This is a genomic window from Bacillus sp. R86525, from assembly GCF_042466195.1.
GTDB classification, from domain to species: Bacteria; Bacillota; Bacilli; order Bacillales; family Bacillaceae_G; genus Bacillus_A; species Bacillus_A nitratireducens.
Map to the genome: position 1 here is coordinate 343,357 of NZ_JAXHPX010000007.1, position 461,373 is coordinate 804,729.

A 461,373-nucleotide genomic window follows, 5' to 3' on the forward strand; every position below is an offset into this window, starting at 1 on the left:
GCAAGGCAAGAAGAAGGGGGCATCAACATCTGCTGATGCTGTAAGCTTTGAGAAAGTGACAGAGCGTAAGCTTAATAATACGAAGTTAATTTCGGGTCAGGTGAAGCCAGGGAATATTGAAAGTTTCTATGCAGATCCGACTAAAGGAAAAGTGAAAGATATCGCAGTGAAAGAAGGACAAGAGGTAGAGAAAGGTACGAAGTTATTCTCTTATGATAATGAAGAGATTAATTTGCAAATGAAGCAAGCTGAGCTTGATCAGAAGATGGCGGATATGCGTTATGATCAGGGGAAAAAGAAAATCGATACGCTGAAGAAAGAAATTAAGAAGGCGAAAGATAGCGGAGCTGGGAAAGAAGTAACAGATCCGATGGAAGAGCAAGTAAGTGAGCTGGAGATGGCGCAAAAGACAACTGACCTCGAGAAAGAGAAAGGGAAGTTACAAAAAGAAGAGTTAAATAAAAAGCAGAAAGAGCTTACGATTTATAGTAATTTTGCTGGTGTTGTTCAAAAGTTAGATAAAGATGCAGCGCAAAGCTCATCTCAAGCATTAGGTGGCCAAGGAAAAGCATTTTTACAAGTAGCTTCTAAAGACCCGTTCCAAGTTCAAGGGACGTTAACTGAGCTTCAGAAGTCACAAATTCAAAAAGATCAAACGTTCACTGTAACTGCGAAAGCAAATAATAAGAAGAAGTGGACAGGTAAGATTACAGAGGTAAGTGAATTCCCAACGAGTGCAGAGATGGCTCAAGCTGGTGGTGTAGGCGAAGCGACTCAAAATATGTCTCAATATACATATAAGGCAAGCCTTGATAGCCAAGATGGTTTATCTCCAGGTTATCACGTTTCTCTGCAAGTAAATTTAGAGAATAAGACGATGATTGCTGTTCCAAGTAAGAGCATTGTAGAAAAAGGCGAAGATGCATTTGTTTATATTGAAGAGAAAGGAAAGCTTCGTAAACAAAATGTGAAAAAAGGTTCTACTGATGGAGACTGGACAGAGATTGTTGAAGGCGTAACAGTGGGGCAAAAGGTGGTTAAAAATCCTTCCGACGACGTGTATGACGGAATGGAAGTGAAAGAGAAATGATTACGTTAAATAATATTGCTAAAACGTATTATCAAGGAAAATTGGCAGTGCCGATTTTGCACGGTATTAGTTTAACGATTCAAAGCGGTGAGTTCGTTTCGATTATGGGGCCGTCTGGTTCTGGTAAATCAACGCTTATGAATATTATCGGTTGTTTAGATCGTCCAACAGAAGGCGAATATATGCTGAATGATGTGAATATCTTAACAGCAGACGAGTCAAAGCTTGCTTTAATTCGTAATGAATATATCGGTTTTGTGTTTCAGCATTTTAATTTGCTGCCACGTCTTTCAGCAGTAGAAAACGTTGAACTTCCGCTCGTATACGGCGGCGTGAAAAAGGCAGAGCGTCGTCAAAGAGCTCTGGAAGCACTTGGTAAAGTTGGTTTGTCAGACAGAGTTCATCATTTACCGAATGAGTTATCAGGTGGACAGAAGCAGCGTGTCGCTATTGCGAGGTCGATTGCGAATAATCCAACGTTCATTATGGCAGATGAGCCGACAGGTGCGCTTGATACGAAGTCTGGTGAGCAAGTTATGGACATTTTCACGAAGCTTAATGCAGAAGGTACGACAATTGTTATGGTTACGCATGAAGAGGAAGTGGCGGCTTATTCGTCTCGCCGCATTGTACTGCGAGACGGGAAAGTTACAGAAGATAGAAGGTGTGCGGTATGAGTTTACTAGATAGTATAAAAATCGCCTTATCTTCTATTCTAGCTCATAAATTGCGATCTGCTCTTACGATGCTCGGTATTATCATTGGTGTAGGTTCTATTATTACTGTCGTTGCCATTGGGCAAGGCGGGGAAGCGATGTTGAAGTCGAAATTCGCAGGTTCTGGCGGTAATAACCTTATGCCAATTCAGTTTAAACCGGATATTAATGATGAGTTTAGTATGGGTGGATTTGAAATACCGAAGTTAACGGAAGAAGATATTCTAGAAGTAAGACAAGTGAAAGATGTTTCACACGTTATTACGACAAATCAGAATTCAGAGGTACTTGATGTAAATGATAAAAAAGCAAATCTGAATGTTATTGGTCTTGATAATGAATATTTTGCAGTTAATAAAGTAAAGGTCGTAAAGGGACGTACTTTAAATGAATCAGATATTTCTCATGCAAATAACGTTGTGATGATTAGTACAAAAACAGAAGAGACGTTATTTAAGGACGTAAACCCAGTTGGACAAATTATTGAGATGAAGGGGCAGCCAATGCAAATTATTGGTGTGTATAGATCTGATAATGAGTTTATGGGATTTGAAATGGAAGAAGCGTTAATCCCCCTTACGTTATGGCCTGTTTTATACGGAACAGATAATATTCAAAATATCGCAATTCAAGCTAAAAATGTAGACAATTTAGAAGTAGCTGGGAAAAAAGCTATCGATGTATTAAATAGTCGTAAGCCAAGTGAAATTCCAGGTAAATATGAACTGGTGAATTTAAAAGAATTCCAAGAAAATGTTTCTAAAGTTACTAATATCATGACGATGATCATCGGCGGTATCGCTGGTATTTCATTAGTCGTTGGTGGTATTGGAGTTATGAACATCATGCTCGTATCTGTAACGGAGCGTACGCGTGAAATTGGGGTACGTAAAGCACTTGGAGCAACGCGTAGTAAAATTTTATTACAGTTTTTAATTGAAGCCGTTATGTTAACGCTTCTAGGTGGTTTAATCGGAATTGGTCTTGGATATGGTGGGGCATATATCGTTTCTACATTCGCAAAATGGCCACCACTCGTTTCATGGGAAGTTGTCGTTGGAGGCGTACTGTTCTCTATGACACTAGGTATTATTTTCGGATTAATTCCAGCAAACAAAGCTGCGAAGTTAGATCCGATTGAAGCACTGCGTTATGAATAAGTTGTAGTAGAGGGAGTCTCTACTACACATTACCGTTCTAGTGGGCGGTTCGTAGCCTCTAAATGAGGATGTGAACCGCCCGTTAGAACGGGCTATATAAATAGAGGGAGGCGTTATAATGGAAGCGAATATTAATATGCAAGATGAAGGTGCGAAGAAGCCGTCATTATTTGGAATGATTACTTCTCCAGGTTTACAGTTTGAGAGAATGAAGACGAAAAGCCCAGTTTGGGGAGGATTTTTCTTATTTCTTTTAATGGGGACAATCTTAGCAGCAGCGGCAGCTTATTTAAGTTTAATTAATACTCCGGATTTGGCAAAGGTGCTTAAGGATGATACGGCGGGGATAGTGAAAGGAACTACAATTGGATTTGGGGCCATTGGAGGCTTAGTTGGAACAGCTTTTGGTCTTTTTGTAGTAGCAGGATTTTATAAAGTAATTATGATGTTTATGAGCAATGATACTCCATATATGAAGATATTATCTATTTATATTTATGCTAATGTTGTTTTTTATCTCGGTAGTCTTCTTAATGTAGCTTTAGGGTATATTCTTGGTGGAAATGGCACTGATAAATATACAAGTTTAGGACCTCTATTTGAACAGGGAACAATTGCATATGGTATTGGTTCTGCATTTGAAGTCTTTAACATTTGGAGCTTAATTTTAACTGGTATAGGCCTGCATATAGTTGCCGGTTTAAGTAAAAAACAGGCAACAATTTTAATTTCTATATTCTTTATCCTTACAATTGGATTTAGTATGTTAGGCGGTATGTTCTCTGGCTTTGGTAAGTAATATGTTATTTTGAAAAGGTGGCTCTCCCAAGAGTCACCTTTTTTATTTTCACCCCTATTTCAAATACCTCCAGTAGAATTTCAAATTCTGCCTAGTGTAATTTCAAATTCCGGCAGCAGTAGTTGAAATTACTCACAATGAATTTTTCTCTTCCTTTTTATATTGTAAAGGTACCGCGGAATAACGAAGAGGTATACCTTTTAGAAACGGGTACTGTGTGAAGCCAGCGACTTTTGCAGATACGGTTGTTTTGTATGAAGGTATGATTGTAAATCAAATAAAGAGGTTAAATATTTACCAAGATTATGAGGAGTATTATCAATGTGGTCTAATTGGTCTTTGGCATGCTTATGAAAGATATGAGGAGGAGAAAGGTAGTTTTCCTGCTTATGCGGTTGTAACGGTACGTGGTTATATATTGGAGAGGTTGAAGAAAGAATGCGTAGTGCAAGAGAGGTATGTATGCACCGATCAGTATGAGGAACGATTTGAGTGTGAAGATGCAGGAACGAGAGCGAAGGACTTTATGAGTGTGTTAGATGATAAGGAGAAGCACATCATTTCAGAGCGGTTCTTTGTAGGGAAAAATATGGGGGAGATAGCCGATGAAATAGGGATGGCGTATTATCAAGTGAGGTGGTTATATCGACAAGCGCTTGAGAAAATGCGAGATAGTGTAAGGGGATAAGAATAATAAATAGAATGGAAGGCAAGGCAAATATTGCGTTCCATTCTATTTACTTTAATACAGTAAATGTGGCAAGAGGTTTTTTACGTGTAGTGAATCTTTCATGTTCATTCGGGATAATACATGCCCAGCTTTCAAGAATTGTTGCTGCAACTTATGAGGACTGATTAGTATTGTTACGGTAGTTCCATTTGAAAAATGAATGATCGATGTTTTAGTTTTCCTAGAAAACTCTATATCATCTATATGGTTATAGAACAACCATATACAGTTTGGAGAAGAAGGAGATTCTGTTGGGAAAACGCAAATATATTCTCTATGATTAATTGGAATCGGAACATTTCGTTTGAAATTAAAGTTTGCTTGGACTGCATGCCGTCTACCTTGATAAGTAGAATGAACATTTGTTAGACAAGATTTCTTTATGAGTTGGATAGCTGTTTGGCAAGAGTGCAGGGGATCACCGCTACTGTCAATAATTTTTGTCCGGTAATAAGGGTGTTTGCAAGGTTCGAGCATCATTGTAGAACGAGAAATAAAAATATCATTTTCATTATCCATGATTCTAAATCCTCCCTTATAGAAATTAATTCATATATAATTATATACGAATTATGTAAAGTTACTATTAATCTTCTGTTGCGTATTGTAAATTTTTACTGTTCGTTTACAATCAATAGATGATAGTCTTTCTAATTTGCATCGCTTGTACATATATATGAAAATAGAAAAGAGTAGGCGGTGATATAGCATGAAGAAAAAGTATATTATTATTATGGTTCTAGCTGTTGTTCTCTTAGTTTATTTAGCAAATAGTAATCCGGGTAAGGGAGAATATACGGATTGGGCAGCAAAACAATTTATGAAGCGTAATGATGTAAGTAAGAAGCTAGACGAGGTTGAGAAAGAAAACAAAGAGGGTATACTTGGCGATATAGCATCGGCGGGAAAGAAATTGGCAAATAAGTATGTTGAGCCACAAGTTGGATTATTAATCGATCATTATACAAAGCGAAATGATTATATTTTCTTCTCGACATATAAGACAGAGTTTGATGTAGGCGGAGAGAATTATAAGTATGTTTGCGTTGGTTTTTCAAACATCTTTATCCCGATTGAAATGCCGAAGAAAAAAGACGAATCTGCAAAATAATGCAGGTTCGTCTTTTTGATTTACGGAGTAATTTGAACTTCAGATATGTTTTTTTCTATGAGGCGAGCCCCTTTTTTACGAGTATTTTCACCAATGGATGAAAATACAGATGAAGAAAGAATGGTATCCATTACTTGATTTACGACTAGTTCATTTACTGGTGTGATGGGATTTTCGATAGAAAAGGCAACTGTTTTTCCATCTTCTTTCACGAAAATTAACTCTAGTACTTGCATGCTTTATTCCCTCCTTTTTATTTATCCCGCAACCGCCCGATTGGTGCGGGATAATAATCAGTGGGGATGAGCAAAACCCCCACTGATTAAAGTTTCACTTTACAGGTTAGAAAGATCTGACGTGCTTACAAGTTGTACAGCTTGAAGTGATGATTGTTGTAGTGAAGCAAGAGCACGTGCTACTTCATGCACTTTGCCTAAATCTGCATTTGTTTTCACGCGTTTGAATTGTTTGTTCTTTAAAACTGTTTTACCGTTTTTGTCTAATCCTCCGTTTAATACAAGGCGTAAAGTTAAATCCATTACGATTGTTTCAACTGCCATGTTTATCACCCCCTTTCACTTTATAAATAGGGGGTAAATGTCATATTTTGGCGTGAAATTTTTTCTTTTTTTTGATACTCTTATAAGAACAAGAGAGGAGCTTTCGGGAGAATGAATCGTAAATGGTTATTTTGGATTCCTGTATTATTATGGATGGGGCTTATTTTCTATTCTTCAGCACAGCCATATAAAAAACAGGATATGCGCTCGGATATTGAGCAATATGTAAATGTTGAGTTTGTGAAAGAGCATTTTTCATGGGTATCGATTGATTATGGCGGAGGTACACCTGTTAGTATCGCAAATAAAGGTGTAGGTGGATTTGTTGAGTTTTTCCTTCGTAAAGGTGCTCATTTTATGGTGTTCTTTATGCTCGGTTCATTGACGTATTATGCTTTTCATCGATCGGGTTGTTCGAGAAAACGGTGCTTTGCATACGCTCTCCTTTTCGTTGCAGGGTATGCAACATTTGATGAAATTCATCAGTGGTTTACAGGAGATCGTACACCGATGTGGCAAGATTCATTGCTTGATACGTGCGGCGGGTTAACAGGAATTATAATAAGCAATTGGTTTTGGCATAGAAAAAGGAGCTAATCTCATTTAGAGATTTGCTCCTTTTTGATTTATCCCGCATTAACGGGCAGTAAGACCCCCACCTCAAAATTCAGCGAAAGCAAAGAAGTTAGGTGGGGGATCAACTACCCGTAAAAGCCCGATTGGTTCAACTAATAATCAGTGGGGGATGAACAAAACCCCCACTGATTAAAGTTTCACTTTATACGCCAAGTAATTCTTTTAGTTCGTCTGTTGATAGTTCGGTCATCCAACTATCGCTTGTAATGACGGCGTTGTTTAATGATTGTTTTCTTTCTAACATTTCATCAATTTTCTCTTCAAGCGTTCCTGTTGTAATGAGTTTATGAACGTGAACGAAGCGTTTTTGACCAATACGATATGCACGGTCTGTTGCTTGGTTTTCTACAGCTGGATTCCACCAACGGTCATAGTGAATGACATGGTTGGCAGCAGTTAAGTTCAATCCTGTTCCGCCGGCCTTTAATGATAAGATGAAGATGTCATACGTTCCGTTTTGGAACTGCTCGATCATCTTGTCACGTTCTTTCTTCGGTACACTCCCGTTTAAGAAGAGGACACGCTGACCGAATTTTTCTTCTAGCATATGTTTTAGCATGTTCCCCATGCCAATGTATTGAGTGAAGATTAGGCAACTTTCATTTTGGTCTTTTATATTTTCGATGAGCTCCATTACCGTTTTTGTTTTCATAGAGCGTTCGATGATATCTTGTGGTTCTTCTTCTTTCAAATAAAGGGCTGGGTGGTTACAAATTTGTTTTAGTTTGTTCAGCATAAGTAATATAAATCCGCGTCTTTCAATTCCACTTAATCCTTCTACATTTTGTAATGTATCTTGAACAAGTTGTTCATATAAGGAAGCCTGTTCACCAGTTAGTGGACAATAAGCTTTTTGTTCTTGTTTATCTGGCAAGTTTAATGCGACTGTTTGATCTTTCTTCGTACGACGCAGTAAAAATGGTGAGATAAATCGTTGTACTTGCTGGATTTTTCCTTCATCACGGTCCTTTTCGATCGGTGTGACGAAGCGGCGCTGAAATTGTCCTAAGCTTCCGAGATACCCATGATTGATAAAGTCGAAAATAGACCAAAGCTCAGCAAGTCGGTTTTCCATTGGTGTACCGGTTAAAGCAATTTTGTGATTTGCTTGTAGGTTTCTTACTGCTTTCGATTGTTTCGTATGTGGGTTTTTTATATTTTGAGCTTCATCTAAAATAACAGCATCCCAGCATAAGGTACTAAGTTCTTCTTCATCAAGCTGAGCTAATGCATAAGAGGTTAATACAACATCTGCTGATTGAAGGAAGTCTTTAAATGATTCATCCTTAGCTCGGTTACCCCCGTAATGTAACTGAACACGTAAATTTGGTGCGAAACGCTCAAATTCTTTTTGCCAATTTCCAAGGACTGATGTTGGTGCCACAATTAACGCCGGTCCTGTTTGGAGATTGTTTTCTTTAGCGTATAGTAAGTAAGCTATCGTTTGAATACTTTTTCCAAGTCCCATATCATCGGCTAATAATGCTCCAAATCCAAGCTTTCGTAAGTATAGCAACCATTCAATACCGTGTTGTTGATATGGGCGGAGTGTTGCTTGTAGCGAAGAGGGTACATCTACTTTTGGAATATCTCCAATGTGCAGAAGTTTTTGGAAAAGCTCTTCATAATATCCATCTAGTTCGATTTCAATATCGGTAAACGGACTATCGTCTTCTACAATTTCTGTTTCCGCGGTGTTAGATAAATGTTGCTGCAACACGTCTTTCATTTCTAGTCCATATTTATCTGCACGGTTCATTAGTTTTTTTACTTCTTCAATAAAGGCAGGATCAAGTCTCATCCATTGACCATTTAAATTGAAAAGGCGTTTGTTCTGCTCAACAAGTTCAAAAAATTCGTTTTCTGATAAATCAATTCCGTCCGTTGAAATGCGCCAGTCGAAATTAACGAGCGTATTCATGCCGAAGAAAGATTGTGTTTGTGCTGTACTTTGCTTCAGCTGTACACGTAACTTCGGTTTTGTTGCTTTTAAATTTTGCCACCATGATGGTAGTAAAATTGTAATACCTGCTGCAAGTAACTCGTTACTTGCTTCGGTTAAGAAGTTCCAAGCTTCTGTTTCAAAGAGCTCTTCCCTGAACTTGTCGTTCTCTTTTAGCCACGGTACGAGCCTACTGAATCCTTCTTGTGTTTCAAGAATACGCTCTTCGTAATCGTGCCATCTTTTTGGCAAGGAATCGATATTCTCATATACATATATGCGATGCGCACCACGTTTTGGCGTAACGATTGTTTCGAGCTTCCACATTTCAAATTCTTCTTGTGGTTCTTGAAGTCTTAACCCAACTATAAATGGAAGATCATCTTCAATGTAACCAATTTTTCGAAGCCAATCTTCTTCATGTAGTGCTGCTTCCAATTGTCTTTTCGTAAAGTCGTAATGTTCATATAGTCTCTTTGCATCTTCCCAGCCATCATTTGAGCGACTATCTTGCAAAATACTTTCGTTCACCGCTGAAGTGAAAAGTGATGCTAACGTGTCATCTTCAATTGGGGTATTCTGCACTTTCCAAGATGGCTGATGAGACCAACGCTCCATATCGGGTACGAAGCTTCCACTTACGAAAGCGTCCCATAATTCATTTGCATCCTTTGTAAGTGCTGTAATAGGACCGTTCATTTGTATATTTGCAAATGAGTTCATCGGTTTATTTGCGATGTATTCAAATGCTTGCACGTTTGTTAGCATAACACCTTGTTTTCCTTCATACGTTGCTTCTTTTAGAAACGTACCGTAGAAGGAAGTAGAGTGCCATGTGAATGCATTTTGTTTCCAAATTGCTACGGATAAGGGAGCACCGCTATCATCTTCTCCCCAAAGGAACCAACCTTGACTAACGTGCTGGAGCCTAATTGTTACTTCAGTTTGTATGATCATCGATTAATTTTCCTTTCCGTAATTCCTCTTGTAGTGCGCGCAGACGTGAATGTAAATTAGCAATGTGAATAATGAAGGCATCCCATTCGTCAGTTCGTTTCAGTCGTTTATAAAGCATACGTAATTTCTTTAAGTAACGAACGGCACGTCTGTATGATTTGCGATTCCGTTCTTCAATTGCTTCTGTTGCGGCAAGGTGATAAAGAGGAAGTGCTGCTTCAGGCGCTTCTTTTTCAATATCTTTCAATGGTTCTTTCAAAAGTTCGATTGCCTCAAATCCATATAAGAGATGAAGTTCTGCCCATGCACGATACTGTTTCTTCGCTAGTACGTATTGTTCGTAATTTGTGAAACTATACGGCAATAGCTCTTGTAAAATCATTTCTAATCCCGCTTGTTCATTCGTGTGTGTTGCATACGTTTCATACATCATTACAAATAACCGAACGATATCTTGTATGAAGACGGTATTCTCTTGTTCGAGTATTGTTTTCTTTACTTGTTTATACGTAAAGGAAAGCCAGTTTTTCCCGCGATCCCACTGCATTGCACTTAATAACTCTTCTAACCAATAAAAATAAAGGCTTACGACAGAAGCAGGCTGTTTTTCGAGTAATTCCATTGCCAATAAATCTTCATTATTTAAAAAGAGCAGATGAGAAGAGGCTAATGCTTTGGAAAGTGGATTAATTTTAGTATCGATCCGTGTTTCTTCTTCTTTTAGCTGTGCCTCTGTTCTTAACAATTCACCCCATATGTGACGATAAATGAAGAATCGCTCTTGTGTATAGGCATCGGTAGAGAAGAATACTTCATGCGTGAGCCGAGCTGTTTCTTGTAAAATCGGTTCGGATTCTGCCGGAATCGCTTCTGTTTTTAAGTCCCTAACGATAGATTCAACTTTATCAACGAATAGACGAACGACGTTAACTGGTTGGTGATAAGAATATAGTTTGTTTGCTTCAAATTCTTGAATTTCTTCTAATAATTTTTGAAAGCAATAAAGTGCCGCGTGCAATTTAAATAATTCATGAATAGCAATGACGCGTGGAGCTTTCCGTTCTAATTTTGTATAGAAGTCTGTAAAAAGACTCATAAGAAAATACATTTGTTTATAAGTGAGCCGAGCCTGTTCCTTTTTAAATGATTCAAATTCATTTTCAAAGTATGTGTGCCAACTTTTATAATCCATTTCTTCAAAAGCTGATGATTGCAATACTTGTCTTGCAGTTCGAATAGGAGGAAGGGAAGGTTTCGTATTATTTTTAAATAAAGTTAATACGTCTCCTACCTGCCCAAAACTTGAAGCTGCAGATAGTAACACAGCAAGCATATGCTCACATTGCGTTGGCGCGAAGCAATCGCAATAGCTTTCAGCGACATTACGAATCGGGATGTGAACGCTATATACACTGCCTGCAGCATCTACAGTTCCAGATAGCGTATAGCCATCAAAGTCAACGTTATAGACAACACCACTACGATATAGGTGCCGAGCTGTAGCGACATGCTCCTGATCAGCAACTTGCTGCGGATCAAGCCCTTGAACGAACTCATTCGCAATCATCATAATTTCATCTTTCGTAATTGAGTGTTGCAGCATAATATTCCTCCGTACACAGATTTCTTTCCTTTACCATTATAAACAAAAAATGCTCAAAACAGAAAAAATGAAATTTGGATTACAAAAAAGGATGTTGCCTAGTTGAACTTTCCTACTAGGTAACATCCTTTTTGGGAATTAAGAGCGTGATTCTTGTAATACTGCTTTTACATATGGATCATGTAATATTTGTTTTATAATTGGTAACATGTTTTGCTCGAATGGAATATCAATAGGAAATGGCTTTTGAGAGCCTGGCTTTATTCCATATTGTACGATTTTGTAATGTGTATTTTCTTCAGACTTGAGCACAATTAATTTATAGCGATTGTCATCATTTGTGAGTGAGAAGTCAATTGCGATAGCATCATATGTTATATCATCTTTATATATGTACGGTTTTGGTGTACCGACCCAGTCTACCTTAGCTTGTAAATTCATGGACGTCACCTCCTTATATGTATTATATAAAAAATAAAAGCCAGCTCTCAATAAAGAGAACCGGCTGTAATTTAGCAGTCATTGGTTATTTTAAAATTTTCACTTTAACAGTTTTGCGTCCCCATTTTTGAGCAGCGCTATCTGATCCAAGTAGAATGTCGATACGGTTACCTTTAATTGCACCGCCAGTATCACCAGCGATAGCTTCTCCATAACCTTCTACCCATACTTTAGATCCTAATGGGATTACTTTCGGGTCAACAGCGATCATTTTCATGTTTGGGTTCGCTGTTAGGTCATGACCCATTGCAGTTAATACACGGCCGCCGTATGTGCCACCGTTTTCGCTCGGATGAGCTGTATATGCTGTAGCTACAACTGTTAACTCACGACCATTAGAAGGTTCGCTAGTTTCAGCAGCTTTCACAGCAGGCTTAGCAGCTGTTTTTACTGGTGCAGGTGCTTGAGCCTTAGCAGGTGCTGCAGCTTTAGCAGGAGCAGGCGTTTCTTGTTTCTCAATAACAGGTGCTGTACCTGTTAAGAAAGGAACATGAACATAAGCCGTTTTCCCGTTATATTCAAATTGTAACCACTCATTTTGTACTTGGTTCGTTGTTTCGATCATATCGTCTTTCTTAAGCGTTCCAAGAATTTCTGAGTTTGTGTTCGCTTCAGCACGTACATTTAATACGTTAGCTGTTACATAGTAAGAGTTCTTTGTAAACTCTGCACTTACGAATGCGTCTTTACCATCTAATTTGATTTGTGACCATCCGTTTTCTGTATTTAGAACATCTAATTTATGACCATTCTGTAATTTACCGACAACTTTTGATTCAGTAGTAGGGTTTTCTCGTACGTTTAGTACGTCTGTTGTTACAACAGTTTCTGCATTAGCAGATGCGGTGAAAATCCCAAGACCAAAAACTGCTGCTGTTGCTATACCAATTAATTTTTTCATGATAGCCTCCATTGCGTTTGTTTTCGTGTCCTCATTATAGCAACAGATTTTTTCGGATTTGGGGAAAACACACAATTACAAACCATTCGTAATAAGTCGTTAACACTTTGTAATATAGCTAGAATTAGAGGAAAGCGTTTTTCATTCTATATAATTAGTAGGTTTCTAGTTATATTCAAAATATTTAATACAACATATATTTTTCGGCGTAAATAAAAATGTTACAGAGGTATTACATAATGATTACTATACAGTTACATTCCTTGAGTATTTTACCGTTTTATGGGTAATATAGTTATATAAACATAAACATCTCGTTTGTGAAGTTATAAACACGCGCTATATACTAGCAAAAAAACCGCATAATTGTTACAAGAAGAAAGGGTTGTAAAGAATAAATCTGCCCTTTTTTAAAATTGTAACACATCCTTTTTTGGGAAAATCTCTTCCCATCCGCATTTTTCTCACACAATTTGACAGTAGTATTCCAATCTTGTAGCTCTTGCAGAGTGAAAAGGTTGTACGGAAGGTAAGGCTGTCCATAAGAACTCTAATTGGTGAAGGCAAAACTAAGAGAGCCGAAAGAAAATCACCACAAAAAACTATGGTTTTCTATCCGATTTAACATATCGGAATTTATGTTATTTACAAGAAATGAAACATACGAAGGGGGATTTGATGAGGAAACTGACGAAAACATTTATTGTCTCATTAACATTATGCATTGCATTTACACTTTGGGGGATTATTCCCGAATCTATTATTGGAAAAGGTAGCTTAGGAAATGTAACGACTGCAATTCAAGCTGCGTTAGTTAGTAAGTTTGGATGGTTCTATATTATTTCCGTTTCTATTTTCTTAGGAATTGCTATTTTCTTAATTGTTTCTAAGTACGGTTCGATTCGTTTAGGTAAAGATGATGATGAACCTGATTATAGTTATATGACATGGTTTGCTATGTTATTTAGTGCCGGTATGGGAATCGGTTTGGTTTTCTGGGGCGTTGCAGAACCGTTGAATCATTTATACACACCTCCGTTTGGAGAGGGTGCAACTGAAGAGAGTGCACGTCTTGCACTTCGTTTCTCATTTTTCCATTGGGGATTACATCCGTGGGGATTATATGCACTTGTAGCATTATGTATTGCGTATTTTACATTTAGAAAAGGAAGGGCGAGTACAATTAGTGCGACAGTGGGTCCGCTATTTAAGGGCGGTGAACATGGCCGTATTGCACATACGTTTGATGTTCTAGCTGTATTTGCGACAGTATTTGGTGTGGCAACATCATTAGGACTTGGGGCGAAGCAAATCGCAGGTGGTGTTAGTTATTTAACATCCATTCCGAACTCATTACCGACACAGTTAGTAATCATCGGAATTGTAACTGTTCTTTATATGTTATCTGCACAAACAGGGCTCGATAAAGGAATTAAATATTTAAGTAATGCGAATATTATTTTAGCGTTTGCACTTATGATAATTGTATTATTTGCAGGTCCAACAAACTTTATTATGAATTACTTTACTTCAACAATTGGTTCATACATTCAAGAATTGCCAAGTATGAGTTTCCGATTAAGTCCATTAAATGAAGGCGGAAATCAATGGATTCAGTCATGGACAATTTTCTACTGGGCATGGTGGATTGCATGGTCACCATTTGTAGGAACGTTTATTGCTCGTGTATCACGCGGACGTACAATTCGTGAGTTTGTAGTTGGTGTGTTACTTGTACCAACAGTAATTGGTGCACTCTGGTTCTCAGTTTTCGGAGGAACGGGTATTCATATGGAGCTATTTGATGGTGCGAATATATATGGACAAATTAAAGATATGGGCACAGAAGTAGGATTGTTTGCTATGTTAGACCATATGGGTGGCATGGGACCGGCATTATGTGTTCTAGCTATTTTACTTATTTCAACATTCTTTATTACATCAGCAGATTCTGCTACGTTCGTTCTAGCGATGTTAACGACACATGGTAGTTTAAACCCACCAAATCGCATTAAAATGGTTTGGGGTATTGTTCTAGCGGCATTAGCTTCGATCTTATTGTACGTTGGTGGATTAGAGGCGCTGCAAACTGCGTCGATTATCGCGGCATTCCCATTTGTATTTGTTATTTTCTTTATGATTGCAGCACTATTTAAAGAGTTGCAAAAAGAAGGGCGTATGAAGCAACATAAATAATAGAAGGAAAGGGGCTGATTTTATATCAGCTCCTTTTTAATGCACCTATTAGGAAAAGGGTGATATCAGCAATTCGAAAAGGAAAATCGATATGTTTCGACAATATTCGATATTATGCAAATTATGTTCATATTTTTGACAAAAATATGTCGGAAATGTGTTGTCACTTTTATGTATATGTGCTATATTATTTCCTGTAAGCGATTTCAAATAGTTTTAAATCGCATTCAAGGGGGACATCTAGAATAATGAAACGTTACGAAAGAAAGTGGAAGCATATTTGTTTGAAACGTGTGGCACATCGCAATGTCCAAGAAAGCACGGAACCTAAGACTGAAACGCGCAAAGAGCAGCAAGAAAAGCAACTGGTTCTACAAAAATAGCAATCACTTTTTCGTATATAAATGAAGGTCGATCGTTCGTTGGGGGATGGACGTGAAATTACTTTCAGCTAAGGGGTATTGTCTGATATATAGTATTACGGTAAAAAATAAGCACAGAGCTTACGGCGCTCTGTGCTTATTTTTTATTCCGTAAAAGCCCGATTGGTGAGGGCTAATAATCAGTGGGAAATGAATAACCCCCACTGATTAAAGTGTCACTTTATTTTTCCTTTTTAAATCGTACTGTTTTATCCCAGCCAATTACTTGTTTCTTGCTCTTTGCACGTAAGTAAAGAATGAGACTGCGAATAAACAAATACGTAAAGAGCTGTGCGTACGTAAAGTACATAATGACGCTTATGAAAATGTTGGTTGGTGTAAAGGTTCGTTCGACGCTCTGGGCACTAAATAATTGAGAAACATATGTAATATATGCGACATACCACATAAATAGTAATGGAATGCTATATTGAATTTGGAATATCCCGAGCAGTCCAATTACAAACCAAACGTTTGAAATGATTAAGAATAGCCAAAATACGACATATACTAAAACTTGCTGTAAGGAATGGACGAGTAGCTTTCCTTTAAAGAAGCTTAGCGAAGAAAACATTTTTTCTAAAATATATAAGTTTCCTTGAAGCCAACGTGTACGCTGTTTAATAAGAATTTTTAAATGTTCAGGTTCTTGTTCCCATGTAATCGATTCTGGGACGATTGGTAAGAGATAGCCTTTTTGGGTAATTCTCAATGTTAATTCAGCATCCTCTGCAATAGCATAAGGATCATAGCCCCCAAGTTCTTCTAATGCGGAACGACGAAGAAGCATGTTTGTTCCGGTCAGTGAGCCTGTTTGGAATAATAGCCAGCGTCCAGATTGCATAAGGAGCTGGAAAATCTGAAATTCTAATGAAATCATTCGTGTAAGCCAATTTCTCTTTTCATTTACTGTACGAACGTGTCCAACTGCTCCAACGGCATCCTGGATGGTTTCAGCATGTTCTACGAGCATTCGCAGTGCATGTGGTTCAGGTTGATTATCTGCATCGTAAACACAGAAGTATTCACCATCTGAAATGCTAAGACCGTAGTTTAATACACGCGATTTTCCTTTCGGTTCGCCAGGTGGTACACGAATGTGATGAATATGAGCATAAGCTCTGTCGAAATCATCGCCAATTTCAGGTGTTTCATCTTGAGAGTTATCGTTTAATAAATAAACGTTTAATTTGCCCGGGTATTCAATCTTTGCCATCGCTTCTAATGTATCTTTAATAACGACACCTTCATTATGGGCAGGTATTAAAATATCTACACTTGGATAATGTTCTAGCGTACGATCTTTTCGTTTACTATTTCGATGAATTAAGCCCGCGAGTGTTAAGAGAGAGTAGTAAACGAGTAGGCCTGAGAATAGAAAGGCAGTAAAAATAAGTACATATTTGATTGAAAATGTGATGCTAATCCAAAATACGAGTACGCAGAACAGAAGGAATAAAAGGAGTATAACGAGTGTCATCATAATAATGTCTGTCCTTTTGTTGTGATTTGTTCTCGTTTTATTTTAATGTCTTGAATTGCTTCAGCAGCAAGCCATTGCTCCATTTTTGGATGTAGACGGTTCATTACAATATCAGCACCGGCTTCATTTGTGTTTTGTAATAAAATGACCAATGTATTGCTGTCATATTCAGCAGCAAGGTCAAAGTCAGTTCTTACTGTATCAACTAATAATGAAGCTACACGATCCATGACACTTTCCTTCGTATATTTACTAAAGGAAGTGAAATCAAAGAAAATAATAATGCCTGTTTCATTGCGACGATTCATCGCAGTCTTTAATAATGCTTGTCGTCTTTCGAATTCTTGCCTTGTTAATAATTTGGATTCTCCAATGTATTGCTCAAGCACCCGCACTCGTTCAGTTAACTCTCTATTTTTAAGGATAACCTTTTTTAATAGGTGAGTTGAAATATAAACAAGGAAGAAGTTAGCTGCCATTAGGAAGTGGGTAATGATATATTTCCATTGATCTGATGTACTCCATAAGTGAAGCCACGCTTCATAAAATAAATAGAATACTGAAATAATGGTTCCCATTATAAAGAAAATAAATGCTATTTTATCAGCTAAAAATAGGAATAGTACATTTATGATGACATATATAATTGTAAAAATGAGCGCGTGCTCATATTTCGTCACATGTACAGTAGTAAAATAAAATAAAATTTGTAAAATCCACATAGAAAGGACTTTATAGGATTTATCTTTCACGAAACTTTCCTCCTTAAAGATAATTCATGCAGGATATTTGTAGTATGCACAATTATTAAGAAATGGACCATGTAGCTGGAAGTCTTTTTTTAGCAAGCGACATCAAGTAGTATCCCTCTTGTGCAAGAAAAAATAAACAGACATACTAATTATTGTAACATATCATCTAGATATCTAGACATGTAGTGTTTAGTATATACGAAAATTATATTTATAGTATACAAAAAAGTCTCCTCTTTAAAAGAGGAGACTTTACATTAATTTATAGGAACATCATACCTGCAACTGCTGCATTTAAGAAGTTCGCTAGTGTACCAGCGATAACTGCTTTAATCCCTAATTGTGCAATTTGTTTACGGCGAGTAGGAGCTAATGTTCCTGTTACACCTAATTGAATTGCGATAGAAGAGAAGTTTGCAAAACCACAGATTGCGAATGTTAAAATCAGATTTGTTTTTGCAGAGAATTCTGCCATGTGAGGTCCTAAGTTTGCGTATGCAACGAATTCGTTGATTGCAAGTTTTTGACCGATAAAGCTTGCTGCTTGTATAGCTTCACCCGGTGAAACCCCGATTAAGATTGCAAATGGTGATAGTAAGTAACCGAAGATTAAATCAAGGCTAAGTTTAATATCGAACCAAGAACCGACCCATCCTAATAAGCCATTTAATAAAGCAATTAATGCGATGAAGGCCATTAACATCGCTGCTACGTTAATAACAAGTTGTATACCTTCAGATGCACCACGTGCAGCTGCATCGATAACGTTTGCGTCTTCACGTTCTGTAGAAAGTTCAACGTTATTATCTACTTTTTCTGTTTCTGGCATAATTAGTTTTGCAATTAATAAACTTGATGGAGCTGCCATAATTGCTGCTGCTAATAAGTGTTCTAACGGAATGCCCATTGCTGCATAGCCGACAAGAACTGATCCGGCAACAGCTGTCATACCGCTTACCATAATAGTGAAGAATTCACTGTTAGTTAAACGTGCTAAGTATGGTTTAATTAAAATTGGTGCCTCAGTTTGTCCTAAAAATACAGTTGTTACTGAGTTTAAACTTTCTGCTTTCGAAGTTCCAAGAAGTTTACTTAATGCGCCACCAACAATACTAACAAATTTCTGCATAATACCGAAATGATATAAGATTGCTACTAATGAACTAATAAATACAATTGGAAGTAGTGCTTGAATAACGAAGATAAATCCCCAAGGGCCTTTTGCGTTGACTAAATCCCCAGCAACGAACCTAATTCCCTCGTAAGAAAAATTAATTAATCCTTGAACACCATCCGCAGCATGTTTTAAAACTGCTTTTCCGGCATCCCATCGTAATACGATAAATGAAAATGACATTTGTAATGCTAGCGCGATTAAAATTGTGCGCCAATTAATAGCTTTGCGGTTGGAAGATAGTAAGAAAGCGATTGCTAATACTCCAATCACGCCGCCAATTCCCCATAAAAGATTCATGCAGTGTTGCTCCTTCCTCATAGTAAAAAAGTGTATAAACCAGTTGTCTATACTTTTGCGAATATAACATCTTAAGTAACTTATCATAATGGACATCGGAGGTCAAACGTCTAACGAAAAGTTTAAATAAAAAGAAAATTCTTTGAAAAAACACATATAAAATGAATCGACATGAAATAGGTTATGTTTTTTGTGGAATTATATACATTATGATAACGTTTTGGATAATTTTCATAGAATATAGTGTATGAAATAGGGAAATGAACACATAATTTTTGCGTAGAGAGAATGAAAGGGGATTACTATATTGAGCCCTTTAAAAAAGAGCCTTCTAGTAAACTAGAAGGCTCTGAAACTATCACTTAAGGTGCTTTTGTATATCCTAAGAAATGGCTTTTCCAATAAGAGTTGCTTAATGAAGCAATTGCTACACCTTTATCTCCAGATTGGATAAATGATCCGCCCCCAAGGTAGATACCCATGTGAGAAGGACCTGCTTTATAAGTGTCTTTGAAATAAATTAAGTCTCCAGGTTGTGGACTTGAAGTTTGTGGTAAGCTGCTCCAATATCCTGCAACACTTTGGCGGCTAATGTTATGACCAAATTTCTTAAATACGTGGTAGATGTAACCACTGCAGTCAACACCGTTAGCAGAAGTACCGCCCCAAACGTATGGTACGCCTTGCATAGATTTCGCGTATGCAAGTAGAGAAGAACTGTCACCGCTATTATTATTATTATTATTGTTGTTGTTGTTGTTTTGATTGTCGTTAGGCTTATTATCTACTGCGCCCCCAACTGGTGTTTTAGATAGGAAACGTGTTCCGATGTAACCAGTTTGACCATTGTAGTTAATTTTGCTCCATCCAGAGTTTTCAGAGATTACTTGAACCTTCTGTCCTTGTGGAAGTGCGCCTATGATTCTATAATTTGTACCTTCGCCGCTACGTACGTTTAGTGCAGAAGCATTAATGTAGTAGTCGCCAATTGCACCTTGATCAGGTTGTTTTGGTTGTTCTGGTTGTTTCGGCTGTTCAGGAGTAGCAGTGCCACCTTTAACGAATTTTACAAATTCGCCACTAACATAGCCTGTTTTTCCTTGATAGTTTACTTTAAACCAGCCGTTTTCAGATCCAACTACGTTTAATGTTGTACCATTTAACACGCCACCAATTACACTGTGGTAAGCAGCAGGGCCTGTACGAACACGTAGAGATGTTGCGTTAACAACGTAAGTACCACCAGTTTGAACAGTCACATTATTGTTTTGTTCAGGCTTATTATTTTGCTCTTGGTCGTTACCTTGAGTGACGTTTTCGTTAGAACCGCCTTTTGTTACGTAGTCTTTACTTAAGTAAGCTGTTTGTCCTGCGTAATTGATTTTGAACCAATCTTGAACTTCACCAACGACTTGTACGACTTGTCCTTTTTTCACAGAACCTACAGTTGGGTGAGAAGTACTAGGACCTGTACGAACGCGAAGGGAAGATACGTTTACTGTATAGTTTCCACTTGCTGGTTTTACAGATTCTTGGTTGTTATTATTCGTATTGTTGTTTGAAGAACCTGTATTAGAAGAAACACCAGATACGAATTCGCCACTTACATAGCCAACTTGTCCATTATGGTTGATTTTCACCCAACCATTTTCTTGACCAATTACGTTTAAAGTTTGTCCTTCATATACACGTCCTGAAACAGAACTAGAAGTGTTAGGAGCGGTACGAACACGTAATACATCAGCAGTAACTTTATTGTTTCCACCTGTACTTACATTGTTATTTGGTTTTGCACCATTTTTTGATACAAATTCGCCGCTAACATAGCCTATTTGTCCATTATGGTTAATTTTGAACCAACCATTTTCTTCTCCAATTACGTTTAAAGTTTGACCATTATAAACGCGAGAGATAACGTCGTGAGAGGTACTTGATCCTGCGCGAACATGTAGCACGCTAGCATTCACCGTATAAGATGAACTGTTTGATGCGGAAGCTTGGACAGTTTGTGTAGCAGCTTTTTGTGTATTTTGTTCCGGGGCAGCTTGAACACTATCAAGTGTAGGTGCTGCTCCTCCTGCTACAGACACTGCCGCAAGACCGGCAAGGTATTTTTTCATAATTTGTCGATTCCTTTCTGTCTGTAATGTAGTGAAGAAATATTTACCAACTGTTAAAAATTCTAAAGAGCATGTCGATTACTGTCAAGACTTATGCGGTAATCTGAATATGACAAAAAGATTACAAGAAAAAATCAAGGTATAAATCCATACCTTGATTTCCATTTAAATACATATATTTGTTGTAGAAAGAGAGGAGATTATTCGTATTTAAGAAGATGAAATGTTGGATTTTAAAAGGCTTTGAGAAAATGATTTTTGTAGTAATTTGGTGATAGGGCCAACTTGACCATCTTGAATTGCAGTTCCATCAAGGTGGGTCATTGGTAAAATCTCAATAGTCGTTCCTGTGAAGAAGCATTCATCTGCGCTATAAACATCGCGAATGCTGAAAAGTTCTTCTTGTACAGGAATACGAAGGGTTTTCGCTAAGGAAATGACATATTGACGAATAATGCCATTTAAAATAAGGTGATTGGCTGGATGTGTGTAAAGAGTTCCATTTTTTATGAGAAAGAAATTAGAACAGCTCCCCTCAGTTACAGTACCGTTTCGTACGAAAAGTGCTTCTTTACAACCTTTGCGTTCAGCTTTCGTAGCAGCTAATACATTGGGTAATAAATTTAAAGATTTGATATCACAGCGTAGCCAGCGCGTATCTGGTTCTGATATAGCACGTACACCATATTCAATCCATAAAGCTGGTCTTTCCTTCTTTGTAATATAGGCATAGATTGTCGGAGGGACGTCATATGAGAATGTATGGGTACGGGCTTGTACACCACGAGATACTTGCAAATAAATAGTACCATCTTCGTGGAAATTATTACTTTCAATTAGTTTGTAAAGTAGGATAATAAGCTCTGCTTTTGAGAAAGGAAGTGATAATTCTATTTCTTCTATGGAGCGATATAACCTTGTGATATGCGGATCTATTAAGTGAAAGTTCCCTTTATATAGGCGAATAACCTCATAGACACCATCTCCAAATTGTAAGCCTCTTTCTTCAAGGTCTATGTACGCGCGATGTTTTGTTGTATCAATAACTGCATCATTCCATAGTACAAATTTTTCGTATGCCAATTTTCGTCCCATCCTTTCGTTAGTACATGAATAAAAAGCACTCTAGTTATTTTTATGTGAGCAATTCTCTTCATATGACGTATATGTATTTGAAAATTATAGAGAAGTAGTGGTGATTTATAGCATTTTGTATATACAAATTCGAAAATGAGAAATAAGAATCCTGCTTTTTGAAATAAAAAAAGCAACATTCGTATTGAATGCTGCACAAGGAGGGTAGCTATCTTTCGTAGGGACATCGTCTTATTAAAAGTTTTAGTAAGACAATTATAAGAAAGTTGAAAACAAATGGTGCACATATTTCTCTAAGGGATCTTATTACAGATGAGAGATAAGAAATACGTGAAACCTCGTTTACATATTTTATTATAAAGATACTTCATTAATGCAGTGTAAATATTCGGTGAAGGTTATGTAATTTTAAAGTTAATGAATAGGAGAGGAAGGATAGCAGAAAATAAAAAAAGAGGCTGAGATTACTCAGCGCTCTTCTTTTCTTCTTTAATAGCTGTCTTTACTTCACCAGTTTTGGTCTTATTACTTTCAGAGAAGCGAAGTAAGTCACCTTCAATGATTTTGTCAGACATGTTCAATTCATTTTGGGCACGATCAATAAGTGGTTGAGATTCTTCTTTCGGTAATTGTACAACTTCGCCAGTGTTACGGTCGTAGAATGTACTGTTCGTGTACATGTACTTATCTGTAACGAAGCTACCGTCACGAAGAACAACGAATCCTTTATTTTCTGGTGAGAATACATCATGACCGAATTGAATTTGATTCGTAGAATCTACACCAAGTAAGTTTAGAATTGTTGGTTTAATGTCAATTTCACCAGTTGGTTTTGAAATTGTTTTACCTTCTTTTTGACCTGGAACGTGAATAAACATCGGTGTTTTTTGCAAGTTCATATGGTCAAATGTAGTGATTTCTTCTTTTCCTAAGAACTGTGCCATTGCACGGTTATGGTTTTCAGAAATACCATAGTGATCACCGTAGAATACGATAACTGAGTTGTCGTAAATACCTTCTGCTTTTAGACGCTCAATAAAGTGTTTCATTGCTTCGTCTAAATAGCGAGCAGTTACCATGTAACGGTCAAATACGCCATCACCAGAATTGTATTCATCGATTAATTTCGTATTGTCATCATAAGTGAATGGGTAATGGTTTGTTAAAGTAAGGAAGCGAGTATAGAACGGTTGCTTCACTTCTTTTAACATATCAATAGATTGATCGAAGTATTCGATATCTTTTAATCCCCAATTTAATTTTGTTTCTGGCGTAATCTTGTAGTCAAGCTCGTTGTAGTAACGATCATAACCAAGTGCCGGATACATAATGTTACGGTTCCAGAACGTTGCGTTGTTCGCGTGGAATACTGATGTGTGGTATCCTTGCTCACGTAAAATTTCTGGAGTTGCTGTATATTCGTTATTACCGTGTGTGAAGAATACAGCACCACGGTCTAGTGGATACATTGAAGTATCTACTAAGAATTCAGCATCAGATGTTTTTCCTTGCCCAGTTTGATGGAAGAAGTTATCAAAGTAATAACTTTCTTTCGTAAATTGGTTTAAGAATGGTGTAACTTCTTGTCCGTTAACTGTTGCACCAATTAAGAATGTTTGTAATGACTCAAGAGAGACAACAATTACGTTTTTCCCTTTTGCAGTACCGAACATATTTGGATCTGGTTTACTTTGTGTTGTTTTTACATAGTTTTCTGTTTCTTGTAACTTACTACCGTCGGCAAATGCTTTTTGCGAACTTGATTTTGCTTGTAAGCCAAGATCGTATGCTTGGTGTACATATAATCCTAAGTTTTTAACAAGCATAACGCGGTCGAATGAACGTGTTAATAGTTCTGGACGCTCAGCTTCTGCAAATCCTAGGTTTACGAAGAAAATAGCAATTGTTGACACGAAGTATAGGGAACGCATCGGACGTGCTACACGCTCTGTCGGTGCAAAATTTTTCTTCTTCTTCAATAAAATGAAGAATACAATAATATCCGCAAATGCAAGGATGATTTTGTAGTTAAATAATTCTTTCACACTAGAACCTAAACTTCCGAAATTAGACGTTTGTCCTAGTACTGGTAAAGTAACGAAGTCATTGTAGAATCCGTAGAACATTACGTTACCAACAAGAATGAACGTTAAGATAAAGTTAATTCCTAGTGCTATATAGTTACGTTTTTTTCCTTTTGCAAATAATGCAAGTCCCACAAACAGTAATGCTGCTGCTAATGGACTAATGAATAAAATGAATTCTTGCATGAAAGATTCAAGTTTTAAATCAAAGCTAGTGCGTGTAATAATGTAGGTTTTTAGCCATACGGCCAAAGCTACGAATAAAGTGAAACGCACATTTTGAAATTGTGATTTCAAGGTTTCTTTCATTCATTCCCACCCTTTCTCTATCAGGCTTGGTCGATTTTGGAGCGAAAAATGTTAAAATAAAAAATACATAGTTTCTTTTGCCATAATTAGAGCTTCTATATTCACCCATATACGACTTTAACTATGCATACCCTTTTTTTGGTTTCTTTTGCTGCTCATAAGCATAACGTCATTTCTGTATTATACAACAAAATTCATTTCTGAGAAACACTATAACATTTTACATTTTTTGTATGTGATTTGTCACTACCAGAGAAAACTTTAACATTCGTTTATATGCCCGTCAACTAGAAAATATAACAAAAATAGAAAAGAATGTTAAGTGAAATTGAAAGTTTTTTGGTTGAGAAATATGGAATAGAAACTTTAAAGTCGGTATCTAGAAAACTATTATATGAAGGAAAATGTAGAAAAATTAACGAACACTTGTTCTTTCTGGTTTTGTTTGTTACAATTAAATTTCATTGGTAGATTATGTGTAATTTTGATGAACTTTTACTGATAACATATTGTAGCTTATTTTTTTTGAAAAATAGGGAGGCTTTTGAATGAAACAAAAATTTTCAGTTGAAGCGTTTTGGAAAAAAATAAAACATGTTGCGAAGCAGGCAGGGCAATCGGTAATTTATGCGAGTTTATTGTTGTTTTTCGTTTTGCAAAGACCTGATGTTCCAAAACGAGTGAAAATTATTGTAATTGGAGCACTTGCTTATTTCATTGCACCGATTGATGCTATTCCAGATTTCATTGCTGGAGTTGGTTATACGGATGATTTAGGGGCGTTAACGGCTGCATTATTACAAGCGTCGTTATACGTTAATGAAGATGTGAAAGATAAGGCACGAGTGAAGTTGGCAGAATGGTTTGGTTCGGATATAGACACAGCATTTATCGATCAGAAATTAGATCAATAGGTGAGAACTGTCATAGAGTGACAGGGCGAACGTAAGCGAGGAAGTGCATTATGCCATCAGGAAGAACGCATACGAAAATAAACTTAATATCCCTTCCGGTTGTTTTGTTTATGCTCTTTTCGTATGGATTAACAAATTTTGATTTTTTATTAACCTTTGCAATCGGCTTTTTAGTAGGTACTTCATTTTTAACACCTGATTTAGATACGTATAGTAATGCGTATAATAAATGGGGGTTACTCCGTATTTTTTGGTATCCATATAGGAGCGTAATGCCCCATCGTTCCTTCTTCACACATACGATTATAATTGGTGATGTTATTCGTATCGCATACATGTTAATCGTATTTTCTCCGTTTTTATTCCTATTAAATGTAATCGCACTCGATGGGAATTTAATAGAAATTGCGAAGAAACATGAGGTTGAAATTGTAACGTTTGTAATCGGCATTGTAGTGGCGAGTACGCTCCACATTATAGCGGATAAAGTGAATACGCGCCGAAAGAAAATGATGAGAAAAAAGAAGAAACGCAGAAGATAAAGAAACCGACCCAAAAGGTATTTTGGGTCGGTTTTTTCTTGGCGTATTTTGTAGTTAATTCGATATTCTTTGTCGAATCGCCGATAAAATTTCATATACCATCATGCGACCGTTTCTTTTTAATCAAACGTTTGTTTAAAACTAAGCTTTCAGTACTTTAATACCTTTTACGATATTCCAAATGAAGTAGTATAAGCTAATGATTCCGCAAATACATAGGACAATCATTGCACCGATTCCAAGTGTTACGTCTGGCTGATCAGATCCGATACCCATAATTCCTAAAATAACTAATCCAATAAATGAAGCGATGCTTGGAATGATATGTGTCCATAGAGCACGCTTTGCATGTGGTTTTGTTTCAGAATCGCCTACAATCCACACGATAATAGGGAATAAGATAGGCGCGAATAGTACGCTAAAGTATGATAAAGCTGCTAATATTTTGTTTCCGTTCATATATATCACCTCATAAGTAATGTCCGTTGTTTATACCTTTAGTATGCAGTAAATTTGGCGAGCTTCCTATCGATTAACATTACAAGAACGTGACTCTTTTGTAAGATTTCTATTTTAAATAATAAAATTTTCAAAAAAATCTTTTTAAATGAAAATTGTTGTGATAAAATTAATGAAAACGTTTTCTTAAACGTTTTTTTATTTTAGGCTCAAAGGTATGATGACCTGATAGTCTATTGATGGGGTTATGTTTATTTAAAAGGGGATTATTGAGGGGGAGAGAACAATGAACACATGGACACAAGTTTATGATCCGTTCGGGAACATTTGGATTTCTGCAGCGGTCGCACTTATTCCGATTATCTTTTTTTTCTTAGCTTTAGCAGTTTTCCGCATGAAGGGGTATGTGGCAGGATTTATTACAGTTGTACTTACAATTTTGGTGGCGTTATTTGCATATAAAATGCCATTCACAATGGCAATGGCAGCGACCGGATACGGTTTCTTATACGGATTATGGCCAATTGCGTGGATTATTATTATGTCAGTATTTTTATATAAAATTTCCGTGAAAACAGGCCAATTTGATGTTATTCGTGCATCTGTATTATCAATTACGAATGACCATCGTTTACTTGTTATTTTAATCGGTTTTTCATTTGGAGCATTTTTAGAAGGAGCAGCAGGATTTGGTGCACCAGTAGCGATTACGGCAGCGCTTCTTGCAGGCCTTGGCTTAAATCCTTTATATGCGGCTGGTCTTTGCTTAATCGCAAATACTGCACCAGTAGCATTCGGAGCAATGGGGATTCCAATTACAGTAGCTGGACAAGTAACTGGTATTGATCCGCATAAAATCGGGCAAATGGCTGGACATCAATTACCGTTTTTATCATTATTTGTTCCGTTCTTCATCGTATTTTTAATGGATGGATTTAAAGGGGTAAGACAAACATGGCCTGCTCTATTTGTAGCGGGTAGTTCATTTGCAATTACGCAGTTCATTACAGCGACATTTTTAGGACCAGAACTTCCGGATATTACGTCAGCACTTGTAAGTTTAGTAAGTTTATCGCTATTCTTAAAAGTTTGGCAGCCGAAAGAAATTTATCAAACTAAGCAAGCGAATAGTGAAGTAGCAGCGACGACGACGGTGACATCTATGCCGAAACTAACAGTAGGAAAAGTAGTAAAAGCATGGTCTCCGTTTATTATTTTGACTGTGATGGTAGTCATCTGGAGTCAGAGTTTCTTTAAAGCATTATTCGCTCCGGGCGGCGCTTTAGAAAGTCTCGTATTTAAATTTGAAGTTCCAGGCTTGCACAATTTAGTAATGAAAGCAGAGCCGATTGTAAATAAACCAACACCTTATGAAGCAATCTTGAAATTAGATATTTTATCAGCGACTGGAACAGCAATTTTAATTGCTTGTATCATTTCTATCTTTATTTTGAAAATGAGTGCAAAAGATGCAGTAGCAACATTTAAAGAAACGTTAAACGAACTAAAAATGCCAATTCTATCTATCGGATTCGTATTAGGATTCGCATTTATCGCAAACTATTCTGGTCTATCTTCTACATTAGCGTTAGCACTTGCAGGAACTGGCGGACTATTCCCGTTCTTCTCACCATTCCTAGGCTGGATCGGTGTATTCTTAACAGGATCAGATACGTCTGCGAATGCATTGTTCTCGAATTTACAAGCAATTACAGCGCAGCAAGTCGGTGTATCTGAAGTGCTTCTCGTTGCAGCAAATACAACGGGCGGTGTAACAGGTAAAATGATTTCTCCGCAATCGATTGCGATCGCTTGTGCGGCAGTTGGTCTTGCTGGAAAAGAGTCAGATTTATTCCGTTTTACTTTGAAGCATAGTTTATTCTTCGTTACTATTGTTGGGATTATGACGTATGTGCAGGCTTATTATTTAACTTGGATGATTCCGTAAACAGAAAAAGAAATAAACTTTGAATTTTTCAGATTATAGTGTATGATGGGAAAGTATTGAAAATTAAATCAGTGATAAACTAGGGGTGCCTAACGTCTGCGTAGGCTGAGAGAGAAGCGTGTGAACTTCTTAACCCTTTGGACCTGATCTGGCTCGTACCAGCGTAGGGAAGTTAACGGCTTTACATAATTATGTCTTTATGAGCCAGGTCCTTATTTTTTTATGGACCTGGCTCTTTTTATTTTGGCATACGCTGGCCATATCTCGTCCTTGTCACGTACAGGGGGGCAACAAAAGTTATGAAACAATCTGTTTCAGCTGAGCAAATTGAATTGAAATCGAGTTTACCAGGAAGTAAGAAAGTATATGTGAATGGACCACGCGAAGGTATGAAAGTACCGATGCGCGAGATCGAACAAAGCGAAACGAACGGTGTCCCAAATCCGCCAATCCGTGTGTATGATACGAGTGGTCCCTATACGGATCCTGCGTATAAAGTGGAGCTGGAAAAGGGGATTCCAACGCCGCGTCATTCTTGGATTGTTGAGCGCAGAGATGTAGAAGCATACGAAGGACGTGAAGTGAAACCAGAGGATGACGGTGTGAAAGTGGCTTCGAAACATACACCTGTTTTCCCGCAAATGGATCGCCAGCCGCTTAGAGCAAAGCAAGGTGCAAACGTTACGCAAATGCATTATGCACGTAATGGCATTATTACGTCTGAGATGGAATATGTTGCGATTCGTGAAGGGGTAGAGCCTGAATTTGTTCGTAAGGAAATCGCGGAAGGTCGCGCGATTTTACCAGCGAATATTAACCATCCGGAAGCAGAACCGATGATTATCGGACGTAATTTCCATGTGAAGGTAAATGCGAATATCGGAAACTCTGCCGTATCTTCTTCTATTGCAGAAGAAGTAGAGAAGATGACGTGGGCGACTCGTTGGGGTGCAGATACGATTATGGATTTATCTACAGGTAAAAACATTCATACAACACGTGAGTGGATTATTCGTAATGCTCCTGTACCAGTTGGAACTGTGCCCATTTATCAAGCGCTTGAAAAAGTAAACGGAATTGCAGAGGATTTAACGTGGGAAGTGTATCGTGATACGTTAATTGAGCAAGCGGAGCAAGGCGTTGATTACTTTACGATTCACGCTGGTGTATTACTTCGCTACATTCCAATTACTGCAAAGCGTACGACAGGTATTGTTTCGCGTGGTGGTTCGATTATGGCGCAGTGGTGTTTATTCCATCATAAAGAAAACTTCTTATATACTCATTTTGAAGAGATTTGTGAAATTATGAAGCAGTACGATGTTTCGTTCTCTCTTGGAGATGGATTACGTCCAGGTTCGATTGCAGATGCAAATGACGAAGCACAATTTTCTGAGCTTGAAACACTTGGTGAATTGACGAAAATCGCTTGGAAACATGATGTGCAAGTTATGATTGAAGGACCTGGGCATGTACCGATGCACTTAATTAAAGAGAACATGGAGAAAGAGCTTGATATTTGTCAGGGCGCGCCATTCTATACACTTGGGCCGTTAACGACAGATATTGCGCCAGGTTATGACCATATTACCTCAGCGATTGGAGCTGCGATGATCGGCTGGTTTGGAACGGCGATGCTTTGTTATGTAACGCCGAAAGAACATTTAGGTTTACCGAATAAAGATGATGTTCGAGAGGGAGTTATTACGTACAAAATCGCTGCGCATGCAGCTGATCTTGCGAAAGGGCATAAAACGGCTCATCAGCGTGATGATGCACTTTCAAAAGCGCGTTTCGAATTCCGCTGGCGCGATCAATTTAATTTATCTTTAGATCCTGAACGCGCAATGGAGTATCATGATGAAACGTTGCCAGCAGAAGGGGCGAAAACAGCTCATTTCTGTTCAATGTGTGGACCGAAGTTTTGCAGTATGAGAATTTCGCATGATATTCGTGAATATGCGAAAGAAAATGATTTAGAAACGACAGAAGCAATTGAAAAAGGAATGAAAGAGAAAGCGGTAGAATTTAAAGAAACTGGTAGTCATTTATACCAATAATACGTTACACCTCTTTACTTGATTGATCACACTGTAGTACCTAACTTAAATATAGAAGAAGCCCGCTTTGCTAAGACGGTAGCAAAGCGGGCTTCTGTCGTTTATAAGGCGAAGAAGAGGTGTACCCAGTAGTATAAGAGGAATAATGTGACGACTGTTGTGAGAGGAATAACGATAAGGGATACACTTAAATAGTCTTTCCATTTTACTTTGATTTTGTTTTGTTTCAGGATATACATCCAAATGAGGGAAGCTAGCGTACCGATTGGTAATAATAGTGAACCGATGTCACTACCAATAATGTTTGCGAGGTAGATCGTTTTTAATGTGACTGGGTCTAGTCCCATTTCTGTTAATGTGATTGTACCAATCATAAGTGCAGGATGGTTATTGAAGACGTTAGAGAGGAGAGAAACGAGTCCGCCCATTGCAAAGCTAGCATAGAGTAGATGCTGACTTACAAGTGGCTCGAGCCAGTGAACAAGCGCAGCTGTTAATCCTACGTTGTGAAGACCGTAAATAATTACGTACATAGAGAAGGCGAAAATTAAAATATGCCACGGTGTTTTTTTCAAAATATCGACAGGGTTTGTTCGTAAGTAGTACCATCTCCAGATGAGAAGAATGAGTGAACCGAGTACGGCAACAATTTCGATTGGAATCGATAAGAAGGATGCAACGAATAGAAGACAGCGCATAAGGAAGACGAAGCCTAATACTTTTAACATGAATTTTGTACGTTTTTGTTTTGTATCAACAGAATTGTTTCCTTTTAACGGATGGAAGTTTTTCGTGAAGAAAATTTCTTCAATATCATATGAAGAAACAGGTAGTTTTTTCGGAAGTTTTTTCTTTAAAACTGTATACATGAGCCATGACATAAACAATAATCCTAATGTTGCAGGTACAAACATCATAGCAGTATGCATATAAAGAGTCATATGGACGATGTTTAATGCGATTAAGTTTACGATATTACTTACACCGATTGGTGCACTAGATGCGGTAGCGATTAAAGCGCCACTTAATAAATAAGGAATTTGTTGATGAGGTTTTAATTGAAGATTTCTCAGAAGAAGAATTAAAATTGGAGTTGTAATCAAAATACTACCGTCATTATTAAATAAAAGAGTCATAAGGAAGCATAGTAATTGAATATACCAGTATAGGCGGTGTCCGGAACCTTTCGCTAAATTTGCGAGTTTTGCTGCAGCCCAATGGAAGAAGCCGAAGCTTTCTAATATAACTGCCATAACGATGGTCGCTAATATCGTTATGGAGGCGCCTCCAATTTTACTTATAATGTCCATGACATCGGGCTTTGATACAAGTCCAGTAATGAGGATAATACCAGCGCCGATTGCTGCCGGCCACGCCTCATTTAAACCACGAGGTCGCCAAAAGATAACAATCATCGTTAAGAAGAATACAATAATAGTAATCCATATTTCAATGCTCATATTTAACCTACCTTTCTATTTTCCCTTGAAAATGTAGCTTGTCTCAAGTTTATATTGGTAGTATATTCAGCAGGAAATAAGAAGAACTAGACATATAATGGGATGGAGTGAATATGTGTTTTTTGAGCTATAGGACAAGTATCAGTGGTAGTGTAATAACTATTAGGATAGACGTCTAATAAATGAGGGGCATTCTATGTACGAATGCCCCTCGTTTATCCCGCTATTTGCCGGGCAACAAGACTCCCACCTCAAAATTCGGCTGGAGCAAAGAAGTTAGGTGGGAGCCCTGCTGCCCGTAAACGCCCGATTGGTGCGGGCTAATAATCAGCGGGGGATGAACAAAACCCCCACTGATTAAAGTTTCACTTTATTATTTTTCCTTCAAAAAAGTTCGATCCTTCAAGAATAAATTCCAGAAGAAAATGAATCCGGGTAGTAAAATTGCAATTCCGATTGCGTAAAGAATAAGAAGTGCATAGAATGTTTCGACCGTCGTAAAGCTTGTAAATACAGTTACGTCCGGGTAAATGATATACGGTAAATGGGCGACGCCGTAAGCGTAGCTTGCAAATGCATATTGAGCGACGACAGCTAAAACTGCAATGCGAGGAAATCCTAGTGTGCCATACTTCTTATTTGTCCACCAAAGGGAGGAATATCCGATAACAAATAAAACGATAGAGACTGTAAACCATGGGAATTGCTTTATTAAGCCTTGCATAAGCCAGTGCGTTTCAGGGTCCATTACAACGAGAGCGATAATAGCAGTCACGAGCGTTGCAGGACCAAGTATGATAGCATTTCTTCTATAAATTCTATATGCATCTTCTGAACCTTGTTCTCTCGCAAAATCAGCAAGAAAGAGAGATGATAGAAATAGTTCCGAAGTTAGTCCAAAGAGCATATAACAATAAATAACAGGACTAGAAAGAAGCTTTCCGTAAAGGAGCACTTCTTTTCCTTCAGACATCGTAATATAAGCACCTTCTGTAACGGGTAGAACGGTAATTAATAGAGCTGGGATTAAGAGCCCAGTAATACCTGAAATAATCCGAAGAAGGTGTTGGTACTTTGGCAGGGAGTAAGCAAATACCATAAATGTACTGCGAATCGCAACGAGTACTAAAATTAGCATAACGGGCACGAACATAACGGTTGCAAGAGTAAAGGCCGCTTTTGGAAAGAAACCGAGAAAAGCGACAACGACAAAGACAAGAAACGTATTTGTTACTTCCCAAGTTGGTGATAAGTACCGATTAGCAAGCTTGGCAGCGAGCGTCGGATGTTTAGCGTATACCATGCCCCAAAAACCTGCGCCAAAATCGATGGACCCTAATATACTGTATACGAAAATAAGAGCCCATAAGATGATGATTGCAATGCTTTCCTCATGCACGAGAATCGCCTCCTTGGTGATGTAAGTCATTCTTTAACGGATGTTTCTTAAAGAATGTCCGTAGTACAAAAACTGTTAAAATACCGAGTCCAATATATAAAATGATGAATAGAATAAATAAAGGACCGACAAAATCAGCGCGTGTAGAAGCATCTATTGTGCGTTGCATGCCATAAATTGTCCATGGCTGACGACCACTACAACTGAAAATCCATCCAAATTCAATACCGAGCATCATAACTGGTCCGCATGCTGCAGTGCCCCAAAGAAGCCACTTAGGTAACTCCGCCCCTTTTTTTCGATAAACAAAGTACCAATATAAGAGGGCAATCGCAGCAACTGCAAAGGTGAAGGCAGCGGTGCCGACCATTAAATTGAAAAGTGTATGTGTATAAAATGGTGGCCACGTTTCTTGTGGAAATTCATTTAGCCCTTTTACAACAGTGCTAGGATCGAGCCCTACTAGTAAGCTGAGCATGTTCGGAATTTCGAGTGCATAGTTTAGTTCAAGTGTATTAGGATCCACAACCCCGCCAATCGATAAAGGAGCGTGTGATGTCGTTTCAAATAAAGCTTCAGCAGATGCTAGTTTTTCAGGTGAGTGCTTATGTAAGGCAATCGCTGATTCGTGTCCCGAAATCCACATCGTAGCACCTGTAATAAATGTAACGACAAGTCCTAACAGTAATCCTTTTTTATGATAAGCAATTTCACGCGCACTTAAATTTTTCTTTAATAATTTAAATCCAGCGATGGAAGCGATGACAGCTGCTCCGGCTGCATAGGCTGTAATAACGACGTGGAATGCACTTGTGCCAAAGCTTGGGTTAAAGAAAGCTTTCCAAGGATCAACGTTAAAAACTGAGCCATCTGGCCCCATTGAAAAGCCCGCAGGTGTATTCATCCATGTGTTTGCTGATGTAATAAGCACGGCGGATGCAGTGGCGCCAATCATAACGAAAAATAGCGAGATTAACCTCATAAATGGAGGTAATTTATCAGCTGCATATACATAAATAGACATGAATAAAGCCTCTAAAAAGAAGGCGAAAATCTCAATTTGAAACGGTACGGAAATAACTTGGCCAACAATTTTGGCGAAACCAGGCCAAAGAAGTGAAATTTGTACACCAACAATTGTTCCAGTTGGAATTGCTACACCGAGAAGGATAGCAAAAGCCTTCGTCCATCTTTTTGCCATAATGGCATAGTCGGAATCTTTCTTCCAGTGATAGAGTATTTCACTTATAAAAATCATCAATGAAAGCCCGACTCCAAGTGTTGCAAAGATAATGTGGAATGCTAGTGAAGAACCAAAAAATGCTCTTGCTAATGTTACGGTATCCATATGTATACTCCTCTTCTTTTTTGCCATTATTTTCTGATTGAATTGGAAGATTTATTCAATAAAATGCCAAAAATATATATGCATTAAAAAAAGGGAATGTGTTAATATGGTTTTGAATATTCGAAAAAGAAAGAAATATATATATTAGGTAATATTTTGTTTGTTTTTTAGAGAAGAATATTTTATAATCTTTTATGCGAACATAAGTTCTGATTTGTGATTGAAGAAGTTTATGTGAAATGGGGAGGGTGTTTTATGTATCCTGAAGTCATTAAAAAGATGGCATTTTCAAAAGAGCATAGAGATTTATTATTAAAGTTATATAATAAAGAAATTACGCGTCGTGAATATGATCGACTTGTGGAATCGCTATATAGACCTTCTAAAGAGGTTTGTGAGGGGTAATGCGAAAAAGACAATCTAAAGGATTGTCTTTTTTATATTTGCGTATGTTCTGATAAAATTAAGGTTAGCCTTACTAAGGAGGTGAAAAGTTTGCGAAAACGTTTATATATAGGGATTGGGGTTATTCTCTTAATCGCTTTAGGAGGAATTGTATTTTGGTCGGCTTTACAAGGAAACCGTACGGAGCATTTTATTTTAAGGCATATGGTAAATGAAAATGGAACGCTTGCAACCTACCGTTTAGCAGATACAAAGGCAGGAATAGGTGAGGCGAAGGGCCGTGAAGCTTTATCAGAATCGGCAGGACTATGGTTACAATATACACTTGATAAAGATGATCAGTCACTATTCGATGAACAAGTAAAGGTTATTCAAAATAATTTTGTACATAAGGATCACATCGTTTTATGGAAAATCTCTGAAAAGGGAGAAATGCAGTCAGCCACCAATGCACTTATAGATGATCTTCGTATTATTGAACAATTATATCGTGCTTATGAAATGTATAAGGAAGAGCGCTATAAAAGCCTTGCTGATCAATTGAGCAATGCTGTACTTCGTTATAATAAAAAAGATAATTATTACGTGGATTATTATGATGCAGATGTAGGTAAACAAAATAAATTTACAACAACATCTTACATAAATCCTCATGCATTCTCTTATATGAAAAAGTACGGGAAAATTTCTGCACAGCAGTATCAGGAAGTAGTTCAGTTTTTAGCAGATTATCCGAGAGAGGGTTGGGCGTTTCCGAAAGAGTATAAAGAAGATGGTACATTTACATACGATAAAGAAGTGAATCTTATTGATCAATCCTACGTTGCGTATCATCGTAGTTTAGGCGGTCTTTCATCAGATGCTTATTTGGAATTTATAAAGAAAAAATTCCATGAGGACGGAAAGTTATACGGTCGGTATAATTTAGAAACGGAAAAACAAACTGTAAACTATGAATCACCAGCATCTTATGGATTAACAATTTTGTACGTATTACAAACAGGTGATACAAAGTTTGCGAAGGAATTGTATGAACGGATGACTACATTCCGAAGTGATAATGTATTTAGTAGATATTATGGTGGATATGTAACAGGTGAGAATAATAATACGCATATTTTTGATAATGTACTACCACTTTTAGCTGAAATGGAACTAGAGAAGAGCAAGAAATCAAAGGTACCACCCATGGGGTGGTACCTTTGATTTGTGTCGTTATTTGTTTGTAAAGCGATATAATTTTACACTCTAATATTGGAGAAGTAATCAATCACGAATTCACGAAATTGCTGAGCGGTTTTTGATAAGTAACGTTTCTTCGACCAACTTAAGCCAATGGTTCGCTCGCAATTAGGTTCAATAATACGTAACTTATTTGGTGCTAAAGTAGAGTTTTTTAATAAAGTTAAGCTTGGAACAAATGCGATGCCAAGACCTTGCTTAATGAGGTCGCTAATCACGGTTGGTTCATCTACCTCAAAAGCGATATGCGGAGTGAACCCAGCTTCTTTACAAAATTCATCTGTTAAGTGCCGAAATCCGTAACCAGTGTTCATACTAATGAACGGTTCGTCTTTTACTTCATGTAGATGAATACTTTCGCGGTTTGATAACCGATGGCCTGAAGGAACAACTAAGAAAATTTCTTCTGTAATAAGTTGTTCCCAAACTATTTCCTCTCCTTCAATTGGCACAGATGAGATACAAAAGTCGATTTCCATATTATCTAGTTGTCTTTTCATAGAAGGAGTAGATGCGAGAAATTGCTGGAATCGAACGTTAGGATGTTCTAGTAAAAAAGAACCGAGTAGCTCGGGTAATATTCTTGGAATAGAAACTGCAAGTGTAATAGAGCCTTGTTGTAATGCAGCTAAATCTTTAATTTCTCGTTCTCCTTCACTTAATTCATGAAAAATACGTTCTACTCGTTTTAAAAATACTTTTCCGAAGGAGTTTAATATAATCTGTCGACCTTGGCGATCAAATAATGGAACGCCTAAGTCCTTTTCTAGTCTAGCAATTGTTTTGCTGAGTGAAGGCTGCGCGATATGTAATTCTTCAGCTGCCTTTGTCATATGTTCTAATCGTGCGACTGTCTGAAAGTATTTTAATTGAAGAAGTTCCATTTCGAATCTCCTTTCTATAGACCAAAAGGAATGGATTTATAATTAAAGATGTATTATACAGTATGGAAAGTGACGTGTATAGTAAATCTGTTAAACCATTCGAAGGGTGTTAAATTAGAAGAAGGAGTATGTTTCATGAAGGGAATTCAACTTATATTTAAAGATTGGAAGGCGATGTGGAACCATAAACATGGACGTATCGCTTTAATTTTTTTGTTAATCGTTCCTTTAATTTATTCAGGATTTTTCTTAGCTGGATATTGGGATCCGTACGGAAGATTAGATAAATTACCTGTTGCGGTTGTGAATTTAGATAAGGGTGCTGTAATGGATGAAAAAACAATCCAGGCTGGAGACGATTTTGTTAAAAATTTAAAAGAGAATAAGGAACTGGCTTTTCATTTCGTATCAGAAAAGAATGCTGATGAAGGGCTAAAAGAAGATAAGTATTATATGGTTGTTACGATTCCAGAGGATTTCTCTAAAAAGGTAAGTACACTTATGGATGAGAAACCAGAGCCGGCACAATTGCAGTATAAAGTAAATCCAGGTAAAAACTTTGTAGCAGCTCAAATTGGAACGACAGCTGTTGAAAATATGAAAACAAAAATTTCAAATAGCATTACGAAATCTTATACAGAAGGTGTCTTTTTAAAGTTTCAAGATTTGGCACAAGGGTTGAGTGATGCAAGTAATGGTGCTGAGAAGTTACATGAAGGAACGACGGATGCAAAAAATGGGGCGAATCAGCTTGCAGATGGTATTCATCGTTTAAGTGACGGGACAGTGAAGTTGAAAGAAGGAACTGGTAAGCTTGCCTCTAGCCAATCGGCGTTAACAGGGGGAGTAAATGAGCTTAGTCAAGGAGCGACATCACTTCATAGTGGTATGGAGTTACTAGCGCAAGGTGAAAAAACTTTACAATCAGGGGTTAGTGAATTAAGTGCTGGTACAAATGAATGGGTGAACGGAAGTGAGAAACTTGCTGAAGGGCAAGTAAAAGCGGACAATGCAGCAAATAGTGTAAAACAACAATTAGAAGAGTACGTGAAAAGTCATCCAGAAGTGCAGCAAGATCCTGCTTTTCAAAAAATCGTTGCTACCTCTAATGGATTAGCTAAAGCAACAAATACTTTGAATAATAGCCAACAACAATTGATACAAGGCGCGAAGAAGCTTGCTGACGGTCAGTATAAGGTTGAAGAAGGCATGAATACATTCGGAGTTAAGTTAAATGAAGCTACTGCTGGAACGAAAAAGATAGCAGATGGCACTTCGAATTTAGCTGATGGATTTGCGAAGTGGGGGAATGGATTTACTTCTCTACAAGAAGGTGTAAATCACCTTGCGAGTGGCGGAATAGAGCTAAATCATGGCGCTGATCAGTTAACGAACGGACTTGTTAAACTTGACGAGGGCGCGGAAGAACTTTCTACGAAATTGGGAGAGGGTGCAGAGAAGATAGCGGACGTTCGCAATGATGATGCACGCAATACGATGTTCTCAGAGCCGGTTCAATTAGTGAAGTCGACAGTTTCTGATGTGCCGAATTACGGTTCAGGTATTGCACCATATTTCTTATCACTTGCATTTTATGTTGGCGGAATTATGGCATCAAATATTTTACCTCTTGGCCGTAGACAAAATATGAAGGTAAGTGGAACGGTACATTTCGTTAATAAGCTAGGATTGGTATATTTAATTGGACTTATTCAAGCGCTACTTGTGGATGTGGTTGTGCTAGGAGTTATGAAACTAGAAGTTGCCAGTGTATCACTCTTTGTTTTATCAAGTATTGTTATTTCCTTTACGTTCATGACATTTATTCTTATGTTAGTGACGGTATTTGGTCTTGTTGGGAAGTTCGCAGCGGTAACGCTCCTTGTCCTGCAATTAGCGACGAGCGGAGGTACTTTCCCAGGAGAATTAAATATAGCTGTTCTTAGCAAAATTGGACAGTTTCTCCCAATGTCTCATTCTCTTAGAGGATTACAAGATGTTATCTCTTTAGGAGATTGGTCACAATTACGAATGCAAATTTTAATATTGTTATGCTATCTCGTTGTTGCTGGCGGAATTGCTTGGATCACGAGCCATATACAGCATAGGGAAACGAATGCAGAACAAGTTTCTTAATAAAAGAAGCTATCCGAAAAGGTTTTATTATGACCTTTTCGGATAGCTTTTTCTTATTTCTTTTCCATAACTGCAAAGTAGTTATTTTCATTATCAGCAAAGTTGAATGCTCTACCAGTAGGTAAATCTACAACTTGTCCAACTGTAACACTTTTCTCAGAAAGATCTTTATACAGTTGATCTAAGTTATTAGAGAAGAACATAAGTGAAGGGGTATTTAAGTTTAATTCAGGTTGCATCTTCGCAATTAACGCCTTATCGTGAAGGACGATGCTTGTTCCAGCTTCTTTTGCCGGCGCAATTTCAATCCAGCGAAATCCTTGACCGTTATTTTCTTCCGCAACGATTTGGAATCCTACTGTTTCTGTCCAAAATTGTACTGATTCATCTTGGTTATTTACATATAACATAATTTGTCCAATTTGATTAATCATAGGTGTGTCCTACTTTCTTTTCTTATATGAAATACTATTATATCAAATATATGGTTTAAATACTTTTTCATGATTTTTCCGAATGGCAATCTTCGCCCATTTCATATTTGTAGTAGGAGAAGGGCCTGTAATCCACGTATGAAGTGGTAGTGTACTGCAAATGACCATTGCAGAAATCGAGATTGTGGCCGTTATTGTAAATAATAATAGGCTATATAATATTGTGTTTTCTTGCAGTGTGAATAAGGAAAGAAATTTTGTACATAGTTGCAAGAAGAAAAAATGAGCTAAATAAGCGCCATACGTGTAATTCCCGATAAAACGTAAAGCTTTATATAAGAAACCACGTCGCTGTACAATTGTAATAGATAACACGTACAGTATCATAATTTCACAAACAATATATAAAAACATGGACGGTTTTAAATAAGTAGAAACCGTTAAATGAATAGAATTGGCGCCGTAAAAACTAAATAACTCATAATTGATGAATAAAAATAAGATGAAAAATAGTATTGTGATAAGCGGAATATGTTTCATGACAAATATACGCCAAGTTTTTAATGATACAGCAGCTATTCCTCCCATGACGAAATAGAATGAGTAGAAGAAGAAGGAACGATCTGTATAATGTAAAATGGTTGAACTAGTCAGTTTCTCTCCATTAAAAATGTAGTGAGAAGAGTACCACATTAAGAAGAAATATAGACAAGCGAAAATGGTCATATATTTATATATGTCTTTTTTATTTTCTGTTCGTTTTTGAAACCAATAAAATAGTGTGCATAGTAAAGGGAACAATAAGTGAATTTGGAACATCATAATAACGTACCAAAGATGAGGTGCAGCTGTTCCGAGTAATAAACTTTTTATTCCGCCTTGTAGTGTAATCATATCGTTTGTTGTTAATAAGTAAAGAATAGACCAGAAGAAATAAGGAATGAGTAAATGTGCGGCTTTTTCATAAATATATTCTCTGTAAACGAGTTGCTTCGTATATAGCCGAATCAAATGGAAGCCAACGATAAATATGAATGCAGGTGCTGAAAATTTTGCAAGGTTGAATAGCATGCCCATAATGAGGGATTGCTCGAGTAAGACATTCCCTTGATTCATTGTATATAATAAGGAACTTTGCAAAACGACAGCAAGGAATGCAATGCTTTGCAAAACTTTGAATTCTGGTGCGCTTTGAGTCATTGTGTCCATCTCCTTTTCCATACATGATTATAGTACGGAGAATGGATGATAGGTGTGGAATATTTGTGAAGATTATAACAAATTTGTGGCGGAATGGATTATTTCGAAATATATGTATCACAACTTTAAATATATCAACGATTATTCCAATATATGTATCACAACAAAAAAGAGGATGCTTGTTAGGAGCATCCTCTTTCTATTTATTAAGCAAATTTATTTTTGATCCAGTTCTTACCTTCTACAAGGCGAGCTGTCATTACGGCACAAGCGTTATCTCCTGTTACGTTTAACACTGTTGCAGGAGGATCGATGATTGTACTAATTGCTGCGATAATTGGCAATGCTTCTGGCGGGAAGCCGTATAGAGAAACGATTAACATTTCACCAATCATACCGCCGCCTGGAATAGCACCCATTACTGTTCCTACTAATAGAGAAACGACAAGTGCGATTGCTAATGTTTTCGGTCCTTCGAATTCCATGTTGAAAATACCGAATAAGAAAGCAATTTTTAATACGCCGCCTAAAACAGATCCGTCTTTATGAAGTGTAGATCCAAGAAGGACAACTGTTTCACGAACGTCAGAAGAGATACCCATTTTCTTCGTTGCTTCTAAGTTCGCTGGAATACTAGCAGCACTACTACAAGTTGCAAGTGATGTAACTGTAGGAGAGACCATGTTCTTCCAAAATATTTGTACACCTTGTTTGCGACCTGCAAGGTATGCATAGAACGTGAAGAATACAAAGAAGTAAATTAGAGACGCTGGATAGTATACCATTGCCGCTCGGAAGTAAGTTCCAAGAAGTTGTGGTCCGAATTCACCAACTAATGCTGCGAAGTAAGCAGCTAGTCCGATTGGAGCGTAGTACATAATGAAAGATACAACTTTCATTGAAATTTCTGCACCAGCTTGTAGGAATGTAGCGAATGGCTTTCCTTTTTCACCAACTGCTGAAGTTGCAACCCCCATTAAAATAGAGAAGAAAATAAGAGCTAACATATTTTCACGAGATAGTAACTTCGAGAAGTCAGATACTGTTAGAATACCGACGATTTGATCTGCAACACTAACTGCTTTTTCAGCTTTATCAGGCTGTGTTAGTTCTAATACAACACCTTGTGCTGGCGGGAATACTTTCACGATAATAATCATAAAAATAGCAGCTAAAATACTTGTAAATAAGAAAGTTCCAGCCATACTGGACATAATTTTACCGAAACGTTTTAATCCATCCATATTAGCAATAGATGACGCGATGCTAAAGAATACTAAAGGTACAACAATCGTAAACATTAAGTTTAAGAAAATGTCACCAAGCGGCTTTAAAGCAACTGCATCGGCACCCATGAAATAACCAATGAAACCACCAATTAGGATAGAAGATAATAAAATAAGTGGAAAGCGATATGCCTTCATATAAATAAACCCTCCTATCGATTATAAAAAAAATCATACTGAATCATTATAGCGAGTTAGAGACGTCTTTACTAGGAAAATACGATAGATGGAATAGCGTGAAAACCGAGAAATTTTTGTTTATAAGCTCGGCATACAGCAGGAAATCTAGACATATATATTTGTAACCTAGTGGTGGCAAAGGATGCACCGTAACTTAGGTTTGGAAAAAGGGGGAGGGAAAAGGGATGAATATTTTACTTTGCTGTGCAGCGGGAATGTCTTCCAGTTTGATAGTTACAAAAATGGAGAAAGCAGCACAGACAAGGGGGATAGAAGTGAAAATTTGGGCTGTATCAGGTTCAGAAGTGAGAAATCATATTGATGATGCAGATGTACTTTTACTCGGGCCACAAGTACGTTATTTATTACCGAAAATGAAAGAGTTATGTAAGGAGAAAGGAATACCCGTTGACGTAATTCAATCTGTCCATTACGGGCTTTGTAATGGAGAGGCTATCTTGCAAGCAGCTTTGTCAATGAAACCATGAGGAGTGTGGGATAGATGATAGGGTTTTTAGAGAAATATGTGATGCCAGTGGCAGGAAAGGTTGCAGAACAGAGACATTTGCAAGCGATTCGTGATGGAATTGTTTTAACGATGCCTTTCTTAATTATTGGATCTTTTTTTCTAATCATTAGTGCTCTTCCGATACCCGGGTATAATGATTTCATGGCAGGAATCTTCGGAAAGAATTGGAATGTAGCATTAGGGTACCCAGTGGGGGCTACTTTTAATATAATGTCTTTAATAGCTGTTTTTGGAATCGCTTACAGATTAGGAGAACAATATAAAGTAGATGCTTTAGCGGCAGGTGCGTTGTCACTTGTAGCATTTTTGCTTGCAACACCATTCCAAGTTATGTATATGATACCAAATACGAAAGAAAGTATACTTGTAGATGGAGTTATACCAGCTGCGTTAATGGGAAGTCAAGGGTTGTTTGTAGCGATGATTATTGCAATTATATCTACTGAAATTTATCGATTTGTTGTACAGAAAAAGATGATTATAAAGATGCCAGAGACAGTTCCGCCAGCAGTAACGCGTTCATTTGCGGCGCTTATTCCAGGCTTTATTGTTGTGACAGTTGTTTGGATCATTAGATTAATTTTTGAACATACGACTTTCGGTAGCATCCATAATGTTATAGGAAAGCTTTTACAGGAGCCTCTTAGTGTACTTGGGGCTAGCATTTGGGGTGCGGTAATCGCAGTTATCATTGTCCATGTACTTTGGGCGTGCGGGATTCATGGAGCTGCAATTGTTGGTGGTGTAATGAGTCCGATTTGGTTGTCATTAATGGATCAAAATCGAATTGCATTTCAGGCTGGGCAAGACGTACCGAATACGATTACTGCACAGTTCTTTGACTTATGGATTTATATGGGTGGTTCTGGTGCAACACTTGCTTTAGTTGTAGGAATGTTATTATTTGCGCGAAGTCAGCAATTGAAAAGTTTAGGACGATTATCGATTGCACCAGGTATTTTTAATATTAATGAAATGGTGACTTTCGGTATGCCGATAGTAATGAACCCGCTTTTACTTATTCCATTTATACTTGTACCAGTCGTGTTAACAATTGTTTCTTATTTTGCAATGGAATGGGGATGGGTTGCACGTCCGAGCGGAGCTGCTGTACCTTGGACTACACCTATTCTTTTTAGTGGATATTTAGGATCAGGCGGGAAAATTTCAGGGGTTATTTTACAGCTCATTAACTTTGCACTTGCATTTCTTATTTATTTTCCATTCTTAAAAATATGGGATAAACAAAAAGTAGCGGAAGAGAAGGGGGAGTAAAGAACTAAAATGGATACGATAGAGACGAAAGCTTTTCACTTAATTTTGCATGGTGGTAATGCGAGAAGCTGTTCAATGGAAGCAATTGATTGCGCAAAGCGCGGTGAATTTCAGGAAGCAGAAGCGAAACTACAAGAAGCTTTAAATGAATTGCAAGAGGCACACCGCTTACAAACAGAGCTCATACAGAAAGAGGCTGCCGGGGAAAAAACCGAAGTTACTCTTTTGATGGTGCATGCGCAAGATCATTTAATGAACGCAATTACAGTTAAGGAATTGGCGAGTGAGTTTGTAGAATTATATAGGAAGATGTCGGTGGATGAATGAACCTTGCTTAGGCAAGGTTTTTTTATTTTATTAAATAATAGTGGGTTAAAATAATAAATTATTTTTCATTAAAAAAAGTTTTTTATTGTTTTTTTGCTTTAAACACAACTAGACAACTAAACACTAATCTATTTTCATACAGTTATGTGTTAAAAGCGTGTTGTTTTATAACACACTGTGTGTTTTTTGAGTGACACACTGATTGAAAGCGGTAACACACAAATGAATTGCTCGAAAAAACGCTGATTTTAGGCGTTTTAAAAAGTTGGCACGCTAATTGCATTAATAAATAGCGTAAAGAAAAATAAATAAACATAAACTTTTTATACTACACAAGGGGGATTTTCAAATGAATATTTTATTATGTTGCTCAGCAGGGATGTCTACAAGTTTACTAGTTACAAAAATGGAAGCGGCTGCAAAAGCTCGCGGTCTAGAAGGTAAGATTTGGGCTGTATCTGGGGATGCAGTAAAAAACAATATCGACCAAGCAGATGTATTATTACTAGGACCACAAGTTCGTTACATGCTTTCTTCAATGAAAACGCTTGCTGATGAGAAAAACGTTGGAATTGATGTTATTAATCCGATGCACTACGGCATGATGAATGGAGAAGCAGTTTTAGATCACGCATTAACACTTAAAAAATAATTAGGGGGGAAGCGAAATGCAAAAATTTATTGCATTTATGGAGAAATATTTAGTTCCAGTCGCAGGAAGAATCGGATCGCAGCGTCATTTAGTTGCAATCCGTGATGGTTTTATCGCAGTTATGCCTCTTATTTTAGTTGGATCGTTTGCAGTACTTATAAATAATCTACCAGTTGATGCATTCCAAAAACTTATGAAGGGTGCATTTGGGGATGTTTGGAAAGATATCGGCGGTGGTATGTGGACAGGGTCCTTTGCCATATTAGCTCTCATAGCCGCAGTTGGGATAAGTTATAATTTAGCGAAATCTTACGGTGTTGACGCGTTGTCAGCAGCAATTATTACATTCGGTGCATTAATTATTATATCTCCGACAACGCCAAAAGAAGGCGGTATTGATTTAGCTTGGACAGGTTCACAAGGTTTATTCGTTTCTATAATTGTAGCTCTTCTTGTAACCGAGGTATTCAGGTTCTTTGTTCAAAGGGATATTACAATTAAGATGCCAGATGGTGTTCCACCAGCAGTAATGAAATCCTTCGCAGCATTAGTTCCAGCATTTGTTATTTTAATCGCAACAGCAAGTATTCAATTAGCTGTGAAATTAGCGGGAACAAGTATTCATAAAATCGTATTTGAAACAATTCAATTACCATTACAAGGTTTAGCAGGTACGTTACCAAGTGCAATTATTATCGCATTACTTATTCACGTATTATGGTTCTTCGGATTACATGGTCCTAATATTATCGGTGGTATTATCGACCCAATCTATTTACCAGCACTAGAAAAGAACATTAAATTATTTAACGATGGTATGTCTGCATATGATGTACCGCACATTTTCACAAAGCCATTCTTTGATGTATACGTATACATCGGTGGATCAGGTGCAACATTAGCATTCTTAGTAGCAGTAATGCTTGTTGCAAAAAGTGCGCAACTTCGTGGTGTAGGTCGCGTATCTATCGGTCCTGGTTTCTTCAATATTAACGAACCAGTTATTTTCGGTACACCAATTGTATTAAACCCAGCGTTAATCATTCCATTCGTACTTACACCAGTTGTATTAGTAATTACTTCTTATACAGCAATTTCTTTAGGATGGGTACCAAAAACAGTTGCTTTAGTTCCATGGACAATGCCACCAATCTTTAGTGGTTATCTTGTAGCGGGCGGAAGCATTGCTGGTGCTGTACTACAGCTTGTAAACTTTGCAATCGCGGTAGTTATTTACTATCCATTCGTATTAATGTGTGACCGTACGTATGTACAAGCTGCGAAAGCTGAAACAAAAGGAAACGACAATTCAGTATCACTTTAAAAAGTATTGTTCTGACGAGTTTTTATAGCTCGTCAGAACAACTAACTTTTATATCATGTTCAAAAAGATGAAACACATCTGCAAGAACACCAAACTATCATTAATAAAATAATAATTTAATAGACATGTTCAAACTGAAGGGGTATTTAAATCGGTTGAACCATAATAGAGAGGGCGGTAATTATGATGACTACAGCAGAACAAATTCCATTCCAATTGATTTTAAATAGTGGTAATGCACGAAGCTTTGCAATGGAGGCACTTCAATTTGCCAAACAGGGGAAAATGGCAGAAGCAGATGAAGCGATGGTAAAGGCGAAAGAAGCGATTAATGAAGCGCATCATTTTCAAACAGAGCTCATACAATCAGAAGCAAGAGGAGAAAAAACAGAGATTAGTGTTCTTTTAATTCACGCACAAGATCATTTAATGAATTCTATTACAGTAAAAGAATTAGCAGCAGAATTTATCGACCTTTATAAAAAGCTTGAAGCGAAAGGGGAATAAAGCATGACTGGAATTAAAATTGCTACAATCGGCGGTGGATCTAGCTATACACCAGAATTAATTGAAGGATTTATTAAACGTTATGATGAGCTTCCTGTTCGTGAAATTTGGTTAGTAGATATTGAGGCAGGAAAAGAAAAGTTAGAAATCGTTGGTAACTTAGCGAAACGTATGGTGAAAAAATCAGGTTTACCAATTGATATTCATTTAACACTTGATCGTCGTGAGGCATTAAAAGGTGCTGACTTCGTAACAACACAGCTGCGCGTTGGTTTATTAGAAGCTCGTGCAAAAGATGAAGCAATTCCATTAAAATATGATGTAATCGGTCAGGAAACGAATGGTCCTGGTGGTTTATTTAAAGCGCTGAGAACGATTCCTGTTATTTTAGATATTTGTAAGGACATGGAGGAACTTTGTCCGAATGCATGGTTAATTAACTTTGCGAATCCGGCTGGTATGGTAACAGAAGCTGTCCTTCGTTATACAAACATTCAAAGAGTAGTTGGTCTGTGTAACGTTCCAATCGGAATTCGTATGGGTCTTGCGAGATTACTTGAAGTAGATGCAAGTCGTGTCCACGTTGATTTTGCAGGTTTAAATCACATGGTATACGGACTAGACGTATACTTAGATGGCGTAAGCGTAATGGATCGTGTGTTAGAGCTTGTAACAGATCCAGAAAAGCAAATCACGATGGAAAATATCGCTGCACTTAACTGGGAGCCAGACTTTATTCGTGGTCTTCGTGCAATTCCATGTCCATACCATCGTTACTACTATAAAACACGTGAAATGTTAGAAGAAGAGAAAGAAGCTTCGATTGAAAAAGGTACACGTGCAGAAGTAGTAAAACAATTAGAAGATGATTTATTCGAGTTATATAAAGACCCGAATTTAGATATTAAGCCACCACAATTAGAAAAACGTGGCGGAGCTTATTATAGTGATGCAGCATGTAGCTTAATTACGTCTATTTACAATAATAAAGGCGATATCCAGCCTGTTAATACACGAAACAACGGAACAATTGCAAGCTTGCCACATGATTCAGCTGTTGAAGTGAACTGTATTATTACGAAAGAAGGTCCAAGACCAATTGCGGTCGGAGATCTTCCAGTACCAGTTCGCGGTTTAGTACAGCAAATTAAATCATTTGAGCGCACAACAATTGAAGCTGCTATTACAGGGGATTATCATAAAGCGCTGCTTGCTATGACAATTAATCCACTTGTACCATCTGATAAAGTTGCAAAACAAATTTTAGATGAAATGTTGGAAGCACATAAAGAACATCTTCCACAGTTCTTCAAAAAGGTAGAGAAATAAAAGCGGCGCTATTTAGCCCGCTTTTTTTATTTCGATAGGAGGTATTAGGATGATTAAGTTAATTGTAAATGCAGATGATTTTGGTCTTACAGAAGGTACAAATTATGGCATTATTGATGGACATATAAATGGGCTTGTAAATTCAACGACGATGATGATGAATATGCCAGGGACGGAGCATGCTGTAAGCTTAGCGAAAGAGTATAAAACGTTAGGGGTAGGAGTGCATCTCGTATTAACAGCAGGAGAACCGCTGCTTACAGATGTACCATCACTTGTAAGTAGCGACGGAGCATTCCATAAACAAAGCATCGTATGGGGAGGAAATATAAGTCCAGAAGAGGTAGAAAGAGAATGGACGGCTCAAATTGAGAAGTTTTTATCTTACGGATTAACACCGACTCATTTAGATAGTCATCATCATGTACATGGGCTACCAATCTTGCACGATGTTCTTGAGAGATTAGCGGCTAAGTATAATGTTCCGATTCGTCGTTGTGAGGAAGATAGAGCTGTGCGCCCATTTTCAGATGTGTTTTACAGTGATTTTTATGCTGACGGTGTGACGGAAGATTATTTTGTGAAGTTAAAGGAAAGAGTGCAGGACGAGCAAACGGTAGAAATTATGGTACACCCAGCTTATATTGATCCGGAGCTTGTGAAACGTTCTTCTTACGTAATGGATCGTGTGAAAGAATTGCGTATTTTAACGGAGAGCGAGTTGCCTGAAGGAATAGAACTTGTGAAGTTTTAATAGAAAAAACGACGGCTAAATGGGGCCGTCGTTTTTTTAGGTTTACAAAATGGATAGAACATATCCGCCGAAGGCTCCGAGTATAACGATAACCCAAGGTGGCGTTTTCCAAAAAGCGAGTAGGCAAAATAGAAGAGAAGCAAAAACGAAATCTACAGAATTCATAATTGTACTCGTCCAAATTGGATCATAAAAAGCTGCTAGTAAAATACCGACAACGGCTGCATTCACTCCAAGTAGTGCACCTTGTATGTAGGATACTCTCCTTACACTGTCCCAAAATGGTAAAACGCCAACAACGAGCAGGAAGGCAGGAAGAAAGATAGCGATCGTTGCAACAACTGCTCCGGCGGTTCCATTTAGCACTGCTCCTATATAAGAAGCGAATGTAAATAGTGGCCCTGGCACTGCTTGTGTTAATCCGTATCCAGCAAGAAATTGTTCTTTTGTCATCATCCCGTTTTGTACAAACTCACTTTCAAGAAGAGGAAGTACGACGTGCCCTCCGCCAAATACAAGTGCACCAGAGCGATAGAAGCTGTCAAATAAAGAGATGAAATAAGAGTATGGTCGTAACATCGGTAACAGTATTAATAGTCCGAAGAATAAGACGAGACAAGATATGGCTACCATTTTTGAAATAGGTACGTTTATTTTATGAGCTTGGCTAACTGGTTGATCGCGATATAAAAACCAACCGATGAAACCAGATACTATAATGAGAATTACTTGTGTCCAGCTACTTGGCCATAATAGGGCGATTGCGGCAGTTGCAATTGCGATTGTTGCACGGTTTCGGTCTGGTGTTAACTTTTGAGCCATTCCCCATATTGCATGAGCGACAATTGCGACCGCTACAAGTTTCAGTCCGTGAATCCAGCCAGTACTTCCAAGCTCGAATTGGTTAAGAAATGAAGCGAAGAAAACTAAAACGAGCACAGATGGGAGAGTGAATCCGATCCATGAAATAATGGCTCCTAATAATCCGCCGCGCAATAAGCCAACTCCCATACCGACTTGGCTGCTAGCAGGGCCAGGAAGGAATTGACATAGTGCTACTAAGTCTCCGTAACTTCGTTCATCCATCCATTTTCTTTTTTGCACGTATTCATGATGAAAATAACTAAGATGGGCGACGGGACCACCAAATGAAGTAAGTCCTAATTTAAATGATACGAGAAAAATCTCTATTAATGATTGGAAAGAGTAGTTATTATTTTTCAAAATTTCCTCCTAGACTGTTTTTCTAAGTGCATTATACAAGAGGGAGTAAAGCAAAAGAAACGATTTTAATGTAAAGATTGTGTGAATCTTTTCTTCGTAATTAAAATTTGAAAAAGTCATAAATGATTATGTCTAAACCATAAAGTAGTAGAAGTAGTGCTGGGAAATTTATATGAGGAGAATGCCCGTATGACAACACATTTCTTTGCTAGGTTAACAGGAAAGAGGGAAGTACCTCCTGTAAATACAGAAGCTTACGGTGTAACAGAGCTCATTTTTAGTGAAGATTTAAAGAAGTTGCAATATCGGGTCATATTAAAAAATATAAAAAAAATCACGTCATGCCAAATTCATTTAGGAAAAGCGAATCAAATTGGTCCAGTTATTTTAAGTTTGTTTGGTCCGTTAGAGCAAGGAATTAGTGTGAATGAAGGAGTCGTTACTGGTGTAGCTAGAGTAGAGGATTTTGAAGGGCCTTTACAGGGGAGAGCATTTGACAGCTTGTTTCAAGAGATAATGCAAGCAAATGTATATGTAAATGTTAATACGAAATCTAATAAAAAGGGAGAAATAAGGGGGAGAATAAGGGAAGTAAAGAAGTAAGCGAAAAGGCTGTCCAAAAAACATTTTGGAACAGCCTTTTCTGCTATAAGGTGCAAATTTTAGCGATTATTGTCAGTAAATCGATATATTTTGAAAAACGCTGATATAATCCGGGTTACGCCGATATATTTAAAAAATCGCTGATATAATTCGTGTTACGGTCGATATATTTAAAAAACTGCCTAGTTTAATTTTTTACAGGCTGATTTTTAATGAAGAAGTCCATTATATAAAATACTTCGTCATCTGGGATTTGTATCTCAAATGTATTTTCAATAGGTTGCAATGCTTTTTTTACTTTCATATACATCCAGTACTCATCTTGTCTTCGTTTCTCTTTATCAGGATGAGGGAGGAGACTTTCGCCTTTTTGAAGACGATCAACCATGCAGCTCATATGCAAAATCACACCCATTAAACTGTCAGGAGTCAGCTGTAAAGAAATTAATTCTTGAATTGTATTTAATGCATAACGAATTGTTTTAATAAGTAACGCGCCATCGTTACGCTGCATTTGTTGTTCAAGAATATCAGCCATTTTCGCATATGTTTCTTCATACGTAATTAATTCTTGAATTGGCTGAATCGCTGTGTAGTTCACAATGTCTTGGAAGTGGTATGTTAAGCATGGTACTTGCACATCGAAATTCGTGACGATACAAATGATATTACGCTCTTTTTTTATGTTCTCGATCATTTTTGTTAAATCTTTTTCGTGAACGATGCTAATCGGAATAATTTCAATTAAGTCTTTATCAAAGCGTAAATAGTTCTCTAACATTTTTTGGATTGCTAAAGCACTTCCTTCGCCAGTTAAGCAAGCTGTTAAAATAACAGATTTCATTGGTGACAGAGGCTTTTTCTTTTCTTCTTGTACATTTAAGTAGAACGGCGTTAAGTTCTTCACTGTTTCATATAGTGCATCTAATGAGTAGCCAAGCTGAGCTTTTCGAGCTGCCTCTAGTGCGTGTGGTGTGCTCGTCATGGAAAGAACACGTACAGGGATTTTGAATTCAGTTTCTAATATATCACCAATATAAGCGAGAGATCCCATATCAACAAGTAAGAGAAGCCCGTTTACATTTTGAAGTGTTTTCATATACACCTTAACACGCTCTAAGAAATCTTTCGGTGATTCATGCAAGGGCATATCGATACCAGTTACTTCATCAATACCGAGAAGTTCATTTGCGACGTTTGCCATTTCTGTTGCGATGCCATTACCGTGCGCTAATATTAATACTTTTACTTCTGTTTGTGAGGCAGGAATTGGATCAACAACGAAGAACATTGTTAAGAAGCCTGCTTCATCCATGGGCATCGTTATTTGTAATTCTTCTTCCAGTAGTTGAATGCATTGCATAGCTACGGAAAAAGCTTCTTTATATTTCGTACGAATTTGATTCAATTGTGGGTGATGAATTTGTTTCCCACCTTGTAAACGTTGTAGAGTTGTCTGTACATGTAAACCTAATGCGAGAAAGACCTTTTCATCAAACGTCTTAGATAAATGTTTTTCAGCGAGCTCCGCAATTTTTTCACATACGGAAACGATATTACGATCCACAATTTTAAAAACATTTTCATGACTTGTTTTTTTAGACATTTGGTTAAAATATTGAACGAAAAAGCTTTGAATATCATTTTCTATTAGTAATTCTAATTCTTCCTCTTCAATGCCGCGTGCTTGAAGCTCTTCATATTTATAATCAATATAATCGTAAATAGAAGAACGTTTTTCATCTTCTGTTTTATGCTTGCTCCAGCCTTCATCACCCGTAAATACAAATGTTTCATTTGGTATTTGGTATAGGTGACGGCTCTTTCTTTCGATAAACAGTCCTTCTTTCATATACCAAGGTAAATCTGTACTTGAAACACCGACAGAATCACGTTTTTTTGTTACGAAATCAGAATAAGCTTTCGCGCAGGCAATTTGTACATCTGTTTTCAATTGACCAATGTTATTTGGGCAATTGTAAAAGACGAAGGATCGCATTGCGTTTGGACTAACATGAATCTCTTTTCGTAGTCGAATCGCTTCATTTGTGAAAAATAGTTGCAACAAAGCAAAGCGTTCTTTATGCGTTCGCTCACGAAGTGGTGGAAGCGTAACGGTCATTGGAATACGTCTTGTAAATGTTTTTAATAAAAATGAGTTTGGTTCTTCTGTTGTTGCAGTAATAATTAATACTTGTGCCTTACGTTCATTTTCTGTTTCTCCAAGGCGGCGATATACTCCGCGATCAATAAATGTGAAGAGCATTTCTTGTCCTTCTGGAGGGAGACGATGTACTTCATCTAAGAAAAGGATTCCTTCATGGGCTTTTTCAATTAAACCTTTTTGATCACTGGCACCTGTGTAAGCTCCTTTTTTTATCCCGAATAACTGTCCAAGTAGTAGTTGTGGATTGTTTGCATAATCAGCACAGTTGAAGACGATAAAAGGTGCATCTTTTGGAAGTTGTTCCACTTCAATTGCATATTCGTGCATTAAAGAAGCGAACATCGATTTTCCGACACCTGTTTCTCCAAGTAGTAAAGTATGCATACCGTTTGGAGGGTAGAGAATAGAAGCTTTTGCTTTTTCAATCGCAATTTTTAGGCTTGTATTTTCAATTGCAAATGTATCTAATGAAGTGCCCTTTGTTGAATGCGTTTCCAAGGAAGTATTCGTTTCTATATAAAAACGGACAGGACGTGTACTCGTTTTTAATAAACGATCGTCTTTCACGAGCTTATTTAAGTCGCTACTAACATTTGCACGGTCTAACTGTAGAAGTGTAGCGAGTTCAGATGCTGTTACACCTTCTGTATAATTCCCTTTTTGTATTGCGTTAAAAATGAGATCTATTCGTTTCATTTCTATTCACCTCGAAACTTCATCACTATTTAAAATTTTACACAAAAATGGGAAGTGTGGGAAGAGAAAAATAAAACAGCTTTAGTATATAGGCACTAAAGCTGTTACAATCTTGTGTCTTTCCAAAAATTCACTTCGAGATGGGAAGATGGATTGTAGGGAAGTAGTTTATATCCTTGTGATTGTAAATAATCAATTACTTTTGGGAGTATTTGCACTGTGACACTAGAATCATGCATTAAAATAACCTCTACTTGTTCATCGCTTTGATTTCGCACTCTTTCTAGTATTGCGGAAGGATTATCATAGCTTTTCCAGTCATATGTATCAATTGTCCAATCCCACATTTTATACTGGGAAGATACGAGTGCGTCGCGGTAATTCTTTTTTAAATAAGGCATGCTACCGTATGGGACACGAACGAGATGTGTATCTAGATGTGTAACTTGCCGGACAATATTTTGGGTTTGCTCCATTTCTTCAATTAAAATTGATGGATCGCCAGTATAAAGACGTTTTACATCATGTGACATACTATGGAGACCAATATAATGTCCATCTTTAATCAATCGCTCCATCGTTTTTTTATAATGTGGCACTTTTCCGCCAATAACGAAGAAAGTTGCTTTTCCGTTCTTCTCTTTTAAAATATTTAAAATTTGTGGTGTGTATTTATTCGGTCCGTCATCAAATGTTAAGTACGCAATTTTTTTTGTAGGAGAGGTAGTTTGAGTGCTTTGTTGATCTTCTGCTTGAATGTCTGTAGTTGCTTCTGCATTAGATGATGCGTACATAGTAATAGTTAAAAATAAAATTATACATTGAAGTAATCGCTTGATCATAACATTCACCCTCAGTTTGACAATCAAGATGTAAAAATGAAAATTTGATACTTTTTTCGTTATACGTATATCTTTCTCCAATAGAGGCACTCTCAAACAATCTATATTTTGGAAATGGGGAATAAGGATTAAAAAATAAAAAATAGCATCCTCTTATGAAAAAGAGGATGCTATTTGAATATTTCATAAATGTAAAGGCTATACTACAATTAGTCTTCGCGTTTTTTCACTTTTTTATAGAAGGAAATAATTGGTTTGTAACGTTCGTGTACAAGACCGATTACTTCAGCAATAATTTCTGTAAAGAAGATTAAAACGAAAAGAAGAATAATGGATAACCATAGTGTCGCACTACTGAAAATGATTGCATTTACGCTAAAGAAAATACCAAGTGCGTAAATAATTAGTACCGTTTTACGATGAGAGAATCCCATTGCAAGTAAACGGTGATGTAAATGCGACTTATCTGGTGCTGAGATAGGCTTTTTATTTACGATACGGCGGATAATTGCAAACGTCGTATCAAATATAGGTACACCTAAAATGATAATTGGAACGATAAAGCTGAATAACGTTACGCTTTTGTATAATCCAAGTAACGATATAACAGAAATACAGTATCCTAAAAATAGTGCCCCTGTATCTCCCATGAAAATTTTTGCTGGATGGAAGTTGTAGAATAAAAATCCAATTGTACTTGCTAATGTAATCAGTGCTAGAGGTAATATAATAGCTGCTCCAGTGCCCCATGGGCTAGTGAAGGCCATATATGCTAGCGTTGCAAGTACGATAGATGAAATCCCTGCGGATAATCCATCTAATCCATCAATTAAGTTGATGGCATTTGTAATACCGACAATCCAAAATACTGTAATTGGATAAGCAAGCCACCCGAGTTCAGTATCTCCAAGGATTGGAATATATAATACTTGCACTAATAATCCACTTTTGACAATCATGATGGCAACTAATAGTTGTCCACCGAATTTTACCCTCGCAGATAGTTCGTACATATCATCTAAAATCCCGATGATAACAATAATGATAGCACCTAAAGTTATCGATAGCATTCTTTGTTCGTACAATCCACCGACAACAAATCCTACAGCTACACCGATAAAAATTGCTAACCCGCCAAGACGAGGCATAATTTTTTGGTGTACTTTACGTGCGTTTGGTTTATCTGTTGCTCCTATTTTGAAAGCTAATTTAATAACTAAAGGAGTAACGACGAGTACAGTGATGAAAGATGCCAAAATGGCATAAATCACTTGTGAGTCCATTAATACCCCACCTTTTATAGTTTAACGTAATTTTTCTAATTGTATTTATCTGAAAATTATGATGTTTATTTACAGGCTCATAACATATGGTATCACAAAAAGATTAGAATTCAATCTTTTTTTCTTTTAGCTGTAAATGGAAGTGCATAGAATATATGACAATTGTATATAGAATGTTGGATCGTTTGAGAAGGTTGTTCATATTGCAACTTGAAATATGACAGTGTATCTGCCTCGTCTATAACAAGTATTTTATTATAAGTGTTGCACGTAAAAATGAGTAAGTTCCGTGTTAAAATGTGGGAATTTACATTATATATATATTGCATCATTTAACTTTACAAAATCTTAAAAATGAATAAAAAGATAATTCATATAATAAAGAAGAAAAAAAGTTTTCTTATTTTCAGTGCGAAAGGGGGAAGCACAGGGGTGATTCTGTGTATTCGTATATTTTCTTATATATATATTCCTGTGCGAAAGGAAAATGAAAATTACGATAGTAGGTACCGGATATGTTGGATTGATTACTGGAGTAGGATTGGCAAAATTGGGACATTCAGTCACATGTTTTGATATAAATAGTGAAAAAATTGAACGGATCAAACAAGGTGAGTTACCTATTTATGAATGTGGATTAAATGAATTAATAAATGAAGAGTATGAGAACAATCATTTAACTTTTACAGCAAGCAGATCAACTGCATTTAATGATGTAGAGTTTATATATATTGCAGTTGGAACGCCATCTTTATTAGATGGAACAGCAGATTTAACGTATATTCGTAGTGCTTGTGATGATATTGGAGCATATGTGAATAACGATATTATTGTTGTTACGAAAAGTACGGTTCCAGTAGGTACAAATGATGTGATGAGGGAATGGATTGAGGAGAAACTACAAGGTAGACACGAATTACATATCGTATCGAATCCAGAATTTTTAAGGGAAGGTTCTGGTATTTATGATTTTTTTCATGGCGATCGCGTTGTAATTGGAGCCTGTAGTGAGGAAGCAGCAAGGAAAGTAGAGAATTTGTACAGTAAATTAAGCTTACAAACGTATATTACGGATATTCGAAGTGCTGAGATGATTAAATATGCATCTAATGCTTTTTTGGCTACGAAGATTAGTTTTATTAATGAGATTTCCAATATATGTGAGCAGGTGGGTGCAGATATATTAGATGTATCTACAGGGATGGGGATGGATAAGAGAATTGGTGCATCTTTTTTAAATGCAGGCATTGGATATGGAGGGTCTTGTTTTCCGAAAGATACGAAAGCACTTGTGCAAATTGCAGGGAATGTTTCTCATGATTTTCGCTTGTTGAAAGCAGTCATTGAAGTGAATAATAAACAACAGTTGTTGTTAGTTGAAAAAGCGAAGAAAATTATAGATATGAAGAAGAAGCGAATTGCGGTTCTTGGTGCAGCATTCAAACCGAATACTGACGATATTAGGGAAGCACCATCTCTTATTATAATAGAAGAATTAATTAATGTAGGTGCGGATGTGGTTTTATATGATCCGCAAGCCATTCAAAATGTAAGAGGCTTATTTGGAAATACGATACGATACGCTGAGTGTATAGATGAATCGATTAGAGAGGCGCATGCAGTTTTTATCTTAACAGAATGGGAATCAATTCGAAATTATCCGCTAGAAAAGTATGCACAGCTTATGAGGGAACCTATTCTATTTGATGGGAGAAATTGTTATACTAATGAGGATGCCGGGAAGCATGGATTAAATTATTACTCAGTTGGGCGAAAAGACGTCTGTAATAGTAATGTTTCTCAGGTACGTTAAAAATGTATTTTCACATGCATATTTTTATATGCGATAATAGAAGCTTTAACTAGTGAAAGAAAAGAGGCAATGAAATGACTGAACGTTTAAAAGTAATGACAATTTTCGGGACACGACCAGAAGCAATTAAAATGGCACCTCTTGTATTAGAGTTGCAAAAGCACCCAGAAAAGATTGAATCAATTGTGACTGTAACAGCACAACACCGTCAAATGTTAGATCAAGTATTAAATATCTTTGGAATTACGCCAGATTTCGATTTGAATATCATGAAAGATCGTCAAACGTTAATTGATATTACAACACGTGGTTTAGAAGGTTTAGATAAAGTAATGAAAGAAGCGAAGCCTGATATCGTACTTGTGCATGGTGATACAACGACGACATTTATTGCAAGCTTAGCTGCTTTCTATAATCAAATTCCAGTAGGACATGTTGAAGCAGGACTTCGTACATGGGATAAGTATTCTCCATATCCAGAAGAGATGAATCGCCAACTAACAGGTGTAATGGCGGATCTTCATTTCTCACCTACAACAAAATCAGCAACGAACTTACAAAAAGAAAATAAAGATGAGTCACGTATTTTCGTAACAGGAAATACAGCGATCGATGCACTGAAGACGACTGTAAAAGAAACTTATAGCCATCCGGTGTTAGAGAAACTTGGAAATGATCGTCTTGTACTTATGACAGCGCACCGTCGTGAAAACTTAGGAGAACCAATGCGCAATATGTTCCGTGCAATTAAGCGTCTTGTTGATAAGCACGAAGATGTACAAGTTGTATACCCTGTTCATATGAATCCTGTTGTTCGCGAAATAGCGAATGATATTTTAGGCGAGCATAGCCGCATTCATTTAATTGAACCGCTAGATGTAATCGATTTCCATAACGTTGCAGCACGTTCATACTTAATGTTAACCGATTCTGGTGGTGTACAAGAGGAAGCACCATCACTAGGTGTGCCAGTTCTTGTCCTTCGTGATACGACGGAGCGCCCAGAAGGTATCGAAGCAGGTACGCTGAAATTAGCAGGAACAGATGAAGAGACAATCTTTGGTCTTGCTGATGAGTTGTTATCTGATAAAGAAGCTCATGATAAGATGACGAAAGCATCTAACCCTTACGGTGATGGCCGTGCGTCTGAGCGTATTGTAGAAGCGATTTTACAACACTTTAAGAAGTAACAACAATTGCGTGAAATAAAAAGAGCCAAATCGTATACGATTTGGCTCTTTTTCTATTCATGATTCCTCATAATCCACTCTGCATGAGCATTTGTAGAAGGGGGAGGAGGCGGTGGCGTTTTGTTCTCGCTCGGCTCCTTCTTTGCTTTTGCGCTGGAGTTAGAATTTGAATCGGAATTTGTATTTTCATTTTTCGTAGTCTCTGTTGGAACTTTTGCTTTTTCTCCTATTTCCTTTTCAATTTCGTTACGTACAGTCTCTACACTGATTGGATCTGGGAGGAAGTAATAAATACCGCCAATTTTTCTGTCTTCTCCTTCAAGTTTTAACGTTTGTATTGTAGAAGGATCGAATCCAGAGATTTTATTGTAAAGAGCAAGTCCGTCTGAAATAGGAATATCGGTTTTTATATATTTTCCAACTACCTTTGTTAAATCTTTAATTTTAAATACGGTAGAAGCAGAGTTTAGCTTTTGGGCAACAGCAGCCAGTACTTGTCTTTGTCTAGCAGCTCTACCATAATCACCGTTAGGATCTTGCTTTCGCATACGGACGTATGCGAGTGCTTCTTCACCATTTAAGTTCTGTTGACCTTGTTTAAATTGGATTTTTTTATAGTAATCCACGTCAGAGCGTTCCCAGAAATCGAAGGGGACATCAACGGTAATACCGTCAACAGCATCAACGATACCTTTAAAGCCTTGGAAATCAATTTTAATATAATGATCAACAGGAACTTTTAAAAACTCTTCGACGGTGTCGATTGTCATTTTTTCTCCACCGTAAGCATGAGCAGCGTTAATTTTGTCTTCTTTATTTTTGCCAACAATCTTAACACGAGAATCGCGCGGGATACTCATAAGTGAAACCTTTTTTGAGTTTGGATTAACTGTCGCGAACATAAGTGAATCTGTTCGACCGTTTTGACCGTCAGTTGCATAATCTTCAATACCCATAATGAGTATTGTGAAAGGTTTTTTTGTGATTTCCACATCTTCTGCTCGTAATTTAGATTTTTCACGGCTAAATCCACTGTACATCCCCATGAGAGAAGAGTAGGAATTTAACATATAAAGTCCTACGCTACCAAATAAAAATGCGAATATAAGAAAGAAGAAAAACTTTCTTCTACGTTTCTTTTTTATTCTGCTATTTTGGAGATGATAATAACGTTCTTCCATATATAATCTCCTTAGTTCATTTGTAGGGAATTAATTCACTACATTAATCTTTAAAGGCGATAAGTTAGCTATTCTTAGATAACGTCTTGTTCTAAGTACAACATATCCCCTTCTTTAATTGTACATTTCCCGTTTGTTAATTCAATCATCCAATTTGTGAATGGTTGTTTTTTGTCCTCTTCTACATACGTATCAAATGTGACATTTTCTAGGTAATGTATATCTTTAATGGCATATTCTGAATTGCGTAATTCATTTTCGACTTTGCCAAGTAAAGTGTAATCAATTTCTGTTTGCATAACGCGCATTAGTTTTCGCTCAACAACGCCTACATGGTTAAGACCTTCACTTGTACATTTTCCATATGCACGAATTAATCCGCCAGCACCAAGTTTAATACCGCCAAAATAGCGTGTAACGACGACGACAGTATCTTTTAGACCTCGTTTTTTTAATACTTCTAACATAGGTACACCAGCTGTGCCGCTCGGTTCACCGTCATCATTCGCTTTTTGAATTTGATCTTGTTCACCGATTAAATATGCAGAACAATTATGTGTTGCATTCCAATGCTGTTTTTTTATTTTTTGTATAAAAGTTTGAGCTTCCTCTTCTGTTGTGGCGCGACTCACATAGCAAATGAATCTTGATTTTTGAATGACAATTTCGTGCTCGCCGTAGCCTTTGATTGTTAAATATTGTAATAACAATGATATACGCCCCTATCTTTCAAAATAACTAGTACTTTACATTTTAAAAGCGGGCGTTTTTATATTCAAACATTTTTTACAAATATGTTGAAATTTTTGATGAGTATTTTATCTTTTTGTTGTAATTTGTCGAGCGGGTGAATGTAGTTTCTAACCGGCATTTTTATGTATGGATGCACCTTTTCTAGTTTTCGTGTAAAATTAGGGGATAAAAATTTTTTATAAGGCAGGTACGAAAATGAAAACAGCTATTGTTACTGATAGTACAGCATATCTACCGAAGCATATTCGTGATGAACTCAATATATATATGATTCCATTAAACGTTGTGTTTGGAACGGAATCTTGTCAAGAAGAGGCTGAAATTTCAGCAAATGATTTTTATGTAAAAGTACGTGAACAAGAAGAGCTTCCGAAAACTTCGCAACCAGCAATTGGAAAGTTTTTAGAGTTATATGAAGAGTTATCTAAAGAATATGATGCAGTTATTAGCATTCACCTTTCCAGTGGAATTAGTGGTACATACCAAACGGCAACGACAGCTGGACAGATGGTAGATGGTATCGATGTATATACGTACGACTCTGAAATTAGTTGTGAAGTACAAGGGTTTTACGTGCGTGAAGGTGCGAAATTAGCAGGTGAAGGGAAAGCTCCGGAAGAGATTATCGCTCGCTTTGATGAAATGAAAAAAACGATGGATGCTTATTTTGTAGTAGATGATTTACATCATTTACAACGCGGTGGAAGATTAAATAGCGCGCAAGCTTTCATCGGCAGTTTGTTACAAGTAAAACCAGTATTATACTTTAGAGATAAAATAATTATTCCATTCGAAAAAATTCGTACGCGTAAAAAAGCGTTAAAGCGTATCGTTGAAATCTTTGATGAGCAGGCAAGTAAAGGTGTGCCTATGGAAGCTGTTATTATTCATGCGAATCGTGAAGAGGAAGCTAATGAATGGAAACAAGAATTAGAAGAGATATACCCTCATGTTACAATTCGTACGAGTTATTTCGGAGCTGTAATTGGGACGCATTTAGGTGAAGGTGCGCTTGGTTTAGGTTGGTATACGAAGTGATAAAGATGTAAAAGCTCTCTTGTTGAAGAGGGTTTTTTTACGGATATTTTACGAAGATTTGACAAGTTAATATTTGGAAATGGTAAAATGTACGTAAAATTAAATAATGAGGAAAGTTTTATTACTTACTTTTTACAAGAAACTATTTTATAATGGAAGAGAGGTGAAACATATGGAGCATAATTCTTGTTTATGTCCAAAGTTTGAGTCAGCTTTTACAATGCTTAGTAAGAAATGGACTGGCTTAATTATTAAATCTTTGTTGGAAGAGCCGAAACGTTTTAGAGAAATCGCAGATATTATACCGAATATGAGCGATCGTATGTTGTCAGAACGTTTAAAGGAATTAGAAGGTGAAGGTATTGTAGTTCGTAATGTTTACCCGGAAGTACCAGTTAGAATCGAGTATGGTTTAACTGATAAAGGGAAAGCGTTGGAACGTGTTATGGATGAAGTCCAAAATTGGGCTGAGAAATGGATGAAGTAACGTTTCTGTCTCATTCATACTTGGAGTATTTTCAAAACGTAAGGGAATCCCTTACGTTTTTTTCAATTCTATAAAAAACGGCGTAAGGCTCTTAAAATTCTACATATATATACAAATTTAGATATACTTTGCTATAGAGATAAATGTAATATTACATTTATTTTACAAAACCGTAACATTAGCAAAAAAACTCCCGAATTATGGTATAAATTTTAATAGGTTATATACGGAAAATGAAAAAAGAAAGCGGTGTAAAAAATAAAATGAAAAAGCTAAAAATGGCATCTTGCGCATTAGTTGCAGGGTTAATGTTTTCAGGGCTAACACCAAATGTATTTGCAGAAGATAAAATTTCTGACGTGAAATCACAAATTAACACACAAAATGATACTTTACATAAACAACAACAAGAACGTGATGAACTACAAAAGCAAATGAATGACTTAAACAAAACAATCCAAGGTTTGGATAAGTCTGTTCAAGAGAACGCTTCAAAACTTGATGAAACAACAAAAAAAGTTGCTGATACTGAGCAATTAATCGAAAATAAAAATAAAGATATTGCAGAACTACAAACAAAGATTGCAAAACGTGAAGAGTTATTAAGAAAACGTTTAGTTGCACTACAAGAACAACCGAACACGAACGTTGTAACAGAAGTTCTTGTAAATTCTAAAAACATTGCAGATTTAGTTGATCGTTTAAATTCTGTTTCTAAAATTCTTGAGTCTGACGAAGATATCATGAAAACTCAACAAGAAGATCAAACGAGCGTGAAAAAAGATGTTGAGACAGTAAAAGAAAAACAAAAAGAATTAAAAGAAGCACAAGCTCAAATTGAAACTGCTAAGAAAGAACTTGACGTTGAAAAAGAGAAAAAAGCAACAGCAGTAAACGATTTAAGCGGTAAAATGGATACAGTTGTAACTTCAATGACAAGTACGGAAGGTCAATTGAAGGATCTTGAGAAACAAGCACTGCAATTACAACGTATTGCGGAAGAAGAAGCGCAAGCAAAAGCAGCGCAAGAAGCTGCTGCTCAAAAACAAGCAGAACAAGCTGCTAAAGAAGCACAAGCTCAACAAGCTGCACCAGCGCCTGCAGAGCAAGCTGCTCCAGCAAACAATGCTGGACAAGCTCAAAAAGAAGAGCCTAAAAAAGAAGCACCTAAAAAAGAAAAGCCAGCGCCAGCGCCTGCACCAGCACCAACTCCACCAGCTCCTGGTGTGATTGGTAAAGCACAGCAATACTTAGGTATGCCATATGTTTGGGCAAGTGCATCTCCATCAAACGGTGGTTTTGACTGTAGTGGATTTATTTCTTACATTTATGGTGTAGGTCGTCAAGACGTTGCAGGTTACTGGAATTCAGTTTCTAAAGTAAGTAGCCCACAACCTGGAGATTTAGTATTCTTCCAAGGTACTTATAAAGCAGGTCCATCTCACATCGGTATTTACGTTGGTAACGACCAAATGATTCATGCTGGTGATAAAGGGATTGCTTACTCTAGCTTAAGCAGTAGCTACAACCAAAAACATTTCTTAGGATACGGTAGATTCTAGGATTTATAATTGAATAAAAAACGTGTATAAAGTCGATAGCTTACTATTTTATAAGTAGGTTATCGGCTTTTTTGAGTTTTTACGAGATAAAGAGAAGGATTTATAGTAGTGCTGGAGGTGGCTATTGATGATGTTAGCTGGTAGACAGTTACTGTTAGAAGAACTTTCTTCAGATTTGCAAGGTAAATTGGATCATTTGAAAAAGAACCGAGAAGTCGTTTGTGTGCAAGGCGTAATTAAGAAGCTTTCAAAATATACGTGCCAGCGTTGCGGGAATATAGAGCAGCGACTATTTGCGTCATTTTTATGTAAGAGGTGCAGTAAAGTATGTGCGTATTGCCGTAAGTGTATAACGATGGGAAGGGTCAGTGAATGTGCTGTACTTGTACGCGGGATTGCTGAAATACAAGGAGAAAATTATTTGAATCCATTACAGTGGGAAGGCGTTTTGTCTGCTGGTCAGGAGTTAGCTGCGCAAAGTGTCGTTGACGCTGTTAAGCAGAAAGAATCATTTTTTATTTGGGCGGTGTGCGGGGCTGGAAAAACAGAGATGTTGTTTCATGGAATTGCAGAGGCACTACAAAAGGGAGAGAGAGTTTGTATTGCAACACCGAGAACGGACGTTGTACTTGAATTAGCGCCAAGATTACAAGAAGTGTTTCCGAATATAAATGTAGCTGCTTTATACGGAGGGAGTTTAGACCGAGAAAAAGATGCGGCGTTAGTCATTGCAACTACACATCAATTGTTACGTTATTATAGGGCGTTCCATGTCATGATTGTAGATGAGATAGATGCTTTTCCATATCATGCGGATAAGATGTTGCATTATGCAGTAAACGAAGCGATGAAGGAGAAGGCTGCACGTATTTATTTAACTGCAACTCCAGATGAAAAGTGGAAGCGGAAATTGCGGAATGGTAAGCAAAAAGGGGTTATTATTTCAGGACGTTATCATCGTCATCCATTGCCAGTCCCGATATTTCGGTGGTGCGGAAATTGGAAAAAGGGTCTTATGCGTAAAAAAATTCCTCGTGTTTTATTACAATGGTTAAATATGTACTTATCTAAACGATACCCTATTTTTCTATTTGTTCCTCATGTGCGATATGTAGAAGAAATTAGCCAGTTATTAAAATCATTAAACAATCAAATTGACGGTGTGCATGCAGAAGATCCGGAGAGAAAGGAGAAGGTAGCAGCTTTCAGAAAGGGAGAAATCCCTTTATTAGTTACAACGACGATTTTGGAACGAGGAGTAACTGTGAAAAATTTACAAGTGGCAGTTTTAGGAGCTGAGGAAGAAATATTTTCAGAGAGTGCTCTCGTTCAAATTGCAGGGCGTGCTGGCAGAAGCTCTGATGAACCGCATGGAGATGTCATCTATTTTCATTATGGAAAGACAGAGGCAATGGTGCGTGCAAAAAAACATATTCAAAGTATGAATAAGAATGCTAAAGAACAAGGACTGATAGATTGATGCATTGTCTACTTTGTGATGAGTATATTTCATATGCTATTAGTTGGTACACTTTTTTTGTTAAGCCTCATAAAAAGTATATATGTGATAGATGTGAGCAAAAACTTTCCTATATTATAGGGGATATTTGCAAGGAGTGTGGTCGGCCTTTAGAACTTGTACCAGCGGAATATAAGAACGGTGATATTTGCATGGACTGCATAAGGTGGACGAACGAGCAGAGGTTTCCGCCTCTCATAAATCGTTCGTTGTATGTGTATGATGAAGCGATGAAAGAAATATTAGCACAGTTTAAATTTCGAGGAGATGTTGAATTAGTGCATATTTTTCATCAGCCTTTTCGAAGTCTGTTTCAAAAATATTTTGCCAATGTTTCAGCGGTCATTCCGGTACCTCTTAGTAAAGAGCGAGAATATGAGCGTGGTTTTAATCAAGCTGAGTTGCTAGCTTCTTGTTTGCCTATCAAAATGTTTTGTACATCATTAAGAAGAATCGAAACAGAAAAACAAAGTAAGAAGAAGCGTAAAGAAAGGATATTGGGAGTTAATCCTTTTTATTTTCAGGGAGAAGAGATGTTTCATGAGCAACATGTTTTAATCGTGGATGATGTGTATACGACAGGAATTACTGTTAGACAAATTGGAAGCCTTTTGTATGACCGAGGAGCGAGAGAAGTTTCTTGTTTGACGCTTTGTAGAGGTTAATATGTGAATGTCGAAAGGAATAATAAAAAGACGACAAATCTTCTTTGACTAAAAGTCTTGTCATTCGTTATAGTCAGAATATGGGGCGGATGCCCTGATTTTAAGAGTGAAGGGAATGGAATGAACATGCAAGGACGAGTAAAATGGTTCAATGCAGAAAAGGGATTTGGGTTTATTGAGCGTGAAGATGGTGACGATGTGTTTGTTCATTTTTCTGCTATTCAACAAGATGGGTATAAGTCGTTAGAAGAAGGTCAACAAGTGGAGTTTGATATTGTTGATGGAGCACGCGGGCCACAAGCAGCTAATGTTGTGAAACTGTAAAAATTAAGTTTTTGGAAAAGATAGAGCTGTATTTTTAGCAGCATTATATAGATGGCGAAAGCTCTTGCTCGTAACAAGGGCTTTTTTGTTATGGGGAAGTTGTCAAAAAGTTGTTTCTTTTCTGTAACCAATTGTCCACAGTTACATTCGTTATTCACGATGTTAATAGGATAAAATAAAGATAGAAACGATGCATCTTTTCATTTCAACAAAAAACGATAAAAAAATCGCAATTCCACTAATTTTTCAAAAAAATTAGAAGGAGTTTTTAAGCCAATGTCGAAATTATAGTACATAGGCTTGAAAGGAGGAATTCATCTATGAAATTCAACATTCGTGGTGAAAATATTGAAGTAACTCCAGCATTAAAGGAATATGTAGAGAAAAAACTAAGTAAATTAGAGCGTTATTTTGATACATTCCCAGAGATTAAGGTTAATTTAAAAGTATACTCTGACAAGCAACGTATCGAGGTAACAATTCCATTTACAGATTTATTACTTCGTGCAGAAGAAACTAATAGCGATATGTACGCTGCCATCGATTTAGTAGTTGATAAAATTGAGCGACAAATTCGTAAACATAAAACAAAAGTAAATCGTAAGTTACGTGAGAAAGGTTCTGTGAAAACTAACTTTATCCTTCCGGAAGCAGTAGCTGTTCTGGATGCGGTAGAAGAGGATAAATTAGAACTTGTACGTACAAAACGATTCGATTTAAAACCGATGGACGTTGAAGAAGCGATCTTGCAAATGGATATGCTAGGACATAGTTTCTTCGTCTTCACAAATGCTGATACAAATGAAACTAATGTTGTATATAGCCGTAAAGACGGAAAATATGGTTTAATCGAAACAAAATAATCATTCAAAAGCGTAGCCAAAATGGCTACGCTTTTTTTATATGTTTTTTTGCTTCCTTATCTTGTAATATTGATATGAATTTTAATGGCTAATTCGTAATGAAATTTAGAATTCATGTTTTGTCACGGTTAATTGGATTACTATTCCAAAAGGATCTCGCACAATGGCATAACCCGGGCTGAAGGAGTTTTTTTCAAAAGGTGTTAAAATATAAACCTCATCATGTTGAATTAGATTGTGATAGATTGTTTCAATGGTTTGGAAATCTTTAGATTGAATGCATAATGATGAGCTATTACTTAATTGCCAAGGGCGTGTGGAATCCACTGCCTGTTCTGCAATCATAATTTTATTAGTACCAATTTGTAAAACGGAATGGGTAATATAATGTTCTTGGCTTTCTTTATACGTGAAATGCGGATCTATTTCTTTCATTTCTTTATAATTCTTTTTAAATAAAACTTTTGCACCTAAATACTGTTCGTAAAATGCAATTGCTTTAGCGCCTTGCCCATTTAATGATAAAAAAGTGATTACTTCAAAGTTCATTGTATTGCCTCCTTCATATATGTTTACACTTATTACTATACAAGTATAAGGTGCCAGGCATTGGCACCTATAGGGAGAGTTTATGAAAAAAGTTGAACGTTTAAATCAGATGCTACGCTTTATTAATCAAAAACAAACATTCACATTGAAAGATTTAATGGATGAATTTCAAATTTCAAAAAGGACAGCTTTACGTGATATTGCATCTTTAGAGGAAATGGGTGTACCTCTTTTTGCAGAATATGGTCGGTATGGAGGGTATCGTTTAATAAAAACGATGACATTACCACCGATTTCATTTACAAATCATGAAGTTTTTGCGCTTTATTTTGCAATGCAAGCACTAAGTAGTTTTGTAAGTATTCCCTTTCAAGTCTCGTTTCGTTCCATTAATAAGAAATTTTTAGATAGTGTTTCGTCAAAACAGCGTGAGCAAATTGAAAACTTGCAAAAAAGAGTCTCCTTTTTTCATTTGGAACAAGCACATGAATGCGGTTATCTAGAAGAGATTTTGTTAGCTGCTGTTCAAAATAGGGCTTTAACTATAAACTATGTAACGCCGAAACAAACGACAATGCGCCGTATTCAGCCGATTTCGATTTATGCAATGAAAGGTTATTGGTATTGTCAGGCTTACGATTTAGATAAATCTGCTTATCGAGTGTTTCGCTGTGATCGTATTAGGTCGTCAGAAATAGTAGATGCTCAGGATAGTCTGGATTTGGAAAATATAAATATACATAACGCACATAGTCTTTGGAAAGCAACTGAACAAGCTATTCAATTTAAATGCTCAATTACTGCGAGGGGGATAGAGATATTTAAGCAACAACAATATCCTTCGATGAGATTATGGGAGGAACCTGAAGGGACATATTTAATAGGAACTTATGAGCCTGCTGAAATTGACTTTATCATCTCGTATCTAGCTAGTTTTGGTAAAACGATAAAAATAATTGAGCCATCTTCTTTAAAAGAGAACTTAAAAGAATACTACTTAGATTTAATACAAAATTTGTAGCGAAGAGAGATTAGTTTGTTGGAACAAATGAAATACAAACTTTTTCTGAATATAGGGCTAGACATTTGGACGATTGTTGTCATAGTTATAAGACAAGTGTTACAATTATCATTAGGTTTATACATTTTAGTTTTTTTAATTAGGAGAAAAATTGGCATAACATATATTTGATTTTTATAACGACTGATTGTAAAGAGAGAAAGAAAAAAGCAATCGGAAGTTTTATTTTAATAAAAAGAGGAGCGTATTCCCTATGATCGGTATTTTAAAAAAGGTGTTCGATGTTAACCAACGCCAAATTAAACGTATGCAGAAGACAGTTGAGCAAATTGATGCATTAGAATCATCTATTAAGCCACTAACTGATGAGCAATTAAAAGGAAAGACGCTTGAATTTAAAGAGCGTTTAACAAAAGGTGAGACAGTAGACGATCTACTTCCTGAAGCTTTTGCGGTTGTTCGTGAAGCAGCAACTCGTGTTCTTGGAATGCGTCCATATGGTGTGCAGTTAATGGGTGGTATTGCCTTACATGAAGGGAATATCTCTGAGATGAAAACGGGTGAAGGTAAAACGTTAACGTCTACTTTACCTGTATATTTAAATGCTTTAACAGGAAAAGGCGTTCACGTTGTTACAGTCAATGAATACTTAGCTCAACGTGATGCGAGCGAAATGGGACAACTTCATGAGTTTCTTGGCTTAACAGTAGGAATTAACTTAAACAGTATGTCACGCGAAGAGAAACAAGAGGCTTATGCTGCTGATATTACGTATAGCACAAATAATGAGCTTGGATTCGATTACTTACGTGACAACATGGTGTTATATAGAGAGCAGTGCGTTCAGCGCCCACTTCATTTTGCCATTATCGATGAAGTCGATTCTATTTTAGTCGATGAAGCACGTACGCCGCTTATTATTTCGGGACAAGCTCAAAAATCAGCAGAGCTATATATGTTTGCAAATGCATTCGTTCGTACATTAGAAAATGAAAAAGAATATTCATTTGATGTGAAAACGAAAAATGTAATGTTAACAGAAGATGGTATTACGAAAGCTGAGAAAGCTTTCCATATCGATAACTTATTCGATTTAAAACATGTAGCACTTCTTCATCATATTAATCAGGCGCTTCGTGCACACGTTGTTATGCACCTTGATACAGATTATGTTGTACAAGAAGGCGAAATCGTAATTGTAGACCAATTCACTGGTCGTCTTATGAAAGGTCGTCGCTATAGCGAAGGTTTACATCAAGCTATTGAAGCAAAAGAAGGCGTAGAAATTCAAAATGAAAGTATGACACTCGCAACAATTACGTTCCAGAACTATTTCCGTATGTATGAAAAGTTATCTGGTATGACTGGTACAGCGAAAACGGAAGAAGAAGAATTCCGTAATATTTACAATATGAATGTTATCGTAATTCCAACGAACAAAGATATTATTCGTGATGACCGTGCCGATTTAATCTTCAAATCAATGGAAGGCAAATTCAATGCAGTTGTTGAGGATATTGTGAATCGTCATAAACAAGGGCAACCTATTCTTGTTGGTACAGTTGCAATTGAAACGTCAGAGCTTATTTCAAAAATGTTAACACGTAAAGGTGTACGCCATAACATTTTAAACGCGAAAAACCATGCGCGTGAAGCGGATATCATTGCAGAAGCTGGTATGAAAGGTGCTGTAACGATTGCGACGAATATGGCTGGTCGTGGTACGGATATTAAGCTTGGAGACGATATTAAAAACGTTGGTCTAGCAGTTATCGGTACAGAGCGTCATGAAAGCCGTCGTATTGATAATCAGTTACGTGGTCGTGCTGGTCGTCAAGGGGATCCTGGTGTAACGCAGTTCTACTTGTCTATGGAAGATGAACTAATGCGCCGCTTCGGTTCTGATAATATGAAAGCGATGATGGATCGTCTTGGTATGGATGATTCACAGCCGATCGAAAGTAAAATGGTTTCTCGTGCGGTAGAATCTGCACAAAAACGTGTAGAAGGAAATAACTATGATGCACGTAAGCAGTTACTACAGTACGATGATGTACTTCGTCAGCAACGTGAAGTTATTTACAAACAGCGTCAAGAAGTAATGGATTCTGCGAACTTACGCAGTATTATTGAAGGTATGATGAAATCTACGGTAGAACGTGCTGTTGCGCTTCATACACAAGAGGAAATTGAAGAAGATTGGAACATTAAAGGTCTTGTTGACTACTTAAATACAAACCTTCTGCAAGAAGGAGATATAAAAGAAGAAGAATTACGTCGCCTTGCTCCAGAGGAAATGAGCGAGCCAATTATCGCGAAGTTATTAGAGCGTTACAACGACAAAGAAAAGCTTCTGCCAGAAGAGCAAATGCGTGAATTCGAAAAAGTTGTTGTATTCCGTGTTGTAGATACGAAATGGACAGAGCATATTGATGCGATGGATCATCTTCGTGAAGGTATTCATTTACGTGCTTACGGTCAAATTGATCCACTTCGTGAGTATCAAATGGAAGGATTCGCAATGTTCGAGTCAATGATTGCTTCTATCGAAGAGGAAATTTCTCGTTACATTATGAAAGCTGAAATTGAACAAAACTTAGAGCGTCAAGAAGTTGTTCAAGGTGAAGCTGTTCATCCATCTAGCGATGGCGAAGAAGCGAAGAAAAAACCGGTTGTAAAAGGTGACCAAATGGGACGCAATGATTTATGTAAATGCGGTAGTGGCAAAAAATATAAAAACTGTTGTGGCATTGGGCAGTAATAGGAAACTGTAGTTCAGACTGCTTTGCAAACTTTTACATCAAAAATGTAGGATAAAAAGGATTAAACTCTCTCCGTAATAAGCGGAGAGAGTTTCCCTTGTTTTCATATGAAAGTAACAGCAATTACATAGAGGTGAAGGAAATGGAATTAGTAGAAATTAGGCAAGAATTAGAAAAAATGGCTAAGAGATTAGCGGCTTTTAGGGGGTCTCTTTGACCTTCCTACTAAGGAAAAGCAAATTGCAGAGTTAGAAGAAAAAATGATGAGCGCAGGATTTTGGGATGACCAACAAGGCGCACAAGCTGTAATTAATGAAGCGAATGCGCTGAAAGATATGGTTGGAAGTTTCCGTCAGTTAGATGAGACGTTCGAAAACTTAGAAATGACGCATGAACTGTTAAAAGAAGAGTATGATGAGGATTTACATGAGGAATTAGAGTCAGAAGTGAAAACTTTAATTCAAGAGATGAATGAGTATGAGCTTCAGTTACTGCTAAGCGATCCTTATGATAAAAATAACGCTATTTTAGAATTACACCCAGGTGCAGGTGGAACAGAGTCACAAGACTGGGGTTCTATGTTATTACGTATGTATACACGCTGGGCTGAAAAACGTGGATTTAAAGTAGAAACGGTTGACTACTTACCAGGTGATGAAGCTGGTATTAAGAGTGTTACTTTATTAATTAAAGGTCATAACGCTTACGGTTACTTAAAAGCAGAGAAAGGTGTACATCGTCTTGTACGTATTTCACCGTTCGATTCTTCCGGCCGTCGTCATACATCATTCGTATCTTGTGAAGTTGTACCTGAGTTCAATGATGAAGTTGAAATTGAAGTGCGTACAGAAGACTTGAAAATTGATACGTACCGTGCAAGTGGAGCTGGTGGGCAGCACATTAATACGACAGATTCAGCAGTTCGTATTACGCATACACCGACAAATACGGTTGTAACATGTCAGTCAGAACGCTCTCAAATTAAAAACCGTGAGCATGCGATGAAAATGTTGAAAGCAAAATTATATCAAAAGAAATTAGAAGAACAACAAGCACAATTAGATGAAATCCGTGGTGAACAAAAAGAAATCGGTTGGGGTAGCCAAATCCGTTCTTACGTATTCCACCCGTATTCTCTTGTGAAAGATCACCGTACAAATACAGAGGTGGGTAACGTACAAGCGGTTATGGATGGAGAAATTGATCCATTTATTGATGCGTATTTACGTTCTCGTATTTAATAAGAGAAAAAGCCAACAGGATTGTTGGCACATGCTGAGGTAAAAGTGGATATAAAGAGGTTTATCTTATTTATATTGATGAAATAATGAGGAAGAGAAGTTGAAAACGACAACTTCTCTTTTTGATGAGATTATATGTAGAATACAACGCTGCATATTGTTTTGTAAAAAGTAGAGAATAGTAAAACAAAGCGGTAATAGAGTAGGATCTTATATAGAACTTTTTTGATTTACTTTGAAGAAAGAGGTTCTTTATAGAACTTTCTAAGGTGTTCACAGAATTGAAACAATTTGTGAAAGCTTTATTTTATTAGGCTTCTCGATATATTTGTAAAAAATATGAAATACACCTTAGTTTTTCTATATAAAGATAATGCTTATAATGAATATTGAGTGTGTTATGAGGACTATTGCCTAGTTATGAATGAAAATAATATCAACAATGGGGAGCGATAGAAGTGAAAAAGAAATTGTTGGCTATTGCGTTAGGAACATCAGTCGTTTTTGCTTTAGGAGCATGTGGAAATAAAGAAGAAAGTAAACCTTCGAAACAATCTGCAAGTACAGATAGTGCAGAACAAATTTTTCAAAAAAGTTGTATAGGCTGTCACGCTAAAGATTTATCAGGAGCAACTGGACCCGATTTACGAAAAGTAGGACAGAAATACGACGCAGCAGAGATTGAAAAAATTATTGAAAAAGGTCGCGGTTCAATGTCACCAGGAATTATTCAAGGTGAAGATGCGAAAAAAGTAGCTGAGTGGTTAGCTGAACATAAATAAGAAACGTAATTAATAAACGAGCTGATTGTATAACTTGACCGAAAAGCGCTTTGGGTTAAGCAATTACATTAGCTCGTTTACCTTTTTTTTGGGATGTAACATAACTGTAACAAAATTGTATCCGAACTGGAAACCGATTGATGTTACAATGAGGTTTGTAGAATTTTGATGAAATATATTACATAGAGTAGCGTTGCTAATAAAAAGCATGTATGGAAGCTACCTTCAACAAGAATGGTCAAGCGAGAATAAGGTTATTCTTTTATTTTCAAATGTACAGAAAAGTATTTCGAAAAAAATCATTAAGTATTGGGTGATAAATAATGATAAAAATGACGAATGTTTATAAGGAGTACCCAAATGGTATGAAAGCCATTGCTGGTCTCACAGTTAACATTAAACAAGGTGAATTCGTATACGTAGTTGGACCGAGTGGAGCCGGAAAATCTACATTTATTAAAATGATGTATCGTGAAGAGAAGCCATCTACAGGATCAATTAATGTAAATGGACTTGTAATTGAAACATTAGCAGAAAGAGATGTTCCGTATTTCCGTCGTCAATTAGGCGTAATTTTCCAAGATTTTAAATTACTACCTAAATTAACGGTATATGAGAATGTTGCGTTTGCTTTAGAGGTAATTGAAGAAGAACCAGATGCGATTCGTGAGCGCGTTACAGAAGTATTAGGTCTTGTTGGTCTTGAAGAGCGTGCTGATGCACTTCCAAATGAGCTTTCGGGCGGAGAGCAACAACGTGTGGCGATTGCAAGAGCGATTGTAAATAAGCCAAAGGTTGTAATTGCCGATGAGCCAACAGGTAACTTAGATATTGAAACAGCTCTTGATATTATGAAGATTTTTAAACGTATTAATGAGCGTGGTACAACGATTGTTATGGCGACACATAACGCAGATATCGTAAATACAATTCGTCATCGTGTAATTGCAATTGAAGGCGGAAAAATTGTTCGAGACGAGATTGAGGGAGGATACGGATATGAAGGCTAAAACCCTTAGTCGACATTTGCGAGAAGGTGTGAAAAATCTATCCCGTAACGGATGGATGACGTTTGCTTCTGTAAGTGCAGTAACAGTTACATTATTACTTGTAGGTGTCTTTTTAACAGCGATTATGAATATGAACCATTTTGCGACGAAAGTAGAGCAAGATGTAGAAATTCGTGTGCATATTGATCCAGCAGCAAAAGAAGCTGATCAAAAGAAATTAGAAGAAGATATGAGTAAAATTGCGAAAGTAGATTCTATTAAATATTCTTCTAAAGAAGAAGAGTTGAAACGTTTAATTAAAAGCTTAGGCGATAGTGGAAAAACGTTCGAATTATTTGAGCAAGATAACCCACTGAAAGACGTATTTGTTGTAAAGGCGAAAGAGCCGACTGATACAGCAGCGATTGCGAAAAAGGTTGAGAAAATGCAGTTTGTAAGTAATGTTCAATATGGTAAAGGTCAAGTTGAAAAATTATTTGATACTGTAAAAACTGGTCGTAATATCGGGATTGCGTTAATTGCTGGTCTTCTATTCACAGCGATGTTCTTAATCTCTAACACAATTAAAATTACAATTTATGCTCGTAGTACTGAGATTGAAATTATGAAACTTGTTGGTGCAACAAACTGGTTTATTCGTTGGCCGTTCTTGTTAGAGGGATTATTCCTAGGAGTATTAGGATCAATTATTCCAATCGGAGTAATTTTAGTTATATATAATTCATTGCAAGGTGTGTTTAATGAAAAACTTGGCGGAACAATTTTCGAGCTTCTACCATACAACCCGTTCGTATTCCAATTAGCTGGTTTATTAGTGTTAATCGGTGCATTAATTGGTATGTGGGGAAGTGTAATGTCAATTCGTCGCTTCTTAAAAGTATAAAAAGTTGCAAACATAATTCGTACAAGCTTATCATATAGTAGAAATAGGTAAAGGCATCACACATCGTGTGATGCCTTTTGCTACACCACCTGTGTGTTCTGGAAAGGGGAATTCCGCATTGAAACGTAGAGTTGCAATTATTGGAATGGTTGTTGCATTTTTAATTGGTGCTGGCGGGATGTTTGGCGGTATGTACTGGCTTGGAATAAATCCAGCGTATGTAACGCAAACGATGTCGAATGGCAATGCTAGCACAGCGCAAGGGAATTTGGCAAAAATTAATGAGGCGTATGCACTAATCGATTCACGTTATGTGGAAGACGTGAAAGACGACAAGTTAGTCGAAGGTGCAATACAAGGCATGTTGTCTACGCTGAAGGACCCTTATTCCACGTATATGGATAAAGAAACGGCAAAACAGTTTAGTCAGTCACTAGATCCTGAGCTTGAAGGGATTGGAGCTGAAGTGAACAAGACGGACGGTAAGCTTATTATCGTATCGCCGATTAAAGGTTCACCAGCAGAAAAGATAGGAATTAAACCGAACGACCAAATTTTATCTGTAGATGGAAATAGTGTGAAAGATTTATCACGTGAAGAAGCAGTATTGAAAATTCGTGGTAAAAAAGGAACGACTGTTGCAATTGAAATTAAGCGCGCAGGAGTAGCTGATCCGATCGTATTTAAAATTAAGCGTGAAAAGATTCCAATCTTCACTGTATTTAGTTCAGTAAAGAAAGAGAGCGGAAAAGATATCGGTTATATGCAAATTACTTCTTTCGCTGAAAATACTGCGAAAGAGTTTAAGGATCAGTTGAAAGAATTAGAGAAGAAAAATATTGCAGGCTTAGTTATTGATGTACGTGGCAATCCTGGTGGCTATTTAAATAGTGTAGAAGACATACTAGGAGAAATCATGACAGATAAAAAGCCAATGTTGCAAGTAGAACAGCGAAATGGTGAGAAGAAGAAATTCTCTACGGAATTGAAAGAGAGAAAATCATATCCAATTTCAGTATTAATTGATAACGGAAGTGCTTCTGCTTCAGAGATTTTAGCTGGTGCGCTAAAAGAAGGAGAAGGATACGATTTAATTGGTGAAAAAACGTTTGGTAAAGGTACTGTTCAGCAGGCTGTTCCATTTAAAGATGGCAGCAACATTAAATTAACGATGTTTAAATGGTTAACACCGGACGGTAATTGGATTCATAAAAAAGGAATCGCGCCAACTGTAGAAGTGAAGCAACCAGATTATTATCACGCGACACCACTTCAAATTGAAAAGACACTTTCATACAATTCAAATGATGTGCAAGTAAAACACGCGCAAGAAATGCTTAAGAGCTTAGGATATGTACCTGGTCGTGAAGATGGATACTTTAGTAAAGAGACAGAATCAGCACTAAAAGCGTTCCAAAATGCAAATGAGATTGAAGCGACAGGGCAACTTGATAAAAAGACAGCTGAAGCAATTCAAAATAAAATTATTGAAAAAATCCGTTCTGGAGAAAACGATTTACAATTACAAACGGCATTGAAATTAATAGCGAAATAAGAAAGAATACAGGCACTTTGATGCCTGTATTTTTTTATGTGTTAAATATGATAAGATAAAAAGAAAGAATGATATAAATGGTGGTGAATGAATTCGTGGAGGCATGGCTTTTTGAAATACTACGAGCAGTTGGACGTTTTTTCTTACACCCTGCTGTCTATGTATTTTTAATTAGTAGTATCTTCGTTGGATACTTACGTATATTAAGAGAACGAAAAGATTTTTCTTTTAAAGTATATGATATTTGGTTTGAACTGCGAACAACTCTATTTGCAGGTATTGGGTACGGATTAATCGTATCTATTATTACGATCGGGCTCGGGCTTGTCGTTTCGAAAGCGAGTTTATGGGCAATTTTACTTTGGACGTTATTATTTGGATTAACTGCTATGTATCGATATTTATCTGTAGCGTATACGTTCGGTATCGCTATTGCATTCGTGTTGTTATCGTCTAAGATGCCAGTTTCCTTCTTACAGCTTGGAGAAGGTGAAGAGGGTACGATTGTATCCCTTGCTATTTTACTAGGCGTTATGCTCGTTCTAGAGGGTTTATTAATCTCTAAAAATGCAGTACGATATTCTACGCCGAAAATTAAAAAAGGTAAGCGTGGGCTACGAATTGGACTACATGAATCAAATCGTCTATGGCTTGTACCAGTATTTATTCTTATACCAGGAGACGCAGTGACAGGATTTATTCCTTGGTGGCCTGTCGTTTCAATAGGTTCAACTACATACTCTTTATTCCTCGTTCCATTTTTAATTGGATTTATGAGAAAGATTAGAAGTTATGAGCCGAAGGAAGCTTTATTATTTACAGGAAGACGTGTATATGGACTAGCAGGACTCGTGCTCGTTTTAGGAATCGCAAGTTATTGGTGGCACGTATTCGCGATAATCGCGATGGGAGTTGCAATGCTTGGGCGTTTCACAATTTCAATGCAAGAGAAAATTGCGGATGAGACAAGGCCGGCGTACTTTGCCGCACGTAATGATGGGCTCGTTGTGCTAGATACAATTCCGAATACAATTGGGGCAGAGATGCATTTAAAGCCTGGAGAAGTTATTACGAAAGTAAATGGAGTCATTCCAAGAAGTACAGAAGAGTTTTATGATGCGCTTCAAACGAAGACAACAGGAGCATTTTGTAAATTAGAAGTATTAGATACAAATGGGGAGCTTCGTCTTGCTCAAACGGCATTATACGCCGGGGGCCATCACGAATTAGGTGTTGTGTTTATTCAGCAGGAGCATGAGTGGGATTCGGAAGCTATATAATCATTAAAATGAAATGAAAGAAGAGTCTGTATAACTACAATGTTATACAGACTCTTCTTTTTTGTTACAATTTACGGTTTTACTTGAGCATAATGTTGTACAACAAACTCGCGAAACGTTTGTGCAGCAAGTGATAAGTAGTGTTTTTCATTCCACACTAAATGAGGCGTCCAATGGCAAATGGGCTCTTCAATATGGAGAAGCGTCAGTGGGGGTAATTCCTTTTTTGCTGCAATTGGTAAAAAGGCAACACCAAGACCGGTGCGTACTAAGCCGCTGATGGCTGCAGGTTCATCCCCTTCACATACGACATTGGGCGTAAACCCAGCCCGCCTGCAGAACTTGTCTGTAATTTCACGGAAGCTGTATCCTGGCTTTAGGGAGATGAACGGATCATCTGCTACTTCACTTAGCTTGATACGGTGGCGATTTTTGAGACGATGTGTACTCGGCACAGCTAGTACAATCTCTTCGGTCATTAATGGAAGACTATAGATTCCTAGTCGATCAATAGGTGAAGGAGTAAGACAAAAGTCGATTTCGCCTTTTTCAAGGAGTTGAACTTTCAATTCTTCTGTGGATGCCTGCGTTATGCGGAAGTTAATATGTGGATATAAGTCTAAAAAAGGTGCTAGTAATTCAGATACTCGATTTAAGGTCGTAGTAGCTATTAAAACACTTCCACGTTCTAATCCAGCCATGTCTGTAACTTGTCGTTTACCTACTTCCAGTGCCTCAAGGGCTGTATCTACTTGCTTGAGAAAAGCTTTTCCGAAAGTGTTTAGACGAATTTGCCTCCCGACTCGATCGAATAAGGGAACTCCTAATTCTTCTTCTAATCGAGCGATAGTAACACTTAAAGCTGGTTGGGAGATATGAAGTTCCTGTGCCGCTTTTGTTATATGTTCCGTACGAGCGACTGTCTTAAAATACTTGAGCTGCAGTAATTCCATAAAATGTGTTCACCTTCTCTTATATACTCAAAGTTATTAATATGATAGTTATTTTATATTTTTGTTTATCAATAATCAATTTTATAATATGAGTGTGAAAAGAAACATTATAAAAAGAAATATAAATAAAAAAATGAGGTGGATGATTTTTGGATATTCAAAAATATTTAGAACATATTCAATCTGAAAAAAGAGAGGTAAGTTTCCCTTACTTATCTCATCTTCAAAAACAACATGTACTCAACGTTCATTTTGAGAATCTTGATATTTTGGCAAGAAAACCGCTATCTTTGCGTGAAGAAGATTTATATCAAAAAATTGTTCATGCGAAGCAGGGTGGCGTGTGCTACGAGTTAAACGGAATATTTTATTTTCTGCTAAAAGAATTAGGTTTTGACCCGTATCTTATGGCAGGAACTGTATATGTAAGAGAAGGAATTTGGGCTCTTGAAAATGCTCACTTATTCATAATCGTACCAATTGATAATAAAGAATACTTGGTGGATGTAGGTATGGGCGGTAATTCGCCACGAATTCCTGTTCCGCTGAATGGAGAGGAAGTTGTAGATAGTGATGGCCTTTACCGAGTAAATAAAGATGAAACAACATCGTTTTATCATCTGCAAAAAAAGACTGATGGTGAATGGGAGATTCTATATCGATTTGAGCAGCCTTCCCATAAATGGAACTTGTTGAACATTCATCCAATCTGTGTCTTAACTGAAACAGCTCCAGAATCAATGTTCAACAAGATGTATTTCCTTTCAAGAGTGACAGAAAATGGGCGTATCACTTTGTTAGGAGACACGCTAATTATCGTTGATGGAAAAGAAAAAACAAAAGAAAAACTAGAAAAGCATGAGATTGAAGAAACTGTTCGTCGCTATTTCCAAATCCAAATGTAGTGGGGAAACTTTAGGGAGGGTTAATATATAACTTTAGATCTACAAGTTAAACTGTTTATTGCACAGTGGGAAATAAACGGATAAGAACGTAGAAAAGCAAAAGGTGTGTCGAAGGTATTACAAGTTTCGAATTGTTCACAAGATGTATTTGTGAAAAAATAGAAGGATCGCACGCTATAAGTGGGCACATTTATTTGAATACGATAAGTAATATATATAAATGAAGCCTAATTTCTCATTGATATAAATGAGGGATTAGGCTTTTTTATAGATTTTCTCACTTTTTTAGTTTCATAGACGGATAACTTGAATAATTATTTGATAATGGTTATCATTTAGAGAGTCTTTTAATTTGGAAAAGGGAGGAAAGATATGCTACGTAAATTTTTTTCTTACTATAAACCGTACAAAGGTTTATTCGTACTCGATTTTTCCTGTGCAGTTATCGCAGGTTTACTCGAACTTGGTTTCCCGCTTATCGTAAATCAATTTATTGATAAGTTATTACCAGGACAAAACTGGACGCTTATTTTATGGGCTTGTTTCGGCTTGTTCGTAGTTTATGTGTTAAATGCAGGTTTGCAATACGTCGTTACATATTGGGGACATATGCTTGGGGTTAACATTGAAACAGATATGAGGCAGAAATTATTTGATCACATTCAAAAGCTATCATTCAGATTTTTTGATAATAATAAAACAGGTCATTTAATTTCACGTCTTACAAACGATTTAATGGAAATTGGGGAAATTGCTCACCATGGACCAGAAGATTTATTCATTGCCATTATGACTTTAGTTGGAGCATTTTCATTTATGATGATGATTAACTGGAAGTTAGCGCTTCTAACATTCTTCGTAATCCCGTTCTTATTATGGTTGGCACTTTACTTCAATAAAAAAATGACAGGTACGTTTAGACGTTTATTCTCAGACGTTGCTGATTTCAATGCATGTATCGAGAACAATGTAGGTGGTATCCGCGTTGTACAAGCATTCGGAAATGAAAAGTTTGAGAAAGAGCAATTTGCTGTAAATAATGCTCGTTTCCGTACAACAAAATTAATGGCGTATAAAATTATGGCGTTAAATTCATCGATTAGTTATATGCTGATGCGTCTTGTAACACTCTTTGTATTAATATGTGGTACATGGTTTGTTCTGCAAGGTGAATTAACGTACGGTGGATTTATTGGATTCGTTTTATTAACGAATATTTTCTTCCGCCCAATTGAAAAAATTAATGCGGTTATTGAAAGTTATCCGAAAGGAATCGCTGGTTTTAAAAGATATGTAGAACTTCTGGAAACAGAGCCGGATATTGTAGATTCTAAAGATGCAATAGAAGTTAAACATGTACACGGCGATATTCAATACAATAACATTACGTTCGGATATGAAAATAAAGAGCCGATTTTAAACGATATTAGTTTGAAAATACATGCAGGTGAAACAGTTGCTTTCGTTGGACCATCAGGGGCAGGGAAAACAACACTATGTAGTTTATTACCTCGTTTTTATGAACACTCATCTGGATCAATTCAAATTGATGGCATTGACACCAAAGAGATGACGTTATCGTCACTTCGTAAGCAAATCGGAATTGTACAGCAAGATGTTTTCTTATTCTCAGGAACAATTCGTGAAAATATCGCTTACGGAAACTTAAAAGCTTCAGAATCTGAAATTTGGCAGGCGGTAAAACGTGCTCAGCTAGAGGACTTAATTTACTCGCAACCAGACGGTTTAGATACAGTTATCGGTGAGCGTGGTGTGAAACTTTCAGGAGGACAAAAGCAGCGCTTGGCAATTGCCCGTATGTTCTTGAAGAACCCGCCAATTTTAATTTTAGATGAAGCAACTTCTGCGCTAGATACAGAGACAGAACTTGCTATCCAAAAATCACTTGCAGAACTATCTGTTGGCCGTACAACATTAGTTATCGCTCACAGGCTTGCAACTATTAAAAATGCAGATCGCATCGTCGTTGTAAATAAAGACGGTATTGCAGAACAAGGTTCACATGAGGAACTAATCAAACGAGGCGAGGGTTACAGCCGATTGTATGAGGCGCAGTTTAGTTCGTAAATATAATTTCTGCTGAATTAGTGCACCATAAGTAAGTGGAAATCTTATTTGGGAGGCTACAAAGCATGATTGTAACAACAACTTCTACAATTCAAGGGAAACAAATTATTGAGTATATCGATATCGTTAATGGCGAAGCAATCATGGGTGCAAATATCGTGCGTGACCTTTTCGCTTCTGTCCGTGACGTTGTCGGTGGTCGCGCAGGCGCCTACGAAAGTAAATTAAAAGAAGCGCGCGACATTGCAATGGAAGAGATGAAAACTCTCGCAAGACAAAAAAATGCGAACGCCATTGTTGGTATCGACGTGGACTACGAAGTAGTTCGCGAAGGAATGCTAATGGTTGCGGTGAGTGGGACTGCTGTCCGTATATAAAGTGAAAAGCCGTGCTGGTGCACGGCTTTTTGTTGTTATTGTGCCTAACATGATAGGTAGGGTGATATTCTATGTCGAAGCCTCGATATTTCTTGGGAAATGTGGAAGGTCCCGTCGATATAGGGGGAAGACATTAGAGCGCTTCTTTACACTGCCGAATTCGAACTAATAATTTTTCGTATTCTTGTTCGAGAAATACGATGTCATCATGCTGATTTGGGATAGAAATCCGGCTGATGATTTCTGTTAATTTTGTTTGTAATCGTAATAATTCTTGTTCAGTAACGTTTACAGAAGCTTGGGTGGTTCTTTTTGTGTATTGCTCGTAATTGCCGTGGAATATTCTTGGTTCGCTCTCATCTACTTGTAGAATATGGTTTGCAACAGAACGAATAAAGGCACGGTCATGGCTAATGAAAAATATTGTGCCAGGATACTCCTGTAACATGCTTTCTAATTCTTCTTGCGTTGCCAAGTCTAAATAGTTTGTCGGTTCGTCGAGCAGAAGCATATTATAGTTTCCTAAAAATACTTTTGCGAGTGCAACCTTCATGCGTTCTCCACCACTTAAGACGTGCACAGGTTTATGAACATCTTCACGGCGGAATAGGAGCCTTGCAAGTATTGTTCGAACGAACGATTCTGTATAGTTTGTTTCTTCTAGAACGTTTTCTAAAATTGTTTTATCTGTTTTTAAAATAGATAATGTTTGTTCAAAGTATCCAATTTTACAACTTTTCGAAAGCTGAATGCCACGCTCGTTCGCGAGAAGCATTTTGAACAAAGTTGTTTTTCCGCTTCCGTTTGCCCCTAAAATAGCAAGCTTTGCCCCAGGGACAATTGTTCCATTTATATTTTTAAATAATGTGCGATCCCCTATTTTCTTCGTTGTTTTATTAAACTGAACAACTGCTTTACTATGAATCGGTGTGTGGTATTGTACGTCAAACTGAGCTTGAGAAAAGTCCTTCGGTTTTTCTTTCTGTTCCAACTTTTCAAGGCGTGTTTCTAGTGCTTTCGCTACTTTGCTAACATTTTCTTGCCCATGAGCCCCGCTGCACTTATAAAGTTTAGATTCAGATGAACTGAACCGTGTTGGGATTTTTGTCATGCTAGAAGCACGTTGCTTTCTTTGTGAAATTGACTGTTCTAACCGATTTTTTTCTTGTATATATTGATCATATTCTGCTTGCTTTTGTATTCGCTCACGTTCTTTTTGCTTTCGATAGTTTGAATAATTACCTTTATATTCTTGAATAGTACCGTCTTCAACTTCGATGATTTTTGTACATATGGCATCTAAAAAATCACGATCATGCGATATTAAAACTAGTGCACCGTTATAAGATAAAAATGCCTTTTCTAATTGCTCTGTACCAAACATATCTAAGTGGCTTGTTGGTTCATCAGCAAATAGAATGCCTGCATCTTGTTCGAGGGCATGTGCGATCTTTAGGCGCATTCGTTCACCGCCGCTCATTGAATTTGCGACACTTGAAATATTCCATTTTCCTTTAGCGAGGGAAGAAGCGGTTTCCGGTATTTCTTCGCTAAGCTGAGGAATGATGGCGATAGAACTATGATGAGTTACTGTGCCTTTGTCAGCTTCTATTTCTTTACTTAATATTTGTAATAACGTAGATTTTCCAGCTCCGTTGACTCCGACAATTCCTATACGATCGTTTGCTTGAATTTCTAGTGATGGTAACGTAAATATGGTGCGATCACCAAAGCTCTTTTCGATATTACGTGCGATTAAAATAGTCATAAAAAAACCTCCCTAGTTTCACTAGAGAGGATAAACGTCGCCCTTCAATGTAAAAATCGTACATAAATAAACGATTTTTTACATGATCGTATCGAAAGAAAGTATCGACAAATGGACAGACTAATCCTCTGCTAGTTTTCATCATTTTTGTTCACTATTTGTGATGGATGAAATAAATAAGAGAATTAGAACTTCATTGGTCAAAGTACCTTCCTTTCATAATATTATTTTTATTGTATGCGCATACAAATGGGTTTGTCAAACTTATTTCCGGTTGTTTTTTTTGAATTTGTTATTATACAGTTGTGCTTTTGCCAGCGTCTCAGCATCGTTCTTGATTTCATCTAGTCCATTCGCATCCCCAATAATATACCCTTCAAATGATGAACCAACAAAATCAAAGATATATTGAAACTGGGCGATAAGCGGCAATGCTTTCAGTTTTGGATTGTCTCCGCCAACGATGACAACGTACATTTTTTTGCCTTTCATTTTTTCTTTGAAATGAAGAGATGTATCACGCAAGCTTTGTGACCAGCGATCAACGAAGTTCTTCATGTGGCCGCTCATTCCGTACCAGTATAGCGGTGTAGCGAAAATAATCGTGTCGTGCTCTAGCATGCGCTCAATTAACTGCCCGTAGTCATCATTTACAGGTTGAAACCCTTCTGTATCATGGCGCTGATCTATGATTGGATGGACAATATGATCACGCAAGTAAATTTGTTCTGTTTCAATCCCATCAATCACCATATGTGTTAAAGCTTCCGTATTTCCGTTTTGTCTTGAACTGCCATGTATAACAAACATGTAATCATCCCTTTTCTTTTGCTTGTTTTAGGAGTGAAACGTGTTTTTGTAAATTCGTTTGGATGTTGGAAAGTAATGTGATTTGCTTCGTTACCTCATCAAGTTTGTCTTCGTAAAGTGCAAGGATACTACTACACGGATTTTCGTAAAGATGCGGCTCGATTTCGAGGCAACGTAGCATTCGTTCTGTTTCTTCTAAATTTAAGCCGATTTGCAAGTACATTTGAATCAGCTCTACTTTTTCGATTGCACTTTCATCAAAATCACGGTAGCCATTTGCTAGGCGTTTCGAAGGGAGTAATCCCTTTTCTTCATAATGTCTTAGTGCCCTTTCGCTAACCCCAGTTTCTTTTGATAACTCTCCAATTCGCAATGCGTTTCACTCCTTTTACATGTATTGTAAACCTTCACACTAATGTGAAGGTCAACTCTGTTTTTTCGCAAAAGAATCTACGTGTTTTAAAAAGACTTGAATAGCTTTAGATGGGATAAAATATTTGCCGCGCACGATGGAGAATGGACGGATTAGCTCTTCATTCGGAACAGGGATGTGGAATATTTCTTGTGCCAACAGTTCTTTTCGAACAGTCCAATCTGAAAGGATAGCGATGCCAAGACCGGCTGCAACGGCTTCCTTCACGCTTTGAATACTGCTAAATGTAAAGAAGCGTTTCATTTTTAAATGATGTTGGTGTATAAAGCGATCGCTATAGGCACGTGTGCCAGAGCCGCTCTCCCTTAATACCCAGACTTGGTCTTGCAATGTATTTTCGTTAATCCCCTTGATATGGAGCAATGGATGGTTTGGTGGGACTACGAGTTTCATTTCATCTTGCATAAAAGTTTCAACATCTACGTCAGCGTATACGACTTGGCCTTCCACTAAGCCGATATCAATTTGATTAGAGCGAAGGCTTTGCAAAACTTCTTCTGTATTTGAGATAAATGTATGAACTTCGACGTGTGGATTTTCATTCGCATAGTTAGCGAGTATTTTTGGAAGCAAATATTCACCAATTGTAAAACTAGCACCGATGCGAAGTGTTCCTGTTACGACGTTATGCAGTTCGTTAATTTCTTGTTTTGCATCTTCATAAAGTGAGAGCATTTGTTTTGCGTGTATGTATAATATGTTTCCAGCTTCCGTAACTTGGACGTGCTTTGGGGACCGCTGAATAAGTGTAGTCCCAAATTCATTTTCCAGGTTACGAATGTGCATACTAACGCCGGGTTGTGAAAGGTTTAATAGTTCCGCAGCGCGCGAAAAATGTTTTTGTTCAACGACAGTAACAAAGATCTTTAAAATGCCTACGTTCATTTGTTAGGCCCCTTTATTTTTGCTTTTATTTTATCATAAGTATTTCTGATGATAAGGATTCAATATTGATATTAAACTTATTATTAAAACTCTCTTATAATGTAACTAGAAAGAACATGCATGTTCCAATACGATTATTGGGGTGGTACAAAGTGGAACAAACACTTGTTATACAAAAGAAAAAGGGCCTTGGATTTTCGCAAGGTATTGGGATTACGTTATTAATCGCAATCGCAGCGAAATATTTAGCAGAGCTTCCATTTTTAAATATTATGGGACAATTAGTAATCGCTATTCTAATCGGGATGGTTTGGCGCGCGACAATCGGGATTCCTCAAGAAGCGATAGTGGGAACGAACTTTGCGAGTAAGAAGTTGCTTCGCTTCGGGATTATCTTACTTGGAATGCGGTTGAATCTTGTAGATATTGCGAAGGCAGGACCGAAAGTATTGGTCATCGCAGCGGTTGTTATTACATTTACAATTTTCGTTGTATATGGACTAACGAAAGTATTTAAAGTAGAAAAGAAGCTGGGAATTTTAACAGCATGCGGGACGGCAATTTGTGGTGCGGCCGCAGTCGTCGCGATTGCACCACAAGTGAAAGCGAAAGATGAAGAAACGGCAGTTGGGGCAGCGATTATTGCAATTTTAGGTACAATATTTACACTTATTTATACGCTATTATACCCAGTGCTTGGTTTCTCACCCTACGGTTACGGCGTGTTCTCAGGGGCGACGCTGCACGAAATTGCTCACGTTATCGCGGCTGCAGCGCCAGGTGGTAGCACGGCTGTAGATATCGCGGTTATTGTGAAATTAACGCGCGTAGCGATGCTTGTGCCAGTAGCGATTTTAATTGGATTATGGTTTGGTAAGAGCGAGGAAAGCAAGGAAAAAAGATCGTGGCGCGACCTTCCGATTCCTTGGTTCATCTTTGGATTTTTAGCAATGAGTGCGGTGCATTCGCTTGGGATTATCCCAGAAGTTGTTGCCGGATACATTGTAGTAATTGCGTACATGCTTATTGCAATGGCAATGGCAGGACTCGGTTTAAATGTAGAGTTTAAAACGTTCCGCAAATTAGGAAGTAGGGCATTCGTGGCAGGGTTGATTGGCTCGGTTTGCTTATCTGTTCTTGGGTACGTTCTTGTATATGCATTAGGATTTATGTAGTAGCAAAGAGGCATCTTATAGATGTCTCTTTTTTTACCTTTTTTTGTAAAGATATCTTTACTTGCATTTGGAAAATATTTATAATTAAAGTAAAGATATCTTTACTTTTGAAGGTGGAGCCTATGGGTGTGAAAAATAAAATTAAGGAATTACGAAAACAACATCATATAACGCAAATTGAAATGGCAAAGGCGATGCAAGTGACGCGGCAAACAATCGTGGCAATTGAGAACCATCACTATAATCCGAGTCTAGAGTTATCCCTAAAAATCGCCAAATATTTTGAGATGAAGGTAGAGGAAATATTTACGCTGGAGTAAGGGGAGAGAAAATGAACGATACTAAAAAGTTGTATATTACTACTGTCTTAGGATTATGTGGAGGAGACGTTTTAGTTCGTATTATGGACCCATCTATACCGATGTTACCGCTAATAGTTAGTAACATTTTAGCAATTCTACTTTTAACAGTGTATGTGTATTACAAAAAGTGTAAGTACAAAAAAGAAGAACTTCCAGATATAGATGAGCGAGTAAATGAAAATATAAAAAGGCATGTAAATGTCTCGCTTATATTCGCATTTGTCCTTCTTATTGTTTACATTGGTGCGAGCAAATTCGTAGGCAGAGATGTCATACCTACGCCAGAAATATTTATTGTATGTAGTTTCTTATTTGCTGGTAGTCTCATCATAGGAGCAATGGCGGGGAAACGAGCATAGCGATAGGAGGAATGAAAATGCAAGATGAGTTTGAGAGATTTCAATCGGATAAAGCGTTTAAATATTTAGGGTTGTTTTTAACAATGAGTTTAGCGGTATGGAGTTTGTACAATTTAATTGTTTATGGAAATGCGGGCATGCCGTTTGTTTTATTTGTATTAGGACAATTTGTTTATTTCTTTGTGAACTATTGGCCGAAATGGAAATATAGAAATCAAAAAGAGGCTGATCACGTATGAGTAAGCAAGAGGTTATAAGGTTTATAGGGAGCTTATCTTTAGCATGGCATTGACGAGTGTATTAGCAACAAGGGAAATCAAATAAATATATAAAGGGGAAACGGGATGGGATTAGCGGTATTATGTGTTGCGACGGCTATATTTGCACTTTTGTGGGGGATGCAAAACTTCTCTCGTAATCCAGTGCCAAGTTTATGTATTATGATTGGCGCTGTAGGTTTATCATACTATTTATTAGTTTTAGCGCATTATCATAAAACAGCAACAAGTATTGTTGTTGGGGCAATTATTTTATCTTGTGGGCGTGCTATACAAAAGGGGTTATTTCCATAAAAGCTGTTTATACAAAAGGTATAAACAGCTTTTTGTATTTTTTTACAAACTACTTGAAAGTTACGTTACGTCACCTTTTATAATGAAGGAGAAGAGGTGATGGAGTTGATTTCAATTCAAGAACTAACGAGGGAAACAGGGGTTACAGTAAGGACGTTACGATATTATGATCAAATCAAGTTATTAAAGCCGAGTGGGAAAACTGATGGGGGACATCGGTTATATAGCGAGAGAGACGTTGTTCGTTTGCAGCAAATTTTATTTTTAAAAGAAATGGGTTTTTCATTAAAAGAGATTACGAATATGTTAATAACGGATGAGCTCAATTTAAAAGTATCGCTTGAAAAGCAACTTAAGTTTGTACAAGAAGAACAGAAAAAATTTAATCGAATGGAACGTATTTTACAAGCGGTTGTTTATTCAGTAGATGTGGAAGGGGAATTGGATTGGAAAGTTATGTTTGAACTCATTCAGCTTTCGAAACAGTCTCCGCGAATACGTGAGATGTTTCAAAATGAAGTTTTTTCTAAGGGAGAACAAAAGTTGCTTCATAATTTGCCGAACATGAGTGAAGAAGACCCAAATGTTTTAGAATGGGTAGATTTATTAAGGCAATTACGTAACTTTATGAAAGATGGTAAGGAAGCATCATGTGATGAGGTGCAAGGTGCAACAAAGAAATTAATGCAGAAGTGTTTAGAGATGGCAAATGGTGACGAAGTATTTTTAGATAAATTGTGGGAAGTAAGAAAGTCAAAAGAAGATTCACAAAAAATGAGTATGTATCCAATTGAGGAAGAGCTTCTAGTATATATGGATGAGGCTTTTCGTATATATGATGAAAGGGAGAGGAATAAATGAGTATACTCGCAGAATATCGATGGTATTTTTTAATTGGTGCGGAGATTGTATTTTGGCTATCAGCTGTCGGATTTTTTGTACTAAGGTATGGATTTCGCTTGAAAAAGGCGAGCTTTATTATGGGGATTGTGCTGCTCATAAATGAAGTGTTTATTTTAACTTTAGGGGTAGTGGACTATTATCAAACAGGGAAGTTCTCTAATTTTCAAATCATTACGGTAATCATTTTATTATATGCAGTTTTTTATGGGAAAAAGGATTTGAAGAAATTAGATATATATGTACAAAAATTAGTTGCGAAGTGGCGGAATGAACCGGCGCCTATTATCGAAGAACCACTTGAAGTAACAGGGATGGCGCATGCGAAGCAGGAAATAAAAAATTGGGTTTTACATCTTATTTTGTTTGTTGCGGTTCATATATTCTTTTTCTTCATGTATGGGCTTATTCCAGTAGAACAGTGGGGAAATTGGTTAGAGTCAGGAATCGTTTTAAATAAAACAGCAAGCCGTGTAAGCCGAGTATGGGCTATTATTCTTTTAGCAGATACTGCGATTTCATTTTCATATGTTATTTTTCCGAAGAAGGAGAAAGGAAACAAGAAGCTACTTTCATAGAGGAAAGTAGCTTTTTCTAGTATACCAATAGTTTGTATAGGAGAGGATAACGATAGGAAAAAGAACAGGTTTTATATGCTTATTTCTCTTTAGTTTAGTAGCATGCTCACAACCTAACAGTGCAATTGTTAAGAAGAATGATGTCGTTGCAAAGGGGGGCAGAAATTTCTAATCTAGATAAATTCGAAAAGTTCGTTTTGAATGTGGAACAAGGGGAAGTTGATAAAATAAGAATTGTACATTATACACATGAAGGTGATCCTGTTTTTCAAACGTTAGAGCATAGTGGGACAGATATACTTTATGTGTTTGATAATAGGCAAGATCAATTTGCTGGTGACCATAAAGGGTTACATAAAGATAGTTGTAAAAGGATTGTTAAAGAGCAACGTGAATCAGAAACTGCATATAGGTTAATAGATTGTACGAATGAAAATGGGCGCAATGGATATGACTTATTATATGTACTTAAAAAATAGAGTTAGTAGAGGAAGGAAGTATTTATTCCTTCCTTTTTTATGTATATATTGTCGAAAGTTTTACCGAATATCTGTTCGTTTTTTTAGGTTTTTTATGAGCATTCGTGGTAAAATAATAATACAGATTTTTATGAGGAGGTCGGTTTTTAGTTGGAACATCCATTTGAAATTATCTCAGAGTATTCCCCGCAAGGTGATCAGCCGGGAGCGATAGAGAAGCTTGTAGAGGGAATTAATAGTGGTAAGAAAAAGCAAGTGTTGCTTGGAGCGACAGGAACGGGTAAGACATTTACGATTTCAAATGTCATTAAAGAAGTGCAGAAGCCAACACTTGTAATGGCTCATAATAAAACGTTAGCAGGACAGTTATATAGTGAGTTGAAAGATTTCTTTCCTAACAATTCTGTTGAGTATTTTGTTAGTTATTACGATTATTATCAGCCGGAAGCGTATGTACCACATACGGATACATTTATTGAAAAAGATGCGCAAATTAATGATGAAATCGATAAATTACGTCACTCGGCAACGTCTTCTTTATTTGAACGAGATGATGTTATTATCGTTGCGAGTGTGTCTTGCATATACGGTTTAGGTTCTCCGGAAGAATACCGCGAGTTAGTTGTTTCACTTCGAGTTGGTATGGAAAAGGATCGTAATCAATTGCTTCGTGAACTTGTTGATGTACAGTATGGACGTAATGATATTGATTTCAAGCGTGGTACATTCCGTGTGCGCGGAGATGTAGTTGAAATCTTCCCGGCATCACTCGACGAACATTGTATTCGAATTGAATTTTTCGGTGATGAAATCGATCGTATTCGAGAAGTAAATGCATTAACGGGTGAAGTATTAGCAGAACGTGATCATGTAGCAATCTTCCCGGCATCTCACTTCGTTACACGTGAAGAAAAGTTGAAGGTCGCTATTGAAAATATTGAAAAAGAATTAGAAGAACGTTTAAAAGAATTAAATGATAACGGTAAATTGTTAGAAGCGCAGCGCATAGAACAACGTACACGCTATGATTTAGAAATGATGCGTGAGATGGGCTTTTGTTCAGGAATTGAAAACTATTCCCGTCATTTAACACTTCGTCCAGCAGGTTCAACACCGTATACGCTTTTAGATTATTTTCCAGAGGATTTCTTAATTGTCATGGATGAGTCACACGTATCGGTACCGCAAGTAAGGGCGATGTATAACGGAGACCAAGCGCGTAAGCAAGTGCTTGTGGATCATGGATTCCGTCTGCCGTCAGCTTTAGATAATAGACCGCTTACGTTTGATGAGTTTGAAGAGAAAACGAATCAAGTTATTTACGTTTCGGCAACGCCAGGACCGTACGAGTTAGAGCAGGCACCGGGAGTAATAGAACAAATTATTCGTCCAACAGGGCTGTTAGATCCACCAATTGATATACGACCAATTGAAGGTCAAATTGACGATTTATTAGGAGAAATTCAAGATCGCATTGCAAAAAATGAACGTGTATTAATTACGACTTTAACGAAAAAGATGTCAGAGGATTTAACGGATTACTTAAAAGATGTAGGAATTAAAGTGAACTATCTTCACTCTGAAATTAAAACGTTAGAACGTATTGAAATTATCCGTGACCTTCGCCTTGGTAAGTTTGATGTACTTGTCGGTATTAACTTATTACGAGAAGGATTAGATATTCCAGAAGTATCACTTGTAGCTATTTTAGATGCAGATAAGGAAGGATTCTTGCGTTCAGAACGTTCGTTAATTCAAACGATTGGTCGTGCGGCGCGTAATGAAAACGGCCGCGTTATTATGTACGCAGATCGCATAACGAGATCAATGGGAATTGCAATTGAAGAAACGCAGCGTCGTCGTACTATACAAGAAGCTTACAATGAAGAGCATGGTATCACGCCGAAAACGATTCAAAAAGGCGTTCGTGATGTAATCCGTGCGACGACAGCGTCTGAAGAACCGGAAACATATGAAGCAACTCCTGCTAAGAAGATGACGAAGAAAGAACGTGAGAAAACAATAGCTAAGATCGAAGCAGAGATGAAAGAAGCGGCAAAAGCGTTAGACTTCGAGCGTGCAGCTGAATTAAGAGATTTACTATTAGAATTAAAAGCGGAAGGGTGAAAAGAGTGAGCATGAGCAAGGATTTTATTGTTGTAAAAGGTGCTAGAGCACATAACTTAAAAAATATTGACGTAACCATTCCGAGAAATCAGCTTGTTGTTGTGACGGGATTGTCTGGTTCAGGAAAGTCATCGTTAGCATTCGATACGATTTATGCAGAAGGACAGCGCAGATACGTAGAATCGTTATCTGCGTATGCACGTCAGTTTTTAGGGCAAATGGATAAGCCGGATGTTGATACGATTGAAGGTTTATCTCCAGCAATTTCAATTGATCAAAAAACGACGAGTCGTAATCCACGTTCAACTGTCGGTACAGTAACGGAGATTTATGATTATTTACGTCTATTATTTGCACGAATTGGTACACCAATTTGTCCGAATCATGGGATTGAAATTACATCACAAACAGTGGAACAGATGGTAGACCGTGTTCTTGAATATCCTGAACGTACGAAGCTGCAAGTATTAGCGCCTATCGTGTCTGGGCGTAAAGGTGCGCACGTGAAAGTGTTAGAAGACATCAAGAAACAAGGTTATGTTCGTGTGCGTGTCAATGGTGAAATGCTGGATGTATCTGAAGAGATTACGTTAGACAAAAATAAGAAGCATTCAATTGAAGTTGTTATTGACCGTATTGTTGTGAAAGAAGGAATTGCAAGCCGGCTAGCTGATTCACTCGAAAGTGCTTTAAAGCTTGGCGGTGGCCGAGTGTTAATCGATGTAATGGGAGAAGAAGAGCTTCTATTTAGTGAACATCATGCTTGTCCGCATTGTGGTTTTTCAATCGGGGAATTAGAGCCGCGTATGTTCTCGTTCAATAGTCCGTTCGGCGCATGTCCTTCTTGTGATGGACTTGGCTCAAAGCTAGAGGTAGATTTAGAGCTTGTTATTCCGAACTGGGATTTATCATTAAATGAACATGCGATTGCTCCGTGGGAACCGACAAGTTCACAATATTACCCACAACTTTTACAATCCGTATGTAATCACTATGGTGTTGATATGGATATGCCGGTGAAAGATATACCGAAAGATTTATTTGATAAAGTGTTGTACGGAAGCGGGGAAGAGAAGGTTTATTTCCGCTATGTGAATGAATTTGGTCAAGTAAAGGAAAATGAGATTTTATTTGAAGGTGTTATTCCGAATATCGAGCGCCGTTATCGTGAGACGAGTTCTGATTATGTTCGTGAGCAAATGGAGAAATATATGGCAGAGCAAGCTTGTCCAAAGTGTAAAGGCGGACGCTTAAAGCCTGAGAGTTTAGCTGTTTTCGTTGGTGATAAAACGATTGCGGATGTTACAAAGTATTCTGTTCAAGAAGTACAGGAATTCTTCTCGAATGTTGAGCTAACTGAGAAACAACAAAAAATTGCTCATTTAATTTTAAGAGAGATTCAAGAACGCGTAGGCTTCTTAGTGAACGTTGGCTTAGATTATTTAACGTTGAGTCGTGCTGCAGGAACTTTATCAGGTGGTGAGGCACAGCGTATTCGTTTAGCGACACAAATTGGTTCTCGTCTTACGGGTGTACTTTACATTCTTGATGAGCCTTCTATCGGTTTGCATCAACGTGATAATGATCGCCTTATTCGCACATTACAGGAAATGCGGGATTTAGGAAATACGTTAATTGTCGTTGAGCATGATGAAGATACGATGATGGCTGCTGATTATTTACTTGATATCGGACCTGGTGCAGGTATTCATGGTGGTCAAGTTGTATCAGCGGGTACACCAGCTGAAGTGATGCAGGACGAGAATTCATTAACAGGGAAATATTTAAGCGGTAAAGAGTTCATTCCGGTACCACTTGAGAGACGTAAAGGTGACGGACGTAAAGTGGAGATTGTCGGTGCGAAAGAAAATAACTTAAAAAACGCGAAAATGTCCTTCCCTCTAGGTACATTCGTAGCAGTAACTGGCGTATCTGGATCTGGAAAAAGTACGATGATTAATGAAGTATTATATAAAGCGTTAGCTCAAAAGCTATATAAAGCGAAAGCGAAGCCAGGGGCTCATAAAGAAATTAAGGGTCTTGAGCAGTTAGATAAAGTTATTGATATTGATCAATCACCAATCGGGCGTACACCACGTTCCAACCCAGCTACGTATACAGGTGTATTCGATGATATTCGTGATGTGTTTGCACAAACGAATGAAGCGAAAGTACGCGGATATCAAAAGGGACGTTTTAGCTTTAACGTAAAAGGTGGCCGTTGTGAAGCGTGCCGCGGTGATGGAATTATAAAAATCGAAATGCATTTCTTACCAGACGTGTATGTTCCGTGTGAAGTTTGTCACGGTAAACGTTATAATCGTGAAACATTGGAAGTTAAATATAAAGATAAGAGCATTTCTGAAGTATTAGCAATGACGATTGAAGATGGGGTAGAGTTCTTTGCTAATATCCCGAAAATTAAGCGTAAACTTCAAACGCTTGTAGATGTAGGGCTTGGTTATATGAAATTAGGGCAACCAGCTACGACGTTATCAGGTGGCGAGGCGCAGCGTGTGAAATTAGCTTCTGAATTACACCGTCGTTCTACAGGGCGTACGTTATACATTTTAGATGAGCCGACGACTGGGTTACATGCCCATGATATTGCACGTCTTCTAGAAGTGTTGCAACGTCTTGTTGAGAGTGGCGAGACAGTACTTGTAATTGAGCATAATTTAGATGTTATTAAAACAGCTGATTATATCATTGACCTTGGACCAGAAGGCGGGGACAAAGGCGGACAAATCGTTGCTTCCGGAACGCCAGAGCAAGTAGTGAAAGAAGAACGCTCGTATACAGGTAAGTATTTAAAAGAGATTTTAGATCGTGATAAAGCAAGAATGAAAGCGAAAATAAAAGAAGTAGAGTTATCGCAATAAGTTGTTAATAAAAACCGAGTGGGAATTACACTCGGTTTTTATTTCGCTAAGGAAAACTGGTAAGGTTGTTAGTAGGTATACAAGCATAAAGGGTAGAATAAGTTGATATAAGTGTTTGTATGTTACTTGCGTTTATTATCTATTAGCGTATGATGAAATATATATATCAAAAGGATGTGTAAGGAAATGAGATGGATTGTATCACTTCTTGTAAATAGCGTTGTGTTAATCGCTGTATCCGGACTTTTAAAAGGGGTTGCACCAGACGCATTTTACATAGCAAATATACAAACTGCAATTATTGCGAGTATTATATTGGCGATTTTAAACGTATTTGTAAAGCCGCTTTTAATTTTAATTACGCTACCAATTACTGTTGTAACTTTTGGTTTCTTCTTAATTGTTATTAATGCGATTACGTTAAAAATGGCAGATTCATTATTAGGAGATGCTTTTAATATATCAGGATTTGGTGTAGCGATTGTTGCGGCAATTTGTATTTCGATTTTTAATATGATAATTGAAAAGGCGATTGTGGAACCGTTATATGAAAAAAAGAGAAAATGACAAAAAGAAAAACATTTCATGATTCGTATGAAATGTTTTTTTCTATTTATTAGAAACCGTGTTTCTTGTTTCCAGAAAAAAATGGTACAATATCCGGTAGAATGGAATTTTACATCAAATGAGACTGAACCCGCAGCGGAGTGGAGGTTTATACATATGCCAAAAGTAAGGACAAAAGATTTAATTGAACAATTTCAATTGGAGTTAGTAAGTGGTGAAGAAGGAATTCATCGTCCGATTGATACGAGTGATTTATCACGACCTGGAATTGAAATGGCAGGATTTTTTACATATTATCCAGCTGATCGCGTGCAGCTTCTTGGAAAAACGGAGCTTACGTTCTTTGATACGTTAACGACAGAGCAAAAGCAAGAGAGAATGAAAGCGCTTTGTACTGAAGAGACGCCTTGTATTATTGTAACTCGTAATCAAGATGTACCGGATGAGTTATTACAAGCATCACGTGAATCAGGCGTTCCTTTATTACGTTCTGCTCAAACGACGACGAGATTATCAAGTCGTTTAACAAACTATTTAGAAGGTAAGTTAGCGCCAACAACAGCTGTTCATGGTGTGTTAGTAGATATTTATGGTGTTGGTGTTTTAATTACAGGTCAAAGTGGTGTCGGGAAAAGTGAGACAGCGCTTGAACTTGTAAAGCGTGGTCACCGCCTTGTTGCGGATGATAGCGTAGAAATTCGTCAAGAAGATGAAGATACATTAGTAGGAAGCTCACCTGATTTAATTGAGCACTTATTAGAAATTCGTGGTCTAGGTATCATTAACGTAATGACGTTATTCGGTGCAGGGGCGGTACGAAATTATAAGCGTATTACACTTGTTATTAATCTTGAAATTTGGGATCAAAAGAAAAATTATGATCGCTTAGGTCTTGATGAAGAGAAGATGAAGATTATTGATACAGAACTTACGAAGATTACACTTCCAGTTCGTCCTGGTCGAAACTTGGCTGTTATTATTGAAGTAGCAGCGATGAACTTCAGATTAAAACGTATGGGAGTCAATGCGGCACAGCAGTTCTCTGAACGATTAATGAGTGCGATTGAGTTAGGAAATCAAGAGTAGACTCTGGAGAGGGAGGTCATACATATGCTGTTAGGTTCTGTACCACAGCTTGACCGTATAGCAGTCCAACTCGGACCGTTCCCTGTTTATTGGTATGGGGTTATTATCGGTACAGGTGTGCTATTAGGTCTTTGGCTAGCGACTCGCGAGGGAGAAAGGCTTGGTATTCACAAAGATACATTTATCGATCTTGTATTAATTGCAGTACCAATTGCGATTCTTTTTGCGAGAATGTATTATGTCATTTTTGAATGGGAATATTATTCGCAAAATCCGAGTCAAATTATTAATATTCGTCAAGGTGGTTTGGCGATTCATGGTGGTTTAATCGGGGCTGTTATTACAGGAATTCTTTTTGCGAAACGACGCGGGCTTTCATTCTGGAAGTTAGCAGATATTGCTGCGCCAAGTATTTTACTAGGACAAGCAATTGGCCGATGGGGAAACTTTATGAACCAAGAGGCGCATGGTGATGAAGTAACGAGACAGTTTTTAGAAGGTCTTCATTTACCGGATTTCATTATTAATCAAATGTATATTGATGGTGTGTATTATCACCCAACGTTTTTATATGAATCATTATGGAACTTTGCAGGTGTTATTTTACTACTCGCGTTACGAAAAGCGAATTTACGCCGCGGGGAACTATTCTTCACATATTTAATTTGGTATTCAGTTGGACGCTTCTTCGTAGAAGGTTTGCGTACAGATAGTTTAATGTTAGGACCACTTCGTATTGCACAAGTAATGTCTATTGGAATTGTTGTTATTTCTATCATTTTCATTATTGTGAGACGAAAGATGGGGCAAGCTGATAAAAGATATTTAGAAAATTAGAGAAAAGTAGCATCTTATATAAGATGCTGCTTCTTTCATATTCAGGTAATGAAAGGATTAAGGACGATGAAAATAAATACAGTGTTATTTGATTTAGATGGAACGTTAATTAATACAAATGAACTTATTATCTCTTCTTTTTTGCATACGTTACATACATATTATCCAAATCAATATAAGCGTGAAGATGTATTGGCATTTATCGGTCCATCTTTGCATGACACTTTTAGTAAGATGGATACAAATAAGGTTGAAGAAATGATTGCATGTTATCGCCAATTTAATCATGAGCATCATGATGAATTAGTGGAAGAATATGAGACTGTATATGAAACTGTTCAAGAATTGAAGAAGCAAGGCTATAAAATCGGTATCGTTACAACGAAAGCGAGACAGACGGTTGAAATGGGATTAAAGCTTTCAAAACTTGATCAATTTTTTGATGTTGTCGTGACGATTGATGATGTGGAACATGTGAAACCACATCCAGAACCACTTCAAAAAGCATTGAAATTATTAGATGCAAAACCAGAAGAAACATTGATGGTTGGTGATAATCATCATGATATCGTCGGTGGACAAAATGCAGGTACGAAAACAGTAGCGGTTTCATGGACATTGAAAGGTAGAGCGTATTTAGAAGCGTATAAACCAGATTATGTGCTAGATAAAATGAGTGATTTACTACCGATTTTATCTGGTATTAACCGCTCATAAAGGTCCAAGTAAGCAAGTAGGGGATATGTTTCTCTACTAACTTCAAGTTTCACTTTTTTTAGTAGAGGAGAGAGTTAAGTGCGACGGACAACGCGCTATCCTGTTTCAGGAGAAAATTCATTGTGGAATGTGTATAAAACGGTGTCTTTTTGGAAGGTAATGAAAAACTTTATTATTATCCAAATCGCACGTTACACGCCATTTTTATCTGTGAAGAATTGGTTGTATCGAACGTTTTTACGGATGGAAGTAGGAAAAAAAACGTCGTTTGCACTTATGGTAATGCCAGATATTATGTTTCCAGAAAAGATTACTGTGGGAGACAATTCAATTATCGGCTATAATACAACGCTTTTAGCGCATGAATATTTAATTCGTGAGTATCGACTCGGAGAAATCATTATAGGGAATGAAGTTATGATTGGAGCGAATACGACAATTTTACCAGGTGTGACGATTGGAGATGGTGCTATCGTTTCTGCTGGCACACTTGTCCATAAAGATGTACCAGATGGCGCTTTCGTAGGTGGAAATCCGATGCGTATTATTTATACGAAAGAGGAAATGGCCACTAGAGAAGGTTGATGTTAAAAATGTAACATTTCCCTTCTCTTTTTATGAATAAAAAGGAAATAATTGATTATAATATACTGTTTTGTTTTTTACGGAATCGTTTATACTTATAGATAGAAGAATGTGTGAACGAAGAAAACAAAAAACTGGAGGATATATGGGGAAAAATCAAAGAATATATAAGGAGAACGGACAAGTTATCTCTTTTAATCAATTAGCAGACTTCTTTTATAAAAAAGGGATGAGGGCTTATAAAGGGCAAAAATTGCAAGATGCAATTAAATATTTTCGAAGAGCGGCACAAAGCGAGAAGGAGCCGTTTATTTTATGCCAACTAGCAATAGCAATATCTGAATCTGGTGAATATCAAGAGTCGAATCAGATATTTCTAAAGCTTGTTAGATCCAATCCTGAACTTGAGCAATGCTATTATTTTATTGCAAATAATTATGCATATATGGGCTTGTTTCAACAGGCGAAAAAGTATGCAGATCGTTATTTAGAAGTTGCGGAAGAGAAAGAATTCGTAGAAGATACATTAGAATTGCTTGAGATTATGGAAGAAGAAGCGATGGGTGCGGAAGAGATTGAGGATGAAGATGAGCTAATTGTTATGCAGGAAGAAGCAAATCGCTACATTCGTAACGGACAATTAGAAGAGGCGATTGCTACATTAGAAGTTGTTACGAAAGAATATCCAGAATTTTGGTCGGGCCATAATAATTTAGCGATTGCTCATTTTCAATCAGGTAATGTAGATCAAGCGCTCAAGTTAACAGAAATGATTTTAGAGAAAAATCCTGGTAATATGCATGCGCTTTGTAATACGCTTATTTTTCTATATTCAATTGGAGAGTATAAGCAAGTAGAGTCATTAGCCGGGCAGTTAGTTTCGGTATATCCAATTTCATTTGAGCATCGTTTGAAACTTGGAACAACGCTTGCAACAATTGGTCATTTTGAACCTGCATATAAATGGTTCAAAGTATTAAAGCGTCAAGGGTACGAAGGAGACGTTAGTTTTTATTACTGGTTTGCATACTCTGCGTATATGGTGAAGGAGCAGCAAGTAGCTGAAAAAATGTGGCAACATGTTGTAGAATTGCATCCTGATAAAAAAGGAAAAGAACCGTGGAATGCACTGAATTTAGCAGATGAAGGACAAAATCTTTTATTTGAAGAGTTACGAAAATCATTTCAGAAAAGTACAACGCTAGAAGAGCAAATGCTAGCTTTATATTTAATGAATGAGTTGTCAACACCAGAGAAGGTTGGATTCTTCTTTGATGTAACGCAAGCGAAAAATGGTGTTCCAATCGTATCGCAACTTGCAAAATATTTCTTTTTACTTAATAGTCATAAAAGCATCCCAGCTGATTTACAGCAATTTGAGCAGTGCGTACGAATTGCGGATGCATTATACAATTACACGAAAAAAGACGATGAATTAATCGAAGAGTGTTTAAACTTTTGGTTTTGTACGTTCATACGTTTATATACATCTGGAGCGACTTTTACAAATGTGTATGGTTGGTCAGCGGCAATTGAATACATTGTGCGCGGCGAACAAAGAAATAAGATGACACAGGCAGAGCTTGGTGATGTATATAATGTATCTGTAGCGACTGTACGAAAGTATGTGCAGGCTGTTAAGCGCACGCACACGTAGGATAGGCAAATCATTGGGAAAAAAGTGATGCTAACAGTATAATGAGGGTAACTTAATGTGTATGAATGAATGGGAGTGAATAGTGTGTCAGAAGAAAAAATTTATGATGTCATTATTATTGGTGCAGGACCAGCTGGTATGACAGCTGCGGTATATACATCTCGTGCGAATTTAAGCACATTGATGCTTGAGCGTGGTATTCCAGGTGGACAAATGGCAAATACAGAAGATGTAGAGAACTATCCAGGTTATGAGTCTATTTTAGGACCAGACTTATCAAATAAAATGTTTGAGCATGCGAAGAAATTTGGTGCTGAATATGCATACGGTGATGTGAAAGCAATCATCGATGGAAAAGAATACAAAACAATTATTGCTGGCAAAAAAGAATATAAAACACGTGCAATTATCGTTGCAAGCGGTGCAGAGTATAAAAAGATTGGTGTGCCAGGTGAAGTAGAACTTGGTGGACGTGGTGTATCATATTGTGCAGTATGTGATGGTGCATTCTTTAAAGGTAAAGAACTTGTTGTTATTGGCGGCGGAGATTCTGCTGTTGAAGAGGGTGTGTTCTTAACACGCTTCGCATCAAAAGTAACGATCGTTCATCGTCGTGACACTCTTCGTGCACAGAAAATTTTACAAGATCGTGCTTTCCAAAATGAGAAAGTAGATTTCATTTGGAATCATACGATTAAAGAAATTAACGATGCAAATGGTAAAGTAGGAAGCGTAACACTTGTAGATGTAAACAGTGGAGAAGAACAAGAAGTTAAAACTGACGGCGTTTTCGTATACATCGGTATGCTACCATTATCAAAGCCGTTTGTTGAGTTAGGTATTACAAATGAAAATGGTTATGTTGAAACGAACGAGCGTATGGAAACGAAAGTTTCTGGTATTTTCGCAGCTGGTGATGTTCGTGAAAAAATGCTTCGTCAAATTGTAACTGCAACAGGCGATGGTAGTATTGCAGCGCAGAGTGCACAGCACTACGTAGAAGAGTTATTAGAAGGATTAAAAACTGTAACAGAAAAATAAGGGGATTTTTCCTTTTGAGAAGAAAACTACCGATAGGTGGTTTTCTTTTTTTTGTTCAAATGTCAAACTTTTGTCAAAAATAATTAAGAATTTAATGTTTCTTATTGTTATACTAGAATTTACGGAAAAAATCACTATAAGAAATGAGGAATTTATTCAGTATGGAATGGCGTAATATATATCGTGGATTTTGTATGGGCGTTAGTGATTTAATTCCTGGTGTAAGCGGCGGAACAATCGCTGTTGTGTTAGGGATTTATGAACAATTACTTGCGGCAATTAGCGGATTCTTTAGTCGCGAATGGAAAAAACATTTAGCATTTTTAATCCCACTTGCAGCGGGTGTAGCGGCAGCTTTTCTAACGTTAAGTCACGTTATTAAATATTTATTAGCAAATCATTATGAACCGACTCAATTTTTCTTCCTCGGTTTAATTATTAGTATATTACCGATGTTAATGAGAGAAGCGGATGCAAAGGCAACGTTTAAAGGTGGTCATATTGTCTTATTAATAATTGCAGCAATTCTTGTTGCGATAACAGCATTCTTTAAACCAGATAAGGCAGCTGATCCAATTACGACGTTAACAATTTTAAATGCAATTGGTTTATTTTTCGCAGGATGGATGGCTAGTATGGCTATGCTTCTTCCTGGAATTAGCGGATCGTTTATTTTATTAATTATTGGTGTGTACCCGACAGCAATTAACGCTTTAACTACACTCAATTTACCGTTAATCGCGGTTATCGGTGCCGGTGTTATGGTCGGATTTGTTGTAAGTAGTAAAGGAATTAGCTTTTTATTAGATCGTTATAAAAGTATGACATTTGCGGCAATTATTGGACTTGTTATCGGTTCAATTGTCATTGTGTTCCCTGGCATTCCGACTGGTGGAATTTCAATTGTAAGTTCAATTATTACTTTTATTTTAGGATTTGCGGTCGTTACTTATTTCGGTAAGAAGTAAGGATTTTTCGTCCCCTTAACGGTAAAAACGTTAAGGGGATTTTTATGTGCTATTCATGGGAAGTAAGGCATTTTGATTGCGTGTTATAGAAATAATTTTTACAATTACTTAGCAAAAGGGGACTGGCACCTTCGTTGTAGCAAACTGTTTTTGATAGTATAATGAAATGAGTATGCAGTGAGAAATTTTGCTGCAAGTAGCTGAGGTGAAGAAACATGCAAAGAGTGACAAACTGTGTGTTAATTAGAGATAATGAAGTACTCTTACTCCAAAAACCTCGCCGGAATTGGTGGGTTGCACCAGGCGGAAAGATGGAGCGTGGTGAGACGGTAAGAGATTCCGTTGTTCGCGAGTATCGTGAAGAAACAGGTATTTATTTAAAGAACCCAGCATTAAAAGGGGTCTTCACCTTTGTCATCCAAGAAGGTGATAAGGTTGTTTCTGAATGGATGATGTTCTCCTTTCTAGCAACAGATTTTGCAGGAGAAAACAAATTAGAGAGCGAAGAAGGCATCATTGGTTGGCATACATTTGATAAAATTGATGATTTAGCAATGGCACCAGGAGATTATCACATTATTGATTATTTAATTAAAGGGAATGGTATAATCTACGGTACATTTGTATATACCCCAGATTTTGAGTTGCTTTCATATCGATTAGATCCGAGTTAAACCTGCAAGGAGAGGATACGATGACAGAGAATAATGATATAAAAATGGTAATTATTACAGGGATGTCTGGAGCTGGAAAAACGGTAGCGTTACAAAGTTTTGAAGATTTAGGATATTTTTGTGTAGATAATTTACCACCGATGTTATTGCCGAAGTTTATTGAACTTATGGCGGATTCAAAAGGTAAAATGAATAAAGTGGCACTCGGTATTGATTTACGTGGCCGAGAGTTTTTTGAGTATTTATGGGGAGCACTTGATGATTTATCAGAACGTACATGGATTATCCCTCATATTTTATTTTTAGATGCGAAAGATAGCACGCTTGTAACTCGTTATAAAGAAACGAGACGTTCGCATCCACTTGCGCCAACTGGCTTGCCGTTAAAGGGAATTGAAGCTGAGCGCGGTCTATTAACTGATATGAAGGCGCGAGCGAATATTGTGCTTGATACATCAGATTTGAAACCGAAAGAATTAAGAGAAAAAATTGTTCACATATTCTCAACAGAAACTGAGCAAGCGTTCCGTGTAAATGTTATGTCATTTGGATTTAAGTACGGAATTCCGATTGATGCTGATTTAGTATTTGATGTTCGTTTTTTACCAAATCCATACTACATTCCACATATGAAGCCATTAACAGGACTGGATGAAGAAGTTTCGTCGTATGTGCTGAAATTTAATGAGACACATAAGTTTTTAGAGAAATTGACGGATCTTATTACTTTCATGCTGCCTCATTATAAAAGAGAAGGTAAGAGTCAACTTGTAATTGCGATTGGATGTACAGGGGGGCAACATCGTTCTGTTACGCTTACAGAGTACCTTGGGAAACATTTGAAACCAGAGTATAGCGTTCATGTATCTCATCGTGATGTGGAGAAGAGAAAGGGCCATTAAGGGATGAAAAAAGAGAGAAAACCTAAAATTGTCATCATGGGAGGAGGAACTGGACTTTCTGTTTTATTAAGAGGATTAAAACAATATCCTGTTGATATTACGGCAGTTGTAACAGTGGCCGACGATGGAGGCAGTTCAGGTAGACTACGTGATGAGCTAGAAATTCCACCCCCAGGTGATATTCGTAACGTACTTGTTGCGTTATCGGATGTAGAACCATTAGTGGAAGCTTTATTCCAGCACCGTTTTACAACTGGAGACGGGCTGAAAGGTCATGCGTTAGGAAATTTATTATTGGCAGGTATGACTTCGATTACAGGAGACTTTTATCACGCGATTACGGAGACAAGTAAAGTATTAAATGTCAGAGGACGTGTATTGCCAGCAGCGAATCAAAGTGCGGTACTTCATGCAGAGTTAGAAGATGGGGAAATTGTAACAGGTGAATCAAAGATTCCTTATTTCGGGAAGAAGATTAATCGTGTCTTTTTAACTCCAGAAGATGTAGAACCGCTATATGAAACGTTGATGGAAATTAAACGGGCTGATTTACTTGTTTTCGGTCCAGGAAGTCTGTACACGAGTATATTACCGAATTTAGTTGTTAATAAAATTGGGGACGCTGTTCTTGCTGCAAAAGCGAAGAAGGTATATGTGTGTAATGTTATGACGCAAGCGGGTGAAACGATGGGGTATACTGCGTTCGATCATGTGCAGGCGTTACATGATCATTTAGGTAAACCATTTATCGACACTGCAATTGTAAATAATCGTGATATTCCTTGTGAGTTACGTAAGTTATATGAGGAAGAAATGTCGGGACCGGTTGTAGTGGATACAGATCGTTTTGCTGCAAATAATATCGAAATCATTCAAGATCAATTAGCGAAGTATGATGAGCGTGTTGTAAGACATGATACATTAAAGTTAGCTTCGATTTTATATTCACTGCTATAAATGTGCGTTGCCTCGTTTGAGGTAACGCTCCTCATTCATATAGGACAAGATTTTTGTTCCAAAATAATCGTATAAGGAGGTGTTGACTGTGTCATTTGCATCGGAAACCAAGAAAGAGTTGACCAACCTTGAAATGAAGGAATGCTGTGAGAAAGCTGAATTATCAGCGTTGCTTCGAATGAACGGGTCGCTTTCTTTTTCAAACCGTCGCTTATCTATTGATATTCAAACGGAAAATGCAGCAATCGCAAGAAGGATTTATACGCTTTTGAAAAAAGGATATGATGTGACGGTAGAATTACTTGTTCGTAAAAAAATGCGATTGAAGAAAAATAATGTATATATCGTGCGGCTTGTTGAGAAGTCTCGCGAAATATTAGCAGATCTTCGTATTGTTCGAGATGACTTTTCGTTAATTCGAAATATATCGTCGGAATTAATCGAGAAGAAATGTTGTAAACGATCGTATTTACGAGGTGCATTTTTAGCAGGTGGTTCAGTAAATAACCCAGAAACATCATCTTATCATTTAGAGATCTTTTCGTTATATAAGGAACATAATGATGCTATATGTGAACTGATGAACGGATTTGATTTAAATAGTAAGACGTTGGAAAGAAGAAAAGGGTACATTACGTATTTGAAAGAAGCTGAGAAAATTACAGAGTTTTTAAATATTATAGGTGCCCATAATGCACTTTTAAGATTTGAAGATATTCGAATTGTTCGCGATATGCGTAATTCAGTAAATCGTTTAGTTAACTGTGAAACAGCTAATTTAAATAAAACAATTGGTGCAGCGCTAAGGCAGATCGAGAATATCCGCTATATTGACGAGACGGTTGGGCTTGATATTTTGCCAGATAAATTAAGAGAAATTGCACAGTTACGAAGAGATTATCAAGATGTAACATTGAAAGAGTTAGGTGAGATGGTATCCGGGGGGAAAATTAGTAAATCGGGTATTAATCATCGTTTGCGTAAAATCGATGATATTGCAGAGAAATTACGCGCGGGGGAAACAGTAGCAAAAAAATAAGAGGTTAAAGGGGAAATGGAGCTGTGGTTCAAAAACTGGTTAAAGTTTCATTAAAAAACGGCTTACAAGCACGTCCGGCTGCGTTGTTTGTGCAAGAGGCAAATCGTTTTCATTCTGATATTTTCATCGAGAAAGATGGGAAGACAGTTAATGCAAAGAGCATAATGGGGATTATGAGCTTAGCAATCGGAACTGGTAGCATGATTACAATTACAACAGAAGGTTCAGATGCAGAGGAAGCTTTAGAAGCATTAGCTGCATATGTACAATAAAAAGCTATCGCGAATGTGCGATAGCTTTTTTTGTTTTGCTGTTTGTGGGTGAGGGGAGTTCGATTGGTGGGGGATGTAGACGAAAGTGCATAATAAAAAAGCGCCCTGTGTATAGGACGCTTCCGCTTTAAATCTATTAACGATTTGTAAAGATCTTATCGATTAAGCCGTATTCTAGAGCTCTTTCTGCTGTCATGAAGTTGTCGCGGTCTGTGTCGCGTTGTAGTACTTCAAGTGGTTGACCTGTGCGGTCAGCAAGAATTTGGTTTAATTTTTCACGTAAGAATAGGATACGTTTTGCAGCGATTTCGATTTCAGTCGCTTGACCTTGTGCTCCGCCAAGTGGTTGGTGAATCATAACTTCACTGTTTGGAAGTGCGTAACGTTTTCCTTTTTCACCTGCTGCAAGTAAGAATGCACCCATAGATGCAGCCATACCGATACAGATTGTTGATACTTGTGGTTTAATAAACTGCATTGTATCGTAAATTGCCATACCAGCTGTGATAGAACCACCAGGGCTGTTGATGTAAATGTGAATATCTTTTTCTGGATCTTGAGATTCCAAGAATAAAAGCTGGGAAACGATTGAGTTTGCTACGTTGTCATCAATTGCACTACCAAGCATAATGATGCGGTCTTTTAATAGTCGAGAGTAAATATCGTAAGCGCGTTCTCCACGATTTGTTTGTTCAATTACTGTAGGAATTAAATTCATCTGTTATTTCCTCCTTATAAAGCTTTCTTAGTCTTATAATACAATTATGGTCAATAAAGGTCAAACGAAACCACTTTAAATCAAAAAAATATGTAGTTGTACCATGATTTATTCGCTATGTTTTTGAAATTCCCTGCTTATGTATCTTCAACATCATAACCGAATTGTATAAATTTAAACGTGATTGAAGCTGTGGAAAAAAGAAAAGAACGCCTTTTTACTGAAGCGTTCTTTTGATATTTACTCTTTTAAAAGATAGGTTACTTTATTTAAAATCTTTTCGACCTGTTTCGCGTTTTTACTATACATTTCACTTGCTGATTTCGATTTTGTTTCTAAAGAAAATAGCTCAAGATCGGCATGGCATTTTTTCAAGGATGCCAATAGTAAAGGCTTGTTTTGAGGAGAAGGCATTTGGAGTTTATCATTATAGATGTCGATAGTAAGTTGTCCGTATGAATCAACTTGACCAAGAAAGACATTTTCAATGACAACGCCAAGCTTTTCTAATTCTGCATGTAACCAAGCACGGTTATGTCCACTAGAGGAAAGAGGTTCATCTAGTACATTTCCATCCATAATAACAGTTTGCGGTTCTTTTTCGTTTGGCACTTTTAAGCTGATATCTTTTGCTGTAAGTGGTTGACGATCTTTCTTCAATAATACATTTAATTCCCCGCTCGGTTCCAATACAGCAAATTCAACATCAGCTACGCTGAACGCATTTTTTCCTCTGAGAAGCTCAAGTAATTCATCACTTGTATACTTTTCTTTCTTTAAGTTATCTTCAAGTATTTTTCCATCTTTTATTAATACGGTAGATTTTCCTTCAAAAAAATCTCGAGCTGTTTTGTTCTTTAAAGAGAGGATTCCTGTGAAAAAAGGTACCACAGCGAAAATGAGTATCGCAAAGACGCCGTGGAAAAATTTTGAATCGAGCCCTGTAGATACTTGGGCAGCGATGTCACCGATTGTCATTCCGGCTATGTATTCAAAAAAGGAGAGCTGAGAGATTTGTCTTTTTCCTAACCATTTCGTAATAGCGAATAAAATAATTAATATGAATACAGAGCGAAGAATGACAAGTGTCCATTCCGGCAGGTGAGACATAGTCATTTCCTCCAGTCTACTTAAAACCCTTTATATTGAGGTTCTTCACGTTCTAATACTGAAACTCTATTCTGTAAATCGGTGATGATGCTGTCCATTTCTAACATACATTCATGAAATACACGTTTTGATTCCGCGTCCTGTGAATTTAGTGAAAGGGAGCTTAAACTTGCTTGAGCGCCCCTTACACTGGCAAGGCAGGTTTTAACGCTAGCGATAACTGTCATACGAACACCTTATCCTTTCGGTTTGAATAGCAATGCTCCAATGAAGCCGAAAATAATGGCAGCTGATACACCAGCACTCGTTACTTTAAACATGCCGGTAATAACGCCGACGATGCCATGTTTGGCTGCTTCCTCCATCGCGCCATGAACGAGGGCATTACCGAAACTTGTAATAGGTACAGTTGCGCCAGCGCCTGCAAAGTCGATTAATGGTTCATACAGATTGAATCCATCTAATATAGCTCCAGCAACAACGAGTGTTGCCATCGTATGAGCGGGGGTTAGTTTGCCGACATCAAACATAAGCTGTCCGATTACGCATATGAGTCCACCGATGACGAAAGCCCAGAAAAAAATCATTGCGTTGCACCTCCAAATTCAATCGAAACAGCGTGAGCGATACACGGAATCGTTTCTTCTTGTTGGAATGTAAGTGGAGATAGTAAAGCGCCTGTCGCAACGACAAGTATTTTTTTGAATTCTCCTCTTTTCATTCGGTTTAATAAATGTCCGTATACGACTGTTGCTGAACAGCCTGGACCACTTCCACCAGCTATGACAGGTTGACCTTCTCTATAAATGATGATTCCGCAATCTTGAAATTGCTCGCTCTTTACCTTTGTTCCATGTTTATGTAGTAGGTCGTAAGCAATTTCGCGACCGACATGTCCAAGATCACCTGTTACGATTAAGTCGTAATAAGAGGCGTCAATTTGTCGTTCGCGTAAATGGGCTTCAATCGTATCGACAGCAGCTGGAGCCATTGCGCCTCCCATATTAAATGGATCTGTTAGTCCCATATCAATAACTCGTCCAATGGTGGCCGATGTTACTTGTGGACCATATCCAGTGTCGCTTAAAATAGCTGCGCCTGCACCGGTCACTGTCCACTGAGCCGTAGGAGGTTTTTGGCCACCATATTCAGTTGGATAGCGGAATTGTTTTTCTACCGCAGCGTTATGACTTGATGCCCCAGTTAATAAATACTTTGCGCCTTTTGCATTTACGATACTTGCGCCGAGTGCTAAGCCTTCCATAGAGGTAGAACAGGCGCCGAATAAACCGAGATAAGGTGTTCCGAGTGTGCGGCATGCAAAGCTCGTTGGAGTTATTTGGTTAATTAAATCCCCTGCGAGTACGAATTGAATATCGTCTTTACGGAGCTTTGCCTTTTCGGTAGCGCGGCTACAAGCTTCTTCAAATAAAATTTTATGCGCCTTTTCGTAAGAATCTTGTCCGAGCCATAAATCTTCATGCAGGGTATCGAAGTCTTCAGGAATTTTTCCATTTGCCTCAAATGGGCCACCGACTACACCTGTTGAGATGATAACTGGTTTGTTTTCGAATACCCATGTTCGGTGTCCTTGTAACATTTACAGCCCTCCCCATTGAAAGAGAATCGTTTTAATAAGAGCGATGACAAAAGCTGAAAATACGCCAAATAAGATGACCGATCCTGCTAGTTTAAACATGTTACCCCCAACGCCGAGAACGAATCCTTCTGTCCGGTGTTCAATACATGCCGCAATAACAGAGTTACCAAATCCAGTAACGGGAACTGCGGTACCAGCACCAGCAAATTGCCCAAGGCGATCGTAGACGCCAAATCCCGTCAGTAGCATGGAGATAAAAATAAGAGTTGCAACGGTAGGGTTTCCGGCAGAGCGTTCAGTGAAATCAAAATAGGTAATATAAAAGGTGGAAATCAATTGGCCTATTAGACAAATTAATCCCCCGACGAAAAAAGCTTTTATACAATTTTTTAAAACGGGGCGCTTCGGCTCACGCTGTTGTTCGAATTTTTTATATTCTTGTTGCACAGGTGTTAAATTTTTATCTTTACTAGACATTTGAATCCTTCCTTCTCTTTTAGAAAGCTTAAATATTAGATCCCATTTCTGATTGAATGAGTTTCAATTGATCTTTAATGCCATCCTTGCTTATTTTCTTGTTCTTAATTTTGTTTTCAAGTTCTTCTATGAGCATAAAAATCTTTTTGTCCGTACTTACACGAATATCGAAAGTAGGGTTCTCATCACTTAGCTTCTTTTTTAATTTACTTCGTAAAGGTTTTAAACCAAATCTTTCGTGATGTTCAGGTTTGATGGATATGTAAAGATCTAAATTTGTATTAACTGCGGTAGCTTCTATAATTCCCTCCATAGCAAGAGCTTTTTTCTTAGCGTCTTGCGATATAGATTGATTAAAGGATTCTGTGCTCATTTTTGTTAATTTAGGGCCTTTTTTCTCATCTGTTCGCTTCGCTTCTTCTTTCTTTACTTTTTTATCTAACGGGCTATTATCACATCCGGTAAGTGAACCGAATAGGAGCATAAATAACGCGGCTATGATTCCGAGTTTTCGCATTATAATCATTCCATTTCTATTGCATTATGTAATTTGAGAAAAAGGATGATTGCATATCATCCTTTTTCTATTTCACAGCATGACTGATTCGTTATTGCTGTGTGTATTGTGGTTCTTCTTGCTGGACTTCTTCAACGCGCGGGTTTAAAGAATCGATAATTGTTTGTGTTTGTTGCGCAGCTGTTTGGAAAAGTTGCTTTGCTTGTTGGTTATCTGTATCAAGAGCGAATCCCTCTAAGCTAGCTTGTGCACTTTTTAATCCAGAAACAGTTTGCTTTAGTTTAGTAATTACAGTCATTGAATGAAGCCCCCTTTGGAATATCAATTCAAAGATTATAATTTGTGAGTTGGGGTGAATTTATGATTGGAAAATTTAGGGGAAAGATATGTTTTATATGCTCCTAGCTAAGGTGCGTAAAGGATTAAGGGGATATTTTTATTGATTTAGATGGATTTTATTGCTATTATTATGAGAAGAAAATGAAGTATTTTTATAATCATGCGCCCATAGCTCAGTCGGATAGAGCGGTGGTTTCCGGTACCACGTCTGCCGGGGGTTCGAATCCCTCTGGGCGCGTCAAAAAGTCCTAACTTACGTTTTGTAGGTTAGGACTTTTTTTATTTCCCTCTTGTTATATCTAGTGATAAGATTTACTATTAGTACTTGGTGATAATATTTCCCTTTATTATTTTCTTTCAATATTATTCAAATTTCGGTTGTAAGTTGTAAATCTCATTAATACATATAAATTAATAATATTTTGGAATGGGTGTCTGTGATAGCATTCTCCTTTTACCAAACTTATTGTACAATAGAAACAAGGGGGAGATTAGTTTGAAGGCAAGTCTTTTACAAGAACAAAGCTTACGTTTGGCAATGACACAAGAGTTAAGGCAAGCGATTACAATGCTCCAGTATAATGTACAAGAATTATCGGAGTTTTTGTATGAGCAATCGTTAGAGAATCCCCTTATTGAGTTAGGTGGTTTTGAGAGGGAGAAGAAAAAGAGCTCTAACACAAGTAAAAGTACCAGCAAACAAGTCGAGAATCAGATGGAAATCTACAGTGTGGATTCAACAACGATTCAGCAACATTTATTAAATCAAATACAATATTATAAAATAGAAGAAGAAGAGCGAAAAGTAGCTTCCTTCATCATTATGAACATGGATGGAAATGGGTATTTACAAGAAACGAATGAAGAGTTAGCAGATCTCCTTTCCGCACCGATTCATGTAGTCGACCGCTCTGTTGAGCTTGTCCAATCACTTGAGCCAGCAGGGGTAGGAGCACGTAATATTCAGGAATGTCTAACCTTACAATTGAAGCGCTTACAAAGACGGAATGGATTAGCGGAAGAGGTTATAGAGGATCACTTTGCTTATTTCGTGAAGAAAGATTGGCGAAAGCTCGTTCAAGTGCTGAAGTGTAGTAATGAGGAATTGCAGAGTGCGGTAAATTGTATAACGTCATTACAACCAAAGCCAGGTCTTGCATTTTCTTCTGATAAACCACTTTATATTGTGCCTGATATGGCGGTGAAAAAAGATGGTGATCGTCTCGTTTTACAAATGAATGAGAGAAATATGCCAAGAATTGAAATTCACTCTGAGTATAGTGCACTTCTAAATAATAGTGAAAGTGAAGTTGCTTCTTACGTATCGGAGAAATATCAGCATGTGCAATGGATTATGCGCAGTTTGAAACAGAGAAAACAAACGCTCTTACAAGTAATGGGTATCATAATGGAAAAACAGCGTGATTTCTTCTGGGAAGGTCCAGCATATTTAAAACCGCTTGCTTTAAAAGAAGTAGCAGAAGAATTAAGTGTGCATGAATCTACAATTAGTCGTGCAACGCGAAATAAATATGTGCAAACACCACACGGTTTATTTGAGATGAAATCGTTCTTTAGCAATGCCGTGTCGACCACTGAAGATGAAGCAGTTTCTACAAAGCGTGTAAAACAATTTATTCAAACACTTGTTGAAGCGGAGAATAAGAAAAAGCCACTTTCAGATCAAAAGATTTCAAAATTATTAGAAGAAGAGCATGAAATCGTTATTTCTCGAAGAACAGTTGCAAAATATAGAGAACAGATGCATATTCCAGCTTCGTCTCTAAGAAAAACAATTGGATAGGTGAAGAAGATGAAAGTTGTACTATATACAAAAAAAGATTGTGGCCTTTGTGAAAAAGCGAAACAAGTTTTAAAGGAAGTACAATGTGAATATTCTTTTCAAATCGAGGAAATAGATATATATGAAGATAATGACCTTTTGGAGAAATATCATTTAATGATTCCGGTTGTAGAAATAGGCGGAAAACAGGTAGAATATGGTAACATTCACAAAGGTGTCATAATAAACTATATAAACAATGCAGTTAAGAGTTGAATAAGTTTCTATCTCCTGTTACAATAATACACGTAGCAGGGATTATTTTTTTAACCTACGTGGGACATAAAATGTCACTACGGGACACAAAGTGACCACGAGGGGAAATGAACCAATGTAGTGAGGAGAAAAGATATGCGCTCATGGATTCAGAACACAAAAAAATTATTACCTGATCTGCTACCTGTTATGCAAACGAGAATGCAAGTTCTTCAATACATCAGGCTCATGCAGCCGATTGGAAGAAGGAACTTATCAGCAAGTCTCGGTATGACAGAACGAGTATTGCGAAGTGAAGTTCAAGTTTTGAAAGAACAAAACTTAGTTCACGTCGCTTCTTCTGGAATGACTTTGACAGAAGAAGGAACAGCTTTAGTTCTTGCTTTGGAAGACTTTATGAAAGAAATTTCCGGGTTAAAGGTTTTAGAAAAACAACTTAAGGAAACATTAGACTTGGATGAAGTTTTCGTTGTCCCTGGTGATAGTGATGAATCACCTTGGGTCAAACTGGAGATGGGCCGTGCTTGTGTGACTTGTATAAAAGACCGTCTGACAGTGAATAATATCGTTGCTGTGGCTGGAGGAACTACGCTAGCTGCTGCTGCGGACATGATGCAACTTGATTGCAAAGATTTACATATGCTATTTGTCCCAGCACGTGGTGGAATTGGAGAAGGTGTTGAGTTAGAAGCCAATACCATTTGCGCCAAAATGGCACAAAATACGATGAGTAATTATCGCTTATTGTATGTTCCAGATCACGTTAGTAGCGAAGCATATGCGTCCATTGTAACAGAGCCCTCCGTGAAAGAAGTTCTTGAGTTGATTCGATCTTCCAATATCGTCATTCATGGAATTGGTGATGCGCTAACAATGGCACGTCGCAGAAATACTTCAGAAGCAGATTGGTTAAAGATTCAGGCAAGCGAAGCAGTTGGCGAAGCTTTCGGTTACTACTTTAGTGAACAAGGAAATGTTGTTCATAAAGTAAGAACGGTTGGTATGCAACTTGAAGATTTACAAAATGTATCTCACGTTGTTGCAGTCGCTGGAGGTTCTTCAAAGGCAAAGGCAATACAGGCTGTAATAAAGCAAGGGCACACTTCAATTCTAATTACAGATGAAGGTGCAGCAAAACAGTTAACAAAGGGTATTACCCTTTAAATATAATCCCCCAAGGAGGAAATTCAAATGACTAAAATTGGTATTAATGGATTTGGACGTATCGGACGTAATGTATTCCGCGCAGCTCTTAACAACTCTGAGGTAGAAGTAGTAGCAATCAACGACTTAACAGATGCTAAAACATTAGCTCACCTTTTAAAATATGACACAGTTCACGGAACTTTAAATGCAGAAGTATCTGCTAACGAAAACAGCATCGTTGTTAACGGTAAAGAAATTAAAGTTATCGCTGAGCGTGACCCAGCTCAATTACCATGGAGCGACTACGGAGTAGAAGTAGTAGTAGAATCTACTGGCCGTTTCACTAAAAAATCAGACGCTGAGAAACACTTAGGTGGATCAGTTAAGAAAGTTATCATCTCAGCTCCAGCTTCTGACGAAGATATCACTGTAGTTATGGGTGTTAACCACGAACAATACGATGCAGCTAACCACAACGTAGTATCTAACGCTTCTTGTACTACAAACTGTTTAGCTCCATTCGCTAAAGTATTAAACGAAAAATTCGGCGTAAAACGCGGAATGATGACAACAATTCACTCTTACACTAACGACCAACAAATCTTAGACTTACCACACAAAGATTTACGTCGTGCTCGTGCAGCAGCTGAAAACATGATCCCAACATCTACTGGTGCTGCTAAAGCTGTAGCATTAGTATTACCAGAACTTAAAGGTAAATTAAACGGTGGCGCTGTACGTGTTCCAACTGCTAACGTTTCTCTTGTTGACTTAGTTGTTGAACTTGACAAAGAAGTAACTGTTGAAGATGTAAACGCAGCATTCAAAGCAGCAGCTGAAGGCGAATTAAAAGGTATCCTTGGATACAGCGAAGAGCCATTAGTATCTATCGACTATAACGGATGTACAGCTTCTTCTACAATCGATGCATTATCTACAATGGTAATGGAAGGTAACATGGTTAAAGTACTTTCTTGGTACGATAACGAAACTGGTTACTCTAACCGCGTAGTAGACTTAGCAGCATACATGACTTCTAAAGGTCTTTAATTCTTAAGTATATAAGCAATCAATGACAAAACGAGGGAGAGGGTTTGTTCCCTCTCTCTCTTCTTTCGTTTTAGAAGCAAATGTGTTAAGCTTTTGAATGGGTTTTGTCAATCCTAACTAGTAGTCGGAGGGAAATCCAATGAACAAAAAATCAATTCGTGACGTAGATTTAAAAGGTAAGCGTGTATTTTGCCGCGTTGATTTCAACGTACCTATGAAAGAAGGCAAAATTACAGATGAAACTCGTATCCGTGCAGCTCTTCCTACAATTCAATATTTAGTAGAGCAAGGTGCGAAAGTAATTTTAGCAAGTCATTTAGGCCGTCCAAAAGGTCAAGCAGTAGAAGAATTACGTCTTACTCCAGTAGCAGCACGTTTAGGCGAGCTTCTTGGTAAAGATGTTAAAAAAGCGGACGAAGCATTCGGACCAGTTGCACAAGAAATGGTTGCAGCAATGAACGAAGGCGACGTATTAGTTCTTGAAAACGTACGTTTCTATGCGGGCGAAGAAAAGAACGATGCAGAACTTGCGAAAGAATTTGCAGCTCTTGCTGATATCTTCGTAAACGATGCATTCGGTGCAGCTCACCGTGCTCATGCTTCTACAGCAGGAATCGCAGACTACCTACCAGCAGTATCTGGTTTATTAATGGAAAAAGAGTTAGATGTATTAGGTAAAGCACTTTCTAACCCAGAACGTCCATTCACAGCTATCATCGGTGGTGCGAAAGTAAAAGATAAAATCGGTGTAATTCGTCATCTATTAGACAAAGTAGATAACTTAATCATCGGTGGCGGACTTGCTTACACATTTGTTAAAGCTTTAGGTCATGAAATTGGTCTATCTCTATGTGAAAACGACAAGATCGAACTAGCTAAAGAATTTATGCAACTTGCAAAAGAAAAAGGCGTAAACTTCTACATGCCAGTTGATGTTGTAATCACAGAGGAGTTCTCTGAAACTGCAACAACTCAAATCGTAGGTATCGACTCTATCCCTTCTACTTGGGAAGGCGTGGACATCGGTCCTAAAACACGTGAAATTTATGCAGATGTAATTAAAAATTCTAAGCTTGTTGTATGGAATGGACCAATGGGTGTATTCGAAATGACTCCATTCGCAGAAGGTACAAAAGCAGTAGGACAAGCATTAGCAGATGCAGAAGATACATACTCTGTTATCGGCGGTGGTGACTCTGCAGCAGCTGTTGAAAAATTCGGTATGGCTGATAAAATGAGCCACATTTCTACTGGCGGCGGTGCGTCATTAGAATTCATGGAAGGCAAAGAACTTCCAGGTGTAGTTTGTCTTAACGACAAATAAGTAGCAGCCAAAGAAAAAGGACGGTGCAAAGCATGCGTAAACCAATTATCGCAGGTAACTGGAAAATGAATAAAACTCTATCTGAAGCAGTTAGCTTCGTAGAGGAAGTTAAAGGTCAAATCCCAGCAGCTTCAGCTGTTGATGCAGTAGTTTGCTCTCCGGCTCTATTCTTAGAGCGCTTAGTAGCGGCAACTGAAGGAACTGATTTACAAGTAGGTGCACAAAACATGCACTTCGAAAAAAATGGTGCATTCACTGGCGAAATTAGCCCAGTAGCACTTAGCGACTTAAAAGTAGGCTACGTAGTACTTGGCCACTCTGAGCGTCGTGAAATGTTTGCTGAAACAGACGAGTCAGTAAACAAAAAGACTCTTGCAGCATTTGAACATGGTTTAACACCAATCGTTTGTTGTGGTGAGACTTTAGAAGAGCGCGAAAGCGGAAAAACATTTGATCTAGTAGCAGGTCAAGTGACAAAAGCACTTGCAGGTTTAACAGAAGAGCAAGTTAAAGCAACTGTTATCGCTTATGAGCCAATCTGGGCTATCGGTACAGGTAAATCTTCTTCTTCTGCAGATGCAAACGAAGTATGTGCGCACATCCGTAAAGTTGTTGCAGAAGCTGTTTCTCCAGAAGCTGCAGAAGCTGTTCGTATTCAATACGGCGGTAGCGTAAAACCAGAAAACATTAAAGAGTATATGGCACAATCTGACATCGACGGCGCTTTAGTTGGCGGTGCTAGCTTAGAGCCTGCTTCGTTCTTAGGTCTTCTGGGGGCGGTAAAATGAGAAAGCCAACAGCTTTAATCATTCTTGATGGTTTCGGACTACGTGAAGAAACTTACGGGAATGCTGTAGCACAAGCTAAGAAACCTAATTTTGATGGTTACTGGAACAAATTCCCTCACACAACGCTTATAGCTTGTGGTGAGGAAGTAGGTCTTCCAGTAGGTCAAATGGGTAACTCTGAGGTTGGTCACTTAAATATCGGTGCAGGCCGCATCGTATATCAAAGCTTAACACGCGTAAACGTTGCAATTCGTGAAGGTGAGTTCGATCAGAATGAAACTTTCCAAAATGCAATTAAAAGCGTAAAAGAAAAAGGTACTGCTCTTCATTTATTCGGTTTACTTTCTGATGGTGGTGTGCACAGTCACATGAACCATATGTTTGCTCTTCTTCGTTTAGCAGCAAAAGAAGGCGTGGAGAAAGTTTATATCCATGCATTCTTAGACGGCCGCGATGTTGGACCACAAACAGCAAAAGGTTATATCGATGCAACAAATGAAGTAATTAAAGAAACAGGTGTAGGACAATTCGCGACTATCTCTGGTCGTTATTACTCCATGGATCGTGACAAGCGTTGGGATCGCGTAGAAAAATGTTACCGTGCTATGGTGAATGGTGAAGGACCTACTTATAAATCAGCAGAAGAGTGTGTAGAAGACTCTTATGCAAATGGTATCTACGATGAATTCGTATTGCCGTCTGTAATTGTTAACGAAGATGACACGCCAGTTGCAACAATCAATAATGATGATGCAGTTATCTTCTATAACTTCCGTCCAGACCGCGCAATTCAAATTGCTCGTGTATTTACAAACGAAGACTTCCGTGAGTTCGATCGTGGTGAAAAAGTACCTCACATTCCTGAATTCGTTTGTATGACACATTTCAGTGAAACTGTAGATGGTTACGTGGCATTCAAGCCAATGAACCTTGATAACACATTAGGTGAAGTTGTTGCGCAAGCGGGATTAAAGCAACTTCGCATCGCGGAAACTGAAAAGTATCCGCACGTTACATTCTTCTTTAGCGGTGGTCGTGAGGCTGAATTCCCAGGAGAAGAGCGTATCTTAATTAACTCACCGAAGGTTGCAACGTATGACTTGAAACCTGAAATGAGCATTTACGAAGTAACGGACGCTTTAGTAAATGAAATTGAAAATGATAAACATGATGTTATCATTCTTAACTTTGCAAACTGTGATATGGTTGGCCATTCTGGGATGATGGAACCAACAATTAAAGCAGTAGAAGCAACTGACGAATGTTTAGGAAAAGTTGTAGAAGCGATTCTTGCAAAAGATGGTGTAGCACTTATTACTGCTGACCATGGTAATGCTGATCAGGAGTTAACTGCTGATGGTGGACCAATGACAGCTCATACAACTAACCCGGTTCCTTTCATCGTTACAAAAAATGATGTAGAGCTTCGTGAAGGTGGTATTTTAGGAGATATCGCTCCAACAATGCTTACACTTTTAAATGTGGAACAACCGAAAGAAATGACAGGTAAAACAATTATTAAATAATTTGCTTATATAAAAAGGAGAGAATTTATTATGTCAACAATTATTGATGTTTATGCTCGCGAAGTCCTTGACTCTCGTGGTAACCCAACTGTAGAAGTAGAAGTTTACACAGAAAGCGGCGCTTTCGGACGCGCTATCGTACCAAGTGGTGCATCTACTGGTGAGCACGAAGCAGTAGAATTACGTGACGGTGACAAATCTCGTTACCTTGGAAAAGGTGTTATGAACGCAGTAAACAACGTTAACGAAGCAATCGCTCCAGAAATCGTTGGTTTCGACGTAACTGACCAAGCTGGTATCGACCGTGCTATGATCGAATTAGATGGCACTCCAAACAAAGGTAAACTAGGCGCTAACGCTATCCTTGGTGTATCTATGGCAGTAGCTCACGCAGCAGCTGACTTCGTAGGTCTTCCATTATACCGTTACCTTGGTGGATTCAATGCAAAACAATTACCAACTCCAATGATGAACATCATCAACGGTGGTTCTCACGCTGATAACAACGTTGACTTCCAAGAGTTCATGATCTTACCAGTTGGTGCTCCAACATTCAAAGAATCAATCCGTATGGGTGCTGAAGTATTCCATGCACTTAAAGCTGTATTACATGACAAAGGTCTTAACACTGCAGTAGGTGACGAAGGTGGATTCGCTCCAAACCTTGGTTCTAACCGTGAAGCATTAGAAGTAATCATCGAAGCTATCGAAAAAGCTGGTTACAAAGCTGGCGAGAACGTATTCTTAGGAATGGACGTTGCTTCTTCTGAGTTCTACAACAAAGAAACTGGTAAATATGACCTTGCAGGCGAAGGCCGTACTGGCTTAACTTCTGCAGAAATGGTTGATTTCTACGAAGAGCTTTGCAAAGACTTCCCAATCATCTCTATTGAAGATGGTTTAGACGAAAACGACTGGGATGGTCACAAATTATTAACTGAGCGTATCGGTGATAAAGTACAATTAGTTGGTGACGATTTATTTGTAACTAACACTCAAAAACTTGCTGAAGGTATCGAAAAAGGTATCTCTAACTCAATCTTAATTAAAGTTAACCAAATCGGTACTTTAACTGAGACTTTCGAAGCAATCGAAATGGCTAAACGTGCTGGTTACACAGCAGTTGTATCTCACCGTTCTGGTGAAACTGAAGATGCTACAATCGCTGACATCGCAGTTGCAACTAACGCTGGCCAAATCAAAACTGGTTCTATGAGCCGTACTGACCGTATTGCTAAGTACAACCAATTATTACGCATCGAAGACGAACTAGGCGAAATCGCTGTTTACGATGGTATCAAATCTTTCTACAACATCAAACGATAATTGTAGAAAATAACGACAGACCGTGAGAAATCACGGTCTGTTTTTTTATGCTTAAAATTGCTCACCCGTCATAAGTGACATGAAATGTTTAAAGAAACGGTTATAATCAAAATCAATTGCGATTTGATGACTCGGCCAATCAGTAAATGGTTTAGATTCTCCTAAAGAGCGAAATTCTCCAATGCTTGCTCCTTGTGCATAGGATTCCGTCATGACAACGATAGGTGATTTGTGATACGTAAACATAGAGTTATCAAGTAAAGCGAGTATTGGCATTAAGTCATGGAAGGGGCTCCCCTTTAAATGCGGTAAGGCGTCTTTATAATAGCCGTAGTAATAATGATCGAATAACGGTTTGACGAGTGGGGCTTTTCCTTTTGCTTCAATGTATTCAGCCATTTCTGGTGTAATGATGGAATACTGAGTGACGTTTAATGGGTATATGTACATGTTAGGTGAGGATTGAAGGACTATATTAGCGGCAGTAGGATCGCCATAAAAGTTCGCTTCTGAAATAGGGGTCACATTACCAGGATGTAAAAAGGCACCGCCCATTACGTAGTAAGATTTAATTTGCTTCATGAGCCGTTTACATAAGATGAATAAAATTGCTAGGGAGGTAAGTCTGCCTAAACTAACAATGATTAATTCATCTTTATACTGTTCAATAAGAGGAATAACTTCGAAAAAATTCTCCATTTCTCCGTTAGTCACATTTCCCTTTGGAATAATTGGCCCGAGTCCCTGTTTCCCGTGTACTTCCGTAAAGAAAGCAGGAGGGGCGCCAGTAAGTGGGCGTTCTGATCCACCAAATATCTTGATGTTTCTATCCTTTGCTTCGTTCTTAAGAAAATGAGCGTTTTGTACGGCCATTTCTTTTGGAACATTGCCGTAATCAGCAACAATGCCGACGATTTCTATTTCATCAATAAAGAATGCTAAGAGGAGAGCCATCGTATCATCAATCCCAGGATCACAAAAAATAAGAACTTTTTTGGCATATGTTCACCACCTATCTTATTTATCCCGCTATTAGCGGGGAGTAAGACCCTATCTCAAAATTGAGCGAAGGTAAAGAAATTAAGTTGAGGGCTAATAATCAGTGGTGGATGAAGAAAACGCCCACTGATTAAAGTTTCACCTTATATATATGTAAGCTTAAGGATAAAAAGATTATTTTATTGAAATAACAACCTTATAAATTCAGAAAATAAAAACTTTTTATATTAGGTCAAGGTTTTTGACTTAATTTCCACTTGGAAATGCAGTCATATCAAGGTTGTAAGCGTGTAACAGGGGCTGTTTTTGCTGTCAAGTTGATAAATTGCAGCATTTTACAATTTATACTATGATAAAGATATTAACAGAAGATCGTATAAACATGAGGGATGATGAAGATGAAATTTACAAAGATTCTTGTCCAAATTGCTGCTCTTTATGTGTTTTATATGGTTGGAACTTGGCTGCAAGAAATGTTAAATATGCCGATTCCAGGAAGTTTAATTGGGATGTTTCTCTTACTTGTTTTACTTAGCTTAAAAGTTCTGCCTGTGAAATGGTTTGATTTAGGAGCAGAAACACTCGTTGCGATTATGCCGTTTTTATTAATTCCGCCAACACTTGGCCTAATGAATTACGGTGCTTTTTTTATGAGTAAAGGAATTTCTCTTTTCATTACAATTGTAGCGAGTACATTTTTAATTATTATCGTCGCAGGACATACAGGACAATATCTTGCGAATAGAAAGGAAAAAGAGACACAATGAGCCAAATATTAATCGGAATCGGTTGGGTTCTTTTTACGGTGCTATTATATCAATTATCTAAAAAAATCTATAAATTATTTCCAACACCATTCACCATTCCAATGCTTGTAGCAACAGGATTAATGGCCTTCTTATTTATCATGCTTGATATACCATATCAACATTATATGGAAAGTGGTGGTGGCTGGATTGCGAAGCTGCTTGGACCCGGTGTTGTAGCATTTGCAATCCCACTTTATAAACAACGCCACGTTCTGCAAAAATATGTTGTACCAATTGCTGGTGGTGTATTGGTAGGTACAACAGTGGCGATTGCAAGTGATTTCGCTATCGCCACGCTTATGGGAACAGATAAAAGTTTAATTTTATCTTCTTTACCAAAGTCAGTGACAATGCCAGTTGCGATGAGTGTATCTGAACAAGTGGGCGGTGTCCCTTCCTTAACAGCAGCTTTCGTCGTTATCGCAGGTATTACTGGAACGATTACAGGCCCGCTTTTATTAAAATGGAGTCGCGTTACAAACTCAGTTGGTAAAGGGATTGGCTTTGGATGTGCGTCTCATATTATGGGTGTTATGAGAGCGATGAAAAATAATGAGCATGAAGGTGTTATTGGATCGGTAACAATGACATTAACAGCAATTTTGACATGTTTGCTCGGACCATTATTTGCAATGATGTTTATGTAATAGAAGAAAAGCGAGAGCGACCCTATAGCTCTCGCTTTTCTATAGGATTTATGCTACAGTTGAAATAACTGAATCTTTGTAGGAGGTACGCCAAGTGCATACGTTATTATCCGTTTTACTTATTATTGTATCGATTTTAATGATTGTTATGGTACTTATGCAGTCTAGTAATAGCTCAGGCCTTTCAGGTGCAATTTCAGGCGGTGCAGAGCAATTATTTGGTAAGCAAAAAGCACGTGGAATTGAAGCGGTATTAAACCGTATTACAGTTGTTTTAGCTGTATTGTTCTTTGTATTAACAATTGGTGTTACGTACTTCAATTTATAGAATTGAAAGAAGAAGCGTTAGTAGATTGTACTAATGGTTCTTCTTTTTTTATTTTGCTATTCGAAAAAAGTTTCTAATTAGATTATAGAAATATAAATATGGTACACTAGATATAGAAAGAATACGACTAGATTACAGAAGAGAAAGAGGAGAAGTACATGATGAAATTAGCATCTCCGAAACCATTTACATTTGAGGGTGGAGACCGCGCTGTTTTATTACTACATGGATTCACAGGAAACTCAGCTGATGTACGTATGTTAGGGCGTTTCTTAGAAAAGAAAGGCTACACTTGTCATGCGCCAATTTATAAAGGGCACGGTGTACCACCAGAAGAGCTTGTTCATACAGGTCCTGAAGATTGGTGGCAAGACGTAACGGAGGCATATCAGCTTTTAAAAGATAAAGGTTTTGAGAAAATTGCTGTTGTTGGATTGTCACTTGGCGGAGTATTTTCTTTAAAATTAGGTTATACAGTACCGGTTTTAGGTGTGGTACCAATGTGTGCACCGATGTATATTAAGAGTGAAGAAACGATGTACCAAGGTATATTGGCATATGCCCGCGAATATAAAAATCGTGAGCAAAAATCACCAGAGCAAATCGAACAAGAAATGTTGGAATTCCAAAAGACACCGATGAATACATTAAAAGCATTACAACAATTAATTGCTGACGTACGTAACAATGTGGATATGATTTATGCACCAACATTTGTTGTACAAGCGCGTCATGATGAAATGATTAATACAGATAGTGCTAACATTATTTATAACGGTGTAGAATCTGCGTTAAAAGACATTAAATGGTATGAAGACTCTACGCATGTCATCACACTTGATAAACAGCGTGAAGAGCTACATGAGGATGTATATAACTTCTTGGAGCAACTAGATTGGTAAGGTCTAGTTGCCTCTTTTTTTCATAAGGGAACTTTTTATCCCGATGGTTGTGGGCTAATAATCAGTGAAGATGGATAACCCTCTACTGATTAAAGTTTCATTTTATGAAAACTGTAAAAAAATCATTGGGAGATGATTAAAGTTTCGCTTTATACATCCCCCATCTTTCGGATACACTAAATAATATAAGGGTTTAAAGGAGGTATTTCTGCTTGGAAGAAATCATACAAGAACATATTGATAAGTTGTTATTATTTATGAGAGAAGAAGCGTATAAACCGTTAACAATACAAGAGTTAGAAGCGGCATTTGGAATTGAAGGTTCTGAAGGCTTTAAAGATTTTGTAAAGGCACTTGTAATGATGGAAGAGAAGGGGCTTGTTGTTCGTACACGTAGCAACCGCTACGGTCTTCCTGAAAAGATGAGTTTAGTACGCGGTAAGTTAATTGGACACGCACGTGGCTTTGCTTTCGTCGTTCCAGAAGAGAAGAAAACGGGAGACGATGATCTTTTCATCCCGCCTACAGAATTAAATGGTGCACTTCATGGTGATACAGTATTAGCACGTGTTAGCTCACAATCAAGTGGATCACGCCAAGAAGGTTCGATTGTTCGTATTTTAGAGCGTGGAACGAAGGAACTAGTTGGTACATATACAGAATCAAAGAACTTTGGGTTTGTTATACCTGATAATAAGCGTTGGACAAGTGATATTTTCATCTTGAAAAGCGCATCAATGGGTGCTGTAGAAGGCCATAAAGTAGTTGTTAAAATTACGAGCTATCCAGAGAATCGTTTAAGCGCGGAAGGCGAAGTTATTCAAATTCTAGGTCATAAAAATGATCCAGGAGTAGATATTTTATCTGTCATCCATAAACATCATTTACCTTTAGCGTTCCCTGAAGAAGTAATGGAGCATGCAAACAGTGTACCAGAAACGATTTCAGAAGAGGATTTAAAAGATCGCCGTGATTTACGTGACCAAATGATCGTAACGATTGACGGTGCGGATGCAAAAGACTTAGATGACGCTGTTACAGTAACGAAGCTTGAGAACGGTAACTACAAGCTTGGTGTTCATATTGCGGATGTAAGTCATTACGTTCAAGAAGGTTCTCCAATTGATGTTGAAGCAGCAGAGAGAGCGACGAGTGTATATCTTGTAGACCGTGTAATTCCGATGATTCCGCATCGTTTATCAAACGGTATTTGTTCGTTAAATCCAAAAGTAGACCGTCTGACACTATCTTGTGAAATGGAAATAAACAATCTAGGTGATGTTGTAAAGCACGGGATTTTCCAAAGTGTTATTAAAACGACAGAGCGTATGACGTATGCTGACGTAAGAAGCATTTTAGAAGATGAGGACGAAGAGTTAATCAAGCGTTATGAGCCGCTAATACCGATGTTTAAAGAGATGGGTCAATTAGCACAAATTTTACGTGAAAAACGTATGCGCCGTGGTGCAATTGACTTTGATTTTAAAGAAGCAAAAGTATTAGTAGATGAAGAAGGAAAACCGACTGATGTTGTCATGCGTGATCGTTCTGTATCAGAGAAGTTAATTGAAGAGTTTATGCTTGTTGCGAACGAAACAGTAGCAGAGCACTTCCATTGGATGAACGTACCGTTTATGTACCGTGTCCATGAGGATCCGAAAGAAGATAAGCTTGAGCGTTTCTTCGAGTTTGTAACAAACTTCGGATATGCAGTAAAAGGACGTGCGAATGAAATACATCCTCGCGCGCTGCAGCAAATTCTTGAAATGGTTCAAGGTCAGCCTGAAGAAATAGTCATTTCAACAGTTATGCTGCGTTCTATGAAGCAAGCACGTTACGATTCGGAGAGCTTAGGACATTTCGGTTTATCAACTGAATTCTATACGCATTTCACATCGCCAATTCGTCGTTATCCAGATACGATCGTTCATAGATTAATTCGTGAATATATCATTAACGGTAAAGTCGACAACGAAACGCAAGCGAAATGGCGTGAAAACTTACCTGAGATTGCAGAGCACTCTTCTAATATGGAACGCCGTGCTGTTGAAGCTGAGCGTGAAACAGACGAAATGAAAAAAGCAGAGTATATGGTTGATAAGATCGGTGAAGAGTATGACGGTATGATTAGCTCTGTAACAAACTTCGGTTTATTCGTAGAGCTTCCGAATACAATTGAAGGTCTTGTACATGTTAGCTATTTAACGGATGATTACTACCGTTATGACGAGAAGCATTTCGCAATGATCGGAGAACGTACAGGTAACGTATTCCGCATCGGTGACGAAATTACAATTCGCGTTATTAACGTAAATAAAGACGAGCGCGCAATTGACTTCGAAATTGTCGGCATGAAAGGAACGCCTCGCCGTAAGTTCAAAGATCGCCCAGTCGTTATCGAACAGCCAAGAACAGGCAGAAAGAAACGCGGGGGACGTAGCGAGCGCAGTAATGAGCGCGGTGGCGAACGCGGCACAGGAAGAAAGTTCGATCGTGGTGGCAAAGGAAAAGGATCAGCACCAGCGTCCGCATCAGCTAGTCAGCCGGGCAAACAAGATGGTAACGGCAAGAAGAAAAAAGGATTCTTTGAAAATGTACCAGGATTTAAGAAGAAAAAGAAAAAGCGTAAGTAAGAGAAGAGTGGCTTCGCTTTGATGAAAAGCGGGGCCTTTTTCTTTTTTATGGAATCCAGCTACAGTGGCTAGAATGTTCGGCGGCTTCGCTTCTTCCCAGGAGGCAAAAAGCGCCTCAAAGTCAGAAGCTCCATCCACCTCATATTCTGAGCGAGCCACTTTCGCTTTTTATGGGAATCCAGCTACAGTGGCTAGAATCTATTGGCTATTTCGCGCCCTCGGACGAAGCAAAAAGAGCTTCTCTGTCGGGAGCTCCAATGTCCAAAGATTCTAAGCGAGCCACTTTCGCTTTTTATTAACATTTGTTACAATAGTAAAAATAGAGGAGGGACGTTATATGCCAAAGGGTACAGGTAAGGTTATTGCACAAAATAAAAAAGCTTTTCATGATTATTTCATTGAAGAAACATACGAAGCAGGGCTTGTCCTTCAAGGAACGGAAATTAAGTCGATTCGTGCTGGACGCGTGAACTTGAAAGATGCATTTGCTCGTGTACATAATGGTGAAGTATGGGTTCATAATATGCATATTAGTACATATGAGCAAGGGAATCGTTTCAATCATGATCCACTTCGTACAAGAAAGTTACTTCTTCATAAAAAAGAAATTGAGAAGTTAACGGGTGCTTCAAAAGAAACAGGCTATGCATTAGTTCCAGTCAGAATTTATTTAAAAAATGGATTCGCGAAAATGGCACTTGGTTTAGCAAAAGGTAAAAAGCAATATGATAAGCGTAATGATTTAAAAGAGAAAGAAGCTAAACGTGAAATTGCCCGCGCGTTCCGTGATCGTCAAAAGATGTAATACAGATATTTACATTTGTAAAACGGCGCGCGTATGATATAATAACTTATGTAAGATTGTTGCACATTGAAAAACAGCTCTTAGTAGCTATCACGATATTTCTTCGTATGCTCCATTTTTATCATGGGGACGTTACGGATTCGACAGGGATAGTTCGAGCTTAGGTTGCGAGTCGAGGGGATCGGCCTCGTTAAAACGTCAAAGCCTATAATTGGCAAACAAAACAATCTTTCTTTAGCTGCTTAATTGCACTAAAGGTTCCTCCCTCCATCGTCCATGTGGTAGGGTAAGGGACTCAAACTAAGTGGACTACGCCGGAGTTCGCCGTCTGAGGGCGAAGGAAGAGAACAATCAGACTAGCAACTTGGAAGCCTGTCGATAGGCCGAAGAGTTCGCGAAATGCTAATATATCGACTACACTCGTAGAAGCTTAAGTGCCGATATTTTTGGACGTGGGTTCGACTCCCACCGTCTCCACCAATACATATTTGGTGGTTTTTTATTTTGTATGATATGAACCATAACTTTGCCAGGTTGGCGAGGTTATGGTTCTTTTTGTTTATGGAAAAGTTATGGTTCTAAAAATAGAATGTATCCAATTCTTTGGTTTCTTCAATTCCATTCTTAATGCATCTTGTGTGTGTTATCCCCTAACGATTACAATTTTCTCTAAAATAAACAACAACAAAATGACTTCTACACAAGTATTTATAAGTAGAAAAATAGAAAGAATACAGTTTTTTTGTTTTGTGGTTTTATAAAATGCTTAAGTTGATGGGGATGGAACGATCCCACTGAAACAGAAAATGAAGAAATGGTTATTGATGATAAGCAGGTAGATACTATAGCTGCCCTTTAATGATTAAAAAATATTTATTTAAATCTTCATATATTTTGTGTTTTTATCTATATGTATTGTAAGATTATATAGAGTTCTCCTAATAAGCTGTTATAATGGCTTTTTTTAGGGATTTACTATTTATAAATCTTAAATTATTTTTTAGGGATAATTTTTTATTTAACTAAGTTATATTGAAGTAGAGGTGAACCATCGGTGAAGCAGGTGTTAGTAATTAAGAATGAACGGTCTTTTGCAAAGAAAATCGTAAGAGGTCTAACGCAAGAGGGCTATTTCATTTTAAAACTTCACAATGAAAACCAAGGTTTAAATATAGTATATGAACAAGATTGGGATATTATCATATTGGATTGGGATTCATTAAGTATATCGGGGCCAGAAATTTGCAGACAAATACGACTTGTTAAAACGACACCGATCATTATTGTGACCGACAATATTTCTAGTAAGGATTGCATAGCAGGGTTACAAGCAGGAGCAGATGATTATATAAGAAAACCATTTGTGAAAGAAGAATTAGTAGCAAGGGTTCAAGCGATTTTAAGGAGAAGTGACTGTATCCAGCAAAATGAGACAAACTTTTTTCAGTTTAAAGATCTCTTTGTTGATGCATCTAGCCATATTGTGAAAAAAGGTGGTAAAAATCTCTCGCTTACTAAGCGCGAGTACGATTTACTTGTATTTTTAATTAAGAATAAAAATACAATATTGAGCCGTGAAATGCTTTTGAATCAGGTTTGGGGGTATAACGTAGTAGTCAATCCAAATGTAGTAGACTTATATATTGGGTATGTAAGAAAAAAGTTAAAGTGCGAGAAGAAAGACAGATATATTGAAACGATACATGGCAGAGGCTATTCAATGGTTGAATGATAAAAATAAGATAATAGGTAAAGTACGGTTTGTCATAATAGCAAAAACGAGTAAAACTATTTTATACAGTTTTACTCGTTTTTTTCTATTAAATCTGATAATCAAATAGTTTCTGTGAAATATTAAAAGACGGAAACTATAAAAAGAATATTTCTATCAGGCAATGGATTATGAAAAAATTAGCTATTAATAGGCATTTTTTTTGTAGTAGAAATCATGGTTTATAAGGTGCCCCAATCTATTGATGAGTACGTGTGGGGGATGACTCTGGTGCGCATTAGATGAGACTGTATCTAATTTATTTTTAATTTTATTAACTCACACCATTCACAAGATTTTCACAGAATTAATGACTATACTTATTAACAGGATATTCAAATGAAAATGATTATCAATAGCAATTTAGATGCATAAAAGTTACTATCTAATTTAATCTATGGACTTCATCATTTTCAAACTAAATTACATAATAAGGAGTATACGTATGAAAAAAACTATGCTTTTAAAATTAGTAAGTATTCTAGCAATTTTCACTTTAATGTTAGTAGCTTGCTCAGATTCAGGTAAGGAAACTTCGAAAGCTAATAAAGGTGATAGTAGTGATAAGCCAAAAACGGTTGAAATTACTGATGCACATGGAACTGTTAAAGTCCCTGTAAATCCAAAGAATGTAGTTGCTTTAGATAATAGAACTTTTGAAACTTTAGCTGATTGGGGAATTAAATTAGCGGCTGCTCCAAAGGATGTAATGCCTGCAGATTCAGCATATGTAAAAGATGATTCAGTTAAAAATATTGGGAATCACCGCGAACCAAATCTTGAAATTATTGCAGCGGCAAACCCTGAACTTGTAATCGTTGGTCAAAGATTTGCTGGTCATTACGAAGAAATTAAAAAATTAGTGCCAAATGCAGCTGTTATTGATCTTAATGTTGATGTTTCTGAGAAAGCTACTAAGCCTGGCGAAAACTTAGTAAAAGGACTTAAAGATTCTACAATTACTTTAGGGAAAATCTTTGATAAAGATAAAGAAGCTAAACAAGTAGTAGCTGATTTTGATAAATCTATTGAAAAAGTAAAATCTGCTTATAATGGAAAAGATAAAGTTATGAGTGTTATTGTTACTGGTGGAAATATTGGTTTTGCTGCTCCACATTCTGGTCGCGTTTGGGGACCGATGTATGAAATTTTCGGTTGGACTCCAGCACTAGAAGTTGCTAATTCTACTGCAGGTCATAAAGGTGATGACGTTTCTGTTGAAGCTATTGCACAAACAAATCCTGATTGGCTTTTCGTATTAGATCGTGATGCTGCAACATCTGATGCTGCTACTTCAGCTCCTGCTCAAGATGTTATTTCTAAATCACCAGCTCTTCAAAACACAACTGCTGTTTCTAAAAAACAAATTGTTTATGCACCAGCAGATACTTACACAAATGAATCAATTCAGACTTATATAGAGTTATTTGGAAATATCGCAAAAACTTTAGCTAAGTAGTGTAAAGGAGTACGAAACAGTGTCAAAAAATATGATTTCTAGGGTTGAGAATACTTCTCAACCCCAGTTTTATAATCACAATAAAATATGGACAAAACCTTTTATAATAGCGATTATGATTGTTATAATTTTAGGGATTATATCACTGTTTACTGGAGTTTATGATATACGTGGACAAGAGGACGGGATGGAGATGTTTTTCATCACTCGTGTTCCGAGAACAGTTGCATTAATGCTTACCGGAGCTGCAATGGCGATGGCAGGGCTCGTAATGCAATTAATTACACAGAATCGTTTTGTTGAACCTACTACAACGGGGACTATTGAATGGTCAGGCTTAGGCCTGCTTTTTGTATATTTATTATTTCCTGCCCCGACTTTAGTTCAAAGAATGACTGGTGCAATCATTTTTTCTTTTATAGGAACTATGATTTTCTTTCTGTTTTTAAGAAGAGTTAAACTTCGTTCGTCTTTAATTGTCCCGATTATTGGATTGATGCTTGGAGCAGTTATTTCTGCAGTGTCTACTTTTTTGGGACTCCTTTTTCAAATGACGCAAAGTATTGAAACTTGGTTCGTAGGTTCATTTGCTACTGTTCAGGTGGGAAGATATGAATATTTATGGCTGATTGTTATCGTTACTTTGCTTATTTTTATGTATGCTAATAGATTGACTTTAGCTGGACTAGGAGAAGATGTCGCAACAAGCCTTGGAGTTAATTACAATAGGATTGTTCTTTTTGGGACTGGCCTTATCTCTGTTGCAGTTGGAATTGTTGCAGCTGTTATTGGAAACTTACCTTTCTTGGGATTAATTGTTCCAAACATTGTTTCAATGTTTAGGGGAGATGATCTTAGGAGTAATTTACCTTGGGTATGTGTGATCGGAATGGGGACAATAACTGCCTGTGACATCATTTCTCGAACAATTATAAAGCCTTTTGAAGTACCTGTTTCTTTAATACTTGCAACAGTGGGAGCAGTCGTGTTTATTACTATTTTATTGAGAAAAAGAAAACCAAGGAGGCTACGATGATCACATTAGACTATAGAAATAAAGAAAATGTCGAAATCGATTCTAGCCTTCATAATGAAAGTAGATCAGCTAGTGCTTTTCGTTCTAAGAAGGAAGCAAGACGTTATTGGATTGTACTGATAACATTGATTGCTTTAGGTCTCCTTTCTTCATATGGACTTTTAGTTTATAACAATCCAGTTCCGATAGATTCACCTTCTTTTATCCCAGTTGTTAAGAGAAGGATAATAGCTATTGTTGCGATGATTATTGCTGCAGTTTGCCATAGCTTGTCGACAGTTGCTTTCCAATCTATTACGAACAATAAGATTATTACTCCTTCGCTTTTAGGTTTCGAATCACTTTATTCAGCAATTCATACGAGTACAATATTCTTCTTTGGTGCTAGTGCATTAATAAACTTTAATGGAATTGGATCATTTTTATTCCAAGTTGTTGTTATGGTCTTCATGAGTTTGATACTTTATGGATGGTTACTTTCCGGTAAATACGGGAATTTACAACTTATGCTTTTAGTTGGAATTATTATTGGTACTGGACTGAATTCTGTGTCAACTTTTATGAGAAAGCTACTTGCGCCTTCAGAGTTTGATATTTTACAAGCGAAATTATTTGGTTCTGTTAATCATGCGGATCCTGCATATTTTCCTATTGTAATTCCTATGATCATAATTGTAGCAGTATTAATTTTTGCTCATTCTAAGAAGTTGAATATTTTATCGCTAGGAAAGGATGTTTCTACTTCTTTCGGAATTAAATATCAACCTAGTGTAATTTATACGCTTGTATTAGTAGCTATTTTGATGTCCATCTCAACAGCTCTAATTGGACCACTTACGTTCTACGGCTTTTTAGTAGCAACTTTGAGTTATCAGGCGGCAGCAACTTATGATCATAGATATATTTTTCCAATGGCTTTTGCTATAGGATTTTTAATAATGACGAGTGCATACTTTTTAATGTATCATGTATTCCATGCTCAAGGTGTAGTTTCAGTTATTATTGAATTATTTGGTGGAATCATATTCTTAACTATAGTTTTAAGGAAGAGGGCTTTATGATAAAAATTGATAATGTTAAAAAGTTCTATACTGATAAGGTGAAAATAGGACCTTTGGATATTGAAATACCAAAAGCGGGCTTTACTTCTTTAATTGGACCAAATGGTGCTGGAAAGTCTACGACACTGTTGATGATTGGAAGACTTTTAGATATGGATGAAGGTCAAATTCAGGTAGCAAATATGGATGTTTCTGAATCCAAATCAAAAGACTTAGCAAAAATTTTGACTATATTGCGACAAGAAAATCATTTTGTAACGAGGCTTACTATTAGACAACTAGTTGGATTTGGGCGCTTTCCTTATTCAAAGGGAAGATTAACTAAAGAAGATGAGGTTATCATTTCTAAATATATCGATTTCTTAGATTTAACTAGTTTAGAGAATAGATATTTAGATGAGCTTTCTGGTGGTCAAAGACAAAGGGCATATGTAGCGATGGTATTGTGCCAAGAGACTGAATATGTACTTTTAGACGAGCCTCTGAACAACCTTGATGTTGCCCGTTCTGTTCAAATGATGGAACATTTGAGACGTGCGGCTAATGAATTTGGAAGAACAATTTTGACTGTTATGCATGACATAAATTTTGCAGCCAAATACTCTGATAAAATTTGTGCTATGAAAGATGGTCAAATTGCTGCTTTTGGAACAGTAGAAGAGGTTATGGACCCAAAAATTTTGACAGATATTTTTGAAACAAAAATAGAAATTCTCAATGGTCCTTATGGTCCAATTGCTGTTTATTAATTAAAAAATGAGTATGCAAAAAAAGCTGCTGTCTATATTTTATAGGCAGCAGCTTTTTTGCGATTGCCGATGATAGCTCTGTCCCCACAGGTATTTCATTACTCCCGGTCCTGCGATGATTCCAACAATAAACTTGTAAATTACTCATAAAATGCAAAGGAATGCTTCAATTTTTCAAGTATCTACCAAACGAAAAAATTTTCTCTGTATAACTTCTTATAAGAATTCAGCTTGGTTCTTTGTATGTAATATTGCATATAAGAGTGTATTGATAAAAGTGTAAGGGGTCACTATAATGAGGGCATAAAGATTAATCACATTTTCGTAGCAATAAAAAAGGAGGAAATAATATGGAAATCGCAATGGCAGTTTTGAAATTTGTAGGTGGCGTAATCCCGTTAATTCAAGAACTTTTAAAAGCATTTATGTAGGTTTATTAGTTAGCTATCATTTATCAATCATTATCATATCTTACTAAAAAAAGAACGGGGTGATTTTTCTGAATATTAAGAAAAGCACTAAAAGAAGAAAGTTCCTTGTATGTTTATTAGTTAGTCTATGCACTATTAATTATTCATCTATTTCCTTCGCAGAAACACAAGTAGGTAATGCAACTGATGTAACCCAAAATGCTAGTGGCATTGATACTGGTATAGCAAACCTTAAATATAATAATCAAGAGGTTTTAGCTGTAAATGGTGATAAAGTAGAGAGTTTTGTTCCGAAAGAAAGTATCAATTCAAATGGTAAATTTGTAGTAGTGGAACGCGAGAAAAAATCACTTACAACTTCACCGGTCGATATTTCGATTATTGATTCTGTAGTGAATCGCACGTATCCAGGAGCGGTACAACTTGCCAATAAAGCATTTGCAGACAATCAACCGAGTTTATTAGTGGCTAAGAGAAAGCCTTTAAATATTAGTATAGACTTACCTGGCATGAGAAAAGAAAATACAATCACTGTTCAAAATCCGACATATGGTAATGTGGCTGGAGCAGTAGATGATTTAGTATCTACTTGGAATGAAAAGTATTCTAAAACACATACGTTACCTGCAAGAATGCAGTATACAGAATCTATGGTTTATAGTAAATCACAAATCGCAAGTGCCCTTAACGTTAACGCTAAATATCTCGATAACAGTCTAAACATTGATTTTAACGCGGTTGCAAATGGAGAGAAGAAAGTGATGGTAGCGGCATATAAACAAATATTTTATACTGTAAGTGCTGAGCTACCTAACAATCCATCCGATCTTTTTGATAATAGTGTTACTTTTGATGAGTTAACTCGTAAAGGAGTAAGTAATTCAGCTCCACCTGTTATGGTTTCAAATGTAGCTTATGGTAGAACTGTTTATGTAAAATTAGAAACAACATCTAAGAGTAAAGATGTACAAGCTGCTTTTAAAGCCTTACTTAAGAATAACAGCGTCGAAACGAGTGGACAGTATAAAGATATTTTTGAAGAAAGTACCTTTACTGCTGTAGTATTAGGCGGAGATGCGAAAGAGCATAACAAGGTTGTTACAAAAGATTTCAATGAAATCCGAAATATCATTAAAGATAATGCTGAATTAAGTTTTAAAAATCCAGCATACCCAATTTCATATACAAGCACTTTCTTAAAAGATAATGCAACTGCTGCTGTTCATAACAATACAGATTACATTGAGACGACAACTACAGAATATTCAAGTGCTAAAATGACACTTGATCATTACGGTGCTTACGTTGCTCAATTTGATGTATCTTGGGATGAATTCACATTTGATCAAAATGGGAAAGAAGTACTAACACATAAAACATGGGATGGTAGCGGCAGAGACAAAACAGCTCATTACTCTACAGTTATCCCTCTTCCACCAAATTCAAAAAATATAAAAATCGTAGCTAGAGAATGTACTGGTCTTGCATGGGAATGGTGGAGAACAATTATTAATGAACAAAATGTTCCATTAACAAATGAAATAAAAGTTTCAATTGGAGGAACAACATTATACCCAACGGCTAGTATTAGTCATTAGGTATAAAAAAGCGCCCTGTAATCAGGGCGCTTTTTTACTCTTTCCAAAACTGTTCCAATAGAATGACAAGCATGGTACCCACAAGTAATCCATTACTTAAAACATATTGTAAAGAAGAAGGAATGCGGCTAAATGCGCTTTCTGGAAGAAACATTATTCCTAAACTGATTAATAATGTAATTCCCAATATAGTTAATCGGCGTTGATTTAATTCTTCACGTAAAATCGAGTGAAATGAAATGCCTATTACTTGGACAAATGTTGCTAAAAGTGCAGCATTAGCAATCGGGCCTGGAAGCAAGGACATAAAGCTTACAATTGAGGGAATAAAAGAAATTCCTGCTAATATAAGGCTTGCTATAAGAAACGACTTCACCTTTTTTTGTCCTGTTAGTTGAATAAATCCTGCTGATGCAGGTAATGGTACAATTCCAATTGTAGAGAACAACGACGAGATAATATGTGATATACCTCCGATCCATACACCACGGTTCAGTGTTTGCCTTTCATTTTCTTTAGGTAACGGAGCCACTTGTTTTACAGCCGAAATAGCAGCAATCGTATTTGCAACTAAAAGAAAGGTAAATAAAGTTGCAGTTAGAGTCATTCCGATATCGAATCTAGGTGCGCCCCAAGCAAATATCTCGGGTAACTTAACTAACGGTGTGTGTGAAGGCATATGAGATGATTTTCCTAATAAAGCATACAAAATCCAACCACATGAAATTCCAAGTAATACAGCGTAACTTTTCATCCATCCTTTCCCTTTGATTGATAAGAAAGTAATAAGGGCAAAAACAAAGAGCGCAATAGTAGCTGTTGTATAGTCAGGATGGGTTGCAGATCCTTGTAATCCCATCATTCCTTTTAGTAACACACCACTAAGCTGAAGTGCTAAGATTAAAAGAAAAGTTCCTGTAACTAACGGTGTAAATAAACGTAAGATTCGATGAACAAGCCCTGTTATACCAAGGACGAAGAGTAATATACCTGCAATAATTAATCCGCCTTCTAGAAGTTGTAATACATCCTTTGCACTTTGTCCCTGATGCATAGCGACTTGTCCCAATATGACAAATATACTTACCCATGAACCTGCTGGCCCATCCGCTATGGGATAGCGATGCCCAAACCATGCTTGTATAAATGAACTTACTCCTACAACTAAAAAAGTTCGTTGCATTAATGTTGAGATATCTTCTATTGATAAATGGAATATGCCACCAATAATTATAGGCAATGCAATTGCATTTGCTAATAAAAACACAAACCACTGTAGAATACTAAAGCTCGTATCAAAGTATTTTTTATTCACATTAGTCTCCTTTGCCGAAAAAGAATTTCATAGTAAAAATCCATCCTTTTATACAGTTAGATTAAAAAGGATGGACTTTTAGGTCTATAAAATTATTTTAATTATATAGATGGATTTTTAATTAATTACCATGTACGGAATGGTAAGAATTTCCCGTTAAGTGTAATCACGATACGAGGATCGCCACCTTTTGGATCTTCTTGTGTGTCCACGCCTAGATTGAAGTTAATTGCACTCATTACACCTTCGCCAGCTTTTTCTAGAATTAATTCTCGAAGAGTTGGCGCGTATTGTAACATCATTTCATATAATCGATATAAGATTGGGTCAGTAGGAGGCATTTGCATTACTTGACCTCTAAGTGGAACTACTGTTAATGCTTGAACTACTTCTTCATCTAATTCTAATAGTTTACCGATTTTTTCTGCTTCTGGACGTGTCATTGTAGCTTGTCCTAATAACGCTGTTACAACCCAAGTCTCAGAGTGCTCACTTACTTTTGAAATTTCTTCCCATGTTAAACCTTTTGAAATTTTTGCTTCCATAATTTTTTTGGTAGCTTCTTGTCTATTCATATCTAATAACTTCCCTTCATTTAAGTAATAATTAATTTTTCATACCATTTAATGCTTTATATCCATCAACCACTACATCTAATTTACCTGTGTGAGGATCAATAACTAAACCATGTACAGGAACATCTTTTGGAATAAGTGGATGATTTCTTACTAAGTCAACATTAGCCTGAGTTGAATCGCAGACATCATCAAATCCAAATAACCATTTTTCAAGATCAACACCAGCATATTCAATAGCCGATAAAATTTCTGTTGAAGCTACTCCACGATCTAATATTTTTTGAAGTGTTCCTTTTGGATTAGTTTGGCTCGCGCCACATCTATGGTGTCCAATAAGGAAGATTTCATCTGCATTTAAATCGTATACTGACGCTACAACACTTTGCATAACACTATCGAAAGCAGAAGCAATTTTACCACCTGCATTTCTGATAACTTTTGCATCACCATCGTGTATATCTAAGGCTTTTGGAAGTAGCTCAATTAAACGAGCATCCATGCAAGAAACAACAACCATACGTTTTTTAGGCATCTTTGTCGCTTCACGAGGAGCGTATTCCTTATTTTCTACAAATTGTTCATTGAACGATAGAATTTCTTGTAATAACATATTTGTAACCTCCTTTAAATCTAGATGTATTTTTTTGTTGCGTCCTCTGTGTTATAAGTAAATATAACTGATAAATAATGTGATGTAAGAGGATAAACTAAGTATAGTGAATTGTATCGATAAGCAGAATAAGTTGGCGAAACACTTTCGGGCTTTCTACTTTCGCGGTGAAAGGATTGGTTTATATCATTGATCAAACAGATTTTGAGATACTGAAATTATTAGGAGAAAACTCAAGAATACAATGGAAAGAACTTGGTCAAAAAATACATATGACGGGGCAGGCCGTAGGAAATCGAATTCGAAGATTAGAGGATTTAGGGATTATTGAACAATATACAATTGCAATAAACCGAATCAAATTAGGACAAGTAGTGACTGCATTTGTTACTTTGTTCGTAACAACAGCTAATCACCAAGAGTTTATGAATTTCTTTCAAGGAGAAGAAGGAATTTCTGAAGTGCATCGTATAAGTGGTGAGGGATGTTATTTATTAAAAACACATTTTGCTTCCAATGAAGACTTAGATAAATTTCTAGGACGACTATTAAAATACGGGAACTATCGTGTTAACTTATCAATAGGAAAGTTGAAATAAGGTTTCTTTTCCTTGGAGGGGATAGTAACATTATTTGCTAAACCTTATTTGTATAGAGATAATAAAATTTTTATCTTAAATAGTCGGAGCCTTACTACGATTTATGTGTAGTAAGGCTTTTTAAAGCTGTTAAAAAATGAGAGATATTATATTCAACAATCGGGCTGAATTGTTGAGGGGGATATAAGACAATTTTTTTCAAGGGAATCATAAATGATTTTTCCTTAAAAAAAATCCTGTAGCTCAGTACAGGATTTGTAATCAAACGTTTTTAAAAGTTAAATTGTGTTTTCATATCACCTGTATAAGGCTCATGTTCAACGAGTATAGTTATGTCTTTACCCGCTTGGTCTTTACCAGTTCTCTTATACGTAAATTTCTTGTTATTCAGTTCAGTAAGTTCAAGAGCCGCACCGTATTTATTATTTCCAATTGAAACATGAGCTCTTATTTTATTTTCGTGTACAACATCGAAGTAGCCATAATCACCGCGGCTTTGACCTGTTTCGCTATTGAAGAACTCGTATTTATTAGACTTGTCATCAAATTTTGCTAGACTTATAAAATTCGAATTAAACTGCGTTACATCATTACCGGCTTCATCTAATACCTTTGTTCCATACCAAAGGGTTCCGCCTAACATTTTATCTCCATCAACGTTTTTAACGATAGCACCTGTAGTAGAGTTTAGCTGCTTATCCGGATCCGTGAAAGAAAGCTCTTTTTCTTTATATGGAACATGTTCAACGAAGACTTCTACATCTTTACCGTTAGCATCTTTCCCCATTCTTTTATAGGTAAATACATTTTTATTTAGCTTTGTCATGTCAACAACAGCTTGATACTTCATTGATTCTGAAATTAATATTCTCTTCTTCCCATCATTTGTGACAAAGAAAGCTCCTTTATCACCACGACTTGCACCAGTCTTAGCATCAAAAAATTCATATCTTCCTGACTTCGCATCATATTTCGCAAGACCAATGAAGTTTGCATTTTCTTTCGTTAAGTCATTTTTATCTTTGTCATACACTCTTGTACCTTGCCAATTTGTCTCGCTAAGAATATTAGCCATTTTTTGTCCTTTAGTTAATTTATTTTCCTTTTTAGTATCTTTCGCAGCTTGTTCTTGTTTACTATGATTTTCTTCCGCTTTCGTACCAGCGCAACCTGTTAATGCTAATGTGAATCCTAGCAGTATGGATGATAGTGCTTTTGTTTTTTTGTTCATTTTTATCGTCTCCTTATTGTATGATTTTAGTTAGTACGGTTTGCGATTATAGTAGCAGTTCTTCCTTCTAAATTTTTGTTATATGAAAAGAATCAGGTGGGAGCAACGAACTTAGTTACTACGTTTATCATGTTAATCCCCGGGTATAAACTCCCTCTAAATAAATCATTAAAAAAAGATAAACTAATTCCTAAAAAAATTTCATATTTATAAAAAACAATTGCTAGCTTACTTGGATGCCCTTTCGAACGCTTATCAATTTTTTTCTGATACCTACGAGTAATCGAAAAATACATAGTAAAGGAAGAAGGAAAGCTGTTAACAGTAATGTAATTCTTAATAGAGTTAATCGAGTGTATTGTAAAAGTTTTTAAGACGAATTGTAGGGGAAATGATGATCTTATAGAAGGTGATTCCTATAGGAAGGGGATGTCCATGTTTGATTCAACAGATTTAAAAATTATAAAGTTATTACAAGAAAACGCTAGAATGAACTGGAAGGAAATTGGAGAGATAGTACATTTGACTGGCCAGGCTGTTGGGAAACGAATTAATAAATTAGAAGAGGCGGGTGTCATTCGAAAATATACGATGGATATCGACAGGGCTAAGTTAGAAGGGTCTATTATGACGTTTGTTACACTATTTCTGCATGCACCACATTATCATAATCAAATGCAAACTTTTTTTGAAAAAACGGACTTAATTACTGAAATGTATCGTATAAGTGGCGATGGGTGTTATATCATGATTCTTCACACATCTTCGCACCAACAATTAGAAGAGACTCTTGCAGATGTTTTACATTATGGTGATTATCGTATAAATACTGTCATTAAGACAATTGAAAAAAAGAAAGAATAAGATATTTATTCTTTCTTTTTTTCGTATGGAACTGTAATTCTTTATTTGCTTTTGTTTATAAAACTGCTCGCTGATATGACTTTTGCGTAAATATCACCAAACTCCAATGCACTCATGAACGATTGATGAGCGTGTACTGCTGGGATTAGATTTCCTTGGAATTCTAAATCTTTTGTTGTACAAGTATCTTCAATTACAATACATTGAAATCCTAAATCACTGGCAGCACGTACGGTTGCATCAATACATACGTGAGTCATCATACCGCAAATGACTAGTTGATCTATTTTTTCTGCCTTTAATGTTTCTAATAAATTTGTTCTTAAAAAACTGTTAGGGTGATGTTTTTGTATGACTTTTTCGTTAGCAATTGGTTGTACATCATCATGAATTTGAACACCTACTGTATCGGGTAAGAAGAAAGTAGCTCCTTCATTGTTCGCAATATGTTGTACGTGAATAACTGTTTTATGCTTTTCGCGAAATAGTTTCAAGACTTCTTTCGCTTTTTGTACGGCTTTTTCAGGTTGATGTAATGCCATATTGCCGCCTTCAAAGTAATCATTTTGTATGTCGACTAATAGTAACGCTTCGTTCATCATTAATCCCCCCACAATTATTTATCCCGCAATAACGGGCAGTAAGGCCACCACTTCAAAATTCAGCGAAAGCAAAGAAGTTAGGTGGGGGATCAACTGCCCGTAAAAGCCCGATTGGTTCAACTAATAATCAGTGGGTGATGAAGAAAACCCCCCACTGATTAAAGTTTCACTTTATACAGCAAGTTATTTGTACTGTACCGTTATTATATAAATTGCAACTATGTGGAAGTAATAACGTCATGAAAAGATTTTGACGCATATGGTTTCATTGTGAAAAAGCTAAAGGATGCAAAGAAAAGATGGGACAATTTGTTTGTGGTTTTTTGGTTTAGAAACAGAAAGTGGATGGGGAAGTAGATATTAACTTAATGATGCATCTAAGCAAACGTACTATTAGATGAATCATTAAGTAACAAAGGAGCTGGGTATTTTCATGCGTTGTTATCTGTGTTTAGTGATAGCTTTTGTAGCTCTTTTAATTTTTCAGGAGTCACGTCATTTCCTAAAGGATCTAATATTTTTAATCCTGTAACAGTGGTGTTGATTTGACCGCGAATAATTTGAAGATACTCCTCGCGTAATTCTGTGCGCTCATTTAATTCTGTTTTTGTTAAACCTTTTTCTTTTTGTTTTTTAGCTAATTCATTAATTCGATTTAAAACTTCAAGCATTGTTTTCTCCACCTTTCTTTTTTGTATTATTCGATTAGATTGTAGTTTTGCATTATGATTATGGTTGCTACCATCATAGTTTCGTTAATAGTGTTTATCGTACTTTCATTCCAAAAGTACGATAAACACTGTGATTAAAACTCGCCATTCCAAGACGTTACTTCATCAACAGTTAATCGAACTGTTGGGAATCCTGGCTCTTTTGCTTTGCCTAATGCGATCATTAAAACGTCAGTTAAGTTTGCTGGAACGTTAAATGCTTTGCGGAATTCTGCAACGTTATAGCCAAGCATTGGAACTGTATCATATCCTCTTGCTTTTGCAGCAAGCATCAATTGCATAGCTAACAAACCACCATCAAGCATTTGCCATTCTCTTTTTCCTTGGTCACTGACAGGTGCATAAAATTCACGAATGCTGTTGTTCAGTCTGTTTTTAACTTCTTCTGTCATGAATCCAGCAGCTACTGCACGTTCATTCACTTTATTGATATGTTCGAATTCGTGGGCATTATTTTCACTTAAAATTACGATCATAGCGGATGCTTCTAACACTTGTGGTTGATTTAAAGCGATTGGATGGAGCATTTCTTTTAAATCTTGATCTGTAATTACCATGAAACGCCATGGATTTAAGTTTGAACTACTTGGTGCTAACATTGCCTCTTCTAAAAGTTCTTTAATTTCTTCATCAGAGATTGCAACTGAAGGATCATAGGAGCGAACGGAACGACGTTCACGAATCACATCATAAAAATTTGTAGTACGATTTTCTTTTTTCATTTTAAAATACCTCCACTAAGTTGATGTTCTGTTATAAGTTGCTTACATGCATCATTATGGTATAGTACAGGTACTATGAAAAGTACGCACTTTTCCGTGATATAGACACCATCTCGTGACATAGGCACGAGAAAGTGCCTATCAAAATACAGAAGGAGTTCAATATGAAAAAAGAGTATAACAATAGAATTGAAGTCGTTTTGGATGTAATCGGGGGTAAGTGGAAATCCCACATTTTATATCATTTAACAAGCGGACCGACAAGAACGGGTGAGTTAAAACGATTGGTAACCGGTATTACACAAAAAATGCTTACGGAACAATTGAAAGAGCTTGAAAAGGATGGACTTGTATCTAGAAAAGTATATAATCAAGTGCCGCCGAAAGTTGAATACTCTCTTACAGAACAGGGACAATCATTAAAACAAGGTTTAAAAGTACTTTGTGATTGGGGAAGCGACTATATTAAGCATAAATATCCGAATGGTGAAGTGATAGTGAAAGAGGACGATCATATTTGATTTAACACTTCTGTAAGTATAATTTTGCTATAATAAATAAGTACTTATACGAAGGGGAGCTAAAAGAGAAAATGAAGTCATTTGATATCGATCATTTTATCGCTAGTGTTTTACAATGGATATTAAATATAGCGTTAATCATATTGTCCATTGTTTTATCGATTTTTTTAATTAACGAAACAATTACTTTTATTCAATACATATTTTCAGCGAAGAAGTATACATCGTATAAATTAGTTGAAAGTATCATCGTCTATTTCTTATACTTCGAGTTCATTGCATTAATTATTAAGTATTTTAAATCGAACTATCATTTCCCGTTACGTTATTTTATTTATATTGGAATTACGGCGTTAATTCGTTTAATTATCGTGTCTCATGAGGAACCAATGGAGACGTTATTATACGCAGGGGCAATTCTTATTTTAGTTATTGCTTTATACATATCAAATATGAGGGATTTGAAGAAAGGGTAGTAGTGCAGACTTTTGTTTGCACTACTTTTTACATCTTGACCTTCAAGTTACTTGAAAGTTTACAATGAAATTAGGGCGTTTGAAATCGAAAAAAATTGAGAAATTAAGTGAAGAGGTTTCTTTTACTTGGAGGTTATAAGATGAATCAGGAATTGAAGTTACGTCCATTAGAACGAGAAGATTTAAAGTTCGTACACGAACTGAATAATAATGCACATATTATGTCATATTGGTTTGAAGAGCCATATGAGGCGTTTGTGGAGCTGCAGGATTTATACGATAAACATATACATGATCAAAGTGAACGCCGATTTATCGTTGAGAAAGATAATGAGATGGTCGGATTGGTCGAGTTAGTGGAAATTGATTATATTCACCGTAGAACAGAATTCCAAATTATTATTGATCCGAATTATCAAGGATATGGTTATGCAGCTGATGCAACGCGTTTAGCAATGGATTACGCTTTTTCCGTATTAAATATGCATAAAATATATTTAGTTGTCGATAAAGAGAATGAAAAAGCTGTACACGTTTATAAAAAGGTCGGATTTATAGTGGAAGGTGAGCTTCAAGATGAGTTCTTCGTTGATGGCAATTACCATAATGCGATAAGAATGTGTATGTTTCAGAAGGAATATTTTAGAACGAAATAATGGAGTGAAAAGACTATAGACAATGATTGTCTATAGTCTTTTTTTATTGCGTTTTACAACAATTATTTATTGTAAAACGATAAATAACTGTTGACTTGAAATTTTAGTGGGCTTATTATGATGGTAGTGATAATAGTAAAAAGGAATGCAGATAAATTAATTGTGAAATCAAAGGAGAATATATTATGAAAAAATATTTATTAGCAATTGTATTGATATCATTAGGAGCTACTTGTTTATTCATACACGGTGCAACTAGTAAAATGGATGGAACTGGTTTGCTTATAGAACCTTATTTTTTCCTAGTACCAATAAGTTATTTACTGTTCTTTAGTGGTATTGGTATTTCATTATTTGGATTTATTACTTCGAGGTTAAAAAAACAGTAATAGATCAAAGTGGTTAAATTTTCAATCTTACAGTGTCAGCCGGGTAATAGTTTAGAGTATAAAAAGGAGAGATTATGATGAAAAAATACTTATTAGCTTCTAGTCCAATATTTTTAGGAGTGTTATGCATCATTATGTTTAATGTAATGGGTTCTGAAGTAAAACCAGACGGAACTTTAGTGGAGCCATTTTACTTAATTCCGTTAGCATATTTATTTACTTTCACTGGAATTGTTGCAATTTTGTGTGTGGCTCTTTTCTCGGTGCTTCGAAAAAAGACAGCATGATAATAAAGAAAGCGACTGATAAGAGTCGCTTTCTTTTTTTTATATTCCGCCTAGCTTCATTCCAAGGAATGCAAAAAGGATACCGATTATATAAGTAGCACTTAAATATAGAAATAGTATGCCAAAGTTTTTACGATTGAAGAGCTGAATGGACTCTAGCTTAAATGTTGAAAACGTCGTGAAGGCACCCATAAATCCAGTACCTAATAATAATTGCCAGCTTGTAGTGACTCCGTTTCCAATTATATATCCGAGTAAAAACGCGCCTGTTATATTAATGAGAAATGTAGCAATTGGAAAGGAAGTTTTATTTCTTTTTTTAAACCAATTGCTAATTGCAAATCGTGTAATAGCACCGAAGAAACCTCCAGTTGCCACTAATAAAGCTTCCATCATAAGTGATCACCTTCCGTAAGCTGTTTCTTAATTAAGAAATCACCTAGTGTATAGCCAAGACCCGACATAATAAGGCCACCAAGTACACTGCATGATACATATAAGAAAGCCGTACCCCATTCAGAATGATGGATTAATTGCACAGTTTCTACACTGAATGTTGAAAACGTCGTAAAGGAACCGATGAATCCAGTCCCAATGCCTGTGATAATTTCTGAAGGCAAGATGTTTCTCCGAGCGATATACGTAGTTAGCCACGCTAATAAGAAGCAGCCGGCTAAGTTAATAAGTAACGTAGCTAATGGAAATGAATGATGCCATGAAGTATGAATAGTAAGACCTAAATAATAACGAGAGAGGGCTCCTAATATACCGGCTATGCCAACGATAATATAAATCAATTTCTTCACCTCTTTAAATAGCTTGCTCAAAAAAATAGACTCCTACCAGTAGTTATACTGGTAGGAGTCATTAGCTAAGCAGCAGTTATGGCGAACTCCATCGCCTATGATTATTACATATAGTGTACTAAAAATTGCGTATAAGTTCCAGTGAAGAAGTGGAGCTGTTTTGTATGTGTGTGATGGTTTAAGATAGAGAATTTATACTTATAAACTAAATATAGTGATATAAGGTTTTCAATATGATAAAATGTTTCGTATGTCTGTCATCCGTTTAAGTTAACTGAAAATAAAGAAAAGTAAAATTGATAGTTTTAGAAAAGGAGTCGTTCGTTTGAAAAAATTATTAAAAATAGTACTTATATGTATTTTAGTAGGGGGGGGAGTTGTAGGTGGTTTTTTAGCGTATATGACACTTACAAAAGAACAGCCGGCTAATGTTATAAGTTTGAAGGTGGAAAATAATAAGGAACGCGTGTTAGCGCTTGGAAATGAATTTAAAGTTACAACATTTAATATTGGATATGCTGGATTAGATAAGGATCAAGATTTCTTTATGGATGGCGGAAAGAGATCTGGTTCAAGTAGTAAAGAGCAAACGGAAACGAATTTAAAGAATATGCTTTCGTTTTTACAAAATGAGAATAGTGATTTTGCGTTATTACAAGAAGTTGATATAAAATCACTGCGATCTTTTGATGTAAATGGGCATGAATTTTTGAAAAAGGGATTACCTGATTATGCTTCGTCGTTCGGAAAGAACTATGATACAAAATGGGTCCCTGTACCAATTACAAGTCCAATGGGATATGCGGAGGCTGGATTAAGTACGTTTTCTAAATATACAGTTCAAACAGCGCAGAGGTTCCAGCTTCCTGGAATGGAGCCTTGGCCAAAGCGTTTGTTTGATTTAGATAGAGCGATTGTTGAGCATAAAATACCTGTTAATAATGGGAAGTTTGTTAGACTCATAAATCTACATTTGTCTGCGTATGATGAAGGCGGGAAAATTAGAAAACAGCAAGTAGAGTTTTTAAAAGACTATATGAACAAGCATTATGAAAATGGTGATTACGTAATAATGGGCGGAGATTGGAATCAATTACTTTCGAACTCTCAGTTAAGTGATCCGAAGTTTGTGAAAGAGCGCCCAGAGTGGCTAGTAGAGTTACCAAAGGACTTTACTGATGGTGGCTTTAAGTGGGCTGTAGATCCGTCTGTTATGACCGTGAGAGATGATGTGAAGAAATATGTGGAGGGTGAAAACTTCGTCACGATTATTGATGGTTTTATCGTTTCACCTAATGTGGAAATTGTAAATGTACAAGGGAAAGATTTAAAGTTTGAAAATAGCGATCATAACCCAGTAAGTGCGGTATTTAAGCTGAAGTAATTGATATGTATAAGTAGAAGGTGGGGCTTCATATATGGAGTGGTTAAAGAGAACTTGTTTTTCTAACCTTGAGAAAGAATCACAGAAAAATCATTTATTGCTGTTCATTACGATTTGTAGTTTCTTTCTTGGAATAATCGCGATTGGGTATTACGGATATATTTTTACAGAGAGAGCAATAGCGTTTTGGGTTTGCGGTATTTCAGTTGTTGTATTTGGAACGCTTCTTACTTTTATAGAAAGCATGGAAGCGATGTATAAATATATCATGACATTTATGTTGCTTATTATGTCTTTCATTATGGTACAAGCTTTTAATGAAAGTCCGGCTGTATTTCAAATGGTCTACTTTACGCTAGCAGTTTCACTTATTTATTTAAGTGAACGTCTCGTTATCATTCTCGGCGGAGTGGCGGTTGTTATCACATTTATTCTTTGTAGTTATTGGCCGGAGCAATTTTTTGCTTATACAGCGGCATCTGAAGCTGCAAACTTCGCAAGCTTGTTAGCGATTGTAACGATTGCAATGTGGGGCGTAACGAAGATTGGCTCTAATCTGTTAGCTCGTTTAAGTGATGAGAAGCAAGAAGTAATGAGGAAAGCTCAGGAGCTAGAAGAAACGCAAAGACTTATTGAAGAAACGGTTGGGAAACTAGATAGTAATTTCAATCACTTAAGACAAAATATAAATACATCGATGGAGTCGATGAGTGAAATTAATTTTGCTTTTGAAGAGGTGGCAGTTGGCACTCAATCACAATCAGAGATGATGTCACGTTCAGTAGAAGTATTGAACGATATGGAAGGGAATATTGAACAAATTATATCTCAAGTAAGAAATGCATCGATTCGTGTGGATGAAAGTTTAGAGATTTCAAAGGGTAGTGTACATACTTTACGAAATTTTGAAGCGAATATGAGAAGTTTAAATGATGTTGTTTCACAATCAGGAATTATATTTAGAGATTTAATGATGCAGTCGAAGCAAATTAATGAAATTGTAGATGTAATAACGAATATTTCAAGTCAGACGAGTTTGCTAGCTTTAAATGCAAATATAGAAGCTGCAAGAGCAGGAGAGCATGGAAAAGGATTTGCTATTGTAGCGAATGAAGTATTAAAGCTTGCCGAAGAATCGAATCGTTCTGCGGGGAGAATTCAAGGTATTTTGAAGGAGTTTAGTAATCAAGCAAGTAAAGTGGAAGTGCAGGTAGAGAAATCAGAAAAAGTACAAGAAGAATGTAATGAAATGCTAGCAAGTGTTTTAACAAATGTAACGGATTTAGGGAAGTTTATTGATGCAATTAATGATGTAATGAGAGAGATTGTTGGTCATCAAGAAAACTTGCAGGTTAAAACGACGAATATCGTAAAGGATGTTACACATGCTTCTAATGTAATTCAGCAAACTTCTGCGGCTACGGAAGAAGTGTTAGCAAGTGTAGAAGAAGAAAAACATCGAAATGATATATCGGTGAAGACGTTGCATACTGTTAGCAAGCAAGTGAAGTTGCTAGAAGATATTTTAGAAAAGTAATATTGATTGAAAAGGACACACTATGTGTGCTCTTTTTCATTTAAACGAATACTTAATAGGAATTTAATTGCTTTTCTTTGAGTTTTCTGCCAAGCTTAAGGAGATAAAGTGAGACTTTAATTAGTGGGGCTATACGCTACTGATTATTAGTTGAACCCCGCAAATAGCGGAATTAAAATACTTCCAAGAAAGAATTATATAGGTGACGCATATGATTGAAGTTAAGACTTCTGAACTTAGTGATGGAGAATTTAATAGAGGTGTATTTGCAACTCGTGATATTAAAAAAGGTGAGTTGATACACTCAGCACCAGTTATCTCTTATCCGAATGAACAGCATGAACACATTGAGAAAACGTTACTTGCTGACTACGCATTTGAGTATGGGGTAAATCATACGGCATTCCTTTTAGGATACGGCATGTTATTTAATCATTCATATAAGCCGAATGCAACGTATGATATTGTCTTTGAGAATCATATGTTTAACTTCTTTGCTTACAAAGATATAAAAGCGGGAGAAGAGATTCTAATCAATTATAATGGTGAAGTTGATGACGATGAGCTGCTATGGTTTGATAAGGAAAAAGAAGAGAACGAAAAATAAATTAAAGAGTATTAAAAGAGCACATTCTGTTGGATGTGCTCTTTTGTATGAAATAAAAGGTATCGCGGATTATCTAATAAGTGAAAGGAAGGTGGACGAGATAAAATTAGTTAAAAAGGAAATGAAAGGGATGCTCTTACTTAAGTAAGAGCATCTTTTTTGTTGAAGAAAATAAAGTAAAGATTACAAAAAAATACCACTTTCTTTTCGTATGATATAGTAAGATATTGAAGGATATTACTTTGTAAAACCTATATATTTTACAAATTGTTGTCTATATGGTTACATGTCGAGTTTAGTAGCCCATTTGGGTTGCTTTATTATGCGATATATATTTTAATATGAGTGGCACCTCTTATAATTTAAGAGGTTTATAGGTGTCTCGAATTGATTTTAGGTACACTGTATCCACCACTGTAGCTTTTGATTTGTATTGCATTTTTTATGTGGGGATATTATGGGCCCGTTGCTAGCGGGATAAAAAGATTATAGAAATAGAGGAATCGTAAAATGAATATGCAAGAGGTTTATAAATATTTAAGTACGGTATTGCCTGAAGGTCATGTAAAGAAAGATGAAATGCTAAAAGATCATACGCACATTAAAGTGGGTGGGAAAGCAGATGTATTTGTTGCGCCTACTAATTATGATGAGATTCAAGAAGTGATAAAGTATGCTAACCAATATAATATTCCAGTTACGTTTTTAGGAAACGGATCGAATGTTATTATTAAAGACGGTGGTCTTCGCGGGATCACAGTAAGTTTAATTCATATTACAGGTGTTACTGTAACAGGAACGACGATTGTAGCACAGTGTGGTGCAGCAATTATTGATGTATCACGTATTGCATTAGATCATAATTTAACGGGTCTTGAGTTTGCTTGTGGTATTCCAGGTTCAGTTGGCGGAGCATTATATATGAATGCTGGTGCTTATGGTGGTGAAGTATCGTTTGTATTAACAGAAGCTGTTGTAATGACAGGTGATGGAGAGCTACGTACTTTAACGAAAGAGGCATTTGAATTTGGATATCGTAAGAGTGTATTTGCGAACAATCATTATATTATTCTTGAAGCGAGATTTGAACTTGAAGAAGGTGTGCGTGAAGAAATTAAAGAAAAAATGGATGATTTAACGTTTAAGCGTGAATCAAAACAACCGTTAGAATATCCTTCATGTGGTAGTGTATTTAAGCGTCCACCAAATAATTTTGCAGGTAAGCTTATTCAAGACTCAGGGCTACAAGGTAAGCGAATTGGCGGAGTGGAAGTTTCTTTAAAACACGCTGGATTTATGGTGAATGTTGATAACGGAACTGCACAAGATTATATCGATTTAATTCATTTCGTACAAAAAACTGTTGAAGAAAAATTCGGTGTAAAATTAGAGCGAGAAGTAAGAATTATTGGAGAAGATATACAATAATCTTTGAATAAAAAGCGTATAAAGTATGAATTATTTCGAAATAATATTTGGATATTGTTGACATTTTGTTTTCAATTCAATATAATGGCTAATAATTTAACAAATAATATACGTTGAAAGAGCCCAGTAGCAGTTTGTCACTGTTATCAAAGAGAGCTAGGGGTGCTGGAACCTAGCACAAACAAACTTGTGAATTACACTCTGGAGTATCTTAGGTAATGCTAAGCGGATTGGCAATCGATATTCTTGCTAAGAGTGGTATGAGTAGCTATGCTATTTATACAAACTGGGTGGTAACACGGTGAATAATCGTCCCTATGTCATAGACATAGGGACTTTTTGTTTTTCAAAAAATAAAGGGGATGACAAAACATGAATATTATTGATGAATTAGAATGGCGCGGTGCTGTGAATCAACAGACAGATGAAGAAGGTTTACGTAAGCTAGTAGAAGAGAAAAAGATTTCACTATACTGCGGAGTGGATCCGACTGGTGATAGTATGCATATCGGACATTTGATTCCGTTTATGATGATGAAGAGATTCCAATTAGCTGGTCATCATCCTGTTATTTTAATTGGCGGGGCAACAGGAACAATTGGTGACCCGAGTGGACGTCAATCAGAGCGTCAACTGCAAACGTTAGAAGTAGTCCAGTATAATGTGGATGCGTTAACAGCACAAATGAAAAAGCTATTTGATTTCGGCGGCAATAGCGAAGTGAAGATGGTAAATAACTATGACTGGACACATAAGATAAACATTATTGAATTTTTACGTGATTACGGCAAAAACTTTAGCATAAATAGCATGTTAGCAAAAGATATTGTAGCAAGTCGTTTAGACACTGGAATTTCTTTCACAGAGTTCACATACCAAATCTTGCAAGCGATGGATTTCCATCATTTATACACAAAAGAAGATGTTCAACTGCAAATTGGTGGTAGTGACCAATGGGGAAATATTACGAGTGGTTTAGATTTAATTCGTAAGTTAGAAGGTCATGAAGCGAAAGTATTTGGATTAACGATTCCATTATTATTAAAATCAGATGGTACGAAGTTTGGTAAATCAGCAGGTGGTGCGGTTTGGCTTGATTCGGAAAAAACAACACCGTTTGAATTTTACCAGTTCTGGGTGAATACAGATGACCGTGATGTAGTTAAATACTTGAAATACTTTACGTTCTTAACGAAAGAGCGCATTGATGAATTGGCAGCAAAGGTAGAAACAGAGCCTCATAAACGTGAAGCACAAAAAGTATTAGCGGAAGAAATGACGAAATTCGTTCATGGAGAAGAGGCATTTTCGCAAGCAGTGAAAATTACAGCAGCGTTATTTAGCGGAGATATTAAATCGTTAACAGCTGATGAAATTGAGCAAGGCTTTAAAGAGATGCCGACATTTGAGTCTTCAAAAGAGACGAAAAATATCGTAGAGTGGCTAGTTGATTTAGGGATTGAACCATCTAGAAGACAAGCACGTGAAGACATTAATAATGGAGCTATATCTATGAATGGTGAAAAAGTAATGGATGTGGGTACAGATGTTACTGTAGAAAATTCATTTGATGGACGATTTATTATTATTCGTAAAGGGAAGAAGAACTACAGCTTAGTGAAATTGGGATAATAATTTTTGTGGAAGAGTGGAAGTAAGAAAGATGCTTTCACTTTTTTCATATACACAATTTCGATGCGAAAAAGTCAGTATATTTAGATAATTAAAAAGGGTTATAGTAATTCTTTGCCGAATATAAGTAAGTAGAGAATATTACGGATAAAAATAGCCCGAACCATGCCGGGCATGATTCGGGCTTATATTCAGATTAGTAAGCTAAGCTGAATAGACCTTTAATGTGTGATAAGTAACGAACGTTACTTGCTTCTTTCATTAATGATGCTGGTAAGCCTTTAAGTGGAGTATTGCTTGCTCCAATTGTAGCAACAGCATCTTTACGTCCTAGACTAGCAAGTGTTCCAGAGTTAATAGGTGCGAACTCTTCGAAAGCTTTGCCTTCTAGTGCTGCGTATAAGTTGTATCCAATTAACTCACCCATTTGCCAAGCGATTTGTGCAGTTGGTGGGTATGGACGACCGTCTGGAGAGAAGACAACAGCGCTGTCTCCAGCAACGAATACGTCTTTGTGAGAAGTAGATTGTAGGTGTGCATCAACAGTTGCACGTCCACGGTTTACTTCAAGACCTGATTCACCAATTAATGGGTTACCTTGTACGCCGCCTGTCCAAACGAATGTGTTAGCAACAAGTTTTTGACCGTCTTTTAAGTCAATTTCATTGCCAGCAACGTTTGTTACAGGAAGACCTGTTAAGAATGTAACACCGCGTGCTTCTAAGCTAGTAGTTGCACGTTCGATTAAGTGGTCTGGTAATACTGGAAGGATTTTTGGACCTGCTTCAACAAGAAGAAGTTTAACTTCTTTTGGATTTACGCCGTGGCTTTTTGCAAGTTTAGGCATAATGTCAGCAAGCTCACCAACTAGCTCAACGCCAGTTAATCCGCCACCACCGATTACGATTGTAGCATCAGCTTCGTTTTTCGTTTTCGCGTATTCACGAATACGGTCTTCAACGTGTTTGTAGATTTTGTTTGCATCAGCAGCAGATTTTAATACCATGCTGTTTTCTTCTAGTCCTGGAATACCGAAGTAAGCAGTTTTACTTCCTAAAGCAACTACAAGTGCATCGTAAGATAAAGTAGTGCCACCAGCTAGTTTAATTTCTTTGCTATCAACTGAGAATGACTCAACTGTTGCGATTTTAAGATCAATGTCTTTACCTTTGAAAAGCTTTGTAAGTGGCATTGCAATTGCTTGCTCAGCAACGTTACCAGCTGCAAGGCGGTGTAGTTCAGTGATGATTTGGTGTGTTGGGTATTGGTTAATCACTGTAACTTGTGCTTCTGATTTGCTGTAATATTTACGTACGTTTAAAGCGGCAAGAAGACCGCCATAACCAGCGCCTAAGATGACAATTTGTTTTGACATAGTATGATATCCCCCGTCTTTACTAATTGTTGTTATAAGTTAAATTATTTATTGTTACGTTCTGCACTAATTTGAAGGTATGCGTTCACAAAGCGGAACATTTTTTGTGCTTGTGGGTCTTTTAGTAATTTTAATAGACCGAACAGGCCGATAACTTCGTTGCTTTCGTCAGCACGATCTTTCGCTTCGATAGCAGTTGCAGCCATGCCTTTCACTGTATCTTTTACAGGTTCTACAAGCTCTGTGATTGCACTAACAGTGTCGCTTTTTAATACTTCATCAGTAGCAACAGTTTGAGCGAAGTCATAAGACTTAGTTAAAATATTAACAAGCTCAGTTAATTTTGGAAGCTGTTCTACTAGTGTAGTTAATGATTCTTGTACCTCAGGTTTTAACAACTGATCAAGTACATCAAGTTGTCCTTGGCTAGCAGAAATTTGTACAGTTTCTTGTTCTGGCTTTGTTTGAGTCATAGTTTCTGGCATCTCCAATTCTCCTTTACGATAGCAATACTCTTATTTTTGATAGGTAAGTTAAACGCTTGCGAAACTTTATACAAAGTTTCACAAAGCACAATAAAATGCCTTTAAATTTATGATAGCAAGTAAGCTGAAATCATAAATCCAAAACCATAATGTCCTACCTATTATTTATGAACTGTCCGATACATGGCTTGTCCGCATAATGGAAAGTTCCTTTATCGGAAAGTGTATATAATATATATCCTATATTATATACTATATACACCTATGTTAACATAAAAATGATTCCTAATTATTTGATATTGAGCGTATAACCTAGTACTGACAAGGCATGAAAGCGCATAAATTATTTTGCTTAAATTAGAAATGTACATATATATAAAGGGAAAAAGGAAAAAATGGACAAATTTATGTTCATTTTTTCCTTTTTCTTATTGTTCACCCTCTGTAATTAGCATCGATGTGTTACCACTTTTTTCAAGATGGCATTCGCCCCAAGTACAAAGAGAATCGAGAATTGATTCTAAAGACCATCCGTAGTCAGTAAGGGAATATTCTACTTTTGGTGGTACTTGATTGTATACTTTTCTTTGAATAACCCCGTCTACTTCTAACTCGCGTAATTGCTGTGTTAACATCTTTTGTGTAATACCAGGCATTAAACGTTTTAGTTCACTCGTTCTCTTTGTACCTTTCGTTAAATGGCAAAGAATAACGACTTTCCATTTTCCACCGATGACCTCTAAAGTCGCCTCGACAGGAATATTATATTTCTTCATATAAAAACCTCCTTTGATGAATGTAAATTTCAGTTCTTCAACAAAAGAAGCTAAATAAGTTAAATGTTACTTTTTAGTGCCTATAGCACTTTAAAGTACGTACTTTTTATCGTGTTGAATATGTTTCATAATAGCATACGTAAGAGGGAAATGAGTAGTACGGTACTAAAAAGTACCTATGTTACTTTTTGGTACCTATCGTACTTTAAAGTGCGTTCTTCAAAAAAAGAGTGAAGCCATTCATAATAGCATATATCAGCAGTAACATTATTTTTGTAGAAGATAAAAAGGCCTTTTTATCATACTATTATGATTGGATTTCTCGAATTAAGGAGGAGTTCAATTGAATTCATATACAGTATCATCTTCGGAAGTTCAGACGAATCGCAGAAGTATATTTGCATTATTAGCACTAGCAATTAGTGCATTTGGAATTGGTACAACCGAGTTTATTAGCGTCGGATTATTACCATCTATTTCAGAAGATTTACATGTTTCCGTTACAACAACGGGTTTAACGGTTTCTTTATATGCATTAGGGGTAGCATTCGGTGCTCCTGTTTTAACTTCGCTAACAGCTAGTATGTCGCGAAAGACATTATTAATGTGGATTATGATTATTTTCATTATTGGTAATGGGATTGCAGCGGTAGCAACAAGTTTTACTGTGTTACTTATCGCTAGGGTTGTATCTGCTTTCGCACACGGCGTTTTTATGTCAATCGGATCTACAATTGCGGCCGCACTTGTACCAGAGAATAAACGAGCTAGTGCAATTGCCTTTATGTTTACTGGTTTAACGGTTGCGACGATTACAGGTGTACCGATTGGAACGTTCATTGGTCAACAGTTTGGCTGGAGAGCTTCCTTTATGGTAATTGTTGCGATTGGAATTGTTGCTTTCATCGCCAATAGTATGCTGATTCCGTCTAACTTGAAAAAAGGTACATCCGTATCATTTCGTGATCAATTCAAACTTATCACGAATGGAAGACTATTACTTGTTTTCATCATTACTGCATTAGGATACGGGGGAACATTCGTAACATTTACGTATTTATCTCCGCTATTACAAGAGGTAACGGGATTTAAATCGAGTACCGTTACAATCATTTTATTAGTGTACGGGATTGCAATTGCGATTGGGAATATGGTCGGCGGAAAATTATCGAACCATAATCCAATTCGAGCGCTATTTTACATGTTCTTTATTCAAGCGATTGTATTATTCGTTTTAACATTTACAGCACCTTTTAAAGTCGCTGGGTTAGTCACAATTATTTTTATGGGATTATTTGCATTTATGAATGTTCCAGGGCTACAAGTGTATGTTGTTATATTAGCGGAGAGATTTGTTCCAAGTGCTGTTGATGTGGCATCAGCGATTAACATTGCAGCATTTAACGCAGGAATTGCTCTTGGTGCTTACTTAGGCGGTATTGTAACGAACTCGTTAGGGTTAATTCATACAGCTTGGGTAGGCGGAATTATGGTAGCAGGGGCTGTTATTTTAACAGCGTGGAGTATGACATTAGAGAAAAGAGATCAAGTGAAATAAGGGAGAGAAAATATAATGAAAAATTTACAAAGTAAAACAACATTGCATAATGGTGTGGAAATGCCTTGGTTCGGTTTAGGTGTATTTAAAGTAGAAGATGGACCAGAACTTGTAGAGGCTGTGAAAGTGGCGATTAAAGAAGGATACCGCAGTATCGATACAGCTGCGATTTATGGGAATGAAAAAGCAGTTGGAGAAGGCATTCGCGCTGGTATAAAAGAAGCGGGAATCTCTCGAGAAGATTTATTCATTACTTCAAAAGTGTGGAATGCAGATCAAGGATATGAAACAACACTTGCTGCATATGAAGAGAGTTTAAAAAAGTTAGAGCTAGATTATTTAGATTTATATCTTGTTCATTGGCCTGTTGAAGGGAAATACAAAGATACGTGGAGAGCGTTAGAAACACTTTATAAAGAAGAGCGTGTGCGTGCAATTGGCGTGAGTAACTTCCAAATCCATCATCTGAAGGATGTACTAGAAGGCGCAGAGATTAAACCGATGATTAATCAAGTAGAATATCACCCACGTTTAACACAAAAAGAATTACAAGCTTTCTGTAAAGAGCAAGGAATCCAAATGGAAGCATGGTCACCACTTATGCAAGGTCAGTTGTTAGATAATGAAACATTACAAGAAGTTGCTGATAAGTACGGTAAAACAACAGCGCAAATCATTTTACGCTGGGATCTTCAAAATGAAGTTGTAACAATTCCGAAGTCAACGAAAGAACATCGTATTATTGCGAATGCAAGTATATTTGATTTTGAATTAACAAAAGAAGACATTGAAAAGATTGATGCTTTAAATCAAGACCACCGCGTCGGTCCAGATCCTGATAACTTTGATTTCTAAACTTATAGTGGAAGAAAGAGTGCAAACAGTTTGCACTCTTTTTTGTTTTGCTTATGCATAAAAAAAGTTTCTAACTAAATAATAAACAGTATTAAATCTGTTATTTTATAAGGGGTTGTAAACATGAATATAAAACGATCGTTCAAGCTAATGGCCGCTTTTTTGAGTGTTTTATTTGTATTTGCGAACTTATTATTTCCACTTCAAAAAGCATTCGCGGAAGTTATGGATCATACAAAGTATGAAATGGATTGGAGTTATAGTAGGTCAAAGAAGAAACCAATTCGAACAGAGCTTATTAAAACGGCAGATGGAAAAATTGCATTTTGCTTAAATGTAGATTTGAAATCTCCGAGCGGTCAAGACTTACCTGAAATGGGTAAAGTAGATATTAACGTATACCGTGTACTATTAAACGGGTATCCGCAGAAGAGTCCACAAGAATTAGGCGTTTCCGATTGGAGAGAGGCACATTACGCAACGCAGCTCGCGGTGTGGAATGCGTTAAAACAAATTGATATTAACGATATAGATTTCCGTAATAAAAATGTAGAAAAAGTAACGAAAGATATCGTTGCGAAAGCAAACGCTAGTGAAGAACTACAAGAAATTACGATGAGTGTAGTACCATCAGAAGAACAACAAGCAGTATTGAAAAATGATTTCTTTGAAACAGGATTATATACAGTAGAAACAAACGCGAAAAGTGGAACGTATAAAGTGCAAGCAACAGGTGCACCAGAAGGCGCGAAGTTCGTAAATGAAAAAGGCGAGGCGAAAACTGAATTTAATGTAGGAGAGAAATTCCGCATTTTAATTCCGAAACAAACACCAGCGGGTGGATTTAGCTTTAAAGTATCAGGAAATTTAACGAAATTACAAGGAATTGCTCATAAAGGAACACCAACGATTCAAAATGCGGTTGTGTTACTTGAGCGTAGTGAAGAAAAAACAAGTCCAGAGTTGGCGGTAAGTTGGAAAAAAGCAAATGGTCATGATAATAAACCAAATAAACCCTATACACCAAATGAACCGCATAAACCGAATCAATATAACAGATGATAAAAAAGCTCGTAAACATTATGTTTACGAGCTTTTTTCTATTACTCAGCTTCTGAAACAACTGTGAAGCGTTCGTTTACATGTTTTGGATTTTCGATTTCATCAAGTGCTGCTACCGCGAAGTCTTCGTAACTTACGTAGCTATCACCTTTCGCATTAACAAGAAGATTGTCTTTGCCAGCTGTATAAGAGCCAGTGCGTTTTCCTAATGCGAATAGTGCAGAAGGGCTGATAAATGTCCAAGTAATATCGTTTGTTTGTTGCAAGATTTCTAAGTTTTTCCCTTGGTTTTGAGCAGTTGCAAGGTATTCATTTGGGAAACCTGGTGTATCAAATACACGTGTTGTTTTTTCTTCGTCTACAAACAAGCTACCAGCGCCGCCAACAACAAGTAATTTTGTATTAGGTGCACCTTTCATAGCTTCGATAAGTACGTTTCCTGCATCTACGTGAAGGTGTTCTTGTCCGGCTGGAGCACCGAATGCATTTACAACTACATCGAATGCTTGTAGGTCGTTAGATGTAAGAGTGAATACATCTTTCTCTAAAATCTTTACATTTTCTTCTGTAATTTTTGCAGCGCTTCTTACGATTGCAGTTACTTCATGTCCGCGATCTAATGCTTCTTTTAAAATACGACTTCCTGCTTTACCAGTTGCTCCGATGATTCCAATTTTCATAATAAATCCCTCCAAAGTGTTTTGTTAAAGTGTATATCTGAAAGTAAATGAATGTATTGTAATTGGGTTTGTTACAACCCGTTGTAATCATTATAGTTACAGGTTTATGATTTTGTCAATGGTGTTGTTTAGATAATTATGCTTTGTTTTAGTATGTGCAACTAGTGAATGTGGAGTCATAAAAGAACATTGAATTCGTGTTATGACCCTAATATTTGGGAGTCATAAAATGTCGAAAAATGTTGATTTTTGAATATATTTTGAATATAATTCGATTTATGGAGAAAAGGAGGGATTAATTGTATGAATATGTTAGAACAATTCGTTTCATCAACGAATACAATTCTTTGGTCATATATTCTTATTGCAATGTTAATTGGTTTAGGGCTTTATTTTTCTATTAAATTGAAATTCGTACAACTTACTCATTTAGGGGAAATGATTCGATTAATGAGTGATGGATTAACTGGAAAGACACGTAAAAAAGGCAGTGTATCATCATTCCAAGCATTTTGTATGAGTTCAGCAGCTCGTATTGGTATTGGAAACTTAGCTGGTGTAGCGTTAGCTATTTCTATGGGCGGACCTGGAGCAGTATTTTGGATGTGGGTTATCGCAATTATCGGAGCGTCTTCAAGTTTCGTAGAAAGTACGCTTGCGCAAATTTATAAAATAAAAGATGGCAGTGGCTTCCGTGGTGGTCCTGCTTATTATATGGAAAAAGGTTTAAATAAACGTTGGATGGGAATTTGGTTCTCTATCCTTATTACAATTAGTTACGGTTTAATTTTTAACTCAGTACAAGCAAATACAGTGACGTTAGCATTTAAAAATGCTTTTGGCATTGAGCGTTATGTTGTAGGGATTGTACTTGCAGCATTAGTTGCGATTATTATTTTTGGCGGTGTGAAAAGTATTGCGCGTATGTCAGAAATGATTGTTCCGCCGATGGCAATTATTTATATTGCAGTAGCTGTTTTCGTTGTTATTAAAAACTTCTATTTAATACCGGATGTTTTCACAGAAATCTTTAAAGGTGCATTTGGTTTAGATTCAGCTGTAGGTGGCGGTATCGGTGCTGCAATGAAGTTTGGTATTCAGCGCGGATTATTTGCGAATGAAGCGGGTATGGGGAGTGCGCCAAATGCGGCAGCAACAGCTGATGTAACGCATCCAGCAAAACAAGGTTTTATTCAAACAATTGGAGTATTAGTAGATACATTCTTAGTATGTACATCAACAGCATTTATCGTACTATGTTCTGGTGCATATAAAGCAACAAATTTAGAAGGTATTGAATTAACACAAAATGCATTAAGTTCACAAATCGGTCCATGGGCAAGTAGCTTCCTAGCGATTATTATTTTCTTATTTGCATTTAGTTCACTTTTAGGAAACTACTATTATGGTGAAACCAATATTGAATTCATTAAACAAAGTAAAACTTGGTTAACGATTTACCGTATTGCGGTAGTTGGAATGGTATTATTCGGTTCTGTTGCCACACTTCAAGTTGTATGGAATATGGCAGACTTATTTATGGGTCTAATGGTAATTACAAACTTAATTGCGATTACACTTCTTGGACGATTTGCATATGCAGCATTAGCGGACTATGTGAAACAAAAGAAACAAGGAAAAGATCCAGTCTTCAGTGCAGATTCTATTCCAGGTTTAACGAATACAGAGTGTTGGGATAAGCCAACGGTAACGGATAAAGAAAAAGCAGTGTAATGAAAAGGCGAGCGTCGAGATAAATTCGATGCTCGTCTTTTTTGTTGTAGTAAATGATGAAAAGGGTGAGAGGGGATTATTAATATAATTTTGTTTGTTCATTATTCTCGTTATTTGTAGAGAATGCACTGTTTTAAAAGTATGACTGGCCGAATGGGATGATTGATTGAGTGTTGGATACATGCACGTACTGGTTATGTTTTTACGTGGAAAAACATATACGTTAAAAGATTTAACGTACTCATGTCATAAAACCTAACATAAAGTTCTTGATTACTAAAAGTTTTTAGAATATAATTTTCTTATTGTTAGGAAGAGGGGGCAATGCGATTATGGATTTTTTAACGAATATAATTGGGGATATAAATAATGTCCTTTGGTCATATGTCATTATTGCGATGTTAATTGGGTTAGGACTGTACTTTTCGTTTCGTGTAAAATTTGTCCAAGTTCGTTACTTCGGTGAAATGATTCGATTGCTTGGGGATGGGGCAAGTTCGAAAACGAGGAAAGCGCAAAAAGAGAAGAGTGGTGTATCATCGTTCCAGGCTTTTTGTATGAGTACAGCTTCTCGTGTAGGTACTGGTAACTTAGCTGGTGTAGCTATCGCAATCTCAGCAGGTGGCCCAGGAGCAGTATTTTGGATGTGGTTAATTGCGGTAATTGGGGGTGCTTCTGCATTTGTAGAGAGCACATTAGCGCAAATTTATAAAGTAAAAGATGGGAATGCATTCCGCGGTGGCCCAGCGTATTATATGGAAAAGGGTTTAAAGAAACGCTGGCTAGGGGTTGTCTTCTCTGTTTTAATAACAGTTAGTTTCGGATTAATTTTCAACGCCGTGCAGTCAAACACAGTAGCGGCAGCTTTTGATGGAGCATTTAACACAGATGGTAAATTTGTAGGTCTATTTATGGCTGGTTTACTGGCAATCATTATCTTCGGCGGAGTAAAACGTATTGCTCGTGCGGTTGAAATGATTGTTCCAGTAATGGCAATTATATATGTAGCGGTGGCATTATTCGTTGTTGTAACAAACATTACGGCAATTCCATATGTATTTAAAGAAATTTTCTTACATGCTTTCGGAATTAAAGAAGTAGTAGGTGGGGGATTAGGAGCTGCGATTTTACTAGGGGTAAAACGTGGATTATTCTCAAATGAAGCTGGTATGGGTAGTGCGCCGAATGCAGCTGCGACTGCAAACGTAACGCACCCAGTTAAACAAGGTTTCATTCAAACTTTAGGGGTATTTACAGATACATTATTAATTTGTAGTTGTACAGCATTTATTATTTTATTATCAGATGTGCCTGGAGCGGCTGATTTAAACGGAATTCAATTAACGCAACAAGCATTAAGCCAACATATCGGACCGTGGGCTTCTATATTTGTAGCAGTTGCAATCTTCTTGTTTGCATTTAGTTCATTAGTAGGTAACTACTACTATGGTGAAACAAATATTGAATTCTTAAATGGAAGTAAAGTGCTACTAAATGTTTATCGAATTGCGGTACTTGGTATGGTTATGTTAGGATCTGTAGCAACAATTCAAATCGTTTGGGATTTAGCAGATTTATTCATGGGTATTATGGCTATTATTAACTTAGTTGCGATCGTATTCCTTTCTAAGTATGCTTTCGCGGCATTATCAGATTATGTAAAGCAAAAGAAACAAGGAAAAGATCCAGTATTCTATGCGGAGTCTATTCCAGGTTTGAACAATACAGAGTGTTGGGATAAGCTAGCGGTAGCTGATAAAGAAAAAGCAGTATAATGAGGTGAGCATCAAGTGAAACTTGATGCTCATTTTTTTGTTTTATCCGGCTACTTGTGAGCAGTAAAACTCCTAATTGGTGTGGACTGATAATCAGTGGGGATGACACTGATTAAAGTTTCGCTATATAGTGTAAAAGACGAACATTAATGAATGTTTTATAATAAAATGTAATTTTTTTAAGAAAAGTGCGGATATGAGTTGTGATTTATGTTAGAATGGAAAATGCCTTTGAAACAAGAGGTTTTATGATCTTTCCTATCCGATTGAAGGTTTTGGAGGAGAAATGGAAAGTTCGGATTATTTCTTATTTTGAGTGGTCAGACGTTCAACGTTAATGAAGAGTTAAATGGAGGATTTTATTAATGAAGTTTGTTATGTTTCTTGTAGGATTGCTCGTTGTATTCGTACTCGGTTTTCTTATAAGTGCCGATCGAAAGAAGATTAAGTATAAACCAATCGCAATCATGCTTGTTATTCAGCTAGTGTTAAGTTATTTCTTATTAAATACGCAAGTTGGTTATATTTTAGTAAAAGGAATTTCAGATGGATTTGGCGCGCTGCTTGGATATGCGGAAGCTGGAATCGTTTTCGTATTTGGTGGTCTTGTTAATAAAGGAGAGGTTTCATTCTTCTTAACAGCGTTATTACCAATCGTATTCTTTGCCGTTTTAATCGGAATTCTGCAACACTTTAAAATTTTACCGATATTTATTCGGGCAATTGGTACGTTGTTAAGTAAGGTAAATGGTCTAGGAAAACTAGAATCATATAACGCAGTAGCGGCTGCCATTGTTGGACAAGCAGAAGTATTTATTACAGTAAAAGATCAATTAAGTAAAATCCCAAAACATCGTTTATATACATTATGTGCATCTTCCATGTCGACAGTATCAATGTCAATCGTAGGTTCTTATATGAAAATGATCGAACCGAAATATGTAGTAACAGCACTTATATTAAATTTATTTAGTGGTTTCATTATTATTCATATTATTAACCCGTACGATATTACAGAAGAAGAAGATACACTGAAATTAGAAAATAAGAAAAAACAATCATTCTTTGAAATGCTAAGCGAATATATTATGCTTGGTTTTACAATCGCGATAACAGTAGCGGCAATGTTACTTGGTTTCGTAGCGTTAATTACAGCAATTAATAGCTTGTTTGATTCAATGTTCGGTATTACATTCCAAGCTATTTTAGGATATATTTTCTCACCATTAGCATTCGTAATGGGTATCCCGCAAGCAGAGATGGTAACGGCGGGACAAATCATGGCAACGAAATTAGTATCGAACGAATTTGTTGCGATGCTTGATCTAGGAAAAGTAGCTGGTGAATTATCAGCTCGCACAGTTGGTATTCTTTCTGTATTCCTTGTATCATTTGCGAATTTCTCATCTATCGGAATTATCGCAGGTGCAACGAAAGGGATCGATGAAAACCAATCAAACGTTGTTTCATCATTCGGATTACGACTTGTATACGGTGCGACATTAGTAAGTCTTTTATCGGCGATTATCGTTGGTGTTATGTTATAAAAAAGGGTGGTCCTAGCTCGTAGCTAGGGCTATTTTTTTGTGATAAATTTCATAAAAAAACCAATTAATGAGGAATATATTTACATATGAAAATCTTTTAAAATTTATATTGCATTTCGATTAGATAACGCTTACAATTTGATTTGTAGGTGGTATCCATTTCAGACGTTAAATACGGTAGAGAAGAAGAGACTACCTGTTATAAATTGCAATTTATGTAAACGCTTACTGATTTTAGAAAACAGTTGAATAGTATTTAGGGGTTTTAAATTTTTTTAACATCAATGGTCAGACGTCATTCGTTATACGTTATACGACCAATAAATCGTGGGAGAAGTGGAGGATTCACATATGAAAATAGTAATGTTTCTAGTCGGTTTACTTGTAGTATTTGTACTAGGTTTCCTTATCAGTTCAGATCGTAAGAAAATTAAATATAAACCAATTGCACTTATGCTTGTCATTCAATTGGTACTTGCGTATTTCTTACTAAATACAAAGGTCGGATTTGTATTAGTAAAAGGGATTGCAGATGGGTTTGGCGCTATTTTAAAATTTGCGGAAGCAGGGGTTAATTTCGTATTTGGTGGTCTAGCAAACGATGGACAAGCACCATTCTTCTTAACAGTATTATTACCAATTATTTTCTTAGCAGTACTAATTGGGATCTTACAACATATTAAAGTTTTACCGATCATCATTCGTGCAGTCGGTTTCGTATTAAGTAAAATTAACGGTTTAGGAAAACTTGAATCATATAATGCAGTAGCAGCGGCAATTGTCGGCCAAGGTGAAGTATTCATTACAGTAAAAGATCAATTAAGCAAATTACCGAAAAATCGTTTATACACACTTTGTGCATCTTCAATGTCAACAGTATCGATGTCAATCGTCGGTTCTTACATGAAAATGATTGATCCAAAATATGTAGTAACAGCACTTGTATTAAACTTATTTAGTGGATTCATTATCGTTCATATTATTAATCCATATGACGTAAAAGAAGAAGACGACATTTTAGAATTACAAGAAGATAAAAAACAAACATTCTTTGAAATGTTAGGCGAATATATTATGCTTGGTTTCTCTATCGCTGTAACAGTAGCGGCGATGTTAATCGGTTTCGTAGCATTAATTACAGCAATTAACGGTGTGTTCGATTCAATTTTCGGAATCACATTCCAAAGCATTTTAGGATACGTTTTCTCACCATTAGCATTCGTAATGGGTATTCCAACATCAGAGATGCTAACAGCAGGACAAATTATGGCAACGAAATTAGTAACAAACGAATTCGTTGCAATGCTTGACCTTGGAAAAGTAGCTGGTGAGTTATCAGCTCGTACAGTAGGTATTTTATCTATCTTCCTTGTTTCATTTGCGAACTTCTCATCAATCGGAATTATCGCAGGTGCAACGAAGAGTATCGATGGCAAACAAGCAAACGTTGTATCTTCATTCGGATTAAAACTTGTATACGGTGCAACGTTAGTAAGTATATTATCAGCGATTATCGTTGGGGTTATGCTTTAATAAAATAGTAAAGAAGTCGTTTATCTCTCACTTAGGGGGATAAACGACTTTTTTTTATTTTAGTATAATAGCGCAGCGAGGAGGAATTAGGTTGAAAGAAGGGGATGGGACTTTTACTCATAGTGACTTTGTTGAAAAGGTTTCAGGGCTTTATAAGAAGGATGTGGCTAAGGTTATTAAGCTAAGAGAAGAAATAAAAAAATCACCTTAATATATTCATTAAGGTGATTGAAATACTACTCAGCTGGAGGTGTAAATGTACGTTTCTCTAATTCAGCATCTAGCATAAATAGTGCGTTTGAATCGCTTGTAATACGTTTTAATTTTTGGATGATGCTATCAAATGAAGCTTCTTCTTCTACTTGCTCATCAACGAACCATTTTAAGAACGTAATTGTTGCGTGCTCACGCTCATCCCAAGCGATATCAGATAAGTTGTAAATACGTTTTGTTACCTCACGCTCGTGCTCAAGTGCCACTTCAAAAGCGTTTAATACAGATTCATATTCGTTATTTGGATTATCAAATCCAGTAATAATAGCGCGCTCTCCGCGGTCATTAATATAGTTGTAAAGCTTCATTGCGTGGAAACGTTCTTCTTCAGCTTGTACAAGGAAAAAGTTAGCGAATCCATCATAGCTCTCGGCTGTACAGTAAGCAGCCATTGCCATATAAGCGTGGGCAGAGTAAAATTCAAAGTTCATTTGTTCATTTAATGCGTCGTGCAATTTTTTAGATAACATAAAATCCCCCTTATTATTGTGACAAGAATATTATACCATAATTGATAATATTCTCATTTGGATGCTTCGAACCTTTTCGAAAGCTTTGTGACGTGTGCGTCCATAATGTCTTGTAAATCTAAATCATATTTTTGCGAAAGAATAATAAGGTTAGAAAGTACATCACCAAGTTCTTCTTTTAGTTCTTGTTTTAGCTCTTCTTCTGTTTTCGCATCTTCATCAGGACGATCACGGCCGATTTCAATAGCGCGAACAACTCGTGACACTTCCCCAACTTCTTCAGTTAAGAAATTTAAGCGAATAAAGGCATTATACTGTGACCAGCTTCGTTTTTCGTAAAATTCCTCAACCCATCTTTGAAATGCAACGATATCCATTTCTTCCTCATCCCTTCAATATGTTGTACAATGTTCATTGTATCATACCAATATATAGTTTCGGGGTGTAGGGATGAGAAAGATTTGTGTGTTTGCAGGTTCAAATTTAGGGGAAAGACCAGAGTTTAAAGAACAGGCAATTCAGTTAGGAAAAATGTTTGTTGAAAACGATTATGAGCTTGTATACGGTGGTTCATGCGTTGGATTAATGGGAGAAGTAGCGAATGAAGTTCTTCGCTTAGGTGGGCGTGTAACAGGGGTTATGCCTCGCGGTCTATTTCGAGGAGAGATTGTGCATACAGGATTAACAGAATTAATTGAAGTAGAAACGATGCATGAGCGCAAGGCGAAAATGGCAGAGCTTGCGGATGCTTTCATTGCACTACCAGGCGGATATGGAACTTTTGAAGAGCTATTTGAAGTTGTATGTTGGTCACAAATTGGTATACATGATAAGCCGGTTGGTTTATTGAACATTAAAGACTTTTACGGACCAATTCTGCAAATGGTTGAACGTGCAGCTGAAGAGGGATTTATGAACCCATCGAATAAAGAGTTAATCGTTTCAGCTGATACGGCAGATAAATTAATTCATGAAATTCAAAATTACGAGCGTCCGGTTTTGGGGACGAAATGGAAGCAACTATCATAATACAATTGTATAGAGATTTTTGGAAACACATGTCATTTTATCTTGAAAAGGCATGTGTTTTTAATTTGGTTAAATATGTTAATGTTGAGATATAATGTTTTTGGAAAAGGAGAAATAGATGGAAGAGTTTGTGTATTTACGTCCTGTTTTTAAAAGTATTTTAGCAGCATCCATTCTTGTTATGCTAATTGTTTCAACACAGAAGAAAGAGCTAATTAATGAATTTTCGCTTTGGTTTATTTCGATATTGTGTATCGGTGTTTCCGCGATAACGTTGTTTATGTCTGGGTTTATCGTTGATGAGTATGATCTAGGTGGAGATGTGCAGAGTTTTAACATGTTTATTGCGATTGGTTGTATTAGCGGTTTGAATTTTATTATTTTTTATAGACGGCAATAAAAAGAAGGCATTCCGTAGTACTTTGGAATGCCTTTATCACTTTGATTACTTTGTTTTTTATATGGATTTTTGGAAACGCATGTAAGTTTATTTTAAAAAGACATGTGTTTTTAATTTGGTTAAATATATTGATAGAGAGATGTGAAATCGTTCGAAGAGGGGAAGTAGATGGAGGGATATTTTGATGACTAAAAAAAGAAGATCTGAATAAAAGGTGAGTAAGGAATTATTGAGTGACATAGAATTGTTCCGTTAAAGGGTCAGATTGTGGAAGATAGCGAATGTTTTTATGAAGTTAATAGAGGTTTTTTTAATCGAAATCAGAATAAATTTTATAGATGTAATCCTTTGGGAATTTTTAATCAGCTATGCATCATAATCTAATCATTAAAACGAAAATTGGAGGAGAAATGAGCATGGGTCGTTCTGTATTAAAAATGTATAACTACCACTTATGGGCAAATGAAGTTATTTTAAATCGCTTAAAAGAACTACCGCAAGACATTTTCCATAAGGAAGTTAAGAGTGGTTTTTCTTCGGTGGCAAAAGTAATGTCTCACATATACCTCACAGATTTAGCCTGGCTTGAGATTATTTCTGGTAAAAGCATGAGTGATGCAATGGTACAAACAGACCAATTGAAAGAACAGCTGGAAACAAAAAATATTGAGGAAATGGAAACTAGTTTTTATGAATTATCTAAACGATATAAAGAACTTTTAAGTAGTCAACAAGATTATGAAAAAGTGTTTGAGGTTGATAATCCATATGTTGGGCACCTGGATACGACGGTTTCTGAAACAATACTACACGTGGTCACCCACGGAGCATACCACCGTGGGAATATAGCCACAATGTTGCGGCAAATGGGTCATACCTCTGTTATGCAAGATTTTGGACTATTTCTATATTCAAAATGAATTCTTTTTATTTACCATAGAATATGGATTTGTATGATGTTTTTGGGGGGACTGCTTTTATTAGTGATTTAAGCTAAATTGTGTATTATACAAAAAAGGCATTCCATATTACTTCGGAATGCCTTTATCATTTTGATTACTTTGTTTTTTATACAGGTACCAGCCACCCCAGCCGCCACCAATTGCTACAACAACGAGGAAAGCATAGTCTTTAACCTCGATACGCATATTGAAAATATTAGCTATAAGTAAGACAATCCCAACTGTGATTAACGCAAAAAATGCTCTAATTAAGTAGTCTTTCAACTGAACCACTCCCGCCATTTAAGTAGTAAATGATGAATATGGAAAAGCTTTTTTGGATCTATTTTACTAAAGGGTGTTTCCTATATTTTAACATAAAAGAGATTGTAATATATTGATAAAAGTAGTGAAGGGGAGTGCTATTATTGTCGTTATTTGTTGGTAAATCGATATTCTTTGTCGAAACGTCGATATATTGCGAGTTGCGATCGGTATAATTTCATGTCCCGACTTGCGCGACCACTAAATAGAAAAAAGCGACCCTGTACGAGCCGCTTCCGCTTTTAGTGGTATCCAGCTCCGGTGACTAGAACAGTCGGTCATTTCGCGCCTTCCTGCGAGGCAAAAAGCGCCTCTTCGTCAGGAGCTCCAATGCCCTCCTGTTCTGAGCGAGTCACCTCCGCTTTTAAGTCTATTATTGATTCAAGAACGCACGTAGCATCCAAGCGTGTTTTTCTAGTTCTGTGTAGATGCCTAGTAGTAGGTCAGATGTCATTTCATCGTCAGATTCTTGAGCAATTTCCATACCTTTTTTCAGTTCAGTTAGCATCATTTCGTAGTCTTTCATGATTGCTTCGACCATCCCTTCTGCAGTTTCTCCGTAAGCTGCTTCTTGAATAGAAGATAGTTCTAAGTATTCTTTCATTGTTGCTACTGGTTTGCCGCCAATTGCTAAAATGCGTTCTGCGATTTCATCGATGTGAGTAGCTGATTCTGTGTAAAGCTCTTCAAATTTTTCATGTAGTGTGAAGAATTGAGGTCCTTTTACGTACCAATGGAAGTTGTGTAGTTTTGTAAATAAAACGCTCCAGTTTGCTACTTGTTTGTTTAATGCTTCGATTACTTGTGTATTCATTATGATCAATCTCCTCTTGAGTTATTATTTTATATGAATTACTAATTTATAATTATTATAATCTAGTAATTTGTATAAATCAACCCTTTTGCTGGAATTAATTTGAACAAATTATGAACTGTTGTAAATAAAAAATCCCTATTACTGTGAAGTAATAGGGATTTTTATTGTTATATAGCTTGTTTCTTCTCTTCTAAATCTTGCCCATCCCAACACTCAGTATTCTTTAAGCCAGGGATAGAACTTGCGACGAAAACAGGATCTTTTCCTTGTTTCTTTTGTTTTATATAGTCTACTAATGCTGCGTAGGCGAACTTGCTAAGGAATGAGATGGCAATTAAGTTTGTGAATACCATTAGTCCCATAAAGAAATCAGCTAAACTCCAAACCGTTTGAAGGGCAGCGATAGATCCGAAGAATACCATTCCGACAACTGCAACACGATAAATCAGTAACCATGTTTTGCTTTCTTTAATGAATGCGATATTTGTTTCACCATAATAGTAGTTTCCTAGTAAAGAACTGAAAGCGAATAGGAAAATAATAATCGCTAAGAAAGTGCTTGCCCACGGTCCAATTTGTGAACTTAATGCTTGTTGTGTTAATTCAATACCTTCTAAATTCGATCCTTTGTAAAGTCCAGAACATAATACGATAAACGCTGTTGATGTACATACTAAGAATGTATCTACGAAAACACCTAATGCTTGAACAAGTCCTTGTTTTACAGGGTGAGATACATCTGATGTTGCTGCTGCATTAGGAGAGCTACCCATACCTGCTTCTGTCGCGAATAAACCGCGCTGAATTCCGAATTTGATTGCTGCTCCAATACCACCAGCGATAGCTTGGTCTAAACCAAATGCGCTGTTAAATATTTCTGTAAAAATGCTTGGTAACATAGTGAAGTTGTTAATTACGACAAAAACAGCTACGCCGATATAAATGATTGCCATTGGAGGAACAATCATTTCTGTAATACGTGAAATGCTCTTGATACCACCAAAAATAATAACTGCAACTAATAAAGCTAATAGAGCTCCTACGATCGTTCGCTCTAGTCCAAAAGCATTTTCAAATGCTATTGTTACCGTGTTTGCTTGTACAGAATTGAAAATTAATCCGTACGCAACTGTAATAAGAAGTGAAAACCAAACACCCATCCAGCGTTTGTTTAACCCTTTTTCCATGTAATACGCTGGTCCACCACGGAATCTGCTTCCATCTTTTACTTTATAAATTTGCGCGAGCGTACATTCTACAAAACTAGTAGCTGCTCCAAGGATAGCGATAAACCACATCCAAAATATTGCGCCAGGTCCACCCATTGAAATGGCTAATGCTACACCAGCTAAGTTCCCGATACCAATACGTGCTGCTGCACTTAAGCAAAATGCTTGGAATGGAGAGATGCTATCTTTCTTTTTTTCTTTTCGATTAAATCCTTTACTAATTAAACTGACCATCTCACGGAAATGAGTAATTTGGACAAATTTTAATTTGAAAGAGAAATAAAGACCGAAGCCGATTAACATTGCAATAAGAATATATGACCATAAAATATTATTCGTTACCTCAAGGAATCTGCTAAAGATATCAACCATATAATACACTTCCTTTTTTTCATAATAAGAAAATTATATGCAAAAAATATACCAGAATCAATTTTTCTAAAAATCATGTTACTTAAATGTGTTTTGTGTTATGATTATGTTACATCGTAATATTTTTAGAATTATTTACATTTTAAAAAACTAAATTTAAAGCGAAAAAGAGGGGATAATTTGAAAGAAGAATCTTTATTGAAAGTAAGTCTTAAGAGTTTGAAAATAAGAAGTAATTTATTTTTTATCATTACATCTTTAAGTATCTTTTTAGGAGCCACTTATTATTACAATAAAAGATTTCCAAGTCATAGGTATCCTGAATGGTTAGAATTTCTAAAATTGATTGGATGAACAAAAGACAGAAAAACAGAAAATTAAAATAAAGAAGTTATGGAGGAGCTAAATATGAATATTAGAGAAAGTGAACTTCCGGGTATTGGTTATAAGTTTCAAATCGTTACGAAAGGTAACGAAAAGATGGTGATTGTCATTCATGATGATGGGCGTAGAGAAATGTATCATTTTGATTCAGACCATGAAGAAAGCATCTCAAGTATTTCATTACGTGACTCAGAGGCAAGACAAATTGCAGCAATATTAGGTGGAATGGTATATAAACCTAGGGCGTTAGAAAATGTGGAGATGGTCTTTGAAGGCTTAGCGATTGAGTGGTTCAAAGTGGAGAATGCTGCTCCAGCACTTGGAAAAACAATTGGCGATCTTGAAATAAGAAAAACGTATAGTGTAACGATCATTGCAGTTATGAAAAAGAATATGAAAAAGCTATTTAATCCAGGGCCAGAAACGGTAATTGAAGAAGGCGATATGCTTGTAGTTTCTGGTGAGAGAGAAGAAATCAAAAAAATTATTAATGAATTACTTTCGAATAGGGGGACTGACTAGATGGATACTTTAATTTTTGAAGTTGGTACAGCGTTAGTATTAGTTGCAATTGCGGCAGTCATTGCTGGAAAGTTTAAGTTCTCAGTAATTCCTTTTCTAATTGTTCTTGGGATGTTAGTGGGGCCACACGCGCCGACAATAGGTGTTATCGATTTCAAATTTATTGAAAGTGCAAGTGTAATTTCCTTCCTTGGACGGATTGGCGTTCTGTTCCTTCTGTTTTACCTAGGACTAGAGTTTTCGATGAAAAAACTAATTAAATCTGGACGTTCCATTGCGATTGGCGGAACAATCTATATTTTAATTAACTTTTCACTTGGATTATTATACGGATTTATAATGGGCTTCCCATTACTTGAAATCTTAATTATTGCGGGTATTATTACGATTTCTTCTAGTGCTATCGTTGCTAAAGTGTTAGTGGATTTAAGAAGAACTGGTAATAATGAGACCGAATTAATATTAGGAATTATTATGTTTGAAGATATATTCCTTGCTGTATATTTATCAGTTGTTTCTGGTTTAGTTCTAGGGGATCATGCTTCCTTCTTAGGTGCTCTTACTTCGATTGGAATTGCTTTAGGATACATGCTTCTATTCTTTATTGTGGCTAGAAAGGCTACGCCGTTATTAAATAGATTGCTCAATATTAGTTCAGATGAAATTTTCATTATTGTAGTATTTGCTTCGTTATTCTTTATTGCAGGTTTCTCGGAAACGATTCACGTTGCCGAAGCAATTGGAGCACTTCTTTTAGGGTTAGTTTTCTCTGAGACAGAGCATAGTGACAGAATTGAACACCTTGTTGTTCCATTTAGAGACTTTTTCGGAGCTATTTTCTTCTTCAGTTTCGGATTAAGCATTGATCCGTTTTCATTAGGCGGGGCGATATGGTTAACGTTAGGTGCTGTCCTTCTTACAATCATCGGAAACTTTGTTGCAGGGATGATTGCAGGAAGACAAGCTGGATTATCTCATAAAGCGTCAACAAATATTGGATTAACAATCGTTTCAAGAGGAGAATTCTCCATCATTATGGCTAATATCGGTATCGCTGGTGGTTTAATGTCAGTACTGAAACCATTCTCAGCACTATACGTGCTTATACTATCGATCTTAGGTCCACTTCTGACGAAAGAGTCAAAGAATGTATATAAATTTTTAAATAAAATCTTTAAGTGGGATACGAAGACTAGATAAATTTTTAAAAAACAAAAGTACAAGATATTTACTGCTTGTACTTTTATTTTTTGCAATGAAAACAGTAAAGAGAGGTAAATGATGTTAGGAGAGTTGATTCATTCAGTTTTAGTTTTTCTAGAAGGACTTGGTTATTGGGGAATTATGCTTGGATTAATGCTAGAGGTTATCCCGAGTGAAATCGTATTATCTTATGCAGGTTATTTAGTATCAACAGGAAGCATTACATTTTGGGGTGCTGTCGCGTTCGGTACAATTGGTGGTGTAATCGCACAACTATTCATTTATTGGATCGGTCGATACGGAGGAAGACCTGTTCTTGAGCGATATGGGAAATATATTTTGATTCAGAAGAAACATATTGATTATGCTGAAGCGTGGTTTAATCGTTACGGAACTGGTGTTATTTTTACAGCGCGTTTTATTCCTGTTGTGCGTCATGCTATTTCGATACCAGCGGGTATTGCGAAAATGTCACATGCTAAGTTTATTACGCTAACCACACTAGCTGTTATTCCATGGTCAATTGTATTTGTATATTTAGGTTTTAAATTAGGAACAGAGTGGGAAAGTATTAATAAAGTAGCTGGGCCATATGTGAAATACTTTGCACTTGCTGCTATTGTTTGTGCAATTGGTTATTTTATATTAAAAAAAATGATGAAAAAAAAGTGATTACGGAAAAAGAATCTATGCTGACATAGATTCTTTTTTATTGTCATTTTTTAAAGGGTGAGAAAGAGTATGTTTAATATTTACCATATTGTGGCATATATATAGAAAAAGAGAGCTTGGAAAGGGGAATAAAAAGAAATGGAACTCCAGTTTCAAAATGTATATCAACAGGTGGAGAATTGGTATGTGTTGGATTCGGAGCTTCCTTGGGATGTCAAAAAGTTGAGAGATGATTTGTTTTCACTTATTGAAGGATGTAAAACGCCAGTTATTTTTTGTGATACGTGTGATGCAAATCATGTACTTCTATCATTAGGGGAAGAGGAGGAAGAGTTTCTATTCCCGATAGGCGGTTTTTATCATAAAGAAAAACAATTAATTTTCGTTTGTATGTGGGAAGAGTATGAGCAAGTGCTTAAAACACTATTGCATGAATTTCGCCATGCGATGCAGCATAAGAGAGAAGTGCTGTATGTTGAAAGTAAATCGTACGAAGAGAGATGGATTGAGAAAGATGCGAGAATGTTCGCGGAGAGGAAGTTAAATGAATATAAAAATAGAAGATTGATGTAAGCATAGTGGAGAAAAACACTGTGCTTTTATTTATAACTAACAAAAAATAAGTAATTGACTTATATTAAGTTTAGTTCTAAACTAATAGTATCAAACGAGCGAGGTGATGGAATGAAAGCAGAGGAAAAACTGGGGTTACTATTATGGTTTCGTTTATCACGCTTTTATAATAGAAGTATTCGTGAGACGAATCAGCATTTGAAGAAATGGAATGTATCTGCTGCTCAGTTTGATGTATTAGTTCAAGTTGGAGGACACGATCGTTTAACGCAGCAAGAGCTTGGAAATAAGTTATTTGTTACGAAAGGAAATGTTACTCAACTTTTAAATAAGATGGAGCAACTCGATTGGATTCAGCGTGAACAAGAAGGTACCACGAAATATATTTCATTAACAGAAGAGGGAAAGGTTCTATATGAAGAAATAGTCCCGCCGCAAGAAACATTTCAAGCAGAACAATTTGATAAGTTAAATAGAGAAGAACAAAAACAATTATTAGAGTTACTGAAGAAGTTGCAGTGATAAAAATTAAAAATAAATATCTCGATTTCGAGATGATATGAGGTGAAGGATATGTTTAGAAAAGTTGATCATAAAAATATGGGAAGAGCAAATCACGGATGGTTAAATACACATTTTCATTTTTCTTTTGCAAATTATTATAATCCAAACAATATGAATTTTGGAGCAGTACGTGTTATGAATGATGATTTAATAGCGGCACAAACTGGTTTTGATATGCATCCGCACCGTGATATGGAGATTATCTCTTACGTTATAGATGGTGAATTAACACATGAAGATAGTATGGGGAACCGAGGGACAATTGAGCGTGGGCATGTTCAATATATGAGTGCAGGTACTGGTGTATTTCACAGTGAGCATAACTTAGGAAATGAAACATTACGTTTATTACAAATTTGGATTTTACCGGACCGTGATGGTCATAAACCGAACTATGGTGAGTTTAAATTTAATTGGAGTAAACGTGAGAATGAGTGGTTCCATATGGTATCTCCTTCTGATGGAGATGCACCAATTCATATTCACCAGGATGCAAATTTATATTCTTTATCATTAGAGGCTGGTAAAGAAATTCAGTTTCCTGTTCAAGAAGGACGTCAATTATACCTTGTACAAATTGAAGGTAGCAGTGTTGTGAATGGTGAAACACTCGTAATGCGTGATGCAGCGGAGGCTGTAGAAGAAGATATTCGCATTCAAGCGAAAGAAAACTCTCACTACTTAGCGATTGAAATGAAAATGGAATAAAGTGAAACTTTAACCCATGGCGGTTTTAAGTATGTGAATAGCGAGATGAAAAGTTATAGGAAAAAGGATATCGGAAACGATATCCTTTTTTGTGTGAGTTAAATTAACAGAAAAAACTTTCTCAATTTTTGGAAGAAGGTATCAGGAAAAAAATTCAGAATTTTATAAAAGTGTTAAAAACTTTAAGGGGAATGGGGAGTGTTAGATTGAAAAAGCAAGTAATTTCATCAGCATTAGCATTAACTGTTATCGCAAGTGGGTTTGGGGCATTTGGAGCAACTACGACGAAAGCAGAAGAGCAAAAAATCCAGTATCACCAAGAGTTTAAAACGCCAGCTTACATAGGTGAAGAATGGAAAGCGCCGGAAGGATTAGATAAAAAAGAGACGGTCTTTCAATATTTAGAGAGTAAAAAGGATATGTTTAAACTAGCGGGAAATATTGACAAACATTTCAATATCGTTGGTGAAGAAAAAGATGCTGAGTCTGGTACAACACATGTGAAGTTAGTTGAGAAGCATAATAACATTCCTGTGTATGGTTCAGATCAAACAGTTACGCTTGATAAAGAGAATAATGTAAAAGCATTTTTTGGACAAGTTATTCCGAATTTAGATAATAAAAATATTCCTGCATCTGCAAGTATTAGTGCGGAACAAGCAGAAACGATTGCAAAAGCTAATATTGAGAAAGAAATTGGTAAAGTAAAGAATTATGATGGTGTGAAAAAAGATTTATACGTGTATGAAAAAGATGGACAATACTATCTTGCATATCTTGTAAAAGCATCGGTTTCAAAACCAGCTCCAGGATATTGGCATTACTTTGTTGATGCAACAAATGGAAATGTTATTGAGAAATATAATGCTGTAGATAACATTACTGGATTTGGTTACGGAGTATTAGGCGCTAGACAATCATTTGAAATTGCTCAAGATACGAAAACAGGAGCGTTCAACTTATTTGATGGTACACGAGGACAAGGTGTCCATACATTTGATGCAGAGAATATGGATGAAAACTGGTTTAATTTATTCTCACAAATTCTTGGATATACAGGAGAAGAAATTGCAAGTAAATCTAAGTTCTTCGAAGATAAAGCGGCAGTTGATGCGCATGTGAATGCAGGAAAAGTATATGATTACTATAAAAAGACATTTAACCGTAACTCTTTCGATGATAAAGGTGCGAAACTTATTTCTACTGTTCACGTAGGTGAATCTTGGAATAACGCAGCTTGGAACGGTGTTCAGATGATGTATGGTGATGGCGATGGCAAGACATTCATTCCGTTATCAGCTGGACTAGATGTTATCGGTCACGAATTAACGCATGCTGTAACTGAAAATACAGCAAATCTTGTTTATAAAGATGAGTCAGGAGCGTTAAATGAATCGTTATCTGACATTATGGGTGTCATGGTTGAGAAGAAGAGCTGGGATTTAGGTGCTGATATTTATACACCTGGTAAACCTGGTGATGCACTTCGTTCTCTGAAGGATCCAGCATCTATTCCAAACCCATTAAAACCAGGTGAAGGTTACCCAGATCACTACAATAAACGTTATACTGGAACAGCCGACAATGGCGGTGTTCATATTAATAGTAGTATTAACAATAAGGCAGCGTATTTAGTGTCTGATGGCGGCACACATTACGGTGTGAAAGTAACTGGAGTAGGCCGTGAAGCGACAGAAAAAATTTACTATCGTGCTCTTACAAAATATTTAACTGCAAACTCTGACTTTAAAATGATGCGCCAAGCTGCACTTCAATCAGCAGAGGATTTATACGGTAAAAACTCTAAAGCTGTACAAGCTGTAACGAAAGCTTATGATGCAGTAGGAGTAAAATAATAAGAAAAAGACCTGACTGGATTGTCAGGTCTTTTTCTTATTTAATCACGAATACCTAATGCAATTTTTGCCATACGTGACATACGTTCTTTTGTCCATGGCGGATTCCATACAACGTTTACTTCTATTTCATTTACTTCAGGTACGTTCGTTGATAATACTTTTTTAACGTCTGATACGATTTGGCCAGCCATTGGACAACCGATAGAAGTCATCGTCATTGTAATGACAGCATTATTATTTTCATCCGCTGTAACGTCATAAACTAATCCGAGATTGATAATATCAACACCTAATTCAGGGTCAATAACAGCTTCTAAGTTGGCATATAACTTTTCTTCAAATGCTTGTTGTGACATGTGTAGCACCCCCTAAATATTAATGATATCGGTTCTCATTATAACGGGTATGCGGGATAAAGTGAAACTTTAATCAGTGGGGGGTGTTCATCCCCCACTGATTATTAGTTGAACCAATCGGGCGTTTACGGGCAGTTGATCTCCCACCTAACTTCTTTGCTCCACCTGAATTTTGAGGTGGGAGTTTTACTGCCCGTTAATGCGGGATAAGTGCAGGAAATGAGCTCAAAAAAATATTCCTCTCTGAGAGAGGAATATTTTTTTGAAAAGCTATTCAGTTTTAAAATGAGATACAAGCTGATCTAATTCTTCAACTGTTTGTTTCATTTGTTTTGCAGTGAGAGTCATTTCATTCATCACGATGACTTTCTGTTCAGCAGATTGTGCCGTTGCGGCTGTTTCACTAGATACTTCATTTGAAATAGAAGCGATGTTATTAAGTGAAGCGTTCATTTCTTCAGCGCTTGCAGCCATTTCTTCAGCTGTTGCTGATATGTCTTGCATTTGAGTTGATACTTTATTTACTTGTTCAACAATTGTTGTGAAAGAAGTACCAGCCTCACGAACGACAGTAATGCCTTCAAATGCTTCAGAACGACCTTTAGACATCATAGAGCTGGCAGTTTCCGTATCATTTTGAATTTGATGAAGCAATTGGTTAATATCTTTTGCCGCTGTTTTTGATTGTTCCGCAAGTTTACGAACTTCATCAGCTACGACAGCAAATCCTTTTCCTTGTTCACCAGCACGAGCCGCTTCAATAGAAGCATTTAAAGCAAGTAGATTTGTTTGTTCAGCGATATTAGAAATAGATTGTACAGCTGTATCAATATATTTTGTATGAGTGATTAGACGTTCGACTACTTCTGATGTAGCATTTACAGCTTCATGTATCGTTGTCATTTGTGAAACAGATTTTTGGATAACAGTACTTCCGTCGTTAGCGTGTTCAGATGTAGCTACAGCAAGTTCGGCTACAGATGAAGCAGATTCAGCGATACGCTGAACACTTATTGCCATATCATCCATCGCAGTCGAGCTTTCTTCCATACTAGAAGTTTGCGATTGAATACTTGAATTTAAGTTGGACATCGAGCTTTGAACTCTTATTGTTGCCTCGCGTGATGTATTAGTCTTTTCTAACATATTTTCAGAAGCTGTTTGTACTTCTACAGATGTTTTTTGAACACGATTAATGATATGTTGCAGGTTTTCTAGCATTTTATTAAACGATGATGCAATTGCACCGATTTCATCATTGCTATTTACTTGTAGGCGGGCTGTTAAGTCACCTTCTTGAGATGATAATTCTTTTAGCTTACTATCAATTTGCTGAATTGGTTTTACAAGTTTACCAGAGAACCACCATGCAAGAGCGATAGCTACGATGATACAAATAACAAGTGATAAGAAGACAACATATTCAATTTGTAGTGAAGATTGATCAATTTTTTTGATAGATTGATCACGTAATTTAGCTTGTTCATTACTGTAATTTGTGAAATCACCGATTACTTTATAAACAGTGCCATTCTCTGTAGAAGCTACTTGTAAAGCTTCTTCCCATTTTTGTTCTTTTGCAAGAGTGAATACTTTCTCTTCAATGAACTTTCTCCAAGTGGATCCTAATTCCATTGTGCTTTTCACGGACTGAGAAGTGTTAGGATTAGAAAGAAGTTGCCCTTTTGTATCTTCAAGACGTTTACTCATCTCATTAAACTTGTCTAATTCGACTTGATCATGTTGTAGTAAATAACCTCTTAAAGCAGAAAGTTGTACTTGATAAGCGTCTCCGCGCTCTTTCAATTCTGTTGCAAGAGGAGAAATTTCTTTTTGTAATGTTTCAGCTTTATGAGACTGATCCATGGTAAAGAATAAAATAAAAGCTAAGGCGATGCCGAATAAAGCGCAAATCATTCCCATCATGAACATTAGTTTTTTTCGAATGCTAATAAAATTCATATGATAAAAATCCTCCTTGTAAAATCTTAGTATTAGAATTAATTAATTAATTAATGTAAAAAATTGAAAGAAAGCTTTACTCCATCTGGAATAAAGCTTTCTTCTTTCCTTTAGGAATTATAGCAGACAGAATGGGAGATAGAAAGAGATATTTTAGCGTGAAAAAAGAGAGACTCTAAATCGCTCTTTCTAACAATTTAGAGTTCGTAGAAGTATAAATGAAATTTTCATTTTAACTATTTGTTTTGAAATGAGAAACGAGCACTTCAAGTTCTTGCACAATTGTTTTCATTTCTGATGATTTTTTAGCAACGACACTCATTTTGTTTACTTGGTCACCAGCTGAAGTTGCTGTTTTCGATGTTTCGGCAGCAACTTCATTTGAAATAGAAGCGATATTATTTAAGGCTGCATTCATTTCTTCAGAACTTGCGGCCATTTCTTCAGCAGTTGCAGACATTTCTTGTATTTGTGTAGAGAAATTGTTAATGTGATTAACAATTTCTGAGAATGAAGATCCAGCGGTACGAATGACTGTAATTCCTTCAGAAGCTTCTGACTGACCTTGTGTCATCATGTCATTTGCTATTTTTGTGTCCGCTTGAATTTGATGAAGTAAATGGTTAATGTCATTTGCTGCTAGCTGAGATTGTTCAGCAAGTTTTCGTACTTCATCGGCAACAACAGCGAATCCTTTTCCGTGTTCACCAGCACGGGCCGCTTCAATAGAAGCATTTAAAGCGAGCAAATTCGTCTGCTCGGCAATATTAGAAATAGATTGAAGTGCAGTATCAATATGATTCGTATGTGTAATGAGTCGCTCTACCACTTGTGATGTAGCGTTAACAGCTTCGTTAATTGTGTGCATTTGTGTAATAGATTTTTCAATGACTTTATTTCCATCATCTGCTTTTTCAGAAGTTGTAACAGCTAGGCTAGCGGCAGAAGAGGCAGCTTGTGCAATGCGCTGAACACTCGTTGCCATATCATCCATTGCGGTTGAACTTTCTTCAATGCTAGAAACTTGTGAACGAATATTGTGCTCAAGAGCATTCATAGTCTCTTTAGTTTTTGCGGTATTTTCCATAGAAGCAGTTGTTTCGATAAACACATTTTCAGAAGCTTCTTTTACACTTGTTGATGTTTGTTGAACTTGCTTTATTATACGCTGTAAGTTAGCAAGCATTTGATTAAAGGAATTTGCGATGTCACCAATTTCATCTTTACTCGTTACGTGTAATCTAGCGGTTAAATCGCCATCTTGAGAAGCTAATTCTTTTAACTTCGCATCAATTTGTCGAATCGGTTTAACGAGTTTACCAGAGAACCACCATGCCAATAGAATAGACGTTAATGTACATGTAATGAGTGAGAAGAAAATAATATATTGAATAAGGGATGAAGAAGACTCTACGTCAGCAATTAATACGTCCCGTTTGTCATTTTCTTCATTTGCATATTTAGTAAAACGACTTAAAAGATCATTTACATAATCTGTTTGAGCAAGAGCAATTTTAGATGCTTCATCCCATTTTCCTTCCCGTGCAAGAGGGAGGACTTCATTATCTACGACGCTGCGCCATTTTGCTCCCATTAAAATGGCCTCTTTCATTCCTTCTGGGAGTTTTTTATCACTTGTTACTTTCTCCCTAGTATCAGCTAGTTTTTTTCCTTCCCGGTTGAATTTATCCAATCCTTTTTGGTCATGTGATAGTAAATATTCTTGTAAACCAGCGACCTGCGCTTGGAACCAATCGCCACGTTCTTTTAAAATCGTTGCTCTTTTCGATACATCATTCTTTAATGTTTCGATTTCACTTGCTTGATCCATCGCGAATGAAAGAATAACAATAAGAGCAATGCTAAATAAGGAAGAAATGCTTAAGAGTGTGAACAGTAGTTTTTTTCGAATGCTAACATATTTCATTGTTACCCCTACCTTTTTCAAAAAACTATTTATTGTAATTTATAAATATTGAGAACGAAACTAATAAAAACATAATTAAGAGGTTATTAATCTGTTCAATGAAAATTATAGCAGATAATGGAATATGGCAGATTAATGTGAGTAAATGTTCTTAAAATGTATACATTTGTATATCAAAAAATTCATAAATAAAAATCAGAAATGGTATTGTAATTTGAAATAACATCCTGTATACTTCTAATTAGTTGATAACGATTATCACTATCAACTAAACATTACTCTTCGTTATGTTGGTCATACCCCTTTTTGACGACGTAAGTCAGAGACGAATGTTGAAATATCTTGTGTCCTATTCTACAGAATTATGGTAATCTCCAACCTCAACTTATATGCGTAAGCATGCAAAAAAAGGATCCTATCCGTGAAGGGATCCTTTTTTGCATGTTGTCGCAATTAATGTGTATAGACCTGGTATACGTTCTTCAATTCCTTCGGGTGAAGTAGAAGGGAAAACCCACCTTTGATGAGATCCGTGTTCTTCAATCAATTTTTCAACTTTGAAATTTGTTTCTGCCATTGATGTAATTATTTCTCCTAGTGTCCAGCGCCTAATTTTTGTTCTCGGTAAAGCGTATTTCTGTGATCCCGTAAGGAGAGTACTATAAGCTACGTCATCTTCAATAAGTTCCTCGTCGAAATAATTTCCATTTGCTCGAAATGATGGATGATCTACTCCTAATAATTTTGTATAAACGGGATGATAGTCACGTAGTATAAAGGTCCCATCTTGTTTTAGTAAGTGAGAGATTATATGAAAGAGTGGCTTTAAGTCTAAAAAGTAATGGAGCACGCCAAGCTCCAGTAACACGATATCAAATGATTGGGATAGATTTAAATCTAGTACATCGGAAATGATATATTGAATAGAGACACCAGCAGCTTCGGCTAGTTCGGTTGCGTATTTTTCATTACTTGCTGAAATGTCTACAACTGTTACATCGGCTCCTAAAAGAGCAAGAGCAACTGCTTTATTTCCTTTTGATCCGAGTAAATTAATAATACGCTTTCCTTTTGGAGATTGTATGTAAGGTAAATAATGATTTACCTCGCGCACGGGATCTTCCATGAGCTTTTTCGCATAATCCTCTGGCGCCCCGTGACGATTCGTCCAAGCTTCATAAGCAGCTGCATTCCAGCTTTTTTCATTAATCGTGCTTAGTTGTTTCTGATTCAATTTTATCACTCCTTTTGTGGACTTATAGTTATTCGGTGAGTGAGTAGGATTTCCTGTTTTTTTTGAATGAAAATTTGATTTTTCTGGTATTAAGTCGTAAAATACGTGTTATACATAAAAGCGTTGAAAAGGAAAAGTAGAATGGAACCATTCTTTCCAGAGAGCTTCGGTAGCTGAGAAGAAGCAAGAATATTCATTTGAACAATGGCCTTTGAGCTTCGTCCTGAACTTATCAAATGATAATAGTAGGCGGCGACGAGAGTTGGTACTCGTTATCAAAACCACAGTATAAGAGCATATAGCTCCGTACTTGTTAAGGTTAGTTATGCGAATGACTGACGAAATAAGGTGGTACCGCGACTGTTTATACAGCCCCGCCCTTATCTTTTTTAAGATAAGGGCGGGGCTTTTTATATTTTAAAGGAGGAATATAAGATGAGTATTTTTATTGGAGGCGCTTGGCCGTATGCAAATGGTTCGTTACACCTTGGACACATTGCTAGTTTGTTACCAGGGGATATTTTAGCACGTTATTACAGGGCGAAAGGTGAGCGTGTGTTGTATGTTTCAGGAAGTGATTGTAATGGAACACCGATTGCAATTAGAGCAAAACAAGAAGGTGTGACGGTGAAAGAAATTGCTGATAAGTATCACGAAGAGTTTGAGCGATGTTTTCGTAGCCTTGGTTTTACTTATGATTGCTATACACGTACAGATAGCGAGCACCATCATGAAACGGTTCAAAAAGTTTTTTTACGTTTATTAGAAGAAGGTTATATTTATAAAAAAGTAGTTGAACAAGCTTATTGCGAAACGTGTACGCAATTTTTACCGGATCGATATGTAGAAGGTATTTGTCCGCATTGTCATGAAGCAGCAAGAGGAGATCAATGCGATGCTTGTTCTGCCATCTTAGATCCACTCGATTTGTTAGAAAAGAAGTGTAAGTTATGTGGTAGTACGCCATCAGTACAGGAAACAGAGCATTTCTATTTTGCATTGGATAAATTTCAGCAGCAAATTAAAGAGATCGTAGAAATTGCAAAGCAGAAAGGAACATGGCGCGACAATGCAATTCAATTAACAGAGAGATATTTAAAGGAAGGATTACAAGATAGGGCAGTGTCACGTGATTTACCAATTGGGGTACCAATTCCGGTGGCAGGATATGAAGATAAGAAAGTTTACGTATGGATTGAAGCGGTGACAGGGTACTATTCAGCAAGTAAACATTGGGCTGAAGAAACAGGGAAAGCTGATCAAGAGTTTTGGGATAGAGAAGCGAAAACATATTATGTGCACGGAAAGGATAATATTCCGTTTCATTCCATCATTTGGCCAGCGGTATTGTTTGGAATAGGAGAAGGAGCAATTCCAAGTCATATCGTTTCGAATGAATATTTAACAGTTGAAAAAAGAAAATTATCTACAAGTAAAAACTGGGCAGTATGGGTGCCTGACATATTAGAACGCTACAATCCAGATTCTATTCGTTACTTTTTAACAGTAAATGCACCAGAAAATCGTGATACTGATTTTTCATGGCGGGAATTCATTTACAGTCATAATAGTGAACTATTAGGTGCATATGGGAACTTTGTGAATCGGACATTGAAGTTCATTGAAAAGTATTATGATGGCATTGTGCCGAAGGGAATTATTAATGTAGAGCTGAAGGAGAAGATAGAAGGATTATATAAAAATGTAGGGGGATTGATTGAGCAAGCAAAATTTAAGGTGGCATTAGAGACAATATTTGATGCAGTACGTTTTGCAAATAAATACTTTGATGAACAGCGGCCTTGGAAACAAAGAGAAGATGCCCCAGCTTCATGTGAAGAAACGATTTATAATTGTGTTTACCTGATAGCAAACTTTGCACAACTGCTGGAACCATTTTTACCGTTTTCAAGTGAAAGAGTTAGAAATACATTATCGAGTGTTACAGTAAATTGGGAACCTCAAAATACATTGCCAAACCGAATTGATAATGCGCAGCCATTATTTGAGCGAATCGATATAAAACAAATTGAACATGAGGTAGAGAAGTTATATGGAGCGGTAAAGTGAGATAGGGAAAAGACCTTTCAAATAAAATGAAAGGTCTTTTATTATGCACTATGCACATTATTATGTTTTTTTTCTTTTCTATACGTAAGCAGCTGAGGTGTGAAAATCCCAAACAATATAAATATAATTCCAATCCACTGCATAAGCGTTACAACTTCATGTACAAGTGTAATAGAAGCGATAATGGCCGTTGGTAATTCAGCTGCACCTAAAATAGTGCCAAGTCCTATTCCGACTTTCGGTACGCCAATTGAAAAACAAATGACAGGTACAATAACCCCGAACAGTCCAAGGAAGAAAGCATATTTCCATAGACCTGCTTGTAAAGTACCGTCCGTTAAAAAGGTAGGCGGGAAAAATAAACATACAATAAGAGTAGCACTCGTTGTCATAAGAAAGCTTTTCGTATAAGGCGGAACATCTGTAGCGACGCGTCCGCTTGCAAATACATAGAATGAGAAAGAGACGGCAGCTAATAGCCCGAAGATAATACCTTTCGTCGAAAAATTTTGTCCAAGTCCTTCAAATACTCCACCAGCAAACAATGTACCAGTAAACAAAATAATAATAGATATGACTTTTTCACGGCTTGGGAATGTTCGGTTGGCAATCGCTTCGATGACTACACCAATCCAAGTGAACTGAAAGAGTAAAACGACAGCGATAGAGGCTGGCAGTTCTTCTACCGAAATAGCATAGAAAATACCTGTCATACTCATTGTTGTGCCGACTGTTAGTAACGAAAAGAATTGTTTTTTTGATACTTTATGACGTGAAAAGAAAAGGACGAGTAAAAGTAGGCCAATCCACCCGAAGACATATTGTCCTCCTAGTAGTTGGTGTGCTGAAAATCCGTCGATGAATCCGAGTTTAAAAATAGTTGAAAGTACGCCGTAGCTACAAGCGCCGAATAAAACTAATAATGAATACTTAAATTTCTCCATGAGAAACCCTCCTTATATAAAGTGAAACTGTAATCAGTGGGGGTTTTGTTCATCCTTCACTGATTATTAGCCCGCACCAATCGGGATAAATAAAAAACGCCCGTTATCCTAATAAGGACAACGGGCGAACGAAACAGAGTAAGAGGCTCTACAAAATTCCGCCACTCATACGAAGTATGAGTTTGGGGTATGAAATTATAGTAGTAGTTTACATTGCTTTTGGAAAGACAATTGAGCATTTTACACCTTGAGGTGTGTTTTGTATTCCATAAGGAAACTGATGTTTATCTAATATTTGTTTTACAATATATAACCCAAGACCACTACCTTGTACTAAGCCATGTTTGTCAGGATTTGCGCGATAGAATGGCTCAAATAGATGAGCGAGTTTGTCCTCATCTATTTGTGAACCTGTATTTAAAACCTCTAATGCGTAACCGTTCGGTTTTTCATAAAGCTTTATATATACATGTTGATGATCGATTGTATAGTGAATTGCATTTGAAATAATATTAAAAATAGCAGTTTGAATAAATTTAGGATCAGCTAAAATTTTTACATCTTGTTTAATGTTAGATTGAACATTTAATTGTTTTACAGATACAAAATAATCTACTTTCTTTATAACGTCCTCAATAATATTAGTCAATGAGATAACTTTTAAATTTGGTTTAAATTGAGGGGTTTGTAGTTTGGATAATTCTGACACTTTTTCCGTTAATATGTTAATATCTTGCATCATCTCATATGAACGTTTTAAATATTTATCTCTATCTTTATAAGCGCCAATTCCGTGAATCATGCCATCGAGTTGTCCCATGACGGCTGCGATTGGTGTTTTTAATTCATGGGATATCATGGACATAAATTCTTTACGGGATTGTTCTAATTGTTGTTCTTTCTTGAGCTCATTTCGTAAATCTTTATTTGTTTCATGTAGATTCTTCACAATAGTTGGGACTTGTGAAGCCGCTACTTGCAAATTGAAATCTGTTTGATCTGTATTTTTGTTAGGTGATCGTTTATCTGAAAAGTCCAGATTTATAATATCTTTTAAAGTATCACTCATATATTGAAAAGGTTTGGCAATTAGTTTGGCATAAATTAAAGAACCGAGCAGAGATAATGCAAGCATTGTTGCACCAATATTTGGAGCTAATTGCTGCAACACATCTGTTAACTTTGGAATATCATTTGTATCATTTGCTTTACTTGCTGCATTTTGTGTATGTAAGGCATCATTGTTAGTAACTTGCTTTTCCGCTTCTGTAAGTGAAGCCGTTGTGTTACTTTTCCCCGGAATATTTTGTGCATGTTCTTTTGCTTTTGCAGTTTGGCTAGGCTGCAAAAGATGATTGATGGCCGTAGAGAGAGTTTTCATGTCTATTTGAGAAGATTGAAAATTAGAGATGCTACTCTCTGACACAGCTTTATTTTGCTTTGTTTTACTTTGTTCGTTTTGTTTGTCTGATTCCGCTTGTTCCGCAGTTTGCGTTCCAGACGCTGTCAAACGATCTTTATCGTAATTTGAGGCTAGAAAATAAATAATTTGATAAAGACAAAGTGATAACAAAATACAAAATAATAAGGTTTTGATGAATATATTTTTGGTGATGTTGTCTTTGCTACGATTCGATTTTGTAGCCAATGCCTTTCACCGTTTTAATATAAGGAATTTCTAATTTTTTTCGTAAGTTTTTAATATGTGTATCTATAACTCTCACATCACCATAATGTTCATAGCCCCATACCTTATTCAACAAATCACTTCTTGATAGTACTTTCCCTCGATTTTGCAGTAAAGTATATATAATTTCAAATTCTTTTGTAGTCAATTCAATTTGATTACCATGAACATAAGCGGCATACGCTGTAGAATTTAACATCAATTCATGGAATTGTAGTATAGTTGCAGCTTCTGCTTCCTTCGTTGCTGCCCTTCTTAATACAGCTTCTACACGTTTTATAAATACGGTGTAATGGAATGGTTTTGTAATATAGTCATCAATACCTAGCTCAAATCCTTTAATTTCACTTTCTTCATTATGTAAGCCTGTTAACATAATGATTGGTACATCAGATTGTCCTCGCATAATTTTACAAATACTATAGCCATCTATATCTGGTAACATTACATCGAGGAGGACGAGATCGTATGAATTTTTTTGGAAAAGAAGAATGCCTTCTGTTCCAGCACCAACTACATCAACAGTAAAGTTTTGTGCCATTAGAAATTCACGAATAAGTTCTTGTATATCTGGGTTGTCTTCAATCACCAGTATATGCGTCATAGTAACACCTCCTAAATAACGCTTTTTACTGCAATATTCGAATTTGTCATTTTTTGGATGACTCAGATTGTTTATACATATAATAAGCCCCCGCTATAAAATAGTAATGAAAAGTAGCAAGGGGATTGTTTAGTTTCACTGAATAGTTCAGAATTACAGTAGTTCTATTATAGTATGTATTGTAAAATTTATAAAATATTATAACTGTATAATTTTAATATCCATGTTTATCAATGTTACGATGATGTTGAGTGCAATCTATTTTTATTATATATGTAAATACAGTTGTTTTGCTACTGTAAATGAATAAATAAAATAAGCCAAGACATAAAATTCTTGGCTACACGTAAATCTTGTTCTTAGGTTAATTTACAGTGACAGTGGCTTGCTGCTGAATGCGCTCAAATAACCAGTGAATATCATTGTTATACATACGAATACAACCAAGTGTTGTTGCTTTCCCGATTGCTTGATTATTGTTAGTTCCATGAATCGCATACGTTGTTCCGTAAGTTCCTGCCATATTTAATCCGAGCCAGCGGTCCCCAAGTGGATTACGTGGATCGCCGCCTTTAATTTTTCCTGTATAGTAAGGACGGTTTTTAATTTTATTTACGATTTGAAAAGTACCCTTAGGTGTTGGTGTTGCTGCTTTTCCAGTAGCGACAGTGAAACTTTTTATGAATTTTCCATCTTGATAATAATCCATTTTATTTATTTGTGTGTTTACGATAAGCTGATCTTTTGTTGTAGCTGCTTCTGCAGTAGTGAATGGAAGAGTTAAAAATCCTAATGATAATAGCGTACTTAATAATAGTTTTTTCATTATATTCTCCTTTTACTTATTGTAGTAATCTTACATACAATGAATTTGTAATCCTCGTAATGCTTGATTGACATTTTCATCTAATGTTTCAAAGAATGTAGTAATCTTTGTATTGCATTTGTTGTTTTTATCAACAAGTAATCTTTCATTTAATAAAAGCTCACCATGTAGTCCAAAACTTTGAACTTGAATATTTAGTTCATCTTCAGTTTCAGAAATAATCGGTAAGAAATAGTGAAAAGCTTTCGTTGGAATGATGTAGCTTTTGCCAATCATGCTTTCTTGATTTGAATTAACCCATTTTCTCGTGACGATCTTAATGTTCTTTTTTGAAACGATAAAAGACAGCATTGTAGATTTTGTTAAACTTACTTCAAATTCATTTGTTTCACATATTTGTAAATTAAAAACAGTTTCATTTTGATGAGATTCAACATTCGTATTAATAAAATCGTGCATTTTATAAGCTTCCATTTCTTATTCACCCTTTTTTCAATTTCGAAAAGCGACTTATATTTATTCAATTTAATGTTTAGTCATATATTAGCTAAATTTTTCAACAAATTCCGATATAATCTTACAATACGTATATGAAGCTAATATGAAGTTCGTATGAGTTTGTGGTGGTTTTTTATAGAGAACAAAATAATATGTTTTTTAGTGTTAAAAACCGGATAAAAAATGTATATTAATGGATTTTTCCGCGTGATATAGTTGTTAGTTTGTTTTTAAATGCTAATAGATATAAGTAAATAGAGAACAAAAAACTTTAGTGTGAGCCTTACAAAAATGTAATAAAAATGTAAGCTATTGTGATAGTTATTTCGACAATTTTTTTATACAATAATAGTAAGAAGTTGTACGTGATTGAAAGGAGAGATGACATGGAATGGGTTCATGAATTATTTCAGCAATACGGGTATTATGTAGTGCTTGTAGGCTTGCTGTTAGAATATATTGCGCTTCCGTTTCCGGGAGAGCCAACATTAGCATATGCGGGATTTTTAGCACAGAAGGGTGATCTAAGTTTACCTATTTTAATTATCCTATCCTTTATTGGGACAAGTGTAGGAATGACGATTCAATACTTTTTAGGGAATAAGCTTGGTATGCCTTTTGTTCAAAAGTATGGGAAGTATGTATTCTTAACACAAAGAAAAATTGATTTAACGAGAATGTGGTTCGATAAATATGGATATTTCCTTATCTTTATCGGTTTCTTCATTCCTGGAGTACGTCATTTTACAGGATACTTTGCAGGTATCATTAACTTACCGTTTCGCCGTTTTGCGATTACAATTTATTCAGGTGCTTTATTCTGGGTATCATTCTTCTTAATCGGTGGATACTGGTTAGGTGGTAACTTACATGATATTTTCGGATTATTGGAAGATCATATCGGCAAAATCATTTTCGGAGCCATTGTCATTGTAGCAATTACGTTAAGCGTTCGTTTCCGCAAGCAACTAAAACGAGTATTTTTACAAAACGCAAGTTAATATGGAATCCATTCTATGTCAGATTTTAGGAGGTAGTGCAAAAGCACTGCCTTTTTTATTTTATTTTCCAGTTTGCTTTTATCTTTCCCTTGATACCGTAACCGGTCACTACTATATAATATATTCCCGTTTTACTAGGGGAAAGTTCATACGTATCGTCATTTAGTTCGGAAAGGGGTTCATACTTATTAAATTCGCTAGAAAAGTAAGTGCTATAACCTTGATAGGCGCTATTTTCAGTAATAAGGAAGTTTACGTTAACTTCAAGTGTTTCTCCTTTTTTTACATAAACGGGTATTTTATGTGTGCCGTTAAAATACGAGAATTTCGCCTCGAATGCATTTTTTGTACTGTGCTCAACCCAGTTTTCTTTTTTTGTAAAATCAATAGAGCATATTACGATGAATAAAATAGGAATGATAATAGCGGTCGCATATCGAAACCATTTTGATTTATTTGCTATACATGTACATAAATAAAAGAAAAGTGAACAAATTGCCCCTACGGATCCAATTATGAAAGTTAGAATAATATCTCCTCCATTGTATATATGAAATGGAAGAAAGAATAAGTAACCAGATAGAATATAAAGCAAAACTTTTCTTGGCGTGCTATTATGTTTTGAACTTAATTTGTCAATTACAAGCGAGCATAACATCGCGTAGAAGAAAAGAAGGTAAAACCAAAAATTATATAAAAATCCAGTTAAGAATGCGGAAGTTTTAAAGAAGTTCATATCACTTCCTATAAAGAAAAATAATAAAAAAGAAAAAAGAGAGAACAGGCCGCTGAAAATTTAATAAGAGCGTAAGGAAAGACCGTTTTTTTATCCATGAGACACCTCAATTATGTAGTTCTTAAAAATTATTATATACGTTATATCTAGTATAATATATACGTATTTTTGACATGTATCTGCGTCAAAATGACAATGATAATTGACATTTAACAGGATATTATTTACAATTCTAATTAAATAAAAGAAAAAGAGGTAAAATATGAAGCTTCAAAATCGGGTGAGAGAATTTCGAGCAAAGCATCGTTTATCACAAGGTGAGTTAGGTAAAGCGATTGGCTCATCACGGCAAACCATTAGTTTAATTGAGCGTGGGGATTATGCGCCATCTATTGTGTTATCGCTAAAAATCGCACAAATTTTTGGAGCGCCGGTGGAGGAGATATTTATGTTAGTGGAGGGGGAAGATGGAGATGAAGGATAAGGGGAAAATGACGGCTATATTGAAGTTGTTAGTAGGAGCAATTTTTGGTGGGTTTATAGGGTATGCAGTAGGAGATATTGCAACAGAGAGGACTAGCAAAATACCTCCTGTTATTAGCGTTGCTATGATGAGTGTATTTGGGGTAGCGATTATATATTATATTTGGAAGCGTACAAGAGCGCTCGCACAAACGAAAGATGAAGAAGAAAATGTTAAGGGACGAAGATTAGGGATAGCGCTTATTTATTTTCGAGTAATGGAAATTGTTATTCCATCATGGTTTGTTTGCTCAGTTATCGCTTTTTATAGAACGTATACAAGTGAGGGGAACTTGCTCTTTGTTAGTGTAAGTATTGTGGTATCTACAGTGTGCTTTATTGCTATAACTTGGTTAGGATCTGTAATGAGGAAAAGGTATAACGCTCTATATCCAGAACAGAGTGTTACGTATTCTCAGTCAATGGAAATGTGGGCAAAGAATGCAGATGAAGGGCAAAAGCAAATTGTTCATGAAGCGGGATATAAGGCATATCAATATACAAATATGACACTTGCTTGTGCGTGGTTGGTGGCGATTGCGTATGCAATTTTAGATGGAAAAGACTTCTTTATGGTCATTATGATTTCATTTGTTTGGGTTTTACATGTTGGAACATATATGTACGAAATGCATAGAAAAATGATTTATTAAGGGGAGAAAAACGGTGGACATTTTAAAAAGACCTGCTTTTTCAATGTTCGTTGCCTTCGTTTGCTCCGCTTTATACGGAGTCATTCGAATAGAAAAAGTACAGCAAATTATAGAAATATGGGCCTTTTTCGGGATTGCATTGCTTGTGTTAGCTATTCATGAATTAGGGCATGTAATATTCGGTTTGATGGGTGGTTTGAAATTTAAGTTTATGACAGTAGGACCTATTACTGTTCAAAAAGAAAAGGGGAAAATACGAATTCGAGAAAATAAAATATGGATGTATGTTGGTGGCGTTGCAATGTTAGTGCCGCCTTCCCCACACACACCGAACCTCTCAAAAAAATGGGCCTGGATGACTTTAAGCGGACCATTAACGAGTTTAGTATTTGGTATTGTATCAGGTTACATATATATGGTGAGTTATTACCACATGTTTTTATACTTTTCTGTGTTACATCTTGCAATCTTTGTCGCAACAGCAATTCCATTAAGGGGAACGCTATTAAGTGATGGTATGCAATTTCTCATTTTAATTAAAGATGATGAAAGGGCTAGAGAGCATTTATACAATATTCAAGTATCGAGTGAATTATTAAGCTACAAAAGGCCGAAAGATTGGGATGAGAGATTAGTAGAAATTAGTGAAGAAAAAATAAAAGAGGATAAAAGTATAAGCGAGATAATGAGTGGACTTATGCTTGTCTTTTATGCCCGAGCTGATCAAGAAGGAATGGAAAAGGCGATAGTGTATTTAGAGAAAATTGTGCAGTTACCTGTGACAAAAGAGAATAAATATTTTGTTGGTAGTTTTCATAGTTGGTATCTTTTATATAGAGTACTGTATCAAAAGGAAGGTCTTTCTCTGCAAGAAGCGAAGAATCATGCAAAGGCCATTACAAGGCTAGACTTACATGGGTATTACCGCGCACAAGGAATTATCAAATATTTAGAGCAAGACATAGAAGCATTCCATATTTATATGAAGAAAGCAGATAAAGAGTTGAAGACCGCTGAGAAGAGTGAATTGGGATATTTACAACTGGAGAGAGAATGGTTTGAGCGGCTGAAGGAGAGGGTATCTTACGATGGGTGAGGTATCCTCTTTTTTATATGTCATCTTATGCCGTTCCATAAACAGTCTGGGGCGAGTAAAATGAGATAAGAAGAGCAAAGCTTGGAGGAATTCTATATGGAAATTTTAACGATTATTTTAATAGTCTTGCTTATTTATGCTGTTTTTAAAGTAGCCTATGTAGCATTAAAGATACTCGCGATCCTATTAGTTATTTTTTTAATCGTAGAGTTCGGCAGTAAATTGCTTGGGGGATAGGGTATGTTGTGCGTTTTGGTTATCGAAAGATGTCGTTAAATCGATATAATGAAAAAATCGTTGATATATTTTCATAAATACTAAGTGGGGTATGTGGAAAAGAAGTTGCCGTGGGGTAACTTCTTTTTATTTTGATGATGGGTATGAACAGGGAAGGATAACAAATAAAAAAGCTGGAAGAATATCTTCCAGCTTAAGAGTTACTTTCAATTTGGCGACTGCTATCTTCTTCAGTGTCTTGTAATAGGTTGAATACGTCTGCTAGGCAGAATGCAATGAACCAAGTCCAAAGACCGTGGAAGAAAGCTGAGCTTAATTGGAGTGGTAATGTATAGTTTGTCATTGAGTAGGAAATACATCCGCCAACGATTCCGATCATTGTTAATAACATTGTTTTTTGAGCATTTTCTTCTGGATTGAAGAGGAAATAAATGTATCCGCCTAAAATTGAAGCGCTTACAAGGGTTTCGATTCCATTAAAAATGATATTCTCTCCAAGCTGAGTGTTTGTCCAGAAGCAAATCGTACCGCCGATAATGGCAAACAGGACAGCTAGTGTGTATCGTATATATTGATTCATATGTTCATCTCCCTATGTAATAAGATGATTTGGAAGTCAAAAAGGTAGGTATAGTATATTGAAGTGGATTTTATTTGTACGCATCTTTTTATAAAAAGATCAGTGAAGAATAACTAAGATGATCGGTTTTTTTAAACCGTTACGTGTATGGTGTCTGAAATATACCCGACTTCTCGTTTCTTTTTGCTTGTAAAAAGAAGAGAAACTTCCAAGTCTATATACTCTATTTTTGTGAGTCTACTTTTATTATAACACATTTAGCGCCACAATAATAGAATTATCTGATTTTGTAATAAGTGTAAAAAATAAAAAGCGCAAGGAATTGTAGTTCCTTGCGCTTTTTTATATACGTTTGAAACGGCCGACAATTTCAACTGTTTCAGTAATGTTCATAAATGCTTTATTATCCACTTGGCGGATAATACGTTTCATTTCGCCCAACTCGTAGCGAGTTACGACAGTGTAAATCATTTTTTTCTTATGGTTTGTATAGCCGCCGACAGCATCTACCATTGTTACGCCACGTATGCCGTGATGTAATAGTGAGCTTTTTATTTCCTCACCTTTTTCTGTAACGGTCATTATCGTTAATTTAATATGTTTTGTATGCACGGCATCAATTACTTTGCTGACTACAAACCGACTAATTAACGTATAAAGTGTAATATCCCATCCGAAAATAAATCCTGCTGCAACAAGTAAGATTAAGTTGAATCCAAAGATGATTGCTCCAATTGAAACATCACGATGTTTCGCTACAATCAATCCAACAACATCAAAACCACCTGTTGAAGAAGCAAATCGGAATATGATTCCTGAGGCAGCACCGCAGATGACACCACCGAATACAGAAGACAGTAAAATATCGTCTGAAACTTGGTGTACTGGGATAATGTTCATCGCTAAAGATGATACAGCCACAAAGTATGCCGTTAAAAAGGTTGTCTTCTTACCTAAGTAAAAGTGACTTAAAATAAGAAGCGGAATGTTTAGTAAAAAGATAAGTGCTCCGATATTGTAGTGCATTAAATAACCGATAATCATCCCTACACCAGCGAATCCACCGCTAATCATATTATGCGGGATAAAAAACATATTCATAGAAATTGCATACAAAATAGAAGCTATAAAAATAACAACCAACTGTATGATGAATTCTAAATGAAATGTTTTAGCTGCTGGGAAGGATAAAAAGGCGGTGTCGGGAACGTAATCGGCGTCTCCTAGTTGACCCATAGTATGTTTCATCTCCATATTCATTTTTGATTACAAGAAGAGAATAAAGCTTTTTTCAAAAACTGGCAATAGTTTTATTATAATGCAAAAATTTTATAAATTTCTAACAAATTAAACCTATTCAAAGATATGTGTGAATATACTAAAGAAAGCGAATACATTAGTTTTCCAGCATAATTTTTTGAGAAAATATGCAAAATTCTTTTTTGAAAATAAAAGGAAATAGAGAATGTTTGTGGAATGTGCTAAAATGACTTTATTAAGGATGTGAAGCGATGGAATTTTTATTGCAGGATGCAATTCTATATATATCGTTTGTAACGACGGCGCTTTGTCTATTAGAAGTCTTTTTTCTTGCTAACGTTTCTCGCTTTGTACGTCAGCAAGCATCGAGCGGTAGACAGAGAGCTTTTAAACTAGTTGATACGTGTGAAGAGGGTACAAGAAATGTACCGCTATTTTCTATTTTTTATAAATATGGAATGATTCGTTCTGTCCGCAGACAAGAATCGAGCGGAGAGAGTGACGAGGTAGGTCCATATACACCAATGTTTCGCTAATTAATTACGAAACATTGGAGGAATGAACATGTTAAAATCATACCGAGCTAGGCTCATTAGTTTATCATTATTACTTGTTTTTGTTTTATCTGGCTGCAGTAATGCAGGCACAATCGATTCACATAGTACGGGAATTTGGAACCATTATTTTGTATATCCAATCTCGTTTATGATTCAATTTGTTGCTCATCATATACCTGGAGCTAGCTTTGGGATTGCCATCATTATCATGACGCTCGTTATTCGTTCAGCAATGATTCCATTAGCTGTTTCACAATATCGTAGCCAAGCGAAAATGAAAAAAATGCAACCTGAATTACAGAAGCTGAAACAGAAATACGGTGATGTGGGTAAAGATCTTGAAAAACAAAAGCAGTATCAAAAAGAAATGTCAGAACTAATGAAATCAGGCGGTTGGAACCCGTTAGCTGGGTGCTGGCCAATCTTTATACAAATGCCGATTTTCTCTGCTTTGTATTATGCGATTAGCCGAACTGAAGAGATTCGTACATCTTCATTTTTATGGGTGAACCTAGGACATGCAGATCCATATCATATATTACCGATTATCGCAGCGTTAACAACATTTATTCAAATGAAGGTGTTCCAATCAAATGTAACGCCTGGAGAACAAGTTCAAATGCTGAAAATACAGCAAATTATGATGCCTGCAATGATTCTATTTATGGGATTTGCGGCACCGTCAGGGCTTGTGTTGTATTGGATTACAGGTAACTTATTTACAATGACACAAACAATTGTATTAAGAAGAATAATGGAACGTGAAGAATTACAATTACAAAAAGCTTAGAACAACGCCGCTCGGGATGAGCGGTGTTTTTTTGTTAAGTCGTTAAGGGAATTTTAAGAAACCAACATTACTATAGGCATTGTATACGATAGTGTACATGCTTTAGAAATATGAAGGAGGAAATTTCCTATGAAGAAGAAAACAGTTGGGTATTTAGCGATTGCAGGTGCTTTATCATTTGGAATCATTGGAGGAGCGGGTATTCCAGCATTCGCGGCAACGAATACTCCGGCGGCTGAGCAACCTACAAAAACTGCGAAGAAGGATTTAGATGAAGCGACAAAACAAAAGGTAAAAACGATTATGGATGATACAAAGAAACAGTTAGAGGGATTAGGTGTGAAATTGCCAGAGAAGGGTAAGCATAAGGAAATGTTCGCGAACCTAGATGAAGCGACGAAAGAAAAAGCGAAGTCGATTTTAGAACAAGAGAAATCTGGAAATCTAACACGTGAACAAGCGCAAGAGGAATTAGCAAAGTTAGGCGTGAAATTGCCAGAGAAGGGTAAGCATGGTGATATGTTTGCGGGATTAGATGATCAGGCGAAAGAAAAAGCGAAGTCAATCTTAGAACAAGAGAAGTCCGGAAAATTAACACGTGAACAAGCGCAAGAGGAATTAACGAAGCTAGGTGTGAAATTGCCAGAGAAGGGTAAGCATAAGGAAATGTTTGCAGGACTAGATGATCAGGCGAAAGAAAAAGCGAAGTCGATTTTAGAACAAGAGAAATCTGGAAAATTAACACGCGAGCAAGCAAAAGAGGAATTAACGAAGCTAGGTGTGAAATTCCCGGAGAAAGGTAAGCGTAAAGATATGCTTGCTAACTTAGATGAAGCAACAAAAGAAAAAGTGAAGTCAATTTTTGATCAAGAAAAATCCGGAAAATTAACTCATGAGCAAGCAAAAGAAGAATTAACAAAGCTAGGTGTGAAACTTTCAGAGAAAGAGAAACATGAAGACATCTTTGTGGGATTAGATGATCAAACGAAAGAAAAAGCGAAAGCAATTTTAGAAAATGAAAAGAAACAATTAGAGGAATTGAATGTGGATCTTCCTCACAATAAATTTTTTATGAAAAATGAAGATAAATAATTGAACTATGTCGTATCTTCCGTGTGGGCAACCGAAAGGTACGTATGCGAGGAGGCTGTCTTTGGAACAGCCTCCTTTTAGTATTTAGAGTGAAATCGTTGTCGTTTTTGTCGAATTATCGATATAATTTCATTTACGATCTTATGGCGTTCGTGGAAGAGGAGATTAGAGAAATAAAGTAGCTTCTGTTATAATATAAGAAGAGAAATATTTCTTATGTTATATAAAAATATATTGATTTTTTCTAACAATTCAATATAATGGGAAATAACTACAAAATTCGACATCAAGAAGTGATGATGAGGACATGATCAATTTTTTACGATTCTCAGAGAGGGAAGTCTTTGGCTGTGAGCTTCCTAATACGGGAAAATCGATTACCCCCTCTGAACTGCAGCAGTGAACGAATATCTAGTAATTGCTTGCCGGCAAAAACCGTTATTTAGACTTGAGAAATTGGTGAAGTGTGTCACTTTGCGAATTGAAACAAGGGTGGAACCACGAATACAACACTCGTCCCTTTTTTAGGGAGGAGTGTTTTTTTATTTCATTTTTGCATCACACTAGAATTGGAAGGAGGATACGCAGCATGCATCATGATGAGAAAAACAAAATTGGTTTAACAGTGGCACTTTCTATCGTAGTAGGAACTATTATTGGGTCTGGTGTGTTTATGAAACCAGGGAGCGTATTAGATTACTCAGGGAGTTCTAATATGGCTATTTGGGCTTGGATAATTGGTGGTCTGTTGACATTAGCAAGTGGTTTAACAGTAGCCGAAATTGGAGCGCAGATTCCGAAAAATGGTGGGTTGTATACGTATTTAGAGGAGATTTACGGAAGCTTTTGGGGGTATTTATCTGGCTGGATGCAAACGATTGTATATGGTCCAGCTATTATTGGAACGTTAGGTTTGTACTTTAGTTCTTTAATGATTAATTTTTTCTATTTAGATAAAGTCTGGAATTTACCAATTGCAATTGGAACAGTTGTGTTCCTAGGCGTTATAAATAGTATGGGAACAAAATATGGAGGCATCGTTCAAACCGTTACGACAGTTGGGAAGATGATTCCGATTATATTAATTGTTGTGTTAGGGTTTTGGAAAGGGAATAGTGATATCTTCAACGTAGTTGTACCGATATCAGAAAACCAAAGTATCGGGATGGCAATTTTGGCAACTTTATTTGCTTATGATGGTTGGATTTTACTTGCTTCTATTGGCGGAGAAATGAAGAACCCAACAAAATTATTACCGAAGGCAATGACAGTTGGGATTTTAATTGTCACAGCTGCTTACGTATTAATTAACTTAGCGTTATTAAATGTATTACCAGCAGCGAAAATTGTGGACCTTGGAGAAAATGCAACAGCGACAGCTGCGGGCATGTTACTTGGAGAATATGGCGGGAAAATTATTAGTATCGGTATTATCATTTCTATTTTCGGTTGTTTAAATGGAAAGATCTTAACATTCCCACGTATTCCGATGTCGATGGCAGAGCGTGGACACCTTCCGTTTTCTAGGTTTATTGCAAAGGAAAGCCCAAGATTTAAAACACCAGCGAATGCGATTACTGTTGAAATCATATTAGGAATTATTTTAATGCTTATTAGTGATCCGAATAAGCTATCTGAGATTTCCGTATTCATTATTTATATTTTCTACGTAATGACGTTTATTGGTGTCTTCATTTTAAGAAGACGTAACAAGGATAAAGAGCGTGCATATAGTGTACCGTTATTCCCGATTGTACCAATCGTTGCGATTTTAGGGTCATTGTTTGTACTGGGAAGTGCGATTATTAACGATCCGGTAAGTTGTTTCTTATCGATTGGAATGGTATTTACTGGACTCCCGGTGTATTGGTACTTAAATAAGAAGAAAAAAACTGGAGTTTAATGTTTGAAGGGCAGGCGTATTATACGCCTGCCTTTTTATTGCGAAAAAATTATACTTGCGTCCATTTTTCTTTTAGGTTACTATAGCGGTAGTAACCTAAAAGAAAGTGTGGGGAAAGTCTTGGATTTTCGTGTGTATATTTTAGCTATCGCGGCTTTCGTAGTCGGAACGGTTGAGCTAATTATAGGAGGAACGCTTGATTTAGTTGCCGATGATTTAGGAGTATCGATTAGCGCAGCTGGTCAGCTTATAACCGTATATTCGGTAGTGTTTGCTTTGTCAGGTCCAGTTTTATTAGCATTAACAGGGAAGTTTGAAAGAAAAACATTATACATTGGGGCATTATCGATTTTCTTAATCGGAAATATCGTTTCGGCATTTAGTGTGAATTACGGAATGTTAATGTTCTCAAGGGTCATTTGTGCAGCGGGTGGATCGCTTATTATTGCACTATCGGTAACACTTGCTTCTAGTGTAGTAGAGCCGCATTTTCGTGCGCGTGCGATTGGAATCATTTTCATGGGAATTAGTGGATCACTCGTACTTGGAGTACCGCTAGGTCTTGTGCTAGGAAATGCATATGGATGGCGTGCGCCATTTGTATTAATTTCGATATTAACTGTTATGGCGATTGCTTGTATTTCATTGTTCTTAACGAAAGTACCGGCGACATCGGTATTATCAATAAGAGAACAAATTGCTACGTTAAAAGATAAAAAAATAGTGAGTGCACAGTTGACATCATTTTTATTTTTAACAGGTCATTTAACACTGTATGCATACTTAACACCATTTTTAAAAGATGTTATGCATGTTGAAGCGAACTGGATTAGTGTGTTTTACTTCATTTTCGGAATTGCAGCGGTACTTGGAGGTGGCCTTGGAGGCTGGCTTGCTGATAAATGGGGATCAAAGAAAAGTATTATTTCCATCATTATCGTATTTGCATGTGCAATCTTTATGTTGCCAATGATGACATTTTCATTCCCGCTGTTCATCATTATGATGGGGCTTTGGAGTATGCTTAGCTGGGCGATTTCGCCAGCGCAGCAAAATTATTTAATTGAAATTGCGCCAGAATCAGCTGGTATTCAGCAAAGTTTAAATAACTCTGCGCTTCATTTAGGAATTGCGCTCGGTTCAACAGTAGGCGGAGTTGTTATTGAAAAATCATCTGTTATATATAACGCTTGGGTAGGCGGCGGTTTTATTATATTGGCGCTGCTTTGTGCGATTTTCTCAATTACGAGAGGACGCTCGAATCAGTTTGCGAAAGAAGAATCTATCGTATGATAGGTTCTTTTTAATTTGTAAAAAATTACAGGTTTTAGTAGGGAAATGGAGAAGGGAGTATATAGCGAGGTGATAGTATATGGAGTCTAATTTTTCAATTATTGGTTTTTTAATTTCTTTAGTCCCATTATTTCTTATTATTTTTGTATTTAGATGGATTCGTTTCATCTATCAAAATTCTGAGAAACAAGTAGAGCAAAATGAGAAGATTATCGAGCTTTTAATGGAGATAAAGGAGCAAAAAAAATCGTAAAATGACCGTTCTGTATTTACAAATCAAAACTATCCGAAAAACCAACTACATAAAATTGAATTAGCGAAATCGTAAAAAAGAGCTGTACCAAATGAGTATGTAAAACTCCGTTTGGTACAGCTCTTTTTGTATGGGAAATTATATTATCTATTCAAATGGTAGAATCGATTTTGGGATTTGTTAGTACCTCAACTTCATAAGTAGACCCTTAATTTCCTCATCCTGCATAAAGAGATCATGGTGCTTCTCTGTAATCTTCGCAAGTGCAACGTCATGATAGAAGAACTCTGTAAAGAACTTCACGAAAGGTTGTGACATTGTTTTCATTGCTTGCCATGATTCTTGCTCTACACCAGCAAATAAAATTTCACGATCGTCAACGATGAGTAATAAGTAGCGCTCTAATGCGTTAGGTTCTTCAGCTGGGATTAGAAAATGCATGTTTTCTAAATTTGTTTCTACTTTCCCGACGATGAGGGACTCGATTTGGACGCCTTGTTTTGCTTGTTGTTCTAGTAAAGGAAGATATTCTAAAAGGGTATCGTTCCATGCGGAGATACGTATAGATTCTTTTGCATCTTCTATAAGTTGCCTACTTTGTACTTTAATAGAAGACTGCATTTTTAAACTCCAAACGCGGTCATCTGTAAATGACTTTTTAGAAATATTATTTTCAAGTTCTTTAATATTAGATTGGAATTCTGTCGTTAACTTTTTAATTGCTAACTTGAGTGGTAATGCTGTATACAATTTTTTCTTTTCTGAAACAGAATCCATTACCATCCCTTTATCAATTAGGCGTGCTAACACTTCATATATTTTTGCTTTTGGAACACCTGAATGTTTAACGATAGTTGTTGCATCTAATGGTTCATTGCTTGATACGACAACTTCGTAAGCTTGGCTTTCATATTGTGAGAAACCGAATTTTTGTAACATAGTTCCCTCCGAACGAATGAGATTATATGTTAAGGATAATGAACTATTTGTTTTTACACAAGTGGTGTGATGGAAACTAAGCTTATTGAAATGAGAATAAATTTCAATTTTTTAAACTATATAGATTGAGCTTTTATATTTATCTATTATACTTAATATAGTGATTAGTATGATTAAATTTCATCGAGAAGGGGATGCTTTGGGGAAGATGTTGAGAAGTTTACGTTTAAAAATTGCGGTAGTATTTTCAGTGCTTATTTCTATGATGTTTGTAATACTAGGTACAGCTGTGTATCAGTTACAGAAGGAGAAGGAAACGCGTTCCCTCGATCAGTATTCTCAAAATACGATGGATCTTGTAACAGAGCAGTTAACTGCATTTATGCAGCGAATTGAAGAAGACATGGGGCATTATGGGAGTCATGATGATATTCAAAACATGTTACAAGATGGGGTTACTCCAGAAGAGGAGAGTTTTATTTTAAAAGAATTTTCAAGATTTAAAAAGAATCATCCTGATATTTTAGATGTATACATTGGGACGAAAGATAAAAAAACGTTAAGTGCAAACCTTGCTGACGGAGGAAAAGTACCTGAAGGATATGATCCAACAAGTCGTCCATGGTATAAAACATCAGAAGCAGATACAAAATCGATTATTTGGGGACAACCACAATATGAAATCGCGACAGGTAAGTTAAGTATTGGAGTTTCAAAAGCCATTGTCGGACAAGATGGTTCTGTGTTAGGGGTTGTAGCAATGGATGTATCACTAGGAACGATTCAAAAGCTACTTCATAATATTCAATATAATAATGGCGGAGAAATGTTTATTGTAAATGATAAAAATATTGCCATTGTATATCCAGATAAAGTAGGAAAAGATGTTTCAAAAGAACCACTTGTAAAAAGTTTAAATAAAGATGAAACGCAATTTGCGGTGACGACATTGGATGGGAAAGATGTAGTAGCCTATAGTCAAGTGTTTGATAAGATGAAATGGAAAATTGGGATTGTATATCCGAAAGAGTCAATTGATAACTTACTCGTAGAAACAAGAAATACAGTTATTATAATGGCATGTATAAGTTTATTAATTGGAATATTAGCTTCATATTTATTCTCAAGAAGATTAGCAAGACCGTTACAATTATTAACGAATCACGTTCAAAAAGTAGCGGAAGGTGATTTAACACTCCAAATGAAGGTGACAAGTAAAGATGAGGTTGGTACGCTTACGACCCACTTTAATCATATGGTTGAGCAAATGAATGAAATGGTAAGTAAAATTAAAAATAGTGTATCGACAGTGCAACAATCGACTCATAATCTGCATTATTTAACGAGTGAAACTGTAGCAGCTAGTAGAGAAGTTTCAGGTGCCATGGATGATGTGAGCGGAGGAGCTTCTACGCTTGCTAATAGTGTAGATGAAGTTTCAGCACAACTTGAAAATATGGCACAGTCGATGGAACAGATGAATAGTTCCGTTGGTGAAATAAAGGGAGTGACCGGCAAAGCAGAGGAAGCATCTAAACAAGGGTTAAATACGATGCGGAATTTAGTTCGTACGAGAGGACAATCATCTTCTATCGTTGTTCATACAGAGGAAGCATCTGGTAAGTTAGAGCAAAGAGTTGGATCGATTCAAAATGTTGTAGAGCTTATAAAAGGTATTTCGGATCAAACGAATTTACTGGCTTTAAATGCTTCGATTGAGGCTGCACGTGCAGGTGAGCAAGGTAAGGGCTTTGCTGTTGTTGCTGAAGAGGTTCGAAAATTAGCTGAACAATCCAAAGAGGCAACCGGTGAGATTGCAACAATGATTGGTGATGTACAGTTAGAAGTAAAAAGAGTTGTAGAAGTTGTAAGTAAATTGAAAGACATTGCGGATGTACAAAATAAAGTTACGACAGAGGCTGAGGCTGAATTCCGCACAATTATGTCAGTTGTAAGCACAATTAGTACTTCAGTTGAAAAGATTGTAGCTGAAGTGCAAAATATAGGTCATGAGCAAGAAGAAATTACAGAAGTTATGCAAACAATTGCTAGCACAAGCCAAGAGAGTGCAGCTGTTTCTGAAGAGGTTAATGCAGCGACTGAGTCACAAGTTAATCATTTAGAAAAAGTGGCTCATACGATGGAAAGTTTGACAGAGAATATGCAGGACTTAGAAAGATTGGTTGAGCAGTTTAAAGTAGACGAATAACAAATTATTAAAATGATAAAGATTTTGGTAAAATAGACAATGGATATATAAGAAGCAATTTATAGGAGGAAGACTACTATGGCAATTGTTGACGTATCGATTATTCCAGTAGGAACAGGTAATCCAAGTGTTAGTGAATATGTAGCAGAAGTACAAAAGGTGCTAGAGAAAAATGCGGATCGCGTGAAGTATCAATTAACACCGATGAATACGGTTATTGAAGGAGATCTTCCTGTCATTCTAGAAGTAATTCAACAAATGCATGAAGTTCCATATACGAAAGGTGCACAGCGCGTTGCAACAACAATTCGTATCGATGATCGTCGTGATAAAGTAAGCACAATGGAGAAGAAGTTAAACTCTGTTCGATCAAAATTATAAGAAAAAGCAGCGATCTTCGCTGCTTTTTTCATATAGGAGGAAATAAGATGAGTGAAAAGTTTAACGAGCAATTTGATGGATTACTAGAGAAATACACGGAGCTATTACTTGGAGAGAGCAACGAAGAGCGAAAAGAGCAGGTGCAAAAATGGGCGCTTTATTCTTATATGGCTAAGACGATGCCAGCTTTAGTGAAACATTGGAATGAGACTTATCCAGATGCAAAGGAAGAGATGGTACAGTTAATTACGAATATTAAAAAGCTGAATGATGAGAAGCGAAATGAGAAGTAAAAAAGCTTGAGATAATGTTACCTCAAGTTTTCTATATTAATATCCTTATATAATTTACATGGAATATAAAGGGTTTTATAAGCATGTCGAATATTTTCGATATGCTTATTTTTTGCCTAGTAAACCCGTTTTTTATAAATGTCGAAAAATATTTCCTTCATATTTGTAAGCGAGAATATGGAGTTTTAAATGTTTTTATAGTATTTTATAAATTATCTAAATAATTATTTGTATCAAATAATTTTAAACAGTGATATAATTTTGAAGAGGGGTAAAAAACAGATAAAGAACAGTCATAGGGGTGAATTACATGGAACAATTAATGCGCAATTCGTTTCTTTTCTTATCAAAAAATAAAGCGCTAACAAAACTGGCTAAAAAGTATGGTTTACGCTTTGGTGCGGGTCGCTTTGTCGCAGGGGAGACGATTGAATTAGCGACAGCTGCAATTAAATCATTAAATAAGCAAGGGCTTTGTGTAACAATCGATTATTTAGGTGAATTCGTTGATAATGAAGCAGAAGCAAATGAAATGGCTACCCAATCGATTGAAGCGATCCGTGCAATTGGAAGAGAAGGTCTTGAGTCACAACTTTCTTTAAAGATGACTTCTATGGGATTAGATATCTCTGATGAAATCGTAATGAACAACATGCGCCGTATTTTAGAAGCTGCAAAAGAAAATGGTGTGTTTGTTACAATTGATATGGAAGACTATACACGCTGCGGGAAAACAATTGATATCTTTAAACAATTAAAATCTGAGTACGATAATATTGGTACTGTTATTCAAGCTTACTTATATCGTACAGAAAAAGATATGGAAGATTTAAATGCTTATAATCCTAATTTACGTCTTGTAAAAGGGGCTTATAAGGAACCTGAAGAAGTAGCGTTCCCGGACAAGAAAGATGTAGATGACAATTATAAAAAAATTATTAAAATGCACTTATTAAATGGAAATTATACTGCAATTGCTTCACATGACGAAGCGATTATTGAATATACAAAAAAACTTGCCGAAGAGCACAACATTCCAAGGGATCAATTTGAATTCCAAATGTTATATGGTATTCGTAATGAGCGTCAACTTGAGCTAGTAAAAGAAGGCTACAAAATGCGTGTTTACGTGCCTTATGGAAACGACTGGTATGGCTATTTCATGCGCCGTCTAGCAGAGCGCCCAGCGAACGTTGCGTTCGTATTAAAAGGTATGGTTAAAAAATAACCAAGGAGAAAATACTCCTTGGTTATTTTAATTGCTTAAATGCGTAATGTGCCATTTTCTTCGTATCAGGATATAGCTGCGTGCGAGTAGAAGATAATACGACGTTAATGATGCGTTTACCGTCTTTCTCATCAACAGTTACGACTGTATATTTTCCGAGTGCTGATAGACCACTTTTACTTCCAATTGCATATGGATCGTCATATAGTTCTTCCCGCCCATAGTTTGCGATTTTCGGAGAACGCTCTGAAGTATGTAGTGTTGTATGTATTGAATTCATATATTCTAAAACGATCGGATACTTCAAGGCTTCTTTCGTAATAATAGCAATGTCATATGGTGATACTTTATTTCCGAGTGCATCAGCACCGCTTGCATTTTTGAAAGTCGCATGTTTTGTCCCAAGTTCCTTCGCCCTAGCATTCATCATTTTCACAAACTCATTTTTTGATCCTGCGATATGTTCTGCAATTGACTCAGCGATCGGGTCTGCACTAATGATAAGCATAAGTTTTAATGCCTCATCACGTTTTAATTTTTCACCAGCACGAAGCTTAATCTTCTTACTTTGACTTTCTGTTTTTATTGCGTTTTCTGTAACTGTAATTTCTTCATCTTCTTTTACATTCTCAAGTAAGAGAAGAGTTGTCATCATTTTGGCTATACTAGCCGGATAAGAGCGCTCATCCTCGCGTTTTCCATACAAAATTTCACCTGTGTCTGCATCGATTGTAATTCCATATTGCCCAGTAATACTAGGTTGATCCGCTCTTACGGCTTGTTGTCTGTGAGCATAAGAGAAGAAAAGCATCCCTGTAAACAGTGTAGCAATCATTACAATCATAACTATTGTTCGTTTCATTATAATTCCCTCTTTTGTTCCAAATAAATTGGGCAGAAAAAGCAGCCATTAATCATTATGCCACGTTCTCTGCCCAAAAATATAGCGTTATTTTTCGCCCATATTATGCTTCTTATATTGTTGGTTATTACCTTGACGCCCTTTTTCAACACCTTGATTATGCGGGCCTGCATTTCCAGTTACGCTTGCTGCGCTAATTCCAGCTTTCGAAGGGTTCTTCTTAAGTTTTGCCATATATATTCCTCCAGTTTCGTCAGATTATAAAAAGGAAAAGTGCATTTTAATGAAGAAAATACACATGTATAGCATAGCCAAATGAAAGAAAAGTATTTATTTCAGAAAATTTTATCAATAAATATATTGCGAAAATTCAAACTGTATCATATATTTATTAGTAGAGGCTCACTCATTGATTGCGACTTATGTCGAAAAATTGAATGAGCATTCATTCAAGAATAGGGGGAGAAATGGATGTTCCAAATTAAAAAGGCTGCTGTTCTAGGTTCAGGCGTAATGGGCTCAGGGATTGCGGCACACTTAGCTAATATTGGTATTCCGACATTATTGCTTGATATTGTACCACCTGCGCTTACGAAAGAAGAAGAAGCGAAGGGACTTACATTAGAACATAAAAGTGTGAGAAATCGTTTTAGTAATACGGCTGTGCAAAAACTATTAAAGCAAAAACCAGCTCCTCTGACAGTGAAAGGAAATCTAGCACTGATTGAAGCAGGTAACTTAGAAGATGATCTTGAGCGTCTAGCTGATGTAGATTGGATTATTGAAGTAGTAGTTGAAAACTTAGATATAAAGAAGAAACTATTTGAAAAAGTAGATGCTGTTCGTAAACCAGGCTCAATTGTGAGCTCAAATACATCAGGAATTTCCGTTGAAAAAATGGCAGAAGGTCGTTCAGACGACTTCCAGAAGCACTTCTTAGGAACACACTTTTTTAATCCACCACGATATTTAAAACTTCTAGAGGTAATACCGACGAAAGAAACTGATCCACAAGTATTAAGCTTCATGAAACTATTTGGCGAAGACGTTCTTGGAAAAGGCGTTGTTATCGCAAAAGATACACCAAACTTTATTGGAAACCGCATCGGTACGTATGGCTTGCTTGTAACATTACAAGAAATGATTAAGCGCGGCTATAGCGTTGGAGAAGTTGACTCTGTAACGGGTCCATTAATTGGTCGTCCGAAGAGCGCAACGTTCCGTACATTAGATGTTGTTGGTTTAGATACATTCGTACACGTTGCCAATAACGTATATGAAAATGTACAAGAAGAAGAGCGTGATGTATTTAAAGTACCAGCTTTCATGCATGACATGCTTGATAAAAAATGGCTTGGAAGCAAAACAGGTCAAGGCTTCTTCTTAAAACAAGGAAAAGAAATTTTAGAATTAAACCCTGAAACGATGGAATACGAAGCGCGCAAAAAATTAAAAGCTGCATCCGTAGAGTTAAGTAAACAAGAAAAAGGATTAGCGAATAAATTGAAAGCGCTTGTATACGCAAAAGACCGTGCAGGAGAGTTGTTATGGAACATTATCACACCGACTCTTTTATACTCTGCAAAACTTCATAAAGAAATTGCGGACGATATCGTTGCGATTGACCAAGCGATGAAATGGGGCTTCGGATGGGAGCAAGGGCCATTTGAAATTTGGGATGCAATCGGTGTTGAAAAGTCTGTTCAAAAGATGGAAGAAAACGGCGCAAATGTTCCTGCTTGGGTGAAAGAAATGGTAGAGAAAGGTTTCACTACTTTCTATAAACATGATAACGGCGATAGCTACTATTACGATAATGGTGAATATAGGCTAATCGAACGTAACAAAAAAGCAATCTCTCTTAAGCAGTTAAAAGAGAAAAACGGCGTATTAAAGAAAAATAGCGGAGCGAGCTTAATTGATTTAGGCGACGGAATCCTTTGTTTAGAATTCCATTCGAAGAGCAATGCAATCGGTATGGATATTACGCAAATGATTAACTACGCTGTTGATGAAGTAGAGAAGAATTATAAAGGTCTTGTTATCGGAAACCAATCGAAGAACTTCTGCGTTGGTGCGAACCTTGCAATGATCTTAATGGAAGCACAAGACGACAACTACTTCGAAATTGAGTGGGTTGTGAAAAACTTCCAAGATGCAATGACGAAAATTAAGTACTCTTCTAAGCCAGTCGTAGCAGCACCATATGGTATGACGCTTGGCGGCGGTACAGAAGTTTGCTTACCAGCAGCGAGCATTCAAGCTTCTAGCGAAACATATATGGGCTTAGTAGAAGTAGGTGTTGGCTTAATCCCTGGCGGAGGCGGTAACAAAGAGTTATACATTAAACACTTAAACAAAATGGCAAACGGTGTAGAATTCGACTTACAAAAAGTTGCGAATAAAGTATTCGAATCTGTAGCGATGGCGAAAGTTTCTACATCAGCACAAGAAGCTGTATCGAACAACTTCTTAGGCGATAAAGACGGTATTAGTGTGAATGGTGATCACTTACTATATGATGCGAAACAAAAAGCACTTTCTTTATATGAAGCAGGTTATAAAGCACCTATCCGCAAAAAGATACCAGTTGTTGGTGAGACAGGATATGCAGCGCTTGTACTTGGTGCAGAGGCAATGCATTTATCAGGTTACATTTCTGAACATGATCTGCACATTGCGAAGAAACTTGCATATGTCATTGCGGGCGGAAAAGTACCGTACGGAACAGAAGTTGATGAGCAGTATTTATTAGATGTAGAACGTGAAGCATTTATTAGCTTAGTAAGTGAGATGAAATCACAAGCAAGAATGCAGCACATGCTTGTAAAAGGAAAGCCATTACGTAACTAATAACGAGGGGAGATATCGTTCATGAGAGAAGCTGTCATTGTTGCGGGAGCAAGAACACCAATTGGAAAAGCAAAGAGGGGTTCATTAAAAACAGTTCGTCCTGACGATCTAGGGGCGTTAGTAGTAAAAGAAACGTTAAAGCGTGCGAATTATGAAGGACCAATCGATGATTTAATTTTCGGTTGTGCGATGCCAGAAGCAGAGCAAGGTTTAAATATGGCTCGTAATATCGGTGGGCTAGCAGGACTTTCTTACGATGTTCCAGCCATTACAATTAACCGTTACTGTTCTTCAGGTTTACAAAGTATCGCTTACGGAGCAGAGCGCATTATGCTTGGACACTCTGAAGCTGTATTATCAGGCGGAGCGGAATCAATGAGTTTAGTTCCAATGATGGGACACGTTGTTCGTCCGAATAGTCGCCTTGTAGAAGCAGCACCAGAATATTATATGGGTATGGGACATACAGCAGAGCAAGTTGCTGTGAAATATGGAATTTCTCGTGAAGAACAAGATGCATTTGCAGTAAGAAGTCATCAACGTGCTGCGAAAGCATTAGCTGCAGGGAACTTTGCTGATGAAACAGTATCTGTAGATGTAACATTACGTACTGTTGGATCAAACAACAAACTGCAAGAAGAAACAATCATTTTCGCACAAGACGAAGGTGTAAGAGCAGAGACAACATTAGATATTTTAGGTAAATTACGTCCAGCATTTAATGTTCGCGGTTCTGTAACAGCTGGTAACTCTTCACAAATGAGTGACGGTGCAGCATCTGTACTATTAATGGATCGTGAAAAAGCAGTGAGTGATGGCATGAAACCACTTGCGAAATTCCGTTCATTCGCAGTAGCAGGCGTACCACCAGAAGTAATGGGAATCGGTCCAATCGCTGCAATTCCGAAAGCGTTAAAGTTAGCTGGCTTAGAGCTATCTGATATCGGTCTATTCGAACTAAACGAAGCATTCGCTTCTCAATCGATCCAAGTTATTCGTGAACTTGGTTTAGATGAGGAAAAAGTAAACGTAAACGGCGGTGCAATCGCACTTGGACATCCACTTGGCTGTACAGGAGCAAAACTAACACTATCTCTTATTCACGAAATGAAACGCCGCAACCAACAATTCGGTATCGTAACAATGTGTATCGGCGGCGGAATGGGAGCAGCGGGAGTGTTTGAATTACTATAAAAAAAGTGTAAGCGGCTCGCTCAGAATGTGAGGGGGATGGAGCTTCAGACGTAGAGGCGCTTTTTGCCTCGCAGGAAGAAGCGAAGCCACCGGAACTGGATTAGATAAAAAGAATGGAAGCAACAAAGGTTTATAAAAAATAAATGGGAGAGCCAGCTTCTTTCAAAATGAGAGAAGCTGCTCATGAAAATATAAAGGAGGAAATTTTCATGGAAAAAACAGTAGGAAATGCGGTTAAAGGCGGTAGCTTTTTAGTAGATGAGATTACGATTGATCAAGTGTTTACGCCAGAAGATTTTTCATCTGAGCATAAAATGATTGCAAAAACGACAGAGGACTTTATCGTAAATGAAGTTCTTCCGGAGCTTGAATATTTAGAGCAACACGAGTTTGATCGTTCTGTTCGTCTTTTAAAAGAAGCTGGTGAACTTGGTTTACTAGGCGCTGACGTACCAGAAGAGTACGGCGGAATTGGCCTTGATAAAGTAAGTTCAGCGTTAATCGCAGAGAAATTCTCTCGCGCAGGTGGTTTTGCAATTACTCACGGTGCTCACGTAGGTATCGGATCGTTACCAATCGTATTATTCGGTAACGAAGAGCAAAAGAAAAAATATTTACCACTACTTGCAACTGGTGAAAAATTAGCTGCATACGCATTAACAGAGCCAGGTTCAGGATCTGACGCATTAGGTGCAAAAACAACTGCACGTTTAAATGCTGAAGGTACACATTACGTATTAAATGGTGAAAAACAATGGATTACAAACTCTGCATTCGCTGATGTATTTGTTGTATATGCAAAAATAGATGGTGAGCACTTCTCAGCATTTATCGTAGAGAAAGAGTATCCAGGCGTATCTACAAGCCCAGAAGAAAAGAAAATGGGTATTAAATGTTCTTCAACTCGTACGTTAATTTTAGAAGATGCATTAGTACCGAAAGAAAATCTACTTGGTGAAATCGGTAAAGGTCATATTATCGCGTTCAACATTTTAAATATCGGTCGTTATAAATTAGGTGTTGGTACAGTCGGATCTGCGAAACGTGCAGTAGAAATTTCAGCACAATATGCAAACCAACGTCAACAGTTCAAACAACCAATCGCTCGCTTCCCATTAATTCAAGAGAAACTTGCGAATATGGCAGCAAAAACATATGCAGCTGAAAGCTCTGTATATCGTACAGTAGGTTTATTCGAAAGCCGCATGAGCACATTATCTGAAGAAGAAGTAAAAGACGGTAAAGCAGTAGCAGCTTCTATCGCTGAATATGCAATCGAGTGTTCTTTAAATAAAGTCTTCGGTTCTGAAGTATTAGATTATACAGTAGATGAAGGTGTTCAAATTCACGGTGGTTACGGATTTATGGCAGAATACGAGATTGAAAGAATGTACCGTGATTCTCGTATTAACCGTATTTTCGAAGGAACGAACGAAATTAACCGCCTAATCGTACCAGGTACGTTCTTACGTAAAGCGATGAAAGGTGAATTACCACTTCTTCAAAAAGCACAAAAATTACAAGAAGAGTTAATGATGATGATGCCAGAAGAAGTAGGCGATGAGCCATTAGCACTTCAAAAATATTTAGTAACTAACGCGAAGAAAATCGGTTTAATGGTAGCTGGATTAGCTGCTCAAAAATACGGTAAAGCATTAGATAAAGAGCAAGAAATTCTTGTGAATATCGCTGACATCGTAAGCAACCTTTACGCAATGGAATCAGCTGTTCTTCGTACAGAAAAAGCAATTAAAACAACTGGTCTTGAAAAGAATAAACAAAAAGTGTTATACACTGAAGTATTCTGCCAAGAAGCATTCAATGAAATCGAAGCAGATGCGAAAGAAACACTTATCGCAGTTGAAAATGGCGACATGCTGCGCATGATGTTATCATCATTACGCAAATTAACACGCCACACGCCACTTAACGTAATTCCGAAGAAACGTGAAATTGCTGCGAAAATTTTAGAAGATGAGCGTTATACAGTTTAATATCTTTAAAGAACGGTAGTCGTATAAACGACTACCGTTCTTTTTTTTTGAAAAAATGAAATTTTTAGTGACATAAAACTAATGCCATTAGTATAATGAAACTAATATCGTTAGTTTTTTGGAAAAGGAGCTGGAAATATGAGAATGATACATGAAAAAACGGTATATCAATTGTCATTTTTACCAAGAGTGTTTCCTGTGAATTGTTACTTTGTGGAGGAAGAAGATGGTTTAACTTTAATTGATGCGGCTTTGCCATATAGCGCAAAAGGTATTTTACAGGCGGCTGAGAAAATAGGGAAACCAATTACTAAGATTGTATTAACGCACGCGCATGATGATCACATCGGTGCATTAGACGCATTAAAGGAAGTACTTCCTGATGTCCCAGTCTATATTTCTAAGCGGGACGCAAAGTTGTTAGAAGGAGATACGTCGTTACAAAAGGATGAACCGAATATACCAATAAAAGGCGGTGTACCGAAAAAGGTAAAAACGGTACCGGATGTTTTATTGGAAGAGGGCGACCGAGTTGGATCGCTTCTTGCGATTATGACACCGGGACATACGCCAGGATCCATGTCGTTTCTTGATGTACGAAATAAAGCTCTTATTGTCGGGGATGCCTTCCAAACAAGAGGAGGTATGGCTGTTTCGGGACAAATGAAATTTTGGTTTCCGTTTCCTGCGATGGCAACGTGGAGCAAAGAAATATCATTACAAAGTGCAGAGAAGCTAAGAGAATATGAGCCTTCCTTGCTTGCGGCAGGACATGGAAAAATGATAAAGGATCCAGGCACTGCCATAAAACTTGCTATTAAGGAAGCTAAGCAGAATATAGAAAGTATGAAAGAGGGTTAATTTATGTCACCGAGAATCGGACTTACATTACAGAAAATTGTAGAAACAGCTGCAGAAATTGCAGATACAAATGGAATACAAGAAGTAACATTAGCTTCATTAGCGAAAAGGTTAGGGGTACGTTCGCCCTCGCTATATAATCATGTGAAAAGTTTACAAGATGTACGGAAAAATCTTGGTATTTACGGAATAAAGCAGCTGCATAACAGACTGGAAGAAGCGGCCTCGGATAAACGTATGGATGAAGCAATTCATGTATTAGGAGAAGCGTACGTAGCGTTTGTCCGAAAACATCCTGGGTTGTATGAAGCAACCTTTTTACGAGATGAAGAAGTAAGAAAAGCAGGTGACGGAATTGTAAAGCTTTGTCTTCAGATTTTACAACAATACGGCTTAGAAGGAGAGAATGCACTTCATGCGACACGTGGATTCAGAAGTATTTGTCATGGATTTGCGTCGATTGAACAGCAGGGTGGATTTGGTTTGCCGCTAGATTTAGATACAAGTTTACATGTGTTATTGGAAACGTTTATTAAAGGATTACATGTAATGAGAGATTGAATAAGAAGAGAGACAACGTGAATTTGTTGCTGATTATGCTTTTTGTATAGTAGGCTGCGGTTTGCTGGAGGCAAAATTACAAAAGGATGTGAAGTGAAATGTTTGCAGGACATTTTGGCTTAGCGGCAGTAGTGAAAACAAAGTCACCTAAACTACCACTTTGGGCTCTCATGTTAAGTACACAATTATTGGATATCATTTTTTTACCGCTTTATGTTTTAGGAGTAGAGACAATTGAACCTATTAATAGTAATGGTTATGGTGAAGCGATCATTCACGCGGATTATTCACACTCTTTAATAGGAGCACTGTTTATTGCTTTTGTTGCAGGAATGTTGGGTATGAGGTTTTGGGGCAAGCGGAGTGGCTTTGTTGTTGGGGCTGTAGTTTTTAGTCATTGGATTCTTGATTTACTTGTGCACCGTGCTGATTTGCCGTTACTTCCAGGGAATTTCGGAGATTTACCTATGCTTGGTTTTGGGTTGTGGCGATTTCCGGCTATTAGTATCATATTGGAATGTATTCTTATTGCGGTGGGTGGCATATTATACTTCCGATTTACCGTTTCCAGTGCGGGCGAACAAAAGAAATGTATAGCACGAGTAACCGGCGGATTGGTAGTTGGATTATTAATTCTTTCGTTACTTATAAGTATGGCGTCTTGAATATGAATAGCCGGAAACCTTAGAAGCAATTCTAAGGTTTTTTAGTGCATATGATTCCAAAAAAACAGTAGGCTTTTTCCCATTAAATGATATTATCTTGCAGGTTTGAAAAATGTGTATATGGCTAAGGAAAAGCAAACGAAAATAAATGCGATAGGATCTTGATATGGATTAGGTTCAGAGCCCTTCTGGATTTCTGTAAGGAAGTCATGTGTTTTCATGTTCATTTCTCCTTTAATTAATAAGTTTTATATGATGCGAGGGTTATGGTGGATAGATAAGAAATTTTTGAAATTCCATCTAATGATTATTTTATAGTAATCTAATTCCAAAAACTATATAATACAAAGCTTTCATGATATGTAAAATTGCATATTATTCTTTTTGAAATTTTTGTTATATTATCTATATATTTTCATTAAAGGATTTTTGTTAAGGTAATGAAAACAAATGGAGGAATAGTATGAGAAAAACAGTATTAGACGCGTATGATGCAGAAAGAGAAGTAGATAACATAACATATAAAAATCTAGTTGTAACGATTGCAAGCATTTTAGGGTTCTCACTATTAGGGGGATTATTCCTTGCTTTAGCCCTTGGGATTTTTGGAGAAGAGGTATTACGTGCTAATTTAGAGGGGTATTATTTACTTCTATTTGATGCAGCTGTTGTTACTATTGTTTTATGTGCTTATAAACCAGTGCTTCATTTTATTAAGAACATTTGGAATGTATCTGTTTTAAAAAATGGGAAAACCTACTTGTATTTATTAATAGGTTTTATCGTCATTGCATTAACTCAGTATGTAATGTTAGAGTTGTTTAGCTTTGAAAGTGCAGAGCAGCAACGAGATCAATTAGGGAGCTTAGGACTTCAAAATAGTCTACAAAGTATTATATATGTGTTAAGTGTTGCTATAATTACACCAATTAAAGAAGAAATTTTATATAGAGGTATTTTGTATCGATTTTTTGAAAAGAAATATAGTTTTCTAGTTGGTATCATTATTTCTTCCTTCATCTTTGGGATTCTTCATGGTGGTTTTCCGATTACGGCAATGATTATGGGGATTGTATTTGCTATGTTATATAAGAAAACACAATCTATTGTACCTAGTATCATTTTACATATTGTATGGAACCTACTTGTGAGTATAAGTATGATTGTTTCTTTATAAAATTGAATGAATATTTAGCGGAAAAGATGAATGGCCTAGCTATTCATCTTTTATTTTGTTTATATGTGGGAAAAGTTAATGAATACAATCCAAAAAGAACCAAATACTAATGATGAATGAACAAAGAAAGGCGGGTATGTTATATGCAAAACTTAACAGAGCTTGAAGTTGAAAACTTACGTCATTTAATTGGTGGACATGCGACGATTATTAACAAATTGGAACAGTATGCACAGGCTTGTACGGACCCACAGCTAAAGCAAATGCTTGAGAAGGATGCGCAAGATGCACGAAATACGAAACAACAATTAATGACTTTCCTAGGATAGGAGGAAGCGAAAGATGAATGAAAAAGATATGGTAAATGATTATTTAGCAGGGTTAAATTCAAGTTTAACAAGTTATGCAAATTATATTTCTCAGTCTGATAATGAACAGTTACATCAAACGTTAATTCAAATTCGTAATCAAGATGAGATGCGTCAGCGTAATATGTATGAATACGCAAAGCAAAAGAGTTATTACAAACCGGCAGCACCTGCTAATCCAATGATTGTACAGCAATTAAAAAGTCAATTAAGTGCGGAATAGTGTGATGAATGAAACGAGCGAATGGATTCGCTCGTTTTTTTTGTTTGGTATATGTCAATAAATACATAAAAAATATTTTTCCAGTTGTAACAAATATGACGAAAATTGAATATAACAATTCACAAAAAGGACAAAAGTTTGTTCAATATTTCACAAAGTATCCATGGTTTCTATCGTGGGAATCTCTATAATGAAGAGTGTAAAGAACAAAAAATAGATTACATGATCGATTAGGAGAGATTGCTATGAATAGAAACACAAGAAAAATTGCAATTATCGGTACTGGATTAGTTGGATCAAGTTGTGCGTATTCCATTGTAAACCAAGGAATTTGTGAAGAATTATTATTAATTGATATAAATCATGAACGTGCAGTTGGAGAAGCGATGGATTTATCGCACTGCATTAACTTTACAAATACAAGAACAAAAGTATATGCCGGAAGCTATGAAGACTGCAAAGATATGGACATTGTAATTATTACAGCAGGACCAGCGCCGAAGCCTGGACAAAGTCGTTTAGACACTTTAGGAGCAAGCGCCAAGATTATGGAGAGTGCTGTGAATGGCATAATGGAAAGTGGATTTGATGGCATTTTCTTAATCGCATCGAACCCAGTTGATATTATTACATATCAAGTGTGGAAATTATCTGGATTACCTAGAAATCGTGTGATTGGTACTGGTACATCATTAGATTCTTCTCGCTTAAGAACTATTTTATCTGAAATGTTACATGTAGACCCTCGTAGTATTCATGGGTATTCATTAGGAGAACATGGTGATTCTCAAATGGTTGCTTGGTCTCATGTAACTGTTGGTGGAAAATCCATTCTGCAAATTTTAGAGGGACAAAAAGAACGCTTAGGTGAAATAGATTTAGATGAAATTGTTGAGAAGACTGCAAAAGCTGGATGGGAAATTTATAAGCGTAAAGGAACTACTTATTACGGAATCGGAAATTCTTTAGCTTATATTGCGCGCTCAATTTTCAATGATGATCACCGTGTTATCGCTGTTTCAGCTATTTTAGATGGTGAATATGGCGAATACGATATTTGTACAGGAGTACCAGCAATTATTACTAGAGACGGTGTAAGAGAAGTTGTAGAACTAAACTTATCAGAAGATGAAGAAAGTCGCTTTGCAAAATCAAACGATGTTTTACGCGATTATATGAAAACAATTGGTTACTAAATTATAGGAGAAGGTGAAACAAATGAAGGAATATATAATGTCTCGTGTGTTTAAAGCTTCTGCTGGAATCGCACAGGGTATTTTCGTATCCCTTGGAATTGGTTTACTGATCGAAAATATAGGAAGAATTGTTGATATCCCATTACTTATTACAATCGGAGTTGTTGCAAAATCACTTATGGCACCAGCAATTGGAGCCGGAATTGCTTTTATGCTTGGTGCAAACGGACTCGTAATTTTCTCAGCAATGGTAGCTGGAGCAATTGGAGCAGGTTCCATTTCAATTACTGAAGCTGGTCTCATCATTAAAACAGGTGAACCAATCGGTGCATTATTAACAGCGACTTTAGCAGTTTATATTGGTAAACGATTAAGCGGAAAAACAGCTTTAGATATGATGCTCGTTCCATTTGCAGCAATATTAGGTTCTGGTTTAGTCGGTATTTGGTTAGCTCAAAATATTAGCCCAGTTTTAAATGCAGTTGGAGCATTCATTAAAGATAGTTCAGCTGGTAGCCCGTTCGTCGCTTCTATCGTGATTGCTGTAGTTTGGGGATTATTACTTATCTCTCCAGCTTCATCAGCTGCTTTAGCGATAGCGCTTAGCTTAGATGGTGTTGCAGGAGGTGCAGCTCTTGCAGGATGTGTTGCTCAGTTTATCGGATTCTCTGTTATCTCAGCGAAAGAAAATAATTTAGGTGGCATATTAGCTCAGGCACTTTGTACTCCGAAAGTACAGTTGCCGAACATTACTAAAAATCCAATGATCCTCATCCCAACTGTCGTCGCCAGCGCTATAGTAGGTCCAGTATCAGCATTAATTTTCCAACTGGAAGCAGGGAAAGAAATTGCAGGTCTTGGATTAAGTTCCCTTATCGCACCAATTAATTTAATTTCCAGCCAAGGATGGGAAGTTGTCCCAGCGATGATAATCACTTATATCATCATCCCAGTAGCTGTTTCTTATATACTTTACATCGCTCTTAAAAAAGCAGGTCGTATTCACTCAGGTGATATGACTGTACCGCAATCTTAATTTGAAAATCTCCTTTTATATAGAGAAAAGCAGACTGGAAGCCACAGTCTGCTTTTTACATCTTTTGATTTTGTTTTACTGGAACACGTACGGTTTCTTTTGCTAATAAAAGCTGAACGCCGAAGTAAAGTATGCTTGCAAGCGTCATTCCAGAAATGGCGTCTACAAATGCGTGTTGCTTCGTAAATAGCGTTGATAAAATAATAAGCGTACCGAAGAACGTAAGGATGTAATATTCAAAAGCATGTTGTTCTCTACGTTTAAAGGCAGCTAGCATAATGACAAAGGTAGTAAGAACGTGAATGCTAGGGAAACAGTTTACCGGTTGATCAATACTATAAATATAGCGGACTAGTTCGGAAAATACGTCTGTTCCAACGACTGTTGGACGTGGTACAGTTGTCTGCCAAAAATAATAAATAGAAAAACAAGCAAGCTTTCCAAGAATAACACTACTTAAAGTGACATAATATTGTTTTCGATCCGCAAAGCAGTAATAAATAAGTGCGCCGTATAAGTAAGGAAACCAAAGTAAATAAGGAATAATAAATGCTTTAACAAATGGAATCCAATCATCTACTACAGTTGTGACATCCACTGCGTGTACAGTAGATTTATTTAATACATCGTAAAGGGGACTTACGAGTACGAGTAGAAGTATATAACTTAACGGAAGAAAAGATGAAAGTTTAAAATTCTTCATGATAAGCTCCTATGTTTTAGTAATGTAAGTAAATTCAATTGATTATAATATAGAAAATCCAATTGGGCTATCGATTTCACTTACATTTTCTTGAATTTACCTTACACTTTTGTCACTTGACTTAAAAGAGGGAGAGGGTGCTAAATGAAGCGTTCATTTTATTTCTTAGTTTTTATATTGTTATGCCTAGTGGGTACTGGGTGTGCAAAGGATAAAGAAGGAGAGAAATTAGAATACAACGGGAGAGCACTCGTAATTGGAGTTGTTGGTGAAAAGCCGAAAGATACGTTTAGGAATATAAAGTTTGAAAACGTGAAGTTAGAAGAGATGCAGGAGAAATCAGCAAAGGTTGATGGTTTTCTCGTCATGAAAGAATATTTTCAAGAAGCATCAAAGGAACAGTATACGGACTTATTTTTATCATTAAAGAAACCCGTGTTTTTTATCGGTTTAAAGGATAGACCATATTTGATTTTTACTGAAAAAGATTTAGATTATGACAATGCGCCAAGAGATAGAGCGATGATGTATACGCAAGGGTTTGTAAACATGGGAAGCCCTGAAGGACAGTATTGGGGTATGGGGTTATATAATGATACTGTTTCCAATCAAAATATTCATAATATGTATATCATAGTATTTCAAACAATTTCGGACTATTTAAGTCGATGATGAAGGAGCCTGTAAAAGGGCTTTTTTATTTTTAAACAAACGTTTGTTTAAGAGGTATGTTCGGTAGGGCAAAATCTATGTATTCCAAAGGTCGAGGTGGAAAAACATGAAATTAATCAAACGTTTGCTTAAGATATATGTTCGGTATGAAAAAATATATGTATTTCAAAGGTTGAGGTAGAAAAATTGGAAATTAATCAAACGTTTGTTTAAGATATATGTTCGGTGTGGGATGAGAAAAAAGTTTTAAAAAAATTATATATTTATTTTTCCTTAGTAAATGGCGGAAAAATAAGAAAAATTAGCAGGATTATTAAAAATTATCACGAAATAAGTAAAAGTTTAGCGAATAATCGTTTGAAATAATAAAACGTTTTCTATATGATAAAGGTAAAGGTTAGTAAAAAAGTAGGTGAATTTATGACAGTAACATTTTATTCATATCCAAAGTGTGGCACATGTCAAAAAGCAAAAAAATGGTTTGAGGCAAACGATGTAGCATATGAGATGATTCATATTGTTGAAAATCCACCGTCAAAAGAAGATTTACGTAATTTACATGAGAAAAGTGAATTGCCATTAAAAAAATTCTTTAATACAAGTGGAATGCGTTACCGCGAACTTGGTTTAAAAGATAAGTTAAAGGATGCAAGCGAAGACGAAATGTACGAGCTTTTAGCATCTGATGGCATGTTAATTAAACGTCCAATTGTAACAAATGGAACGAGTGTAACACTTGGTTTTAACGAAGAGCAGTTTGAAAGTGTGTGGAAAAAGTACCAATAAGGTATTTTTACATAATTAATACATTCACTGGAGGTACAGTCATGAGCATTCCAAATAATTTACGTTACTCTGAAGAACACGAATGGGTAAAAACAGAAGGTAATGCGGTTGTTATCGGTATTACTCATTTTGCGCAAGGTGAGTTAGGCGATATCGTATTCGTTGAACTTCCTGAAGTAGGTGCAACAATCCAAGCTGACGAGCCATTCGGAAGCGTAGAATCTGTTAAAACAGTTTCTGAATTATACGCACCTGTAAGTGGTAAAGTTGTAGCAGTAAACGAAGAATTAAGTGACCAACCAGAACTTGTTAACGAATCTCCATACGAGGGTGCATGGATGGTTAAAGTTGAACTTTCTGATGCAAGCCAAGTTGAGAAGTTATTAACTGCAGAAAAATATGCAGAAATGACAAACCAAGACTAATTATAGTCGACTAAAGGACAGCCTTTGTGCTGTCCTTTTTTATGTTGTGTTACATAATGAATTTGAAAGCACATATACATTAATTATCATATAGGAGAAGAGTTTTGAAAAACTTTTTCGTAGATGTTTCATGTTGATTGAGCGGGTTCTGCTTTTTATTGTGATCCAGCTCCAGCGGCTAGATTGTTCGGTGACTTCGCGTCTTCCTGCAAGGCCAAAAGCGCCTCTACGTCAGGAAGCTCCATCCCCTTCACAATCTAAACGAGCCGCTTGCGATTTTCTTTGTCTAGCTCCACCTCCTAGCCCTTCATGTCTAAGAACCTTCCGCACGAGAAGACAAAAAGCGTCTTCTGTGCGAAAGAACCTTAGCCAACAGGGCTAAACAGTCGGTCCCGCTTTTCTTTTGCAAAAATAAACAGGAAACAACATGAAAATAACGAATATACTATATACTAAGTTAAAGGTTGTATAGTATATGGTGATCGGGTGATGACATATGATTTATGTGGAAAAAGTCATTATTGTAGAAGGTAAGTCAGACAGAAGAAAGATTGAATCTATTATTCGTGAACCGGTGGAAATTGTTTGTACAAATGGTACAATTGGTTTGTCGAAAATGGATGAGCTCATTGATCAATTTTTTGATAAGGACGTATATGTGCTAGTAGATGCTGATGATGCAGGGGAAAAGTTAAGGAAACAATTTCGAAAAGAATTTCCGCAAGCAGAGCATATTTATATCGATCGCTCGTATCGCGAGGTGGCGACTGCGCCATCTTCACACTTAGCAAATGTATTATGGGGAGCTGACATTGACGTTTATACAGAATATTTACGGTAAGGAATGATAGAAGTGATTGACTGGACAGGTACCGAAGCTACAGCCCTAATAGAAAACGAAGAAAAAACAGTGCTATATGTATATACACCAATGTGTGGAACATGCCAATTAGCAAAAAAGATGTTAACGGTTGTCGAGATGACGATTGAAGATTTGAAAATTGGAATGTTAGATTTAAATTATGCTCCGCATTTAGCGAAAGAGTATGGGATAGAAAGTGTACCTTGTTTACTTGTTTTTGAAAATGGGACACTAATGAAGAAGATATATGCATTTCATTCGGTGGAATATTTATATACGGAATTAAAGTAGGCGGCAAAGTTTTTGCCGCCTCGACATATTTCTTGGGAAATATGTCGAGATGCAGGGTGGTTACAGTATTTGTCGAGCGAAAGTTACAGGATTGCTCTTTAGTGAGAGGGAATGGTATGTGTAATAGAAAGTGATATGAAGGATGTGATTTAGGGTGAAATTATATTCTTTGCTACAATCATTTGTAAATTACGCTAATGGACAATATCATTTAGAACCGCTTTTAAGACAAGGAGAAAGAACTGTTAATTTTCGTTTTGGAGATGAATGCTGTTCATTACAAATTTCAAGGGATTATATTGAACTTTTGAAAGAGGAAAGAGGAACAGAACAAATCGTGTGTTTAGGGGAAGAGGATGTAAAACGTTTGGTGAGTGGAAATATAAGGTTGCAGACGTTAATGAGCGATGGGCGTGTGCAATATTCGGGAACGTATCGAACGATGTTGTTAATTGAATCAATGTTTCATATATGTAAGCCGATGTCAGTGGGTGCTTAAAAGTCTGAAGTTTCTTTTTTTGCGAAAATTTCTGTTGACATGGCGTATGGATATTGATACAATTCAATTCATAAAATATAGACAATTTAATAAATTACAAATCAGACGAAAATTTAATCTGATTTCTCTTATCAAGAGAGGTGGAGGGACTGTGCCCTGTGAAGCCCGGCAACCGTCAACTTATGTTGAAATGGTGCCAATTCCTGCAAAGCAAATGCTTTGAGAGATGAGAGAGAGGGATAATGTTGTTATATACGCATATAAACCTTTCTGCTTCTCTAAAAGCGGAAAGGTTTTTTGTTGTTTGAATGTGGAGGACATTCAAATAATAAGAGGAGCTATACCGATAGACTACACGCATCAGAAATAAAAAAATTGCGGAGTCTATCCAAACAAAAAAGGGGTGAACATCATGATCTTATTAGAAAATGTAAAGAAAATATATAAGGCAAAAAGCGGTGATGTCACTGCTGTAGATAACGCCAACTTACAAATAGAGAAAGGCGAAATATTTGGTGTTATCGGATATAGTGGCGCTGGGAAAAGTTCTTTAATTAGATTGTTTAATCAGTTAGAGAAACCAACGTCTGGTCAAATTACAATCGCAAATCGTGTAATTTCAGCAATTACAGGAAGTGAACTTCGTAAGGCAAGACAAGAAATCGGAATGATTTTTCAGCATTTCAACTTACTTTGGTCACGAACTGTACGCGAAAATATCGAATTCCCACTTGAAATTGCGGGTGTGGATAAGGCGAAGAGAAGAAAACGTGTTGATGAGTTAATTCATCTCGTTGGATTAGAAGGAAGAGGAGACGCATATCCATCTCAGTTAAGTGGTGGACAAAAACAGCGCGTTGGGATTGCAAGAGCGTTAGCAAATAATCCACAAGTACTTTTATGTGATGAAGCAACGTCAGCTCTTGATCCAGAAACGACGGATCAAATATTAGATTTATTATTAGACATTAATAAGCGTCTCAACTTAACAATTGTATTAATTACACATGAGATGCACGTGATTCGGAAGATTTGTAATCGAGTTGCTGTAATGGAGAAAGGGAAAATCGTAGAAACAGGTCCAGTACTTGACGTATTCCGTAATCCACAGCAGGACATTACAAAACGATTTGTACAGCAGTTAACGGATTCTGAAGATACGAATGAAACGATTGAAAGCTTAATAGAAAAGTATCCAGATGGAAAAGTAATTCGCTTGCAGTTTGTCGGTGAGGCTGTAGAAAGACCAGTACTTCAAAGATTAATGCAACGCAGCGATATAGAAGTTAGCATTTTGCAAGGAAATATCGCACAAACGAATAATGGTTCTTACGGAAGTTTAGTTGTTCATTTAAATGGTGAGGAAACAGCGATCCAGCACGCGATAGAAGGAATTCATCAAGATCAAGTAGAGCTGGAGGTGATTGCACATGGATAAGTTAATCGCAAATATTGATTGGAATCAAATGTTAGAAGCAACTGGTGAAACGTTATATATGACGGCAATCGCAGCGCTTGCCACATTTGTGTTAGGACTTATTTTAGGACTATTACTCTTTATGACAGCGAAAGATAATTTATGGGAAAACAAAGCAATTAATACGGTGATTGGAGCGTTCGTAAACATTTTCCGTTCTATACCGTTCATCATTTTAATTATTTTATTAATCCCGTTCACAAAGATTCTGCTTGGAACAATTCTTGGAGCAAGTGCAGCGCTGCCAGCTTTAATTATTGGTGCAGCACCGTTTTACGCGAGAATGGTTGAAATCGCGCTTCGCGAGATTGATAAAGGTGTAATTGAAGCTTCAAAAGCGATGGGAGCAAAAACAAGCACAATTATTTTGAAGGTGTTAATTCCAGAATCGTTACCAGCGTTAGTATCTGGTATTACGGTTACGACTATTGCTTTAGTAGGCTATACAGCAATGGCAGGTGTTGTTGGTGCTGGTGGCCTTGGAACACTTGCTTATTTAGAGGGGTTCCAGAGAGGAAATAACGATGTAACAATCGTTGCGACAATTTGTGTATTACTAGTTGTATTTTTCATTCAGTGGATTGGTGATAGTTTAACGACTCGAATAGATAAAAGATAATGAAAACAGGGGGATATTTCAAATGAAAAAATTATTACTTACAGCGCTTATTTCAACTTCAATTTTTGGGTTAGCTGCTTGTGGCGGGAAAGATAAAGATGAAAAGAAACTTGTTGTTGGTGCTTCTAACGTACCGCACGCTGAAATTTTAGAAAAGGCAAAACCGTTACTTGAGAAAAAAGGAATTGAGTTAGAAATTAAAAAATTCCAAGACTACGTGTTACCGAATAAATCGTTAGCAGATAAAGAATTAGATGCTAACTACTTCCAGCACATTCCGTATTTAGAAAAAGAAATTAAAGATAAGAAATATGATTTTGAAATAGCAGGAAAAATTCATTTAGAACCGATTGGTGTGTATTCTCAAAAATATAAGAGCTTAAAAGAACTTCCAAACGGGGCGACAATTATTATGAGTAATTCTGTTACTGATCATGGTCGTGGTTTAGCAATTTTACAAAAAGAAGGCATTTTAAAAATTAAAGACGGAGTAGAGCCAGTTAAAGCAACTCCAAAAGATATTGCAGATAATCCGAAAAACTTAAAATTCAAAACAGATATCGAGCCGGGTCTATTGCCACAAGTGTATAACAATAAAGAAGGCGACGCTGTTTTAATTAACTCTAACTATGCGATTGATGCGAAATTAAACCCAGAAAAAGATGCAATTGCAATTGAAGGCGATGATTCTCCATACGCAAACGTAGTAGCTGTTCGTAAAGGCGATAAAGATAAAAAAGAGATTAAAGCTCTTGTAGAAGTACTGCATTCTAAAGAAATTGAAGACTTTATTACTAAAGAATATAAAGGGGCAGTTGTTCCTGTAAAAGAATAATTGCTGAAAAAGGGCTGGTGTATGCCGGTCCTTTTTTTATTACATAACTATAGGGAAGAAGGGGACATCATATGAAAAAGATTCTATTGTCAGTTGTTACAGCGTTGTCTGTATTTACATTAGCTGCCTGCGGGGGAAAAGAGGAGAATAAGCTTGTCGTTGGAGCTTCTAACGTGCCGCACGCTGTTATTTTAGAAAAGGCACAGCCGATACTAGAGAAAAAGGGTATTAAATTAGAAATTAAAAAATTCCAAGATTATGTGCTACCGAATAAAGCGTTAGCGGATAAAGAAATTGATGCGAACTACTTCCAACACATTCCGTATTTAGATAAAGAAATTCAAGAAAAAGGATACAAAATTGTAAATGCAGGAAAGATTCATTTAGAGCCAATGGGCATTTATTCTAAGAAATATAAAAGCTTAAAAGATTTGCCAGATGGCGGAACAGTTATTATGAGTAATAACGTTGCAGAGCGCGGACGTATGTTAGCACTATTACAAAAAGGCGGTGTTATTAAGCTTAAAGATGGAGTAGACGTTGTTAAAGCAACAGTAAAAGATGTTGTAGAAAACCCGAAAAATTTAAAGTTTAAAACAGATGTAGAGCCTGGACTTTCACCGAAGCTGTACGAAAATAATGAAGGTGATGCTTTATTTGTTAATTCAAACTACGCAATTGATGCGAAATTAAATCCAACAAAGGATGCAATTGCAATTGAAGGATCAGACTCTCCGTACGCAAATATTATTGCAGTTCGTAAAGGTGACGAGAAGAAAAAAGAAATTAAAGAACTAGTAGAAGTACTACATTCAAAAGAAATTCAGGACTTTATTAATAAAGAATATAAAGGTGCTGTACTTCCGGTAAGTGAATAAATGTAAGGAAAGGACTGGAAAATTACCAGTCCTTTTTTCTTTATATAAATAAGAAGAAAGGTGTATCATATAAGGATGCAAGGGAAATACTTATATACATTTGTGAAAAAATTGTTACTTTTTTTCGTCGTTTGCGATATCATTTTATTTGATATAAGATTAGAATGAGAATAAAATGAGAATATGAACGTTTTAGGAATTTTTAAAATGTATATATAGGATTAATGGAGGTATTGAGATGGCTGGTTCTACATTAACGGTTAAAGACTTACACGTATCAATTGATGGCAAAGAAATTTTAAAAGGTGTAAACCTTGAAGTAAAAGGTGGAGAAATCCACGCAATTATGGGACCTAACGGAACAGGTAAATCAACTTTATCTTCTGCGATTATGGGTCACCCAAAGTATGAAGTAACAGAAGGTAGCATCATCATCGACGGTGAAGATGTATTAGAAATGGAAGTAGACGAGCGCGCACAAGCAGGTCTATTCCTAGCAATGCAATATCCAAGTGAAATTAGCGGAGTAACAAACGCTGACTTCTTACGTTCTGCAATTAATGCACGTCGTGAAGAGGGCGATGAAATTTCTCTTATGAAATTTATCCGTACATTAGATAAAAACATGGAATTCCTAGAAATGGATCCAGAAATGGCACAACGTTACTTAAACGAAGGTTTCTCTGGTGGAGAGAAAAAACGTAACGAAATTCTTCAATTAATGATGATTGAGCCAAAAATCGCAATCTTAGATGAAATCGACTCAGGTCTTGATATCGATGCATTAAAAGTTGTATCTAAAGGTATTAACCAAATGCGCGGCGAAGAGTTCGGTTGCCTAATGATTACGCATTACCAACGTTTATTAAACTACATCACTCCAGACTTCGTTCACGTTATGATGAACGGTCGTATCGTTAAATCTGGTGGCCCTGAGCTTGCACAACGTCTAGAAGCTGAAGGTTATGACTGGATTAAAAAAGAATTAGGTATTGAAGACGAAACAACAGAGCAAGAAGCGTAAGAGAGGAGCATAAACATGACAATCGGTACATTACCTTTCGATCAAGAAACAATCCGTCAACGCGCAAGCGAAGTAAACGAAGCTGCTTGGTTGACTGAGTTCCGCTTACAAGCTCTTGCACAAGCAACTGAACTTCCAATGCCAACGCCTGATAAAACGAAAATTGAAAAATGGGACTTTATCGGAAAAGGCGACGCTGCTAAGCAAGAGCCTGTAAGTTCTTTAACAGAGCTTCCAGAAGCAGTGAAAAACTTAATCGATGAAAATAACAGCGTATTAGTACAACGCACTGGTACAACTGCATTCGTTTCTTTAGCAGACGAAGCAAAAGAAAAAGGTGTTATTTTTACAGACATCGTAACAGCTGCAACAGAGCATGCTGAACTAGTACAAAAGTATTTAATGAAAGACGGCGTGAAGGTAGACGAGCATCGTTTGACTGCACTTCATGCTGCATTAATCAACGGCGGTGCATTCGTATATGTTCCGAAAAACGTTGTTCTTGAAACTCCACTTCAAGCTGTATTCTTAGTAGACGGCGAAGAAGCTAACGTATATAACCACGTATTATTCGTAGCTGATGCGAACAGTACTGCAACTTATGTAGAAAACTACGTTGCAAATGAAAATGCTAAAGGTATTGCAAATATCGTAGCAGAAGTAATCGTGGAACAAGGCGCACAAGTGAAATTCGGTGCGGTTGATCTATTAGCAAAAGACGTAACAACTTACGTTAATCGCCGCGGTGTTGTTGGACGCGACGGCCGTATTGATTGGGCTTTAGGCCTTATGAATGACGGAAACACAATTTCAGAGAACGTTACGAACTTAATGGGCGACGGTTCATATGCTGATACGAAAACAGTAACAATTGGCCGTGGTAACCAAACACAAAACTTTACAACTAAAGTTGTTCACTTCGGTAAACACTCTGAAGGTTGGATCTTAAAACACGGTGTACAAAAAGATAGTGCAACATCTATCTTTAACGGAATTGGTAAGATTGAACACGGTGCATCTAAATCAAATGCACAACAATCTTCTCGCGTTCTTATGTTAGACGAGAAAGCTCGCGGGGATGCAAACCCAATTCTTTTAATTGACGAAGATGATGTAATGGCAGGTCACGCAGCTTCAGTAGGCCGCGTAGATCCGTACCAATTATACTACTTGATGAGCCGTGGTATTCCAAAACGCGAAGCAGAACGTTTAGTCATCCATGGATTCTTAGCACCTGTAGTAAATGAGCTTCCAATTGAAGGAGTAAAAGCACAGCTTGTTGAGGTAATTGAAAGGAAAGTTCGCTAATGAATATTCATGAAATACGCAAACAGTTTCCAATTCTTGATCAAAAAGTGAACGGCAAACAACTTGTTTATTTCGATAGTGCAGCAACTTCTCAAAAACCAATTCAAGTCATTGAAACGTTAGAACGTTACTATAAAGAATATAATTCTAACGTGCATCGCGGTGTTCATACGCTCGGTACGAAAGCTACCGACGCGTATGAAGGTGCACGTGAGAAAGTTCGCAAGTTTATTAACGCGAAATCAATGGAAGAGATTATTTTCACGCGCGGAACGACAACTGCATTAAATACAGTAGCAGCTAGCTATGGTCTTGATAATGTAAAAGAAGGCGATGAAATCGTCATCTCTTACATGGAGCACCATAGTAACATCATTCCGTGGCAACAAGTTGCGAAGAAAACTGGCGCAACTTTAAAATACCTTCCGCTTCAACCAGACGGTACAATTTCTTTAGAAGATGTTCGTCAAACAGTTACACCGAATACAAAAATCGTTTCTATTATGCACGTGTCAAACGTACTTGGAACGATTAACCCTGTAAAAGAAATCGGAGCAATCGCACATGAAAACGGTGCAATCATGATCGTTGATGGAGCACAAAGTGCACCTCATATGAAAGTGGATGTACAAGATTTAAACTGTGATTTCTACGCATTATCTGCTCATAAGATGTGCGGACCAACAGGTGTCGGCGTATTATATGGTAAGAAAGAATTGCTAAACAATATGGAACCAATTGAATTTGGTGGTGAAATGATTGATTTCGTAGACTTACAAGAGTCTACTTGGAAAGAGCTTCCGTGGAAGTTCGAAGCAGGTACACCGATTATCGGTAATGCAATCGGACTTGGTGCGGCAATTGATTTCCTAGAAGAAATCGGTCTTCATAATATTGAAAAGCATGAACATGAATTAGCGCAATATGCTTTAGAAAGACTATCAGAAGTAGATGGCGTTACAATTTATGGTCCAAAGCATCGCGCTGGTCTAGTTACATTTAATATTGAAGACGTACATCCTCACGATGTAGCAACTGTATTAGATGTAGAAGGCATTGCGGTTCGCGCAGGACATCACTGTGCACAACCGCTTATGAAGTGGCTAAAAGCTTCTTCTACAGCACGTGCAAGCTTCTATTTATATAATACAAAAGAAGAAATTGATACATTTGTTGAATCGCTAATCAAGACAAAGGAGTATTTCACAAATGTCATTTAATAATTTAGATACGTTATATCGTCAAGTTATTATGGATCATTATAAAAATCCTCGTAACCATGGCGTGCTAGAAGATAGTGTTACCGTTAACTTGAACAATCCAACTTGCGGCGATCGTATTCAACTTACGATGAAAGTAGAAGAGGGTATTGTACAAGAAGCGAAGTTTGAAGGCGAAGGATGTTCAATTTCAATGTCTTCAGCTTCAATGATGACACAAGCAGTAAAAGGAAAGAAAATTGAAGAGGCTCTTAAGCTTTCTAAAATTTTCTCTGACATGATGCTAGGAAAAGAGTATGATGACAGCATTGATTTAGGAGATATTGAAGCATTACAAGGCGTATGCAAGTTCCCGGCACGTATTAAATGTGCAACATTAGCGTGGAAAGCGTTAGAAAAGGGCTTAAACGAAGATAAGTAATGTAAAGGTTCCTAAAAACGAGGTTATCTAAGGAGGGACACACCAACATGGCGAAGCAACTGCCAGATATCGGCGATTATAAATATGGTTTCAAAGACAAAGACGTTTCGATTTTCCGTGCTGGACGCGGTTTAACAAAAGAAATCGTTGAAGAGATTTCACGTATGAAAGAAGAACCACAGTGGATGTTAGACTTCCGTTTAAAATCACTGGATAAGTTCTATGAAATGCCAATGCCACAATGGGGCGGCGACTTAAACGACTTAGATTTCGATGAAATTACGTACTACGTAAAACCATCTGAGAAATCTGAGAAGTCTTGGGATGAAGTACCTGAGGAAATTAAAGCGACATTTGATAAATTAGGTATTCCTGAAGCTGAGCAAAAATATTTAGCTGGTGTATCTGCACAGTACGAATCTGAAGTTGTATACCACAACATGAAAGAAGACCTAGAAGCTCTAGGAATCGTCTTCAAAGATACAGATAGCGCATTAAAAGAGAACGAAGATATTTTCCGTGAGCATTTCGGAAAAGTAATCCCACCAACAGACAACAAATTCTCTGCATTAAACTCTGCAGTTTGGTCTGGTGGATCATTCATCTACGTTCCTAAAGGTATTAAAGTGGATACACCACTTCAAGCGTATTTCCGTATTAACTCTGAAAATATGGGACAATTCGAGCGTACGCTTATCATCGTAGACGAAGGCGCACACGTACACTACGTAGAAGGTTGTACAGCACCTGTTTACACGACTAACTCACTTCACAGTGCGGTAGTAGAAATCATCATTAAGAAAGATGCATATTGCCGTTATACAACAATCCAAAACTGGGCGAACAACGTATACAACCTAGTTACAAAACGTGCGGTTTGTGAAGAAAACGCAACGATGGAATGGATTGACGGTAACATCGGATCTAAATTAACGATGAAATACCCAGCAGTTATCTTAAAAGGCGAAGGCGCTCGTGGTTTAACATTATCTATCGCGATTGCTGGTAAAGGCCAACACCAAGATGCTGGTGCGAAAATGATTCACTTAGCACCAAACACGTCTTCAACAATCGTTTCTAAATCGATTGCGAAGCATGGTGGTAAAGTAACTTACCGTGGTATCGTACAATTCGGACCAAAAGCGAAAAACTCTCGTTCTAATATCGAGTGTGATACGTTAATCATGGATAACCAATCTACATCTGATACAATTCCTTACAACGAAATCAAAAACGATTACGTTTCACTTGAGCACGAAGCGAAAGTATCGAAAGTATCAGAAGAACAATTATTCTACCTAATGAGCCGCGGTATTTCTGAGCAAGAAGCTACAGAAATGATCGTAATGGGCTTCATCGAGCCATTCACTCGCGAACTTCCAATGGAATACGCAGTTGAAATGAACCGCCTAATCAAGTTTGAGATGGAAGGTTCTATCGGTTAATATTTAAAAGTGAAAGCGCCCTGCTGTGCAGGGCGCTTTTTTATGTTGTGCTGGGTTCAGGGCAGGCTGGGATACCCTCGAACCTAAATCGTATCCACCTTATCAACAGATTTAATACGCTCCCAAATATGTTTCATCCCAACGAAAGAACCATATCCAATTAAAGCACCTAGCATATTCAGTATGATGTCATCGATATCGAAAATACCACTAAAAGTAAGGAGTTGTAACGATTCGATTAATAAAATAAACTTAATAAAAATTTTGGATGCCATTTTTACATTGTTTATTTGTTTAAATAATAAAGGTAGAAGGAATCCGAATGGGATGAATATGATGACGTTTCCTAATGTATTCATAAGTACGATGTCTATATTATAATGATCTAGTAGATGTGTTAGATCGAATCCATTTAAATAGCGGATTGTACTTTTGAGCGGAACTAAGTTTATTAATCCGCCGTGTATAAAGTGCCAGTCGCCTGTTTCAAAGAAGTACTTCAGACTATCAAAGTAAACAGCTGGCCTCCCGAGCAACAGTTTAAATAATAAAACAAAAGAATACGGTAAAAATAATCCCCAGCCAATCCACTGTACATATTTTTGCGTGGAAGATTGCATCGCTTTTTCAATTTCAGTTCCTAAAGTAGAGGCTTCTCCAAAATTTTGGATGGCTAATGTAGTAGCTTCTTTTTCTGATTTTCCTTGATTGAGAAATTCTTGCTTTAAGCTTGTAAGATGATCATAAATTTCGAAGTATAGTTCGTCTCTCTCAGATTGTGGTAGGTTTGTTTTTTGAACAATACTCTTTATGTATTCTTCAATCGTCATTAATTTAAAGCTCCTTTCTGGCAAGTTTTAATAAGAGTTGTAACTGAATCCCACGCTGTTAGTTTTTCTTCTAAAATTTTCTTTCCGTTCGTCGTAATGCGATAAAATTTTCGTTTCATACCAGTTTCAGATTCACCCCAGTATGAATTTATTAAATCCTTTTGTTCCAAACGTTTGAGTGCTGGATAGAGTGTACCTTGGCTCATTGTGTATAGATCATTGCTGTTTTCTTTTAGCCTTTGAATAATTTCATATCCGTACGTATCGTGCTGTTTAATGATGGAGAGAAGTAAAATATCAATACTTCCTTTTAATATCTCTTTATCCATTTTATGGTTCACCACCTTATGATGAGATTGTAACACGACATATGTCGTGTTACAAGGTATATGTGTAGGGTAATACTCCATCTAGGAGGCAGCAAAAAGCTCTTCGCCAATCCGTCCAACAAACTTCCTGACAAATAGGTCCCCACCACCGACTACAAAGAAAATCCTCCTCCAACTAATCCACAGATTAGAAAAAATAAAGTTTTCCATATTAAAAGGCCAATCTTTGGCTTTTTCTTATAATGCGAGTACAATGTAAAATAGCAAGAAAAGACGAAAAGTATTTACAGGATTATTGCGTACGTATAGCGTAAATGGCAGTAAGGAACTGAGAGGAGGTTTTTTCTCTGAATATAAATAAAGAAACAATCATCCACCTTTATCATACAAACGATATACATAGTCATTTTGAAAATTGGCCGCAAATTTCTCGGTTTGTACAAGGGGAGAAAAGGCGAAGACAGGAAACGGGAGAGACTGTTTTAACTGTGGATATTGGCGATCATGTGGATCGTTTTCATAGTATTTCGGAAGCGACAAATGGACTTGGGAATACAAAATTATTAAATGAGGCGTTATATGATTATGTAACGATCGGAAATAATGAAGGAATTACATTGGCGAAAGAGCATTTGAATCGTCTATATGATGATGCTGGTTTTGAGGTGCTTGTAGCGAATTTATTTGAAAAAGAGGGTGTACGTCCAGCGTGGGCGAAGCCTTATAAATTACATACAACGACAGATGGGATTACGATTGCTTTTATCGGATTAACGGTTGCGTATCCAGAGTTTTATCATATGCTTGATTGGCATATTGAAGACCCGCTTATCCATTTAGAATCTATTTTAGAAGAAGTGAAAGATGAGGCACATATTACGGTTGTCCTGTCTCACCTTGGAAAAAGCATGGATGAATATATGGCGGAGCATTATGATATAGATGTTATTTTAGGTGCACATACGCATCATTTATTTGAGCGTGGTGTTCTTATGAATAATACTTTGCTTTGCTGTTGTGAAAAGTGGGGACATTACGTTGGTCACGTTCAGCTTACTGTGGATAAAGAGACGAAGAGACTGTTGAAAAAGGACGGCAGAGCGATTAAGACAGAACGGTTAGGTGCTTATAGCGAGCCGTTATCCACAATTGAAATGTTGAAGGAAGAAAGTAAGCAGATAATGGCTGAACCTGTCGTTCATTTAAAAGAATCATTGCCGGTTGATTGGTTTAAGGAGACGACGTTTTCTCATATGTTGGCAAGTGCGCTTAAAGAGTGGTGTAATGCGGATATTGGAATGGTGAACGCTGGTGTACTACTTGAGGGATTAGATGAAGGTGTTGTGACACGCGGAGATATTCACAGAATTTGTCCACACCCAATTAATCCGTGTGCATTGAAAGTGCCAGGAAAGATATTAAGAGAAGTGATTTTGAAAGCGCGCCGCCCAAATATGGAGAATCTTGAGGTGAAAGGATTCGGATTTCGTGGAAAAGTAATGGGGAAAATGATTTACGCTGGTTTAGAAGTGATTCCAGATACGATTCCAGGGAATAAAATTTTACTAGAAGATGTATTGATTAACGGCGAATCGCTGGAATTAGACCGGATATATACGGTAGGAACGATTGATATGTTTACATTCGGATACTTATACCCAGAGCTATCCACACTTGCTGACAAACAATATTATATGCCAGAACTACTTAGAGATGTGTTAACAGACGTGTTGATAACTCATACATCTTCCGTCAAACTATAGGCTAGTTAACTTGTAACACTCATTTTTCTCTTGTCATACAGATAAGAAAGAGAGGAGTGTGCACTATGGTTAATGTAGAGCCAATTATAATTGATAACTATACGTTCATTGCTGTTAGCGTAAAACTTCCGAAGACAAATTTGCTAGCTGTAATGAGCGATAAAGGATATATTATGTGCGGTGCATTAGATGTAGGTCTTTTAAATGAGAAGTTAGGCGATCGAGGAATTATTGCTGGCCGTGCGGTTGGTGTAAGAACGATTGAACAGCTTCTTGAAGCACCGCTAGAATCAGTAACGATTGAAGCCGAAGCTTTAGGTATTACGGCCGGCACAATCGGAAAAGATGCACTATTAAAAATGAGATAAGCATATATCGTCCCTCTTTCTTGCATAGAAATAATATAAGAAGGAGGGTTTTCTTATGAGCATATTTCGTTCGAAAAATTCGCGGTTTCGAAGGGGACCGATTTCCTTTCGGTATATACTGCTTATTTCGTTTATCATTTTTATCATAATGGTAGTTCAAGGATTATGGATTGTAAATAAAAGTCTTCAACCAACGTTAATTAAGTATGGGGAAACAGAGACGCATAAAATGGCGACAGCAGTTATGACGAAAGCGGTAAAAGACCGAATTAATGAAGGGTTTGATGTAGATTCATTAATGAAAGTACAAACGGATAGGAACGGGAAAGTATCTACAATTGATCTAAATACAAAACAAGTAAATGAGATATTAACATCGACGACTGCATACATAGAAAAATATTTACAACAAGTAGAAAAAGGGGATACGAAAGCACTTGGTATTTTTGAAGAGAATGGGGTATCTATGTCAGTTCCTTTTGGGCGCATAACCGATAATGCGCTTCTTGGTAATATAGGACCGGATATTCCGATTAATTTTACGCCAATTGGTCATGTGAATACGGATATTAAACAGTTAGTTGAGCCACAAGGAATTAATAATACAGCGATCAAAATTATTATGGAAGTGGAAGTGACGTTACAAGTTATGATTCCGTTACGCACGAAAGAAATTACGGTGAAGCAAAATATTCCGATTGCGACGCGCATTGTTCAAGGTGAAGTGCCTACTTATTACGGAAGCGGGGGTGTTGTTGTACCAGATAAAAAGAAAACGGATAGTTAGCGAATATAAAGTGAAATTTTAATCAGTGGGGGGCTTCGTCCCCCACTGATTATTAGCCTTCACCAATCGGGCTTTTAAGGGCAGTTGATCCCCAACCGACCGAACTTCTTTGCTTTCGCTGAATTTTGAGGTAGGGGGTCTTACTGCCCGGCAAATAGCGGGATAAAAAATAACCGTAGCGAATCGCTACGGTTATCGTTTTGTATTCGCTCGTTCTTTTCGCTCCCAAAGACTTAAATGCATGTATGGATCGAAAGCCCATTCTGTATAACCATTGTCTTTATACATGCCGAAATGTAGGTGGGGCGGGAATTTTCCAGCTGTGCCGGGAAGGGCCGTAACCGGTGCTACCAACAAACCCGATTACTTTTCCGGGCTCGACAATTTGTCCGAGCTGTATTTCTTTAGAGAACCCGCCTAAATGAGCGTAATAGTGATAATTATTATGAAGGTCACGAATACCAATGCGCCATCCGCCAAGACGATTCCATCCTTTTGTTTCAATGATGCCATAGCAAGTGGATCTTACTGGTACGCCATATCCGGCAAAGATATCGGTTCCTTCATGAATTCGTCTCCCGCCAAAACTTCTTCCAGCTCCAAAAGTACTACGGTAGCTATTGTCACTGCGGATCGGGAGAGGGAAAGCATTTCCTTCTAAATTAATACGTCCATAATGTTTATAAATTCGGGCGTATTCTGTAATTAATTCAACTGTTTTTGCACGTCTATAATATTCCCAAAGCATAATGTTAATATGGTCTTCTGACGTTCCCTGTTTCTTTAAAATAGTTGCTGCTGTATGCAGAAGATCACGGTCGTTATTTGAATTTGCAAATCCATCTTTGTCACCATCTAAACCCATTCCGCCAAATAGAGAAATCGTATGGGGGAGAGTATCGTTACTATTAACAGGTCCAGCCCATATTTCAGGTTTGAAATAAAGGGAAATGATGGCATCTGGTTTTTTCGGAATATCCTTTCTTACGCTCCGTATGTTTCTTTCGTATTGATCCATTGCAGCTAAGTAATACCACGGAATGCCCGAAGAGTGCTCAGTTTCTTTATATAGTGCCATGCGCTTTTCGTATATGCTTTGCTGATTATCTTCACCGTAAGCGATGTTTTGGTGAAGAAGAAAGCAAATCGAAAGCAAAAGAGAAATTTTTCGAAGCATGAAATAGACTCCTTTCACAACATCACTCTTTTTAGTGTGGGATATACGGAGTATTTCATTATAGGGAACGATTGGAAAAAATCTTAGAATCTTCATTTGAGCAAATCGCTTTCATACGTTAGAATAGATATGTTACATTGAAAGAAGCGAACACGGTAAACTATTTCATATTGTGCGGAGTTGATAACCATGACAAAACAAACAGAATATAAGCGCAAGCCCGAATGGTTGAAAATTAAGTTAAACACGAATGAAAACTATACAGGCTTAAAGAAAATGATGCGTTCTAAGAATCTTCATACAGTTTGTGAAGAAGCGAAATGTCCGAATATTCATGAATGCTGGGCTGTAAGGAAAACAGCAACATTTATGATCTTAGGTGCGGTTTGTACACGTGCTTGTCGTTTTTGTGCGGTTAAAACAGGCTTACCAACTGAGCTTGATTTACAAGAGCCAGAACGCGTAGCAGATTCTGTAGTACAAATGGGCTTAAAGCACGTTGTTATAACAGCGGTTGCACGTGATGATTTAAAGGACGGCGGAGCAGCTGTTTTTGCTGAAACAGTACGCGCGGTTCGTCGCAAAAATCCATTTACGTCAATCGAAGTATTACCATCTGATATGGGTGGGGTAGAAGAAAACTTAAAAATGTTAATGGATGCAAAACCAGATATTTTGAACCATAACATTGAAACAGTACGTCGATTATCTAACCGAGTTCGCGCTAGAGCAAAATATGACCGTTCATTAGAGTTTTTACGTCGAGCAAAAGAAATGCAGCCTGATATTCCAACTAAATCGAGCATTATGGTGGGCTTAGGTGAAACAAGAGAAGATTTAATTGAAGCAATGGATGACTTACGTGCAAACAATGTGGATATTTTAACTCTTGGACAATACCTACAACCATCTAAGAAGCATTTACCAGTTCTTAAATATTACCCACCAGCAGAATTTGCAGAGCTAAAAGAAATTGCACTTAGCAAAGGATTTAGTCACTGTGAAGCTGGCCCACTTGTGCGTTCTTCTTACCATGCGGACGAGCAAGTACGTTCTGCAAAAGAAAAAGTAGCAGAAGCGAAATAGTGAAAAAGAGAGCTAATGATTAGCTCTCTTTTTTCTTATACTCTAAAACGGTATTTTGACACGTTGATAAAATTCTTTTTAATTCCTCTGTGGATAATTCAATTGTAAATTCAGGTACACCAGGTGTAATTAAAATTTTATTGTAAGTATAAATTGAACTGTCCACAATAATCGTTACATCTTGTGAATAACCGAAAGGAGCTACACATCCTGGAGTACAACCAGTCTCTTCTCTTAGCTCGTCAGGAGAACAGAGAGATAAGTTTTTTCCTGTTATTTCTTTCATCTCTCCTCGGTTGAGACGAGTTCCCTCTAACGTAAAGAATACGTAGTACTCCCTGGATTTTGATTTTAAAAATAAGCTTTTACTTGGAGTACCTTGTAAGCCGAGCCTTTCACGAACGATGCGATCTGTCTCATAATCGAGTACTGGTTCGTGTTCAAATTTTTCATAAGAAGCATTTGTTTTATGTAGTAAAGAAAGTACGTCTTCGTACATATTGCATGATACCCCTCTCTATGTTTTACTGCAGCCCTACCATATCTTCTCGCAGTGTCAACTGAATATATTGGAAAGGGATATTACTTGGATGGCGCTTCCCATAATCGTTTTATGATAGATTGTTCATCAAGTGTAATTTCATAAATATCAGGATTAGTTAAAGTTTTCCATTCATCAAAGCCAATAGTATGATCAAAGTGCTTTAAAATTAATGTGAATAAGTTGCCGTGTGTAACGAGTAATGTTGTGTCATGCTCTAGTTTTAAAACTTCCTGAATAAGTGAGATGGCGCGATCCATCGCTTGTTTTGTTGACTCTCCGCCCAAAAAGGCAATATCTATGTTTGTAAAAGTAGATTCTAGTTTTTGCATCCAATCATCCATTGGAACGTTGCTTAATATGCGCTCTGCTAACCGTTCATCTTCTTGAATAGGTAAATTAGCTTGGAGTGCATAGGGCCGAATAGAATCGATAGTGCGGACGAAAGGGCTTGAAATAATACGATCTATTTGTAGATTATTTTCTATGAGGAATGTAGCAAGGGTGTTTGCTTGGTCTCTTCCTGCGTTTGTTAATTCGGCATCCCGCTCTTGTCCAGTTGCTGAACAATGTCGTATTACAATAATTTTTTTCATATTTCATCCCCATCTTTCAAGTTGACGCTATATACTTCGACAAATGTGGAAAAAATTCCTTTTTATTGGAAACGGCATATTGATCTAAATATGTGGAAAAGTAATGTGGATAAATGAACATTTGAGGTGTAATGATGAAAAAAATGATATGTATTATATTCGGTCTTTGTTTTTTTATACACTTGTCCACAACATATGCAGAATCGAATGCAAAATTAAATTATCCAAGCAATCGAAATAAATCGTTTGTGAGTGAGGATGTGTTTTACGAACGGTTAGATAAAAAGGTGTATAAAGAATATAAAAATGCAGCATATAGTATTCGGAAAAAGATCTTATTTAAAGAAGTGCCGGATGAAGAATTTTCTTTCAGACAAAAAACAGCCGTGGGTTGTCGGAGTAGTGTGGTGTTTCAAGATTCTTTTATTCACCCTGATCGCCAAGTTTATTTTTTCGCTTCCTTTTCTCAAAATGAAATAGACGAATTTCGTAAGTACATTGTTATAGATGCAGAAACAAAGAGGGAGTTGCAAGCGGGAAAAAGCTATCGTCATTATGATAATCCATATAAAAAATAACCCACCAACTGGTGAGTTATTTTTACGCCGGCACACTCATTAATTTTTCTTTCATTTTACGAATAAGAATGACAGCACCAATTGTGAAGAGAAGGGTAATTCCTTCTGCAACAAAGATGTTAATTGTTTTTGTTTGGTAAAGTGCCGCGAAAAAGTCTACAAATGCGTGGAATAATATAGCGTAAACAAGGAAAATATATTTCTTCTGTTTTACAGCGTATAAGACAAGCATTGTAAAGGCGATTTGCAATACAAGAGCCATAATTCTTTCCAAGCTGCCAAGGAAGTATAAATAAGCAGGTTGTTCTATTAACATATCCTTTACAAGATTTAATTGTGGTAGTTTTTCTGCCATTTGAGCGAAGCTACCATTGTTAATAGCATTAGCGAATATAAGTGTCTGCAATGCAGAGAATCCGCCAACTAAAATGGATTCAATCCCGCCATGACCAATTCCATAAGCGAAGCCATCTTTATATTCTAGATATTTTTTTAGTAGGAAGAAGAAGGCAACGAAGCGTCCTAATTCTTCAAAAATACCAGCAGTTAGTCCGCCATAAATTGCAAAGACAAACGGATTTTCTAAAAATGGAGCGATTGCTGGATTACCACGCATAAATAGGTGGAACGGTGTTTCGAGAATTTGGGTAAATCCAATAAAGATAAGAACACCAACGCCGACCACTTTCCAATTAATATTATATTTTTTACGGAAATAAACGAGTACAATAATTGGGACCAGAATCGAAACAACGAGTTGAAATATGATGCTGGCAATTACAGTATTTGAAACCATACTTTCACCGCTTTCTAATATATGTACATATCTATTATGCATGAAATATGGGAGGGATGAAACTTTTAACAAAAAATGAATTTACTTATTGACTCTAACGTTGCGTCATACTTTATCGTATGTATTAAGGGGGAGATACACATGACAATGAAGGTAAAAGAAGTAGCTAATTTAGTTGGAATTAGTGTGCGCACACTGCATCATTACGATGAAATTGGGTTGTTAACCCCAGACGAGACGACAGAGTCTGGATATCGTCTGTATTCCAATGAAAATTTAGAGACATTGCAGCAAATTTTATTTTTTAAAGAGCTAGGCTTCCCTTTAAAGAAAATTAAAGAAATTATCATGAGTCCATCATTTGACCACGAAGAAGCACTACAGCTTCACAAGAAAATGCTTCTTGAAAAGCGGGCTAGATTGGATAAGGTGATTGCGACGATTGATAAAACAATTCAGCATACAAAAGGAGAGATTGAAATGACGAACAAAGAGAAATTTGAAGGATTTGATTTCAGCCATAACCCATACGAAGAAGAAGCACGTGAACGATGGGGAGATGAGGCTGTAGATAAAGCGAATAAAAAAGCGAAGGGTATGTCTACAGAGAAACAGGAGGAGTTTAATAATATTTACAGAAAGCTAGCAACACTTCGAAATGGAGCCCCTGATTCTAAAGAGGCGCAAGAAGCAATTGGAGTCTGGTACGATTACTTGCAAAACTTTGGTGAATATTCATTAGATGCTTTTAAAGGACTAGGCCAAATGTATGTCGCTGATGAGCGCTTCACGAAAAATATTGATAAGTTTGGTGAAGGTTTAGCACAGTTTATGTGTGATGCGATGGAGGTTTATGCGGATCGGAAGAAATAGTAAAAAAAGGTGGAGGTTTTTTCCACCTTTTTATTTTTTAATCATATCATTTAAAGTTTGATCCCCCGTATTGTTCAAATGAGGATTGTTGCTCATTTCACGTTTTAGCATATCAAGACTTTGTTCATATTCTGTATCGTTTAAGCTACCGGATTGAAGACCTTGAATTTGAGAAATCAACTTTTGGTTTGTTGATACATATGCTTTATAATAGCGAGGAACGATGGACAAAGCAGTTTTATATACTTGATCCGTTACTAGTTTCGGATCCGTTGTGTTGGCACGATATACAACGAATACTTCGTCGTCAGTAACGAGCGTAGCAGCATTTGCAACATCAGGAAGTTTAACTGTCATGCTTGTAATCATTTCAGCGACTTTCTCACGGTTAATGGCTCCTACTTGTTTGTTAGATACTTCATGTTTTTGTTTAGATGAATAGCCAACCCTTGTGAGCCGTGTATTTGTATTTTCCGTATGATACATGTCGTTTTTATTGGAAACAAGAACACGACTTCCTTCTTCACGTTCCATTTCGGCTTTATTAGTTGACTGACAGCCTGCAAATAAGGAAAGAGTGAGGAGAGAGAGTATAATTTGCTTTTTCACGATGTATCACCTCCTTCTCCATAGCATGCACTAATTTTCAATTTTTTGTATTTGAAATTGTTGGTTGTTATGCTTTGTGATACGATAAAAAGAAGAATGCTTAGAGAGGAAGTTCATAATGGAGCAAAAGCAAGAGATTCATACTACGGTGAGCGTTAATAATGTTCAGTACGAAGTAATTAAAAACTTTCGTGACGGTTTTAGTGAAGAAGCATTTAAAGAGCGCTATGCAGAAATTTTAAATAAATATGATTATATCGTTGGAGACTGGGGTTATGAGCAACTTAGATTGCGCGGATTCTTTGATGATAGTAATCAACGTTCGACATATGATACGAAAATTAGTACTTTATCAGAGTATTTATACGAGTACTGTAACTTCGGTTGTGCACATTTTGTATTGCGAAAAGTGAAGAAATAAAAAAATCCTCTTACAATTGTAAGAGGATTTTTTCATAGCAATTATACCAATTGTGAGGAGGCTGTTTACTTGCAAAGTAAACAGCACCTCGGCAAATATAATTGTTTTTTTCGTATAGGCTTAATGAAACCGGATTACCTATAAAACAATCTAGGCGTATTCCTTTGTAGCCTATCCGTCTTGCTTCGCTTTCCCAAAAGGATAAAAGTACTTTGCTATATCCTTTTCCTTGCGCGAAAGGGTGGATGACGAAAGAATGGACGATAAGAAAGCGTCCGTCTGTTTCTGACCAATCAATTCGTTCGTATTCGGGAGACTGCCACTCGTTTAGCACGACAGCACCAACGAGTGAATCATCCTCAAACAGGCAATACAGTTCATCTTGTTTTAAATGATAGGAAATATGGTCTCGCGACGGATAAGAATCGTCCCATTGATAAATTTTGTTCTGTAAGAGTGCTTTTTTGCATGCTGTATACATTACATCTAAGTCATTCAATAAATCAATCGTACCTTTTCTCACCGTTAACATGGGAGTCCTCCTTACAAAGAAATTGAAATGTGATCACCTTCAGAAAGCGTTTTGTTTGGTTTCATTTGTTGTCCATTTAGTTGGATATACCCATTTTTAATTTTCTCCACAATGAGTGCACGGCTCCAATCTGAAATATATGTGGATAACACTTTATCAATCCGGTGGGAACCGAAAACTATGTCTAATACGATCGTTATTTCGGCTATACCACTTTCTTTGTATTGTGTAATGGAAATGGTAGTACTTGTGTCTGTTTGTTCTTGCTGAGTCATATCGACAGTTTCGACGTGATCAGTAAATGATTTATAAATATGAAGTTTTTGATTCCACGTATGATCTTTCGGACATTTATAAATTGCAAATCGGTATATGTTCTTTCCATTTGCGTTATGCCTGCGAATGTTCGTGTCGGTAAAAAGGGTAGTACGCCTGCAATTTTTACAATATTTTTCGATTGTTGCTAGTTCGTTTTCATATAAACTCCAAGAAAGTTGTACTTTCTGCATTTTCCTTCACCTCTTATATTAGTGGTAAAGGAACGTAATACAGCTATTTGGATGTCTTGTAGTATGAAGACATAAGAAGTAGACAAAAATAAAAAGAGGTTCCCCCAAGAGGAACCTCCGTAAACATCATACTACAGATGCGTTACGTTCCTTTGTAATGGGAATGGGCAGACTACTCCCTTGAAAAAGCACGATGCTTTTTTGAGAGTAATGCTATCCAATTGCTGGTCCATTACAAAGTAAATGTTGGCATACGCAGATAACGTCCTTTCTATCCAAATAGATTTGTTTATAAGTATAACACATAAGATTGAAAATTCAAAATATAAATTGTAAAAAAACACCAGCTAACATAGCTGGTGCACCAGATAAATTATATAAGTTCAAATAAAAATGAGCGTAATTCTTCTGCAATTTCTTCAGACATAGAAAATGCATGCTCTAAGTAGCCTGGTTCGTTTAAATCGTCAGGACCGATGATAGCAAATTTGTTGCTCTGCATATCAAGGACTATCGTTTTACCGTAATGACGATCGGAGTATAAAAGCGCTAAATCATGACGCTCATTTTCCCCCATAAAGCTAACGAAACGAGTTTTTGTAGCGACTGTATCGTCGTACAGAAAGAAACGTTCTTCCATACACATGGCTCCTTTATTAAATATCTAAGTTTAAGTGTGGTTTATGGTCTAAATGGTGATGCGTTTTAATGAAACGTACTGTTCTCGTTTTGTAACGCATAACGATAGAATATGTTTCAGCTAAATCTCCACCTAGGAATTTCACGCCGTCTAATAACTCACCAGCAGATACACCTGTTGCTGAGAAGATTGCGTCATCACCAGATACTAAGTCATCTAGCATAAGAAGTTGACGAGGATCTTCTAATCCCATTTCACGACAACGAGCTTCTTCTTCTTCGTTCATTGGAACTAAGCGAGCTTGCATTTCGCCTTCAAGGCATTTTAATGCTGCTGCAGAGATAACGCCTTCTGGAGCTCCGCCAACACCTACGAATAAGTCGATACCTGTTCCAGGTAAAGCTGTTGCGATTGATGCACCAACATCTCCATCACCAAATAATTTTACGCGTGCACCTTTTGCACGAACACGGTCAATAATATCTTGATGACGTTCACGTTCTTGCACGATAACCGTTAGGTCACGAATCTTTTTATTGTTTGCTTCTGCTACAATTTCAATTGTTTTTTCAATTGGATCATCTAAGCTAATTTTACCAGCTGCTTTTGGACCAACCGCGATTTTTTCCATGTACATATCTGGAGCGTGAAGAAGGTTTCCTTTATCTGCGATTGCGATAACTGCCATTGCATTTGCAAGGCCTTTTGCAACGATGTTTGTACCTTCTAATGGATCAACGGCGATATCTACTTCTGGACCGTTACCTGTTCCTAGTTCTTCACCAATATACAACATCGGTGCTTCATCAAGTTCTCCTTCACCGATTACAACTGTACCTGCCATGTTTACTGAATCGAACATATCACGCATAGCTGTAGTTGCTGCATCATCTGCTTCATTTTTCTTTCCGCGGCCCATCCACTGTGCGGATGCTAAGGCTGCTGCTTCTGTTACACGGACAATTTCTAGTGCGAGTTCACGTTCCAAGGTTGCATTCCTCCAATTTCAAAAATCATACAAATATAACTATAACAAATAACGGAGAAAAGGTGAATTCGAAAAATTGTCGATTTTTTCAGAAGAAAGCGTTACAATTAAAATGTAAATGCTTTAATTTCCAGGTAGGTGACATGAATGTACTTCGTAGACAGAAAAAAAATAGAACAAATGCTAGTATGTTTAGAACGAGCAACAAATACATTTCAAGAGAAGAAGATATATGAAGCCGAGTTCGAATTTTATGCATTAGAGCGCATAGCTCATCTAATTATTGATTGTGTATTAGATGTAGGGAATGCGATGATTGATGGATTTATTATGCGCGATCCAGGAAGTTACGAAGATATTATCGATATTTTAATTGACGAGAGAGTCATAAGTGCAGAAGAAGGACAAGGAATGAAAGAAGTTATCCTTCTTCGAAAAATGCTTACGCAAGATTATATTCAAATGAATCATGATGAATTATATAAGACGATTCAAAAACATATCGCAGTGGTAGAGAAATACCCAACGAATATTCGCAGTTATTTAGAAAAGGAATTAGGACCTGTATCTGCATTTGTACCAGAATAATTATGCTTATAAGATCCCCAGGACTATCTTTTGGGGATCTTATATTGTATGTGAGAAAGTAAAGGGAAAAGGGAAAAGGGAAAAGGGAAAAGGGAAAAGGGGGAAGGGTGAAGCATGGGGGAAGCACGTACGACAAAAGATGAAATTGTGCAATTGTTGAAAGTAAAGGGAGAGCACACGGTAGCAGAACTAGCTGACATTTTAGAGATTACCGAAATGGCGATCCGAAGACATTTAAGTAATCTTGAGAAAGATGGTTTCATTTATTCTAAGATGGTAAGACAACATGTCGGAAGACCAACTTATTTGTATGGATTAAGCGAAAAGGGAGAAGATACATTCCCGAAGGAGTATAAGCAATTTGCTATTGATATGCTAGAAGATTTAGCTCGAATGGGTGATGAAAAAATACTTCGTTACGTTTTAACAGAGAGAACGAAGCGAATGGAAGAACAGTTGCAAAAGCGAGTGAGTAATCAAAAGAATTTAGCATATAAAGTGCAAGAGATAGCAGCTATGCAAGAGAAAAATGGTTATATGGTTCAAATAAAGAGAGATGGAGAGAACTCTTTCGTAATTGAAAAACAAAACTGTCCGTTAAAAGAAATTGCAGAGAGATTCCCACAAGTATGTGCAGATGAGAAAGAGATGTATAATCGTTTATTTGCAGGTGCAGATGTAAAGACGTTAGCAAACATGTGTGAGGGCGATTGTAGTTGTTCTTACCAAGTAAAAGAGAAAAAATGAATGTTGTGGGGCGCTTTAAGGTAAAGCGTTTTTTTCTTTGGAAAAAGCGGGTAATATAAGAGTGGTATGATAGGTGAGAACGTTAGCATAGAAGGAGAGACATAATGATGTATAAAGGTTACTTAATTGACTTAGACGGTACGATGTATCGCGGAGAAGAACAAATTGAAGAAGCGAGCGACTTCGTAAAAGCGTTAGGAGAGCGCGGCATTCCTCATTTATTCGTTACGAATAATTCAACGCGTAAACCAGAACAAGTGGCAGAAAAACTTGTTCGTTTCGATATTCCAGCGAAAGCAGAGCAAGTATTCACAACGAGTATGGCGACAGCGAACTTCATTTATGAACGTAAACAAGACGCAACTGTATATATGATTGGTGAAGAAGGCTTACATGATGCACTTGTGGAAAAAGGATTTGAACTTGTGGATGAAAATCCTGATTTCGTTGTTGTCGGTTTAGATCGTGACATCACATATGAAAAATTAGCAAAAGCTTGTCTTGCTGTACGTAACGGCGCAACGTTTATTTCTACAAATGGAGATATTGCCATTCCAACTGAGCGCGGATTATTACCAGGTAACGGTTCATTAACATCAGTTGTAGCAGTATCAACAGGCGTGGATCCAATCTTTATCGGAAAACCAGAATCAATCATTATGGAACAAGCGTTAAAAGTGCTTGGTATAGGAAAAGATGAAGCATTAATGGTTGGGGATAACTACGATACAGACATTTTAGCGGGAGTAAATGCTGGCATGCATACGCTTCTTGTCCACACTGGAGTCACAACTGTGGAGAAGTTAACAGAATATGAAGTACAACCGACGCAAGTTGTGCATAACTTGACGGAGTGGATTGAGAAGATGTAATGAAATGCAGGTAACCGGAAGAGGTTACCTGTTTTTTTATGCATAATTGCATATTCGCTGTTGTTATATAAAACTTAAAATTTATATGTATTGATATAAAGGGAGGAATAAGAGTGTACTGGATGTCATGTATTATGTTTGTTTTTACATTATGTGTTTTGTTTTTTGTTCTATGGAAAATATATAAAATAAATGAAATGAAAAAAAGTGCGGGAAAACTTATTGCAACATATTCTCGAGTGAAGAGACGGTGGATTGCGTTACTTGGACCAGCATATTTCTTTGGACAATGTATGTATATATATGCTCGGTACGTAAGTGGGGAGATTGATACAGCTCAACAGTTTCTTATTCAGTCGGGTAGTTATGCTGTAGCAAGTTGTTTTATGACTTTAATAGCTATCCATCTTATTAAAAGTGTACAAATATATGAAAAAGGTGTAGTAGACGGATTAAACTTTTATTCATACGAAGAATTAAAAGGCTATAAAACATCAACATGGGAAAATCCAAAAGAAAATATATTTTTATATCGCGGGCGCGAAAAAATGAATGACAATGTGAATTTACTTATTAGACAGGAAGATATGAATGAATTAGAAAGCATTCTTCAAAGGTATATTCCGAAATTGATGATGAAATAAAAAACTCCGGTTTTAACAACCGGAGTTTTTTATTAGAATGCGCGATTAACTACATCTTTAACCTCTTCAAGATATTGCTTACGCACACTATCATCCACAGAAGGAACACTTGTATAGAATGTATGCTCAATTGTTTCAATACCTGTAAATTCAAAAATACCAACATCTGCTGTTTTCTTCATTGCTTCAAACATACCGCCTGCTGTGTATGCTTCTTTCGTATTTCCCATTGTAGATAATAATAAGCCTTTTTTACTGCTTAATAACTTCTCAATACCATTCTCACCGTAAGCATAAGCAAAGCCGTGGCTAAATACACGATCAACGTATCCTTTTAAAATAGCAGGAAGTCCCGCCCACCAAACTGGATAAATGAATGTAATGCTATCAGCCCAAGAGATATGTTCTTGCTCTTCTTTAATATCTTCTGGTGTGTTTCCTTGAGAAAATGAGATGAAATCGGAAGCGCCTAATACTGGATTGAAGTTTAATTCGTATAGATCGCGAACGCGAACTTCATGACCTTTTTCTTCTAATTCACTTTTTACCGTTTCTAAAATCGCATGGTTGAAGCTTTCTGTATTCGGATGTGCATAAACGATTACATGTTTCATTGTTCTTCCTCCTATTTGTGGATATGTGAATAGTTTTTATGAATTCGTGTAACTAGTATGGTTACTTTTATTGTGAGAGTCAACTTTTCTGACGTGAGAAATAAAGTGGAAATATAATCAGCTAATACGGGATACATGTTAGTATGTGACAAAAAAATACAAAAAAGTAGGGATTTTGCATTCTGAATAGAATATATAGATTGGTAAATAGAGAGAGAAGGGGATATGAGGATGAATATTATCGAAATTGAAAGGTTAGAAAAATCATTTGATATTGGGGATAGTAAAGTAAAAATATTAAAAGGCATTAATCTTCAAATTCAAAAAGGAGATTTCGTCTGTATTATGGGGGCAAGTGGATCGGGTAAAACGACCTTACTTCAGTTGTTAGGTGGATTAGATATTCCATCGGTAGGTAGTATTCGAGTTGATGGTACAGAGATATCAACATTAAAAGAAAAAGAGCTCGCTTTATTTAGAAGGCATAAAATCGGTTTTATTTTTCAGCAGTTTAATTTGATTCCAGTGTTTAGTGCGGAGGAAAATGTAGGATTGCCGTTACTGTTAGATAATGTCTCACAAAAGAAGGCCACGGTGACAGCAACTCGTTTATTAGATCTCGTCGGGCTAAAGGGAAAAGAAAAACATTTACCAGCGCAGTTATCAGGCGGGCAACAGCAAAGGGTTGCGATCGCAAGAGCTTTTGCAAATGAGCCGGCTATTATATTAGCTGATGAACCAACAGGGGCGTTAGATTCAGAAAATAGCAAAAATATAATCGCGGCACTTCGCAATGCGTGTGATGAATTAGGGCAAACAGCTGTCATTGTAACGCACGACCCGTTCGTAGCGGCCCATGCGGATAAAGTTGTTTTCTTATTAGATGGTGAAGTGATTCATGAACATGCTGAAAGTAAAGGATGGAAATTTCGAAATATCCCGCAACAAGTTACTCACATTCAAGAGATTATGAATCGCCACTTTAAAGTAGGAGGTAAAGGTGATGCGATGGGTAATTAAATATGCGGTAAAATCGATGAAACAAAATTGGCTGCGAAATATGTTGATTGCTCTCGGGGCAGCTTTAGGTGTTATGTTAGCGACGATGTTATTGCTAGGCAATCAATCAGTTGAGAAAAGCGTGAAGGAACAAGTAGTAAGCCGGTATGGAGATTATAATTTGCAATTTGGTTATATAAAAAATGATATGTATTTAAATAATGAAAGTTTAAAAGGAATAGATGGCTTAGAAAATGTTGAAAAAATATCAAAAGTACTTATACCATATCCTTTTCCACATTATAAAGAGTTATCGGGAAAACCGTCCTATTGGGGTGTGGAGCAAGATTCTCCAGAAATGCATTCTTATAAAATATTAGAAGGTCGATATCCGAAAGAAGGGGCTGAAGTAGCACTGACAAAAGGATATACAGATCGTGAAAATATACGGGTAGGAGATACGATTAAGTTACCATTCCCGCAACATGGAGAAAAGAATGTGAAAGTCGTCGGCATTTTAAATCCGCCGTTAATGGCAGCGATGGGGCATAGTGCTTATTTTCCAATCCATTGGCTTCAAAAAGAATTAAATTTACCAAATCAATTCAATCTCGTTCAAGTGAAAACAGCTGATGTAAATGTGAAAAGAGCAATTGCTCTTGATGTAAATAAGAAGATAGAAAATATAAAGGTAGATCAACGTACTTATGTTGATAAGGCGTTTGAACGACTAAATGTAATGAAGCCGTTAATTTTTAGTTTAGGTGGTATTGCTTTATTTGTTGTAGCTCTTTTAATAATGGGAAGTTTCTTCTTATCTGTTAGAAGTCGATTTAAGCAGTGGGCATTATTACGTGCGCTCGGTAGTAACCCAAATCAAATTATATTAGTCGTTTTATTAGAGGCTTTATGCATCGGCGCAATTGGATCGCTAGCAGGAGTTATTCTTGGAGCAGGTACGCAAACAATTGCTGCATCATTCATTAATAAATGGGTGAATATTGAAGGGGCAGGGAAAGCATCATTCTCGATCTCAGGTGAGATTTTATTCATTACTTTTTTACTAGGAATTGTTATGTCTATCATAGGGGCCATTATACCGGCTTTCATGGTTAGAAAGATTCCACCAGTTCAAGCACTTCGCCCAGGTCTTCCTAGTAATGAGAAAAAAGAAAAGAGATGGAGTGCTTTTAGCCTTAGCATCTTAATCATTGGTACTGTTATTGGACTAGCAGGTAGCGTATTAGAGCAGTATATCGGTTTTAATCCAAGTGCAATAGGAGCGCTTTTATTTGCGGTTGGTTTGTTATTGGCGATTCCGTTATTTATTCGTATGATAGCACCGGTGATTGCAAAACCGTTTCAAATGATATTACGAATTGAAACGACAATTAGTAGCCGGAATGTAATTCGTTATCGAAACAAGGCAGCTGTGTCGGTTGCTATATTAGCATTTGGTTTTATGTTAGCGCTTGTTGGAACGATGTATGTAAATTCTATGTATGAAGGTATGAAAAAAGGATTACAAAAACATTTACCAGCGGACTTAGTAATAAGAATTCCGGTAGAGTCGCAAGGAATAGAAACATTACCGTTTAGTTGGATGGAGAAGGTTAGAAAAATTGATGGTGTGGAATCAAGTGTTGGGAATGCTACTGACTTTACCGCAAAGCTTGTGAATTATGACTTTAAAAAAGCGAATCAAGAATGGTATGAATTTGCGAAAAAAAACAATTTGAACTATGATTCAATGGAAGTTGTAGGTAACGATATTGTAGCGTACCAGAAAGTAACAAAGGCGAAAGTGATTGCAGGACAAACTTTAAATAAGCCATTACAAGATGGTGAGGGAGTCATTACGAAGGAAGTGGCTAAAAATTTAGGGCTTCAGTTGCATGATACGGTTGACGTACAAGGAAAAGGGAAAGAAAAACAAACAATTAAAGTCGTTTCGATTATTGAGCAAGGATTAAGGTTAAGGAGTTTGGATATTTTTGTGAATGAACAATGGGCTCGCGATAAGTTTCACGTACAAGGATATGAAGCAATTCAAATCATGACTAATTCTAATCAATCATTTGAAGCGATTAAGAAGCAAGTAAAACAAGTTACAAATAATAAAGAGAATGTAGAAGTTATAAACAGTTATGATTTATTGAAAGAACAAGAGCAGTTATTATCGCAAATGATGATGCTAATTCGCTTGTTAGTTGTAATTGTTTTCATTATTTCTGGTGTAGGATTAATGAATGCGATTGTCGCAAGCTTGCATGAAAGACGTGCTGAAATTAGTATGATTCGTGCGGTAGGAGCTATTCCGAAGCAAATGAGACGGATCGTTTTATTAGAGGGAACTTTACTTGGAGCAATAGCTGGTTGTATTGGCATTTTTGGTGGGATTTTGTTTAGCTATATCGTGTTATCAAGCTTAGAGTTAACAGTTATTATTATTCCATATAATCAAGTTGCCATACTGGCTCTAGCTAGCGTGATGCTCGGAGCAGGGGCGGCAATGATTGCTTCATTACAATTAAGAAGGTTCAAATTAAGTGATACTTTAAAAGAGTTATCAGCATAAAAGATTGCTATACTCCGCTCATACAAAGAACAAAGAAGACGAATAAAATGATAACAATACCGATACCAAAGTTAAATACAAGAGTACTATCCATATATGTAACCTCCTTGTTTGAAAGTAAAAAGCACTCTGTCTGGAGTGCTTTTTATTATCCGAATCTGTCGCAACGAACACCGCAACGTATAGAAAGGGAATAATACGTTTAAAGAGTTATAGTAATTTATGCATTTATAGAAAAAAAGACACTCTTTTGAGTGTCTTTGATGATGACAAAATGTGCCAATTGCTTGAATTTGATAAGACGTTAATTTTCCGGTTAACGGTCTTTCTTAATCAAGAAGTGTAACAACAGCGATTCAAATAAATTTTAGCATTTTTTTAATGGGTGTGCGTATGTAATTATGCATATTGTAATTATGAGGTAGGTAATGAACTGTGAATAATTTGAAGTGATTTATTTACGATTTCTTCTGCGGCATATATGCCGATTGCATCTGTTTTTACAATATGGGGTTGTAAGTGATTATATGTTGCCCCTAATTCACCGTGAAGTGGTGCGAAGGCATAGTTAGCTTTTTCAAGCATGCATAAATCAAGTAAAGAATCTCCGGCTGTAATAATAGTATCTATTTGTAGCACTTCTTTTATATATTGCACAGCATCCCATTTGTTAATAGGCTTCGGTACAAAATATAATTTTCTACCTTGAAGTGAATGAGCCCAGCCTTGTTTGTCTAACCAAGAAATGAAGGATGTTAATTCGTCATAAGGAATGTTCTCTCGTTTAATGATGCAATAGTGGAATAAATCATCAGCTGTTTTTTGAGATATAACCCAATCTTTATGAGCGATTTGTTCAAATTCCTTTAGTATATAGTTTCTTTCTAAACATTCTACTGAAAGTCTTTTTTTTATTTCTTTGTTCCAAGTAACATCTTGCTTGCCGTCATGAAGGATATTACCGCCGTTACTTGTAATGGCATATTCGGGAATGATTTCATTTTGGAATAAAGTAATACGCTGAAACTGTTCAATCGTTCTTGTTGTAACTGGGATAAAATATGAGTGCAGTTGCAATTTTTTTAGTAGTGAAATGGTTTTATGTGATATGAAAGAAATTTCTTTTCCGTCTAAAGTTTCGATGAGCTGAATTGACTCATCTTCTATATGAGCACGAAATGATTTTCGGGAATAAATAAGCGTCTGATCAAGATCACTGGCGAAAATCATATCGTTTCCCTCCTAAGAGGCTTAATGAGCCCGCAACATGAATAAGCCATATTCTCATATATTTCAATAGGGACATTCTTTTCTTTAGCAAGAAGTAAAATATGCTTTAAATCAGGATTGTTTTGCTTGCGTATTAAAATTTTCCACGGTATTCTCCGGAGTAATACGCGAGTTGCTTCACCGACTCCTGGTTTAATTAAGTTAATATCGTCAATCTCAAAGTGAGCTTGGATAGACTGTAGATCTTTTAATCCTTGCCAAGATGGATCGGTGTATGTTGAAGCAATATAATGTAATTGATTATCTATATGAGAATGAACAGAAGGGAATAGATCTGTTACTTCATCGATGAAGAAATTTGATAAATCTTCTTGTTCTAGCTCTTTATAATATTTAACACCATGAAAATCACTTGGGCCAATATAGGTGTCATTTAGTACAGTGCGGCTGATTAGTCCAGATACGGTTGCATTTAAGCAAGCACTAGGGATAAGAAAATCTTCGCGTGTACCGTAAATTGAAGTACAGTAACCTGGATCAGCAAGTACAGCCATACAATGAGAAAGGTGTGTATTATTTCTCTCGTTAAATGTATGTACTGCATGTTCCAATTCCTTTTTTATTGCACCTTTTCCAGTCCATCCATCAATGAATTGAATTGTTTCTTTAGGGTGATGTTCTAAAATATAGCGAAGTGCATTTTCATCGATACCGCGTCCACGAATAATGGAAAGACAATAGTGAGGGACATCAAGGTTATATTGATAGCGTATATAGCGTTTTATAAGAATCCCGATAGGTGTACCAGCACGAGCTAATGAGACGAGGACAAGATTCGTTCCTTTAGTCTGTATAATTTGTTCAGCGACAACTCCAACTGCGGTTGCTAGTTTGTGCTTGTATTGTTGCAGGGAGGAAAAGAATAAATCCATATATGCTTTAGATGGTTTATATTCTACTGGTAACATTTCAGAATAATGTGTGCCAGCTTGAATTGCTTGTTCTCTAGTTTCTGTGGAACTTTCTTTCATTAAATCACTAATATCTTTTAATAGAAAAATAGCATCATTTGGATCGTAACTACTAATATGGGAATTTACTTTTACCATAATTATCAACCTTCCTTTTCTATGCTATTTGAAAATGAGACGATATGAATACAGGGAATAACTGTTTGTAACTGCTGTAGAAGAGGAAATAGAGCTTCTTCTCCTACATCACGTTCCATAAAAACAAATACTTCATCGTAATCATGAGGTGAAATATTATAAAAGTAATTTGTAATAGTAGAATTTTCGGGACTTGGATATGGGAAATGATTATGAATGGCGTAGTTCACATCATTTGAAACAGGGTGGATAGGACTTCGTGTTGTAGATTGATATAAAATATTTTCACCCATTTCAGCAGCGATTTTCATTGGAATATACATAAATTCACCCGTTCCGAGGCAGAGCGTTCGTTTTCCAATTCTCTTTCTTTGTAACATTTTTCCTGCTTCTTGAGTAAAAGAATGAATGTGCTTTTGTTCATATGATGAAATGCCAAAGCGTCCAGTATATTTTATGTAATTTGATGTATAAGGTAATGCTGGACAAGTAATGGTATGCTTTTTGAAATCGGGTTTTGTTTCTTTAGTTTGAATAGTTGGTGTTGGAATATTCAACGGTTGGCCAGTTGTATGAATGACTCCTTCTAATAAAGAAATAACATGAATTTTTATTTGAAGTTCTTCTTCTAGTTGTTTAAATTGTCTTCTATTATTATTAGAACGCCAGTCTAATAAAGAAGCGATGGTATATTCTGCTCGTGGAAATTGCTGTTGAATGGACCTGATAATATTTAGTGCGGTTTTTCCAGTTGTCATCTCATCATCTACAAGAACGATTGAATTGTTGTTTTGAAAAAAGCTCTTATCGATATAACAACGGTGTGATGTTGCATGGGAATGTTCTTCCTCAAATGTAATGACAGATTTGAGATTGGGTATCGATTCCCTAGTTGTATGTACATACTTTGCATTTTGAAAGCATTGAAACATAGAATGGCCAAGTGCTGTTGCTGTTTCAGCGAAGCCGATAAATAACACTTCTTCTTGCAAGGGATATTGATAATGAAATACTTCTTCTGGAATTTCATCAACTTCTAATGAAATAAGATTTAAAATTTCTTTTTGAAACGGATGAAAAGCATTATGTAGTATTTCCATATATCTTGCAGCGAGAGCAAATCCACTTGCTAGAGAGACTGCAGGTTTAATAGGAAGATGCTTTCCAAGAATTGTACTCACAAATAAAAAACTCCGCTTCTTATTTATCCTCGCTGCCATTTGAAAAAGATTGTCTAACGCTAAATTATATGGATTATCACGTACTTCTACATGAACTTTTATATTATTTAAAACGTTATACGTGTTGTTTTGCGTTTGTAATAAGGAGATCGGTGAATTGTTTGTTTTCATGTAGCACCCCGTAAATATTAGATTTTAAAATGGTTTTGCGAGCCCAGTTATAATGGGGCTTTACCTCATTCATTTTGTTAGCAAAACTGCTTTTTAGCACTCCGTTATACGTATCTGCATTTTGTAAAATTGACCTTGCGTCTAAATAATCTTCCATTGTGACAATGTGCATTGCTTGTACAACTTTAATATGAGATGGGTGAATAACTGTCTTTCCAATTAATCCATTTGCATGGTCAAGCGATACCTCTTGAATGAGCCCTTCTTCGTAATCATTAGAAAAATATTCCCATACACATCCTGAAATAACATAATCAGTTGTTGCTCTGGAGAAAATATTAATAATGTCTGAAATACAATCACGAACTACAGTAATATGATAGATCGGTGTGTATTTATTGCGCCGAATACCAAATATACTTGAAAAATCAGTGGCGCCAATACGTACATTTAAGATGTAATCACGATAGGAATCTAGTAAATCTTTTATTTGTAATAATGATTCTACACGTGTTTCTTTATACATAATTTCTGGCGATTCTAAAATCGGCATTCCATAAAGGGATAATGAATATAGCTCGTTTATATATGCAAGCTGATCGATATAAGTCTTTCCATTAACGGGTGTGAATTTTGGAAAGACGAAACCACATAAGCAATGAACAGCACTACCTAATTCAGTAACAATTGTCTTCATTTGACTTGGCTGTCGAACTCTAATAAAAAGAAGTGGAATATCTGATTGACTTAGTATGTTGGTACTGACTAAGTTGGCGATTTGCTGTATTTGAACGACGATGTTTTGCTCTGCAAATTTTACTTCCTCATCGCTAATAGAGTCTTCTAGACAAAAAATAATAGAGGTAGCTTCCACATGTTTTTTTCTAATTATATCTTCTGCAATCGTTTCTTTCGTACCAGGAGTATACAGTGTAGCCCCTAATGCGTAAGCTAATTGCTCTTTCTCTATACTTTTTGAAAAACTAAGAGGTTCTTTATAGAAAAAATTTTGACGTTCTTCTAAGGAGAGATAAGAAAAGTAATTCAAATTGTCACCACCTTATTTCAAATGATTTTGTTTAATCGTAACATAATAAGAAAAATCTTCCATGTAAATAAAGCGAGAAATTTAAAAAACATATTGAGAAAGATGAATTATAAGATGAATATCGAATATTGTTAGTAGAAATATAATAGGGGGGAAGAGAAAGTGGAAATACATAAGTTAACGGTAGAAGAAGCAAATGAGATAAATACGTGGACGTATGAGGAACCTTATGATTTGTATAGTTTTTTAGGAGAGGAAGAAGCAATAGAAGAATTATTAGATGGGACGTATTATGGCTGTTGTGACGATAATAGGGAGTTTATCGGCTATTTTTGTTTTGGGGAAAATGCACAAGTGCCAGGGGGAAGAGATGCTCATTTATATGGTGGAGAAGATGTAATTGATATCGGACTTGGCATGAAGCCAGCGTTAACAGGAAAAGGGCTGGGAAATCTGTTTTTTCAAGCTGGGATAGCGTTTGCTGTGAAAGAATGTAAGGTGAAAACGTTTCGACTTAGTGTAGCAACATTTAATACAAGAGCGATTACGTTATATAAAAAAATAGGTTTTCAGCAAGGTCCTATTTTTTTGAGCCGTGGAAGAGAATTTATGCTTATGGAATATGAAAGACCGTCAGTATGGAACTGACGGTCTTTCGTATTTTACTCCGAATGATCAGCTCGGTGCGCTAAACGGCTTGAAGCAGCGGCAGCGATTCCGCCAACGATATCATCAAGGAATGTGTGCACCTTTCCAGTTGATTTATCATTTAAGTATTCTAAAATACCAGGTTTTAATTTATCGATATATCCAAAGTTCGTGAAACCGATAGAACCGTACACGTTAACGATAGAAAGTGCGATAACTTCATCGATTCCATATAGTCCTTCATCGCGTTTTACGATATCTTGTAACGGCTCACTTAACATTCCCTTTTCAGCAAGGACATCAAGTTCAATGCCTGTAATAAGTGCGTTTTGTACTTCGCGTTTCGATAGTACACGCTCAACGTTATAGCGACATTCTGACATTTCTAAATTTGCATGGTATTTCTTTTGAAGAAAATGAACAAGTTCAGCAATATCGTCAATTGTGACACCACGTTCTTGTAATAGTTGTAATGCTCTTTCTTGTAGTTGATTTGATTCTTTCATGTTTATCACCTTTTTTTCTTTTTAGTATTTGTATACGTTTCGTTGCTTTATCATGTGCATAGGAATGAAAGGCGAGCACAAGCTCATATATATAAAGAAAAACCATAGGTGGCGACTGCGATGATTCAGCATATTTATGAGCATTATCACATGCATGTTAAAGAATTAATCCCCCTTGGCCCCTATAAAAGCTTTTGGATTCGCAACAAAATTTATGTACTTGTTCCAATTGGAGAAATGGAGGAAGAAGTACTTGTAGAGATGAAAAAGCTCAGTGATTATATGAACCAGCAAGGGGATATAACTGTAGCGACTTTCGTTCCGACTATACACGGCTACTATGTAAGTGAGATAGAAGAACAAAATTACTGCTTATTAAAAGGTATGCGTGCGTTAGAACGACATGCTACATCATTAGGAAGTGAGCTTTCTATATTCCATAAACGAGGTGCATTCTTTCCAGAAGAAATCGAGCAATTAAGCCGCATCGGTGAATGGAAAGCATTATGGGAAAAAAGGCTCGATCAATTAGAAAAGTTTTGGCAATCACAAGTGATGAACCACCCTACAGACGTATTCGATCAATTGTTTATTGAATCCTTCCCGTATTACTTAGGAGTTGCAGAAAATGCAATTCAGTATGTTGTCGATACAGAGATGGATGATACGCCGCAAATGACTGATGCAGCAACAATTTGCCAAGAACGATTCACACCTTTATTATGGCATCAAACGAAGCGCCTCAAACTTCCTTTCAATTGGGTGTATGATCACCCAACTCGAGATATGGCAGAATTAATTCGCTATATGATGATAGAAAAAAAGAAAGATTGGGAGCAAACAATCGTCCAATTTGTTACAGATTATGAACGGAATTATTCGCTATCCTCATTTGGTTGGCGCCTATTATTTGCAAGGCTCCTGTTCCCACTCCAATACTTTGAAACGGTTGAACGATATTATCAAACAGGAAACGAAGAACAAAAAAGCATATATAGAGATCGCTTAGAAGCCATTTTACACGATGTGAACCGCTCCGAGCAATTTATGAAGCATTTTTACGGGTCACTTCGTTTACCAATTGATAAGTTAGGTATTAGGAAATTAGATTGGCTGTCTTAAAAGTATAAAAAAGAGACCGATTGAGGTCTCTTTTTTATATCACAATTGTATGTAATACATTATGCCCCTACCTGTTGATCTGCACATATATGTAAAATGAGTTGATGTTTTTCGATTTTCTCATTTACTTTACTCAATAATTCTTGCTGAATTTCTTTAAATAAAAATTGATAGCTTGTATTCCATGTTGGTATAACGGATGAAAGGCTTAGTAAATACTCTTTTTTCTTTTCTAGTTCTTGAATTGTTACAAAAGTGTTCCCCATTTTTGGCATGTGTCGTCCCCCTATGTTTTTTGTATGTGTGAACGATTTACTATCTAGTATTAATTATCGCATTTTTTGAGAAGGATTTCCAATTTTGTTTTATGATGTTAAAGGGGAAGTGTTATTTGAATAAAAAAAGAGACCCAAATGGGTCTCCTTTTAGAAAACGATTCTGAACGAGCCGCTTCTGCTTTTAATTAATATCTAGCTCCAGTGGCTAAAATGTTCGGTGGCTTCGCTTCTTCCGCCGAGGCCAAAAGCGCCTCTATGTCAGAAGCTCCATCCCCCTCACATTTTGAACGAGCCGCTTCCGCTTTTAATTAAAATACTTGCTCTACTTCAATAACGCCTGGTACTTCTTCAAGTAATGCACGTTCGATACCAGCTTTTAGTGTGATTGTAGAACTTGGGCAGCTTCCGCATGCACCCATAAGGCGTAGTTTTACGATACCTTCTTCAATGTCTACTAATTCAACGTCTCCGCCATCGCGAAGTAAGAATGGACGTAATTTATCTAATACTTCTAATACTTGTTCTTGCATATGTGGGTTTTCCATTTTTATCGACTCCTTTCATCAGTTTTATTATAATCAAGATAGAGGGGAAAATCTATTTTTTCTCTTCTTGTTTTATTGTCGAAATTTTGTATCGTGTGTACAACGTGTTTTTTCAGTATAGGGGTATGGAATAAGTTTGTAAAATGATGTGCTTATGTACTAAGACATCTGAATATACTGTTGAAACAAGAAGTGGGGGAGAAGAAATGGTTAATGTTCAAGTGTATGGGACGAAAGTAATTTGTGCGAGCTGCGTTGGAATGCCATCTTCAACAGAAACGTTTGAGTGGTTACAAGCGGCAATTGGTCGTAAATATGAGGGACAAGAAAATAAATTTAATTTCGAGTATATTGATTTTCAAGAAGAACAAGAAGATGAAGATAAAAAAGCATTCGCAGAGCGCGTAGTGGATGAAGATTTATTTTATCCGGTCGTTCTTGTGAATGGAGAAATTGTTGGAGAAGGAAATCCACGTTTGAAGGATGTTTATGAAGAAATCGAGAAATATTTATAAATTAGGAAGCCTTTGCGAATTTGCAAAGGCTTTTTTATATGGAGGGATAGATGTGGAGAATGGAATAAAACATGTTTTACCAGAAGAAGTAAAACAGTTAATGGAGCAGTACACAGTAGAATTAAAAGAAATTTTTTTGGACGAAAAAATAGTCGAGGTATACATTTACGGATCGATCGCGCTAGGAGCATTTCATATAGAAACGAGCGATGTTGATTTTATTACGGTAACAAGTGATTCCGTGAATGAAGCTGAAAAACAACAAATTATAGAACTGCATAAAAAGCTTAGTAAAAGTACGTTAGGTAAAAGAATGGATGGTATGTATATTCCGCTTGCTGACTTAGGGAAATACAATTATGAAATGAATGAGTACGTGTATTGTGCAGAGGGGAAAGCGGATAGTGGTCATTGGGATATTAATGCGGTCACATGGTGGACGTTGAAAAATCAAGGTATTACAGTTATCGGGAGAGAAGCTGAAGATCTTTCGTTTCAAATAAGGTGGGATGATGTAGTAAATACGATGAAATACAACGTAGAACAGTACTGGAGTGAAAAAGCGAAGCAACCATATTTATTTTTTATAGAAGAGTGGGTAGAATCAGCTGTCGTTACGATGGGACGTATTTTATATACGTTAGATCATAAAACAATCGTTTCAAAAGATAGAGGATTACAATACTTATTAGAATATTCAGCGAAAGAGTGGGAGCCTTTATTGAAAGAGGTAGAGCGAATGCGGCATAATCCAGAAGAAAAGAAAAATTTCTCTCGTTGGAGACGGGCTGATATGACGAAGCGGTATTTGCTGCGTTTGATTGAGGAGTGCAGGGAGAAGTGGTAGGTGAATAGTAAAGCATCCTTTAGATAAAGGGTGCTTTACTATTTTTATATAACGAAAAACGCTTTGCAAAGAATGAGAAGTCGGAAGATAATATTAAAAAACATATATGCGGGGGAAGAGAATGAGTAAATGTAACTTTCATATAAGTAAAGAACAATTATGGAAAGGTTGCATCTTAAAGTCGATTGCAGATGCAATTTTTGTAGCACATGCTCCTGATTTCTCACATGAAAGTTCGTGGGATGGATTCAACTATAGTATGCAAGATAGTCAAGGTGGAAGAGGGACAATTACTTTTCATTCGAAGTACACGATCGTATGTCTTCAAGATGTGAATAGTGAGAGAATTGATGAGTGGATTGATGCAGCAAATTATTTTGAAGGGGCACCTTCGGAAGTGATAGAAATTGCGAAAGAGGAAGCACTCCAATACGTATTAGAAGAAGTCGAGGGCGAAACAGTTCCTTTCATTACGACAGCATTTTGGATTGAGGATAGCGGTGCATATTCAATTGATTCATTTGAAGAGATGGAAGAGCACGGTGGATTCTTATTAGAAATCCCATTACTTGATACCGAATCTGCAATAGAAAGATTGGAAGAAGAGTATGAACTGACAGAGGGGCAAATGGATCTTTTACAACTCGTGTATGAGAGAAAAATCAAAAATCCAAACGAGAAAATTATGTTGTCTAAAGAAGAAGTAGCGATGATTGGAACGGATGATGGCGAAGGGTTGGAAGTGAGTAAGAAGTCGTTTGAAGAAATGAATATTACTTGGGAGTTGTAGGGGAGGATAAAATGTTTCCAATTGGTGAGCAGCCGAGGATTATAAAGGACTTGGAAAATGTTACTGCTAGTTTAGAAGAATTAGCGATTGAGGGGAAAACAAAAAATATAGAACGATTAGCATCTTTACAAGTTAAGAAGTTATGGATTTTCGCAGTAAATCAAAAGCAATTTGAGCATATTCTTACGTACGCTCGCCCAAATATATTGTACGTTTACGAAATGAGGGTCGAGGATTTAAGTAGCCTTCAAAAATTATCTGATTTACAACAGTTGTATATGTGCTGGAATACAAAAGCGAAGACGTTATGGGATATTGCGTATAATAAAAAACTCAAATCCTTACTAATTGATGATTTTTCTAAGCTAGAAGATTTAACTGCTTTAAGTAAGTGTCCGCAACTCAATATCTTTTACATGGGTGGTGGGATAAATACAACGATGAAAGTACAAACTTTACAACCACTCGCTGCATTACAACATTTGAAAAAGCTTACCCTTATGAACTTAAAGGTTAAAGATGATTCGTTAGAACCTTTAATACAATTAAAAAATTTGCGAGAGTTAAGTTTATCTAATCAATTTAAAGTGGAAGAGTATGCAAAATTATCTGTAGCATTGCCATATACGAAATGTAAGTTTTTTAAACCTTACGTATATATGAATGATGCAATAGAGGAAAAAAATATAATGGTGATTGGGAGAAGAAGACAATTCCTTAATTCGAAAACGGATACGGTAAAGATGCAAAAGTATGAAGAACAATTTAAAAAGTTACAAGAGGAATATAGAGCACTAGTAGAAAGTACAATGTGAAGTTACACTGCGTTTTCTACTAGTTTTTTCATATACATATCAACTTCATGAAAGAGTACTAGCTCTTTCTCCTCGGTATTAAGATACACAGCACAATGCAAGTATTGCTGTAAGTAAAAATTAGCTTGTTCGTACTGTTTTAAGTTGTAGAAAGAGAAACAAGTAAGAAGCAGAAACGCTTTTTCTTGTAATATTGGAACGACAGCTAGTACCGGAGTAATGGAATGTATATTTGTTTTTGCTAAATTTTCATAAGACGCCCACACTTGAAACCAGTTGAAAATAGTAGAAAGGTAATTCGGAATGTCGATAGTTTCATGTGAAACATTATGTAATAACTGGTTCTGTTTCATATGTATAGGCTCTATCCTTGTTCGTAGAATGCAATCGAATATTGAGATGTTTTCTTTTACTTGTAATTGGTCCGTAATAAGTTGCGGGAGACCAATTGGATGAACACCTATATTTATATAGAAATCATCTCCAAACTGGCCTTTTTGTATATGAATGATCTTATAAAATCCGTTATCAGCTTTGGAAAATGTATGTCTTTTCTTCTTAAATCCAAGTGGTTTTAACACAGCGTGTAAATGGATAATGAAATCTTGTACTATTAAGTAATCCTTTAGAGAGGTTTACTCTTCATCATAATCGTAAGTAGTTAAGTTTTGTAAGAAACTTTCAAAGTTAGGTGCTAATTCAATAATTTCCTCAAGCTCATTATCGATAAATATAACTGGAGGATTTTCAGCTACATTTCGATAGTCTAATGCAATCCACGTATGTCCGTCCCCAGATAAAAGTACGAGATTCTTAGGCATTTCCCATTCCTGAATTAAATAACGGCTATCTAAAATGCTAGATTCATTTTCATCAAAAGAAATACCGTATAAGCCAGAAACATTAACATGATTATCCGCCCAAGAATTTGGTTCTGAAGTAGGGTGAGCATCAAGGCGAAGCGTTCCTCCATTTTGTTCTTTTAGAAGATTTATGTACGATTCTGGAAGCTTTACGTTTAGTACTTCTTCAGCTTTTTTTATTAGTTCGTCGTTAATCGGTGCTAATTTTAAATAGTCATCTTCTGTCCAAAGTGTAGTCTTCATATTTGGTCACCTCAAATAATAGTTTTAAGAATCTTATTTCATATATTATAGTTAGTTTAAATGACGAGCAATAGAAAGGGGGAAAGAATATGGATGTATTTGAATACCTTGATCGTGTAAATTCTAAAGAAGACTTGTTGAAGTTTCTTGTATATTTTCAAAAGGATTTCAAAGTGAATCAAGGTGAATGGGAGAATATAGAGGTAGAGACTTATTTAGATGCATTACATGGTTGGTTAGGTGCTTATGAAGGTGTTTATATAAATCAAGGGGAGAAGCTTCCAGAAAATATTCCATGGAAGTTTATTGCCCAGATGTTACTTGCGGCAGCTCATTATGAATGAAATTAAATTTTTAAAAGATAGAATGGAGAAAATATTACGATGAACCACAATAAAATTAAACAACTTTTAAAATATGTAGATCGTGCTGAGGATAATGAAATTGAGTTAGAGTATGAATTTGAACCAATGACAATAGAACTATTTAATAGTGAAGAAATAGAAGAAGGACAACTTGGTTATAGCGTTGATGATGAAGGTCAAAGTTTAATCGGGAATGAAGAAGGAGATTGGAAAGAAGGATGGATTGTAATTGGAATAGATTCATATCTTGGGGACCCAATCTTTGTAGATAGTAATGATGAGAATTATCCGGTTTATACAGCTATGCATGGTGAGGGAGATTGGGAGCCAGAATGTATAGCTAAGCGTATAGAAGATGTTATTGAGAAAGTGAAGGAGAATGTGAGATAAATAAACATAGTATTCCGACGGGTAGTATTTTATATATTCACTAAAAGTGATTTAATAAATCACTTTTAGTGAATATATAAAATAATTAACTTAGTGTATTAAAGGTATGATACATGATTATTTTAATATATTTAAAAGTAAAATGAAATAAGAAACGGATAATTGTCGGAATATATTCGATTTCCGTTCAATTTTGTGAAATATATGTCCTTTTTGTTAGATTCCTTCTTTTTATTTCTATAAAATAAGTTGATGTAGGAATAAGAAAAGGATGATGTACGTGAAGGACACAGTTTTACAAGAAACAATTTCTCCACAAGAGTTACATAAAGTTGTTCAAAAGAATACAGCTTATTATGACTTTAAATGGGGCAAAGTAGAAAATCCAGCGCAAGGGAATACATGGAATTGGGTAGCCTTTTTCTTTCCAACTTTTTGGTTAGCTTATCGTAAAATGTATAAGTTATTTATTATACTTACATTATTATCAGTACCTAGTGTACTTGTAGCCCCTTTTATAGACATTCCAGATGGAATTTTTTTATCAATTAGTTTAGCTTTTCAATTAGTAATGATGATATTCACTGGATGGCAAGGGAACCGTTTATATTATAAGCACGCTGTTCGTAGTTTACATAAAGCAGAAGATACGCTTGATTATGAGAAGGCGTATTACTTACAATCAAAGAGTGGCGCTAGTTTGGCTGGTATGATTGGTTTACAAGTTATAGTAGGGATAGTATTTGGTGTAGCCACGTTCGGACTCTCCTTGTTACCAACTGAGCCGAATATAAAAAACGTTGTTCGTTCAAGTGATGAAGGATTTACTTTAGAGGTTATGACGGATAATCCAACTTGGAAGTTTGTAAAGAAAGAAAAAGATTATGACGTAGTAGAGTTTACTGGTTATGATTATGAAGAGAAGAAAAACGTGAAAATTAAATTTGCTGTTTATTTCAGTGAAGACTATTTTGAATGGCAAGAAGTATATGAGAATAATAAGAAGTTAAGTGAAGAAGAATTAGAAGAGTATCAATTTTACATTGAAGAAAATAGTTGGAGTTTCTAGAGGGAACTCGTTCATTTTGAAAAGAAGAATCTTGTGAAGGTTCTTCTTTTTGTTTATTGGGAACGCCATACTAATTGAAATTTTGTAAAATACAATAAAAAATGAGAATTTGAGGTAGGCTTGTCAATAACGCGAGACTATGGCAGTATAAAGAAATGCTATACAAATTTTATTTATCGAGATGTAAACGTCAATTTTGATTTTTACGTATAAATAATGAACGGAGGAAATAAATTTATGGCTACTTTACCAAATTGTCCAAAATGTAATTCAGAATACACGTATGAGGATGGCGTTCTTTTCGTATGCCCAGAATGTGCACATGAGTGGGGCAAAGAAGCAGAAGCTGAAAGTAATGAAGGTGCAAAAGTTGTAAAAGATGCGAACGGAAACGTTCTTCAAGACGGCGATGCTGTTACTGTAATTAAAGATTTAAAGGTAAAAGGAACTTCTTCAGTTGTAAAGATTGGTACGAAAGTAAAGAGTATTCGTCTAGTTGAAGGAGATCACGATATTGATTGCAAAATCGACGGTTTCGGAGCTATGAAGTTAAAATCACAGTTCGTTAAGAAGGCGTAAGATTAGCAAAGAAAAAAGACGCTCTGTAAGTAACTTGCAGAGCGTCTTTTTTATGAGTGTACTTCAACTTCTTTCAACTGACACCGCTTATTAAAGAACGTTTTATACCCAAGTTGTAAGAATATAATAACAGAGAAAGCTGTACTTCCAGAAATGCCAAGTATAATCGCAATTTGATATTGAATGGCTGTAAATGGTGATACACCGGATAAAATTTGACCAGTCATCATGCCTGGAAGACTTATAATCCCCATTCCAACCATAGAATTGATTGTCGGTAAAATAGCAGAATCGAAAGCGTCCCGTATGAGCGGGGCAGCTGCTTGTTTTGGAGTTGCCCCAAGCATAAGTGCACCTTCAATATGGTCTCTTTGTGATTTCATGCTGCTTAAAAAGGTATTTGCCCCGAGGCAAATGCCTGTCATAGCGTTACCGATTAGCATACCGGCAATAGGAACGATATACTGCGGAGCATACCAAGGATCGTGTCCGATAATGACAAAGATAAATAGTAGAAGAGGGCCAATTGATCCAGCAATCATGGAGAGGGCGGCTACTCGTTTTAATTCTTTTGACATTGGAATATTAATTCGTTTATAAATATTGAAAATCGCAAATGTAGTAATAGAAGTAATGAGAGCTATTGTATAAAACGGATTACTATTTTCAAATATGTATGTAAGGACATATGCGACTAGTACGAGCTGAATCGTCATACGTAATGTAGCAATTGTAATTTGTTTCTCACGCGGTATTCCTTTTAATTTCACAAGCCCAATTAAAATAAGGATGAAAATATATGCAGCTGCAAGTTGCCAAATTTGTAGTTCAATAACGCCCTTCAATTGATAGCACTTCCTTTCTAGTTGCACCGTTTGTTTTACTAATTTCAATAATATCGTCTGCGATTTCTTCTGGAAGTTGTTGCGAGTGCGTGATGAAGATAACTGTTTTTTTCTTTTCTCTTGCCAGTAGAGTGAATTGTTTCATAACGCGTCGTTCTGTATCACTATCTAGTGCCGAAGTTGGTTCATCTAATAAATAGACGGGTGGATCCATTAGTACAATACGAGCGAAAGCAAGTCTTTGTTTTTCACCGCCTGATAAAGAAGAGGCGCTATCTTCTAATTTTTTATTTAGGCTAACAGTTGTTAATGCGTCCCGCAAGGCATCGTCATTTGGAAAGGGCTTTTCAGAAAGGCGCAGTCCCATTAATAAATTATCTTTAATTGTTCCATCAAAAATAGGTGGAGTTTGTCCAAGCATGACAACTTCACGTCGTAATTGAATGGGAGGATAATCTAAAATAGATTTTCCATTATATTCAATTGTTCCAGATGTTGGTGATTGTAAATCGTTTAACAGACGAAGTAATGTGCTTTTTCCACTACCACTTTCACCGATAATACAAGTTATTTTTTCTTGTTGAATCTGTAAATAAGGAATGTGTAGAATGTTTTTATATTTGATGTCTTTTAATATAAACATAAATTTCTCCTTTCTGATTCTAGTTATATCGTATCAAAAAGAGAGAAAAATAGAAAAATAAAGTCTATTCAGAGGGAACATCTTTTTTCTTTGTTTGTAGGATTAGATCGTTTTGAGACGGAAGTTAGCTTCGTTAATAAGTTTAGCAAGCGATCTAAGTCTTGACTGAGAGAAATGACTTTATCGTGAGTAAATCCATACTTTTCAACGAGGTGGATTAATTCTTTCTTTTTCACTTCTATTCGATTATTTAGTTTTGTTAAGTTCATAAGTGAAATGAAATGCCTCCTATTATGTGTAGTACTACTTATAGCATAAAAAATAAGACCGAACGTATTCGGTCCTAAAGAAAATAATAAAATGAAATAACTCTTACATATAGCATACACTTTTCATCGATAGTTTTTAATGTTAAAATAGAGAAATTTTGTGAATCTATATTGAGAAAGTTATTTTTAAAAAAATGAATAGAAAAAGGCTGTCTACATAGTAGACAGCCTTTAAAGTATTAACCGTTATGATATTTGTACATCCAAAGAAGACCGGATTTTAATAATCTCGGTACACGCCCCATTAATGGTTGGTTTGCTAGTAAACCAAATCCGTGTTTTTTGCCGAGAGAACCGAGAACACCTTTTAACTTTATAACAGGCAGTTCATCAGGAAGTGGTTCATTATTCCAACGTTTTAATAATATTTGGACAATTTGTTCTCCTTGTCCTTCAGCAAGTTGGGCAGATGGTGCATGTGGAAGTGCTGCACAATCCCCGACAACATAAACGTGCTCGTTATTTGGAATATTGTGATATTTTGTTAAAACAACCCGTCCGCTACCATCTTGTTCAACTGGAAGGTCTCGAACAACTTCATTTGCTTGAATACCAGCTGTCCATACGATTGCATCGCATTCAAGTGGTTCATCATGGTTATATACAATGTTTGGTTCCACTTTTGTAATGTTAGAGTTTCGTATAATGGTAACTTTATGTTTTACAAACCATTCTTCTACGTATCTACTTAATTTTTCTGGATACGGGAATAAAATTCTATCTTTTCGATCAAATAAATAGATTTTTAAATCTGAACGGCTTTCGCGAAGTTCACTTGCCACTTCAACGCCGCTTAAACCAGCCCCAACGACAGCTACTGTTGCATTTGGTTCTAAGCTATTTAATTGTTCATATGTCTTACGTGTTTGTTCAATTGACTGTAGGCTATGTGTATATTCCTTCGCCCCAGGAACGTTATGATATTTATCTTCACAGCCAAGCCCAATAATTAAATCATCATATTGAATCGTTTCACCGCCATCGAGATGAACGGCTTTCGTTTCGAGGTCAATATTTGTTACCGTGCCGTATTGAATATTGAGACGTGGGTGCTCAGGAAACGGTATACGAATATGCGTTTCTGAAATTGTACCCGCAACTAATGCATAATATTCAGTTTTGAAGCAATGATATGGTACTTTGTCGATTAATGTCACTTGTACATCATCTGGAAGTTGGTTGTTTGGAAGTAGCCGCTGCAGAATTCTCATTCCACCGTAGCCGCCACCTAGTAGTACGAGGTGTTTCATGATGGATTACCCCTTTTCTGTTGAAATATCCCCTAATCATACAATTTTATATTAATAAAATATTTTGACTTTACTCAATCAAATTATATCGAATTTGTGAACAAATAACAATGCATGAATGAATACTCTGTTGTACAATAAGAAGAAAAGTAAAGTAAACTGTTTTCATTTGCTAGTTACTATTTCATTATGAATAGCATGTTATATAGAAACAGTCATCTACTTTGAAGTGAAGTAACTAAATAGTTTAGAATATGTAACGAAAACAACAAGAAACAGCTTAGTTTTCTTCTTATAAATAAAATGGAATGGTAACAAGTAGAGAGGGTTACTTATCCGTTTCGTAAATTAGGTATGTACTTCGTGCCTATTAAAGTAAATGGTAATTTGTTTAGAGATACAGGGGGGAGAATTTTGATTAAACCATTAATTGAATTTTGTGTAGGTAATCTTGCGAGTGGTTCACAAGCAGCTTTAGAGAAATTAGAAAAAGATCCGAATTTAGATGTAATGGAGTATGGTTGTTTAGGATATTGTGGTATTTGTTTTGAAGGACCATTTGCCCTTGTGAATGGTGAAGTAGTACAAGGGTCGACAGTAGAAGAACTTGTCAATAATGTATATGAGTATTTGGATGAAAATCCAATGTTTTAAGGTGTTGCGAATGGGCAGCACCTTTTTCTATTAGATAAAATATTATTTCGCAGGGTAGGATAATACGGAATATAAATAAAAAAAGGCCCTTTTAGAAGGGCTTTTTTCTTACACAATTTGTGTAAGAATGACTTATCGCCAAAACGTTGTCAAATATGAGAAACGGGGGACATTCATATTGTGTTCTAAAAGCATGCATTTTATACTTGAAATAATAAATTATTTTTGGAGTGAATAAAAATGAGCCAATTTTCTTTTACAAAAATGCATGGTCTTGGCAATAGCTATATATATGTAAATATGTTTGAGGAACAAATTAGGGAAGAAGATTTAGCTCTTGTAGCGGAAAAGGTTTCAAATATTAATACTGGTATTGGTGCAGATGGAATGATTTTAATTTGTCCTTCTGACGTGGCACCAGTAAAAATGCGCATGTTTAATAACGATGGTTCAGAAGGGAAGAGCTGTGGAAATGGTTTACGCTGCGTAGCGAAATATGCGTATGAGCATAAACTAGTAGAAGATACAGTTTTCACAATTGAAACGTTAGCTGGTATCGTTACGGCTGAAGTAACGGTAGAAGATGACAAAGTTACATTAGCGAAAATAGACATGGGAGCACCTCGTTTAACACGCGAAAAGATACCGATGCTTGGTGAAGGAGAAACACCATTTATTCGTGAAAACTTCTTATACAATAATCACCGTTACGCATTTACAGCTGTTTCAATGGGGAATCCACATGCGGTTATCTTTGTTGATGATGTAGAAAAAGCGCCTCTTACAACGTTAGGGCCAGTTCTTGAGACACATGAAATGTTCCCGGAGCGAGTGAATGTTGAGTTCATCGAGATTTTGAATGATGAAGAAATGAATTTCCGCGTTTGGGAACGTGGATCTGGTGTAACGCAAGCTTGCGGGACAGGAGCATGCGCAGCTGTAGTTGCGGCAATTCTCAATGGAAAAATGGAACGTAGTAAAGAAATTACAGTTCACTTAGCAGGTGGCGATTTAATGATTGCATGGACAGAAGAAGGAAATGTGTTAATGAAAGGACCTGCGGAAGTAATTTGCCACGGAGTGTATGAGTACAAGATAGAAGCGTAAAGATGTATAATAGAACGAGAACAGAAAGGATGGTGTGTTTCATGATTGAAGTAACAGAGCAAGCAGCTTTTCAAATTAAAGATATGTTAAAAGATGCTGAAGATGGAGAGAAGTACGTGCGCCTTGCTGTACATGGCGGCGGATGTACTGGCCTTTCTTACGGCTTAGGATTTGAAGTAGAACCAAAAGAAGACGACACAGTTCTTGAGTTTTTCGGTGTTGAATTTGTTATCGATACAGAAAGTGCTCCAATTGTTAAAGGAGTAAAAATTGATTATAAACAATCTATGCTTGGCGGCGGATTCACAATCGACAATCCAAACGCAATCGCATCATGCGGATGTGGATCATCTTTCCGTACAGCGACGAATGCTGGTAAGCCGGAAGAGTGCTAAGTTTTTAGCAGAAATAGAGAAAGACCTTTTTAGCGATGAAGTAAAATCGTTAAGGAGGTCTTTTCTTTTGTCGTAAAAAATCAAAAACGTCGCCTTCCCAATTTAGAAACCGATCTTAAGATATGTTGCACAACGAATTGTACAATCTAATTTATCTTTGCATAGATGCAAGTATCAATTAGTTGTTTACCGTCAGCTGAAAGATCTTCATTACGTAATATCCCTTCAAGTTCAAAACCTAGTTTTTCAGGGATTGCACGACTTTTCGTGTTATTACGTTCGCATCGTATTTCAATCCTTCTAAATTTGAATAACTGAAATCCAAGGTTCATTAACGCATGTACTACTTCTGTCATATATCCATTTCCACTAAATTGGGTGTTAATCCAGTATCCAATTTCACATTTAGAAACCTTCCAATCAATTCTGTGAAGGCTAGCAGTTCCGATAAAATTATTCGTCTCCTTATGATAGATAAGATAGCGAAAGCTTTCTCTTTTCAAAAAATCTATATGCGCATTTCTCAGGAGAATTTCCGTTTCTTCAACAGTAGGAATTGACTGGAATAAAAGCAGCCATTGCTTTAATTCACTACTGGAATCTTTAATAGCTTCGTGTACTATATTCCCTTCACCAGCTTGAAGTGGTGCCCGAAGAATGAGTCTGTCTGTTTCTATTTGTAACGGAACATCTAATAAAATAGGATTCATATTATTTCACCTCCCAAAAACTTTAAATTAGGACATATAAAAAACTTTCGCTCGAAAGCTAGAAAACAATAAATATATATTCAATTCATCATTTAGAAATCCCTTTTCACATATTGAAGACGAAACCGCTAGTTGAATAAGGAATGATTATTTTTTTTCTGATTTTTGTCTTTTGCATAATTAGAGGTTGGTTTATGTGTATGGAGAAGATATGGCAAGATATAGTAGGATTATTATTTGGTATAATATGGTGAGATTACATAAAAGGAATGAATGGTATGAGGATAAAAGTGAAAATAAAAAAAGCGAAGAAAAGCACCAGAATTCTGGCCTTCATCGCATTAATTGGGTTATTCGTTACTGACATGATCGGAAACTTATATTTAAGTGCAGGGGCAGTACTATTTGCGCTGGCCCTAATAGCAGCAGTTATTACTGATATGGTAGGTAGTTTTATAAAGTCTTGGAGAGAGAACCGTGAGTGATTGGAGAGTACAAGGATGAATGAAAATCAAGTAACGCTAATTTTAATAGCAGTAATAACAATCGCTTTAGTATTTGTCGGAGTCTCGTCCCAATTCAATAGCATTATTGTGGATGGTATCGCTGTACTGTTCTTGTTAGTATCTACGGCAGTAGGCGCAGCGGTTGTGACAGAGCGCAGGTTACGTAAAAAGTAGTATTTTCCTTATACAAGATGGGGGGACACATGATTGACGATGTTTTTGAATTCGTAGGGAGATATGTGATTAAACCTATAATTAGATTTGTGAGATGCCTTGTAATAGATATTATAATTGAGTGCATAATAGAAGGCGTAATAAACGGTATACGCAAATTACGTAATAAAATTCGTAACAAGTGGAAAAACTGGCGTGAAAGATGATTAACAAATATTCACATGAAAACTCTTATTAGAAAGAAACTAAATGCTTCTTTCTAATAAGAGTTTTCTTTTGTTTTGACATTTTGTATACAAAGGGGGACTTGAAATGAGAAAAGATAAGTTCATGAAAGAAGGACACCACCGTGGTGAGCGCCATAAAGGGAGAGACGGATCTCATCATCGTGGACCGAAAACATTTCGCCGCGGGAGAGCGATTGCCTTTTTAGAAATGATGAATTTGAAACGGGCGACAATTAAACAACAGTTAAGTGAGCCAGAATTCCAGTCTATTCAGCAAATTTTAATCGGAGAATTAAAGGCAATTGATATGGTTATTAATGAATTTACACAACTATTTGAAATACATGAGAGTGAAACAGAAGAAGCGCCTACGTTAGATGAGAAGGAAAATCTAGAGCAAGGGGCTGCATCTGATGAAACAAATTAATCGTTATATCGATTCAGTGTTTTGTGATCAAGATGCTCTTTTGGATGAAGTGATTGCTTCCATAAAAGAAAATGAAATGCCACCGATATCGGTATCGCCTTCTTCGGGGAAACTTTTAACGATGTTAGTTTCCATTTCTGGAGCGAAAGATGTTTTAGAAATAGGTGCATTAGGTGGATATAGCGGCATTTGTCTTGCAAGAGGTTTTGGAGAAGAAGGTACGTTAACTTCTCTTGAATTAGAAGAGAAATATGCAGAGATAGCACACAGCAATCTACATAAAGCGGGATTTGGAAATCAAGTGTCGTATATGACGGGTGCTGCGTTACAAAGTCTTGAAAAACTAGCCGCTGGTAATAAACGATTTGATTTCTTCTTTATTGATGCTGATAAGGAGAATTATAAAAATTACTTAACATACTGCATCCAGCTTGCTAAGCCAGGTGCGGTAATTGTTACAGATAATGTTTTAGCTAGTGGTAGTGTAGTTGATGAAAGTGCGAAACCAAAACGTTATACAGAAGTTATGAAGAAGTTTAATGAAGTAGTAGCAACTCATCCGAATTTAGAATCTGTACTCATTCCAATTGGTGACGGGATGACGATTTCTAAAGTGAAGAAATAATTGTTATCTTACAAAAGTGTAATGTTCATGTCATGTTTTTGAATTTCTTCTTTAAAGCTTAAGCTTTAAGATAACAATATAAGAAAAACACATGAGGTGAAGGAAATGAAAAGATACATTGCACTTTTTAGTATTTTAGTTGTATTCGCAAGTCTTTTAGCTGGTTGTGATATTAATCGTATGGGGAAAGATCAGTATTATGTTCAAATTACAGCTGATGGAATTGAAAAAAACGGGAAGTCTGATAACGGAGAGCCATACAAATATTTTGAGTATAAATTAAAAGGCTTCGATAAAGACGGAACAGAAAAAGAATTAGAATTCACAGCTGAAAAAAACTTACGTAAAGATGCATTCTTACGCGTATACAATTCAGATAAAAAAGGTGTATCAGCTTGGGAAGAAGTGAAGAAAGACGAGCTTCCTGCGAAAGTGAAAGAAAAATCAGGTGTGAAATAAGACAGAAAAAGGAATTGACGAACAGGGTCAATTCCTTTTTGTATTTTCAAACTCCTCTTCTGAAATGACTTTAAATCCGTGTCTTTTAAATAAAGCAGTTGTCACTCCGAAACCAGTTTGCTTATTACCGTTAAATTCTCCTGTGTAAATAGTAGAACTACCACAAGATGGACTGCGTTCTTTTAAAATAATATATTCTGGATTTAAATCTTTTATTTGTTCTAGAGCTTTATAAGCACCGCTCACGAAAGCTTCTGTAACATCTTCCCCGTCTTGTGTCATCACTTTCGCTTTTCCATCTAAAACATCATCGCCATTCCCGCCAATAATTTCAGCTGAAGGACGAGGCGTTGGTAATCCTCCTAATACTTCAGGACAAATGAGGACTGTATCTTCTTGTTGCAGTAGCTCCTCTATTTTTGAAACGAGATTGTCATTTCCATCATACCGACAAGCGATACCACCTAAACAAGCACTTATTACGATCATATTGTCACCTCCAAAAAAATTTAAAATATCACGCCAATTTTTCTTCCTGACTCTTACCTATAAATGAGGTGATGAAAATGGGAAGCTTATATAACTTAATGAAACCATACAGTGAATTTCGAAGTAAAGAAGAGTTTAATACATATCAAAAGCAAGTTTTGAAGTACTATCGATTTGAATTAAATAAGACGGATGCTACCATCATTTATTTTTTAGGAAAGTATGCAGTGAATGAGAAACAGAAAACAGTGGGAGTTGCTTGTCCTTTAATGGAGACGATTGCGACGAATGTTGGAAAGAGTATTCGTACAGTACGCCGCTCAATTGCAAAGTTAGAGGAACTAGGGATTATAAAACGTGTTGCGACAAAAGAAAGATATAAGCGCGGGGGATATAGTGCAAACTTATATGTATTTCTTAAATCTGCAATTGACCGCATGGATGACCGTATGAAAATGTCCGCATGTGAAAGTGATGATCGTGCAGATGACTGTAGTAAAAATGAGCAAAAAAATGAGGGGGAAACAATTTTTTCTAAAAACATTCCACAAATAAAAGAGAATAGAAAAGAAACGTACGAACTTGATGCGACGTATTGCCGCCACGATATACCGAAGCCTTTTATATACGCACTTGTGCCGATGACGCGTAATCCGAAGAAAATTAATATATTTTGGAGTAAGGTGGAACTGGCATATAAAAAGAGCGGGTTACTAGAGCAAGGTGTGTTACTGGAGCAAATTTTAGCTGATGAAGAAGTGTATGGACATTTCATTTGGCGAGTAAAGAGTGTTGTGAGAGCGTATAAATACAGGGAAATTCGTAAAAATGTTAAGGCGCTTTTATATAGTACAGTGCGTGATCTATTTTTAGAGGTTGGACTAGAATGGGGAGCAGCTGTGAGAAGAAGTAAGGGGATACCGTTATTTGATCCGTTTAAAAAGGAGCCATGCGTATAACACATGACTCCAAGTAGTCAATCAAACTTTCTTACAACTGGAACACGAATCGCTACAAATAGTACGAAGACGATAACGGCGATTGCACCGCTTTTCATAACGGTTACGATTGGAATTCCTATTGCAAGTGCGATTGATGTAAATGCATAAGAAAGCGGGATAAAGCCCATGGATGATAGCATAAGTAAACTCATTACGCGTCCCATCATTTCTTCTTTTACTGTCGATTGAATCATCGCCATAAGCGGAACGATAGCCATTGCGATTGTAATACCGTAAAACATGCCAGCTAATAATGCTTGCCAAAGTACGGTGCTAAAGTTGATGGATAAGAAGAAGACACCAGACAGTAGCATCATGATAATGCAAAATAGACCGCGTCTACGATTAATATTTTTTAAACCGACAATGATAGCGCCTATTGCCATTCCGCCTCCTACAGACGCTTCTAAGTAACTAAACTGAAGCGAATCACCGTGCAGAACGTTTTTGACGAAGAGCGGGAAGCCAACTTGCATCGGACCGATTAAAAATAAATTTAAAAAGGCGCTACATAAAAGGAAAGTTGAAAGGAACGGTGATTCTTTTACATATGAAATTCCCTCTTTAATAGAAGTAAACATGCCTTTATCTGTTTCATTTTTTTCGGGTACTGTAAATTGTATTTTTTGAACGAGTATGGCAGCGATAATAAGTAGCAGGATTGTAATTGAAAAAATTGTTTCATAGTTCGTAAATTTAATGAGAATACCGCCAAGTACAGGTCCTAAAATGACAGATGCTTGGTTTGTCATTTGAGTAAGTGAATTTGCTTGTGTTAAACGGCTTTTTTCTACAAGTTCAGGCAGAATAGAGCCGTCTGCTGACCAGAAGAAAGCGTCAGCAAGCCCGAAGAACAAAGCAAACAAAGCAAATGTATATAGTGTTACATCACCGACGATGAACCAAGTGAGAATTGTTGCAACAAGAATAGCGCGAATAATATTTGAGTAAAACATAATGTTTTTTTTCGGGAATTTATCAGCTAATGCTCCGCCAATAATCATAAAAATGAGTCTCGGAACACTAAGAGCCACGAAAACAATACCGAGTGAAGCTTCAAGGTTTAATGTTTTTGCTATGTACCACGTTTGTGAAAAAGTAAAAAAGGCTAAAGCAAAGCTTGAAAAGAGAGTAGCTGCCCAAAGAAAAAGGAAATTCGTATTTTTTAATAACGGTTTCGTATTTTCCTTTAAAGCAGATTTATTTTGTTGTAGTTCCTCCATATTGCTTCCTTTCTATGTACCAAATTTAGACTAAAAAACCTATTAACAATCGTTTTATCCCGCTATTTGCGGGCAGTAAAACTCCCACCTCAAAATTCGGCTGGAGCAAAGAAGTTAGGTGGGAGACCAACTGCCCGTAAACGCCCGATTGGTTCAACTAATACTCAGTGGGGGATAAACAAAACCCCCACTGAGTATTAGTTTCACTTTATACAGTTTCTAATATTTCTATACTGCACTTTCTCATTGTAGACAATAATAATGAATTTGCACAGTGGCTATTTAACGACAAAAAAAGATGCCGAAGGGCATCTTTTTTAAGCTAACGCGATATAAATATCCAATTGTACGTTATTTGGATCTAATGCATTTTCGTCATAAAGCTCAAAGTCTGTTGTAAAAGCACGCTTGTTTTCTTTCGACCATTGCCAAATATATTCCCAAGCCTCGCACACGACTTCAGACACAGGGCCTTTTCTCGTTGTAAATACTGCATACGTTGCGGCAGGTATTGTTATAGCTGTCATATTTTCAGGAACGTCTTCCAACGAAGAAACAGGCATGCCAATAGTAAATTGATATGTACCGGTTTCATCCGATTCGTAGTTTGAATAGAAGGCGAAGGTTTCTTTTGTTTGTTGATTTGGAATTTGATGCATGATTTGTTCTTGGAAGTAGCGATTCCAAAGCTTTGGAATTTCTCCTTCAGTAGACGCCTCTTTTTCATTTGTCGTCGTAATAGAGACGCCGATTGCTTGGAAAGCTTCTTTTGTTACGATAATCGGTTCTTTCATTAATAAAACCTCCCTTTATTGGACAAAACATACGTTCTGTTTTTATTGTAACATATTTTGGAAGGAAGTAGTGTTTTTTATTAAGTTGAAATGTATTTTATTTAGGAAAAGGAAGAATTTCGATTAGGAATCTCTAAATGAAAAGAACTCCTTTCATGTAAAAGGAGTTCTTTTCATTTCTATATTAAAACATACTTGAGCTATGCATTGGTTGGAGTTTTGCGTTTGGATCGAAGTAAGCTTTTGCATTATTTACTGCTGTCGGTGCTTCACCAAAGCCGCAAGCAATGAGTTTTACTTTTCCTTCATATGTACAAATGTCGCCGGCAGCATAAATGCCAGGAATATTTGTTTCCATTTTTGAATTCACGAGGATGCTGTTTTTTTGAATGTCTAAGCCCCAATTTTTAATTGGACCAAGAGAAGAAACGAAGCCGTAGTTTACGATTACGTCATCAACATCGATGATAATTTTTTCTTCAGTTTTTACGTGCTGAAGAACGACTTGTTCAATCTTGTCATCACCAATGAGTTCTACTGGAACGTACGGTGTACTTACTTCTGCACGAGAATTCATTAAGCTTTCTACGCTATGTTCATGCGCACGGAATTTATCACGGCGATGAACGATTGTAACTTTGTCAGCGATTGGCTCTAACATCATTGTCCAATCAACCGCTGAGTCGCCGCCACCAAATACTACGACGCGCTTACCAGCAAATTTATTCATATCATCAACAAAATAATGTAAGTTTTTCTTTTCATATTTTGCTGTATCTTCTAATTCTAAGCGGCGTGGTTGGAAAGCACCATTGCCAGCAGTAATAATAACTGATTTAGAATAGTGAGTTTGCTTATTCGTAACAAGTTTAAATATACCGTCAGCTTGTTTTTCAAGCGTATCAACAGCTTCTTCTAAGCAAACGGTTGGATCAAACTTCTTCATTTGCTCTTTTAAGTTATCAACTAATTCTTGTGCGCGTACTTTTGGAAATCCAGCTACATCATAAATGTATTTTTCAGGGTAGAGTGCGGATAATTGCCCTCCAAGTTGAGGTAAGCTTTCAATGATTTTTACACTTGCTTGTCTCATACCGCCATAAAATGCGGTGAACAGTCCTGTTGGACCACCACCAATAATCGTTATGTCGTAAACTTTTTGATTTTCTGCCACTTTCATTCCCCCTATAGATGGAATTTTGATATTGATTTCATATATTGTTCATATGTACACGAAAATCCTGCAAATGATGATACTTTCAAATAAATGATAGCATATTTGAGTTCATAATACTTCTGGAAACGACTGAATTGTGTGTAAGTTTTCGCATGGATGTTTTTTAAATTGTATAAAATATAAGGAAAGGAAAATACATGAAAAAAAGGCTGAAAAACCCTTGAAAACGCTATGTTATTTTAAAATATTGATAATTCGCTAGGTGCTTGAATTCTGGAATAAAACCGACTAATATAGGGAAGTATTATGTTAAATTTCTATGACAAATTTCGTACGATTTTTTGACTGCGTTTTGTTACGATATAGAATGTGATAAATTCCACATTCTTGACAAATAGAGTTTTTAGTACTTGGTACTATTTTTTATTACTATTATATAAAGAAAAGGGTTGTGATTTGGTGAAGACTCCAAAAATCGTAGTTTTAGGTGCAGGTTATGGCGGGATGATTACGACTGTTCGTCTGCAAAAAGCATTATCTGTAAATGAAGCTGAAATTACGTTAGTAAACAACAACAGCTATCACTACCAAGCGACTTGGTTACACGAGAGCGCAGCTGGTACATTACAAGATGAAAAAATCTGTCTAGATATTCAAGACGTTATCGATACAAATAAAGTGAACTTTGTACAAGATACAGTAGTAGAAATTAAAGCTGCTGAAAAACGCATTATCTTAAAAGACGGCGAATTAGAGTATGATTACTTAGTAATCGGTCTTGGTTTCGAATCAGAAACATTCGGAATTACAGGATTAAAAGAGCATGCATTCTCAATCGCTAACATTAATGCAACTCGTCAAATTCGTGAGCATATGGAAGCTAGTTTCGCTAAATATGCAACTGAACAACGCGATGAGTTAGTTACAATCGTTGTTGGTGGTGCTGGATTTACTGGTATCGAGTACGTAGGTGAGCTTGCAAACCGTGTTCCTGAACTTTGCAAACAGTACAATGTACCACGTGAAAAAGCACGTATTATCTGCGTTGAAGCTGCTCCAACAGCACTTCCAGGTTTCGATCCAGCATTAGTAGAATATGCTGTGAAACAACTTGAGAAAAAAGGCGTAGAATTCCGCATCGGTACAGCAATTAAAGAAGCAACTGAAGAAGGTATTATCGTTGCGAACGGTGATGACACTGAATTACTGAAGTCTGAAACAGTAGTTTGGGCTGCAGGTGTTCGTGGTAATGGTATTGTAGAAGAATCTGGATTTGAAGCAATGCGCGGCCGCGTTAAAGTTGATGAGTATATGCACGCTCCAGGATACGAAGAGGTATTCATGGTTGGTGACGCAGCGTTAATCATTAACGAAGAAATTAACCGTCCATACCCACCAACAGCACAAATTGCAATTCAACAAGGTTACAACATTGCACACAACTTAACTGTGTTAGTTCGTGGTAAAGGCGAAATGAAAACATTCGCATTCGACAATAAAGGATCTGTATGTTCATTAGGTCATGACGATGCAATGGGCGTTGTTATGGGTAAAAAATTAACAGGTTGGAAAGCTTCCTTCATGAAGAAAGTAATCGATAACCGTTACCTATTCTTATTAGGTGGACCTCTATTAGTTCTTAAAAAAGGTAAATTAAAGTTCTTTTAATATATAGTAGAAAAAGCAGAAACGGCTAAGAGCTGTTTCTGCTTTTTTCGTATTAAAAATATAGTATAATATATAAAAAAGAAAGAATATTCTGTCCGTTATAGTGGAGGAGGTTATTACATCATGGAGAAAAGAGGGAAAGTATGGTTAGCTGTTAGTGGCCTAGTAGCAACAAAAGATGGCAGGTGGCTATTTGTTAAGAAGAAATACAGTGGATTAAAGGGGAAATGGTCTTTACCAGCTGGTTTTGTAAATGAAGGTGAGACTGTTGATGAAGCTGTGAAACGTGAAGTGTTAGAAGAGACAGGCATTGTCGCTCGTGTGAAGGGGATTATCGGTGTTCGATCGGGCGTTATTCGTAATGAGATTAGTGATAATATGATTATTTTCCTTTTGGAGCCTGAAGGAGAAAACATTACTGTACAGGAGAAGGAATTGTCTGAAGTGGCGTTCTTACATCCAGATAAGATTGCGGACGATCCGAATACGTCTGTGCTTATTAAATATTTGCTAGAAGGAAGATCAGAACTGCATCTTGAAATGGACAAAACATTAAATCCAGGAGAGCAATTTGGTTATACAGCCTATCACGTATTTACGGCGCATACGAAGGAGAGGGAGAAGAAGTGAGTATACCGGTACTACTTATTTCGATGATGTTATTCTTTATTTTGTTTTTTGGAATTGGATTTTTACTCAACATGATTTTGCGAGCTACGTGGGTAATGGTTATTGTGTATCCAATTGTTTGTATGCTTATTATTAATAAAGCGAGTGTGTGGGATTATTTTTCAAAGCCAAAAGAAACATTTTCTTCATTTGGGACAAGTGTATCGCATTTAGGACAAGCAGATATGTTTATTCTATCTACTGGATTAGTAGGTGCTGCTTTAGCGGGAATCGTAATTAAGAAACTTCGGAAAAGTGGATATCAAATGTTTTAATCTCCAATCAATTTGGAGATTATTTTTTTGCATATTCCTTCATCGTATAGGGAATGATTAACGATGAAGGAGTGTGGAATATAAAAATGTTAAAACGATATTGTATTCGCATTATGATGACTTGTTTACTTGCATTCGCATTATGCGTAACATGGAAGGCTTTCACGGGAGTTTCTTTATTAGAGATTATAAAACCATATGAAGAAACAAGTGTAAAAGAAGTACATGCAGCAGAAATTGAGAAAAAAGTTGCTCCGAGTAAAGAAGTGATAAATGCTTTAGAACAGGCAAATGACTGGTCTAAATATCGTGTTATAGAAATGACTGCAACTGGTTATACATCAGGCATAGAGTCAACTGGTAAGAGCCCGGGACATCCGGAGTATGGTATTACATATTCAGGTGTTAAAGCGAAACGGGATTTATATTCCACAATCGCTGCGGACTTACGCGTATTCCCGATCGGAACGATTTTATTCGTGCCAGATTACGGATATGGTGTTGTTGCTGATAAGGGCGGGGCTATAAAAGGAAATCGTCTTGATCTATATTATGATACGGTGAAAGATGTTTATAGCCAATGGGGTAAGAAGAAAGTAAATGTATATGTAGTGAAAGTAGGAAATGGTAAGTTTACAGAAGAAGAGTTAACGATGTTAAATGAAGACGAAACGATGCAAGTGTTTCGAGGTCAATATTTAAAACAAAGATAGTCTAGTGGTAATAACGCTAGACTTTTTTCTTGTTTTATTTCATTGTGTTAGAAGTTAGAATTATCGCATTTTATCGAAAATAAAGTTATAATAGGCGTAGAGAAATCTAGGGGGTCTGAATATGTTTCAAGTACAAAAAGAATTAGTCAGTCATGAAGCAGTAATTATTGCTTTATTTGAAGAAGAGCAAACGAGTAGTTTTGTACAAGAACTGGACAAAGCGTTTGAAGGACAATTACAAGTTTTATTAGAAGAAAAAGAACTTTCAACTAAGAAAAAAGCCATTTCAAAAGTACATAGTTTAGGAAAAACAAATGTGAAACGTTATTATTTCGTTGGCTTAGGTAAGAAAGAATCATATACAACGGAAACGTTACGTGCGGCTCTTGGTAAGGCGTTTAAAGCGTTACAAGCAGCAAAAGTACAAGATGCAGCAATCTTACTTGATTCTTTCGTGACAGATAAATTAGATGCAATTGATGTAGCTCATATTGCGGCAGAAGTACAAGGTCTTGGTACATATGAATTACAAACGTATAAAACAGATAAAAAGGATTGTGTAGAATTAGAGAAGTTTACGGCTATTACAGCGGAAGATGCACAAGAAGTTGAAGCTGCATTAACAGTAGGGTACGTACATGGACGTGCAACAAATTCAGCTCGTACACTTGTTAATATGCCGCCAAACGTATTAACAGCGACAAAGCTTGCTGAGTATGCGGTTGAGTTAGCTGAAAAGTATGATATGGATTATAAAGTTCTTGAGAAAGAAGAAATGGAAGACCTTGGTATGGGTGCATTACTTGCAGTAAACCAAGGTAGTACAGAGCCACCGAAAATGATCGCTCTTATTTATAAAGGAAAAGAAGAGTGGACAGATGTAATTGGATTCGTTGGAAAAGGGATTACATACGATACAGGTGGTTACTCTTTAAAACCACGTGAAGGCATGGTTGGTATGAAAGGTGATATGGGCGGTGCAGCAGCTGTTCTTGGTGCGATGGAAATTATCGGTGAACTTCGCCCAGAGCAAAATGTTATCGCTGTAATTCCATCAACGGATAACGTTGTAAGTGGTACTGCATTCAAGCCAGATGATGTGATTACATCTATGAGCGGAAAAACAATCGAAGTATTAAATACAGATGCAGAAGGTCGTCTAGCGTTAGCTGACGGTATTACGTATGCGAAGAAGCTTGGTGCAAATTACTTAGTTGATGTTGCAACATTAACAGGTGGTGTAATTGTTGCACTTGGAAATCATACAACAGGCGCGATGACAAATAATGAAGAGTTGTTTGAACAAGTATTAGAAGCATCAATGGAAACGGATGAGCCAATTTGGCAATTACCGATTTTCGAGCGCGATAAAGAACGTGTCAAAAACAGTAAATTTGCTGATTTAAATAACTCACCAGGTCGTGAAGGACATGCGGTTATGGCTGGGACATTCCTAGGTGAATTTGCTGAAGAAACACCATGGGTACACTTAGATATCGCTGGAACATCTGAAACAACAGGAGCGCATGATTTAGGGCCATCTGGAGCAACAGGTGCAATGGTTCGTACACTTGCAACACTTGTTGAACGTTTCGGAGAAGAATAATTTTTGAAAAAAGGCTGTCTCAAATTTTTTTGAGGCAGCCTTTTCTTATTGATATGGTATGATTATTGTCAGTTTTTGTCGGTAAGTCGATATCACTCATTTATTATTGTACTGTTCAAAAAAGTGTTACATAGTGAAAGATTCGTCTTATAAAGAAATCGTATATAAGGTCCCATTTAAAGCAAATGAAGTGCGACCTGTTTCTTCAGAGACAACTAATATAAGTGCATCACTTTTTTCTGATAATCCAATTGCTGCCCTGTGACGTGTTCCTAGCTCAGGATCAATATCTGTACTTTTCGTTAACGGAAGAATATTAGCAGCTGAGACAATATGATTATTTTTCACGAGAATGGCTCCATCATGAAGAGGGTTACCTGGGTAAAAAATTGATTCAAGTAACGGAGCGGTTAAATGAGCATTTAATGTTGTTCCAGTTTGAATGAAAGATTCAAGTGTCTCGTTTCGCTCTACAACGATTAGAGCACCGTGCTTTCGGGCGCTTAAATGTTGGACAGCTCTTGTGATAAACTGTGAGCTTTCCGTATAAGGCGATAAATAAGCCTGAATATAGTATGTAGCTGCCAATGTTTGTACATTTGCTAACATGTGATGAATATCTTCCATTTTGCATAAAATACATTCATCTTCCTTATCAATTGCCTGTCTCATAATTGATAATTCTTTTTCAGCAATTTCAATCATTTGTTTTGTTTGTATTTTGAGCTCTTCTGACAAGCCCCATTCTTGCATAATCCTCATTCCCTTTGGTGGAGTATTTAATCATAGTGTATACAAATATTCCTAGTAAAATCCTGCTAGATTTTATAAAATATTGAGATACAGGTTGTTTTTTTCATATAATAAAGGTATGACAAGCGGGAGGAGATAGAAATATGGATTGGAAACAAGAATATAGTCGCTGGCTTTCATATGCAGAATTAGATGCAGAATTAAAAGAACAGCTAGAAAACATGAAGCAAGATGAGAAGAAAATCGAGGATAGCTTTTATAAAAATCTAGAGTTCGGCACAGGTGGTATGCGTGGTGAACTTGGTGCTGGTACGAACCGATTAAATGTATATACAGTTCGTAAAGCGACACAAGGATTAGCGAAATTTATTGAAAAATTAGGTGAAGAAGCGAAGAAACGTGGTGTTGTTGTAGCGTATGATTCTCGTCATAAATCACCTGAATTTGCAATGGAAGTAGCCGCTACACTAGGTGCACACGGTATCACAACATATGTGTTTGAAAGCTTACGCCCAACGCCAGTGCTTTCTTTCGCAGTTCGTCATTTACATACAGTAAGTGGAATCGTTCTTACGGCGAGCCATAATCCGCCTGAATATAATGGTTATAAAGTATATGGTGACGATGGTGGACAATTGCCTCCAAAAGAAGCTGATGAGTTAATTAGTTACGTAAATGCAGTGGAAGATGAATTAACAGTTGAAGTAGCTGATGTGGAGCAATTAAAAGCTGACGGTTTATTACATATTATTGGACAAGAAGTAGACGATGCATATGCTACAGAATTGAACAACGTCATTATTAATAAAGAAATGGTACAAAAGGTTGGTAAAGACTTAAAAATCGTCTTTACGCCATTACATGGAACATCAAATGTTTCGGTACGCCGTGGTTTAGAAGAAGTTGGATTTACAGATGTAACAGTTGTAAAAGAGCAAGAGTTACCAGATCCAAACTTCTCTACAGTAAAATCACCAAACCCAGAAGAGCACGCAGCGTTTGAGTATGCAATTCGCGACGGTGAAAAAGTAGGCGCAGACGTGTTAATCGCAACAGATCCTGATGCAGACCGTCTAGGTGTAGCGGTTCGCAATCACGATGGTGAGTTCCAAGTGTTAACTGGTAACCAAACAGGTGCGTTAATGCTTGATTACTTATTATCACAAAAGAAAGAAAACGGAACGCTTCCAGAAAACGGTGTTGTTTTAAAAACAATCGTAACGTCTGAAATTGGCCGTACAATCGCAAAAGCATACGGTTTAGATACAGTTGATACGCTAACTGGATTTAAATTTATCGGTGAAAAAATCAAACAGTATGAAGAAAGCGGAAAATATGAATTCCAATTCGGTTATGAGGAAAGCTACGGTTATTTAATCCGTCCATTCTGTCGTGATAAAGATGCCGTGCAATCTGTTCTATTCGCATGTGAAGTAGCTGCGTACTATAAATCACAAGGTAAAACGTTATATGATGGTCTGTTAGAAGTATTTAAGAAGTACGGTTTCTTCCGTGAAGATCTTGTATCGTTAACGTTAAAAGGAAAAGACGGTGCCGAACAGATTCAAAAGATGATGGCGACATTCCGCGGGAATCCTCCGAAAGAAGTAGCTAGTTTAACAGTCGTTGCAGTTGAGGATTATAAGGAAAGTATCATTACAACTTTACAAGATGGAAATAAGGAAGAGATTCACTTACCGAAATCAAATGTGTTAAAATATCAATTAGAAGATGGTTCTTGGTTCTGCTTGCGTCCATCTGGAACAGAGCCGAAAATTAAATTCTACTTTGGTGTACAAGATGATTCCTTACAAAATAGTGAACAAAAGTTACTTACTATTAAAGAAGATATTATGAATCGTTTATAATAGAATAGAGTGCTACTGATAGGAAAAGGGGAGAACGGAGAACGGCCTCCTCTTTTCTTATAGTTTTGTATGATGTAGAGGATTATTAAGAGATAATCTTATAAATTTGCACCTTACTAAGAGAATTAAAATGAAAAGCGAGGGTATTTGTCATGAAAAAAGTGAGAAAAGCAATTATTCCGGCAGCGGGATTAGGAACACGCTTTTTACCAGCAACGAAAGCAATGCCAAAAGAAATGCTTCCAATTGTAGATAAACCAACAATTCAATATATCGTAGAAGAAGCAGTAAAATCAGGCATCGAAGATATTATTATCGTTACTGGTAAAGGAAAGCGCTCTATCGAAGATCATTTCGATAATGCATTTGAATTAGAGCAAAACTTATTAGAGAAGAAAAAGTATGAGTTACTTGAAAAAGTACAAGCTTCTTCTAAAATGGTAGATATCCATTACATTCGTCAAAAAGAACCAAAAGGATTAGGACATGCTGTTTGGTGTGCGCGTAAATTCATTGGTGATGAGCCGTTTGCAGTATTATTAGGCGATGATATCGTTCAAGCTGAAAAACCATGTTTACGTCAACTAATGGACGAGTATGACAAAACACTTTCTTCTGTTATTGGTGTGCAGACTGTTCCTGAAGCAGAAACACATCGCTATGGAATTATTGATCCTTTAGAGCAAGAGGGGCGTCGTTATCAAGTTCGTAAATTCGTTGAAAAACCAGCGCAAGGTACTGCACCTTCAAACTTAGCGATTATGGGACGTTACATTTTAACACCTGAAATCTTTATGTTCTTAGAACAGCAACAAGTTGGAGCGGGCGGCGAAATTCAGTTAACGGATGCAATTCAAAGTTTAAATGAAATTCAACGTGTATTTGCTTACGACTTCGAAGGAAAACGCTACGACGTAGGTGAAAAGTTAGGGTTCGTTCAAACGACAATTGAAATGGCTCTGCAACACCCAGAATTACGCAATGACATGGTCACAATGATGAAGAAAATTTTAGAAGAGCAAACGAATCAAGAGTCTTAATATAAAAAAGGAGTTGTTCCTACTGGAACAACTCCTTTTTCTTATGAAATCGTCGAATGAGAATGCTGATAAGCCGAACGACGTACAGCATAGTATATGCGAGGTGCGATAATAGCGCCGATAATTGTAAATGCAATATCTTTTACTGCGAACCACATCATAATCATCCATGCAGCTTTATAACTCATATTACCACCCATGAAAATATTGACCGCTCCGTACATGTAAGTAGTACCGATAATATAGGTTAAAATAATTCCTGTGAACGAAGCAAATGCAAAGGTGCTGAATGTTGGTCGTTCTTTTTGTTCTACTATTTTTCCTGATACGTAAGCAACGATAATAAATGCGATAATGAAACCACCAGTAGGATCTAAAAGTGCTCCAAATCCAGCTTTGAAGTTAGCGAAAATTGGTGCACCAGCTAAGCCAACGAGCATATAAACAGTCATTGATAATGCGCCAAGTCTACTTCCAAGAAGAAGCCCTGCTAAAATTGCGAAAAATGGTTGCATAGATAATGGGATGCCCGCCACTTGCAGGAATGGTGCCCAAGATACAATATTTGCACCAATGGCCATAAGAGCGACGAACATGGCAGCTAATGCTAAATCTAAAACATGAAATCTTCTCATAATGTTAACCTCCTGTTGTTTTTAGGTTAACATTATCGTAGCGAAAATATTTACTTGTTGTCAATCAAAATATTTTGATAAGAAGGCTTTAAGTAGTCTCTTAGCAACGTATATGGAATATGAAATTGCGGGATTCCGCTTGAATAAGGAGCAATCTCATATAAAGGGAAATAAATCACAAGATTATCTGGTTCTAAAAAATAGTGAAACTTTTTTGCGCTCGTTACTTTTTCGACTGCATCGGGAAAATAAATGCCTTCATTTTGTTTAACTTGTCTTACAATCTCTGTGCGAATTATTTCTTTATATGTATCCTCTTGTTGAAATAAGTCGTCTAGGTGTAATAATTTTTTTTCGTTTAAATCAAATGTATTTGCTTTCCACGTATAAAGTCCATGCGCTCCGCCTGTATATTGATAGTAATTCACATATAAACTTAGGAAAGGTAGTTTGTTTAAAGCTACTTTATAGTCAACATTTGCAACGTATGGGTGGAAAGGTGTACTAGATCCTTCTGTTTCTTTATAATATTTCTTCGCTTCTTTTTCTAATTTACTTTTAAATTTGGCAGTAGAGTTTTTGTAATAGGAATTCAGCTTATTTTGAAATTTTGAGTCAGAAAAGTTGTGAAAGGAAGGCCTATTAATTTGATATTCTATATAAGGTTTCTTACCTTTTTGCGTTACAGTCTGAACATCGATTGTCAGGTTAGATGCTTTGGCTGCTATTGCACAATTTGGTACAATAGTCAGCAAGGAGAACATAAGCAGTAGTATACAAAATTTCTGTTTCATTTAGGTGAAACCTCCTTATATAAGTGTTATAGGTAGTTTGAAAGTAAATAGGTAAAAATATACATTTAATTAAAAGTGAGGAAAAGGGGGAAACGATATGTCAAAAACTTTAATGGATTCGCTTGGAATTGAGTTGTTAGAGATGACAGAAGATAAGGTGGTTGCTACGATGCCTGTTGATGAGCGTACGCACCAGCCATTTGGATTTTTACACGGTGGTGCATCTCTTGCATTAGCAGAAACAGTAGCAAGTGTCGGTTCATACAATTTAATTGATCAAGAGAAATGTATTTGTTTCGGTCTAGAAATTAATGCAAATCACATTCGCTCAAAGAAAGATGGGATTGTAACAGCGATTGGAACACCGATACATAGAGGACATTCAACGATGGTTTGGGATGTACGTATCATTGATGAGAATGATGATTTACTATGTATATCAAGATGTACAGTAGCAATTAAAGAAAAACGTGAAAAGTAAAAAGAGGCGGCTCAATAGAGCGCCTCTTTTTTATAATTAGAACTGGATTTTCTTCTCTAAGAAACCTTTTAGCTCGCTAATTGGCATACGAACTTGTTCCATTGTGTCACGGTCACGTACTGTAACAGCTTTGTCTTCAACAGAGTCGAAGTCATAAGTGATACAGAATGGTGTACCGATTTCGTCTTGACGACGGTAACGTTTACCGATAGAACCAGTTTCGTCAAAGTCTACCATGAAGTCTTTAGCTAATTCTGCGAATACTTCAGTAGCACCTTCAGATAGCTTTTTAGATAATGGTAAGATAGCTGCTTTGTATGGTGCTAAAGCAGGGTGGAAACGAAGAACTGTACGAGAATCGTTTTCTAATTGCTCTTCTTCATATGCATCACATAAGAATGCTAATGTTACGCGGTCAGCACCTAAAGATGGCTCGATGCAGTACGGTACGTAACGCTCATTCGTTTGTGGATCGATATAGTTAAAGTCTTCATTAGAGTGTTCCATGTGACGTTTTAAATCGAAGTCTGTACGAGATGCAACGCCCCATAGTTCGCCCCAACCGAATGGGAATCTGAATTCAATATCAGTTGTTGCGTTACTGTAGTGAGATAATTCCTCTTCACCGTGGTCACGAAGACGCATGCTTTCTTCAGTCATACCAAGTGAAAGTAACCAGTTCTTACAAGTTTCACGCCAGAATGCGAACCACTCTAAATCTTCACCAGGCTTACAGAAGAATTCAAGTTCCATTTGTTCGAATTCACGTGTACGGAATGTGAAGTTACCAGGTGTGATTTCGTTACGGAAACTTTTACCGATTTGGCCGATACCAAATGGAAGTTTTTTACGCATAGAGCGTTGTACGTTTTTAAAGTTTACGAAAATACCTTGTGCTGTTTCAGGACGAAGGAAGATTTCGTTTGTGCTAGACTCTGTAACACCTTGGAATGTTTTGAACATTAAGTTGAACTGACGGATTTCAGTGAATTCTTCACTACCGCAATCAGGACATTTTACTTCATGTTCTTTCATTAAATCAGCCATTTGGTCGAAAGTAAGACCATCAACAACCATTTCGATGCCTTTTGCATCTAATGCATCTTCAATTAATTTGTCAGCACGGTGACGAGCTTTACATTTTTTACAGTCGATCATTGGATCGTTGAAGTTACCAACGTGACCAGAAGCGATCCAAGTTTTTGGGTTCATTAAAATAGCTGCATCTAAACCAACGTTGTGTGGAGATTCTTGAATGAACTTTTTCCACCAAGCTTTTTTAACGTTATTTTTTAATTCGATTCCAAGTGGACCGTAATCCCAAGTGTTTGCAAGACCACCGTAAATTTCAGAACCAGGGAAAACGAAACCGCGATGTTTCGCTAAGTTTACAACTTGTTCCATTGAATACATAATAAAATCCTCCTTTTGAAAGTTAACGTATTTGCGATGACGTACTCTGGTACTTGTGAAACGAGCAGTATATGCTTTAAAAAACATAAAAAAACGCTCATCCCAAGGCTTAATTGCCTAGGGACGAGCGTTTGCCCGCGGTTCCACCCTAGTTGATGCACAAAATGCGCATCCACTTTATAATGTATTGCTCGAGACTGCCGTTTCCTTGCGGCTTCAGGCTTTCACTATCCCCAAATCGCTTTTTATGCAAGTACTTATAAGTCCGTCATCGCTACTTATATTAATAATAATGAACATATTCTAACACGTTCTTTTTTAAATCTCAATAGAGGAACGTGTCTATCTATGATAGAGTCTCGCCTGTTTTTTCATTATTTATTCCGTAGTTTTGTTTAATATGCTTAATTGCTTCGCGTCTACTAAGCGAGGCAAGCTCGTTATTTTGTACGTATTCCCAAACGACATCGGGCTTTGTTTTTGCATATTCGCGAAGGACCCAGCCAATCGCTTTTTGAATGAAAAATTCTTTTGAAGAATGTAGTTGTCCAATAATCCAGAAAAGAAGTTCTTCATCCATCTTTTGTTTATATTTTAGCTGGAATAAAATAGCGGCGCGTTGTAACCATATGTTATCTGATGCAATCCATTTTGGAATATATGCGGAAATTAATTCTGGATGTTTTAAAAAGATATTGCCTAAAAATGTAGGGACAATGCTATCAACAGAGTCCCACCAAGATTTTGTGACAATAAGTTCTTCTAGAAATGGGATATGAGTTTCGTTTATATGCTTTTTATATTTTTGCATAATATCAAGTGCAGCTGCCTGAAATTCACGTTCTGGTAAATCCCAAAGCTCACGTACGATAATTTGGAAGTCTTTTTTATCTGGGAGAGTATGTATTTGAATAACGTCTTTCAATAATTGTCGTCTTTCAGGTGTTTGAATACCGAGAAACGGGAAGTGATTTTTCATATAAAGTGCCATCGGTTCTGCTTTTGCTGGGTTTTGATTTGCTGTGAAGTGCTCTTGTAATGCTTTTGCAAATGGATGCATAAGTACGTTCTCCTCTCTTATTATCTTTCTCATATTATTATACAGAGAGTTTGGTTAAATTTTAAAACATAACTTGCAATGTAATGAAATATGTTGAGAGTAGAGAGGAGAGGATAAGATGGAAGATCAAGGCGTACTAGCAGGTTTCTTTGCTCTTAGTTTTGCGTTTATTCTTGTTATAATAATTTGGGCAATTATTTCGTACTTGTTAACGGCTTTTGCACTTTATACGATGGCGAAAAATGATGGTGCAACTGATGGTGTTCTTGCTTTTATTCCGTTTATAAATAGTAAGACATGGGGCGATTTAGCGAAAGATAAATTACCAGATTTCTTAAAAGAAGAAGCAGGGTGGAAAGTATTCGGCATATATGTCGCGTGTTTCATCTTTAATTTCGTACCGATTATAAGTTTATTAGCAACAGCAGTATCGATTGTGCTGTCTATTTATCTCATCTACGCTATTTTGGATAGGTACGGAACGAATTCCATACTATTTACGATCATTCATACAATCACATTTTCGGTTTTCTTGCCGATTCATTTGTTCATTATTCGGAATGAGCCGGTGAGATATAACGAGTAGATATATGCGGGGAGCTGTTCCAAAGATGTTTTGGAACGGCTCTTTGTCGGTAAATCGATATTTCGTTGACCAAAAAAAAAGGGTTTTTGTTAAAAATATGAAAAATAAGAAAAAGTAACATTTTAATCTTCATTTTACCAAATTAAATATATTAAAATATATTTATAATATTTTCTTGTGATAAAGTAAAATCATGTAAATTCAATGAATCTGAAAAATATAGCGCAGCTGTTGCGTATTCTAATACTTACCCAAGGGGTACGATTTATCCCGCATTAACGGGCAGTAAGACTCCCACCTCAAAGTTCGGCGAATGCGAGGAAGTTAGGTGGGAGGTAACTGCCCGTAAAAGCCCGATTGGTTCAACTAATAATCAGTGGGAGATGGACAAAACCCCCACTGATTAAAGTTTCACTTTATTACAGTGGGGGCTCTTTCACTATTAATTCTTAAATGAACTAGGAGTGATAAAAATGGTGTATGGACAAGTTAATCATACATTCATTAATCCTATATGGGTTGTTGGTTCTATAGTTCTGGTTATAGCGTTATTTTTTGCTATTAGAAGTTTGATTCGATTTTTAAAGAAATAAAGAGCTGTTCTGAGCTTTAAAAGAGTCCAATTGAAGGACTCTTTTTATTTTACAGTTTGTCAATCTAAGTGCGACAGTTCCTCCTGAAACGCTTCGTGGGCAGTTTTCTAAACTAAACATTTCTTGATCTTTCATTAATAAGAAGTAGTGATTGATTCAATTGTTGGTGTGAAACAAGGTTCAAATTTGTTTTTTTCGGATAAAACTCACGCAATAGAGCATTTACGTTTTCGTTACTTCCACGTTGCCAGGCAAAATAGGAATAGGCAAAGAACACTGCTATTTTTAGGTTGTTTTCTATTGGTTGATAACACGAAATTTTTCTCCTCTATCACCAGTGGTTATTTTGAACATACAATTTGCGCATGTGATATGGATAAGTATAAACCACGTCCTGTAAAAAAAGGGCTGCCACATAGGACAGCCCTTTTTTCTACTACATAAGGTAGCGTAAATAAATGTAAATGTGAGAAATGATTAATGAAACGATCATAATTGGGAAGCCGACTTTAAGGAATTCCATGTAGCTGAATTTATGTCCTTCACGACTTGCGATTCCGGCTACGATTACGTTAGCAGAAGCCCCGATTAATGTTCCGTTTCCACCTAGGCAAGCACCTAATGCTAATGCCCACCATAGTACGTCGATTTGTGCGTCAGAAGGTGATAAACCTAGCCCAACTGCCATATCGTTAATAAGTGGGATCATTGTTGCAACGAATGGAATGTTATCGATTGTTGCAGAGGCGATACCAGATACCCATAGAATAAGGATAGATGCTTGAGAAATATCCCCGCCCGTTATTCCGATTACTTTTTGGGCTAACGTTTTGATAAGACCGATATCGATAAGTCCTCCAACGAGTACGAATAGTCCCGCGAAGAAGAAGATTGTTACCCATTCTACGCTAGCGAATACTTCTTCAATTTCATGTTCTTTCACACCGATTAACATAAGGACAGTAGCGCCAGTTAAGGCGATGATAGCTGCATCAATATGGAAAATAGAATGAGTCATGAAACCTACAATCGTAAGTCCAAGTACTGTTAAAGATTTTTTCATTAATACTGGGTCTTTAATGTATTGCTTTTCATCTAAGCTCATTAATTTCTTAATTTGTACAGGATCAGCAATTAATTGCTTACGGTACATGAAGTAAAGCATTGCTGCTGTTACTGCAATGATAATAATTACGATTGGTGCTAAGTTTAGTAAGAAAGCATTAAAATCTAAATGCTTATTTGCAGAACCAATCATAATATTTGGTGGATCACCAATTAATGTTGCTGTTCCTCCGATATTTGAAAAAATAATTTCAGAAAGTAAATATGGAACAGGATTTACTTGCAAGATGCGCGTAATAGATAAAGTAACTGGAACAACAAGAAGTACTGTTGTAACGTTATCTAAAAATGCGGAGCCAAGCGCGGTAAGTAAGGAAAGTGAAATTAAAATTTTAATTGGATTTCCTTGTGCTCCTTTTGCGGCTTTAATGGCAACGTATTGGAAGACACCTGACTTACTTGTAATGTTTACCAGTATCATCATACCGATGAGTAACGTAATAGTTCCCCATTCAATATGCTTTGTAAAGGCATTGTGTAAGTCAACGACCCCTGCAATCACCATGAATGCTGCACCAAGAAGTGCGATGACAGCACGGTTAATTTTTTCAGAAATAATAATGGCATATGTAATTAAAAAGACTGCGATAGCGAAATAATACTGCCAGTTTGCGAGCTCTTGCGTTGTTTCGTGCAAAACTCTCATCTCCCTTCATTCACTTTTCTTAGTGTGTCAAAAAATTAACTAGATGAAACACACATAACGTCATTATAAAGTAGAAAAATGGCGGATGTAAATGAAAGGGTTTATTTTGTCATATTTTCTGCATAGGTCATTTTTTCTTATTTTTAAAAATATTTGTGGGCATTTGACATATATATAAGATACATCCAATCTGAATATTTCAAATGGAATCAGCATTCGAGCTTGTTCGTGTAGGAGTGTCAAATAGAAAGGAATGACAAAGATGATAAGGAAGGGATCGTATGGATGAACAACAATTTTTATTTTTAGACTTTGAGTTTACGATGCCCCAGCATAGAAAAAAGCCAAAAGGTTTTTTCCCAGAAATTATCGAGGTAGGACTCGTTTCAGTTGTTGGTTGTAAGGTGGAAGATACGTATGCAGCACATGTCAGGCCAAAAACATTTCCGTCCTTAACGGATCGATGTAAAAAATTTTTAGGAATTAAACAGGAAGTAGTGGATAAAGGAATTTCTTTTCATGAACTTGTTGAGAAACTTGCAGAATATGAAAAGAGGTGTAAACCGACAATTGTAACGTGGGGAAATATGGATATGAAAGTCTTAAAGCATAACTGCGAAATGGCGGGCTTAGAATTTCCATTCTTTGGACAGTGTCGTGATTTATCGCTTGAGTATAAGAAGTTTTTTGGAGAGAGAAATCAAACAGGACTATGGAAAGCAATTGAGGCGTATGGAAAAGCAGGAACAGGAAAGCATCATTGTGCGCTTGATGATGCGATGACGACATATAATATTTTTAAGTTAGTAGAAAAAGATAAAGAGTATTTAGTCAAACCAGCACCTCCGACATTAGGGGAACTTGTTGATTTTTCGAAAGTGTTAAAGAACGTGAGTACACAGTAACGACCAAATTGCACAACATGTAATTTGGTCGTTTTGTTTTTTAAAGTTTGTAATCTTGCTTTAATTGCTGAAGTGTTTCTAGACTACGCCCCGCAAAAGGTGAATCATCTTCAGAAAATGAATTCATTTGTGTTTCTAATGCTAATTTTAGTGAATCTGTATAATCAGGAATTTCCCCTTCATATTTCTTCACCATTTGCTCTGGAATGTTCGTCTGTTCACGAAAGGCTAAAGCGCGTCTTTCATGGAAGAATGGTACGTCAGCTTGTTTTACATTATGTAAATCACCTTGCACCGGATGTTTTAAAACAGCTAATACTTTTACGACGTAACTGCCAGGACGGCTATTTGTAATTTCGCCTATGTATTTTCCCGTTTTATAAATACCCGTAACGATTTCACCAATTTCAAATGTTTCTCTCATATTTTTCACCTCAAGTTTATAGTAAGGAAAGTATAAGAAGGAGTCAAAGAAATCAGTTGGTTTTTGAATATCCTTGAGAATATGACAGGCTTCAACTATAATTTAAAATAATATGACAGAAAATTCAGATGTTAATTCTTTTCATAAATTCCCTGATAAGGAGTGTTCAATATGATGCCTTTATATTTTCCGGAAGATAAAACAGAATATATTATTCCAGGTATTGTTTGCGTTCTATTTATCGTCGGTGCGGTTGCTACTTGGCGTATGTTTATTCGTGTATCAAAACGAGAAGCAGAGCGATTGCAGAAAGTAGAAGAAAAGCTTTTAGCTGAAAAGAAACAGTAATTCATTATTGTATGTTTCCCTCTATGCTCGGACAATCTAAGGGCAGAAAGTATTTTGGAGGGAAAAGAATGAAAAAACGGCTTTTTTTCAGTTGTTGTTTATTATTTCTAATGGCGGGTTGTGACCAAGGGAAGCCGAAAGAAATTGATGTGAAATTACATAATGCTTCAGGTGATGAAGTTGGGACTGCAAAAGTAGTTCAGCAAACAAGTGGAGTGAAAATTACAATCAAAGCGGAAGGGTTTACACCAGGGCCACACGGGCTACATGTACACGAAATCGGAGAGTGTAAAGCGCCTAGTTTTGAATCATCCGGGAATCATTTTAATCCAGATAATAAAAAACATGGGCTCCTCAATCCGAAAGGTGCGGAAAATGGTGATTTGCCGAATGTAGTGGCGGATGGTTCTGGAAAGATTAAAGCAGAAATCGATGCGCCGCATATAACGCTTGAAGAAGGAAAAACGACGATTCATAGAAAAGATGGGGCGTCTATTATTATTACAAAAAACGCTGATGATGGCATGACACAACCAGCAGGAAAATCTGGTGACCGAATTGCTTGTGGTGTTATTGTTAAAAAAGCGTCGGATATGAAGAAAAAGTAGAAGCTACCGTGAAAGGTAGCTTTTGTTGTTATGAGAATGTATGGTGTAGTCTGTTTAAAATTTCTTCTAAAACAGATCTTGGGCAGCCGATGTTAATTCGGATATGGGTTTCCCCGCCTGTCCCGTATTTCTCACCAGGTTCAACGATGATTTTACCTTTCTCTTCAAGTAATGCTGTTCGTTCATCTTGAGAAAGGTTCAAGCGGGAACAATCAATCCACAGTAAAAAACTACCTTCTGGTTTAATTACAGAAAGAGCAGGTATGTGATTTTGAATATACTCACAAGCAAATTGAGCATTATCTTCAACGTATAATCGAATTTCATTTAGCCAATCATTACATTCTGTATACGCGCTTTGCATTGCTGTATAAGCAAATGTATTTAATCCGTGGAATCCTTGTCTATGTTGGATAGACATAAAGGCATTACGGAGATTCTCATTCGGAATAATAATGATTGATGCTTGTAATCCAGCGATATTAAATGTTTTGCTCGGAGCCATACAAGTAATAGTGCATGCTGCTAATTCTTCAGATAAAGAAGCAAACGGTGTATGAGTATGGCCTTTATAAATAATATCGGCGTGAATTTCATCGGCGACAACGGTTACATTATATTGCGTACATAACGAACCGAGTTTTGTTAGTTCATCTTTCGTCCAAACACGTCCAATAGGATTGTGAGGGCTACAAAGAAGCATTAGTTTTACACCTTGTTTAAATTGAGTTTCTAGATGCTCGAAGTCTATCTTATATGTGCCATTTTGTTTAAACAAGGGACTCTCGCATAATTGTCTATTATTTGTTTTGACCATTTCAAAAAATGGTGGATAAATAGGAGGTTGTATGAGTACAGATTCTCCTTCTTGCGTTAATGCTTGTATGCTTGTACTAAGAGCTGGAACGATGCCTGCACTAAATACAATCCACTCTTTTTTTATATCCCAATCGTATTGGCTTTTTGTCCAATCGCAAATAATATCCCCAATATTTTCTGGAGGAATTGTATAGCCGAAAATAGGATGTTCTATACGCTGCCGTAATGCAGTTTGAATTGGTTTTGGTACTTCAAAATCCATATCTGCAATCCAGGCATGGAGAAGTTCTTCGTTTTTATATGTATCCCATTTTGTACTATGTGTACCACGCCGATTTACCGTTTTATGAAATAGTTGCATATGTTTGCCCCCTTCTTCTGTAAAACCGTTAAGTTATGAAAGTTCTCTCTCTTCTTATAGAATAGCTGATGTGATAGGATAAAGAAAAGTATTAAAAAGTGAAAAGGCGGGAAGCGAATGGGTACATATGAAAAGATGATAGAGTTTGTGAAAAATTGGGATCCGTTTCAAATGGGGCCGGAGTTTTATGAAACAGAAGCGAGCGATGTTGTGAACGTCGTAAGTGTGTTTGATGATCCAAAATACATCGCAAAAAAGATTCAACATATATACTTTATGTCTTTTGAGGAAGTACCAGCGCTTGAAAAATGTGAGAAGTTAGCCGTGGAATTACTTGTAATAAAAGAAGGTGGAAGTTGTTCATTGTAGGCTGTCGGAATTTACGACAGCCTTTTTGTTTGTTTTCGTTTGGATTGATTAAAGTTTCGCTTCACAGTACGGAAAACGTCATGATTTCTTCATAAACATGCTCGGGCTTTTCTTCTGGTAGTAAGTGCCCTGTATTTTCGTAAGAGATAAATGTTGAATTAGGTAAATCTTTATGGAGACGGTGTCCTACATGTACAGGGACGACGCGATCTTTTTCACCCCAAATGAGTAATACTGGTGTTTCGATTTTTTGTAATTCAGTTGAAGATAAGTCACCTTCACGGTCTCTTATCATTCGAGTTAAGGCAGGGAATATACGATCATCATAAAAAGGGGCGGAGTAACCTTCTTTCATTTCATCGTCAATTAATGAGTGATCATGAACGACATTCATTAAGTTGTGAACAATACCGCGCCGTATAATCCAGTTCTTTACGTATAAATGAAAGAACGGTAAATAAGAAGAATACATTAAAGGTAAGTTTGCGCGTGCTAAATAGCTAGAGCTACATAGTAAAATCGTCTTTGAGATTAGTTCAGGACGTATACGGTTTACATAGAGAGAAATTTGCCCACCCATAGAATGACCAACTAATACAATATTTGAGAAAGATAAATGTTCAATTAAATCGATAATAATCGTTGCTAAATTGTGATAAGAATACTTAAAGAGATGAGATTTATCGCTTTTTCCGAATGGTGGTAAATCAAGGGCGATTACTGTGCCTTCCTTTGTTAGTAAAGGAATGAGTCGTCGATAGCTAAATGAGGAAGATAAGAAGCCGTGAACGAGTACGAAAGTAGGTCGCTCTTTTTTATTATTATGTTCATACAATTCGTAATGAATAGTAGTGCCGCGAGTGGAAAAAGTGAAGTAAGGGCATTTGCATTCATGGTTCATTTTTTGTCACTCCATTGATTTTTGTTCATATCATCTCCAGGTAAGAAAAAAATATGTTAACAAAAAAAGGCAAGATGACATCGTCATCTTGCCTTTCACTTATTTATCCCGCTATTTGTGGGGGTCTTGCTGCCCGTAAAACCCCCACTGATTAAAGTTTCACTTTATAATTACCCACGAACAATATTAGGTGGTGTTTTTCCTTGTAATCCTGCAACTAAATTTTCAGCAGCTGTCATTGCCATTTGCTGCCGAGTTTTTAATGTTGCAGATCCGATGTGCGGTAAAGTTACAACATTTTGTAATGATAAGAGCGGATTATCTTTTTGGATAGGCTCTTGTGTAAATGTGTCGATGCCGGCTGCAAATATTTTCTTTTCTGTTAATGCATGAATTAATGCATTTTCATCTACTGTTTTCCCGCGAGAGGCATTAATGAAAATTGCTGTTTCTTTCATTAATGAAAATTCCTTTTCACCAATAAGGTGATACGTTTCATCTGTTAATGGAGTAAGAAGAATAATAAAATCAGATTGTTTGATTAGAGTTTGTAAATCACAATATGTAGCATCAAATTTTTGTTCTGCTTCTTCTTTACGGCGACGGTTATAATAAAGTACATTCATATCAAATCCGAATTTCGCTCGTTTTGCGACAGCTTCTCCAATTCGTCCCATTCCGATAATGCCAATTGTACTATGATGTACATCTAGTCCGAAGTGTTCTTTTCGGATTTCGGCATTCCATTCACCATTTTTTACATAGGAATTGAGTTCGCAAACACGGCGACTAGCAGATAACATAAGAGCGAAAACGAGATCAGCTACTGTATCATCTAATACATATGGAGTATTCGTTCCGATGACATTTCGCTTTTCCATTGCTGTTAAATCAAAATTATCGTAACCAACAGAAATGTTACTCACTACTTTTAAGTTAGGAGCTACATCTAACAATTCTTCATTAATAGCAGATCCAAAATTTAATAACCCATCTTTATCTTTTATTTTCTCCAATAGAACATTACGAGGTACTTTCTCGTTTTGATCCCATTTTTCAAAATCACAGTGTTCTGATAAATAGTTTTCTACAAATGTTGGAACTGGTTCGGCAATATATACTTTTGGTTTCACGGTTCCATCCCCTTTCCTCTTTATCCCGATTGGTGCAGCTAATTCAGTGGGGATGAATAAACCCCCCGCTAATTAAAGTTTCATTTCATTTTGACATAATTCTCTAAAAAAATCCTCTTTTCAAACAGGAAAAGGTATTTGTATAATTTAGACACAAACGAAAAGGAAGGATGATTTATATGGTGACAGAAAAGGAATTAGAGTTATTAGCTTGTCTTGAAAAGAATAGTCGTTTATCTGTAGATACATTAGCGAAGCTGTTAAATATAGAAGTAGAAGAAGTGAAGAAGATTGTTGCGAAATTAGAAAGTGAAAAGATTATTGTGGACTATGTAACACATATTGATTGGACAAAAGTGAAAGAACATACTGGTTTAACAGCGATGATTGATGTGAAAGTTACGCCAAAGCACGGCGTGGGATTTGATGCGGTTGCTGAACAAATTTATCGTTATTCAGAAGTGAAATCCGTGTATTTAATGTCAGGGACATATGATCTTTCTATTACATTAGAAGGGAAGACAATGGGAGAAGTAGCGATGTTTGTTTCTGAGAAATTAGCAACGATTGAATCTGTCGTTTCTACGACAACACATTTCATTTTGAAGAAGTATAAACATGAAGGAATTATTTATGAAAAAAACGATGATGATAAGCGGATTGTGGTGACACCATGAAGCAATTTGAACTATCTAGAGCGGCAGAATCTTTACAACCATCTGGTATTCGAAAGTTTTTCGATTTAGCAGCAAATATGAAAGGTGTTATTTCTCTTGGGGTAGGAGAGCCAGACTTTGTTACGCCCTGGAATGTAAGGCAAGCATGTATTCGTTCTTTAGAACAAGGATATACGTCATATACAGCAAATGCAGGATTATTGGAGCTCCGTCAAGAAATAGCAAAGTATCTAAAAAAACAATTTGCAGTATCTTATGATCCAAACGATGAAATCATTGTTACAGTTGGAGCAAGCCAGGCGTTAGATGTAGCGATGCGTGCCATTATAAATCCTGATGATGAAGTGATCATTATTGAACCGAGCTTCGTTTCTTATGCACCGCTTGTATCATTAGCTGGAGGAGTTCCAGTTCCTGTAGCGACTACTTTAGAAAACGAGTTTAAAGTACAACCAGAACAAATTGAAGCGGCTATTACAGCGAAAACAAAGGCAATATTACTTTGCTCCCCCAATAACCCAACAGGTGCAATGTTAAACAAATCCGAATTAGAAAAGCTAGCAGTTATTGTTGAGAAGTATAATTTAATCGTGTTATCTGATGAAATTTATGCAGAGCTTGTATATGACGAAGTGTATACAAGTTTCGCGAGCATTCGAAACATGCGTGAACATACGATTTTAATTTCAGGATTTTCAAAAGGATTTGCGATGACAGGATGGCGTCTTGGGATGATTGTAGCCCCTGTGCAATTTTCAGAACTAATGCTCAAAATTCATCAATATTCAATGATGTGTGCACCAACGATGTCTCAATTTGCAGCACTTGAAGCATTACGCGGGGGAAATGATGAAGTAATTCGAATGAGAGATAGCTATAAGAAACGCCGCAACTTTATGGCGACATCTTTCAATGAAATGGGCTTAACATGTCATGTACCAGGCGGGGCATTTTATGTTTTCCCTTCTATAGCTTCAACCGGATTATCTTCAGCAGAATTTGCAGAACAATTATTATTAGAAGAACAAGTGGCTGTTGTTCCTGGAAGTGTGTTTGGTGAGAGTGGTGAAGGATTCATTCGTTGTTCATATGCAACATCGCTTGAGCAACTTATGGAAGCGATGAAAAGAATGGAACGGTTCATAGAGAATAAAAAAAGGACAAAACATAATACGTTTTGTCCATAAAAGGGGGGGAATACTAGAAAGCCATGTGTTAGTATTCTATCCCAATATTGGAGAATTATACGTATTGCAGGAAATTTTTTCGTGAATTTTGAATGAGTTCTATCATAGTGGTATAATTTACTAATATAAGGTGAGAGTGTCCTCGGTATTTTACTTAAGGTACTTATTCACCAATCGGATATTTAATAATAAGTACATCTGTTTTGCAATCTACATTTGTAGAGAAAACGGTAAACGTATGGGAGTGTTTCATATGTCAGAACAATATACAACAGGAGTGGTTGTAACAGGGAAAGTGACTGGAATTCAAGATTACGGTGCATTTGTAGCGTTAGATGCAGAAACACAAGGACTTGTGCATATATCTGAAATTACAAATGGATATGTAAAGGATATTCATGACTTTTTGAAAGTCGGCGATACAGTAGAAGTAAAAGTACTTTCAATTGATGAAGAGCACAGAAAAATGAGTTTATCGTTAAAAGCGGCGAAAAGAAAACAAGGAAGGATTCTTATACCGAATCCATCTAAGGACGGGTTTAATACGTTGCGAGAAAAGCTGACAGAATGGATTGAAGAGTCCGAGTTAACAAAGTAAAAGAGGAACGCATATGAGCGTTCCTCTTTTACTTTATCTTATGATATATATTTGCAAATATGATTGCATGCAATCATATTCGTATGTCGGAGGTGAAGAGGACATACTGGTTATCGAATTTCGTTTGTTTCTGGGTGTGTACCAAGATTTTCAGATGGTTTAAAGAGTAAACCAAGATTGATAAGCCCAGATATACCAACGATGCCGTAAATAATACGTGCGAGAGCTGAGTTTTGTCCGCCGAAAATGGCTGCTACTAAGTCAAACTGGAAGAACCCGATTAGTCCCCAGTTTACAGCACCAATTACAGTAAAGACTAATGCGATACGTTGCAATGTACTCATGAAAAAGCCCCCCTTAATGTGAAGCATGAGCAAGCGCTGAGTTAATAAGAAAATTTAACTCCTTTATAGAATGGTGTAGTTTGGGTGTTTTTATACATAAAAAATGTACGAAAAAGGATGTATATACATCTATACCGAAAAATGCGAATTTTTATGCAAAAAATGAACTTTTTCTAAAAAATAAATAATGGTTACGTTTACAATTGTTGAATCGCTTGATTTACAACTTTAGTTTCGCTAAAGTGAATACAGAAATACATATACATAATTGGAGGGAAAAAGATGAGTACACATGTAACGTTCGACTATTCTAAAGCGTTATCCTTCGTCGGTGAACATGAACTAACTTATTTACGTGATGCAGTAAAAGTATCACACCATGCAATCCACGAAAAAACTGGAGCTGGGAACGATTTCCTTGGGTGGGTAGACCTTCCGCTTCAATATGACAAAGAAGAATTTGCTCGCATTCAAAAATGCGCAGAAAAAATTAAAAACGACTCTGACATTTTACTTGTTGTAGGTATCGGCGGTTCTTACTTAGGAGCACGCGCAGCAATCGAAATGCTAAACCATTCTTTCTATAACACGCTTTCTAAAGAACAACGTAAAACTCCACAAGTGCTATTTGTTGGACAAAACATTAGCTCCACTTACATGAAAGATTTAATGGACGTGTTAGAAGGTAAAGACTTCTCTATTAACGTTATTTCCAAATCAGGTACAACGACAGAGCCTGCAATCGCATTCCGTATTTTCCGTAAATTATTAGAAGAGAAATATGGAAAAGAAGAAGCTCGTAAACGCATTTATGCAACTACAGATAAAGCGCGTGGTGCTTTAAAAACATTAGCTGATAACGAAGGTTACGAAACATTCGTAATTCCAGATGATGTTGGCGGCCGTTTCTCTGTATTAACGCCAGTTGGTTTATTACCAATCGCGGCAAGTGGCTTAAATATTGAAGAGATGATGAAAGGTGCAGCTGCTGGTCATGATGACTTCGCGACATCAGAACTGGAAGAAAACCCAGCTTACCAATACGCAGTAGTTCGTAATGCCCTATATAATAAAGGGAAAACAATTGAAATGCTTGTTAACTATGAGCCAGCACTTCACTACTTCTCTGAGTGGTGGAAACAGTTATTTGGTGAAAGTGAAGGAAAAGATCAAAAAGGTATTTTCCCATCTTCAGCAAACTTCTCAACTGACTTACACTCATTAGGTCAATACATTCAAGAAGGTCGCCGTGATCTATTCGAAACAGTTCTTAAAGTAGGTAAATCTACACACGAACTAAAAATCGAATTAGATGACAACGATTTAGATGGATTAAACTATCTTGCTGGTGAAACGATAGACTTCGTAAACACAAAAGCATACGAAGGTACATTACTTGCACATAGCGATGGCGGAGTACCAAACTTAATCGTAAACATCCCTGAATTAAATGAGTACACATTCGGTTACCTTGTATACTTCTTCGAAAAAGCATGTGCGATGAGCGGCTATCTATTAGGCGTAAATCCATTTGACCAACCAGGAGTAGAAGCATACAAGAAAAATATGTTTGCTTTACTTGGTAAACCAGGATTTGAAGAATTAAAAGCAGAATTAGAAGAGCGTTTAAAATAACAAAAAGCGATCGGGTCTCCGATCGCTTTTTGTTATTTTACGGAAAGGTACATCGGTATATTCAAACTAGAATGGGTATGCTAAAGGAAAAGTCTAGGAGGGATGGACTTGATTCCGATTCAATCAAATTTAGAAGGACGTACATATGCGTTATATAAGTTAGAAGAGATTATGAAACCACTTGGATATAGTATTGGCGGCAATTGGGATTATGATAAAGGATGCTTTGATTATAAAATTGACGAAGAAGAAGGGTATCAATTTTTGCGCGTACCGTTTACAGCAGTGGATGGAGAACTAGATGTGCCCGGTGTAATAGTCCGTCTTGAAACACCGTATATTCTTTCACACGTATATCAAGACGAACTAGATGATAATGTTAATGCTTTAACAGCTGGAACGAGTGGATTGGATCAATTTGCGGAGCCGCAAGATCCAGATGGAGATGTGAAAAGAAAGTATGTCAATATTGGTAAAGTATTGGTACAAGAGCTAGAAAATCATTTTTTTAATGGTGAATAACAATGAGTATGTCGCTTTCGATGAGAATGGAAGAATGAACTGGATTGATCATATATTGCTCGTCGCGCTTTACACCTAGTAAGAGAATGTTTTGCTTTAAAAGAGTATAGCTACAATTCGCAAAGGATTGTCCGGTGTAGGATGGGGGAATTTCCATCAGTTGTAATTTGTTATCAGAGATTTCATCGTAAAGTGAGAATAGTACACCTGAAATAGAAGGGAATAAAAGAGAAGCAGTAAATACATAGCTCGTTAATTTATTTCCTTCTATAATTTCTGATACGCCAGCTCTCGTTGCATTTTGAATTTGATCAGAAGTAAGAAGTTCAGCGATGCAGTGAATGTTTGGATTAAGTCCTTTTGCAGTTAAAATATTCAAAATGGATTCTGTATCTGCTAAGCTTTCGTTCTTCTCTTTGTCCGCTGTTATTAATATAGTGTGAGCAGTTGTGATGTTAGCTTTTAATAAAGTTTGATCGTGATGTGGACAACCTTTTATAAACTCTAAATGATGGAATGGCTTTGGAAGTAAAGAAAGTGTCTCATCAATTAAAACGATATCAAGGTTCGGTTGTAATACGTGCATTTGTTTTACAACATGTTTTGCTCGCTCATTCCAGCCGACGATAATCATATGACCATTAGAGGTAGCAGCTTCTTCCCCTTTAATTTTCATATATTGTTTATTAATCATGTCGGTGGCGAATAGAACCATATAATAAGAACAAAATCCAGTTCCTAATAGAATAATACCGATACCAATAAGTTTTCCTATCGTTGTATGGGGGGCAAAATCGCCGTATCCAACGGTGAAAATGGTGACGATTGACCACCAAACCCCGTCGAACCATGTGGTGAAGTGAGCTGGCTCGAGTGTATGTATAAGAAAGCCGGAAAAAGTAGTAAGTACAATAATAAAACAAATTAAACGAAAAATAATGGAATCACGAAATGTATCTACTAAATTCGGGCGGGATTTCAAGTTCCTATTCCTCCTTACTTTTCAGGACTACATTCATTGTTACCATTATAGAAAAAAGAAAAACTCTCTAATTAAAAAGAGAGTTTTTTCATATTACATACTTTCTACTTCAGTTTGTTGAACACTTTCAAGGTGCTGAAGAGCATAATAAACATCAGCGGTATGTCTTTTTTGATCGATAGACAATTTCAAATGTAAATAGTGCGAACCATTTTCCAATGTTTTGAGCTTCATGTTCTTAACTTTTATATCCATTTCTTTTATTTCTTCAATTACGGTCGGGATATTGTCCATATTTCGTACAACAAGTTTCACTGCGATATCACGTTGACGAAATGATCTAGGACCGACGAATTTCATCGTTAATGGTATAAGTTCTACACTAATCATAAGGAAACACATCCCGAAAATCGCTTCGATATAGAATCCGGCTCCAACAGCAATCCCAATACCGGAAGCGCCCCAAATCATAGCAGCAGTCGTTAGCCCTGCAATACTATCGTTTCCTCTTCTTAAAATAACACCAGCACCTAAAAAACCGATTCCTGATACGATTTGTGCAGCAAGTCGAAGTGGATCCATATTCATATGATCGGTATGCGGTAAGTTGTAAGCTGCTTTAATAGAAACAATCGTCAGGAGGCAACTAATTATAGAAATAACTAAACACGTTTTTAAACCAAGTGGTTTACGTTTTAATTCGCGCTCTAAACCGATGGCGAATCCTAAAATAGCTGAAAGACCTAGTTTGATTAATAAATCGGTATAGTCCATATATATTCCTCCTTGTATGATATGGTATATGAATAAAACATTTATATAGAAAGAAATGTTTTTGGGTAGAGTGACGTTATATAGAATATATGTAGGAATTACTTATACATGAAAGAGATATTTCGTTTAAGTATATGATATTAAAAAAGAAATGTAGTTAATTTAAAAAAAGTTTTCGAAAGGTATTGCATTTCATTTTTCTGCATGATATATTAATAACCGTCGCTGATGCGAAAACGCAGAAAACGACAAAAAAGAAATTGAAAAACTTAGTTGACATTGAAAAACGAAGATGTTAACATAAGGAAGTCGCAAATGAGCGACCAAGTAGTTCTTTGAAAACTGAACGAAACAAACAACGTGAACGTCAATTTTTATTTTTAGATGCTAGACAAACTAACTTTATTGGAGAGTTTGATCCTGGCTCAGGATGAACGCTGGCGGCGTGCCTAATACATGCAAGTCGAGCGAATGGATTGAGAGCTTGCTCTCAAGAAGTTAGCGGCGGACGGGTGAGTAACACGTGGGTAACCTGCCCATAAGACTGGGATAACTCCGGGAAACCGGGGCTAATACCAGATAACATTTTGAACTGCATGGTTCGAAATTGAAAGGCGGCTTCGGCTGTCACTTATGGATGGACCCGCGTCGCATTAGCTAGTTGGTGAGGTAACGGCTCACCAAGGCAACGATGCGTAGCCGACCTGAGAGGGTGATCGGCCACACTGGGACTGAGACACGGCCCAGACTCCTACGGGAGGCAGCAGTAGGGAATCTTCCGCAATGGACGAAAGTCTGACGGAGCAACGCCGCGTGAGTGATGAAGGCTTTCGGGTCGTAAAACTCTGTTGTTAGGGAAGAACAAGTGCTAGTTGAATAAGCTGGCACCTTGACGGTACCTAACCAGAAAGCCACGGCTAACTACGTGCCAGCAGCCGCGGTAATACGTAGGTGGCAAGCGTTATCCGGAATTATTGGGCGTAAAGCGCGCGCAGGTGGTTTCTTAAGTCTGATGTGAAAGCCCACGGCTCAACCGTGGAGGGTCATTGGAAACTGGGAGACTTGAGTGCAGAAGAGGAAAGTGGAATTCCATGTGTAGCGGTGAAATGCGTAGAGATATGGAGGAACACCAGTGGCGAAGGCGACTTTCTGGTCTGTAACTGACACTGAGGCGCGAAAGCGTGGGGAGCAAACAGGATTAGATACCCTGGTAGTCCACGCCGTAAACGATGAGTGCTAAGTGTTAGAGGGTTTCCGCCCTTTAGTGCTGAAGTTAACGCATTAAGCACTCCGCCTGGGGAGTACGGCCGCAAGGCTGAAACTCAAAGGAATTGACGGGGGCCCGCACAAGCGGTGGAGCATGTGGTTTAATTCGAAGCAACGCGAAGAACCTTACCAGGTCTTGACATCCTCTGAAAACTCTAGAGATAGAGCTTCTCCTTCGGGAGCAGAGTGACAGGTGGTGCATGGTTGTCGTCAGCTCGTGTCGTGAGATGTTGGGTTAAGTCCCGCAACGAGCGCAACCCTTGATCTTAGTTGCCATCATTAAGTTGGGCACTCTAAGGTGACTGCCGGTGACAAACCGGAGGAAGGTGGGGATGACGTCAAATCATCATGCCCCTTATGACCTGGGCTACACACGTGCTACAATGGACGGTACAAAGAGCTGCAAGACCGCGAGGTGGAGCTAATCTCATAAAACCGTTCTCAGTTCGGATTGTAGGCTGCAACTCGCCTACATGAAGCTGGAATCGCTAGTAATCGCGGATCAGCATGCCGCGGTGAATACGTTCCCGGGCCTTGTACACACCGCCCGTCACACCACGAGAGTTTGTAACACCCGAAGTCGGTGGGGTAACCTTTATGGAGCCAGCCGCCTAAGGTGGGACAGATGATTGGGGTGAAGTCGTAACAAGGTAGCCGTATCGGAAGGTGCGGCTGGATCACCTCCTTTCTATGGAGAATTGATGAACGCAGTTCATCGATAAACGTTGACTTGTTTCGTTTCGTTCAGTTTTGAGAGAACTATCTCTCAAGTTTAAATGTATGTTCTTTGAAAACTAGATAACAGTGTAGCTCATATTTTTTTAATTTTAGTTTGGTTAAGTTAGAAAGGGCGCACGGTGGATGCCTTGACACTAGGAGTCGATGAAGGACGGGACTAACGCCGATATGCTTCGGGGAGCTGTAAGTAAGCTTTGATCCGAAGATTTCCGAATGGGGAAACCCACTATACGTAATGGTATGGTATCCTTACCTGAATACATAGGGTATGGAAGACAGACCCAGGGAACTGAAACATCTAAGTACCTGGAGGAAGAGAAAGCAAATGCGATTTCCTGAGTAGCGGCGAGCGAAACGGAATCTAGCCCAAACCAAGAGGCTTGCCTCTTGGGGTTGTAGGACATTCTATACGGAGTTACAAAGGAACGAGGTAGACGAAGCGACCTGGAAAGGTCCGTCGTAGAGGGTAACAACCCCGTAGTCGAAACTTCGTTCTCTCTTGAATGTATCCTGAGTACGGCGGAACACGTGAAATTCCGTCGGAATCTGGGAGGACCATCTCCCAAGGCTAAATACTCCCTAGTGATCGATAGTGAACCAGTACCGTGAGGGAAAGGTGAAAAGCACCCCGGAAGGGGAGTGAAAGAGATCCTGAAACCGTGTGCCTACAAATAGTCAGAGCCCGTTAATGGGTGATGGCGTGCCTTTTGTAGAATGAACCGGCGAGTTACGATCCCGTGCGAGGTTAAGTTGAAGAGACGGAGCCGCAGCGAAAGCGAGTCTGAATAGGGCGTTTAGTACGTGGTCGTAGACCCGAAACCAGGTGATCTACCCATGTCCAGGGTGAAGTTCAGGTAACACTGAATGAGAGGCCCGAACCCACGCACGTTGAAAAGTGCGGGGATGAGGTGTGGGTAGCGGAGAAATTCCAATCGAACCTGGAGATAGCTGGTTCTCCCCGAAATAGCTTTAGGGCTAGCCTTAAGTGTAAGAGTCTTGGAGGTAGAGCACTGATTGAACTAGGGGTCCTCATCGGATTACCGAATTCAGTCAAACTCCGAATGCCAATAACTTATCCTTAGGAGTCAGACTGCGAGTGATAAGATCCGTAGTCAAGAGGGAAACAGCCCAGATCGCCAGCTAAGGTCCCAAAGTGTGTATTAAGTGGAAAAGGATGTGGAGTTGCTTAGACAACTAGGATGTTGGCTTAGAAGCAGCCACCATTTAAAGAGTGCGTAATAGCTCACTAGTCGAGTGACTCTGCGCCGAAAATGTACCGGGGCTAAATACACCACCGAAGCTGCGAATTGATACCAATGGTATCAGTGGTAGGGGAGCGTTCTAAGTGCAGTGAAGTCAGACCGGAAGGACTGGTGGAGCGCTTAGAAGTGAGAATGCCGGTATGAGTAGCGAAAGACGGGTGAGAATCCCGTCCACCGAATGCCTAAGGTTTCCTGAGGAAGGCTCGTCCGCTCAGGGTTAGTCAGGACCTAAGCCGAGGCCGACAGGCGTAGGCGATGGACAACAGGTTGATATTCCTGTACCACCTCTTTATCGTTTGAGCAATGGAGGGACGCAGAAGGATAGAAGAAGCGTGCGATTGGTTGTGCACGTCCAAGCAGTTAGGCTGATAAGTAGGCAAATCCGCTTATCGTGAAGGCTGAGCTGTGATGGGGAAGCTCCTTATGGAGCGAAGTCTTTGATTCCCCGCTGCCAAGAAAAGCTTCTAGCGAGATAAAAGGTGCCTGTACCGCAAACCGACACAGGTAGGCGAGGAGAGAATCCTAAGGTGTGCGAGAGAACTCTGGTTAAGGAACTCGGCAAAATGACCCCGTAACTTCGGGAGAAGGGGTGCTTTCTTAACGGAAAGCCGCAGTGAATGCCGCCAAGCGACTGTTTAGCAAAAACACAGGTCTCTGCGAAGCCGTAAGGCGAAGTATAGGGGCTGACACCTGCCCGGTGCTGGAAGGTTAAGGAGAGGGGTTAGCGTAAGCGAAGCTCTGAACTGAAGCCCCAGTAAACGGCGGCCGTAACTATAACGGTCCTAAGGTAGCGAAATTCCTTGTCGGGTAAGTTCCGACCCGCACGAAAGGTGTAACGATTTGGGCACTGTCTCAACCAGAGACTCGGTGAAATTATAGTACCTGTGAAGATGCAGGTTACCCGCGACAGGACGGAAAGACCCCGTGGAGCTTTACTGTAGCCTGATATTGAATTTTGGTACAGTTTGTACAGGATAGGCGGGAGCCATTGAAACCGGAGCGCTAGCTTCGGTGGAGGCGCTGGTGGGATACCGCCCTGACTGTATTGAAATTCTAACCTACGGGTCTTATCGACCCGGGAGACAGTGTCAGGTGGGCAGTTTGACTGGGGCGGTCGCCTCCTAAAGTGTAACGGAGGCGCCCAAAGGTTCCCTCAGAATGGTTGGAAATCATTCGTAGAGTGCAAAGGCATAAGGGAGCTTGACTGCGAGACCTACAAGTCGAGCAGGGACGAAAGTCGGGCTTAGTGATCCGGTGGTTCCGCATGGAAGGGCCATCGCTCAACGGATAAAAGCTACCCCGGGGATAACAGGCTTATCTCCCCCAAGAGTCCACATCGACGGGGAGGTTTGGCACCTCGATGTCGGCTCATCGCATCCTGGGGCTGTAGTCGGTCCCAAGGGTTGGGCTGTTCGCCCATTAAAGCGGTACGCGAGCTGGGTTCAGAACGTCGTGAGACAGTTCGGTCCCTATCCGTCGTGGGCGTAGGAAATTTGAGAGGAGCTGTCCTTAGTACGAGAGGACCGGGATGGACGCACCGCTGGTGTACCAGTTGTTCTGCCAAGGGCATAGCTGGGTAGCTATGTGCGGAAGGGATAAGTGCTGAAAGCATCTAAGCATGAAGCCCCCCTCAAGATGAGATTTCCCATAGCGTAAGCTAGTAAGATCCCTGAAAGATGATCAGGTTGATAGGTTCGAGGTGGAAGCATGGTGACATGTGGAGCTGACGAATACTAATAGATCGAGGACTTAACCATATAATATGAAGCAATGTTATCTAGTTTTGAAAGAATATAAAAAACTTGTTGACTTTCAAAAGTGAATAAGTTAAAATAATTCTTGTCTTAAATGAATACAGTCTGGTAATGATGGCAGAGAGGTCACACCCGTTCCCATACCGAACACGGAAGTTAAGCTCTCTAGCGCCGATGGTAGTTGGGACCTTGTCCCTGTGAGAGTAGGACGTTGCCAGGCAATTCGGAGGATTAGCTCAGCTGGGAGAGCACCTGCCTTACAAGCAGGGGGTCGGCGGTTCGATCCCGTCATCCTCCACCATTTAGCCGACTTAGCTCAATTGGTAGAGCAACTGACTTGTAATCAGTAGGTTGGGGGTTCAAGTCCTCTAGTCGGCACCAGAAAATCATGGCGGTTGTGGCGAAGTGGTTAACGCACCGGATTGTGGCTCCGGCATTCGTGGGTTCGATTCCCATCAGTCGCCCCATTTTTTCTTTAAATAATTAATATGCGGGTGTGGCGGAATTGGCAGACGCACTAGACTTAGGATCTAGCGCCTTTGGCGTGGGGGTTCGACTCCCTTCACCCGCACTTTTAATAAAATAACTCATACATGTCTTGCGGAAGTAGTTCAGTGGTAGAATACAACCTTGCCAAGGTTGGGGTCGCGGGTTCGAATCCCGTCTTCCGCTCCAATTTTCAATATGACATGCCGGGGTGGCGGAACAGGCAGACGCACAGGACTTAAAATCCTGCGGTGGGTGACCACCGTGCGGGTTCGACCCCCGCCCTCGGCACCATATGCGCCCGTAGCTCAATTGGATAGAGCGTTTGACTACGGATCAAGAGGTTAGGGGTTCGACTCCTCTCGGGCGCGCTTTTATTAACGGGAAGTGGCTCAGCTTGGTAGAGCACCTGGTTTGGGACCAGGGGGTCGCAGGTTCAAATCCTGTCTTCCCGATATTCCAAAAAACATGGGGCCTTAGCTCAGCTGGGAGAGCGCCTGCCTTGCACGCAGGAGGTCAGCGGTTCGATCCCGCTAGGCTCCACTTATTTGAATATTATTTATGGCGGTGTAGCTCAGCTGGCTAGAGCGTACGGTTCATACCCGTGAGGTCGGGGGTTCGATCCCCTCCGCCGCTACCATAAAGGACCTTTAGCTCAGCTGGTTAGAGCAGACGGCTCATAACCGTCCGGTCGTAGGTTCGAGTCCTACAAGGTCCACCATTAGAAGTTTATATCTCGGAGGTATACCCAAGTTCGGCTGAAGGGATCGGTCTTGAAAACCGACAGGCGGCGAGAGTCGCGCGGGGGTTCGAATCCCTCTACCTCCTCCATTTTTTCTAAATTAAATATTATATCATCGCGGGGTGGAGCAGTACGGTAGCTCGTCGGGCTCATAACCCGAAGGTCGCAGGTTCAAATCCTGTCCCCGCAACCAAATGGTCCCGTGGTGTAGTGGTTAACATGCCTGCCTGTCACGCAGGAGATCGCCGGTTCGACCCCGGTCGGGACCGCCATTTTTTTACATAAAGGCTCGGTAGCTCAGTCGGTAGAGCAGAGGACTGAAAATCCTCGTGTCGGCGGTTCGATTCCGTCCCGAGCCACCATTTTGAAGTCGCAAGCCGGCTTAGCTCAATTGGTAGAGCAACTGACTTGTAATCAGTAGGTTGGGGGTTCAAGTCCTCTAGCCGGCACCACTTTCAAAATGAGCCATTAGCTCAGTTGGTAGAGCATCTGACTTTTAATCAGAGGGTCGAAGGTTCGAATCCTTCATGGCTCACCATTTTCAATTTAATGCGGGTGTAGTTTAGTGGTAAAACAAGAGCCTTCCAAGCTCTGGTCGAGAGTTCGATTCTCTTCACCCGCTTTTCAATTATGGGCCTATAGCTCAGCTGGTTAGAGCGCACGCCTGATAAGCGTGAGGTCGATGGTTCGAGTCCATTTAGGCCCACCATAATTATTCCGCAGTAGCTCAGTGGTAGAGCTATCGGCTGTTAACCGATCGGTCGTAGGTTCGAGTCCTACCTGCGGAGCCATATTATAGAGAAGTACCCAAGTGGCTCAAGGGGCTCCCCTGCTAAGGGAGTAGATCGCGAACGCGGTGCGAGGGTTCGAATCCCTTCTTCTCTGCCAGAACTGGCCCGTTGGTCAAGTGGTTAAGACACCGCCCTTTCACGGCGGTAACACGGGTTCGAATCCCGTACGGGTCATACTAAAAGAGATAGCATAATCTGCTATCTCTTTTTTGTTGTGTAAAAGTGGACTTTGGATAGTCTGCTTTTTTTTATAGATTTTTTGTATACCTTTTGCTATTTGAATCGTCTAACTAATAGAAAGTAATCCTATTTTTGAATATGTTTTAACTCTCTATTGAATGTCCATCTGGTTTCATAACAGCATGACTATATGCGGAGTGGAGAGTTTTGTATCCTAAAAGTGCAATAGTTAAGGCAAGGCCTCCTGCAATAATAGCCACACTAAATCCTGCGCGAGCTCCAAAGGTATCAATAACTAAACCAGCTACCGCTGATCCTAGAGAGACTCCAATACCAAGTCCTGTAATTGCCCAGGTCATTCCTTCGGTTATTTTTGATTCAGGTACGATTTTTTCCACAAGCCCCATAGTAATAATCATAGTAGGAGCAACAGATAAGCCTGCAAAGAAAACAATAACTACTAGCCAAGCAATAGTGTTTACGAAAACTAGTGGCAGCATTGTTACCATTGATAGTGTCACTGCTATTAAAAATTGATTATATGGTGGAGTACTGAGTTTAAGAGTACCGAAAATAAGACCTGCCAGGCATGAACCGATTGCATAGATGGAAAGCACAAAGCTAGCAGCTACTGTGTTTCCTTGATGCTCAGCAAAAGCCACACTAACTACATCTATTGTGCCAAATATGGTACCTATGGCGATGAGTGTGAATACAAGCACTCGTAATGTACCAATTTTAAATACTGTTCCTTTGTTTGTAATGTCGTGGGGATGTACATGTGGTTCTGTGTTTTTTTGCATGGTGAATAGGCATACCCCGATTGTAAGAAAAATACATGATAAAAGTGGTCCTGCTTCTGGGAAGAACATAACACTTAAACTGACGGATAATACAGGACCAATGATGAAGCAAATTTCATCGACGACCGATTCGAAGGAAAATGCTGTATGCAATTTATGAGATCCACGGTATAGTTTAGTCCAACGTGCACGTACCATGGCCGACATGTTTGGCATACAACCCGCACATAAGGCGGATAGAAATAGCGTCCAATAAGGAGCCTCATATTTCGTACATAGAAGTAAGAGAATCGTAAAGAAAACACTGATACCTGTAGTCGGAAGAAGTATACGAGATTGCCCTAATTGATCAGCCATACGAGAAATATGAGGAGCTAGTAAAGCTGATGATAATGTGAAGGTGGCTGCAACGGCTCCGGCAAGCCAATAGTCACCACGTAGCTGAGATAACATTGTAACAATACCAATGCCCATCATTGATATGGGCATCCGAGCTATAAAGCCTGCTAATGAGAATCCTTTTGTACCAGAAGCACTGAAAATCTCACGGTAGGAATTAAACATAATAATCACCAAAGTATTTGACGTTTACATATACATTCTTCATTCTTGTAACTCCTCCTCTGTGTCGTTAATACCTTCTATAAAAAGGGACAGTGAGTCAATTTAGGGTATAAGTAAGAAGTTATGTTATCTTGTAAGCTAGAAAAAATTTACATACGCACCGTATGCCAATATCATATTAACATACGGTGCGTATGTCAATTGAAATGTTTTATCTCTGGATGGAGAGCTAGCGTTAAAAGGAGTTATTCTTTTATATAGAGAACGATACTATAGTGGGATTCATTTTGAATAAAGGGAATGGATAGAAGTAGGAGGAAAAGATGGTTAAAAAAACAAGAGCAGAAATGATCATTGAAACACGCGCTAAATTGCTGAGTGCAGCAAGGGAGGCTTTCGGTACAGTTGGATATGTAAACACGTCTATGGATGATTTTACAGCATCTGTCGGTTTAACACGTGGTGCAATTTATCATCATTTTGGTGACAAAAAAGGATTGTTAGAAGCGGTTGTAAAAGAAATTGATATGGAAATGGATAATAAATTAGGGAAAGTATCAGATGAGGCAGCAGGAAAATGGGAAGGATTTGTTGGGCGCTGTCGTGCTTATTTAACGATGGCACTTAATCCAGAAATTCAGAGAATCGTACTTCGAGATGCACCGGCAGTATTAGGAACTAGTTATTATCAATCATCACAGTCACAATGTTTAGCGACGATGGCGGATATACTTCAGCAACTAATGAAGGATTGTATTATTGAACAGACGGATTGTGAAGCTTTAGCAAGATTCATAAATGGCGGACTAGTGGACCTTGCTTGTTGGATCGCGAATTCTGAAGATGCAGAGGTACAATTGTCTAAAGCGTTGCATAGCCTATCACTTATATTGAATGGTTTATTATTAGAAAAGAATGCATGATTTTAACTGATATTTTTTTATTAATATACAGTAATGGTTAAGAGGGAGGTGTTAAAGTATATGCTAATCCATTTATTTCACCGTATTCTATATAGGCCAACTGACGTCCATCTTGTAAGGTTACGATGTGATCGTTTAGTTTAATCTTATAATGTGATTACATTTTTTGTGAATATTAGGATTTTGATTATAAAAGGTAAATTTAGTTACAGGGAATAATCAAATAATATTATTTTTATTCACAATCTAAAGAAAAAGCCTCCATTGAGATTGATTTCACACTTGATGTAATAACTTTACACTCTATGTGAAAAAGTTCACAAATAGGTCATAATTTGTGAAGTAATTCACAATGATTCATGCTACAATATGAATGTAAAGAAGTTAAACAACATTAAATTAGTATTTTAATTAATTACTTAAACAATAATAAAAAATAGATGTAAACAATTGAAAGGGGAAATTAACATGAAAAAAGGTATCAATCGCGTAGTATTAGTAGGAACAGGAGCTGTAGGTTGTAGTTACGCTTACTCAATGATCAACCAAGGTGTAGCTGAAGAATTCGTACTTGTAGATGTTAATGAAGCAAAAGCAGAAGGAGAAGCAATGGACTTAAGCCATGCGGTACCATTCTCTCCAGCAGCAACAAAAGTTTGGAGCGGTAGCTATGCAGATTGTAAAGATGCAGATTTAGTTGTTATCACAGCTGGATTACCACAAAAGCCAGGTGAAACTCGTTTAGACTTAGTTGAGAAAAATACAAAGATCTTTAAACAAATCGTTCGCGGTATTATGGATAGCGGATTCGATGGAATCTTCTTAATCGCAACAAACCCAGTTGACATTTTAACTTATGTGACTTGGAAAGAATCTGGATTACCAAAAGAGCGCGTAATCGGTTCTGGTACTACTTTAGACTCTGCTCGTTTCCGTTACATGTTAGGTGACTACTTAGATGTAGATCCACGTAACGTTCATGCTTACATCGTTGGTGAGCACGGTGACACTGAACTTCCAGTATGGAGCCACGCTACTGTAGGTGTACAAAAACTAGAAACAATCTTAGCTAACAACGAGCAGTACAATCAAGAAGACTTAGATAAAATCTTCGAAAATGTTCGTGATGCAGCTTACCATATTATCGAGCGTAAAGGTGCAACTTACTACGGAATCGGTATGTCATTACTTCGTGTAACTAAAGCAATCTTAAGCAACGAGAACAGCGTATTAACTGTATCTGCATACCTTGAAGGTCAGTATGGTGAGAAGGATGCTTACGTAGGTGTTCCAGCTGTAATTAACCGCCAAGGTGTACGTGAAATCGTAGAACTTGAGTTAAATGAAGAAGAAAAAGCGAAATTCGCTCATTCTGTAAAAGTATTAAAAGAAACAATGGCACCAGTACTATAATAATTGCTAAATAATTCAGAGGCGGGAAACTGCTTCCCACCTCTGAGTTTTTATATAATTTAATATAAATTCCTTTTCCGGTTTCCCTTGTATATCCCCAATATACCCCTTTTGCTGGATAAGGGTCGTTTATAGAAAAGAGCACTCTACTTTTATGTAGAGTGCTCTTTATTATTATTTTTTAGGTGTTAATCCTAATTTCTTTAAAATATCTGCTAGTGTACCGCTTTTTGATTTTTCAACAGGCGTTTGTGATTTAGCTGCATCTGGCCCTTTTTTCAAGAAGTTCTTTTCAACGAAACGAATATCTTTTTCGTCGACAATACCATCTTTGTTAAGATCGCCGTCTTTTACAGATGCTCCTTTTTTACCATAGTTGTTAGCGATAATTTCTGCATCTTTTATATCAATTACTTTATCTCCATTTACATCACCGGCAAGGTTTTCATCAAAGCGTGCATAGTAATATTGGCCAAGTAGCTTACCATCTTTTTCAGTACCTAATTTTGTTGTTAGACGGCTTGTTAAATGCCCTGGAACTTCTACGTACAAGTTGTAGTCGCGTTTATTAACAGGAAGTCCATTTAATTTGAAGTATCCGTATTTATCCAGTGAGCCTTCAAACTTATGACGGTAAGAATCAGTTGCATATACTTTTACACCAAGCTTTGTATAATCGAATTTTTCATCTAAATATCCACGTTCATTTACGAATGCACCAGGTTTAATATTTCCTTCTACTAGTGAGTTTAAAGACATAACTGAGAATGTTTGATCTTGCAGTATACGCATTCTGTTTGGCTCTGATTCACCTTGTTTCCAGTAAACGAACACTGGTAAATCTAATTGAGCATTTGCTTCATAAAATTCATCATTTTCTACTTTGAAAGTTACATCAATGAATGGGAAATCACCGTCTAATCCAGCGAAGTTTTTATCATCAATAGCTCCGCCTACTGTAACAGAACCTTCTTCTAGTTTTGGTTCATTTACTTTTGCCGTTACCCCTTTTTCAGAAAGGAGTCTTTCAAAAGCAGGATTCAATTTAGCATTTGCAAATTTGAAGTTCTTCTCTAGGAATTTTACTTTAAATTCGCCAGCAACAAATCGTTTTACGTGTTTAGCATCTAGTGTCACAGTGAATTCATCATTTTTATATAATTCTTTTTTATTATAATTAGCTTTTGCATATTGAGCACCTTGCGGGATAAACCAATAGTTATTTACACCGCTTGGATAGTCGGGGCCTGCAGTTGCATAATCGAAAATATATACGCCTGTGTTCATTGGGCCTTCCGTTCTGAAGGAGTCAGGTGTAATACCAACTTTAAAGTCGCCATTTTCAGTAATCGGTAAAAACTTATGCAAGTATGGGGAATAGTCATAGTACATAACCCCGTTCGCTTCTTGCGTAATGTTTAACCCTTTTCCTTTTAAGTAGTCAACGTTTGAATCATACACATTTCCCTTAATCCATAATGCCTTTTTACCGTCTTCTACTGTATAGTTTTCTTCATTTAGTTCATAAATACCGGGTTTTAATCCAGTTAATTTCACTTCTGGTGGTGTATTATCAATTACGACATAATCACCTTTCACACGTGCTTTTCCAGATTTATCGTAGCCAACAAATTCAATTGTGTAATCTCCTTCTGGTAAGTCGATTTTCTCATCACCAATTGGTTTTGCAGGATCATTTGTAAAAGGATACACTCTGCCGTTAAAGAATGAATCTAAGTAGTAATACACATCCGTTTTTAGTCCACTCGTGTTTAATGTTCCAATGAAGCCGAGCGCTTTATTTGTTTTTGAGTCTTTAACGATAAGATCTAACGTTTCAAGTTCGCTATTTAGCTGGAATGCACCATGAACATATGATTCACGGTATGGATTGAATTTAGATGTATCAGTTGAGATTGTTTTTCTTGATAATAGTGCATTTTCAATACCGGGCTCTGATACACGAATAGAGAACGGAATTTGATACGTTTCTTCTTTATTTTTCGTATTTGTAATATGAATATATCCTTCATATCGGCCTTGCTTTGCACCAGCTGGAATATTAACTTTTGCTTCAATTTCATCTGATTTACCAGCATCAATAGTAATTGTTTCAGAAGTAGAAATTTTTACACCGTTTGCGGTAGCATCATTAATAGCAGAAGATGCTGGTGTATAAGAAATTTCTGTTTTAAATTCTTTCTTCTCTTGTTTATTGCGATTTTCCACTTTTATATTTCGTTTTTGTTCAAGAGCTTCGCCATCTTTTTGATAGTACTTCCCGAATGCAATGGATCCAGTTTCTTCTGGTACTTCAATCACTTCATCATTCACAATTGTTTTTGTTGTATCTAACACTTTAAAACTTGTTTCAGTATGAACAGAGTTGTAAGCATCTACTCGTCCAGCTCCAACTTCATATACGGAATACTTTTCTTTTAAATCATCAGCAGTATTCATGAGGGAAGCTTTCACATCAAATGGAGAGTATTCTGGGTGTTCTTGTAAAATAAGAGCAGCCACACCAGCGATGTGAGGAGAAGCCATTGATGTTCCTTGCATACGCTCATAGGAAACATCATAATTTTCTCCTTCTTGTGGATCGTTAATATATTCAGGTACTGTTGAAAGTACGGCAACACCAGGCGCTGTAATATCTGGTTTAATATCATCATTTGATGTAACAGGGCCGCGTGAGCTAAAGTCTGCAAGGTGATCACCTTCTGTTTGAATATAACTGAGTTCGTCAAAAGTAAAGGATGTGTTACCTTGTTCAATTTGAGCTTTTAGTTTTTCACCGTCTTCTTTCGTTAGGCGGAATGCTGGAATGTATTTTGTGCTTTCACCAACATAGAAAGGAATTTCTCCATCCACGTTGTTATAAATAATAACGGCTTTTGCACCTGCTTGTTTTGCGTTCGCAATTTTTTCATCAAAGGAGAGTGTACCACGTGCAACGAGAGCGATTTTTCCTTTTACATCTTTTTTACTAAACTCGTCAGGCGTACCGATTCCTACAGATTCAATAGGGAGAGATTGTCCTTTGAAATCTTCTATTTTATCAGTGAAGTTTTTGCCGAATAAAATTAGGTTAGGGAATTGTAATTGTCCAGCATGACCTGATAGTTTCGGTAAGGAAATAGAGCTATCGCTTGCCCCAACTGTAATAGCAAATGGAGAAGCACCAGGTGATCCGAGTGTTGCTGGATTTGGACCAGAGTTACCAGCAGCAACGACTGTAACAACACCGGAAAGCATTGCGTTATTAACAGCGATAGATGTTGGATCAAGCGGATTGTTGCTATCGTCACCTAACGATAAGTTAATGACGTTCATACCGTCAGAAATAGATTTATCGATTGCAGCAATAATGCCAGAACTATCTCCGCTTCCATAAGGACCGAGTACGCGATAGTTATACAGTTCAATGTCAGGTGCAACACCTTTTACTGCTGAATCTGATTTATTTTTCTTTTGAGCAGAAACTATACCTGCTACGTGAGTACCGTGTGCTGTGTAGAAGGAAGAACCACGATTATCAAATTCAGGAGCGCCAGATTGTTGCCACTCTGTATAAGTTGTTTCCATCGGATCTGCATCGTTATTAATAAAGTCCCAACCTTTTACAGAGTTTGGGTCTACCTTACTAGAATCTTCACCCGGTTTTGCGCGATAGCCTTTATACACGTCTTTTAAGTCAGGGTGATTGTAATCAATACCTGTATCTAATACTCCGACTTTAATTCCTTTTCCTGTAATACCTTCGCTATGTAACTTATCTACCCCGATTTGCGGAATGCTATCTGTTAGTTTTTGAGGTGCTTTTTGCTCAGCTTGTTTCGGTAAATTTAATTTCACTTCGTAATCTTTCCAAATACGTTTTACGACGCCAATTCGCAACAGTTCTTCAACTGTATTAGCTGGTAATGTCATCGCCACGCCATTCATCGCATGTTTATAAGAGCGTTTAATTTGTACAGACTGGAAATTTCCTGATTTCACTGATGGGCTGAATTGGTGAAGGCGTTTTAATCCTTCTTGGAATTCTTCATGCTCTTGATCAATACGTGCTTTTATATTTTCAGGAGCAGCTTGTAACCCTTTTTCTTTTTGTTTTAATTCATTAATCTTTACTGGAGCAGTTTGAAATTCTACAATGATATTTACTGGTTCAGAACTACTCGTATTAATATCTGGTGAAATAGTAAAACCAGGATTGGCATCTAACGTTTGTAATGCCTGGCGCTGTTCTTTAGAAAGTTTTGATAGTAAAGACTGGGCGTTTGAAGAGTCCATTTGGTTAATAGGGTTTTCGGCAAGTACATTGAACGGAAGGGCAGTTGAAAATAGAACGCCAGCCGTTACAATTCCGGTAGCAAAACGATTTTTCTTTTTCATGTATAGGCCTCCGATAATTTGTATTTTTTAATAGAGAAAAAATAAGATTATTTCTCTTCACCTTTTGTTTGTTCTGCATTGAATGTCCAGTTTAGTTGTAAAGAATCACCTTGAAACTTATTTTGATCTTGGTCATTATCTTCAAATGAGAAGAGAACGTGTAAGTAATCCGTTTCACCAGATTTAATACCGTCTATTAAGTTATGACGTTCTAGAGAAGTAGCTACATCTTCAGGTTTCATAGTTTTTAATTCTGATAGTTTTGTTTCCCACAAAATTTCATGATCATCATTTGGATTAGATGGCTTACCATCGTTAACTAGAAACTTTACGACGATATGTTCACCTAAATCTTCACCAGCATTATTTTGCTTTGCATCTGTAACTTCATAGGATGTTTCGAGTGATACTTTTGCAATATCCAATGTTCCTTTGTTTTCAAGCTTGAAATTTCTTTCAATCAAATCACCTGGTTTTAAATCTTTCACATTAACAATTACACTTGGGTTAATAGAAAGATCTAGTGTACCAGCTTGAAATGAGTTACTAGATGTTTCAGAATCACTGAAATAGGCGAATACACCGCCGAATGTAAGGGATAAGCCAAGTGAAGCTGTGACAACTCCCATTCCAACCTTTTGTTTTAATGACATAAGAAAGCCCCCTAGTTTGATTTTTTATTAAACTTTCGCAAGGTAAACACAGTATTCTAGTATGAATTATATTTACGAAAGTTTGATGTTCTTTATTGAGAACAAGTATATGCTTATGAATTTTCCATTTCAATAAAATTGTGACAAAAAATGTTGAGAAACATTTTTTTATGACAGATTATTTTGTTACGATTTTAAGTGATAACTAGCGAGTAAAATAGGATCAATCTAATGAAATAAAGGTTGAGAAATAAATAATAGGATGAAAGACTAGTAGGAAATGAAGCGTTTGCAATGAATATTCGTCAAAATTCGATATTTTACACAGTAAATTTGAATATTTTAAGCGAAATTAAAGAAAAAAACGAATATTTTTTAAAAAATAACAAGGATATTTCAGTTTTTCGCAGAAATGATAAAGAGTAAAAAATTTCTGTCATCTTAGTGAGGTGAACATATTGGATGTAATAAATTGTGAAGAAGTGAAACGAGATGAGTTTCATACAGAAAAGTACTATGACAGTTATAACATCTTTGGGGCACATATTGTGACGGAAGATGGGATGCGAGGTGTACGATTCACAGTATGGGCTCCTCATGCGAAAGCAATGAGTGTTGTTGGAGATTTTAATGAATGGGATTATGAGCAACATAAGATGCTACAAGTGACAGAAGAGGGGATTTGGTCCTTGTTTGTACCGCATATTGCAGAGAATGAGATATACAAGTATGCGATTGAAACGATGGACGGTAACGTGATTTTAAAAGCAGATCCTTATGCAGTATATGCAGAAGTAAGACCAAATACGGCATCTGTAGTTTTTGATATAGAGGGATATGAATGGAATGATAAAAGCTGGATTCGTAAGAGAAAGAAAAAATCGATTTATAAAGAAGCGATGACAGTTTATGAATTACATTTCGGTTCTTGGAAAAAGAAAGAAGATGGTGCTCTGTATTCTTATAGAGAAATGGCCGAGGAGCTCATTCCGTATGTGGTGGAACATCAATTTACACATATTGAAATTATGCCGCTTGTTGAGCATCCATATGATCGTTCTTGGGGATATCAAGGGACGGGATATTATGCAGCGACAAGTAGATTCGGCACGCCACATGATTTGATGTATTTTGTCGATGAATGTCATAAATATGGAATCGGTGTCATTTTAGATTGGGTGCCGGGGCATTTTTGTAAAGATGCTCACGGTTTATATTTGTTTGATGGGACACCGACTTATGAATATAAAGATATAGATGTACAAGAAAACCTAGTATGGGGAACTGTTAATTTTGATTTAGGGAAGAGAGAAGTACGTAATTTCTTAATTTCAAATGCATTATTTTGGATGAGGTATTTCCATATTGATGGTTTCAGGGTAGATGCAGTTGCGAATATGCTGTACTGGAATAAAGAAGGAAAAGAGCAAAGCAATGAACACGCTGTTTCTTTCTTACGAGAGTTAAATGAAGCTGTGTTTGCAGAAGATGAAGAGTTTCTTATGACAGCAGAAGATTCAACAGCTTGGCCGCTTGTAACAGCTCCAACATACGAGGGTGGACTTGGATTCAATTATAAATGGAATATGGGTTGGATGAATGATGTGCTGAAATATATGGAATGTGCACCAGAGTACCGGAAATACATTCATGAGAAAATGACATTCTCTTTATTATATGCTCACTCTGAAAACTTCATATTGCCGCTTTCTCATGATGAAGTCGTTCATGGGAAAAAGTCGTTATTAAATAAAATGCCGGGAGATTACTGGGATAAGTTTGCTCAGCTTCGTTTATTATATGGATATTTCTTTACTCATCCAGGTAAAAAATTACTCTTTATGGGTGGAGAATTTGGCCAATTTGATGAGTGGAAAGATCTTGAAGATTTAGATTGGAATTTACATGATTTTGAAATGCATCGTAATATGCATGATTACTTTAAAGAGCTCATAGCATTGTATAAGCGCTCAAAACCACTTTGGCAGTTAGATCACTCGCCTGAAGGATTTCAGTGGATTGATGCTAATAATAATGAGCAAAGTATTTTTTCGTTTATCCGCCAAGGGGATAAGCAGGAAGATGCGTTAGTTGTCGTATGTAATTTTACGAAAGCAACATATGAAAACTATAAAGTAGGTGTACCAGATTTCGAGTATTATAACGAGATTTTAAACAGTGACTCGGCGCAATATGGCGGATCGGGGCAAGTGAATAAGAAACGTCTCAAGACGATTCTAGAGCCATATCATAACCAAGCGGCACATGTAGAAATTATAATTCCACCATTTGGCGTATCCATATTACGACCAGTGAAGACGAGAAAGGGGAGTAAAAAACAAGATGGCTCAAAAACAAAAGTGCGTAGCAATGTTACTAGCAGGGGGAAAAGGTAGTCGTTTAAGTGCATTAACAAAAAATTTAGCCAAGCCAGCTGTTCCATTTGGTGGTAAATATCGCATTATTGATTTTACGTTAAGTAACTGCGCAAACTCCGGTATTGAAACGGTGGGGATTTTAACACAATATCAACCGCTAGAACTTCATAATTATATTGGAATCGGAAATGCTTGGGATCTTGATCGTGTAAACGGTGGAGTCACTGTATTACCTCCTTATGCGGAGTCTTCAGGGGTGAAGTGGTATACAGGTACGGCAAGTGCTATTTATCAAAACCTAAACTATTTAAGTCAGTACGAACCAGAATATGTCCTTATTTTATCAGGAGACCATATTTATAAAATGGATTACAGTAAAATGCTAGATTACCATATTGAGAAAGAAGCAGATGTTTCAATTTCCGTTATTGAAGTGCCTTGGGATGAAGCAAGTCGCTTTGGCATCATGAATACAAATGAAGAGATGGAAGTTGTTGAATTTGAGGAGAAACCGCAATTTCCAAGAAGTAATCTTGCATCAATGGGAATTTATATTTTTAACTGGGCTATTTTAAAAGAATATTTAGAGATGGATGCAAGAAATCCTGAATCTAGTAATGACTTCGGAAAAGATGTACTTCCACTTTTATTAGATGAAGGGAAGAAGTTGATGGCGTATCCGTTTGAAGGATATTGGAAAGATGTTGGAACGGTGAAAAGCTTATGGGAAGCGAATATGGATTTACTTCGTGATGAAACATCGTTGAACTTGAACGATCGTAATTGGCGCATTTATTCTGTGAACCCAAATGAGCCACCTCAATATATTGCGGAACAGGCAAAAGTAGAAGAATCACTTATTAATGAAGGGTGCGTCATTGAAGGGGACGTGAAGCATTCTGTTTTATTCCAAGGAGTAACGGTAGAAGAAGGTAGTATGGTAATCGATTCTGTCGTTATGCCTGGGGCAAAGATTGGTAAAAACGTTGTGATTGAAAGAGCGATTGTTGGATCAGAAATGGTTATTGAAGATGGGACAATAATTCGCCCAGAAAAAAATGTTGACGATGTAGTACTAATTGCTGAAGGAAAATAGAAAAGGGGGATGAAATGAATGGGAGAAAAAATGTTAGGAATTATTAATGCAACGGGAAGTTTTCCTTCCTTAAAGAAAGTAACAGGGCATCGTTCATTAGCGGCGTTACCGTTTGGAGGCCGTTATCGACTCATTGATTTCATGCTTTCAAATATGGTGAATTCTAATATTCATAGCGTGGCGGTTTTTACAAGTCATAAAAATCGCTCTTTAATGGATCATGTCGGTTCAGGAAAACAGTGGGATTTAGATAGAAAGCGTGATGGCCTGTTTTTATTCCCACCGAACTGCCAATGTGATCATGACGAATTTGGATCTTTTGCACATTTTAGAAGACATATTGATTATTTTCTAAGAAGCAGAGAAGAGTATGTTGTTATTACGAATAGCCATCTTGTAACAGCGTTAAATTTTCAAGCGGTGTTAGAGCGACATATACATACGGAAGCTGATATTACTGAAGTTTGTCATGAAGGGGTTTCGCTTCAAACATACGTGTTAAAGAAACAATTATTGTTAGATTTATTTGAGACATATAAAGATGTGGAGCAATACAGTTTATTTGATGTAGTGAGAGAAAAGCGCGGAAAATCACTGCATATTGCTACGTATGAGCATACAGGATATGTAGCTATTATTGATTCAATTGAAAGTTACTATAAACATAGCTTAGAAATTTTGCAGCCTGCTATTTGGAAGCAATTATTTAAGAAAGAAGCACCGATCTTTACGAAAGTAAAAGATGAACCACCAACTCGTTATCTGAAGGGTGCAGCCGTGAAAAATACAATGATTGCAAACGGCAGTATTATTGAAGGAGAAGTAGAAAATAGTGTTATCTCTCGTTCTGTTAAAATTGGAAAAGGTTCAATTGTTCGTAATAGCATTATTATGCAAAAGAGCAAAATTGGAGATAATTGTATAATAGACGGTGTTATTATTGATAAAGACGTGAAAATTGGCGACGGCGTAGTGTTAAAAGGAAGTGCTGATGAGCCATATGTTGTAGAAAAAGGTAGTGTACAAAATAGTACAATTAATAGTTATTCGTAAATAGCGGGTACATAATTAGTGGGGGATTTAGAAAACCCCCACTAATTATGGTTTTACTCTACATGAAAACTCGAAGGGAGGAAGCTGTAAGAAGAGCGATTTGTGATGTATACGCTTTTCGTGCAGTGGAACAACAGGTGAATATTTTATTTGCAGTATCAGAATGTGTACCGTTTATTAAATCCGGAGGTCTAGCTGATGTAGCAGGAGCGCTCCCAAAAGAATTAAAAAAATTAGGAGTGAATGTTCGCATTATACTTCCGAACTACAGTCTTATCCCGAAAGAGCTAAGAGAAGGATGTACGCTTCATAAAGTAATTAACGTTCCTCTTGGATGGAGAAACCAATATTGCGGGATTTTAAAAGGTGAGCAGGATGGGATTACGTATTACTTAATAGATAATGAATATTATTTTAAGAGAGATTCTCTATATGGTCATTATGATGATGGGGAGCGTTTTTCTTATTTTTCAAAAGCAGTTTTAGAGTGTATTCCGCATCTTGATTTCGAAGTAGATGTTCTTCATAGCCATGATTGGCACACAGCTATGGTTAATTTCTTGCTTCGTGAAAAGTATCAAGATAACCCGTTATATGAGCATATTAAAACGGTATATACGATTCATAACTTGCAGTTCCAAGGTGTATTTCCTCCTGAAGTGATGTACGACTTACTGGAGCTTGGTCATGAATATTTTCATAGTGAACAGCTTGAGTTTTATGGAAACGTGAACTTTATGAAAGGCGGTATTATCGCATCTGACCAAATTACAGCGGTTAGCCCGACATATAAAGAAGAGATTCAATATGAGTTTTTCGGTGAGAAGTTAGATGGATTGTTACGAAAGAATAACGATAAGCTTAGTGGCATTGTAAACGGAATTGATACGAGCGTATATAATCCAGAAGCAGATTCGTATATTACCGCTCAGTATAGTGCAGAGTCATTAGATGGAAAGAATGAAAATAAACGTGCATTGCAGCGTTATTTTGGTTTGCCAGAAAAAGAAGATACGCCAGTTATTTCGATGGTAACACGATTAACGAAGCAAAAGGGGCTTGATCTAGTACGTACTGTATTCCGTGAAATAATGGAAGAAGATGTACAATGTATTATTTTAGGGTCAGGAGATTCTGAATACGAGCAGTTCTTTGAATGGATGGCATACGAGTATCCAGAAAAGGTAAAAGTATATATCGGATTTAATGAAGAGTTAGCGCACCAAGTATATGCGGGAAGCGATTTGTTTTTAATGCCATCGCTGTTTGAACCGTGTGGCCTTGGACAACTTATTGCACTAGCATATGGCACGATTCCGATTGTAAGAGAAACAGGCGGATTAAATGATACTGTACATTCTTACGATGAGGACACTGGGATTGGGAATGGCTTTAGCTTTACGAATTTTAATGCGCATGACATGTTACATACGATTCTTCGTGCAATTGAGTTTTATCAAGATAAACCGGTATGGGATAAGCTTGTAAAGCAAGCGATGACTGAAGATTATAGCTGGGGGAAATCGGCTCTTGCGTACAAGAAATTGTATAAAAGTCTCATGGAATAACATTGAGGTGGTGAATAAATGTTTACTCATGTTGAAAGCTTCAAATCCGTTTTTTTAGAAAAATTAGAAACGATGTATGGGAAAAGTTTCAAAGATTCTACGACTCGTGATCAGTATAATACGCTCGGTCATATGGTACGTGAGTATATGAATAGTCAATGGATTGCAACGAATGAAAGTTATCGGTCTGGAGACCAAAAGCAAATGTATTACTTATCCATTGAATTTTTACTTGGGCGTTTGCTTGGAAGTAACATATTAAACTTAGGTATCAGGGATGTATGTGAGAAGGGGCTTTTTGAACTTGGAATTTCTTTGCACGAGTTAGAAGCGGTTGAAGCAGATGCAGGACTTGGAAATGGTGGACTTGGACGATTAGCAGCCTGTTTCCTCGACTCGCTTGCTTCTTTAAACTTACCAGGACATGGCTGTGGTATTCGTTATAAGCATGGCCTGTTTGATCAAAAAATTGTTGATGGCTATCAAGTAGAATTTCCAGAACAGTGGCTTCTTCATGAAAATGTTTGGGAAGTAAGAAGGTATGATCAAGCTGTAGAAGTAAGTTATTTCGGAAACGTTGAACCGCTAGAAATGGATGGGCGTTTAGAGTTCAGGCATACAAATGCAGAAGTTATTATGGCAGTACCATACGACGTACCAGTTGTAGGGTATGAAACAAGTACTGTAAATACGCTCAGACTTTGGAATGCGGAGCCAGTTCCTTTCCCGCAAAATTGTAAAGATATTTTGAAATATAAGCGTGAAACAGAGGCTGTATCGGAGTTTTTATATCCAGATGATACGCATGATGAGGGGAAAATACTTCGTTTGAAACAACAGTATTTCCTCGTATCAGCAAGTTTGCAAAATATCGTTCGTATGCATAGGGAGAGATACGGTAGTCTTCGTCAGTTACATGAAAAAATCGCGATTCATATAAACGATACACATCCAGTTCTAGCAATTCCAGAACTTATGCGTATTTTATTAGACGAAGAAAAATTGACATGGGAAGAAGCTTGGCACATAACAACGCAGACGATTTCCTATACGAATCATACGACGTTATCAGAAGCGCTTGAGAAATGGCCAATTCACATTTTTAAACCGTTATTACCGAGAATTTATATGATTATTGAAGAAATTAATGAACGTTTCTGTCATGAGCTTTGGGACCGTTATGCGTACGATTGGAAGCGTATTGAGGACATGGCCATTATTGCGCATGACCTTGTGAAAATGGCTCATTTAGCGATTGTTGGCAGCCATAGCGTTAATGGTGTAGCGAAAATCCACACAGAAATTTTAAAGCAGCGTGAAATGCGATTGTTCTATGAATTTTATCCAGATAAGTTTAATAATAAAACGAATGGAATTGCTCATAGGCGCTGGCTAATGAAGGCGAATCCGCAGCTGACGGATCTGATTTCGGAAGCGATTGGAACAGAGTGGAAGAAAGAACCGATTAAGCTTCAAGCGCTGCAAACATTTCAACACGATGCTAGTTTCCAAGAAAAGCTTGCAGGGGTAAAACAAGAGCGTAAGATTATTTTAGCGGAGCGCATTCATAATAAAATGGGGATCGCGATTGATCCAAATTCTATTTTTGATGTGCAAGTGAAAAGGCTACATGCCTATAAACGACAATTATTAAATGTTCTTCATATTTTATACTTGTATAACCGTTTAAAAGAGGATACTAGTTTTTCATTTTACCCGCGTACTTTTATTTTTGGAGCAAAAGCATCACCTGGCTATTATTATGCGAAGAAAATTATTAAATTAATAAATGAGCTTGCAAGAAAAGTAAATAATGATCCGTACGTAAGTCAGTTTATGAAAGTTATCTTTCTAGAAAACTACCGAGTTTCTTTAGCTGAAGATATATTCCCGGCGGCAGATGTAAGTGAACAAATTTCAACTGCGAGTAAAGAAGCATCGGGAACAGGTAACATGAAATTCATGATGAATGGTGCAATCACACTCGGAACGTTAGATGGGGCTAATATTGAAATAAAAGACCGGGTCGGTGATAATGCCTGCTTCATTTTTGGCTTAACGGCAGATGAGGTTCTTCATTACTATCAAAATGGTGGATATCGTGCAAGTGATTATTATCACCATAATATGCACATTAAAAAAGTAGTAGATCAGTTAACGAATGGTTTTTTTGCACAATCGGGAGCTGAATTTGAAGCGATTTATGATTCTCTCGTTATTCAAAACGATGAATACTTCGTTCTTCGAGATTTTAGCCCATATGCTGAAAGACAAGAAGCTGTCGGAAGGGCCTATGAAAATAGGCAGAAATGGCTGGAAATGTCGATTTTGAACATTGCACAATCTGGGCATTTTGCGAGTGATCGAACAATTTTGCAGTACAGTAATGAAATTTGGGGAATTGGTAATACTGTTAAACTGTTTTAGATAAAAGCCCCTTTTGAAGGGGCTTTTATTTATTCACTTTTAAAACAGGAATATGATTGCTTAGAAAAATAAAACGAGCTTAATGAGATTAAGCTCGTTTTACTTATTTTGCTTAAGAAAGAAATGGGATAGCGGTATATATTATACCTGTTCCACCATATTCCCCTGTCGCAAAGTATGAAAATGTAAAGAAACCTGTAAACGAAAAAATTATTATAAGAAAAAGTGCAAAGAAAAATTTTAGCATGTAAGGTCCCCTCATCCGAAAGTCGTTTCATAGATTATTATAGTATACAAATATTTAATTTCCAATTGTTTACTGTTTAAAAATGAGAGGTCAGACATGTTTTGTATGTTGTAATGGAATGATTATTTATAATGGATTTTGTATTTTTCGTAAATGTCATGTTGTGATGAACGTGTGCATATTCCCAATCACGATCATTAAAATTTATGTTTCGGGGAGGGAGAAGTGGAACGACATCGAATAAGTTGACGAAACGAAAGCTACTAGCTACTTGCAGTTTATAATAATTTCGAAAGGCGATATCTCCAACTTTTGGAGAGGCAAATGTATAAAGACCGTACTGTGAGAAGGCAGTATTTATACGTGCATCTAGTATGTGTAATGTAGCGAGTGCCCCTCCTAAGCTATGACCTGTTGCAAGAAGTTTCTTATGGGCTGGCAATGATACGAGCATATCCATAATAGAGTCTCGGCAAGATTCATAAATAGAAAGGAAGCCGTTATGGACATTCCCGCTATTTAAAGCGTATGGGTATGGTCTTTGGTTGACGAGTGAATCGATAATCCAGTCTGTATCTGTTTGTGTACCCCTAAAAGCTACAATAATTGTATCTTCAGATTCTAATACGAACCCAAACCATTCCATCGTTTGAATCGCTTTTCCTTGAAAGCCTTGTACATATTGGAATCCATCAGGTATTTCAAAAATCCCATTTTGTTTATATTGTTCATACGTTAGATCGCAGCAAGATGCTAATAATATGGCAGTATCTTTATCGAAGGATAAAGGAGTACGCATCAAGAAAGCCCTCCTTAAGAAAAGGTATAGTTCAATATATGCAGTGAGGGACTTGATTCATTCTTTTTGAAAAAAGGCTTGAACCTACAGTTACGTGAGGGAGTATGATTTTTGTAAACATATTGATAGGAGGAGTGTAGGATGAGCAAAAAGGACGGCTATTCAATTGGTGAGTTTTCAAAGAGAACAGGCACATCAATACGGACACTACAATATTACGATGAAATTGGATTGCTTAAACCTGAAAAGAATAGGAGTTCAGGACACCGTGTATATAAAGATAGAGATATATTAGCATTCCAAAAAATAGTGAGTCTTAAAGTATTAGGATATAGCTTAGAAGAAATTCGTGTCATGCTCAATATGAAAAGTTTGAATATAAGCTTAAAAGAAACATTACAAAATCAAAGGGTAGCTTTTGAAGAAAAGAAAAAACAACTTGAAGTTTCGATAAAGGCGATTGAACGAACAATGGTATGCCTTAAGGAAGATGAAGAGGTAGATAGTAACATATTAATGAGCTTAATTAATAGTATCCAAAAAGAAAACGAACAACGTTTATGGCTTGAAGAATATGTATCACAAGAAGTGGCTGATGGATTATATAATAAGCCGGAAGAAGAGGGCATAGCACTTGATAAAGAGTTTCTGCGTTTAGCAAAAGAAGTGAAAAGGTTATTTGGAAGACAAATTGAGGATTCAGAAGTGCAAAAATTGGTTGATGAACATATGAAAGCGACTCTTAAGTATGTCGGCGAAGAGACAATGTATTTTCTAGGTAAATTAGAGAATGTAGAAGAACAATATAATAATATGATGCCTTCTCCTTATACAGAGGAAGAAGAGTTATGGCTTAATGAAGCGATGGAATGTTATATGGTTAAAAATGGTTTGTATAGTCCACCTAAATAAAAAAGTCGATTTCCATCTCAAGGAATCGACTTTTTCATTAAGTAAGAGGTTTGAAAAAATAGCCTGTATATATTTGAACGATGAATAACTTCCCTATTTTCTTGTGTTTGTTTGCACCATATACAAAAAAATAGGGAAAACGTAACATGTTATTTATCAGTTTGTTTTTGCTTCTTTTTCAAATACTCCGCACGCAATTTTTCAAGTTGCTGCTTTTTATCAAATTTGGCAGGCGTCTGTTTTTCATGAAACTTTGCCACAGCTACCTGACTTTTGTAATCCAATTGATATTTTCCCACTTTGCTCACCTACTTTTCTTGTCTTTAAAGAGAATCTATTCAACAAATATAATATACCTTATTTTACTGAAGTAAACCTTATTAATTTTTTACTTATATCTATTTAAATCCAAATGTTACCTTATTAAACTAACCTGCCCCATTAGTTTAAGGCAGATTTTATCTAAATAATGCGGAGTGAACCAAAATGGAGAAAAACGAGGACAGCATTACGTCTGGACATATTATCTAACCCCATGGACTGATGATTCGGAAAAATTATTTCGGAATTCTTCACCTAGTATGCGTAACTCCTCAACCAACGTATTGTTGTTTGTAGACGTAAATTAAAACACCCTTTCATGCAGTACTATGAAAGGGTGTTTTAATTTTATTCATTCTCTTAAGTTGATGGCTATGGCCCCAGAAGGACACTATTTATTCTTTCCCATCTAAAAGGCGACCAAGTCCGCCTAAAACGCTGCCTTCACCGCTGCTTTGAGCTGCTGGGCTTGTAAGGCGCGCTGCTAAGCGACTAAGTGTTAAAGACTGAATCCAAACAGTTCCAGGACCTTCTAATGTTGCGAAGAATAAACCTTCACCGCCAAATAGAGCTGTTTTTACTTTTCCAACGAATTCAACATCATAGTTAACGTCTTTTGTCATTGCAACGAGACAGCCTGTATCAATGCGAAGTTTTTCACCAGGTTTCAATTCACGTTTATATACTGTTCCACCTGCGTGCATGAAAGCAAGTCCGTCACCTTCAAGTTTCTGCATGATGAAACCTTCACCACCGAAGAAACCAGTTCCAATTTTCTTTGTAAACTCGATTCCGATAGAAACACCTTTTGCGGCACAAAGAAATGCGTCTTTTTGACAAACGACTTTTCCTTGATATTCTGTTAAATCAACAGGGATAATTTTTCCTGGATATGGAGCGGCGAATGATACGTGGCGTTTGCCATGACCTGTATTTGTAAATACAGTCATAAACATGCTTTCACCTGTAACGAGACGTTTACCAGCGCCCATTAATTTCCCAAATAAGCCGCCAGATGGTCCTGAACCATCGCCGAAGATTGTTTCCATTTCAATATGATCTTCCATCATCATCATTGCGCCAGCTTCAGCGATAACGCTTTCTTCTGGGTCCAATTCAATTTCAACGAACTGCATATCATCGCCATATAATTTATATTCGATTTCATGTGCCCTCATTTTTTTCACCTCAATGTAATAGATAATCATATTGTACAGAATTTAAAGAGATTAGAAAACTACAGTTTTGTTAATTTTCAAATAAAAGTAAAATAGAATAGGAATTTATGGTTATACTAGGATTATAAAAAACGCTGGAGTGAAAGTGTTCTCATTTGACGTTTTGGATTGAGCGTGATATAGTGAAATCACTATTGAGCTACATAATGTGGTACGGAAATAAAGCACGTTGAATTAAAGGCTGTAAGCTTGTTATACATTCATGTCCTTTATATCCACCTTTTCATGTGGATTCATAGTTTCATTTTTATTTAGGAGGTACATGACATGCAAACAGGTAAAGTTAAATGGTTTAACGGCGAAAAAGGTTTCGGTTTCATCGAAGTTGAAGGCGGAGAAGACGTATTCGTACATTTCTCAGCTATTCAAGGCGACGGATTCAAAACTTTAGAAGAAGGTCAAGAAGTTTCTTTCGAAATCGTTGAAGGCAACCGCGGACCACAAGCAGCTAACGTTACAAAAAACTAATTAGCTAACGATAAAAAGCATTCCGAATTTCGGAATGCTTTTTTTATTCTTTGGAGCTAGATTCATTTGAAGATAATTCACCTTTAAAAGTACGTTCTTCAAAGTCATCAAGCATTTGCTCATATTCTTCATGTTCCTCTGTAGCGAAAACTTGTGGGTTTTTACCATACATATCCGTACCAATAAAGTTTTCAAAATCCTCAACGAAGCCTACATTCTCTTCACTATTTACGTACATGCCATTATAGTTTTTGGAATCTTGTCTTTCTAAATCAGATGGAGTTTCAGACGTTCCGTAATTTGCGACGTCTTGCCATGCATCTTCAGCATCGTACTCTACAGAATGATCTTCGTCGTGCTTATGAAACGAAGGAGCCAACACCTCTTCTTCAACTGGTCGCGTGTTCATATCCAATTTATTTGTAGTGTGCTGTATACACGTTGTAGCAGTCGGCATTGCTTCTAATCTTTCGAACGGAATTTCCTCACCAGACACTTCGCAAATACCGTACGTACCAGCTTCAATTTTTTGCAGGGCATGTTTCGTATCTTCTAGTTGTTTATGCCAAAATTCGATGAGTCCGAAATCTTTCTCACGTTCGTACAATTCTGTAGCCATATCACCTGGATGGTTGTCATAGCTAGACAATTCTCCCACTGAATCACGTTCAGAAGCACGATCTGTATTCTCATGAGTTTGTATTGTTTGTTCAACTTCTTGCTGTTGTTTTTCTAAAATAGATTTAAATTGATTTATTTGTTGTGGAGTTAACATAGTCGTCCACCTTCCTACAATTCAGTTTCTTTACATAGTATGAGCGTTGGAGGTGGGAATTATGAGATGAATTTCAACTTAGAAGTTGGTATATAAAAAAAGGAGCTGCGTAAGCAGCTCCTTTTTATAAGAAGTATCCAAGCAATAATCCGATTCCCATTAGGAGACCGAAAATTGTATTTGTTTTTGCTGTTGCAATCATAGCAGGTACCATTTCCATTGGAATACTTTTACCGATAAAGCCTTTCGTCGCTTTTAATGCTTTCGGTGCACTTAAAAACACGATAAGCATCCATGGTGATACGATGTTAACGATAATTAGAGCGATTGTCCAAATATAAGAAACGATGAACATAGAAGCAAGTACACCAACGGCTCTTTCGCGTCCGACGAGAATTGCTAACGTTTTACGACCGTTTTCTTTATCGCCATCTAAGTCACGAATGTTATTAGCTAGTAAAATGGCACCAATTAAAATGGAGCTTGGAATAGATAATAAAATGACTTCTGATGTTACAGTTCCAGTTTGAATAAAGAATGAAATCCCGATAATAATGACACCCATAAATAATCCGGCTGTTAACTCTCCAAATGGTGTATAGGCAATTGGAAGTGGGCCACCTGTATAAAGGTAGGCAACGGCCATACAAACAAGACCGATTGCAGCAAGCCACCAGCTAGAATTCATACAAATATAAACACCTAATAGTATTGCGATCCCGAAAAATCCAAATGCTAAGTTAAGCACTGTTTTCGGCTGAATGCCATCGCGAACGATAGCGCCGCCGATACCAACTGACCCTTCGTGATCGAGCCCTCTTTTATAATCAAAGTATTCATTAAACATGTTTGTTGCTGCTTGAATGAGAAGACAAGCGAGAAGCATCATAAGGAAAAGAGGGAGATGTATTTGATTTATACCTCCGACCTGCATCGCATAGGCTGTTCCGATGAAAACAGGAACGAAAGCTGCTGTTAATGTATGGGGACGTAGTAAACTCCACCAAATGCGCCAGCCGGTTTGCTTACTTGGCTTTGGCGCCGTAGGAGAGGAATTCGTTTCGACGTTCATTTCCATGTTGAATCCTCCTTTGGTCACATATTGTACACAACTAAGTGTAGAAAAAGCATCATTTAGTGTCAACGTTTATTTTCTAGGAAGAGAAGGTGAATTTCTCAGAAATGCTAAACGTTGACAGGCCTTTCGTTTGAGGTGTATCTTAAAATCAAGCGTAATTATGACTATTTTTCGCCCATAGGGGGGAGACAATTGTGATTCAAACGAAACAAATAGGCTTGCAAGAAGTTCTTAGTGCAGCCATTAAGCGTGCAACTGATGAAAAAATATTGGTTAGCTTCGTAAAACAAATAGACTGGATAGATCCGCTTCTGTTTTATGCAGCAGGAAAAAGGATCTCATTCGAAAATAGATGTTATTTTGCAGACCCAGCTCAGCATGTAATATTTGCTGGAATTGGCTCTGTTTTCACTATAGCAACTTCTTCTCACAAACGCTTTCAAACGGCTCGTGACGAGTGGGATAAAGTAAAAGAGAAAGCATTTGTACAAAGAGAAGGATACGAATTTGGAACAGGTCCTCTTTTATTTGGTGGATTTTCATTTGACCAAGAAAAAGAAAAAACAAATCTTTGGAAAGAATTTGATGACACCACATTTTCACTACCAGCATTTTTATTAACTGTAAAAAATGAAAAAGCGTGGTTAACCATTAATAAGTTCGTTTCAGCTGAAGATTGCGCAGAAACTCTTTCTAACGAAATTATTTCTTTAGAAGAGAGAATTTTACAAGAGAGTAAATGTGCATTAGAAGGAGATAAACTAACAACTACTTCGAAAGTAGAAGTTGATCCGAAGGGCTGGATGAATGCGATTGGCAAAGTGCAGGATGAAATGAAGCAAGGGAACGTGCAGAAGGTTGTATTAGCAAGGGAGCTAAAATTGACGATGGATCAGCATATTGATTCCGCTCTTGTTTTAGAAGCGCTTCGCATTGGGCAACCGGATTGTTACGTATTTTCTTTTGATTATAAAGGAGCATGTTTCTTAGGGGCGACACCTGAGCGATTGATTCGAAAAGAAGGCGAGAAGTTTACATCGATGTGCCTTGCGGGTTCAATTGGTCATGGTAATTCTATAGAAGAAAGTAAACAAAATGGTGAGACGCTTCTTCATGATGAAAAGAATTTGGCTGAACACGGTTATGTAGTTAATATGATTCGAGGTGTGCTAAGTGAGCATTGTGAATCTGTTAATATTCCGGAGAGCCCAGGCTTATTAACGACGAAAAACTTAATCCATTTATATACACCAGTAGAAGCGAAAGGTGATACAAGTCTTTTAGCGATGGTAGAAGAATTGCATCCAACGCCAGCTCTTGGTGGTACACCTCGTCATGAGGCATTGAAATTAATCCGTGATGTAGAGCTTTTAGATAGAGGATTGTATGGTGCACCAATTGGCTTTATAGATGATGAAGGAAATGGTGAATTTGCGGTTGCACTTCGCTGCGGATTATTAAATGGCGAGAAAGCATCCTTATTTGCTGGCTGTGGTATCGTAATCGATTCAGTAGCGCAGCTTGAATATGAAGAAACAAGTTTGAAGTTTAGACCGATGCTTGGTGCTTTGGAGGAATTAATGAAATGAACAATCATATAGAAGCATTATCATATTATTTAGGCGCGTTCGTGGATGAACTGACGCGTCTAAATGTATGTGATGTTGTCATTAGTCCTGGCTCACGGTCAACGCCGATTGCCTTACTAATGGAACAACATGAAGGAATGAAAACATATTTACATGTAGACGAAAGATCAGCAGGATTTTTTGCGCTCGGCATTGCAAAAGCAAAAAAACGACCTGTTGCACTATTATGTACGTCAGGAACGGCAGCAGCGAACTATTATCCAGCTGTATGTGAAGCTTTTCATTCAAGGGTGCCGCTTATCATTTTAACGGCAGATAGACCGCATGAATTAAGAGATGTGGGTGCACCACAGGCGATGAATCAGTTTAATTTATACGGTACTTTTGTGAAGCAATTTACAGAGATGGCACTTCCAGAAGCGAGTGAAGCGATGTATCATTATGCTCGCATGACGACGCAACGTGTGATAGCAAATGCTTGTTTAGCGCCGCAAGGACCTGTTCATCTTAATTTTCCAGTTCGCGAGCCGCTTATCCCAGATTTCTCATTAGAAAGTTTATGGGATAAAGGACGCGGGGAATATACAGGAGTAGTTCAGCAAGGGAACGTGATGATGCCGAGTGAATATGTAGATTCTCTTGTAGGGCGCCTTTCACATATGGAAAAGGGGCTTATTATTTGTGGAGATGATAGTCATTCAGAAATCGCAGCGTTTGCGGCACAACTAGCTGAAAAAACGGGATATCCAATATTAGCGGATCCACTTTCTAATATTCGCAGTGGACATCACGATAAAACGATGGTAATCGACTGTTACGATACATTTTTACGAAATGAACTGTTAAAGGAAACGTGGAAACCGGACGTTTTAATTCGCTTTGGTGGAATGCCTGTTTCTAAAGCATTAACGCAGTTCATTAAAAAACAAACGAAAGCAGTTCATATCGTTGTTGATGAATCCGGACAATGGAGAGATCCAGCTCTTGTTGCGACAGAAGTTGTACAAGCAAGTGATGTTGATTTTTGCAGGACATTAATAGAGAAAATGCCAGTTATGAAAACGAATGATTGGTTCGGAATGTGGAAACATATAAACGAGAAAACGAAGGAAGCGCTTCGTGAAATGGAAACATATGAAACTGCATTTGAAGGAAAAGTCATTACGGATATTGTTCGTGTATTACCAGAAGGCGCAACGTTATTTGCGAGTAATAGTATGCCAATTCGCGATACAGATTCATTTTTCTTCACATCGGATAAAAATATTCAAGTGATGGCAAATCGTGGTGTAAATGGTATTGATGGAATCATTTCAACAGCTTTAGGAGCGAGTATTATTTGTGATCCACTCGTATTAGTAATTGGTGACTTATCATTTTATCACGATTTAAACGGGTTATTAGCCGCAAAATTACATGAGTTAAATATAACGATTGTTGTTGTAAATAATGATGGCGGAGGTATTTTCTCATTCTTACCACAATATGAGAAAAAGGAACATTTCGAATCATTATTTGGAACACCAATTGGGCTTGATTACGAGCATGTTGTCAAAATGTATGGTGGTTCATTTAGCCGGGTGAATGGATGGGAAAACTTCCGAGAAGAAGTACAAACTGGAACGACAGCGAAAGGATTACACGTTGTGGAAATTTGTACGAATCGCGAAGAAAACTTGAAATTACATCGTGAATTATGGGCGAAAACAATGGACGTTATTACTACATCTTTGCAAGGTGAATCAAAATGAACGTAACGTTGCAAGGTGTATCCTATAAATATGAAGTAGTCGGAAGCGGGGAACCACTTCTACTTCTTCATGGTTTTACGGGAAGCATGGAAACGTGGCGTTCCTTTATTCCTTCTTGGGGCGAGCAGTTTCAAGTCATTCTAGTAGACATTGTGGGGCACGGAAAAACGGAAAGTCCTGCAGATGTGACTCATTATGATATTCGAAATACAGCACTACAAATGAAAGAATTACTAGATTATCTTCATATTGAAAAAGCGCACATACTCGGCTATTCAATGGGCGGTAGACTGGCGATTACGATGGCATGTCTATATCCAGAGTATGTACATTCTCTTTTATTAGAAAATTGTACAGCTGGTCTTGAAAGTGAAGAGGATAGAAAAGAACGTCGTGAAAAAGATGAGCGACTTGCTGATAAAATTGAGCGAGAAGGCATCGAAAGCTTTGTAACGATGTGGGAAAATATCCCTCTGTTTGAAACGCAAAAATGTTTAGCAAAAAACGCACAAGAAGCGGTGCGAAAAGAACGACTTGCTAACAATCCAAAAGGACTTGCAAATAGCTTGCGCGGCATGGGAACAGGGGCTCAGCCTTCATGGTGGAACGAGCTGCAAAACCTAAAAATACCTGTTCTTTTAATGAACGGGGAGTATGATGAAAAGTTCTTTCGCATATTAAAAAACATTGAAAAATGCATCCCTCATGCGAAATTTGTCAAAATTGATGGTGCTGGCCATGCAATTCATGTGGAACAACCGGAAAAGTTTGATACAATAGTAAAGGGATTTCTAAAAACTATGCAGTGATGCTTTTTCATCTAAGAAGAAAGCTACGCTTATAGAGGAGATCAGAAATATACAAGGAGGTAGTTGTAATGGCTATTGAATGGGTAAAAGAAGGCAATTACGAAGATATTATTTATTCAACATACAATGGTATCGCAAAGATTTCGATTAACCGTCCTGAAGTACATAACGCATTCCGTCCTAAAACGGTAATGGAGTTAATCAACGCTTTTGCACACGCTCGTGATGATGCAAATGTTGGCGTTATCATTTTAACAGGTGAAGGTGGACGTGCATTCTGTTCTGGCGGCGACCAAAAAGTTCGCGGTCATGGTGGATATGTAGGTGACGACCAAATCCCTCGTTTAAACGTATTAGACTTACAACGTCTAATTCGCGCAATTCCTAAACCAGTTATCGCAATGGTAGCAGGTTATGCAATCGGTGGTGGACACGTACTTCATATCGTATGTGACTTAACAATCGCTGCAGACAACGCTGTATTCGGACAAACAGGTCCTAAAGTAGGAAGCTTTGACGGTGGATACGGAGCTGGTTACTTAGCTCGTATGGTAGGTCACAAGAAAGCTCGCGAAATTTGGTACCTATGCCGTCAATACAACGCACAGGAAGCGCTTGATATGGGCTTAGTAAACACAGTAGTACCATTAGAAGAGCTTGAAGCAGAAACAGTACAATGGGCACAAGAAATCTTAGCAAACAGCCCAATGGCACTTCGTTTCCTAAAAGCTGCATTCAACGCAGACACAGACGGTCTAGCTGGTATTCAACAACTAGCTGGAGATGCAACGTTATTGTACTACACAACTGACGAAGCAAAAGAAGGCCGTGACGCGTTCAAAGAAAAACGCAGTCCGGACTTCGGTCAATTCCCTCGTTTCCCGTGATCAAAAGCGGAAGCGGCTCGCTTAGAACAAGAGGGCGTTGGAACTCCTGACGTAGAGGCGCTTTTTGCCTCGTAGGAAGGCGTGAAACGACCGACTGTTCTAGCCGCTGTAGCTGGATGAAACCAAAAGCGAAAGTAGCTCGTTCAGAATGTGAGGGGGATGGAGCTTCTGACAAAGAGGCGCTTTTTGCCTCGTAGGAAGAAGTGAAGCCACCGAACATTCTAGCTGCTGTAGCTAGATGAGATCACACCGGAAACAAAACAACTAAGAGACTTGATTTCATATCAAGTCTCTTTCTTTCATGAAAGGAGAATGAGTGATGGAGACGATGCCGAATTGGTTAATGCAACGTGCGTTTTTAACACCAGATCGCACTGCAATTGAAATAGAGGATGAAAAGGTTACTTTTATGCAGCTGCATGAAAAAGTAGTATCTGTTTGTGAACACCTTTCACATGTAGGAGTGAAGCGTGGGCAAAAGGTGGCTGTTCTGATGAAAAATGGTATGGAGATGATTACAGTTATTCATGCCCTATCTTACGTAGGTGCAGTAGCTGTGCTTTTAAATACGCGTCTTTCAAGAGAAGAGCTACTTTGGCAAATGGATGATGCTGAAGTTGTATGCTTAGTAACGGATCAGGACTTTGAGGCTAAAGATGTTCCCGTCCATTCATTCGCCAAAGTGATGAATGGACCGAAGGCGGAAGCATTTATACAAGAAGAATTCTCTTTAGAAGAAGCGATGACAATTATTTATACGTCTGGGACGACAGGAAAACCGAAAGGCGTTATTTTAACATACGGTAACCACTGGGCAAGCGCAGTCGGTTCTTCGCTTAATTTAGGGCTTCGTGATGATGATTGTTGGTTAGCTTGTATGCCAATGTTCCACGTTGGCGGGTTGTCTCTTTTAATGAAAAATATTATGTACGGTATGCGCATTTTACTCGTTCCGAAATATGATGCTAATTTCATTCATAAAGCACTTCAAACGAGAGGCGTTACGATTATTTCTGTCGTTTCTAAAATGCTAACAGATTTATTAGAACGACTTGGAGAAGAGACATATCCATCTTCTTTACGATGCATGTTACTTGGCGGGGGACCAGCGCCGAAGCCCTTATTAGAAACGTGTGTGGAAAAAGGAATTCCTGTGTATCAAACGTACGGTATGACAGAAACGTCGTCGCAAATTTGTACGTTATCAGCAGATTATATGTTAACGAAAGTAGGATCGGCTGGAAAACCACTATTTCAATGCCAACTTCGTATTGAAAAAGACGGCGTAGTAGTGCCGCCCCGTGCTGAAGGTGAAATTGTTGTAAAAGGACCGAACGTAACAGGTGGCTATTTTAACCGTGAAGATGCGACGCGCGAAACAATTCAAAATGGCTGGCTTCATACTGGCGACCTCGGTTATTTAGATGAGGAAGGATTTTTATATGTATTAGATCGCCGCAGTGATTTAATCATTTCAGGCGGAGAAAATATATATCCAGCTCAAATTGAAGAAGTACTACTCTCTCATCCAGCGGTAGCGGAAGCCGGTGTTGTCGGTATGGCTGACGATAAATGGGGACAGGTACCCGCTGCTTTTGTTGTAAAAAGTGGAGAGGTAACAGAAGAAGAAATTCTGCATTTTTGCGAGGAGAAATTAGCGAAATATAAAGTGCCGAAGAAAGCATGTTTCTTAGAGGAATTACCACGAAATGCTTCGAAGAAATTGTTAAGACGAGAGTTAAGACAATTAGTGGAGGAGATGTAAGTGAAAATCAAAAAAGCGACACTTTATATAACGGAGATGCCGCTCGTTATCCCATTTGCGGCAAGCTACGGAACTTATGAAAAGCGTGAAAGTATCGTCGTTGAATTAGAAGATACAGACGGGCACATTGGATTTGGGGAAGTCGTTGCATTCTCTGAACCGTGGTATACGGAAGAAACGGTGAAGACAGCGCTGCATGTACTTCAGGATTTTTTAATACCTGATTTATTGAAAGCTGAAATTTCTCATCCGAATGAAGTATCGTCTTTGTTTCAGCATATAAAGAGAAACCGAATGGCAAAGGCAGGAGTTGAGGGTGCCATTTGGGATTTATATGCGAAGCGTCAAAAGAAGTCGTTAGCGACGTTACTTGGCGGAACTAAATCTGAAATTGAAGTCGGAGTTGTGATTGGGATTAATACGATTCCCGTTATGTTAAAACAAATCGAGAAGTACGCAAAAGAAGGATACGAGCGCTTTAAGGTGAAAATAAAGCCAGAGCAGGACTACGAGTTATTGAAAGAAATTCGTAAAGAATTTCCGCACATTCCATTAATGGCTGATGCGAATTCAGCGTACACGTTAGCGGATACTGAAAAGTTGAAACGGTTAGATGAATTCCAACTTATGATGATTGAGCAGCCGTTAGCGGATTACGATTTTCTGGATCATGCACAGTTGCAAAAGAAAATTGAAACACCGATTTGTTTAGATGAAAGCATCCATAGTTTAGAAGACGCACGTGTTGCGATTACGCTTGGCAGTTGCCGCATCGTTAATATTAAACCAGGGCGAGTGGGCGGATTAACAGAATCGGTGCAAATTCATAATTATTGCATGGAGCGTAACATACCAGTTTGGTGCGGCGGTATGGTAGAGATGGGGATATCACGGGCACAAAACGTTGCGCTTGCTTCATTGCCGAACTTTACGATTCCTGGAGACATATCTGCTTCTAGTAGACATTGGGAGAAGGATATTATTTCACCGGAAGTGATGCTTGAGGGCGGAAAAGTAAGGGTACCCCAAAGTATTGAACGTGAGTATGAAGTAGATCGAGGCAGTTTGGAAGAAATAACGAAGCAGCGGATTGTGTTTGAAAGATGAAATAACAAAGGTTACTCTTATGAGTAGCCTTTTCTTATTGTACAAATTGGATAGACTAGTTTAAAATCGAGCGTATAAAAGGGGGAGTAAAATGAAGCGCATTTCAATTTTAATAGCTGATGATGAGGCAGAAATTGCTGACTTAATTGAGATACATTTAGAAAAAGAGGGGTACCACGTCGTTAAAGCAGCTGATGGAGAAGAAGCCATGCATATTATTCAAACACAGCTAATCGACTTAGTGGTTTTAGATATTATGATGCCGAAAATGGATGGTTATGAAGTGACTCGCCAAATTCGCGCGAAGCATCATATGCCAATCATTTTCTTAAGTGCGAAAACATCTGATTTTGATAAGGTGACAGGTCTTGTACTAGGTGCAGATGATTATATGACGAAACCTTTTACGCCGATTGAATTAGTTGCACGTGTAAATGCACAACTACGCCGCTTTCTTACGTTAAATCAGCCGAGAATAGAAGAAAGTAAATTAGCTTTGGAAATTGGTGGGATTGTTATTGATCCTGAGCGAAGAACAGTAAATGTGTACGGAGAGCCAATTGAATTAACACCAAAAGAATTTGATATTTTATATGTATTAGCAAGTCACCCGAAGAAAGTGTATAGTGTGGAAAACATTTTTCAGCAAGTATGGGCAGATGATTATTATGAAGGCGGAAATACAGTTATGGTACATATTCGTACTTTGCGGAAAAAACTTGGGGAAGATAAAAGAAAGAATAAGTTAATAAAAACAGTATGGGGAGTAGGGTATACTTTCAATGGCTAAAAAGATGAGAAGCTTTCGTTCAAAGATGGTTATGCTATTTGCGTTAAGTATGATATTAGCTGCTGGCGTAACGTATTTAATTTATGAAGGGCTACGTCTCTATTATAAATTAGTAGTTCGTTATGAGGATCCGTTAGCCCAGTTTCGTTCAATGGTAAGACAAATTGGTGATATTAATTTCTTTTTAATTATTTTCATCCCTCTGTCCATTATGTTTTTCTTCTTCCTTACTAGACCGTATTTAAAGTATTTTGATGAGATTTCAAACGGGATTCATCATCTTGCGAATGGAGATTTTACAAACCAAGTTAGTGTTTCATCAAATGATGAGTTTGGATATATCGCGGGCGAAATTAATGTAGCGAGTGAAAAACTAAAAGAAGCAGTGGAACGAGGAGATTTTGCGGAAAGCAGTAAAGATCAGTTAATTGTTAACTTAGCTCATGATTTAAGAACGCCGCTAACATCTGTTTTAGGTTATTTAGATTTAATTCTTAAAGATGAGAATTTGACGAAGGAACAAATTAAACATTTTTCCACAATTGCTTTTACGAAATCCGAAAGACTGGAAAGTTTAATTGATGAATTATTTGAAATAACGAGAATGAATTATGGTATGTTACAGCTTGATAAAAGAGTGATTGATATAAGTGAATTACTTATACAGTTAGATGAAGAATTATATCCGTTATTAGAGAAAAAGAATTTAGAAGCAAGATTGAATGTGGATCCGCATTTACCTATTAACGGTGACGGGAAATTGTTAGCTCGAGTATTTGAAAATCTTTTAACGAATGCGATTCGCTATGGGTATGATGGAAAATTTGTCGATGTGAACGGATATATTGAGAGTGAAGAGGTAGTTGTACAAATCATTAATTACGGAGATAGCATTCCAGAAGAAGATTTACCGTATCTTTTTGATATGTTTTATACAGGTGATAAGGCAAGATCAGAGCAGCAAGGTGGTACAGGCCTTGGGTTATTTATTGCGAAAAATATTGTCGAGCAGCATGATGGGACAATCTCTGCTGAAAGTAACGTAATTAGAACGATATTTGAAGTGAGATTACCAAAAGAAGAGAGCAAAGCAATTTAATAAAAATTTAAACTTTACCCCACTTTTTATTTTAATAGTTTTTTCTATTCTATACGTAAGTTACGTTAAGGAGGAACTAGAAATGAAAAAGTGGGTATTTATTTCTCTTTTTATAGTATGTACAGCATGTGTAGGCTTTTATATATCACCATTATTTCAAAAGGAGATCGACGTTAAAATTGCAGAAAAAGATAATAAAGTAAAAGCCGCGAACAATGAAAAGATAGAGGTCACAAAGGAACAAATTTATAAAGGGGATCTACTATTAGTTAATAAAGATTACCCAGTAAAAAAAGAGAGTATTAGGTCCGATATTATAAATGTAAATCAAAATAGTGAATTAGTAAGAGGTTACGTGATATTTGATAGAAATCTTCGCTTATCAAAGGGTGTTGTAAAAAAGTTTTTAAACGTTGTCGATGCAGCTGGGAAAGATGGAGTACAGCATTTCTTAATGAGTAGCGGGTACCGAGATTTTCAAGAACAAAGCAAATTATATAAAGAAATGGGATCTGATTATGCACTACCAGCAGGATACAGTGAACATAATTTAGGGTTATCACTCGACGTTGGATCTACTCAAAAGAAAATGGAGAAAGCGCCTGAAGGAAAATGGATTGAAGATAATGTATGGAAGCACGGATTTGTTTTACGTTATCCGAAAAACAAAAGTGATATTACAGGTATTCAATACGAGCCGTGGCACATACGTTACGTAGGCTTACCACATAGTGCGATTATGCAAAAAAAGAAAATTACGTTAGAGGAATATTTGGACTTCTTAAAAGAGAAAAAAGAAGTTTCAACTGAGGTTGAAGGTAAGAAATATACGGTTTCTTATTATAAAGTTTCGGGGAATATGAAAGTGAATGTTCCAGCGAATAAGCAGTATGAAATTTCCGGGAACAATATGGATGGGGTTATTGTGACGGTTCAGGAATAGAGAAAAAGGCTGGTCCGTTTTGGGTCAGTCTTTTGGCATATAAGAAATGGATTGCCGTTTTTTGTCGGTAAATCGATATTCCTTGTCGAATCGTTGATATAATTTCCTGTACTATCAACATTTTGTGGATTGTTTTTTTATTTACTATTAAACATTATAACGTTATATTTACTTTTCGTTTTTTTCGTGATACTCTAAATATGTGAAAGAGATATAAAAAATGAAACTTTAATGTAAGCGTATTCTTATGGCTTCTTATAGAAAAGGGTGGAAATACAATGACAGAACGATTCGTACTACGTAATGTGAAACGCGTGAACGGGGAAGAGATTGACATTGTAATTGAAAATAATAAAATCGCACAGGTGACGAAAGCTGGTGCTGGCGAGGGTGGAAAGGTTCTTGATTACTCAGGTACTTACGTATCGAGTGGCTGGATTGATTTACACGTTCATGCTTTTCCAGAGTTTGATCCGTATGGCGATGAGGTGGATGAAATTGGCGTTAAGCAAGGGGTAACGACAATTGTTGATGCGGGTAGCTGCGGAGCTGATCGTATTGCAGATTTAGTAAAAAGTAGAGAACAGGCGAAAACGAATTTATTTGCCTTTTTGAATATTTCTCGCATCGGTTTGAAACGAATTGATGAATTATCCAATATGGAATGGATAGATAAAGAGAAAGTAATAGAAGCAGTAGAAAAGTATAAAGATGTAATCGTTGGGCTAAAGGCGAGAATGAGTAAAAGTGTCGTTTGTGATAGTGGAATTGAACCGCTACATGTTGCACGCTCTTTATCTCGTGAAACATCATTACCGATTATGGTACATATCGGTTCAGCGCCTCCTCGCATAGAGGAAGTTGTGCCACTTTTAGAAAAAGATGATGTCATTACACATTACTTAAACGGGAAAGAAAATAACTTATTTGATGAAGAAGGCAAACCGCTACCTGTGTTGTTAGATGCAGTGAAACGCGGTGTTCATTTAGATGTTGGGCATGGTAATGCTAGTTTTTCTTTTAAAGTAGCAGAGGCAGCGAAGCGTTACGGTATTGCCTTTAATACAATTAGTACAGATATTTACCGGAAGAATCGTATACACGGTCCAGTTTACAGTATGGCTAACGTTCTTTCGAAATTCCTTTACTTAGGGTATCCGCTAGAAGAAGTAATTGATGCAGTTACGAAAAATGCGGCAGAGTGGCTGAAAAAACCAGAGCTTGGCCGTATTCAAGAAGGCGATATTGCAAACTTAACTTTATTTACGGTGAAAGATGAACCGATTACGTTAATTGATTCAGAAGGGGATCAGCGCGTTGCTGAAAGAAGAATTGATACGAAAGGGGTTGTAATCAATGGGTCATTCATTGAATGCTAAGTACGGATTAAAAAGAGTTATTAACGCGAGCGGTAGAATGAGTATTTTAGGTGTATCCGCTCCTACAGATACAGTTATGGATGCGATGAAGCATGGTGGACAAAATTATGTGGAAATTGCCGATTTAGTAGATAAAGCAGGAGACCATATTGCAAGAATTTTAGATTCAGAGGCGGCAGTTGTTGTGAATTCAGCATCGAGCGGAATTGCACTTTCTATCGCTGGTATCGTTACAGAAGGAAACCGTCGTAAAAGTGAAAGACTTCATCAAGAGGTTATCGCGAAAAACGAAGTGATTATGTTAAAAGGTCATAACGTTCAATACGGTGCTCCTGTTGAAACAATGATTTATTTAGGCGGCGGTAAACTTGTAGAAGTTGGCTACGCAAATGAAGGGAAAGCAGAGCATATTGAAGATGCAATCGGCGAAAATACAGCAGCGATTCTGTATGTGAAATCCCATCATGCCGTGCAAAAAAATATGATTTCTGTTGAAGAAGCGTGGGAAGTAGCGCAGCGAAATAATGTACCGCTTATCGTCGATGCGGCAGCTGAAGAAGACATTCAAAAATACGTGAAGTATTCAGACTTAGCCATTTATAGCGGTTCAAAGGCAATTGAAGGACCTACTTCCGGTATTGTCGGCGGTAAACGAAAATATATCGAATGGTTGAAAGTACAATTACATTGCATCGGAAGAAGTATGAAAGTTGGGAAAGAGACGACTTTCGGCTTACTTCAAGCGCTTGATGAGTACGGAGTAAAAGAAGATAAGAGTGAGCAAGAAAAAGAGCTGCTACAAGTACTTATGCCGCTGAAAGAATTAAATGGTGTAAATGTAACGATCGTTCAAGATGAAGCAGGAAGAGCGATCTTTAGAGCACGTATTCATATTAACGAAAAAGAGTTAAATAAATCAGCAAAAGACGTTGTAACAGCATTACGCGAAGGGGAAATCGCGATTTACACACGTGATTATGGAGTAAGACAAGGATTCTTTGATATTGATCCGCGTCCACTTCAAGGCGATGACATACATGTGATTGAAGAAAAAATGAGAGAAATTGTAGGGGGAAACTAAAATGACAAACATTCAAAAACGTTTTTATAAAGGCCGTGTAGCATTAAATGTATTAGCAAACAATATTGAAAATGCAAAAGACATTTTTGAAGCAGCAGAAGGTTACGTAGTAGTCGGTGTGTTATCAAAAGATTACCCAACAGTAGAAGAAGCAGTAACTGCGATGAAAGCATACGGAAAAGAAATTGATGACGCTGTATCAATCGGACTAGGAGCAGGAGATAATCGTCAAGCGGCAGTTGTGGCTGAAATTGCGAAACATTATCCAGGTAGTCATATTAACCAAGTGTTCCCTTCAGTTGGAGCAACGCGCGCAAATCTTGGCGGAAAAGATAGCTGGATTAATAGTTTAGTATCACCAACGGGAAAAGTAGGGTACGTAAATATTTCTACTGGTCCAATTAGTGCAGCTGGAGAAGAGAAAGCAATCGTTCCAATTAAAACAGCGATCGCACTTGTACGTGATATGGGCGGAAATTCATTGAAATACTTCCCAATGAAAGGTTTAGCTCATGAAGAAGAATATCGCGCTGTTGCGAAAGCATGTGCAGAAGAAGGATTCGCATTAGAGCCAACAGGCGGAATTGATAAAGAAAACTTTGAAACAATTGTACGTATCGCATTAGAGGCAAATGTAGAGCAAGTTATCCCGCATGTGTACTCTTCTATTATTGATAAAGAAACTGGGAATACGAAAACAGAAGATGTTCGTGAATTACTAGCAGTCGTGAAGAAGTTAGTTGATCAATATGCGTAAGAAAATTGCAGCATTCGGTGAAGTAATGATGCGCCTGCAAGTACCAGGATATGAATTGTTATCGCAAGCAAACACATTAAATTACTCATTTTCTGGAACAGGTGTGAACGTTGCAGCAGCACTTTCTCATCTAGGGCATGAAGGGTTTCTTATTTCAACTTTACCGGAAAACTCAGTTGGGGATGCAGCGGTATCATACATTCAAAAACTAGGGATTCAAGCACCGTTTATTTCAAGAGGCGGTAAATATGTCGGCATGTACTTTTTAGAAAATGGATTTGGTGCACGTGCAAGCCGTGTTACATATTCAAATCGATTAGAAAGTAGCTTCAATACGGCATGTGAAGACATGTACCAATTTGAAGGAATCGCCAAGGAAATTGATATCGTTCATTTTTGCGGGATTACACTTGCCATGAATGATACTGTGCGTCATCATATGAAATCTTTAGCGAAAGCAGTTAAAGAAAACGGAGGCACTGTCGTTTTTGATTGCAATTATCGTCCATCTCTTTGGGGAGAAGATGGATATGAGCAGGCGAAACCACATTATGAAGAAATGCTAGCTCTTGCTGATATCGTTATGATGAACGAAAAGGATGCAATGTTCGTTCTTGGAATGAAAACAGAAGAGACGGAGCGAGAAGCACAACTTGTGGATCTTATTCCAAAAGTGGCTGAAGCATATCATATCGCTACAATTGCTGGTACTCATCGATCTATTAATAGTGATAATACACACTCACTTCGTGGATTCATATGTAAAGATGGTGCGTTCACTTTTGCTAAAACACTTACGTTTTCTGTATATGATAGAATAGGTGCTGGAGATGCTTATACGAGCGGGATTATTCATGGCGAGATAGAAGAGTTTGCACCAGAGAAAGCTGTTTCATTTGCGTCAGCAGCTGGAATGCTTGCACATACAATCGTCGGTGATACGCCAATGTCATCAGAGAAGGATATACTTCGGGCAATGACGGCATCAGTAGGTGATGTAGAAAGGTAGTGGGTGTAACGGTGAACGTAACGAGAAGAAGAGGACCATTATATTTACAAATAAAAAATATTATTCGTGATCGAATATTGCATGGTGTATATGCGATTCATACGAATATCCCTTCTGAACCGCAGTTAGAAGAAGAGTTCAAAGTGAGTAAAATTACAGTACGAAATGCAATTAAAGAGCTCGTTCAAGAAGGGTATTTAGAGAAGAAAAGCGGTAAAGGAACGAAAGTTATCCGTAATACTTCTGCGACAAAACTGTCAAAGGGTAAGAAATTTACTGAAGTGTTAGTGGAAGAAGGATATAAAGTACAAAAGAAATTGCTAAAGGCAGAGGTAGTTCATAATGAAGAAGGAACAGTGCCATTTCGATTATTCGGTAAGGAGAGTTTTCGTATTGAGCGCTTATATACGTTAAATGATGCGCCGTACATTCATTATACGCACTATTTCTCAGCACGAATGGCAAGTACAGATTTATCGGACTTCGACCTACAATCGCTTTACGACTTAGTTGAGGACCGAGGTATACATTTAGAAAACTTTAGAGATGAATTCGCTGTTGGACTTGCGCCTAATTTCGTTGCAGAAGCGTTAGATGAAACAGAAGGGACAGCGTTATTAAAACGTATGCGCTATTCTTACGATGAAGTTGGCGAAGTAATTGAATATAGCGAAGGCTACTACAATACGGAAATGCAGCATTACGTTGTAAATTATGATGTGTAAAAAGTGAAGAGGGACCAATTCCCTCTTTTTTTGTAAAAAAATTTCATATCGAAGGGGAATGGGATATGGATATATACTTATTAATCGTCACGTTAATTGCGATCGCAATTGTTATTTTAGGGGTATCATGGTGGAAATGGCATGCGTTTATTAGTTTAACAGTTGCTAGTCTATTTTTAGCTATTATGTCTGGATTGAACTTGACCAAAATTGTTACTGCCTATGAAACTGGTGTTGGTAGTGTACTAGGGCATTTAGTTGGTATTTTGGCTCTCGGAACAATTTTAGGGAAAATGATGTCTGATTCAGGGGCTGGCATGCAAGTAGCAGATTTCTTCATTCGATTCTTCGGGGTGAAAAAATTACCTTGGGCAATGTTATTCGCCGGATTTGTTATAGGGATTCCAGTATTTTTCGAAGTTGGGATCGTCATTTTATTACCACTTGTTATTTCAATTCGAAAAACGACGAAGCAAAATATATTATTAATTGCATTACCTGTTATTGCTGGATTATCTATTGTTCACGGGCTAGTGCCACCACATCCAGGGGCGATGACAGCAATCGGTATTTATAACGCGAACTTAGGAAAAGTGCTTTTATATTCATTAATTATCGCGTTACCAACAGCCATTATCGCAGGACCTATATTTGCAAAGTGGGTACATAAGAGGGTTATACCTGAAAATGAACCGGAGCTTGTTCGAGTTACGACAGTATCAACTGATTTACCGAGTCGTAAAGTTTCATTTTTTATTATTTTACTGCCAGTAGTTTTAATGATTTTATCAGTAGTCGCACCATATAGTTCATTACCGAAAAAAATGACGGAATCTTTAATCTTTATTGGAAGCCCAGTAATTGCTTTACTAATTTCATGTTTCGCAGCATTTTATTTGCTTGGCATAAAACAAGGAATTAATAAAAAGGTGATTAAAAAATTAACAGATGAAAGTTTACTACCTGTCGGTTCCATTATTTTAATTATTGGTGCAGGCGGTGGATTTAAACAAATATTAATTGAAAGCGGCGTTGGAACGGCTATTGCACAAATGGCAGAACATATTTCATTATCACCAATCGTCTTAGCTTTCATGGTAGCTGGATTAATTCGAATTGCAACAGGGTCAGCGACAGTAGCATTGACGACGGCAGCTGGAATTGTTTCACCGGTTATTCAGCACATGTCTGGAGTGAATTTAGAGTTGCTCGTTATTGCAACAGGCGCAGGATCATTAATGTTTTCTCACGTAAATGATGCAGGATTCTGGCTTGTAAAAGAGTATTTAGGATTAACGGTAAAGGAAACATTTAAAACGTGGACGGTTTTGGAGACATTGTTATCATTTATTGCATTCGGCTTTGCGCTGTTACTTAATATGTTTATTTAAAAGAAGGGGGTGCCTATTTAAAGGTATCCTCTTTTTGTGTTGGGACTCTTTTCATGAAACAAGCCCGTTTTTAGGAATGCCAAGCTTCCGATTTGCCCCGAAAACATAATATAAATGGAATCCCCTCATTTAGAGCAAGACGATCTTGTTATGAATGATACTAAAGGAGGAATAGAGTAATGGGCGAAAAGTGTGAACACAGACATGATGATTGCGACCGCAGACGTGGGTGCGGAGGCGGCTTTGCGCTTCTAATCGTATTGTTTATTTTATTAATCATTATCGGTGCTAGCTGCTTCGGCGGAGGCGGCTACGGTGGTTCTTGTGGTTACGGCGGTTATGCTGGCGGCTATGGTGGATATTGCTGCTAATTATTTAAAAACTATTGAAAATGGCCTTGTGCAATATGCACAAGGCCATTTTATTCATAGTTTAACATGCTGTGACAGTTTGTTAATGTAAAGAGATCGGATTAAGAGAAAGAAAATAATCTCGATAATCCCGAAGAAAGTAAGTACGATGAAGGCCTCTTTTAGTAATGAGAAAGAAAACATGCTTTGTAAAAACTTAATTGCAAATACTGTATGAATACCCGCGATGATATAAGGAACGAAAAATAAAATTCCTAACTGAATCGTTGCAGAACGAAACATTTCGGATTCCGTCAATCCAAGCTTTGTAATCGTAATATATTTTTGTTTTTCACTTGTTAAGTCATTATACATACGGAAATATAAAACGCTAGCTGCACCGATAAAGAAAATAAAGCCGAGAAATGCCCAAATAAAGAAATTAGCAATTGCATTTTCTTTACCGTGAACTAGTTCATCGGTAGCCGTATATATGTAGAAAGGAACTCGCGCTTTCTCTTCTTTATGTTTTTCGTAGAACTCATGTGCATCATCACTAATAGTACGTAACATATTTTTTGTTGGAACCATTGCATTTTCCCAGTTTTCTACGAAGTAGTTATAGATTACGGTCGTTTCAATATGAGGAATCATATCGTCAAAAACATAATCTTGTACAACAATTAAATGGGGGAATGCAAAGGATGGTTCTATCCCTTTATTAATAAATCCTTTAATATGAAATTCTTTTTTATTAGATCCGATTGTAATTGTATCTTGTTTTGCAAACGGGTTTGAGACAAGATTTAAAAGCTCTGGCGAATGGCGGGCAATAACATAGACCTGTGCAGAATCAAGAGTGATTTCCGGTCTCTTCAATTGTTTAGCAATTGTATTATAATCACTCATTTTCATAAGTAAAACGTCTTCTTTTGATGCTGTATCTTTTAATGCTGTAAACTTATATTTCTTGTATTCAAAATTGGCACTCGTAAGCTCAGTTTCAATTGTAGTAATGTGCTTTTGTTCAAGGGGATTTGCACCTTCCGATGTATACGTAAAGGGGACAGGATATCGCTCTAATACCGATGCCGTCGTATTGTTATTATGAGCAAACAACCCAATAATAATTGTAAATGCAAGTGCAGATAACATAGAAACGATAAAAAGTACATTAATATTACTACGAGTACGAGCAACTAAATCTGAAATCCATAACATATTTATTTGTTTCATATAAAACTTTCTCCGTTTTTTTAAAATGAAGATGAAGAGAAGAAATGTTTGTGAAAAGAAAAAATATGTCCCGATGACTACGAGTGGCAAAATAGATAATATTATAAAGGATACAGATCCATTTTGTACATTCTTTTCAGTTACGTAGCCTTGCGGGTAACCGGCAATATAATAGCATAGCCCTAAACAAATTAAAGCGAATAAAGAGATGAGTATAGACGGCCTTTTTTCGGCTGTCACTTTCTTGTTCCCTTTAATAAGATGGACTGTTTTACGAGTACGAATAAACATAGGTGTAAACGTAGAAACGATTAAAAATAAAATGATAAATGTTACGGTTGTAACGATTATCGCTTCTGTTGGCCAATATAAATAGAGACCTTTTGAACTTGTTAATTTCGAAGTAACTAATAAGAAAAAGTTAGAAAATACAAGGCCACCTTGTATCCCGATAAAGATAGATAATATCCCGATTATCATGTTTTCAGTAAATAACAGTCTTTTTAATTGTCTCTGTGAGATACCAAGAATAGTGAGTACCCCGAATTGCTGCTTCCGAACATTTAAAAATGTTCCAATTGAATATAAGAGAAAGAAGAACGAGAACATAACGATAACAAGCTGTGCTGTACTAGCTAAGTTCGTTAGAGGGTCACGCTCTTGAAAGCTTTGTACACTTTGTAAGCGCGGATGATACGCGTATACAGTAAATGAAAAGAAAACCATTATAGAAAACGCACTACTTACAAAATAAGCGAAATACGCTTTAGAATTACGTGAGACATTTTTAAATGCAAATTGCCAAAACGTCATCCACGTCTTCCTCCTAATAATGCTAAAACATCTAATATTTCTTGATAAAATTTCTCGCGATATAGTCCGCGGTGTAATTCATTGTAAAGCCCACCATCTTTAATGAAAATAACGCGGTTACAATAACTTGCTGCAAACGGATCGTGAGTAACCATTAAAATTGTGGCATCCTCTTCTTTATTTAATTTCGTAAATAGCTCCATTACATCAATTGCTGCTTTAGAATCTAAGTTTCCTGTCGGTTCATCCGCAAGTAGAAGTGACGGATGATGAATAACAGCGCGTGCTACCGCGGTACGCTGTGCTTGTCCTCCAGAAACTTCAAAAATACGCTTGTCTAAAATATGATCAATTCCAAGTTTCTTTGAAATGTTATCGAGTTTTTCGTCCATCTCTTTTAAAGGAACATTATCTAAAGTTAAAGGCAGTACGATATTTTCACCAATTGTTAGTGTATCTAATAGGTTAAAGTTTTGGAAAACAAACCCTAACTCTTGGCGACGGAAAATGGCTAGTTTCTCTCTGCGGAATGTGTGCGGTTGTTTTCCGTTAATAACGACTTCACCAGAAGTAGGTGAATCAATTGTAGAGATAACGTTTAAAAATGTAGATTTACCGCTCCCAGACGGCCCCATAATCGCAACGAACTCACCTTTATCTACATGTAAATTTATATTTTTTAAAGCGGTATGAGGGACTTTTCCTTCATACACTTTTGAGACGTTTTTTATGTGTAATACTTCTTCCATAATAATCACCTTTCTATTTTTAAAACTTAATATGTTGTGATAATTTTTGCATATAAAAGGAACGAATTAAAAGGAAAAAGATAATTTCAACCGTTCCAAAGATTACAAGTACAACTGTAATCTCAGCGAATAATGATAGATTTAATATCTCTTGCAACATTTTTGTCGCAAACATTGTATGGATGGATGCCATAATGTAAGGAACAAAGAAAAGAATCGCAAGTTGAATTGTAGCGGATTGCTTCATTTCGACTTCTGTTAAACCGATTTTTGTAATTGTTATATACTTTTCTTGCTCATTTGTTAAATCTGTATACATCCGGAAGTAAAGAACACTGCCAGCTCCGATAAAGAAAATAACACCTAGGAAAGTACCAATTAAGAAAAATGAAGCTACATTTAGTTTCGTTTTGTATAGAGAATTGCTTGCTTCACTTGCATGGAATGGTGAATGTTCTGCTTGAATAGCTGCACTGTCGTTATTGATTTTTGTTATAAATGCTGAACCGATATTATGTGCCTTTTCCCAATCTGGAACTTTGAAGCTATATACACTCATCTGTTTTGAAGCGTTTGATAAGGCTTCTACATTTTCATCAGATAATACGAGAAGTTGTGATATTAAGCTATTCGGGAAAGGGCTATAACTTTTATATTCTTTCACTTGTAGCTGTAAAGAGTTTTGAGTAAGTGTCAGAGTATTTTTCTTTTCTTGATCAAAAACTGTTCCAATGAATTGATCATCTATGTCTTTAATAAGGATATAAGACTCATTATTACTTACGGTGAGCGTTTCCAAATTTAATGCTTTAGCAAGTATATTATAGTCACTTTGTTTAATTGCATAATAGAGCTGCGCGTTATCTTCTGCCGAAGACACTTCATATATATCCGTTTTAAATTTCTTATAAGCAAACTGCTCTTCGTTAAATTTTTGTTCTAACCAATTTAAATGTTCATCAGCTAACGTATTTTCAGTATGTGATAAATAAGTAAATGGGAAAGGGTTTTTCCTTATTTCATCAAACTTTGTGAATTTCCCAAACCCATATAAGAATGTAATCATTGTGAAAGCGAGTGTCGATAACATCGTCACGATAAAGAGCATGTTAATATTTGTCCGAATCCGAGTTGCTAAATCAGAAACCCAAAGCATATTAATACGTTTCATATAAAATTTTCTTCTCGTCTTTAATATGCGAATGAGTAAGAAGCTAATTTGTGAGAAGAAAAAATATGTCCCAGCTGCAGCAAGTGATGGGATGACAAATATACAGGAGGCAGCGTACAAAAGCCCAGCGATATCTCCTAGTGACATAAAATATAGTGGGTTTGCTGCTAAAACATATCCAGATATTAAACATATCGCACCAAAGAGAGAGATGAGTACAGATGCTTTTCTTTCTTTTTGTTTTGTTCCTTCTTTTAAAAGACGTACAGCTTTTCTCGTACGGATTAGCATCGGTGTAAAAGATGATACGAGAATGAAGAGTCCAAGAAAGATAATTATAGTTAAAACGATAGCAGCTGTAGGCCACCAATATAAATATAAACCAGGCACATGCGTAATTTTGGCGGTAACTAATAAAAAGAACTGTGAAAAGACGAGGCCAAATTGAATGCCGAAAAATATGGATAGGCCACCAATTAGCATGTTTTCTAGAAATACGAGCCTCTTTAATTGCTTTGGAGATATGCCAAGTACTGTTAAAATCCCGAACTGTTTTTTTCGTACTTTTAAGAAAGTACCGATTGAATATAGTAAAAAGAAAAATGAAAAGAATACAATGACAATTTCTGAGATTGTCATTAATATGTTCAGAGCAGCATTCACGCCTGTCATATGCAATTTAGGATGAAATAAATAAACTGCAAACGAGAAAAAAATTGCAATGGAAAACGCACTGCTTACAAAATAGGCGAAATAAGCTCTGGCGTTCCGCGTCACGTTTTTAAATGCAAATTGCCAAAATGTCATTCACCTAAACCTCCTAATAGAGTGATCGTGAAAAGGGTACGGTAGATACCCTTTTCATGTAAAAATTTTTTCAAAAAGATTGTTTTAAATATTTTATCCATTTGTATACTGTGATAATTTTTGCATGTAAAGCGAACGAATTAATAGGAAAAAGATGAATTCTACGGTTCCGAAAATAATAAGAACGGCTGTAACTTCAGTGAACAATGATAAATCAATTACATCTTGTAGCATTTTTGTCGCAAACATCGTATGGATGGATGCCATAATGTATGGAATGAAAAACAAAATACTAAGTTGAATTGTTGCAGAGCGTCTCATTTCCGCATCCGTTACACCAATTTTTGAAATTGCTACATATTTTTCTTGTTCGTTCGTTAAATCCGTATACATTCTGAAATAAAGAACGCTACCTGCTCCAATAAAGAAAATGACACCTAAGAATGTCCCGATTAGGAAGTATGCAGCACTTCCTGATGTGATTCTATATAATGAATCTGCTGATTCATAGGAGCGTATAAGGTGGCCTTCGTATTGGAACGCCTCTCGATCTTTTTGTATTTTTTTCATAAAATCATTAGCAATTTCATACGTCTTTTCCCAGTTTTGTACGTTATAATTGTACGCTGATACACGCTTTGTTGTACTTGGTAAGTTGTTTACAACAACATCAGGTAAAATTAAAGTTTGATATGAAAAGTAAGAGGGAATGGCCCCTGCTTGTTCATTGCCCTTTACTTGTAATATCGTATTTGTGCTAGAAAGTGTAATGGATTTTCTATTGAAGCTTGGCTCAAATTGGCCGAATAAGGTGAAATAAGCGCCACCGTTTAAGACATATGCTTCGTTATCGCTCATGAATAGTTGTTTCATTCGCAGGGCAGCCGCGAGTTTATTATAGTCACTTTGTTTCATTGCATAGATGTCATTGTAAGTTGTTATACCTTCATCTTCTTTCAGTGGTGTTTCATATAAATCAGCTTTGATCTTTTTATAAGAGAAATTTTCTTTTTGTAACTGCTGCTCAAGCCAAGTTAAATGCTCGTTAGTAAAAGGATTTGCGTCATATGAAAAATAAGAAAATGGAAAAGGTGAACTTCTCGTAACCTCTAGCTTTATAAATTTTCCAAATCCATATAGAAATGTAATCATTGTGAAGGCTACTGTAGATAGAATCGCTACAATAAAAAGCATATTGATATTCGTTCGAATACGACTTGTTAAATCAGAAATCCAAAGCATATTAATTCGTTTCATATAAAAACTTCTTCTTTTCTTTAAAATATAAATAAGTAAGAAACTAATTTGAGAAAAGAAAAAATATGTCCCAATTGTAACAAGTGCTGGAATCACAAAAATACTTGAAACCATATATATAACGCCTACTTGCGTGTTTATTGAGAAGAAATATTTAGGGTTTGCAGCTAAAATATAACCACCTAATAAACAGATAGCACCAAATAGAGAAATGAATATGGATGGTTTTCTTTCTTTTTGTTTTACATTGTTTGTTTTTAAAAGGTTTACCGTCTTTTTCGTACGAATTAGCATGGGTGTAAATGAAGATACAGCGATAAAGAGACCAAGAAACACAATCGTTGTTAAAATGAAAGCATTTGTAGGGGGATATAAATATATCCCTGGTAGATGTGTAATTTTCGCTGTCACTAATAAGAAAAATTGTGAAAATACAAATCCAAACTGCATACCGAAAAAGATAGATAAAATACCAATTAACATATTTTCCATAAAAACGAGACGATGTAATTGCTTTTTTGATATACCTAAAACGGTTAAAATACCAAATTGTTTTTTACGAACTTTTAAAAACGATCCGATTGAATAGAGTAGAAAAAAGAACGAGAACAAAACAATAACAACTTCTGAAAAAATCATTAATCCTGAAATTTCAGAGATCATAGTGGAATTTTGTAATTTCGGATGAAATAAGTAAACAGCAAACGAAAAGAAAACAGCAATGGAAAAAGAACTACTTACAAAGTAAGCAAAATAAGCTCTCGAGTTGCGCGTTACATTTTTAAATGCAAATTGCCAAAACGTCATAATATGTACCTCCGTTTAGAAGGCAAATATGTAGTCTCATTGCAAAAAATGTATGAGAGTAAGTTCTCATACATTTTGCTAGCATATGTTACGATCATGCTTCGGTCACCTTCTCCGTATTTTCTGCTTGATTATTTGCAGCGTTGTGGAAGATGATTTTAATCGTCGTTCCTTTACCAACTTCAGAATCTAGTTTGACAGAGTGACCTAAATAATCACAAATTTTACTTACAATATAAAGTCCCATACCAGTAGATTCTCCGAATGCACGACCATTTTTCCCAGTGTAAAACGGTTCAAATACTCTTCGAATATCTTCTTGCGGAATACCAACACCTTCATCGCGAACTTCTAAAATAATATCTTTTCCGTTTCGGTAAGCAGATAAGAAAACTTTCTTTCCGCGCTCACCAGAGTAACGAACGGCATTTGTCATTAACTGATAAATAATGAACTTTAGCCATTTCGCATCCGAAGCAACTTTTAAATCAGAATGAACTTCTAAAACAGGGAAGACCCCGTTTCGAATGAAGAGTTCTTTTAATCCATTAATATTTTTTGTTACCGCATCTTTTAATGAAATCGTCTCAACATGGAAATCTTCATGGAAGTTATTTAACCTTGCCATATATAAAGCCATATCGAGCCCTTGATTTAATCGTTCTAATTCTTTTTTGAATTTCGGAATCAAATGTTCATCTTCCATTTCGAGCACCATAAGCTGCATAACAGACACAGGTGTCTTCATTTGATGCACCCAGTGGTTAATGAATAATTGATGTTCTTGTTGTTTTACTTCATACGATTGTAGTTCTTTTTGGAATAGACGATACTGCGTACGCACGAGTTCATTTACACCGTGAGGCATCGGAGCAGTTGCTCTTTCAATAAACGCATCTTCCAGTTTCTCTGGTGGTTCACTTAATCTGTGATACATTCTACGGTTACGAACGTAACGATAAGCGAGGAAACAGATGAATAAGTATAAACTTAAAACGATGAAGTAAAACTTATTATTTTGAAATCCGTCTACTGCATCATAAAGAACGAAAATGATTCCGAAGTTTAATACATATAGTAGGAAAAATGCAAAATGATCACGTAAAAATAACTTCATGCTTATTCACTCCAAGTTGCGTTAAAACGATACCCAAGTCCACGTACTGTTTCAATAGCATTTTCAATACCAAGCTCATTGAATTTCTTACGAAGACGCGTAATGTTTACGTTTAATGTATTTTCCTCAACGAAACTTTCGTCATCCCATAGGGCAGCTAACAAATCTTCACGGCTCGCTGTACGAGGGAATTTAGATAATAACATTTCTGCTAAAATAGCTTCTTTCTTCGTTAAAAGAACTTGCTCAGCACCGAAATGAATTTCTGGGCGTTCTGGGAATAGTTTTAAACCTTCTACTTCAACGATACGTTCAGAAATATTTGGCGCATAATCACCGTAAATACGACGTAATTGACCTTTAATTTTCGCCATTACAACGTCGTAGTGGAAAGGTTTTGTAATATAATCATCCGCACCGCTTTCAATCGCCATAATTTGTTCCATCTCGCCAGCACGCGCTGAAATGAAAATAATTGGACAAGTAGATTCATGACGAATTTGACGGCACCAGTAGAAACCATCGAATTTCGGTAAGTTTACATCAAGTAAAACAAGATGTGGTTTCACTGCGTTAAACGATTCCATAATATCATCGAAGTTCTCTGCAACAACAGCTTCATAGCCATATTTTTGAATGTGAGATTGTAGTAATGATGAAATATTTGGATCGTCTTCAACGATTAAAATTTTGTACATATGTATATTCCTCCTAAAAAAACAATTGTAGCTATAGTGTATCATGTGTTTCAAGTCTTTTCATTATGTTGAAAGATAAGCTAGTAAACAGTATAGGTTAAAAGTGGAAAAAGTAAAAAGGGCTAGGATACAATTGACAATTAACTGAAAATATTTTAACATTTAGATAAATATCTAAATGTCTAATTATCGAAAGGAAGAAAAACATTGAATCAAGCATTCAAAGCATTAGCAGACCCAACAAGGCGAAAAATTTTAGATTTATTAAAAGAAGGCGATTTAACAGCTGGGGAAATTGCTGAACAGTTCAACATGACAAAGCCAAGTATTTCTCATCATTTAAATGCACTTAAAAATGCTGAACTTATCCAAGATGAAAAAAGAGGACAATTCGTTATGTACTCTTTAAACACAACTGTATTTCAAGATTTATTGACTTGGGTGTTTACGTTTACGAATAAGGGGGAAGAGGGGAAATGAAAAAACATCTTTTCGCAATTATATTAATTCTTATAACTTGTATAGCTTGGGCATATGCATGGCCGAATTTACCGGATACTATGATAATTCATTGGGGGACTGAAGGTGCGAATGGTTTTACTTCCAAGTTTAATGCAATGCTGTTGCTACTTGGAATTATGATTTTCACTTATGTTTTATTAACAGTCACTCCTAAAATTGATCCTAAGAAAAAGAATTATGATAAGTTTTCTAGAAGTTATATGATAATGAATTATAGCGTATTAGTAGTATTATTTTTAGTAAACATGCTCGTAATTGGGGTGGGATTAGGTTATGACATTCCGATGAATAGTACACCGTATATTATTGTTGGTCTTTTATTTATAGTCATCGGCAACTATTTACCACAATGTAAACCAAACTACTTTGTAGGTATAAAAACACCTTGGACATTAAGTAACGAGGAAGTGTGGAGGAAGACGCATCGTTTTAGCGGAAAGGTTTTTGTAGTATTAGGAGTTATTATGATGTTAAGTATTTTTGCTCCAGCAGCATGGAAAGCTTTCTTACTAATTGGAATTATTATTAGTGCAGTAGGACTAACGATGGGATATTCTTATGTCGCTTATAAAAAGAACTAAAAATGTAGATAAAAGCTGCGTTTCCTTTCATGGAAAAGCAGCTTTATTTTTTATTTCTTCAAAACCGGTATCCAAATTTCACTTTTGAAGTTTGGAGAGGATATATCTTTCTGTTCATTCCACAATATTTCCGGTCCTTCCGCTAGTTCATAGTTTGAGGAAGGAAACCACTCAGAATAAATACGCCCCCACACATTTTGTAATGCATCAGGAAATGGGCCGACAGCTTCAAATATAGCCCATGTTGAAGCAGCAACTTCAAGTTGCTTGAATTGCTTTGGACAATCTTTTGTCGTAGCTACTCCAATATAGTGATCGAGTTCGCCTTTTTCCTCCATTCTTCCTTCAGAAAAATTCGTAGAAGCACTAATAATTCCTGTAGGTTCAATATTTGAAAGGGACTTTAATATGTCGATTGATTGGCTCTCTAAACTTTTCCACATAGAAGCAATTTCTTCGTTTACACCATTAAAAACAATCGGTACTCGTTTTTGTATACCAATGATTTGAAATGGCTCTTTTTCTTCAATTCGATAGTTCATTTCAGACCCTCCTTGAATAGATAGTTGGAAGGTCATTGGTGAATAAGCTTTTAAAGAACGAATTGTACTTCGAGCTTCGGAAGGCGTTATGCCGTGCAAGTTTTGAAATGCACGTGTAAATGAATCCGGTGAGTTGTATCCATATTTTATAGCGACATCAATGACTTTTGCATTGCTATCTTTTAGTTCAAAAGCAGCAAGAGTAAGACGTCTACAGCGAATATATTCTGAAAGTGATATGCCAGCTAAAAAAGAAAACATTCTTTTGAAATGATATTCGGAGCAGAAAGCTATTTTTGCGACTTCTTTAAAATCAATTTCGTGTGTAAGGTTGTCTTCAATATACCGCATTGCCGCATTCATATTTTTAAGTGAATCCATACTATGACCTCCTTTGTATATAGAATAGCAAGAATGAAATAGCTCCATCCGACATTTCATGCACAACTTTGTAGGATGCATTTTTAACCTTACAAAATTGTAATGTTCCTGTAAGGAGAATGAATGGATGGTATGATATCCCAATGTTATAGTAACAAAGTACTTTAGCTCATTAGGTTAAATTTTGATTTCTCCGCTTATGTGCCTTACATAACTGTCATGTTTGTGTAAGAAACATCGATAGTGGCAAGAGTAGAGAGTGTATATAGTTGAAAATAGAGAATAGAAGAAATGAGGGATGTCGAGATGAAAACAGTGTTAGAAGCAAAAAATATTGAAAAAGTATATGACACAGGTGGGAATAAATTTGCGGCTTTAAAAGGTATTAACTTGCAAGTAAAAGAAGGTGAGTTCGTTGGAATTATGGGACCTTCTGGTTCGGGTAAGACGACTCTTTTAAATGTTCTTTCTACAATTGATAATGCGACGAACGGTGAGATTTTAATTGATGGAAAAGACATCGTGAAGATGAACGATGATAAGCTGGCGTTATTCCGACGTGATCATTTAGGGTTCATTTTCCAAGATTATAACTTATTAGATACGTTAACGGTGAAAGAAAATATTGCGCTACCTCTTGCGTTATCAAAGGTGAAAGCGAGTGAGATTGATCGCCGCGTTCTTGAAATCTCAAAGAAATTCGGTATTGATCATATTTTAAGTCAGTTCCCATATCAAGTATCTGGTGGACAGAAGCAGCGCTGCGCAGCATCGCGTGCGATTGTTACAAGTCCTAGTATGATTTTCGGAGACGAGCCGACTGGAGCACTTGATTCAAAATCGGCAACTGACTTGCTAGAAAGTATGAAGTCGTTAAATGAATATGATAACTCTACAATTTTAATGGTAACGCACGATGCATTTGCGGCGAGTTATTGTAAACGAGTTATTTTCATTAAAGATGGTGAACTATATAAAGAATTGCACCGCGGTGAATCAACACGTAAACAGTTCTTCCAAAAAGTCGTTGACGTAATGTCTTCTATTTCTGGAGGTATGGCTGATGACCTTATCTAGCATTGCCCTCCGCAACATACAGCGGAACTTTAAAGACTACTTTGTATATTTTGCATCTATGATCTTTAGCATCGTCATTTATTTTACATTTAAGGCGTTGCAGTACAATTCACAAATGGAAAAAGCTGCGGAAGGTTCTAAAAAAATTAGCGGTGCATTTCAAGTTTCCAGTGTCATGCTAATTATATTCGTAGCGGTGTTCATTATATATTCGAACGGCTTCTTTACACGAAAGCGTAAAAAGGAAGTTGGACTATATTCGTTACTTGGTATTCGTAAAAGACAAATCGGTAAAATGCTCTTTTATGAAAATTTGTTAATGGGATTAATGTCATTAGTAATCGGGATTGCGATTGGTAGTGTCCTTTCAAAATTATTCCTTGAGTTATTAGTAAATATGATGGGATTAAACTTAAACGTTCATTTTGAAGTACCGATGGCTGCCATTATTGATACAGCAATTATTTTCTTTGTGATTATTTTATATACATCACTCCAAGGGTATCGTTTAATTTATCGCTTTAAGTTAATTGAACTTTTCCGCGCAGAACGTGAAGGAGAAGCAATGCCAAAAGGATCTGTCATTATGGCATTAATTTCAGTTCTCTTAATCGGTTCAGGTTATTTCTTAGCGTTAATGTTTATGAAGGCAATTATGTATGCAAACTTTATGGCAGTTGCACTTTATATTTTACTTGCGACAGTATTAGGTACGTACTTACTATTTATGTTCTTTACTGTATTCGTATTGAAACGTGCAAGAAATAATAAATCATCGTTTTATAATGGTATGAATATGGTAACGACGTCACAGCTACTATATCGTATTAAAGGGAATGCAAAGTCACTTGCGACAATTTCTATTTTAAGTGCGGTAACATTAACAGCGGTTGGTACGTCAGTTACGATGTATTACAACACATTTACACAATCAAAAGCAGTTGCACCATACAGCTACTCTTATGAGAAGAAAGATGCAGAACTAGATAAGAAAGTAAATGCGATTTTTGCTGAGGAAAAAGAGAATCACCCCGTAAAAGATCAATTTGAAGTTGAGATGGTTCCTGTAAAAGGAAAGTTTGAAGGAGTTAAAGTCGATTTCATCTTTAATATGAACTACAGTATCTCAGAGAAATATCAATTTATATCTCAATCTGAATTTAATAAACTTGCTAAAAAAATCGATGCAGAAACAGTGAATGTAGCTGCTGGTGAAGCCTTTATATATGATAGTTCTTATATTGAAGGGTATGAGTTTAGCCCTGAATATAAAGGAAATAAAGCGGTATTCCAAATTGGAAATGAAACGAAGACATTGACGATCCAAGGTGCAAATGATAATGCAATTACGAACTTAGGTGAATTAGTTGTTGTCGTTCCGGATGAAATGTATGAACAAGCGAAGCAAGCATTTGGAACACGTATTGTGAAAAATATTGATGTAAAAGATGAAAGAAACAGTAAAGTATTAACAGAAAAATTAACAAAAGTGATGCCAGCTGGTGAATCAGAAATGGCACCACCATTTAGAGACTTCTATACTGGTTTCCATATGGGACTTGAAGCAACTGGACTAATGATGTTCATCGGAATGTTCTTAGGACTTGTATTCTTACTAGCAACAGGTTCTATTATTTACTTCAAACAGCTAACAGAAGCAAGTGCAGATCGTGAGCGTTACGTTGTCCTTCATAAAATCGGTGTAACGAAAAAAGAAATGAAAAAAGCTATAGCAAAACAAGTGAGCTTTATCTTTGCAATTCCACTAGTAATCGGAATTCTACACAGTTTGTTTGCATTAAAAGGTTTAGGGAACATACTACCATTTGAAATTATGATTCCGCTTCTAATTAGTATCGGAGTATATGGCGTCATTTATATTGGATATTATTTCTTAACAGTTCGCTCTTATTATAAGATTGTGAGCGCGAAGTAATAGATGGTAGCTGTAAGGAAATAAGAATTATAAAATAGTGATTCACCTGATTTTTTAGTCAGGTGAATCACTATTTTTTTTTGATAAGCGCTAGTGAGAGATAAACAAAATAACATTTGGGGAGGGAATAGGCAAACAGAATTTGTGTACTAAAAGTTTATCATTCTGATTATATTAATAAAAGGATGAAAATGAAGGGTTACATATTACTCGATGGGAATAGCATGAATTTTATAGACATAATTAATGCGCATCAATTATGTCTATAAAATTAAAGGTATGTTTATAGTCAAAGGTATCTATGCATATTACATAACGCTTCAAAGGGTTTATTTCAATTACAGTCATACGGCTTGAGGGAAAATAACGATCTTCATAATAAGTGATTAATATTTCTTTTTCGGAAATGAATGACTGTAATAGAAGATCTTCAATCCGCTCCCTATCATTTTGTGGTGATACTCTTATTGGTCCTTTAATAACCTTGCGTGTGCCAGCAGATTGTTCAGGTGTAATAGTCATTTGATTCAATTTCGAAGTGTCGCTATCTTTTGATATATTTGCGCTACTCATGCCTTATATTCTCCTAACAATATATTTTCTGTATCTTTCTAACTTAGGAAGAACAGTTACTATTTAATTACTATTAATTTAAGCGCTAAATTTCTTATGTTCTTGAACTGTACACACTGTATAAAAAGCCTATTTTGAGAAGTAGTCAGCTATAAAACTTATATAATGAAGAAATTATGGCGAATTAGCTTAGTATTAAAAAATTATCAAATTTATCAACTTATTTATAGTAATTTATTTGTCATTATTGTACTTTTTTGAAGGGGCTAGAACTTTATTAGGATTAAGGGAAATAGGGGCGTGTAAAGATAAATAGAAAGAATATAAAAAAGAAGAAACAATCGACTGATTTTGAGGTGAGAGTATTACTACTCACAAATGATAGGATGTATTGAATTGGTGAATTTTATATGTAGGTGAGCTAGTATTATATCTATCTCACCTAGTGTTAAGAAATCGCTTCTATATTACAGTATGATTTTCCCGATATTGTCTAGGGGTCATACTAGTGATTTTTTTGAAAACTCTTGTGAAATAACTTTGATCATTAAAATTAAGCCAAGCACAAATATCCGATAGTGGATATGTTGTTAATGTTAATAACTTTTTGGCTTCTTCTACTCGTTCCCTTTGAATGTATTCACTTAAAGGAATCCCTACTTCTTTTTTAAACAACTTAGATAAATAAGTAGGAGAAATCTCTAAAAGGCTAGCAAGATCATTGAGAGATATTTCATCGTAAATATGTTTGTGAATATGATTTAGGCATGTAGTTATTGAATTAGAATATGCTTGATTACTATATTCTGTAACACGTTCTGCAAAAGTACATAAGGCATCTTCAATTAATCTATTTACGGAGTACATGTTATCTAGTTTTTCAATGGTTTGGATATATAAAGTACCAAGTGAAAAAGCAATATGTGATGGAAGATTACCAGCTATCGCATATCGAATAGCTAAAGTAATTGCGATAATACCATTGTTTTTTTGGTTTCTGAGTTGATCTCCTTTTGATGAAATCGCCGCATCCTCTTGTGGAAATGAATACGCATATTGTATTACTTTTTCTTTATTTCCTTCTTTAATTGCTGAAAAAAATTTACGTTCCAATGATATGTCATAATTTTGCGGATCATGCCGGCGACGTTTTGAAATATATAAATCAGGATTTACAATTTTGTAAGAAACATCTTCTAGTAATTTATTTTTTTCCCAAACAATATCTCTATCTAATTTTTCATTGAAAACTACGTAATGTAACCAAATACTTATATCAATTAGAGTACTTTTTTTAATCTCGGGTAGAAATTGATAGTAGTCTATTCCTTTTTGTATATTAGTACAATTAAAATATTCCATAAGTTTGATGGCCATTTCATCTGATACCTTTGGATAGGTAGTGGGGCCGACTATTATAGTTCCTTTTACATGTTCATGATTTGTTATATGGATACTAATGAAATTCTCAAGATACTTATTTCCTTTGAAAATTGGAAAATTACAAGGAGTGTTTTCTTGATAAATTTCATTAAGATGTTCTTCTTTAGAAGAATAAAAGGGACTACCAATCGTATGAGAAGTAGATTCATATACAATTTTTTTATCAGTAGATAGAAACTGAACAGGAACATGAAATGTACTATGTACAAGATCACATAAGTGCTGTAGGTCGATGGAATTATTCATTATTTTCTCCTTTTAAATAGTTTTGAAATACCACATATTCATACTTAGATCTACATTCATTTCTATAAGATATAAATTTCTTATTATATTAATTTTTTACTTACATGAAAAGAATTACATATATTGGATAGGGATGAAAGGTGATTTACAGATTAATTTCCAAAGATGTTGTGTGAAAATAGACGTAGCAATGGTACCTTCCATAAAAGTTGTTTTTATATCCATTATACCAAATTAATAAATATAAAAGAGATATTTATATATGGAATATGAAATGTTTTATGTATAAGAATGATAGATAATGCTTTTTCATTCTTCATAAAATCTTAAGAAATCTCCTCAATTTTTGTTAAGAAACGATAGTTATACTTAGAAACAAGTTAAAAACTATTGAACGAATGGGGAGAGATTTACATGCAACTCATAACATTCTTACATGAATTTATCAAACATCCGAAACATACTGGTGCAGTTGCACCGAGTTCTAAAATATTAGCAAAAAAAATGGTAGATGTAATTGATTTCAATAGAGCGAAATACATTGTAGAGCTAGGTCCTGGCACAGGAGCTTTTACGAAAGAAATTATGAAGCGAAAGAAGAAGGAGACGGTATTACTTCTTATTGAAATTAATGAAGTGTTTTGCAAAGAGTTAACGAGAATGTTTAAAAATGAGCAGAACGTCATTGTTGTACACGGTTCAGCTGAAAATATAAAAAAATATATGGAAGAGTTCAATATAGAATGCATTGATTACGTCTTATCGGGATTGCCTTTTACTTCTTTACCAGAAGGGGTTTCAAAGCGTATTTTAAATAATGTGATGGAAGCCATACATGAGAACGGTGAATTTATTACATTTCAATATTCACTTGTGAAAAAGGGATTTATACAGCATTTCTTTCCTGAAATTACATTGAAAAAAGTGTGGTTAAATGTTCCGCCGGCTTACGTCTTTAGCTGCAAAAAAGAATTACGGAGGGCGTATGCATAATGGAATTACATGAATTATTATCATACATTGAGCAGTACGGTTATTGGGCATTATTTTTCTGTTTATGGCTCGGGATCGTCGGTATGCCAATTCCAGATGAAATGATTGTAATGAGTGGCGGTTTCGTATCATCATTAGGCATATTAAATGTAATTCCCGCTTTTGTCTTAACATATTTAGGTGTTGTATCAGGGCTTTCTTTAGGTTATATATTAGGAAAAGTATTTGGTACGAAAGTACTTGATAAGCTAATGAAAAAGAAAAAAGCAAAATATCTTTTAAAATCGCAACAGATGGTTGAAAAATACGGTCAGTATGCGTTAGTTACAAGTTATTTCATACCTGTTGTAAGACATATTGTGCCGTATTTAGTTGGAATGAATAACATGTCATTTAAGACGTATGCTTTATATTCCTATACGACAGGGTTCGTTTGGACACTTGTTTATTTTGTGCTCGGTTCTTTATTTGGACAACATATTGAAAGTATTGTAGCAGTTGCGATAAAGTATGGCGCGTATTTTGGCGGGATTGTTTTTGTTGTTGCAAGTGGTATTTATTTGTATAAGCAAAGAAGAAGTACAGTGATGAGTAAGTAAATAGACTAAAGGTTTATGCTTATTGAGAGTAGTATAAAAGGGAGAGTTATTTTGTAAAATAACTCTCCCTTTTAATGTAATAGCTCCTTATTACTTACATTAGGTGTTGTTTGAAATACAGTTATATAAATTGTTAATATGATTGTATTGATCAGATTAGCTAGTATAGTCATAAAATCACTTGATGGAGTGATAAGAACAAAGATTGAAAGTGCGGCAGAAGCAAGTGGAATGAACTTTTGTATCGTAGTTAACTTTCCACCGTTATGAAGCTTCGAAGATTGAAAGAAGCAAAGTAAGAAAATAAAGGATGTAAATACTAATCCTAAATATCCCCATCCATCCTCAATATACCAAGGTAAAAAGCTCATTCTTGATGTGAAAATAAATAAATTGAATACTAAGGTGCTAATGATTAACGTATTTAAAATCGTGATATTTGTCTGTTTTTTCATTTGAATTATACTCCGAAATTTATTTTATCCCGTATTAAAGGGCAGTAAAATTCCCACTGATTAAAGTTTTACTTTATTGAGATGTTTTTGCCATTTCCATAAATCGCTTTTCAATTTCATCCAAATCGAATGAATGGCATATTCTGCGGTCTTCTTTATCTAAAATTCGATAATGTTGAGATAAAATATTTTGTTGTATTTGATAACCGTTTAATTCTTTTATTTGTCGCCACCACATTTTTCCTCCTAACGTCTTCGGGAAGTTTGTATTGTAGTGTGTAAAAGCGATTGTTTTTATAATTTCATTCACATCATCTCCGAATGTCATTTGGACTGTATCGCTCTGTTCGAAGAGTGTTACGACACAAACTGCACCTGACCATGTTAGGGTACGTCTTCCTTTTTCAATTTCCACTAATGTTTTCTTCGATAAACCAATAATTTCTGACATTTTATCTTGTGATAAATTATTTTCAACACGGATGAGTTTTAATTTTGAATTGACGAGTTCAATAAATTTTTGTTTATCCATAATACAGCTCCTTTTTTATTATAGTGTAAAATTACACTAAAGGTGTAATTTTGTCAATGGTAGTGCAAAGAGTTACTTTTGGCTGATTTGATCTTTCTAATTTATATTTCACTTTTAGTTTAAGAAAATGTTAAGAAACCGTACGAGTTTTTATTAAGAAATACGCTCTATACTTAGAAACATCTTAAAGAAAACATAATGAAAGGCGGAATATAGATGAAAAGATTTATCCTTGCATCATTACTTGTCATCATAGCAGGAGCGGCATATTTATTAAATGGGAGCGCTAAGCTAGATCAAATGAATCCCTTTCTTGATATAGAGGACCATTATGCAATAATTGATAGCGATGGAAAAGAGTTGGGTGGAAATAAAGGTCGTGAATATAAAGTGAAAGCTTATGATGAAAATGGTAAGGAAAAAGAAGTTACAATTGACGAAGTAGATGAATTACCAAAAGGCTCATACTGGCATGTGCTTACGAGAGGTAAGTTCTTACATGATAAGGTGCAAGTAACAACAGATAAAATTCCTGATGGGGCGAAGGCTAAGTTAGGACTGTAAGTATAAAACCGATTCTCAATGAGAGAATCGGTTTTATTATTTTATGGTAAAATTTAGCGAGAGGAGGCGAGAGTGATGCTACTCATTGTTAGCCTTATTTTAATTGGGATTATGTGTAGTATGAGAATAGTATCTTTACATATGATAGAACGAGAAAAGATAGAAGAGCGATATGTATATTGTCCAAAATGTGATTCGAAAATTAGGAGAGGCAATTCCGCTCCTTTTTGTTCGAAATGTAATGTAATATTTTAACGACAGTAAATCCGAAATCATTTTGTATGGTTCCGGATTTTTCTTTTTAAGAAAATATTAAGAAACCCCGTGACTATTTGTTAAGAAAATCTATTTATACTGAACTCTGTTGCTTAAAGGGAACATCAAGAATCATAACAGGAGGTATAGATAGATGAAAACAATGCTAGAAGCGAAAGGGATTTCGAAAATATATAATACAGGTAGTAATACATTTGAAGCGCTGAAAGATATTCATTTACAGGTGAAAGAAGGAGAATTTATCGGTATTATGGGGCCATCTGGTTCTGGGAAAACGACGCTTTTGAATGTTCTTTCTACTATTGATACAACATCAAAAGGCGAGATTTTAATTGATGGAAAAGATATCGTGAAGATGAATGATGATGAATTAGCGTTATTCCGCCGAAATCATTTAGGATTCATTTTCCAAGATTATAACTTATTAGATACGTTAACAGTACGAGAAAATATTGCATTGCCCCTGGCCTTATCGAAAGTGAAAGCGAAAGAGGTAGAATCTCGCGTTGAGATGATTGCAAAGAAATTTGGAATAGATCATATTTTAAATCAATATCCATATGAAATATCAGGTGGACAAAAGCAGCGCTGCGCAGCATCAAGAGCAATTGTAACAAATCCAAGTATGATTTTTGGAGATGAGCCAACTGGTGCGCTTGATTCTAAGTCAGCAACGGATTTATTGGAAAGTATGAAATCATTAAATGAAAAAGATCATGCGACGATTTTAATGGTAACGCACGATGCATTCGCCGCAAGTTATTGTAAACGAGTTGTATTCATTAAAGATGGTGAATTGTATAAAGAGTTATATCGCGGGGAGCTTACACGTAAACAGTTCTTCCAAAAAGTTGTAGATGTTATGTCTTCTATTTCTGGAGGTGCTATAAATGAGCTTATATAGCATTGCTCTTCGTAATATAAAACGAAATTTTAAAGATTACTTTATATACTTTGCTTCTATGATTTTTAGTATCGTAATTTATTTTACATTTAAATCATTGCAGTACAATTCACAAGTAGGAGAAGCTGGAGAGCAAGTGAGCAATGGGTTTCAACTTGCGAGTGTCATGCTTATTATTTTTGTCGCGATATTTATTATATATTCAAATGGATTTTTCACACGAAAGCGTAAGAAAGAAATAGGTCTTTATTCTTTACTAGGTATTCGAAAAAAAGAAATAGGCAAAATGTTGTTTTATGAAAATATGTTAATGGGCTTACTGTCATTAGTAATCGGAATTGTAGTTGGTAGTTTACTTTCAAAATCATTCCTTCAATTGTTAGTAAGCATGATGGAATTAGGCGTAAATGTTCATTTTGAAATACCAATTGGGGCGGTTATAGATACAGCAGTTATTTTTTGTTTTATTATTTTATACACATCTTTTAAAGGATATCGTGTTATTTATCAATTTAAGTTAATCGAGTTATTCCGTGCAGATAATGAAGGCGAAGGAATGCCAAAGGGCTCTAAAATTATGGCTATCGTTTCTATATTATTAATTGGTTCAGGATATTTCTTATCAGTAACAGCTATTAAAAATGCTAACGGTGATGACTTTATGCCACTTGCTCTTTACATTTTATTAGCAACAGTACTTGGAACGTATTTATTATTTATGTTCTTTACTATTTTTGTATTAAAAAGAGTGCGAAACAAAAAATCTTCATTCTATAACGGAATGCAAATTGTTACAACATCTCAATTACTATACCGCATTAAAGGAAATGCAAAATCGTTAGCAACAATTGCAGTATTAAGCGCAGTAACGTTAACAGCAGTTGGAACTTCAGTAACAATGTATTACAACACATACATGCAGGCAAAGAAATATAAGCCGATTAGTTATTCCTATGAAAAGAAAGATGATCATGTAGATCGCAAAGTGAAGGAGATTTTAAAAGAGGAAACAGAAAAGAATGAAGTTATTCATCAATATGAGTTAGAAACAGTAAAGGTAGTCGGTGAATTTGGTGACGATGTTTCAAATAAAGATGCCTTAAAATCAAGAACGACTGATCTTATGGCGCAATCATCATTTAATAAAATTGCAAAATATTTAAATGAAGAAACAGTGGATTTGAAAAAGACAGAAGCATATGCATTTGATGTTATGCACGGTGAAGGAAGTAGAGATACAGGCGTTTATAAAAATAGAAAGGCTATATTCCCAATTGGAGAAGTAGCACCAGTACAAATAAAAAAAGTAAAAGGACGCAACATTACGAACTTATATGAACTAGTAATCGTCGTTCCAGATGAAGTGTACGAGCAGGCGAAGAAGACAGTCGGTTCTCACACTGTACAAAACATTGATGTAAAAGATGAAAGAAATAGTAAAGTGCTAACAGAGAAATTAAAACAATTCATACCAGAAGAAGATGTGGAAGGTCAGAGGCAGTTCAGTGACTTCTATACCACTTTCCGAGACGGTATTGAAATATCAGGATTAATTATGTTTAGTGGTATGTTCTTAGGACTTGTATTTTTACTTGCAACAGGATCTATCATCTACTTCAAACAATTAACAGAAGCACATGCAGATCGTGAACGTTACATCGTTCTTCGAAAGCTTGGAGTAACGAAAAAAGAAATGAAAAAGGCAATCGCAAAGCAAATGAGATTTATCTTCTTCATTCCTTTAGTAGTGGGTATATTGCACACTTTATTTGCGCTAAAAGGATTAGCGACAGTACTTCCATATGAAATTGCAGTACCGTTATTAATTAGTATTGGTGTGTATAGTGTCATTTATATTGGATATTATTTCTTAACGGTTCGTTCTTATTTTCGCCTTTTTAGTTAAAATAGGGTGTACATAACAAGGATATTTTAAGTGGAGTGCTATATTTGGGAATTCTTATCATAGTAGGGTGCCTATTGATAGGCATCATTTTTATTGGTTTAAGTATGTATAGGTTTGTAAAAGAAATAAAAGAAAAAAATTCAAAAAAAGATAAATGGACAGTAGTGGCACAAAACATTCTAGAGCTATTTTGTGATCCGCTGCACGGAGCACCGTTCTATTTTTTAGTTGGTGCGCTCTTTTTTGTAGTGGGGCTTTTATTTCTCTATATGGGAATGGGCTGGGTTGAAACTGATTAGTTAGCGCTAGAGAATCAATTATATAGTCGTAGTATTAAGAAGGAGAGAGTAGATGCCGATTATAAGAGATATCCGATTAAGTTTTCTAAAAAGAAAAGAGAATATAAGTAGTCTAGAGGTATTACAATTAACATCCTCAAGCAACTATGAGGAAGAGATATCTTTTTTAAAAGAAACGAGCTGTATTACTTCTTTATACGAGCGACATATGTCAAAGTTAAGAACAGACTATGAAAAAGTTATTTTGATTTACTGTGTGGATGATATTTCATTATTAAATCAGTGGGAGAAGAAATATCGAATTTTTCCTGAATATATGAATGTGTTTGTAGAGTATGGGAGTGTAAATGATTTTCCATATTTATCAGATAGAGAGAAAAAAGAATTAGCCCTTCAAATCGTTCATACTGAAATGAAGAGTTTAGCTGTGGAATGTGATTGGGATATAGAGATGTTAGAAAAAGCATACAATAAGGTACTGGATTTGGATTATAAAAATGAACTTGTATATATAAAGAAGAGTAGTCCGAATAAAAAATATGTATGTAGTATAATTTGGCAGTATGAAGTGGCTTATGCTGATATGTACTTAGAAATAAGGGAGTATAGAACGAGACGATTAATCAAAAAGGAAAAGCTTATGAGAGAAGAAGATATGTATAAAATGTTTAATCATGTTAGTGACGTGGCTTGGAAGTTAAACCATAAGGTGATGTTGATGAACGACAAAGGGAAAACTGTGTGGATGTTAACCTTTTTAGAGAAAAACGAGCCAGATAATTTAGCTTGGAAGATTGAAAGAATAGAGGAAAGTTGATAAAAAAGAGCTTGAAACCATTCAAGCTCTTTTTTATTACTATTTATGTCCTAAAATATGCTCAACCTCATGCACACTTAATTTACTTGCCTTAGCAATCGTTTCAAGTGGTATACCAAGATCATACATACTTTTAATCATTTGAATTTTTCCCTGCTGAATCCCTTCTTTTCGACCCTTTTCAATGCCTTTTTCGATGCCTTTTTCAATCCCTTTTTTTATTCCTTGTTCCATTCCTCTTTTTATTCCTTCTGTCTCTGCGTGGGCGAATTTTGCTGCCTCATCCATTAAAACTTTCTCCCTTGCGTCATAGGCTTGTCGGAAAGAAGAATCTTGACTCATACGTTCCCAATTATTTATCGCTTTTTGTAAAATAGGATCTCGGTTCATAGCAATATCCTCCAATGTTTTAGTTAAGTGCTCATCCTCATTTGCTGAAAGCAATAAAAGCCAACGAACAAATGGATCTTCCCACGGATTTACTTTTTCTTCATGCCATTGTTCTGTTAACTTTGGAATTTCTACAATGTGAATTTCTATGTCATCACTTAAGAGTTTCTGTTGTTGTGTATTCCATAATGTTCCCGTTGTATGAAATTCTTTGCGATCTGAAAACATTATGAAGTTCAATAAATTAATGGTGATGGTTTTATGAAGCGAACTGTAAGGCATACCTTTTTGTAATTGGGATGTGTATAATTTTCCCCAATAATATAAACTACGTTTTATCATATCGTGATTATTATTGAGCTGTATTTCTACATTTACTTTTGTTCCTGTGTTTAATGTCGCTGAAATGTCTAAAATAGATAACTTATCCTCTTCATATTACCGATGTAAATGTGGATCTTCTAGTTGTAGAGAAGCAATGGGCGACTCTAAAGACTCTTGTAACATGGCATTTAAAAATGCAATTAGAATATCTTCACTACCATTCGTACCAAACAATTGTTTAAATGCAAAATCAATGCGTAAATTAACTAACTGTTGGTTGAACACAGTTTTTTCTCTCCCTTGTATCAGGTTGCGTCTTTCCTTCATTGTATCTAAAAAGAACTGGGGCATGCAAACAGACCCTTCTGCTATTTTATTAGTAGTATTATTAGAAAATGAAAGGCAAGTATGTCTATGTTATACTCTAGTGAAATCAAAAAAATAATTTTTGTTTATATTGATGAAAAGGTGATACATATGCAAAAAGATATTTTGAAGCTATTAGATAGAAAGCAAAGTAACTATGAATTTCCTGCCTTTGATAATGAATATATGGATATTTCGCAAGTGAAATTCTCTCTTTTCTTTAAAGATACTAAGGATTGGTTAATGATGTTTCAAATTGTCGGTGTAGGTTCATTAGGTGTATTTAATGATATTCAAGTATATGGCGATAGAATGAATCATTCAATTGGTGATGACGGTATTTTGCAAGTAAAAGATGGAGATTATGAATTATTTGATGATGAAGGTGAATTTATACCGGATATTCATAACGGTAGTTTAAAAATTCGCGATCATCATTTTGAATATCAATTTACAGAAGAAGATTATGCGAATAATGGAATAGAAGTGAAAACGAAAGAGTCTTATCCAACATATTTCATGCGTATGCTTGCTGCTAATGACGAGGCTAGAAAGTTATTATGGTGGGATAAAGAAGAAATTTTAGAAGAGTTCGGTTTAAAAGGTGATTGGGAAGTAGCTTATGAAACGGAAGAGTGGCAACATGTTGAAGAAGAGAAAGTAAGTGAAAATGAATTCTTCCAATCAGTAGCTGCAGCGATAGAGAAGCAAGATCCAAATGTTATTGTAGATAAGGATGCTAATACGCACTGGAAAAATTGGGTGGAGTTTGATTACGAAAACTCATATTAAAAATGAAAGAGTAGATCAAAGCGCATTTTTACTAAAAAAGACTATCCGAAATGTTAAAAATCGGATAGTCTTTTTTCATTAAACAACCGCAGGATTATAAATCATCGTGAAGTGCCCTTGTAACAATTCAATATGACACGGTGTATGGAGCGAGCTTTCTCCATCAGTATCTACTTCTTTTTCTTCTTCTGTATCAATCTGAATGGATTTCGCTTTTACGTGGAAGATATCATTTTCGTTTGAGTCTTCAAATAGTTTCTTTCCGATATAATCTTTAAACGCTTGAATGCCTGTTGATTTGACTACGAAAATATCAAGTGTTCCATCATCACATTTTACGTTCGGAATAAAGGATGGGATACCCCCGAGATATTCACCGTTTCCAACCATAACAAGGACAGCTTCGTCTTCATATACTTGTCCGTCGTAAGTTATTTTTACTGGGAATGTTTCAGCGTTTTTGACAGTTCGAATGGTGCTTAAGTAGTAACCAATTTTACCAAGCTTTGCTTTCTCTTCCGCATCGATATTGTTTGATACTTCAGATACGAGTCCAATGCCCCAAAAGTTTAAGAAGTGTTGCCCGTTTGCTTTTGCGACATCAACTGGTTTTACATGTCTTTTTGTAATAAGTTTTGCCGCTTCTGCAATGTTTTGCGGAACGCCGAGCGTGCGAGAGAAGTCATTGCAAGTTCCGCCCGGAATGATTGCAAGTGTAGGTTTAGTTTCAAGAGGTGCTAAGCCATTTGTGCATTCAAATACAGTACCGTCACCACCAAAGACGATAATTAAATCTACTTTACTAGCAAACTCCTGACAATATTTTTTTGCATCACCTTGCTTTTTCGTATGAAGGATATGTAAGTCGGGAAAAGCTGCCGCAAGAGGTGGTACGATTTTCGTTAAGTTCGTATGTAAATCGCCTTGTCCTGCTTTCGGATTTACGATGAGGAGTACTTTTTCAAATTTTGTCTTTGTCATTTTTATTCTCTCCCTTTGTCTTTTAAGAATCGTGATAGAAAATAAACTTCCATCAATTATTGATGGAAGTTTATTCTATTTATATTATTCCGTTACAACTGAAGCGATAAATGGTAAGTTACGATATTTTTCTGCGCAGTCGATACCGTAGCCAACGATAAATTCGTCTGGAATTTGGAAGCCAACATATTCAGCTTTTAAGTCCACTTTACGGCGTTCAGGTTTATCAAGTAACGTACAGAATTTCAATGCTTTTGGTTTATGCATGAAGAAGTGATCTTTTAAGAAGTGAAGTGTTAAACCAGAATCGATAATGTCTTCTACGACAATTACGTTTTTTCCAGTAATGTTTACATCGATATCTTTTAATAGTTTTACTTTTCCAGTTGTTTCTGTTTGATTCCCGTAGCTAGATGCAGAGATAAAGTCGATAGTTACTTCGTTTTTAATATGACGAATTAAATCAGCAGCGAATACGAAAGATCCTTTTAATACAGCGATTACTACGATTTCTTCTCCTTCAAAATCACGTTCGATTTGAAGAGCTAGCTCTTTTACTTTTTCTTGTAATTGTTCTTCAGAAATTAAAGTGTCTTTTATTTCAATTTTCATTTGAATCCTCCTACAGTGTAAAACTTGTGAACATTTCGACTGTAAAGGATAGAAAGAAAAAAGTCAAAGAAGATATAAGGTTTTTTATGGAAATCCCCACAAAATAATCAGATGATATGATATACTGATTACATTAAGAAAACGCTTCCATAAAGGGTGATTATGATGAAAAAGAAACAGTATACAAGTGTAACATTTATAAAAGCATTGCTTTTAACAATTGTTCTTGGCATGTTAGCTTACATAATTGATTTACCTGCAATTCGGATTTCACTAATTGGAATGACTTTAGTATTAGGCGCAATTTCCCACGGTATGATGTCACAGCTGCAAGAAGTTGGACTTGATGATATGAAAGATCATATAGATAAGAAATGAGAAACCTTCACGTATATAGAGTGAAGGTTTTTTGTTTCTTACAAAAATGTAAGGTGATTTGTAAGACAAATCGATAGTTGCATAGTGGTGTTTTGGATAAACTATAAGTGTAAGGTAAAAGGCAAGCATATTTTAGGTAAATTAAGTTTTAGGCACTCTATATGTGAAAAAGGAGTAGGAGGGCATGGAGAAACGTTGGACGACCTTTTCTTTTTTAGCAACTAGCAACACCGTAATGCTAGCTGGAGAAATGGATTTTTTGCACTTGTTTGATCGAGAAGACGATCATTCTTCTTCTAAATTTACAATGAAATGGAATAAATGGAGCGAGAGTTGTAGGTTTGAAGAAGAGGCCCCTAACGAAAGGCAAAAAATTATTTTAACAAACCCTATTAAAGCGTGGGTTGTTCAACGTCGTAAGTGTAACGTCAAAAATCACTTCAAGAAAACTGAGCCGAGACAATTAGTTATCGCTCCGGCCCTTTCTACTTCTCAATCACGCGAAAGTAACAAATAAATATCGAGACACACACCCGAAAAAACATCGTATATATTACGGTGTTTTTTTATTTTTCTAAAATGAAATCTTTAACAGAATTCCATTTCATCTGCATCTTATATTTATATCTCTTGTTTATTCTAGTAATACATCCGGTGCGACGTGATGTATTACTAGAATAAAGTATAAAAGGAGAGAAATAAAATGAAAAAAAAACTATTACCAATTTGTGCAATGGCACTTTTAACAGTAGGATATTCTTCAGTAGCGAGTGCTTCTACTGGAACATTAACAAAAGAAGAAACGGCGCAAATGCAGCAAGATGCAGCTAAAAAAGAAGAAGCAATTAAGGAACAGCAAAAGAGCGAAGTAGAGAAAAAAGAAGCGGCACAAGTACAAGAAAAAAGTGATATGGCTAAAAAAGAGGAAGCAATAAAAGCAGGGCAAAAGAATGATACAGCTAAAAAAGAAGTAACACCACAAGTGCAAGAAAAGGAAGCTCTTGCAAAAAAAGAAGAAGCAATTAAGGCCGGGCAAAAGAATGATGCAGCGAAAAAAGAAGTAACGAAACAAGCTGTACAAGGTGAAAAATTACCAAACACAGCATCAAATAATGTAGCAATGATGGCATTAAGCGCATGTCTTGTAGCGATAGGGACATTATTTGGTTTGAACCGTCGTAATAAAGTTAAGGCGTAAATAAAATATTTTCCTATAAAGAATGGGATAATTTCATATATTAAAAATGGTAGGTTGCTCCTACCATTTTTTGCATGGAGGGATGGAACATGAAGTTACTCAATTATATCGGTATCATATTGATGGCCATAGGGCTATTCATGGGATCGTATTACGCTGTGGAATGGTATAAAGGAAAAAGCTCTGCTCGAGAATTAACGAAAGAAGAAATAAAGAGCCTTAAAAATATACAAGATAATCAACTTTCACATGAAACACCTGTAACTTCCCAAGTACCTTCTTCTCAAACCGAGCATAAAGAAGGAGAAAAGGTAGCAATGTTAAATATACCAAAAATAAAGAAGAAGTTTTCTATATATTGGGGAGCAAATGATGCAACTTTGAAAAAAGGAGTGGGTATGTTTGTTAGTGATTTAACGACAACACCATCTGGAGGGGGACATACTGTACTGAGCGGGCATAGGGATACTGTATTTACAGAATTAGGGGAGCTTAAAGAAAAAGACAATCTCATTTTAGAATATGACAATACAATGTACACATATGAAATTCAAAAGACATGGATTACCCATGCGGAAGATCGTACTGTTATTGTAAAAAAAGAAGAACCGACATTAACAATGACGACTTGTTATCCATTTGATTATATAGGGGATGCACCGGATCGATATATTATCGAGGCAAAGTTAATTACGAGTAATTCAAAATAAATTATAGAGCTTTGAATAGTAATTTCTTAAAGCGAGAGGGGGAGACATAGATTATGTCAAAAAACATTTTAATTGTTGAAGATGAAGATATTTTACGCGAAATATTAAAGGATTACTTTTTGAGTGAACAATATAAGGTGCTTGAAGCGAGAGACGGAAAAGAGGCATTAGTCTTATTTGAAGAAGAAGAGGTTGATTTAGTTATACTTGATATTATGTTGCCGGAACTTGATGGATGGTCTGTTTGCCGAAGGATTCGTAAGACGTCCGGGGTTCCAATTATTATGCTGACGGCACGTGTAGATGAAGATGATACGTTACTTGGGTTTGAGCTTGGGGCAGATGATTATGTTGCGAAACCATATAGTCCGCCTATTTTATTAGCGAGAGCGAAACGATTATTAGAAAGTAGACAAGCATCAAAGAAACCTTTAGAAAATGAAGATGATACGTTATCAATTCATGGCATTCACGTCCATTTTCCGTCACGTACTGTTACTGTTGATGAGGCAGACATTACTTTAACACATACAGAATTTGAAATATTAGCTTATTTCATGAAAAATCAAGGGATTGTTTTAACGAGAGAACAGTTAATTTCAAGAATTTGGGGGTACGAATTTGCTGGCGATGATCGAACGGTTAATAGTCATATTCGTAATTTGCGAAATAAATTAGGAGAGAAAGCAAAGTACATTACAACTGTAGTGCGAACCGGTTATAAATTCGAGGGGAACATATGAGAAAAGGGATTGTACTTAAATTATTTACCCTTACAACAGCTCTATGTATGTTAATTTTAGCGACGATATTTATTGGACAAACGATATTTTTTAAGCAATATTATGCGAATCGAAAAGTGGAAGATATTAAAGTGAACTTAAATTCCTTTGAGAAGAATTATTTGAATTATGCAGGAAGTGCAGAAGAAGTTCAGAAACTGGAGCAAGATTTTTTAAGAGAAAATAATACGTGGATTACGACGTTAGATCAGAATGGGAATTTAAAACATGTGGATGATTTTTATTTTGAAGTAACGATAGACCGTAGGCAACAAAAGAGCTTTGGACAACAAATATTCAAGATTCCCTTAGGTAATCTCGTCAATATAGAGGAGATTGATAATAAATTATCAGAGAAGTTTTTAGGACAAGAAATTTATTTTTCTGGAGTGAGAAAAGAAGAAAGTTTTATTCCATTCTCTTTCTCGTTAGGTAAACAAAATTTAAGTGGATCTAATAAACCGTTAGAAAAAGCATTTAATGAGAAAATGATTAAATTAGATCAGGAGAAAAAGAAAGCAGCTGAGGAACAAGTTGTTAAGGAAAAGAAGCCGGCCGTTCAGGAGCAAGCTGCTCAGGAATTAGATGCTTTCATAGTAGGACGTGTTACGAAAGTACAGTTCCCCGATGTAAAAGGTCCTGTGAATCCAATTTATAAAAATAGTTTATTCTTAGATAGCATAAAGGAATTTCAAACTGATTTATTATTAAAAGAGAATGACCATATACAGTATTCAACACAAATAATGGACTATGAAAAAAATGATATAAAATATAAATTATTAATTAAACCAAAAAAAGAAAAAGACGGATCGGTAACATATATATACGCGATGGCTTCTTTGCAACCTGTCGATGAGGCTGTACAAATGGTACAAGATTATTACATCTACATTATTGCATTTGTAGTCGTTCTTATATTTTTAGCTTCTTTCTATTACTCAAAACAAATTGCAAAACCATTACTAAAGATAAATGATACAACGAAGAAAATAGCTCATTTGGATTTTACAGAAAAAATTCCGATTACTTCAAAAGATGAGATTGGTGATTTATCGGAAAATATTAATACATTATCTAATAAACTACATTCACATATTGGACAGTTAGAACAAGATATTGAAAAAGAAAGAAAGTTAGAAAACACAAGGAAAGAATTTATTGCAGGTGTATCGCATGAACTAAAAACGCCGCTGAGTATTATGAAAAGCTGTATTTCCATTTTAAAAGATGGGGTAGCTGAACATAAGAAAGACTACTATTTTCAGGCGATGGAAAAAGAAGTAGACAAGATGGATATACTAATTTTGGATATGCTTGAATTAGCTAAATTTGAGTCTGGCACATACAACATGAAGGTGGATTCTTTCTATATCGATGGAGTGATTGAAGAAATATGTGAACAGCTTTCATCGGAGATAGAGAAAAAAGAACTGAGTGTGCACAAGCATATATGTCCAGCTGAAGTGGTTGGGAATCAAAATAGAATTGAACAAGTAATAGTGAACTTCATTACGAATGCAATACGTTATACACCAGAAAAAGAAGATATTATTATTTCCGTAATAGATGTGAAGAATCGTATAGAAGTGTGTATTGAAAATAAAGGTTCCCACATTGAAGAAGAACAATTAGATAAAATTTGGGATCGTTTTTATCGCGTGGATGCGGCACGGAAACGTTCACAAGGTGGAACAGGGCTTGGCCTTGCGATTTCAAAAAATATTTTAGAACTGCACAATGCTGAATATGGGGTGAAGAATACCGAAGATGGTGTTTTATTTTACTTCTATTTACCGAAAAAAGCGTAGATAATACAATCTACGTTTTTTTAATTTAACTTCATATTATCTTTACCTAATCTTTATTTTTAAGAAGTATAATTTGGATAGAAAATGAGGTTATGTAAGGAGTAGATTAGCCGTGAATAGCGATTTACTAGGTGTGATGGTATTTATTTTTCTTTGTGCATTTATTGTATTTATTATTGATATTACTCATTGAGAGCTTTGATAAAAAAAGAGCGCTAATTAAGCGCCCTTTTTTTGTGAATTCATTTGATAAGCACCGATGCTTTTGAATAAGCGCGGTGAAGTTGTAAATAAAAGAATTAGTAATACAGTACATAGTATGAAAGAGCCGATCATTGTACTGCCGTTTACAATTAATGAATATAAGACAGCTGATTGTCCTTTAGGTGCATATTGACCAAAGAAAATAATACCAGCAATAAAGTGACAGAAATAACGTGCAAAGCTGCCGACAAATGTGGCAAGGATAATGTAAACGAGCGCTTTTTTTCCCTTGTTTTGTTTTGGTTTATCTTTGCGACTACCGAAACTTGAATGCTCTGCATTATTGTTTTCTGAGGCAAGTGTTTTTTGAATTGGACGATAGAATAAACCAGCAAAGCCGATAAAGGCAAAGGCAACGAAGTACTCAATGAATGCTTGCACTGGTGTTAGAATGTAGGCATCACCTACGACAATTTGTAATAGTCCCCAAATTAAGCCGCCTAAGAAAGCCATTTTGAAGCCCCAGCGGTATGCGATAATAAAAATAGGAATCATAGCAAATGAGATGGAACCGCCTGTTGGAAGTTTAATTGATAATGGTAAAATGTCGATAATCAAGGCGAAGGCTGCAAGAATAGCAGATTCGATCATCGCTTGTAAATTGGTGTTACGCATGTTGTCTCCCCCTAAATCCAAGTTGCAAAAAAAAGAATAGATATCATAGGAGGATACGAAATACGTAAATGAAAAAGAGGTATGTATTTCGGACGTTTGCACAATCCCTGCGTTAGCATTAACTAACAGGTTCGAAGGGTCGGAACGGAATGTTCCCTCTCAGCGGCAAGGCTCCCCCTGTGATAACGAGATTCTTTATTTGCTATTGTTCATTGTAAGCGAAATGGATGAGAATGGCAAATGAATACCGTATGACAATTATTGAAATAGAATTGTAGCGAAATGTTAATAAATATGAAGCAAAAGGGTATAGTCCAATTGAAATAGAGTATGATATAATTTTTTTGAAAATAATTATCATTCTCTTCTGAGGGGGAAGGTTATGAGCTTAGTAGATATTAAAATTGGCGAGAAAGTGTTAGTAAAAAGTATTCAGTCTTTAGATCAGTTATTAAAGCGTAGACTAGCTGCTTTCGGTCTCGCGGAAGGAAGCGAACTTCGCTTGAAACAGAAAGCGATGTTTAAAGGTCCTTGTACATTGGAGTGTCGTGGACAGTTAATTAGTATTCGTCATTGTGACGCGAAAATGATAAAGGTGGAATTAGCGTGAATAAGGTTGCTTTGCTAGGGAATCCGAATACAGGGAAGACATCATTATTTAATGCACTTACCGGTTCTTATGAGTATGTAGGAAACTGGAGTGGTGTAACAGTAGAAAAGAAGGTTGGTAAATTAAAAGATAAGCAAGGAACATTAATTGATTTACCAGGCGTGTATGATTTGAATCCAGTTTCACGCGATGAAGGTGTTGTCACGAATTTTCTACTCACAGACGAATTTCATCATATGTTAAATATAGTGGATTCTTCGCAATTCGAGCGAAATATGCATTTAACATTGCAATTACTTGAATTTGGTAAGCCCGTTTCAATTGGTTTAAATATGGTTGATGTGGCAAAGCAAAGAGGAATTGTGATTAATGTAAAAAGGTTATCAGAAATATTAGGTGTAACAGTCGTTCCTGTCATCGCAAGAACCGGAAAAGGCTGTGAAGAATTACTTACTACTCTTCATGAAGAGAAACAAAAAGAGAAAAAGCCATTCATTATTTCATATGGTGTACAAATGGATGAAGGAATTGGAGAGGTAATCGCTCTTTTAGAGAAAGCGAATTATGAGCATCCAAGATGGTTAGCCCTACAATTTTTAAGCAATAACGAAGTAGTAGAAAAAGAAATGAAAGCATTACCAATTTATAAGGAACTTATAGCCATTCAATCTCGTTTAGATGGAAAACTTGATTGTACGTTAGAAGAGCACATTTACAAAACTCGTGAAGCGTATATTGAAAAGTTAAAAACAGATGTTATGCAACATGAGAAAGAAGGAAAAATTCCTTTTTCGGAAAAAATCGATAAGTTAATTACACATAAAATTTTAGGACTTCCAATCTTTTTAGCAGTTATGTTTTTTATTTTTCAGGTTACGTTTACGTGGATTGGTACACCTTTATCGGATATGCTGGATGGATTTTTTGGCGGACAACTTACTGATTGGGTTACAGCTGGGCTCACAAGTGTTGGCGCTTCTGACTTTATTCAAGCACTCGTTACAGAAGGGATTATTGCCGGCGTTGGTGCGGTATTAGTATTCGTTCCACAAATCTTTGCACTATTCTTTTTCATTTCATTATTAGAAGACTCGGGATATATGGCACGAATTGCAGTTGTTATGGATAGAATTATGGAGTTTTTCGGTTTAAACGGAAAAGCGTTCATTCCGATGATTATTGGCTTTGGATGTAACGTTCCAGGTATTATGGCAGCGAGAACGATTGAACAAGAAAAAGAAAGATTACTTACCGTTCTTGTAACACCATTTATGTCTTGTTCAGCACGTTTACCTGTATATGCATTATTTGCGGGAGTATTCTTCCCTAATAGTCAGGCAACTGTTGTGTTCTCTTTATACATTGCAGGTATTGTTCTTGCATTACTTGTTACAAAAATTATGTCACTTACTATTTTAAAAGCGGAAAAATCTATTTTTGTAATTGAGCTACCGCCTTACCGTGTGCCACAAGCAAAAACGTTATGGCTCAGCACGTGGGAGAAAGGTAAAGGATTTGTTCGTAAAGCAGGTACATTCATCTTCGGTGGTTCTGTTGTCATTTGGTTATTAAACTATGCAGGTCCATCAGGATTTGGTGTTGATATGGGAGACAGTTTCTTAGCGATGATTGGTGGATTTATCGCACCACTATTTGCACCGCTCGGTTTTGGAACTTGGCAAGCTGCGGCATCTCTTTTAACAGGGTTTTTAGCGAAAGAAGTTGTCGTTTCTACAATGGCAATTATTTATGCGGTTAAAGAAGATGTGCTAGGAAATGTCATGGGAGCACATTATACTGCGCTATCAGCCTATGCATTTATGTTCTTTATTTTATTATATGTTCCGTGCTTAGCGACAGTAGCTGTTATTAAACGAGAAACGGGATCGATGAAATGGACGATTTTCTCAGTTGTTTATCCGCTTATAGTTGCTTATGTATTAACGTTTATTATATACCAAGTTGGATCTTTACTCGGATTCTAGAAGGAGATGTATTGCGATGATGGTCAATATTATAATTGGAGCTATCATTTTTGGTTATGCAGCATATACGTTAGTTAATTTTGTAAAGCGAAGTAAAAAGGGCAAATGTGCAGCATGCTCTTTAAGTAAGTCATGTCAGTCGCAAACTTGTAGTCCGGATATGGAGCAAATCGTTCATAAAGTGAAACTTTAAACAGTGGGGGGTTTGTTCACCCCCACTGTTTATTAGTTGAACCAATCGGGCATTTACGGACAGTTGATCTCCCACCTAACTTCTTCGCTCCAGCCGAATTTTGAGGTGGGAGTCTTACTGCCCGTTAATGCGGGGTAAATAGAAAAAAGCTTTGCGAATTTCGCAAAGCTTTTTTTGTTTTACTTTTTAATTTTTACAAGCTGAGAAGCTTCTACTCCGTTGTAACCAGGGAATTCTTTACTAGGGTCTTTATCGAATTTTAATACACCAACAGATTTTTCATCACCTTTTACATTTCCATAAGTTGCATCGTCAACAATTGCGAACATGTCTGCATATGCGCGGCCACTTCCGATAATTGTGTTGCCTTCGTATTTTAATTTTGCTCCATCAAGTGTAGCATTTTCTACTTTATCTTTTGCAAATAATACACCTTGTTCTGTTGTTACAGCTGGCAATTTATCAAGTGGTTTTGTATCATCATTTTTATCAACTTTGCTAAGTAATTCTTTTTTCACCAGTTCTTCACCAGTTTTCTTATCCATTACAAGAACTTTTTTACCCTCTAATGTTGTCATTTTCATTTTATAGAAGTCTTTTTCTTTCACTTCTTTTTTATTTTTATCTGTAACTTGTTGAATTTGCTCATCTGTTCCGTATAGTACAAAGCCGTTCGCTTTTTCTCCTAATAAAGAACAACCTGATAATGCTCCGAATGAAATTGCTGCTGCTAATCCGATTCCTACTAATTTTTTCATGATGATTTCTCCTTTTATATGTTTTATAGTAAATACATTTTTTGTATTAGTCCTGAAATTATGAGAAGCTTGTTTGTTGCTTCTGGTATTAGTGTATAAGAAATATTGAAGCGTAACTATCGAGTTAGCTTACAGTAACATTACAATAATGTAATTTAGTGAAAGTGCATAAAAATATGTCAATTCTGAAGAGGGTTAATGAGAATATATTAGGAATACAATGTTTTGTCTGGAATGTCATATTATATTGGCTGTATTTTGGAAATAACATGTAAGGACATATTAGTTTTGTTATAATAAACACATAGGCTGTAAAAGTGAATATTCTTTACTGTAAAGGGAGATTTTTCAGTTTTCCAAGTAGTGAATTTGAAATACGAGGTAAGTCATAGGAGGAATTAGAATGTCTGTATTTAAACGATTAAGAGATTTAACAATGTCGAATGTATATTCATTAATTGAAAAAGCAGAAGATCCAGTTAAGATGACGGATCAATATTTACGTGATATGCAAGCGGATGTACAAGAAGCTGAGAAAAGTGTAGCAGCTCAAATCGCACTTGAGAAGAAATTCAAAATATTATTTGAAGAGCAAGAAGCACTTGTGAAAAAACGTGAAGAGCAAGCTCATATGGCTGTTCAAGCAAGCAATCTTGATCTTGCGCGTCGTGCTCTTGAAGAAAAACAAAACGCAGAGCAAAAGATGAATGAGTATAAAGCAAGCTATGAGCAAAACAAAGCGGCTGCTGATAATCTTCGCCTGAAACTAGAAGAAATGCGTAAGCAATTAACAGAGCTGAAAAATAAACGTGAAACACTTGTAGCACGTGTAAATGCGGCGAAAGCACAAAAGAATATTAATCAGGCGATGTCTGGATTTGATTCGAATTCAGCAAAAGCTGGTTTAGGCCGTATGGAAGAGAAAGCTCTTCAATTAGAAGCTGAAGCAGAAGCAAGCGGTGAAATTTACAAAAAAGAAAAGTCATTAGATGATGAATTCGCAAGCTTAAACAAAAATTCTGTTGTTGACGATGAATTAGCCCGTATTATGAAGCAGTATGAGAAGTAATATAGAATAGAGACAAATGAACCGACATGTCTAAATAAATTCATGTCGGTTTTCTATTACCCCGCATTAACGGGCAGTAAGATTCCCACCTCTACATTTTGTGAAAGCAGAGAGGTGGGTGGAAGATCGACTTCCCGTAAATGCCCGATTGGTGCGGGCTAATAATCAGCGGGGAATGAACATCTCCCCACTGATTAAAGTTTCACTTTATATTTAAGAGGAGGTTTTGCAATGACATGGACAAATGTGTTAGCCATGCTTGTATGGACTGGAGCAAGTGCAGTACTTTTATTTGCAATTATGTGGATTGATTCAATTTTTACAAAATACAATGACTTAAAAGAAATAAAGAATGGGAATACAGCTGTAACAACACGTTTCGTTATGAAATTATTTGCGCAAGGGTACATTTTATCTCAATCTATAATGAAAGCAAATGACTTATGGCAAGCGTTACTTGCATCAGCAGTTTCTTTTGTTATTTTGTTAGTAGTAGAAATGTTTATCGAATTTGTGTTAAAGAAAATGTCTGGCTTAGATTTAGAAGAAGGTACGAAAGAAGGCAGTGTTGCACACGCGATGTTGGCCGGATCATTACATATCGTTGGTGCACTTATTTTAGGTGCTTGTTTATAAAGAGAAAAGGAGGGGTAGATTGTGAGCTTATTTAAACGTATTAAAAATATAATGAAAAGCCCGGAGCCGCCAAAGCCAGAAAAGAGTCTGTTAACGTTAGCTCCTGGCGATATGATTGAAGTTTCGTTAGTAATGTACGAATTAACTGGGAAAACGAGTATGCATTCTCGTAAGGAGATCGTTTTAACACTGCAGGACGGGAAAGATATTCGTTATTTAAAAATTGAAGACCGTGAAAATACGTATTACAAATTGTATACACCGATTGACGGTCGTTTAGATTCAATTGATGAAATTCCGACGACGATTGAAATGGATGATATAGAGTATCATATGGAAGAACAGTATAATGGACGTGTTGTTGTAATGGGAAAAACGCCATTCGCTGCTTCAGAAGAACAGTACGTATGGGAATTCCAGTCTGACAACCGCAAATTATTACGTGTTGAATGGCAAAATGGTCGCACAATGATGTATGAGGGAGAAGCAATTATTCCTGCTGATGTACAAATCATAAGAGCAACATAAGGGGGGCGTAATCATGTCAAACCGATTGTTTACCATGATTAAATCGTTCGTGATCCCTATACTTGCTATCGTTACATTACTTGTTATTGCCGGTTATGCTTTATCGGGCTGTCAAAGTGGTCAGGCGAAGTCAATTCAGGACCGTTATCCGCTAGAGTCTGTCGCAAAGGATGGTAAACAAGAATCTTACGTGTATAGGGCTGCCAATCGGTCAGTTCCTGAAGTTGCAAAGGAACTTATATCCGAAAGGAAACCGAAGCAAGCATCTAAAGAAGACGAAAATCAAATGTTCCTCGTTTATTCCGATAAAATGTATAGTTTACAAAAGGATAAAGAGAAACCATCTGATACGTTAATTGAAATAAGTAATGAAGAATTTGTCCGTCAAAATTACCAACCATCCTTCTTACAAGGATATATTATGGGGAGTATATTAAACGATATATTCGGTTCTAGAAAATCATCATACGGTGATTATCGCGGATATAATGACAGACAAAATCATAAACCGGTTATCCCGGAAAGACCACCTACGAAAGAAGAAAAGAAAACCCCACCTCCAATTACGAAGGAAGGGAAAGGATCTATCATTAAGCGAGGCGATAATGTAGATCCGAAATCATCTGTAGGTGATAAGGGAAGTATTACGGAAAAAGGAAGTAAAACGCCGCCTCCGCCTTCTACCGGAAGTAAAGGGAAAATCACGAAAAATCCAGGTGGTTCGAGTGGATCTGATGTGAAGCCGAAATCATCTATTAAAACGCCGCCAAAGAATACATCTCCCCCGAAAACGAGGGTCGGTGGTTCAGGAAAGATTACGAAGAGAAGATAGTATAGAGACCGAAAAGTTGAATCTGCTTTTCGGTCTTTTTTTATTATGGGAATTAATTCCTTATAGCTGGTGCAATTAAGTTATAAGGAGGAGATTATTATGAGTATATATAAAAGGTTTAGTTTGATTATGTTCCTCGTCTTATTCCTCAGTTTGTTTATTAGCACAACGATGAAATTTCACTTTATAGTAGGTATTCTATGGATACTGTGTACATGTACTCTCTTTCTATATGTTCCGCTTCGCTTTCAACATGAAGTGCCCGCTTTTCAAAAATACGTAGAGTGGATTAAGAGAGGAGGAAGATGGGGGAAGTGAAATTATATCGGCGATTATTGAAATATATCGATTTACCGACAAAAACTGACAACGACAGCAACTTAATAATAAAAGGAGGCTGCACCAAAATTTTGGCACAGCCTCCTTTTTCATAATGATTAATGAATATCACGTTTCTTAAAGTTACCGCCTTTTACTTCTGCTACGTCATAAACTGTAATAAAGGCATTTGGATCGATTTCATTAATAAGTTCTTTCATTTTACTTTCTTCTAAACGGTTAATTACGCAAGAAATTTCTTTGAATTTCTCTCTTGAATAACCACCGTATACTTCGTTATACGTTGCACTTCGGCCTAAACGATCGCGAATGGTTTCTACCATTAATTCAGGCTCTTTTGTAATGATTTTAAATGCTTTCGAACCACTTAAACCAACTTCAACGATATGAATCACTTTCGAAGCAATAAAGTAGGCAATTGCCGAAAGGATAGCTCCTTGAAGGCCGAATACTGTTGATACGAAAATAAATACGAACATGTTTAAGAATAAAATAAGGTCACTCGTTCCGAAAGGTAACTTACGAGAAAGCAATACAGCTAGCATATCGATTCCATCTAATGCGCCGCCGTTACGTAATGCTAGTCCCATACCAAAACCGATGATAATACCACCAACAACTGTAACTAATAATGTATCGCCTTCAATAATAGCTGGTATTCCGTGCATGACAACGGTACCTATTGCTAACGAAGCAATCCCGATAATAGAATAAATTGCAAAGCTTTTACCAATTTGTTTATATCCTAACCAAACGAAAGGAATGTTAATAACTGCGATTAGAGCTCCTAATGGCAATCCAAATAATCTTGAACTAACGATACTTAAACCAGTCACACCACCGTCTGATACGTTATTTGGAATTAATACCGCTTCTAATCCGTATGCTGTGATAAATGCCCCAATAATAATCATCAAAGCTTTTGAAGCGATTTTTAGCTTATTGGGCTTGTTTCTGATAATTTTCTCCATGTAATTTCCTCGTTTCAAACTAGTTTCTTATTTGTTACGTAATTCACACCTAACTTCCATTTTAACATTTAATCTGAAAAAATTCTCCTTTAATGGATGTATGCAGGGAATATTATTATTAAAATGTTTTTGAAATAAGTATAAGAAATCCCATCCTTTCAAAGGATGGGAGGTTATTAAGAAATGATAAAACTAAGTACGGATAGGAATAAAGAGAATCCTAAAATAGCTCCGCAAACTTTCATATGACGTTTACGTCCCATCACAACAATTGCGACATATTCGCGAATCATTGCATTAGGCCAGTAATAAAATGCAGTTTTTGCTCCGATCCCTTGGCTATTAAGACCAGCTTGTTTTGCATATATACCAGCGCGGAAAAGGTGGAAATTATTCGTTGTAAAAATACTTCTATACTTACCTTCAGGATTTAAAGAATCCATAATTTCTTTAGAGAACGACATATTTTGATACGTGTTTACAGAGCGATTTTCTTGCACTGTATGTTCAAGCGGAATTCCTTTTTCAACAGCGTATTTTTGCATTGCTTCTGCTTCTGGAAGGCCTTCATCTGGACCTTGTCCACCAGAGAAAATAATTGTTGGTGGTGTATTCACAGCAGCTTGTTTCCAGTAAAAGTCGATTGCTTTATTAATACGACTTGCAAGTAACGGTGGTACTTTATCATTAATTAAGCCACTACCAAGAACGATGATGAAATCTTGATTACGCCTTGGCCTGTTGAATTGGTATAGAAAATAAGCGGTTAAGAAGTTAGATAGGTGTATAAAGAAATATACGGTTATAAAAGAAAGGCCAGCAAAAATAGGTTGGAAATGCGGTGAAAATAAGCTCGCTGGACTTATGATAGGGAGTAACATCAAGAATAAAATCCCTAAAGCTGCAATTAAAGTTAAAGAGTTTGTAAATCGTCGTCCTTCACGTTTCATCAAGATTCTCGCATTAAGAAATAGCCCAAACATTAAAGCAACGATGCCAAAAGGTATCATTACAAGTAGTGCTAACATAGGTAGAATAACGATGAAATGTAAATCGTTACTACCAGATGAAAATGAGGCGAGTGCACAGAATAATAGAAATGAACAGAAAAAGGCATTAAATAAAAAACCGTTTATTATTTTCCGTGGGTCTTTTAAGTAAGAGATAAGAAAAATAATAAACAATATAAGAGGAATAATTCCGAAATACATAAATATAGTACACCTCAATTTGTATAAGAATTTGACATACCTTTTATATTACATGATTTTATAATTGAAAATGAAAGAAAAAGGATTTCGAATTTTCTTAATAAGCGATATAGTTAAATATGGTAAAATGTATTCAAAGTGATATATTAAAAGTAAAATGGTTGAGGAGGCACTCTGTGGAGTGTCTTTTTCTTTTTGGTATGTAATTATGCATATTATGTTTATTTTCAAGGGAAGAGGATTAAAATATAAGTTGTGGATACACGCTATAAAGCAGAATTTTATATTAATATTTACCTCTACTCTTTTTGTACCTAACAATCTTGTAACAATTCATGATTCTGTTTTCTAGTGTGTGTTTACAAAAAGCGGGATGGGGTATATATAAACAGGGGAAAGGACGTCTTCTTGAAAGGCGTCTTTTTGTTTCTTAGTATAGATAATTTCCACTATTAACGTAGTGCAAACTATCTATACTAAACATTAGCAATCTTCCGTATAAAGATTATCAATTTACTATATATTCCAGTGATGTTAAGCTACATATGAAAGGCTTTCTTTTTCAAAATATTACCCCTAATAAAATTTTGAAGAAGTCAACTGTCTCCAAACTTGCCATTTGTGCTTAGCAAAAAAGAATCCTTCGGGGTTCTTTTTTGTATTCGACAGAATATGACAAAACGAAGCTATATAATTTGTTATATTGTTAGATGGTTATTATGGAAAAGAGAAGGAGACTTAAGTATGGGATTTAAAAAATTACTTTTAACAGGTGCAATTGTTGCAACTACAGCATTTACTTCAATCGGGACAGCGCAGGCAAGTACTCAGTTTAAAGATGTTCCAAACAATCATTGGGCTTATAAGGCAATTATGGATTTAGCAAATAAAAATATTGTTGCTGGATATGGAAATGGGATTTTTGGATTTGGTGATGATGTAACTCGTGAGCAAGTTGCAGCCCTTATGTTCCGTCAATTAAAGCCAGCAGTAAAAGAACAGTATAATAATCCGTATAAAGATGTTACTGATCGTTCGACTCAGTTTAAAAAAGAGATTCTTGCTTTAACAGAAATCGGTGTATTCGCTGGAGATGGCACAGGGAACTTTAGACCGAAAGATTCGTTAACTCGCGATGAAATGGCACAAATTTTAGCAAAAGGGTTCCAATTGCAAATAAGAGGGGATTATAATTTCCCGGACGTAGATAGAAATGGATGGGCGAATCCTGCGATTACTGCAGTTAAATCAAATTATATTACAGCTGGAACTGGTGATGGTAAATTCGCACCTAGAATGCATGTAAGTCGTGAGCAATACGTTCAGTTCTTATATAACGCGACATTACCGCTTGAAGAAAGACCAGGAGCAAGACAAGAACAACCAGAACCAGAGGTGAAGCCGGAACCAAAACGCTTTGCTAACTGTAAAGAAGCAAATGATGCTGGGGTTTACGATATTACAAGAGATAGTCCGTATTACGGTAAGCATTTAGATCGTGATGGCGATGGAATTGCTTGTGAGAGAAAGAAGAGCGGTAAATAAGAAAAAAGCACTCAGCCTGAGTGCTTTTTTCTTATTTACACATGCTATTTTTGTAGGCGTTTCTCATAGAATGGGAGTAACGAAATGAAAGTAGGTGACAAAATGCCAGCTATTGTTGAAGGTGTTATTATTGAGAACTGTAACGGAACAATTAATTTAGGTGATAAATATAATGTGCATCCGATTGAAAAGACGAAAGCTTATAATGGATCAGGATCTTCAAATACCGGATTAAATGTGAGGACATTCAGTGGTATTAGTACGGCAGATGTAACGGATAACGATGTGTATGACCAAGTAATTCAATCTACGTTATAGTTTTTATATGTAAAATTGCATAAATTGATGTGTTTGCCCTGTGATACAATTGAGCTGTGAGCTGTTAGTGATTCTTCTTTATCATAGTTGTTAGATTAGAAATGTAACATCTTATCGAAAATCATACGTAAAATGAAAAAGACACTTCGCTCGAAGTGTCTTTTTCATTTTAGTGATAGCCTTTAGCAGAGTCTTTATGAATCTTATCTTTAAATATGCTATAGCTCCAAAGTTGATATCCAATAACGATTGGTACCATGACCATTGCAACGAAGAACATAATTTTTAAGTTTAATTCACTACCTGCTGCGTTGTATAACGTTGTGCTGTATGCGTCGTTAATACGTGATGGTAACATTCTTGGGAACATACCTGCAAAGCCAGTTGTCATAAACATTGCGATTGTTAAGCAAACGAATGTGAATGCAAGACCGATTTTATGTTTGTACACCATAATAAGTGCGAGTACACTCATTAACATTGCAAGTACTGGGAGAATAAATAGTACAGGATATTCCGTGAAATTTTGGAATAAGTTTGTGCGATTTGCAGTTGCCACATAGAAGATAGCTAAAATGATAGCAGCTGCCATTGAAAATGGCCTTGCGATTTTATAAGCGCGATCAGATACTTCACCAGTCGTTTTAATCATAACCCAAAGGGCACCAGATACGACGAATATAGCAGTGAAGAATAGACCACCTAAAATACCATAATGGTTTAGTAAGCTAAGTAAATTTCCTTCATAGCCATTTTTTCCGATTTGTAGTCCGTAATATAGGTTAGCGAATGTAACACCGAATAAGAAGGCGATTAGGAAACTACCAATTGTAAATGCCCATTTACAAGTCTTTTGCCAAATTGGTGAATCGTCTTTGTGCATAAATTCAAGTCCAGCAGCACGAGCAAATAGTGCAAGTAATACTAAAAATAGTGGTGTATATAAATAACTAAACATATTTGCATATGTGACTGGGAAGGCAGCAAATGTTGCACCACCAGCTGTAATTAACCATACTTCATTACCACCCCAGAATGGGCCAATTGCTTCTTGTAATTGATTTCGTTCTTGTCGGTCTTTCGCAACGAAAGGAAAAATCATTCCGTTACCAAGTGCATACCCATCAAGAATGAAGTAAACTGTCCAAATTACGCCCCATAAACCAAACCAGATGATTGCGAGCATATCATGAGACATGAGCCGCACCTCCTTCAGTAGCAGGCTCTTCTAATGCAACAGGTCCTTTTTTCGCGAACTTCAGCATTAAGTATACGTCTGCAATTAAGAGTAGAGTATAGAATAATATTAAACTAATTAATGAGAACCAAATCTGCGGAACGGATATAGGTGATACAGATTCTGCTGTACGCATCAGTTTATAAACTGTCCATGGTTGACGACCTACTTCGGCAACAATCCACCCAGCGTTAATTGCGATATATGGTAGTAAAACAGACCACATTGTGATTTTTAAATAACGTTTTGAGTTTTCTAGTTTTCCTTTTCGGTTTAAATAGAAACCGAACCAAGTTAATGCCATAAAGAACATACCAAGTGCAACCATTAAGCGGAAGCTATAGTACACGAGGTTAACATTTGGACGTTCATCTTTCGGGATATCTTTTAAACCAACAATTTCTCCATCAAATGAGTTTGTATAGAAGAAACTTCCGAGTTTTGGAATTGTAAGGAATTCAAAGTTCTTTTCGTTTTTCACATCAGGAATTTGAACAATCGAGAAGCCTTGTCCTTTTCCAGTTTCCCAAACAGCTTCCATCGCAGCACCTTTAGCTGGTTGGTATTTAGCTGCTGATACACCGGATTGATGCCCCATAAAAGGCGTAACAGTTGCGGCGAATAATCCTAACATTAAGCCAAACTTAAATGATTTTTTGAAGAATTCCACTTCATTTTTACGTAGTAAATGATATGCACTAATTGCCATAACGAAGAAAGCACCGACAATATAACAACCAATTACAGTATGGAAGAACATGTTCCAAGCGTATGGGTTTGTAACGAGTGCCCAGAAATCATTTAATTCAGCGCGGCCGTTACGTACGACGTAGCCAACAGGGTTTTGCATAAATCCGTTTGCTGTAATAATCCAAAGAGCAGAAATGTTTGTTCCAAGTGCAACCATCCACATACAGAAGGCACGGAACTTTGGCGAAATTTTGTCTTTACCGAATAACCATATTCCCATGAAAGTAGATTCTAAGAAGAAGGCAACGAGTGCTTCGATTGCGAGAGGTGATCCGAAAATATCTCCCATATATTTGGAGTACTCAGACCAGTTTGTGCCAAATTGGAATTCCATCGTAATCCCGGTTATAATCCCCATTACGAAGTTAATTGTAAATAATTTACCCCAGAAATTTGCCATTTTGCGATATGTTGGATTCAATGTGCGGGCGTATTGAGTTTCCATACATGCCACTAAAATAACAAGTCCGATTGTCAAAGGTACAAATAAAAAGTGATAAAAAATAGTAATTGCAAATTGAAAACGACTCAGTAACAGAACGTCGGACATAATAAATATTCACTCCTTTTTACATTATCTACAGTTAGTTTATAGTGAGAATAGAAGTAAAGTATGTGTGACTTGTTACAAAGCTGTGTGTATATTTTGAAAGAATTATGTCGGTTATCTGAAAATATATTGCTTTTACAATAAAGCAATATCCTTTTTGAGTTTTTCATATTTTGGTACACTATATATGTAGTGTAAATGAGAGAAAAGAGGGTTTTTAACTATGAAGTCATTAGAAGAGATTTTACAATACAATGAAAAGTTCGTTGAAGAGAAAAAATACGAAGAGTATGAAACAGGAAAATTTCCAAATAAAAAAATGGTAATTATCTCTTGTATGGATACACGTCTTGTTGAACTATTACCGAAGGCAATGAATATGCGTAACGGTGATGTGAAAATTATTAAAGTAGCAGGCGCTGTTATTTCACATCCATTCGGAAGTATTATGCGTAGTATTTTAGTTGCTGTATACGAACTTGGTGCCGATGAAGTTTGTGTAGTTGGTCACCATGATTGTGGTATGGCAAAAATTCAAGCAAGCAGTACAATTGAAAAAATGAAAGAGCGCGGCGTAACAGAAGAGAAATTAGATACACTTCGTTATTCTGGAATCGATTTAGAAAGATTCCTACAAGGGTTCTCTAGTGTAGAAGAAAGTGTAGAACATAGTGTGTCAATACTTCGCAACCATCCATTACTTCCGGGAGAAGTACCTGTTCACGGTCTTGTTATAGATCCTGACACAGGAAAATTAGATTTAGTTGTGAATGGTTACGACAATTAAGAATTTACTTTGTCATCCTTTTTATCTGGGACAGGATCAAATCCTCCTGGATGGAAAGGGTGGCATTTTAATATACGCTTACATGTAAGCCAAAATCCTTTGAATGCACCATGTTTTTGAAACGCTTCTAATCCATAATGAGAACAAGTCGGATGAAAGCGACATGTTGGTGGTGTCATCGGAGAAATGAACTTTTGATAAAAGCGTATAATACCGATAAAAATCTGTTTCATAATGGTCTCCTTTTCAGCATAGTCTTAAAGTATTATAGCACGACCGTACATAATTCTTTACTAATGTTGATTTCCGTTATATCATATTGGATATAATGGAATTAAATTAAAAGCGGGAGAGATGTTATATGCCATCAGTAGAAAGCTTTGAATTAGATCATACAATTGTAAAAGCACCTTATGTAAGACATTGCGGAGTTCATAATGTAGGTAGTGACGGTATTGTAAATAAATTTGATATTCGTTTTTGCCAACCAAATAAACAAGCAATGAAACCAGATGTTATTCATACGTTAGAGCATTTATTAGCATTTAATTTACGTAAATATATTGATCGTTATCCGCATTTTGATATTATCGATATTTCACCGATGGGCTGCCAAACAGGGTATTATCTTGTAGTAAGCGGGACACCGACAGTTCGTGAAATCATTGATTTATTAGAACTAACATTAAAAGATGCGGTTCAAATTACAGAAATTCCAGCTGCAAATGAAACACAGTGTGGCCAAGCGAAGCTTCACGACTTAGAAGGAGCACAACGCTTAATGAATTTCTGGTTAAGCCAAGATAAAGATGAACTTGAGAAAGTGTTTGGATAAAATGATACTTTAATAAGTGGGTGAGAGTCTTATTGCCTACAAATAGAAGGATAAAAAGGAAAACTGCCTGTGAAAGGGCAGTTTTTTATTATGTTAAGAGTGATCATGTTCTTTTGTTATGAAAGTATACTAGACACCCCAACATATAAAATAAAGGCAGAACCGAGAAAATAAACAAATGCTTTAGCTTTTTGCTGTTGTTTTACTTCATCAATTCCAAAAAGGATAAACATAATACTTAAAAGGATAAATACGAATGGTAAAAGCATAGAGAAGTTTGCAAAGAGGTTAAGTAGGGCGAGAATGAGGGCAAACGTTGCTAGTATAATTCGAATGTTTTTTAACATATAATCCTCCTTTAGAAGAACAGCATAAATGGACTAAAAAAAAACAATCGTAAAAAGAATTAAACCGATGCTAATAGCTCCAATTTGCTTTTGCTGTTTTGAATGGTCTCAATTCCTACTAAAATGCTATATAAGCTAAAGAGAAACAAAATGCTAGGTGAAAAGATTTGAAGGTTCATTGTAAATAAGCTGTATAAACATAGAATTAAAGTAATAAAAACGCTGATTAGTTGTAAGTGTCTTATGTGCATTTTAGCGCTCCTTAAGTAGAAAGAGATAGTTACCGAGAGAAAATAATTATAGCGACGATTAAGGTGAACACGCCAGAAAAGAAGGAGAGTGTACTATTTACTTTCTTTTGTTTCTGTTTTTCTTCTGCGCTCATGATGAAAGCCATAATAGATAAGGCGATGAGCATATAAGGCATTGTAATAAGCGCGTTTGTAAACATTCCGGATAGAGCGAGAGCGATGACGATAAGAGCGGATATAATGCGAAAGGTTTTTAGCATACTATTCTCCACCTTTTTCGTTTTTTTATTGTCCTCAAATGTATTACCTGTTCGAAAAAGAAAAATTGGTGAAAATAATCGTCAATAGGTGATTAAAAGTACATGTTACCTTTAGTGAAAGTAGGCCGATATTAAAACGAAGAACATAAGACTAGAAACGAAAAAATACGGGATACTCATTGATTTCCGTCCGGATTTCAGTTCATTAATTCCCATAAGAATAAAGAAACAACTGAAAGTAAATTGTATGTATGGGAGAATTGTGAAATTATCGGTAATAAGAGAATAAGTGCAAAGGGAGAGTATGAGGAGCATGAAAAGCATGAGAAAAATCCGTAATCTAGTTAGCATTGTATCCCTCCTTTCAATAGACTATTTAACGAAATAGTTCTGAGAATCCAAGCAGTAAAGCACCAGCTCCAGCCATGAAAGCAAGTATGCAGCTAGATTGTCTATGTTTTTTTATTTCTTCTACACCTATAGTGAAAGCCATAGCCCCTAAGAAAATGAACATGTAAGGCATAACGTCTCTGTTACCGCTAATAAAACTATAGGTTGCTATAGATAAAGCGATAAGTGAAAAAGTAATTCGAACTCCTTTTAACATAAAGGCCCCTCCTTCTATTTGATATAGGTAATGATGAGGACAATCCAAGAGAAAGTTCCAGCAGCAATACAAATAAATCCTGTTCCTGAATCCTTTTTCTTTATTTGTTCAATTGCGATGAGAAACATTAAAGCTCCTAATAGAAATTGTGAAAGTGGTAGAAAGTTATTTTGACCTGTATAGAGCCCAATTGCTGACATAATTATCACAGCGAGTGCGATTACAGTGCGGAGTATACGAAGCATACTATGAGTTCTCCTTATTATTTTTCGAGTAAGGATTATCTTCTGGCTTATCAATAGAATGTTTATAAGCGTAGCCTTTATTAATCGTCATGACGGAGAGTACTAGTATGACTAGGACGATGATAATACCGATAATTAATATTTTGAGCATGGAATCCCTCCTTTTCTTTATTTTACATAATTTTGTAATTGATGAAAACAATAGAAATTAAAAGGATGAAAGAAGGGTGTTACATGCAGCAGAAAAAAACATATTATATATCAATAGGAAATGGTCAAATTTCACAAGTGAAGACGGCGGATACGTATAATTTTGAGATTTCCGCAAGTGATGAGGAAATTACGGAGTTAAGAGAGTACTTTGATCAAGCATATGTAGAGGATTTAGGTTCATTTGTACGTTCTCACGTTCCATTTGTTGAGTATCATCACGATTCGAATAATGACCGATATGATGAACAACTACAAAAAGCATATAAAATGATTTACGATTTAGGTAATCATGAGACGAAAGAATTAGTCGCGCAAATGGGAATAATCAATGGATTGTAATTGGATAATATTATGCAGAAAAGCGAGAATATGCTACAATTTGTGGTAGGAAAAACTTGTAACCATCAATAGGGGAGTAATGGCATGTACAAATTTAAAGATTATTACCACAACACTGTACAATTATCGTTTGAACGTTATCCATTTTCTCCTGAGCCAAAGCATGTTTGGGTTGTATGCCGGTACGGGGATCAATGGTTATTAACGCATCATTTACGTCGCGGTCTTGAATTTCCAGGTGGTAAAGTAGAACTCGGGGAAACACCGGAAGAAGCGGCAGTTCGAGAAGTTCATGAGGAAACCGGCGGCATAGTTTCTGATTTAACTTACTTAGGACAATATAAAGTATCCGGAAAAGACAAAATAATCATTAAAAACATTTATTTTGCAACAATTAGTGCGGTAGAAGCACATACGCATTACGAAGAAACGAAAGGATCTGTTTTATTAACAGATATTCCTGATAACATTAAAACGGATAGAAAATTTAGCTTTATTATGCGCGACGATGTATTAGCGCGTACGATGAAACATATAGAAGAAATCGGCTGTTTTACGAAGTAAAGTGGCCGGTTTCTTTTTTTGTGTGTAAGAATAAATGTAAATATATCTTTATATTATTTTGGGTATATTATACAATTTTGTAAAGATATATTTACATTTTAGGAGGGGAAAGATGAATAAAGGAAAAGAAACGACTGTTACTGTTTCGATGGTTAAATTAAATTTCTATTCATGTTGTATAGCGTTCGCTCTGGCGATTGGAATTAGTTTTTTACATTCACTTCTTTCAGGTGGGGTTCAAGTTGAAATTACGTTACCAATCCTTTTTCTTTTTATTATCGCAATGATTGTTCTCATTTGTATTCATGAAGCGATACATTTAATAGGGTTTCGCTATATCGGAGGTGTTCCGTGGAGTGAACTAAAATGGGGCGTCAATTGGAAATTAGGTGTTGCATATGCTCATTCTAAACAGGTGATTACAGTAAAGCAAATGAAGAAAGTGTTAATGCTTCCGTTTTTACCAACTGGAATTTTACCAATTGTATTGGGATTAGCTATGAATTTTCAAGGACTCTCATTTTTAGGGATTCTACTAACAGCAGGTTGTATTGGTGACATTACCCTATATCAAAAGGTCTCAAAATTTCCAGACGATGCACTTGTTAAAGATCATCCGAGTAAACCGCAGTTTACAGTATATGAATAGTAAAGGTAGAGGAGGCGTTTTGAAAAATGGCCTCTTTTTTGTTTGTCAGCTTTTGTCGGTAAGTCGATATTCCTTGTCGAATCGCCGATAAATTCGAAAAATCGTCGACATAATTTCATTTACTATTATCTTACTCGTATATCTGCCTCTAAAAACGAAAGAACCTCTAATAAATCATCTACCACACGTGAATGTTCAAAGTCATCCCAAAATGAATCTCTCTTCCAAACGCCAAGAATCCCTACTTGTTCAGAACCAAGCACATCGTTTTCTGGATGATCTCCAACGTAAAGACATTCTTCTGCTTTAACATTTAGATTTTGCAAAGCACGTTCGAAAATTTCTCGGTGTGGTTTCTTAATTCCTTCCGTTTCTGAAACAAGAATTGTGTTTGTATACGTATGTATGTTTAGTGCTCGAAGGTTGTTCATTTGGAAATCAGTAAAGCCGTTTGTAATAATACCGATTTTTATATTTTGCTGCGTTAGTCGTTGAAGTAATTCATGCATGTTTGGGAAAGGAATGCAGTGATGTTGAAAGTTTGTAATGTAGTCATACAGCAGTTGCTCTGGTGTTAAAGTAGTAATGTTGTATTCGCAAAGGAGAGTAGCATATACTTTATCTTTCCACGTATATCCATTATTATCGAGTTCAAGAAAACGAGAGCAATACTCGGCTTGTTTAATGTTCGTAAAATGAAGGGAAAAGCGATTGTATTGGTCATGAATAAATCGCTCTAAAGATTGATGACGATCTAATAGTGTCCCATCCAAATCGAATAGTACCGCACGAATCATATGTAACCTCCTCAAAGTTTTTATAAATAATTATCGCATATTCATTGGAAAATGATTATCATATTTTTGTAGGCTGTAATGACGGAGGGGCAAATGAAAGAACTGTATGGAAAATTAGTTTGTTTTATCATTTCAATTGGCTTAGTAGCTGGATGTGATATGGTGGAGAAAACTTCGAAAAGAGAGAAAAAAGATGTGTGCGAAACGACAGAAGAATGCACACAAATAGGCGATAAGAAGCTTCAGAAAGTATATAAAAAGATAGATGGACTTTCAGAACTTGAAGTACTAGAGGATTATGATTTAGAAGGAAATTCAAGTAATGATATGAAAGAAGCGGAAATGAAAAAAGAGGATGATGAAAATTATTTCTTTTTAGCTTCTTATTATATTGATGGTGATGAAATTGTAGATCCTTATTTCGATAAACTAGATCGCAAACGATTGAATAAGGCTTTCGCTGAAGATAAAGAAGCGAAAGAAGAGGTGCTGATACAACGTCAAGATAGAGGGTATCAGCAGTCGTTATGGGATATGTACAGCACTCTTATTCCAGCTAAGTATCGTACTGACATAAAAGAGTTTGATATGGTAACAGATGGATACGATGGAATTGTGGCTCATGTTATGCCAAGTGTGGAGTATCCGAAAGAGTGGGTTCTTAGTTTAGATACGCTTGATTCTGCAGTAAATATTGATCAAGTGATGAAAACATTAATTCATGAGACGGCTCACGTATTGACACTGGGACATAAACAAATACCAGTAAATGAAAAGTACTTAAAGGCTTTTGAAGAAGATAAAGATATTTCATCATACCAAAATAAATGTAAATCTCTTTTCTTACAAGAAGGATGTGCGAAGGGGGGCTCTTATATAAATCAATTCCATAATTTGTTCTGGAAACCAATTGAACAGGAGTGGACAGAAAAGAAAGTGGAAGAAAGCGAAGAAGCTCAAATTGAATTCTTTAAGGAAAAGCATGATGAGTTTGTTTCACTGTATGGAACGACAAATGTAGCAGAGGATATCGCGGATACATTTACAGCGTTTATACTACAAGATTCAAAAAAGGTGAAAGAAGGATCAGAATTAAAATATAAAAAAATTGCCTTCTTCTATCAATTTCCTGAGCTTGTAAAAATGAGAGCGGAAGTGTTAGTAGGATTATATGATGTTTCGAAAACGATAGAACAACAAAGTGGACACGAAGGCGATTGATGTGTTCGATATATTTTAGCTAAGGGAAAACGTGAAGAATTTTACTTCTTTGCGTTTCTTTATGTTTATAAGATTGAAAATTCTGTCTTTTTTTAAAAAAGAAGAAGGAACTGAAGCTTTAAAATAGAATTAGTATAAAAATGTCACAAATTAGACACAATTATAATGCGCATATTATAGGGGCTATAAGTTTACTCTCGAGGAGGTAATGAAGCGTATGAAAACGATTCTTGCGGTTGCTGGTCTCATTTGGGTAATGTCTCACGGTTTTCCGATTTTTGAAGGAGAGCAAATTCGTAGTGCATTAAATAAAGAGTTTAATGATTATCATATTATTGACCGAAAAGATAATGTCGTTACAGTGCGTGTGAAAGATTGTTTCCATACAGTTACGGTTGCGAATGGAAACGTTACAAATGAATCAAAAATGTGCGATAAAAGATAAAAGAAAGAAGCTGACTTTGGCGTATCGCTCTAAGTCAGCTTTTTTTTCGTTTTCCGATAAGGAGTTTTTCAAACGCCTCGACAAATACATACATAAGAGTTGCGAGGACGCAAGTGAGCAATACACTGAGCAAGACGAGTGTGAAGTTAAAGACTTGGAATCCATAGCTAATTAAATAGCCAAGTCCTTGTTTAGAAACGAGGAGTTCTCCAAAAATAACACCGACCCATGATAAGCCAACATTCACTTTTAATGTTGAAATAATTGCAGGGAAAGATGAAGGGAGAATAACGTGCGTATAGCATTGCCATTTATTTGCGCCAAATGTGTCCATGACCTTTATATAGTTGGAATCGACTTCTTGAAATGCGCTGTAAATAACGAGAATGGTAATGATGATGGAAATGATTACTCCCATTGCGATAGAAGATGAAATGTTTGGACCAAAAATAACAATGATAATTGGACCGAGTGCAACTTTTGGCATTGCATTTAGGACAACGAGATAGGGATCAAGTACGCGGGCTAAAAGTGGCATCCACCAAAGGAAAGTAGCAATAATAGCTCCGAGTACAGTTCCGAGAATAAAACCTGCTCCGGTTTCCAGTAATGTCGTCCATATGTGAACCCAAAGTGAACCGTCAATCCATTTCGCTAAGAAGAGATCCCAAATGCTCGAAGGAGAGCTAAAGAGTAAAGGATCAATCCACTCCTTTTTACTAGCTATTTCCCATAGTGCAAAAAAGAGGATGAGCAGTAAAAGCTGTAAAGAACGTGCTAACCATGCGCGCCTGCGTTCTTTTTTCCGAAACTGTTCATGTAGTTGTTTTATATTATCCAAGTCGTTCCAACTCCTTCCATATTTCTTGGAAGAGGGATGGGAAGTCATGGTGGTGGCGTGCTTCTAACGGTGATAAGGAACGAATGCTTTCTGGGACGATGAACGTTTTTGCAATTTTTCCAGGGTTCGCCTGCAGTAAATAAATACGATCACTCATCGCGATTGCTTCTTCAATATCGTGTGTCACGAGTAGAGATGTTTTTTTATAGTTACGTAATAATGTGAAGACGAGATCTTCTAGTTTTAACTTTGTTTGATAATCGAGTGCGGAAAATGGTTCATCCAGCAATAAAATTTTTGGATCGGTCGCTAACGTTCGAACGAGTGCTGCACGTTGGCGCATACCGCCGGATAGTTCGCGAGGATATTGCTGTTCTATATCATGCAAACCGACTTGTTGCAAAAGCTTTAATGTATGTTCTTTCGTATATTCGTCATAAATCTTCCGAATATGAAGTCCGAGCATAATGTTTTCTTCAATTGTTTTCCATGGAAACAAGTAATCTTGCTGGAGCATATAGCCCATAGATGGGGTCTTAGTTGTAATCGGTTCACCATCTAAAAATACGATACCTTCAATTGGATCAAGTAGCCCTGCGATGATGGAGAGGAGTGTTGTTTTTCCGCAACCACTCGGACCAAGAATAGAAATAAACTCTCCTTCTTCTACTTGTAAACTCATATCTTCAAGAATAAGTTTGGCATTTTTTTTTGCAAAAAAGCAGTGAGAAACGTTACGTATTTGTAAAAAGCTCATACACTTCGCCTCTATTTCTTAATAACGCTTTCGGCAATTTTTGTATTGACGAGCGTTTCATGTGGAACTTCTTTTTGTAATTCCCCAGCTTCTTTCATAATCGTTTGGAGCTGTTTCCATTCAGAAGCATCTAATAATGGATTTGTCGCATAAGAATGTTGTTTTTTGTAGCGCTCAATTACTTTCACTGAAATGTCTTTTGAAGTGTCTTTAAATAGTGGTGAAACAGCATTGGCAATCTCTTCTGGACTATGAGTATCAACCCATTGCTGCGCTTTATATAGTGCGCGCGTGAATTTTTCAGCAGCAGCTTTATCTTTCTTTAAGAAACTTTCTTTTGCCATAAACGTTGTATACGGAACAGTGCCAGATTCAGCTCCAAAAGACGCGACGATATAACCTTTTCCCTCTTTTTCCAGTATACTTGCAGTCGGTTCAAAGAGCTGTACAAATTCTCCCGTACCAGATGAAAAGGCATTTGCAATATTAGCAAACTCAATATTTTGAATTAAGTTTGTATCTTTTTGTGGATCAATGCCATTTTTCTTTAAAACGTATTCTCCAACCATTTGTGGCATGCCGCCTTTACGCTGTCCTAAAAATGTAACGCCTTTTACGTCATTCCAATTAAAAGAATCTAATTTTTTACGAGAAACTAAAAATGTGCCATCTGTTTGTGTAAGTTGGGCAAAATTAATGACAGGATCTTTTGCTCCTTGTTGATGAACATAAATGGACGTTTCTGAACCAACAAGCGCAATATCAATTCCGCCGGATAAAAGGGTGGTCATCGTTTTATCTCCGCCAGCTGTTGTTTGTAAGTCAATATTTAAACCTTCATCTTTAAAAAATCCTTTTTCAATTCCAACATATAATGGTGCGTAGAAAAGAGAGTGGGTAACTTCGCCAACGCGAATTTTTTGATCTTGTTCTTTCGTACTATCCTTTGTACTACTACAAGCAACGAATGTGAAAACAGCTAGTAACATGATGCAAAAAACGGTTATTAATTTTTTCACTATATGACACCTCCTAGAAGTCAATCTACAAGCATAATATGTAGGTAAGTGCCCATATGTGAGTATAGATAGCAGGAATTTTTTGGGTAATAAAGAAGTACAAATATAAGGGGTGATAAAATGGAGTATGAATACGACGATAGCGTTCATTTACATCTTGATTATTTCGGAACTGAATGTGATATGGAATCGATTGCTTATAAGAGGAAGCATGAAGACGTGTGGGATGTGTATTTTAATTTTGGAGTATACGGTCTTCAGAAAGAGGAGATAGAGACAGGTCGGTTTATGGACGAATATGCTGGTTATTACGTTTTTTCTGTACATGCTCGTGATTTGAGCTGGGAATTTGGAAGTGCACAGTTTGAGGAATGGGTCTTGAAGAACCATATAGTAGAAAGAACGCTTCAAAAATAGGGAGGAATTTCGTGGTTGAATTTCTCATCTTATTGTTTATTTGCGTAACTGGAATTTACATCATGCAAGTGCTCATTTACCGATTTGCAAAGAAAAATATTCATAAATACAAAAGATTGAAATTGGTTCATATGTGGTTAGATATGACTATGAAAAAGGGTCCGAGATTAGATTTTTTTGATTTTGTACTTATAGTAATCGTAAGTATCATATGGAAATTATGGATGCTTCCTCTTGTATAGTAAACATACTAATCATTTCGACCTTTTCCCGTTCATAATAAATAAAGAAAAGAACCTGTCATATGACAGGTTCTTTTCTATAATAATAGTTTTCCAAAACTCGTGCCGACAAGTAAAACCGCACTTGCAAAAGTTATAGTAAAGATTATTTGTTTCTTTTTATAATTTAAAATGGTAATTGCTAAAAAAGAAAAGAGGATAAGGGTATGAGAAAACAATCCAAGTTCTAACGGCTTGTGAGAAGTAATTTGAATGAAGAATGGAACATATAGTATGAAATAAATAATGAGGAACATGATTTTTGGAAACGAGATTATATGTGTATTCATATTGCCCCCCTTTTTTTCAATTGTAGCATGTAGTGTTACATGGAAAATCCAATGAATACGACAAATTACGACAAATGGGTTCATACATATTTGTTATTCTATTAAAGGTCATTATTTGTAATGTATATATAGGAGGATTTTTTAATGTTAAAGAAATTATTATTATTTGTACTTACGGGCTTATGTGTAGTTGTTTTAACAGCTTGTAAAGATGAAGAGGACAAGCTGAAGGCAACGGAAGAACAGAAAATAGATGAGAAGAAAACAGAAGAGGAAAGTAAACAAGAAGAACAACAAAAGGCAGCGGAGGAAAAGCGTAAGCAAGAAGAACAGCAAAGAGTAGAAGAAGAAAAGCATAAGCAGGAAGAGCAGCAAAGAGTAGAAGAAGAAAAGCGTAAGCAAGAAGAACAGCAAAAAGTAGAAGAAGAAAAGCGTAAGCAAGAAGAGCAAAGACGTGTACAAGAGCAGCAGAAGATTCAGCAACAACAGTCTGCACAACAAGAGAGAACACAGAAACAAGAAAAAACAACACAAGCAACGGTTGGGAAGCCGACAAGATCACAAATTTCGGTCGGTTCCCATGTAGTTATTCAATTAGATAAAGATTATAGTAAAACTGTGAGCGGTGTTGTGAAAGATATTTTAACAAATACTGAAACACATACGTACGGAATTAAAGTTCGATTACAAGATGGACAAATTGGTCGTGTTCAAAGTGTTGGATAAATAAAAAAGGGGTCGTCCATCTTTGGACGACCTCTTTTTTATTATGCTTGGCTAGTGCGGAAAAATGGAAGCTTCTGCACAGCGTAAACTAACCCATATGCAAGAATTAAGCACATAAGAGGGTTAATGAAAAATCCGTAGCGATTAATTGCTAAGAATAAGTTAGAGAAGATGATGTAAATAATAGAACTTGCTACTAGCATCATAACGCGTTTATGTTTAAATGAATTTAGCATGAAGCAGAAGCTGCTCAAGAATGTACCGATGATAAAGACTCTATGACACATTTGTATAAAGTTATGAATACGGTATTGGTCTACAGCAGGAGCTGTTTTGAATAATTCAATTGTTTTACCGACAGTGAACCAAGAGAACCAATATGTGAAGTCCGTTTTAAATCCATTTTTGATTAAATCTTTTGCGTATGCCTCTTTATCATCTAAGCCCTGGGCTTTCATTTGATTAACTACATTTTCATAGCCAATTTTGTTAAATGGATCTGCACCGGCAATTAATGGGTCTGCACCTTGCGTTGAGAATAAGATAAATTGATTGAATGCTAAATAGTTACGAACAACCCAGGCCCCGATAATAAGGAACGGACCAATAAGCCATAATAATCCAATTCGAATGGAGTCTTTAAATCCATATGTGAACAAGACGACCAGGACAGGAATAAGCATCATTGGAGCTGGATTTGGACGGAACATAAGTAAAATAGCAACAACAATTCCAAACCATATATGGAATTTTGTTTTATTGTATTTCCATGCGAGAACAAATACATACACGCTTAACGATAATAAGAATATTGAAGGAACTTCTGTTAGTAATGTACGGAAGTATGTATAGTTACTTGGGTAAATAGCATATAAAATACTTGCGACAATTCCATAAATATTTTTTTCAAATAACTCTTTTCCTATTAAGAATACTAATAACACTGTGCCGAGGTTCAGTATCATATTAATGACAGTTGCCACGTAATAGTAAGGAAGTGATGTAACATCGGAAATAATCATGGCGCCAGCTAATAATAGCGGCTGACCTGGTGTGATGTATGCATTTTTTCCAGGCACTTCACTAGGTTCTAAATAAACATAGCCAAATACACCATGTTTTAATAATTGTTCGGCTGTTAACGAATAGTTAAAGGCATCATTTGCGCCATATGTTACTTTGACTAACTCTCCATCTAATCCTGGCTGTTTTACTAGACAAAAAACGTGCAGTAGGAAAGAAAGCGCCAAAATTGCATATACCGCTTTAGGTAGATTTTTAAACTTATTTAGCAAAAATGAGCATCCCCTTTTTTATTATTTCTTTCGTATTTTCATGATAAAACCCTAATAGTATTAAGGTTTTCCAAAACATAGTTATTATATCATAAAGTGGAATGAAGGAATTTAGGTTTTTAAGAATAAATAGTTTATATCCCAAAATTCACCTATTTATTAAGGGAGAATTAAGAAACTACAGTTATAGTAGAATCCAGTGTGAAGACGAAATGCATGAAAGTATGTTATCTTAATAGGAACTGTTTTTACGGTGCGGGGTGAAATTAATAAACAGAAAAGAGGGAATGAATTGAGGGATAATTTTTCATTTCATCAGCCAAGAAGAAGTATATTAATTTCAGCGGTTTTAAGTGGTTTAGTAACCTTATATGTAGTACCCACACTTTTCTTGATTTTAAAATATTTTAGTTTAGATACGATGAAAGATATGTTAAATCAAAAAATTGTCTTAAGTATAATGACAATTTTGATGTGGATTGTACTATTGTATGTTGCGTATTTGAATAAAGATATAGTTAATAAGTTTAAACCGATTATTAGGATTTATATTAGAATGTTTTTAGTAGCGCATGTGGTTACTTTGCTTTTTATTTTCATGCAAAATAATATGAATCTCGTAAATACACTGAATTGGATTTACAATTATAACGCACAGTTTATATTTAGCTTAATTGTAATTTATGCGATATATGTTTTGGTGTATAACGTGCTTGGGAAAGTTTTTTTGAGTACTCTTTTGACAAGCATTTTGCTAATCATTTTGGCTATTGTAAATCACTTCAAAATTGTTTTTAGGGGAGACCCACTATATCCTTCTGATTTTACACAGATTGGACATATGCAATCTGTTATACCAATGGTGATGGATTATTTTAGTTGGGGTTATATTCTTCTCGTTATTGTAAGTGTTGTTGTCTGTATTTTGGCGGGTATGTATGTGAGGAAGTATATTCAAAATGTAAAAGTTCATGCAGGCGTACGAGTTCTATTTATAATAGGATCCGTTTTTATTTTATATGTGTATTGTAATTTTACGAATACGTTTATGAATAAATGGTTTCAAAAGTCAGGTATAGAGTTTGTTTTGTGGGATCAAAATGAAAATTATGCTTCGAATGGTTTTGTGTTAGGCTTTATAAGTAATCTAGATACAACAGTTATTGAAAAGCCGAAAGAGTATTCAAAAGAAAATATGCTTCAAATAGCAAATGACATAAAGAAACAATATGGTAGCAACATAGGGGCGCAGAAACAAAAAGAGAAACCAAATATTATTTTTGTAATGAGTGAATCGTTTTGGGATCCAACGAAATTAACGAATCTTTCCTTTAGTGAAGATCCTTTACCGAATTTACATCATTATATAGAAAGTTTTCCGGGTGGACAAACTATTTCGCCGGCATTTGGAGGAAATACTGCGAACGTTGAATTTGAGGCGTTAACGAGTTATTCAATGAGTTTGTTAAAACCTGGATCTATACCATATCAGCAAGTCGTTACAAATAAGATAGAAATTCCATCTATTCCTCGAGCGTTGAAAAAAGAAGGGTATTACACAAGCGCTATTCATTCGTTCGGTCGCTCATTCTTTAAACGTGATGATGTATATAAAGTATTAGGATTTGATAAGTTTAATGCACAAGATACGATGGAAAATGTAGAAGTTGATGGAGATTATATTAGCGATTTATCTATGAGTAAAGAGATAATAGCTGAATTAGAGAAGCAAAAGAAACCTACTTTTATTCATGCAGTTACAATGCAAAATCATTTTCCATTTACAGAAGGAAGATTTGGCGAAAATCAAATAGAGATTAGTGGTTTAGAAAATGAAGAATCGAAGGCTGAATTGGAGACTTATACAGAAGGTTTAAGACGTTCAGATGAAGCTCTTCAATATTTAATAGAGGAGCTAGATAATTTAGATAGACCTACATTATTAGTATTCTTTGGGGACCATCTCCCATCACTAGGAACAAATAAATCTCTTTATAAAGAGAATGGTTATATAACGAATGAAAAAACGCCAAGTGAACGATTAGCGATGGCGCAAACGCCATTATTAATGTATGCAAATTTTAATATACCAAATGACAATTTAGGTTTAGTAAGTCCAATTTATTTTTCAAATCTTGTCCTTGATTATGCTGGATTAAATAAGGTACCGTTCTATCAATTTTTATCGAAGTTATATGAAGAAATTCCCGTACTTCGTGACGAATTGAAGATAGGAAAAGACGGAGAAGTAATAAAAAGTTTAACAGCGAAACAAAAAGAAATGTTAAAGCAATATGAGTTTATTCAATATGACTTACTCGCCGGAAAGCAATATAGTAAGGATATATTATTTAAATAAGCGAAAAAAAGAACTTGTATACGATACAAGTTCTTTTTTCATAGTATTTAACGGGGTAACCAGACAAGCTGGGTTTAGGGAGTATTACTTGTACATTTAGTATAAATTAAAATAGAATCGTTTTATTAATTGATTTGTGAGAAGTGTGTGAATTTTTCGTTTAGTATATAATTGGATGATTTGTTTAATGCGTAAAAAACTCTTTAAAATAGCTAAGAGTTTTTTTATTTAGGTATATATTAAAATTTCAGAAAAATCAGTTATAATTAAACTGTATGGCAATTTAAAAAAAAGAGGTGGAATATTGAAGAGTTTTTGGGGCGAGAAAATAACAGAATTTATCATTAGTATCGCAGTTATTCTTACTGTGAGCTATGTACCATTCTATTTGTTTCTAGGAAATAAGCTTGATTTTATTACATATTTACAGAGGTTAGCTTCTCCAAAGGAGATTGCACATATTGATACGAACACTATGCAGTCAATTCCCTTTTTTGAACGAATTATTGAACCGTATACGTATTCTATGACTATTCTTTTTGTCGCTACTTGTTTAACAATTATCCTTTCAATTGGCCTTTCATTTGTATACTTATTAGTTTCTTCTAAAGTTAAAAAGTGGATTGAGAGTTGTTTAATTTTAATAGAATCAGTTCCAGATTTGTTATTAATTTTTAGTTTGCAATTATTTGTTGTATGGATTTATAAACAGACAGGATATCGCTTCGTTACTATTTATGCGTTTAATGATGAACGCGCATATGTCTTACCTATTCTTTGTATGACGATTGTTCCAACTCTTCATTTTTTCCGTGTTATCGTTTTATTTTTAATGGAAGAGAAGAATAAGCCTTATGTGGAATTTGCTCGTGCAAAAGGATTTAGTAATAAATATATACTGTATGTTCATTTATTACGTAATATTATGTACCATCTATTAAATCACTTACAGCCGCTGTTTTTATTCATGATTTCAAGCCTTTTAATGGTAGAGGGAGCTTTTAATATTACGGGATATATGTCTTTCTTAATAAGGGCGGGCTCTTTAAATCCTTTAACGATGGCATGGTGGATTCTTTTATTATTTGTACCATTCTATATTTTATTTGCCATTATACATTACCGAGTGAATCGTATTACAGGAGGGGCTTCTCATGATATATAGAAACTTTCGCTCCAAACGTTTTGTGTGTGGTGTTCTTTTCTTTATAGGGATTGTTGTAATTAGTTATCTTATTACATGGTTTGGTAAGGATTTATATATGAGTAAGACAATCTGGCTAAAAGATGCGAATGGGGATGTTGTTGCTGCAGCTCCGTTTAGTCCGCTTACAATATCACCACTTGGTACAGATCGTAACGGTTTTAATTTATTTTTTCAATTACTAGTAGGTGCAAAGTTTACAATTTTATTTGTATTTGGTGTATGTGTTGTTCAAGTGTTTCTAGGCACTATATTAGGTGTAGCGTTAGCGCATGCACCATCTATATTACAAAATTTATTTCAAAAAGTATGTAAAGTGTATTTCTTTATTCCGACAGTGCTATGGGCGATCTTGTGGATGTTTCCAATCATGTTGCACAGCCAATTAACTGGATTTAATATGGATATTATCATAAAGCAGTTTACTGTTCTTTGTTTTGCACTGTTGCCAGCTGTTATTCTTTATGTGAATCAAGAAATTAATTTATTTATGAAAAATGAGTTTGTTACAACTTCGAAAATATTAGGAGCTTCAAAGTTTCGGATTATTAGAAAGCATATATGGTTGTATTTAAAAGAAATTCTTGTCGTTCTTTTTTTACAGCAGTTTGTTCAATTATTTACGTTATTAATTCATTTGTCGTTCTTTGGGATTTTAATTGGAGGACGAGGTGTAGATTATGATACGGGGAAACCATACTCACTTACGAATGAATGGGCGGGTTTAATTGGTCTATACAAAAATGAATTTTTAGCAGCACCATGGATTGTCATTGCACCACTACTATTCTTTACTGTTTCTATATTCGTTTTACATATGATGATTAAAGGGATAAAGAAAGAGCAAGGTAGTAGTCTATATTCTATGTATAAAAAGACAAAGAAAGAGCCATATGAACAAAGACAGGAAAAGAAGGAAATAGATAAATCATTGTTCATTCCGGTGTCTTCTAAATCGATAGAAAAAGGTAGTTAAGGAAAAGAATTTGCCGTAAGGGCAAATTCTTTTTTTATTGTAAAGTAACTATGAATTTAAAAATTTAATAAGTTCTTTATTTAACTCATCCGCTTGATCGATAGGAGAACCATGACCGCTATTTGTAAGAGGGTATATTTCAGAGTTTTTAATTCGCTCTTTTGTTAGTTCAGCGCTTTTATAAGGAATGAGTTGATCGTGAACACCGTGGAATATTTTTGTTGGGACGTTAATTTTACTTAAGTCCTTCGTTACGTCTTCGTTTGCAGCGGCTTGCAAAATTTTGATGAGAGCATAGGAAGCGGACTGCATACCGAGATAAGAAAACCATTCTAACGTAGCGGCTCCTAAGTTTCTATTAAAAAATGATAAAGATACATCATTTAGAAATTTAGGAAAATTTACATACATTTGATTAATAAGGGTATCCGCTTGTTCTTTCGGTACGCCGTAAGGGGATTGTTGATTTTTTACGAAAGAGGGGGAGACAGCATCGATTAATGCAAGTTTAGAAATATGGCGACCGTTATATCGTGACATGTATCGAATAGAAAGAGCACCGCCGACTGAGAAACCAACTAACGTAGCATTTTCTATTTGAAGTGCTTCTAATACAATTGCGATATCGTCAGCTAAACGATCATATGTGTAACCGGTCCATGGTTTATCAGATTGCCCGTTTCCACGAATGTCCATGGCGACGCAGCGGAACCCGTGCTGTGGTAAAACATTGAATTGATATTGAAACATTTGGTGATTCAAAGGCCATCCGTGTACGAAGAAAACAGTTTTACTGTCAGGACCTGGATTCGTATCTTGCACAAAAATATGTACATCTTTTTCCACTGTAACGAACATGATAGATTCTCCTCATGCGTTTTAGTATGCTCTTTCCCAAAAGCGCTGTTTTGTCATTGCCTGAATAAATTCATTCGCAAGTAGAGTAGGGTTTTGTTCAGTTATAACGCCAGGCTTCTCTTCGATATTTAACGATTGAATAATAGTAGTTCCATTTTGGAAAGCACCAATTGGTTTAAAGTGATTATATGATTCCACGACAAATGAACTTGCTATATTAAGAAAATGATCATCAAGATTTCCACCAATAAGAAATAGCCCGTCATAAAGAAGCGGTGATCCTGTTAAGAAGGTATCATTCACTTCCCACTGTACATTTTGTGTTCCTTGCACTATACCTAATCGTTCGGAAATAATTACTGGCTGAAGACCGACTTGTTTGAATTGCTGTAGCATAGATTGTGCGTTTTGCCCGTCATACCCGTTTGCAACAATGACACCTACTCGTAATGTACTGGGACTAAATGTTGTATTCGCCATACTGAGTGCTGGAGATGATTTTGTGACATTGGATTCTTGAACATTTCGTACTGTCGCCCCGACTGCTTCTGCGACTAAAGTAGCCAATTCTGTACTAATATGACCAATCATACTTACGACTTGTTGGCGAACGGATTTACTTTTTACTTTTCCTAATTCAAAGGAGAAGGCTTGCATGATATGGATTTTTTCGACGTGACTCATACTATTCCAAAATAAGCGGGCTTGTGAGAAGTGGTCTTTAAAACTTGCAGCTGTTTCTCTCGTTTTATGCCCAGATATAGTAGAAGGATATGTAACAAATCCACCCTTTGTTCCGGGGACAGTATAAGGAGAATTATTAGCTAAGGAGTTATTATGGTAAGCGACTTTCCCTTTATCAATTATATATTTAGAAGCACCATCTCTTTGGTTGTTATGAAACGGGCATATCGGACGATTAATCGGTAATTCTTGATAGTTTGTACCGACACGCGCCAATTGTGTATCTGTATAAGAAAAGAGCCTACCTTGTAAGAGAGGATCATTTGTAAAATCAATACCACGGACAATGCTTCCAGGATGCAGTGCGACTTGTTCTGTTTCAGCAAATACGTTATCAACGTTCCGATTTAATGTCATTTTTCCGATGATTTTAACAGGGAAGTCTTCTTCCGGCCAAATTTTTGTTGCATCTAATATATCGAAATCGTATTTAAATTCATCCTCTTCTTCTAAAATTTGAACGCCAAGTTCATACTCAGGGTAGTTTCCAGCATTAATATTTTCCCATAAATCACGGCGATGATAATCTGGATCAGCACCGCCTAGTTTTTGGGCTTCATCCCAAATTAACGAGTGAACACCAAGCTTAGGCTTCCAGTGGAATTTTACGAATCGGGACTTTCCATGCATATTAACTAAGCGAAATGTATGAACGCCGAATCCTTGCATCATTCGAAAACTTCTCGGAATTGAGCGATCCGACATAATCCACATCATCATCGCAGCTGATTCTTGATTATTGGCGATAAAGTCCCAAAAAGTATCATGTGCTGTTTGTCCCTGGGGTATCTCATTATGTGGCTCGGGTTTAAGAGCATGAATAAGATCCGGAAATTTAATGCCATCTTGAATGAAGAAAATTGGGATATTGTTTCCTACTAAATCGAAATTTCCTTCTTCTGTATAAAATTTAACAGCAAACCCTCGTACATCTCGGTTCGTTTCATTTGCACCTTTTGATCCAGCAACTTCGGAAAAACGAATAAAAATAGGTGTCTTTTTAGATGGGTCTTGTAAAAAATGAGCCAGTGTTAAGTCTTCTAAAGATTCATATAGCTCAAAAACACCATGTGCTCCGTAACCACGGGCATGAACGACTCTTTCAGGAATTCGTTCACGGTCAAAATGAGCGAGTTTTTCTCGCATAAGGAAATCTTCTAAAAGTGTAGGACCACGATCGCCGACGGTTAAAGAGTTTTCATCATTTGAAATTTTGACCCCCGTATTCGTGGTCATCTCTTTTCCTTCATTGTTTTTCGTAAAGGATTGTAACTGTTCTATCTTCTTATTTTCCCGACTATCCATATAAAGCACCTCCCATACTATACGTATTATTCTTCATGGTTTTTATGCTTACATATGGTCTGGAGAAGTATATTATCTATGGATTGATTTTCCTCATTTGTTCAATTTATCTTTGTTTGTCTATGAAAATCATTTATTATAATAAATGGTATTCTTTTGAAGGGGTGTTGAAGTGGAAGAGAGTTTTCTATCAGTTAAAGAAGAAAAGACAAACGCTAAGATCTTCTTATGGGTAATACATGTTATTTTAATTGCATATGAGGTTACATATACGATTATAATAGAAGATACAATGCCTTTAGGGAATTGGCATAAAGTGATATGGAAGCTTGCATATATTATGGCTATATTAGGTATTAGTGTTTACTTATTTGAGAGAGGAAAAGCATATTTAGTTAAATATACATATTTATTTGCATACATGATCGCAGAGATTTTTAATATTGGATGGTATACCTTTCATAATACAATAGCATTTGATGAAGGGAATGTAATTGAATTTGTTTTCATTTTCTTCGTACCAATATTTTTGAGTAAAAGATATTTATTTATCTTAGCGCCATTTCTTATAGGGAAATATATGATATACCTATTTGTATTTGGAGAACTTAACTTGTTTATATCTCTTGTTATCAATATGTTGTTGCTTGTTGTGTCATTTATTATTTTAAATCGATTTTTACAATATCTTTCAGCAGTAAAGGGACGTATTGCAGAGGCAAGTCAGTCACAAAAATTGGCGGTTATCGGAAAAATGGCAGCGACAGTTGGGCATGAAATTAAAAATCCACTTGCTTCATTAAAAGGGTTTACGCAATTACAAAAAGAGAAACACGAAAAAGATGCGACATATGGACAAATGATTCTTGAAATAGAAAATATGAATAACATGATTAGCGAATTAATGGAGATTGCTACATGTAAACCTTCTGTTTATGAAAAACACATTGTAAGTGATGTTTTAGTACAAGCAGTAGAAAATATGCGCGAAAAAATGGACGAGTTAAATATAAATTGCACCTTTAATGAAGAGAAAAATAGAAGTGAAATTGAATGTGATAAACGCAAATTAAAAGGAGTATTTTTGTATGTTATTAAAAATGCTTTAGAGGCAATGGAACATGGTGGAACATTAAAAATACAAGTTGAAAATAAAAAAAGAGATTACGTAATAGTAAGTATAGTAGATAGTGGCTTTGGGATAAAAAAGGATAATTTAGGAAGAGTTAAGAATGCTTTTTATACAACAAAGCAAGATAGAATTGGATTAGGTCTTACGGTAGCAGAGCGGATTATTACGGAGCATCTTGGAGAATTACATATTTCTAGTGAAGTAAAAAAGGGAACGAGAGTAGAAATACTGCTCCCGAAAAAACGTAAGCGCAATGTGACACAAGATTAAGAGGGCTTGTTAAAGGAGTTATCATATGGAAAAAGGCAATATATTTGAAAAAGAAGAGATAAAGGCGTTAAAAATATTTTTAAGCTTATTCTTCTTTATATTTTTTGCGTATGATTTTTCTGAAAAGGCTATGGTCCTTTTATCAGATGAAAATCAAAAACTAGCAGATGTTTTTAGAGAAGGCTTAGGTCTATGGCTATATATTTTGATGATTGGATTATTCCTTGTCGGACTTTATATTATAAAATTGGAAAAGCCGTATATTGTGAAGTATATTATTTTAATTGGCTATAATATATTGGATTTTATTAATAACTTCATTATTTATTACGGAAGTGATGCGGAATTTGATAGCGGGAATATAGTAGAAGGATTCTTTATTTTATTTGCACCGATATTTGTGAATAAGAGGTACTTTTGGTTAGTTGCTGGAACTATTGTTGGAAAATATGTACTTATGGGATTCGTTGTTCAATCCTTTATCGTTCTTATCCCAATAGCATTATACAGCGCGTTTGTTATTATATGTTGGATTATATTTTTAAGATTCCAATCTTACGTTCGTACACTTGAAATGATGGACAAAGAAATACAAAAGGTAGAAAAATTAGCGATGGTTGGAAAAATGGCAACAGTAATAGGCGATAAGATTAGAAGACCGTTAGAGAAATTGAAAAAACTTGTGAAGAAGCAAGCAAAAAAACATCCAGAAGATAAGATTTATAGTGAAATTATGAGACAGGAAATAGAGCGAATTCATACAATAGCTACAGAACTCAGTGGGTTTGAGAAGTCTAAATCGGTCGAGTCAGAAACTCATAATATTAAAGACATTATCTCTTATGTTATCAGGGTTATGGAAAAGCCAGCTGTAGAACAAGGGATAAAAATGCATGCTATTTATAGTAAAGATATCCCTTCAATTACATGCGATGAAAAACGATTGAAACAAGTATTTTTTAATTTAATAAAAAATGCGATTGAAGCAATGTCAGTTGGCGGAACTATTACTGTGAAAGTTAGAGTGAAAGATGTAATCATTGTGCAAATTATAGATGAGGGATGCGGCATTCCAAAAGATAAAATCCCGAAGCTAAATGAAGCTTTTTACACAACGAAAGAAACTGGAACAGGCTTAGGATTAGTAGTTACGGAAAATATTATTAAAGATCACCACGGTAAATTGAGCTTTGAAAGTGAAGTTGGAGTTGGAACGACTGTTGAGATTATGTTGCCGATTTAATGATAGTGTAAGAGATAAATAGAAAACATCACTTAATCAAAAGTGATGTTTTTTTGATTCATCTTGCGTTAAGATCCAATTGGTTTAACCAATAACCAGTAGGGAAGGGATCCCCCTACTGATTAAAGTTTTTTCTATAGAGTACAGTTTAAATAGAGGTAATTAGAAAAATGGAGTATATAGCACTGTCAGTAATCCCAGGGCTAATATAAAGGCATAATGCGTCTCCTCTTGAAACTGGATTTCCAGTTGTTGTACTAGTCCAAATAACAGTGGCGGGTCCTGGTAAAGGGGTAGGGTCATACACTTGAACTAGCTGTGATCCAACGTCTGAAGGAGTAATAGTAAATGTGATTGTTCCAGTGATTTTAGCCGTAGTGGTAAAGGTAATAGTAGATATAACGTGATTAGAGGTAGGGGCGGAAAGGTTTGTTGGAACATTAGTGCAGATTTGAATTGTATAAACTTCTATAGGCAAATTATTTACATTTATAGATGCAGAAAAACCAGCTATATTTCCAGATCCAGCAACTACATAAGGAATAATATTGGAATCAACTGCTGGAGCACCTGCTATACGTTGAAATTCAGCGTTAGTTCCTTGGAAAAGGATGCTTTTTGCTGAACTGCTACCAGCAGGTCCAGTGATACCGGTAGGTCCAGTGCCGCCGGTAGTCCCGGTACTTCCGATAGATCCAGTGCTCCCGGTAGTCCCGGTGTTTCCAGTAGGTCCAGTACTTCCGGTAGTCCCAGTGATGCCGGTAGTCCCGGTGTTTCCAGTAGTCCCAGTAATGCCGGTAGGTCCAGTGATGCCGGTAGGTCCAGTAATGCCAGTAGTCCCGGTGTTTCCAGTAGGTCCAGTACTTCCGGTAGTCCCAGTGATGCCAGTAGATCCAGTGATGCCAGTAATGCCAGTACTTCCGGTAGTCCCAGTGATGCCGGTAGTCCCGGTGATGCCAGTAGATCCAGTGATGCCAGTAGGTCCAGTACTTCCGGTAGTCCCAGTGATGCCGGTAGTCCCGGTGTTTCCAGTAGGTCCAGTACTTCCGGTAGTCCCAGTGATGCCGGTAGGTCCAGTATCTCCAGTAGGTCCGCCTTCGACTAATACTATATAATCTGGGGATACATGTGGAAATCCTTGAGGTGCATCTTTTTGTGCTACGTAACCACTACCTGTATAGGTAACAACTTGTCCAGCTTTATAGGTAGGTGCATTAGCTAGACTAAATGTAGTGGTACCCTGTAAGCCCGCACCAGTGGGGCCAGTAATACCAATAGCACCAGTGCTTCCAGTAGGTCCAGTAGGCCCAGTAATACCAGTAGCACCAGTAGGCCCTGTTCCGCCAATGTTGCGTCTACCGTCACAACTAAAGCAATTGTGTCGATACATAGTTGTTTATTCTCCTTTTTATATTTTTTAAATCGAACTAATATATATATATTATACATTGTACATTTTGGTTCGGTTGTCATTTATATATAGGTTATAAGATGAATTCTAAGGATATTTATGTTGGTCGTTATTTGGATGAGAGTTTCATTTTTAGAAATCTAGTGTTTAATAAAACAATTGAATATAGATGGCGAAGAAACAATATACATAGGCGACTCAATATATGACTTTTAATGTGCAAAAAAGGATGGGGCAAAATTTTATTTTGCATTATGGAGAGCAAAGAGAAGGAAAGGGTTTGAAGGGGCTGATCATGTTTTTTTAAGTGACGTATGAAATTTTAATTGTAGTAAAGAGAGGTAGCTAAAGTAAGATACCTCTTTAAAAATTATAACCACCATTTTTCCTGCGACAACAAAGTAATATTCACATCAAAATTCTCTTTAAACCAATCATACATCAATGTCTCTTTCACTAAATATTCAGAGGCAGAGTGTGATACACCGATGAGTGACATATTTGTTTTTGTAACGTAATCCATAATGAGCGAGTACTTATGTCTTCCGTAATCATTATCAATGTGACAATGGATTTCTCCTGCAATATATGCTTCAGCTCCTTTTTCTTCTGCTTCTTTCATTAAAGATACGACATCGCCACATCCAGCGATAATTGCAATTTTCTTGATGGAATCATGTTGTTTACCTTCGAAGTCTGTATACGGAATGTTGAAGAGTTTTTTTAGATGTTTCTGAAGTTTTTCTGTTGATGTTTCATCTATTTCACAAATGAGTCCGACTGGCTCGTTTTCTGGGCCACCGTAAGCAAATCCGTCAATTACATTAGCGTTTAATGCTTTTGCAATTGAGATGCTAGTTCCATATGTTTGATGAAAATCCATTGGAACGTGACATGTATATATAGAAAGTTGTTTCTCTTTCATTGCATGCAAATATTTTTGTGGAATTGGAATAAAGCCTCGCCCTGATTTTCCGAGCGGATCACCGCATTCCATCACAAGTGGATGGTGCATAAAGAGTAAATCGCCTGGTATGGATTGTGCAATAAATTTTTCAAGAACATCATCTGTTGGGAAGACAGCTAAAAATACTGTGTTTACATTTTCAGCACCTCGTATCATAAGACCGTTAAATAGCTCCACAAAATTTGCTTCGAAAAATTGTTGCCATGGGAACTGAGTCGAATCATATGCACCTGGAATGAAGCGACTAAAGGCACTGTCTTTTCCGTATTTTTTAATTTGGAATAAATGATTAAGTGATTGTTCTATTTCTTTTAAGGCTGGCATGTTTTGTTCTCCTTTTTTCAGTAATTATTATTTTTTCATAGCAAAATAAGAAGCGGATAGGAAGCACAAAAAACCTAGAATCCAACCGATAGAAGGAGAATAGGGAAGCATATGTTGTAATACCATTCCGCTAGAAATAAAAAAGCTACCGAGTAGACCTAAGAAAGTGGGATATCGCTGTAGTTTGAACATCAGTGATACAACCTCCGTTATCGTGCACTAACTGCCCGTAAAAGCCTAATTGGCGAGGGCTAATAATCAGAGGGGGATGGATACCCCTCCTGATTAAAGTTTCACTTTATCACATATATTGTATAGTAGTCTCAATTTTCTGTATATAAGATTTAAGAAAAATGGTGGTACAATATATAAATGATAAGAGAAGAGAGGATGTAGGTTCACACATGTACGTTACTGTAACAGAGGCAGCATATAAAAAGATTATGGATACGATTCCAAGTGAAACGAAATATATAAAGTTATTTTATGATAATGAAGGTTGCGGTTGTGTCATGAGTGGAATTATTGATTTAGTAGCCGTTTCAGAAAAAGATGAGCGCGATGTAGATATCGAATCAAGCGTACTAAACTTTATTGCAGACCGCACAAAGCTTGTATTTATGGATGATAAGTTAACAGTTGATTGGCATGAAGGTGGAGGGACTTTTCAGCTGAAGAGCCCAAGCCAGTTTTATAATCCAAATATGAAGTTACATGTTCGAGTATAATGAAGAGAGAGGGAGTGTATAATATGCTCCTTTTTCTTATGGATTTTTTCACATAATGAAATGTACATATGATTGAATTTTCTGTATAATTTTATTTGCGGAGGGGGTTGCGCATGAAAAGATGGGGGATTGAGTTATTAATTTTAAGTGTCGTTATTATTTGGGGGATTAATTTTACGATTGCGAAATATGGACTTTTAGAATTTACAGCAATTGAGTTTACTGCACTTCGGATGATATCGGCGGCACCGCTTATGTTACTCCTTACATTTTTTATTGAAAAGTCGGTTTATATGGAGCGAAAGGATATACCTAGATTAATCATCGTTAGCGTTGTAGGTATTGTACTGTATCAAACATTATTTATGGAAACTGTCAAATATACATCCGCTACAAATGCCTCTTTACTCATTTCTATTTCACCTATCTTTACAACTGTATTTGCGATTTTTTTGAAACAAGAAAAGTTTTCTTCTCGAAAGTTAATCGGTTCAATGATTGCCTTTTTTGGTGTAGCATTAGTTTTAGTAGCAGGGCATTCACTTGCTAGTTCTTTTTATGGAAATGGAATTGGGCTAATTACATCGATATGCTGGGGGCTTTATCCTGTTTTAGCAGGACCATTAATTAAAAAATATTCAGCACTACGTGTTACTGCATGGTCTGCACTAGTTGGTGCGATTCCGCTCTTATTGTTAAGTGGTCCACATGTATTTTTAATGCCATTTCACATTACGCACGGAATGACACTATTTGCTTTACTATATTCTATTTTCTTTGTAACAGTATTTGGTTTAGTGATGTGGTATGTTGGCATTCAAAAAATTGGAGCATCACATACGATGGTATATATGTATATTACGCCGCTCGTTGCTGTCTTATTTGCGGCCATATGGGCAAATGAATATGTATCGTTTCAACAAATAATCGGTGGAATTATTATTTTCTTCGGTCTATGGTTTGTGAAATCGGAGAAAGTAAAAGTACATTCTACTGCGGGAGAACTTATATCAAAATAGGAAAACAGATCACCTATGATCTGCTTTCCTATTTTTTTATTTTTGGTAAGAAGACGAGAAATAAGATAGCAGTAATAAGTGGAATTAAGTTTAAAAATGGAATGCGGAAGAGTGTAATAAGAATAATACCTGGAAGAAGAACACCGAGGACAGCATAGAAAATACTATGTTTTTTCGTGTACCAATATAAGGAAAGTCCAATAAGTGCAGGGACAATGAGGTGAATGAGAGCCATTAAAAAATAAATCATTAGACGCCCCCTTTATTTATGTGCTTATTACATCATATCCGTATGTTCATAGATTGATATCACTTTTTTCATAATTGGACGGAAAATGTTTTGAAAAACGTCACATTTGCGAGGGATTATATATTAATAATCTTGTATAATATTATTTCCTAAAAATATTTAAAAAACATAAACATACTGTTTATGTTTTTTAATTTGAGTGAAATGGATTTTAAGTAGTATAGACTTGAAAGAAATGAGTTATACAGCTTTTGTTGGATAGATAAAAACTACTGAAGAGGAGTACAGCATGATTAGTATGTCATTAAGATCGTTTAAAATTCAATCGTATTATCTACTAGGTATTCTGTTATTAGGCTGGATGTTAACACCGTTTTCAGCACATTTTCTAGGTGCTGGAATTGGACTTATTGTAAGTATGTACTGTGTTTGGATTTTAGGGAGACGAATTGAGAAGCTTGGAGATAGTATCGTAAAGAAGACGAAAGCGCCAACGCTTGGTATGTTTAATCGCTTTGCAGCTGCCATTTTGGGTGCTATTATTATGTACGAAATTGAGCACCATATGGTTATGTGGGCATTTGCAGTAGGAATTATGGGCGGCTATTTCTTAATCGTTATTAATTTAGGTTACTATAGTATGAAGGATGAAGAAGAATTAACAAAGAGTTAAAAGAGCTTCTTTTTTAGATGGAACAGAGGATTCCGCGGTGGATAGAAGCGGTCAGGGCCTTTTTTTGTTCCCGTGCGGTGTGAAACCAGAAGGATGTAGTGAGTGGAAAAAGAGTTAATGTGTTTGAAGCCGTGATTTGTACGTGGATAAATTAAAGAATATATAGAAAGAAGCTTACGTTTTTCACGTAAGCTTCTTTTTTATGTAAGTGTGTGTAACCGTTAAGCCGCATTGGGTTTTGTCGGTGAGTACGCGGAACTTTACGGTTACACTACACTTATTCATATGAGTAAAAGGGTTATTCCAACAGAAAATTTGTAATTAAGCGATTGGACCGCCTAAGTTAATAATATCTTCAGAAACGCTATCAAACTTTTTGAAGTTTGCTTTGAATTCATTTGCAAGCTCAATTGCTTTCACTTTGTAAGCATCTTTATCAGCCCAAGTTTGTTCAGGCATTAATACTTCGTCAGGTACACCTGGTACGTGAAGTGGAACTTCAAGACCGAAGATGTCATGTTTCGCAGTTTCAGCTTTTGCAAGTTCTCCGCTTAATGCTGCTTGAATCATTGCGCGAGTATAACCTAAGTTCATACGTTTACCAACGCCGTATTCGCCACCAGTCCAGCCAGTGTTTACTAAGAATACTTTCGCATCATGTTTCTCGATTTTTTCACCAAGCATTTCAGCATAACGAGATGCATCAAGTGGTAAGAACGGTGAACCGAAGCAAGTTGAGAATGTAGCTTGCGGAGATGTAACGCCGCGCTCTGTTCCTGCTAGTTTACTAGTGTAACCGCTTAAGAAATGGTACATAGCTTGCTCTTTTGATAACTTACTGATTGGAGGCAATACGCCAGATGCATCAGCAGTTAAGAAAATAATTGTATTTGGATGTCCTGCAACACTTGGCAGTACGATATTGTCAATCGCATGCATAGGGTATGCAGCACGTGTATTTTCTGTTAAAGTAGTATCGTTATAGTCAGCGATGCGTGTTTGACCATCAATGACAACGTTTTCTAAAACTGAACCGAATTTGATTGCATCGAAGATTTGTGGTTCTTTCTCATGAGAAAGGTTTACACATTTCGCGTAGCAACCGCCTTCAATATTGAATACGCCGTTATCAGACCAACCGTGCTCATCATCACCGATTAATTTACGGTTTGGATCAGCGGATAATGTTGTTTTACCTGTTCCAGATAAACCGAAGAATAGTGCTACGTCGCCTTCTTCACCTACGTTTGCAGAGCAATGCATAGAAAGAATGTCTTGTTCAGGTAGTAAGAAGTTCATAATAGAGAAGATTGATTTTTTCATTTCTCCAGCATATTCTGTACCACCGATTAGTACGATACGTTGTTCAAATGAAACCATAATGAACGCTTCAGAATTTGTACCGTCAACTGCTGGATCTGCTTTAAAGTTTGGTGCAGAAACAATTGTGAACTCTGATTCATGAGTTGTTAATTCTTCTTCATTTGGACGAATAAATAATTGATGTACGAACAAATTATGCCATGCGTATTCGTTAACAACTTGAATTGGTAGGCGATAGTTGCGGTCAGCGCCAGCAAATCCTTTGAAGACGAATAACTCTTCTTTTTCTTTTAAGTATTCTAAAACTTTTGTATATAATTTATTAAAATGTTCTTCAGAAATCGGTTGGTTCACAGCTCCCCAAGCAATTTTGTCAGCAACCGATGCTTCCTTCACAATAAATTTATCTTTAGGAGAACGTCCTGTGTATTTTCCTGTTGAAGCAGAAACGGCACCAGTAGAAGTTAATTTCCCTTCATTTCGCATTAATACTTTTTCCACTAATTGCGGAACACTTAGTTGAATCTGTGCATTGCTTCCGTTCAATAATTCATGTAAACCAATTTGGACATTCACAGTACTCATATTTATATACCATCCTTTTCATTTAATGAAATATTTCTCGTAATCCCCATCAATAGTATAACACAATTATATAAATAATGTATACTATTTATTTATTTTTGTTTGTGTGAATGTATTAGTTCCTTATTAATATTTCATTCTATACGTATTGAGAAAAACTTTCAGGAAAATGTGAATATTAATTGACAAATGAATATCATTTCTTTAGTATAGGTTGGGACGGATACTCTCTTATCCCGAGCTGGCGGAGGGACAGGCCCGATGAAGCCCAGCAACCTCATTTGTAGTGGTAAATACAGGTGAATAGGTGCTAAAACCTGTGCGAGGCTAACGGTCTCGAACGATAAGAGCAAAGGGCAAAAAGCAGTATGCAAGTAGCAAATTAAACCTTTCCTCTATGTAAAGTAGGAAAGGTTTTTCTGTATGCTTGTGTGGGAGAATAAATGTATGTCGCAGTTTGTGGCAAATTAAGGATGAGTTCCGTACAATATATACAATTACTGTAGGGAGGTTTACCACATGACAAAAAAACGTCATCTGTTCACATCTGAGTCTGTAACTGAAGGACATCCAGATAAAATTTGTGACCAAATTTCTGATTCAATTTTAGATGCGATCTTATCAAAGGACGCTAATGCACGTGTGGCTTGTGAAACAACTGTAACAACTGGTTTAGTATTGGTAGCGGGGGAAATTACGACTTCTACTTACGTAGATATTCCAAAAATCGTTCGTGAAACAATTCAAGGCATTGGTTACACACGCGCAAAATACGGATTCGATGCAGAAACTTGTGCAGTTTTAACATCTATCGATGAGCAATCTGCTGACATCGCTATGGGTGTTGACCAAGCGCTAGAAGCACGCGAAGGTCTAATGACTGACGCTGAGATTGAGGCAATTGGTGCGGGAGACCAAGGTTTAATGTTTGGCTTCGCATGTAATGAAACACAAGAATTAATGCCACTTCCAATCTCGCTTGCTCACAAATTAGCTCGTCGTTTAACTGAAGTACGTAAAGATGACACATTATCATACTTACGTCCGGATGGAAAAACGCAAGTTACAGTTGAGTATGATGAAAATGGTAAACCTGTACGTGTAGATACAATTGTAATTTCTACACAGCATCATCCAGATGTTACATGGGAAGAAATCGATCGCGATTTAAAAGAGCATGTAATTAAAGCTGTAGTTCCAGCAGAATTAATGGATGGAGAAACGAAATTCTTCATTAACCCAACTGGCCGCTTCGTAATTGGTGGACCACAAGGTGATGCTGGTTTAACAGGACGTAAAATTATCGTTGATACTTACGGTGGATACGCTCGCCACGGTGGCGGTGCATTCTCTGGTAAAGATGCAACGAAAGTTGACCGTTCAGCAGCATATGCAGCTCGTTATGTTGCGAAAAACATCGTAGCAGCTGGTCTTGCTGACAAAGCAGAAGTACAACTTGCATACGCAATCGGCGTAGCGCAACCAGTATCAATTTCAGTTGATACATTTGGCACTGGTAAAGTATCTGAAGACGTACTAGTAGAACTAGTTCGTAACAACTTCGATCTTCGCCCAGCTGGTATTATTAAAATGCTAGACTTACGTCGCCCAATTTACAAACAAACAGCAGCTTACGGCCACTTCGGACGTACTGATGTAGATCTTACATGGGAACGTACAGACAAAGCAGCTACTTTAAAAGAGCAAGCTGGTCTATAATATATGAAAAAAAAGCTTTGCGCGTGTCGCAAAGCTTTTTTTATTTGGTTATATTTGCTATTTGGATACATGAACTGCAATAAACTTCGCCGTCTAGCTCAATATATTTTCTCATATTTGTCATACCACTTGCCGGAAATGGCATATGAATCCATGCTTTTTCATACGTTTGTATTTCCTTTTCACATGATTTGCAAAGGATTAGTTTCTTACGGAACATAGACGCTCACCCTTTCAGTTGACGCGCTTTTCCTGCGCAAAAAGCACTGCTCAGTAAAAATAGCGTTGCGAATATAATACTCACTAATGTAGCGTATGGAATCGCGCCTTTTAAGGAAAAGCCGACAGTGATGGAAGCGACAAATAAGAGAATGAATGTTGTTGTTAATTTTTTATAAAGTTCCATAATATGTAGACCTCCGATTTATTTTGTAGTGTAAATTTAAAAATTAAATGTATTATGTAGAAAATATAAGGTGAGTTAAAGAGTAGCTAATGATGTGGAGTCTAAGAGTATAAAAGGTACACTCTTTTATTTTCCTTTTTGTGGGTGTGCATACTTATATTGTATCATGCTTCATCATTGGCTTCATACATAATTGTGTAAAGATATGTATGATAAAATGGAGAAAAGTCTTCAAGAAAGGAAAGATGAAAAATGAGTGTAACTGAACATAAAAAACAAGCACCGAAAGAAGTACGTTGTAAGATTGTAACGATCTCAGATACACGTACGGAAGAGACGGATAAGAGTGGTCAATTGTTACATGCATTATTAATAGAAGCAGGACATAAAGTGACCTCTTATGAAATTGTGAAAGATGATAAAGAAAGTATTCAGCAGGCTGTGTTAGCTGGTTATCATAGGGAAGATGTTGATGTCGTACTAACAAATGGTGGAACTGGTATTACGAAACGTGATGTAACGATTGAAGCGGTGTCAGTGTTATTAGATAAAGAAATTGTCGGGTTTGGTGAGTTGTTCCGCATGATTAGTTATTTAGAAGATATCGGAAGCAGCGCAATGTTAAGTCGAGCGATTGGCGGTACAATCGGGCGCAAAGTTGTTTTTTCGATGCCGGGGTCTAGCGGAGCTGTTCGTCTTGCGATGAATAAGTTAATTCTACCGGAATTAGGTCATATTACATTTGAGTTGCATCGCCAATGAGTAAGTTTGTTGGAATCGTATTAGCAGGTGGTATGTCGAGTAGATTCGGTGAACCGAAAGCGCTAGCGAGCTGGGGTGGGAGTACTTTTGTTGAGCAGATTTTGAAAGTGATGACAAGTACGCTTCAAGAAGTTGTAGTCATTAGTCATTCTGATATAAAAGAGCGAGTGGAGCAATTAGTACAAGTTCCCGTTATAGAAGATATTCCGCATTATAAAGGAAACGGCCCACTTGCTGGAATTGTATCAGGAATGGAATATATCGAAGCAGATTGGTACGCTATTATGCCTTGCGATGCACCAAATGTTTCGCAAGAGTGGTTTACTATTTTATTAGAACAAACGAGTGATGAGTATGATGCGGTTGTGCCTATTATTAATGGAAGAAAACAACCGTTACTTGCGGCGTATCATAACCGTGTGAAAGAGAAGATTTACACTTTACTTCAGGAAGAGAAAAGAAGCATGGGGCAGCTTTTATCACAATGTAATGTGAAATATGTTGCCGGAGAAGATGTACAAGCAAATGCAGAATGGTTTCTGAATGTGAATACGAAAAAAGAATACGTACAGGCTCAAAAAGACCTTTCAAATGAATGAAAGGTCTTTTTGATATACAGAAATTGGGGAACAATTGCTGTATACAGGTATGTGAGTAAGTAGATTTTAAGGGGAATCTCGTGAACTACCCGCCACTTAATGTCATAACGGACTGTTTGAAGTGGGGGCTTCTCGGTTAATCATTACTTATGATAGCTAACGAATTTGTCCTAAGACAGCCGAGCTAACTCCCTTGTTCCAAAGGTTATTTTATTACAATTTATGCTAACGATAAAAGGCGTATTGCTTCATTTTTGATATTGATAGCTGAGTTATAATCTCTATCGAGATTTACACCGCATATACAAGAATAGATTCGTTCAGACAATGTCATATTTTTCACATTTCCACAGCTGCTACATGTTTTTGTTGATGGAAACCATTTGTCTATTTTCACAAGTTGTTTTCCTTGTTCGTTTAGTTTATAAGCTAAGAAAGAAGTGAACAAACCCCACCCATTATCAGCGACACTTTTTCCAAAATGAAGTGCTTGCGATATTCCTTTCATGTTTAGGTCTTCAATAGCTACAACATCAAAATTAGCAGCTAACTTTTTAGACTCATGATGAAGGAAATTCTTACGTTGGTTAGTTACTTTCTCATGTAACTTAGCTACACGAATACGTTGTTTATTCCAACGCGCAGAACCTTTATTGCGTCTTGATAATACTCGTTGTACGATTGCTAATCGGTCTAATATGTTACGATAGAACTTAGGATAATTGGCTTTCTCATCCTCAGAACTGACGTATAATCCATCCATCGCAAAGTCTAACCCAACAACTGTTGCTACTTCTTTTTGCGCAATCTCTTTTTCATATTCAGTCAAGATGGACACATAGTATTTACCAGTAGGTGTCATAGAAATCGTACAAGACTTGATCATATAATCTTGTGGTATCTCCCTATGTTGTTTGATACGTACCATTTTCAGTTTTGGCAATTTAATATGACCATTAAGCAACATAATATTACCGTTTACTACATTCGTTGTATAAGACTTTCTGTCTTTTTTACTTTTGAATGTTGGGAAGTTATTTTGCCCACTAAAGAAATTCTTATATGCAGTTTGCAAGTGTAGTTGAGCATTTGCCAAAGCTAATGAATCAACTTCTTTTAACCACTCAAATTTTTCTTTATATTTCGCGGGAGTTGGAGGCTTTTGTTTCTTTAGTTGTTCCTTATCACCTTTGTATTTTTCATACGCTTCTTTTCGTTCAGCTAACCTTCTATTGTACACGAAACGTACACAACCGAAGGTTTTACGCATAAGATTTGCTTGTTCTTCTGTTGGATACAACCGGAATTTATATGCTTTATTATGCGTTGTCATATCATTTTACCTTGATTTTTAATATATTTTTTTACTACGTCTATTGGCGAACCACCAGTAGTTAGTAAGCAAAAACTTCTTGACCAAAACATTTTTTGCTAAAGTTTTTTCACTTGTGGAAAGTCTCTCTTGATTAGTCGAGAACTTGCACTTTTATAAGCATTAATAAATTTTGTCATTTCTGTTTAAGCGAGTAATTCTGATGCAGTGTGCTGAAGGACTTCTTCATATTGGTCAAGTAAGCCACGAAAGATCTCATCCCAGCTTTTTGATTTCGCATAAGACGAAGCTGCTATTCCCATCTGTATAAGTTTTTCTTCATGTTGCAATAAAGAATAAATGGATGATAGAAATGCATCCGCATCTTTTGGCGGACAAAGAACTCCCGTTTTTCCATCTGTAATAACATTTTTAACCCCACCACTATTTGCACCAATAACAGGTGTACCACATGCGAGTGACTCCAGTACGACGTTCCCAAATGTTTCAGTAGCAGATGGAAATACCATTAGATCGGAGGAAGCGTAGGCTTCAGCTAAATTCGGGCCTTGTAAATACCCAGTAAAAGTTATATTTGTTTTTGGAACATTGTCTTGTAGGCCCTTTGCGAGAGGACCATCTCCAGCGATGAGCCAATGAATATCGTCACGTTCTTTGTTCGTCGTTTGAATAAGTGTTTGAAGAGTGTCGATATCTTTTTCAGGAGCAAGGCGTCCGACGTAGGAAAGAATATATTCTGCTGTAATATTATATTTTTTTCGGAATAGGTCTTTATTGTAAGTGGGATGAAAGAGAGTACAATCTACACCACGTCCCCAAATATAGAGCTGTTGAAATCCTTTCTTCTTTAATTGATGTAATGTTTCAGGAGAAGGCACAAAGTTTTTTTGCATATGACTATGAAACCACTTTAAATAGTTCCATAGCATAGTGGAGAGGAATTCGATCTTGTAATAGCGTAAATAGGCATCAAAATCAGTATGATAAGAACCGACAACCGGGATATTTAACTTTTTTGCATAATATAACCCACAAAGTCCCATATTGAAAGGCGTAGCGATGTGAATCATATCAGGTTTAAAGGCAAGAAGTTCCCGCTTAATGCGCGGAGTAGGAAAGGCAAAGCGACATTCTGGATATAATATTGTTAACGGGATACTTCTCATTTTGTTCACATTCGCTACGAAATTATCTTCTGCCGTATGCTGAGGGGCGAAAACAGAATAGGTGATATTTTCTTTTTGAAAATATTTAGTTAAACGTTCCAAAGTTTTCGCCACACCGTTGACTTGTGGTGTAAATGTATCGGTAAATATGGCGACTCTCATCATATCGCTCCTTTACATGAGTGGAATGAGTTGATAAAAAGAGATGATGCCAGAGCAAGTGCCAAGGCACATGCCTACAAATACATCTGACGGATAATGAAGCCCTAAATAAATACGGGAAATACCGACGCATAGCGCTAACGGTAATAGAAAAGCAAGCAAGTTTGGATTATAGCAAATAAATGGAATGAGGACAGAGAAAACAGCCGTTGTATGTCCAGATGGAAAAGAATGATCTTTTAATTGATGAACTGGATATTTCGCATCCTGAATTGTTAAATAAGGGCGTTTTCGTGGATACCATCTTTTTAATATTTGCACAGGAATATGGCTAATTGTCAAAGAAATAGCAGTTGCAATTGCAGCTTGATGCAAATTCCCTGTTGCGAAAATTAAAAAGAATAGGGTAAGTGCAATGGAAAAACTTGCACCACCGATATGGGTAATATTGCTAAAAAAGATGTTTAATGTTTTTTGATCAAAGTAGCGATTAATTCCTTTGAAGATGTAACATTCTATTTTATATAGTCCACTGACCTTCATGAGATTTTTCCTCCCTCATTTACATATATATGGAGTTATTAACTTCTATTTTAATAAGATTTTATTGAGGGGATAATAAGGTTTTGTAAAGAAAAAGTTAGATTTTTTCATAAAAAAAGCTGCCAGTCTTATGGCAGCGATAAAATCACTTTTGTAATGATTTATAATATTGTCCTTTTTCAACGTATTGTGTGCGGATACGTTCCATATCTTTACGGTCTTCCTCTGTTAACTCACGAACGACCTTCGCAGGACGACCGAACGCTAACGTGTTTGGCGGGATTTTCTTTCCTTGTGAAACGAGGCTTCCAGCACCGATGAAAGCTCCTTCACCAATTTCAGCACCATCTAATATGATAGATCCCATTCCGATTAAAGCATCTTTTTTAATATGACAGCTATGTAAAATAACTTGATGCCCAACGGTAACGTCATCTTCTAAAATAAGAGGATACTGAGGGCTTTGGTGAAGTGTACATTGATCTTGTACATTTACTCTATCTCCAATTATTGTTGGTGATACATCGCCGCGTATGACTGTATTAAACCAAATACTTGATTCTTCGCCAATGGAAACATCGCCTGTAATGGTAACATAATCAGCGATAAAAGCACTACTCGCAATTTTCGGATTTTTTTCTTTGTAAGGATATATCATGTAAAGCCTTCCTTTCCTAGAGACTAGTTTTAGTGTATCAAATTATGAGAAAGAGTGAAATGGAGGAGGTCCGTATGTGGAATTATGAAGTAGAGGAAGCGAAAGCTGCAGTCGTTATCGTGCACGGTGCAATGGAATATCACGGACGTTACGAAGCTATAGCGGAAATGTGGAATCATATCGGCTACCACGTCGTGATGGGAGACCTTCCATCACATGGAACAACTTCGAGAAATAGAGGACATATTGATTCATTTGATGAATACATAGAGGAAGTTAAATTATGGGTGAAAGAGGCAAGAAAGTATCGATTACCTATTTTTATATTTGGTCATAGTATGGGTGGTCTTATTGTCATTCGTATGATGCAAGAAACGAAGAGGGAAGATGTAGATGGTATTATTTTAAGTTCACCATGTTTAGGTGTATTAGCTGGACCTTCTGCTCCGCTTCGAGCCGCTTCAAAAATATTAAATGTTGTTGCTCCAAAATTGCAATTTGCAACGAATCTTACAGTGGAAATGTCAACTCGTAATCATGAAGTGAGAGATGCGATGGAGAATGATTCATTGTTCTTGCGCAAAGTATCAGTACGTTGGTATAGTGAATTGATTAAGTCTATCGAGATTGCTCATGAGAAAATAGATGATTTTCCAGATGTTCCACTCTTGCTAATGCAAGCATGTGAGGATAAACTTGTAGATAAAACACGTGTCCGCAAGTGGTTTGATAATGTTAAAATGAGTGATAAGGCTTTTAAAGAATGGCCGAATTGTTATCATGAGTTATTAAATGAGTATGAGCGTGATGAAATTTTGAATTATATTCAGTCATTTACTGAAATGCGTGTCAATAATATAGTAAAAACAAACAAATAAATCATTATTTGTACATTTAATAGAGGAGATGAAGGAAGAAGTGAACGTACCGAGTAATCCCATAACGCTCATGGCGAAAGTATACCGTGATGTGTTTCCGGTTGTACACCATGAGCTAGCGATGTGGAAAGAGCGTGCCTACCATATTCCGAATGATGAGCTTCATAGTCAGGCAATCGCAAGTATTGAGAATAAAACGTTTCATTGCGAGGGCGGTGGTATTTTAGCACTGTTAGCAAATGAGCACCGAGAGGAATGTATTCGTTTTATTGTAGCGTATCAAACGATTAGCGATTACTTAGATAATTTATGTGACCGTAGTACATCACTTGATCCAAAAGACTTTGCGGCTCTTCATGAGTCGATGATAATGGCATTAAGCCCTGAAGTTGAAGGGGGCGGTAATTATTATCGTTACCGTGATGATCAAGATGATGGTGGTTATTTAGATGAACTTGTTGAAACATGCCAAGATGTTTTAAAGAAAACGAAGCACTATGATAAAATTGCTCCTGTTCTTCATGAACTGGCTTGTTATTATTGTGATTTGCAAATTCATAAACACGTGAAGTTAGAAGAAAGAGAACCACGCTTAAAAAAATGGTTTGAAGCACATAAAGAAAACTTACCTGAGATGAGTTGGTTTGAATTTTCAGCATGTGCTGGTTCTACGCTTGGAATCTTCTGTCTTGTAGCATATGCATTTCATGATGAGTTACATGATGAAGATATTGCGAAAATTAGACAAGGGTATTTCCCTTACGTACAAGGACTTCACATTTTACTTGATTATTTTATCGATCAAGAAGAAGACCGTATGGGCGGGGATTTGAATTTCTGTAGTTATTATGAAAACGAGCAAGCTATATTAGATCGTATGAAACACTTTGTAGAAGAAGCAGAGAAGAGCATTGGTGATTTGCCTCATGCGAAGTTTCATCGTCTCATAAGCCGAGGGTTACTTGGTATTTATTTATCAGACCAAAAAGTATCAGCACAAAAGAATATGCACAAAATGGCACGGCGCATTGTAAAATACGGAGGCCTCACTTCACGATTCTTCTATTGGAACGGGAAGATGTACCGAAAGAAAATGGCGCAGTGATGAAGAAAACCACTCTTGTAGAGTGGTTTTCTTTTTATTATGATCGTATTTTTGAAAATACGTATATGAGAAGCTCAATCGCGAAAATAACTAAAACAGACATTCCGAATAAAGGCATGACAGCGCCAAGTGTAACCATCATGATAAAGAAAACGAATGTGTTTTTCTTATCTCTTTGCTTCGGAGGTGCTGCTAATTTCCCTTTCGGCTTTCTTGCTAACCACATTTTTACTCCGTAATAAATGAGAAGTAATAAAGATAATGTCGTTAGTAAGCATAATATTTTATTTGGCCATCCGAATAAATGTCCTTCGTGAAGCGGGATACCGTAAGTGAACCATTGTGCAAATAAGCCATAATCACGATAGTCCGTTTTTGAAATGAGTTCGCCGCTATATTGATCAAAGTAAGCTGTTATTTCTTCATTTGGTGCAACATGCATACCTGTAATGCCAGAACCGCTCGATTTCGAAACAGTGAATACACCTTTCGGATCGGCTGGTAGTGAGATAACATATGGCTTCTTTATTTCAATTCCTTTTTGTAATTCATCGACAGAAATTGCTTTTGGCTCATTTGAATTAGATTCAGGAGGAGCTTCTTTTCTTGTTGCCCACGGCAATTCTTTTACCTGCGATTCAGGAGGTGCCATATACAACTTTGGATATCCGAGCGATTCATTCGACGATGCAATTTTATAAATTTGGTTACCCATAAATCCTGACCACGGCAATCCAGATGCGACTAACAAAACGAGAGGAATTGTAAATATAATACCGATAATAGAATGACGTCGTTTTGCCTTTTCTCGTTTATTGGATGCTGGTGTGTTTTTGAATTGGCGTATACTCATATACAACCCAGTCACAATTAAAAAGATTGTCCAGCACGCTGCAAGTTCTACAATATAGTTGACGACAGTACCACCAACTAAAAGAGAACTATGTAATTCCCGCATTATATTGGCAAACGTTTCACTTGCGTTTTGATCTCCGACAATTTGATTATTGCTATCTAAATACACATACTTTTGTTGCCCAGTATATTCATTTGCGATTGTAAGCCTAGTATTATAATCCCCATTAAACTCACTAATTTTCGCCACACTATAATGTGGATATTTTTTCTCTGTTAAGAAAAGCGAATCAGCCATCGAAATAGACTCTGTTTGGGCGCTCTTCCCAAAATATAAATCTTTATAGATGAAATCTTCAACTTCTTCCCGAAATAAATACCCAATTCCGCTCAATGACAAAGTAATAAGAAGCGGCGTAATAAAAAGCCCGGCATAAAAATGCCAACGCCAAAAAATATAATGAAGCGAACGATTTTGTTTCATACGACAGTTCCCCTAACCTTCCCTATATGAATAAACTACTTATTTAATATAGCGAGATTAAGTGTGATTACTTTGAAAGAATTGTGAAAAAAGTTAAAAGTTTTGGCGGTTTTTATCAAACACAAAGCACATTTCAAAAGGGATGTGTTCTATGTTTATGAAGACCTTTTTATATTTGATGCATACATCCTAACAACTGCTTTCGCAAGACATTGAGCGGAATCAACAAAGTCCTCACTCACCACCACATTCAAATCGGTACATGCGATAATAGCGGTATCTACTTCGTCTTTTAACTGTAAAACGAGCAGACTCCATAATTTGCGAGCTTCCTCAATTTCTCCGCCTTTAATACAAGTAATAATTTGATTAATCATTTCTTGCCATTGTTCATTATGAATGTACTCTATATTACGTTTTATAATCCCGTCTTGGTAAATATCTGCTTGAACAGTCGCTTCTGTTGCGAGAAGAGCGACTCTTTTTGTATTTTCAGGAATTGCTTTTAACGTCTCATCGACTATATTCAAAATAGGAATGGTAATAGAACGCTGTAATTCCTCGAAATAAAGATGCGCTGTATTACATGGCATTGCGATGAAATCTACACCAGTACTTTCAAGTTTTTTCGCTCCTTCAATAATCGCCTTTTTCATCGCCGCATGATCAATAGGGCGATCCATATAAAACGGTGTTGGGCACGAATAAATCATCATATGAGGAAAGTCCATATCATGCTTTGCTCCATATATTGTTTGGCACTTTGCTACAACTGTATCGACGAATGGCCCAGTCGATTTTGGCCCCATTCCTGCTAGTATTCCGATCATTGTTTAGTCCCCTTTAATATTTAATACATCCATTATATAGGAGAATAAGAAAAAGACGTGCAATGAGTGCACGTCTTTTTCTGTTATGTTTTGTCGATAAGTCGATATATCGAAAAAATCGTTGATATAATTATCGCTTCTCAATCGCTACAATAAATGGCGGGTTATTTTGCTGGTTAATGAAGCCATATCGCAGTACGTGAGCTTGTTTTTGATCTAGTTCTTCTACAAATTTAAGAACAGCGTCGCGCTCTACTTGTCCTTCTGGATGTCCGTGATAAATGACAAGGACGATGATACCTTCTGGTGCCATTACGTCTAATAATTGTTCGATCGCCGAGATTGTTGAGTTCGGTTTTGTAACGATATGCTTGTCACCACCAGGAAGGTAACCTAAGTTGAAGATTGCTCCTGTTACTTTTCCTTTTGCGTCTTCTGGTAGTACAGATAAAAGTGTGTCGTGACTGTCGTGAACTAAAACAGTACGTTCAAAAAGCTTTTTTTCTTTTAGGCGGATAGTAGAGCTTTCAATTGCTTCTTTTTGAATATCAAATCCAAATACTTTTCCGTTATCTCCAACGATTTCAGCTAGGAAGCAAGTGTCATGTCCATTGCCAAGCGTTGCATCTACAGCGTAATCGCCTTCTTTTACTGCCGTTTGCAGCAGTGTGCGAGCAAACGGTAATACACGTTCTAATTTCATTTTTGTTTCTCCTCATTTGCATATTTTCCTTGCCAGCTTCCGCGGCGTACAAATTCTGCATCGATGGAATTTAATACTTCCCATTTATTTAAGCTCCACATTGGACCGATCATTAAATCAGGTGGACCGTCACCTGTGATGCGGTGCACAATTACGTTTTCAGGAATAATTTCAAGTTGGTCAACAACAAGACTTACGTAATCTTCAAGAGAAAGGAATTCTAATTGACCTTTTTCATATTGCTTCACCATTGGCGTTCCTTTTAATAAATGAAGTAAATGAATTTTAATTCCTTGTACGTCAAGTTTTGCTACTTCACGAGTTGTTTCCATCATCATGTCGTAATCTTCAAGGGGAAGACCGTTAATAATATGAGAGCAAACTCTAATGCCATGCTTACGTAATTTATTTACACCTTCCACGTAAGATGGATAATCGTGAGCGCGATTAATAAGATTTGCAGTACGTTCATGAACAGTTTGTAGTCCGAGTTCAACCCAAAGGTATGTGCGTTTATTTAAGTCCGCTAAATATTCAACGACATCGTCTGGTAAACAATCTGGACGAGTTGCGATAGAAAGACCGACAACGTCTTTTTCTGCTAGAAGCGGTTCGAATTTTTCTTTTAACACTTCAAGTGGAGCATGTGTATTTGTGTACGCCTGGAAATAAGCGATACATTTTCCGTCTTTCCACTTTGAGTGCATTTTTTCTTTCATTTCATGATATTGCGTTATAACATCATCGCGGCGATCACCAGCGAAGTCACCAGATCCAGCAGCACTACAAAACGTGCAGCCACCGTAAGCAACTGTACCGTCACGGTTCGGGCAATCAAAGCCAGCATCTAATGAAACTTTAAAGATTTTTTCACCAAATTCATTTCGTAAGTGATAATTCCATGTATGATAACGTTTATTGTCGTTTGTATATGGAAAAGGGTTTTGAACCTTCATTACTTTCCCTCCTAAGACGAGTCAAAATAAAGTTCAACTAATACTCAGTGGGGAGTGTCTATCCCCACTGAGTATTAGTTGAACCAATCAGGTATTTACGTGTAGCCCGACTCCTGTTTATCTGCTTCGTTCCAGCCGAATTTTGAGATTGGGTCTTACTGCCCACAAATAGCGGGATGAAACAAAATCCATTATAACATACTCATAAGGTTGAGATGGAAGGGACACACTAAAGGGGAATTGAAGCAAGGAGGGACAATTATGGCAGAGCGTCAATCACTTGAATCGTATATTACACAAGCGGAACAAGCGGTGGAATATGCGAAAGAACAATTAGACCTTGGCATGAGACAAGAGCATTACAATACGATGGAGTATTCGGATGCGCAATTACAATTAGAACAAGCATATAACGATTTACAAACGATGCAACAACACGCGAATGATGAGCAACGCGAGCAATTAAATAGAGCACGTATGGCAATTCGCCAACTGCAACATCAAATGATTATTACACCGCACTAATAAGGAGTGAATGTAATGGCGAAACGTTCAGATCAAAATAATCCAGAGCAAAAAACACAAAATGGACATAACGCTGAATTTTCGAATGAGCTAGATCCGGTTGTTCAAGTGAAACAGCGTAATAGTAAAAAAGGACAACCGCAAAGATCAAAGCAATCAGAGTAAACCAGGTCGCAATATGACCTGGTTTTATTTTGCTATATGACAATAATGTAAGATTTCTGTAAGGTTTGTCGATAGTGGTAAGTTTACTTTTCCAGTAGAGTAAGGGAGGATTTAATTTTGGACAAGGAGTTGCATTATGGGGAACAATATTACAAACAAACGAATTGATGAGTTAGATTACATTCGTGGCTTCGCATTACTGGGGATTATTTTAGTAAATATTCTTGCACTACTGAATATTAAAGTTCCAGATCCTAATACAGTGGATGCAAGTTATCAAAGGTTTCTATACTTATTTGTAGAAGGTCGTTTCTTCTCAATCTTTTCATTCTTATTTGGAGTAGGATTCTATATCTTCATTACAAGAGCGATTGTAAAAGGGAAGAATGGATATGTTCTATTTCTACGTCGCTTAGTTGCACTATTTATTTTTGGTTTGATTCATCAAATGTTTCAGCCTGGGGAAGCACTAGCGTTATACGCAATTTGTGGATTAGTCACTTTACCATTTTATAAAGTGAAGAAGCAAATAAATTTAGTAATCGGTCTTATTCTTACGATAGCTTTTAGTATTATGGCAGCCAAGGAATTATTGCCATTGGGTTTAATTTTATTAGGTCTTGCTGCAGGACAGTATAAAGTATTTGAAAATCTTTCAGCGAAAATAAAACAAGTCGCTATTTTTACAGGCGTTATGTTTGTTTTAAGTGTGGTAGCTTTATGGTATCAATATGGGCATGTTCCTGCTGAACCATTTGTAAATATGATAATCATGAATGAAGATGGAACAATGGATGCTGCAGGTCAATTCTTAAAAATTGGTGTTACAGTTGGACCAATTATTTCAGCTTTTTATGTCGGAGCATTAATTTTGCTAATTCAATTAAAACCAGTTCAAACATTGTTAGCACCACTGAAATATTACGGTCGTATGGCGTTAACAAATTATATCGGACAAACTGCAATGATTTTAATTGCAGGCAGTATATTTAACTTTGCAGGAAACTTAACGTACATGCAGACGTTATATGTGTGTATCGCAATTTATGCAATTCAAATTATTTTCAGTGTGATTTGGATGAAAATCTTTAAAATGGGTCCATTAGAATGGATTTGGCGTGTTATTACGTATTGGACGGTAACACCTTTAAAGAAATAAAGATAGAAATGGGCTGTTCCATAAACGGAACAGCCCATTTTTTATTGTCATCTTTTGTCGGTAAGTCGATATTCCTTGTCGCATGGCCGATAAAATTTCATTTATCAATGAAGGAAGTGAATTTATTTAAAATAAAAAAGCTTACCTTACAAGCGCACCTTTTTTATATTACAAAAGTGTAAGGTAAATGTAATGTTAACAAATAGCAGTTCCCTTCTAAAAGGCGCAAAATAGGTAATGGAAAAACAAGCGTAGGAGGATATATATGACGAAACCAGTTGTAGACGTGAAAAACGTTCAAAAAGTGTACGGTAAAAAAGGTGAGAACCAATCACATGCGTTAAAAGGTGTTTCATTCTCAATTCAAGAGGGTGAGTTCGTCGGAATTATGGGACCATCAGGTTCTGGTAAAACGACATTGTTAAATGTAATTTCAACGCTTGATAAAGCAACGGGCGGCGTTGTTGAAATTGCAGGTACGGATATTACGAAAATGAAACAAGGTGAGCTTTCTGATTTCCGTTCACAAAAGTTAGGATTTATCTTCCAAGACTTTAACTTATTAGAGAACTTATCTATTTATGAAAACATTGCACTTCCGCTCTCTCTTCAAGGTGTTTCATCACGTAATATTGGACCGAAAGTAGAGAAAGTAGCCGGTATGTTAGGGATTACAGAAATACTTCAAAAGTATCCATCTGAAGTATCTGGTGGACAGAAACAACGTTCAGCAGCAGCACGCGCTTTAGTGCATGAACCTGCAATTATTTTAGGGGACGAGCCAACAGGAGCTCTTGATTCTAAAAATGCAGCGAGTTTACTTGATGCGATGACAAACTTAAATGAAGAACAAGGCGTATCTATTATGATGGTTACTCACGATCCATATAGTGCAAGTTATTGTCAGCGAATTTTATTCATTCAAGATGGTGAGTTATATAAAGAAATTCATCGCGGTGGTACGCGTGAAGATTTTTATAAAGAAATTTTAGATGTGCTTGCGGACTTAGGCACACAAAAAGCGTAAGAAGGGAGGTCTAGGGCATGTTATTTAAACTTTCCATGTCAGGGCTAAAGAGTAAGCTGAAAGATTATATCGTCTTACTTGTTGGTCTTGTCATGTCGATTTCAATTTTTTATATGTTCCAAACGTTAGCGCTGAATAAAGCGTTTATCGAATCTAATTCAGTTATTCAATCAATTGGATTCGTATTCCAAGCAGGTTCATTTTTATTAGCTATTATAACGTTCTTCTATATTTTATATGCGAACTCTTTCTTATTATCTCTTCGTCAAAAAGAATTCGGTATGTATATGATGTTAGGAGCGAAAAAACATAAAGTTACATTACTTATGTTTATTGAAACAATCGTATTAGGTGCTGCATCTCTTGCAATCGGAATTGCAGTTGGCGTAGGACTTGCAGAAGGTATCGGTCAGTTATTAATGAAGCAATTGGAATTTGCTGGTGAAGGTTATAAAGCATTTTACCTTCCATCTATGACTGTTACTTGCATCTTCTTCTTTGCACTATTTGTATTATCAGCAATTATGAATAGTATTAAATTATCTCGCATTTCTGTATTGCAACTTGTACATGCAGATGCACAAACAGAGCGTGTTGTAGTAAAAGGAAAAATGACAGGTGTAGTTGCAATCCTTGCTGTTATTTTATTAGGAATTGGCTATGCATCAATGATTTACATGGAAAAACTAAGAGAAATGGGAATCCTTATTGCATTAATTACAACAACAGCTGGTACTTACATGCTATTTGGATCACTTCTTCCAGTCATCATTAGAAAGTTAAAGAGTAATAAAAAGCGTAGTGAAAAAGGACTTAATGCCTTTACGTTTGCACAATTAAACTTCCGTATTAATAGCTTAACGAAAGTACTTGCAACGGTAGCGATGTTAGTTGCTCTTGGAGCGGGTGCAATTTCAGGTGGTATGGCGTTTAAAAATAACGTGATAAAAATGGTTGATGGTTTAGTAATATATGATTCAGTTATTCATAACCCAACAACTGAAGAAAAGAAAATTTTAGATGGTATTACATTTAAAGAGAAAAATGAATATCGTTACAAAGTTGATAATAAATACGTTTATTATGTAAAAGAAGATTTAGAGAAAAATCCTCCTTTCGTACAAGATACAAAACAGATGGAAAGTATGAAGGATTTAGGAAAAACAAAGAAAGTTTCAGAGGAACTGCCAGTAGGTGCAGTTTCTAGAGAAATGAATGAAAAAGATGCGAGCGCTAAAGAAATTCCAGAAGAATGGAACGAGGCTTTCAGAACAATTCAGCCATTTTATCTATATGAAGACCATGCAATTAAAATTGTAGATCAGAAAATGTACGATACTGTAAATGGTAAAGAAGGAATCGTAGTTACTGGAAAAACAGATGATTTTGTAGCATACACAAAAGAATGGAAAAAACTTGACGAGTTGCAGCTAGATAAATATAAAAATGTAAAAGCTGAAAGATTAGATAGTAAATATCAATCTTACAATGGATTCTACGGAATTGCGAGTGGAACAGTATTTATGGGATTCTTCCTTGGAATTGCGTTCTTAGCAATGATGGCAAGCTGTTTAATGTTTAAAATTCTTTCTGGTGCATCAAAAGATATTACGCGTTATCAAATGCTTCGTAAAATCGGTGTGCGCCGTGAGTTATTAACGAAATCGATTTATAAAGAGTTATTCTTAGTATTCTTATTCCCGGCGATTGTGGGTATTGCTCACGTATTAGTTGGTATGAATATTTTCGGATTTATTTTAGTCGATCCGTACTTCCGCATTTGGGTTCCAATCGTAATTTTCGTAGTAATTTATGCGATTTATTACTTCATTACAGTTCAATTGTATAAAGGGATTGTTCTCCCGAAAGAAGATTAATAGGTAAAAGGCCGAGTGAAAGTACTCGGCTTTTTGTATTTTCAGAAAAAACACTTTAATGTTACTGAAATGTATAATATAATATAAATAAGTAACATAATATGTGAGTATCAGCAATCGGGAAATGGAAGGAGGAATCCGATCTGTAGAAAGAAGCTGAACTTGTATCCCCTATTTTTCTACCCACACCGTATTTGTACAATCATAAATTTCCAAATGAAAAATTGTCAGACCTAAGTCGTATATTGTAAAAATAATGGATAATACATGGAAATCTCATAGCGTGATAAGGTAAAATGGACAGGATAATGAGAAAATTACCGTTCATAAGATGAGGAGAAAACATGTATGGAAGTTGTAGAGGCATTAAAAGATATAAACCAAATTGAGGCTATGAAAAAATATTTAAAAGAGCACTCGCAGCGAGATTATCTTTTATTTGTTATTGGGATTAACACTGGATTAAAAATTACTGAGCTATTAAGTATTAAATTTGAAGATGTATTAAATGAAGATAGAACTGTTAAAGAGTTTTATTCTCTTCCTGTGAAAGATGAAAAGTTTAAACAAGATATTTATTTAAATACAAAAGTAAAAGAGGCGCTTTTGGCGTACGTAGAATCTTTTGATATTCAAAGAGAAAACTACGTATTTCAATCGAACAAAACAACAAATTCAATCTCACGCCAACAAGCGTATCGTATTATCCATAGCGCAGCTGAAGCGGTCGGAATACTTGGTAAGATTGGAACGAACTCAATGCGAAAAACATTTGGATTTCATGCATATAAAAGAGGAATAGCAATCGCACTGTTGCAAAAACATTTTCATCACGCGACTCCGTCAGAAACGTTAAAGTATTTAGGGATATCAAAAGATGAGAAGTTTAAAACAGAGATTGATGTAGATTTGTAAAAGGAAAGAGCCGTAACTAAAAATTTTAGGAGGCGGGAATATGAATATTAGAGAGAGTGAACTACCGGGCATTGGATGTAAATTTGAAGTTATAACAAAGGGTAATGAAAAAATGGTTATCGTTATTCATGATGATGGAAGAAGGGAAATGTATCATTTTGATACTGATCATGATGAGAGTATTTCAAGCATTTCTCTTCGTGATTCTGAAGCGAGACAAATTGCGGCTATATTAGGCGGAATGGTATATAGACCACAAGCTTTAGACACAATTGAGATGGCTTTTGAAGGGTTATCAATTGAATGGTTTAAAGTAGAAAATAATGCACCAGTGGTACAAAAAACAATTGGTAGCTTACACGTGAGAAAAACATATAACGTAACGATTATTGCTATTTTGAAAAAGAATATGAAGAAGTTCTTCAATCCAGGTCCAGACTCTGTTATTGAAGCTGGCGATATGCTCGTATTATCGGGTGAAAGACATGAAGTGAAAAGAATTATTAATGAATTGCTTTCAGCAGGAGGTGATTCATAATCGATGGATACTTTAATCTTTGAAGTTGGAACTGCGTTAGTATTAGTAGCTTTTGCAGCTATCCTCGCTGCAAAGTTAAAGTTTTCGATTATTCCGTTTCTCATTATACTCGGTATGTTAGTGGGGCCTCATGCCCCAGATTTAGGACTTATCGATTTAAGGTTTATTGAAAGCGGAGAAGTTATTTCCTTCCTCGGCCGTGTTGGCGTCATATTCCTCCTATTCTACTTAGGCTTAGAATTCTCAATAAAAAAATTAATTAAATCAGGAAAGTCGATTGCTTTTGGGGGTAGTGTTCATATATCGCTTAATTTCATATTAGGTTTACTTTATGGATATATAATGGGCTTCCCCTTACTAGAAATATTAATCATTGCTGGAATCATTACAATTTCATCGAGTGCAATTGTAGCGAAAGTAATTGTGGATTTAAGAAGATCTGGTAATAAAGAGACAGAGCTCATTTTAGGGATCATTATGTTTGATGATATCTTTTTAGCTGTATATTTATCAGTCGTTTCAGGGTTAGTACTCGGGGGTGCAACGTCATTTATAGGTGCTCTTACATCGGTGTTAATCGCAGTAGGATATATGCTCCTATTCTTTATAATCGCTAGAAAAGCTACCCCGTTTCTAAATAAAATATTAGATATTTCGTCAAATGAAATTTTTATTATCGTAATATTCGCTATTTTATTCTTCGTATCAGGATTTTCAGAAACAATTCATGTTGCGGAGGCGATTGGGGCGTTATTATTGGGACTCGTCTTTTCTGAAACAGAGCATAGTGACCGGATCGAGCATCTCGTCGTCCCGTTTCGTGATTTCTTTGGAGCTATATTCTTTTTCAGCTTCGGTTTAAGTATAGATCCATTTTCGCTTGGAGGAGCAGTGTGGTTGGCATTAGGAGCAGTTCTTATTACTCTCATCGGTAATTTTACAGCGGGAATGCTTGCTGGACGTAAAGCTGGGTTATCGCATAAGGCTTCCACTAATATTGGATTAACCCTCGTATCACGTGGGGAATTCTCCATTATTGTCGCGAACATTGGCATCGCTGGTGGCTTAATGGCAACGATTAAACCGTTCTCGGCTTTATACGTTTTAATATTGGCATCTTTAGGACCTTTATTAACGAAGGAGTCTGGGAGAATATATTCCTTACTAGATAAAATGTTTAAATGGAGTGCTAAAGAACGTGCAAAACGTAAAAAAGAAGTTGGGTAATTATACAAGGGAACGATTTCATTGTATATAGATTAAAATGACACAAAGGCGATTAGAAATTTTTCTAATCGCCTTTATGCCATTATCTGAATTTCATCAACTATTAATCAGTTGCCTTCCTATTTAAAAACGACTACAATTTTACTGTTATAGATGAACGAAAAAAATAGAATAGGAGGGGAGACTATGCCAAGGAAAGTATGGCTATTAGTAGCTGGGATGATTATTAATGTCACGGGTGCTTCTTTTTTATGGCCTTTTAATACAATTTATTTGCATGATCACCTAGGAAAATCTTTATCAGTGGCTGGAATGGTATTAATGATCAACTCGCTTACTGGTGTAATCGGGAACTTGCTCGGCGGTGTTTTATTTGATAAATGGGGCGGTTATAAATCAATTTTAGTAGGGATTGTTATTACACTCGTATCGATTTTAGGTCTTGTGTTTTTCCATGGTTGGCCGTTATATGTTGTGTGGCTAGCATTAATTGGCTTTGGTTCTGGAATGGTGTTTCCATCGATGTATGCGATGGTTGGTACGGTTTGGCCAGAGGGCGGAAGACGAGCATTTAATGCGATGTATGTTGGACAAAACGTTGGGATTGCGATCGGAACAGCGTGCGGTGGTTTAGTTGCGTCTTATCGTTTTGATTATATTTTCTTAGCGAACTTTATTTTATACTTTGTTTTCTTCCTAATTGCTTTTATTGGATTCCGAGGTATGGAAGACAAAAAAGAGCAAGGAGTACAAAAAGAAATCGAAACGAAAAAAGGGTGGTCACTTACACCTGGATTCAAAGCACTTCTTATCGTATGTGTAGCATATGCTTTATGCTGGGTTACATATGTACAGTGGCAAGGGGCGATTGCGACGTATATGCAAGAGTTAAATATTAGTCTTCGTCACTACAGCTTATTATGGACGATAAACGGGGCGATGATTGTTTGTGCACAGCCGCTTGTTAGTATGCTAATTCGCTGGATGAAGCGTTCTTTAAAACAACAAATTATGATTGGAATTATCATTTTTGCGGCGTCATTCATTGTGTTAAGTCAAGCGCAGCAATTTACGATGTTCCTCGTTGCGATGGTGACATTAACAATTGGTGAGTTATTCGTATGGCCAGCTGTTCCAACCATTGCAAATATACTTGCGCCGAAAGATAAATTAGGCTTTTATCAAGGTGTTGTAAATAGCGCAGCGACTGTAGGGAAAATGTTCGGACCGGTCGTTGGCGGAGCGATTGTTGATATATACAATATGGAAGTATTGTTTATAGCAATCATGGTAATGCTTGTAGTAGCGATTATAGCAACGAGTATTTATGATAAACGAGTAAAAGTAGAAGAAACAGTTGAAGAAAAAATTGCAGTTTAGTTTGACGGAACATGTAACATGTTTTAGAATATATTTAAATAAAACAACCTTTGGAACAAGGGAGATAGCTCGGCTGTCCTAAGACGAATTCGTTAGTTATCAAGAGTAGCGAATAACCGAGAAGCCTCCGCTTCAAGTAATCTCTTTAGAGATACGAAGTGGTGGGTAGTTCACTTAACTCATATGTGTAATAACAGTGAGAAGGAGTAGTAGTAATAGAAGCTGGTTTAGAGAGTTGACGGTCGGTGCAAGTCAATCCACGTTTCGTTATGAACTCGCCTTTGAGTTGCAGTTGTGAAATCATTAGTAGCAATTGCCGTTAATCCACGTTACGGATCTAAGCGAATGTATATTTGTACATTAATTTAGGGTGGTACCGCGGGAATCTATAACCTCTCGTCCCTTTCTAGGGATGAGAGGTTTTTTGTATTTTGGGCGGTGAAAATAAATAGAATTTCAAGGAGGGTATCTCATGAGCTTTAATCATCAAGAAATTGAGAAGAAGTGGCAAGGGCATTGGGAAGAGAATAAAACATTCCGTACGCCAGATGAGACAGAAAAACCAAAATTTTATGCACTAGATATGTTCCCATATCCATCAGGTGCAGGCTTACACGTAGGTCATCCAGAAGGTTATACAGCGACAGATATTTTATCTCGTATGAAGCGTATGCAAGGATATAATGTTCTTCATCCAATGGGATGGGATGCATTCGGTCTTCCAGCAGAGCAATATGCGCTTGATACTGGAAACAGCCCGGCTGAATTCACAGAGCTTAATATTAATACGTTCCGTAATCAAATTAAAGCATTAGGCTTCTCTTACGATTGGGATCGTGAAGTAAATACAACGGATCCAAACTACTACAAGTGGACACAATGGATCTTCCTAAAACTATTTGAAAAAGGTTTAGCTTACGTTGATGAAGTACCTGTAAACTGGTGCCCAGCACTTGGTACAGTACTTGCAAACGAAGAAATCATTGACGGTAAGAGTGAGCGCGGTGGACATCCAGTTGAACGTCGTCCGATGAGACAGTGGATGTTAAAAATTACAGCTTACGGAGATCGTCTATTAGAAGATCTAGATGAGCTTAATTGGCCAGAAAGCTTAAAAGACATGCAACGTAACTGGATCGGTCGTTCTGAAGGTGCAGAAGTACACTTCAACATCGATGGTACAGATGAGAAGTTTACAGTTTTCACAACGCGTCCTGATACACTATTTGGTGCAACATACTGTGTACTTGCTCCGGAACATGCACTTGTTGCAGAAATTACAACAGCAGATCAAAAAGAAGCTGTAGAAGCTTACATTAACTCTGTTAAAATGAAGAGCGATTTAGAGCGTACAGAACTTGCGAAAGAAAAAACTGGTGTATTCACTGGTGCTTACGCAGTTAACCCAGTAAACGGTGAGAAATTACCAATCTGGATCGCTGATTACGTTCTTGCAACTTACGGAACAGGTGCTGTAATGGCAGTTCCAGCTCACGATGAGCGTGATTATGAATTCGCATCAGTATTCAATCTTCCAATGAAGGAAGTTGTAAAAGGCGGAGACATTACGAAAGAAGTGTACACAGGTGATGGTGCACACGTAAACTCAGCATTCCTTGATGGTTTAAATAAAGAAGAAGCAATCGTAAAAATGATTGAATGGCTTGAAGTAACGAGCGCAGGAAATCAAAAAGTAACGTACCGTCTACGCGACTGGTTATTCAGCCGTCAACGTTACTGGGGTGAGCCAATTCCAGTAATCCACTGGGAAGATGGCACAATGACAGCTGTGAAAGAAGAAGAATTACCATTAGTTCTTCCAAAAACAGAAAACATCCGTCCTTCAGGTACAGGTGAATCACCACTAGCTAACATTGAAGAGTGGGTAAATGTTGTCGATCCTGAAACTGGTAAAAAAGGTCGTCGTGAAACGAATACAATGCCGCAATGGGCTGGTAGCTGCTGGTATTACCTACGCTACATCGATCCAAACAACAGCGAAGCACTTGTAGACCCTGAAAAAGTAAAACAATGGCTTCCGGTTGATATTTATATCGGCGGAGCAGAGCACGCAGTACTTCACTTACTATATGCTCGTTTCTGGCATAAAGTATTATATGATATCGGTGTAGTTCCAACGAAAGAACCGTTCCAACAATTATTCAACCAAGGTATGATCTTAGGTGAAAACAACGAGAAAATGAGTAAATCAAAAGGTAACGTTGTAAACCCGGATGATATCGTAGCAAGCCATGGTGCAGATACACTTCGTCTATACGAAATGTTCATGGGACCATTAGATGCTTCAATTGCTTGGTCTGAAAATGGTCTTGACGGAGCTCGTCGCTTCTTAGACCGCGTATGGCGCCTATTCATTCAAGAGAACGGTGAATTAAGTGAGAAAATTACTGATGCACCAAACAAAGATCTTGAAAAAGCTTACCACCAAACAGTGAAGAAAGTAACAGAAGACTATGCAGAGCTTCGCTTCAACACAGCGATTTCTCAAATGATGGTATTCATCAACGATGCATACAAAGCTGAAACACTTCCGAAAGAATATGTAGAAGGTTTCGTAAAAATGATTGCACCAGTTGCACCTCACATAGGGGAAGAGCTATGGAGCAAACTTGGATACAGTGAAACAATCACATATGCAAGCTGGCCAACATTTGATGAGTCTAAACTTGTAGAAGATGAAGTTGAAATCGTTGTTCAAATTATGGGCAAAGTTCGCACAAAACTAACAATGAGTAAAGACGCATCAAAAGAAGAAATGGAACAACTTGCACTTGAGGCAATCAAAGAACAAATTGAAGGGAAAACAGTTCGTAAAGTAATTGTTGTTCCTGGAAAACTTGTTAACGTTGTTGCAAACTAATGATTGAAAGAAAAGCTCAGAGCGTTTATGCTCTGAGCTTTTTTGTGTAGAAAATAATCTCTGGATCACCTTCATCTAAATTTTCAACTATTCCACTACGTACAAATCCATTCGCATTAAAAACGGTTTGCATACTTTCATTCGATTCATTCGTTGAAGAAAAGATTTTTTGAGTAGGAGAATGAGTTAACATATATGAGATTAATGAGCTTGCATAGCCTTGCCTTCTTTTTGCTGGCGAAACAATGATTAATGAGAGGAAAGTACAACCAAAGAAATTTGTATCGTACGTTAGAAAACCAGAGATAGAATTGTCTTCTTTTACAATGATGCACCTGCCCTCATCAATAGTGTGCTTAATATAATCTCGTCTACTATCATCTCCGAGTACATCAATATCTAAATGTACGATTGAATCTAAATCATCAATATAAGCCTTTGTTACATTTTTCAATAGAAATCCCCCTAGAAAAAATATTCAGTTAATTAATTTTATCATGAACAAAGAAAAAGGAGCGGAATTCCAATACAGACAAACACCTATTCTTCTATAGGAAATATGATAAAAAAGGTAGGTTAAATTGAGAAGAAGAGGTGAAAGGAATGAAAGGGATGGATAATAATGCACCACATGGCTTCTTCGGAGGTGAATCGGATAGTTATGGACAAATGATGTTCATGGGAGGAGATGGTCAACACGGATATGGCGGAATCCCAAGTTGGATGGGAGGAGCAGCTGGAGGATTTCCGACGTCAGTGGCGGGTGTACAAACAGGATTTCCAACATCAGTAGCTGGAGCGCAAACAGGATTTCCGGCACTAGTAGGAGGTGCACAAGGAGGAG

General features: G+C 36.7%; 471 protein-coding genes, 23 tRNA genes, 3 rRNA genes, 1 other RNA gene, 6 pseudogenes, 5 riboswitches and 4 other annotated features (2 of these 513 cut by a window edge). Of the genes and pseudogenes, 325 read left to right on the forward strand and 179 right to left on the reverse strand.

Features of this window, described 5'->3' with window-relative positions:
* The 5 genes from SJY24_RS04095 to SJY24_RS04115 all read left to right on the forward strand — a co-directional run.
* Positions 1 to 1,090: the 3' portion of an efflux RND transporter periplasmic adaptor subunit gene (locus tag SJY24_RS04095; RefSeq protein WP_377863828.1), read on the forward strand. 104 nt of this gene lie to the left of the window's left edge; 1,090 of the gene's 1,194 nt are visible here — the last part of the coding sequence; the start codon falls outside the window, past its left edge; its stop codon occupies positions 1,088 to 1,090.
* Positions 1,087 to 1,767 (forward strand): ABC transporter ATP-binding protein, encoded by a 681-nt coding sequence (locus SJY24_RS04100; protein WP_097832417.1) that lies wholly within the window; start codon positions 1,087 to 1,089, stop codon positions 1,765 to 1,767. The genes SJY24_RS04095 and SJY24_RS04100 overlap by 4 nt, the downstream gene beginning before the upstream one ends.
* A complete protein-coding gene (locus SJY24_RS04105) occupies positions 1,764 to 2,966 on the forward strand; it encodes an ABC transporter permease (protein ID WP_377863829.1) in 1,203 nt (400 codons plus the stop codon). The genes SJY24_RS04100 and SJY24_RS04105 overlap by 4 nt, the downstream gene beginning before the upstream one ends.
* Before the next feature lie 118 nt (positions 2,967 to 3,084).
* Positions 3,085 to 3,765 (forward strand): YknW family membrane protein, encoded by a 681-nt coding sequence (yknW, locus tag SJY24_RS04110; protein WP_377863830.1) that lies wholly within the window; start codon positions 3,085 to 3,087, stop codon positions 3,763 to 3,765.
* Positions 3,766 to 3,982: 217 nt separating this feature from the next.
* Positions 3,983 to 4,453 (forward strand): sigma-70 family RNA polymerase sigma factor, encoded by a 471-nt coding sequence (locus tag SJY24_RS04115; RefSeq protein WP_377863831.1) that lies wholly within the window; start codon positions 3,983 to 3,985, stop codon positions 4,451 to 4,453.
* Positions 4,454 to 4,507: 54 nt separating this feature from the next.
* On the opposite strand, the gene SJY24_RS04120 is transcribed toward SJY24_RS04115, so the two are convergent.
* The gene (locus SJY24_RS04120; protein WP_377863832.1) at positions 4,508 to 5,014 is read right to left on the reverse strand and encodes a competence protein ComK; all 507 of its coding nucleotides are present in this window, start codon (positions 5,012 to 5,014) and stop codon (positions 4,508 to 4,510) included.
* Between the two features lie 190 nt (positions 5,015 to 5,204).
* Between SJY24_RS04120 and SJY24_RS04125 the strand changes: the two genes are divergently transcribed.
* The gene (locus tag SJY24_RS04125; RefSeq protein ID WP_000731396.1) at positions 5,205 to 5,606 is read left to right on the forward strand and encodes a DUF4359 domain-containing protein; all 402 of its coding nucleotides are present in this window, start codon (positions 5,205 to 5,207) and stop codon (positions 5,604 to 5,606) included.
* Positions 5,607 to 5,626: 20 nt separating this feature from the next.
* Here SJY24_RS04125 and SJY24_RS04130 read toward each other — a convergent pair whose 3' ends face one another.
* Positions 5,627 to 5,842 carry a DUF2922 domain-containing protein gene (locus SJY24_RS04130; protein ID WP_377863833.1) on the reverse strand — a complete coding sequence of 72 codons (216 nt, stop codon included), beginning with the start codon at positions 5,840 to 5,842 and terminating at the stop codon, positions 5,627 to 5,629.
* 99 nt (positions 5,843 to 5,941) lie between these two features.
* Positions 5,942 to 6,166, reverse strand: coding sequence for a DUF1659 domain-containing protein (locus SJY24_RS04135; RefSeq protein WP_000257694.1), 225 nt, complete (start codon positions 6,164 to 6,166; stop codon positions 5,942 to 5,944).
* A gap of 111 nt (positions 6,167 to 6,277) precedes the next feature.
* On the opposite strand from SJY24_RS04135, the gene SJY24_RS04140 reads away from it, so the two are divergent.
* Positions 6,278 to 6,763, forward strand: a complete 486-nt coding sequence (locus SJY24_RS04140) for a VanZ family protein (protein WP_377863835.1) — start codon at positions 6,278 to 6,280, stop codon at positions 6,761 to 6,763.
* A 181-nt stretch (positions 6,764 to 6,944) separates the two neighbouring features.
* Here SJY24_RS04140 and SJY24_RS04145 read toward each other — a convergent pair whose 3' ends face one another.
* The 4 genes from SJY24_RS04145 to SJY24_RS04160 form a co-directional block, all read right to left on the reverse strand.
* The gene (locus tag SJY24_RS04145; protein WP_377863836.1) at positions 6,945 to 9,701 is read right to left on the reverse strand and encodes a DEAD/DEAH box helicase; all 2,757 of its coding nucleotides are present in this window, start codon (positions 9,699 to 9,701) and stop codon (positions 6,945 to 6,947) included.
* Positions 9,685 to 11,304: an SWIM zinc finger family protein gene (locus tag SJY24_RS04150; RefSeq protein ID WP_098501366.1), complete on the reverse strand. Its 1,620-nt coding sequence runs from the start codon at positions 11,302 to 11,304 to the stop codon at positions 9,685 to 9,687. The genes SJY24_RS04145 and SJY24_RS04150 overlap by 17 nt, the downstream gene beginning before the upstream one ends.
* Positions 11,305 to 11,442: 138 nt before the next feature.
* The gene (locus SJY24_RS04155) at positions 11,443 to 11,745 is read right to left on the reverse strand and encodes a DUF3910 family protein (RefSeq protein WP_098665904.1); all 303 of its coding nucleotides are present in this window, start codon (positions 11,743 to 11,745) and stop codon (positions 11,443 to 11,445) included.
* A gap of 85 nt (positions 11,746 to 11,830) precedes the next feature.
* The gene (locus SJY24_RS04160) at positions 11,831 to 12,706 is read right to left on the reverse strand and encodes a cell wall-binding protein EntA (protein WP_377863837.1); all 876 of its coding nucleotides are present in this window, start codon (positions 12,704 to 12,706) and stop codon (positions 11,831 to 11,833) included.
* A gap of 678 nt (positions 12,707 to 13,384) precedes the next feature.
* On the opposite strand from SJY24_RS04160, the gene opuD reads away from it, so the two are divergent.
* Both opuD and SJY24_RS04170 read left to right on the forward strand, forming a co-directional pair.
* The gene (gene opuD / locus SJY24_RS04165; RefSeq protein ID WP_377863838.1) at positions 13,385 to 14,902 is read left to right on the forward strand and encodes a glycine betaine transporter OpuD; all 1,518 of its coding nucleotides are present in this window, start codon (positions 13,385 to 13,387) and stop codon (positions 14,900 to 14,902) included.
* 248 nt (positions 14,903 to 15,150) lie between these two features.
* Positions 15,151 to 15,285 carry a hypothetical protein gene (locus SJY24_RS04170; protein WP_000833065.1) on the forward strand — a complete coding sequence of 45 codons (135 nt, stop codon included), beginning with the start codon at positions 15,151 to 15,153 and terminating at the stop codon, positions 15,283 to 15,285.
* Positions 15,286 to 15,505: 220 nt separating this feature from the next.
* Here SJY24_RS04170 and SJY24_RS04175 read toward each other — a convergent pair whose 3' ends face one another.
* From SJY24_RS04175 to SJY24_RS04200, 6 genes are all read right to left on the reverse strand, one after another.
* Positions 15,506 to 16,807 carry a glycosyltransferase family 2 protein gene (locus SJY24_RS04175; RefSeq protein WP_377863839.1) on the reverse strand — a complete coding sequence of 434 codons (1,302 nt, stop codon included), beginning with the start codon at positions 16,805 to 16,807 and terminating at the stop codon, positions 15,506 to 15,508.
* Complete coding sequence (locus SJY24_RS04180) at positions 16,804 to 17,559, reverse strand: diguanylate cyclase domain-containing protein (RefSeq protein WP_377863840.1); 756 nt, start codon at positions 17,557 to 17,559, stop codon at positions 16,804 to 16,806. The genes SJY24_RS04175 and SJY24_RS04180 overlap by 4 nt, the downstream gene beginning before the upstream one ends.
* A 262-nt stretch (positions 17,560 to 17,821) precedes the next feature.
* The gene (locus SJY24_RS04185; RefSeq protein WP_377863841.1) at positions 17,822 to 19,033 is read right to left on the reverse strand and encodes a NupC/NupG family nucleoside CNT transporter; all 1,212 of its coding nucleotides are present in this window, start codon (positions 19,031 to 19,033) and stop codon (positions 17,822 to 17,824) included.
* Positions 19,034 to 19,395: 362 nt separating this feature from the next.
* The gene (locus SJY24_RS04190; RefSeq protein ID WP_377863842.1) at positions 19,396 to 21,153 is read right to left on the reverse strand and encodes a C40 family peptidase; all 1,758 of its coding nucleotides are present in this window, start codon (positions 21,151 to 21,153) and stop codon (positions 19,396 to 19,398) included.
* 210 nt (positions 21,154 to 21,363) lie between these two features.
* A complete protein-coding gene (locus tag SJY24_RS04195; RefSeq protein ID WP_377863843.1) occupies positions 21,364 to 22,248 on the reverse strand; it encodes a D-amino-acid transaminase in 885 nt (294 codons plus the stop codon).
* Between the two features lie 464 nt (positions 22,249 to 22,712).
* Positions 22,713 to 24,641 (reverse strand): LTA synthase family protein, encoded by a 1,929-nt coding sequence (locus tag SJY24_RS04200; protein WP_377863844.1) that lies wholly within the window; start codon positions 24,639 to 24,641, stop codon positions 22,713 to 22,715.
* Positions 24,642 to 25,189: 548 nt separating this feature from the next.
* Between SJY24_RS04200 and SJY24_RS04205 the strand changes: the two genes are divergently transcribed.
* Positions 25,190 to 25,555: a YkvA family protein gene (locus tag SJY24_RS04205; protein WP_377863845.1), complete on the forward strand. Its 366-nt coding sequence runs from the start codon at positions 25,190 to 25,192 to the stop codon at positions 25,553 to 25,555.
* Positions 25,556 to 25,605: 50 nt separating this feature from the next.
* Complete coding sequence (locus SJY24_RS04210; RefSeq protein ID WP_377863846.1) at positions 25,606 to 26,097, forward strand: metal-binding protein; 492 nt, start codon at positions 25,606 to 25,608, stop codon at positions 26,095 to 26,097.
* Positions 26,098 to 26,238: 141 nt separating this feature from the next.
* Here SJY24_RS04210 and SJY24_RS04215 read toward each other — a convergent pair whose 3' ends face one another.
* Positions 26,239 to 26,556: a magnetosome magnetite crystal formation protein family gene (locus tag SJY24_RS04215; protein WP_001014107.1), complete on the reverse strand. Its 318-nt coding sequence runs from the start codon at positions 26,554 to 26,556 to the stop codon at positions 26,239 to 26,241.
* A 286-nt stretch (positions 26,557 to 26,842) separates the two neighbouring features.
* On the opposite strand from SJY24_RS04215, the gene lldP reads away from it, so the two are divergent.
* Positions 26,843 to 28,504, forward strand: a complete 1,662-nt coding sequence (lldP, locus tag SJY24_RS04220; RefSeq protein WP_377863848.1) for an L-lactate permease — start codon at positions 26,843 to 26,845, stop codon at positions 28,502 to 28,504.
* 71 nt (positions 28,505 to 28,575) lie between these two features.
* Positions 28,576 to 28,691: riboswitch (TPP riboswitch) on the forward strand.
* Positions 28,692 to 28,803: 112 nt separating this feature from the next.
* The gene (gene thiC / locus SJY24_RS04225) at positions 28,804 to 30,564 is read left to right on the forward strand and encodes a phosphomethylpyrimidine synthase ThiC (RefSeq protein WP_377863850.1); all 1,761 of its coding nucleotides are present in this window, start codon (positions 28,804 to 28,806) and stop codon (positions 30,562 to 30,564) included.
* A 101-nt stretch (positions 30,565 to 30,665) separates the two neighbouring features.
* Here thiC and SJY24_RS04230 read toward each other — a convergent pair whose 3' ends face one another.
* The 3 genes from SJY24_RS04230 to cydA (SJY24_RS04240) form a co-directional block, all read right to left on the reverse strand.
* A complete protein-coding gene (locus SJY24_RS04230; RefSeq protein WP_377863851.1) occupies positions 30,666 to 32,024 on the reverse strand; it encodes an arsenic transporter in 1,359 nt (452 codons plus the stop codon).
* Between the two features lie 373 nt (positions 32,025 to 32,397).
* Positions 32,398 to 33,423 (reverse strand): cytochrome d ubiquinol oxidase subunit II, encoded by a 1,026-nt coding sequence (locus tag SJY24_RS04235; protein ID WP_000544179.1) that lies wholly within the window; start codon positions 33,421 to 33,423, stop codon positions 32,398 to 32,400.
* Complete coding sequence (gene cydA, locus SJY24_RS04240) at positions 33,416 to 34,771, reverse strand: cytochrome ubiquinol oxidase subunit I (protein WP_377863853.1); 1,356 nt, start codon at positions 34,769 to 34,771, stop codon at positions 33,416 to 33,418. The genes SJY24_RS04235 and cydA (SJY24_RS04240) overlap by 8 nt, the downstream gene beginning before the upstream one ends.
* Positions 34,772 to 35,026: 255 nt before the next feature.
* Between cydA (SJY24_RS04240) and SJY24_RS04245 the strand changes: the two genes are divergently transcribed.
* Both SJY24_RS04245 and SJY24_RS04250 read left to right on the forward strand, forming a co-directional pair.
* Positions 35,027 to 35,176: a hypothetical protein gene (locus tag SJY24_RS04245; RefSeq protein WP_000283176.1), complete on the forward strand. Its 150-nt coding sequence runs from the start codon at positions 35,027 to 35,029 to the stop codon at positions 35,174 to 35,176.
* Positions 35,177 to 35,266: 90 nt separating this feature from the next.
* The gene (locus SJY24_RS04250; protein ID WP_377863854.1) at positions 35,267 to 36,382 is read left to right on the forward strand and encodes a transcriptional regulator; all 1,116 of its coding nucleotides are present in this window, start codon (positions 35,267 to 35,269) and stop codon (positions 36,380 to 36,382) included.
* 35 nt (positions 36,383 to 36,417) lie between these two features.
* On the opposite strand, the gene SJY24_RS04255 is transcribed toward SJY24_RS04250, so the two are convergent.
* Complete coding sequence (locus SJY24_RS04255; protein ID WP_377863856.1) at positions 36,418 to 37,302, reverse strand: LysR family transcriptional regulator; 885 nt, start codon at positions 37,300 to 37,302, stop codon at positions 36,418 to 36,420.
* Positions 37,303 to 37,437: 135 nt separating this feature from the next.
* Between SJY24_RS04255 and SJY24_RS04260 the strand changes: the two genes are divergently transcribed.
* Positions 37,438 to 39,438 (forward strand): YhgE/Pip family protein, encoded by a 2,001-nt coding sequence (locus SJY24_RS04260; RefSeq protein ID WP_377863858.1) that lies wholly within the window; start codon positions 37,438 to 37,440, stop codon positions 39,436 to 39,438.
* A gap of 53 nt (positions 39,439 to 39,491) precedes the next feature.
* Here SJY24_RS04260 and SJY24_RS04265 read toward each other — a convergent pair whose 3' ends face one another.
* The 3 genes from SJY24_RS04265 to SJY24_RS04275 form a co-directional block, all read right to left on the reverse strand.
* Positions 39,492 to 39,872 carry a VOC family protein gene (locus tag SJY24_RS04265; RefSeq protein WP_002034775.1) on the reverse strand — a complete coding sequence of 127 codons (381 nt, stop codon included), beginning with the start codon at positions 39,870 to 39,872 and terminating at the stop codon, positions 39,492 to 39,494.
* Between the two features lie 42 nt (positions 39,873 to 39,914).
* Positions 39,915 to 41,072, reverse strand: a complete 1,158-nt coding sequence (locus tag SJY24_RS04270) for an acyltransferase (RefSeq protein ID WP_377863859.1) — start codon at positions 41,070 to 41,072, stop codon at positions 39,915 to 39,917.
* A gap of 206 nt (positions 41,073 to 41,278) precedes the next feature.
* Positions 41,279 to 42,496: a dicarboxylate/amino acid:cation symporter gene (locus SJY24_RS04275; RefSeq protein WP_377863860.1), complete on the reverse strand. Its 1,218-nt coding sequence runs from the start codon at positions 42,494 to 42,496 to the stop codon at positions 41,279 to 41,281.
* A 227-nt stretch (positions 42,497 to 42,723) separates the two neighbouring features.
* On the opposite strand from SJY24_RS04275, the gene SJY24_RS04280 reads away from it, so the two are divergent.
* The 8 genes from SJY24_RS04280 (at position 42,724) to chbG (ending at position 49,235) form a co-directional block, all read left to right on the forward strand.
* Positions 42,724 to 43,026, forward strand: coding sequence for a PTS sugar transporter subunit IIB (locus SJY24_RS04280; protein ID WP_001023562.1), 303 nt, complete (start codon positions 42,724 to 42,726; stop codon positions 43,024 to 43,026).
* A gap of 14 nt (positions 43,027 to 43,040) precedes the next feature.
* Positions 43,041 to 44,342 carry a PTS cellobiose transporter subunit IIC gene (celB, locus tag SJY24_RS04285; RefSeq protein WP_377863861.1) on the forward strand — a complete coding sequence of 434 codons (1,302 nt, stop codon included), beginning with the start codon at positions 43,041 to 43,043 and terminating at the stop codon, positions 44,340 to 44,342.
* A 9-nt stretch (positions 44,343 to 44,351) separates the two neighbouring features.
* Positions 44,352 to 44,669 (forward strand): PTS sugar transporter subunit IIA, encoded by a 318-nt coding sequence (locus tag SJY24_RS04290; RefSeq protein WP_002016162.1) that lies wholly within the window; start codon positions 44,352 to 44,354, stop codon positions 44,667 to 44,669.
* A gap of 349 nt (positions 44,670 to 45,018) precedes the next feature.
* Positions 45,019 to 45,321 carry a PTS sugar transporter subunit IIB gene (locus tag SJY24_RS04295; protein WP_001023563.1) on the forward strand — a complete coding sequence of 101 codons (303 nt, stop codon included), beginning with the start codon at positions 45,019 to 45,021 and terminating at the stop codon, positions 45,319 to 45,321.
* Positions 45,322 to 45,337: 16 nt separating this feature from the next.
* Positions 45,338 to 46,645, forward strand: a complete 1,308-nt coding sequence (celB, locus tag SJY24_RS04300) for a PTS cellobiose transporter subunit IIC (protein ID WP_001168852.1) — start codon at positions 45,338 to 45,340, stop codon at positions 46,643 to 46,645.
* Positions 46,646 to 46,828: 183 nt separating this feature from the next.
* The gene (locus SJY24_RS04305) at positions 46,829 to 47,152 is read left to right on the forward strand and encodes a PTS lactose/cellobiose transporter subunit IIA (protein ID WP_000989054.1); all 324 of its coding nucleotides are present in this window, start codon (positions 46,829 to 46,831) and stop codon (positions 47,150 to 47,152) included.
* A 3-nt stretch (positions 47,153 to 47,155) separates the two neighbouring features.
* Entirely contained in the window at positions 47,156 to 48,481 is a 1,326-nt protein-coding gene (gene celF / locus SJY24_RS04310) for a 6-phospho-beta-glucosidase (RefSeq protein WP_377863863.1), read from the forward strand.
* Between the two features lie 49 nt (positions 48,482 to 48,530).
* Positions 48,531 to 49,235, forward strand: coding sequence for a chitin disaccharide deacetylase (gene chbG / locus SJY24_RS04315; protein WP_377863864.1), 705 nt, complete (start codon positions 48,531 to 48,533; stop codon positions 49,233 to 49,235).
* Positions 49,236 to 49,277: 42 nt separating this feature from the next.
* On the opposite strand, the gene SJY24_RS04320 is transcribed toward chbG, so the two are convergent.
* Positions 49,278 to 50,459, reverse strand: coding sequence for a chromate transporter (locus tag SJY24_RS04320; protein WP_377863865.1), 1,182 nt, complete (start codon positions 50,457 to 50,459; stop codon positions 49,278 to 49,280).
* A 189-nt stretch (positions 50,460 to 50,648) separates the two neighbouring features.
* Between SJY24_RS04320 and exsM the strand changes: the two genes are divergently transcribed.
* Positions 50,649 to 51,062 carry an exosporium regulatory protein ExsM gene (exsM, locus tag SJY24_RS04325; RefSeq protein WP_002166452.1) on the forward strand — a complete coding sequence of 138 codons (414 nt, stop codon included), beginning with the start codon at positions 50,649 to 50,651 and terminating at the stop codon, positions 51,060 to 51,062.
* A 187-nt stretch (positions 51,063 to 51,249) separates the two neighbouring features.
* Here the strand turns inward: exsM and SJY24_RS04330 are convergent, their stop codons facing one another.
* The 3 genes from SJY24_RS04330 to SJY24_RS04340 all read right to left on the reverse strand — a co-directional run bounded on the left by SJY24_RS04330 (position 51,250) and on the right by SJY24_RS04340 (position 56,050).
* Positions 51,250 to 53,925 (reverse strand): sigma-54-dependent transcriptional regulator, encoded by a 2,676-nt coding sequence (locus SJY24_RS04330; protein WP_377863866.1) that lies wholly within the window; start codon positions 53,923 to 53,925, stop codon positions 51,250 to 51,252.
* 104 nt (positions 53,926 to 54,029) lie between these two features.
* Positions 54,030 to 54,767, reverse strand: coding sequence for a polysaccharide deacetylase family protein (locus tag SJY24_RS04335; protein ID WP_377863867.1), 738 nt, complete (start codon positions 54,765 to 54,767; stop codon positions 54,030 to 54,032).
* A gap of 209 nt (positions 54,768 to 54,976) precedes the next feature.
* On the reverse strand, positions 54,977 to 56,050 hold the full coding sequence (locus SJY24_RS04340) for a glycosyltransferase family 4 protein (protein ID WP_377863868.1): 1,074 nt from the start codon (positions 56,048 to 56,050) through the stop codon (positions 54,977 to 54,979).
* Positions 56,051 to 56,537: 487 nt separating this feature from the next.
* Here SJY24_RS04340 and SJY24_RS04345 point away from each other — a divergent pair, with 487 nt between their 5' ends.
* Both SJY24_RS04345 and wecB read left to right on the forward strand, forming a co-directional pair.
* Complete coding sequence (locus SJY24_RS04345; RefSeq protein ID WP_377863869.1) at positions 56,538 to 57,863, forward strand: UDP-glucose dehydrogenase family protein; 1,326 nt, start codon at positions 56,538 to 56,540, stop codon at positions 57,861 to 57,863.
* A 74-nt stretch (positions 57,864 to 57,937) separates the two neighbouring features.
* Positions 57,938 to 59,053 (forward strand): non-hydrolyzing UDP-N-acetylglucosamine 2-epimerase, encoded by a 1,116-nt coding sequence (gene wecB, locus SJY24_RS04350; protein ID WP_000140119.1) that lies wholly within the window; start codon positions 57,938 to 57,940, stop codon positions 59,051 to 59,053.
* A 53-nt stretch (positions 59,054 to 59,106) separates the two neighbouring features.
* On the opposite strand, the gene SJY24_RS04355 is transcribed toward wecB, so the two are convergent.
* Positions 59,107 to 60,234 (reverse strand): LCP family protein, encoded by a 1,128-nt coding sequence (locus SJY24_RS04355; RefSeq protein ID WP_377863870.1) that lies wholly within the window; start codon positions 60,232 to 60,234, stop codon positions 59,107 to 59,109.
* A 74-nt stretch (positions 60,235 to 60,308) separates the two neighbouring features.
* A complete protein-coding gene (locus SJY24_RS04360; protein ID WP_377863871.1) occupies positions 60,309 to 60,944 on the reverse strand; it encodes a YigZ family protein in 636 nt (211 codons plus the stop codon).
* A 238-nt stretch (positions 60,945 to 61,182) separates the two neighbouring features.
* Between SJY24_RS04360 and SJY24_RS04365 the strand changes: the two genes are divergently transcribed.
* From SJY24_RS04365 to hpf, 7 genes are all read left to right on the forward strand, one after another.
* Positions 61,183 to 62,025, forward strand: coding sequence for a DegV family protein (locus SJY24_RS04365; protein ID WP_377863872.1), 843 nt, complete (start codon positions 61,183 to 61,185; stop codon positions 62,023 to 62,025).
* Positions 62,026 to 62,197: 172 nt separating this feature from the next.
* Complete coding sequence (locus SJY24_RS04370; RefSeq protein WP_000400859.1) at positions 62,198 to 62,512, forward strand: winged helix-turn-helix transcriptional regulator; 315 nt, start codon at positions 62,198 to 62,200, stop codon at positions 62,510 to 62,512.
* Positions 62,513 to 62,745: 233 nt separating this feature from the next.
* Complete coding sequence (locus SJY24_RS04375; protein WP_377863873.1) at positions 62,746 to 64,074, forward strand: C40 family peptidase; 1,329 nt, start codon at positions 62,746 to 62,748, stop codon at positions 64,072 to 64,074.
* Positions 64,075 to 64,204: 130 nt separating this feature from the next.
* Positions 64,205 to 65,554, forward strand: a complete 1,350-nt coding sequence (gene comFA, locus SJY24_RS04380; RefSeq protein WP_377867211.1) for an ATP-dependent helicase ComFA — start codon at positions 64,205 to 64,207, stop codon at positions 65,552 to 65,554.
* On the forward strand, positions 65,554 to 66,258 hold the full coding sequence (locus tag SJY24_RS04385; protein ID WP_377863874.1) for a ComFC family protein: 705 nt from the start codon (positions 65,554 to 65,556) through the stop codon (positions 66,256 to 66,258). The genes comFA and SJY24_RS04385 overlap by 1 nt, the downstream gene beginning before the upstream one ends.
* 126 nt (positions 66,259 to 66,384) lie before the next feature.
* Positions 66,385 to 66,582 carry a cold shock protein CspC gene (cspC, locus tag SJY24_RS04390; protein ID WP_001990088.1) on the forward strand — a complete coding sequence of 66 codons (198 nt, stop codon included), beginning with the start codon at positions 66,385 to 66,387 and terminating at the stop codon, positions 66,580 to 66,582.
* 320 nt (positions 66,583 to 66,902) lie between these two features.
* Positions 66,903 to 67,445: a ribosome hibernation-promoting factor, HPF/YfiA family gene (gene hpf, locus SJY24_RS04395; protein WP_377863875.1), complete on the forward strand. Its 543-nt coding sequence runs from the start codon at positions 66,903 to 66,905 to the stop codon at positions 67,443 to 67,445.
* A gap of 105 nt (positions 67,446 to 67,550) precedes the next feature.
* Here the strand turns inward: hpf and SJY24_RS04400 are convergent, their stop codons facing one another.
* The gene (locus SJY24_RS04400) at positions 67,551 to 67,994 is read right to left on the reverse strand and encodes a VOC family protein (RefSeq protein ID WP_377863876.1); all 444 of its coding nucleotides are present in this window, start codon (positions 67,992 to 67,994) and stop codon (positions 67,551 to 67,553) included.
* Between the two features lie 82 nt (positions 67,995 to 68,076).
* On the opposite strand from SJY24_RS04400, the gene SJY24_RS04405 reads away from it, so the two are divergent.
* The 8 genes from SJY24_RS04405 to SJY24_RS04440 all read left to right on the forward strand — a co-directional run bounded on the left by SJY24_RS04405 (position 68,077) and on the right by SJY24_RS04440 (position 78,528).
* Complete coding sequence (locus SJY24_RS04405) at positions 68,077 to 69,015, forward strand: helix-turn-helix transcriptional regulator (RefSeq protein ID WP_377863877.1); 939 nt, start codon at positions 68,077 to 68,079, stop codon at positions 69,013 to 69,015.
* 253 nt (positions 69,016 to 69,268) lie between these two features.
* Positions 69,269 to 71,776 carry a preprotein translocase subunit SecA gene (secA, locus tag SJY24_RS04410; protein WP_377863878.1) on the forward strand — a complete coding sequence of 836 codons (2,508 nt, stop codon included), beginning with the start codon at positions 69,269 to 69,271 and terminating at the stop codon, positions 71,774 to 71,776.
* A gap of 143 nt (positions 71,777 to 71,919) precedes the next feature.
* Positions 71,920 to 73,018, forward strand: a protein-coding gene (prfB, locus tag SJY24_RS04415; protein ID WP_128856293.1) for a peptide chain release factor 2 whose coding sequence is annotated in 2 segments (ribosomal slippage) — positions 71,920 to 71,991 and positions 71,993 to 73,018 — 1,098 coding nt in all. Because the reading frame shifts where the segments join, the coding sequence is not laid out codon by codon here.
* A 458-nt stretch (positions 73,019 to 73,476) separates the two neighbouring features.
* Positions 73,477 to 73,800 carry a cytochrome c551 gene (gene cccB / locus SJY24_RS04420; RefSeq protein ID WP_000727963.1) on the forward strand — a complete coding sequence of 108 codons (324 nt, stop codon included), beginning with the start codon at positions 73,477 to 73,479 and terminating at the stop codon, positions 73,798 to 73,800.
* 323 nt (positions 73,801 to 74,123) lie between these two features.
* Positions 74,124 to 74,810, forward strand: a complete 687-nt coding sequence (gene ftsE / locus SJY24_RS04425) for a cell division ATP-binding protein FtsE (RefSeq protein WP_000594330.1) — start codon at positions 74,124 to 74,126, stop codon at positions 74,808 to 74,810.
* Positions 74,800 to 75,693: a permease-like cell division protein FtsX gene (ftsX, locus tag SJY24_RS04430; protein WP_000645024.1), complete on the forward strand. Its 894-nt coding sequence runs from the start codon at positions 74,800 to 74,802 to the stop codon at positions 75,691 to 75,693. Before ftsE ends, ftsX begins: the two co-directional genes overlap by 11 nt.
* A gap of 118 nt (positions 75,694 to 75,811) precedes the next feature.
* Positions 75,812 to 77,248, forward strand: coding sequence for a S41 family peptidase (locus tag SJY24_RS04435; RefSeq protein ID WP_483861723.1), 1,437 nt, complete (start codon positions 75,812 to 75,814; stop codon positions 77,246 to 77,248).
* Between the two features lie 95 nt (positions 77,249 to 77,343).
* Positions 77,344 to 78,528, forward strand: a complete 1,185-nt coding sequence (locus SJY24_RS04440; protein ID WP_377863879.1) for a PDZ domain-containing protein — start codon at positions 77,344 to 77,346, stop codon at positions 78,526 to 78,528.
* Between the two features lie 71 nt (positions 78,529 to 78,599).
* On the opposite strand, the gene SJY24_RS04445 is transcribed toward SJY24_RS04440, so the two are convergent.
* Positions 78,600 to 79,481, reverse strand: a complete 882-nt coding sequence (locus SJY24_RS04445) for a LysR family transcriptional regulator (RefSeq protein WP_377863880.1) — start codon at positions 79,479 to 79,481, stop codon at positions 78,600 to 78,602.
* Positions 79,482 to 79,630: 149 nt separating this feature from the next.
* Between SJY24_RS04445 and SJY24_RS04450 the strand changes: the two genes are divergently transcribed.
* The 3 genes from SJY24_RS04450 (at position 79,631) to SJY24_RS04460 (ending at position 82,851) form a co-directional block, all read left to right on the forward strand.
* Positions 79,631 to 80,386, forward strand: coding sequence for an arylamine N-acetyltransferase family protein (locus SJY24_RS04450; protein ID WP_107887213.1), 756 nt, complete (start codon positions 79,631 to 79,633; stop codon positions 80,384 to 80,386).
* Positions 80,387 to 80,758: 372 nt separating this feature from the next.
* Positions 80,759 to 82,474 carry an ABC transporter ATP-binding protein gene (locus SJY24_RS04455; protein WP_012261982.1) on the forward strand — a complete coding sequence of 572 codons (1,716 nt, stop codon included), beginning with the start codon at positions 80,759 to 80,761 and terminating at the stop codon, positions 82,472 to 82,474.
* Between the two features lie 65 nt (positions 82,475 to 82,539).
* Complete coding sequence (locus SJY24_RS04460; RefSeq protein WP_377863881.1) at positions 82,540 to 82,851, forward strand: heavy metal-binding domain-containing protein; 312 nt, start codon at positions 82,540 to 82,542, stop codon at positions 82,849 to 82,851.
* 133 nt (positions 82,852 to 82,984) lie between these two features.
* On the opposite strand, the gene abc-f is transcribed toward SJY24_RS04460, so the two are convergent.
* The 4 genes from abc-f to SJY24_RS04480 form a co-directional block, all read right to left on the reverse strand.
* Complete coding sequence (gene abc-f / locus SJY24_RS04465; protein ID WP_377863882.1) at positions 82,985 to 84,619, reverse strand: ribosomal protection-like ABC-F family protein; 1,635 nt, start codon at positions 84,617 to 84,619, stop codon at positions 82,985 to 82,987.
* 264 nt (positions 84,620 to 84,883) lie between these two features.
* On the reverse strand, positions 84,884 to 85,429 hold the full coding sequence (locus SJY24_RS04470) for a flavodoxin family protein (RefSeq protein ID WP_377863883.1): 546 nt from the start codon (positions 85,427 to 85,429) through the stop codon (positions 84,884 to 84,886).
* A gap of 4 nt (positions 85,430 to 85,433) precedes the next feature.
* Positions 85,434 to 85,802 (reverse strand): MerR family transcriptional regulator, encoded by a 369-nt coding sequence (locus SJY24_RS04475; RefSeq protein ID WP_002016114.1) that lies wholly within the window; start codon positions 85,800 to 85,802, stop codon positions 85,434 to 85,436.
* A 51-nt stretch (positions 85,803 to 85,853) separates the two neighbouring features.
* A complete protein-coding gene (locus tag SJY24_RS04480) occupies positions 85,854 to 86,747 on the reverse strand; it encodes a LysR family transcriptional regulator (protein ID WP_377863884.1) in 894 nt (297 codons plus the stop codon).
* 152 nt (positions 86,748 to 86,899) lie between these two features.
* Here SJY24_RS04480 and SJY24_RS04485 point away from each other — a divergent pair, with 152 nt between their 5' ends.
* The 23 genes and pseudogenes from SJY24_RS04485 (at position 86,900) to SJY24_RS04595 (ending at position 107,483) form a co-directional block, all read left to right on the forward strand.
* Positions 86,900 to 87,922: a YeiH family protein gene (locus tag SJY24_RS04485; RefSeq protein WP_377863885.1), complete on the forward strand. Its 1,023-nt coding sequence runs from the start codon at positions 86,900 to 86,902 to the stop codon at positions 87,920 to 87,922.
* 122 nt (positions 87,923 to 88,044) lie between these two features.
* Positions 88,045 to 88,242, forward strand: a complete 198-nt coding sequence (locus SJY24_RS04490; RefSeq protein WP_002068313.1) for a helix-turn-helix transcriptional regulator — start codon at positions 88,045 to 88,047, stop codon at positions 88,240 to 88,242.
* A gap of 11 nt (positions 88,243 to 88,253) precedes the next feature.
* Complete coding sequence (locus tag SJY24_RS04495) at positions 88,254 to 88,643, forward strand: hypothetical protein (protein WP_377863886.1); 390 nt, start codon at positions 88,254 to 88,256, stop codon at positions 88,641 to 88,643.
* Positions 88,644 to 88,660: 17 nt separating this feature from the next.
* Positions 88,661 to 88,882 (forward strand): hypothetical protein, encoded by a 222-nt coding sequence (locus tag SJY24_RS04500; protein WP_002089582.1) that lies wholly within the window; start codon positions 88,661 to 88,663, stop codon positions 88,880 to 88,882.
* A 105-nt stretch (positions 88,883 to 88,987) separates the two neighbouring features.
* A complete protein-coding gene (locus tag SJY24_RS04505) occupies positions 88,988 to 89,215 on the forward strand; it encodes a hypothetical protein (RefSeq protein WP_377863887.1) in 228 nt (75 codons plus the stop codon).
* A 99-nt stretch (positions 89,216 to 89,314) separates the two neighbouring features.
* The gene (locus SJY24_RS04510; protein WP_377863888.1) at positions 89,315 to 90,076 is read left to right on the forward strand and encodes a MerR family transcriptional regulator; all 762 of its coding nucleotides are present in this window, start codon (positions 89,315 to 89,317) and stop codon (positions 90,074 to 90,076) included.
* Positions 90,073 to 90,693, forward strand: a complete 621-nt coding sequence (locus SJY24_RS04515; RefSeq protein ID WP_377863890.1) for a hypothetical protein — start codon at positions 90,073 to 90,075, stop codon at positions 90,691 to 90,693. The genes SJY24_RS04510 and SJY24_RS04515 overlap by 4 nt, the downstream gene beginning before the upstream one ends.
* Before the next feature lie 46 nt (positions 90,694 to 90,739).
* Positions 90,740 to 91,172, forward strand: a pseudogene (locus SJY24_RS04520) (DUF4362 domain-containing protein).
* 150 nt (positions 91,173 to 91,322) lie between these two features.
* A complete protein-coding gene (uvrB, locus tag SJY24_RS04525) occupies positions 91,323 to 93,299 on the forward strand; it encodes an excinuclease ABC subunit B (RefSeq protein WP_377863891.1) in 1,977 nt (658 codons plus the stop codon).
* A gap of 11 nt (positions 93,300 to 93,310) precedes the next feature.
* Positions 93,311 to 96,181, forward strand: coding sequence for an excinuclease ABC subunit UvrA (gene uvrA / locus SJY24_RS04530; RefSeq protein ID WP_377867213.1), 2,871 nt, complete (start codon positions 93,311 to 93,313; stop codon positions 96,179 to 96,181).
* Positions 96,182 to 96,367: 186 nt separating this feature from the next.
* A complete protein-coding gene (locus SJY24_RS04535; protein WP_001267314.1) occupies positions 96,368 to 96,748 on the forward strand; it encodes a phage holin family protein in 381 nt (126 codons plus the stop codon).
* A gap of 156 nt (positions 96,749 to 96,904) precedes the next feature.
* On the forward strand, positions 96,905 to 97,834 hold the full coding sequence (gene hprK / locus SJY24_RS04540) for an HPr(Ser) kinase/phosphatase (RefSeq protein WP_002016091.1): 930 nt from the start codon (positions 96,905 to 96,907) through the stop codon (positions 97,832 to 97,834).
* 24 nt (positions 97,835 to 97,858) lie between these two features.
* Entirely contained in the window at positions 97,859 to 98,671 is an 813-nt protein-coding gene (gene lgt, locus SJY24_RS04545; protein ID WP_000924228.1) for a prolipoprotein diacylglyceryl transferase, read from the forward strand.
* A 66-nt stretch (positions 98,672 to 98,737) separates the two neighbouring features.
* Complete coding sequence (ppaX, locus tag SJY24_RS04550; RefSeq protein ID WP_377863892.1) at positions 98,738 to 99,388, forward strand: pyrophosphatase PpaX; 651 nt, start codon at positions 98,738 to 98,740, stop codon at positions 99,386 to 99,388.
* A gap of 78 nt (positions 99,389 to 99,466) precedes the next feature.
* Positions 99,467 to 99,973, forward strand: coding sequence for an acyltransferase (locus SJY24_RS04555; RefSeq protein WP_377863893.1), 507 nt, complete (start codon positions 99,467 to 99,469; stop codon positions 99,971 to 99,973).
* A 145-nt stretch (positions 99,974 to 100,118) separates the two neighbouring features.
* Positions 100,119 to 101,630: a tetratricopeptide repeat protein gene (locus tag SJY24_RS04560; protein WP_377863894.1), complete on the forward strand. Its 1,512-nt coding sequence runs from the start codon at positions 100,119 to 100,121 to the stop codon at positions 101,628 to 101,630.
* Between the two features lie 84 nt (positions 101,631 to 101,714).
* Positions 101,715 to 102,671, forward strand: a complete 957-nt coding sequence (gene trxB, locus SJY24_RS04565; protein WP_377863895.1) for a thioredoxin-disulfide reductase — start codon at positions 101,715 to 101,717, stop codon at positions 102,669 to 102,671.
* 161 nt (positions 102,672 to 102,832) lie between these two features.
* Positions 102,833 to 103,639, forward strand: a complete 807-nt coding sequence (locus tag SJY24_RS04570) for a DUF368 domain-containing protein (RefSeq protein ID WP_071748028.1) — start codon at positions 102,833 to 102,835, stop codon at positions 103,637 to 103,639.
* A gap of 215 nt (positions 103,640 to 103,854) precedes the next feature.
* On the forward strand, positions 103,855 to 104,313 hold the full coding sequence (locus SJY24_RS04575) for an NUDIX hydrolase (RefSeq protein WP_001190080.1): 459 nt from the start codon (positions 103,855 to 103,857) through the stop codon (positions 104,311 to 104,313).
* Between the two features lie 20 nt (positions 104,314 to 104,333).
* Positions 104,334 to 105,215: an RNase adapter RapZ gene (gene rapZ, locus SJY24_RS04580; RefSeq protein ID WP_000138460.1), complete on the forward strand. Its 882-nt coding sequence runs from the start codon at positions 104,334 to 104,336 to the stop codon at positions 105,213 to 105,215.
* Between the two features lie 3 nt (positions 105,216 to 105,218).
* Complete coding sequence (locus SJY24_RS04585) at positions 105,219 to 106,172, forward strand: gluconeogenesis factor YvcK family protein (protein WP_000712191.1); 954 nt, start codon at positions 105,219 to 105,221, stop codon at positions 106,170 to 106,172.
* Positions 106,173 to 106,260: 88 nt separating this feature from the next.
* Complete coding sequence (whiA, locus tag SJY24_RS04590) at positions 106,261 to 107,211, forward strand: DNA-binding protein WhiA (protein WP_377863896.1); 951 nt, start codon at positions 106,261 to 106,263, stop codon at positions 107,209 to 107,211.
* A gap of 23 nt (positions 107,212 to 107,234) precedes the next feature.
* Entirely contained in the window at positions 107,235 to 107,483 is a 249-nt protein-coding gene (locus tag SJY24_RS04595; protein ID WP_000250255.1) for an HPr family phosphocarrier protein, read from the forward strand.
* 136 nt (positions 107,484 to 107,619) lie between these two features.
* Here SJY24_RS04595 and clpP read toward each other — a convergent pair whose 3' ends face one another.
* The 8 genes from clpP to SJY24_RS04635 form a co-directional block, all read right to left on the reverse strand.
* Positions 107,620 to 108,201, reverse strand: a complete 582-nt coding sequence (gene clpP, locus SJY24_RS04600; RefSeq protein WP_001049163.1) for an ATP-dependent Clp endopeptidase proteolytic subunit ClpP — start codon at positions 108,199 to 108,201, stop codon at positions 107,620 to 107,622.
* A 240-nt stretch (positions 108,202 to 108,441) separates the two neighbouring features.
* The gene (locus SJY24_RS04605; protein WP_377863897.1) at positions 108,442 to 109,311 is read right to left on the reverse strand and encodes a DUF421 domain-containing protein; all 870 of its coding nucleotides are present in this window, start codon (positions 109,309 to 109,311) and stop codon (positions 108,442 to 108,444) included.
* A gap of 20 nt (positions 109,312 to 109,331) precedes the next feature.
* Positions 109,332 to 109,538, reverse strand: a complete 207-nt coding sequence (locus SJY24_RS04610; protein ID WP_002034728.1) for a DUF1657 domain-containing protein — start codon at positions 109,536 to 109,538, stop codon at positions 109,332 to 109,334.
* Between the two features lie 9 nt (positions 109,539 to 109,547).
* A complete protein-coding gene (spoVAE, locus tag SJY24_RS04615; protein ID WP_000575919.1) occupies positions 109,548 to 109,898 on the reverse strand; it encodes a stage V sporulation protein AE in 351 nt (116 codons plus the stop codon).
* Complete coding sequence (gene spoVAD / locus SJY24_RS04620; RefSeq protein ID WP_000938981.1) at positions 109,895 to 110,911, reverse strand: stage V sporulation protein AD; 1,017 nt, start codon at positions 110,909 to 110,911, stop codon at positions 109,895 to 109,897. Before spoVAD ends, spoVAE begins: the two co-directional genes overlap by 4 nt.
* Entirely contained in the window at positions 110,912 to 111,388 is a 477-nt protein-coding gene (spoVAC, locus tag SJY24_RS04625; RefSeq protein WP_002034730.1) for a stage V sporulation protein AC, read from the reverse strand. It lies immediately after the preceding gene.
* Positions 111,389 to 111,416: 28 nt separating this feature from the next.
* Positions 111,417 to 111,905: a YhcN/YlaJ family sporulation lipoprotein gene (locus tag SJY24_RS04630; RefSeq protein ID WP_377863898.1), complete on the reverse strand. Its 489-nt coding sequence runs from the start codon at positions 111,903 to 111,905 to the stop codon at positions 111,417 to 111,419.
* 91 nt (positions 111,906 to 111,996) lie between these two features.
* Complete coding sequence (locus SJY24_RS04635; protein ID WP_000216167.1) at positions 111,997 to 112,203, reverse strand: DUF1657 domain-containing protein; 207 nt, start codon at positions 112,201 to 112,203, stop codon at positions 111,997 to 111,999.
* 203 nt (positions 112,204 to 112,406) lie between these two features.
* On the opposite strand from SJY24_RS04635, the gene SJY24_RS04640 reads away from it, so the two are divergent.
* From SJY24_RS04640 to eno, 9 genes are all read left to right on the forward strand, one after another.
* Positions 112,407 to 112,482 (forward strand) — tRNA-Arg (locus tag SJY24_RS04640).
* Positions 112,483 to 112,740: 258 nt separating this feature from the next.
* On the forward strand, positions 112,741 to 114,048 hold the full coding sequence (rpoN, locus tag SJY24_RS04645) for an RNA polymerase factor sigma-54 (protein WP_098500563.1): 1,308 nt from the start codon (positions 112,741 to 112,743) through the stop codon (positions 114,046 to 114,048).
* 9 nt (positions 114,049 to 114,057) lie between these two features.
* Complete coding sequence (locus SJY24_RS04650) at positions 114,058 to 114,303, forward strand: glutaredoxin family protein (protein WP_000869725.1); 246 nt, start codon at positions 114,058 to 114,060, stop codon at positions 114,301 to 114,303.
* Positions 114,304 to 114,438: 135 nt separating this feature from the next.
* Positions 114,439 to 115,467, forward strand: a complete 1,029-nt coding sequence (cggR, locus tag SJY24_RS04655; protein ID WP_044738071.1) for a gapA transcriptional regulator CggR — start codon at positions 114,439 to 114,441, stop codon at positions 115,465 to 115,467.
* A gap of 27 nt (positions 115,468 to 115,494) precedes the next feature.
* Positions 115,495 to 116,499, forward strand: coding sequence for a type I glyceraldehyde-3-phosphate dehydrogenase (gene gap, locus SJY24_RS04660; protein ID WP_000161234.1), 1,005 nt, complete (start codon positions 115,495 to 115,497; stop codon positions 116,497 to 116,499).
* A gap of 139 nt (positions 116,500 to 116,638) precedes the next feature.
* Positions 116,639 to 117,823, forward strand: a complete 1,185-nt coding sequence (locus SJY24_RS04665; RefSeq protein WP_002198882.1) for a phosphoglycerate kinase — start codon at positions 116,639 to 116,641, stop codon at positions 117,821 to 117,823.
* A 32-nt stretch (positions 117,824 to 117,855) separates the two neighbouring features.
* Positions 117,856 to 118,611, forward strand: a complete 756-nt coding sequence (gene tpiA / locus SJY24_RS04670) for a triose-phosphate isomerase (protein WP_001231042.1) — start codon at positions 117,856 to 117,858, stop codon at positions 118,609 to 118,611.
* Entirely contained in the window at positions 118,608 to 120,137 is a 1,530-nt protein-coding gene (gpmI, locus tag SJY24_RS04675) for a 2,3-bisphosphoglycerate-independent phosphoglycerate mutase (RefSeq protein WP_377863899.1), read from the forward strand. Before tpiA ends, gpmI begins: the two co-directional genes overlap by 4 nt.
* Positions 120,138 to 120,167: 30 nt before the next feature.
* Entirely contained in the window at positions 120,168 to 121,463 is a 1,296-nt protein-coding gene (gene eno, locus SJY24_RS04680) for a phosphopyruvate hydratase (protein ID WP_000103949.1), read from the forward strand.
* Between the two features lie 51 nt (positions 121,464 to 121,514).
* On the opposite strand, the gene SJY24_RS04685 is transcribed toward eno, so the two are convergent.
* Entirely contained in the window at positions 121,515 to 122,417 is a 903-nt protein-coding gene (locus tag SJY24_RS04685; protein WP_377863900.1) for a nucleoside hydrolase, read from the reverse strand.
* A gap of 443 nt (positions 122,418 to 122,860) precedes the next feature.
* Here SJY24_RS04685 and SJY24_RS04690 point away from each other — a divergent pair, with 443 nt between their 5' ends.
* The 13 genes from SJY24_RS04690 to alo all read left to right on the forward strand — a co-directional run bounded on the left by SJY24_RS04690 (position 122,861) and on the right by alo (position 136,691).
* Positions 122,861 to 123,229 carry a CidA/LrgA family holin-like protein gene (locus SJY24_RS04690; protein WP_000673215.1) on the forward strand — a complete coding sequence of 123 codons (369 nt, stop codon included), beginning with the start codon at positions 122,861 to 122,863 and terminating at the stop codon, positions 123,227 to 123,229.
* Complete coding sequence (locus tag SJY24_RS04695) at positions 123,226 to 123,918, forward strand: LrgB family protein (RefSeq protein WP_097817368.1); 693 nt, start codon at positions 123,226 to 123,228, stop codon at positions 123,916 to 123,918. Before SJY24_RS04690 ends, SJY24_RS04695 begins: the two co-directional genes overlap by 4 nt.
* Before the next feature lie 94 nt (positions 123,919 to 124,012).
* Positions 124,013 to 124,246 carry a preprotein translocase subunit SecG gene (secG, locus tag SJY24_RS04700; protein WP_002174164.1) on the forward strand — a complete coding sequence of 78 codons (234 nt, stop codon included), beginning with the start codon at positions 124,013 to 124,015 and terminating at the stop codon, positions 124,244 to 124,246.
* Between the two features lie 161 nt (positions 124,247 to 124,407).
* Positions 124,408 to 125,148, forward strand: a complete 741-nt coding sequence (estA, locus tag SJY24_RS04705; protein ID WP_377863901.1) for a carboxylesterase — start codon at positions 124,408 to 124,410, stop codon at positions 125,146 to 125,148.
* A 212-nt stretch (positions 125,149 to 125,360) separates the two neighbouring features.
* The gene (rnr, locus tag SJY24_RS04710) at positions 125,361 to 127,781 is read left to right on the forward strand and encodes a ribonuclease R (protein ID WP_377863902.1); all 2,421 of its coding nucleotides are present in this window, start codon (positions 125,361 to 125,363) and stop codon (positions 127,779 to 127,781) included.
* 337 nt (positions 127,782 to 128,118) lie between these two features.
* Positions 128,119 to 128,586: an SsrA-binding protein gene (gene smpB / locus SJY24_RS04715; protein WP_001123922.1), complete on the forward strand. Its 468-nt coding sequence runs from the start codon at positions 128,119 to 128,121 to the stop codon at positions 128,584 to 128,586.
* A gap of 125 nt (positions 128,587 to 128,711) precedes the next feature.
* Positions 128,712 to 129,066: a transfer-messenger RNA gene (ssrA, locus tag SJY24_RS04720) on the forward strand.
* 574 nt (positions 129,067 to 129,640) lie between these two features.
* Positions 129,641 to 130,318: a response regulator transcription factor gene (locus SJY24_RS04725; RefSeq protein WP_377863903.1), complete on the forward strand. Its 678-nt coding sequence runs from the start codon at positions 129,641 to 129,643 to the stop codon at positions 130,316 to 130,318.
* Between the two features lie 484 nt (positions 130,319 to 130,802).
* Positions 130,803 to 131,816 carry a siderophore ABC transporter substrate-binding protein gene (locus SJY24_RS04730; RefSeq protein WP_377863904.1) on the forward strand — a complete coding sequence of 338 codons (1,014 nt, stop codon included), beginning with the start codon at positions 130,803 to 130,805 and terminating at the stop codon, positions 131,814 to 131,816.
* Positions 131,817 to 131,835: 19 nt separating this feature from the next.
* Positions 131,836 to 132,852, forward strand: coding sequence for an ABC transporter permease (locus SJY24_RS04735; protein ID WP_377863905.1), 1,017 nt, complete (start codon positions 131,836 to 131,838; stop codon positions 132,850 to 132,852).
* The gene (locus SJY24_RS04740; RefSeq protein ID WP_377863906.1) at positions 132,849 to 133,913 is read left to right on the forward strand and encodes an iron chelate uptake ABC transporter family permease subunit; all 1,065 of its coding nucleotides are present in this window, start codon (positions 132,849 to 132,851) and stop codon (positions 133,911 to 133,913) included. The genes SJY24_RS04735 and SJY24_RS04740 overlap by 4 nt, the downstream gene beginning before the upstream one ends.
* The gene (locus SJY24_RS04745; protein WP_000590054.1) at positions 133,910 to 134,662 is read left to right on the forward strand and encodes an iron ABC transporter ATP-binding protein; all 753 of its coding nucleotides are present in this window, start codon (positions 133,910 to 133,912) and stop codon (positions 134,660 to 134,662) included. The genes SJY24_RS04740 and SJY24_RS04745 overlap by 4 nt, the downstream gene beginning before the upstream one ends.
* A gap of 490 nt (positions 134,663 to 135,152) precedes the next feature.
* Complete coding sequence (gene alo, locus SJY24_RS04750; protein WP_377863907.1) at positions 135,153 to 136,691, forward strand: anthrolysin O/cereolysin O family cholesterol-dependent cytolysin Alo; 1,539 nt, start codon at positions 135,153 to 135,155, stop codon at positions 136,689 to 136,691.
* Between the two features lie 34 nt (positions 136,692 to 136,725).
* Here the strand turns inward: alo and SJY24_RS04755 are convergent, their stop codons facing one another.
* The 3 genes from SJY24_RS04755 to SJY24_RS04765 all read right to left on the reverse strand — a co-directional run bounded on the left by SJY24_RS04755 (position 136,726) and on the right by SJY24_RS04765 (position 139,194).
* Entirely contained in the window at positions 136,726 to 138,006 is a 1,281-nt protein-coding gene (locus SJY24_RS04755; protein WP_377863909.1) for a purine/pyrimidine permease, read from the reverse strand.
* Between the two features lie 125 nt (positions 138,007 to 138,131).
* A complete protein-coding gene (cynS, locus tag SJY24_RS04760; protein ID WP_377863910.1) occupies positions 138,132 to 138,581 on the reverse strand; it encodes a cyanase in 450 nt (149 codons plus the stop codon).
* A gap of 31 nt (positions 138,582 to 138,612) precedes the next feature.
* A complete protein-coding gene (locus SJY24_RS04765) occupies positions 138,613 to 139,194 on the reverse strand; it encodes a beta-class carbonic anhydrase (protein WP_000926490.1) in 582 nt (193 codons plus the stop codon).
* 167 nt (positions 139,195 to 139,361) lie between these two features.
* Between SJY24_RS04765 and SJY24_RS04770 the strand changes: the two genes are divergently transcribed.
* Positions 139,362 to 139,793 carry an Lrp/AsnC family transcriptional regulator gene (locus SJY24_RS04770; RefSeq protein ID WP_377863912.1) on the forward strand — a complete coding sequence of 144 codons (432 nt, stop codon included), beginning with the start codon at positions 139,362 to 139,364 and terminating at the stop codon, positions 139,791 to 139,793.
* Between the two features lie 271 nt (positions 139,794 to 140,064).
* Here the strand turns inward: SJY24_RS04770 and SJY24_RS04775 are convergent, their stop codons facing one another.
* Positions 140,065 to 141,024 (reverse strand): DUF4822 domain-containing protein, encoded by a 960-nt coding sequence (locus tag SJY24_RS04775; protein WP_377863913.1) that lies wholly within the window; start codon positions 141,022 to 141,024, stop codon positions 140,065 to 140,067.
* A gap of 429 nt (positions 141,025 to 141,453) precedes the next feature.
* Between SJY24_RS04775 and SJY24_RS04780 the strand changes: the two genes are divergently transcribed.
* Complete coding sequence (locus tag SJY24_RS04780; protein WP_377863915.1) at positions 141,454 to 141,888, forward strand: Lrp/AsnC family transcriptional regulator; 435 nt, start codon at positions 141,454 to 141,456, stop codon at positions 141,886 to 141,888.
* Positions 141,889 to 141,929: 41 nt separating this feature from the next.
* Here SJY24_RS04780 and SJY24_RS04785 read toward each other — a convergent pair whose 3' ends face one another.
* The 3 genes from SJY24_RS04785 to SJY24_RS04795 form a co-directional block, all read right to left on the reverse strand.
* Positions 141,930 to 142,487, reverse strand: coding sequence for a cysteine hydrolase family protein (locus tag SJY24_RS04785; RefSeq protein WP_097817380.1), 558 nt, complete (start codon positions 142,485 to 142,487; stop codon positions 141,930 to 141,932).
* Between the two features lie 434 nt (positions 142,488 to 142,921).
* Positions 142,922 to 143,161: a DUF896 domain-containing protein gene (locus SJY24_RS04790; RefSeq protein WP_000895224.1), complete on the reverse strand. Its 240-nt coding sequence runs from the start codon at positions 143,159 to 143,161 to the stop codon at positions 142,922 to 142,924.
* Positions 143,162 to 143,295: 134 nt separating this feature from the next.
* Positions 143,296 to 143,943 (reverse strand): nitroreductase family protein, encoded by a 648-nt coding sequence (locus SJY24_RS04795; protein ID WP_377863916.1) that lies wholly within the window; start codon positions 143,941 to 143,943, stop codon positions 143,296 to 143,298.
* Between the two features lie 164 nt (positions 143,944 to 144,107).
* Here SJY24_RS04795 and SJY24_RS04800 point away from each other — a divergent pair, with 164 nt between their 5' ends.
* The 5 genes from SJY24_RS04800 to SJY24_RS04820 all read left to right on the forward strand — a co-directional run bounded on the left by SJY24_RS04800 (position 144,108) and on the right by SJY24_RS04820 (position 146,272).
* A complete protein-coding gene (locus SJY24_RS04800; protein ID WP_000712644.1) occupies positions 144,108 to 144,464 on the forward strand; it encodes a winged helix-turn-helix transcriptional regulator in 357 nt (118 codons plus the stop codon).
* 71 nt (positions 144,465 to 144,535) lie between these two features.
* Positions 144,536 to 144,940, forward strand: coding sequence for a phosphate-starvation-inducible protein PsiE (psiE, locus tag SJY24_RS04805; RefSeq protein ID WP_377863917.1), 405 nt, complete (start codon positions 144,536 to 144,538; stop codon positions 144,938 to 144,940).
* A gap of 140 nt (positions 144,941 to 145,080) precedes the next feature.
* The gene (gene speG / locus SJY24_RS04810) at positions 145,081 to 145,596 is read left to right on the forward strand and encodes a spermidine N1-acetyltransferase (protein WP_377863918.1); all 516 of its coding nucleotides are present in this window, start codon (positions 145,081 to 145,083) and stop codon (positions 145,594 to 145,596) included.
* Between the two features lie 182 nt (positions 145,597 to 145,778).
* Positions 145,779 to 145,985: a DUF3955 domain-containing protein gene (locus SJY24_RS04815; RefSeq protein ID WP_088123718.1), complete on the forward strand. Its 207-nt coding sequence runs from the start codon at positions 145,779 to 145,781 to the stop codon at positions 145,983 to 145,985.
* 74 nt (positions 145,986 to 146,059) lie between these two features.
* A complete protein-coding gene (locus SJY24_RS04820) occupies positions 146,060 to 146,272 on the forward strand; it encodes a DUF3955 domain-containing protein (protein ID WP_377863919.1) in 213 nt (70 codons plus the stop codon).
* A gap of 39 nt (positions 146,273 to 146,311) precedes the next feature.
* Here SJY24_RS04820 and crcB (SJY24_RS04825) read toward each other — a convergent pair whose 3' ends face one another.
* Together crcB (SJY24_RS04825) and crcB (SJY24_RS04830) are read right to left on the reverse strand one after the other, a co-directional pair.
* Positions 146,312 to 146,668 carry a fluoride efflux transporter CrcB gene (gene crcB, locus SJY24_RS04825; protein WP_377863920.1) on the reverse strand — a complete coding sequence of 119 codons (357 nt, stop codon included), beginning with the start codon at positions 146,666 to 146,668 and terminating at the stop codon, positions 146,312 to 146,314.
* Positions 146,665 to 147,069: a fluoride efflux transporter CrcB gene (gene crcB, locus SJY24_RS04830; protein WP_377867214.1), complete on the reverse strand. Its 405-nt coding sequence runs from the start codon at positions 147,067 to 147,069 to the stop codon at positions 146,665 to 146,667. The genes crcB (SJY24_RS04825) and crcB (SJY24_RS04830) overlap by 4 nt, the downstream gene beginning before the upstream one ends.
* A gap of 54 nt (positions 147,070 to 147,123) precedes the next feature.
* Positions 147,124 to 147,183, reverse strand: a riboswitch (Fluoride riboswitch).
* Positions 147,184 to 147,403: 220 nt separating this feature from the next.
* Between crcB (SJY24_RS04830) and SJY24_RS04835 the strand changes: the two genes are divergently transcribed.
* The 5 genes from SJY24_RS04835 to tyrS all read left to right on the forward strand — a co-directional run bounded on the left by SJY24_RS04835 (position 147,404) and on the right by tyrS (position 153,666).
* Positions 147,404 to 148,462, forward strand: coding sequence for an endonuclease/exonuclease/phosphatase family protein (locus tag SJY24_RS04835; RefSeq protein ID WP_377863921.1), 1,059 nt, complete (start codon positions 147,404 to 147,406; stop codon positions 148,460 to 148,462).
* Positions 148,463 to 148,496: 34 nt separating this feature from the next.
* Positions 148,497 to 149,999, forward strand: coding sequence for a DUF4077 domain-containing protein (locus SJY24_RS04840; protein WP_377863923.1), 1,503 nt, complete (start codon positions 148,497 to 148,499; stop codon positions 149,997 to 149,999).
* A gap of 211 nt (positions 150,000 to 150,210) precedes the next feature.
* Positions 150,211 to 150,606, forward strand: coding sequence for an SET domain-containing protein (locus SJY24_RS04845; RefSeq protein WP_000573655.1), 396 nt, complete (start codon positions 150,211 to 150,213; stop codon positions 150,604 to 150,606).
* Positions 150,607 to 151,116: 510 nt separating this feature from the next.
* On the forward strand, positions 151,117 to 152,034 hold the full coding sequence (gene murB / locus SJY24_RS04850; RefSeq protein ID WP_377863924.1) for a UDP-N-acetylmuramate dehydrogenase: 918 nt from the start codon (positions 151,117 to 151,119) through the stop codon (positions 152,032 to 152,034).
* A gap of 104 nt (positions 152,035 to 152,138) precedes the next feature.
* Positions 152,139 to 152,354: a binding site (T-box leader), on the forward strand.
* A gap of 52 nt (positions 152,355 to 152,406) precedes the next feature.
* A complete protein-coding gene (tyrS, locus tag SJY24_RS04855) occupies positions 152,407 to 153,666 on the forward strand; it encodes a tyrosine--tRNA ligase (RefSeq protein ID WP_377863925.1) in 1,260 nt (419 codons plus the stop codon).
* Between the two features lie 196 nt (positions 153,667 to 153,862).
* On the opposite strand, the gene SJY24_RS04860 is transcribed toward tyrS, so the two are convergent.
* The 3 genes from SJY24_RS04860 to SJY24_RS04870 all read right to left on the reverse strand — a co-directional run bounded on the left by SJY24_RS04860 (position 153,863) and on the right by SJY24_RS04870 (position 156,302).
* Positions 153,863 to 155,041 carry an NAD(P)/FAD-dependent oxidoreductase gene (locus SJY24_RS04860; RefSeq protein ID WP_076541689.1) on the reverse strand — a complete coding sequence of 393 codons (1,179 nt, stop codon included), beginning with the start codon at positions 155,039 to 155,041 and terminating at the stop codon, positions 153,863 to 153,865.
* 44 nt (positions 155,042 to 155,085) lie between these two features.
* Positions 155,086 to 155,526, reverse strand: a complete 441-nt coding sequence (locus tag SJY24_RS04865; protein WP_001115312.1) for a DUF1641 domain-containing protein — start codon at positions 155,524 to 155,526, stop codon at positions 155,086 to 155,088.
* 428 nt (positions 155,527 to 155,954) lie between these two features.
* The gene (locus SJY24_RS04870) at positions 155,955 to 156,302 is read right to left on the reverse strand and encodes a winged helix-turn-helix transcriptional regulator (RefSeq protein WP_002144974.1); all 348 of its coding nucleotides are present in this window, start codon (positions 156,300 to 156,302) and stop codon (positions 155,955 to 155,957) included.
* Positions 156,303 to 156,645: 343 nt separating this feature from the next.
* Here SJY24_RS04870 and SJY24_RS04875 point away from each other — a divergent pair, with 343 nt between their 5' ends.
* The 3 genes from SJY24_RS04875 (at position 156,646) to SJY24_RS04885 (ending at position 159,777) form a co-directional block, all read left to right on the forward strand.
* Positions 156,646 to 157,860, forward strand: coding sequence for an MFS transporter (locus SJY24_RS04875; protein ID WP_377863926.1), 1,215 nt, complete (start codon positions 156,646 to 156,648; stop codon positions 157,858 to 157,860).
* Positions 157,861 to 157,875: 15 nt separating this feature from the next.
* Complete coding sequence (locus SJY24_RS04880; RefSeq protein ID WP_090813843.1) at positions 157,876 to 158,715, forward strand: aldo/keto reductase; 840 nt, start codon at positions 157,876 to 157,878, stop codon at positions 158,713 to 158,715.
* A 123-nt stretch (positions 158,716 to 158,838) separates the two neighbouring features.
* The gene (locus tag SJY24_RS04885; RefSeq protein WP_377863927.1) at positions 158,839 to 159,777 is read left to right on the forward strand and encodes a thioester domain-containing protein; all 939 of its coding nucleotides are present in this window, start codon (positions 158,839 to 158,841) and stop codon (positions 159,775 to 159,777) included.
* Between the two features lie 41 nt (positions 159,778 to 159,818).
* On the opposite strand, the gene SJY24_RS04890 is transcribed toward SJY24_RS04885, so the two are convergent.
* The gene (locus SJY24_RS04890) at positions 159,819 to 160,457 is read right to left on the reverse strand and encodes an NAD(P)-dependent oxidoreductase (protein WP_377863928.1); all 639 of its coding nucleotides are present in this window, start codon (positions 160,455 to 160,457) and stop codon (positions 159,819 to 159,821) included.
* 303 nt (positions 160,458 to 160,760) lie between these two features.
* Here SJY24_RS04890 and SJY24_RS04895 point away from each other — a divergent pair, with 303 nt between their 5' ends.
* From SJY24_RS04895 to SJY24_RS04910, 4 genes are all read left to right on the forward strand, one after another.
* Positions 160,761 to 162,191, forward strand: coding sequence for an alanine/glycine:cation symporter family protein (locus SJY24_RS04895; protein ID WP_377863929.1), 1,431 nt, complete (start codon positions 160,761 to 160,763; stop codon positions 162,189 to 162,191).
* A gap of 332 nt (positions 162,192 to 162,523) precedes the next feature.
* A complete protein-coding gene (locus SJY24_RS04900; RefSeq protein WP_377863930.1) occupies positions 162,524 to 163,966 on the forward strand; it encodes an alanine/glycine:cation symporter family protein in 1,443 nt (480 codons plus the stop codon).
* A gap of 365 nt (positions 163,967 to 164,331) precedes the next feature.
* The gene (locus tag SJY24_RS04905; RefSeq protein ID WP_377863931.1) at positions 164,332 to 165,513 is read left to right on the forward strand and encodes a NupC/NupG family nucleoside CNT transporter; all 1,182 of its coding nucleotides are present in this window, start codon (positions 164,332 to 164,334) and stop codon (positions 165,511 to 165,513) included.
* A gap of 351 nt (positions 165,514 to 165,864) precedes the next feature.
* Complete coding sequence (locus SJY24_RS04910) at positions 165,865 to 167,046, forward strand: NupC/NupG family nucleoside CNT transporter (RefSeq protein ID WP_033729521.1); 1,182 nt, start codon at positions 165,865 to 165,867, stop codon at positions 167,044 to 167,046.
* A 236-nt stretch (positions 167,047 to 167,282) separates the two neighbouring features.
* Here the strand turns inward: SJY24_RS04910 and SJY24_RS04915 are convergent, their stop codons facing one another.
* Together SJY24_RS04915 and SJY24_RS04920 are read right to left on the reverse strand one after the other, a co-directional pair.
* Positions 167,283 to 167,789, reverse strand: a complete 507-nt coding sequence (locus SJY24_RS04915; RefSeq protein WP_000949403.1) for a ferritin — start codon at positions 167,787 to 167,789, stop codon at positions 167,283 to 167,285.
* Between the two features lie 53 nt (positions 167,790 to 167,842).
* The gene (locus SJY24_RS04920; RefSeq protein WP_000355746.1) at positions 167,843 to 168,166 is read right to left on the reverse strand and encodes a MazG nucleotide pyrophosphohydrolase domain-containing protein; all 324 of its coding nucleotides are present in this window, start codon (positions 168,164 to 168,166) and stop codon (positions 167,843 to 167,845) included.
* A 73-nt stretch (positions 168,167 to 168,239) separates the two neighbouring features.
* Here SJY24_RS04920 and SJY24_RS04925 point away from each other — a divergent pair, with 73 nt between their 5' ends.
* The 3 genes from SJY24_RS04925 to SJY24_RS04935 all read left to right on the forward strand — a co-directional run bounded on the left by SJY24_RS04925 (position 168,240) and on the right by SJY24_RS04935 (position 170,138).
* Complete coding sequence (locus SJY24_RS04925) at positions 168,240 to 168,818, forward strand: LOG family protein (protein ID WP_088008509.1); 579 nt, start codon at positions 168,240 to 168,242, stop codon at positions 168,816 to 168,818.
* A gap of 118 nt (positions 168,819 to 168,936) precedes the next feature.
* Positions 168,937 to 169,218, forward strand: a complete 282-nt coding sequence (locus SJY24_RS04930; protein WP_377863932.1) for a hypothetical protein — start codon at positions 168,937 to 168,939, stop codon at positions 169,216 to 169,218.
* A 416-nt stretch (positions 169,219 to 169,634) separates the two neighbouring features.
* Positions 169,635 to 170,138, forward strand: a complete 504-nt coding sequence (locus SJY24_RS04935) for a DinB family protein (RefSeq protein WP_377863933.1) — start codon at positions 169,635 to 169,637, stop codon at positions 170,136 to 170,138.
* Positions 170,139 to 170,246: 108 nt separating this feature from the next.
* Here the strand turns inward: SJY24_RS04935 and SJY24_RS04940 are convergent, their stop codons facing one another.
* From SJY24_RS04940 to SJY24_RS04950, 3 genes are all read right to left on the reverse strand, one after another.
* A complete protein-coding gene (locus tag SJY24_RS04940) occupies positions 170,247 to 170,444 on the reverse strand; it encodes a hypothetical protein (protein WP_088008513.1) in 198 nt (65 codons plus the stop codon).
* A gap of 412 nt (positions 170,445 to 170,856) precedes the next feature.
* On the reverse strand, positions 170,857 to 171,297 hold the full coding sequence (locus tag SJY24_RS04945; RefSeq protein WP_088008515.1) for a Dps family protein: 441 nt from the start codon (positions 171,295 to 171,297) through the stop codon (positions 170,857 to 170,859).
* Between the two features lie 170 nt (positions 171,298 to 171,467).
* Entirely contained in the window at positions 171,468 to 172,901 is a 1,434-nt protein-coding gene (locus tag SJY24_RS04950) for an alanine/glycine:cation symporter family protein (protein ID WP_002191124.1), read from the reverse strand.
* 408 nt (positions 172,902 to 173,309) lie between these two features.
* On the opposite strand from SJY24_RS04950, the gene SJY24_RS04955 reads away from it, so the two are divergent.
* From SJY24_RS04955 to SJY24_RS04985, 7 genes are all read left to right on the forward strand, one after another.
* Positions 173,310 to 173,807, forward strand: coding sequence for a cation:proton antiporter regulatory subunit (locus SJY24_RS04955; RefSeq protein WP_001026071.1), 498 nt, complete (start codon positions 173,310 to 173,312; stop codon positions 173,805 to 173,807).
* The gene (locus tag SJY24_RS04960; protein ID WP_377863934.1) at positions 173,808 to 175,007 is read left to right on the forward strand and encodes a cation:proton antiporter; all 1,200 of its coding nucleotides are present in this window, start codon (positions 173,808 to 173,810) and stop codon (positions 175,005 to 175,007) included.
* Positions 175,008 to 175,088: 81 nt separating this feature from the next.
* Positions 175,089 to 175,682 carry an undecaprenyl phosphate transporter UptA gene (gene uptA, locus SJY24_RS04965; protein WP_002068116.1) on the forward strand — a complete coding sequence of 198 codons (594 nt, stop codon included), beginning with the start codon at positions 175,089 to 175,091 and terminating at the stop codon, positions 175,680 to 175,682.
* Between the two features lie 138 nt (positions 175,683 to 175,820).
* Entirely contained in the window at positions 175,821 to 176,255 is a 435-nt protein-coding gene (locus SJY24_RS04970; protein WP_377863935.1) for a DUF3920 family protein, read from the forward strand.
* Between the two features lie 111 nt (positions 176,256 to 176,366).
* Entirely contained in the window at positions 176,367 to 176,777 is a 411-nt protein-coding gene (locus SJY24_RS04975) for a MarR family winged helix-turn-helix transcriptional regulator (RefSeq protein ID WP_377863936.1), read from the forward strand.
* Positions 176,778 to 176,828: 51 nt separating this feature from the next.
* Positions 176,829 to 177,527: a pirin family protein gene (locus SJY24_RS04980; protein WP_377863937.1), complete on the forward strand. Its 699-nt coding sequence runs from the start codon at positions 176,829 to 176,831 to the stop codon at positions 177,525 to 177,527.
* A 206-nt stretch (positions 177,528 to 177,733) separates the two neighbouring features.
* On the forward strand, positions 177,734 to 179,383 hold the full coding sequence (locus SJY24_RS04985; RefSeq protein ID WP_377863938.1) for a M4 family metallopeptidase: 1,650 nt from the start codon (positions 177,734 to 177,736) through the stop codon (positions 179,381 to 179,383).
* Positions 179,384 to 179,424: 41 nt separating this feature from the next.
* Here the strand turns inward: SJY24_RS04985 and SJY24_RS04990 are convergent, their stop codons facing one another.
* The 4 genes from SJY24_RS04990 to SJY24_RS05005 form a co-directional block, all read right to left on the reverse strand.
* Positions 179,425 to 179,742 carry a metal-sulfur cluster assembly factor gene (locus SJY24_RS04990; protein ID WP_000082522.1) on the reverse strand — a complete coding sequence of 106 codons (318 nt, stop codon included), beginning with the start codon at positions 179,740 to 179,742 and terminating at the stop codon, positions 179,425 to 179,427.
* Between the two features lie 270 nt (positions 179,743 to 180,012).
* Positions 180,013 to 181,704 (reverse strand): methyl-accepting chemotaxis protein, encoded by a 1,692-nt coding sequence (locus SJY24_RS04995; RefSeq protein WP_377863939.1) that lies wholly within the window; start codon positions 181,702 to 181,704, stop codon positions 180,013 to 180,015.
* 232 nt (positions 181,705 to 181,936) lie between these two features.
* On the reverse strand, positions 181,937 to 183,631 hold the full coding sequence (locus SJY24_RS05000) for a methyl-accepting chemotaxis protein (RefSeq protein ID WP_377863940.1): 1,695 nt from the start codon (positions 183,629 to 183,631) through the stop codon (positions 181,937 to 181,939).
* 415 nt (positions 183,632 to 184,046) lie between these two features.
* A complete protein-coding gene (locus tag SJY24_RS05005) occupies positions 184,047 to 184,865 on the reverse strand; it encodes a class I SAM-dependent methyltransferase (protein ID WP_078206615.1) in 819 nt (272 codons plus the stop codon).
* 114 nt (positions 184,866 to 184,979) lie between these two features.
* Positions 184,980 to 185,250, forward strand: a binding site (T-box leader).
* Between the two features lie 50 nt (positions 185,251 to 185,300).
* Here SJY24_RS05005 and metG point away from each other — a divergent pair.
* Positions 185,301 to 186,935, forward strand: a complete 1,635-nt coding sequence (gene metG / locus SJY24_RS05010; RefSeq protein ID WP_377863941.1) for a methionine--tRNA ligase — start codon at positions 185,301 to 185,303, stop codon at positions 186,933 to 186,935.
* 41 nt (positions 186,936 to 186,976) lie between these two features.
* Here the strand turns inward: metG and SJY24_RS05015 are convergent, their stop codons facing one another.
* The 5 genes from SJY24_RS05015 to SJY24_RS05035 all read right to left on the reverse strand — a co-directional run bounded on the left by SJY24_RS05015 (position 186,977) and on the right by SJY24_RS05035 (position 191,470).
* Positions 186,977 to 187,879: an EamA family transporter gene (locus SJY24_RS05015; RefSeq protein WP_377863942.1), complete on the reverse strand. Its 903-nt coding sequence runs from the start codon at positions 187,877 to 187,879 to the stop codon at positions 186,977 to 186,979.
* Positions 187,880 to 188,087: 208 nt separating this feature from the next.
* On the reverse strand, positions 188,088 to 189,527 hold the full coding sequence (locus SJY24_RS05020) for a sensor histidine kinase (protein ID WP_377863943.1): 1,440 nt from the start codon (positions 189,525 to 189,527) through the stop codon (positions 188,088 to 188,090).
* Positions 189,505 to 190,170, reverse strand: coding sequence for a response regulator transcription factor (locus SJY24_RS05025; RefSeq protein ID WP_000148832.1), 666 nt, complete (start codon positions 190,168 to 190,170; stop codon positions 189,505 to 189,507). Before SJY24_RS05025 ends, SJY24_RS05020 begins: the two co-directional genes overlap by 23 nt.
* 364 nt (positions 190,171 to 190,534) lie before the next feature.
* Positions 190,535 to 190,996, reverse strand: a complete 462-nt coding sequence (locus SJY24_RS05030) for a L,D-transpeptidase (protein WP_377863944.1) — start codon at positions 190,994 to 190,996, stop codon at positions 190,535 to 190,537.
* 30 nt (positions 190,997 to 191,026) lie between these two features.
* Positions 191,027 to 191,470 (reverse strand): DUF3978 family protein, encoded by a 444-nt coding sequence (locus SJY24_RS05035; protein WP_377863945.1) that lies wholly within the window; start codon positions 191,468 to 191,470, stop codon positions 191,027 to 191,029.
* A gap of 410 nt (positions 191,471 to 191,880) precedes the next feature.
* Here SJY24_RS05035 and SJY24_RS05040 point away from each other — a divergent pair, with 410 nt between their 5' ends.
* On the forward strand, positions 191,881 to 192,495 hold the full coding sequence (locus SJY24_RS05040; protein ID WP_000455363.1) for a DedA family protein: 615 nt from the start codon (positions 191,881 to 191,883) through the stop codon (positions 192,493 to 192,495).
* 55 nt (positions 192,496 to 192,550) lie between these two features.
* On the opposite strand, the gene SJY24_RS05045 is transcribed toward SJY24_RS05040, so the two are convergent.
* The gene (locus tag SJY24_RS05045) at positions 192,551 to 193,231 is read right to left on the reverse strand and encodes a hypothetical protein (protein ID WP_377863946.1); all 681 of its coding nucleotides are present in this window, start codon (positions 193,229 to 193,231) and stop codon (positions 192,551 to 192,553) included.
* A gap of 262 nt (positions 193,232 to 193,493) precedes the next feature.
* On the opposite strand from SJY24_RS05045, the gene SJY24_RS05050 reads away from it, so the two are divergent.
* From SJY24_RS05050 to SJY24_RS05065, 4 genes are all read left to right on the forward strand, one after another.
* Complete coding sequence (locus tag SJY24_RS05050) at positions 193,494 to 193,715, forward strand: helix-turn-helix transcriptional regulator (RefSeq protein WP_000776148.1); 222 nt, start codon at positions 193,494 to 193,496, stop codon at positions 193,713 to 193,715.
* The gene (locus SJY24_RS05055; protein WP_377863947.1) at positions 193,699 to 194,406 is read left to right on the forward strand and encodes a DUF3169 family protein; all 708 of its coding nucleotides are present in this window, start codon (positions 193,699 to 193,701) and stop codon (positions 194,404 to 194,406) included. The genes SJY24_RS05050 and SJY24_RS05055 overlap by 17 nt, the downstream gene beginning before the upstream one ends.
* Positions 194,407 to 194,419: 13 nt before the next feature.
* On the forward strand, positions 194,420 to 195,502 hold the full coding sequence (locus SJY24_RS05060) for a M50 family metallopeptidase (RefSeq protein ID WP_377863948.1): 1,083 nt from the start codon (positions 194,420 to 194,422) through the stop codon (positions 195,500 to 195,502).
* Positions 195,503 to 195,598: 96 nt separating this feature from the next.
* Entirely contained in the window at positions 195,599 to 195,739 is a 141-nt protein-coding gene (locus SJY24_RS05065) for a DUF3985 family protein (RefSeq protein ID WP_000404783.1), read from the forward strand.
* Between the two features lie 193 nt (positions 195,740 to 195,932).
* Here the strand turns inward: SJY24_RS05065 and SJY24_RS05070 are convergent, their stop codons facing one another.
* Both SJY24_RS05070 and SJY24_RS05075 read right to left on the reverse strand, forming a co-directional pair.
* On the reverse strand, positions 195,933 to 196,319 hold the full coding sequence (locus SJY24_RS05070) for a DUF3938 domain-containing protein (protein WP_377863949.1): 387 nt from the start codon (positions 196,317 to 196,319) through the stop codon (positions 195,933 to 195,935).
* A gap of 342 nt (positions 196,320 to 196,661) precedes the next feature.
* Positions 196,662 to 197,555: a YitT family protein gene (locus SJY24_RS05075; protein WP_377863950.1), complete on the reverse strand. Its 894-nt coding sequence runs from the start codon at positions 197,553 to 197,555 to the stop codon at positions 196,662 to 196,664.
* Positions 197,556 to 197,830: 275 nt separating this feature from the next.
* Here SJY24_RS05075 and SJY24_RS05080 point away from each other — a divergent pair, with 275 nt between their 5' ends.
* From SJY24_RS05080 to SJY24_RS05105, 6 genes are all read left to right on the forward strand, one after another.
* Complete coding sequence (locus tag SJY24_RS05080; RefSeq protein ID WP_070145382.1) at positions 197,831 to 198,115, forward strand: hypothetical protein; 285 nt, start codon at positions 197,831 to 197,833, stop codon at positions 198,113 to 198,115.
* Between the two features lie 28 nt (positions 198,116 to 198,143).
* On the forward strand, positions 198,144 to 198,926 hold the full coding sequence (yidC, locus tag SJY24_RS05085) for a membrane protein insertase YidC (protein WP_377863951.1): 783 nt from the start codon (positions 198,144 to 198,146) through the stop codon (positions 198,924 to 198,926).
* Between the two features lie 129 nt (positions 198,927 to 199,055).
* Entirely contained in the window at positions 199,056 to 200,018 is a 963-nt protein-coding gene (locus tag SJY24_RS05090) for a hypothetical protein (protein WP_377863952.1), read from the forward strand.
* A 287-nt stretch (positions 200,019 to 200,305) separates the two neighbouring features.
* Positions 200,306 to 200,542: a binding site (T-box leader), on the forward strand.
* 65 nt (positions 200,543 to 200,607) lie between these two features.
* On the forward strand, positions 200,608 to 201,921 hold the full coding sequence (locus SJY24_RS05095; protein WP_098766263.1) for an APC family permease: 1,314 nt from the start codon (positions 200,608 to 200,610) through the stop codon (positions 201,919 to 201,921).
* Positions 201,922 to 202,029: 108 nt separating this feature from the next.
* Positions 202,030 to 203,214, forward strand: coding sequence for an MFS transporter (locus SJY24_RS05100; RefSeq protein WP_377867215.1), 1,185 nt, complete (start codon positions 202,030 to 202,032; stop codon positions 203,212 to 203,214).
* A gap of 79 nt (positions 203,215 to 203,293) precedes the next feature.
* Positions 203,294 to 203,467: a hypothetical protein gene (locus tag SJY24_RS05105; protein WP_002034605.1), complete on the forward strand. Its 174-nt coding sequence runs from the start codon at positions 203,294 to 203,296 to the stop codon at positions 203,465 to 203,467.
* Between the two features lie 180 nt (positions 203,468 to 203,647).
* On the opposite strand, the gene SJY24_RS05110 is transcribed toward SJY24_RS05105, so the two are convergent.
* A complete protein-coding gene (locus tag SJY24_RS05110) occupies positions 203,648 to 204,406 on the reverse strand; it encodes a TrmB family transcriptional regulator (RefSeq protein ID WP_377863953.1) in 759 nt (252 codons plus the stop codon).
* A 265-nt stretch (positions 204,407 to 204,671) separates the two neighbouring features.
* Between SJY24_RS05110 and SJY24_RS05115 the strand changes: the two are divergent.
* From SJY24_RS05115 to SJY24_RS05135, 5 genes and pseudogenes are all read left to right on the forward strand, one after another.
* Positions 204,672 to 205,667: pseudogene (locus tag SJY24_RS05115) on the forward strand (cache domain-containing protein); the annotation flags it as partial.
* Between the two features lie 123 nt (positions 205,668 to 205,790).
* Complete coding sequence (locus SJY24_RS05120; RefSeq protein WP_377867216.1) at positions 205,791 to 206,615, forward strand: methyl-accepting chemotaxis protein; 825 nt, start codon at positions 205,791 to 205,793, stop codon at positions 206,613 to 206,615.
* 78 nt (positions 206,616 to 206,693) lie between these two features.
* Positions 206,694 to 206,996, forward strand: coding sequence for an MTH1187 family thiamine-binding protein (locus SJY24_RS05125; RefSeq protein ID WP_001018862.1), 303 nt, complete (start codon positions 206,694 to 206,696; stop codon positions 206,994 to 206,996).
* A 47-nt stretch (positions 206,997 to 207,043) separates the two neighbouring features.
* Complete coding sequence (locus SJY24_RS05130; RefSeq protein WP_001290599.1) at positions 207,044 to 207,289, forward strand: YusU family protein; 246 nt, start codon at positions 207,044 to 207,046, stop codon at positions 207,287 to 207,289.
* 310 nt (positions 207,290 to 207,599) lie between these two features.
* A complete protein-coding gene (locus SJY24_RS05135) occupies positions 207,600 to 208,517 on the forward strand; it encodes a proline dehydrogenase family protein (RefSeq protein ID WP_377863954.1) in 918 nt (305 codons plus the stop codon).
* 22 nt (positions 208,518 to 208,539) lie between these two features.
* On the opposite strand, the gene SJY24_RS05140 is transcribed toward SJY24_RS05135, so the two are convergent.
* Positions 208,540 to 209,379 carry a D-alanyl-D-alanine carboxypeptidase family protein gene (locus SJY24_RS05140; protein WP_377863955.1) on the reverse strand — a complete coding sequence of 280 codons (840 nt, stop codon included), beginning with the start codon at positions 209,377 to 209,379 and terminating at the stop codon, positions 208,540 to 208,542.
* A gap of 87 nt (positions 209,380 to 209,466) precedes the next feature.
* A complete protein-coding gene (locus SJY24_RS05145; protein WP_001096346.1) occupies positions 209,467 to 209,613 on the reverse strand; it encodes a YuzL family protein in 147 nt (48 codons plus the stop codon).
* Between the two features lie 237 nt (positions 209,614 to 209,850).
* On the opposite strand from SJY24_RS05145, the gene SJY24_RS05150 reads away from it, so the two are divergent.
* The 6 genes from SJY24_RS05150 (at position 209,851) to SJY24_RS05175 (ending at position 217,507) form a co-directional block, all read left to right on the forward strand.
* Positions 209,851 to 212,232, forward strand: a complete 2,382-nt coding sequence (locus tag SJY24_RS05150; protein WP_377863956.1) for a 3-hydroxyacyl-CoA dehydrogenase/enoyl-CoA hydratase family protein — start codon at positions 209,851 to 209,853, stop codon at positions 212,230 to 212,232.
* A 21-nt stretch (positions 212,233 to 212,253) separates the two neighbouring features.
* On the forward strand, positions 212,254 to 213,426 hold the full coding sequence (locus SJY24_RS05155; protein WP_001206343.1) for an acetyl-CoA C-acetyltransferase: 1,173 nt from the start codon (positions 212,254 to 212,256) through the stop codon (positions 213,424 to 213,426).
* 209 nt (positions 213,427 to 213,635) lie between these two features.
* Positions 213,636 to 215,420, forward strand: coding sequence for an acyl-CoA dehydrogenase family protein (locus SJY24_RS05160; RefSeq protein ID WP_000416295.1), 1,785 nt, complete (start codon positions 213,636 to 213,638; stop codon positions 215,418 to 215,420).
* Positions 215,421 to 215,558: 138 nt separating this feature from the next.
* Positions 215,559 to 216,281, forward strand: coding sequence for an MBL fold metallo-hydrolase (locus SJY24_RS05165; RefSeq protein WP_242311111.1), 723 nt, complete (start codon positions 215,559 to 215,561; stop codon positions 216,279 to 216,281).
* A 3-nt stretch (positions 216,282 to 216,284) separates the two neighbouring features.
* A complete protein-coding gene (locus tag SJY24_RS05170; protein ID WP_242311110.1) occupies positions 216,285 to 216,842 on the forward strand; it encodes a TetR/AcrR family transcriptional regulator in 558 nt (185 codons plus the stop codon).
* A 98-nt stretch (positions 216,843 to 216,940) separates the two neighbouring features.
* Complete coding sequence (locus SJY24_RS05175; RefSeq protein WP_242311109.1) at positions 216,941 to 217,507, forward strand: permease; 567 nt, start codon at positions 216,941 to 216,943, stop codon at positions 217,505 to 217,507.
* 92 nt (positions 217,508 to 217,599) lie between these two features.
* Here SJY24_RS05175 and SJY24_RS05180 read toward each other — a convergent pair whose 3' ends face one another.
* Entirely contained in the window at positions 217,600 to 217,728 is a 129-nt protein-coding gene (locus SJY24_RS05180; RefSeq protein ID WP_264539414.1) for a hypothetical protein, read from the reverse strand.
* A 242-nt stretch (positions 217,729 to 217,970) separates the two neighbouring features.
* On the opposite strand from SJY24_RS05180, the gene SJY24_RS05185 reads away from it, so the two are divergent.
* The 5 genes from SJY24_RS05185 (at position 217,971) to SJY24_RS05205 (ending at position 221,507) form a co-directional block, all read left to right on the forward strand.
* Entirely contained in the window at positions 217,971 to 218,684 is a 714-nt protein-coding gene (locus SJY24_RS05185; RefSeq protein WP_242311108.1) for a CPBP family intramembrane glutamic endopeptidase, read from the forward strand.
* A 143-nt stretch (positions 218,685 to 218,827) separates the two neighbouring features.
* Positions 218,828 to 219,013, forward strand: coding sequence for a hypothetical protein (locus tag SJY24_RS05190; RefSeq protein WP_002089398.1), 186 nt, complete (start codon positions 218,828 to 218,830; stop codon positions 219,011 to 219,013).
* 13 nt (positions 219,014 to 219,026) lie between these two features.
* Positions 219,027 to 219,275 (forward strand): spore coat protein, encoded by a 249-nt coding sequence (locus SJY24_RS05195; protein WP_002015950.1) that lies wholly within the window; start codon positions 219,027 to 219,029, stop codon positions 219,273 to 219,275.
* Positions 219,276 to 219,520: 245 nt separating this feature from the next.
* Positions 219,521 to 220,471, forward strand: coding sequence for an L-lactate dehydrogenase (locus SJY24_RS05200; protein WP_483861724.1), 951 nt, complete (start codon positions 219,521 to 219,523; stop codon positions 220,469 to 220,471).
* Between the two features lie 22 nt (positions 220,472 to 220,493).
* Positions 220,494 to 221,507 (forward strand): PTS sugar transporter subunit IIC, encoded by a 1,014-nt coding sequence (locus tag SJY24_RS05205; protein ID WP_377863957.1) that lies wholly within the window; start codon positions 220,494 to 220,496, stop codon positions 221,505 to 221,507.
* A 55-nt stretch (positions 221,508 to 221,562) separates the two neighbouring features.
* Here SJY24_RS05205 and SJY24_RS05210 read toward each other — a convergent pair whose 3' ends face one another.
* Positions 221,563 to 222,210, reverse strand: coding sequence for a phosphatase PAP2 family protein (locus SJY24_RS05210; protein ID WP_377863958.1), 648 nt, complete (start codon positions 222,208 to 222,210; stop codon positions 221,563 to 221,565).
* 144 nt (positions 222,211 to 222,354) lie between these two features.
* Between SJY24_RS05210 and SJY24_RS05215 the strand changes: the two genes are divergently transcribed.
* From SJY24_RS05215 to sufB, 15 genes are all read left to right on the forward strand, one after another.
* A complete protein-coding gene (locus SJY24_RS05215; protein ID WP_377863959.1) occupies positions 222,355 to 222,882 on the forward strand; it encodes a hypothetical protein in 528 nt (175 codons plus the stop codon).
* A gap of 420 nt (positions 222,883 to 223,302) precedes the next feature.
* Positions 223,303 to 223,668 (forward strand): arsenate reductase family protein, encoded by a 366-nt coding sequence (locus SJY24_RS05220; RefSeq protein ID WP_000218970.1) that lies wholly within the window; start codon positions 223,303 to 223,305, stop codon positions 223,666 to 223,668.
* A 41-nt stretch (positions 223,669 to 223,709) separates the two neighbouring features.
* The gene (gene gcvH, locus SJY24_RS05225; RefSeq protein WP_000026895.1) at positions 223,710 to 224,093 is read left to right on the forward strand and encodes a glycine cleavage system protein GcvH; all 384 of its coding nucleotides are present in this window, start codon (positions 223,710 to 223,712) and stop codon (positions 224,091 to 224,093) included.
* Between the two features lie 496 nt (positions 224,094 to 224,589).
* Positions 224,590 to 224,934 carry a toprim domain-containing protein gene (locus tag SJY24_RS05230; protein ID WP_000640865.1) on the forward strand — a complete coding sequence of 115 codons (345 nt, stop codon included), beginning with the start codon at positions 224,590 to 224,592 and terminating at the stop codon, positions 224,932 to 224,934.
* Positions 224,935 to 224,937: 3 nt separating this feature from the next.
* A complete protein-coding gene (locus SJY24_RS05235) occupies positions 224,938 to 225,246 on the forward strand; it encodes a thioredoxin family protein (RefSeq protein ID WP_080028970.1) in 309 nt (102 codons plus the stop codon).
* A 154-nt stretch (positions 225,247 to 225,400) separates the two neighbouring features.
* A complete protein-coding gene (locus SJY24_RS05240) occupies positions 225,401 to 225,745 on the forward strand; it encodes a hypothetical protein (RefSeq protein ID WP_000781227.1) in 345 nt (114 codons plus the stop codon).
* 125 nt (positions 225,746 to 225,870) lie between these two features.
* Positions 225,871 to 225,978: riboswitch (SAM riboswitch) on the forward strand.
* A gap of 179 nt (positions 225,979 to 226,157) precedes the next feature.
* Positions 226,158 to 227,183: a methionine ABC transporter ATP-binding protein gene (locus SJY24_RS05245; RefSeq protein ID WP_377863960.1), complete on the forward strand. Its 1,026-nt coding sequence runs from the start codon at positions 226,158 to 226,160 to the stop codon at positions 227,181 to 227,183.
* The gene (locus tag SJY24_RS05250; protein ID WP_002089380.1) at positions 227,176 to 227,841 is read left to right on the forward strand and encodes a methionine ABC transporter permease; all 666 of its coding nucleotides are present in this window, start codon (positions 227,176 to 227,178) and stop codon (positions 227,839 to 227,841) included. The genes SJY24_RS05245 and SJY24_RS05250 overlap by 8 nt, the downstream gene beginning before the upstream one ends.
* A 22-nt stretch (positions 227,842 to 227,863) precedes the next feature.
* Positions 227,864 to 228,676, forward strand: coding sequence for a methionine ABC transporter substrate-binding lipoprotein MetQ (gene metQ / locus SJY24_RS05255; RefSeq protein WP_000735085.1), 813 nt, complete (start codon positions 227,864 to 227,866; stop codon positions 228,674 to 228,676).
* Between the two features lie 71 nt (positions 228,677 to 228,747).
* Positions 228,748 to 229,554: a methionine ABC transporter substrate-binding lipoprotein MetQ gene (gene metQ, locus SJY24_RS05260; RefSeq protein ID WP_224413682.1), complete on the forward strand. Its 807-nt coding sequence runs from the start codon at positions 228,748 to 228,750 to the stop codon at positions 229,552 to 229,554.
* A gap of 238 nt (positions 229,555 to 229,792) precedes the next feature.
* Positions 229,793 to 230,578 (forward strand): Fe-S cluster assembly ATPase SufC, encoded by a 786-nt coding sequence (gene sufC / locus SJY24_RS05265; protein WP_000929163.1) that lies wholly within the window; start codon positions 229,793 to 229,795, stop codon positions 230,576 to 230,578.
* Positions 230,579 to 230,593: 15 nt separating this feature from the next.
* Positions 230,594 to 231,886 carry a Fe-S cluster assembly protein SufD gene (gene sufD, locus SJY24_RS05270; RefSeq protein ID WP_000152185.1) on the forward strand — a complete coding sequence of 431 codons (1,293 nt, stop codon included), beginning with the start codon at positions 230,594 to 230,596 and terminating at the stop codon, positions 231,884 to 231,886.
* On the forward strand, positions 231,886 to 233,106 hold the full coding sequence (gene sufS / locus SJY24_RS05275) for a cysteine desulfurase SufS (protein ID WP_001020757.1): 1,221 nt from the start codon (positions 231,886 to 231,888) through the stop codon (positions 233,104 to 233,106). Before sufD ends, sufS begins: the two co-directional genes overlap by 1 nt.
* A complete protein-coding gene (gene sufU / locus SJY24_RS05280) occupies positions 233,096 to 233,527 on the forward strand; it encodes a Fe-S cluster assembly sulfur transfer protein SufU (protein WP_002089369.1) in 432 nt (143 codons plus the stop codon). Before sufS ends, sufU begins: the two co-directional genes overlap by 11 nt.
* Positions 233,528 to 233,574: 47 nt before the next feature.
* Entirely contained in the window at positions 233,575 to 234,972 is a 1,398-nt protein-coding gene (sufB, locus tag SJY24_RS05285) for a Fe-S cluster assembly protein SufB (RefSeq protein ID WP_001118829.1), read from the forward strand.
* A gap of 83 nt (positions 234,973 to 235,055) precedes the next feature.
* Here the strand turns inward: sufB and SJY24_RS05290 are convergent, their stop codons facing one another.
* Complete coding sequence (locus SJY24_RS05290; protein WP_377863961.1) at positions 235,056 to 235,802, reverse strand: VanZ family protein; 747 nt, start codon at positions 235,800 to 235,802, stop codon at positions 235,056 to 235,058.
* On the reverse strand, positions 235,802 to 236,131 hold the full coding sequence (locus tag SJY24_RS05295) for a PadR family transcriptional regulator (protein WP_016121000.1): 330 nt from the start codon (positions 236,129 to 236,131) through the stop codon (positions 235,802 to 235,804). The genes SJY24_RS05290 and SJY24_RS05295 overlap by 1 nt, the downstream gene beginning before the upstream one ends.
* Before the next feature lie 371 nt (positions 236,132 to 236,502).
* Here SJY24_RS05295 and SJY24_RS05300 point away from each other — a divergent pair, with 371 nt between their 5' ends.
* From SJY24_RS05300 to yunB, 3 genes are all read left to right on the forward strand, one after another.
* A complete protein-coding gene (locus SJY24_RS05300) occupies positions 236,503 to 237,894 on the forward strand; it encodes a bifunctional metallophosphatase/5'-nucleotidase (protein ID WP_377867217.1) in 1,392 nt (463 codons plus the stop codon).
* 65 nt (positions 237,895 to 237,959) lie between these two features.
* Positions 237,960 to 238,262 carry a YunC family protein gene (locus SJY24_RS05305; RefSeq protein WP_090813878.1) on the forward strand — a complete coding sequence of 101 codons (303 nt, stop codon included), beginning with the start codon at positions 237,960 to 237,962 and terminating at the stop codon, positions 238,260 to 238,262.
* A gap of 55 nt (positions 238,263 to 238,317) precedes the next feature.
* Complete coding sequence (yunB, locus tag SJY24_RS05310; RefSeq protein ID WP_377863962.1) at positions 238,318 to 239,049, forward strand: sporulation protein YunB; 732 nt, start codon at positions 238,318 to 238,320, stop codon at positions 239,047 to 239,049.
* Positions 239,050 to 239,241: 192 nt separating this feature from the next.
* Here yunB and SJY24_RS05315 read toward each other — a convergent pair.
* Positions 239,242 to 240,226: pseudogene (locus tag SJY24_RS05315) on the reverse strand (M23 family metallopeptidase).
* 189 nt (positions 240,227 to 240,415) lie between these two features.
* On the opposite strand from SJY24_RS05315, the gene lipA reads away from it, so the two are divergent.
* A complete protein-coding gene (gene lipA, locus SJY24_RS05320) occupies positions 240,416 to 241,312 on the forward strand; it encodes a lipoyl synthase (RefSeq protein ID WP_000166376.1) in 897 nt (298 codons plus the stop codon).
* Between the two features lie 19 nt (positions 241,313 to 241,331).
* Here lipA and SJY24_RS05325 read toward each other — a convergent pair whose 3' ends face one another.
* Both SJY24_RS05325 and SJY24_RS05330 read right to left on the reverse strand, forming a co-directional pair.
* Positions 241,332 to 241,811 (reverse strand): YbaK/EbsC family protein, encoded by a 480-nt coding sequence (locus tag SJY24_RS05325; RefSeq protein WP_377863963.1) that lies wholly within the window; start codon positions 241,809 to 241,811, stop codon positions 241,332 to 241,334.
* Positions 241,812 to 241,894: 83 nt separating this feature from the next.
* On the reverse strand, positions 241,895 to 242,449 hold the full coding sequence (locus SJY24_RS05330; RefSeq protein WP_377863964.1) for a histidine phosphatase family protein: 555 nt from the start codon (positions 242,447 to 242,449) through the stop codon (positions 241,895 to 241,897).
* A gap of 134 nt (positions 242,450 to 242,583) precedes the next feature.
* Here SJY24_RS05330 and SJY24_RS05335 point away from each other — a divergent pair, with 134 nt between their 5' ends.
* The gene (locus tag SJY24_RS05335) at positions 242,584 to 243,027 is read left to right on the forward strand and encodes a hypothetical protein (RefSeq protein WP_377863965.1); all 444 of its coding nucleotides are present in this window, start codon (positions 242,584 to 242,586) and stop codon (positions 243,025 to 243,027) included.
* A 22-nt stretch (positions 243,028 to 243,049) separates the two neighbouring features.
* Here SJY24_RS05335 and SJY24_RS05340 read toward each other — a convergent pair whose 3' ends face one another.
* A complete protein-coding gene (locus SJY24_RS05340) occupies positions 243,050 to 243,865 on the reverse strand; it encodes a YhfC family intramembrane metalloprotease (protein ID WP_377867218.1) in 816 nt (271 codons plus the stop codon).
* A gap of 99 nt (positions 243,866 to 243,964) precedes the next feature.
* Here SJY24_RS05340 and SJY24_RS05345 point away from each other — a divergent pair, with 99 nt between their 5' ends.
* Entirely contained in the window at positions 243,965 to 244,696 is a 732-nt protein-coding gene (locus SJY24_RS05345) for a MerR family transcriptional regulator (RefSeq protein ID WP_377863966.1), read from the forward strand.
* A gap of 30 nt (positions 244,697 to 244,726) precedes the next feature.
* On the opposite strand, the gene SJY24_RS05350 is transcribed toward SJY24_RS05345, so the two are convergent.
* Positions 244,727 to 245,305 carry a YhcN/YlaJ family sporulation lipoprotein gene (locus tag SJY24_RS05350; protein WP_377863967.1) on the reverse strand — a complete coding sequence of 193 codons (579 nt, stop codon included), beginning with the start codon at positions 245,303 to 245,305 and terminating at the stop codon, positions 244,727 to 244,729.
* A 118-nt stretch (positions 245,306 to 245,423) separates the two neighbouring features.
* Between SJY24_RS05350 and SJY24_RS05355 the strand changes: the two genes are divergently transcribed.
* The gene (locus tag SJY24_RS05355) at positions 245,424 to 245,726 is read left to right on the forward strand and encodes a YutD family protein (protein ID WP_000435944.1); all 303 of its coding nucleotides are present in this window, start codon (positions 245,424 to 245,426) and stop codon (positions 245,724 to 245,726) included.
* Positions 245,727 to 245,736: 10 nt separating this feature from the next.
* On the opposite strand, the gene SJY24_RS05360 is transcribed toward SJY24_RS05355, so the two are convergent.
* The 4 genes from SJY24_RS05360 to glpX all read right to left on the reverse strand — a co-directional run bounded on the left by SJY24_RS05360 (position 245,737) and on the right by glpX (position 248,395).
* Entirely contained in the window at positions 245,737 to 246,258 is a 522-nt protein-coding gene (locus tag SJY24_RS05360) for a GNAT family N-acetyltransferase (RefSeq protein ID WP_377863968.1), read from the reverse strand.
* Positions 246,259 to 246,269: 11 nt separating this feature from the next.
* Complete coding sequence (locus SJY24_RS05365; RefSeq protein ID WP_377863969.1) at positions 246,270 to 246,767, reverse strand: cytoplasmic protein; 498 nt, start codon at positions 246,765 to 246,767, stop codon at positions 246,270 to 246,272.
* Positions 246,768 to 247,140: 373 nt separating this feature from the next.
* On the reverse strand, positions 247,141 to 247,407 hold the full coding sequence (locus SJY24_RS05370; protein ID WP_000392612.1) for a DUF3055 domain-containing protein: 267 nt from the start codon (positions 247,405 to 247,407) through the stop codon (positions 247,141 to 247,143).
* A 16-nt stretch (positions 247,408 to 247,423) separates the two neighbouring features.
* Positions 247,424 to 248,395, reverse strand: coding sequence for a class II fructose-bisphosphatase (gene glpX, locus SJY24_RS05375; RefSeq protein ID WP_000439096.1), 972 nt, complete (start codon positions 248,393 to 248,395; stop codon positions 247,424 to 247,426).
* 147 nt (positions 248,396 to 248,542) lie between these two features.
* On the opposite strand from glpX, the gene SJY24_RS05380 reads away from it, so the two are divergent.
* The 4 genes from SJY24_RS05380 (at position 248,543) to SJY24_RS05395 (ending at position 251,246) form a co-directional block, all read left to right on the forward strand.
* Positions 248,543 to 248,983 carry a DUF86 domain-containing protein gene (locus SJY24_RS05380; protein WP_377863970.1) on the forward strand — a complete coding sequence of 147 codons (441 nt, stop codon included), beginning with the start codon at positions 248,543 to 248,545 and terminating at the stop codon, positions 248,981 to 248,983.
* 114 nt (positions 248,984 to 249,097) lie between these two features.
* Positions 249,098 to 249,730: a helix-turn-helix transcriptional regulator gene (locus SJY24_RS05385; protein ID WP_377863971.1), complete on the forward strand. Its 633-nt coding sequence runs from the start codon at positions 249,098 to 249,100 to the stop codon at positions 249,728 to 249,730.
* Positions 249,731 to 249,837: 107 nt separating this feature from the next.
* Entirely contained in the window at positions 249,838 to 250,602 is a 765-nt protein-coding gene (locus SJY24_RS05390; protein WP_327798908.1) for a TIGR01457 family HAD-type hydrolase, read from the forward strand.
* Between the two features lie 113 nt (positions 250,603 to 250,715).
* Positions 250,716 to 251,246: an iron ABC transporter substrate-binding protein gene (locus tag SJY24_RS05395; RefSeq protein WP_377863972.1), complete on the forward strand. Its 531-nt coding sequence runs from the start codon at positions 250,716 to 250,718 to the stop codon at positions 251,244 to 251,246.
* A gap of 32 nt (positions 251,247 to 251,278) precedes the next feature.
* Here the strand turns inward: SJY24_RS05395 and SJY24_RS05400 are convergent, their stop codons facing one another.
* Positions 251,279 to 251,860, reverse strand: coding sequence for an NAD(P)H-dependent oxidoreductase (locus SJY24_RS05400; RefSeq protein ID WP_078418181.1), 582 nt, complete (start codon positions 251,858 to 251,860; stop codon positions 251,279 to 251,281).
* 231 nt (positions 251,861 to 252,091) lie between these two features.
* Between SJY24_RS05400 and SJY24_RS05405 the strand changes: the two genes are divergently transcribed.
* Both SJY24_RS05405 and SJY24_RS05410 read left to right on the forward strand, forming a co-directional pair.
* Complete coding sequence (locus tag SJY24_RS05405) at positions 252,092 to 252,880, forward strand: ABC transporter ATP-binding protein (RefSeq protein ID WP_377863973.1); 789 nt, start codon at positions 252,092 to 252,094, stop codon at positions 252,878 to 252,880.
* Positions 252,864 to 255,437 carry an FtsX-like permease family protein gene (locus SJY24_RS05410; RefSeq protein WP_377863974.1) on the forward strand — a complete coding sequence of 858 codons (2,574 nt, stop codon included), beginning with the start codon at positions 252,864 to 252,866 and terminating at the stop codon, positions 255,435 to 255,437. The genes SJY24_RS05405 and SJY24_RS05410 overlap by 17 nt, the downstream gene beginning before the upstream one ends.
* A gap of 414 nt (positions 255,438 to 255,851) precedes the next feature.
* On the opposite strand, the gene SJY24_RS05415 is transcribed toward SJY24_RS05410, so the two are convergent.
* Genes SJY24_RS05415 through SJY24_RS05430 form a run of 4 tightly spaced genes read right to left on the reverse strand, consistent with a single transcriptional unit; the run spans position 255,852 to position 260,176 of the window.
* The gene (locus SJY24_RS05415; protein ID WP_377863975.1) at positions 255,852 to 256,667 is read right to left on the reverse strand and encodes an HAD family hydrolase; all 816 of its coding nucleotides are present in this window, start codon (positions 256,665 to 256,667) and stop codon (positions 255,852 to 255,854) included.
* Entirely contained in the window at positions 256,664 to 257,776 is a 1,113-nt protein-coding gene (locus tag SJY24_RS05420; RefSeq protein ID WP_377863976.1) for a cysteine protease StiP family protein, read from the reverse strand. The genes SJY24_RS05415 and SJY24_RS05420 overlap by 4 nt, the downstream gene beginning before the upstream one ends.
* Positions 257,777 to 257,781: 5 nt before the next feature.
* The gene (locus SJY24_RS05425) at positions 257,782 to 259,128 is read right to left on the reverse strand and encodes a phosphoribosyltransferase family protein (protein ID WP_377863977.1); all 1,347 of its coding nucleotides are present in this window, start codon (positions 259,126 to 259,128) and stop codon (positions 257,782 to 257,784) included.
* On the reverse strand, positions 259,073 to 260,176 hold the full coding sequence (locus tag SJY24_RS05430) for an HpcH/HpaI aldolase/citrate lyase family protein (RefSeq protein WP_377863978.1): 1,104 nt from the start codon (positions 260,174 to 260,176) through the stop codon (positions 259,073 to 259,075). The genes SJY24_RS05425 and SJY24_RS05430 overlap by 56 nt, the downstream gene beginning before the upstream one ends.
* 162 nt (positions 260,177 to 260,338) lie before the next feature.
* Between SJY24_RS05430 and SJY24_RS05435 the strand changes: the two genes are divergently transcribed.
* Positions 260,339 to 260,824, forward strand: coding sequence for a GNAT family N-acetyltransferase (locus SJY24_RS05435; protein WP_377863979.1), 486 nt, complete (start codon positions 260,339 to 260,341; stop codon positions 260,822 to 260,824).
* A gap of 14 nt (positions 260,825 to 260,838) precedes the next feature.
* Here SJY24_RS05435 and SJY24_RS05440 read toward each other — a convergent pair whose 3' ends face one another.
* The gene (locus SJY24_RS05440) at positions 260,839 to 261,330 is read right to left on the reverse strand and encodes a phosphatidylglycerophosphatase A family protein (protein ID WP_377863980.1); all 492 of its coding nucleotides are present in this window, start codon (positions 261,328 to 261,330) and stop codon (positions 260,839 to 260,841) included.
* Positions 261,331 to 261,450: 120 nt separating this feature from the next.
* Here SJY24_RS05440 and yutH point away from each other — a divergent pair, with 120 nt between their 5' ends.
* Positions 261,451 to 262,452, forward strand: coding sequence for a spore coat putative kinase YutH (yutH, locus tag SJY24_RS05445; RefSeq protein WP_097809364.1), 1,002 nt, complete (start codon positions 261,451 to 261,453; stop codon positions 262,450 to 262,452).
* A gap of 59 nt (positions 262,453 to 262,511) precedes the next feature.
* Here yutH and SJY24_RS05450 read toward each other — a convergent pair whose 3' ends face one another.
* Positions 262,512 to 262,727, reverse strand: a complete 216-nt coding sequence (locus tag SJY24_RS05450) for a hypothetical protein (protein WP_044740521.1) — start codon at positions 262,725 to 262,727, stop codon at positions 262,512 to 262,514.
* 311 nt (positions 262,728 to 263,038) lie between these two features.
* Positions 263,039 to 263,275 carry a NifU family protein gene (locus SJY24_RS05455; RefSeq protein WP_000431159.1) on the reverse strand — a complete coding sequence of 79 codons (237 nt, stop codon included), beginning with the start codon at positions 263,273 to 263,275 and terminating at the stop codon, positions 263,039 to 263,041.
* A 206-nt stretch (positions 263,276 to 263,481) separates the two neighbouring features.
* Here SJY24_RS05455 and SJY24_RS05460 point away from each other — a divergent pair, with 206 nt between their 5' ends.
* The 4 genes from SJY24_RS05460 to SJY24_RS05475 all read left to right on the forward strand — a co-directional run bounded on the left by SJY24_RS05460 (position 263,482) and on the right by SJY24_RS05475 (position 266,242).
* On the forward strand, positions 263,482 to 263,790 hold the full coding sequence (locus SJY24_RS05460) for a YuzD family protein (protein ID WP_377863981.1): 309 nt from the start codon (positions 263,482 to 263,484) through the stop codon (positions 263,788 to 263,790).
* Complete coding sequence (locus SJY24_RS05465) at positions 263,759 to 264,637, forward strand: nucleotidyltransferase domain-containing protein (RefSeq protein WP_377863982.1); 879 nt, start codon at positions 263,759 to 263,761, stop codon at positions 264,635 to 264,637. The genes SJY24_RS05460 and SJY24_RS05465 overlap by 32 nt, the downstream gene beginning before the upstream one ends.
* A gap of 121 nt (positions 264,638 to 264,758) precedes the next feature.
* Positions 264,759 to 265,427 (forward strand): hypothetical protein, encoded by a 669-nt coding sequence (locus tag SJY24_RS05470; protein WP_377863983.1) that lies wholly within the window; start codon positions 264,759 to 264,761, stop codon positions 265,425 to 265,427.
* An 11-nt stretch (positions 265,428 to 265,438) separates the two neighbouring features.
* Positions 265,439 to 266,242, forward strand: a complete 804-nt coding sequence (locus SJY24_RS05475) for a leucine-rich repeat domain-containing protein (protein WP_377863984.1) — start codon at positions 265,439 to 265,441, stop codon at positions 266,240 to 266,242.
* Positions 266,243 to 266,244: 2 nt separating this feature from the next.
* On the opposite strand, the gene SJY24_RS05480 is transcribed toward SJY24_RS05475, so the two are convergent.
* Together SJY24_RS05480 and SJY24_RS05485 are read right to left on the reverse strand one after the other, a co-directional pair.
* Positions 266,245 to 266,856, reverse strand: a complete 612-nt coding sequence (locus tag SJY24_RS05480; protein WP_377867220.1) for a DUF4304 domain-containing protein — start codon at positions 266,854 to 266,856, stop codon at positions 266,245 to 266,247.
* A gap of 21 nt (positions 266,857 to 266,877) precedes the next feature.
* Entirely contained in the window at positions 266,878 to 267,348 is a 471-nt protein-coding gene (locus tag SJY24_RS05485) for an SMI1/KNR4 family protein (protein ID WP_377863985.1), read from the reverse strand.
* Between the two features lie 89 nt (positions 267,349 to 267,437).
* On the opposite strand from SJY24_RS05485, the gene SJY24_RS05490 reads away from it, so the two are divergent.
* The 4 genes from SJY24_RS05490 (at position 267,438) to phnA (ending at position 269,751) form a co-directional block, all read left to right on the forward strand.
* Complete coding sequence (locus SJY24_RS05490; protein ID WP_377863986.1) at positions 267,438 to 267,692, forward strand: DUF7660 family protein; 255 nt, start codon at positions 267,438 to 267,440, stop codon at positions 267,690 to 267,692.
* Between the two features lie 39 nt (positions 267,693 to 267,731).
* Entirely contained in the window at positions 267,732 to 268,103 is a 372-nt protein-coding gene (locus tag SJY24_RS05495; RefSeq protein ID WP_377863987.1) for a hypothetical protein, read from the forward strand.
* 274 nt (positions 268,104 to 268,377) lie between these two features.
* A complete protein-coding gene (locus SJY24_RS05500) occupies positions 268,378 to 269,172 on the forward strand; it encodes a DUF2628 domain-containing protein (protein WP_377867221.1) in 795 nt (264 codons plus the stop codon).
* Between the two features lie 237 nt (positions 269,173 to 269,409).
* Entirely contained in the window at positions 269,410 to 269,751 is a 342-nt protein-coding gene (gene phnA, locus SJY24_RS05505) for an alkylphosphonate utilization operon protein PhnA (RefSeq protein WP_000212734.1), read from the forward strand.
* A 50-nt stretch (positions 269,752 to 269,801) separates the two neighbouring features.
* Here phnA and SJY24_RS05510 read toward each other — a convergent pair whose 3' ends face one another.
* From SJY24_RS05510 to SJY24_RS05525, 4 genes are all read right to left on the reverse strand, one after another.
* The gene (locus SJY24_RS05510; protein WP_377863988.1) at positions 269,802 to 270,596 is read right to left on the reverse strand and encodes an ABC transporter permease; all 795 of its coding nucleotides are present in this window, start codon (positions 270,594 to 270,596) and stop codon (positions 269,802 to 269,804) included.
* Positions 270,580 to 271,239, reverse strand: coding sequence for an ABC transporter ATP-binding protein (locus SJY24_RS05515; protein ID WP_377863990.1), 660 nt, complete (start codon positions 271,237 to 271,239; stop codon positions 270,580 to 270,582). The genes SJY24_RS05510 and SJY24_RS05515 overlap by 17 nt, the downstream gene beginning before the upstream one ends.
* 68 nt (positions 271,240 to 271,307) lie before the next feature.
* Positions 271,308 to 271,508, reverse strand: a complete 201-nt coding sequence (locus SJY24_RS05520; protein ID WP_377863991.1) for a Spo0E family sporulation regulatory protein-aspartic acid phosphatase — start codon at positions 271,506 to 271,508, stop codon at positions 271,308 to 271,310.
* Positions 271,509 to 271,747: 239 nt separating this feature from the next.
* Complete coding sequence (locus SJY24_RS05525; protein ID WP_377863992.1) at positions 271,748 to 272,818, reverse strand: NAD(P)/FAD-dependent oxidoreductase; 1,071 nt, start codon at positions 272,816 to 272,818, stop codon at positions 271,748 to 271,750.
* 414 nt (positions 272,819 to 273,232) lie between these two features.
* On the opposite strand from SJY24_RS05525, the gene SJY24_RS05530 reads away from it, so the two are divergent.
* The 3 genes from SJY24_RS05530 (at position 273,233) to SJY24_RS05540 (ending at position 274,974) form a co-directional block, all read left to right on the forward strand.
* Positions 273,233 to 273,472, forward strand: a complete 240-nt coding sequence (locus SJY24_RS05530; protein ID WP_000595027.1) for a YuzB family protein — start codon at positions 273,233 to 273,235, stop codon at positions 273,470 to 273,472.
* Between the two features lie 240 nt (positions 273,473 to 273,712).
* Positions 273,713 to 274,579: a diaminopimelate epimerase gene (gene dapF / locus SJY24_RS05535; RefSeq protein ID WP_377863993.1), complete on the forward strand. Its 867-nt coding sequence runs from the start codon at positions 273,713 to 273,715 to the stop codon at positions 274,577 to 274,579.
* A gap of 41 nt (positions 274,580 to 274,620) precedes the next feature.
* Positions 274,621 to 274,974: a HesB/IscA family protein gene (locus SJY24_RS05540; protein WP_000573830.1), complete on the forward strand. Its 354-nt coding sequence runs from the start codon at positions 274,621 to 274,623 to the stop codon at positions 274,972 to 274,974.
* 146 nt (positions 274,975 to 275,120) lie between these two features.
* Here SJY24_RS05540 and SJY24_RS05545 read toward each other — a convergent pair whose 3' ends face one another.
* Positions 275,121 to 275,684, reverse strand: coding sequence for a GNAT family N-acetyltransferase (locus SJY24_RS05545; RefSeq protein WP_377863994.1), 564 nt, complete (start codon positions 275,682 to 275,684; stop codon positions 275,121 to 275,123).
* A gap of 278 nt (positions 275,685 to 275,962) precedes the next feature.
* Between SJY24_RS05545 and SJY24_RS05550 the strand changes: the two genes are divergently transcribed.
* From SJY24_RS05550 to SJY24_RS05570, 5 genes are all read left to right on the forward strand, one after another.
* Positions 275,963 to 276,169, forward strand: coding sequence for a hypothetical protein (locus tag SJY24_RS05550; RefSeq protein ID WP_088098365.1), 207 nt, complete (start codon positions 275,963 to 275,965; stop codon positions 276,167 to 276,169).
* Positions 276,170 to 276,184: 15 nt separating this feature from the next.
* Positions 276,185 to 276,364 (forward strand): hypothetical protein, encoded by a 180-nt coding sequence (locus tag SJY24_RS05555; RefSeq protein ID WP_377863995.1) that lies wholly within the window; start codon positions 276,185 to 276,187, stop codon positions 276,362 to 276,364.
* 312 nt (positions 276,365 to 276,676) lie between these two features.
* Positions 276,677 to 277,018: a hypothetical protein gene (locus SJY24_RS05560; protein ID WP_377863996.1), complete on the forward strand. Its 342-nt coding sequence runs from the start codon at positions 276,677 to 276,679 to the stop codon at positions 277,016 to 277,018.
* A complete protein-coding gene (locus SJY24_RS05565; protein WP_377863997.1) occupies positions 277,005 to 277,643 on the forward strand; it encodes an O-methyltransferase in 639 nt (212 codons plus the stop codon). The genes SJY24_RS05560 and SJY24_RS05565 overlap by 14 nt, the downstream gene beginning before the upstream one ends.
* Positions 277,644 to 277,748: 105 nt before the next feature.
* Complete coding sequence (locus SJY24_RS05570) at positions 277,749 to 278,102, forward strand: YxeA family protein (protein ID WP_377863998.1); 354 nt, start codon at positions 277,749 to 277,751, stop codon at positions 278,100 to 278,102.
* Positions 278,103 to 278,129: 27 nt separating this feature from the next.
* Here the strand turns inward: SJY24_RS05570 and SJY24_RS05575 are convergent, their stop codons facing one another.
* Entirely contained in the window at positions 278,130 to 278,591 is a 462-nt protein-coding gene (locus SJY24_RS05575; RefSeq protein WP_377863999.1) for a 2-thiouracil desulfurase family protein, read from the reverse strand.
* Between the two features lie 77 nt (positions 278,592 to 278,668).
* Here SJY24_RS05575 and SJY24_RS05580 point away from each other — a divergent pair, with 77 nt between their 5' ends.
* On the forward strand, positions 278,669 to 279,550 hold the full coding sequence (locus SJY24_RS05580; protein ID WP_377864000.1) for a helix-turn-helix domain-containing protein: 882 nt from the start codon (positions 278,669 to 278,671) through the stop codon (positions 279,548 to 279,550).
* A 17-nt stretch (positions 279,551 to 279,567) separates the two neighbouring features.
* Here the strand turns inward: SJY24_RS05580 and SJY24_RS05585 are convergent, their stop codons facing one another.
* From SJY24_RS05585 to SJY24_RS05595, 3 genes are all read right to left on the reverse strand, one after another.
* Entirely contained in the window at positions 279,568 to 280,815 is a 1,248-nt protein-coding gene (locus SJY24_RS05585; RefSeq protein ID WP_377864001.1) for an MFS transporter, read from the reverse strand.
* Between the two features lie 317 nt (positions 280,816 to 281,132).
* Positions 281,133 to 281,609 carry a GyrI-like domain-containing protein gene (locus SJY24_RS05590; protein ID WP_377864002.1) on the reverse strand — a complete coding sequence of 159 codons (477 nt, stop codon included), beginning with the start codon at positions 281,607 to 281,609 and terminating at the stop codon, positions 281,133 to 281,135.
* 184 nt (positions 281,610 to 281,793) lie between these two features.
* Positions 281,794 to 282,783 carry an NAD(P)/FAD-dependent oxidoreductase gene (locus tag SJY24_RS05595; protein ID WP_000829776.1) on the reverse strand — a complete coding sequence of 330 codons (990 nt, stop codon included), beginning with the start codon at positions 282,781 to 282,783 and terminating at the stop codon, positions 281,794 to 281,796.
* A 462-nt stretch (positions 282,784 to 283,245) separates the two neighbouring features.
* Here SJY24_RS05595 and SJY24_RS05600 point away from each other — a divergent pair, with 462 nt between their 5' ends.
* From SJY24_RS05600 to pepA, 5 genes are all read left to right on the forward strand, one after another.
* Positions 283,246 to 284,454: an NAD(P)/FAD-dependent oxidoreductase gene (locus SJY24_RS05600; protein ID WP_377864003.1), complete on the forward strand. Its 1,209-nt coding sequence runs from the start codon at positions 283,246 to 283,248 to the stop codon at positions 284,452 to 284,454.
* 123 nt (positions 284,455 to 284,577) lie between these two features.
* Positions 284,578 to 285,084, forward strand: a complete 507-nt coding sequence (locus tag SJY24_RS05605) for an NUDIX hydrolase (RefSeq protein WP_377864004.1) — start codon at positions 284,578 to 284,580, stop codon at positions 285,082 to 285,084.
* On the forward strand, positions 285,081 to 285,398 hold the full coding sequence (locus SJY24_RS05610; protein WP_000027018.1) for a YuiB family protein: 318 nt from the start codon (positions 285,081 to 285,083) through the stop codon (positions 285,396 to 285,398). The genes SJY24_RS05605 and SJY24_RS05610 overlap by 4 nt, the downstream gene beginning before the upstream one ends.
* An 86-nt stretch (positions 285,399 to 285,484) precedes the next feature.
* Positions 285,485 to 286,111, forward strand: coding sequence for a 3D domain-containing protein (locus SJY24_RS05615; protein ID WP_377864006.1), 627 nt, complete (start codon positions 285,485 to 285,487; stop codon positions 286,109 to 286,111).
* Between the two features lie 121 nt (positions 286,112 to 286,232).
* Positions 286,233 to 287,717 (forward strand): cytosol aminopeptidase, encoded by a 1,485-nt coding sequence (pepA, locus tag SJY24_RS05620; RefSeq protein WP_377864007.1) that lies wholly within the window; start codon positions 286,233 to 286,235, stop codon positions 287,715 to 287,717.
* 147 nt (positions 287,718 to 287,864) lie between these two features.
* Here pepA and cdaS read toward each other — a convergent pair whose 3' ends face one another.
* Positions 287,865 to 288,470, reverse strand: coding sequence for a sporulation-specific diadenylate cyclase CdaS (gene cdaS / locus SJY24_RS05625; protein WP_001158736.1), 606 nt, complete (start codon positions 288,468 to 288,470; stop codon positions 287,865 to 287,867).
* Positions 288,471 to 288,613: 143 nt separating this feature from the next.
* On the opposite strand from cdaS, the gene SJY24_RS05630 reads away from it, so the two are divergent.
* Both SJY24_RS05630 and galU read left to right on the forward strand, forming a co-directional pair.
* A complete protein-coding gene (locus tag SJY24_RS05630) occupies positions 288,614 to 290,338 on the forward strand; it encodes a phospho-sugar mutase (RefSeq protein ID WP_377864008.1) in 1,725 nt (574 codons plus the stop codon).
* A gap of 152 nt (positions 290,339 to 290,490) precedes the next feature.
* Positions 290,491 to 291,378: a UTP--glucose-1-phosphate uridylyltransferase GalU gene (galU, locus tag SJY24_RS05635; protein WP_377864010.1), complete on the forward strand. Its 888-nt coding sequence runs from the start codon at positions 290,491 to 290,493 to the stop codon at positions 291,376 to 291,378.
* A 41-nt stretch (positions 291,379 to 291,419) separates the two neighbouring features.
* Here galU and SJY24_RS05640 read toward each other — a convergent pair whose 3' ends face one another.
* A complete protein-coding gene (locus tag SJY24_RS05640; RefSeq protein WP_377864011.1) occupies positions 291,420 to 292,013 on the reverse strand; it encodes a biotin transporter BioY in 594 nt (197 codons plus the stop codon).
* A gap of 50 nt (positions 292,014 to 292,063) precedes the next feature.
* Positions 292,064 to 292,807: a DUF3298 and DUF4163 domain-containing protein gene (locus tag SJY24_RS05645; RefSeq protein WP_377864012.1), complete on the reverse strand. Its 744-nt coding sequence runs from the start codon at positions 292,805 to 292,807 to the stop codon at positions 292,064 to 292,066.
* 97 nt (positions 292,808 to 292,904) lie between these two features.
* Between SJY24_RS05645 and SJY24_RS05650 the strand changes: the two genes are divergently transcribed.
* Positions 292,905 to 293,288: a hotdog fold thioesterase gene (locus SJY24_RS05650; protein ID WP_377864013.1), complete on the forward strand. Its 384-nt coding sequence runs from the start codon at positions 292,905 to 292,907 to the stop codon at positions 293,286 to 293,288.
* Positions 293,289 to 293,324: 36 nt separating this feature from the next.
* Here the strand turns inward: SJY24_RS05650 and SJY24_RS05655 are convergent, their stop codons facing one another.
* Both SJY24_RS05655 and SJY24_RS05660 read right to left on the reverse strand, forming a co-directional pair.
* A complete protein-coding gene (locus SJY24_RS05655) occupies positions 293,325 to 294,701 on the reverse strand; it encodes a glycine--tRNA ligase (protein ID WP_088092001.1) in 1,377 nt (458 codons plus the stop codon).
* Positions 294,702 to 295,047: 346 nt separating this feature from the next.
* Positions 295,048 to 295,761: a DNA alkylation repair protein gene (locus SJY24_RS05660; protein WP_377864015.1), complete on the reverse strand. Its 714-nt coding sequence runs from the start codon at positions 295,759 to 295,761 to the stop codon at positions 295,048 to 295,050.
* Between the two features lie 118 nt (positions 295,762 to 295,879).
* Between SJY24_RS05660 and SJY24_RS05665 the strand changes: the two genes are divergently transcribed.
* Positions 295,880 to 296,347, forward strand: a complete 468-nt coding sequence (locus SJY24_RS05665; protein ID WP_377864016.1) for a hypothetical protein — start codon at positions 295,880 to 295,882, stop codon at positions 296,345 to 296,347.
* Between the two features lie 1,029 nt (positions 296,348 to 297,376).
* Here the strand turns inward: SJY24_RS05665 and SJY24_RS05670 are convergent.
* Positions 297,377 to 298,702 (reverse strand): ArsB/NhaD family transporter, encoded by a 1,326-nt coding sequence (locus SJY24_RS05670; protein ID WP_377864017.1) that lies wholly within the window; start codon positions 298,700 to 298,702, stop codon positions 297,377 to 297,379.
* A 290-nt stretch (positions 298,703 to 298,992) separates the two neighbouring features.
* Between SJY24_RS05670 and kapD the strand changes: the two genes are divergently transcribed.
* Entirely contained in the window at positions 298,993 to 299,616 is a 624-nt protein-coding gene (gene kapD / locus SJY24_RS05675; protein WP_000344315.1) for a 3'-5' exonuclease KapD, read from the forward strand.
* 40 nt (positions 299,617 to 299,656) lie between these two features.
* Here kapD and kapB read toward each other — a convergent pair whose 3' ends face one another.
* A complete protein-coding gene (gene kapB / locus SJY24_RS05680; RefSeq protein ID WP_377864018.1) occupies positions 299,657 to 300,040 on the reverse strand; it encodes a kinase-associated lipoprotein KapB in 384 nt (127 codons plus the stop codon).
* Positions 300,041 to 300,211: 171 nt separating this feature from the next.
* Between kapB and SJY24_RS05685 the strand changes: the two genes are divergently transcribed.
* On the forward strand, positions 300,212 to 300,388 hold the full coding sequence (locus SJY24_RS05685) for a hypothetical protein (protein ID WP_000982769.1): 177 nt from the start codon (positions 300,212 to 300,214) through the stop codon (positions 300,386 to 300,388).
* A gap of 68 nt (positions 300,389 to 300,456) precedes the next feature.
* Entirely contained in the window at positions 300,457 to 300,996 is a 540-nt protein-coding gene (gene sodC / locus SJY24_RS05690) for a superoxide dismutase [Cu-Zn] (protein ID WP_377864019.1), read from the forward strand.
* A gap of 28 nt (positions 300,997 to 301,024) precedes the next feature.
* On the opposite strand, the gene SJY24_RS05695 is transcribed toward sodC, so the two are convergent.
* Positions 301,025 to 302,176, reverse strand: coding sequence for a MalY/PatB family protein (locus tag SJY24_RS05695; RefSeq protein ID WP_377864020.1), 1,152 nt, complete (start codon positions 302,174 to 302,176; stop codon positions 301,025 to 301,027).
* A 117-nt stretch (positions 302,177 to 302,293) separates the two neighbouring features.
* Between SJY24_RS05695 and SJY24_RS05700 the strand changes: the two genes are divergently transcribed.
* Entirely contained in the window at positions 302,294 to 302,545 is a 252-nt protein-coding gene (locus tag SJY24_RS05700) for a YugE family protein (RefSeq protein ID WP_000537628.1), read from the forward strand.
* 61 nt (positions 302,546 to 302,606) lie between these two features.
* Here the strand turns inward: SJY24_RS05700 and SJY24_RS05705 are convergent, their stop codons facing one another.
* Together SJY24_RS05705 and SJY24_RS05710 are read right to left on the reverse strand one after the other, a co-directional pair.
* Positions 302,607 to 303,446, reverse strand: a complete 840-nt coding sequence (locus tag SJY24_RS05705; RefSeq protein ID WP_377864022.1) for an alpha/beta fold hydrolase — start codon at positions 303,444 to 303,446, stop codon at positions 302,607 to 302,609.
* A gap of 170 nt (positions 303,447 to 303,616) precedes the next feature.
* Complete coding sequence (locus SJY24_RS05710) at positions 303,617 to 304,609, reverse strand: 2-hydroxyacid dehydrogenase (protein ID WP_377867222.1); 993 nt, start codon at positions 304,607 to 304,609, stop codon at positions 303,617 to 303,619.
* Between the two features lie 149 nt (positions 304,610 to 304,758).
* Here SJY24_RS05710 and SJY24_RS05715 point away from each other — a divergent pair, with 149 nt between their 5' ends.
* From SJY24_RS05715 to yugI, 3 genes are all read left to right on the forward strand, one after another.
* On the forward strand, positions 304,759 to 305,256 hold the full coding sequence (locus SJY24_RS05715) for an Lrp/AsnC family transcriptional regulator (RefSeq protein WP_000255687.1): 498 nt from the start codon (positions 304,759 to 304,761) through the stop codon (positions 305,254 to 305,256).
* A complete protein-coding gene (locus SJY24_RS05720; protein WP_377864023.1) occupies positions 305,253 to 306,443 on the forward strand; it encodes an aminotransferase in 1,191 nt (396 codons plus the stop codon). The genes SJY24_RS05715 and SJY24_RS05720 overlap by 4 nt, the downstream gene beginning before the upstream one ends.
* A 253-nt stretch (positions 306,444 to 306,696) precedes the next feature.
* Positions 306,697 to 307,041: a S1 domain-containing post-transcriptional regulator GSP13 gene (yugI, locus tag SJY24_RS05725; RefSeq protein ID WP_000003767.1), complete on the forward strand. Its 345-nt coding sequence runs from the start codon at positions 306,697 to 306,699 to the stop codon at positions 307,039 to 307,041.
* A 110-nt stretch (positions 307,042 to 307,151) separates the two neighbouring features.
* Here the strand turns inward: yugI and SJY24_RS05730 are convergent, their stop codons facing one another.
* Positions 307,152 to 307,385, reverse strand: a complete 234-nt coding sequence (locus SJY24_RS05730) for a DUF378 domain-containing protein (protein ID WP_000105788.1) — start codon at positions 307,383 to 307,385, stop codon at positions 307,152 to 307,154.
* Positions 307,386 to 307,667: 282 nt separating this feature from the next.
* Here SJY24_RS05730 and SJY24_RS05735 point away from each other — a divergent pair, with 282 nt between their 5' ends.
* A complete protein-coding gene (locus tag SJY24_RS05735; RefSeq protein WP_098499364.1) occupies positions 307,668 to 309,020 on the forward strand; it encodes a glucose-6-phosphate isomerase in 1,353 nt (450 codons plus the stop codon).
* Positions 309,021 to 309,128: 108 nt separating this feature from the next.
* Positions 309,129 to 309,542, forward strand: a complete 414-nt coding sequence (locus SJY24_RS05740) for a YugN-like family protein (protein WP_000612337.1) — start codon at positions 309,129 to 309,131, stop codon at positions 309,540 to 309,542.
* Here SJY24_RS05740 and SJY24_RS05745 read toward each other — a convergent pair.
* Entirely contained in the window at positions 309,529 to 310,524 is a 996-nt protein-coding gene (locus SJY24_RS05745; protein ID WP_377864024.1) for an ion channel, read from the reverse strand. The two genes, SJY24_RS05740 and SJY24_RS05745, sit on opposite strands and share 14 nt — an antisense overlap.
* A gap of 93 nt (positions 310,525 to 310,617) precedes the next feature.
* Positions 310,618 to 311,298 (reverse strand): MgtC/SapB family protein, encoded by a 681-nt coding sequence (locus SJY24_RS05750; RefSeq protein ID WP_000386680.1) that lies wholly within the window; start codon positions 311,296 to 311,298, stop codon positions 310,618 to 310,620.
* Between the two features lie 402 nt (positions 311,299 to 311,700).
* Here SJY24_RS05750 and SJY24_RS05755 point away from each other — a divergent pair.
* The 25 genes from SJY24_RS05755 (at position 311,701) to SJY24_RS05875 (ending at position 318,511) form a co-directional block, all read left to right on the forward strand.
* A 16S ribosomal RNA gene (locus SJY24_RS05755) occupies positions 311,701 to 313,252 on the forward strand.
* 146 nt (positions 313,253 to 313,398) lie between these two features.
* Positions 313,399 to 316,321: ribosomal RNA gene (locus SJY24_RS05760) — 23S ribosomal RNA — on the forward strand.
* 101 nt (positions 316,322 to 316,422) lie between these two features.
* A 5S ribosomal RNA gene (gene rrf, locus SJY24_RS05765) occupies positions 316,423 to 316,538 on the forward strand.
* The 16S, 23S and 5S rRNA genes sit together here with 22 tRNA genes alongside, the layout of an rRNA operon.
* Before the next feature lie 5 nt (positions 316,539 to 316,543).
* Positions 316,544 to 316,619: transfer RNA gene (locus SJY24_RS05770), tRNA-Val, on the forward strand.
* 4 nt (positions 316,620 to 316,623) lie between these two features.
* Positions 316,624 to 316,699, forward strand: a tRNA-Thr gene (locus SJY24_RS05775).
* A gap of 10 nt (positions 316,700 to 316,709) precedes the next feature.
* Positions 316,710 to 316,785, forward strand: a tRNA-His gene (locus SJY24_RS05780).
* Between the two features lie 23 nt (positions 316,786 to 316,808).
* Positions 316,809 to 316,889, forward strand: a tRNA-Leu gene (locus SJY24_RS05785).
* 29 nt (positions 316,890 to 316,918) lie between these two features.
* Positions 316,919 to 316,993, forward strand: a tRNA-Gly gene (locus SJY24_RS05790).
* 16 nt (positions 316,994 to 317,009) lie between these two features.
* A tRNA-Leu gene (locus tag SJY24_RS05795) sits at positions 317,010 to 317,098 on the forward strand.
* 3 nt (positions 317,099 to 317,101) lie between these two features.
* Positions 317,102 to 317,175: transfer RNA gene (locus tag SJY24_RS05800), tRNA-Arg, on the forward strand.
* 10 nt (positions 317,176 to 317,185) lie between these two features.
* A tRNA-Pro gene (locus tag SJY24_RS05805) sits at positions 317,186 to 317,259 on the forward strand.
* Positions 317,260 to 317,274: 15 nt separating this feature from the next.
* A tRNA-Ala gene (locus SJY24_RS05810) sits at positions 317,275 to 317,347 on the forward strand.
* Between the two features lie 20 nt (positions 317,348 to 317,367).
* Positions 317,368 to 317,444: transfer RNA gene (locus SJY24_RS05815), tRNA-Met, on the forward strand.
* A gap of 4 nt (positions 317,445 to 317,448) precedes the next feature.
* A tRNA-Ile gene (locus tag SJY24_RS05820) sits at positions 317,449 to 317,525 on the forward strand.
* Positions 317,526 to 317,542: 17 nt separating this feature from the next.
* Positions 317,543 to 317,635 (forward strand) — tRNA-Ser (locus SJY24_RS05825).
* A 27-nt stretch (positions 317,636 to 317,662) separates the two neighbouring features.
* Positions 317,663 to 317,739 (forward strand) — tRNA-Met (locus SJY24_RS05830).
* Positions 317,740 to 317,742: 3 nt separating this feature from the next.
* Positions 317,743 to 317,818: transfer RNA gene (locus SJY24_RS05835), tRNA-Asp, on the forward strand.
* A 14-nt stretch (positions 317,819 to 317,832) separates the two neighbouring features.
* Positions 317,833 to 317,908 (forward strand) — tRNA-Phe (locus tag SJY24_RS05840).
* 14 nt (positions 317,909 to 317,922) lie between these two features.
* Positions 317,923 to 317,998, forward strand: a tRNA-Thr gene (locus SJY24_RS05845).
* 10 nt (positions 317,999 to 318,008) lie between these two features.
* Positions 318,009 to 318,084 (forward strand) — tRNA-Lys (locus SJY24_RS05850).
* Positions 318,085 to 318,097: 13 nt separating this feature from the next.
* A tRNA-Gly gene (locus tag SJY24_RS05855) sits at positions 318,098 to 318,168 on the forward strand.
* A gap of 10 nt (positions 318,169 to 318,178) precedes the next feature.
* Positions 318,179 to 318,255, forward strand: a tRNA-Ile gene (locus SJY24_RS05860).
* Between the two features lie 7 nt (positions 318,256 to 318,262).
* Positions 318,263 to 318,337: transfer RNA gene (locus SJY24_RS05865), tRNA-Asn, on the forward strand.
* Between the two features lie 6 nt (positions 318,338 to 318,343).
* A tRNA-Ser gene (locus SJY24_RS05870) sits at positions 318,344 to 318,434 on the forward strand.
* A 5-nt stretch (positions 318,435 to 318,439) separates the two neighbouring features.
* A tRNA-Glu gene (locus SJY24_RS05875) sits at positions 318,440 to 318,511 on the forward strand.
* Between the two features lie 149 nt (positions 318,512 to 318,660).
* Here SJY24_RS05875 and SJY24_RS05880 read toward each other — a convergent pair.
* Positions 318,661 to 319,884 (reverse strand): MFS transporter, encoded by a 1,224-nt coding sequence (locus SJY24_RS05880; RefSeq protein ID WP_377864026.1) that lies wholly within the window; start codon positions 319,882 to 319,884, stop codon positions 318,661 to 318,663.
* A gap of 323 nt (positions 319,885 to 320,207) precedes the next feature.
* On the opposite strand from SJY24_RS05880, the gene SJY24_RS05885 reads away from it, so the two are divergent.
* Both SJY24_RS05885 and SJY24_RS05890 read left to right on the forward strand, forming a co-directional pair.
* Positions 320,208 to 320,807 carry a TetR/AcrR family transcriptional regulator gene (locus tag SJY24_RS05885; protein ID WP_377864027.1) on the forward strand — a complete coding sequence of 200 codons (600 nt, stop codon included), beginning with the start codon at positions 320,208 to 320,210 and terminating at the stop codon, positions 320,805 to 320,807.
* A gap of 468 nt (positions 320,808 to 321,275) precedes the next feature.
* Positions 321,276 to 322,220 carry an L-lactate dehydrogenase gene (locus tag SJY24_RS05890; protein WP_088232905.1) on the forward strand — a complete coding sequence of 315 codons (945 nt, stop codon included), beginning with the start codon at positions 321,276 to 321,278 and terminating at the stop codon, positions 322,218 to 322,220.
* 174 nt (positions 322,221 to 322,394) lie between these two features.
* Here the strand turns inward: SJY24_RS05890 and SJY24_RS05895 are convergent, their stop codons facing one another.
* Both SJY24_RS05895 and SJY24_RS05900 read right to left on the reverse strand, forming a co-directional pair.
* Complete coding sequence (locus tag SJY24_RS05895; RefSeq protein WP_377864028.1) at positions 322,395 to 326,618, reverse strand: S8 family serine peptidase; 4,224 nt, start codon at positions 326,616 to 326,618, stop codon at positions 322,395 to 322,397.
* Between the two features lie 47 nt (positions 326,619 to 326,665).
* Positions 326,666 to 327,271, reverse strand: coding sequence for a TasA family protein (locus SJY24_RS05900; RefSeq protein ID WP_377864029.1), 606 nt, complete (start codon positions 327,269 to 327,271; stop codon positions 326,666 to 326,668).
* A 458-nt stretch (positions 327,272 to 327,729) separates the two neighbouring features.
* On the opposite strand from SJY24_RS05900, the gene glgB reads away from it, so the two are divergent.
* The 5 genes from glgB (at position 327,730) to glgP (ending at position 335,793) form a co-directional block, all read left to right on the forward strand.
* Complete coding sequence (gene glgB / locus SJY24_RS05905; RefSeq protein ID WP_377864030.1) at positions 327,730 to 329,667, forward strand: 1,4-alpha-glucan branching protein GlgB; 1,938 nt, start codon at positions 327,730 to 327,732, stop codon at positions 329,665 to 329,667.
* On the forward strand, positions 329,615 to 330,745 hold the full coding sequence (gene glgC / locus SJY24_RS05910; protein ID WP_000057600.1) for a glucose-1-phosphate adenylyltransferase: 1,131 nt from the start codon (positions 329,615 to 329,617) through the stop codon (positions 330,743 to 330,745). Before glgB ends, glgC begins: the two co-directional genes overlap by 53 nt.
* Positions 330,746 to 330,763: 18 nt before the next feature.
* Complete coding sequence (gene glgD / locus SJY24_RS05915) at positions 330,764 to 331,798, forward strand: glucose-1-phosphate adenylyltransferase subunit GlgD (RefSeq protein ID WP_377864031.1); 1,035 nt, start codon at positions 330,764 to 330,766, stop codon at positions 331,796 to 331,798.
* 137 nt (positions 331,799 to 331,935) lie between these two features.
* Positions 331,936 to 333,366: a glycogen synthase GlgA gene (glgA, locus tag SJY24_RS05920; RefSeq protein ID WP_377867223.1), complete on the forward strand. Its 1,431-nt coding sequence runs from the start codon at positions 331,936 to 331,938 to the stop codon at positions 333,364 to 333,366.
* An 18-nt stretch (positions 333,367 to 333,384) separates the two neighbouring features.
* Positions 333,385 to 335,793, forward strand: a complete 2,409-nt coding sequence (gene glgP / locus SJY24_RS05925) for a glycogen phosphorylase (protein WP_377864032.1) — start codon at positions 333,385 to 333,387, stop codon at positions 335,791 to 335,793.
* Between the two features lie 323 nt (positions 335,794 to 336,116).
* On the opposite strand, the gene SJY24_RS05930 is transcribed toward glgP, so the two are convergent.
* Positions 336,117 to 336,839, reverse strand: a complete 723-nt coding sequence (locus SJY24_RS05930) for a lipase family protein (RefSeq protein ID WP_377864033.1) — start codon at positions 336,837 to 336,839, stop codon at positions 336,117 to 336,119.
* Between the two features lie 141 nt (positions 336,840 to 336,980).
* On the opposite strand from SJY24_RS05930, the gene SJY24_RS05935 reads away from it, so the two are divergent.
* Entirely contained in the window at positions 336,981 to 337,751 is a 771-nt protein-coding gene (locus tag SJY24_RS05935) for a MerR family transcriptional regulator (RefSeq protein WP_377864034.1), read from the forward strand.
* 149 nt (positions 337,752 to 337,900) lie between these two features.
* Here SJY24_RS05935 and SJY24_RS05940 read toward each other — a convergent pair whose 3' ends face one another.
* On the reverse strand, positions 337,901 to 338,050 hold the full coding sequence (locus SJY24_RS05940) for a hypothetical protein (protein WP_000521653.1): 150 nt from the start codon (positions 338,048 to 338,050) through the stop codon (positions 337,901 to 337,903).
* Positions 338,051 to 338,467: 417 nt separating this feature from the next.
* Positions 338,468 to 339,250, reverse strand: a complete 783-nt coding sequence (locus tag SJY24_RS05945) for a TIGR00266 family protein (RefSeq protein ID WP_377864035.1) — start codon at positions 339,248 to 339,250, stop codon at positions 338,468 to 338,470.
* A 327-nt stretch (positions 339,251 to 339,577) separates the two neighbouring features.
* Between SJY24_RS05945 and cspD the strand changes: the two genes are divergently transcribed.
* Positions 339,578 to 339,778 carry a cold-shock protein CspD gene (cspD, locus tag SJY24_RS05950; RefSeq protein WP_001193052.1) on the forward strand — a complete coding sequence of 67 codons (201 nt, stop codon included), beginning with the start codon at positions 339,578 to 339,580 and terminating at the stop codon, positions 339,776 to 339,778.
* 43 nt (positions 339,779 to 339,821) lie between these two features.
* Here the strand turns inward: cspD and SJY24_RS05955 are convergent, their stop codons facing one another.
* Together SJY24_RS05955 and SJY24_RS05960 are read right to left on the reverse strand one after the other, a co-directional pair.
* A complete protein-coding gene (locus SJY24_RS05955) occupies positions 339,822 to 340,553 on the reverse strand; it encodes a yteA family sporulation protein (RefSeq protein WP_000957359.1) in 732 nt (243 codons plus the stop codon).
* A 124-nt stretch (positions 340,554 to 340,677) separates the two neighbouring features.
* The gene (locus SJY24_RS05960) at positions 340,678 to 341,631 is read right to left on the reverse strand and encodes a 1,4-dihydroxy-2-naphthoate polyprenyltransferase (protein ID WP_000425755.1); all 954 of its coding nucleotides are present in this window, start codon (positions 341,629 to 341,631) and stop codon (positions 340,678 to 340,680) included.
* A 194-nt stretch (positions 341,632 to 341,825) separates the two neighbouring features.
* On the opposite strand from SJY24_RS05960, the gene SJY24_RS05965 reads away from it, so the two are divergent.
* From SJY24_RS05965 to SJY24_RS06040, 16 genes are all read left to right on the forward strand, one after another.
* Entirely contained in the window at positions 341,826 to 343,220 is a 1,395-nt protein-coding gene (locus SJY24_RS05965; protein ID WP_377864037.1) for an isochorismate synthase, read from the forward strand.
* Positions 343,217 to 344,971: a 2-succinyl-5-enolpyruvyl-6-hydroxy-3-cyclohexene-1-carboxylic-acid synthase gene (gene menD / locus SJY24_RS05970; protein ID WP_377864038.1), complete on the forward strand. Its 1,755-nt coding sequence runs from the start codon at positions 343,217 to 343,219 to the stop codon at positions 344,969 to 344,971. The genes SJY24_RS05965 and menD overlap by 4 nt, the downstream gene beginning before the upstream one ends.
* Positions 344,968 to 345,780, forward strand: coding sequence for a 2-succinyl-6-hydroxy-2,4-cyclohexadiene-1-carboxylate synthase (gene menH / locus SJY24_RS05975; RefSeq protein WP_377864039.1), 813 nt, complete (start codon positions 344,968 to 344,970; stop codon positions 345,778 to 345,780). The genes menD and menH overlap by 4 nt, the downstream gene beginning before the upstream one ends.
* 68 nt (positions 345,781 to 345,848) lie before the next feature.
* Positions 345,849 to 346,667 carry a 1,4-dihydroxy-2-naphthoyl-CoA synthase gene (menB, locus tag SJY24_RS05980; protein ID WP_016079909.1) on the forward strand — a complete coding sequence of 273 codons (819 nt, stop codon included), beginning with the start codon at positions 345,849 to 345,851 and terminating at the stop codon, positions 346,665 to 346,667.
* 319 nt (positions 346,668 to 346,986) lie between these two features.
* Complete coding sequence (locus SJY24_RS05985; protein ID WP_377864040.1) at positions 346,987 to 348,432, forward strand: o-succinylbenzoate--CoA ligase; 1,446 nt, start codon at positions 346,987 to 346,989, stop codon at positions 348,430 to 348,432.
* Entirely contained in the window at positions 348,433 to 349,539 is a 1,107-nt protein-coding gene (gene menC, locus SJY24_RS05990) for an o-succinylbenzoate synthase (RefSeq protein WP_377864041.1), read from the forward strand. It begins immediately after the preceding gene.
* Positions 349,540 to 349,630: 91 nt separating this feature from the next.
* Positions 349,631 to 350,329, forward strand: coding sequence for a response regulator transcription factor (locus tag SJY24_RS05995; RefSeq protein ID WP_377864043.1), 699 nt, complete (start codon positions 349,631 to 349,633; stop codon positions 350,327 to 350,329).
* Positions 350,322 to 351,428 carry a HAMP domain-containing sensor histidine kinase gene (locus SJY24_RS06000; protein WP_377864044.1) on the forward strand — a complete coding sequence of 369 codons (1,107 nt, stop codon included), beginning with the start codon at positions 350,322 to 350,324 and terminating at the stop codon, positions 351,426 to 351,428. Before SJY24_RS05995 ends, SJY24_RS06000 begins: the two co-directional genes overlap by 8 nt.
* 82 nt (positions 351,429 to 351,510) lie before the next feature.
* On the forward strand, positions 351,511 to 352,371 hold the full coding sequence (locus SJY24_RS06005) for a M15 family metallopeptidase (protein WP_377864045.1): 861 nt from the start codon (positions 351,511 to 351,513) through the stop codon (positions 352,369 to 352,371).
* A gap of 278 nt (positions 352,372 to 352,649) precedes the next feature.
* On the forward strand, positions 352,650 to 353,750 hold the full coding sequence (locus SJY24_RS06010; RefSeq protein WP_377864046.1) for an amidohydrolase/deacetylase family metallohydrolase: 1,101 nt from the start codon (positions 352,650 to 352,652) through the stop codon (positions 353,748 to 353,750).
* On the forward strand, positions 353,728 to 354,831 hold the full coding sequence (locus SJY24_RS06015; RefSeq protein ID WP_078438786.1) for a DgaE family pyridoxal phosphate-dependent ammonia lyase: 1,104 nt from the start codon (positions 353,728 to 353,730) through the stop codon (positions 354,829 to 354,831). Before SJY24_RS06010 ends, SJY24_RS06015 begins: the two co-directional genes overlap by 23 nt.
* Position 354,832: 1 nt before the next feature.
* Entirely contained in the window at positions 354,833 to 355,588 is a 756-nt protein-coding gene (dagF, locus tag SJY24_RS06020) for a 2-dehydro-3-deoxy-phosphogluconate aldolase (protein ID WP_000181913.1), read from the forward strand.
* Complete coding sequence (locus SJY24_RS06025) at positions 355,581 to 356,597, forward strand: sugar kinase (protein WP_377864047.1); 1,017 nt, start codon at positions 355,581 to 355,583, stop codon at positions 356,595 to 356,597. The genes dagF and SJY24_RS06025 overlap by 8 nt, the downstream gene beginning before the upstream one ends.
* Complete coding sequence (locus tag SJY24_RS06030) at positions 356,597 to 357,322, forward strand: GntR family transcriptional regulator (RefSeq protein WP_097829529.1); 726 nt, start codon at positions 356,597 to 356,599, stop codon at positions 357,320 to 357,322. The genes SJY24_RS06025 and SJY24_RS06030 overlap by 1 nt, the downstream gene beginning before the upstream one ends.
* Before the next feature lie 65 nt (positions 357,323 to 357,387).
* Positions 357,388 to 358,713: a gluconate permease GntP gene (gene gntP / locus SJY24_RS06035; RefSeq protein ID WP_377864048.1), complete on the forward strand. Its 1,326-nt coding sequence runs from the start codon at positions 357,388 to 357,390 to the stop codon at positions 358,711 to 358,713.
* Positions 358,714 to 358,892: 179 nt separating this feature from the next.
* The gene (locus tag SJY24_RS06040; protein ID WP_377864049.1) at positions 358,893 to 359,084 is read left to right on the forward strand and encodes a YjcZ family sporulation protein; all 192 of its coding nucleotides are present in this window, start codon (positions 358,893 to 358,895) and stop codon (positions 359,082 to 359,084) included.
* Between the two features lie 54 nt (positions 359,085 to 359,138).
* On the opposite strand, the gene SJY24_RS06045 is transcribed toward SJY24_RS06040, so the two are convergent.
* From SJY24_RS06045 to SJY24_RS06070, 6 genes are all read right to left on the reverse strand, one after another.
* Positions 359,139 to 361,112, reverse strand: a complete 1,974-nt coding sequence (locus SJY24_RS06045) for an FtsX-like permease family protein (RefSeq protein WP_377864050.1) — start codon at positions 361,110 to 361,112, stop codon at positions 359,139 to 359,141.
* Complete coding sequence (locus tag SJY24_RS06050) at positions 361,109 to 361,861, reverse strand: ABC transporter ATP-binding protein (RefSeq protein WP_002145171.1); 753 nt, start codon at positions 361,859 to 361,861, stop codon at positions 361,109 to 361,111. Before SJY24_RS06050 ends, SJY24_RS06045 begins: the two co-directional genes overlap by 4 nt.
* A 19-nt stretch (positions 361,862 to 361,880) precedes the next feature.
* Positions 361,881 to 363,839 (reverse strand): FtsX-like permease family protein, encoded by a 1,959-nt coding sequence (locus SJY24_RS06055; protein WP_377864051.1) that lies wholly within the window; start codon positions 363,837 to 363,839, stop codon positions 361,881 to 361,883.
* A gap of 93 nt (positions 363,840 to 363,932) precedes the next feature.
* On the reverse strand, positions 363,933 to 365,903 hold the full coding sequence (locus SJY24_RS06060; RefSeq protein ID WP_377864052.1) for an FtsX-like permease family protein: 1,971 nt from the start codon (positions 365,901 to 365,903) through the stop codon (positions 363,933 to 363,935).
* Between the two features lie 94 nt (positions 365,904 to 365,997).
* The gene (locus SJY24_RS06065) at positions 365,998 to 367,020 is read right to left on the reverse strand and encodes a sensor histidine kinase (RefSeq protein ID WP_377864053.1); all 1,023 of its coding nucleotides are present in this window, start codon (positions 367,018 to 367,020) and stop codon (positions 365,998 to 366,000) included.
* Between the two features lie 2 nt (positions 367,021 to 367,022).
* The gene (locus SJY24_RS06070) at positions 367,023 to 367,718 is read right to left on the reverse strand and encodes a response regulator transcription factor (protein WP_000276736.1); all 696 of its coding nucleotides are present in this window, start codon (positions 367,716 to 367,718) and stop codon (positions 367,023 to 367,025) included.
* Positions 367,719 to 367,925: 207 nt separating this feature from the next.
* On the opposite strand from SJY24_RS06070, the gene SJY24_RS06075 reads away from it, so the two are divergent.
* Both SJY24_RS06075 and SJY24_RS06080 read left to right on the forward strand, forming a co-directional pair.
* Positions 367,926 to 368,198: an autorepressor SdpR family transcription factor gene (locus SJY24_RS06075; protein ID WP_002089211.1), complete on the forward strand. Its 273-nt coding sequence runs from the start codon at positions 367,926 to 367,928 to the stop codon at positions 368,196 to 368,198.
* Positions 368,195 to 368,821, forward strand: a complete 627-nt coding sequence (locus tag SJY24_RS06080; protein ID WP_377864054.1) for an SdpI family protein — start codon at positions 368,195 to 368,197, stop codon at positions 368,819 to 368,821. The genes SJY24_RS06075 and SJY24_RS06080 overlap by 4 nt, the downstream gene beginning before the upstream one ends.
* Before the next feature lie 50 nt (positions 368,822 to 368,871).
* Here SJY24_RS06080 and SJY24_RS06085 read toward each other — a convergent pair whose 3' ends face one another.
* The gene (locus tag SJY24_RS06085) at positions 368,872 to 369,744 is read right to left on the reverse strand and encodes an AraC family transcriptional regulator (RefSeq protein ID WP_377864055.1); all 873 of its coding nucleotides are present in this window, start codon (positions 369,742 to 369,744) and stop codon (positions 368,872 to 368,874) included.
* 306 nt (positions 369,745 to 370,050) lie between these two features.
* Between SJY24_RS06085 and SJY24_RS06090 the strand changes: the two genes are divergently transcribed.
* Together SJY24_RS06090 and SJY24_RS06095 are read left to right on the forward strand one after the other, a co-directional pair.
* Positions 370,051 to 370,821, forward strand: a complete 771-nt coding sequence (locus SJY24_RS06090; protein WP_000859659.1) for an ABC transporter ATP-binding protein — start codon at positions 370,051 to 370,053, stop codon at positions 370,819 to 370,821.
* On the forward strand, positions 370,808 to 372,757 hold the full coding sequence (locus SJY24_RS06095) for an FtsX-like permease family protein (protein ID WP_377864056.1): 1,950 nt from the start codon (positions 370,808 to 370,810) through the stop codon (positions 372,755 to 372,757). Before SJY24_RS06090 ends, SJY24_RS06095 begins: the two co-directional genes overlap by 14 nt.
* A gap of 243 nt (positions 372,758 to 373,000) precedes the next feature.
* On the opposite strand, the gene SJY24_RS06100 is transcribed toward SJY24_RS06095, so the two are convergent.
* Positions 373,001 to 373,330, reverse strand: coding sequence for a YolD-like family protein (locus SJY24_RS06100; protein WP_377864057.1), 330 nt, complete (start codon positions 373,328 to 373,330; stop codon positions 373,001 to 373,003).
* Between the two features lie 462 nt (positions 373,331 to 373,792).
* Complete coding sequence (locus SJY24_RS06105; protein ID WP_377864058.1) at positions 373,793 to 375,019, reverse strand: helix-turn-helix domain-containing protein; 1,227 nt, start codon at positions 375,017 to 375,019, stop codon at positions 373,793 to 373,795.
* 414 nt (positions 375,020 to 375,433) lie between these two features.
* On the opposite strand from SJY24_RS06105, the gene SJY24_RS06110 reads away from it, so the two are divergent.
* Together SJY24_RS06110 and SJY24_RS06115 are read left to right on the forward strand one after the other, a co-directional pair.
* Positions 375,434 to 376,012, forward strand: coding sequence for a class I SAM-dependent methyltransferase (locus SJY24_RS06110; protein ID WP_377864059.1), 579 nt, complete (start codon positions 375,434 to 375,436; stop codon positions 376,010 to 376,012).
* Positions 376,012 to 376,611, forward strand: coding sequence for a DedA family protein (locus SJY24_RS06115; RefSeq protein ID WP_377864060.1), 600 nt, complete (start codon positions 376,012 to 376,014; stop codon positions 376,609 to 376,611). The genes SJY24_RS06110 and SJY24_RS06115 overlap by 1 nt, the downstream gene beginning before the upstream one ends.
* A 71-nt stretch (positions 376,612 to 376,682) precedes the next feature.
* Here the strand turns inward: SJY24_RS06115 and SJY24_RS06120 are convergent, their stop codons facing one another.
* The gene (locus SJY24_RS06120; RefSeq protein WP_088040316.1) at positions 376,683 to 377,066 is read right to left on the reverse strand and encodes a hypothetical protein; all 384 of its coding nucleotides are present in this window, start codon (positions 377,064 to 377,066) and stop codon (positions 376,683 to 376,685) included.
* A gap of 73 nt (positions 377,067 to 377,139) precedes the next feature.
* Positions 377,140 to 377,598, reverse strand: coding sequence for a helix-turn-helix transcriptional regulator (locus tag SJY24_RS06125; protein WP_377864061.1), 459 nt, complete (start codon positions 377,596 to 377,598; stop codon positions 377,140 to 377,142).
* 216 nt (positions 377,599 to 377,814) lie between these two features.
* Between SJY24_RS06125 and SJY24_RS06130 the strand changes: the two genes are divergently transcribed.
* The 6 genes from SJY24_RS06130 (at position 377,815) to SJY24_RS06155 (ending at position 382,364) form a co-directional block, all read left to right on the forward strand.
* Positions 377,815 to 378,162, forward strand: coding sequence for a YxeA family protein (locus SJY24_RS06130; RefSeq protein WP_377864062.1), 348 nt, complete (start codon positions 377,815 to 377,817; stop codon positions 378,160 to 378,162).
* A 75-nt stretch (positions 378,163 to 378,237) separates the two neighbouring features.
* Positions 378,238 to 378,417, forward strand: coding sequence for a hypothetical protein (locus SJY24_RS06135; RefSeq protein ID WP_377864063.1), 180 nt, complete (start codon positions 378,238 to 378,240; stop codon positions 378,415 to 378,417).
* A 154-nt stretch (positions 378,418 to 378,571) separates the two neighbouring features.
* Positions 378,572 to 379,342: an ABC transporter ATP-binding protein gene (locus SJY24_RS06140; RefSeq protein ID WP_377864064.1), complete on the forward strand. Its 771-nt coding sequence runs from the start codon at positions 378,572 to 378,574 to the stop codon at positions 379,340 to 379,342.
* Complete coding sequence (locus SJY24_RS06145; RefSeq protein WP_377864065.1) at positions 379,329 to 381,248, forward strand: ABC transporter permease; 1,920 nt, start codon at positions 379,329 to 379,331, stop codon at positions 381,246 to 381,248. Before SJY24_RS06140 ends, SJY24_RS06145 begins: the two co-directional genes overlap by 14 nt.
* A 44-nt stretch (positions 381,249 to 381,292) precedes the next feature.
* The gene (locus SJY24_RS06150) at positions 381,293 to 381,547 is read left to right on the forward strand and encodes a hypothetical protein (protein WP_377864066.1); all 255 of its coding nucleotides are present in this window, start codon (positions 381,293 to 381,295) and stop codon (positions 381,545 to 381,547) included.
* Between the two features lie 52 nt (positions 381,548 to 381,599).
* The gene (locus SJY24_RS06155; protein WP_377864067.1) at positions 381,600 to 382,364 is read left to right on the forward strand and encodes a hypothetical protein; all 765 of its coding nucleotides are present in this window, start codon (positions 381,600 to 381,602) and stop codon (positions 382,362 to 382,364) included.
* Positions 382,365 to 382,403: 39 nt separating this feature from the next.
* Here SJY24_RS06155 and SJY24_RS06160 read toward each other — a convergent pair.
* Positions 382,404 to 383,363, reverse strand: a pseudogene (locus tag SJY24_RS06160) (Rpn family recombination-promoting nuclease/putative transposase).
* A gap of 192 nt (positions 383,364 to 383,555) precedes the next feature.
* On the opposite strand from SJY24_RS06160, the gene SJY24_RS06165 reads away from it, so the two are divergent.
* Positions 383,556 to 384,236 (forward strand): DUF7003 family protein, encoded by a 681-nt coding sequence (locus tag SJY24_RS06165; RefSeq protein ID WP_377864069.1) that lies wholly within the window; start codon positions 383,556 to 383,558, stop codon positions 384,234 to 384,236.
* A 78-nt stretch (positions 384,237 to 384,314) separates the two neighbouring features.
* Here the strand turns inward: SJY24_RS06165 and SJY24_RS06170 are convergent, their stop codons facing one another.
* Both SJY24_RS06170 and hpt read right to left on the reverse strand, forming a co-directional pair.
* Entirely contained in the window at positions 384,315 to 385,217 is a 903-nt protein-coding gene (locus tag SJY24_RS06170; RefSeq protein ID WP_377864070.1) for a diacylglycerol/lipid kinase family protein, read from the reverse strand.
* Positions 385,218 to 385,301: 84 nt separating this feature from the next.
* On the reverse strand, positions 385,302 to 385,829 hold the full coding sequence (gene hpt / locus SJY24_RS06175) for a hypoxanthine phosphoribosyltransferase (protein WP_000687586.1): 528 nt from the start codon (positions 385,827 to 385,829) through the stop codon (positions 385,302 to 385,304).
* 162 nt (positions 385,830 to 385,991) lie between these two features.
* On the opposite strand from hpt, the gene SJY24_RS06180 reads away from it, so the two are divergent.
* From SJY24_RS06180 to SJY24_RS06205, 6 genes are all read left to right on the forward strand, one after another.
* The gene (locus tag SJY24_RS06180) at positions 385,992 to 386,207 is read left to right on the forward strand and encodes a hypothetical protein (protein WP_377864071.1); all 216 of its coding nucleotides are present in this window, start codon (positions 385,992 to 385,994) and stop codon (positions 386,205 to 386,207) included.
* A 184-nt stretch (positions 386,208 to 386,391) separates the two neighbouring features.
* Complete coding sequence (locus SJY24_RS06185; RefSeq protein ID WP_377864072.1) at positions 386,392 to 386,724, forward strand: hypothetical protein; 333 nt, start codon at positions 386,392 to 386,394, stop codon at positions 386,722 to 386,724.
* A 186-nt stretch (positions 386,725 to 386,910) separates the two neighbouring features.
* Entirely contained in the window at positions 386,911 to 387,405 is a 495-nt protein-coding gene (locus SJY24_RS06190; RefSeq protein ID WP_377864073.1) for an LPXTG cell wall anchor domain-containing protein, read from the forward strand.
* Positions 387,406 to 387,494: 89 nt separating this feature from the next.
* Complete coding sequence (locus SJY24_RS06195; protein ID WP_377864074.1) at positions 387,495 to 388,115, forward strand: class D sortase; 621 nt, start codon at positions 387,495 to 387,497, stop codon at positions 388,113 to 388,115.
* Positions 388,116 to 388,168: 53 nt separating this feature from the next.
* On the forward strand, positions 388,169 to 388,858 hold the full coding sequence (locus SJY24_RS06200; protein ID WP_000041840.1) for a response regulator transcription factor: 690 nt from the start codon (positions 388,169 to 388,171) through the stop codon (positions 388,856 to 388,858).
* Positions 388,855 to 390,708 carry a sensor histidine kinase gene (locus SJY24_RS06205; protein WP_377864075.1) on the forward strand — a complete coding sequence of 618 codons (1,854 nt, stop codon included), beginning with the start codon at positions 388,855 to 388,857 and terminating at the stop codon, positions 390,706 to 390,708. The genes SJY24_RS06200 and SJY24_RS06205 overlap by 4 nt, the downstream gene beginning before the upstream one ends.
* Positions 390,709 to 390,927: 219 nt before the next feature.
* Here the strand turns inward: SJY24_RS06205 and thiT are convergent, their stop codons facing one another.
* On the reverse strand, positions 390,928 to 391,587 hold the full coding sequence (thiT, locus tag SJY24_RS06210; RefSeq protein ID WP_377864076.1) for an energy-coupled thiamine transporter ThiT: 660 nt from the start codon (positions 391,585 to 391,587) through the stop codon (positions 390,928 to 390,930).
* Positions 391,588 to 391,673: 86 nt separating this feature from the next.
* Positions 391,674 to 391,775: riboswitch (TPP riboswitch) on the reverse strand.
* A 194-nt stretch (positions 391,776 to 391,969) separates the two neighbouring features.
* Here thiT and SJY24_RS06215 point away from each other — a divergent pair.
* Genes SJY24_RS06215 through SJY24_RS06225 form a run of 3 tightly spaced genes read left to right on the forward strand, consistent with a single transcriptional unit; the run spans position 391,970 to position 394,375 of the window.
* Positions 391,970 to 392,197, forward strand: coding sequence for a FeoA family protein (locus SJY24_RS06215; RefSeq protein WP_000060512.1), 228 nt, complete (start codon positions 391,970 to 391,972; stop codon positions 392,195 to 392,197).
* A complete protein-coding gene (feoB, locus tag SJY24_RS06220; protein ID WP_377864077.1) occupies positions 392,194 to 394,182 on the forward strand; it encodes a ferrous iron transport protein B in 1,989 nt (662 codons plus the stop codon). Before SJY24_RS06215 ends, feoB begins: the two co-directional genes overlap by 4 nt.
* Positions 394,183 to 394,198: 16 nt before the next feature.
* Complete coding sequence (locus SJY24_RS06225; protein WP_000989603.1) at positions 394,199 to 394,375, forward strand: FeoB-associated Cys-rich membrane protein; 177 nt, start codon at positions 394,199 to 394,201, stop codon at positions 394,373 to 394,375.
* Between the two features lie 179 nt (positions 394,376 to 394,554).
* Here SJY24_RS06225 and SJY24_RS06230 read toward each other — a convergent pair whose 3' ends face one another.
* On the reverse strand, positions 394,555 to 395,133 hold the full coding sequence (locus SJY24_RS06230; RefSeq protein ID WP_377864079.1) for a lipoprotein BA_5634 family protein: 579 nt from the start codon (positions 395,131 to 395,133) through the stop codon (positions 394,555 to 394,557).
* A 403-nt stretch (positions 395,134 to 395,536) separates the two neighbouring features.
* Here SJY24_RS06230 and SJY24_RS06235 point away from each other — a divergent pair, with 403 nt between their 5' ends.
* From SJY24_RS06235 to SJY24_RS06255, 5 genes are all read left to right on the forward strand, one after another.
* Positions 395,537 to 396,202 (forward strand): PspA/IM30 family protein, encoded by a 666-nt coding sequence (locus SJY24_RS06235; protein WP_377864080.1) that lies wholly within the window; start codon positions 395,537 to 395,539, stop codon positions 396,200 to 396,202.
* 231 nt (positions 396,203 to 396,433) lie between these two features.
* A complete protein-coding gene (locus SJY24_RS06240) occupies positions 396,434 to 396,838 on the forward strand; it encodes a DUF350 domain-containing protein (protein ID WP_377864081.1) in 405 nt (134 codons plus the stop codon).
* Between the two features lie 21 nt (positions 396,839 to 396,859).
* Positions 396,860 to 397,366, forward strand: coding sequence for a DUF4178 domain-containing protein (locus SJY24_RS06245; RefSeq protein WP_000051748.1), 507 nt, complete (start codon positions 396,860 to 396,862; stop codon positions 397,364 to 397,366).
* 13 nt (positions 397,367 to 397,379) lie between these two features.
* The gene (locus SJY24_RS06250) at positions 397,380 to 398,198 is read left to right on the forward strand and encodes a DUF4247 domain-containing protein (protein WP_377864082.1); all 819 of its coding nucleotides are present in this window, start codon (positions 397,380 to 397,382) and stop codon (positions 398,196 to 398,198) included.
* A gap of 99 nt (positions 398,199 to 398,297) precedes the next feature.
* The gene (locus tag SJY24_RS06255) at positions 398,298 to 398,516 is read left to right on the forward strand and encodes a hypothetical protein (RefSeq protein WP_212088256.1); all 219 of its coding nucleotides are present in this window, start codon (positions 398,298 to 398,300) and stop codon (positions 398,514 to 398,516) included.
* Between the two features lie 119 nt (positions 398,517 to 398,635).
* On the opposite strand, the gene SJY24_RS06260 is transcribed toward SJY24_RS06255, so the two are convergent.
* Entirely contained in the window at positions 398,636 to 399,508 is an 873-nt protein-coding gene (locus tag SJY24_RS06260) for a YitT family protein (RefSeq protein WP_377864083.1), read from the reverse strand.
* Positions 399,509 to 399,684: 176 nt separating this feature from the next.
* Positions 399,685 to 400,719, reverse strand: a complete 1,035-nt coding sequence (locus SJY24_RS06265) for a YdcF family protein (RefSeq protein ID WP_377864084.1) — start codon at positions 400,717 to 400,719, stop codon at positions 399,685 to 399,687.
* A 744-nt stretch (positions 400,720 to 401,463) separates the two neighbouring features.
* Here SJY24_RS06265 and SJY24_RS06270 point away from each other — a divergent pair.
* Together SJY24_RS06270 and SJY24_RS06275 are read left to right on the forward strand one after the other, a co-directional pair.
* Positions 401,464 to 402,264, forward strand: a complete 801-nt coding sequence (locus tag SJY24_RS06270) for an S-layer homology domain-containing protein (RefSeq protein WP_377864085.1) — start codon at positions 401,464 to 401,466, stop codon at positions 402,262 to 402,264.
* A gap of 84 nt (positions 402,265 to 402,348) precedes the next feature.
* Positions 402,349 to 402,582 (forward strand): spore germination protein, encoded by a 234-nt coding sequence (locus SJY24_RS06275; RefSeq protein ID WP_002015747.1) that lies wholly within the window; start codon positions 402,349 to 402,351, stop codon positions 402,580 to 402,582.
* Between the two features lie 169 nt (positions 402,583 to 402,751).
* Here the strand turns inward: SJY24_RS06275 and cydB are convergent, their stop codons facing one another.
* Both cydB and cydA (SJY24_RS06285) read right to left on the reverse strand, forming a co-directional pair.
* Positions 402,752 to 403,780, reverse strand: coding sequence for a cytochrome d ubiquinol oxidase subunit II (gene cydB, locus SJY24_RS06280; protein WP_377864086.1), 1,029 nt, complete (start codon positions 403,778 to 403,780; stop codon positions 402,752 to 402,754).
* Positions 403,770 to 405,119 (reverse strand): cytochrome ubiquinol oxidase subunit I, encoded by a 1,350-nt coding sequence (cydA, locus tag SJY24_RS06285; RefSeq protein WP_377864087.1) that lies wholly within the window; start codon positions 405,117 to 405,119, stop codon positions 403,770 to 403,772. The genes cydB and cydA (SJY24_RS06285) overlap by 11 nt, the downstream gene beginning before the upstream one ends.
* 223 nt (positions 405,120 to 405,342) lie before the next feature.
* Here cydA (SJY24_RS06285) and SJY24_RS06290 point away from each other — a divergent pair, with 223 nt between their 5' ends.
* Positions 405,343 to 405,906 carry a beta-class carbonic anhydrase gene (locus tag SJY24_RS06290; RefSeq protein WP_000838171.1) on the forward strand — a complete coding sequence of 188 codons (564 nt, stop codon included), beginning with the start codon at positions 405,343 to 405,345 and terminating at the stop codon, positions 405,904 to 405,906.
* On the opposite strand, the gene yidD is transcribed toward SJY24_RS06290, so the two are convergent.
* Positions 405,903 to 406,139 carry a membrane protein insertion efficiency factor YidD gene (gene yidD, locus SJY24_RS06295; protein ID WP_002112460.1) on the reverse strand — a complete coding sequence of 79 codons (237 nt, stop codon included), beginning with the start codon at positions 406,137 to 406,139 and terminating at the stop codon, positions 405,903 to 405,905. The genes SJY24_RS06290 and yidD overlap by 4 nt on opposite strands.
* A 128-nt stretch (positions 406,140 to 406,267) precedes the next feature.
* Between yidD and luxS the strand changes: the two genes are divergently transcribed.
* Positions 406,268 to 406,741 (forward strand): S-ribosylhomocysteine lyase LuxS, encoded by a 474-nt coding sequence (luxS, locus tag SJY24_RS06300; protein ID WP_001141371.1) that lies wholly within the window; start codon positions 406,268 to 406,270, stop codon positions 406,739 to 406,741.
* A gap of 116 nt (positions 406,742 to 406,857) precedes the next feature.
* Here luxS and SJY24_RS06305 read toward each other — a convergent pair whose 3' ends face one another.
* The 6 genes and pseudogenes from SJY24_RS06305 to ytzI all read right to left on the reverse strand — a co-directional run bounded on the left by SJY24_RS06305 (position 406,858) and on the right by ytzI (position 408,602).
* On the reverse strand, positions 406,858 to 407,088 hold the full coding sequence (locus tag SJY24_RS06305) for a YczI family protein (protein WP_377864088.1): 231 nt from the start codon (positions 407,086 to 407,088) through the stop codon (positions 406,858 to 406,860).
* A gap of 11 nt (positions 407,089 to 407,099) precedes the next feature.
* A pseudogene (locus SJY24_RS06310) lies at positions 407,100 to 407,339 on the reverse strand (hypothetical protein).
* Positions 407,340 to 407,368: 29 nt separating this feature from the next.
* A complete protein-coding gene (locus SJY24_RS06315) occupies positions 407,369 to 407,599 on the reverse strand; it encodes a DUF3953 domain-containing protein (protein WP_044737489.1) in 231 nt (76 codons plus the stop codon).
* 376 nt (positions 407,600 to 407,975) lie between these two features.
* Positions 407,976 to 408,206 carry a YczI family protein gene (locus SJY24_RS06320; protein ID WP_377864089.1) on the reverse strand — a complete coding sequence of 77 codons (231 nt, stop codon included), beginning with the start codon at positions 408,204 to 408,206 and terminating at the stop codon, positions 407,976 to 407,978.
* A gap of 14 nt (positions 408,207 to 408,220) precedes the next feature.
* Entirely contained in the window at positions 408,221 to 408,451 is a 231-nt protein-coding gene (locus SJY24_RS06325; RefSeq protein WP_377864090.1) for a DUF3953 domain-containing protein, read from the reverse strand.
* A 1-nt stretch (position 408,452) separates the two neighbouring features.
* Positions 408,453 to 408,602, reverse strand: coding sequence for a YtzI protein (gene ytzI, locus SJY24_RS06330; protein ID WP_377864091.1), 150 nt, complete (start codon positions 408,600 to 408,602; stop codon positions 408,453 to 408,455).
* Between the two features lie 83 nt (positions 408,603 to 408,685).
* Between ytzI and SJY24_RS06335 the strand changes: the two genes are divergently transcribed.
* The 3 genes from SJY24_RS06335 to SJY24_RS06345 all read left to right on the forward strand — a co-directional run bounded on the left by SJY24_RS06335 (position 408,686) and on the right by SJY24_RS06345 (position 410,216).
* On the forward strand, positions 408,686 to 409,003 hold the full coding sequence (locus tag SJY24_RS06335; protein WP_377864092.1) for a hydrolase: 318 nt from the start codon (positions 408,686 to 408,688) through the stop codon (positions 409,001 to 409,003).
* Positions 409,004 to 409,087: 84 nt separating this feature from the next.
* Positions 409,088 to 409,567 (forward strand): antimutator 8-oxo-(dGTP/GTP)ase, encoded by a 480-nt coding sequence (gene mutTA / locus SJY24_RS06340; RefSeq protein WP_000276383.1) that lies wholly within the window; start codon positions 409,088 to 409,090, stop codon positions 409,565 to 409,567.
* Positions 409,568 to 409,679: 112 nt separating this feature from the next.
* On the forward strand, positions 409,680 to 410,216 hold the full coding sequence (locus SJY24_RS06345) for a DUF3267 domain-containing protein (protein WP_377864093.1): 537 nt from the start codon (positions 409,680 to 409,682) through the stop codon (positions 410,214 to 410,216).
* A gap of 125 nt (positions 410,217 to 410,341) precedes the next feature.
* On the opposite strand, the gene SJY24_RS06350 is transcribed toward SJY24_RS06345, so the two are convergent.
* Positions 410,342 to 411,013, reverse strand: a complete 672-nt coding sequence (locus SJY24_RS06350; RefSeq protein WP_377864094.1) for an HAD family hydrolase — start codon at positions 411,011 to 411,013, stop codon at positions 410,342 to 410,344.
* A gap of 93 nt (positions 411,014 to 411,106) precedes the next feature.
* Here SJY24_RS06350 and SJY24_RS06355 point away from each other — a divergent pair, with 93 nt between their 5' ends.
* Positions 411,107 to 412,234 carry a recombinase family protein gene (locus tag SJY24_RS06355; protein ID WP_377864096.1) on the forward strand — a complete coding sequence of 376 codons (1,128 nt, stop codon included), beginning with the start codon at positions 411,107 to 411,109 and terminating at the stop codon, positions 412,232 to 412,234.
* A gap of 217 nt (positions 412,235 to 412,451) precedes the next feature.
* Positions 412,452 to 412,679: a hypothetical protein gene (locus SJY24_RS06360; RefSeq protein WP_000849114.1), complete on the forward strand. Its 228-nt coding sequence runs from the start codon at positions 412,452 to 412,454 to the stop codon at positions 412,677 to 412,679.
* Between the two features lie 34 nt (positions 412,680 to 412,713).
* Here the strand turns inward: SJY24_RS06360 and SJY24_RS06365 are convergent, their stop codons facing one another.
* From SJY24_RS06365 to SJY24_RS06375, 3 genes are read right to left on the reverse strand one after another with little or no spacing between them, the layout of a single operon-like run.
* Complete coding sequence (locus SJY24_RS06365) at positions 412,714 to 413,520, reverse strand: ABC transporter permease (protein WP_377864097.1); 807 nt, start codon at positions 413,518 to 413,520, stop codon at positions 412,714 to 412,716.
* Entirely contained in the window at positions 413,513 to 414,277 is a 765-nt protein-coding gene (locus SJY24_RS06370) for an ABC transporter ATP-binding protein (RefSeq protein ID WP_128856553.1), read from the reverse strand. Before SJY24_RS06370 ends, SJY24_RS06365 begins: the two co-directional genes overlap by 8 nt.
* An 11-nt stretch (positions 414,278 to 414,288) precedes the next feature.
* On the reverse strand, positions 414,289 to 415,296 hold the full coding sequence (locus tag SJY24_RS06375; RefSeq protein ID WP_377864098.1) for an ABC transporter substrate-binding protein: 1,008 nt from the start codon (positions 415,294 to 415,296) through the stop codon (positions 414,289 to 414,291).
* Positions 415,297 to 415,416: 120 nt separating this feature from the next.
* On the opposite strand from SJY24_RS06375, the gene SJY24_RS06380 reads away from it, so the two are divergent.
* Positions 415,417 to 415,713 (forward strand): DUF3986 family protein, encoded by a 297-nt coding sequence (locus SJY24_RS06380; protein ID WP_098889425.1) that lies wholly within the window; start codon positions 415,417 to 415,419, stop codon positions 415,711 to 415,713.
* Positions 415,714 to 415,724: 11 nt separating this feature from the next.
* Positions 415,725 to 415,955: a hypothetical protein gene (locus tag SJY24_RS06385; RefSeq protein ID WP_377864099.1), complete on the forward strand. Its 231-nt coding sequence runs from the start codon at positions 415,725 to 415,727 to the stop codon at positions 415,953 to 415,955.
* Between the two features lie 77 nt (positions 415,956 to 416,032).
* On the opposite strand, the gene SJY24_RS06390 is transcribed toward SJY24_RS06385, so the two are convergent.
* A complete protein-coding gene (locus SJY24_RS06390; protein ID WP_377864100.1) occupies positions 416,033 to 416,284 on the reverse strand; it encodes a hypothetical protein in 252 nt (83 codons plus the stop codon).
* 144 nt (positions 416,285 to 416,428) lie between these two features.
* Between SJY24_RS06390 and SJY24_RS06395 the strand changes: the two genes are divergently transcribed.
* Positions 416,429 to 417,010 carry a YwbE family protein gene (locus SJY24_RS06395; RefSeq protein WP_377864101.1) on the forward strand — a complete coding sequence of 194 codons (582 nt, stop codon included), beginning with the start codon at positions 416,429 to 416,431 and terminating at the stop codon, positions 417,008 to 417,010.
* 41 nt (positions 417,011 to 417,051) lie between these two features.
* Here SJY24_RS06395 and SJY24_RS06400 read toward each other — a convergent pair whose 3' ends face one another.
* Positions 417,052 to 418,305 (reverse strand): glycosyltransferase family 39 protein, encoded by a 1,254-nt coding sequence (locus SJY24_RS06400; protein ID WP_000932533.1) that lies wholly within the window; start codon positions 418,303 to 418,305, stop codon positions 417,052 to 417,054.
* Positions 418,306 to 418,597: 292 nt separating this feature from the next.
* On the opposite strand from SJY24_RS06400, the gene SJY24_RS06405 reads away from it, so the two are divergent.
* The 3 genes from SJY24_RS06405 to SJY24_RS06415 all read left to right on the forward strand — a co-directional run bounded on the left by SJY24_RS06405 (position 418,598) and on the right by SJY24_RS06415 (position 422,844).
* Positions 418,598 to 420,664, forward strand: coding sequence for an LTA synthase family protein (locus SJY24_RS06405; RefSeq protein WP_377864102.1), 2,067 nt, complete (start codon positions 418,598 to 418,600; stop codon positions 420,662 to 420,664).
* Between the two features lie 304 nt (positions 420,665 to 420,968).
* Positions 420,969 to 421,829, forward strand: coding sequence for an ABC transporter permease subunit (locus tag SJY24_RS06410; RefSeq protein WP_377864103.1), 861 nt, complete (start codon positions 420,969 to 420,971; stop codon positions 421,827 to 421,829).
* Entirely contained in the window at positions 421,819 to 422,844 is a 1,026-nt protein-coding gene (locus tag SJY24_RS06415; protein ID WP_377864104.1) for an ABC transporter permease subunit, read from the forward strand. The genes SJY24_RS06410 and SJY24_RS06415 overlap by 11 nt, the downstream gene beginning before the upstream one ends.
* A gap of 48 nt (positions 422,845 to 422,892) precedes the next feature.
* Here the strand turns inward: SJY24_RS06415 and SJY24_RS06420 are convergent, their stop codons facing one another.
* Both SJY24_RS06420 and SJY24_RS06425 read right to left on the reverse strand, forming a co-directional pair.
* Positions 422,893 to 423,702, reverse strand: a complete 810-nt coding sequence (locus SJY24_RS06420; RefSeq protein ID WP_377864105.1) for an alpha/beta fold hydrolase — start codon at positions 423,700 to 423,702, stop codon at positions 422,893 to 422,895.
* A 21-nt stretch (positions 423,703 to 423,723) separates the two neighbouring features.
* Positions 423,724 to 425,751: a catalase gene (locus SJY24_RS06425; protein ID WP_377864106.1), complete on the reverse strand. Its 2,028-nt coding sequence runs from the start codon at positions 425,749 to 425,751 to the stop codon at positions 423,724 to 423,726.
* Between the two features lie 172 nt (positions 425,752 to 425,923).
* Between SJY24_RS06425 and SJY24_RS06430 the strand changes: the two genes are divergently transcribed.
* Together SJY24_RS06430 and SJY24_RS06435 are read left to right on the forward strand one after the other, a co-directional pair.
* Positions 425,924 to 427,153 (forward strand): ATP-binding protein, encoded by a 1,230-nt coding sequence (locus SJY24_RS06430; protein ID WP_377864107.1) that lies wholly within the window; start codon positions 425,924 to 425,926, stop codon positions 427,151 to 427,153.
* Between the two features lie 25 nt (positions 427,154 to 427,178).
* The gene (locus SJY24_RS06435) at positions 427,179 to 428,396 is read left to right on the forward strand and encodes an ATP-binding protein (protein ID WP_377864108.1); all 1,218 of its coding nucleotides are present in this window, start codon (positions 427,179 to 427,181) and stop codon (positions 428,394 to 428,396) included.
* Between the two features lie 148 nt (positions 428,397 to 428,544).
* Here SJY24_RS06435 and SJY24_RS06440 read toward each other — a convergent pair whose 3' ends face one another.
* The gene (locus tag SJY24_RS06440) at positions 428,545 to 429,786 is read right to left on the reverse strand and encodes a collagen-like protein (RefSeq protein WP_377864109.1); all 1,242 of its coding nucleotides are present in this window, start codon (positions 429,784 to 429,786) and stop codon (positions 428,545 to 428,547) included.
* A gap of 391 nt (positions 429,787 to 430,177) precedes the next feature.
* A complete protein-coding gene (locus SJY24_RS06445) occupies positions 430,178 to 431,098 on the reverse strand; it encodes a Nif3-like dinuclear metal center hexameric protein (protein ID WP_377864110.1) in 921 nt (306 codons plus the stop codon).
* Between the two features lie 404 nt (positions 431,099 to 431,502).
* On the opposite strand from SJY24_RS06445, the gene SJY24_RS06450 reads away from it, so the two are divergent.
* Together SJY24_RS06450 and SJY24_RS06455 are read left to right on the forward strand one after the other, a co-directional pair.
* Positions 431,503 to 431,826: an iron-sulfur cluster biosynthesis family protein gene (locus SJY24_RS06450; RefSeq protein ID WP_000289574.1), complete on the forward strand. Its 324-nt coding sequence runs from the start codon at positions 431,503 to 431,505 to the stop codon at positions 431,824 to 431,826.
* A 113-nt stretch (positions 431,827 to 431,939) separates the two neighbouring features.
* Positions 431,940 to 432,845 carry a DMT family transporter gene (locus SJY24_RS06455; protein ID WP_377864111.1) on the forward strand — a complete coding sequence of 302 codons (906 nt, stop codon included), beginning with the start codon at positions 431,940 to 431,942 and terminating at the stop codon, positions 432,843 to 432,845.
* 28 nt (positions 432,846 to 432,873) lie between these two features.
* On the opposite strand, the gene SJY24_RS06460 is transcribed toward SJY24_RS06455, so the two are convergent.
* The gene (locus SJY24_RS06460) at positions 432,874 to 433,095 is read right to left on the reverse strand and encodes a hypothetical protein (protein WP_002034446.1); all 222 of its coding nucleotides are present in this window, start codon (positions 433,093 to 433,095) and stop codon (positions 432,874 to 432,876) included.
* Between the two features lie 289 nt (positions 433,096 to 433,384).
* Here SJY24_RS06460 and SJY24_RS06465 point away from each other — a divergent pair, with 289 nt between their 5' ends.
* Positions 433,385 to 433,768 (forward strand): ATP synthase subunit I, encoded by a 384-nt coding sequence (locus SJY24_RS06465; protein ID WP_070145214.1) that lies wholly within the window; start codon positions 433,385 to 433,387, stop codon positions 433,766 to 433,768.
* A 321-nt stretch (positions 433,769 to 434,089) separates the two neighbouring features.
* On the opposite strand, the gene pckA is transcribed toward SJY24_RS06465, so the two are convergent.
* Complete coding sequence (gene pckA, locus SJY24_RS06470; RefSeq protein ID WP_377864112.1) at positions 434,090 to 435,676, reverse strand: phosphoenolpyruvate carboxykinase (ATP); 1,587 nt, start codon at positions 435,674 to 435,676, stop codon at positions 434,090 to 434,092.
* 228 nt (positions 435,677 to 435,904) lie between these two features.
* Positions 435,905 to 436,026: riboswitch (SAM riboswitch) on the forward strand.
* Positions 436,027 to 436,195: 169 nt separating this feature from the next.
* Between pckA and metK the strand changes: the two genes are divergently transcribed.
* A complete protein-coding gene (gene metK, locus SJY24_RS06475) occupies positions 436,196 to 437,395 on the forward strand; it encodes a methionine adenosyltransferase (protein WP_377864113.1) in 1,200 nt (399 codons plus the stop codon).
* A 40-nt stretch (positions 437,396 to 437,435) separates the two neighbouring features.
* Here the strand turns inward: metK and SJY24_RS06480 are convergent, their stop codons facing one another.
* Positions 437,436 to 437,615: a hypothetical protein gene (locus SJY24_RS06480; RefSeq protein ID WP_377864114.1), complete on the reverse strand. Its 180-nt coding sequence runs from the start codon at positions 437,613 to 437,615 to the stop codon at positions 437,436 to 437,438.
* A 6-nt stretch (positions 437,616 to 437,621) separates the two neighbouring features.
* Positions 437,622 to 437,801 carry a hypothetical protein gene (locus SJY24_RS06485; protein WP_002067722.1) on the reverse strand — a complete coding sequence of 60 codons (180 nt, stop codon included), beginning with the start codon at positions 437,799 to 437,801 and terminating at the stop codon, positions 437,622 to 437,624.
* Between the two features lie 252 nt (positions 437,802 to 438,053).
* Between SJY24_RS06485 and SJY24_RS06490 the strand changes: the two genes are divergently transcribed.
* Positions 438,054 to 438,563, forward strand: coding sequence for a MogA/MoaB family molybdenum cofactor biosynthesis protein (locus tag SJY24_RS06490; protein WP_002015669.1), 510 nt, complete (start codon positions 438,054 to 438,056; stop codon positions 438,561 to 438,563).
* Entirely contained in the window at positions 438,560 to 439,162 is a 603-nt protein-coding gene (locus SJY24_RS06495; RefSeq protein WP_377864115.1) for a molybdenum cofactor guanylyltransferase, read from the forward strand. The genes SJY24_RS06490 and SJY24_RS06495 overlap by 4 nt, the downstream gene beginning before the upstream one ends.
* A 220-nt stretch (positions 439,163 to 439,382) precedes the next feature.
* On the opposite strand, the gene SJY24_RS06500 is transcribed toward SJY24_RS06495, so the two are convergent.
* The 5 genes and pseudogenes from SJY24_RS06500 to SJY24_RS06520 all read right to left on the reverse strand — a co-directional run bounded on the left by SJY24_RS06500 (position 439,383) and on the right by SJY24_RS06520 (position 443,024).
* Positions 439,383 to 440,495, reverse strand: a complete 1,113-nt coding sequence (locus SJY24_RS06500) for an RNA-guided endonuclease TnpB family protein (RefSeq protein ID WP_377864116.1) — start codon at positions 440,493 to 440,495, stop codon at positions 439,383 to 439,385.
* Positions 440,492 to 440,680, reverse strand: a pseudogene (locus SJY24_RS06505) (IS200/IS605 family transposase); the annotation flags it as partial. The pseudogene SJY24_RS06505 and the gene SJY24_RS06500, both read right to left, overlap by 4 nt.
* Positions 440,681 to 441,823, reverse strand: a complete 1,143-nt coding sequence (locus tag SJY24_RS06510; protein ID WP_377864117.1) for a glycosyltransferase family 4 protein — start codon at positions 441,821 to 441,823, stop codon at positions 440,681 to 440,683.
* 12 nt (positions 441,824 to 441,835) lie between these two features.
* A complete protein-coding gene (locus tag SJY24_RS06515; RefSeq protein WP_377864118.1) occupies positions 441,836 to 442,366 on the reverse strand; it encodes a phosphatase PAP2 family protein in 531 nt (176 codons plus the stop codon).
* A 145-nt stretch (positions 442,367 to 442,511) separates the two neighbouring features.
* The gene (locus SJY24_RS06520; RefSeq protein WP_000640199.1) at positions 442,512 to 443,024 is read right to left on the reverse strand and encodes a gamma carbonic anhydrase; all 513 of its coding nucleotides are present in this window, start codon (positions 443,022 to 443,024) and stop codon (positions 442,512 to 442,514) included.
* 74 nt (positions 443,025 to 443,098) lie between these two features.
* On the opposite strand from SJY24_RS06520, the gene SJY24_RS06525 reads away from it, so the two are divergent.
* Both SJY24_RS06525 and SJY24_RS06530 read left to right on the forward strand, forming a co-directional pair.
* The gene (locus SJY24_RS06525) at positions 443,099 to 443,902 is read left to right on the forward strand and encodes an alpha/beta hydrolase (RefSeq protein ID WP_377864119.1); all 804 of its coding nucleotides are present in this window, start codon (positions 443,099 to 443,101) and stop codon (positions 443,900 to 443,902) included.
* Positions 443,903 to 443,942: 40 nt separating this feature from the next.
* Positions 443,943 to 445,007 carry a tetraprenyl-beta-curcumene synthase family protein gene (locus SJY24_RS06530; protein ID WP_377864120.1) on the forward strand — a complete coding sequence of 355 codons (1,065 nt, stop codon included), beginning with the start codon at positions 443,943 to 443,945 and terminating at the stop codon, positions 445,005 to 445,007.
* Positions 445,008 to 445,044: 37 nt separating this feature from the next.
* Here SJY24_RS06530 and SJY24_RS06535 read toward each other — a convergent pair whose 3' ends face one another.
* The 4 genes from SJY24_RS06535 to mnmL all read right to left on the reverse strand — a co-directional run bounded on the left by SJY24_RS06535 (position 445,045) and on the right by mnmL (position 448,835).
* Entirely contained in the window at positions 445,045 to 446,346 is a 1,302-nt protein-coding gene (locus tag SJY24_RS06535) for a PepSY-associated TM helix domain-containing protein (RefSeq protein ID WP_377864121.1), read from the reverse strand.
* A gap of 155 nt (positions 446,347 to 446,501) precedes the next feature.
* Complete coding sequence (locus SJY24_RS06540) at positions 446,502 to 447,176, reverse strand: aspartate/glutamate racemase family protein (RefSeq protein WP_377864122.1); 675 nt, start codon at positions 447,174 to 447,176, stop codon at positions 446,502 to 446,504.
* Between the two features lie 130 nt (positions 447,177 to 447,306).
* Positions 447,307 to 447,879, reverse strand: a complete 573-nt coding sequence (mnmM, locus tag SJY24_RS06545; RefSeq protein ID WP_377864124.1) for a tRNA 5-(aminomethyl)-2-thiouridylate-methyltransferase MnmM — start codon at positions 447,877 to 447,879, stop codon at positions 447,307 to 447,309.
* Positions 447,876 to 448,835 (reverse strand): tRNA modification radical SAM protein MnmL/YtqA, encoded by a 960-nt coding sequence (gene mnmL / locus SJY24_RS06550; protein WP_377864126.1) that lies wholly within the window; start codon positions 448,833 to 448,835, stop codon positions 447,876 to 447,878. Before mnmL ends, mnmM begins: the two co-directional genes overlap by 4 nt.
* 261 nt (positions 448,836 to 449,096) lie before the next feature.
* On the opposite strand from mnmL, the gene SJY24_RS06555 reads away from it, so the two are divergent.
* The 10 genes from SJY24_RS06555 (at position 449,097) to leuS (ending at position 460,529) form a co-directional block, all read left to right on the forward strand.
* The gene (locus tag SJY24_RS06555; RefSeq protein ID WP_000840865.1) at positions 449,097 to 449,360 is read left to right on the forward strand and encodes a YtzC family protein; all 264 of its coding nucleotides are present in this window, start codon (positions 449,097 to 449,099) and stop codon (positions 449,358 to 449,360) included.
* A 15-nt stretch (positions 449,361 to 449,375) separates the two neighbouring features.
* Positions 449,376 to 449,525, forward strand: coding sequence for a hypothetical protein (locus tag SJY24_RS06560; protein ID WP_001129345.1), 150 nt, complete (start codon positions 449,376 to 449,378; stop codon positions 449,523 to 449,525).
* A 136-nt stretch (positions 449,526 to 449,661) separates the two neighbouring features.
* On the forward strand, positions 449,662 to 450,684 hold the full coding sequence (locus tag SJY24_RS06565) for a DUF418 domain-containing protein (protein ID WP_377864128.1): 1,023 nt from the start codon (positions 449,662 to 449,664) through the stop codon (positions 450,682 to 450,684).
* Positions 450,685 to 450,949: 265 nt separating this feature from the next.
* On the forward strand, positions 450,950 to 451,711 hold the full coding sequence (locus tag SJY24_RS06570) for an ABC transporter ATP-binding protein (RefSeq protein ID WP_377864130.1): 762 nt from the start codon (positions 450,950 to 450,952) through the stop codon (positions 451,709 to 451,711).
* 17 nt (positions 451,712 to 451,728) lie between these two features.
* A complete protein-coding gene (locus SJY24_RS06575; protein ID WP_377864132.1) occupies positions 451,729 to 453,588 on the forward strand; it encodes an FtsX-like permease family protein in 1,860 nt (619 codons plus the stop codon).
* 348 nt (positions 453,589 to 453,936) lie between these two features.
* Positions 453,937 to 454,503: a tyrosine-type recombinase/integrase gene (locus tag SJY24_RS06580; protein WP_377864134.1), complete on the forward strand. Its 567-nt coding sequence runs from the start codon at positions 453,937 to 453,939 to the stop codon at positions 454,501 to 454,503.
* A 40-nt stretch (positions 454,504 to 454,543) separates the two neighbouring features.
* Complete coding sequence (locus SJY24_RS06585; protein WP_377864135.1) at positions 454,544 to 455,041, forward strand: cation:proton antiporter regulatory subunit; 498 nt, start codon at positions 454,544 to 454,546, stop codon at positions 455,039 to 455,041.
* Positions 455,042 to 455,044: 3 nt separating this feature from the next.
* Positions 455,045 to 456,268 (forward strand): cation:proton antiporter, encoded by a 1,224-nt coding sequence (locus SJY24_RS06590; protein WP_377864137.1) that lies wholly within the window; start codon positions 455,045 to 455,047, stop codon positions 456,266 to 456,268.
* Positions 456,269 to 456,454: 186 nt separating this feature from the next.
* Positions 456,455 to 457,648: an MDR family MFS transporter gene (locus SJY24_RS06595; protein ID WP_001137540.1), complete on the forward strand. Its 1,194-nt coding sequence runs from the start codon at positions 456,455 to 456,457 to the stop codon at positions 457,646 to 457,648.
* A 187-nt stretch (positions 457,649 to 457,835) separates the two neighbouring features.
* Positions 457,836 to 458,055 (forward strand) — a binding site (T-box leader).
* 65 nt (positions 458,056 to 458,120) lie between these two features.
* A complete protein-coding gene (gene leuS, locus SJY24_RS06600) occupies positions 458,121 to 460,529 on the forward strand; it encodes a leucine--tRNA ligase (protein ID WP_377864139.1) in 2,409 nt (802 codons plus the stop codon).
* Positions 460,530 to 460,554: 25 nt separating this feature from the next.
* Here leuS and SJY24_RS06605 read toward each other — a convergent pair whose 3' ends face one another.
* Entirely contained in the window at positions 460,555 to 460,983 is a 429-nt protein-coding gene (locus SJY24_RS06605) for a GNAT family N-acetyltransferase (protein ID WP_377864141.1), read from the reverse strand.
* Between the two features lie 149 nt (positions 460,984 to 461,132).
* Between SJY24_RS06605 and SJY24_RS06610 the strand changes: the two genes are divergently transcribed.
* On the forward strand, positions 461,133 to 461,373 hold the beginning of the coding sequence (locus SJY24_RS06610; RefSeq protein ID WP_377864143.1) for a VrrB protein. Its footprint extends 788 nt past the window's final position; the window shows 241 of its 1,029 coding nt (coding positions 1–241); its start codon is at positions 461,133 to 461,135; its stop codon lies beyond the right edge, outside the window.

Coding starts and splice junctions, on each gene's coding strand:
- SJY24_RS05750 (WP_000386680.1), bottom strand. CDS start 311,298: ATGGACTATACCGATTTATTAATCAAACTAGGTCTTTCAGCTATTTTA.
- SJY24_RS06090 (WP_000859659.1), top strand. CDS start 370,051: ATGAAAACAGTGTTAGAAGCAAAAAATATTGAAAAAGTATATGACACA.
- menB (WP_016079909.1), top strand. CDS start 345,849: ATGGCTATTGAATGGGTAAAAGAAGGCAATTACGAAGATATTATTTAT.
- SJY24_RS06015 (WP_078438786.1), top strand. CDS start 353,728: ATGGGTCATTCATTGAATGCTAAGTACGGATTAAAAAGAGTTATTAAC.
- SJY24_RS04125 (WP_000731396.1), top strand. CDS start 5,205: ATGAAGAAAAAGTATATTATTATTATGGTTCTAGCTGTTGTTCTCTTA.
- SJY24_RS04470 (WP_377863883.1), bottom strand. CDS start 85,429: ATGTTTGTTATACATGGCAGTTCAAGACAAAACGGAAATACGGAAGCT.
- SJY24_RS05715 (WP_000255687.1), top strand. CDS start 304,759: ATGGTGACAGAAAAGGAATTAGAGTTATTAGCTTGTCTTGAAAAGAAT.
- SJY24_RS05080 (WP_070145382.1), top strand. CDS start 197,831: ATGGAATTTTTATTGCAGGATGCAATTCTATATATATCGTTTGTAACG.
- SJY24_RS04870 (WP_002144974.1), bottom strand. CDS start 156,302: ATGAAGAAATATAATATTCCTGTCGAGGCGACTTTAGAGGTCATCGGT.
- galU (WP_377864010.1), top strand. CDS start 290,491: ATGAAAAAAGTGAGAAAAGCAATTATTCCGGCAGCGGGATTAGGAACA.
- SJY24_RS04560 (WP_377863894.1), top strand. CDS start 100,119: ATGGGGAAAAATCAAAGAATATATAAGGAGAACGGACAAGTTATCTCT.
- SJY24_RS05150 (WP_377863956.1), top strand. CDS start 209,851: ATGTTCCAAATTAAAAAGGCTGCTGTTCTAGGTTCAGGCGTAATGGGC.
- hpt (WP_000687586.1), bottom strand. CDS start 385,829: ATGAAAATTGAAATAAAAGACACTTTAATTTCTGAAGAACAATTACAA.
- SJY24_RS06270 (WP_377864085.1), top strand. CDS start 401,464: ATGGGATTTAAAAAATTACTTTTAACAGGTGCAATTGTTGCAACTACA.
- metG (WP_377863941.1), top strand. CDS start 185,301: ATGAGTATTTTTATTGGAGGCGCTTGGCCGTATGCAAATGGTTCGTTA.
- comFA (WP_377867211.1), top strand. CDS start 64,205: ATGTTAGCTGGTAGACAGTTACTGTTAGAAGAACTTTCTTCAGATTTG.
- SJY24_RS05720 (WP_377864023.1), top strand. CDS start 305,253: ATGAAGCAATTTGAACTATCTAGAGCGGCAGAATCTTTACAACCATCT.
- SJY24_RS04480 (WP_377863884.1), bottom strand. CDS start 86,747: ATGAACGTAGGCATTTTAAAGATCTTTGTTACTGTCGTTGAACAAAAA.
- chbG (WP_377863864.1), top strand. CDS start 48,531: ATGATTAAGTTAATTGTAAATGCAGATGATTTTGGTCTTACAGAAGGT.
- SJY24_RS06060 (WP_377864052.1), bottom strand. CDS start 365,903: ATGACGTTTTGGCAATTTGCATTTAAAAATGTAACGCGCAACTCGAGA.
- thiC (WP_377863850.1), top strand. CDS start 28,804: ATGAAACAATCTGTTTCAGCTGAGCAAATTGAATTGAAATCGAGTTTA.
- SJY24_RS05605 (WP_377864004.1), top strand. CDS start 284,578: ATGGAGAAAAGAGGGAAAGTATGGTTAGCTGTTAGTGGCCTAGTAGCA.
- SJY24_RS05090 (WP_377863952.1), top strand. CDS start 199,056: ATGAAGAAGAAAACAGTTGGGTATTTAGCGATTGCAGGTGCTTTATCA.
- SJY24_RS06095 (WP_377864056.1), top strand. CDS start 370,808: ATGACCTTATCTAGCATTGCCCTCCGCAACATACAGCGGAACTTTAAA.
- pckA (WP_377864112.1), bottom strand. CDS start 435,676: ATGAGTACTGTGAATGTCCAAATTGGTTTACATGAATTATTGAACGGA.
- SJY24_RS05515 (WP_377863990.1), bottom strand. CDS start 271,239: ATGTTTATATTAAAAGACATCAAATATAAAAACATTCTACACATTCCT.
- SJY24_RS06525 (WP_377864119.1), top strand. CDS start 443,099: ATGTGGAATTATGAAGTAGAGGAAGCGAAAGCTGCAGTCGTTATCGTG.
- sufU (WP_002089369.1), top strand. CDS start 233,096: ATGTCATTTAATAATTTAGATACGTTATATCGTCAAGTTATTATGGAT.
- uvrA (WP_377867213.1), top strand. CDS start 93,311: ATGAGCAAGGATTTTATTGTTGTAAAAGGTGCTAGAGCACATAACTTA.
- opuD (WP_377863838.1), top strand. CDS start 13,385: ATGAGGAAACTGACGAAAACATTTATTGTCTCATTAACATTATGCATT.
- SJY24_RS05525 (WP_377863992.1), bottom strand. CDS start 272,818: ATGAAACACCTCGTACTACTAGGTGGCGGCTACGGTGGAATGAGAATT.
- phnA (WP_000212734.1), top strand. CDS start 269,410: ATGGCTACTTTACCAAATTGTCCAAAATGTAATTCAGAATACACGTAT.
- yidD (WP_002112460.1), bottom strand. CDS start 406,139: ATGAAACAGATTTTTATCGGTATTATACGCTTTTATCAAAAGTTCATT.
- SJY24_RS05220 (WP_000218970.1), top strand. CDS start 223,303: ATGACAGTAACATTTTATTCATATCCAAAGTGTGGCACATGTCAAAAA.
- SJY24_RS05380 (WP_377863970.1), top strand. CDS start 248,543: ATGTACTTCGTAGACAGAAAAAAAATAGAACAAATGCTAGTATGTTTA.
- SJY24_RS05570 (WP_377863998.1), top strand. CDS start 277,749: ATGAAAAGATACATTGCACTTTTTAGTATTTTAGTTGTATTCGCAAGT.
- metK (WP_377864113.1), top strand. CDS start 436,196: ATGACAAAAAAACGTCATCTGTTCACATCTGAGTCTGTAACTGAAGGA.
- SJY24_RS04455 (WP_012261982.1), top strand. CDS start 80,759: ATGCTACGTAAATTTTTTTCTTACTATAAACCGTACAAAGGTTTATTC.
- SJY24_RS05700 (WP_000537628.1), top strand. CDS start 302,294: ATGGGTACATATGAAAAGATGATAGAGTTTGTGAAAAATTGGGATCCG.
- SJY24_RS04105 (WP_377863829.1), top strand. CDS start 1,764: ATGAGTTTACTAGATAGTATAAAAATCGCCTTATCTTCTATTCTAGCT.
- SJY24_RS04190 (WP_377863842.1), bottom strand. CDS start 21,153: ATGAAAAAATACCTTGCCGGTCTTGCGGCAGTGTCTGTAGCAGGAGGA.
- SJY24_RS05305 (WP_090813878.1), top strand. CDS start 237,960: ATGGTTAATGTAGAGCCAATTATAATTGATAACTATACGTTCATTGCT.
- SJY24_RS05330 (WP_377863964.1), bottom strand. CDS start 242,449: ATGAAAAAAATTATTGTAATACGACATTGTTCAGCAACTGGACAAGAG.
- SJY24_RS06070 (WP_000276736.1), bottom strand. CDS start 367,718: ATGTACAAAATTTTAATCGTTGAAGACGATCCAAATATTTCATCATTA.
- SJY24_RS06335 (WP_377864092.1), top strand. CDS start 408,686: ATGCAGCAGAAAAAAACATATTATATATCAATAGGAAATGGTCAAATT.
- SJY24_RS05880 (WP_377864026.1), bottom strand. CDS start 319,884: ATGTTTAATTCCTACCGTGAGATTTTCAGTGCTTCTGGTACAAAAGGA.
- SJY24_RS04535 (WP_001267314.1), top strand. CDS start 96,368: ATGAGATGGATTGTATCACTTCTTGTAAATAGCGTTGTGTTAATCGCT.
- SJY24_RS06390 (WP_377864100.1), bottom strand. CDS start 416,284: ATGAATACACATATAATCTCGTTTCCAAAAATCATGTTCCTCATTATT.
- SJY24_RS05175 (WP_242311109.1), top strand. CDS start 216,941: ATGTTTGCAGGACATTTTGGCTTAGCGGCAGTAGTGAAAACAAAGTCA.
- SJY24_RS04130 (WP_377863833.1), bottom strand. CDS start 5,842: ATGCAAGTACTAGAGTTAATTTTCGTGAAAGAAGATGGAAAAACAGTT.
- SJY24_RS04925 (WP_088008509.1), top strand. CDS start 168,240: ATGAGAAAGATTTGTGTGTTTGCAGGTTCAAATTTAGGGGAAAGACCA.
- estA (WP_377863901.1), top strand. CDS start 124,408: ATGAAATTAGCATCTCCGAAACCATTTACATTTGAGGGTGGAGACCGC.
- SJY24_RS04210 (WP_377863846.1), top strand. CDS start 25,606: ATGCCATCAGGAAGAACGCATACGAAAATAAACTTAATATCCCTTCCG.
- SJY24_RS04950 (WP_002191124.1), bottom strand. CDS start 172,901: ATGGTTGATATCTTTAGCAGATTCCTTGAGGTAACGAATAATATTTTA.
- SJY24_RS06195 (WP_377864074.1), top strand. CDS start 387,495: ATGAAGTTACTCAATTATATCGGTATCATATTGATGGCCATAGGGCTA.
- SJY24_RS05055 (WP_377863947.1), top strand. CDS start 193,699: ATGGAGATGAAGGATAAGGGGAAAATGACGGCTATATTGAAGTTGTTA.
- SJY24_RS04500 (WP_002089582.1), top strand. CDS start 88,661: ATGCAAGATGAGTTTGAGAGATTTCAATCGGATAAAGCGTTTAAATAT.
- lldP (WP_377863848.1), top strand. CDS start 26,843: ATGAACACATGGACACAAGTTTATGATCCGTTCGGGAACATTTGGATT.
- SJY24_RS06570 (WP_377864130.1), top strand. CDS start 450,950: ATGACGAAACCAGTTGTAGACGTGAAAAACGTTCAAAAAGTGTACGGT.
- SJY24_RS06565 (WP_377864128.1), top strand. CDS start 449,662: ATGGGGAACAATATTACAAACAAACGAATTGATGAGTTAGATTACATT.
- SJY24_RS04635 (WP_000216167.1), bottom strand. CDS start 112,203: ATGACTGTAATTACTAAACTAAAGCAAACTGTTTCTGGATTAAAAAGT.
- SJY24_RS06535 (WP_377864121.1), bottom strand. CDS start 446,346: ATGAAACAAAATCGTTCGCTTCATTATATTTTTTGGCGTTGGCATTTT.
- SJY24_RS04365 (WP_377863872.1), top strand. CDS start 61,183: ATGAAAACAGCTATTGTTACTGATAGTACAGCATATCTACCGAAGCAT.
- SJY24_RS04780 (WP_377863915.1), top strand. CDS start 141,454: ATGTCCATGTTTGATTCAACAGATTTAAAAATTATAAAGTTATTACAA.
- SJY24_RS04445 (WP_377863880.1), bottom strand. CDS start 79,481: ATGGAATTACTGCAGCTCAAGTATTTTAAGACAGTCGCTCGTACGGAA.
- SJY24_RS05495 (WP_377863987.1), top strand. CDS start 267,732: ATGAACCACAATAAAATTAAACAACTTTTAAAATATGTAGATCGTGCT.
- SJY24_RS04495 (WP_377863886.1), top strand. CDS start 88,254: ATGAACGATACTAAAAAGTTGTATATTACTACTGTCTTAGGATTATGT.
- SJY24_RS04460 (WP_377863881.1), top strand. CDS start 82,540: ATGATTGTAACAACAACTTCTACAATTCAAGGGAAACAAATTATTGAG.
- dagF (WP_000181913.1), top strand. CDS start 354,833: ATGACAAACATTCAAAAACGTTTTTATAAAGGCCGTGTAGCATTAAAT.
- SJY24_RS04775 (WP_377863913.1), bottom strand. CDS start 141,024: ATGAACAAAAAAACAAAAGCACTATCATCCATACTGCTAGGATTCACA.
- SJY24_RS05695 (WP_377864020.1), bottom strand. CDS start 302,176: ATGCAACTATTTCATAAAACGGTAAATCGGCGTGGTACACATAGTACA.
- SJY24_RS04375 (WP_377863873.1), top strand. CDS start 62,746: ATGAAAAAAGAAAGCGGTGTAAAAAATAAAATGAAAAAGCTAAAAATG.
- SJY24_RS05370 (WP_000392612.1), bottom strand. CDS start 247,407: ATGGAAGAACGTTTCTTTCTGTACGACGATACAGTCGCTACAAAAACT.
- SJY24_RS05655 (WP_088092001.1), bottom strand. CDS start 294,701: ATGTATTCAATGGAACAAGTTGTAAACTTAGCGAAACATCGCGGTTTC.
- SJY24_RS04890 (WP_377863928.1), bottom strand. CDS start 160,457: ATGAAAATTGGAATCATCGGAGCAACTGGTAAAGCAGGAAGTCGTATT.
- spoVAD (WP_000938981.1), bottom strand. CDS start 110,911: ATGTTACAAGGACACCGAACATGGGTATTCGAAAACAAACCAGTTATC.
- SJY24_RS05485 (WP_377863985.1), bottom strand. CDS start 267,348: ATGAAGACTACACTTTGGACAGAAGATGACTATTTAAAATTAGCACCG.
- SJY24_RS06420 (WP_377864105.1), bottom strand. CDS start 423,702: ATGTTCGTTACAGTGGAAAAAGATGTACATATTTTTGTGCAAGATACG.
- dapF (WP_377863993.1), top strand. CDS start 273,713: ATGAGCCAATTTTCTTTTACAAAAATGCATGGTCTTGGCAATAGCTAT.
- SJY24_RS04345 (WP_377863869.1), top strand. CDS start 56,538: ATGAAAATTACGATAGTAGGTACCGGATATGTTGGATTGATTACTGGA.
- metQ (WP_000735085.1), top strand. CDS start 227,864: ATGAAAAAATTATTACTTACAGCGCTTATTTCAACTTCAATTTTTGGG.
- murB (WP_377863924.1), top strand. CDS start 151,117: ATGAATATGCAAGAGGTTTATAAATATTTAAGTACGGTATTGCCTGAA.
- SJY24_RS06140 (WP_377864064.1), top strand. CDS start 378,572: ATGAAAACAATGCTAGAAGCGAAAGGGATTTCGAAAATATATAATACA.
- SJY24_RS06085 (WP_377864055.1), bottom strand. CDS start 369,744: ATGGATTCACTTAAAAATATGAATGCGGCAATGCGGTATATTGAAGAC.
- SJY24_RS04960 (WP_377863934.1), top strand. CDS start 173,808: ATGGATACTTTAATTTTTGAAGTTGGTACAGCGTTAGTATTAGTTGCA.
- SJY24_RS05340 (WP_377867218.1), bottom strand. CDS start 243,865: ATGCATAATAGATATGTACATATATTAGAAAGCGGTGAAAGTATGGTT.
- SJY24_RS05615 (WP_377864006.1), top strand. CDS start 285,485: ATGTTAAAACGATATTGTATTCGCATTATGATGACTTGTTTACTTGCA.
- SJY24_RS05030 (WP_377863944.1), bottom strand. CDS start 190,996: ATGAAAAAACTATTATTAAGTACGCTATTATCATTAGGATTTTTAACT.
- SJY24_RS05890 (WP_088232905.1), top strand. CDS start 321,276: ATGAAAAAAGGTATCAATCGCGTAGTATTAGTAGGAACAGGAGCTGTA.
- SJY24_RS04255 (WP_377863856.1), bottom strand. CDS start 37,302: ATGGAACTTCTTCAATTAAAATACTTTCAGACAGTCGCACGATTAGAA.
- SJY24_RS05325 (WP_377863963.1), bottom strand. CDS start 241,811: ATGTACGAAGACGTACTTTCTTTACTACATAAAACAAATGCTTCTTAT.
- cydB (WP_377864086.1), bottom strand. CDS start 403,780: ATGTCTCATGATATGCTCGCAATCATCTGGTTTGGTTTATGGGGCGTA.
- SJY24_RS05575 (WP_377863999.1), bottom strand. CDS start 278,591: ATGATCGTAATAAGTGCTTGTTTAGGTGGTATCGCTTGTCGGTATGAT.
- SJY24_RS04155 (WP_098665904.1), bottom strand. CDS start 11,745: ATGAATTTACAAGCTAAGGTAGACTGGGTCGGTACACCAAAACCGTAC.
- SJY24_RS05465 (WP_377863982.1), top strand. CDS start 263,759: ATGTTTATGAAGAAATCGAGAAATATTTATAAATTAGGAAGCCTTTGC.
- SJY24_RS04935 (WP_377863933.1), top strand. CDS start 169,635: ATGGGTCGTTCTGTATTAAAAATGTATAACTACCACTTATGGGCAAAT.
- menD (WP_377864038.1), top strand. CDS start 343,217: ATGAACAATCATATAGAAGCATTATCATATTATTTAGGCGCGTTCGTG.
- SJY24_RS06235 (WP_377864080.1), top strand. CDS start 395,537: ATGTCTGTATTTAAACGATTAAGAGATTTAACAATGTCGAATGTATAT.
- SJY24_RS05250 (WP_002089380.1), top strand. CDS start 227,176: ATGGATAAGTTAATCGCAAATATTGATTGGAATCAAATGTTAGAAGCA.
- psiE (WP_377863917.1), top strand. CDS start 144,536: ATGAAGTCATTTGATATCGATCATTTTATCGCTAGTGTTTTACAATGG.
- SJY24_RS06180 (WP_377864071.1), top strand. CDS start 385,992: ATGATGAAAAAGAAACAGTATACAAGTGTAACATTTATAAAAGCATTG.
- SJY24_RS05035 (WP_377863945.1), bottom strand. CDS start 191,470: ATGGAAGCTTATAAAATGCACGATTTTATTAATACGAATGTTGAATCT.
- SJY24_RS05040 (WP_000455363.1), top strand. CDS start 191,881: ATGGAATGGGTTCATGAATTATTTCAGCAATACGGGTATTATGTAGTG.
- SJY24_RS06580 (WP_377864134.1), top strand. CDS start 453,937: ATGGAAGTTGTAGAGGCATTAAAAGATATAAACCAAATTGAGGCTATG.
- SJY24_RS06125 (WP_377864061.1), bottom strand. CDS start 377,598: ATGGATAAACAAAAATTTATTGAACTCGTCAATTCAAAATTAAAACTC.
- SJY24_RS06265 (WP_377864084.1), bottom strand. CDS start 400,719: ATGTATTTCGGAATTATTCCTCTTATATTGTTTATTATTTTTCTTATC.
- SJY24_RS06485 (WP_002067722.1), bottom strand. CDS start 437,801: ATGGAACTTTATAAAAAATTAACAACAACATTCATTCTCTTATTTGTC.
- SJY24_RS06010 (WP_377864046.1), top strand. CDS start 352,650: ATGACAGAACGATTCGTACTACGTAATGTGAAACGCGTGAACGGGGAA.
- SJY24_RS05455 (WP_000431159.1), bottom strand. CDS start 263,275: ATGGAAAACCCACATATGCAAGAACAAGTATTAGAAGTATTAGATAAA.
- SJY24_RS05705 (WP_377864022.1), bottom strand. CDS start 303,446: ATGAACCATGAATGCAAATGCCCTTACTTCACTTTTTCCACTCGCGGC.
- SJY24_RS05105 (WP_002034605.1), top strand. CDS start 203,294: ATGGAGTCTAATTTTTCAATTATTGGTTTTTTAATTTCTTTAGTCCCA.
- SJY24_RS05460 (WP_377863981.1), top strand. CDS start 263,482: ATGGTTAATGTTCAAGTGTATGGGACGAAAGTAATTTGTGCGAGCTGC.
- SJY24_RS04795 (WP_377863916.1), bottom strand. CDS start 143,943: ATGAAAAAAGAAAATCGTACTACAAATTTTTATGATGTGATTCGTGAA.
- yknW (WP_377863830.1), top strand. CDS start 3,085: ATGGAAGCGAATATTAATATGCAAGATGAAGGTGCGAAGAAGCCGTCA.
- SJY24_RS05345 (WP_377863966.1), top strand. CDS start 243,965: ATGACAATGAAGGTAAAAGAAGTAGCTAATTTAGTTGGAATTAGTGTG.
- SJY24_RS04915 (WP_000949403.1), bottom strand. CDS start 167,789: ATGTTATCTAAAAAATTGCACGACGCATTAAATGAACAAATGAACTTT.
- gcvH (WP_000026895.1), top strand. CDS start 223,710: ATGAGCATTCCAAATAATTTACGTTACTCTGAAGAACACGAATGGGTA.
- SJY24_RS05120 (WP_377867216.1), top strand. CDS start 205,791: ATGGATGATGTGAGCGGAGGAGCTTCTACGCTTGCTAATAGTGTAGAT.
- glgP (WP_377864032.1), top strand. CDS start 333,385: ATGTTTACTCATGTTGAAAGCTTCAAATCCGTTTTTTTAGAAAAATTA.
- SJY24_RS04665 (WP_002198882.1), top strand. CDS start 116,639: ATGAACAAAAAATCAATTCGTGACGTAGATTTAAAAGGTAAGCGTGTA.
- yutH (WP_097809364.1), top strand. CDS start 261,451: ATGATTCAGCATATTTATGAGCATTATCACATGCATGTTAAAGAATTA.
- luxS (WP_001141371.1), top strand. CDS start 406,268: ATGCCATCAGTAGAAAGCTTTGAATTAGATCATACAATTGTAAAAGCA.
- SJY24_RS04845 (WP_000573655.1), top strand. CDS start 150,211: ATGATTGAAGTTAAGACTTCTGAACTTAGTGATGGAGAATTTAATAGA.
- SJY24_RS05545 (WP_377863994.1), bottom strand. CDS start 275,684: ATGAATCCTATTTTATTAGATGTTCCGTTACAAATAGAAACAGACAGA.
- SJY24_RS05985 (WP_377864040.1), top strand. CDS start 346,987: ATGGAGACGATGCCGAATTGGTTAATGCAACGTGCGTTTTTAACACCA.
- SJY24_RS04275 (WP_377863860.1), bottom strand. CDS start 42,496: ATGAAGGCATATCGCTTTCCACTTATTTTATTATCTTCTATCCTAATT.
- SJY24_RS06275 (WP_002015747.1), top strand. CDS start 402,349: ATGAAAGTAGGTGACAAAATGCCAGCTATTGTTGAAGGTGTTATTATT.
- abc-f (WP_377863882.1), bottom strand. CDS start 84,619: ATGACTATTTTAATCGCACGTAATATCGAAAAGAGCTTTGGTGATCGC.
- SJY24_RS04160 (WP_377863837.1), bottom strand. CDS start 12,706: ATGAAAAAATTAATTGGTATAGCAACAGCAGCAGTTTTTGGTCTTGGG.
- SJY24_RS05235 (WP_080028970.1), top strand. CDS start 224,938: ATGATAGAAGTGATTGACTGGACAGGTACCGAAGCTACAGCCCTAATA.
- SJY24_RS05075 (WP_377863950.1), bottom strand. CDS start 197,555: ATGGGTCAACTAGGAGACGCCGATTACGTTCCCGACACCGCCTTTTTA.
- SJY24_RS04135 (WP_000257694.1), bottom strand. CDS start 6,166: ATGGCAGTTGAAACAATCGTAATGGATTTAACTTTACGCCTTGTATTA.
- SJY24_RS04785 (WP_097817380.1), bottom strand. CDS start 142,487: ATGAACGAAGCGTTACTATTAGTCGACATACAAAATGATTACTTTGAA.
- SJY24_RS05045 (WP_377863946.1), bottom strand. CDS start 193,231: ATGAACTTCTTTAAAACTTCCGCATTCTTAACTGGATTTTTATATAAT.
- SJY24_RS04245 (WP_000283176.1), top strand. CDS start 35,027: ATGTATCCTGAAGTCATTAAAAAGATGGCATTTTCAAAAGAGCATAGA.
- pepA (WP_377864007.1), top strand. CDS start 286,233: ATGTTTCAAGTACAAAAAGAATTAGTCAGTCATGAAGCAGTAATTATT.
- SJY24_RS06105 (WP_377864058.1), bottom strand. CDS start 375,019: ATGAATAATTCCATCGACCTACAGCACTTATGTGATCTTGTACATAGT.
- ytzI (WP_377864091.1), bottom strand. CDS start 408,602: ATGCTCAAAATATTAATTATCGGTATTATCATCGTCCTAGTCATACTA.
- SJY24_RS04955 (WP_001026071.1), top strand. CDS start 173,310: ATGAATATTAGAGAAAGTGAACTTCCGGGTATTGGTTATAAGTTTCAA.
- SJY24_RS05165 (WP_242311111.1), top strand. CDS start 215,559: ATGAGAATGATACATGAAAAAACGGTATATCAATTGTCATTTTTACCA.
- SJY24_RS04730 (WP_377863904.1), top strand. CDS start 130,803: ATGAAAAAAACTATGCTTTTAAAATTAGTAAGTATTCTAGCAATTTTC.
- crcB (WP_377863920.1), bottom strand. CDS start 146,668: ATGATGGAAGCTTTATTAGTGGCAACTGGAGGTTTCTTCGGTGCTATT.
- thiT (WP_377864076.1), bottom strand. CDS start 391,587: ATGCGTAACACCAATTTACAAGCGATGATCGAATCTGCTATTCTTGCA.
- SJY24_RS05360 (WP_377863968.1), bottom strand. CDS start 246,258: ATGTTAACGGTGAGAAAAGGTACGATTGATTTATTGAATGACTTAGAT.
- SJY24_RS06005 (WP_377864045.1), top strand. CDS start 351,511: ATGAAAAAGTGGGTATTTATTTCTCTTTTTATAGTATGTACAGCATGT.
- eno (WP_000103949.1), top strand. CDS start 120,168: ATGTCAACAATTATTGATGTTTATGCTCGCGAAGTCCTTGACTCTCGT.
- SJY24_RS04405 (WP_377863877.1), top strand. CDS start 68,077: ATGAAAAAAGTTGAACGTTTAAATCAGATGCTACGCTTTATTAATCAA.
- SJY24_RS06190 (WP_377864073.1), top strand. CDS start 386,911: ATGAAAAAAAAACTATTACCAATTTGTGCAATGGCACTTTTAACAGTA.
- hprK (WP_002016091.1), top strand. CDS start 96,905: ATGCCAAAAGTAAGGACAAAAGATTTAATTGAACAATTTCAATTGGAG.
- SJY24_RS05585 (WP_377864001.1), bottom strand. CDS start 280,815: ATGGAGGAACTACAACAAAATAAATCTGCTTTAAAGGAAAATACGAAA.
- cydA (WP_377863853.1), bottom strand. CDS start 34,771: ATGGATACCGTAACATTAGCAAGAGCATTTTTTGGTTCTTCACTAGCA.
- SJY24_RS06205 (WP_377864075.1), top strand. CDS start 388,855: ATGAGAAAAGGGATTGTACTTAAATTATTTACCCTTACAACAGCTCTA.
- SJY24_RS05470 (WP_377863983.1), top strand. CDS start 264,759: ATGAGTAAATGTAACTTTCATATAAGTAAAGAACAATTATGGAAAGGT.
- cynS (WP_377863910.1), bottom strand. CDS start 138,581: ATGAATAGACAAGAAGCTACCAAAAAAATTATGGAAGCAAAAATTTCA.
- SJY24_RS05590 (WP_377864002.1), bottom strand. CDS start 281,609: ATGAAAGAACCGATTATCGTAACAAAAGAAGCTTTCCAAGCAATCGGC.
- sufS (WP_001020757.1), top strand. CDS start 231,886: ATGAATATTCATGAAATACGCAAACAGTTTCCAATTCTTGATCAAAAA.
- sufD (WP_000152185.1), top strand. CDS start 230,594: ATGACAATCGGTACATTACCTTTCGATCAAGAAACAATCCGTCAACGC.
- SJY24_RS06555 (WP_000840865.1), top strand. CDS start 449,097: ATGGCAGAGCGTCAATCACTTGAATCGTATATTACACAAGCGGAACAA.
- SJY24_RS04280 (WP_001023562.1), top strand. CDS start 42,724: ATGAATATTTTACTTTGCTGTGCAGCGGGAATGTCTTCCAGTTTGATA.
- SJY24_RS04790 (WP_000895224.1), bottom strand. CDS start 143,161: ATGCTTGAAGTTTTAAATCGAATTAATGAATTAGCTAAAAAACAAAAA.
- SJY24_RS05050 (WP_000776148.1), top strand. CDS start 193,494: ATGAAGCTTCAAAATCGGGTGAGAGAATTTCGAGCAAAGCATCGTTTA.
- SJY24_RS05885 (WP_377864027.1), top strand. CDS start 320,208: ATGGTTAAAAAAACAAGAGCAGAAATGATCATTGAAACACGCGCTAAA.
- SJY24_RS06260 (WP_377864083.1), bottom strand. CDS start 399,508: ATGGAGAAAATTATCAGAAACAAGCCCAATAAGCTAAAAATCGCTTCA.
- cydA (WP_377864087.1), bottom strand. CDS start 405,119: ATGTCCGACGTTCTGTTACTGAGTCGTTTTCAATTTGCAATTACTATT.
- SJY24_RS05290 (WP_377863961.1), bottom strand. CDS start 235,802: ATGACGATTGAAGAATACATAAAGAGTATTGTTCAAAAAACAAACCTA.
- SJY24_RS05420 (WP_377863976.1), bottom strand. CDS start 257,776: ATGGTAAAAGTAAATTCCCATATTAGTAGTTACGATCCAAATGATGCT.
- SJY24_RS05685 (WP_000982769.1), top strand. CDS start 300,212: ATGATGCCTTTATATTTTCCGGAAGATAAAACAGAATATATTATTCCA.
- mutTA (WP_000276383.1), top strand. CDS start 409,088: ATGTACAAATTTAAAGATTATTACCACAACACTGTACAATTATCGTTT.
- SJY24_RS04920 (WP_000355746.1), bottom strand. CDS start 168,166: ATGGATATCGTTGCATTTCAAAGATGGGTTGAGGAATTTTACGAAAAA.
- SJY24_RS06200 (WP_000041840.1), top strand. CDS start 388,169: ATGTCAAAAAACATTTTAATTGTTGAAGATGAAGATATTTTACGCGAA.
- SJY24_RS06120 (WP_088040316.1), bottom strand. CDS start 377,066: ATGAAAAAACAGACAAATATCACGATTTTAAATACGTTAATCATTAGC.
- SJY24_RS05415 (WP_377863975.1), bottom strand. CDS start 256,667: ATGATTTTCGCCAGTGATCTTGATCAGACGCTTATTTATTCCCGAAAA.
- SJY24_RS06455 (WP_377864111.1), top strand. CDS start 431,940: ATGAAAAGATGGGGGATTGAGTTATTAATTTTAAGTGTCGTTATTATT.
- SJY24_RS04685 (WP_377863900.1), bottom strand. CDS start 122,417: ATGGCTCTCCTCTTAGCATTCTTTATTGATGAAATAGAAATCGTCGGC.
- SJY24_RS04880 (WP_090813843.1), top strand. CDS start 157,876: ATGAAAAATTTACAAAGTAAAACAACATTGCATAATGGTGTGGAAATG.
- spoVAC (WP_002034730.1), bottom strand. CDS start 111,388: ATGTCTAGTAAAGATAAAAATTTAACACCTGTGCAACAAGAATATAAA.
- SJY24_RS05640 (WP_377864011.1), bottom strand. CDS start 292,013: ATGAGAAGATTTCATGTTTTAGATTTAGCATTAGCTGCCATGTTCGTC.
- SJY24_RS06460 (WP_002034446.1), bottom strand. CDS start 433,095: ATGATTTATTTTTTAATGGCTCTCATTCACCTCATTGTCCCTGCACTT.
- sufB (WP_001118829.1), top strand. CDS start 233,575: ATGGCGAAGCAACTGCCAGATATCGGCGATTATAAATATGGTTTCAAA.
- SJY24_RS06425 (WP_377864106.1), bottom strand. CDS start 425,751: ATGGATAGTCGGGAAAATAAGAAGATAGAACAGTTACAATCCTTTACG.
- SJY24_RS05185 (WP_242311108.1), top strand. CDS start 217,971: ATGAGAAAAACAGTATTAGACGCGTATGATGCAGAAAGAGAAGTAGAT.
- SJY24_RS04630 (WP_377863898.1), bottom strand. CDS start 111,905: ATGCGAAAACTCGGAATCATAGCCGCGTTATTTATGCTCCTATTCGGT.
- SJY24_RS05135 (WP_377863954.1), top strand. CDS start 207,600: ATGGAACAATTAATGCGCAATTCGTTTCTTTTCTTATCAAAAAATAAA.
- metQ (WP_224413682.1), top strand. CDS start 228,748: ATGAAAAAGATTCTATTGTCAGTTGTTACAGCGTTGTCTGTATTTACA.
- SJY24_RS06380 (WP_098889425.1), top strand. CDS start 415,417: ATGGAGTATGAATACGACGATAGCGTTCATTTACATCTTGATTATTTC.
- SJY24_RS05195 (WP_002015950.1), top strand. CDS start 219,027: ATGAATGAAAAAGATATGGTAAATGATTATTTAGCAGGGTTAAATTCA.
- SJY24_RS06045 (WP_377864050.1), bottom strand. CDS start 361,112: ATGACGTTTTGGCAATTTGCATTTAAAAATGTCTCACGTAATTCTAAA.
- SJY24_RS05095 (WP_098766263.1), top strand. CDS start 200,608: ATGCATCATGATGAGAAAAACAAAATTGGTTTAACAGTGGCACTTTCT.
- SJY24_RS04295 (WP_001023563.1), top strand. CDS start 45,019: ATGAATATTTTATTATGTTGCTCAGCAGGGATGTCTACAAGTTTACTA.
- SJY24_RS06170 (WP_377864070.1), bottom strand. CDS start 385,217: ATGACAAAGACAAAATTTGAAAAAGTACTCCTCATCGTAAATCCGAAA.
- SJY24_RS04200 (WP_377863844.1), bottom strand. CDS start 24,641: ATGAAAGAAACCTTGAAATCACAATTTCAAAATGTGCGTTTCACTTTA.
- SJY24_RS05000 (WP_377863940.1), bottom strand. CDS start 183,631: ATGAAATATGTTAGCATTCGAAAAAAACTACTGTTCACACTCTTAAGC.
- SJY24_RS06395 (WP_377864101.1), top strand. CDS start 416,429: ATGTTAAAGAAATTATTATTATTTGTACTTACGGGCTTATGTGTAGTT.
- SJY24_RS05540 (WP_000573830.1), top strand. CDS start 274,621: ATGATTGAAGTAACAGAGCAAGCAGCTTTTCAAATTAAAGATATGTTA.
- SJY24_RS05900 (WP_377864029.1), bottom strand. CDS start 327,271: ATGTCATTAAAACAAAAGGTTGGAATGGGAGTTGTCACAGCTTCACTT.
- SJY24_RS04820 (WP_377863919.1), top strand. CDS start 146,060: ATGATGAAAAAATACTTATTAGCTTCTAGTCCAATATTTTTAGGAGTG.
- celB (WP_377863861.1), top strand. CDS start 43,041: ATGATAGGGTTTTTAGAGAAATATGTGATGCCAGTGGCAGGAAAGGTT.
- spoVAE (WP_000575919.1), bottom strand. CDS start 109,898: ATGATTTTTTTCTGGGCTTTCGTCATCGGTGGACTCATATGCGTAATC.
- exsM (WP_002166452.1), top strand. CDS start 50,649: ATGACAACACATTTCTTTGCTAGGTTAACAGGAAAGAGGGAAGTACCT.
- SJY24_RS05385 (WP_377863971.1), top strand. CDS start 249,098: ATGGGGGAAGCACGTACGACAAAAGATGAAATTGTGCAATTGTTGAAA.
- SJY24_RS06040 (WP_377864049.1), top strand. CDS start 358,893: ATGGGCGAAAAGTGTGAACACAGACATGATGATTGCGACCGCAGACGT.
- SJY24_RS04740 (WP_377863906.1), top strand. CDS start 132,849: ATGATCACATTAGACTATAGAAATAAAGAAAATGTCGAAATCGATTCT.
- SJY24_RS05410 (WP_377863974.1), top strand. CDS start 252,864: ATGCGATGGGTAATTAAATATGCGGTAAAATCGATGAAACAAAATTGG.
- leuS (WP_377864139.1), top strand. CDS start 458,121: ATGAGCTTTAATCATCAAGAAATTGAGAAGAAGTGGCAAGGGCATTGG.
- yunB (WP_377863962.1), top strand. CDS start 238,318: ATGAGCATATTTCGTTCGAAAAATTCGCGGTTTCGAAGGGGACCGATT.
- SJY24_RS05405 (WP_377863973.1), top strand. CDS start 252,092: ATGAATATTATCGAAATTGAAAGGTTAGAAAAATCATTTGATATTGGG.
- SJY24_RS06355 (WP_377864096.1), top strand. CDS start 411,107: ATGAAAGAACTGTATGGAAAATTAGTTTGTTTTATCATTTCAATTGGC.
- yidC (WP_377863951.1), top strand. CDS start 198,144: ATGTTAAAATCATACCGAGCTAGGCTCATTAGTTTATCATTATTACTT.
- cspD (WP_001193052.1), top strand. CDS start 339,578: ATGCAAACAGGTAAAGTTAAATGGTTTAACGGCGAAAAAGGTTTCGGT.
- SJY24_RS04910 (WP_033729521.1), top strand. CDS start 165,865: ATGAAAATAGTAATGTTTCTAGTCGGTTTACTTGTAGTATTTGTACTA.
- glgD (WP_377864031.1), top strand. CDS start 330,764: ATGGGAGAAAAAATGTTAGGAATTATTAATGCAACGGGAAGTTTTCCT.
- SJY24_RS06250 (WP_377864082.1), top strand. CDS start 397,380: ATGTCAAACCGATTGTTTACCATGATTAAATCGTTCGTGATCCCTATA.
- menH (WP_377864039.1), top strand. CDS start 344,968: ATGAACGTAACGTTGCAAGGTGTATCCTATAAATATGAAGTAGTCGGA.
- SJY24_RS06050 (WP_002145171.1), bottom strand. CDS start 361,861: ATGGAAGAAGTATTACACATAAAAAACGTCTCAAAAGTGTATGAAGGA.
- SJY24_RS05565 (WP_377863997.1), top strand. CDS start 277,005: ATGAAACAAATTAATCGTTATATCGATTCAGTGTTTTGTGATCAAGAT.
- SJY24_RS05125 (WP_001018862.1), top strand. CDS start 206,694: ATGGCAATTGTTGACGTATCGATTATTCCAGTAGGAACAGGTAATCCA.
- SJY24_RS04330 (WP_377863866.1), bottom strand. CDS start 53,925: ATGAAACGAATAGATCTCATTTTTAACGCAATACAAAAAGGGAATTAT.
- SJY24_RS06415 (WP_377864104.1), top strand. CDS start 421,819: ATGATATATAGAAACTTTCGCTCCAAACGTTTTGTGTGTGGTGTTCTT.
- SJY24_RS05945 (WP_377864035.1), bottom strand. CDS start 339,250: ATGAGGGCACATGAAATCGAATATAAATTATATGGCGATGATATGCAG.
- SJY24_RS06325 (WP_377864090.1), bottom strand. CDS start 408,451: ATGCTTCGTATACTCCGCACTGTAATCGCACTCGCTGTGATAATTATG.
- kapB (WP_377864018.1), bottom strand. CDS start 300,040: ATGAGAGAAACATTTGAAATTGGTGAAATCGTTACGGGTATTTATAAA.
- SJY24_RS04195 (WP_377863843.1), bottom strand. CDS start 22,248: ATGGGACGAAAATTGGCATACGAAAAATTTGTACTATGGAATGATGCA.
- SJY24_RS05630 (WP_377864008.1), top strand. CDS start 288,614: ATGGATTGGAAACAAGAATATAGTCGCTGGCTTTCATATGCAGAATTA.
- SJY24_RS05425 (WP_377863977.1), bottom strand. CDS start 259,128: ATGAAAACAAACAATTCACCGATCTCCTTATTACAAACGCAAAACAAC.
- mnmM (WP_377864124.1), bottom strand. CDS start 447,879: ATGAAATTAGAACGTGTATTACCGTTTGCTCGCACACTGCTGCAAACG.
- SJY24_RS06305 (WP_377864088.1), bottom strand. CDS start 407,088: ATGTTAAAAAACATTCGAATTATACTAGCAACGTTTGCCCTCATTCTC.
- lgt (WP_000924228.1), top strand. CDS start 97,859: ATGCTGTTAGGTTCTGTACCACAGCTTGACCGTATAGCAGTCCAACTC.
- yugI (WP_000003767.1), top strand. CDS start 306,697: ATGTCAGAACAATATACAACAGGAGTGGTTGTAACAGGGAAAGTGACT.
- cggR (WP_044738071.1), top strand. CDS start 114,439: ATGCGCTCATGGATTCAGAACACAAAAAAATTATTACCTGATCTGCTA.
- SJY24_RS05995 (WP_377864043.1), top strand. CDS start 349,631: ATGAAGCGCATTTCAATTTTAATAGCTGATGATGAGGCAGAAATTGCT.
- glgC (WP_000057600.1), top strand. CDS start 329,615: ATGGCTCAAAAACAAAAGTGCGTAGCAATGTTACTAGCAGGGGGAAAA.
- SJY24_RS04930 (WP_377863932.1), top strand. CDS start 168,937: ATGGAAGAGTTTGTGTATTTACGTCCTGTTTTTAAAAGTATTTTAGCA.
- SJY24_RS05355 (WP_000435944.1), top strand. CDS start 245,424: ATGGAGCAAAAGCAAGAGATTCATACTACGGTGAGCGTTAATAATGTT.
- SJY24_RS06360 (WP_000849114.1), top strand. CDS start 412,452: ATGAAAACGATTCTTGCGGTTGCTGGTCTCATTTGGGTAATGTCTCAC.
- SJY24_RS06510 (WP_377864117.1), bottom strand. CDS start 441,823: ATGAGAGTCGCCATATTTACCGATACATTTACACCACAAGTCAACGGT.
- SJY24_RS06370 (WP_128856553.1), bottom strand. CDS start 414,277: ATGAGCTTTTTACAAATACGTAACGTTTCTCACTGCTTTTTTGCAAAA.
- SJY24_RS05930 (WP_377864033.1), bottom strand. CDS start 336,839: ATGCGTACTCCTTTATCCTTCGATAAAGATACTGCCATATTATTAGCA.
- SJY24_RS06465 (WP_070145214.1), top strand. CDS start 433,385: ATGATTAGTATGTCATTAAGATCGTTTAAAATTCAATCGTATTATCTA.
- SJY24_RS05230 (WP_000640865.1), top strand. CDS start 224,590: ATGATTTATGTGGAAAAAGTCATTATTGTAGAAGGTAAGTCAGACAGA.
- sufC (WP_000929163.1), top strand. CDS start 229,793: ATGGCTGGTTCTACATTAACGGTTAAAGACTTACACGTATCAATTGAT.
- celB (WP_001168852.1), top strand. CDS start 45,338: ATGCAAAAATTTATTGCATTTATGGAGAAATATTTAGTTCCAGTCGCA.
- SJY24_RS04145 (WP_377863836.1), bottom strand. CDS start 9,701: ATGATCATACAAACTGAAGTAACAATTAGGCTCCAGCACGTTAGTCAA.
- SJY24_RS04575 (WP_001190080.1), top strand. CDS start 103,855: ATGCAAAGAGTGACAAACTGTGTGTTAATTAGAGATAATGAAGTACTC.
- celF (WP_377863863.1), top strand. CDS start 47,156: ATGACTGGAATTAAAATTGCTACAATCGGCGGTGGATCTAGCTATACA.
- SJY24_RS06240 (WP_377864081.1), top strand. CDS start 396,434: ATGACATGGACAAATGTGTTAGCCATGCTTGTATGGACTGGAGCAAGT.
- SJY24_RS05065 (WP_000404783.1), top strand. CDS start 195,599: ATGGAAATTTTAACGATTATTTTAATAGTCTTGCTTATTTATGCTGTT.
- SJY24_RS04150 (WP_098501366.1), bottom strand. CDS start 11,304: ATGCTGCAACACTCAATTACGAAAGATGAAATTATGATGATTGCGAAT.
- SJY24_RS04975 (WP_377863936.1), top strand. CDS start 176,367: ATGAAAGCAGAGGAAAAACTGGGGTTACTATTATGGTTTCGTTTATCA.
- SJY24_RS05025 (WP_000148832.1), bottom strand. CDS start 190,170: ATGACGCATATACTGGTGATTGAAGACAACCCAGATATACAAGAACTT.
- SJY24_RS04100 (WP_097832417.1), top strand. CDS start 1,087: ATGATTACGTTAAATAATATTGCTAAAACGTATTATCAAGGAAAATTG.
- SJY24_RS05110 (WP_377863953.1), bottom strand. CDS start 204,406: ATGTTACAAAAATTCGGTTTCTCACAATATGAAAGCCAAGCTTACGAA.
- SJY24_RS04510 (WP_377863888.1), top strand. CDS start 89,315: ATGGAGTTGATTTCAATTCAAGAACTAACGAGGGAAACAGGGGTTACA.
- SJY24_RS06435 (WP_377864108.1), top strand. CDS start 427,179: ATGGAAAAAGGCAATATATTTGAAAAAGAAGAGATAAAGGCGTTAAAA.
- SJY24_RS06350 (WP_377864094.1), bottom strand. CDS start 411,013: ATGATTCGTGCGGTACTATTCGATTTGGATGGGACACTATTAGATCGT.
- SJY24_RS06290 (WP_000838171.1), top strand. CDS start 405,343: ATGAAGTCATTAGAAGAGATTTTACAATACAATGAAAAGTTCGTTGAA.
- SJY24_RS04885 (WP_377863927.1), top strand. CDS start 158,839: ATGAATATAAAACGATCGTTCAAGCTAATGGCCGCTTTTTTGAGTGTT.
- SJY24_RS04895 (WP_377863929.1), top strand. CDS start 160,761: ATGAATATGTTAGAACAATTCGTTTCATCAACGAATACAATTCTTTGG.
- SJY24_RS06080 (WP_377864054.1), top strand. CDS start 368,195: ATGAAAAAACATCTTTTCGCAATTATATTAATTCTTATAACTTGTATA.
- SJY24_RS06595 (WP_001137540.1), top strand. CDS start 456,455: ATGCCAAGGAAAGTATGGCTATTAGTAGCTGGGATGATTATTAATGTC.
- SJY24_RS04370 (WP_000400859.1), top strand. CDS start 62,198: ATGGAGCATAATTCTTGTTTATGTCCAAAGTTTGAGTCAGCTTTTACA.
- SJY24_RS06055 (WP_377864051.1), bottom strand. CDS start 363,839: ATGACATTTTGGCAATTTGCATTTAAAAACGTGACGCGGAACGCCAGA.
- SJY24_RS05440 (WP_377863980.1), bottom strand. CDS start 261,330: ATGAAAGAATCAAATCAACTACAAGAAAGAGCATTACAACTATTACAA.
- SJY24_RS04335 (WP_377863867.1), bottom strand. CDS start 54,767: ATGATCAAGCGATTACTTCAATGTATAATTTTATTTTTAACTATTACT.
- SJY24_RS05960 (WP_000425755.1), bottom strand. CDS start 341,631: ATGGAAATGAACGTCGAAACGAATTCCTCTCCTACGGCGCCAAAGCCA.
- gntP (WP_377864048.1), top strand. CDS start 357,388: ATGGATATATACTTATTAATCGTCACGTTAATTGCGATCGCAATTGTT.
- SJY24_RS05145 (WP_001096346.1), bottom strand. CDS start 209,613: ATGGCAAAACTTAAGAAGAACCCTTCGAAAGCTGGAATTAGCGCAGCA.
- SJY24_RS04185 (WP_377863841.1), bottom strand. CDS start 19,033: ATGAATCTTTTATGGGGAATTGGCGGCGTGATTGGAGTATTAGCAATC.
- SJY24_RS05560 (WP_377863996.1), top strand. CDS start 276,677: ATGAGAAAAGATAAGTTCATGAAAGAAGGACACCACCGTGGTGAGCGC.
- SJY24_RS05895 (WP_377864028.1), bottom strand. CDS start 326,618: ATGAAAAAGAAAAATCGTTTTGCTACCGGAATTGTAACGGCTGGCGTT.
- gap (WP_000161234.1), top strand. CDS start 115,495: ATGACTAAAATTGGTATTAATGGATTTGGACGTATCGGACGTAATGTA.
- SJY24_RS06490 (WP_002015669.1), top strand. CDS start 438,054: ATGAGTGTAACTGAACATAAAAAACAAGCACCGAAAGAAGTACGTTGT.
- SJY24_RS06115 (WP_377864060.1), top strand. CDS start 376,012: ATGGAATTACATGAATTATTATCATACATTGAGCAGTACGGTTATTGG.
- SJY24_RS06520 (WP_000640199.1), bottom strand. CDS start 443,024: ATGATATATCCTTACAAAGAAAAAAATCCGAAAATTGCGAGTAGTGCT.
- SJY24_RS04900 (WP_377863930.1), top strand. CDS start 162,524: ATGGATTTTTTAACGAATATAATTGGGGATATAAATAATGTCCTTTGG.
- SJY24_RS04385 (WP_377863874.1), top strand. CDS start 65,554: ATGCATTGTCTACTTTGTGATGAGTATATTTCATATGCTATTAGTTGG.
- SJY24_RS06130 (WP_377864062.1), top strand. CDS start 377,815: ATGAAAAGATTTATCCTTGCATCATTACTTGTCATCATAGCAGGAGCG.
- SJY24_RS04120 (WP_377863832.1), bottom strand. CDS start 5,014: ATGGATAATGAAAATGATATTTTTATTTCTCGTTCTACAATGATGCTC.
- SJY24_RS05955 (WP_000957359.1), bottom strand. CDS start 340,553: ATGTTAACTCCACAACAAATAAATCAATTTAAATCTATTTTAGAAAAA.
- SJY24_RS04610 (WP_002034728.1), bottom strand. CDS start 109,538: ATGACAGTTATCGCTAGCGTTAAAACCTGCCTTGCCAGTGTAAGGGGC.
- SJY24_RS06025 (WP_377864047.1), top strand. CDS start 355,581: ATGCGTAAGAAAATTGCAGCATTCGGTGAAGTAATGATGCGCCTGCAA.
- SJY24_RS04970 (WP_377863935.1), top strand. CDS start 175,821: ATGGAACTCCAGTTTCAAAATGTATATCAACAGGTGGAGAATTGGTAT.
- SJY24_RS04690 (WP_000673215.1), top strand. CDS start 122,861: ATGAAATTTACAAAGATTCTTGTCCAAATTGCTGCTCTTTATGTGTTT.
- SJY24_RS04205 (WP_377863845.1), top strand. CDS start 25,190: ATGAAACAAAAATTTTCAGTTGAAGCGTTTTGGAAAAAAATAAAACAT.
- SJY24_RS04650 (WP_000869725.1), top strand. CDS start 114,058: ATGAAAGTTGTACTATATACAAAAAAAGATTGTGGCCTTTGTGAAAAA.
- SJY24_RS05245 (WP_377863960.1), top strand. CDS start 226,158: ATGATCTTATTAGAAAATGTAAAGAAAATATATAAGGCAAAAAGCGGT.
- SJY24_RS04605 (WP_377863897.1), bottom strand. CDS start 109,311: ATGTCTCACCTGCCGGAATGGACACTTGTCATTCTTCGCTCTGTATTC.
- SJY24_RS05935 (WP_377864034.1), top strand. CDS start 336,981: ATGAGCAAAAAGGACGGCTATTCAATTGGTGAGTTTTCAAAGAGAACA.
- SJY24_RS04490 (WP_002068313.1), top strand. CDS start 88,045: ATGGGTGTGAAAAATAAAATTAAGGAATTACGAAAACAACATCATATA.
- SJY24_RS06255 (WP_212088256.1), top strand. CDS start 398,298: ATGAGTATATATAAAAGGTTTAGTTTGATTATGTTCCTCGTCTTATTC.
- sodC (WP_377864019.1), top strand. CDS start 300,457: ATGAAAAAACGGCTTTTTTTCAGTTGTTGTTTATTATTTCTAATGGCG.
- SJY24_RS04860 (WP_076541689.1), bottom strand. CDS start 155,041: ATGTCAAAACAAATTGTCATCTTAGGCGCTGGTTATGGCGGTCTTCTT.
- SJY24_RS06515 (WP_377864118.1), bottom strand. CDS start 442,366: ATGAAGGTCAGTGGACTATATAAAATAGAATGTTACATCTTCAAAGGA.
- wecB (WP_000140119.1), top strand. CDS start 57,938: ATGACTGAACGTTTAAAAGTAATGACAATTTTCGGGACACGACCAGAA.
- SJY24_RS05665 (WP_377864016.1), top strand. CDS start 295,880: ATGGAAGATCAAGGCGTACTAGCAGGTTTCTTTGCTCTTAGTTTTGCG.
- ftsX (WP_000645024.1), top strand. CDS start 74,800: ATGAAGGCTAAAACCCTTAGTCGACATTTGCGAGAAGGTGTGAAAAAT.
- SJY24_RS04265 (WP_002034775.1), bottom strand. CDS start 39,872: ATGATTAATCAAATTGGACAAATTATGTTATATGTAAATAACCAAGAT.
- SJY24_RS04260 (WP_377863858.1), top strand. CDS start 37,438: ATGAAGGGAATTCAACTTATATTTAAAGATTGGAAGGCGATGTGGAAC.
- SJY24_RS05215 (WP_377863959.1), top strand. CDS start 222,355: ATGAAGCGTTCATTTTATTTCTTAGTTTTTATATTGTTATGCCTAGTG.
- SJY24_RS05180 (WP_264539414.1), bottom strand. CDS start 217,728: ATGAAAACACATGACTTCCTTACAGAAATCCAGAAGGGCTCTGAACCT.
- SJY24_RS06135 (WP_377864063.1), top strand. CDS start 378,238: ATGCTACTCATTGTTAGCCTTATTTTAATTGGGATTATGTGTAGTATG.
- SJY24_RS05645 (WP_377864012.1), bottom strand. CDS start 292,807: ATGAAACAGAAATTTTGTATACTACTGCTTATGTTCTCCTTGCTGACT.
- SJY24_RS04800 (WP_000712644.1), top strand. CDS start 144,108: ATGAAAAAAGAGTATAACAATAGAATTGAAGTCGTTTTGGATGTAATC.
- SJY24_RS06560 (WP_001129345.1), top strand. CDS start 449,376: ATGGCGAAACGTTCAGATCAAAATAATCCAGAGCAAAAAACACAAAAT.
- SJY24_RS04290 (WP_002016162.1), top strand. CDS start 44,352: ATGGATACGATAGAGACGAAAGCTTTTCACTTAATTTTGCATGGTGGT.
- SJY24_RS06590 (WP_377864137.1), top strand. CDS start 455,045: ATGGATACTTTAATCTTTGAAGTTGGAACTGCGTTAGTATTAGTAGCT.
- SJY24_RS06585 (WP_377864135.1), top strand. CDS start 454,544: ATGAATATTAGAGAGAGTGAACTACCGGGCATTGGATGTAAATTTGAA.
- SJY24_RS05160 (WP_000416295.1), top strand. CDS start 213,636: ATGGAAAAAACAGTAGGAAATGCGGTTAAAGGCGGTAGCTTTTTAGTA.
- SJY24_RS06000 (WP_377864044.1), top strand. CDS start 350,322: ATGGCTAAAAAGATGAGAAGCTTTCGTTCAAAGATGGTTATGCTATTT.
- SJY24_RS04340 (WP_377863868.1), bottom strand. CDS start 56,050: ATGGACTCACAAGTGATTTATGCCATTTTGGCATCTTTCATCACTGTA.
- SJY24_RS05400 (WP_078418181.1), bottom strand. CDS start 251,860: ATGAAACATGTAATCGTTTATGCACATCCGAATACAGAAAGCTTCAAC.
- SJY24_RS04230 (WP_377863851.1), bottom strand. CDS start 32,024: ATGAGCATTGAAATATGGATTACTATTATTGTATTCTTCTTAACGATG.
- SJY24_RS05155 (WP_001206343.1), top strand. CDS start 212,254: ATGAGAGAAGCTGTCATTGTTGCGGGAGCAAGAACACCAATTGGAAAA.
- SJY24_RS04865 (WP_001115312.1), bottom strand. CDS start 155,526: ATGCCAGAAACTATGACTCAAACAAAGCCAGAACAAGAAACTGTACAA.
- SJY24_RS05660 (WP_377864015.1), bottom strand. CDS start 295,761: ATGCATCCATTTGCAAAAGCATTACAAGAGCACTTCACAGCAAATCAA.
- SJY24_RS04505 (WP_377863887.1), top strand. CDS start 88,988: ATGGGATTAGCGGTATTATGTGTTGCGACGGCTATATTTGCACTTTTG.
- secA (WP_377863878.1), top strand. CDS start 69,269: ATGATCGGTATTTTAAAAAAGGTGTTCGATGTTAACCAACGCCAAATT.
- SJY24_RS06575 (WP_377864132.1), top strand. CDS start 451,729: ATGTTATTTAAACTTTCCATGTCAGGGCTAAAGAGTAAGCTGAAAGAT.
- kapD (WP_000344315.1), top strand. CDS start 298,993: ATGGATGAACAACAATTTTTATTTTTAGACTTTGAGTTTACGATGCCC.
- SJY24_RS05140 (WP_377863955.1), bottom strand. CDS start 209,379: ATGAAACGAACAATAGTTATGATTGTAATGATTGCTACACTGTTTACA.
- SJY24_RS05190 (WP_002089398.1), top strand. CDS start 218,828: ATGCAAAACTTAACAGAGCTTGAAGTTGAAAACTTACGTCATTTAATT.
- SJY24_RS05200 (WP_483861724.1), top strand. CDS start 219,521: ATGAATAGAAACACAAGAAAAATTGCAATTATCGGTACTGGATTAGTT.
- SJY24_RS04990 (WP_000082522.1), bottom strand. CDS start 179,742: ATGTCACAACAAGCATTTGAAGAAAAGTTATATGCCAACTTAGAAGCT.
- SJY24_RS06155 (WP_377864067.1), top strand. CDS start 381,600: ATGCCGATTATAAGAGATATCCGATTAAGTTTTCTAAAAAGAAAAGAG.
- SJY24_RS05210 (WP_377863958.1), bottom strand. CDS start 222,210: ATGAAGAATTTTAAACTTTCATCTTTTCTTCCGTTAAGTTATATACTT.
- SJY24_RS04215 (WP_001014107.1), bottom strand. CDS start 26,556: ATGAACGGAAACAAAATATTAGCAGCTTTATCATACTTTAGCGTACTA.
- clpP (WP_001049163.1), bottom strand. CDS start 108,201: ATGAATTTAATTCCTACAGTAATTGAACAAACAAATCGTGGAGAACGC.
- gpmI (WP_377863899.1), top strand. CDS start 118,608: ATGAGAAAGCCAACAGCTTTAATCATTCTTGATGGTTTCGGACTACGT.
- SJY24_RS05015 (WP_377863942.1), bottom strand. CDS start 187,879: ATGGAGAAATTTAAGTATTCATTATTAGTTTTATTCGGCGCTTGTAGC.
- mnmL (WP_377864126.1), bottom strand. CDS start 448,835: ATGAAGGTTCAAAACCCTTTTCCATATACAAACGACAATAAACGTTAT.
- SJY24_RS04140 (WP_377863835.1), top strand. CDS start 6,278: ATGAATCGTAAATGGTTATTTTGGATTCCTGTATTATTATGGATGGGG.
- hpf (WP_377863875.1), top strand. CDS start 66,903: ATGAAATTCAACATTCGTGGTGAAAATATTGAAGTAACTCCAGCATTA.
- SJY24_RS05735 (WP_098499364.1), top strand. CDS start 307,668: ATGAGTACACATGTAACGTTCGACTATTCTAAAGCGTTATCCTTCGTC.
- SJY24_RS06445 (WP_377864110.1), bottom strand. CDS start 431,098: ATGCCAGCCTTAAAAGAAATAGAACAATCACTTAATCATTTATTCCAA.
- SJY24_RS06230 (WP_377864079.1), bottom strand. CDS start 395,133: ATGAAAAAATTAGTAGGAATCGGATTAGCAGCAGCAATTTCATTCGGA.
- SJY24_RS06440 (WP_377864109.1), bottom strand. CDS start 429,786: ATGTATCGACACAATTGCTTTAGTTGTGACGGTAGACGCAACATTGGC.
- SJY24_RS06345 (WP_377864093.1), top strand. CDS start 409,680: ATGAATAAAGGAAAAGAAACGACTGTTACTGTTTCGATGGTTAAATTA.
- SJY24_RS05490 (WP_377863986.1), top strand. CDS start 267,438: ATGGATGTATTTGAATACCTTGATCGTGTAAATTCTAAAGAAGACTTG.
- tyrS (WP_377863925.1), top strand. CDS start 152,407: ATGAATATTATTGATGAATTAGAATGGCGCGGTGCTGTGAATCAACAG.
- smpB (WP_001123922.1), top strand. CDS start 128,119: ATGCCAAAGGGTACAGGTAAGGTTATTGCACAAAATAAAAAAGCTTTT.
- SJY24_RS04695 (WP_097817368.1), top strand. CDS start 123,226: ATGAGCCAAATATTAATCGGAATCGGTTGGGTTCTTTTTACGGTGCTA.
- cspC (WP_001990088.1), top strand. CDS start 66,385: ATGCAAGGACGAGTAAAATGGTTCAATGCAGAAAAGGGATTTGGGTTT.
- SJY24_RS05335 (WP_377863965.1), top strand. CDS start 242,584: ATGAAAAAAATGATATGTATTATATTCGGTCTTTGTTTTTTTATACAC.
- ppaX (WP_377863892.1), top strand. CDS start 98,738: ATGAAAATAAATACAGTGTTATTTGATTTAGATGGAACGTTAATTAAT.
- SJY24_RS05170 (WP_242311110.1), top strand. CDS start 216,285: ATGTCACCGAGAATCGGACTTACATTACAGAAAATTGTAGAAACAGCT.
- SJY24_RS04585 (WP_000712191.1), top strand. CDS start 105,219: ATGAAAAAAGAGAGAAAACCTAAAATTGTCATCATGGGAGGAGGAACT.
- SJY24_RS05550 (WP_088098365.1), top strand. CDS start 275,963: ATGAGGATAAAAGTGAAAATAAAAAAAGCGAAGAAAAGCACCAGAATT.
- SJY24_RS04745 (WP_000590054.1), top strand. CDS start 133,910: ATGATAAAAATTGATAATGTTAAAAAGTTCTATACTGATAAGGTGAAA.
- SJY24_RS06500 (WP_377864116.1), bottom strand. CDS start 440,495: ATGACAACGCATAATAAAGCATATAAATTCCGGTTGTATCCAACAGAA.
- SJY24_RS05520 (WP_377863991.1), bottom strand. CDS start 271,508: ATGAACTTAACAAAACTAAATAATCGAATAGAAGTGAAAAAGAAAGAA.
- SJY24_RS04305 (WP_000989054.1), top strand. CDS start 46,829: ATGATGACTACAGCAGAACAAATTCCATTCCAATTGATTTTAAATAGT.
- tpiA (WP_001231042.1), top strand. CDS start 117,856: ATGCGTAAACCAATTATCGCAGGTAACTGGAAAATGAATAAAACTCTA.
- SJY24_RS05390 (WP_327798908.1), top strand. CDS start 249,838: ATGTATAAAGGTTACTTAATTGACTTAGACGGTACGATGTATCGCGGA.
- SJY24_RS04905 (WP_377863931.1), top strand. CDS start 164,332: ATGAAGTTTGTTATGTTTCTTGTAGGATTGCTCGTTGTATTCGTACTC.
- SJY24_RS05295 (WP_016121000.1), bottom strand. CDS start 236,131: ATGGATAAAGAGATATTAAAAGGAAGTATTGATATTTTACTTCTCTCC.
- SJY24_RS04515 (WP_377863890.1), top strand. CDS start 90,073: ATGAGTATACTCGCAGAATATCGATGGTATTTTTTAATTGGTGCGGAG.
- SJY24_RS05365 (WP_377863969.1), bottom strand. CDS start 246,767: ATGCAGAAAGTACAACTTTCTTGGAGTTTATATGAAAACGAACTAGCA.
- SJY24_RS06495 (WP_377864115.1), top strand. CDS start 438,560: ATGAGTAAGTTTGTTGGAATCGTATTAGCAGGTGGTATGTCGAGTAGA.
- SJY24_RS06450 (WP_000289574.1), top strand. CDS start 431,503: ATGTACGTTACTGTAACAGAGGCAGCATATAAAAAGATTATGGATACG.
- ftsE (WP_000594330.1), top strand. CDS start 74,124: ATGATAAAAATGACGAATGTTTATAAGGAGTACCCAAATGGTATGAAA.
- cdaS (WP_001158736.1), bottom strand. CDS start 288,470: ATGCAAGAATGGGGCTTGTCAGAAGAGCTCAAAATACAAACAAAACAA.
- SJY24_RS04980 (WP_377863937.1), top strand. CDS start 176,829: ATGTTTAGAAAAGTTGATCATAAAAATATGGGAAGAGCAAATCACGGA.
- SJY24_RS06320 (WP_377864089.1), bottom strand. CDS start 408,206: ATGTTAAAAGGAGTTCGAATTACTTTTTCACTTATCGCTTTATCTATA.
- SJY24_RS06165 (WP_377864069.1), top strand. CDS start 383,556: ATGCAAAAAGATATTTTGAAGCTATTAGATAGAAAGCAAAGTAACTAT.
- SJY24_RS04765 (WP_000926490.1), bottom strand. CDS start 139,194: ATGTTATTACAAGAAATTCTATCGTTCAATGAACAATTTGTAGAAAAT.
- SJY24_RS04400 (WP_377863876.1), bottom strand. CDS start 67,994: ATGAACTTTGAAGTAATCACTTTTTTATCATTAAATGGGCAAGGCGCT.
- SJY24_RS06100 (WP_377864057.1), bottom strand. CDS start 373,330: ATGAGTAGCGCAAATATATCAAAAGATAGCGACACTTCGAAATTGAAT.
- SJY24_RS04175 (WP_377863839.1), bottom strand. CDS start 16,807: ATGATGACACTCGTTATACTCCTTTTATTCCTTCTGTTCTGCGTACTC.
- SJY24_RS04570 (WP_071748028.1), top strand. CDS start 102,833: ATGGAATGGCGTAATATATATCGTGGATTTTGTATGGGCGTTAGTGAT.
- SJY24_RS05205 (WP_377863957.1), top strand. CDS start 220,494: ATGAAGGAATATATAATGTCTCGTGTGTTTAAAGCTTCTGCTGGAATC.
- SJY24_RS04270 (WP_377863859.1), bottom strand. CDS start 41,072: ATGACTCAAAGCGCACCAGAATTCAAAGTTTTGCAAAGCATTGCATTC.
- SJY24_RS06315 (WP_044737489.1), bottom strand. CDS start 407,599: ATGCTAAAAACCTTTCGCATTATATCCGCTCTTATCGTCATCGCTCTC.
- rapZ (WP_000138460.1), top strand. CDS start 104,334: ATGACAGAGAATAATGATATAAAAATGGTAATTATTACAGGGATGTCT.
- SJY24_RS05500 (WP_377867221.1), top strand. CDS start 268,378: ATGTACGTGAAGGACACAGTTTTACAAGAAACAATTTCTCCACAAGAG.
- SJY24_RS04170 (WP_000833065.1), top strand. CDS start 15,151: ATGAAACGTTACGAAAGAAAGTGGAAGCATATTTGTTTGAAACGTGTG.
- SJY24_RS06065 (WP_377864053.1), bottom strand. CDS start 367,020: ATGAAGTTATTTTTACGTGATCATTTTGCATTTTTCCTACTATATGTA.
- SJY24_RS05650 (WP_377864013.1), top strand. CDS start 292,905: ATGTCAAAAACTTTAATGGATTCGCTTGGAATTGAGTTGTTAGAGATG.
- SJY24_RS05730 (WP_000105788.1), bottom strand. CDS start 307,385: ATGAGTACATTGCAACGTATCGCATTAGTCTTTACTGTAATTGGTGCT.
- SJY24_RS06145 (WP_377864065.1), top strand. CDS start 379,329: ATGAGCTTATATAGCATTGCTCTTCGTAATATAAAACGAAATTTTAAA.
- SJY24_RS05130 (WP_001290599.1), top strand. CDS start 207,044: ATGAGTGAAAAGTTTAACGAGCAATTTGATGGATTACTAGAGAAATAC.
- SJY24_RS06480 (WP_377864114.1), bottom strand. CDS start 437,615: ATGTTCCGTAAGAAACTAATCCTTTGCAAATCATGTGAAAAGGAAATA.
- SJY24_RS04995 (WP_377863939.1), bottom strand. CDS start 181,704: ATGAATTTTATTAGCATTCGAAAAAAACTAATGTTCATGATGGGAATG.
- SJY24_RS05450 (WP_044740521.1), bottom strand. CDS start 262,727: ATGCCAAAAATGGGGAACACTTTTGTAACAATTCAAGAACTAGAAAAG.
- speG (WP_377863918.1), top strand. CDS start 145,081: ATGAATCAGGAATTGAAGTTACGTCCATTAGAACGAGAAGATTTAAAG.
- SJY24_RS05475 (WP_377863984.1), top strand. CDS start 265,439: ATGTTTCCAATTGGTGAGCAGCCGAGGATTATAAAGGACTTGGAAAAT.
- lipA (WP_000166376.1), top strand. CDS start 240,416: ATGACAAAACAAACAGAATATAAGCGCAAGCCCGAATGGTTGAAAATT.
- SJY24_RS05555 (WP_377863995.1), top strand. CDS start 276,185: ATGAATGAAAATCAAGTAACGCTAATTTTAATAGCAGTAATAACAATC.
- uptA (WP_002068116.1), top strand. CDS start 175,089: ATGTTAGGAGAGTTGATTCATTCAGTTTTAGTTTTTCTAGAAGGACTT.
- SJY24_RS05580 (WP_377864000.1), top strand. CDS start 278,669: ATGGGAAGCTTATATAACTTAATGAAACCATACAGTGAATTTCGAAGT.
- SJY24_RS05070 (WP_377863949.1), bottom strand. CDS start 196,319: ATGAATCAATATATACGATACACACTAGCTGTCCTGTTTGCCATTATC.
- SJY24_RS04840 (WP_377863923.1), top strand. CDS start 148,497: ATGGAGTGGTTAAAGAGAACTTGTTTTTCTAACCTTGAGAAAGAATCA.
- SJY24_RS06110 (WP_377864059.1), top strand. CDS start 375,434: ATGCAACTCATAACATTCTTACATGAATTTATCAAACATCCGAAACAT.
- SJY24_RS04945 (WP_088008515.1), bottom strand. CDS start 171,297: ATGAATACACAAGTAATCGAAGCATTAAACAAACAAGTAGCAAACTGG.
- SJY24_RS04355 (WP_377863870.1), bottom strand. CDS start 60,234: ATGGAAGAACGTTATTATCATCTCCAAAATAGCAGAATAAAAAAGAAA.
- SJY24_RS06215 (WP_000060512.1), top strand. CDS start 391,970: ATGAGCTTAGTAGATATTAAAATTGGCGAGAAAGTGTTAGTAAAAAGT.
- SJY24_RS06185 (WP_377864072.1), top strand. CDS start 386,392: ATGGAGAAACGTTGGACGACCTTTTCTTTTTTAGCAACTAGCAACACC.
- SJY24_RS06540 (WP_377864122.1), bottom strand. CDS start 447,176: ATGATCGGAATACTAGCAGGAATGGGGCCAAAATCGACTGGGCCATTC.
- SJY24_RS06225 (WP_000989603.1), top strand. CDS start 394,199: ATGATGGTCAATATTATAATTGGAGCTATCATTTTTGGTTATGCAGCA.